The sequence below is a fragment of the Paenibacillus sp. JT22N7 genome, from assembly GCF_059383875.1.
In genome coordinates, this window is record NZ_JBXENY010000010.1 from 1 (window position 1) to 325,517 (window position 325,517).

The following is a 325,517-nucleotide window of genomic DNA, read 5'->3' on the forward strand; positions in this document are numbered from 1 at the left end:
CGATACCATTCCGCCATAGCCGTAGCCTTGCGTCTCTGCCGGCGATACCATTCCGCCATAGCCGTAGCCTTGCGTCTCTGCCGGCGATACCATTCCGCCATAGCCGTAGCCACTGCTCATACCGCCTATCGGATACATCCCAGGAGGACACGGATTATAGCCTCCTCCTTGGCTCACAGGGCTGACCATAGTTGGCTGCTGCCAATGACCGTAACCGCCTGTTTGTGCAGGTGATACCGTTGTAGGCATGCTGTAGCCTCCGTATTGCGGCAAAGAAGGAGCCGTTGCAGCGGGCGATACAACTGTTGTCGGGTAAGTCGATGAAGCTTCTACCGCAGGTGTACCGTATTGCATAAACAAGTCAACGCTTTGCTGATGATGGGAATAAACCGGGTACGTCTTTTTCTCCACTGGCTTCTCAATCGGCAGCGGTTTTGGCTGCGGTACAGGTTTTGCCTCCGGTAGCGTAGGTGTCACAATAGGAGCAGTTGGTGTCTTAGTTATTGGCGCAGTTGGCGTCTTCGGAATCGGAGCGGTTGGCGTTTTTTCGGTTACTGGCGCAGTTGGCGTTTTGCCAGGAATTTGCCCTGTCGGCTTTTTACCGCCAACCCATTGCTGCACGCCTTGCATGACCGACAGCGGATGAAGAGCATGATGTCCTGTATGACCGCCTGTTCCCGCTGCCGTCGTCCCCATTCCTGCTGCAGTTCCCGTTCCTGTAGACGGTGTAGTCGTCATATGGCCCGCTTTAGGCACATTGACGATTTCGCCCGTCATGAGCACATTGGGATTTTTAAGTTGAGGATTCGCTTTGATCATATCTGCGAGTGGAACTCCCCATGCTTTGGACAGCTTCCACAGCGTATCCCCCTGCTTCACCACGTATTGGTGCATAATGTCCATTCCACCCGTTTCATGGGAAGAAGACGGGATTTTAATTTTCATCCCCACCTCAATGACGTCTGGATTCGTAATGGAAGGATTAAGCTTCAAAATCTCCTCAACCGTAACATGGTGCTTCTGACCGATTAAGTAGAGGGAATCGCCTTTCTTCACTACATAAATTTTCACTTGCCGACAACCTCCTGTCACGTTCTTTAAATAACTAGCATGATTGCTGCCGTGCATGCATGCTTGCTATCAATCTTTATATTCTATGCAGCACATGGGCAGGTGTCCCCAACTTTGAAAAAAAAATAGCGAGCCGCAGCCAGCTTACCAGAAGCTGTGCGTCTCGCTATTAGCAAAATACAATACCATCGGCCTAATCCTGCCGTTTAAACTAACCTTACAATCAGTATGACATGCGTTAACTTGCCGCATATCCATTAGTTACCCATTCGACTGCTGAAGCTGCTCGTACGTAAAGCTTGGATAACAACCAAGCACGCGCACCTGACAACCGATCGCTTCAATTTCAGCAATCGCTGCCGGCAGCAGCACCGTATCAAGCGACATCTCAATGTCGATATAAAAATAAGAATTGCCCAGCTTCTTCTTCGTCGGACGCGATTCAATCCGCGACAGATTGATGCGGCGCCATGCGAACGCTGACAATACCTGATGCAGTGCACCTGGATAGTCATCCGGCAAATTCACCAAAATACTCGTCTTCTTGAAATCAGAATGCCGCGCCGTATAAGGCTGCTCGCCAACGAGCAAAAACCGCGTATAGTTGTTGCTGTGGTCGGTAATGCTCGCCTGCAAAATATCCAGCTCATTGTTCGCCGCCGCTCTTGAAGTACCTATCGCCAGCCAGCCTGCTCCCGGGTTGTCGCGTACGATACGCACCGCTTCAGACGTACTGCCGACATGCTCCGTCTCAGCATGAGGGATTTCGCTTCTAAGAAACTGCAAGCACTGCGCCATAGCAACGGGATGGCTGATTACTTTTTTCACACGGGAATAATCTACGGTGCCATACTCATTCGTCAGCTCCGAACGCCGGCCGATTAAATTTTGTATCGAAGGATATACCCATTCGGCCTGAATCGGCAAGTCCACTTCATGAACCATCCAGTCCATATGCAGGCTAACCGAGCCTTCAATGGTGTTCTCGATCGGGATAATGCTATAGCCGCTTTCCCCTTTAACCGTCGATAGGAACACATCGGCAATGAGCCGATGATGCTTCCACACTACTTCTTCTCCTGCAAAAAGCTGCCGTGCCGCTTCATCTGATACAGAGCCTGCCGGCAGCAAAGCAACTGATTTTGTCGTACTCATACGGCCTCTCCTCTAATCCGCTCAAGCAAACCTAGCGATTTTGTGCCAGCCTTTGCCTGCTCTATAGTCACGCTCGGTCCTTCCGCACATGGCTTCAGCCATAGCGTCTGGGCCTCAATTCCTTCCTGCTTCAACGTCTCCAGCAGAAAATGCTCCAGCTCCTGCTTGCGAGGGCTGTCCGACTCTACAAAAGCGATCAGCGTCGGGCCTGCGCCGCTTAAAGCGGCCCCCAGCGCGCCATAATCGGCTGCTTTGTCCAAAATCTCAGCCATGCCGGGAATAAGCGCTGCCCGGTAGGGCTGATGCAGGCGATCCCGCATCGCATGGCGAATGAGCCCAAGCTCGCCGCTGGCAAGAGCCGCAACGAGCAGCGAGCTGCGGCTCACGTTAAAGACCGCATCCTGCATGCTGATTTGTTTCGGCAGCGCATGGCGCGCCTTCTCCGTAGACAGCTGGAAGGAAGGAATCGCAACGAGCGCCTCCAGCTTCTCATGCGGCTCCAGACGAACATAATCTGCCCGCTCTCCATCCCGCCAAGCGGATACGACAATGCCGCCGAACAGCGACGCGCCTACATTGTCCGGATGGCCCTCCAGCGCTGTTGCCATCTGAAACAGCTTATCATCCGACAGCGGACTGCCGATTAACGCATTGGCGGCAACCAGCGCACCAACGATGGCTGAAGCGCTGCTGCCAAGTCCGCGTGTAAGCGGAATATTGCTGTACATCGCAATGTCCAGCTCTGGTACCTGTACGCCCGCTTCCTTAAATACAAGCTGCGCCACTTTATAAATCAAGTTCGACTTATCCTCAGGGATGCCAGTCATTTCGTCTCCGTACAAGCGAAAAACCGTATGCTCAGCAACCGACATTTCAACCCAAGCATACAAGGAAAGCGCCATGCCCAGCGTATCGAAGCCTGGACCCAGATTAGCAGTGCTCGCAGGCACCTTTACGATTACACGACGGTTATTCATAACGTTATAAAGCTCCTTCGATTGCTAGTGTTGGCTTAACCTTCAACGCGATACACGCTTTTCACCTTGCGGATAACATCCAGCTCTTCAAAGGTTTGCAATACCTTCTGCATCGCTGCTTTATTCGCATCATGCGTAATGACGATAATTTCCGCCTCTGGATTGACGGGATTCGGCTGTTGCAGTACCGATTCCAAGCTCACCTCAAAGTCTGCAAATACTTGAGTAATGCGCGCTAGCACGCCTGCGCGATCAGCTACATGGAGAAGCAGGAAATATTTTGAGGAGATTTGCTCATCGGTTTTGAGCTTCTTCTCCTTATAGGTCATAATATTTTGCTTGCCGTTAACGCCAAGCTTCAAGTTTTTCACAACGGCAACGAGATCGGCAACAATCGAGGTAGCCGTAGGCATGCCGCCAGCGCCCGGACCATAAAACATCGTTTCTCCAACCGCTTCGCCATGAACATATACGGCGTTGAATACGCCATTGACTGACGCGATAGGATGCGAATGCTTAACCATCGTTGGCTGTACGCTAATGCTGAATTCGTCATCTTGACGCTCTGCGATGCCAAGCAGCTTAAGCTCATAGCCCAGGCGCTTCGCATATTGGATGTCTTCACGGCTGACCGATGAAATCCCTTGAACGGATACATCATCCAAGGCCACATTGGCACGGAAGCCAAGCGTCGCCAAAATCGTCATTTTGCGCGCAGCATCCAGTCCCTCAACGTCAGAGGTCGGATCGGACTCCGCATAGCCGAGCGCTTGGGCTTCCTTAAGCACATCGGAGTACGAAGCGCCTTCCTGGCTCATCTTCGTCAAAATATAGTTCGTCGTGCCGTTAACGATACCCATAATTTTAGTTATCCGGTCGGAGGAGAAGCCTTCGATTAAAGTGCGGATAATCGGAATGCCGCCAGCTACGCTCGCTTCATAAAGCACATCGCAGCCGTGCTCCTGAGCAACAGCCAGTATCTCCGTTCCATGCAGCGCCATCAAATCTTTATTGGCAGTCACTACATGCTTGCCGCGCGATAAAGCTTCAATAATATATTGCTTCGTCTGTTCAATTCCACCCATTACTTCGACGATCACATCAATGTCCGGATTGTGGATAATTTCCCAAGGGTCCTCTGTCAGTTTGGACGGGTCGATCGAAATGTCGCGCGCTTTGCTTTTGTTGCTGACCAGCACCTTCGCAATTTCAATTGCCGAACCGGTCTGGCTTTGCAGATCCTCCTGATGTCCTTCCACGATGCGGACGACACCTGTTCCTACTGTTCCAAGCCCTAACAAACCTACTTTAATTGGTTTCATATGATTCCCTCCATTTATCCTTCAATAAATAACGTTCTATTTCATCAGCCTTGCCCGATTACGGCGGCTTTACGTACGCCCTGCTGGCTGCGAATAACATCCATTAAAGAGTCCAAATCCCCGCTGAGCTGGGAAACGTCAACTGAAATGACCACATGGGCAAGTCCTTGCAGGGGAATGCTTTGGTTCATAGTCAACACATTGCCTTCATGCGTCGCCACGAGCGACAGCACCTTTGACAGCACGCCCGAACGATGCTCCAGCTCCATAGAAATCGTCACCAGCCGCTCACGGTTAATCTGATGCATCGCATAAACGCCATCCTTATACTTATAAAAAGCGCTCCTGCTCAGGTTCGCCTTCTCGGCTGCCTCATGCACCGTTGCCGCTTCGCCTCTGGCAAGCATTTCCTTTACCTGCAATGTCTTGAGAATGGCTTCCGGCAGCATATCCTCCCGTACAGCAAAATACCGCTGCGTCACTTCCGTCCCCCCTAAAAAGACATTTGTTCTTCTATAAAGGACATTATAGCGGAATCATAAGGCTGGGGCAATAGGTTTAAATGATAATCCGCTTTTAAACGGGAATAGTATTCAAAAAAAAAAAAACGTTCCCCGCAAAGGCAAGCTTCGCAGGGAACGGATTCAATTACATATAACGGGCCGTTATCACGGCAAAGCGTCTGGCTCGCATGCAGCGCGGTCTACTGCTCTGTCCAACTTACAGTCAGCTCGGAAACTCCTTCTTCTGAAGCTAGTTTACCGCCGATGATTGAAATAAATTCGGAGCCGGAAATCGTTCCTTGAATAATAATATTTTTATCATCGATCGTCTGGGCGCCGTCCTCCAGCCCTTTTTCATTTACATAATCTTTATAGGATTGGCCTAGCTTGTCGAAGTCTTCCTTCGTCTTGAAAACAAGCAAAACCGATTTTTTGCCGTTATCGATATTTTCAGTCGAATTTGTAATAACCGCATCAGCGGGAATCGGGAAATCGGCAGGCAAATAATCGGGTCTTGCACTTGCAGACGATTCTCCGTCACCCTTTGTTTCTGTCTTTCCCTCATCTGAAGGAGCTGGTGATGCAGCAGCATCGCTTGGTGTCGCTTCCGCTCCAGGGCTTGCGCTTTCCGCTGTATTTCCCGGCGCTACGCTCGCTGTTTCCTGTGGAGCTGTATTGGTTCCACCAGCAGCATTATTGCCGCAGGCGCTTACGACACCCGCTATAATAACAACAGACAATAAAGAAAACCATCTATTTTTTTTCATGTTTTAACATCCTCTCATTTCATATGAAAATCTTCATGACAGCAGCAGCTTCCTGTTTAAAATAAGCATGACAATAAAATCGTTAAGCTCATTAATGGCGAGAAAAAGCAATATTACCACATAAAGCAGGAGACGGCCAGCATTCACCATTTCCAAATATATCAATGACGCGGTTTCAGCCAGTCCTCGTAGCTGAGGCTCAACGCAGTCAATTTTCCGACCAGGTCACCGTAATTTGTGAAACGCCGGCTTCTGAAAGTGTCGTACCCAACAGCCAAATGGAATCTGTTTTATCGATTGAGCCCTCAATCATAAGCTTCGAATCTGCAAACGTCACACTGCCGTCTTCCAGCTTTTTATCTATCGCATAAGCTTGATAAAGGTCAGCTAGCTCATCCATCGACTTTTTCGTCGTAAAATTGAACAATATCACTTTTTTTCCCTCATTTACCGATTTCGAGGAAGTCATGAAAACAGCATCATCGGGAATCGGAAAATCGCTTGGCAGATCAGCCGGTCTCGCAATAGCCGAAGACGGTTCACTGCTCGCTGGCAGCTCGTCTGCCTCCGGCTCCGAAAGCGCTTCTTGTGGAACGGCTGCTGCCATCTCGGGCCATGTCTGGTCCACTGAAGCTGGGGCACTGCTCCCTCCATCCCCCGCCTCCTCGCTGCAAGCTCCAAGCCATACGGAAATACTCACCATTGTAATTAAGGAGAGTACTTTGCTTCTTTTCATTACGTTTAACATCCCTTCAACTGCTATTTTCCTTGGCATCGCAGCTTCTGCTGCCTAAGCCATGCATTCTACTGATTCAGCATACCTCCTAACACTTTTCTCTACTTGCATATGCCTTATTTACGCCGAATCAATATGTTGCTCTGTATAGCTATTACACCTTTTTGAGCAGGTTGTAACAGCTTTAGCGCTATTTTCTGAAAATACAGCTCAATGTGCACAAAAAAAGACGGCTTGCGCCGTCTCCTTGTGCCAATATTCGATTAAGCCATATAGTCGCTGCCTTCGAAAAATTCAAAGGTGAAATCGCCGATTTGCACCGTGTCGCCATCTTTGGCGCCATGCTTGCGCAGCGCTGCATCCACACCCATTTTCCGCATAATTTGGGCAAAACGCATGACCGAGTCATACGAAGTGACCTTCATACGCTTCAAATATTTCTCGATGCTTTCGCTCTCGACAACGTACAGCTCGTTCTCCTTGCGAATCGTATAGCTGGATTCATCGCGTTTCTCGAACGTAAACACCTTGCGCTCGGTAACATCCTTCACTTCTTCGATTTCCAGATCATCTGGAACCGACTCCAGCGTATCCATCGCCTTGTACAACAGCTCCTGAACACCCTGCTTCGTCAAAGAAGACATCGGCACAATAAGGTATTCCTTCTCGCCGCGCACTTCATCCAGCTGCTGCTTAAACATCTCCAAGTGCTCGGCCGCTTCCGGCATATCCATCTTGTTAGCCGCAATAATTTGCGGTCGGTCGGCCAGCTTCTCATTGTAGAGCACCAGCTCTTCATTGATTTGCAGCCAATCCTCAAACGGATCGCGCCCCTCAGAGCCGGACATATCCAGCACGTGGATGATTACGCGAGTACGCTCGACATGGCGTAAAAACTCATGCCCCAGACCTACGCCCTCATGCGCGCCTTCGATTAATCCCGGTAAATCCGCCATTACGAAGCTGCGGTCATCGCCAACGTCTACAACCCCTAAATTCGGCGTTAGCGTAGTAAAATGATACGCGCCGATTTTCGGCTTGGCCCCGGATACGACCGACAGCAAGGTGGACTTGCCTACGCTTGGGAATCCGACTAGACCTACGTCTGCCATTACCTTAAGCTCAAGCACAATCCAGCGCTCTTGGCCTTCTTCACCCGTCTCGGCAATATCCGGAGCCGGGTTGTTAATCGTTGCAAACCTTGTATTGCCGCGTCCGCCGCGTCCGCCCTTTGCTACAATAATTTCCTGGCCATGGCGTGTCATGTCGGCAATGATTTCCTGCGAGTCATCGTCAATAATGATCGTGCCGGGAGGAATGCGTACGATCATATCATCCGCACCTGCACCATGCATGCTCTTCACTTTGCCGCGCTCGCCGCGCTCGCCTTTAAAATGCTTCTGATAGCGGAAATCCATCAGCGTGCGCAAGCCTTCATCTACACGGAAAATAATATTTCCGCCTTTACCGCCATCGCCACCGGCAGGTCCGCCCTCCGGTACGTATTTCTCACGACGATAGGAGACGATGCCGTCGCCGCCGTTGCCGCCTTTTACAAATATTTTCGCTTTATCGACAAACATGTTGTGCCCCCGTTCAAGCGCGCTTTTCCGCCTTAAGCCGTATTTCCTCCTGCGGATGTTCAATATCGACCGCCTGCAGAGTCGCGCCTTTCAACTGCTGTTTTATTTGATCCTTCAATTGTTGCTCGTCAATTAGCTCGCCTTCCAGATCGAAAGCAACGTGGAGCTGCTGCCCGTCCCAATCCAGTGCCAGCGTAAGTACGGCGACTTCGCCAAAACCAGGCTTAACCGCCAGACGATAGCCATTCATTATGCCAATTAATGCTTCGGAGATTTCGGTGCTGGCAAGCGGCAGCTCAACTAAATTCAAATCCTGCTCAATGTCCACCTTCAGCTCAAGCGAGCTTGTCAGTGTACGAAAGCCCTGGATGTAGCTGACGAGCGCTGGCTCCCCAAGCTTTGAAATTTGGCTCTCCGTAAGCATCTTTGCCCTTATTTTCTCCACATATTCCACCGTTTTATCCGGTTTCTGCATCCGTGTGTAGCCATATAGCACTTGCAGGTCGTTCATCCAGTCATGCCGATGATGGTTAAGCGTCCTCATCCCCGCGGCCTGCAGGCTGTGTATCGTAAGCGCGAGCTGCTTCGCATGCTCACGCCGCTCCGAGCGAATCCAGATGGCTGCAGCAGCCGCAAACCAAAGCATGAAAAGCACAAGCAGCCAGACTGACGAAGGCCATACAAGCATAGCCACAGCCGGTAGCACAATAGAAAAAGCCGCGATGTGCTTTGCCGATTTAATGCGATCCATTCATTGATCCCACTTTCTCCCGCATGTTTCCCAGCTAATTCAGTATAACATGTCGCTGCATTAGCCGATAGGTCTTTAAGCAGCAAATGCCCCGGCCTACACGCGAGGCCGGGGCATTTGCTGCTATTATGCTTCTACTGCTGCGGCTACTGGAGCCAGGTCCACTGGATACACGCTCACTTTTTTGCGATCGCGTCCCCAACGCTCAAACTTTACAACGCCTTCGACTTTCGCATAAAGCGTATCGTCTTTTCCGATGCCTACGTTAGTTCCTGGGTGAATTTTTGTTCCGCGTTGGCGGAACAAGATGCTTCCAGCAGATACGGTTTGACCGTCAGCACGTTTAGCGCCAAGACGCTTCGATTGACTGTCACGTCCGTTCTTTGTGGAACCTACACCTTTCTTCGAAGCGAAAAGCTGAAGATTCAGTTTCAACATGAGATTTCCCTCCCTCATTCAAGAGATTGTTGTTTAATCACAACATATTTTCCGTAGGACTCTGCAATCGTATTAAGCATCACGATCATCGACTCCAGCAGCAGCTGCACCTTAAGAGCGGTTTCCTGATCAGCTAAAACCGGAATATCCGATGATAGCCATCCATTGTCCATTGCATAAGGAAGCTTCACCTCTGCCAGAGCTTCAATCGAATTGACCGTACCGACTGATACAGCCGATACGCCAGCGCAGACGATGTCTTTGCCGAGCTTCGCATACTTCGCATGACCTTTAATCTTAAACGATGTAATCCGCTTGTCAGCATTTCGTACAATCGTAACCGTGATCATAATAATCCTCTTACGCTTGGATTTTGCCGATCGTTACTTTTGTGTACGGTTGACGATGACCTTGCTTACGACGGTAGTTCTTTTTGGCTTTGTATTTGTAAACGATGATCTTTTGGCCTCTGCCTTGTTTTTCAACAGTAGCAGAAACAGTAGCGCCGGAAATAACTGGAGTACCAGTTACAAGACCGTCAGCACCGGATACAGCCAACACGCGATCAAACGTTACGCTTTCGCCTGCATTGGCGTTCAGTTTTTCGATGAAAAGCACATCGCCTTCCTGAACTTTGTATTGCTTGCCGCCAGTTTCGATAATTGCGAACATTGTGAGTGCACCTCCTTATTGTCGAAGACTCGCCTAATCCAGGTGAATGGCAGCATGGGCTGCTATTGCTTGTACCCGATCGGAGCGGTATCTGCAAGTCCGCTGTATATAACAATCAGACATACTTGAACATTTTAGCATACAAAATAGAATCAAGCAACCTCCTTTCTCCGCAAATGTCTAGCAATAAAACGATTTCTCCCGCTTCATTGTCCCAATAATTTTAATTTTGTATAATGAGGCCAGTCTTATCGAACGCTTTTTATGCAAAAGCATCTGTCTGAGGCGAGCACGCAATGACAGGCAGACGGCTCATCGTTCATGCTACCATTTAAAAGCAAAGGAAGGTTTTGCGGCATGGATGCCATACTTCGAATGAAAGATGCGCTCGACCTCATGGAGCAAAAAATGGAGGAGCGCCTCGACATCGCCGAAATCGCCAAAGCCGCCTATGTTTCGCCATTCCATTTTCAGCGGATGTTCCACATGCTGACGGGAATGACGGTAGCGGAATATATTCGCAGGCGCAAGCTGACACTCGCGGCACAGGAGCTGACGTCAAGCGCCATTAAAGTCGTAGATGTTGCTTTAAAATACGGCTATGATTCCCCAGAATCATTTTCCAAGGCGTTTCGCCGCATTCATGGCATTTCGCCGTCGAAAGCGAGAGCACTGGGCGTTTCATTGAAAGCATTCCCCCGCATTTCATTCCAGCTATCATTGAAAGGAGACAAGGACATGGATTATCGGATCGTGGAAAAAGAAGCTTTTCAAATTGTCGGCTTGTCCTATGAAGTAAGCTGTAAGAACGGACAAAATTTCATCGACATCCCTAAACTATGGGAGGCATTCAACCATAGCGACGCGCCCGCCGAGCTGTATTCCAAAGGAGACGGGGCTATTATCGGTGTCTGCCTGGACGGCCAGCCCGATAAAGAAACCTTTACCTATATGATTGCCACTAAAGTGACGCCTGATGAAGCTGATTCTGAAAAGAAATATACTGCCCGCACCGTTCCTGCGGCTACATGGGCCATATTCACTTCGACCGGTCCTCTGCCGGATTCGCTTCAAAACGTATTCCGCCGGATATTCCAGGAATGGTTTCCCGCAACTGGCTATGAGCATTCTGGAGGCCCGGAGCTGGAGGTTTATTTTGAAGGCGATACTTGCGCTGAGGACTACCACTGCGAAGTGTGGATTCCGATTATGAAAAAATGATCCGCTCACAATGATGCGAATCACTAGTCACCGCGCGAACTAGTCATTGCGCGTTATGCTTGCAGGTGAACAACCAAATTAGCTTCAGCCTGCTGAAATCAACAAAAGCGACCACTGGAGGGGAGGCCCTTCAGTGGTCGCTTTCTTCATTTGCACATACCATCTTCATAATGTTATTTCATGCTTAAGCCTGCGACTTCCTGCCGCTTCCTCCGCAGCACGGGCAGCGCTCTGTCAGCTGACCCGCCGCACCCTCCCGCGCCTTTTTGCGGGTCACTTCCATAAGCCCTAGCCTTGTCCAGCCAACGACCGAGCATTTTGTCCGGTCCCGCCTCGCCCATTCATTCAGGCGCGCCATAATCCGCTCACGGTTTGATTCATTTTCCATATCGATAAAATCAATAATAATGATGCCGCCCACATCACGAAGCCGCAGCAGCCGGGCAATCTCATCAGCCGCCTCTAAATTCGTGCGGAAAACCGTATCTTCTAAATTCGTAGCACCTGTAAATTTGCCCGTATTCACATCAATAACAGTTAAAGCTTCCGTCTCTCCCCATATGAGAGAGCCGCCGCTTGCGAGCCGAATATTCGGCTGGAATGCTTCATGGACCTGCCTAGTGACGTCAAAAGCGTCAAAAAGCGCAAGCGAGGCATTCTTGTCATACAGCTTGAGCCGTTTCTCGAGCTGGGGTGTCATTTCCCTCAGCAGCGCAGCTGCTTCCTGCAGACGGGATGCATCATCAATCCATACCTCTTCCACTTCCATATCCAGCGTATCGCGGACAATTCGCCGCAGCAGCCCGGCTTCCATATGAAGGCCCATTGGTGCTTTGGCTACCTCTGCCTGGGTTATTATACGTTCCCAGTTAGCGCGAAGCTGGGCAACATCAGCGGCAAGCGACTGCTCGGTTTCTCCCGAGGCCGCTGTCCTAAGGATGATGCCTTCCTCGCCTTGCAGCAGCTGTTCGCCAACATTGCGCAGTCTGGCACGCTCGCTGTCGGCAGCAATTTTTCTCGAAACGCCTACATATCCAGCCTGCGGCATGAGTACCAGCCAGCGCCCCGGCAATGTAAAATGGGTCGTCACCCTGGCCCCCTTGCCGCCAAGCGGCTCCTTCATCACCTGTACAATAAGCTCTTGACCTGGCCGAACGAGCTCTTCAATCGAGGGTTTCGTTTCTGGCTGCTTTTCCAAATTGGGATGCAATAAATCATCTATATAAAGAAAAGCATTTTTGCCAAGGCCAATATCTACGAATGCCGCCTGCATGCCAGGCAATACGTTAATGACACGCCCTTTGTAGACATTGCCTACGAGGCCGCTTTTCTCCGACCGTTCCATAAAAAATTCCATGAGCCGGCCATCCTGCAAAACAGCTGTTTGAAGCATTTCTCCGTCACTGTGCATCAACATTTGCTTCATCTCTCAAACATCACCCGCCAGCTCTCACGTTTTCTTTTATATTAACACAAGTCGCGGCGACAGTTCCTTATCTGTTTTTGGATTCCTTAAGGCAGCAGCTCAATAACAGGCCGGTTCGGGTTGCGCTCAAGCAAATAACGGTCCACAATACGCTGCTCCGGAGCCACCCTGGCTATGCTGGAGCCGCGCTCCATTATATAAAACAGGTGATACCGCTCGCGCCACAGCAAACGAACGGCATAAACCGCAGAGTGCCTGCCATCCACCACGATAGGGCTGGCAAGCACGCCTTGCGCCATTTTACGGATGGCTACCTGGTCGCGATGCATGAGAAAGCGAAGGAATAAATACGGGATGCTCCGATTATAGGTCCAGTTCGTCATAAACAGAAACGTTCCAATCACTAGCAGATTCATTTGAATACCGCCGCCGGGACGCAGCAGCCCCAGCAGTGAAACGCTGATCATCAAGCTGCTGAGCACAAGGCTGATGCGTGCCGTCCAGCGCATGACGCTGTAAAAGCTCAAGCTATAGCTAAGGGCAGCCTGCAGCAGCTTCCCGCCATCAAGCGGATAAATCGGCAATAAATTGAATAAGCCAATCATCATATTGGCATTAACGACATAGGCCGACCATTCGGAATCCCACAGCCCCAACTGGCCGAAACCCCAGGCAGCTAGTCCCATCCATACATTTTGCAGCGGTCCGGCTATCGCTACGAGTGCATCCTCTCCTGCTGGCAGGCTGCCCGCATCCTCCACTTCAGCCACACCGCCGAAAGGCAGCAGCTTAACTTCACGAATATGCCAGCCGAAATAACGCGCTACCAGCACATGACCAGCTTCATGGACAATAACGATTGAAAACAAGGTAAACAGCTCGACAAAATAACCTGTTAATACCGAGGCCGCCATTACCAGCACAAACAACGGATGCACCGACCAGCGAATGCCCCTCCATTTAACCAAGCGGGATCACGCTTACCGGATCAATATAGCGGTCGTTTTGCTTAATTGCAAAATAAAGCAGGCTCGGCTCCTCGCCGCTTGCTCTGCGCAGGCTCCCGATCTGGTCGCCCGCTTCCACCCAATCATTCACGCCAACCGATGCATATCCTAGCTTGCCATATACGCTGACTCGTTCATCCGCATGCTGAACTACGACGGTTACTCCATCATCCGATGGCTCCGAGACTACAAGCACTCTGCCCGTTTCCACCGCATTTACCGCTTCCTCCGATGACCCTGCAAGCTCAACACCATTCAGCAGCTCGGCAAATGTACGTACGATAGCACCGCCCTCAAGCGGAGCAACGATAGGCAGCTTGACAGTCCCTTCGGCAGCCGTTGCCTCCTTCTGCTCCTCTTGAAAAATCGGAATAAACGTCGGCGCTCCTGCAAACGTTTCTTTATACCATTTGGCCGCACTTGCAAAATCCAGCTCATCATGAAGCGCCTGTGCCACATATGTTCGGCTCTCCAATGCCCACTCCTCATCGGTCTGGTATAAGCCCCATATGCCGGCGAACAATACAGCAGCCGCAATCATTTTCCAGCGCAGCTCACGAAAAAATGGATGTGGTCGTCCCCCTTTTGGCGGTTCCGCATACGGCGGTTCTCCCGGCTCATTTCTGTATCGATAATCGATACGGCTCGTCCGGCTTCGCTGATCATCCTGTATCTGCGTCCAGCCATCCCAAGGATTTGGGCTCTCTTTCCACAATTTCTCCGGATCCCTCTCCTCCTCATCCAACACGGGATAGGACGGCGGCACAGCCGGCACACTGTATTCCACTCTTGAAAGCCGCTCTTGCATGAATCCATCCCGAACGGGCTGCTCCATCAATCGTCTAATTTTCTCTTCTCGGCGCTTACGCACCGCTTCCTTCGTATCCATCATCCGTTCCTCCCCCTCTCGCTTGTCAGAGAGCTTGTTTCCTTCTACATCCTTATGAGGAAACACGGACAAGTATGCAAATCCAGCAGGCAAAAAGAAAAAGAACGCCGCCTTCTCTTCACAGAGAATGGCAGCGCCCTTCCAAGCAGCAGCTTATGTGGTTATTCAGCCAGCTCATACACTTCCTGATGGGCCTTTATACTGAATACGATACCAATACAAATCATATTCAGCAGCAGTGAAGTGCCGCCGTAACTGATGAATGGCAGCGTGATGCCGGTAATCGGCATTAGGCCGATCATCATGCCGATGTTTTGGAAAATCTGGAATACGAACATCGACGCGATGCCTATCGTCATATAGGATGCCCGTAAATCATGACATTTGAAGGCGATTATTATAATTCGATAAATGAGCAGGAAATACAGCAGCAATAATACAGCTGCCCCCTGAAACCCAAACTCCTCGCCGATGACAGCAAAAATGGAATCCGAATACGGGTAAGGAATGAACTTTCCATTTTTCATCTCGCCCTGAAGATAGCCATCCCCCGTAAGCCCGCCGGAGCCTATTGCAATTTTAGCATTTTGGGATTGATAGCTTGCATCAGCAGATGCTTCCTCAGGATGCATAAACGTATTAATCCGATTATACCAGTGCGTTAATTCTTTTTCTTTCAAATAAGTATATATTTCCGTATTGAACATATTAAACAGCGTCATGAACAAGATCAAACCGCCGACAACGACAGCAAGCCCTACAAGAACATGCTTATATTTAACATTTCCAATCCAAAGCATTCCGAGCACAATAACCAAATAAATAATCGCATTTCCTAAATCGGGCTGCATCATTACAAGCGCAAACGGCAATAGGGAAAAGGCTGCTATCGGTAATAAATCTTGAGAAAAGCCTAATCTATCGCCTTTTCTTCTTCCCATAATGTAGGCAATACCGATAATCAAAAAGATTTTCATGATCTCTGCCGGTTGAAAGGAAAAACTGCCGAGTTTAAACCAGCCTTTCGCACCATTGATGACAGAACCAAAGAAATAGACCATTATGAGCAATGTAACACCAAATCCGTACAATATATGCCAGGTTTTCAGTAAAATACGATAATCAAACAATGCGGCAAAAATAGCAATAAAAAAGCCTACTGCATAAAATATCATCATTTTATTTTCTGAACCAGCATAATTCACATCATGAAAAGTTGCACTATGGATAACAAACAAACTAATAACCATCAGACAGACCAGGATTGCTACGATACCCCAGTCAATTTTTTTGAATTTATTTAGCACAAGGCAATCATCCTATTCCCAAAAACTTGCGGAACCGTTTGAAGGCGCCTGCCTTCTCGTCTAGCAGCATGAGCGGAACCATATCGCCCAAAATGCGGCGGGCAATGTTGCGGTAAGCAATCGCCGCGCGCGAGGAAGGGTCCATTACGGTGGGCTCCCCCGTATTTGCGGATTTAATAACCTTCTCATCGTCCGGCACGATACCGAGCAAATCAACGGCAAGCACCTGACAAATTTCATCAATATCGAGCATCTCGCCGCTCTTCACCATGTTCTGGCGAATGCGGTTAATGATGATTTTAGCGGCAATGCCTTCTTTCTCAAGCAGGCCAATTACCCGGTCTGCATCGCGCACGGCAGCATTTTCTGGTGTTGTAATGACAATAGCGCGATCCGCACCAGCAATGGCATTACGGAAGCCCTGTTCAATTCCGGCTGGGCAATCAATAATGACATAATCAAATTCCTTCTTTAGCTCCAGCACCATGTCTTTGACCTGTTCGGGCGATACATCATTTTTGTCCTTCGTTTGGGCAGCTGGCAGCATGTACAGCTCGTCAAAGCGCTTGTCCTTGATCAGCGCTTGATTCAAGCGGCAGCGGCCTTCTGCCACATCGATAAGATCATAAATAATGCGGTTTTCCAGTCCCATAACAACATCCAAATTACGCAGTCCGATGTCGGTGTCAACCATACATACCTTCTTGCCAAGCAGAGCCAGTGCCGTTCCCAGATTAGCGGACGTAGTCGTCTTGCCAACGCCGCCTTTTCCAGATGTGACAACAATCGCTTCTCCCATAAGTTACACCCCTCTTAACATAATCGGATTATTGCGTAAACGGTATAATTGCGAAATTTTATCCATTTGCATCGTTCCCTCATTCAAAAAAGCAAATTCCATCGCCGGATCGCCCGACATCCATTCCTCCGGCGGCCTGCTAATAATATCTGCTATGCGCAATTGCGTCGGCCGCATCAGCGATGCCGCAATAATAACATCCGTTCGGCCGTTCACACCCGCATGAGCAACGCCGCGCAGCGCGCCCATCACATAAATATCGCCGGTGCTTATAATCGTTCCTCCCGGGTTTACATCCCCCGTCAGCAGCAAATCGCCTTCACGCTCCATCGTTTGGCCCGATCGAATAATTCCGCTAATGAGCTGAATACCCGGCGACGCTTGCGACGGCTGGCTGCCTGCCGCGGACTCCGATTCCACCGATTGTACAATCAGATTGCCCTGCGCGCGAATTACCGATCGAATCCGTTCTTTATCCTCATCGCCGAGCTGTCTAGTTCCCAGCTTGACATGGACGTGTACGAGCGGGCCGGTGAGCAGCTGCTGATGGGTTTTCTCAAGCTTGTAGTGCAGCTCATCAAGTAATAAATCAAGCTCACAACTATCGTCGAGAAGGAACACGAGACCTTCCTTGACGCCTTTAATCATAATATGCTGCTTTTCGGCCACGATTGTCCCTCCCCAACGTATTGCATTCTTTTCGAAACAATCGAATTCCTGCTTTTTCCTCCAATTTATTCCTCATCCTGGTCCTGATTAAGCTTCGCATCCTGCTCATACAGCTTTCGAACAGGCACATAAATAATCAAGGCAAAGGCAAGCTGCAAAAATAAGCTAGGCAAAATATGATCCAGCAGCGCGTATGCATACGACTCCTCCGTCAACCGGAAAAGCGAATAAATGAAATAAACGGCTGAATCGTATGCGATGCATGCAAAGCCAATGACGGACAGGCAAGTGAGCAGCGTGCTGCGGCGGCGATCGAACAGCAGTCCGGCAAAATAGCCGATCAGCCCCATCATAAACGTATGAACACCGAGCAAATGACCGTAATAGACGATATCCTGAATAAGTCCGATACCTAAACCAAACAGCAATGCGCGATGGCGGCCACTATACAGAGCAGCATATAAGATAAAGACAAAACTGAAATGCGGGATAATTTTACTCGAATAATCCGCCGGAATGATCCAGGGCATAACGCTGCCTTCTATAATAAAAAGCAGAAACAACAGCAGGATAAGCCGATTTGTGCTCATCATACTCATTTGCCCGCATCCTCCGATGCAGTGACCTCGACGACAAACACCTCTTTAAGCTGGTTCAAATTAGCTGCCATCTCAATAGAAGCCGTATATGTCAAGCCAAAGTTGCCTTCTTCCTTCGTCTCTACTGTTCCAATTACAAGACCACGCGGATAAACGCTGTCGCTCCCTGAAGTAACAACCAGGTCACCCACAATCATTTTGTCGTTCTCGGCGATTCTCGTCATAATTAACCGCTGCGTCTCATCATCATAGCTGGTAACCATGCCGAAAGAGTCGCTTTTGCCGAGAATAGTCGCCGCAATCGCATTGGAAGTCGGCGACTTGTCATCCAGCTCCGTAATCGGCATGACGGTTGCCGTATTCGGCCTTACTTGGCTGATGATACCGATAATGCCGTCAATTGTCGTAACCGCCATATCCTGCTTTATGCCATTAAGCGAGCCTAAATTAATTTCCAGCGTCTTGCTGTATGGATTATTGTCAATAGCAATGACATGGGCAATCCGGTAGTTGTATTGGTTTATTTTTTTCTGCTGCTCTGTAAAATTCAGCTTTTTCTGCAAACTCTCATTTTCTTCCTGCAAAAAGTTATAGCCGATTTTGTCGCGGGCGTAAGCAGCTGCTGTCAGTCTCAGCTGTTCATTCTCCTCATAAATCGTCCGGAGTTTGCCAATATCCTCAAAGAAACCCGCTATTGAAGCAGCGGGCACATAAAACCATTGCTGAACGAATCCGACTGAATCTCCGATAAACTTCTCCGGCATACTCAGCTCCTTACGGTCACTTAGCGAGAAGCCGATGACCACAATGAACAGAATAAACCCGAACATAAGCATAAACATGCGCTTATTTCTAAACAGCTTAAACAGCTCGATCACCTGCCTGTTCTAATCACATTTTCATTTTTGCCTAATGGACGGAAAGCTCTCCTAGCGTCTCGAACGACCGCCTGAGCCGCCTCTGCTCTTGAACAAATGAATATGGTCAAGCGAACGGCCGGTACCTATAGCTACGCAGTCAAGCGGGTTGTCCGCAACAATGACCGGCATGCCTGTCTCGCGCTGCAGCAGCTTGTCCAGATTGCGAAGCAGCGCTCCGCCGCCCGTCAGTACAATGCCGCGATCCATAATATCCGCAGATAGCTCTGGCGGGCATTTTTCAAGTGTAATTTTAACAGCATCTACGATAGCTGTCACCGTATCCGCAAGCGCTTCGCTTACTTCATCCGATGTTATCGCAAGCGTCTTAGGCAGGCCGGATACGAGATCACGACCTCTAATTTCCACCGATTCCGGCGGATCAAGCGGCATTGCTGTACCCAGATCCATCTTAAGCTGCTCCGCCGTACGCTCCCCAATCATCAAATTGTAAAAGCGTTTAATATATTGGATAATCGACTCATCCATTTCATCCCCAGCGACGCGAATCGAACGGCTTGTTACAATGCCGCCAAGCGAGATTACTGCAACCTCTGTCGTTCCGCCCCCAATATCAACGACCATGCTGCCCGTCGGTTCCCAAACTGGCAGATCAGCGCCAATCGCTGCAGCGAACGGCTCTTCAATTGTATAGGCTTCGCGGGCACCTGCTTGCTTCGCAGCATCTTCAACAGCACGCTTCTCAACTGCAGTAATGCCAGACGGCACGCAAATCATGACGTTCGGATGGCGCGGAAACAAAGATTTCTGCTTTTGCGCTGAACGGATAAAATATTTAATCATCGTTGCTGTCGTTTCAAAGTCGGCAATTACGCCATCTTTCATTGGACGTACTGCGCGAATATTGCCCGGCGTTCTGCCGATCATTTTTTTCGCTTGCTCGCCAACTGCTTCTATCGTTTTCGTATCGGTACGCAGGGCTACCACAGACGGCTCCCTCACGACAATTCCTTTTCCTTTTACGTATACAAGAGTATTAGCTGTTCCCAAGTCAATGCCAAGATCTTTCGATAAACCACCAAACATGTTAGTGCTCCCTTCTGAAATGCCACAATCCTTCTTATTATATTACATGTAGCCTTGTTCCTTCAAACTAATAAACCTTCCATCACCAATCACCAAATGATCCAGCACTTCAATGCCTACTAGCTCGCCAGCAGAGACGAGCCGCTTCGTCAGCGCAATGTCTTCAGCACTGGGCGTAGGATCGCCGCTCGGATGGTTATGCACGCAAATGAGCGAGGCGCTGCTGCATTTAATAGCCGCACGAAATACTTCTCGCGGATGAACGAGCGACGCATTCAGCGTCCCCATCGATAGCGTCTCTTGGGCGATAATGTGATTTTTCGTATTTAGAAAAAGACAGACGAAATGCTCCTTTTTCAAATGACGAAGCTCATCCATGACATAATTCGCCGCATCCTCTGGCCTCCGCACCGTAACAACGTCGCCATTGCCTGTACGAGACACTCTGCGTCCGAGCTCAAGTCCTGCGCGCAATTGAATCGCTTTCGCCGGGCCAATGCCGCGAATCGCTGTCAGCTCTTCCAGACTCATATCCATCAAGTTGCGCAAATTGCCACATTCCTTCATGATATTACCCGCAAGATGGACAACTGATTCCTTTTTTGTACCCGTTCGCAAAAGAATGGCCAATAATTCCGTGTGACTGAGCGCTTCGGCCCCATATTTAATTAATCGCTCTCTTGGACGTTCTTCCTGTGGGACATCACGAATAAATTGGCGCTGCGACTCCATGCCCATCCCTGCTTTCGTAAGTTAGCTTGAAGTACGTGGATCAAAATACATATATGCGATACGCCGCCAGCATATCTGACAGCAGTGACAACGGCAACCCGACAACGTTGAAATAACAGCCCTCGATCCGCTCAACAAGCGTAGCCCCATAACCTTGAATACCATAAGAACCGGCTTTGTCATGCGGCTCTCCAGTAGCTATATACCGATTAATCTGGTCTTCCTTTAGGGGCCTCATATGCACCTTCGTCATGCGATGAGCCGAGGATTGTTCACCATTATGCGTTAAAACACAAGCTACACCTGTATATACTTCATGAGCTCTGCCTTGTAGGCTGCTCAACATCGCAAAAGCATCTGCCTCATCTGCTGGCTTGCCCAGCACATGGCCATCCACAACGACAATCGTGTCCGCGCCAACGACGATAGAGGGTTCCGTATTCCCCTGCATCCGCAAAAGCTCAGCCGTTGCCCGCGCCTTGCGCAAGGAAAGCTGTTCTACAATTTGCTCGGGGCTCCAATCGGAGGGCACACTTTCGTCCGCTTCCGAGGACAAAATATAAACCGGCAAGGAAAGGTCAAGAGAGGCGACCAGTTCCTTCCGGCGCGGAGACGACGATGCCAGCACGAACTGGCTGATCGGATTCATAGGTATAGCGCTCCTTCGTTTAAACTTACAGTTTGCGATAAAGCCATATAGCCACTATAACACCAATAATACTGAATAAGCTAATTTGGAAGTTAATCGTCATTGTAAAGCTCAGTACATACAAATCAACGGCAGGAGACCACGAAGCCTCAATCGCTTTGGTCAAGAAAGTTATTCCCGGTATCGACTCCAGCCAGCGTGCCACCAAGGCCCCCGCAAGCAGACCGAGCACTAGGAAAAGCAGTAACATCCAGCCGTTTTTCTTCATTGTTCAACGCCTCTCGCCAAGTAATGACAACTGCTCTCTATTATACCTTAGTATGATTTCCGTTTACAATGCGCGTATAGTCTCAAACCACGATTTTTGTGTCAGGATCGCTTCCATTAGAGCTCGCTGCACCGACCACAAGTGCGCCTGAGAAGGATTTTTATCATATTCCGTAAGCGACGAAGCCGCTGTATTTACCGCTTGAACAACCGCACCCATCGACGCTTTACCCGCCTCGTCTTGAATCCCAGACTCCATCGCCTTTATGCTGAGCGTCCATTTTTGATGCTCCGTCCGCCAAGCCTTCGCCGCATTTTCGCCAAGCGGCGCAAGAACCGGCTGCTCCAGTTGGGCCAGCGCCAAATCATCCAGCATGCTTATCAAGGCATTCGTCTGCTCAAAAAAACTGCTTGCAGCTGCCGCCTTCCCCGTAAAAGGAAACTGCTCTGGTGCCTGAACAATAAGCTCTTTCACATATACCTCGGTACCAGGCAGCATTTTGCTCAGCGCAATTGCCCTGCTGCGATCGCCCGCCATCCCCGCATATACCCGAAAGTCGTCTGCTGTTGTCGCAGCAGCAGAAGCAAGTCCCCTGCTAGCCAGCTCCTCCATTGCGGCATCTCTGCCCTCTGAGTTGCTAAATACGCCATATTGCAGCAAATGGTAGGCCTGTGGCTGAATGGCCAGTTCCACCGTTTCAAGCGGCGCAGCTGAGCTTCCGCTATTTCCCGCACCTGCTCCCGTGCCCAAGCCATTTCCCGCATTTTGCGATGCTGGATTCCCGCTGACCGCGCTCGACTGCCCGCCCGCTGGATTAGAAGAGCTAAGCGAGGAGGAATCCAAAAATAAAGACAACAGCAAATAACCGAATAAGGCTCCCGTTGCCAGCGCCCCTGCTACCGATAAAAAAACATTGATCCAAGATGGCGAATGTCCAAGCCTGCGTATCGAGCGAACCGGACGGTTGCCTAAATCAAGCTCAGGCGAATGCCGCTGGCCGTCATCAGCCCATCCATAGCGGGTATTTTCTGGCCCATGCTCTATTGCATCGCTATTGCGTTTAGAACCGCCGAGAGAAGGCACCTGCTGTTGAAGGTCATTAAATACTCCCTTCTCCTCCACTCTTTGCTGCTCTTCAGAAACGAAAGCAGGCGGCTCATTGTCTGCGACATGTCTGGATGTTTTCGATGCTATGGACGAATCGGCAGGCGAATAGGTACGATTAACAGTCACTGTATTAGATTCGTCAGGCAAGTGATGATCCGACTCGCGAATCAACTGCTCCAGCTGATCCATCTCCTCATCGACCTGGGTGCTCCATGGACTGAACTGCGCATCTGAATAAGAGGCTGTATTTTTATATAAGGGGATGACTCTCGCAAAATCTCCCTGCTTCGAAGCACTAGGCTGCGCAGCAGCAGCTGGAACTTCCACAGCTGGCTCCGCTGCGGCCATCTGCTTGTTTTCGGAGCGCGAAGCTTGTCCGGCTTGGTCGAAACGGTACGTAATGCGGTTTTTTGAGTTCATGTCATTCTCTCCTTGTCTCATTCTTCTATTCCTACTCTATGAGACAATTAAGAGATTTATGATTATGAACAAACGGATACGTAAATAACATTCGCAGCTTACCTCAAGTTTCGTACAGTCGACAACCTTTTTTGCTATAAAAATCTAAGGGAATTGTATCCAGCCCCTCAATGCTGCGCTAGCTCATTGGAAAACTTTATTTAAATGGCGTCAAAGACATTGCCATCGTTTGGGTGCAGCTCCTTCTTATTACGCAACAAAAAACGCTGGAAAACGATTTTCACGTTTTCCAGCGTTTAATGGAGCTGCCTCATGCAGTGGATACCTGCTTTATTTACGGCCTGCCTTTAACCATTTAGCCAAAGCATCCGCTGTTTTCCAAATATCGCCGGCTCCCATCGTGATGACAAGATCGCCAGCCGAAGCAGCTGTCTTCAAATACTCCAGCACTTCTTCCTTTGTTGCAATAAAAGTCGTATTCGCATTGCTGTTCGTCTTAATAAGCTCAACCAGCTTCTGCGAGTTGACGCCCTCAATTTGCTGCTCGCCAGCTGGCGAATAAATGTCGGTAATGATGACCTCGTCCGCTTCCGGAAACGCCCGGCTGAACTGGTCGAGAAGGAAATAGGTACGCGTGTAGCGCTGCGGCTGGAACACAGCTACAATCCGTTTGCCCGTCGCTTTGGCAGCACTGATCGTCGCGCTGATCTCGGTTGGATGATGGGCATAGTCGTCAATAACGAGAATGTCCTCTACTTCGCCGAGCACTTGGAAACGACGCTTGGCCCCAATGAATTCACGAATAGCGCCCGCAATTTGTGCAAATGGCAGCCCTGCTTCCAGACAGGTAATAATAGTAGCCATCGCATTATATACATTATGTTTACCTGGTACAGACAGTTCAACCTCGCCCAAGAGCTTCCCTAGATGGGTTAATTGGAACGATACTTTACGGTCACCCAGTACGACTTGCTCCGCTTTGTATTGGGCCTCGCCATCAATGCCGTAAGTAACGAGCTGAGATGGATCGAGCGATTGACTTGCATACAGCTTGCTAATGATCTCGTCAATATTGTCATCGTCAGCACATACGATAGCTTTGCCATCCGGCTTTACCTGCGACAGAAATTGAACGTAGGCATCTTTCAGCTTGCCAAAATCACCGTCATAATTTTCCAGATGATCCGGCTCAATATTGGTTACAATCGCAATCGACGGATGGTAATGCAGGAAAGAGCCATCGCTCTCATCTGCCTCCGCTACTACGTATTCGCCGCTTCCGGCTTTTGCATTCGTACCCACGTTTACGATCTCGCCGCCAATAATGTAGGTTGGATCCGTTCCGCAGTTTTCCATCACAAGGGCAATCATCGACGAGGTCGTCGTCTTGCCATGAGCGCCTGCAACGGCAACGCCTTTGCCTTCATTCATCAGCTGGGCAAGCATTTGGGAGCGATGCAGCACCGGAATATTTAGCGCCTCCGCTGCGCACCGCTCTACATTGTCTTTGGTCAGTGCTGTGGAGTAAACAACAAGCTCCGCACCTTTAATATTTTCCGGTTCATGACCGATATAGATTTTTGCGCCTTTCGCCACCAGCTTCTCTGTGAGTTCCTGACGAGCGACATCAGAACCAGTTACCGTATAGCCCTTCTCCAGCATGACGCGGGCGATAGCACTCATCCCGTAACCGCCTATTCCGATGAAATGAACATGTTTTGCTGTATTCAAAGACGGTTCACCAACCTTTTTCAGAATCCGAGTTGTACAATAAGCGGGCGCGAACGTCCGCTATTAAATAAAGCGTTCCGGTCACAACCCCAAGGTCTGTTTCCCCGGTCAAATGCTGCAGCTGCTGAAGCGCCGCTTTCCAGTCAGGCTCTACAATCAGCTCAAAAGCCTCTTTCCCCTGCACAGAACGTATGAGATCAGCCAGCGCCTGCGCATCTTTTTTGTTGCGAAAATCAGGCTCGGTCACAATTAGCGTATCTACTATTGGCAGTATATGCTTCATAACCTCACGATGATTCTTATTATCCAGCATACCCATCATTAGGATTAAACGATCATAGCGATAGGTTGTTTTTAGCGCAGCAGCAAGCGTCTCCGCCCCTTCAGGATTATGCGCTCCATCAATGAGAATACGCGGGGAATGCGACACCATTTCCAGACGTCCAGGCCATGCCGCAAGGCGCAGCCCCTCCTCCAGCGCATCATCCTCCACGATGAGAGCCGCATATTGGCGAAGCACCTCAAGCGCCATCACTGCAACCGCTGCATTCGTGCGCTGATGGGCGCCGTTCAGCGTGATCGTCAGCGGATGGATAGGGCGGAAAAGCCCATCGAAACGGAACGTTTGCTCATCCTCGCGAACCGAAAGCGCCGTCTCGCTGAACTGCTCGCCTAATAAATACAGCGAGCTTTTGCTGTCAATCGCCTTTTGCCGAATAACTTCGATCACTTCTGGCTGCGTAACCGCACTCACGACAGGAACGCCAGGCTTAATAATGCCCGCCTTTTCCGCCGCTACCTTCTCCAGCGTATCGCCAAGGCGATCCATATGGTCATGCCCGACATTGGTAATGATGGAGAGAACGGGCGTCACAATATTTGTAACGTCCATTCGTCCGCCGAGCCCCGTTTCCCATACGACATAATCGGGATACGTTACCTTCGCGAAATACAAGATGGCCAGCGCCGTAGACACCTCGAACATCGTCGGAGAGCCCTGCTCGGTTGCCGCAATTTCCTCAACGACAGGCTTTAGCACATTCGACAGTTCAAGCAGTGTCTGCTCTTCAATATCAGCGTTATTATATTGAAAACGATTCGTAAACTTCGTAATGTATGGCGATGTAAACGTACCTACATCATAACCGCATTTAATAAGCGTGCTCGTCAAAAAAGCACAGGTAGAGCCTTTGCCGTTCGTTCCAGCCACATGGATAAATTTCAGTCTGCGATGTGGATTACCCAGCCGCTCCATTAAGAGCAGGACTCGCTCAAGACCAGGCCTTATCCCGAAAGGAATAAGACCATTTATCCAATCTACTGCTTCCTGGTACGACTGCAGCCCGCCGCTTTCCGGCTGGCCCGAGAGCTGATTCGTCATCGTAGAAACGCCTTCTTTCTTCCCGGTGTCTATCCGCGTAAATCCGCGATTCTAGCTTGAACCTTATCGCGTTTGTCCGCATAATCCTTCATTTTGGAGCGTTCCTCTTCGATGACCTTCGCAGGAGCCTTCGCTACAAAGCCCTCATTGCCGAGCTTCTTCTCAATGCGGGTTACTTCGCCGTTCAGCGTCGCAAGCTCTTTCTCAAGGCGGGCAATTTCCTGCGAAATATCAATCAGCCCTGCTAGCGGGAAGTACAGCTCTGCGCCCGTAACAATACTGCTCATCGCCTTATCCGGAGCTGCTAACGCAAGACCTGCCTCCAGCTTCGAGGTTCCGCAGAACCGGCGGACAAACTCATCATTGCGGGTCAAAATGATCGCCTCGGCTTCGCTCGTCGGCTTAATCATCAGTTCGATTTTTTTGCTCATCGGCACGTTTACTTCCGCGCGAACGTTACGCACCGAACGGATAATATCCATCAGCAGCTCCATTTCCTTCACCGCTTCAGGCGCTTCCAGCGCAGCATCGTATTCCGGCCATGCTGCAAGCGTAATCGTCTCGCCTTCATGCGGCAGATGCTGCCAAATTTCCTCACTGATGTAAGGCATAAACGGATGAATCAGACGCTGCGTGCGATCAAGCACATAAGCGAGTACCGATTTAGTCGCTTGTTTCGCTTCTTCATCGCTGCCATAAAGGTTAAGCTTCGCAAACTCGATGTACCAGTCGCATAGGTCATCCCAAATGAAGTTGTACAACTGGCGGCCCGTTTCTCCGAACTCGTAGTTGTCCATCAAGCGGGTTACTTCGCGAACGGTTTCGTTAAGACGGTGCAAAATCCAGCGATCCGCCGTACCCAGCTTGCCGGTAATATTAATGTCGCTTGCGGTGAAGCCTTCCAAATTCATCAGTGCAAAGCGCGACGCATTCCAAATTTTATTGGCAAAGTTGCGCGACTGCTCCACCTTTTCAAAGCGGAAGCGCAAATCCTGCCCCGGTGTACTGCCTGTCGATAGCATATAACGCATCGCATCTGCGCCGTACTGTTCAATGACTTCGAGCGGATCGACGCCGTTGCCAAGCGACTTGGACATTTTATTGCCGTTCGCATCGCGTACAAGACCATGAATCAGCACGTCCTTAAACGGCTTTTGATCTGTGAACTCCAGTGCAGTAAATATCATTCGAGATACCCAGAAAAAGATAATGTCATAGCCCGTCACCAAAACATTCGTCGGATAGAAGCGTTTTAAGTCCTCGGTTTGCTCTGGCCAGCCAAGCGTCGAGAATGGCCATAGACCCGAGCTGAACCATGTATCCAAAACATCCTCGTCCTGGCGCAGCTCCGTGCTGCCACAAGAAGAACAGCTCGTTACATCTTCGTCGGAAACATGCATTTCACCGCAAGCGTCGCAATACCAAGCAGGGATACGGTGTCCCCACCACAGCTGGCGGGAAATACACCAGTCATGTACATTTTCAATCCATTGCAAATAAATTTTCTCAAAACGGTCTGGAACGAAGTTTACGCCTTCGCCGGATTTTTGCGCATTAATCGCCTGCTCCGCGAGCGGCTTCATTTCAACGAACCATTGCGTGGACAAATACGGCTCAACGACCGCACCGCTGCGCTCGCTGTGGCCAACCTGATGCACGTGATCCTCGATTTGAACGCACACGCCCTGCTCCTGCAAATCCTTCACGAGCTGCTTACGGCAGTCGAAACGGTCCAGTCCCGCATAAGGGCCAGCTTCCGCATTCATCTTGCCGGACTCGTCCATAACGATAATTTGCGGCAAATCATGACGAAGGCCAACCTCGAAGTCATTCGGATCATGGGCAGGCGTAATTTTTACAGCGCCGGAGCCAAATTCCTTGTCAACGTATTCGTCGCCAATAATCGGAATCTCGCGTCCAATGACCGGCAATACGATCATTTGACCAATGAGGTGCTGGTATCGCTCATCTTCAGGATGAACGGCAACCGCGCTATCGCCCAGCATCGTTTCCGGACGCGTTGTCGCAACCGTAATATGCCCTGAGCCGTCCTTCAAAGGATATTGCAAATGATACAAATGACCGTTCAGCTCTTTATGCTCAACCTCAATATCGGACAAAGCCGTTCTAGCAGCCGGATCCCAGTTGATGATTTTTTTGCCGCGGTAAATGAGGCCCTTCTTGTAAAGCTGTACAAACACCTCGCGCACAGCCTTCGACAGCCCCTCATCAAGCGTGAATCGTTCGCGCGAATAATCAAGCGACAGCCCCATTTTTGCCCATTGGCCGCGAATCGTTCCCGCATATTGCTCCTTCCAATCCCAGACCTGCTCCAAAAAAGCCTCGCGTCCCAGATCGTAGCGGGATTGTCCTTGCTCGCGGAGCTTCTGCTCCACTTTCGTCTGTGTCGCAATGCCTGCGTGGTCCGTTCCTGGCAGCCACAAAGCATCAAAGCCCTGCATCCGCTTAAAGCGAATGAGAATATCCTGCAAAGTGAAATCGAGCGCATGCCCAATGTGCAAAATTCCCGTTACATTCGGCGGGGGAATAACGATCGTATAGGTCTTGGCTTCCGGGCGCTTGCCCGCTTCAAAAAATTTTCCATCCATCCAGAAGTCATACCACTTCAGTTCAGCGGCTTTCGGGTCGTAGGTCGTCGGCATCGCCGGCGTCGTTTGATTTTCAGACATAAGCTCCATCCTCCACATATCGCATAATGGCATCATTACTTTAATTTTGAATACAAAAAAAACCTTCCGCCCTTATAGCAAAGGACGAAAGGTTAGCTTCCGTGGTACCACCTTTGTTCCGCGCGTCTTGCAACTGCACGGCACTCAAACAGATAACGGCTGTGGCCGGCTTGAATTAACGAATAGCAATCCGCTTGATTCAAGCAACTCCAGGGCGACTTGTACGAGTAAAATCCTGCGGAACTCTCAGCACTAACGGCTCCGCTCTCTGAAGGCTTGGCTGCGTACTCTTCCCCTTCAACGTCGTTCGTTGACTTTAAGACATATTTATTTAATAATACCCTCTTTGTGAAAAAAAGTCAAACAACAAAGCCCATACAAGTTATTGTATTTCATGCTGTACGCCAAAAGTAAACGGCTGTCGTCCTCTGGCGGCAAAGCTACCGTTTTGCGATGAAATACAAGCCGATTATAAGGGTGAAAGTTATAAATGCTTATATTTAAGACGGATTGTAATATGAAGTGCGACACTTCATCCATGAAGGCTTCGTGAGCCGATCGCCAGCCGAGGCATTTGCGAGGGCGGTTGTTAAATAAGCCGAATCGCTTCAGCAAGCTGTTCGTCGGTAACGGAAGCGAAATCATGTCCTTTGGGGAAGAACTCCCGGAGGAGGCCATTCGCGTTCTCGTTGAATCCTCTTTGCCAAGATGAATAGGGATCTGCAAAATAGACCTTAACGCCATGAACGGCCTCCAGAATCGCGTAACGAGCAAATTCTTTTCCTCGATCCGTTGTCGCCGTTTGAAACGTACCGTTAAAGTATTGGCTAGCTACGACACCGAAGACGATCTCCATGGAGTGAGCCGTTCGATCCGGTAGGGTCAGGGCGACAGACGCGACTTGCGTTCGATGAAGGTGGCGGCGCATGCCTTGCTTTTGCCTCGGCTGGAGACAACCGTGTCGAGTTCCCAATGACCGAACGTCGTGCGCTTGCGAACTTCTTTGGGATGCTTGCTGATCGGGTTACCGACCAGGAAACGTCCCCTCCTTTCAAGCGGTTTCCGACGTTTGCCTTTATGTCGCAGCACCCTGACCTCTCCAGCGGCCAGACGTCCGTCGTAGAGCCATCTGTAGATGGTTTTGAAGCTTACAAAAGAGAGCCCTTCGTCACGGCGTTTCTCTGCAATCTGCTCAGGGGACCACGTCTCCTGCAGCTTCTGGTTCAACTCTTCGGCAAGAGCTACCATGTACTTGCCAGCAGGCACACTTGACACTCTCAACTCATGGTAGGATTGCTGGGCAGATTTAGCCGCATACGTTTCTCTGCGTTTGCCGCAACCGCGTTTCAGTTCACGGGCAATGGTAGAGGGATTGCTACCTAGCTCACGTCCGATCTTCCGACAGGACCAACCCAGTCGATGAAAGGCTTCTAGTTGTCCGCGTTCGATTATGCTAAGATGGGAGTAGCTCATGTTGGGTTCTCCTGTAAACGATGGTGGTGTGGTAACTTCCATTTTACACGAAACCAACAGGGGCCTTTTTGTTTTTCTAGGTGTCGCACTTCATATTACAATCCGTCGTTAAATTAAATAGATAGTTTATAAAAAAACCAAATGGGACTAATAATAGAACATTTAATAGTTGCTCTCTGAGCAGAAATGTAAATGTTCCGAAAGCCATAATGGCTTATAATTTATAAATACAAGAGAATCTTGATCTTGTTTTAGATGATTTTATGGGTCTGTCAATAGTTTTGTGTAAACTCTGTTAAATGATTTAGTGAATATAGGGGTAATCCGCTCCTCGAAGTGGATGGACAACTGAAGGATAATCTGTCCCCAGCCCTGGACGCGACCTGTCCATTCCTCATGAGATCCATTGTGGATAGATACAACATCTTCAGCAGCGATTCATCGTTAGGGAAAATGGTTTTACCCTTGGTGACCTTGCGGAGTTGACGATGGTAACTCTCAATGACATTCGTCGTGTAGATGATTTTACGAAGTTCTTCCGGATACTGAAAGAAGGCGGTTGTTTCCGTCCAATTGGAACGCCAAGAGCGAACGGCATGTGAATACTTCTTGCCCCATAGCTGCTGCAGCTTGTTCATTGACCGCTTTGTATATCGGCTTTAGGGCAGCTGCTACCGCCTTTAAATCCTTATATGACACGTGTTTCATCGAGTTGCGGATTTGATGTACGATGCATTTCTGAACATCGGTCTGGGGATAGACTGCGGCGATGGCTTCACTAAAGCCGGTAAGGTTATCCGCACAATTGATGAGGATGTCTTTCACGCCACGACTTTTGAGATCGTTTAATACACCTAGCCAGAATTTGGCGGACTCGTTCTCACCGACCCACATGCCTAAAACGTCCTTATGGCCTTCCAGAACAATGCCGATCACCATATATGCTGCCTTATTCACAATCGCATTCTCATGTCGCACCTTGCAATGGACGGCACCCATAAACACGACAGCATACACCTGCTGAAGAGGCCGTTCTGCCACTGCTGGACTTGGGGCAGGATGCGTTGGGTTATGTTGGAGATAGATCTACACCATAGATATGGTTGTAATGCGCCTGGATATCCCTAGTGAACATACCTTTGGCATACATAGAGATAATCTGACTCTCCATGCCGGAGAGATCGTTCTGATGCTTTTTAACGATTTGCGGCTCGAATGTACCTTCGCGATCACGCGGTGTGCGTACCTCAACATCGCTGACTTCCGTCGTCCCTGTCTTGGCAGACGTCTTGCCGTTGCGACTATTGCTCGTCTTCATGTTCTTCGTGTCGTGTTTCACATAGCCCAAATGGGTGTCCAGCTCCGCCTCCATGAACTCCTGGAGCGTTTCCGCAAAAAGATTCTTTAAAGCATTCTGGATGTCCCCAGCAGTCTTGATGTCATTCTCTTGAATAAAGCTCTTTAACTGTTCCTTCGTGATCATGCCCATTATGATCTCCCGCCTCTTCGTTGTCTACTACTAGAGTAGCTTGGTTTAGGAGTTCACACAATTTATTTTACAGTCTCGATTTTATCGGAAGTCTTAGTGTACAACCGTCAAAACTTAAATGAACAGGACCACCGAAACGGTCCTGTTCATTTAAGTTTAATATGAATAATTTCATTTTTAATTGTAGTTTCTTATATATCCAGTTGCTTGGTTGTTATATGCTCCTACCTCAATTTTATACTTCCAACCTACATTCATGTAAAAAGTAAGTGATTCTGTGCCGCCTGAACTTGGTAGGAAAATATGTCCAGTTCCTGGTTCACTAACTGTCCACTGTTTCCAAACTCCGTCGCCGTTATTATAGTAAACGTACAAAGAAGCTTTTGCAGTAGATGTAAGTGTAATTTTTCCGTACTGCCCTGCTCCATCAATGGCACTTGACATAGAAAAAAAATTAGGAGCTGAAGTAACACTAGTAGATTGTCCAGCTACTAGAGGTGCTATAGCAACACTAGATACATTTGAAGAAGGAACTGTATTAACATTAGATTCATTTGCAGCAAACGAAGGTACTGCAGCGATTAATGAAATACTCGTTACAAGAAATAAACTGGCAATCTTTTTTTTCATGGTGGGATCTCCTCTAATATCTTCTAATTTTGTAAGCAAATTAATTATATCAAAGTTAAATATAGAAGTAAAGGAAATAGATGGATGGATATATCCGGTTGACCGCGGATCACGCGGCACGTACCTCCGGACAACCTTATCAAAAAAATTGGAATGTGAATCCCTTGTAATATATAGGGGAATGTGAAATGGAGCAGTTCTGACGTATAGGAGACTTCGGGAAGAAGGTTCGAAAGCATGGAAACACCGTTGATGGCTGGTTCAAACAGCTTGAGGATAGCAGAGTTCATTATGTGGGACGTGCTGGGAATGAAAAGGTATATGATGGGCTAGAGTTACAGATTGCTGAACACATACGGGAACGCCGAGAAGGCAAGCCGCCTTGAGCGTTAGAAGCTTCTTTCAGACTTTGCCTGATGAGATTGAATTAAGACCGTTTCCTGAAGATGCAGGATACAAGTGAATCACAAGTGTTGGACATAGAAGGGTTAAAGAAGGCGTTGCAAGCTGAATTTCAAGCAATGGCACAACAGGCAGCTGCTGCTGTTCAGGCGTTACCGGATCCGTGGTACTTACCTTCACTTCCTTGTCCTCGTTCACCTCCTCCCGTGGTTTTAGCGCTTTTCCCCTCGGTTTTGACGATCCGTTTCAACGGCAGCATTTAGCTCATCGAGATAATCTCTTGTGTTTTTCTTCACTTGTTCTTTCGTGTATTTGTTTTTGTTCGCGTTCGCTTTGACATGGGTCGAATCCGAAACCAGTACACGACCGCCGACCATACAATGCGTGATGGCCTGCAGCACAATCTCATCAAAGATGTCTTGAAAAACAGAATTATCTTTAAACCGGGTACGGCGGTTCCAACTGATCGTCGTGTGGTCTGGCACACGATCAGTTAATACCAGACCTAGAAACCAGCGATAGGCGAGATTCATTTGCACTTCTCGTTCAAGTTGACGTTCGGAACGATTGCCGTAGAAATAGCCCAGAAAGATCATCTTGAAAAGAACCAGCGGATCAATGGCTGGGCGCCCATTATCTTGTGAATACAAATGCCGAACCTTTTCATCAATAAAGGAAAAATCGATGTACTTGTCAATTTTGCGAAGCATATGATCAGCAGGTACTAAGTCTTCAATGGAAACGAACTCGTAACTTTGTTGTTTTCTCGATTAGAACGCAGCATAGGGCGACACCTTCCGTTCGTATAGGTTACCATTATTATACCATAGTAACGCGGTGTCGTGTTAAAACAAATGCTTATAAAGATGGCTGTCGAGAATTTCTCGACAGCCTGAAGACATTCTATAATAGAATGTCTTCCAACCAAGCAAATATTTAACTCAACAATAGTTAGACTATTTTTCAATCTAATTCCAGATTTATTTCTGGGCTACGGAATATAAAGCAGCTGCCCTTCCGCTACCGCCGACTCATTCAAGCCGTTGTACAGCAAAATTTCACGCGGATTCAAGCTGTAGCGCACTGCAATGGAATCAAGCGTCTCGTCGCGCTGCACGATGCATACCCGGATTTTACGGAATTCATGCTCATCGGATTGCTTCAAAAATAAATTGCGCCACTCGATTTCATCGCCTGCAGGCTGCTGAGCCTTCGTCTGCTCAAGCGCATAATCCGCCGCCTCCTGCTCAGCCTGCCGCGCCAATTGCTCGCGCTTGCTCGTTTGCAGCAGCGTCACAAGCCCGACGCCTGATGCAGGAGCACCAGTTGCTTCCGGAGCCTTGCTGCCAAAGGCAATGCGCATCTCCTGCTTCTCCGGCTCCGCTTGCTGCTCCGCACCTGCTTCCTCCGCCTCCTGCCATTCGCTCAAACGCTCCAGCTCGCTATCCTGCCACGGGGATGTTTCGTAGCTGCTCTGCTCTGCTCCCGCCGGAATGTAAGATTCCTCTGCCTGCTGCGGTTGTCCCCCCGGGCTCCAGCCAAAGTCCTCCGCCTGTTGATAGGCAGAAGCTCCCTGCTGCCTCTCCTGGGCAATACCATGACCAAGCCCCGTTACGGCTGGCGGCTGCGCATAAGCAGGCGGTGGATTGAAATTAGCGTTAAAGCTCGGCTGTGCCCCGGAATGATCCTGTCCCTGAAACCACTCTGCTGCCGACCAGCCTGCATCACGCGGCAAAGGCGAGATCGTAACGCCAGCCTCTTGCCCTTCTGTTTCCTCGCTTTCGTCAGCCGCTTCATACGCCCGCTCATTATAAGCATTATTAGCATTGTAAGCCTCAATTTCGGAATCAGACTCAGCGAACTGTTGAGCCCCAATAAACTCTTGTGCCTCATTATAACCTTGATTCTGTTCCTGCTCCCCCCTGAAAGGCAATTGCCCTTCCTGTCCAGCAAAATAGGGTTCAGCTTGCAGCCCATAAGCGGCCTGGTCAGCTTCATTAGCCTCTTCAGCAGCAAATGGTTCGCCGCTGCTACTACGCTGAAGCTCCTCTTCGAACGAAGCCTGGCTCGTATCTGCGCGATCATGGACGACGGTGAATGGCTCCTCGCGCCACGCTTCCTCCAGTTCCTGCTGCGGCTCCACAAGAATGCCGCGCAGCGACAGCACACCGGTAATGTTAAGCGTTCGCGAGGAAAGCAAATCTACGTCGAAATTATCAATTTCCACCGTCACATCGTCCAGCCGTGAAATCCGGTTCAGCGGCATCGTAATTTCGACGGGAATGAAATGCTCCAATGCCTGAAGCGGAGCCGCTTCGTTCGTACTGCGATATACCCCGCTTAGCAGCAGCTGGCCTTTCAATACCGCATGATCCCCCTGCTCAACAACCTGAATGCGAGGCACAAGCTCAATTTCTTCCAGCTCATCGATATCGGCAACTTCATCCGACAGATGCACGCGTTCATACACATCAAAGCGCAAGCCTTTCGTTTGATTCGTCACGCTCAAGTCCTCCCTCCCTATACTGACCCATTTCGTCGCAGTCTCTTAGACAATGCTTGGGCTAAAAATGCTACTCTCACTAATTATCTATATGGGCATAGGGGGGAGAGCATGACTATCTTTTGCAGCAGCTACAATTTAGCTCGCAATTCAGTAAGCCAAGCGGGCTCTGGCGCCGCAACTTCCACCGGCAAATCTGTCCACGGATGGGCAAAAATAAGGCGTTCGCCATGCAGCGCCTGCGTCTTCAGCAGCTGCACAGAGCCGCCATAAAGCGAATCGCCAAGCAGGGGATGGCCCAAGTGGCTCATATGAACGCGAATTTGATGCGTTCGTCCCGTCTCCAGCTGCAAACGGACAAGCGTCGCTGCTGCATAGTTCTCGGCCGTTTCATAGTGGGTTACAGCGGAATCGCCGCCCGGGGCAACACGCCGTCTGGAGCGATGATGGCGGTCCTTGCCAATCGGAGCGTCAACGTTGCCTGCAGGCGGACGCAGCCGTCCTTGAACAAACGCCATATAACGGCGGTCGATTGCCTTGCGGCGCATCGCTTCGTCCAGCTTCCACTGGGCGAAATCATTTTTGGAGTAAAGCACGGGACCCGATGTATCATCATCGAGACGATGGATGTGGCGGACAGGCAGCGGATCTCCTTGCAGCAGCATATGACGAGCCGCCGCTTCATCCAGCGTTCCCGCCTGATTGGCACCTGTGCCATGCACGGGCATGCCTGCCTCCTTATAAAGCACGAGGCAAAAATCATCCTCGAAAAGAACAGTTGGAACGGGATTGCCTTGCGACAGCTTCGCATGACGGTACAAGGGATCGCTAAGCGGGTCCGCAGCGGGAAAGGCGAGCAAGCCCAGACGCTGCCCATCAAAGCGGATGCCGCCGACGGAGAACAGCCGATTGATCCATTTTTCTGGAAAAAGAGAACGGGCCAGCAGCCACTGCCGCACTTGATGCGGATGACTGCCGGCCTCTAATGTTCCGGTGCGTTCTCCAGGTTGCCCGTCATAATTTGGTGCAGACCATGAGCCTTCTGACAGCTCCTGCCAATCCAGCTCAAGCCACTCCCCCGCCCGCTTATAGTGAAGCATTGGCATGGAATGAAACCTCCTATTTTAGGATGCAATTACCTAAATTGTTGCTTGCTAGAACTACAACCTGCTCAAAGCAGCCCTGTTTGCAGCAATCGTTGCATCAATATCTTCATCCGTATGGACAGCTGACACGAACATGCCTTCGAACTGCGATGGAGCAACGCTCACGCCAAGCTCCAGCATAGCGGCAAAATACGCCTTGAAGCGCTCTAAATCCGCTGTTTTGGCTGTATCGTAATTGATGACATGCGTTTCGGTGAAAAACGGGCAAACCATCGAGCCGACACGGTTGATCGTGGAAGCAATGCCAGCCGCCTGCGCATTCGCTTCAAAGCCGCGCTGCAATCGGACCGCTTGGCGCTCCAGCAGCTCATACGTTTCCGGTGTCAGCAGCTTGAGCGTCGTATAACCAGCAGCCATCGCCAGCGGGTTGCCTGACAGCGTGCCCGCCTGATAAATCGGACCGCTCGGCGCCATAAGCTCCATCAGATCGCGTCTGCCGCCGTATGCGCCGACAGGCAGTCCGCCCCCAATCACCTTGCCGAAGCAGGTGATATCCGGCTTAATGCCATACAGACCTTGCGCACTGCTGTAGTGGACACGAAAGCCCGTCATCACTTCATCAAAAATAAGCAGGCTGCCGTGTTGCTCCGTAATGTCGCGCAGTCCTTGCAGAAAGCCCGGAAGCGGCGGGACAACGCCCATATTTCCGGCAACCGGCTCGACGATGACACAGGCAATTTCCTCGCCGTACTTTTCAAATACGAGCTTGATCGACTCGATATCATTGTAAGGCACCGTAATCGTCTGGGAGGCAATGCTTTCCGGAACGCCGGGACTGTCCGGCAAGCCAAGCGTCGCCACACCGGAACCCGCTTTAATGAGCAGGCTGTCGGCATGTCCGTGGTATGAGCCTTCAAACTTGACGATTTTGCTGCGCTTCGTAAACCCGCGAGCGAGACGCAAGGCGCTCATTGTCGCTTCCGTGCCGGAGTTGACCATCCGGACCACATCTACCGAAGGCACACGCTCGCACACAAGCTCCGCCATCAGCGTCTCCAGTTCCGTTGGCGCCCCAAAGCTGGTGCCTTTTTCCGCGGTACGCTTGATCGCTTCAACGACCTCTGGATGCGCATGGCCCATAATGAGTGGTCCCCATGAAGCAACGTAATCGATGTAGCTGTTGCCGTCGATATCAAATACGCGGCTGCCTTGGCCGCGCTCCATATAAACCGGGTTCAATCCTACGGATTTAAAAGCGCGAACCGGACTGTTCACGCCGCCCGGAATCACTTGCTTGGCCCGCGCAAATGCCTCGCGTGAGCGAATATCGCTTCTGCCTGAAGATGAATGACTCATCAACTATTCAGCCCCTTTCAACCAACGTGCAGCATCCTTCGCATGGTACGTAATCAAAATGTCCGCGCCCGCGCGCTTCATTCCGGTCAACGTCTCCAATACGACAGCGCGCTCGTCAATCCAGCCATTTGCCGCTGCCGCTTTTACCATTGCATATTCGCCGCTCACATTGTACGCCGCCACTGGCAGATCAAAATGCTCCTTTAGCAGGCGAATAACGTCCATATACGCAAGCGCTGGCTTAACCATCAGCATATCCGCGCCTTCAACGACGTCGGACTCCGCTTCCCGCAGCGCTTCGCGCGCATTGGCAGGGTCCATCTGATACGTCTTGCGGTCGCCGAATTGCGGCGTTGAATGTGCCGCTTCACGGAATGGGCCATAAAAAGCAGAAGCATATTTGACCGAGTAGGACAAAATCGGAATATGTGTAAAGCCCGCTTCATCCAAACCTTCGCGAATAGCGCCAACGAAGCCGTCCATCATGTTGGACGGAGCGATCATATCCGCGCCTGCCTCAGCTTGTGAAACCGCTGTGCGAACGAGTTGTACCAGCGAAGCATCGTTATCGACCTCTGCATTGCCTGTACGCTCATGCACATGGATAAGGCCGCAATGACCATGATCTGTAAATTGGCATAGGCAAGTATCTGCTACAACGAGCAGCTCAGGCGCCCAGCCCTTTACAGCACGAATAGCCTCTTGCACAATACCGTCAGGAGCAAATGCGGAAGTGCCTTCGCTATCCTTCGCAGCAGGAACGCCAAACAGCATGACGGATGGAATGCCTAGAGCAACAACTTCCCTGATCTCCTCTTCCAAGCGGTCTAATGAAAAATGATAAACGCCCGGCATCGATGTGATCTCTTCCTTCACGTTCGTGCCCACCGTCACAAAAATCGGATAAATAAAATCATTAGCAGAAAGCGCCGTTTCCCTCACCATACTGCGAAGAGCGGCGGATTGCCGCAATCTCCGATGTCTTACGACAGGAAATGCCATCTTCCATTCCTCCTCCAACTGTTTTGTGAAGCTTGTGTCGCGCCAATTACGGCTTGTGCCCTTGCCTCAACTTATAAATGCTTATATTAAAATAATAATGCCTTATCCCCGTTCCGCGCTGCGGAACTTAATCATCGCATCGATAAGCGATGGTATAGTCGCCTGCTCGGCCTCTGCGGCTACACGCAAGCCTGCTTCCTTCATCGTAGCTGACGTCAGCGGCCCTATGCTGATCGCCGGAATGTCCAATATCGCCTGTACAGGATCGCTAATGCCGCTGCGGCGCAGCTTCTCCAGCAGATTCGTTACGGTCGAGGAACTGGTGAACGTAATCATATGAATCTGCTTCTCGTCGATCCATTCCAGCACCTGATCATCCTGCGTATCGGCAAGTACCGTCTCGTACACGTCGATTTCCGTTGGCAGCAGCCCCTTGGCCGCCAATTCGCGCGGCAGCACCTCGCGTGCCAAATCACCGCGCGGCAGCAGTACCCGCTCGCCAGCTTGCAGCTCTCCTGCAAGCTGCTCCAGCAGCCCTTCTGCCTGAAACTTGGCCGGCAGCAGCTCGGCAGTCAGCCCGCGATTTTCCAGCGCTTCGGCTGTTCTCGGGCCAACGGCCGCGATTCTAGCCTTATGGAAGCGCCGAATATCGATTCCGAAACGCCGCAGCCAACGATAGAAATAGTCCACGCCGTTTATGCTCGTGAACATCAGCCAGCTATATTGCTCCGCTTCCGAAAGCGCAGCGCGCAGCGTAGCGACCGCTGCGGCCTCCTCAGGCTCGCGGATATCAATGACAGGGTATTCGCATGGCTCACCGCCCAGCTCATCTACCAGGTCAGCCAGCTCGCTTGCCTGTGCTCTCGCTCTCGTCACCAGTACGCGCGTACCGAACAGCGGCTTGCTTTCGTACCACTGCAATTGCTCGCGCTGCAGCACGACATCGCCAACGACAATGACAGCCGGCGGCTGAAAATTCGCCTCGCGCACAATTTGCTCGATCGTAGCAAGCGTGCCGACAACCGTCTGCTGCTCGACCCTCGTTCCCCAGCGCACCAGCGCAACTGGCGTTGTGTCAGGCTTGCCATGCTTCATGAGCTGGTCGGCAATATAACCAATCTTGGCTACGCCCATCAGAAAAATAAGCGTTCCTGTCGCATTCGTTACCTTGTCCCAATAAATCGAGCGATCCAGCTTATCGGGGCTTTCGTGTCCCGTTATGATCGAAAGGGAGGATGCAAAATCACGATGCGTAACCGGAATGCCAGCATAAGCAGGCACAGCGATCGCCGAAGTAATGCCCGGCACGATTTCAAAACCTATGCCGTTTTCCTTAAGCAGTCCCGCTTCCTCGCCTACGCGGCCAAAAATCGTCGGATCGCCGCCCTTAAGCCGCGTCACCACCTTGCCTTGCAAAGCAAGGTCCACAAGCAGCTGGTTAATTTCCTCCTGCTTCATCGTGTGGCGGTCGGGAAGCTTGCCTACGTATACTTTCTCGGCACCCGGCTTCATATGCGCAAGCAGCCTTGGGCTTGCCAAGCGGTCATAGACGACAACATCGCTTTTCTTTAAATATTCCAAGCCGCGCAGCGTAATCAGCTTGGCGTCACCCGGACCCGCCCCAACCAAATAAACGATACCTTTCCCCATCACTACGATCCCCCGATTTCCGCTAAAATGCGGTCCGCTCCTCTTGCTATGAGCGCTGCGGCCACTTCCTTGCCCAGCACCTCTGGATCGCTGCCTGTCTTGATTTCCTTCAGCAGCACTGCTCCATCCGCCGATCCTACAATTCCCGTCAGCTCCAACTCAGCGCCTTCCAGCGTGCCGTCTGCCCCTTTATGCACAACCGCATGGGCGCCAATCGGAATTTGGCAGCCGCCATTGAGCGCGCCGAGAAAGCTCCGCTCGGCCCGAACCGCATAAGCGGTTTCGCTGTCATTAAATAAATCAAGCAGCTCACGAATCTGCCCGTCATTCCCCCGGCATTCAATGCCAAGCGCGCCTTGCCCAACAGCTGGCACAGACACCTTTTCCGGCAAAAAGGCAGATATGCGGTTTCCCCAGCCCATTCTGCTAAGCCCGGCTGCAGCTAGAACGATCGCATCGAAGCCTTCCGTTTCCAGCTTGCGAATCCGGGAATCAATGTTGCCTCTAATGGATTCCACGACTAGGTCAGGGCGCAAGTTTTTGAGCTGAGAGGAACGGCGCAGACTGCTCGTCCCAACCTTTGCGCCTTGCGGCAAATCAGCGAGACTTTCGCCCTGCTTCATAATGAGGCAATCCCGCGGATCCACGCGTTTCGGAATCGCACCATTCATTAATCCCTCAGGCAGCTCGTACGGCATATCCTTCATGCTGTGAACCGCCATATCGATTTCGCCATCCAGCAGCGCTTGCTCGATTTCCTTGACGAATAATCCTTTACCGCCAACCTTCGATAAGGTCACATCAAGAATTTGATCGCCTTTTGTGACGATTTTTCGAATTTCAAACGAATAGTCAAAGCCATGCTGCTCGCTGATTCGTTTCAGCTCGTCAATCACTTGTCCCGTTTGCGTAAGCGCGAGTGCGCTTTGGCGGGTTCCGACAATAATGGTACGCTTATCCTTATTGTTTGCTGCCATTTATGTATTCCTCCTGTCAGTTGCTGCGATGAGCCGCTCAATCCATACGTCTATATCGCCGTCTTCCTCGCTTTGTCTTGGAGCTTCGCACGCCGCAAGCTTCAGTACTTCGCTGCGCAGCCTGCGGTCGCCAATGGTGAGCTTCACCCGTTCACGAAGCTCTTTCAGCCTAGCTGTGCTGCCGATATATTCCGGACCATACTGCCGCGCCAGCTCCTCCCGAATACGTGAGGACAATGCCGGGCTAGCCCCGGATGCCGACACGGCAACGACCAGCTCGCCGCGCCGCACAACCGACGGATTAATAAAAGTTCCAGCCGAGGCCTCATCTGCCCGATTAACCCAAATGCCCGCCTGCTCGCCATCCAGCGCTATTTGGCGATTCAGCTCCGCCTGATCAGTAGCGGCAAACAGCAGCCGCGCCGCCTTCGCGTCCCCGCTCGCATAAGCTCTTGCTTTTGTCTCGATGTGGCCGCCACGTGCAAGCTCCTCCAGCTGAGGAGTGAAATCAAGCGCAATGACCGTCACCTGATCGGCTCCCGCTTCAAGCAGTCCTAGCACCTTGCGCTCGGCAATCGGGCCGCCGCCGACCACGATGCAGCGGCACCCCTGAAGCTTTAGCATGACCGGATAGTAGCCGTTCATAAACCTCACCTAACTTCTAATGAAAATTAGATACGTAGCTTGCCAGCAAATTGAGAACTAGAAAGCTGAACGCCACAATATGCAGCTTTGCAAGCTGTGTGCTCGTGCGATTAAGCAACGACCGATTTACAACAAAAATAATATATACAATTAGAGCGAGGAAAGAAGTAATAACTTTCCAATCCAGCAGCAGCATCGAACGCCCCTCAATGAGCAGCAGCGTCACTGCAAGCGACAGCGACAAAGCAAGCAGCGGAACGCCGATAATGACAGCGCGATCAGAATATCGCTCAATTTTATCAAGGCTGGGGAGCCTTCTTACATATTTGGACCAGCGTTTCTCCTTCAGCTCCCGATGCAGGAAAATATACATCCCGGCGAAAAGAACGCCTATCGTCAGCGACACATAGGAAACAAGCACGAGGCTAATATGCACAATCAGCAGCTCTCTTGCTGTTGTGGAAATCGCGAACATCGCCTCATTGCCCGGCTTGCTGTAAAGATTAAGCGCCAGCACGGAAAATCCAACGACGTTTACGAGAAATACAATAAACTCTATTTTGAAAAAACGGCTGATTACAAGCGATATAGAGACCAAGAGCCAGCAAAAACCCAGCCAATATTCAAAGGTTGATATCGTCGCCACTTCAAAATGCGACACAATTCGCGAAATGAGAAACAACGTCTGTAATATCCATACAAAAATAAGTAGCCCTGTACCCATCCGTTTCGCTCTCCGGCTTGCGTCCATAAAATCGGAGAAATAAAACAGAAGGCTCAGGGCGTATACATAAAGTATCGCGTCATACAACCAGTTTAGCGTTGCCATAAATGCCTCCACATCGCCGCCCTATGCGTCTGTCAAGAGCGTGCTTCTACCGAAGGGCAGAAGCCAATGCTGCCGTAGCTGCAGGTGATTGCACATTTTTCATTTTTGCTGCAGCCGCCTCGGCAGCTTCCGCTTTAAGCTCAGCTTGCTGCGACTTGTCCAATTGCTCTTCCAGTGCAAAAAGCTTTACAAACATGTCCATCGCTTCTTCAGCACGTCTTTCTCCGGCCATTTCCTTAATCCGCAAAATAGGGTCCTGCATCATTTGATTGACAATGCTCTTCGTCAGCTTTCTGATTACTTTAAGCTCATGCTCGTCCAGATCCGGGAGCTTGTTCGTCAAGCTGTTGAACGTCTCCTCATGAATCTCTGCCGCTTTCGTCTGAAGCGCCCGAATAAGCGGCACGACTCCCAGCGTTTTGTACCATTGCTCAAACAGATCCATTTCCTGAGCGATCATTGTTTCGATTTTGGCGGCTTCCTTGCGGCGCTGTTCCAAGTTACTTTCCACAATGCCCTCCAAGTCGTCGATGTCATACAAAAAGACGTTGTCCACCGCAGCAATCGTTGGATCAAGATCCCTAGGAACCGCGATATCAATCATGAACAGCGGCTTTGATCTCCGGCGCTGCATGGCGCTTGCGACAACCTGACGCGTAAGCACGAAGTTGTCAGCTCCCGTCGAGCTAATGACAATATCAGCTTCATGCAGCCTATTCGCCGCTTCGTCCATCGAGCAAGCTATTCCGTTAAACTTGTCCGCTAATTGAACGGCACGTTCATACGTCCGGTTCACGACGATAACCCGGTCAGCCCCATTCGCATACAGATGCTTCGCTGTCAGCTCGCCGGTCTCGCCAGCCCCAATCAGCATAACCGTCTTTTTGGAAAATTGACCGAATATACGCTTGCCCAGTTCAACGGCAGCATAGCTGACCGATACGGCAGATTCGCCAATCGTCGTCTCCGAATGCGCACGCTTCGCCATCGTAATCGCCTGCTTAAACAGCGTATTGAAAAGCGTTCCCGTCGTTCTTTGCTGCTGGGCTAGTGCGAAAGCATCCTTCACTTGTCCGAGAATTTGCGTCTCGCCGATAATCATGGAATCCAAACCGCTTGCAACGCGGAATAGATGCTCAATCGCCTTCTCATCCTCGTACATATATAAATGATTCGTAAATTCTTTCCTAGGCAGGTTGAACCACTGCTCCATAAAGCTGCGGATATAATGCCCGCACAAATGATGCCTGTCCACCACCGCATACAATTCTGTCCGATTGCAGGTCGCTACAATGACACATTCCATAATGCTGTCTGTATTCATAAGCTGTTTGACAGCTTCTGGCAGCTCTTTTTCCGAAAACGCAAAACGTTCTCTCACTTCTACTGGAGCTGTACGGTAGTTAAGACCTACTGTAATAATGTGCATATGTGTCACCTGCCTCCCTTATCAAATTGCCGCGTCTCATTCTTTCTACGCCATTATAGCACAGTTCGACATTCATACTTCCTTCATTTATGAATAAAGTTTGAACCACAAATCCATTATTCCCTAATCATACAAAGAAATAACCATGGAAGCTTCCATGGTTATTTCTGTATCATACATGTGAGAGCTTTAAACGAGCTCGATTTGTTTCATTTTCGGTTCTTCAACTTGCAATTCGCCCATACCGCGTATCAGCTTCTTTGCATGAGTTGTTGTTGGCTTCAGCACAGCAATCATATAATCGATAGCCACCTGTGGATCCACGGTTTCACCGCAAGTATAACAATCAAGCGCGGCGAATCCTCTCTCAGGATACGTGTGAATAGAGAGGTGACTCTCTGACAGCAACACGAGTACGGTTGCTCCTTGAGGCTCAAATTGTTTGGATTGCACCGACATTACAGTAGCGCCACAGCTTTCAGCAGCCTCCACCATTTGGGCTTGCAAAAATTCAGCGTTGTTCAGTAGATCGAAATCTACTCCCCAAGTATCAACAGCAACGTGTCTTCCGAAAGTTGAGTATTCCATCTTCCGGTTCCCCCTTCCTAGGAATAAAATGTTTAAAAATTTCATCCGCTAGGACCTACGTCATTCACTTCCCGAGGGAATAATCTCTCGCAACATAACCATGTCCTGAGTGAATCCTGGTTCCTATTATTGTGTTAAACGATGTTTTCAACGAGATTAAAAATAACATCTATCCGTCAGAATTGCAACCTTTTTTTTCAGCCGGCCATATTATTTTTTGCATCCTGCGGACTGAATACGGAAATATGGTCGACCTTTCCGGTTGCTTTCGGGATAATGAATTTGAGCTGGTATTGATCATTCACCTTGTACACATAAATCTGATCGTCGCCATTCGTCGCTGTTTCATCGGCTTTGCCCAGTGACTTCTCAATATCAACGTAAGACAACTGCTGCAAATTGGCCGCGTAGGAACGCATATCGAACACCTTCATGCCTTTGTTGAAGCCGATCGTAACGCCCCGTTTTGTATAGGCTGCGTAAATCCCTTTTCCCGCAGCCTCCGTGCTGTCAGCCTTACCCCAATCCTGCTCAATCTCGTCGAACAGCGCAATATGCGCTGCGTATTTCACCTCGGGAATTTTACCTTCCTTCGCCAAATCAACAAGCTGGCCTATGCTGGGTGTTTCGCTCGCTTGCCCTGCATGTGCCGTCTGACCTGCTTGTCCAGCATCAGACGAGCTTGCTGGCGCTGTTTCCTGACCGTTAGCGGATGTTTCCTGGCTATCTGATGTTTGTTCAGCCTGTTGCTGGCCATCAGGCGTGCTGCTTTGAACGGCAGAGGTAGCAGTCGGTGCAGTATTCCCCGCTCCGCTGCAAGCAGCCAGCAGCAGCATAGTTGCGGCTGCCGCCATACAGGCAAACGATTTGAATGCCGTTGTTTTTATCATGCTGTATACCTCCAGATTCACGTGAAGCTCCTGCTTCTTTTACTCGTAAAAGATTGTCCTTCGTTATTATGGACTGCTTCTATCCTCTAAATGTTGCAGTATGCAATCAAAACCAAAAATTACCACTTCATAGTTCTGCCTCAAGCAGCCCTTCCTGAAAATAAAAAAAAGAAACCGCAGCAGCGATTCCTATAAGCTTATGTTTACTGTCTGCAAGCCATGGCATCATTACGCCTCAAGCACAAACAGCTTCTGCGTATGCGAGGCCAAACGCTCATCAATTGCGGCGATTTCCGTCTGATTTTTCGTCTGATTCCGAAGATCAAGCAGCTCGTTAATGGCATTATTCACCATCGAAATCTCGCGTTCAATCAAACGGCTGCGGAATACCCGCTCCAGTTGCCCGATCGTATCCTTGTATTCGAACACAACACGTGCGCCGCTCTTCGTTGTTTCAACGATTTTACGAACGGCTCCCTGTATATAGTGGTAGGTCATTGTATAATGGCTGTAAATGCGATTAACAACGGCGTCCCCATGGAAAGCTGAAACAGCTTTGCGCATAGCATTGGTTAGCTTCTGGTGAACAAGGCGGCAGGTGAGCACACAAACGTAACGGTCTTGTTGACGCTCAAAGATCAGTCTGATCTCTTCCCTCCCTGCTACGTCTTCGAGAACCAGCTCCTGATTGCCGTTATCGAGCACCATCACTTGTAGGTGAAGCTGCTGATCATCAAAAAAACGGACAAATTGGGTCATCTCTTCATTCGTTAACTGCAGTTTGGCATTTACATACTCTGTGGCTAGCCGCTGAGCCATAAAAATCTCCTCAATTCTTTAAACTTGCAATTGGATGCTACAATCAATTCTATTCTTCTATACCCGCTTTACGTAAATTTGAAACGAATCCATCTAATGACCATTCGCCCTTTCACGCTTGCTTACCTATATTATACGTGATTGCATCCATTTATTCCTGCCGCTCAGTGCCGAAATTCTCGCATATTTCAGAAAAAACGGGAAAATTATGCGAGGAGACCCACATATCTTCCTGTATTCTCTTTCTTATGTGAAAAGTTGCCGCACTTGCTCCCTTATGTGGATATCGTCTCCGTAATAACGCTCCATAATTCATCGCGGCCTTGGCCGGTCTCCGAGGAATAGAGCACTACTTTATCACGAGGGTCCGCTTGCAGCGTCGTCTTGATCATTTTAATATGCTTGTCCCATTTGCCTTTAGGGATTTTGTCCGCTTTCGTTGCAACAATGCAGGTTGGAATATTGTAATGCTTGAGCCAATTGTACATAAGCTGGTCATCCTTCGATGGCTCATGGCGAATATCGATAATAAGCAGTTGCAGCTTAAGCTCCTTGCGATCACGAATGTATCTTTCAATCATTTGACCAAAAGCTTCGCGCTGGGTTTTGGAAACTTTGGCATAGCCATAACCGGGAAAATCGACAAAATAGATGCTGTCATTGACGCGGTAATAGTTAAGCTGCTGGGTTTTACCAGGCTGCGAGCTTGTTCTTGCCAAGTTTTTACGCATAATCATTTTATTAATTAATGAGGACTTCCCGACATTCGAACGCCCTGCCAGAGCAATCTCTGGCAAGGCATCCTCCGGGTATTGGTGCGGCTGAACCGCGCTTATAATAAAATCAGCTTGTGTAATCTTCATAATATAGGTGTTCCTGCTTTCTCTTCTGTGTTGGCCGGAAGCAGCGCATGCAGGAGGACTTCATCAATATGCCCAACCGGGACAAACGTTATCTCGCTCCGCACACTGTCTGGAATGTCGCGCAGATCGCGTTCATTATCCTTCGGCAGCAATATTTTCTTAATGCCTGCGCGGTGGGCGGCAAGCGATTTCTCCTTGAGTCCGCCGATTGGCAGTACGCGTCCGCGAAGCGTGATTTCCCCTGTCATCGCGACCTCTTTGGACACATAACGTCCAGTCAAAGCCGATATGAGCGCAGTGGCTATCGTGATGCCTGCAGACGGTCCATCCTTCGGAATCGCACCTTCCGGAATATGAATATGAATATCGTTTTTCTCATGGAACTGCGGGTCAATGCCAAGCTCCAGCGCCTTCGAACGCGTATAGCTGAACGCAGCCTGCGCCGATTCCTTCATGACATCTCCGAGCTGCCCCGTGAGTGTCAGCTTTCCGCTGCCCGGCATAACGGTCACCTCAATAACGAGCGTATCGCCGCCAACCTCCGTCCAGGCCAGGCCTGTAACGGCACCGATCTGATTTTCAGCCTCAGCCATGCCGTAGCGGAACTTCGCAGGTCCAAGCCACTCCTTAAGCAGCTCCAGATCAACGTTGAGCGGCTTCACCTCAGCAGGCTGCTCTGTCTCTGATTGCGGCTCAGACTGCAGGGCAGCCTCTTGCTGCTTCTCTAGACGCCCAGATAGGGATGCAGCTTCTCCGCCCTCGCCAAATGCCGCTTCCAGCACATTCAGAGCAGGCTCATCCTGCTCAGCAGCTTCCTCTGCCTTGATCGGAACCGTGCCCGATGCGACAATTTGCTTCGCTGCCTTGCGGCAAATCGCAGCCATTTGCTGCTCCAAATTCCGCACGCCGGATTCGCGCGTGTAATCGCGAATAAGCTGAAGCAGCGTTTCTTCGCTCACATGCAGCTGCTCATCAGTAAGGCCATGCTCCCGCTTCTGCTTCGGCAGCAAATAACGCTCAGCGATTTTCAGCTTCTCAAGCTCGGTATATCCGGGAATGTATAGCACTTCCATCCGGTCCAGAAGGGGACGCGGAATGTTATGCATGGCATTCGCCGTCGTTACGAACATGACGCTCGACAAGTCGAATGGAACCTCAACAAAATGATCGCTAAACGTATTATTTTGCTCCGGGTCCAGCACCTCAAGCAATGCAGAGGCCGGATCGCCGCGGAAATCCATTGCCATCTTGTCGATTTCATCGAGCAGAAATACCGGGTTGCTTGAACCGGCCGTCTTCATGCCTTGAATAATGCGCCCTGGCATAGCACCCACGTATGTACGGCGATGCCCGCGAATTTCTGCCTCGTCCCGCACCCCGCCAAGCGATATGCGAACGAATTTGCGCCCGAGCGACTTCGCAATGGACCGAGCGAGCGACGTTTTACCAACGCCTGGAGGGCCGACTAGACACAGAATCGGTCCTTTAAGCTTTTTCACAAGCTGCTGGACCGCAAGGTATTCCAGTACCCGCTCCTTCGGCTTTTCAAGCCCGTAATGATCCTGATTGAGAATGTCTTCCGCCTTGGATAGACTGAGATCATCTTCAGTCTCCTTGTTCCATGGCAACGATAAAAGCCAATCGATATAATTGCGTATAACGCCGCCTTCAGCCGAGGTGGTCGGCATTTTTTCCAGACGGTCAATTTCTTTCTCAATCTTTTCTTTCACTTGGTCAGGAACGCCTGCCTGCTCCAGCTGGCTGCGCAGCTCCTCAACCTCGCCGGCGCGTCCTTCCTTCTCGCCAAGCTCCTTCTGGATCGCTTTCATCTGCTCACGCAAATAATATTCCTTCTGCGTTTTCTCCATCTGCTTCTTGACGCGCTGGCTGATTTTGCGCTCCAGCTCCAGCACTTCCCGCTCATTGTTCAAAATATCGAGCAGACGCTCAAGCCGCTGACGGACATCGATCGTCTCCAAAATATCCTGCTTGTCTTTAATCTTGAGCGACAGATGGCTCGTAATGACATCGGCCAGACGCCCTGGATCATCGATATCCGAGACCGCAGCATGCGTCTCTGGCGTAATTTTTTTGGACAAGGAAGTATAATGCTCGAATTGGCTGAGCACCGAGCGCATGAGCGCATCAACCTCAGGGTCGGTTGTTTCCTCTTCCGGGAATTCCTTAACCATAACCTCATAAAATTCTTCTGTCGGCAAATAATCCATAATTTCCGCGCGCAGGACGCCTTCCACCAGCACGCGGATCGTTCCGTTAGGCAGCTTAAGCATCTGCCGTACCTTCGCAATCGTACCGACTCTGTAAATATCTTCCTCGGTCGGCTCCTCTATGTTCACTTCCGATTGCGAGCAAAGCAATATCATATGATCGTCAACCATCGCGCGCTCTAGCGCGCGAACCGATTTATCCCTACCCACATCAAGGTGTAGCACCATGCTGGGATATACCAGTAGCCCCCTGAGCGGAAGCAAGGGCAGCCGACGGTTTTTCGTTTTTCCGGGTCCCACACCAGCACCTCCAAAAGTTCAAGTCTCCCTTATTTTATCATTCTGCGGAATCAGCCTGCAAATAGGGAACAGCCGCCCCCATATACCGTTCGTTTGGAACGTGGTTTTCCACTTCGTTTACGATCGTATTTCCTAGAGGGAACACCAGATTAAATACTTCATCTACACGTTCCACAGGAATGACCTTCAAACCTTTCAGATCAGCAAAAATGGCCTGCCAGTTTTCACGCGGAATAATGACCGTATCTGCCCCTGCCTGAAAAGCAGCCTCAACCTTCGCCAGCACGCCGCCTACAGGCTTGACGTCGCCATGGATGCCAACTTCCCCGGTCATCGCCAGCTTGTTGTCGATGGTCTCGTTTTTGATCGCTGAAGCAATTGCCGTCGCCATTGCAACCCCAGCAGACGGGCCATCAATCGGCGTTCCGCCAGGGAAGTTGATATGCAAGTCATAATCCTGCGGATTGAGACCATACCGGCGCAGCATCGTCAGAACGTTTTCGACAGAGCCTTTCGCCATGCTTTTGCGGCGCAGCGTACGCGAGCCTCCGCCAAGCTCTTCCTCCTCGACCACTCCAGTAATCGTATATTGCCCTTTGCCGCTGGCAGCTGGAATAGCACTGACCTCCACTTCGAGCAGCATGCCCATATTCGGGCCATAGACGGCAAGACCGTTGACAACGCCCACTTGCGGCGCCTCCGGCACCTTGCGCTCTGGACGCGGCGGAATTTGGCTGCTGTTCACAACCCATTCTACATCGGCTGCTGTAATGCGATCTCGTTTCTCGGACAAAGCAACGCCTGCGGCCAGCTGAATGACGTTTACCGCTTCACGGCCATTTGTCGCATAGCGCTGCACGACCTCTACTGCTTCAGGGCATGGGGAAAATCCAATTTTCCGAATCGCATTTTCGGCAATGGAGGAAATTTCACCAGCAAGCAGCGGACGAAAGAAAATTTCCATGCAGCGCGAGCGAATCGCGGGCGGCAGCTCCTGCGGCGAACGTGTCGTTGCACCGACAAGACGGAAATCGGCAGGCAGGCCATTTTGAAAAATATCATGGATATACGAAGGAATGTTAACGTCCTCGGAATTATAATAGGCGCTCTCCAAATACACTTTGCGATCTTCGAGCACTTTTAACAGCTTATTCATTTGGACGGGATGCAATTCTCCGATTTCGTCAATGAACAAAATACCGCCATGCGCCTTCGTTACAGCGCCAGCCTTCGGCTGAGGGATACCAGCAACGCCCATTGCCCCCGCGCCTTGATATATCGGATCGTGAACGGAACCAATCAAAGGATCTGCAATGCCGCGCTCATCAAATCTCGCAGTAGTTGCATCGATTTCCGTAAACTTCGCTTCAGGCAAAAACGGCGAGGACGCATTTTTCTTCGCTTCCTCCAGCACAACGCGAGCTGCCGCTGTTTTCCCGACGCCCGGCGGTCCATAAATAATGACATGCTGCGGATTTGCGCTGCACAGCGCGGCTTTGAGCGCGCGCAGGCCATCCAGCTGGCCAACGATATCCTGCATCGCCTGCGGCCTTGTCTTCTCGGCAAGCGGCTTCGTCAGCGAGATGGAACGCAGCTTGCGCAGCTTATCCATTTCCTTGCGGGACTCACGGTCAACCGCAGACCGATTCGTTTTTTGATTGCGCAGCAAATTCCAGAAATACAAACCGATAACCACTGCAAAAAACACTTGAATCAACATCAAAATAATACTTAAATTCATTTGTTACCCGCTCCTCTCAAAGGCACACTCCGGCAATAAAGTTCATAACTGGTAGTATTGCCTCATCAGGAGAAAAATAACCATCTATATAAGCGTAAACGGCGTTGCCTTCCGTTGGCGGCAACGCCCGTTTTGCTCAGATATAGAAGCTGATTCAAGATGAAACGGCTGTCGCCATCCTTTGGCGGCGCGGCGAGTTTCATTCCGAGAAATTAAGAGAAGGTATCGCGCAATGCTATACTTTCCTTTATTTTCAAAAAAAACCGTGCCGTCGTTCACATGAACAACAGCACGGCCATGTTTATAAGGCAGGCGTATGATGCTTGCGGCCAGGAATTTCTCCTGTTTCTTCAAAAGCGTGAACGATAATATCAATTTCCTTCTTCAGCTCGTTCAGCAGCTCAGCTTCCGGAACTTTGCGAACCAGCTCTCCGTAACGGAACAGCATCCCTTCGCCTCTAGCTCCTGCAATACCGATATCTGCTTCACGCGCTTCACCAGGACCATTGACGGCACAGCCAAGCACTGACACCTTGATCGGCACCTTGATTTTCGAAATATATTCCTCGACCTCATTGGCGATCGTGAACAAGTCAATATCAAGCCGTCCGCAAGTTGGACAGGAGACGAGCGTTGCCGCATTCGTAATAAGTCCAAATGTTTTCAGCAGCTCGCGAGCTACCTTTACTTCTTCCACAGGATCAGCACTTAGACTAATACGCAGCGTATTGCCGATGCCAAGCGTCAGCAGCGCGCCAATGCCAGCAGCACTTTTGATCGTGCCCGTATGCAGTGTGCCTGCTTCCGTAATGCCAAGGTGAAGCGGGTAACGGATCTTCTCCGCAGCCATCTTGTAAGCAGCAATAGCCATCGGAACGTCAGAAGCTTTGAGCGACACAATAATATCGTGGAAATCCAGCTCCTCCAAAATGCCAATGTGGAACAAAGCGCTCTCCACCATTGCTTCAGGCGTCGGATAGCCGTATTTCTCCAGCAAATGATTTTCTAAGGAGCCTGCATTTACACCGATACGAATCGGAATGCCTTTTTCCTTGCAAGCTTTCACGACCGCTTCAACACGCTCGCGGCGGCCGATATTGCCGGGATTGATTCTAACCTTGTCAATGCCGTTTTCAATTGCAGCAAGCGCGAGCCTATAATCAAAATGGATATCGGCAACAAGAGGAATATGAATCCGCTTCTTTATTTCCTTAATCGCTTCCGCCGCTTCCTTATTGTTGACGGTCACGCGAACGACCTGACAGCCCGCTTCCTCGAGCCGAAGTATTTCCGCAACAGTTGCCTCTACGTCTGCCGTTTTGGTCGTGCACATACTTTGAATGATGACTTCGTCGCTGCCGCCAATCGTCAAGTTGCCGACTTTGACAGGCACCGTATCTTTACGTGTGTACATACAGTGATCTCTCCCATGAACGTCAAAGTCCACCCTCTTGATGCGAGCTATGAAGCCGCCCAGCGGGTGGAACAGTGACGGTGATGAATATTATTTAGGCGCTTTCTTCCTTCTTCTTGCCCTTCTTCGCAGTCAGCTCAGGCATAATTTTGTCCCGAACAGCCTGCTCCGTAACGAGGCAAGTGTTGACATCATCGCGCGATGGAATTTCATACATCACATCAAGCATAATGCCCTCAATAATGGCACGAAGGCCGCGGGCACCTGTATTGCGCTTGATTGCTTCCTTAGCGATCGCTTCCAAAGCGCCTTCTTCGAAGTCCAATTTTACATTGTCCATCTCCAGCAGCTTCTGGTATTGCTTAACGAGCGCATTTTTAGGTTCGGACAAAATCCGTACCAAAGCCGGCTCATCAAGCGGCTCCAAAGTCGAGATAACAGGCAGACGGCCGACAAACTCGGGGATAAGGCCGAATTTGAGCAAATCTTCCGGCAGTACCATCGACAAGTATTCGCCTGCTTTCAAATCCTTCTGTACTTCGCCAGTAGAATTGAAGCCGATCACTTTTTTGCCGATACGACGTTTGATTAGCTGCTCCAGCCCATCGAAGGCACCGCCGCAAATAAACAAAATGTTCGTCGTATCAATTTGGATGAACTCTTGATGTGGATGCTTGCGTCCGCCTTGTGGCGGTACAGAGGCTACCGTGCCTTCAAGAATTTTCAGCAGGGCTTGCTGAACGCCTTCACCCGATACATCGCGTGTAATTGAAGGGTTCTCGGATTTACGAGCAACCTTATCAATTTCATCGATATAAATAATGCCGCGCTCCGCTTTCTCAACGTCATAGTCTGCCGCCTGAATAAGCTTGAGCAAAATGTTCTCAACGTCCTCGCCCACATAACCCGCTTCAGTAAGCGAGGTTGCATCAGCAATTGCGAATGGAACGTTCAAAATTTTAGCCATCGTCTGCGCCAGCAGCGTTTTACCCGAGCCTGTAGGGCCAACGAGCAAAATGTTACTCTTTTGCAGTTCAACGTCTTCGATTTTGCTTTGAGAATTTACGCGCTTGTAGTGGTTGTAAACAGCAACTGCAAGCGACTTCTTAGCAAATTCCTGTCCGATCACATAGGAATCAAGAATACCGCGAATATCTTGCGGCTTCGGAATGTCTTTCAGGTCCAGCTCTTCTTCATGACCTAGCTCTTCCTCTACAATCTCCGTGCAGAGCTCGATACATTCATCGCATATATAGACGCCGGGACCGGCAACCAATTTACGCACTTGCTCCTGCGATTTGCCGCAGAATGAGCATTTCAACTGGCCCTTCTCATCGTTGAATTTAAACATGGAATCACCCCTTCATCAAAATCTTATATCGGCGTGGTAATAACCTTGTCGATCAAGCCGTATTCCAACGCTTCCTGCGCACTAAGAAAATAATCGCGATCTGTATCGCGGTCGATTTTATCATAGGGCTGACCGGTACGCTCCACATAAATATTATTCAGCTTATGCTTCGTTTTAAGAATCCAGTCGGCATGAATTTTAATATCCGTAGCCTGACCTCTTACGCCGCCAAGCGGCTGATGAATCATAACTTCGCTGTTAGGCAGCGCAAAACGCTTGCCCTTGGCTCCCGCTGTCAGCAGAAGGGAACCCATGCTCGCAGCCATACCTACACAAATCGTAGACACGTCCGGCTTAATATATTGCATCGTATCAAAAATGCCCATGCCAGCCGTTACAGAACCGCCAGGGGAATTGATGTACAGATGGATGTCTTTCTCAGGATCGTCGGCCGTTAGAAAAAGCAGCTGTGCAATGATGGAGTTTGCAACATCGTCATCAATCGCACTTCCGAGAAAAATAATTCTGTCCTTGAGCAAACGCGAGTAAATATCGTAAGACCTCTCCCCGCGATTCGTTTGTTCGACTACGATAGGTACCAGATTCATCCGACCAACCTCTTTTCGTTTATGGCTTAATTTCCAACTTTATTGTAACACGCCAAAAGCTCACTGTCATTTTTCACTACTACCTTATGCGAACGGCGATGCTTGATATGTACGGAGAACTGCCCCGCGCTTGGTTGTACCATTATGTAGTTTGAAAATAAGGCACGTGGGTAGACGTGCCTTATTCTCAAGTTAATGCTTATATTCAGTTGATTGATTAAGCTTCCTGAGCCGCTTCAACAATCTTGCTGTTGTCATTCAGGAACTTGATTGTTTTGCGAAGTTGAACATCTTGCTTCAGGCTGTCAATGTTGCCGTTCTTCGTGAAAAGTTCACGAAGCTCTTCAACTGGACGGTTGTAAGAAGTCGACAGCGTTTCAAGCTCAGCTGTCAAATCCTCGTCTGTAATCTCGATGTTTTCTGCTTTAGCAATCGCTTCAAGAACCAGGTTGTTGCGAACGCGTTTAGCTGCATCGCCTGCCATTTGCTCACGAAGCACGGACTCGTCTTGGCCAGAGAACTGGTAGTACAGGTCCAGCGTCATGCCTTGCATGCGAAGACGGTTTTCGAAATCGCGAAGCATGAAATCCACTTCCGTATCAACCATTGGCTGTGGAATTTCCACTTGCGCAGCTTCGCTTGCTTTTTCAACGAGTTGAACTTCAAGCAATTGCTCTGCATCTTTAGCTTTCTTTTCTTTCAGCTTGCCAGCAAGATCTTGCTTGTACTCTTCAAGCGTATCAAATTCGCTGACATCTTTAGCGAACTCATCGTCAAGAGCAGGCAGGCTTTTGCGTTTGATTTCGTGCAGCTTCACTTTGAAAATCGCTTGCTTACCAGCAAGGTTCTCAGCGTGGTACGCTTCCGGGAAAGTCACTTCAACATCTTTGAAGTCGCCGATTTGCATGCCAACGACTTGATCTTCAAAGCCTGGAATGAACGAATTCGAGCCTAGCTCAAGCGAATAGCCTTCGCTTTTGCCGCCTTCGAACTGCTCGCCATCTACATAACCATCAAAATCAATGACAGTTGTATCGCCGTTCTCAGCTGGACCTTCTTCAAGAACAGTCAGCTCAGCATGACGCTGCTGCAGGCGCTCCAGTTCAGCAGCGATTTCTTCTTCGCTAACTTCTGTGCTTGCAGCTGTAACTTCAAGGCCTTTGTACTCGCCAAGCTCAACTTCTGGCTTAACGATAACTTTAGCTTTGAATTTGAACGTTTGGCCTTTGCCAAATTGTTCAACATCGATTTCAGGACGGTCAACCGGCTGAAGATCGTTTTCTTCGATTGCGTTTGTGTAAGCTTCAGGCAGCAAAATGTCGATTGCATCCTGATAAAGGCTCTCTACGCCAAAGCGCGATTCGAACATGCCCCGTGGAACTTTACCTTTACGGAATCCAGGAACGTTAACCTTTTGAACGACTTTCTTAAACGCCTCATCCAGTGCTACTGCTACTTTCTCAGCACCAACCTCAACATCGATGGATACGATGTTCTTGTCTATTTTTTCCCAAGTTGCTTTCATTTTATGCTTTCCCCTCCAAAAATACGCATACATCCGTAGATTTCACGTTTCATAAACCATTCTATTATAATAGTATTGAGCTTTTTTATCAAGGCTCGGGATCTTCATCCCCTGGCTGCGGTACAACGGCTACCTGACGAAGCGTCCGGCAAGCCTGTTCGTAACGGAATCTAAGTGCTTCTGTAATGCCGTATGTATCTCGAATATCATCATCATTGACGGTGCCATATACGGTAATTAACAAAGTCTGGTGCAGCGCTCCTGCGTAGCAATCCACCGTCTCCTCATCATCCCGCAGCATCCAAGTGTAAGCGGTCGTGCCGTATAAAAATTGCAAGCTATCTTTCCACAACTCTCTTGCAAAATGTGGAAGCGATGGATCATCCGCCTCCGTAATGCTTTCCACGCGCTCCAAAATGCGATTGACGGGCTGCGGGAAATCATCCATTGCAAGCGGCGTTGCCTCAATCTCAAGCTCTACTTGCTCGCCTAGCCTGTCCATAACGAGCCGTCCGGTCGCTCCTCGCTTGCGCAAGCATTGCAGCGCCTTGAACTGCACGATAGGATGAACGTCTGACGCCGTAGTGAGCCACTGTGAAATGATGTCATCCACCTCGGTTGCCCGAATGAATACCGCCCGCTCCAGCGCCAAAATCTGCTGATCAATCATCGGGTGATGCTTCATAATGTAGAGCACCTGTTTCACATAGCCTTCATCCTGCTCAGCAGGATTGAGCAGATCTTCACGTATCGCTTGCTCATCCGCTTCCTGCTCTGCTGGATTCATCGCGCCCTCTTCACCTGGCACGCGATATTCCGGAAAAGCCATGTCTAGCCAGGAAAGCAAGCTTTCCCATTCCTCATAGTGGCGCTCGTCCTCACCTTTGCAGGAAAGCAGGAACTGCAGCAGCCGCTTGGCTTCACCGTATTGCTCGGCTTCAAGCATCCGGGTCAATTGAATTTGATACTGATCCAACATTCGCGGGAACAAATACACGTTTTTTCCTGTGCCTTCATTATGCGAGTCATTGGGAGTTGTAATGGTACCACCACCTTGTCGGTCAAACTCCAGCTTCGTCTGTCCATTGCTTGCGATAGATTATACCATGGAAGCGAGCAATATAAAAATATACGTTTATCCGGCAGCATAATTTCAAAAAAAGCTTGCCCTGCTCATTGAAAATGTGTATATTAATTCATGTGGCTTTTTTACCCAACTGATTTCAAACAGAAACATGAAATTGCCTATTGCGTAAATGCAGGCCGCCATGCTATACTCATTCTTACGTGTCCCAGTAGCTCAGCTGGATAGAGCAACGCCCTTCTAAGGCGTCGGTCGGGAGTTCGAATCTCTCCTGGGACGTACTTCAATTCCATTTATTTCAATTAGATAAAGCAACGAAAGCACACCGTTTTTCAAAAATGTGCGCTTTCGTTGCTTTTTTATTTGGAATTTAAACAAAAGAGTGGCTTCTCAATTTGAGAAGCCACTCTTTTGTTTTTAATACTTGTAGCTCTTACGAATACATTAAATCCGAATGCTTTCTAGATCTTCATCCCCGTAAATATCTAATGAGTAATACATTCTCTTTTCTTTATAATCGAACATTCCGAAAATAAAATTATGGAATACGCGGTACCCCGTTCCTTCTCTTTCAATGGATTCGACAGGGTAAGCGCTAGGATAGGTTTTTGAATACGTATCGAGGTATAAACCGACGGCTGCTTTTTCAACATTTAAGTTATCGTGCAGTTCTTCCGCAATATAATACATCAGATCCGGTATAACCATATCATCCTTTTTTTGCATTTTCATCAGGCTGGAATAATCAGCAGCATCCGTAATGATTCCACCAATTACAATGCCCTTGGTATCCTCAGAATACGAAACAAACCAAGTGAACTCAAGATCTAAACCATCCTGGGTCAAGTAGCTATACTCATCATTCAGAAAATTTTCAATTTGCTTTACCGTTGCAGCTTGAGCACTTCCAGACGTTGTTTCTCCTGGTGCTGCCGCAGTATAAGATTTAGATTGCTGAGGCTTCTTCAAAAATGTGCTTACATCAGTAGATGGAATTGCTAAATTAATGGCCGCAGAGCTTTCTACAAGCGCAGTTGTAATGCCCACCAGCTCGCCTCTCAAATTAAATAAAGCCCCGCCGCTGCTGCCATGATCGATAGGCGTAGAAATTTGAATATAATTTTGACCGTCGACCGTTCTGCTCTTCGAACTAACCACGCCGGAAGTAAGAGAATTAGTAAAGCCTAGCGGCGATCCGATCGCCACGACCGATTCGCCCAGTTTCAGCTTGGAGGAATCACCAATCGTAACGGTTGGCAAGTTCAAATTAGATGAATCTATTTTAATCAAAGCCAGATCTCTATCCTTATCAGCATTCAAAACAGTGCTGGATACATATTTTGCTTCATCACTTGTATAAATGACCGCTTTATGAGCACCTTCGATAACATGATAATTCGTTATAATTTCGCCTTTTGCACCGACAATTACGCCGCTGCCGCTTGCGATTGCTTGATTATTTTGATCGACTACCTCAATATACACAACCCGGTCGGACAGCTCGCCTATTTGCTCAATCGTCATATCCCCCGTTTTCGCAGGATCGGTTGGGGTTGGGGTAGGTGCCGGCGTAGTGGTCGGAGCAGGCGTTTCCGTCGTTGGCGCCGTTGCATTTCCAGCATTCAAATATATTTTTTTGCTTTTCACTTCAATGCCATAGCCTAACGTTTCACTTACAAAACGAAGCGGCACATACGTTACACCCGATATCGCCTTAGGTGCCACATTTAATTTAAAGGATGCCCCATTTGAATAAGCTATCGGATTATTGATCGTTAAAATAATTTCTGTGCTATCTTTTTTGGCATTGATCGTTTTGGTTTTGCCATTGTAGCTAATCGTTGCCCCTAAAGCTTCAAATAAATTGCGGAAGGGCACTAGTGTCGTGCCTTCACTAACAAATGGAGAATTGCTGAATGTCAGCTCTGTACCATCCAAATATACTCTCCATTTCCCTTCTGCTGCATAACTTGTTGTAGCACTTGGAATAAATAACGAAATCATAAGGATAAAAAATACTATTTTCTTCACTTCAAACATCCCTTCAGTTTATATGCTTCCTGCTTATTGAAGTATATTACAACATAGCTATGTAAGTAAAAGATTAATTTTTAAAATAAAAATATTTTTACGAAATTATAGCATTCATTATCCACACGGAAAAAGAAAAGACACCACTTCTTCCCCAATTAACAGGAGAAATGGCGTCTTTAATTCCTAATCATTCAATTATAGCAACGATTTACTACTGTCTTTCAACGGTAAAGCCATCTTTCTCAAGCACCGTCACGATACCGTCAGGGCCCAACATATGCAATGCTCCTACTACTACAAAATAGGTCGATTTATCAGTGCCGTTCAAAAACCCTTTTACTTGATCCGTCATGCCTTTATTGCGGTCTTTAATCAAAGCATTGTAATATTCAGGCTCTTTGGCAACTTCTTCTGTCATTGAAACGAGTACATCATCGCTGCCACTTACCCACATATCCGTTAAAGCATCAATGCCTGTAGGCTCCGAAGGTGCTTGCTGGCTTACTGCATCTAAAGCTTCAACCAGCTGCTTCTCCTGCAATGCATCAGAAAAACGATCAAACATCGACAACTGGCCTTCTGCTGTCTCAAGGGAAATGACAGGGACATTCGCTTTATTCGCTTTTTCTGTAAAATAAAGATCTATGCCATTGCTAGTCTCATAGCCAGTACCCTGCATTTGCAGCGCAGTAATAGATTGTGTTACTGCCCAAGGCTTATAAGGATCAAATGCATTTTCTGGTAATTTATTAGCCTTCAACAAGGCAACGATTTTCGCATACGTTTCAGCCGAGACATGATCCTTCAGCGTCGTGCCATCCGAGTAAGTACCCAGTTTGTTTGCATAAGTTTGCAATGCAGTTGCATCCAGCTTAGTCAAGTCTACTTCTACCGCGAGATGCTGTGCGGTTTTGAATGCCTCTTCAATTTCCGGGCGAAGCGGATACATGCTGTCTTTCGCCACGTGAATCGAACCAAGCAAGTAAACGGTATTGCCGTTCTTTTCTACTTTCCACAGGAAGCCTTTGCTGCCTTCGGCATTGACCTTAACTGTGAAAGTAATCGTGCGAAGCGCTTTGCTCCAGTCTACTTGATAGCCAGCTGCCTCACCAATGAAACGAAGCGGAATGTACGTTACATTTTTAATTGTTTTTGGAGCCACTTCAAGCTGTTTTTTCTCGCCGTTGACCGTAGCCGTTTTGTTGCCAATTTGCAGCGACAGGTCTACGCCCTCTTTGGTAGCGGTTACCGTTTGCGTGCTTTTATTCCACACGACCTTCGCATCAAGCTCTTCCAAAATCGGACGCATTGGCACGAGCGTGCTGCCCTTCTCAATAACAGGCTCGAAATTGTCGAATTTGACTTCGCTGCCATTAATAACGACGCTTATTGGCTTCTCAGCCGCATGTACAGGAGTAAACAGGGAAAAAGCTACAAATAATGACATGATTAAAGCACTAATTTTTTTCATTTGGACTCCTTATAAAACCTTATTAGTAGAGAAGAATGCTGCTTGCCCGTTGTAAAAGCCTAAAAGCCCCCTTTCACACTTTTACATTCCATCCCTCTTGGTAAGTTTACCCTCTTCACCCACAGGTTTCAATACCCGCCACCGCTGCGTTTTTCAATTAAATCCATATTTAAAGCCTATGGTTTTCTTGAAAAATAAAAAGCGAATGCTTACCGCATTGTACACGCCTTAACCATTCGCTTATTGGCGAATCCGTAAGGCGAAGCAGTAAAGCATTCGCTATCAGGTTATTAAAATGTTCGCATACAGCTTTTGGCTAGCTAACGTCAAAAATAGCTTATCTTTGATTGCCGCGACGTTTGCCAGTCGGATTATTTTGCGCATCATGCTTAGGATTTTTATCGACGACCTGCTCGGCAAACTTTGGGTTTACGTCAAATTTCAAGCTTTTATCCTTAGGTGATTGACTCATCTTCTGCTCCCCCTCCCATTGTCGCCTCATGAAGAGGCAGTCCCATCTGCTCGATATGACGTTTCGTTGATTCTGTGCCATACTCATGCAGAAGCTGATAAATTTGGACAATTAAAGAATCGTAGCCGTAGTTCATTTCTTCATCACTAGCTGGGCTGAACGGCGTTTTGGCAAAATGGAACGTCTGCAATTCATCCATGCTCGAAAGCTCCTCAAATAGCTCCTGCAAGCGGATAAACTCCCGTTCGTTCGCCATAATCTCCAGCTCGTAGGCTGCTGCGCCTTGATCCTCAAGAATTTGCCCAGCCTGGACGGATACATAATATTTTCGGCGGGTTTGATCCAATCCATCGCCTTGTCTCATTTGCAAGCTGACACTCCCTTCCGAATTTATGCCGCAAACACAGCTGCTTGCCGCGCCGCCATCCCTAGCTTCCCCAGATGGACAGACATTTTATGCCTTTTTTCAGCATATGACTATTATTATCGCGACTGGAGTCCTGCAGAAGAGAGGGATGAGGGCAATGTGTGGAATAACCGGCTGGATTGATTGGACGCGCGATCTAACCCATGACAGCAGCACTTTGGAAAAAATGACAAAAACATTGGAGCTTCGCGGGCCTGACGCCTCAGGCACTTGGATATCAGCGCATTGTGCGCTTGGACACCGGCGGCTTAGTGTCATCGATCCGGAAAATGGCGCCCAGCCAATGATTCGGCGCACTGAAGACGATGATCTATTTGTCATCGTCTATAATGGCGAATTATACAACGCAGGTGAACTGCGCAAGGAATTGGAGGCTGCTGGAAGCAAATTTACAACGACCTGCGATACAGAGGTGCTGCTCCTTGCTTTTATGCATTGGGGCAAAGCTTGCGTCGAACGGTTTAATGGCATATTCGCCTTCGCAATATGGAATGTGGAAGAGCAGGAGCTTTTTTTGGCTCGCGACAGACTTGGCGTCAAGCCCTTGTTCATTAGTCAAGCCAGCGGGCTGTTTTTATTCGGCTCAGAACCAAAGGCCATTTTAGCACATCCTGACGTGCTGCCGGAGGTCGGTGCAGAAGGGCTTGCTGAGCTGTTTATACTTGGTCCTGCACGGACGCCAGGCCATGGCGTCTATAAGCATATTACCGAGCTGCTGCCAGCCGAGTGCATGACCGTGTCACAGGCGGGCATCCGCAAAGCGAAATATTGGAGCCTTGAAAGCTCCCCACATACGGAAAACGTTCAAGAAACGGCCGAGCATGTCCGCGACCTGCTCCGTGATACGACCGAGCGCCAGCTCGTATCGGATGTACCGGTGTGCACACTGCTGTCTGGCGGGCTGGATTCCAGCGCCTTGACGACGCTTGCCGTGCAATATTACGAGCAGACCGGGCAAGGGAACGTTCATACGTTTTCGGTCGATTATGCGGATAATGCCAAGCATTTTAAAGCTCATGCGTTTCAGCCAAACAGCGACGCCCCTTGGATCGAGCGTATGACCACCTACCTCGATACCGTCCATCATTCGGTGCAGTTTGATACGCCGGAGCTGGTAGCCGCTTTGCGGGATGCCACCTTCGCCCGTGACCTGCCAGGCATGGCAGACGTCGATGCTTCGCTGCTTTTGTTTTGCCGTGAAATTAAAAAAGAAGCGACCGTCGCCATTTCTGGTGAGGCGGCCGATGAAATTTTTGGCGGCTATCCATGGTTCCACCGCGAGGATGCGCTGAACGCGTCCACCTTCCCATGGTCGCTCGCCTCAGATATGCGCTCCAGCCTGCTCGCCCCGGATGTAGAAAAATGGATTAAACCGCTCGATTATATCGGCGACCGCTACGCCCAAGCGGTAGCAGAGGTGCCCCATCTGGACGGCGAAAGCGAGGCTGTACGCAAAATGCGGCAAATGTCTTACCTCAACATTACCCGCTTTATGCCAACGCTGCTGGACCGGAAGGACCGGATGAGCATGGCTGCCGGACTGGAAGTCCGGGTGCCATTTTGCGACCATCGCCTCGTACAGTATGTATGGAATATTCCCTGGGATATTAAAACATCGGGGGACCGCGAAAAAGGTATCTTACGCAAGGCGCTCCGCGGCGTATTGCCAGATGATGTGCTGACTCGCAAAAAAAGTCCGTATCCGAAGACGCATAATCCGAATTATTTGGCGGCAGTTAAAGGGCTGCTGCTTGACCTATTAAACGACTCCTCCTCCCCGTTGCTCCCGCTCATTGATGTCAAAAAAGTGCGCCAGCTCGCCGAGTCTGCTGACGCCAGCTCCAATATCCCCTGGTTCGGCCAATTAATGTCTGGCCCCCAGTTGTTCGCTTACTTGTATCAAATGAATCTGTGGCTGAAGGAGTACAGCATTCGTATTAAATGATGCTACCATTGTCGAATGGCTGGTTTATTGTATAATTAGAGCAGCGAATGTTACAAAATGTGGAACCATTGTTGGCTGCATCCTTTCATTCGTGAATTCAAGCTGGAGGATTAATTCATGGGCGTATCGGCCGCAATGATCGTGAAAAACGGAGAAAGATCAATAGAACGTGCAATAAACAGCATTATGGATGCAGTAGATGAAATTATAGTCGTTGATACGGGTTCAACAGACGAAACTCTTCCCATTCTCAATCGGCTGGCTGGGGAACATGAAAAAGTACAGCTGCACCATTTTACGTGGATAAATGATTTTTCGACGGCCCGAAACTACTCGCTTTCTCTCGTCATGCATAAATGGACATTCGTTGTAGATGATGATGATGTACTGCCGCTTGATCAAATTCATAAACTAAGACAATATACTTCTGAAATGGATCAGCAGGGACGCGAGGTCGGCATGTACGTCCGTTATAATAATACTGTAGATGGTGTCGTTAATACCGTTCATGAAAAAGCATATTTACGACTATTTCCAAGCAGATTGCGCTATAAAGATATGATTCATGAAATTGTTGATACACAGGGCATGGAGCTGCTGCAATCTAAATTTAAAAGTAGATCAAGAAAATGCCCGCCTCTGGATGCAGCTTGGAAGGGAAATGAAATCGTTTGACCCCGCCAAGGCGCTTCATTTTTTAAATCGCGCAGAGTCGCTTACAACAAATGAAGGCCTGCTGAAATGGATACGTGAAAGCAAGAACGGTCTATAAAAAAAGGAAGCGACACGCCGCGCAGCGTGCTCGCTTCCTTTTTAGTTATGAGTAGCCCTATATGTGCCACTTAGACCAGCTTCGGCAAAAGCTCCTTAAGCGCATGGCCGCGATGGCTGATCTGCTGCTTCTCTTCCTTGGACAGCTGCGCCATGCCGCGATTAAGCGTTGGCAGCCAAAACAATGGATCGTAGCCGAAGCCTCCATCGCCGCGCGGCTTGTCCATAATAAAGCCGTCAACGGTTCCTTCGGCTTCCATAAACTCGCCCGTCGCTGGATCATACAGCGCCAGCACGCATACAAACTGCGCACGGCTCAGCAGCTTCGTGCCATCCTCCAGTGCCTCCGCCGCTTCAGGCAACGCCAAGCGGTTCAGCTCCGCAAGCAGCTTCGCATTATTCGAGCTGTCCGTAGCTCCTTCGCCAGAATATCTGGCCGAATATACGCCCGGAGCACCGGCAAGCGCTGCTACGCTCAAGCCGGAATCATCGGCGAGCACCGGCACCTGAAAGGCATCGCCCGCCGCCTTCGCTTTAATTCGCGCATTTGCCGAGAATGTATCGCCATCCTCCACAATATCCGCAAACTCTGGGTATGCGTTCAGGCTGACTACACGCTTGCCAAGCTTCGCGAAAGCGTGGGCAAATTCCTTGACCTTGCCCTCATTTTTCGTAGCAATCAGAATGATCTCGCTGCTTAGCTCCATTATTTCTCTGCTCCTCGTCCGATCAGACCTGCTGCTTCCCCAAGCACCTCGCGCTGCTTTGCAATCAGCTCAGCAATGCCGCCCTCCGCCAGTTCCAGAAGCTCATTCAGCTCCTTGCGGGAAAATGGCGCGTCCTCGCCTGTACCTTGAAGCTCCACAAATTGGCCGCTCCCTGTCATTACGACGTTCATGTCCACCTTGGCCTTGGAGTCCTCGTCATAGGCAAGGTCCAGCATCGGCTGATCTTGAATAACGCCCACGCTCACCGAAGCCAAATAATCCGTAATCGGATATTTCGTAAAGGTGACGTTCGTCGACAGCTTGTTCACTGCCAGACAAAGCGCGAGAAAAGCGCCAGTGATCGAGGTCGTGCGCGTACCTCCATCCGCTTGAATGACATCGCAATCGAGCGTAATCGTTCTTTCTCCAAGCGCCTGCAAATCTACGACAGACCGCAAAGCTCTGCCAATGAGACGTTGGATTTCCATCGTACGGCCCGTCAGCTTGCCCTTAGCCGCCTCCCGATGATTGCGCGAATGGGTTGCTCTGGGCAGCATCGAATATTCCGCTGTAATCCAGCCTTTGCCCTGATTTTTCATAAAAGGAGGCACACGCTCCTCCACGCTTGCTGTACAAATGACCTTTGTTTCTCCGACCTCAATTAGGACGGATCCTTCCGCATATTTATTTACGCCCGCCGTAATTGTAACCGGTCGCAGCTCATTGGTTTGACGTCCATCTGTTCTCATCGTAATGCAGCCTCCTAGCCTATGTTTCAACACAATACTACCCATTTTACCAAAGTAAAACTAGAAAAGCATCCGTAACCGCAAAAAGAGAGCGCCCATGCGCCCTCTCCCTGCCTCGAAGCCATCACGTTTGGCTCCATGCCTTGCTTAAATTTTACTTTTATGACTTCATCGCATTCACATGATGCGGTCTGCCGACTGGCTCGTTGTAAGAAGTATTTTGATCATCTACAACGTTCGCTTCACCGTTCAACCGGATTTGAACTTTCGCTGCTCCTGTATTTTCCGTCACAGATAAGACGACGGCCTGCAGCATTTCAGCAGGAGCATTTTGACCGCTCTCATAGGCGGTATCTTGAAGATCTACCGTTACGGTATCATTCTTCTGCTCAATACTTGTAACCTGAACATCATTGGTCATCACGCCATTCAGCTGCTTGCGGTTAAGCGGGCCGGCAATCAGCTCCTCCACCGCTGCCTTCACCGTCGACTCAGGCCTTGCGATCAGCCTTGTAACGGGAACATAATATTGCTCTTCATTGGATGTTTGGGAGGAGAAATACAGTGTAACTGGTGTTGAGTAAGCCGAGCTGACGCCATCCGCTGTTTCCAGGTTGATGCCGACTGAGCGAGTAAGCGGACGGTCCAGGGGGAAACCATCTACTGGCATTTCGCTCAGCTTGCTGCCCTCGTACCATAGCTCCACCTTTTCAATTCCGGTCATCGCCGTCAGCGTCCACGTAATGGCTTCAACGATTTCCCGCTCTTTCGTTGCCGTATAATCTGCAAAAGGAGCGGAAAACTCTACTGTAGCCATCTTCAACTGTGGATCAACATGGTAGGATTTAATTTGAGTACCTTGTGGAATCACAGCCTGAAAATCTTCCGGAAGCTGGCTCGCATAAGCGCCGCCATCGACCATCATTTCCAGCGCCTTCTGCCCGGCAGCTTCTTTGCCGCCAAGCGTCGTAAGCAGCGAGATTGGTGCAAGGTATCCATTTTTGTCCTCTAAGTATACGGTCAACTGCGTTTCTTCTCCCTGTGGATTTACGCTGCTTGTCTGTCCTGTATTCGTACCGTCAATGACGTTGGTTGATTCCGTCTGAGGCGGGTCAATCTCCTTGCTTGTCTCCGTTGAGAACAGCCCGCACCCTGCGGTCAGCAGAGGCACAACCATAACACCGCTTATCGCGGCAAGGCGAATCCATTTCGTTTGAACCATTTTGTTTTTTCCTCCTCTAGTGATTTTTGCCGCATGCGGCTTTGTACAACTCTCATTTTGTAGTAATATGTATACGAGCCCTTCCCCGTTTTAGACCAGTTTTGTCCACAAAATTACATCCAATAAGGGGGACATCAAGATGACAACACCACAACCATACAGCTTGAACAGCCGCAAGGTTGCCGAAGCGACGGAGGAGTGGCTTGTAAAGCGCGGCATTACGAAGATCGCCGTGGCCCAGCTCGTGCATTTTTTGCAAAAGGATTATTTCCCAGAGCTAACAATCGATGAATGCATCGTAAATGTTGACGCTGTTTTATCCAAGCGCGAGGTGCAAAATGCAGTGCTCACCGGCATCCAGCTCGACATGCTCGCCGAAGAAGGTAAGCTGCTGCCGCCGCTTCAGGAAATGATTAAAAACGATGAAGGGCTGTACGGCTGCGATGAAATTCTCGCCTTGTCCATCGTCAATGTATATGGAAGCATCGGCTTCACAAACTTCGGCTATATTGACAAGCTGAAGCCCGGCATTTTGAAAAAGCTTAACGATAAATCGAGCGGCGATGTACACACCTTCCTCGATGATATTATCGGTGCTATTGCAGCCTCAGCTGCAAGCCGCATTGCTCATCGAAAGCAAGCGGAGCGTGAAGGAGCAACTAATCCCCCGCTCGATTAAAAGTCGGATAGATAACGAACAGGCGCCGCGTCTTGCTAAAGATGCGGCGCCTGTTTGATGTCTAAACAAATGCTTTGTGCTTTGTGCTTTGTGCTTTGTGCTTTTTGATTTCTCGTTTGGCCATGCAAATTAGACACTATAATTTTTGCTTTATGCTGTTATCCCCTTAGCTCAGAAACCAGGTTTTCATTTGCAATTCCCCTTTTCTGAGCTAAGGGGATAACTCCCCAAAGCGAACAAAAGACAATATTTATTTCCCCTTCACGCTCAGCCATTCCTCACGCTTTCATTGCCCGGAATAGGCAATAATCATTCCTACCGCAAGCTACACCTCGCGCTGCTAAACAGCGTTCATTTGTAATCGCTTACATGATCAAAAGAGAACCTTTCCGCCTCTTTTCAGCTGAAAACGAGATTTTACAAAAAGCATGCCTGGGGACTATGATCATTGCACCTGCCTCAAACCGAGTCGCCTGCGGAGAGATCAAGTAGCTTTTTTTTCCATGGTGAAAAAACTTATAACAGGAGATAGTAGCAATAACGTGCTCTGCAAAAATGCTTTTCACTCTTACAACTAACTGCTGGCGGTGACCTGAAATGATGACTTTTTTAAAACGGCTTGTAATCGGACGGCCGCTCAAATCCAATGAATTGGGCGACCAGAAGCTGATCAAGCTGAAAGCGCTGGCCATTCTTTCGTCGGATGCTCTATCCTCCGTTGCCTATGGACCGGAACAAATTTTGATTGTATTAATAACGGTAAGTGCTGCTGCATTCTGGTATTCCGTACCGATTGCCGCGTTCGTGCTCATTTTGCTGCTGGCGCTTATTCTGTCTTATCGGCAAATTATTTTCGCCTATCCGCACGGCGGGGGCGCATATGTCGTATCCAAAGAAAATCTCGGCATTTTCCCCGGATTAATTTCAGGCGGCTCCTTGCTAGTGGACTACATATTGACGGTAGCGGTCAGCGTCTCCGCGGGAACCGACGCCATTACGTCGGCTTTTCCCAGCCTCCATGAGCATAATGTGTTGATTGCTGTTATTTTCGTCATTTTAATTACGATATTGAATTTGCGTGGCGTGACCGAGTCGGCATCCATTCTCGCCTACCCGGTGTATTTGTTCGTTCTTGCGCTGTTTATTTTAATCGGAGCAGGTATTTACAATATTGCAACCGGCCATGTGCCGCCTGAGCTGCATACGCCGATTGGGACGCCAGTTGCAGGCATCAGCTTGTTCCTGCTGCTGCGCGCCTTTGCTTCTGGCAGCTCCGCGCTCACAGGGGTAGAAGCCATTTCCAATGCGATACCAAACTTTCGCGACCCGGCTCCCCGAAATGCTGCGAAGACGCTCTCATCAATGGGCATTTTGCTGGCTATTCTCTTCTCTGGCATTGTGTTCCTGGCCTATTATTACGGCATTAAACCGGCGGTAGAAGTAACCGTCGTTTCCCAAATTGCTGAGCATACGTTTGGACGGCATTTTATGTATTTCTTCATTCAGGGCACTACGGCGCTGATTTTGATATTGGCAGCAAATACAGGCTATTCGGCTTTTCCGCTGCTCGCGGTGAATTTGGCTAAAGACAAGTTTATTCCGCGGATGTTTACGGTCAGGGGCGACCGCCTTGGCTATTCCAATGGCATTATCAGCCTTGGCGTGCTATCCATCCTTTTGATTATTGCTTTTGGCGGTCAGACCGAGCATTTGATTCCGCTTTATGCGGTCGGGGTATTCATTCCATTTACCTTGTCCCAGACGGGGATGATTGTGAAATGGGTCCGCCAGAAGCCGAAGGGCTGGGTCGTGAAGCTGCTTATAAACTCGGCAGGGGCGCTCATCAGCTTGATCGTCACAATGATGTTCTTTTTGACGAAGTTCGCGCAAGTATGGCCTGTGCTCGTGTTTCTGCCGATTATTATTTATGTGTTTCACCGGATTAAAAAGCATTACAACGCCGTCGGCGAACAGCTGCGGCTCACCACGTGCGAGCCTGCGATGCCCATCGAAGGCAATGTGCTGATTTTGCCTGTGGCCGGAATGACACATGTTGTTGATAATTCCATTGCCTATGCCAAGTCATTGTCCGTGAATCAAATTATTGCGGTGTATGTGCCATTTGAGCGAGAGGAAGGCGAGGCGTTCGAGGAAAAATGGAAGGATTGGCAGCCGGACGTGCGATTAGTCGTATTGCATTCGCCTTATCGTTCGGTCATGCAGCCGCTGCTGAAATTTATTGATACGGTGGAGCGCAAGGCCAGCCAGTCCAGCTACCGCGTGACGGTGATTATTCCGCAATTTATCCCGAAACGCGGCTGGCATAATATTTTGCACAACCAGACGAGCTTTATGATTCGCGCCCTGCTGCTCCACCGCAAAAACGTCGTAGTTACGACCGTTCCCTATCATCTCAAAAAATAAATAACGCCCGCACGCTCCGTTCGCGATATCCGGCCCGAATGCTCCAGCTCATACAAATGGGCGAGCGTCTCGGCCATTGCAAAACGGTGCTGATGCGGGCTTTGTTGTGCCCGTGCACCGAAAGATCGTCCACACACCTCAAAGCCTGTGAGCGGCTCCTGCAGCATCATCAGCATTTGCTCCAGCCGCTGCACATGATGCTGCTTAATTTCTGCGATTCGGCTGGCAAATGTCGTGAACGAATCATAATGCCCTGGAAAAGCGCGCTTAACCTCATATTCGCTTAAGCGATCCAGACTTGCCAGAAAATCGCCAAGCGGATTCATCTCCTCGCCAGGAACGACGCTAATATTGGGGGTTATGCGCGGCAGCACCTGATCGCCGCATATCATCCATTGTTTATTGGCTTCATAGAAGCAGAGCTGGCCATAGGCATGTCCTGGCGCATCAAGCAGCTCCCACTGTGAACCGCCAAGCTCAAGCGTCTCGCCAGCCTCTATATACATGATTTGATCTTGCTGGGGCTGCGGCGAAACTTTTTCCTGGAAACTGCTTAAGTTGCTGCTAATTTCGTCAATGTAGTGCTGCGGCATGCCATGCAGAGCAAATAATTCAGCAAGCTCTTCTGACATCGTGCTGCCCTCTCCCCATAAGTACCTAACATAGCGATGGGCACGCCGGGACATCAAGACCGGTGCGCCGCTTAGCTCGGCAAAATAACCCGCGAGACCGTAATGATCGGGATGCTGATGCGTAAGGACGATGCGCGAAATTTGCTCTGGCGCAATCGAATGGTCCGCAAATACCGCTTCCCAGACCGCAAGCGTCTCCTCCGTTCGGAGACCAGGATCGATAAGCGTATATCCTCCCGCAGGCTCAGTAAATACGTAGCTGTTTACCGTTTTTAAGGCAAAGGGCAGCGGAAGCTTTACTTGCAGCAGCCCGTGCTCCCATTGCACCGCTTGAGCCGCCATTACGCATTAGCCCTTCCAAGCATAATAAGGCGCGGCGAGTTCAGCTCATCATAGGCTGAGCCATCGACGTTGCCAAATGTTTTCTCCAGCACAAGGCCTGCCTCGGCGAACGCCTGCTCAAACCATGTGAGCGAATACAGGCGAACCTGCTCATCATAATGGCGATTGTCTGCCTCATCGCTGCTTACGGCAATTTCTATATGCTTTTTGACCCAGCCATCTTCAATTTTACGCTGCTCGCGAATGACCCAGCCGGACTCTGCATCCTTGCGCTCCGATGCCGGAACGAGATTACGCTCTACATAAGCCGGATTCAGAAAATCAATTAGAAATGGCGCACCTGGCTTCAGCATGCGGCGAATTTCCCGCAGCACCTGCACGTTCTCTTTTTCATCTGCAAAATAGCCAAACGACGTAAATAAATTAACCGTTCCCTCGAACGCCCCCGATTCGAAAGGGAGCTGGCGCATGTCGCCCTGCACCCAGGTTACGCGCTGCAACGCATCATGCTTCCTCGCTTCGTTAAGCAGCGGTTCCGACAAATCCATCCCCGTCACTTCATAGCCGCAGTCTGCCAGTGCCAGCGCATGGCGTCCCATACCGCAGCCGATGTCCAGCACCTTTGCCGTAGCCGGAAGCTGGAGCCACTGCGCCATCAGCTGTACCTCCTTGTAGGCGTTATCCCAATCCCGATGCTTATAAACAACCATATAATCGCTTCCAAAACTCTGCTCAAACCAGTTGGACATATGTATTCTCCTCTACCCTTGCAATTCACTTCTCATCCCTTCATTGTACTGCACTTTATGCTACTTAGGCAAAAGGATGCCCTGTAATGATTCACTCCAATGGGTATAATTACAGGTCGCTTGGCGCACCTTAAGCCCGTGAGCGACAAGCTGGAAGCTCACTTTGCCCATTTTGCTGCTAAGGAGGAAGCTCTATGATCGACCACATCCGCCTGCTGTTTGCCCAATCGGTTGATTTAAAGGTGCAACAGCTCAAAAATGACGATTTAATTATCGAAATTGCCTATATCTCCTCTTTATGCGACGAGCAAATGATCAGCAATTATGTGCTAGTACCTTTTATGAAGGAAGAGGTGCCTTACGATAAACAGCTGCGTACGATTAGCGACTATCTAGTCGTTGATGATCCAGCTACGTGGACCGATTTGCTGCTGAAAGGCAATATTTTAATAGAAGCTCAAGGCATCGTTTACTCGCTTTACACAGCGAAAATTATTAGTAATGAAAGTACCCAAACCCAAGTAGAAAGTGCAATTCAAGGACCGCAGCTTGCGTTGAACGAAGATTTGAAAAAATCGCTTAACCTCATCCGCAGCATGTACCACTCTCCTGAGCTGTGTGTAGAGGAACACACCGTTGGGTCGCTGTCGAAGACGGAAATTATTGTGCTGTTCGATCAGCGCCGCGTCGATCCGACTGTATTGAATCAGTTGAGGCAAAGACTGACGAAAGCGCAAACCGAGATGCTGCAGGCCGCAGGCGAGCTGGAAACGATTTTAACCGGAAAGCAGTGGCATCTGTTCCCTACTGTCCTGATTACCGAGCGCCCGGATCGCATTACGACGGCTATCTCCAATGGTAAAATCGCCATTCTCATAAAAGGAAATATGTTCGCTCTAGTGCTGCCTGTCACCTTTTTTGACTTTATGCATGCGGTCGAGGATAACTACGAAGCCTTTTGGATGACCCGCACGCTTATCTTACTGCGCTATGTTGCGGTTGTATTGACCATTACGCTGCCTGCCCTCTATGTATCCATTATCTCTTACAATCCAGAGCTCTTTCGGGTACAGCTGGCACTCTCCATCGCCGGAAGCCGCTCGGCTGTACCCTACCCGTCCTTTATTGAGGTAATGGTTATGCTATTTATGATCGAAGCGCTAATTGAGGCTAGTATTCGGCTGCCCCGCTACATTGGCTCAACGGCTACAACCGTCGGCGGTCTTATTTTGGGACAAGCAGCCCAGCAGGCCGGTCTCGTCAGCAGCATTATGATTATTGTGACATCCGTCGTCGCCATTTCCAATTTTGTCGTTCCGGTCAATTCCTTGTCATTTGCTATCCGCTTTTTGAAATATCCACTCATTGTGATGGCTATCTTTTTCGGCATTACCGGAGTTACCGTCGGCTCATTCATGTACGTGGTCTATTTATGCAATTTGCGAAGCTTCGGCAAGCCTTATTTCCGCATGTTTGCAGGCACAAAATCACAGTCAGGGGACATTGGGCAGGTAAAGGTGGAATGACACGCTACTTCTTTTACAACTTTTTTCTGACCAGCTTCGTCAACTTGATGCTGTATGTGCCGCATATTCTAATCGAACACCGTTACAGTGGCGCCGTCTCCTCGATGCTGATTTCCGGGGCCACCGGAACTTTGCTCACCTATGCCTATACTGCTGCGCTAGCGCATTTTCCCGGCATGGGGCTGCCTGAAATTTTACGGGCCTATTGGCCGCGGTGGCTCGTCTCGCCCATTATGGTTTATGTAGCGATTATTTGCTTCGTATCGTCTACTATTGTCGTGGCCGCCTTTGCGATCATGATCAACCGCTTTTTCAATCCGGAGCTGAATCCGCTGGTCATTTTATGCCTGCTTGTTATTGCCTGCGGCTATGCGGCCTCACGCTCGACGTTATCCGTACAGCATATTATCGAGGTTGGGCTGCTGCTCAATGCGCCGATTATTTTTTTCGTGCTGTTCAAAATGGTGAGAAGCCCGCAGTTAAATTGGGATGCCATTCATACTGTCGCCAATTTTGTGATGGTGCGCCCAGAGCTTGGCTCTATTGCCGCCGGGGTATTTGTATTCACCGGATTTTTCAATCTGTCGATATTTAATCGTCTACTGCCGCCGAATTTCAGCTATACGTATCGCTGGCTCGTACCGATATTTGGCATGATTATTTTGAGCATTTCCTTCTTCGTGCCTATCGGATTCCATGGTACTGAAGCGGTAGATGAATACCTTTATGTATGGAGCATGACTGCTGACTCGATTACACTGCAATACGGTTTTATCGAACGGGTATTGTTTCTGTTCCTGATTGTGTATCTAAATCTATCGCTCATTTATACGATGAGCTGCTGGCATCAAGCGATGGAATTTATTAAAAGCTGCTTCCCCAAGCTGAAAATGGCAACCGACTTCGAGGAAACGCCCGTTATCAACTATATGATTTGCGGCGTGTTTGCTGTAGCTGCCGTAATTTATTTGTTTTTCAGCGATGAACGCTTAGAGTTTATGTTTACGCGCTATTGGCTGACGGCGATGCTGTTTTCTTATATAGCCATCGTGATTTCCGTGTTCATGCTTAGCCGAAAGGAGCGTAAATCCGCATGAAGATGCGCTCGTTAAAGCTCACGCTGCTAGCTTTGTGCATGCTGTTGGCCTGTACAGCATTAAGCGGCTGCGGCTTTAAAGATATTGACAAACGTTATTTTATCGTGGCGATGGGTATCGATTACAGTGGCAAAAAACAAAATCCTTTTCTCATTACGCTGCGCCTGGCCATTGCCTCACCGAAAATCGAGCCCGGCGCTGGCAAAGCGCAAGTAGAAACAATTGAAGCCGCAAGCATCGCCGAAGGTGTGCGTATGCTGAAAGCCCATGTGGACAAGGAATTGGACTTTGGCCATTGCAAAATTTTTCTCATCGGTGAGCGCGTTGCTTATAAGGATTATTCCCCTGTGCTGGATTGGATGAAAAGACGGCGGGATATACAAAGTATTGCGAATTTGGCGATTGGCAAGCCGGATGCCCGGACGATTTTGAAAATTAATCCCCAGGCGGAGCGCTATCCGGGAAATGCGCTGTTTCTAAGCTTCAGTGCAGATGGAACGGACAATCCCTATACGTATGTAGAAAATCTTTCGGATCTGACGAGGCGCGTCATGGAAAAAGGTTTGGACCCCATCATGCCGATTATTCGCAACGAAGGCAACAGCGGCTATGTTATTAACCACACGGCGCTGCTGGATAAAACGAAAATCAAGCTCGTCCTAAAGCCGGAAGAATCACAGCTATTTAACCAGTTGGCTCAAAACTACGAGAAGTCTTCGATTCAAGGAAGTTTCTCAAACAATCGGATTGTGGGAGCCATCAGCAAAATTAAAAGCCATTATCACTTTAGCGAGCATAATGGCAAGCTTCAATTAAACATGGACGTTCGCATAAAAGTGCTTATGGAGGAAGCACCTCCACATTTGTTTGACCAGGGCTGGGGACAGGTGGAGCAAAAGCTAAGCCAAGATTACTCCAAATTGACGGATAAGCTGCTGATAAAAATACAGCAGGCTGGCGTCGATCCTTTCGGCTTTGGCCTGCATTACCGGGCGACTCATGCTGGCGAAGCAGCCTGGCAGCAATGGCAAAATATTTACCCGACGCTGCAATTCGCCGTCAATGCCCGAATCAAAATCGAAGGGACCGGCCTGATTAAATAGGCTGCGGTCCCTTCGTTTGTTATGTAGGCTATGTCATGATTAATCGGCTTTCGAAGCAAGCCGATCCGTCTGGCGAAGCTGCTCAATTGTGCGGACGCCAATGCCGAACATCGCCGCCTTTAATTCAAACTCAATTCGCTCAAACTGCTGGGTAAGCTGGCGAATTGACAGGTCGGTTGTCCCATGCACCGCTTGCGGCAATAAGACACGCCCAAAGCCAGCGAGATTCGCTCCAAGCGCAATCGCTTTAGCCGCATCAACACCATGCCTTAATCCGCCGCTCGCTATAACGCTCATATGCGGCAATGTGCTGCGAATCGCGCTAACGCTTTCCGCTGTCGGAATGCCCCAATCGGCGAATGCCTCCGCAGCTTGCCGGCGCAATCCTTCACCCGCCCGGTATTTCTCGACCTGGCTCCAGGATGTGCCCCCCGCTCCAGCGGCATCAATAAAGGAAATGCCTGCATTCGCAAGCATTGCGGCGGTACCCGCATCAATGCCCCAGCCTACTTCCTTCACACCGACTGGCACAGGGAGGGCGCGGCATACTTGCTCAATTCGCGTCAGCAAGCCGCGAAAGTCCGTGTTGCCTTCCGGCTGAAAAACCTCCTGCATGCTGTTGACGTGAAGCACGAGGGCATTCGCCTCTGCTATGTCAACTGCACGCAAGCAATCATCGGTACCGAAGCCGTAATTCAGCTGTACCGCTCCGAGATTGGCGATGATCGGTACCGAAGGCGCCTCCATTCTGATATGAAAGGAGGCGGCCAAGTCCTCACGCTCAATAGCGGCCCGCATGGAGCCCAGACCAATCGCCCAGCCTCGTGCCTCGGCAGCCTCTGCCAGGCGGCGGTTAATAGCCCCAGCCTCCGAGGTGCCTCCGGTCATAGAGCTGACGAGCAGCGGCGCTTTCATCGGCGAATTGAACCACTCCGTCTTAAGTTCAATTTCCTCAAATGACAGCTCAGGCAGCGCATTATGACGGAACCGCAGTCGATCAAGCCCTGTATCGATATGCTGGCCGTTCACTTCCTCCTGCAAGCAAATGCGGATATGCTCATTTTTGCGTTTCGCGGTTTTCGCCGCTTCCTCCGCCTCCGTACGCTGCGTTGTCGTCATTGCCTTTACCTCCTGCAAATATTCTATCCGTCCATCATAACATACGCTGTGAGTACATGTTAAATTGATTGTAAAAATCATTAATTTGAACTTTACAATCAAAATTATTGTTAAAAAGATATTTTTAGTTTAAAATAAAATCATAACCTGAAGGAGGCGCTTCATGATGCAAATCATTCACTTTAACGACTGGGAACTGCTTGACGCTTATGCGGCTCAAACCATTATTAATAAAATCCAAGAGAAGCCAAATGCGGTGCTAGGGCTCGCTACAGGCTCGACACCTCTAGGCATCTATGCCAAAATAATAGAAGCATATCGCAGCAAGGAAGTCTCGTTCGCCCAGACGACTACCGTCAATTTGGACGAATATGTAGGCCTGCCTGCCGAGCATGAACAAAGCTATGCTTATTATATGAAGCAGCAGTTATTTTCCCATATTGATATTGCAGACGATCATTATCATTTGCCTAATGGGCTGGCTGAAAATTTGAAAGCCGAATGCGACCGTTACGACCAGCTGCTGGAGCAAAATCCAATCGATATTCAGCTGCTTGGGCTTGGACATAACGGACATATCGGCTTTAATGAGCCTGATGCGTTGCTATCCGCGGGTACCCATGCCGTCCAACTGAAGGCGGCAACGCTGGAAGCAAATGCCCGGTTTTTCTCATCGGCCGCAGAAGTTCCGAAGATGGCGCTGACGATGGGTGTCGGCTCCATCCTGAAAGCACACACCATTATACTCGTGGTTCGCGGCGCAGATAAAGCGGAGATCGTAGAGCAAGCGTTGACCGGCCCTATTACAACTGATGTGCCAGCTTCGCTGCTCCAGACTCATCCCCGGGTTATCGTGCTTCTCGACCGCGAAGCCGGAAGGAAGCTGAAGTAATATGAAAAACTCGCCCTTCTCATGGGTGATTCATCACGTCCATATCGTCTTGGAAGACCGGATCATTGCTGGCAGTGCTGTTATTAAAAATGGCCTCATTTACCGCCTGCTGGAAAATGCTGCTGTTCTTAGTGCTGAAGAACAGGCGCTGCCCGCTATAGATGGAGCCGGCGGCTATTTATTGCCAGGCTTTATCGACGTCCATGTGCATGGCGGCTTTGGCGCCGACTTTATGGATGCCAGCCGCAGCAGCTACGACACGATTACCCGTTTCCACGCCTCCCAGGGCACAACGGGTATGCTGGCGACGACGATGACCGCTTCTAAAGAAGCGATCGAGTCGGTTCTGCATGCCGCAGCGGATTACAGAAGCGGCGACATGCCCTATGCCGCACTGCTTGGTGTCCATCTGGAAGGACCGTTTCTGAATGAAAAATGGATCGGTGCGCAAAATCCCGCTTACCTCTCGCCTCCTCGGCAGGACTGGCTGGAGGCATGGACTGCAGAGTTTCCCGATTTGATTCAAATTTTGACACTTGCGCCTGAACGGGAAGGCTCACTTCCGCTCATTGCCTGGCTTGCTGAAAATAATATCGTCGCCGCTTGCGGCCATACCGATGCCTCCTTCGCGGATATCGAAGCCGCAGCAGACGCTGGACTGTCCCACGCCGTCCATACGTATAATGCGATGCGTCCGCTGCATCACCGCGAGCCGGGAACCGTCGGCGCTGTTCTCAGCGATCCGCGGATATATGCCGAGCTCATAGCCGATGGCCATCATGTCCATCCGGGAGCGATCCGGCTGCTTGCAGCTGCCAAACCGGCAGACAAGCTTATTCTCATTACCGATGCCATGTCGGCAGCGGGCATGCCCGACGGGAATTACTCGCTTGGCGGCTTGGCCGTCGAGATGAAAGATCAGGTTGCCCGCCTGCAAGGCAGCGGCAGTCTCGCAGGCAGCAGTCTGACGATGCTGCGTGCCTTCCGGTACATGCTGGCCAACACTGCGCTGTCTGTCGCCGAAGTCAGCCGCTGCGCCAGCGGTAATGCGGCTAAGCAGCTCGGTATCTACGAGCAGACGGGCTCTATCGCATGCGGCAAGCAAGCAGATGTCATTTTGACGGATGCTGATTTCTCCGCAGTGAGCCATACTTGGGTAGGCGGCAAGCTTGTGTTCGATGCTTCCCGGAATTAAACTATCTTCTCTATTAATAAAGCCGTCCTTGCCTAACAGCAGGGGCGGCTTTATTCGTATGGAATATCCAGCATAAACTTCGCTTTAATTAAGCTTATTTCCGGCAGATGAATCCAATTGCAGCTCACAGCTAGCCTCTTTAACCTATTTCGGATAAAATTGGATAAGTCATTCCGCTTAAAGAAAGGAGAAGCTATGCGCTTATTCCACTCATTCCAATCGATACGTTCTTTTTCTGCTCAAACGCTCACTTTTATAGGAGGCTTATTTTTCGTTGTCGTTTTCGCTGCTTCCTTTATGAATACAGCGCAGCTGCTCCAAAGTCCCTTGCTTGCCGCTAGCGGTGTTTTCCTTACGCTCATCCTTATATTTGCCGCCTCCTGGTTGCTTGGACGCCAAATATCGGCTAAAAGCTATTTGCTCGCACTTATAGCGATCAGCCTGCTGTCCCGGCTCGGCTGGATTATTTGGATCGATACACCTCCCGATTCCGATTTCCTGTTTATGTATAATGCTGCCAAGCTAGCGGCAGCAGGCGATTTTTCATTTAATCAGGATGAATATTTTCTCAGCTGGGTGTACCAGTTTGGCTTTACGATGTATGAAGCAGGTATGATCAAGCTATTTGGCGGAGCAGCGCTGTTCATGCTTAAGCTAGTTAATGTGCTGTTCAGTGCAGCGACCGTGCTGCTCGTTTATTACGCTGCCCTAGAGCTGTTTAACGAGCATACGGCGCGAATTGCGGGGCTGCTGTATGCGCTCTATATTCCCAATATCATCATGTGCTCGGTACTGACGAATCAGCATTGGTCGACATTCTTTTTCACATTCGGCTGCCTGCTCATCATTAGTAAACGCTTCGAAAACAAATATGGCTGGCTTCTAATCGGCCTCGCCTTCGGACTTGCGAACTTGATGAGACCGCTAAGCCTCGTGTATTTAGCTGGCTTTGCTGCCTTTCAACTGCTATTTCGCTTGTTCAAAGCTAAATCGGGCGATTACAGGCCTGCCGGGCTATCGATTGGAAAATCCACTACATTATTGCTTGCCCGTGCCGCCGGCGTGTTTATTATTTTTTATATGGTGCAAGCTTTAGCCAGCTATGCACTCGTGCAAAGCGAAGCCTCGCAATACCCGTTATCTAACCGGGAGCCTTATTGGAAATTCGTCGTAGGATTAAATGCGGAAACAGATGGCAGATGGTCGCTTGAGGATGGCAAGTACGTGCTGCAATTTAAGCTTGGCGAGGAGCGTGACGCAGCAGAGCTGGCATTGATCAAGGAGCGTCTCGCCGATCCGGCCGCAGTCGCCTCACTGTTTGCGCGCAAGCTCGCTATTTTTTGGGGCGAAGAGGATTCGGCGGTTATGTGGAGCTTGAAGGATATGAATCAGGAACAGCTTGCTGCCGTCCTAAAAATAGCGGAGCGCTTCCTCTTCACTGCCATGAGCGCAGCAGGAGTCTATTCGCTGTACAGCTTATGGCGCAGCCGGTTTGCCGAGCAGCATAAGGCCGGCCACATGCTTTTTCTGATTTTACTGCTGGGCTATGCGTTCGTGCAGCTTTGGATTGAAATACAAGCAAGATATCGGCTCGATCTGCTTCCATGCTTTATTTTATTGCAGAGCTACGGTATCTATATGATGCAAATGAAACGAATAGCGCTGCGAAAAATAAAGGCCGACTCCCTGAATTAAAGGCAGCCGACCTTTAAATATTGAGCTGAAGCAGTGGAAGTTGCCATTGTCCGTGTACTTATCGGCACGATTCCGCTGCTTTATATTTAATTAATGAATGATCATTCATTAAACTTAAAAAAATTTATCGTTTTATCGCTTTATCGCGTCCCAACTCATTTTAATCGCGCTATCCAGCTTTTCAGGCGTAAACTCAAAATCACCTTTAAACTGCTCTTTAACCAGCTCGGCTACCGGCAAAATGGAATACGTAATGAGCATATGATTATCTACATCCTTGAACAGCTGCTGCTGCTTGCCGCTCTCAAAAAACTCAAATATAGGCATATACAGCGCTGCGCTTTCTTCCAAGCACCAATTTTGCAGCAGTGGCGAGTTCGAGATTTGTTCCATAAACAAAAAATAAGATTTGTGCTCCTGCACAAATTGGATAAAATTGCGAATGTACAGATTAAAGCGCTGCTCGATCGGTGCCGAATGGTCTACCCCATTAAACAGCTTATCGCTCATTATTTTTTTCGCTTTTAAATACGTCTTGCCGAGCATATCCTCCTTATTCTCAAAATAAATGTAAATCGTAGCCGCAGACACATTCGCCCGCTTGGCGATTTTAGAAATGGACGTTTCCGAAATGCCAATTTCGTTAATCAACTGAATCGTAGCTTCAAAAATTAATTCTATTTTATTTTCATCTCTTAGTCTCATGCGTCAACAATAAACGATCGTTTATTTATTGTCAATACTAAACGACAGCTGGCAGATTGCCCCCCATTTTATGCGACAAAGGCTAGGAATGTAAAAAACAGGCAGCAGGAGCCACTTTCCATGCTCCTGCTGCCTTACCATTGCTAACTATTCGTTTCTGCTACGTAAACGTCAATATTGAGCTGCTGTGCCGCCAGCTTAAGCTCGCCTTCAATCGGCTGATCGGTAATGAAAGCTTGCAGCGCTGCAAGCGGCGAAATCGAGAACAGTGACATTTTGCCAACCTTCGTCTGATCGAACACCGCATACGTCTCAACGGATCGCCTAATCAGCGCTTTGGCAATTTGCGCTTCCTGTTCCGAATACGTCGTAATGCCCCCGCCTGCCGATACACCATCAACGCCAATGAACATTTTACCAATATTCAAATGATCGACCATGCCTTCTCCCAGCGGCCCGCAAAGCTCAAAGCTGTTGTGGCGCATAATGCCGCCCGTGACAACGACTTGAATCGGGCTCCCCGCCAGCTCCATCGCAATATTCACTGCATTCGTCACGACGGTAATGCCGCTTCTGAGTTTAAGCTGCTTGGCAATCAAATAATTGGTCGTGCCGCCGGACAGGCCGATGACATCGCCCTCCTGAATAAGCGATACCGCCTTCGCGGCAATTCTTTCTTTTTCCAGGTACGAAATATCCTGCTTTTCCGAAAAGCCCATATCACGAACGACGCTGAGCCCATCATACATCGCCCCGCCAATCGTGCGAATAATCGGATAGCTGGCTTCCATTTGCTCTAAGTCTCTTCTTGCGGTCGCTTCCGAACAATCGAATTGCTCCACAATCTCGGAAATCGTAACGCGCCCCTGCTGCTTAAGCAGCTGCAAAATCGCCTCGCGGCGGCGCTGTCCTTTAGACGACGGAACATTCGCTTCAGCCATAATTAACGCTCCACCCATGCTTTATCGCTCATTCGCTGCTCGACAACGCTCCATTCTGGAAGCGCCTCCCAATCTCCACGCATTTGAACGACGAGTGAGCCATTGATGCTCGCAAGCTTTACAGCTTCGACAGGCGTCATTCCCTTCATAATCCCTGCCAAAAAGCCAGCGCAAAAACCATCGCCCGCTCCGACCGTATCAATAACCTTGTCCGCCTTATAGAAAGGAACAGCCGTTTCCTCGCTGCCATCCAGCACGATCGTCGCATCATCTTTGCCTTTAATGATCTTCACCGCATCCAGTTCAAGCAGCTTTTGCTTTACAACATCATAGCTATCTGTGTTGTAAAGCAGCATCAGCTCATCCCAGCCCGGCAAAAAGTAATCCGCATCAGCCGCAAAGGGCAGCAGCACCTCCCGCGCTTCTTCGATCGACCAAAGCTTCAGCCGCAAATTGGGATCAAAGCTTACTTTGACGCCAGCATCCTTTGCAATGTCGATGGCTCTCCGCACCGTCCGGCGGCAATTCTCGCTAAGCGCCGCTGTAATTCCCGTTACATGCAGCAGCTTCGATCCTTGAATGTACGCCTCATCAAGATGCTCTGGCTCCATCCGGCTTGCAGCAGAATGCTTGCGGTAATAATGCACGGCCATGCGGCCTGCTACCGTCTCGCGGAACATCATGCCCGTTGGCGCTTCTTCGCTCAGCCTGACGCGGGATACATCTACCCCTTCCCCGCGAAGCGTTTTCAATATAATCCGCCCGAAAGGATCATTACCAAGAGCGCCGAACCAGCCTACCGAGCTTCCTAAGCGTGAAAGGCCAATGGCGACATTGCTTTCCGCCCCGCCGAAGCCCTGCTCCAGTGTAGTCGCCCGTTCAATCGCCTTATGCTCCTGCGGCATAAATAGCGCCATCGATTCTCCGAATGTAATGATGTCTGGTGATGCTTGTCCCACATTCTCCGCCCCCTGCAACGTTGATTTGAGTTCGCTTTCCTTCCATAATCAAACAAACACGGTGTTCACTTGCCGACTTGCTATACTGTAGCAAAAATCGGGAAACGCATAAAATAAATAACAACCAGGTACAGCACCAGCACGATTAGGCTCATGACGCGAGCTTTGCCGATATGTGCGGAAGCGCTTTGACCTTCACGAATAGAAGAAACGATGCGCTTCAGCGGCTTCGTAATAATACCGCCCAATGCGGCAATCCCCAAAAACAAAACCGTTACAATAATCATCCAGATTACGGCATAATCGCCTTTCGACATCATGTAGCCGCCTGTCAGCAGTTGGACAATGAGAAAATATTGTGCGACCCGGTTTGCCGACAGCAGGCCATCAGCCAGCCCTTCCTGTCCTACTCCTGCAAGCTTCGATGCCCGGCCAATCATAATCGGCAGCACAATATAAAAACCCATCCCTACAGCGCCCAATAAATGCAGCAAAACCATTACGTTATACATTCAGCTTTCCTCCTAAAAAAATTTGCGGGGCAGCAAGCGCAAGGCAAGCATCGGCTTAATTCTCACATGGCAAAGCTTGCGCTTAAATGCGCAAGCTTTATTGTAGCGATGCGATGAGTGCCCGCCAGCGCTGCATTAGCACCGTTTTTCTACTAAACACAGTATACTAAATGAACCTAGCAAATACAAAGAACTTCCATAAACCCATTAACTTACTCCGTTAAAAAACTAGCCTTCGCTCAATCCTCTGCCTTCAGGCCGTATTTAAAAATAACGGCATGGATCGCAAAATAATCGACATCGTCCGGCAGCGCATCTTTAATCGGACGCAGCTTCTCGGGACCCAGCTCCATAATGGCTGCTACAATTTCCTCTTCGCGATGGGCGGGAATAATTCGGCTAAAGTCCAGCTCATAGCCCTCCTCCGCACAGCGGATAATATGCCCTTCCACTGTTACCCGGCTGAGGCCGCGCTCTGCGGAAATGGCCTGCGGCGATTTGCCTTCATTAAACAGCTCTAAAGACAGCACATGGCTAGGCGTTTCATCATTCCCTCCCCTGCTGGAAGACTCTGCGGAAGCCGTCCTTGACTGCCCAACAGCAGATGCCTGCCCTGAAAAGGAAGCTGCCCCTCCTGCTGCTTCGTTAGGCTTGCCTGCATGCTCGCCAATAATAGCCAGCACCTCGGCACCATATTTCCGCGCCTTGGCTGCACCAATCCCTTTCGTTTGCAGCAGCTCATCTTCCGTGAGTGGTCTGGCATCAGCCAGTTCCTTGAGCGTTGCATCAAAAAACAGCATAAACGGCGGCACATTTTCGCGGGCTGCCGTCTCTTTGCGCCACTGCTTGAGCGCATCGAACAGCGGCGAAGCCATTCCGCCCTGCCCCGAATCCCTGCGTTTTACCGTTGTCCGCAAACGCTGCATGACCGTCTCCTTGCCTTCCAGAACAGGCAAAGCATTCGTCGTGAGCGAGACGGTCGGATATTGCCCATCGCTCATCCGCAAGTAGCCCTCGGCTACAAGCCAATATAGCCAATCGGTAATTTCCTTCTCTGGCCAACTGCTGAGCAGCCCATATGTAGTGAGCTCATCCAGCCTGAACTCCAGCAACCGTTTGTCGCGTGAGCCTTTAAGAACTTTAGCTGCCATCGTCACGCCAAACCGGCCGCGCATTCTGCCAACGCAGGAAAGGGCCTTCTGCGCTTCTGACGTTCGATCAACCAGCTCGCTTTTATCGAGGCAGTTGCCGCATTTTCCGCACGGCTCTACATTTTTCTCGCCAAAATAATCGACGATAAACTGCTGCAGGCAGCGATGCGTCCGGCTGTAGTTCATCATCGTATTCAGCTTGGACAGCTGAATCGACTTCCGTTCTGTATCGCCGACGCCCTGCTCGATAAGAAACCGCTGCACCTGCACATCCTGAGGCTCGAACAGCAAAATGCATTCGCTTTCCTCGCCGTCGCGTCCCGCCCGGCCCGCTTCCTGATAATACGACTCAACGTCGCCGGGCATTTGCCAGTGCAGCACATAACGCACGTTAGGCTTGTCAATGCCCATGCCAAACGCATTCGTGGCGACCATTACGCGCAGTTCATCGAAACGGAAGCGCTCCTGAGTCGTCGCTCGCTCCTCGTCGGACAAGCCGCCATGATATTTGCCTGCGGCAATCCCTTTGCGTACAAGCTGATCATGCACGGACTCGGCTTCTTTGCGCGTAGCCGTATAAATAATGCCCGACTGCTCTTCGCGCTCGGTTATAAACTTCTGCAAAAATTTCTTTTTGTCCGCCCCGCTAATGACCGACAACGATAAATTCGGCCTAGCAAAGCCGCTCACAAAAATATTCGGATCATGCATGCCCAGCATAGCCGATACATCCCGCGCCACCTCGTCCGTTGCCGTTGCGGTAAAGCCTGCAACTAGCGGACGGTTAGCGAGCTGTCCAATCCAGCCTGCCAGCTGGCGATAGCTTGGGCGGAAATCATGCCCCCACTGCGAGACACAGTGGGCCTCATCAATGGCGATCATCGGAATTTCCATCTGCTCGCTAAGTGAGCTGAACATTGGCGCATCAAGCCGCTCTGGCGCCACATACAGCAGCTTGTAATCGCCTCTGAACGCGCTTCGCAGTACTTCCCGGTATTCTACAGCTCCAAGCGAGCTGTTCAAAAATGCCGCTGGAATGCCGAGCCTGTTCAGCGCATCGACCTGATCCTTCATAAGCGATATGAGCGGAGAAACAACAAGCGTCGTTCCATTCAGCAGCAAGGACGGTATTTGGTAACAGACGGACTTGCCTCCGCCAGTCGGGAGAATGGCAAGCGTATCCCGGCCTTCCAGTATTCCTTGAATAATGGCTTCCTGTCCAGGTCGAAACGAGTCATAGCCGTACACCCGTTTCAGCTCGGCTCTAGCTTGCTCCAGCATGCTTCTTTCCCTCCCTTTGCACATTAAGCATCCTAAAAAATAGACCCATTACAAATATAAGCCCATTATAAGGGGGAACCTTACAACTTCTTATATTTCAAACGGAAAAACCCTGCCAGCAAAGTGTCAGGGTCCTCCCGTACTAAATCTTTTATAAAAGCCAGCTTGCTTTAGCTAAGTCCATTAAGCAGTTACGATTTGGATAACATTTCGAACCGATTGCGCTGATTGATCAAGCGCAGCCTTTTCTTCTGCCGTCAAATCAAGCTCCAGCACTTTCTCAATGCCATCGCCGCCAATAACCGCGGGTACGCCCATGAACAGATCGTCATAGCCATATTCGCCTTCAAGGTAAGCGATAACTGGAATAATGCGTTTTTTGTCCTTCAAAATCGCTTCTGTCATTTGCACAAGCGCTGCAGCTGGCGCATAATATGCGCTGCCGTTGCCGAGCAAATTAACGATTTCGCCGCCGCCAACACGAGCGCGCTGTACAATCGCTTCAATGCGCTCAGCTGAGATCAGCTTCTCGATAGGAATACCGCCAGCGTTGGAATACCGAACAAGTGGAACCATATCATCGCCATGACCGCCAAGCACGAAGCCGCGAACATCTTCCACGGAAACGTTAAGCTCTTGCGCAATAAATGTGCAGTAACGAGCAGTGTCAAGAACGCCGGATTGGCCGATAACGCGATTTTTAGGGAAACCAAGCGCTTGGTAAGCAACGTAAGTCATAGCGTCAACCGGGTTGCTAAGAATAATGACATAAGCGTTAGGGCTTGTTGCCTTTACGTTCTCACAAACGGATTTCACGATACCCGCGTTGGTGTTAACAAGATCGTCACGGCTCATGCCGGGTTTACGGGCAATGCCCGCAGTAATTATAACGACATCGGAATCCTTCGTATCTGCATAGTCAGACGTCCCGATAATGTTAACATCAAGGCCTTGTACTGGTGTCGATTCAAGCATGTCAAGCGCTTTGCCCTTTGTCGGGTTTTCCAATTGTGGAATATCGATGAGCACAACGTCGCCTAGCTCTTTTTGTGCTGCCATCAGGGCAGTTGTAGCGCCTGTGAAGCCTGCTCCAACAACAGTAATTTTTCTGCGTTTGATTGCCATTGTCTCATTACCTCCAGCCATTGTTGGTTCTAGAAGTTGTTAATAACCTCGTCAGCGAACTCGGAGCATTTCACTTCTTTAGCGCCATCCATCAAGCGGGCAAAGTCATAAGTTACTGTTTTGTTGTTGATCGATGCTTCCAGACCTTTGTAGATCAGGTCAGCCGCTTCCTGCCAGCCAAGGTGCTCAAGCAGCATTACGCCGGAGAGAATAACCGAGCCTGGGTTAACAACGTCTTTATCTGCATATTTAGGAGCTGTACCATGCGTAGCTTCAAAAATAGCATGTCCAGTCAAGTAGTTGATGTTTGCTCCTGGAGCGATACCGATACCGCCAACTTGCGCTGCAAGTGCATCGGACAGGTAGTCGCCGTTCAGGTTCAGCGTTGCGATTACGTCAAAGTCAGTCGGACGAGTCAGAACTTGCTGCAAAGCGATGTCCGCAATAGCGTCCTTCACGATCAGCTTGCCTGCTGCTTCCGCAGCTGCTTGTGCTGCATTTGCAGCTTCTGTGCCTTCTGCTTCTTTAATTCGGTCATATTGACCCCAAGTGAAGGTTTGCTCTGCAAATTCTGTTTCAGCTACTTCGTAGCCCCAGTTTTTGAAAGCTCCTTCTGTAAATTTCATGATGTTGCCTTTGTGTACCAGTGTAAGCGACTTGCGGCCATGCTTAAGCGCATATTCAATTGCTGCGCGGGCAAGGCGCTGCGAACCTTCTTTGGAAACCGGCTTGATGCCGATACCGGAAGTTTCAGGGAAACGGATTTTGTTAACGCCCATTTCAGTTTGCAGGAAGTTGATCACTTTTTTCACTTCTGCGGAACCTTCTTGGTACTCGATACCTGCATAAATGTCCTCTGTGTTTTCACGGAAAATAACCATGTCAACCAGCTCAGGGCGTTTTACAGGGGAAGGAACGCCGTCGAAGTAACGAACAGGACGCAGACATACGTACAGGTCAAGCTCTTGGCGAAGCGCTACGTTCAGGGAACGGATGCCGCCGCCGATTGGCGTAGTCAAAGGACCTTTGATTGCTACGATATATTCACGAATCGCTGTCAGCGTATCAGCTGGCAACCACTCGCCGTATTCATTGAATGCTTTCTCGCCGGCAAAAACTTCGTACCAAGCGATCTTTTTGTCGCCGCCGTAAGCTTTCGCTACAGCTGCGTCAAGCACGCGTTTCGAAGCGCGCCAGATGTCGCGGCCTGTGCCGTCGCCTTCGATGAAAGGAATGATTGGATTGCTAGGAACGTTCAGCACACCGTTGTCGATAGTGATTTTGTCGCCTTCAGTAGGTAATGCGAATTTTTCGAATTGAGCCATTGTTTATAATTCCTCCTTTAATTTGTGTAACGGTACTAAAAGCAGCGCTTAGCGCTCGTCGATTGGAATATATTTCGCGTTGACTGGACCGATATAGTCGGCGCGAGGACGAATCAAGCGATTGTTCTCGTATTGCTCAAGAATATGAGCACTCCAGCCGGAAACGCGGCTAATCGCAAAAATTGGCGTAAATAGATCACGAGCAATGCCTAGTGTCGTATAGACGGAAGCAGAGTAGAAATCTACATTTGGCTTAAGGCCTTTTTGACCGGTAACGAGCTCTTCGATCTTGATCGACATTTCATAAAGCTCCAAATTTCCAGTCAGCTTGCCGAGCTCTTGCGACATCTTTTGCAGATGCTTGGCGCGTGGATCGCCGTTTTTGTAAACGCGGTGACCGAAGCCCATAATCTTCTGCTTGTTCGCAAGCGCATTGTTGATATATGGCTCAACATTGGCAAAGGAGCCGATTTCCTCCAGCATAACCATTACCGCTTCATTAGCGCCGCCATGCAGCGGGCCTTTGAGCGCGCCGATTGCCGAGGTAACACCGGAATAAATGTCAGATAAAGTCGCTACCGTTACACGTGCCGCAAATGTAGATGCGTTAAGCTCATGGTCAGCATGCAGCACAAGTGCCTGATCAAGCGCTTTCACTGCAACCTCTTCAGGATCTTTGCCCGTAAGCATGTACAGGAAATTATGGGCGATGGATACGCCTTTCTTCGGAGCAATTGGATCTTTGCCTTCACGAATGCGAGCGAACGCTGCTACAACGGCTGGCAATTGCGCCTGCAACTTAATCGCTTTCAGCTGATTAGCTTCAGCAGTCATTTCATTAGCCGACTCATCATATAGAGCAAGGCTTGAAATGGCTGTACGAAGTGCCGCCATCGAATTCGTGTCCTTCGGGTACAGCTTAATTTGCTGGATAACGCCTTCAGGAATTGCTGTGTATGCATCTAACTGCTCTTGCAGTTTTGCTAGCTCGGAACGATTAGGCAGTTTGCCATACCATAACAAATAGGCAACCTCTTCAAATGTCGCATTTTCTGCCAAATCATCAATATCTATACCGCGGTATGTCAACACTCCGTCAATAATCGAGCTGATTGACGAAGAAGCGGCGACAATTCCTTCCAGACCTTTAGTTGCTGTCATCGTTCTCTCTCCTTTAGCTTGGAAATTTCACATCGCAAAATATCATTCGAATCCATGTCGTCCGTATAATCATAAATGATTTTGACAACAAAGTGAACAAAAGCACATATAAAAATGCTTTATCAGTAAGAAAGAAAATTGTGATGGGGTTGCTGGCATGTGAAATAACCTCACCTTTCGACACCCTGACAGATCTGGTACCTGCTTATGTAGTTAGATGTAAACGCCTGTCTTCTATCTTAACAGAAAAACAGGCAGAGTACTAACCGATCACGATACAAGCTTTAATAATCGTTTGTAAATAGACGAAACGACCGCTCCCCGGCAAAATACCGGGAAACAGCCGCTGCTTCATTTTTGCTGTTATTGATTGATGCCGAAATGACAAGGGCCTGCTGCGCAGCAAGTTTTCTTCCCTATAATAGGCTAAAGAAACAAATGGCTTGAAGGTTAATGATTTAACTCTCCAAACGATGAGCCTTGGTACTGTGGCTGCTGATAAGCAAAGGATTGGTTCGCATTTGAACTGGAAATTTGATTGCAAATGCTAGAAATTTGCTGCATTTGCTGCATCGCCTTTTGGTGACCTTGCAATGAGGTTTGGATAATATGGGCCGCTTGATGCTCACGCTGAGCAATTTGCTCCAACTGGGCGGCATTCGCTTGTTCTTGCTTCAACAATTGCTGATACATGCCTGATGCTTGCTGTGTTTGCTGCATCAGCTGCTGTAGAAGATGCTCGCATTGTGAAAGCTGTTGGCTAATATTCGTTTGTGAAAACTGATTCATTCGTAAAACCTCCAGATTGTTTAATAAACTGCCTCCTTTAATATGTCTTACACATCCATTTTTATTCTTGATTCGACAAATCTCGAATATCGTGATTCGCAACCCTAGAAGCTTGCTTTGAATGTCGCCTTACGCATCTTAGGACATTCTTCATCTGCTATGTTAAAATAAATTATTGCAAAAAATCGGAGGTTCGCTATGAATGAACATCGCATTGGTATTATAGATATAGGCTCCAACTCGGTGAGGCTCGTTGTTTATGAGCGAACAGCACACGGAGCACACCGCGTCATTGATGGGAGCAAACGCCCGGCGCGTTTAAGTGAACGAATTGACGATCAGGGCAATCTATCAGCTGAGGCAATGAGCGAGCTGCTCGGCACACTCAGCCATTTCCGCTTAATTTGCGCCCATAACCGAACTGGAGAAATCCGCGCAGTGGCAACAGCGGCAATTCGCAACGCTTCGAACCGCGCGGTTATTTTGGAAGCGATAAAAGCCGAAACCGGCCTTGATATAGAACTGCTTAGCGGCGAGCAAGAGGCAGCCTTTGGCTTCCTTGGGATGATTAATGCGATGGACCTGGAGGATGGTCTATTAGTTGATATTGGCGGCGGCAGCACGGAGGTATCGCTGTTTCGCGGACGCAAGCTGCAGCACTCCGTCTCCTTTCCTTTTGGCTGCGTGAGCCTGAATCGGCGTTTCGCATCCAAAGGCATGCTCAGCGACGAGGCTTTGCGCGCGCTGGACAATGCAGCGCTTGAAGCCTTCAAGTCCGTTCCATGGCTCGCCAAAGCGCAGGGACTGCCCATGATTGGCGTCGGGGGCACCGCCAGAGCGCTGGGCAAAATCCATCAAGCGGCGACGAACTACCCTTTTCATCAAACACATAATTATGCGATACCCGGAGGGGACGCCGAAATGGTGTTTGATCAGCTGCGGGCCCTGCCGCTGGACAAGCGCAGCAAGTTTCCCGGCCTGTCCAAAGATCGGGTAGACGTTATTGTGCCCGGCTTAGCCGTGCTGCGCCAGCTTTACAAGCTGACTAAAGCTTCAGGCTATATCATTTGTGGTGCCGGATTGCGCGACGGCATTTTTCATGATACACGATTTTCGCAAGAGTCTACTCATCAGGATGTGCTGGGCTTCAGCCTGCATAACATCAGCATGCTTCATCCCGCTGCACCGATGCAGCATGTATCGCAGGTAAACCGACTTGCTTTGCAGCTGTACGATGAGCTGAGGGAACTGCACCAAATGCCATCGCGAGCGCGGATTTTGCTTGATGCCGCTTCCAGCCTGTTTCGAATTGGCGCTTCCATTGACTACTACGACTACGCCAAGCATACGTTTTATTTAATCGTCAACTCGCATCTGAATGGATTGTCCCATAAGGAAATTTTGATTACGGCTTCGATCGCATCTTATAAAAGCAAAAGTCGGGCACGGCAACAGCTCCGTCCCTACAAAGAGATGCTTGTCGAATCCGACTATGAGTTAATCTGCAGGCTGGGCACACTGCTGCAGCTCGCCTCAGCGCTTGACCGCAGCGAGACACAGGCGCTAAGCAGGCTGGCCGTCTCTCTTACGCCTGAGCAGCTTAAGCTGCATGCCGTACGTCCTAGCAGCTCGCTGACCGTTGAGCGTCTGGAGGTAGGCGAGCTCGCTCCCGAGTTTTCCAAGCTGTGGAAGCTGACTCCTGTGCTCGAACTGCCTGATTATATTCAGGCATAGAAATCGTTGCTTTCCTTAAATATTTTCATAAAAAATAACGCGGTGAAAAAGGAATGGAGCATTCCTTTTTCACCGCGTTTTTCTTTTTTTATACTTGTACTTTCCAGCCTGGGATATGTCTAGCCTCGAATTGACTGCGGAACGGTTTATTTTCATTTTCAACATGAACATAAGTGCCGTTTGACTGCAGTTTCCTAGCTTTGACATTGTCATTCAAATTCAAGTTCAGCATGTTGATGAGCGTCTGACGCAAATGCGTGTCGTACACTGGACACATCAGCTCCACCCGCTTCATCAGGTTGCGCGTCATCCAGTCGGCACTGGATAAATAAACTTCCTCTTCCCCGCCATTGTGGAAATACATGACTCTTGCATGCTCCAAATAACGGTCCACAATGCTGATTACCTGAATGTTCTCGCTTCGGCCAGCAACACCAGGACGCAAGCAGCATACGCCGCGGACAATCAAATCGATTTTCACGCCTGCCTGCGAAGCCTCGTACAGCTTATCGACCATCTCTTGATTGGAGAGCGAGTTCATCTTCGCAATGACACGGCCCTTCTTCCCAGCCGCCACATGGGCGATTTCCCGGTCAATAAGGCGGAACAGCTTCTGCTTGAGATCCGTTGGAGCTACGCCAAAAGCTTTCCAGTCATATGGATCGGAATAGCCCGTCACCTCATTGAACAGCGCCGATGCATCGCCGCCGATTGTCGGATGAGATGTAAACAGACCGATATCAGTATACAGCGTCGCTGTGCTGTCATTGTAATTTCCTGTGCCCACATGCACATAACGGCGCAGCGTGTCCTGCTCCCGGCGCACGACGAGCAATATTTTCGCATGGGTTTTCAATCCAATCAGACCGTAGACGACATGGCAGCCCGCTTTCTCCAGCTGGCGCGCCCAAGCAATATTGCGCTCCTCATCGAATCGCGCCTTCAGCTCGACAACAACGGTCACCTGCTTGCCAGATTCGGCTGCTTCAGCCAGCGCTTGAACGAGCGCTGACTTGCCGCTGACCCGATACATCGTCATTTTAATCGCAAGCACATCCGGATCGGTGGCCGCCTGAAGCACAAAATCATTAACCGCATCAAACGATTCATACGGATGGTACATGAGAACGTCCCGCTGGCGAATCACTTCAAACATGTCGTCAGTGTCGTCAAATTCCATCGGATAGACCGGCTCCATTTTGTCATAACGCAAATGGTCATAGCCTGGTATAGCCTGAGCGAACTTCATCATAAAGCTTAAATCGAGCGGTCCATCAATTTCGATCAGGTTATCCTCGATTTCCAGCTCATCCTTGAGAATATCCAGCGCATCCGGATGCATGCCGCGAGCAACCTCAAGCCGTACGGAGATACCCCAACGGCGTTTGCGCAGCTCCTTCTCAATTTCCTCCAGCAAATCCTCGGCATCTTCATTGAGCGTAAAATCAGCATTGCGCGTCAAACGAAACGCATGCACCGCATAAGCTCCATAGCCATTGAAAAGGGTATCGATAAACTGCTCAATCAGATCCTCCAGCAGCACATATTCGCGCTTCTTGCTATTCGGGCGTTCAGGCAGCGGGACAAATCTTGCTAAAATCGATGGTACCTGCACCATCGCGAATAGTGGGTCTTCATCAGGTGCGGCTTCCGGGTGGCGCAATAAAACAGCTAAATATAATTCCTTCGTATGTACAAGTGGAAAAGGCCTGCTCTGATCGACCGCCATCGGTGTCAGGACAGGAAATACAATTTCATGAAAATACTCCGATACGGCCTTGGACTGCGTCATATTCAGCTCGCTCATTGAACGGATGGCAATGCCTTCCCGTCCCAAGCCGCGCAGCACGTCCCGATAAGATTTATATTGATCATGCACCATTTGATTCGTGCGTTTAATTAATCGTTTCCATAAGCCCGCGGGCGTATAGCCTGTAAAATCAATTTTAGAATAGCCTGCTTTAATTTGCTCTTGAATGCCCGCTACACGCACACTCATAAATTCATCTAAATTACTGGATACAATGGCTAGAAACTTGGCCCGCTCAAGCAGCGGATTGTTTACATCCTGCGCCTCTTGAAGCACTCGGCAGTTAAATTCGGCCCAACTTAAATCTCTGTTAACATAGTGGGACAAATGTTTTGTCATTTTGTGCGCCTCCCTCATATATGCCCCTATTATGCGCTACAACTATTCGTGTCGTATTATTAATTTGTAAAGCTAATGTAAACATCTTAGAACTTGCGTATGGAAAAAGATCCTCCGCGTATCCGTTTCTCCAGCCAGTGCAGCATGATCTGCTGATAAAAGGAACGGGTAAACGGCAGCAGAAAGGTCAGACCGATGATATCGCTGAAAAAGCCGGGAATAAGCAGCAGCAAACCGCCAGCCAGCACACATAGACCCTCCAGCAGCTTGCGTCCGGGTATTTGGCCCTGCTGCAGTTGAAGCTGCGCTTCTGCCCACACTCTGCGTCCCTCCGCCAGCGTCAAATAAGCCCCGACCATACTGAACAAAACGATGAGCCCAAACGTCTTCCACCCGCCAAGCCAGCTGCCCACTTGCACGATGCCCCAAAACTCAATCAAAGGCAATATAATCAATGCTGCGATGAGCCATTTTTTCATTATAAATTCCTCCCGTCCAGTTTATGCTGGCAGCAGCCGTCACCAATCAGCTTGTTATCTGCCTCATTAAATCATACAGCGCGGGGAGCCCTTTGTCCAAACGCATAGGTCGCCACTCCTTATTTACCCACACATGCTTGGTTCCTCCCGTAACGAGCCGCTCCCCCGGAAGGCTTTCCTGCTGCTCGTAAAAAGCGGGCTTAAACGACGCCTCATCTACTTTGCGAATTTCCGATTCAAAGGATAAACGCACGGAAGTGAAATCCGAAATGCGCGTGCAAATAAGCAGTGTGTCGTCATAACGCGCCGGCAATGCATAATGGCAATGCAAATCGATGACAGGCAGCAGCATGCCGCTTTGTTCAATAGATTTGTAGTCAAAGCCTGCTGATCGTATCAGCTCGGTGCGCCCAATTTCAAACCAGTTCAAATAGTTCGTGTGAAACACGACCCCCATTTGATCCGTTTCCTGATAACGGACGCGCAGCGGATGCGCGAACCATCCAGACAACGGGCTGCTCATCATGTAAACCTCCCTTTAAGTTCAACAAAAGCGACGGTGAAATCACCATCGCTTGTTGTTGCTCTGTCTATACGAGCAGAAAATATGCAGTTAAGGTGAAACGGCCGAAAGCCGTCCTCTGGCGGCGCGCGGCGTTTCAGTCCGAGAAATATAGAGAAAGTATGACGAAATCATATACTTTCCTATATTTTTGAAAATTATACAGACTTGGATTGGCCGGAGTAAATAACGCCTGTTTCGCCGTAAAGCGTAACTTCCATGCCATCTTCCAAAATAGTTGTAGCATTAGAAATGCCCAAAATAACTGGAATTCCGAGGTTGATGCCGCAAACAGCCGCATGGCTAGTAATGCCGCCTTGCTCCGTTACGACAGCTGCCGCTTTCTCGAATGCAGGCATATATTCTTTATCGGTCGATACGGTTACCAGAATCGAACCTTGTTTTGTTTTTGCAATAGCTTCTTCAGGCGTGCGGGCAACGACTACTGTACCAGTAGCTGTTTGGCTGCCGATGCCTTGTCCATTTGCCAGAAGCTCGCCAATGTGGTGAATTTTGATTAGGTTTGTTGTTCCAGAGCGGCCTACTGGCACACCAGCCGTAATAACGATTGTATCGCCAAGAGCAAGCAAACCAGTGCTGAGTGCGCCGGTTACTGCATTTTCGAACAAACCGTCTGTGGAATCAACGAGTGCGCCTTTAACGGGAATAACGCCCCATACAAGTGCCAGGCGACGCATAACCGTCTCTTCTGTTGTTACCGCAATGATTGGCGCTTTCGGACGGTATTTGGATACCATACGGGAAGTGAAGCCGCTTTGCGTCGAAGTAACGATCGCTTTCGCTTTCAGGTCAAATGCGGAATTAGCTACCGCTTGGGAGATTGCTTCCGTTACGCTTGTTTGCTGTGCATTCGCTTGTTTCGTGAAAATTTCACGGTATTCAAGAGCCGATTCTGCACGCTCAGCGATACGAGCCATCGTTTGTACCGATTCAACTGGATATTTACCAGCAGCTGTTTCGCCGGAAAGCATGATCGCATCTGTACCGTCGAAAATCGCGTTCGCAACGTCGCTCGCCTCAGCACGAGTCGGACGCGGGTTGCGCTGCATCGAATCCAGCATTTGTGTTGCTGTAATAACGGGCTTGCCAGCGCGATTACATTTTTGAATCATCGATTTTTGTACGAGCGGTACTTCTTCTGCTGGAATTTCAACGCCAAGGTCGCCGCGGGCAACCATCAGGCCGTCGGAAACTTCCAAAATTTCATCAAGGTTGTCTACACCTTGCTGGTTCTCAATTTTAGAAATAATTTGGATATGACCCGCATTGTGACGCTCCAGAAGCTCGCGAATTTCCAAAACATCGCTTGCTTTACGCACGAAGGAAGCCGCGATGAAATCTACGCCTTGCTCAATGCCGAAGACGATGTCGTTCGCGTCTTTCTCAGTAATACCAGGAAGCGAGATGTTTACGCCTGGTACGTTAACGCCCTTCTTGCTTTTAATTTGACCGCTGTTGACGATGCGGCAAATGATTTCTGTTCCTTGCACCTCTTCAACCGTCAAGCCAATTAGGCCGTCATCGATCAAAATGGTCGAACCAACCGAAACGTCGTTAGGCAGATCCGTATAAGTAATCGGAATACGCGTTACGTCGCCAAGAATTTCTTCTGTTGTCAAAGCGATTTTCTCGCCTTGCACCAGTTCAATTGGCTCTTCTTTCAATTTGCCCAGACGAATTTCCGGGCCTTTCGTATCAAGGAGAATGGCAGTTGTTTTGCCGAGTTCGATATTTGCTTGACGAATATTCTTGATGCGGTTACCGTGCTCTTCAAAATCGCCGTGGGAGAAGTTCAGACGAGCGACGTTCATGCCCGCTTGAATAAGCTTCTTCGTGTTTTCAAGTGATTCGCTGGATGGTCCGATTGTACATACAATCTTTGTTTTACGCATGTTTAGTTTTCCTCCGTTATATTGCCTGCTTGAATGGTAGGCCTTGCTAGTTAATATTCTTTTAAAAATATAAGAATTTATAAGTTGTTCACATATAAATAGGCTTATATTTCTCGGACTGAAACGCGCTGTGCCGCCATAGGACGGCGAAAGCCGTTTCACCTTGACCACAACTTAAATTACACGATTACGAGCAGCTTGTACAGTATAAAATATTTGTAAACTATACCTGCGCCGATTCCGGCTGCGCTGCTTTCTCAGTGCTTGGTTCTCCGCCTACTGCTGCTGCCTCGGAAGGCTCGTCTGCCAGCTCAGCAGTTTGCTGCTCTTCTGCCAGCGCCTGCTGGGCAATCTGGAACTTGCCGATTTTGCGGAATTTGCAGTAGCGGTCCTCTTTCAGCTCTTCCGGCGTCATGGCGCGCAGCTCCTGCAAATGGCTCCACAGCTTGGTCTTCAAGTGCTCTGCTGTAAAAGCAAGATCACGATGCGCACCGCCCTGCGGCTCCTCTACAATGTCCTCGATGACTTCAAACGCGAGTAAATCTTTGGCTGTAATCTTCATCGCTTCCGCCGCCTGATCAGCTTTCGATGCATCCTTCCAGAGAATCGAAGCTGCTCCATTCGGCGAAATCGCAGAATAGATCGCATTTTCCAGCATCAGCACCCGGTTGCCTACGCCAAGCGCAAGTGCACCGCCGCTGCCGCCTTCGCCAATAACGACGCATATGATCGGCACGCCGAAACCAGCCATCTCCCGCAAATTACGGGCAATTGCTTCCGATTGGCCCCGTTCCTCAGCAGTATTGCCAGGATAAGCGCCTTTCGTATCAATAAAAGTAATAATGGGACGATTAAATTTATTAGCTTGCTGCATGAAGCGCAGCGCCTTGCGGAAACCTTCCGGGTGGGGACTTCCGAAGAAGCGGGCGATGTTGTCGCGCGTATCCTTGCCGCGTTGGTGTCCGACAACCGTTACCGGTACGCCGTTCAGCTTGGCAAGTCCGCCTACGATAGCCAAATCATCGGCAAACAGGCGGTCGCCATGCAGCTCGATGAAATCGGTAAACACCGCCTGAATGAAATCCAGCGTCGTCGGACGCTGATGGTGGCGCGCTACATGCATTTTTTGCGCAGGGGTCAGCTCCTGGTACATTTCCTGTTCCAGCTGCTTGCAGCGCTCCTCAAGACGGGCAATTTCCTCGGAAAAATCCATGCCATTGCCCGCCGCGAGCGTTTCCAGCGTCTTTATCTTTTCCCTTAAATCACTGAGCGGTTTCTCGAACGGAAGCTCACCCGCCATTAGACAATCCCTCCCCTGCGGTATGCATATCAAGCAGTTTGGTCAGCATTTGCTTCATGTCGTTACGGTGTACAACCATATCAAGCTGGCCATGCTGCAAATTGAATTCCGCCGTCTGGAAGTTGTCCGGCAGCTTCTGACGAATCGTCTGCTCGATTACAATGCGGCCTGCAAAGCCTACTAATGCGCCAGGCTCGGCCAAATTATAGTCGCCAAGACTTGCGAAGCTCGCCGAGACGCCACCCATCGTTGGATCGGTGAATACCGAGATAAACAAGCCGCCCGCTTCATGAAGCTTGGAGAGCGCTGCGCTTGTTTTCGCCATTTGCATAAGGCTCAGAATGCTTTCCTGCATGCGTGCGCCACCCGATGTGGAAAAAATAATAAGCGGCAGGCGCTTGTCAAGCGCCGCTTCTACAGCCCGCGTTATCTTTTCACCTACGACCGAGCCCATGCTGCCGCTGAAAAAGTCAAAGCTCATGACAGCGACAACGACAGGAAGACCGCCGATAGTTCCTTCGCCGGTAACAACTGCTTCACGCAAATTCGGATTTTTAGCCAGTTGCTGCTCCAGCTTGCTTGCATAACCAGGGAAACCAAGCGGATCTTCCGATACAAGGTCCGTATCGTATTCCGTCAGCTGTCCTTCATCAAGCGTCATGGCAATGCGCTCCCAAGCCGAAAGGCGGAAGTGATAGCCACAGGAGGAGCAGACCTTCAGATTCTTCTCCAGCTCTTTGCTGTATTGAATCGTTCCGCACCGCGTACACTTATTCATCAGTCCTTCTGGAATGTCGCGTTTAGGGCGCTCCGAAGGTACTGTCGCGTATTTCTTCTTCGTAAACAAGTCCTTAATTTGCACGTATGACACCTCTCAAGGCGCAATCGAATAAGGGAATCCGTTACGGCTGAAACAAGGAGTTAAACACTTCTTGAACTTCCTCCAGCTCACCCGACGGCACCAATATTTCAAATTGCTGTTTAGACAGATTGACTGGACGGATCTTCACGAGAAATCCTTCTTCCGTAAGCCGTTTCTTGATATTCTCTGCGATTTTTGCTGTTGGCGCGATATAAATGACCGTCCACATTATGGTACCTCCTGAAAACTTTGCTACGGGCAAAGTTTACATCTTAAACATAGCTAAGTCCCGTTAACAGGTCATATGATCTTATAATAGTATCATAATCATGGGGAATCGGGCAAATGGTATTGCTGCGCTTTCGGGTCCTGATGTGCAATTCTTGCCGATGCGGCCGCCGCAAGTCCCGCAACGAGATCATCAAGGAACACATGAATATGCCGCCCTTTTATATTAAGCTGATTAATAATGCCAGGCTTCACTTTATCCAAATAACCAAAACTCGTCAAGCCGATCATCCCGTACACGTTCGTAATGCCAAGCGCCAGCGTCTCATCCACCCCATACAGCGACTCATCATTTTCCATAATCGCCTGCAGCGGTTCAGGCAATAGCTTGCGCTCCGCCAGCTCGTCTAAAGCGATGCCCGTATAAAGCACATACTGCACCTCGCGCTTGCCCAGTACAGCCCGAACGCTGTCCTCGCATTCCTTCATGCATAAGCTCGCATTGTAAGGACGCTGCAGCGTATACACAATCTCAGCAATATCATCGACCTTCACTCCGCGCTTGCCCAGCCACGCTTCAATCTTGGATGTCGAAGCCATGTCCATCCCTCCCATGCTTGTACGCTGTTATGCAGCGTAAGCAGCGGCAATGCGGCTTTCGGGGCCCTAATAACGATGCTGCCTTTCGCGGAAGCTGTATCCCCATAGCCCGCAAGCAACAGCTGACCTCCCGCATTTCTCCGCTTGTATCCCTAAATGTATGCGGATAAAGAAAGATATGTGCATCATTTTGAATTCGCTTGCGCAAGAGGTCGCAGGGTGAAAACTTAGAAAGCGGAGAGGACGAAATAAGAGAAGAAAGCCCGAAATGCGAGGAAAAGAGGTTAACGAAGTAAAAGAAATAAGAGAAGTAAGAGAAATGGGCAGCAATGGCTTGAAAATAGGGCTGGCCTTCGCTGTAGACAGCTAAGGCCAGCCCTATGAGAGATCGCTTTGCCATGTTTAAGCTTCGCGATTATTAAATAAAATCAAACGTTCTAACCTTTGCAGGAGTCCTGTCTACCTAGCTATGAACTCCAGTAATTTATGCTTGCGCCGTATGCTGCTTGCTCCTATTTGACGACGACAGCCCCTTCGCCGAACAGCTGCTCAATCTCGCCGAACAACTCCGGCGACGGCTTGACGCGGTAGCTGTCGCTAAGGGCGATCAGCTTCTGTTCACGCTCGTAGAACAGAACGGTGTCCAGCTGGCCGGGGTGCTCGGCCAGCAGCTGCTTGAGCCGCTCCAGCGCGGCAAGCTGCTCGCGCGCGGCTGCGAGCTTGATGTAAACCCGCTGGCGCTTACGCCCAGCGGGTTCCTGCCGCGGTGCCCGCGGAGGCAGCTGCTGCGCTTCGCCTGCAGCAGCAGCGCCGGGCCCGCGGCCCGCCGGGGCGGCTGGCGCTGCCGCCCCGCCCTTGCCCTGCCCGGACGGCTTCGCCCGCCCGGGACCGGGCCACGCGCCTCTCGCGGCGCGGGCTTGCGCTTGCCGTTGCAAGCGCTGCGCCTGCTCTGCGAGCGGCGCCCCTGCCGCAGCAGCTCCGCCTGCGAGCGGCACAACATCCTCCAGGATGAGCTTAAACTCCTCATCCTGATGCTGCACGGTCGCCTGCACAATGGCGAGACCGCCCTTTTCCAGCTTATCCGCGCAGCGTTTCCACACTGCCGGGAACACAACGGCTTCAACGCGGAGGATGCGATCCTCCAGCTCCAGAAACCCCATCGCATTGCCCTTCTTGTTCGTGAACGGCTTCAGCGACACAATATGCACCGCCGCTACCGCCGGCGCGCCTTCCGCGCTATCCGCCAGCTCAAACAGACGGTCGAGCCCGAGCGGCGCAAGCTGCTCCTCCACTGCATCGAGCGGATGCCCTGACAAATACATGCCGAGCAGCTCGCGTTCAAACTCCAACTGCTCAGCTGTTGAGAACGGCCTGATGTCCGGCAGCTCCACATCCCAGTTCTGCACCTCATCGAAACCAAACAGCTCGATCTGCAGCTCGGCGCGCTCCTTGCGCCATTTCACCGCCGCTTCGACCGTCTCCTCCAGGGCACCGAGCAATTGCGCTCGGTGCCCTGGCAGCGAGTCGAAGGCGCCAGCCTGGATGAGCGACTCCAGCACGCGCTTGTTCACGACGCGCAAATCGACGCGGCGGCACAGGTCGAGCAAGCTTTCAAACGGCTTGTCCGCCCGTTCCTTGCGCAGCGCTTCAATCGCCTGCGTACCGACATTTTTCACCGTCGCCAGCCCAAAGCGCACGGCCCCTTCAACCGGCGTGAACGTCACGCCGCTCTCGTTGACATCGGGCGGCAGCACCTGAATGCCCATTCGGCGGCATTCATCGACGTATTCCGCCGTTTTCCGCTGGTTGCCGTTCACGGATGCCAGCATCGAAGCCATAAAGGGAACCGGATAATGCGCCTTCAGCCATGCCGTCTGAAAAGCCAGTACGCCATAAGCAGCCGCATGCGCCCGCGGGAATCCATAGTCTGCAAAACGCACGATCATATCGTAAACGAGATTCGCCTCGTCCTCTCTGTAGCCCTGCGTCACACTGCCCTTCACAAAATGCTCCCGCTGCTCATCCAGCACCTCGCGCTTTTTCTTCGAAACGGCACGGCGCAGCAAATCCGCTTCGCCCAGCGAGAAGCCGGCCATGCTGGAGGCAATCTGCATAATTTGCTCTTGGTACACGATAATGCCATACGTATCGGATAGAATCGGCTCAAGGGACGGATGAGGGTATTCCACCTGCACCTCGCCATGCTTGCCTTGAATATATTTCGGAATAAATTCCATCGGACCAGGGCGATACAAAGCAAGAACCGATACGATATCCTCGAACTCCGACGCCCTCAAATCCCGCAATACGCGGCGCACACCGGAAGACTCCAATTGAAAAATGCCCGTCGTCTCGCCGCGGCCGAGCATCGCATACGTTTCTGGGTCATTGTCGGGAATCGTGCGAAAATCAATCGTCTCGCCATACTGCTCCTTCACCCAATTCAGCGTTCGCTCCAAAATCGAAAGGGTACGCAGTCCCAGAAAGTCCATCTTGAGCAGCCCAATCGCTTCCAGATGCTCCATCGAATATTGGGTTAAAACAGCCCCTTCGCCGCCCGCTTGCAGCGGCACATACTCCGTCAGCGGCTCGCTGGCAATAACAACACCAGCCGCATGCGTAGAAGCATGGCGCGGCATGCCCTCTACCTTAAGCGCCATATCCAGCATCGCCGCCGTCTTCGGCAGGCGCTCCGCCGCCTCGCGCAGCCCTTCAGTCGTCCGCAGCGCCTCGGCAAGCGTAATGCCGAGCTGGCGCGGAATGAGCTTCGCCGCGCGATCCACCTCGGCAAGCGGCACATTCATCGCGCGTCCGACGTCGCGGACTGCTGCTTTCGCCGCCATGGTGCCGAACGTAATAATTTGGGCAACATGCCCTTCGCCGTATTTTTGGGCGACATAGGCAATGACTTCATCCCGGCGCTCATCATTAAAGTCGATATCAATATCGGGCATTGATATGCGCTCCGGATTCAGAAACCGCTCAAAGAGCAGCTTGTATTTCAGCGGATCTACATCGGTGATCCGCAGTGTATAAGCAACTAGAGAGCCGGCTGAAGAGCCCCGTCCCGGGCCTGTACGAATGCCCTGCTCATGGGCAAAACGGATAAAATCCCAGACGATTAGAAAATAATCGCTAAAGCCCATTTTTTCAATAACAGACAGCTCATAGGCTAGCCGCTGCTCTGCCTGCTGGCGGAAGTCCGGCTCCTGCATCCACTCCGGCAGCTGGCTGTATCTTGCAAGCAGTCCTTCGCTGCATAGCTGCTGCAAATACCCCGCTGAGCTTGCTCCCTCTGGCACGGGATGAAATACCGGAAGCGGCGCCCGTCCAAAAGCCAGCTCAAGCGTGCATTTATCCGCGATGGCTGCCGTATTTGCAATAGCCTGCGGCACATGGCGGAATAGGGCCTCCATCTCCTCCCCGCTCTTTAAATACATTTGGTCCGTCTGCATTTTCATACGGTCCACATCATCGACGGATTTGCCTGTCCCAATGCAAATGAGTACATCCTGCATTTCTGCGTCAGCCGCAGTAATATAATGGACATCGTTCGTAACCGCCAGCTGAATGCCGGTTTCCTGCGCCAGCTCAATCATCGCTAAATTCACTTTTTTCTGCTCCAGCAAATGATGATCCTGAAGCTCCAAATAAAAATCATCGCCGAAAATGTCTCGGTACCGCTGTGCCGCCTTGCGCGCTTCATCGGGCCTGTCATGCAGCAAATGCTGCGAAACTTCGCCTCCAAGGCAGGCACTCAGGCAGACGATGCCTTCCGCATGCTTAGCCAGCATTTCCGGATCGACGCGCGGACGATAATGAAAGCCTTCCAAATGGGCAATCGAGCTCAGCTTCATGAGATTGCGATAGCCTGTTTCATTTTTGGCAAGCAAAATTAAATGATAGATCGGGTTTTCTTTGCGCGAGCCCTTCTCAAACCGCGAGCTTGCGGTCATATACATCTCACAGCCTACAATCGGCTTAATACCATGCTGCTGGCAGGCACGGATGAACGGAATGGCTCCATACATGACGCCATGGTCCGTAAGCGCCAGCGCCTGCATTCCCAGCTCGGCAGCGCGGGCTGTCAAATCGCGAATCCGTGCCGCGCCATCAAGCAAGCTATATTCACTATGAACGTGCAAATGCACGAATGGCGACTCTTTAGCGGTCATTGCGCCTCGCCCCCTCAGGTGTTCCATCTCTATTTGTCTATTTTATCATAATCGCCAAGGCACCGCCCATACAATGATAATAGGAGCCGGACGGGCTCCACTTGGCGAAGAGAGCTGGTGAGCGAAGTGAATTATTTTTTGATGAAGGCAGGGCTCGATTTCTTTATTGCCTTTGGCGTCGTATTAGGCGGCTCAATGCTCGCTGGCATTGGATCGGTTTTTCTGCTGATGCCCCCCACCTCCATGATGGTCAATACAGCGGCAAATTTAAAAATATGGGCTATAGTAGCCGCAGTAGGCGGCTCCATTGATCCGATGCGCGTCATAGAAAGCAATATTATGGAGGGGCATCTGTCCCCAGCGGCACAGCAGGTTGGCTATATTATCGCTGCTTTTCTCGGGGCTCATATGGGCACGGAGCTTGTGAGGCTCATTTGCAAAGGGACGGGCTAAGCGATGCGGCTGCCACCGTTTGACAAATATATTAAAGGGCTGCAAATGTTCGGCATGCTCCTGCTCGGCATGGTTGTCGGCGCGGTCGTTTACAACTCCCTCTACCAAGCACAATTTGAGGCGCTTGTCAGTCTCAAAAGCGAGCTCGAAATTCAATTGGAGCAATATGAGCAGGACATTGGCAATCTTAAAGAGTTCAAGCATCAGCACACGGTTATCAAGAGCATTTTGCCGAGAATTGAGCTGGAAGCCGGGCAAAACGCAGGTCGTCCGCAGCTCGACAAAATGACAGAGGCTGAGCTGATTCGGCGAATCAAAGCCGATCTGTCCGTTTTTATCGGGCAAAGCATTTACGAGATTGATTCCAATGCGCAGTTTGCAAGAAAGCTGCTGAGCAAGAGAGTTTACAACGGGGTACTGGAGAAGGATTACGAGGTCGAGGTCAAAACGATGCTTGTCGTCGATAATGTGCTGCAGCTGTGGGTTAAAGTCCGCCTGCATGATCGCGGACCGAGTTAGCGTAAAGACATGCGCTGCGCTGCTTCTGTTTATGTCCCTATTCATGCTACAATAGCAGCAGAAATGCGGAATAGAGCACAATCATTCCGCTTGCAAAGGAGCTGCTTTAGAACGAATGGACTCACTGCTGCAATATTTATTCGCACCCGTCATCTTCCTCACCCTGCTGCTGACCGTTATTTTCAGCTACAGATCCCGTAGAGCCGCTGATGGTGCAAAGCGTATGCTGTACGGGGCCAGAATGAATATAAGCATGGGCGTCATGCTCATATTTATTGCCGGCGTTCAGCTGTTTTTGTCCAATGAATCCACTGTGCGCATCGTCATTGGGGCGCTGTTCATGGTCATTGGCCTATTCAATCTTTTCGCTGGACTGCGCAATCTCAGTATGCTGCGCACAACGCGCCGCTAAAAAAAGGCAGCGGCGAACGCAGCGCTATTACAGCTTAGCTCCGTTCACTCCGCTTGCCTTTTTTTCAGAGCGACCGCCCTGGTTGCTTTATGTTTAAGGATCAATCATTTGGGCTGACATCATCGCTTTCGCTGCCAGCCCGCCCCGATCCCTCACTTCAATTTCCAGCTTCGTTGATTTGCGGCTCATCTCCATCGCCCGCGGTATAATCGTTATTTCACTGTCCATTTCTACTGGCTTCACAAAATAAGTCGTCATGCTTTCGAGCAAATAATCGCGTTTCCCCGTCTCGCGAATCATTCTCCTGCCAGCCTGCGTCATAAGCGTAACGAGCACGCCTTCCGATATCATGCCAAGCGAGCCTGACATTTGCGGCGTTACGACCCCTTTATAAACAAACTCGCCAGCCGCATCTTCACTAGCCATAAATCTTGACCACATTAAATCATCGAACGTTTCGCCCGATTCGGGCTGTTTGCCCGCAAACCGCAGCGCATCAATCACCTGCTGGCGGCTAATGACACCAAGCAGCTTGCGATGCCGATCAACGATAGGCAGCAAATCAATCCCTTCCGCCGCCATCGTATGAGCAGCGGATGTAACGGTAATATTCGGTGCTGCCGTAATCGGATGGCGGGTCATCAGCTTATCGACAGTCTGCTCATCCAGTGCGCCGGAGGCATCCTTTGCCGTCATCATGCCAATGACTTTGCCGCGGTCATCCACCACGGGAAAACGCGAATAACCTGTTCTGCGCCGCAGTTCCTTGAAGCTGCCTGCCGTATCTCCGGGATGCAGCACATCGGCTGGTCTGCTGAACGTAACCAAATCTTCAATCAACATCACTTTTCGCTTAATGAGACGGTCGTACATAGCGCGGTTGATCATGGACGCAACGGTAAACGTATCATATCGCGAAGAGAGAATAGGCAGCCCCTTCTCATCCGCAAGCGCTTTAACCTCTTCGCTCGTCTCGAAGCCGCCAGTAATGAGCACACCTGCTCCTTGCTCCAGCGCCCGCTTATGCGCACCGATCCGGTTACCGACAATAAGCAGGCTATCTTCATCGATATAACGCAGCATAGCATCGAGCTCCATCGCGCCGATAACGAACTTATGCAGCGTTTTTTCAAGGCCAGATGCGCCACCAAATAGCTGGCCTTCTACAATTTCCGCTACTTCGCCAAACGTAAGCTGGTCGAGCGCCTCTTTTCTTTTACGGTCGATGCGCACCGTCCCAATTCGTTCCTTTGTGCTGACGAGTCCGGTTGCTTCCGCTTCTTTAATGGCTTTATAGGCTGTTCCTTCACTGACTCCCAACGTTTTTGCAATCACTCTGACCGAGATTTTCGTTCCGATCTTCAGCTCTTGAATATGTGCAAGAATCAGCTCATGCTTGGTGCTGGTCTCTGAACCGGAACCGACTTTAGACACACCTGTACCTCCCTCTGGCTTTCAACACTGCTGGCTAACTATTAATGTTCTCATTATACCAATCCACCATAACGGCGGCGACCTTAAGTTTCGCGTCTATTTCCTTGCCCTGCTTGTCCACAAAACGATATTTATCGAACACAGGCTGCAATACGCCTTTGCTTAAAGCTGTACTCATGCCTTCAATAATAAAAGCTTGCCAATCGTAAACAATCGGTACCGAATAACGTAATTGATAAGCAGGCACATCCGTCATCTTAACCGATTGCTGCGGAATTTCCTCGTAAATGGTGGAAAATAAAATCGTGGCCTTCTCGCTATAAGGACGCGATGCGACTTCCGATTCCAAGCTGATACGATATTCAACCAGTTGTGAATGAGGCTCAACCCGGCAGCGCAAAATACCATGCGCGAGCAGAAGTTTCTCTTTTTTATGAAAAATCGTATAGCTTAAACGCACGTGGAATCGCACTTGACGATAATGCAGCTGAACTTTGCGGAAAAACTCAAATTCTTCTACCATCTCCCAATCTCCTTGTAAAAAGAACCTTTTAAGTAAAAAGAAGTTTAATAAGGACCATTTTACATAATTATAATAAAGTCAGGTATTTCCGTCAATGACTTTAGTCATTATATTTAATAGGTTCTATAGAACGTTGTTGGTTGGCATCTAAAGCTCTATCTTTAGGCTGAGGTGAACAATTTGAGTAAATTTGCCCGATACATAGGAGATAACATCCGCACACTGCGCAAAATGAGAGGCCTTAGCCAGGAGCAGCTGGCGCTCAGAGCGGACATTAATGCTTCGTATATGGGGCAAGTCGAGCGAGGAGAGAAAAGTCCTACCGTCGATGTTCTCGGCAAAATTGCCGCAGCGCTCGACTCTCCGCTGGAACAGCTTGTTCATTTGGATGCTTCGCAGCAGACAAGCCCAGAAGACAATAGTTACGCCGACAAAATCGCCCATCAATTACATGGACTAACCGTCAAAGAACAAGAAGCGGTTTACAAATTCGTAAAGCAGCTCGTCCAGTTCAAAGAATTGGATTAATGTTTGAAAAACAAATAAGGCTCAGCGATCATCGCTGGGCCTTATTTGTTTTTGTTTCGCTTTTGCTAGCTAGCCCCGCGCGCGCCGCCCGGCAACAACCTGCTGCAGCTTGCGCTCCAGCGACCGGCTTTTGGCACGTTTAATGCGCTGCATCTGCTGCCGCCTCGCTTCGCCTTGCATCAGCGCATCGATTTGCGCCGCCACAATGACAAGCGAGAACACCAGCCAGACGATGCCAAATAAGCTTGTCCCGCTCCAAGGAGCGCCCAAATCCAGTCTGGGCACCCCGTAGACTAGCATCGCTACCGCAGCTAGCAAATATAATACATGACGGCTCCTGCCTTTTCTCATATCCCTCAGCTCCTCTGGTAGCACTTCCTCACATTATATGAAGCAAGGACGAGGGTTATGACCGCCGGCGTTAATCAACGATGGATTTTAGCACATCGGACATAATGCGGTTTATGTCCTCAAAAACGATGGAGAAGCGGCGCTCAGCCTCCATCAAGCCGCTGACGAGCGGATTTAGCGAAATGACCTCATACAGCTTGTTCAGCGTATCCATATCGACCGCGGAAGGCTCCTCGCCCGCCATCATTTTCTGCTGAAGCTCGTTTTGGCGCTCGCGAAAATCATCAAGCATCCGTTTTGCATCTGGATCAGCATCTGCAGCCTGCTTTGCCTCTTTGAGCAAACGCGCTTCCTCGCTGTCCTTTAACGCTTTGGCCAGTTCATACGTTTTGTCGTAAACATTCATGGCTTTTCCCCTCCATTATTTGCGTGAACAGCTGTTAGTATCTAATCACCAAGGGATAGATGTCCTCATATGATGAATTAATTCGTGCAAAACACCCAGCGGCTGTTACCCGCTTGCCGGAATCCTCCTGCTTGGAAGGAGATTTACGATGCTCAAATCGAAAGTAGCCGTCCAGGTTATCAGCTCAGGCATGCTCGCCGAGGATACGCTCATGCTGGGCGAAGCCTATATGAAACAGTGGAAGATCCCTCAGGGCCAGCCTGTAGCGATGACCTTCGGCTCACTTAAGCAACATGTCAAAGTATTGCCCGTCACACGTTATGACGGTATTCGAATTAGCCAAAGTCTAGCACGCAAGATGGGCATTTCGAATGGAGCTACCTTAAGAATCAACTATAAATCCGGATCAGCGACGCTTTCACTTGGCCCGCTTATCGGTATTCTGATCAGCAGGGATTATCCAGGGACGCCAGATAAGCCGTTTGGCTCGATCACCATGTTCTGCAAGGAGTTGGTTGACGGCTGCGCTGCACAGGGCGGGCATGTGTGTTTTTTCACCCCCGGCCAACTATCTGGCGGGCAGCAAACCGTGGAAGGATGGATCTATGCGGGCGGCTGGCAAAGAGCGTCGCTTCCCATTCCAAATGTCATTAACAATCGACTAACTTCCCGAAAACTAGAGAACAAACCCAGCGTACAACATTTTTTCAAAGAAGTAAAATCCAGGTTTCAGACAACTGTTTTCAATGAAAAGTTTCTCGATAAAACGGAAGTTTTCGAAGCGCTCAAGAAGGACGAATCCGCCCTTCGCTATTTGCCAGAGTCTTATTCGCTGCGCAGCTTTGCCACCTTTAAAGCCATGTGCAGCAAACACGCCAACATCTTTTTGAAGCCTGTCACAGGAAGTCTTGGCAAAGGGATCATTCGAGTATCAAAGACTGAAACGGGCGGCTATCAGGCCCAATTTACGACAACGACAGGCTCGCGCAAGCAGCTTTATCCAAACCAGCTCAAAGTCTATTCCGCCATCTCTGCAAAAATGAAAACCGTCCGCTACCAGGTGCAGCAAGGCCTCCAGCTGATTGAAATCCAGAAGCGGCCCGTCGACTTCCGGGCGCTCGTACAGAAAAATGTCAGCGGAAAATGGAAAATCACTTCGATTGTAGCCCGAACAGCTGGCGGTCAGCATTTTGTTTCCAACCTCGCGCGGGGCGGCACATTAAGCACGGTTAGCGAGGCCATTTCTAAATCCAACTTGACGAGCGGCCGAGCGGATACTTCGAGCAGGCTGCAGCATGCAGCGCTCCTCATTGCCAAAGGAATTGAGACGCATATTCCCGCCCACTTCGGTGAGCTCGGCATCGATCTGGCTATTGATACGAGCGGCAGGGTATGGCTGCTGGAGGTCAACTCCAAGCCTTCCAAAAATGACAATACGCCGCTGAATGACAACAAAATTCGTCCCTCAGTTCGCATGGTTATTCAATATTCCCGTTTTTTATCGGGCTTCTAGCGGAGGCGCCTATGACAGCAGAAGGCATGACGATCGGATTATATGTTGCTTCCATTGAGATGCATGCCACGCAGGAGGAGCCGCGGCTTCCAGAGCCCGCCTTTTACAAGCAGCTTGCGGAAACCGCTAGAAGGAAAAAAATTGATTTTTACGTCTTTTCTCCCTGCGAATTTAATGAAGATAACGGTCAGCTCCAGGGCTATCGCTATCTGAATCAAAGATGGGAGAAGGGCCTCTGCAAGCTGCCCGATATTATTTACGATCGGCGCTTCTGCAAAAACACGGAAGAGCAGCTTGCTTGTCGCAGCGCCCTGCAAGCTATTGCAGCGTGCAAGCCGCATATCATTTTGAACGGCAGCCTCCCGTCCAAATGGGAGGTTTACGAAGCGCTGGCGAGCGATGAGCGTATCGAGCCGCTTCTGCCTACTACCCAGCGTTATAGCCATGGCGCTATGCTGCGCAGCCGTCTTTCAGCTCCAGGCGCAGGGCTGTTTCTCAAGCCCGCTTCAGGCATGCAGGGCAAAGGCGCCTTGCTGCTCAGGCGGCATACCGAAGGGTATTGGACCGTTTCAGGACGCAGCAAAAGCAATTTACCTTTTCAGAAGCAGCTCCTTAGCTTGAAAGAGCTGGAGCAATGGCTAGCCCAGTTTATCGGAAATGCCAGCTACATTATTCAGCCGTATTTGCAGCTACAGCTAAAAACAGGCGAACCTTTCGATATAAGGGCTTTGGTACAGAAAGATGCGCATGGACGCTGGCAAGTAACGGGCCTTGCAGCCCGCTGCGGACAGAGCGGCTCGATCACCTCCAACCTCCACGGAGGAGGCGGGGTCAGATCTGCGAAGGAACTGCTTATAGCGGAATACGGTGAAGCCATAAATGATCTTTTATTGAAGCAAATTCACAAAATAAGCCTGTATGCAGCCGAGCAGCTTGAACAGCGCTTCGGCAGACTAGCTGAGCTTGGACTTGATTTTGGCATTGAGCAGGGCAGACGATTATGGCTTCTGGAAGCGAACTCCAGACCAGGAAGATCGGCGTTTAGGCGACTTGGCCTTGAGAGATGTGCTGCACAATCTCTTGAGCGGCCAATAGGCTATGCCCAAATGCTGGCCCGCCGTCTCCATACGCCGTTAATTACTCCATCACCCGTATTAGACCGTTCTCGGTATGACAACGTTCAGGAGGTTCTTCCATGAGTTTGACAACTTGCAACGTACACTTTTCCCAACAAACCGATCGAGTCGTCTATCTGTCCAGTCCGCTTCTTAAAGAACTGAAGCTGTCAGGCAAAAAAACGATGCTCCTCAAGCTAGGCAGAGAAGTCATTACAGCTGCCATCCGCCCAGTCAAGCGCCAAGGCAACCATCTGTATTTATCGGCGGGTGTCCGCCAGTCTATCAAAGTACCGAAGACTGGCAATATTTATTTGCTTCAATCCGAAAATAATGAAATCCAGCTGGGACCCTTGGTCGGTATCTTAAGCGATATTGGATCCCCTTCCTCCGATAGTGCGCCATTTGGCGCAAGAACCGGCTTCATTAAGCAAGTCATCCGGTCGGGAGAGCGCAAAGCATATTTGTTTGGCTTTACGCCAAACGACATCAACTGGCAGCAGGAAACCGTCAATGGCTACTTTTTGACCGCCCAAGGCAACTGGTATCGCAAAACGGTTCCGCTTCCTGACGTTGTCTACAATCGGCTTCCCAGCCGCAAAGCGGAAACCTCGACCATGATCAACTCGCTGCGCGAGCGGTTTGTAAGGAAGAAAATCCCGTTTTTCAATTGGAGCTTCTTCAATAAATCGGATGTCTACAAGCTGCTCGATAAAGACCCAGAGGCCCTGCAGCATTTGCCTGAATCGGTGTCAGGCCCTACGCCGGAGAAAATCAAGGAGATGCTGGAAGAGCATCATTTCTTATATTTCAAGCCTACAGCCGGAAGCCTTGGCATTGGCATTTATCGCTTGACCTATCACCCTAAGCGGGGCTATTTCGCAAGGTACCGCAAAGGGAATCAAAATGTGCTGCTGCGCTTTACTAACTTCCAGAGCATGATCCGCATGCTGCATGCGCGCCACGGCAGCTCGTTAAATAACTATGTCGTCCAACAGGGAATACGGCTCGCCGAAATTGACGGCTGTCCGCTTGATTTCCGTTTTCATATGCATAAAAACGGCCAGAACGAATGGGTGCCCGCAGGAATTGGCGCAAAAAAAGCCGGGCGGGGCAGTGTCACTACCCACGTCAAAAACGGCGGCTCCCTCATGACGCCGCAGCAGGCGCTAAGCCGGACCTTCGGCAGCGAGGCTGCCGATGTGCTCGACAAAGCGAAGCAGGTAGCCATCAACCTTTCGGAAGCCATTGAACGCAACTATCCGCACCGTCTTGGCGAGCTGGGGCTTGACATCGGTATCGATAAAAATAGCGAGATATGGATGTTTGAAGCTAATGCCAAACCTGGCCGTTCTATTTTCAAGCATCCTTCCTTAAAATCGGAAGGTCGCGCCTCACTGGATTATATCATTGAACATTGCCTGTACCTCAGCAAGTTCCAAGGGGGTGACAGCTGATGGAGCAGCTGGTTAAAGAACAGGAATCAACAGCGGAGATCCGGGCCGGAAGGCCCGTACTCGCTATTTTGACTATAGAGGATGATATTCAACTTTTTCGCGGCAACCGCAGCAATTTTGCTGATTTAATCCGTGTCGGCCGGCAGCAGGGCTTTATCGTTTACGTGCTCACTGCCAAAAATCTATTTTTAAGCCGGACCAGTCTGAAGGGCTTCATTTTTGACGAACAGCAGGAAATATGGCAGCAGCGCCTGCTCCCTTTTCCGGACATTATTTATAATCGTATCCCTCAACGGGAGGATGAGCTGCTGCCAGCCGTCAAAAACAAAATCAATGCCTGCATTAAAGATCCCAGAGTGACATTATTCAACCCCTTTTTTTTCAACAAGTGGCATTTATTCGAATGGCTTCGCCAATCCAAAACGACTAAGCCTTACATCCCTTTGACTCGCAAGTTAATGTCTCTCAACGGGCTGGGCAAAATGATGCAAAAACATTCCTTTTTATATTTGAAGCCAGAGAGCGGCAAAGCAGGCAAAGGCATTATGACGATTACCCTTAAAGCCGAGAAGCAGCTGCCCTATCGTTTAAAAATCCAGGAAGAGCGCAAAAGTGCTACCTATAATTGCGCCACGATAACGAAGCTGTGGAGCCGCATCCAAAAGCAAAGCTCAGGCGAGGCCTATATCGCTCAGCAGGGTATCCAGCTTGCTTCCTTCAATGACCGCCGCTTCGACCTCCGTGCCCTTGTCCAGAAGAACGGGGACGGCAGATGGGAAATGACAGGAATCGGCGCAAGGGTCGCCGGCTCCTCGAGCATTACGACTCATGTACCTCGCGGCGGAATGATTGAAGATCCGGAGAAACTGCTCATTAGTTCTTTTAATGCAGAGCAGGCGCGTAGAATACTTCTGAAAGCTAAACGTACCGCCTTGCTGATAGCGAGGCAGATCGAGCGCGGCTCTGGGCAAACGCTTGGCGAGATGTCGATGGACCTTGGAATAGACAGCTTGGGCAGCGTTTGGTTTTTCGAGGCCAATTCCAAGCCAATGAAATTCGACGAACCTCATATCCGTCAAAAATCGCTTGAGCGCATTTTTCAATACGGCTTATATTTAACAAATAAAAAAGCTGGCAAGGCAGGAGGCGTGTAATGATGGAAGTGCAGCTGCTCACTCCGAAACAATGGAACTGCTATCGCAATCGACTGGCTGATTTTGCTGTTCAGTATAGCGATAAGAGATTGACAGCTGCCTCCATTCAAGCCTTTCGCGCCTTGAATTCTGCCCAACTCGTCCCATCAGTTGATGCTGCATATTCCGAGGCGGCCGTTTCAATCGCCAGGCAAGGCTCACGTTTACTTGGCGTGGGTTTCGCAACAAATGGCAGCAAGCAGGAATGCTTTTTCGTCGTCCATCCAGAAGCCCGCGAGCTTGGCGTCGGAACGACTGTCGCTCGGAGTCTAATTAGCAGATTGGGCCAATTAACCTGTCATGTTGCGGTCGACAACATTCCGAGCATGGCACTATGCTTCCGCATTGGAATGAGCGCGGTATCTATGTTCACCGGACCGACCGGCAAGCCGACGCTCCGTTTTGAAAGGAGAACTTTTAATGACGCAGCCTGTACTCGGAATATTGACGTTATACCTCAATGAGAACGGTATGCTTGAAGAACGGGATATTTACCGTAAAATGACAACTGCTGGCCGCAAGCTGGGTCTCGACATTATTATTTTCACCCCTCAAGATGTCAACTACAAACAAAATCGCATTCATGCGTTAATTTATAATGAAACATCCAAAAAATGGTCGCGAAAATGGACCTCGTTTCCGCACATGATTTTTGACCGCTGCCGCATTCAACGTACTTATCGGTTCGATCAACTGCTGCAATTCCGATCCCGCTATAGCCATCTCAACTTCCTCAACCGTCCGCTTCGCAACAAATGGACGATACATCGAACATTGATAAAGGACGCCCGATTTAAAAGCTATCTTCCTGCAGCACGCATTGCAGAAAATGCCCAAGTCGTATCCGAGATGCTGCGCAAACATCCGCTTATTTACCTTAAACCGATTAACGGCACAGGTGGCAGAGGCATTTTGCGCATTGAGCGAAAACAAAGCGGAAACCTTCTCATTCAAGGCCGCGATCAAGCAAGACGAATTATTAGCCCGCAAAAAATAAACGCCGCCTCCTTAAGCGGCTATTTATCCGCATGGGATTTAAAAGGTACCCGTTATATAGCCCAGCAGGGCATCCACCTCAAGCTTCCGAGCGGACGCGTGCATGATTACCGCATGCTCGTCCAAAAAAACGGGGAAGGCGCTTGGAGCGTAACAGGCTGCGCGGGCAGAGTAGGACCTCTCGGCAGCGTAACCTCCAACCTTCACGGAGGAGGCCATGCTGTTCCCATGAATGAACTGCTGCAGCAATGGGTAAGCGATGCCTCACTCGTTAAAGAGATCGAAGCGGACGCCGAACAGTTCAGTATTAATGTCGCCAAACATCTCGAGCAGGTTTATGGACAGCTTTGTGAGCTTGCTCTCGATCTGGCTATTGACCGCAAGGGCCAAATCTGGCTGCTTGAAGTCAATCCCAAACCAGCAAGGGAAGTATTCGCCCAAGCGGGCGAAAAAGAGGCTTACAAACAGGCGATTATTAAACCTTTAGAATATGCCCTATGGCTTTATCGGCAGAAAAAAACTGGAAAAGCCAAAAATACCATTACAAATACCAACAACAGCAGCAGCAGCTTGACCCATATGGATGGCTTAAGCAAATCCTCGACCGATTCCGCCTAATGATTCACATAAAAAAGAACCTGGCTGTGTGACGTCATCTACGAGACGCCATCATAACCAGGTTCTTATTATTACAATTCGTTTAAGCCTCAGCCAACAGCTCTACGATATCCGGCAACTTGGCAATCAGCACATCTGCTCCCGCAAGTTCGGTATCTCGTCCATAGCTTGCATAAGCGCAGCCAATTACTTTAAGCCCGTTTGCTTTTCCCGCCTCCACATCAGAAGAACGGTCCCCAACCATCCATGCCGATGCAATTTGATGATCTTTCAATAATTGAGCAACCAAATCTACTTTCGTCGCCGTTTGGTATTCCCCTGCACTATACGATCCGTCAAACAAATCGTAAATGCCCTTGTAGCGAGCCACACCACGCACATATTCTTCCAGCCCGTTGCTGGCTACGAACAGCTTGATGCCTTGCTCCTTAAGCTTTCTCAGCATTTCTTCCGCTTGAGGATACAATCTGCCTTCCCCTGCTTCCAGCTGTTCCAGCTCATAACGCAGCATCAGCTCGTCAGCGCGTCTATGAGCCGCATCTGAAGCGTCAGGCATAACTTTACGCCAAATATCTTCCAGCAACATGCCAAGGCAGCTGAGCAGCCGCTCAATAGGCGGTGTTGGCTGATTATACAGACCTTCTTCACGCAGCGTTTGAAACAACCGCTCGTGAACAGATACTAACAGTGTATCCGTCTCAAACAACGTTCCATCCATATCAAAAATAACCGCTTCCGGCTTCGTCCATTTCTCCCCCGCCATATGTAAGTGCCTCCTCGAATTATGTGTCCTTATCATACTAATTATGCTGAGCCCCCGCAAGTACCAACGCGTTAGGCCCTTACTCTGCTGCCTAAACACACTATACCTCTGACTCTTTCTAAACCCTTTTAAAAAACTATAACGCCGCATCAAGTAATGGTTATATTTCAAACTTAGAGTCATTCAAGAAAGCGGCTCTGTCCTAGAGAGACTCTGCTGTTTTTGTTGCTTACAGGCATTATCCCCTTAGCTCAGAAAATTTTTTCCATCTACCATCCTAACTAATTGACTTCCTATCATCATTTCGATAAAATAAGAACATAAGTTCCCATCGGAATGAGGTGTTAGCAATGCCTGCCATTTCTGAGTCTATTGCAAAGTTCGATAGTTGCTTTTCCACTAACGAAGCATGCTATTCTTTTTTCTATAGTATTAAATGGCCGGAAGGTTTTCGCTGCCCTCGTTGCAATCACCATGCAGCCTATAGGATCACTTCGCGATTCTCTGATTTATATCAATGCTATTCCTGCCGTCATCAGACGACACTAACCGCTGGAACTCTCATGGCAAAAAGCCGAACACCATTGCGCAAATGGTTGCTTGTGTTATTTCTAATCTCCCTGCACCAATTTCAGATTAACGCTGTTCAAATATCAATAGCTCTGCATAACTTATAAAACAGCCTGGGGCATGCTCCACAAAATTCGCCAATTTATAAGCCAAGCCGATGAACATGAAAAGTTATCTGGTGTTATTAAAGCTGCAGTGGAGTTATATGCTAGAAAGCAACATTCATCCAATCATGACTCACCTAAAGAGCGTTCAATTATTATAGCCTGCTCTTCCAGCTTTTGCTCTGCTTCATACTTTAAGTTCAAAGTTATCCCATCTGCTCATTTGAATGAAAGATGCTTATTACGTTCAGGTGTAGCTGCTTTTGCTCGCAACTGCGTTAGCGATTCATACGTTAATAATATAATTATTCAGCCATTGTACCGTATGGCAGATTCGAGATTACTTAGATCACAATATAAACGTTCCATCATTAAATTAAATGCTTGCTTTAAGGGAATTGGCGCTACTCATTTGCAGTCTTATCTGAACTACCTTTGCTTTTTCCTGAATAATCCGAGCCTAGACCCGCATTCTCTCTTGCACGAACTTACATCATTATGCTTGGGCAGACCCTTATCAAAAAACGCCCTATTACCACTGGCACAGTAAACTCTCCAATTTTTTCATATTATACTATAACCATAAATCAGTTCCTCTTTAAAAATTGCAATCACAGTCTAACCAATTACACCTTTTTGTTAGGGCCCACTCTTTCTCAATGTTTTTGAATTCTTGAAACTTCAATATCACCAATAAAAGATTGAATTTGTCTTTTCTCGCAATCAAATATTACACAGATGTTTTGAGTTTAGTTATTCAGTCTCTCTCTGACCCAATAAAATATTAGATTTTGGCACAAGTTTTCTATTAAATTTTTGTCTTCACTAGTACTATTCTTTAGCATTCCCCTTTATTAATTCAAGGTTTGCATTGACAACAAGTTCAATTCATCCTACTTCCTCTGAAAAAACAAAACAGTTCCTCTCCTTAGTAGCACTTCCATTCCAAAAGTTCGGAACTCCCAAAGCAAGAGCTTTCGAGCTTTTTCTATTTTTCTACGATATTTTATAATCTATTGATTTATCAATCGATGCTTGGATGGGCTAATGTTCTACGTTCTACGTTCTATGGTCCATGCTCGATGTTCTACGTCCACGATCTTGATCTACACTCTTTGTTCATGCTCTAGTTTAACGCTCTATGTTCACACTCTTGGTTCTACGCTACACGTTCATGCTCTATGTTCTACGCTCTATGTTCACACTCTAGATTCTACGCTACATGTTCACACTCTTGGTTCTACGCTCCATGTTCATGCTCTAGGTTCTACGCTCTATGTGCATGCTCTAGGTTCTACGCTCTATGTTCTGCGTTCTATGTTCTGCGTTCTACGTTCTGCGCTCTATGTTCTGCGTTCTAGGTTCTGCGCTCTATGTTCTGCGTTCTAGGTTCTGCGCTCTATGTTCTGCGCTCTATGTTCTGCGTTCTAGGTTCTGCGCTCTATGTTCTGCGCTCTATGTTCTGCGTTCTATGTTCTGCGTTCTATGTTCTGCATTCTATGTTCTGCGTTCTAGGTTCTGCGCTCTAGGTTCTGCGTTCTAGGTTCTGCGCTCTATGTTCACACTCTAGGTTCTACGCTACATGTTTACACTCTAGGTTCTACTCTACATGTTCATGCTCTATGTTCTGCGCTTATGTTCTGCGCTCTATAAGGCTACAGGTTTAGTGGTCGTTTTTCTGAGCTAAGGGGATAATGGGCTAAAGCAAAATTTATAGTGAAGGCATCATCCAAAAATCAGAGCTTTTGCAAACATTAATATTTCCTATATTTATGTGCAAGCACGCAAAAATGACTGGCACACGCAAAAGGGTGTCAGTCATTTTTGTTCGTTTTTTATTCATAGCAGCTTTAATCGAAACGGGCCGTGCGTTGGTGGAAATCTACTTCTTTGTAGTACATGTCTTTTACCAGTAAGTTGGGGCCACAGCAAGAGGCAGCAGGGCAATAGCAGTTTACGTCTTGTGCTAACGGATGATCCAGCCATTTTGTGAACAAGTCATCTAGCTTAGAGCTCGCTATGTTTCCAAATGATGGAACATCTGAAAAGTCGGTGACGAATACTTCTCCCGTAAATAAATTGACGTTTAGACGGTTCCGTCCATCTGGGTCATTGCGTACTGTGACATTTGGCTCAGCGGCCAGACGGCTAAGCAGCGCACGTTCCTCTGCATGATTGCTGCACTGATAAAAAGGCAGCGTTCCAAACAACATCCAAACTGACGGGTCGCGGTTATCCAATAACCGCTCAATGGCTTGTCGCATTTGCAAACGAGTGATGACCGGCAAATCTTTAGCAAATGAACTTGGATACATAGGATGCACTTCATGACGCTCGCAGCCCATTTCTACAATGAGTCGGTGAATTTCATCGATTTTATCATGTGTGCGGAAATTAATCATGGACTCCGCAGATACTAATACGCCTGCTTTGCTTAAAAGACGTGCATTCTCAATCATTCGTTCATACAGCTTAACCGAAGCTTCGTAGGAAACATGATGACCAGCTTTAGCAAAGCCTACTTGGTGAAAATCATCCGCATTCGTATAGTTAAATGAAATGTGCATGACATCCAAATAAGGAATAATCGCCTCGTAGCGACTGAATGGTAAAGTTACATTAGAGTTGATTTGGGAACGAACACCACGATCTCTGGCATATTGAAGCAGCGGCAGCATATATTCCTTGACCGTTTTAGCCGAATAGGAGGGCTCTCCGCCAGTAATGCTTATCGTCTGCAAATGTTCAACTTCATCCAATCGTTTGAGCATATCCTTTAAAGGCAATTTGGCTGGCTCCGACATAACTAGCGTATCGCCAACCGCGCAATGCTCGCAGCGCATATTGCATAAGTTTGAAATCGTCATTTCCACGCTCGTCAATTGGTGCTTGCCGAACTTCTGGATTGAACGAATAGGATCCCATGGGTCGTTAACTGGGGTTAGCTGCGGCAAAGCCTTGAGGCTGCCACTCATAGCTAATGGATTTGTTACTATAGCATTCAATGTATTCATTTTATCAACACCTGATTTCTGCATCTTTCGATTGTATAATTTCTAGTACCATTGTAATGTTCGAATCCGAAAGAAGCAATAAATAGACATGAAAAAGAATAAAGAGCCCCAAGTAGCAGGCTCCTCATGCTATTACCCATTTTTAGCTGATAGTACAGGCAAATCATTTTGTTCATCATTTACGCTTATAATCATAATGCTTAGCTGCTTCGACATGTCGATTTCATAGGGCACAGCGAGATCTTCCCCAACCTCGTTGCTTAATATACGAATAATCGGTCGATGTGGATAGGCATGATTAAAATCCACTACTACACCTGATTCGCCTGTATTGATTTTCACTGTAATACCAATAGGATAAATGGCTACCTTATCTCGAAATAATTGTACCATATGCTGTTCGTATAAGGTTCCAGTTCCTGCATACAGAAGCTCAATAGCATGATGCGGCAGCATCGGGGCGCGGTAAATCCGATTAGTCGTCATAGCGTCATATGAATCAACTAACCCGATCCACTTTGCATACTCATGGATTTCATTGCCTTTGATTCCTCTTGGATATCCGCTGCCATCCAGCCGTTCATGATGCTGATAGGCACAATGAGCCACAATTAGCGGCAGATTGGGCTCATCCTTTAATAGCTCAAAGCCAAAACGAGCGTGATTTTTCATCATGATGAATTCATCTGGAGTTAAAGCTCCTGGCTTTTGAAGGACATCAATTGGAATTTGTGTTTTTCCAATATCATGAAGCAGCGCCCCCATCCCGAGAGTCATTAGTTCTTCATGTGAATAATTGTAGGCTATGCCAAGAATGGTCGTGTAGACGCACACATTTAAAGAATGCTGATATAAATAATGATCTACCGTTCCCATATTCATCAGCATAATCATCGCATCCTTATGGGCGGACAAATCATCAATAATCAAATTCATCATTTGTTTGAAGGTTTGGCCAATATACGGATACGTAACGCCTTTTTTACGCTTTGGTCGATCCATCATATCACGAAAATTTGTACGGATTTCCTTTAAGGCAACTAGCAGCGTTTCCTCGCGAATGATCTCTGGCATCATAATATCATCGGTTTTCGGATCAAGAATATATATATACTGTATTCCACATTGTTTGAGCCGGGTAATAAGCCGACTGGTCAGCTCAACATTTTCCCCTAACAGCACTAAACCATCATGTGAGAAAATCTTTTTGGCCAATCGCATGCCGGGCTGAGTCTTTGTTATAGGCATCAAACGCATTTTCTCGATCCTTCCTTGACTGAGTGGTTTCTTCTTAATTAATACATCGGATAAAATTAATAAAAATGTTATATCGTTGATGCTATATTATTCCACCTAAGCAGCTTGCAATCCACAATATTTGCCTGTTCTTTCAATGCTTCAGCCAATACGTCTCGAATAAATTCCGGCAAAAAATAATCTATATTGACTCCTTGTCCTAATGACAAATAGCCGATATGGAACGTGAACATGTCAATGGAAGCTACATTATACCATTTATCTTCCATTAGAGTTTGTCCATTGACCAATATCTTAACAATTCGGTCCAGCGGAGGCCGCTCGGAATCAAAAATAATTTGGAGACCGTCTACTGCAAGTGTTCCTAATACTTCGCCGCGAAACCCATAACCTTTAATTCGCTTATCCATATACTCCGGCAGAAGGGATTGCTCAAGAGCCTCCTTGATATGCCTGCCAGTAAGCTGCATTTTGCAAGGGTTTATTGGAGACGGGCATAACGCATGCAACTGTCCAGCTGTCACTTCTCCCTGCTGCAAGCCGCCTAGCAATTGTCCGGTATTTACAATCGCGATTTCTGCTGCAGTATGTCTCTTTAGACCTGCTGCAAGCAAATTGGCGAGCGGCGATTCTCGCGCTATAGCCGTCGAAAGGGGCTCATCAATACACGCGACTGTACGATTGAGTCGTGCGAGCCCTTCTTCTTTATATTTTGCAATAATGGCTTCAGCTTCCGGGTGTTCCTCAAAAGCAGCAGTCGGTATACAAGCCGCCTTTACTTGCGGTTTAGCAGCGGTCCCCAGCGAAATTTCGATACGCCCAATATGCTCGCCAAATTTCCCAGCTGCACAAATCGAAGTATGTTTTACTTGCAGTGCTTCCTCAAGCAAATGATGGGTATGAGCACCTAATACCAGGTCAACACCTGTCAATTCTTGCGCTATCCTCTCATCATTCGCCAGCCCTAGATGGGACAACACGATGATCAAATCCACTTCTTCACGCAATTGCTCTACTTGTTTTTGAATTGCCTCGAAAGGGTCCGTCGCATTCCAACCGAGCAAAACATAAAAATCCGTAAAATTTGCCGTAACACCAATTAAACCAATTTTTATATGGCCTTTATTTACAATAATATGAGGCAGTAGCCACGGCGGTTGCTTGTTCGTTGCCGCATCCAACATATTCGCCCCTAAAACGGCAAATTTGGCATGTTGGCCATATAATTCGGCCAGTCTTTCCTTGGAATACGTTAGCCCTTCATTATTTCCAATAGTTACCGCATCATAACCTGCTTCATTAAGCAGTGCAACATTCACCATGCCGTCACTGCCTTCTGTTTCACTTCTCATTCTGTCCATATGGTCGCCGATATCGAGGACTAACAAGTTGTCCTTACCGTGAACGCGACGTTGATCAGCTATATAGGAAGCAATTCGTGCAGCATTTTCCAAGCGACTATGAATATCATTGGTGTGTAAAATAACAATATTTTGCTCTAATCGTGGTTTGGAATCCATGCCTGCCTCCTCTAAATTTAAAAGTTATAAACGTCCGCCTAACTGTCTTAGGCTGTCTCTTTAGCATAACATTTTTCTATAGATTATGGTATGCTGTTATAGTACATCTATATCATTACGTGAGGTTAAATAACATGATTAAGCAATGGAAAATTGATTTATTTGCAGGTTTGTCAGAGCGCTTTGGTGTGCGTTCTCTTATTATAGAGACTGCTGAGCAAAATATGACGGTGGCAGAACTGAAGAAGCACTTGATTGCTTCGTATCCCGAGCAAGTGGATATTTTAAGCATCTCTTTTCTTGCCTGCAACCACGCTTACGCTCAAGCAGACAGCATCGTAAACGCCACTGATGAGCTTGCGCTTCTCCCCCCCGTTTCGGGAGGACAAGCTGAACACTCTAATGAAGATGAACAAAAATCTCCTCTAGAACAATTGTACATGCTAACTAATGAGAAAATTACGACAGAGGAGGTTTTAGCCAAAGTTATTGTTCCGAGGCATGGTGCTTCCATTGCTTTTGTCGGAACGACGCGAGAGTGGACGCAAGGGCAGCGTACCATTCGCTTGGAATATGAAGCTTATGAACCGATGGCTGTTAAAATGATGAAGCAAATCGGTGATGAACTTGAACAGCAATGGCCAGGAACATTGTGTGCCATTACACATCGGCTTGGCATTGTCGACATCGCAGAGACTAGTGTAGTCATTGCTATTTCTTCGCCGCATCGCGCTAGCTGTTATGACGCCAGCCGGTACGCGATCGAACGATTGAAGCAAATTGTTCCGATCTGGAAAAAAGAAATTTGGGAGGATGGTTCAGAATGGAAAGGCCATCAGCGTGGCCCTTGGAATCCTGATACACCGTTAGCAAACTCTCCAGATGAAGCCTAAAATAAAACGCTTATCAAATATTTCCATTCAAAAGCGTGAAAAATAGGTCTTAAGACTACTTAAAACATTATCAAGATAAAAAAAGAGCGTTTTTTGTCGAAATTGGTGGGTATTTAGACTCAAATTAAAGTTCCTCATATTGCCATACCCTCAAATCATTGCTACTATACTACTTAAGTGATCAACTATTCAATAGAGGTGCAGCGATGAAGGTTCACGTAACTGATTTAAAAACGGGAGACCGTTTATTAAAAGATACCTTTAATGGATACGGTCTGCATGTGCTTTCTAAAGGCACCTTGCTGGAAAATAAAGAAATATCAAAGCTGCTTCAACATCAAATCGATTATGTTGAAGTCGAATCTGTCCCTATTGTTAATTTACCGGATCGCACATTGGAGCAAACCGTTAGTCCCAAGTGGCTTCCTTCTGTACAACCGGATTATGATAATGCGATTCAAGGCTTTCATAATCTTTTTGCCAAAGCAAGCGAGGACCAGACCATTGATGAGCAAGAAGTCGAGGATGCCTTCCAGCCACTGATTAAGCATCTTAACATGGAGCGAGACGTCGTATCTATGCTGCTGCTGCTTAACACGAAAGACGACTACACGTACCAACACTCCGTACAAGTGGGCATGCTGGCCTATTATCTGGCTACCTGGCTCGGCTACTCCGTAAAAAAATCGGTGCAAATTGGTAAAGCCGGATTCCTTCATGATATCGGAAAAAGTCAAATTCCTGAATCCATTCTTAACAAGCCCGGCAAGCTTACAAAGGAAGAGTTCGATGAAATCAAAAACCATACGACATATGGCTATGACATTATAAAAAAATCCTTTGATGAACGCTACATAGCCTTAAGTGCGTTGGAGCATCATGAGCGTAATGACGGCAGCGGTTATCCGAAAGGTCTTAATGGCGACCAAATTGAGCCTGTTTCTAAGCTTATTTCAGTTGTCGATATTTACAGCGCTATGATTTCCGAACGGGTTTATCAGAAAAAACGCGATTTATTTTATGTATTGAAGGAACTTTACAAGCTGAGCTTCAGAGAGCTGGATCCACATATTGCACATACATTCATAAAGCATATGATCCCCAACTTCATTGGAAAAAAAGCTTATTTGGAAACTGGTGAGACAGGTATTATTGTCATGACTCATCCAACCGAATTTTTCAGGCCGTTGCTGCAAATTAATCATGAATTTATAGATTTGACTGTTGAACGCCATCTCAAAATCAAAGAAATTTTCGTATAACAAAATGCCTGTTCCCTTAGCTGATTGAAAGCAACCAGTGAGGGAACAGGCATTTTTGCCGTTTATCCGTCTAAATCGTCAAGCTTGTATGCTTAACCGATAGAACCTTCCATCTCAAACTTGATAAGACGGTTCATTTCTACCGCATATTCCATCGGCAGCTCTTTCGTGAATGGCTCGATAAAGCCCATAACGATCATTTGTGTTGCTTCCGCTTCCGACAAGCCACGGCTCATCAGATAGAACAATTGATCCTCGGAAACTTTGGATACTGTAGCTTCATGCTCCAAAGTGATGTTATCGTTCATGATCTCATTGTATGGAATTGTATCCGAAGTGGATTCATTATCCAAAATCAATGTATCACATTTAATGTTAGATTTCGCACCATCCGAATTACGACCGAATGAAGCAAGACCGCGGTACGTTACTTTACCGCCATGCTTACTGATCGACTTGGAAACAATCGTCGACGTCGTATCTGGAGCAAGGTGAATCATTTTCGCGCCTGCATCCTGGTGTTGGTTTTTACCGGCTACTGCGATTGATAATACCATACCTTTCGCACCGCGGCCACGAAGCACAACAGCCGGATATTTCATCGTCAATTTGGAGCCGATGTTGCCATCTACCCATTCCATTGTCGCGTTTTCATCAGCAACTGCACGTTTTGTAACGAGGTTGAAAATGTTTGGAGCCCAGTTTTGAATCGTCGTATAACGAACGCGGGCATTTTTCTTAACCAAGATTTCAACGACCGCACTGTGCAGCGAGTTTGTGCTGTAAACTGGAGCTGTACAGCCTTCAACGTAGTGAACGAAGCTATCTTCGTCAGCAACGATAAGCGTACGCTCAAATTGTCCCATGTTTTCGGAGTTAATCCGGAAATAGGCTTGCAGCGGAATTTCGCATTTTACGCCTTTTGGTACGTAAATAAAGCTGCCACCAGACCAAACCGCACTATTCAAAGCAGCGAATTTATTATCATTCGGTGGGATGATTGTGCTGAAATACTCACGCACGATTTCAGGATGTTCACGAAGCGCCGTATCCATATCAGTGAACAATACGCCTTGCTTTTCCAGGTCCTCTTGCATGCTGTGATAAACAACCTCGGATTCATATTGTGCAGATACACCAGCAAGAAACTTTTGTTCCGCTTCAGGAATACCGAGCTTGTCGAACGTTTCTTTAATTTCAGCAGGAACCTCTTCCCACGTCTTGCCTTGCTTCTCAGAAGGTTTTACATAATACTGAATATCATTGAAATCCAGATCATCCATATTGCCGCCCCAATTAGGCATTGGCATTTTGTTGAACTGCTCCAGTGATTTCAGACGAAAATCGAGCATCCATTCCGGCTCGCCCTTCATTTCCGAAATAGTGCGAACGATTTCAGGCGTCAAGCCTTTTCCTGATTGGAAAATCGACTTATGCTCATCGCGGAAACCATACTTATACTCTTCCATTTCCGGCATTGTTTTAGCCATCGTATTCACTCTCCTCTTTCATAATGATGTTACTCGTGCTGTTGTTCGATACCTTTACGCAAAGCGTTCCACGAAAGGGTGGCACATTTGATGCGGGCTGGAAACTTGTTGACACCAGATAGCGCCTCAATGTCCTCATAATCTTCAAATTCGACTGGTTCGCCTTTCATTAGCGCAGAAAATTTATCCGCTAGCTCCAGCGCCTGATCGAATGTTTTGCCTTTAACGACTTCCGTCATCATGGAGGCGGAGCTCAAGCTGATGGAGCAGCCTTCTCCACTAAACTTCGCGTCCGTGACTAGACCGTTCTCCACTTGAAGCTGGAGCGCAATGCTGTCGCCGCAGGTCGGATTGTTCAGTTTAATCGTGACGGCATCGGCTTCCAATGTTCCATGGTTGCGTGGATTTTTATAGTGATCCATGATGACTCTACGGTATAAATCATCCAATTGCATGACCGAAGAACTCCTTTGTTTTGAGCAGTCCAGCAATAAGCTGATCAACGTCCTGCTCGGTATTATATAAATAAAAGCTTGCTCTTGCTGTCGAAGAAACGTTCAAAAAACGCATAAGCGGCTGGCAGCAATGATGTCCGGCCCGAACAGCAATGCCCTCCGAATCAAGAACTGTCGCCACATCATGTGGATGCACATCGCCCAGATTGAACGTAACGAGGCCCGCACGATCTGCCTTAGGGCCATAAATTGTGACCCCTTCAAGCTCTGACAAGCGGTCATAAGCATATGCCGCCAGTTGACGCTGGTGCTTGTCAATCTCATCCATGCCAACCTCTTGCAGAAAATCGATTGCTGCGCCCAGCCCTACGGCGTTCGCAATAATCGGCGTCCCGCCTTCGAAGCGGTACGGAATGTCCTTCCATGTTGACTCATATAAGTCAACATAGTCGATCATTTCTCCGCCGAACTCAATCGGCTCCATCTTCGAGAGCAGCGCCTTCTTGCCATACAAGGCGCCAATCCCCGTCGGGCCGCACATTTTATGGCCCGAGAAAGCATAAAAGTCACAATCCAAATCACGAACGTCAACACGCATATGCGGCGTGCTTTGCGCGCCATCGACGACCATTACGGCGCCATTGCGATGTGCAATAGCCGCAACTTCCTTAATGGGGTTGACGATGCCCAGCACATTCGATACATAAGTCATCGCAACGACCTTCGTATTCGCTGTAATCGTCAGCTCAGCATCGGCTAGCGTGAATGAACCATCTGGCTGAAGCGGAATATATTTCAGCGTCGCGCCAGTTGCTTTCGCAACCTGCTGCCACGGGATGAGATTGCTGTGATGCTCCATTTGCGTAATAACGATTTCATCGCCAGGTTTACATGTATTTCTTGCATAGCTTGAAGCAACCAAATTCAGCGCGGTTGTCGTACCCCGCGTAAAAATAATTTCTTCCGGCAGTGCCGCATTCAGAAAAGAAGCCACTTTCTCCCTTGCGCCCTCATAAGCGTCAGTCGCCCGCGAACCAAGCGTATGAACACCTCTATGCACATTGGAGTGGTCCTTCTCGTAATAGCGATTAATCGCATCAATGACGGAGCGCGGCTTCTGGGAAGATGCCGCGCTGTCCAGATAAACGAGCGGATGCCCGTTTATCTCTTGATGCAGAATCGGGAACTGCTCCCGAATTGCTGCTATATTCATCCTTCGAGCTTCCGCACGAGCAATTTCTCAAGCTGTTCGCGTACCGCATCAATCGGAATTTCAGAAACAACAGGAGCAAGGAAGCCGTAGATTACAAGGCGTTCCGCATTCTGCTTGCTAATACCGCGGGACATTAGATAGTAAACCTGCTCAGGGTTAACTTGCCCAACACTCGCTGCATGGCCTGCAGTAACATCATCTTCATCAATTAGCAAAATCGGATTCGCGTCACCGCGTGCTTTCGGGCTCAGCATCAACACTTTTTCGGTTTGAACACCATTAGCTTTCGTAGCGCCCTTCTCGATTTTAGTGATACCGTTAATAATCGCCGAAGCAGAATCCTTCATAACTGCACGCGTAACCATGTTGCTGTCTGAGCGAAGGCCGAAATGTACAGCCTGCGTCGTCAAGCTCATTTGCTGAGCGTTTTTGCCAATGCTGATTACTTTAGCATCCGATTGCGAACCGTTGCCTTTCAGCACGGACTTCGTGTCCGACAGCGTAGAGCCATCGCTCAAATCGCCAAGTACCCACTCCATTACACCATCGTTATCAATGATAGCACGGCGAACTGTGAGGTCCACTCCGCTGCCACCAAGATGATGGATGGAGCCGAAACGAACGTGAGCGCCTGCTTTTACATAAACTTCGACTACCGAGTGGTAAACGAAAGGCTCCGTAACAGCGCCTGGTTCAGTAACGACATAATCGACATACGTAACGCGGCTGTTGCTTTCCGCTACGATTACAATATGCGGTGCAAAGGAAGCCTCTGCTTTTGTATTAAATAGAATAGCCTGCAGTGGAATTTCCACCTCTACATTGCGAGGAACGTATACGAAAACGCCGCCATTCCATAATGCAGCATGCAAAGCTGTTAATTTGTCTTCATCTTTGGCAACCGCTTGGAACAGGTACGGCTTAACAAGATCGCCATGCTCCTTGCAAGCTGTCTCCAAATCGGTAAAAATAACGCCCTTCGCTGCCAGTTCAGCAGATAGCTGCGTCCATACCGGGCTCGAATTTTGCTGAATAACGAGGTTTTCAGTACCTTCAGCAACCAATTCACGTACAACTTCTGGCAAATCAGTTAGTGCATTTGCTGGAGCTGCCTGATTGTAGCTGCCTACAGCTGTCAGGTTCCAGCGTTCAATTTTGACTTTCTCCGGCTTAGGCCATTCTAATGTACCAGCAAGCTCAGCCGCTTCGCCGCGCAAATCTACCAGCCAATTAGGCTCGTTTTTGCTACGGGACAAAGCTTCTGCAGATTGGCGGTCCGTCGGAGTCGATAGTTGTGTACTCATCCGTTATACCCCTTTCTCCGCTTAGGCCTGGCCAACCGTTTCGTCCACGATGCCCAGTTCTTCTTTAACCCAGTCATAACCTTCATTTTCCAAACGCTCAGCAAGTTCCGGACCACCGGATTTCACAATGCGGCCTTGCATCATAACGTGTACAAAATCAGGTGTAATATAGTTCAGCAAACGCTGATAGTGAGTAATGATAAGGAAACCGCGATCTTCAGAGCGCATTTCGTTAACGCCTTTGGATACGATTTTCAGGGCATCGATGTCAAGACCCGAGTCAATCTCGTCAAGAACGACGATTTTCGGATCAAGCAGCGTCATTTGCAAAATTTCGTTACGCTTCTTCTCACCGCCGGAGAAGCCTTCGTTCAGGTAACGATGTGCAAACTCAGGGTTCATTTCCAAAGCTTTCATTTTGCCTTCCATTTGGCGAATGAATTTAATGAGGGAAATCTCGCTGCCTTCCTCACGACGAGCATTGATCGCGCTGCGCAAGAAATCGGAGTTCGTTACGCCAGGAATTTCGCTCGGATATTGCATAGCAAGGAACAGGCCTGCGCGTGCTCTCTCATCTACATCCATTTCAAGCAGGTCTTCTCCATCCAAAAATGCGCTGCCTTCTGTCACTTCATATTTCGGGTGGCCCATTAGAGCAGAAGCAAGCGTACTTTTACCAGTACCGTTTGGTCCCATAATCGCGTGGATTTCTCCGCCTTTGATTTCAAGGTTAATGCCTTTCAAAATCTCTTTTCCTTCGATAGCCGCTTTCAGGCCATCAATGACAAAATGCGTTGCCATAATATGCTGATCCCTCCATGGTTGGTCTATTTACCTAATCACCTATAATCAAAAATGGTTCTATTATAATGTGATTCAATATAATTCTCAATGTCTTCTCAATAATCATTTTATTATAAGTTTTGTTATAAAGCAACGCCGAGACCGTTCAATCTACAAGAAACCGCCATAAATCAGGCTTAATCTCTATTCCTGATTCAGCGCAGCTTGAATTTGGGCAACTTGCAACGCGAATTCCTCATCGGATAGAACGGGAACCATTGCTGCCTCTGCTAGATCACTTTCAAGCTTTACCCAAGATTTGCAGCCGGTATAGGCAGGGAACATCTCAAGCTCAGCAGGGGTTGCGAGACGGTACACACGCAGCAGCAGCAAATGCAGCGGCTTCGTCCGCTTCCATTTTAGCCTTTCTTCGGAAAATTTATCCGTCCAAATGTGAAATTCCCGCAGCCGGTCAAGCGTTTCCTGATCGTTGATCTCGATATCATGAACGGCCTCCGCATAGGCGCCAAGCGTAATGCTGTCCATATCAGGCGACCAGCCTTCCATTATCCTTTCGATTCGGCCTTGATACGGCGCCTTAAGCAGATGCTCCTTCTGATGCTCATATGCGGGCATTAAGTAGAAGCCTTTGCTTACCAATTGAAAATCACGTGTTTCCTCTTCGATTCCGCCTTTGCGCAAAACCATAATAAGCTCGCCATCACGCAATGCGTTAACGGTTACGGCCCACTCCTTCAGAGCGACCGGCTCCCGCATCATGCTGTTATTCATGCCAAATTCCTCCACTCCAGCAGATCCGCCTAGCCCCTCGTTGCCTTTCGAGCTTAGAGACTGCAACGAAATAAAGTACCGTAAATTTCCGCGCAGCTCCTAAGCGGACAAAAACCTTGCCTACTTTACGTAACATTATATCATTTGTTATCATTTGTAGGTATTCCAAGTCGAAATAATATTCGATATACTAAGCTTAAATGCTTATATTTTTAAAAATACAGTCGGAGGTGGACAAACTGTCTGCTTATCATCCTTTAACCGAGCAAGAAGCTATTGAATTTTCCCGCTCCATACCTGACTTTTTCCCTGCGGGAGCTGAGCTTTCGTCCCGTGAGATCGGCGATGGCAATTTGAATTTGGTCTTCCACATTACCGATCCAGCTAGCGGTAAAGGGCTCATTGTCAAACAAGCGCTCCCTTACGCTAAAGTTGTCGGAGAATCATGGCCGCTTACGCTTGACCGGGCACGCATTGAAAGCGAAGCGCTGATTTTGCAAAATGAGCTGGCTCCGGGACTTGTGCCAACCGTATATCAATATGATGCGGAGCTTGCCCTCACGGTAATGGAAGATCTAAGCGATCATGTGATTATGCGCCAAGGCCTCGTGGACGGCAACAAATATCCGAAATTCGCTGAGGACATTTCCACCTTCATGGCGAATACACTCTTTTTCACTTCCGATCTGGGCATGAACCAGCAGGACAAGAAAGAACGCGTCAAAGAGTTTATTAACCCGGATTTGTGCAAAATAACCGAGGATTTGATTTTTGATGATCCGTATACAGATTCGCCAAACAATAACTTTGAAGCAGCGATTGCCGATGCTGCAGAAGCTCTTCGCAATGATGATGCCCTTCATCTTGAAGTCGCTATTTTGCGCAACAAGTTTTTAACGAATGCCCAGGCGCTTCTCCACGGCGATCTTCATACCGGCAGCGTATTTGTTACCGCACAATCGACGAAAGTGATCGACCCTGAATTTGCTTATTATGGCCCTATGGGCTTTGATGTAGGGGCAGTTATTGCCAATCTGCTGCTCAATTATGCTGGACAAGCCCACTGGATTAAAGACGAGGCAGAGCTGACCGATTTCCGCAGCTACCTGCTCGGCAGCGTACGCGAAATTTGGACCAAATTTGAGAACAAATTTGGCGCTTTGTGGGACGAGCACAACGTGGATCGCCTGGCCTCAAGCGCTCCAGGCTACAAGCAATATTATTTGAACAAGCTGCTTCAAGACTCGATCGGCTTTGCTGGCTGCAAAATGGTACGGCGCATTGTAGGCCTTGCCCACGTTGCTGACATCGATCGTATTGAGGATGCTGCGGAGCGCGAGAAAGCACAGCGCTTGGCACTCGAAATCGGCACCTCGCTCATTCACCTGAACCGTCAGGCGATTTCGATAGAGCAAGCGATTGATATTGTTTTATCTGCAACGGCAAAACACGGTTAAATTAAATCCCAATGTTTCGAAAAGAAAGGAATTTGCATAATGACTAGCCAGAATGCCCCCTTGCAATCCGTGATTTGGGCGGAAGACCGCCTGGATTTGCTGGATCAACGGCTTTTACCTGAAGAAATTGTATATTTGCCGCTTGTTACTTCGGAGGATGTATGGGAAGCAATTCGCCATTTGAAAGTAAGAGGCGCTCCAGCAATCGGCATTTCCGCTGCATACGGCGTCGTGCTCGGCAGCCGAAATGAAACGACGCTTAAGCGCTGGCTTGAGGAAGTGCTGAATCAAGCTGAATATTTGGCAACCTCCAGGCCAACCGCTGTCAATTTGTTCTGGGCTCTGGATCGAATGAAAGCTCGTGCGGAGCAGCTTGCTGCAGCCGATTTATCGCTTGATGAAGTGAAGCAGGCTTTGCTTAATGAAGCGCTGGCGATTCACAGTGAAGATGAAGAAACTAACCGTTTAATCGGCGAGCATGCGCTAACGCTGTTTGAGGATGGCATAGGCGTGCTCACGCACTGCAACGCCGGCGGACTTGCAACTGCTAAATACGGTACCGCGCTGGCACCGTTTTATCTTGCGCTTGAGCGCGGCATGTCGCTCCGTGTATTCGCCGATGAGACGCGTCCTGTACTGCAAGGAGCCAGGCTAACCGCTTTTGAACTGCAGCAGGCTGGCGTCGATGTCACATTGATTTGCGATAATATGGCGGGCATGGTTATGTCCAAAGGCTGGATTCAGGCAGTCATTGTTGGGACTGACCGCGTAGCCGCTAATGGAGATGTCGCCAACAAAATCGGCACTTACAGCGTTGCTGTTCTAGCCAAGGCTCACGGCATTCCCGTATATGTAGCCTGCCCCTTGTCCACGATCGACCTCAATACGCCGACAGGCGCAGAAATTCCAATTGAGGAGCGCAGTGCCGAGGAAATTACCGAAGGGTTTGGCAAACGCACTGCGCCGCAAGGTGTGAAAGTGTACAACCCGGCCTTTGATATTACACCGAATGAATATGTAACAGCGATTATTACGGAAAAGGGCATCGTTCAAGCACCTTATGATGTCAATCTCAAAAAGCTTTTTAACGAATAAACCATAAATCAAGAGCCTCTATCCCATCCTTCCAGAAGATAAGGATAGAGGCTCTTCGTATTATGCCATTAAGGAAAGGGCATCTGTCCCCTTCATCCCGACATGAATTCCCATCGCTTCCGCAGTTGTTGTAACCGATTCCAGAGGTGCAACAAGCAGTTCCTCTAATGTGCGTACGCCAACGGCTCTCCCGGCGATAATCCCACGATTTTGCAACCGTTCGTTCAGCAAGCCAACATCAAGCGCACCACACATGATATACCCTTTATCCGTCGACCAGGCAAGCAATGTCGTTTTAGGAAGCTTGACCTCAATTCCAAGCACGGTCAGCCCATTTTGCAGTGTGGCAGGAACCATCCGCATCATTTTACGCTCACCTCCTTTGCCATCAATTAGCTGCCAAAGCTGCCAAAGCATTATATGCAAAAAAGTTTTTGTCGAATTGGACGATTAGCAAATTTTAGCACTATATATCTATTGTGATTAATGGTATAGTAATTATGCAAAAATTAACATTAGGTCGGAGGAACTATAGAACAGATGCAGAACACACAAAAACAGTCATACGTACTCCAAGTAGAATTGCTAGTAGAGAACGTTAGCAACGCTGCTGCCTTGGAGCAGGTCATTCATGCCTTAAATGCTGGCGGATTTGTGGATTATCGGATTTTATCAGGTGTTCAGCTGGGACAAGTTATCGATCAACGCAAAGCTGATGCTGCTGTTCAAGTTCCTATGGAGATCGATTTTAAAGGGCCAACGCAAAATGAAAAACAAAGCAATAAATCTGCAGCAAATGGCAAGTCTGTACCGTCTGCTAAAGACAAAGACGTTCCATCTGCCAAAGCAGCTAAGCCTAAGGTTGTTGAACCTTCACTCTCCGATCCCTATGACGGATTTGCAGACATTCGCGGTTTTATGAAAAGCAATAAACTCATTCGTCTTATTGTAAATAAGGGGCTTGGCATTACGCTCAGCATTCCATGCCGTATTCTAAATGTGGATGATACAACGAATATGATTACGGTCTATCACGTAGATGAGAAGCAAGTCTACACATTCAAGCTTAATGAAATTGAAGACTATATCTCCTGATTATGAGGCAGCACAAATTGAAAAGGTCCGTTTGAATGAGCCGGAAGTGTTCCCAGCCATTCAAACAGACCTTTTTTCTACATGTAATAGCCGCCCAGCATTTGCTCAATATTGTCGCTTGGGACTGGCGCACTCCAGAAATACCCCTGCATTTCATCGCAGTTGTGCTTGCGCAAAAATTCAATTTGCTCCTGTGTCTCCACACCCTCTGCAATAACCTGGATGTTAAGATTATGTGCCATGGCAATAATAGCTGCTACAATTTCCGCATCGCTTGGGTCCTGTTGGATATCGCGAACGAAGGAACGGTCGATTTTGAGCCGATCGATCGGGAAGTTTTTCAAATAATGAAAGGAGCTGTAGCCTGTACCAAAATCGTCAATGCTTATGCCAACGCCAAGTGCCGTCAAATCCAGCAGGCAGCGCGATACATGGTTTACATCCATCGTCATGGACTCCGTAATTTCCAAATCCAAATATTGCGAATCTAGTCCGGTACGAGTCAGCACGTCTGCAACCTTGCTAGCCAAATCATGCTGGACGAACTGCCTAATAGAGAGGTTAACCGATACAGGCATAGGCGGCAAGCCTGACTCCTGCCAGCATTTATTTTGGCGGCAAGCCTCTTCCAGCACCCAATCGCCAATTTGCACAATCATGCCGCTCTCCTCAGCCAAAGGAATAAAATCGCCCGGAGGGATCATTCCCCGGATCGGATGCTTCCAGCGCACCAGCGCCTCGACGCCGATCATCCCGCCAGAAATCATATCATATTGCGGCTGATAATATAAAATGAACTCCTTGCGCTGAATAGCTCGATACATTTCATGCTGCATCGACAAATGCTCAAACGAATAATTGCTCCAGCTTTCGGAATAAAGCAGCGCATCGTTTCGACCATTCTGCTTCACCTTCATTAACGCCATATCCGCTTTATTAAGCAGCGCGTAATCATCGTCCTCGCCCAGACGGCTCGTGACCGCACCTATGCTCGCTGTAATTTGGATCGGAAAGCCTTTAAGCTCGTAAGGCTCCTCAATCGCTTGCAGCACCATGCGGGCGCGGCTCAGCAACTGCTCCTCCGACTCCAAATCCTTAAACAGCAGAGCGAACTCATCGCCTTCCATTCTGGCAGCAAAATCCTGCTCCGACATGACGCTTGTAAAACGCTCCGCCACCTGCATGAGCAGCATATCGCCAAATTCGCGGCCGAAGGAGGCGTTGACAAGCTTAAACCGATCCAAATCCATATAACACAGCCCTACAAGCTGGTTATGATCATGAGCATAAGCAAGGCTCTCATTCAATCTCATTTGAAAAAGCGTCCGATTCGGCAATCCCGTTCTATCATCGTAATAGGCCATATAACGAATCCGTTCGACATTTCGCTTGCGATCGCTCAAATCATGGCTGACCACCATCGTTCCGATGACCTTCTCATCCTGCACCATGGGGGCGCATACGAGATGCAGCTCAAGCGGATAGCCTGACCGGTGTATAATATGAATGTTACCCTGCTTTGGACAACCGGTAAGCGAATGCTCCAGCATCGTATGTAAGGCATCCCGGCTGCCTGCATCTACGAAAGAGGCCAGCCAATTTCCCATTAACTCCGCGCGTTCATAGCCAAAAGTGCGCTCTGCGCCTTCATTTAATTCCATAATGACGCCCTGTGGATCAATGATAGCGAGCGGGACCGCTTCCGAGCGAAGCAGCGCCTCGACCATTGGTTTATGATAGCTGAGCGTATTCGCCGCCTTGGACTGCCTGACCATTAGGACGAAGCTTCCTAGCAGGATTACCATAGTCAAACAAGAAGCCAGCCAAATGAAAAGCGAAGGTATTGCTGTAACTATCATCGCTGCCACCCATACTCCTATGATAATGAGCAGCAAACCGCCTTGCAGCCACGGAATCCACAACTTGGACAACCATTGTGTAAGCGCGTTACGTGGCGGTCTATCAGGCCGACCAAACGTTCGTTTCGTCACGCACTAACTTCCTTCCTACATTCGAATCCAATAAGGTTAGCCTTATTATAATCGAAACCACCGTTCCGGCATAGAAATATTATGCAAAATCAAACGGCTTTTTTTCGCGACTTGAGGGTCGCGACGATGACGCAAACCCAGCCCGCTAGAAAAGCTACGCCGCCGATTGGTGTAATGGCTCCCAGCACGCGAATATCGCTTAAAGCGAGGACGTAAAGGCTGCCGCTGAAAATAATCATGCCCGCAAGCAGCAGTCTTGCTCCGGACAGCAGCAATTTGCTCTCGCCCAAACGATCCGCAAGCAGAGCAACCAGCATAAGGCCAAGCGAATGATACATATGATAGCGTACGCCCGTTTCGAAAATAGCGAGCAAATCAGCTGGCAGCGTTTCCTTTAAACTATGAGCGCCAAAAGCTCCTAATGCGACTGCAAGAGCGGCACCAATAGCGCCGATTGTGAAATATTTTTGGAACATCCGTTTTCATTCCTTTCAAAATTGAGTATAATTTACTGTAATTGTGTTTTAAGATGAGTTACCTATACTGGAGGAGAATATTTTAATGGAAGAAAATAAAAACAATTCCACACCGATATCCTTTACGAAATCGGATACGGACCATACCCAGACACCGGATTATAATCCATACGGGTCTGCACCATCGACGGGATTTTCCGATCCCTCACCTTTTCAGCCCAGCCAGCCGCTTAAGCATTCCGGCCTTGGCATTGCTTCATTCATTATGGCCATTGCATCCATTATTATAGGCGTCATTAGCATCATAATGTTTTTTGCAGCCATTGGCAGTCTCATTTCTACCGGAAATGAATACTTAATTGAAGACCCTGCCTACCTTGAAGACATGATTACTGGAAGTGCTGGCTCCTTCATGGCAACAATTGTAGCGGTTGTTCTCAGCGTTGGCATTACGTTTGTCGGCCTGATTCTTGGTATTATTGGTGCCTGCTCCAAGCAGCGCCGCAAAGTTTTTGCCGTTATCGGCATTATACTGAACGGACTTGGCGTAATGGGCACTGCTCTCTTTTTTATTTTTGCCATTGCTCTAGCATCTGCTGGAGCAAGCGCATTATCCGGCTACTAGCATTCAGACAGATAGGCAGGAGGCAACGTACGCGTTGTTTCCTGCCTTTTTCTATTAACGGACCGTTACGGCCGTGCGGCTGTAGCCTTCCTTCGTCTTATGAACTTCAAGGCAGGCGGGAAAAGCCTGCTTGAGCTCCTGTACATGCGAAATGACGCCAATCATGCGGCCGGCGCGCTGCAAATCGACCAAAGCCTCAATCGCCTTGTTCAGCGCCTCCTCGTCCAATGAGCCAAATCCTTCGTCAATAAACATCATTTCTATCGAAATTCCGCCTTGATGTGCCTGAATAACATCAGTCATTCCCAAAGCAAGGCAGAGAGACGCATTAAACTTTTCCCCGCCGGACATCGTTTTCACATCGCGATTTTGCCCTGTATAAGCATCGTACACGTCCAGTCCAAGGCCGCTTTGCTTCCCTCTGACCTCCAAACGGTCGCTGCGCTGCAGCATAAACTGCCCGCCCGAGAGCCGCTGCAGACGTACATTTGCTGCCTGCAAAATTTGCTCCAAAAACTCAATCAATATATAACGTTCAAAGGAAATTTTAAGTGCATTGTCGCCTTTGAGCATCTGATAAATATCGAGCACCTGCTCCAGCTCCGCCTCAAGCTGCTTCACGCGCTCGCTCGTTGCAGTGAGCTGACGAATCAGACGAGCAGCCTCCTCGCCATGCCTTGCAGCGGTTTGCAGGGCTGCAACAATCGACTCCAGCTGCTGCTTAAGCTCCGCGCCCACTGCTTGCAGCTGCTGAATATCCGCAGGCTGCTTTCCTGCCAGCTCCAGCTGCATATCTGTTACACGGCTCGACAGTGCCTGAACGGCAGACTTATACGCGTCCAGCTGTTCCTTAAGCGCTTGCCGCTCCTGCGGCGTTTTTGCGGCGGCGCGATAGGCCTCCAATGAATCAAATGCAGCTGTCCTTAGCTCGCTCAGCAGCCGTTCCTGCGCTTCTACCCTATTTCGCTGCGCTTCTTCCAATTGTTCGCGGGCCTGCACCGCATGAACGGAAGCTTCCGTCTCCTTAAGCTGCGCCTGCTGTAATTGCTTGACAGCAGCCTGCCAGGCATCTGCATGCTGGCGAACTTTCACCTGCTGGTCGGCCAGCGCCCGCTGCAATTGTTCGGGCTCGCGAAGCGACTCTGGAATGCGCTCCAGCTCTCGGGCGAGCAGCGACTCCTTCGCTCCCAGCTCAATTTGCACCTGCTGATACGCCGCTTGCCGCTGTTCTTTATCCCGGATGAGCCGCTCCAGCTCCGCTTCCCGCTTCTCCGCCTGCTCTTTAAGCAGGCGCATTTCTTCATTTTGCTGCAGCAGCCGCTCGGTCTCGTCCTTCAACTGCTTCCACTTCGTGCGCAGGTCAGCCTGCTGCTCAGCGAGATGCTCGGCAGAGGCGCCGTATTCCGCAAGCTCGGCGGCGCTGCTTTCCCAGCCGGAACGGGCTGCCGCTACTTGCAGCCTTGACGCATGCAGCTCGCGCTCGCAGGCAGCAAGCTGCTCCTTTGCCTGCGCGAGCTGCTCGCGTGAAGGCACGTCGGCGGCCGTTTGTATTTTGCCGGGATGCTCGACGCTGCCGCATACCGGGCAAGGCTTGCCGTCATGCAAATGGGCGGCGAGCAGGCCTGCTTGGCCTTCAATCCATTGCTGCTCCAGCCCGTCATGCCGGGCACGGACGGTCGAAAGCGCCTGTTCCTGGCTCGCTTCCAGCCGATTGAACTCCGCGAGCTCCTGCTCCAGCTTGATTAGCTTGGAGACATATTTGCCCTGCTGCTCGACGCGCCTGAGCTGCTCCTGCTTCGCTTGCAGCTGCTCGCCATCGCTCTCCATGAGCTTCAGCCGCGAAGCGCTAAGCTGCTTCGCTTCCTTCTCCGCCGCAATAGCCGCTTCTTCGCGCTCGAGCTGCGCCTGGCCCTGCTTCGCCCGTGCCCGCAGCTCCGTCACCGCCTGTCGCTGCTCGCCGATCTGCTGCACCGCTGGCGCCAGCTCCTCCAGCCGGCTCAGCTCACGCTCCGCCTCCCGCCGCTCGGGCTCACGCTGCTCCTCGCTCGCATGCCGCTGCTCAGCCGCAGCCAGCGCTTGCTTCGCCGCCTCCGCTTCGCGCTGCTTCGCCTCGCTGGCCTGCTGCTTCGCCTCCGCGTCCTTGCCAGCGCGGCTCGCTTGCTCCTCATAAGGCGTGAGCAGCGCTGCCCGCTCAGCCAATTGCAGCTCGCGCCCCTTCGCTTCCTGCGCGGCGCGGCCCAGCTCCAACTGCTCGAGCTTGCTTCGCTCCGCCGCAAGCTCTTCGAACCTTGCGTTCAGCGCGAGCGCAGCGCGCAGCCTCTCTTCCTGCGCATGCAGCTGCTCGCCCATCTGCTGCCGCTGCACATCGCCTTGCTGTACCAGCTCGCCGTAATAAGCCGCCTCCTGCTCCAAACTAGCAAGCAATTGCGCCGCGTTATACACCTCTTGGCTCAGCGTCGCTGCCAGCAAGCTCCCCTCGCGCTGAGGAAGCGCATCGCCCGATTGCTTCATATACATGTCATTGCGCAGCCGCGCTTCCTTGAGCGTTTCATTCAGCTCGCGGTTTTGCTGCTGAAACTTAAGCTCCAGCTTCTCATACAGCTCCGTGCGAAAAATCCGCCGCAAAATCTCTTCTTTATTATCGGTATCTGAAGTAAGCAGCTTGCGAAACTCTCCCTGCGGCAGCATCACGATTTGATTAAACTGTTCCTTCGTAAGGCCAATGATTGATTCCAGCTTGGCATCAACGTCGCGAACTTGAAAACGGTCGACAAGCGGCACAGCTTGTCCATCAACAAGCTCATACAGCTCTGCCTTGCCGCCCGTCTCGCTTTTGTTAGAGCCTTTACGATGCGGAAGCTGGCGAAATACTTGGTATTCCCGCTGTGCAACGGCAAAATGAAACTCAACCGACGTATGCGTATCATCTCCAGCAAAGTGGCTCCGCAGCATGCGTGCCTCCGAGCGGTCCTCCCCGCTGGCCGCGCCATAAAGCGCAAAGCAAATCGCATCAAAAATCGAGGTTTTACCTGCTCCCGTACTGCCGGAAATAACGAACAGCCGATGCTCGTCCAGCTGGGCAAAATCAATCGTTTCTGCATCCCGATACGGGCCAAAAGCGTTCATCGTTAGCTTGAGCGGTCTCATGCGCCTCCTCCTTCCTCATGCAGCAGCCGCCCGAACACATCGGCGAAGCGCTGCCGTTTACTCTCACTGAGCGGGCTGCCCTTGACCTCCTGATAAAAGGAAGCAAATAAAGCTACCGGATCAGCCTCCCTGCGGCCTGCCGCCTCGATTGCACCTTCAGAGGAAGCCTCTGCTTCTGCCAGCAGCACCGCTTCCGGCCTGCGCTCGACATGCAGCGCATTCGGATAAATCGCCCGTACCTTCTCCATCGGAAACAGCACTGGATTTTCATTCAGCAGCGTAACAAATACATAATCCTCGCTCATAGCATGCTGCTCAATTTGTTCAATCGTTCCGGAAACGCGGCGCAAATCGCGCAGCGGCTGGAATAACCGTTTTTCCACAGCTACCGCGCCTTTGTCATCCATCTCCACTACATAATAGCCTTTGGCGTGATGCTCCTCGGAAACGGAATATTTAAGCGGCGAACCCGCATATCTGATTTTATCGTCGCTGACATTATGCGCCTGATGCAGGTGGCCGAGCGCCGTATAATGAAATGGCGCAAAATAACCGGCACGCACATGCTCCGCCCCGCCAATCGCCAGCGGACGCTCCGAATCGCTCGTATTCGGCTCCGCCTCGCCAGTTGCCGTAACAAAGGCATGACCGACAAAAACATGGCGCGCAGCAGGATCAAGCTGATCTCGCAGCCGGTCCGTCAAAGCTTTCATCGCATCATCATGCGTACGAATACTCTCATCGTCCAGCACGTAACGCACATATGCAGGATCGGCATAAGGCACGAGGTGAAAATGCACCTCGCCATGCTCATCGCGGAGAATGACAGGCTTCTGCTCCCGCTTCATTCTTCCCGCAATATGCAGCCCCCGGCTCGCCATCATCGCTGTGCCAAAATCAATCCGATCCGGACTGTCGTGATTGCCAGACACAGCAAGCACCGGCGTTTCAAGCTTAATAACAATATGCTGCAGCACCTTATCGAGCAGCTCTACTGCATCAATGGGCGGAATGGCCCGATCATACAAATCACCAGCAATAATAACGGCATCCGGGCGTTCGCGTTCAATATCGGCAATCAATTGCTCCAGCACATAACGCTGGTCTTCTGTCATATAAACACCTTGAACCAGCTTGCCTAAATGCCAGTCTGCGGTATGGAACCATTTCATAATGGCGAAACATCCTTTCTTGCCCTTGACCTTCACGCAGCGTCAACGATTATCCTCCTAAGTATACCAAGGAGGGGACAAGGATGAGAACACTAATTCAAAACGTTCATATTTTAACAATGAAAAAAGGAGAAAAGCTTTTTCAAGGCGAGCTGCTGATCGAAAATGACCGCATTGCGGCCATTGGCACAATTTTGCCTGAGGATAAGGCTCAAGCAAGCAAAATCATCGATGGCAAAGGCATGCTGGCAATGCCTGGCCTCATTAATGCTCACCAGCATACGCCAATGAGCTTGCTGAAAGGTTTTTCCGATGATTGCAAGCTGATGGAGTGGCTGGAGCATAAAATGCTTCCTGCCGAGGCGCGGATGACGCCTGAGGATATTTATTGGGGAGCCAAGCTGGCCATGGCGGAAATGATCAAATCCGGCACCACGGCATTTGCCGATATGTATGTGCATATGAACGAAATTGCCGCTGCTGCCTTGGAAACAGGGATGCGCGCCTCCTTAACACGGGGACTTGTATTTATGCAAAATGACGGCGGCAAACGGCTAACCGAAGCGCTCGATCTCATTGACCGCTGGCATGGCCAGGCCGACGGGCGAATTACGACGATGTTTGGCCCCCACGCCCCCTATACTTGCCCGCCAGAACCGCTGGCAGAAATCATTAAGCTCGCCGCCGAAAAGGATTTGCCTATCCATATTCATTTGGCGGAAACGGTAGAGGAAGTCGCCAAGATCAAAACCAAATACAGCTGCTCGCCAACCGTTTATTTGCACAATCTCGGGTTATTCACCGAGGCCCATGCTTTGCTTGCCCATGGTGTCCATCTTACACATGAAGATATTCAGCTGCTTAGAGGTATGAAAGGCGGCGTTGCTCACAATCCGGTCAGCAATTTGAAGCTGGGCTGCGGCATTGCTCCGGTGGCAGCGCTTATCGAGGCTGGCGTTACGGTTGGGCTGGGCACGGACGGATCAGGCAGCGCTTCGACCGTTGACATGTTTGAGGGGATTAAGGCGGCGGCCTGGATGCAAAAAATGGCGGCAGGCGACCCGTCCGTTTTCCCGGCCCATCAGGTGCTGGAAATGGCGACGGCTGAAAGCGCCAAGCTGCTGCGCCTTGATCAGGAGATAGGAACGCTTGAGGCTGGCAAAAAAGCCGACCTTATTTTAGTCAATATGAATAAGCCCCATTTGCAGCCGGTCCATAATCGGGAATCTCTGCTCGCCTACGCCGTGAATGGCAGCGATGTCGATACGACCATCGTCAATGGCAAGCTCTTGATGCAAGGGCGCGAGCTGCTGACCATAGACGAGGAGGAACTGCTTAAGCAGGCGGCGATTCGGGCTCGGAGAATCGTGGACGGTATTTAGAGCAGCAAGCATGCGGCAGCGCGGCTGCTTTTTTCGCAATCTGCCGCGCATGCGCATGCCTGCTGCCGCAGAATGACAGCTCTATTTTTCAACTATGGCTTGTATTTGTTATTCGTAACTGTGTTCAATATGGCTAATCTGCCACTCGGGTTGTGCGGTTCCTGCTCCTTATGTCCGTTATCCCCTTAGCTCAGAAAAGCCGCTTGAACGGCCCAATCCGGCATCATGCCTGATCAAACCGTCCAAACAGCTCCCCTTAGCTTCCCTCGAACAAAAGGGTTACTTATTACTTCTCTTTACGCTGCTATTCTAGAAAATGTTTTGGACAGACTCCGATTTCCATGTTTCTGAGCTAAGGGGATAACACCCATAGCTCTATAAAATAGGAGCAGCTTGTCCAAGCAGAGCGCGCATTGCTGCAACTGAAGCAGCTTGAGCAGCTGCACTTGGATCAGCCGGGCCCGTTGGCACACTATTGTCTGGCAGCTGCTCAGGAGCGGGCGTCGTTTCCGGCTCTGTCTGAGGGTCAGTATCCGGCCCCGTTTGCGGAGCTGGCTCCTGCTCAGGGGCAGTCGCTGCTTCTTCCATAGCAGCCTGCTCTGCGAGCAAAGCATTGGCAGTGCCTACTTCCGTAAACGATGCCTGTGGCAGCGTCGTGTACATGCTTGGCGCAGGTGGCGTGCTCATGCCATCTCCGAGGAAATAGCTCGTATGCGGCGGCTGGTTGTAAGCTACATTTTGCCAGGCCACAGCAAGGCGGTATACCGCATCATGCATCAGCGTGTAGAGACGATATGCCGTGACATCTGTCGTCGTATACAAGCGCAGCTTGGTGCTGTCCTCTGTGCGCCACAATACTTCCTCACGCCAGTCGCCAATCAGATCGGCCTGCAAGCTTGGCGTACCTTTTGTCGAATTGTTTGAGTAAGTTCCTGTTGCCGTCAGCAGGCGGCTTACTGCACCGGTATTGTAATTCCATTTTTCAATTTTGCCCACGCCAACTCCTGCACTTCCTGACCATGCATGATCAAGCAGCTCGCGCAGCAGGTCGCCGTCCCACCAGATTCCGAAATTTTGCGAGGATGGAGGCGTGCTGGAAATGAGCTGCCCCGTAATCGTCCTCAGCCCTACACCACTGCCAGCCCAAACCTCAGCTCCCGGGTAACGGGGATCGATGTCGGCCGCCATGCCGCGTCCCGTATCAGCCCCCGTATACACACCCCATAAAATTTGACCAGTAGCCGCATCATGCACTTGGGCGCCATAAGGCTTGCTCGTATCCTCATTTACCTTGAACACCTCAAAGCCAGCGCGATTCGGATTCAAATCGCTGACATGCATCGCATCGCCATGCCCCATATTTGTGTTATAGAGCTTCTGGCCATTATCATCAACCGTCATCGCGCCGAAAACAATTTCATCCTTGCCGTCATTGTCTACATCCGCCACACTAAGGCTGTGATTGCCTTGCCCCGCGTAAGCAGAATTGCCGGAACTGTTCGTATCAAACGTCCAGCGGCTCGTTAGCGATCCATTGCGGAAGTCAAACGCGGCAATCACCGTTCTCGTATAATATCCGCGCGACATCACGATGCTTGGCCTAACGCCGTCCAAATAAGCAACGCCAGCTAGGAAGCGGTCGACACGGTTGCCATAGCTATCTCCCCAGCTTGATACAGTGCCCCTTGCTGGTACATAGTTGGTTGTCGCAAGCGCTGCTCCGGTCTGCCCTGAAAAAACAGTCAAATATTCCGGGCCAGACAGCACATAACCTGAAGAATTGCGGTAATCGGCAGTCGAGCTGCCTATCACTTGTCCTGTTCCGTCCACGGTGCCGTCCGCAGTTTTGATGACCACCTCGCCTTTGCCGTCGCCGTCAAAATCATAGACGAGAAATTGCGAATAATGGGCGCCTGCACGAATATTTTTTCCCATATTAATGCGCCACAGCTTCTGGCCGTTCATTTTGTAAGCATCAAAAATTACATTGCCGGTATACCCCGATAGGGAGTTATCCTTAGAGTTCGACGGGTCCCATTTGAGGACGATTTCGTATTCGCCATCTCCGTCAAGGTCGGCTACGCTCGCATCATTTGCGCTATAGGTATAGCTTTCACCGCTCGGTGTTGTTCCGCCAGCAGGCTTGTCCAGCGGAATATCTTTATAATTGCTCGCCCATACGGTTGCCGTATTGGAGGCCGGGCGTTCAACGCCATTAACAACGGCGCGGACATAATAGGTAGAGGAGCTGCTTCCACTAGCATCAAGTAGATTCGTACTTGTCGTAATGACACTGCTGTTGACCTTCGTCCCGTTGCGATAAACGTTAAAGCCCGTATTAGCTGCCTCGCCGCCGAGTAGCCGCCAGCTGACAAATACGCCTCCGCTTACTTTTACCGCAACGACTCCTCTCGTTAAAGCCTCCATCTGCCTTGGGGCAGCAGCACTGACCTTCGGATCAACAACAATAGCCGGAATGACCAGCAAAGCAGCAACAGCGAGCATAATCGTTTTGCGAAATACGTTTTTAAAGTTCATCTCTTCTTATTCAGCTCCTTTTCGCAAATGATATTTTATCAACACCCACAAATGAAAGCGCTACCAAATTATTCGAAAAATAAGTCTGCTTCATGCCTTGAATTCCCAGAATCACGAACCATTAACCATTCGGGCAGGCATCCACCTCCTTGATAAATCATACGTTTTTATGAATCAAAACCATAATTTGGAACCGCTTTCATTGTCGATGATAGACTGTGTTCCGACATTTTACTACTTAAAAAACAGAGTTTTTTGTTTAAAAAACCGAGATTCATTCGATTAATTAGCTAGAATCAGATCGCTTTTGACTCACATATCCGCCCCAGACTTGAATATATTGAATAACAAGGTGAAACGGCTATCGCCGTCCTTTGGCGGCAAGGCGCGTTTCACTCCGAGAAATATAAGCCTAATGATAAGTATGAAACTTATAAATTCTTATATTTCAACGAAAAATTAGATCCCCTGGCCCTGATCCAGCTATTATTGATGAAAGATGGGAGTGTAACGCTCATGGCAGAACCGTTATTTATCGTGTCACAAGAGGATTGGTCCTTGCATCGCAAAGGTTACGAAGATCAAGCCCGGCACCAGGAAAAAGTAAGAGAAGCTGTTCGGCAAAATCTCCCCGATATTGTAACCGATGAAAGCATTGTATTATCCGATGGCAAGCAGACGGTGAAAATACCGATTAAAAGCATTGATGAATCCCATTTCGTCTACAACTACAACAAGAAGCAGCATGTTGGACAAGGCGATGGCGATTCACAGGTAGGGGATGTGCTCGGCGTTGATCCTGGGGCGGCCAAAGGTTCTGGCAAAGGACAGGGTGCAGGCGATCAGCCGGGCGAAGACTATGTGGAGGCGGAAATTAGCATTGACCAGCTGGAGGATATGCTCTTCGAGGAGCTGGAGCTTCCTAATCTGGAGCAAAAACAGAAGGATGTTATGGAAACAACCGAGGTCGTCTTTCACGACATCCGTAAAAAAGGAATCATGTCCAACATCGACAAAAAACGGACGCTCATTCAAAATTTAAAGCGCAATGCCAATGAAGGACGTTCAGGAATTGGCGGCATCTCGCCGGATGATTTGCGTTTTAAAACGTGGAATGAAGTTTTGAAGCCCCAATCCAATGCCGTCGTATTGGCGCTCATGGATACTTCAGGCTCTATGGGGTCTTTCGAAAAATATTGCGCCAGAAGCTTCTTCTTCTGGATGACTCGTTTTCTGCGCCGGAAATACCAGCATGTCGAGATGGTATTCGTAGCACATCATACGGAAGCGAAGGAAGTGACTGAGGAGGAATTTTTCACTCGGGGCGAAAGCGGCGGCACCATCTGCTCCTCTGCCTATCAGAAGGCGCTTGATATTATCGACAGCCGTTATCCATCTGCCAACTGGAACATTTATCCTTTCCATTTTTCCGATGGCGATAATTTGACCTCCGATAACGAGAAATGCGTGAAGCTAATCGACAAGCTGCTGGAGCGGGCCAATCTGTTCGGCTACGGCGAGGTTAATCAATATAATCGCAGCAGCACCTTAATGTCGGCATATAAAAACATAAACAATAAAAAATTTATGTATTCGATTATAAAAGATAAAGGCGAAGTGTATAAGGCGCTGAAAACCTTTTTCTCCAAGCCCGCAAGCGGCGCTTAGCAGCAGACATTAGTAAAAAGCTTCCTCTTCGAGCGTTCCCGAAGAAGAAGCTTTTTTCACATCATTTTATATCATGTGTTGGTGTTGCATTAGTATAAGCTGTCGCTTGCCATTTGCCGGTTACTAAACCTGCTTGGCTATAATACCGCGCTGCTGCAAGCAGCGGATAACGGCCTCAGCCGCTGTCTCCGCATCTCCTTCGCCTGAAAACAGCTCCAGCTCTGGAGCTAGCGGCTTCTCATATGGAGCAGATATGCCCGTGAACAGCGGAATTTCTCCTCGCCGCGCCTTGCTGTACAGCCCCTTCGGATCACGCCGCTCGCATATGGCAAGCGGACAATTCACATATACCTCCACATAGGGATGCGGAGCTGCTATCGCTCGCGCCAGTGCACGATCCGCCTCAAGCGGCGAGACGAGTGCCGCAATGGCAATGCTTCCACTGCCGGCAAACAGCCCCGCCACCTCTGCGGTGCGCCGCACATTTTCGCGGCGATCCTCTGAGCTAAAGCCAAGATCGCGGTTTAGTCCATGCCGCAAATTATCGCCATCCAGCACCGTCGTTCGCACACCGCCAGCTTGAAGCTGCCTGTGAAGCGAGGCAGCAATAGACGACTTTCCCGAGGCAGGCAGCCCTGTTAGCCATACGATACAGCCGGAATAGTCCCATTGGCCAGACTGCTGCAATCCGCCAAGCTCATACGAATGCCACTTTACATTCGGGGATTTTTGATCCATCCGGCACCCCCTATTTTAGTCGCTCATTTAGAAAAAGTACCGTCAGCCGAAGCGCTTCCTCCAAATCCGCAGTCGTGCCGATAAATGGATGCTTCGCGCCAAAGGTATGGTCCGCTCCTGCCAGTGTAACGAACGTATGCTGCGGTGCAGCCTCGCGCATTTGTTCGTAGCCTGATACAAGACGCTCTGAATCTTGATCCCCCTGTATGAGCAGTGCCGGAACCGCGAGGGAGCCCAGCACCTTCTTAATATTAAAAGCTTCTGCATTGTGCTCCAGATCTTCAAAAAATACTGGCGATATCGGCATTTGCTGCTTCGTACGCATATTTGGCACATAACCGACGCCATGGCTCAGTACCTCCTGCCGAAATGCCTCCGTAAAGAGATTCACGTCAGCTATGCCGTTCCATGTTACAACTGCCTTCAGCTGCGGGTATCTCGCAGCAGTCAAAATCATATTTCCGCCGCCACGGCTATGTCCAAGCAGGGCAATCCGGCTCGTATCCAGCTCCTCGGCAAAGGGAAGCTTCTCTTCCAGCAGATGGGCGATGATTGTATTAAGATCCAGCTGCTCACGGGAATACGTGTTCACCGCGAATTTATCCAGCTCGTCAAAGTCCGTCTCCGCTACGCCATTGCAGCTGAAATTAAAGGAAATGACAGCAAAGCCATGCCTTGCAAGCTGCTCGCAGGCATAGGGCATAAATCCCCAATCTTTAAACCCTTTGAAGCCATGGGCCACGATAACAACCGGCTTCTTCCCCGGTTCGCCTGACACTCGAACGTCCCCTCGCAGCGTCAGGTTTGATTCCAAATCAATGGTAAAAGGTTTGCTATTTACGGCTTCCACCTACAAACTCCCCCGTTTCTCCAAATAGATTCGTCCTGCTTTCTATTATAAGGGAAGAAACAGGGGAATGAATAGCCGGGCTGCTTCGGCGCAAGCTTGCTAGTTCAAGAAACCTTCCAATGCAATCGTCGGCTGGCCGTTTGCCTGCCAAGCTCCTTTATTGTAGCCGCCATTGTAGCCTGGAGGCGCCTCCGGCTCCCAATAGAAGACACCTAGCCCCTTGCCGCCAGAAATGTTGCGAACCTTCGTTTTAATCGCGGCAACAAAGCTCTTAGTAGCGGCTGGCTGGTTATATTCAAGGCCAATTTCGGAAATGATTACCGGCTTGCCGTAACGGGCAATCATATCATTGGCATTGCTAATCGTCTGGTCAACCTTGGCAGACCAATCCGTAGCCGATGGATACAGCGACATGCCGATAATATCAAAGGTAGCGCCATTGCTGATCAGCCCCCCGATATTCCAAACGAATAAAGCATTATCATTGCCGCCTGCCAAATGAACAATCGTCTTCGTACCGGAAGAGATCGATTTTACTGCATTGTTGCCGGTATTGACCAGCCATGCATAGTTTTGCATGCTGACGGTCGCTTTCCCGTCATTCCACAGCATGCCGTTGTTCGTCTCATTGCCGATCTGTACCCAATCCGGCGTCACGCCCTTCGCCTGCATCGCCGTCATTACCGCCCGCGTATGGTTCCATACCGCGTCCATCAACTGCTGGAACGTGTAGCTATTCCAAGCAGCAGGCTTTGTCTGTTGGCCTGGATCGGCCCACGAATCGCTGTAATGCAGCGTCAGCATAATGCTCATGCCTGCATTTTTTGCCCGCTGCGCCAGAGCTGCGGCACGGTTCATATCCAGGTAACCGTTTGCATAATTGCTCGAAGGATTTACAAATACGCGAATCCGCACTGAATTAATCTGATAGTCATCCTTTAAAATTTGAATGATATCCTTGGTCGTGCCGTTTTTGTCCTTCCAGGTGTAGCCTTGCGCCTCAAGACCGGGAACCCAGCTTATGTCCGTCCCTTTCGCAAAAGCAGGAGCCGCCTCGGCCTGATTAAGCGGCAGCTGTACGGTAATAAGGGCGACAATCATCATAGCAAAAACGAGCAGCCTTAGTCTTTTTTTCATTTTCAACATTCCCTCTTCCTTTAATAGTTTGCCAGACTTAGCGTCGATTGGGCGCACAACCAATGATGTATCCGCTTACATAAATGGGTTTCAACAAACGTCCCCTAGCAGCGACAGGCTTTCAAGCCTATGGTGAAGAAGCATCAGCAGCGTGTGCAAATGGGGGGACTGCCGATTCCTTCACCACATCTTTTCCATCGGTTACTACGGGATACGCTTATGATTATAAATTCCCTTCACACAGAAAAACAGGATACAATGTGAATATATTGGATGATTTTACAACATTTCCTCTTCTCCTCCCTTCAGATCACTGTGCGTTAGCCTGATGCGTTTCACTACCAAAATGTATTATAATAGAGCCATTCATGCCAAACTGGCGAGCAGGAGGAAACGAATTGACGAATAGCGAGCTTAAACATATGCAAACCCTGCTGCCCGAATGGGTAGAAACGTCCCGCCAGCAGGCTCTTCATGGCAAAGTGGCCTCCTACATACCTGAGCTTGCAAAATCCCCCAAGGACGCCTTGGGCATTCATATTGTGGGTGCAGAAGGTCAAATAGCATCTGCTGGAGATTGCGGCATATCCTTTACTATGCAAAGCATTTCCAAAGTCTTCACGCTCATTCTGGCGTTAATGGATAATGGCGAGGAAGCGGTTTTCGCCAAGGTTGGCATGGAGCCGACCGGGGACAGCTTCAACTCCATGCTCAAGCTGGAGCTTGTGCAGCCCGGCATTCCCTTCAATCCGCTGATCAATGCTGGAGCGATTGCGATTTCTTCGCTGATTGCCGGAAGCAGCCGGGAGGAGAAATCGGCCCGAGTGCTCGATTTTTTCCGCAATCTCTCAGGCAATGTTACGCTGGATTATGATAACGAGGTATATTTGTCAGAAGCCAAAACGGCAAATTTGAATCGGTCGATGGCTTATTTTCTAAAGGATAAGCAGGTGCTGCAGGGGGAAGTCGAGGAAGTGCTCGACGTGTATTTCCGGCACTGCTCAATCAGCGTCACCTGTGCGGATTTGGCTCGCATGGCGCTTGTGATGGCGCATAACGGAACCGACCCCGTTACCGGAACCCGGCTGATCCCACGGCGTTATGTGCAGATCGCCAAAACCTTTATGATTACTTGCGGCATGTACAACGCCTCGGGCGAATTCGCAATACAAGTTGGTTTGCCGGCCAAAAGCGGCGTATCTGGCGGCATTTTGGCGATCGTTCCCGGTCGTTATGGCATCGGCGTCGTCGGTCCATCCCTGCATCGCAAGGGCAACAGCATTGCAGGTGTCCATTTGCTGGAAACGTTGTCGCGAACGTTTGACCTAAGCTTATTTTAACGAAGAAGGTGCCCATTATGAATCCATCTGTTGAGCTTGGCATTTCCTTTCATTCCTCCGGGCAGGAGATTGAAATGCTCAAGGTAACGCCGATTGACGATCAGCGCTACCGCATTGAAGAAAATCCATTATTTACGGAAATGGTATCATTCGGTGATATTGTCAAGCTGGAGCAGCAAGGCAACATTTATTTTTATAAAGAGACCGTCCGCAAATCCCGCTTAAGAAGATATTCCTGGCTGCTCAGTCAGGACGTTGCTTCATCCGAGGAGCTTGCCGATTTCAAAAATCGCGTCGCCGACAGCGGCGGCAACTGGGAAACGATTTTTGGAGGCATGCTCATAATCAATGTGCCGAGCCATATTGATTTTGATCCCGATGTGGAAATAAATAATATTACGGTGAGCAAGGACCGATAAGATCCTTTTCAATACCATTACCCTATGGCATCCAATATCGATTTGGATGCTTTTTTTGTTTTTCTGGCTCTATTGTGAAAGGAAAAGGCGCAGCCTGTCCATTCCATCCTCCTATGGCAACCCTATAGTTTTTTCCAATTAGCTATTGAAATTATCTATATGCGTTTACATTGACGGTAGAGAACGAGTAATGCTATTGTTTTCAACAAGTTAAAACATACTAATCACATCAGATTTATCAAGTTAATGTTTCGAGTGAGGGGAGAACACATCTAATGTTTCGCATCGAACCAAGAGTACAAGGAGTAACGGCTGAGTTGCTTGAGCTTTATGAACACATCAGCCCTTCAACGATTGGCCATTTGACGGATTTCGGGTTTCTCACCGGCCTGCAGCCGCTGTTTCGCCCGATTCGCCTCTTAGGCAACGCAGTCACCGTACGGATTCCTCATATTGACGCTTCCGCCATTCGGCATGCTTTCGAGCTCGCGCAGCCAGGCGATATTATCGTGGTCGATATGTCCGGTGATGAACAGCGTGCCTGCTGGGGAGAATTTGTGACGTATGCTGCACTGGACAAAAAGATTGCTGGAGCCATTATATCCGGCTGCGTCACCGACGTACGGCCGATCACACAGCTTCGTTTTCCGGTCTATTCCAAGGGTATTAGCGCGCTGACTACCCGCTCGCTCCAGCTCGAAGGCGAAGTCAATACACCTGTCAGCGTCAGCGGCGTCAGCATTCAGCCAGGCGACCTCATCGTCGGCGATGATGATGGCGTATTCGTCATCAATCCGCTTCATGCCAAGGAGCTTGGGCTCATCGCCCAAGAAAAGCAGCTCAAGGAACAACAGCGCCGGAAGGAACTCGGCTACGATAAACGGCTCGCTGGATGTACAGACCAGCTAGCGGCAACCGACAATCAAGGGGGAAACAACTAGATGAGAAGGAATCTTTTCAAAAACAAGCTGGGCCTTGCCCTTATAGCCTTATCCCTGTTCGCTGCTGGCTGCGGCAATGGCGGCGGAGCAAACAGCACTGCAAATACGAATACCGCAGCGCCGAATACAGCGTCAAGCAGCACAGGCGCAGCTTCCGATACAGCGGCAGCGAAAAGCCTGACGATCGCCTTGACGGGCGATGCCATTGGATTTGATCCACAAAATGCGACTGACTCTATCTCCAGCTTTATTAATTATCAAATCTATGATCGTCTTGTCACCTTCAACGATAAGCTTGAAATCGTTCCTCAGCTTGCAGAAAGCTGGAAAGCCTCGGCAGACGGCAAAACATGGACCTTCCAGCTGCGTCAAAACGTGACTTTCCAAGATGGCGCCCCTTTTAATAGCGAAGCGGTTAAAACTAATTTTGAACGCCTGATCAACCCGGATAAAAAGCTGTCCCAATATGCGACCTTGGGCCAATTCATTGAATCCGTCAGCACGAACGGCGATTCCGAAGTCATTTTTCAGCTCAAAGAGCCGCAGGGCGCTTTCCTTAACAATATTGCCGTCACTTCCGGGAGCATCATTAGTCCTAAATCAATTCAGGAAGATGAAGCAGGCATTGCTAAAAAGCCAGTCGGCACAGGCCCCTTTAAGCTCAAAAGCTGGAGCTCCGGCAACGAGATTGTACTGGAGGCAAACGATCAATATTGGGGCGGCAAGCCGGGCGTAAGCAGCATTACGTTCAAAACGGTAACCGAAAATGCGGCTCGCGTTATTATGCTTGAATCCGGCGAAGCGGATCTCATTGACAAAGTGCCGGGGACAGACGTTGAACGCTTGTCAAATGACAGTAAGTTTACCGTCAATACTCGCTCTACCAATCGCGTTGGCTATATCGGCATCAATACGAAGCATGCTCCTCTGGATAATGTGTTGGTACGCAATGCGCTCAATCTGGCGATCAATCGTGAAACGCTGGTCAACAAGCTTTATGAAGGCAGAGTTGAGGTTGCCACTTCGTTTATTTCAAAAAATTCATTTGGCTACACCGATGTGGGCGCATACGCCTATGATGTGGAAGCGGCGAAAAAGCTGCTGCAGGAAGCTGGCGTGAAGGAAGGAACGACGCTGCGAATTGTGCTTGCGGCAAATGCCGTGCAGGATCGCCCGGCCGCCGAATTTGTGCAAAACAGCTTGCAGCAGTTGGGCTTCAAAGCAGAGCTGCAGGTGCTGGAGCTTGCTTCTTATCTCGATGTGCTGAAAAATCCGGACAGCTATGATTTATTCGTCCGGGGCGCGTCTTCCGTTACAGGTGACGGCGATGCTCTGCTGCGCGACAGCTTCCTTTCGACGAGCAAGTCCAATTATGCCTTCTATGCCAATCCCAAAGTAGACGAGCTCATTCTTGCGGGAGGCCAAGCGCTTGACAAGGCGGAACGCCAGAAAAATTACAACGAAGCTTTACAGCTCATAAAAGCGGACGCGCCTTGGATTCCTTTGTATGAGGATACCGTCCAAATTGCATATTCCAGCAAAATTGAAGGCATCACCTTTCTGCCTTCCTTGCTCTGGGACCTGCGCGGCGTGAAATTCAAGTAAGCATGATGGTGCTGCGCGAGCGGCACCATTCGCATGGAAAGCCCGTTTTTTCAAAAAATTGGATACAGGAGTGAAAGCATCTATGACCTTTCAAATCGTAATGGCACAGTTCGGTTCTTCAAGCAGCAAGCAGGAAAATTTGGACAAGGCGGAAAAGGCGCTGCAGGACGCGACCTCGCTGCACCAGGCCGATCTGGTCGTTTTCCCGGAAGCCTTTATGAGCTTCTATCAAATCGGCACGCCAAGAGAACGCAAGCTGGAGGATGCCGAGCCGCTGGAAGGGCATTTCGTTGCGACGATGCAGTCGCTGGCCAAGCATTATGGCGTATGGGTCATTTTCGGTACGCGGGAGACTACGGAGGATTCCGCGGATGACCGCGTATACAACTCCACGGTCATTATTGACTCGGACGGCCAAATCGTCGGCCATTATCGCAAAACGCATTTATATGATGCATTCGGCGCGCAGGAATCACGCGATATTAAACCCGGCACGGCGCTCTTCGAGCCGATTGATACGCCATTCGGCAAGCTGGGACTTTTCGTCTGCTATGAGCTGCGCTTCCCGGAAATCGCCCGCTACCAGGCGCTGCATGGGGCCGACGTGATTATTGTGCCATCCGGCTGGGTACGCGGTCCGGTGAAGGAACGCCACTGGGAAAATCTCGTTACGACGCGGGCGCTGGAAAATACCGCTTATGTCGTTGCCGTTAATCAGGTCAACGAGTTTTACATCGGCCAGAGCCTGATCGTTGATCCGATGGGCGTTGTCGTAGCACGCGGTGCAGAAACGGAGACGCTTATTCCCTACCGGATTGATCTGGCGCGCGTGCGCGAAGTCCGCACCAAGCTCCCGTCGCATATTCATCGGCAGGCGCATTTGTACGGCTAATCGCTTGGCCGCTTCATTTTAGTGGTCAGGAAGGAGTTTTCCCCTTGTTTAACTATGTACTAAAACGATTGCTGCAAATGATCCCGACGCTAATCGGCGTTTCCCTGCTCTCTTTTATCATTTTGCAGCTCGTGCCTGGCGATCCCGCTGAATTAGTTGCTGGTCTAGACGCCAGTCCCGAGGAAGTGCAAATCATCCGGGAGCGGCTCGGAACCGACCGTCCGCTCTACGAGCAATATATCGATTATAATTGGCAGCTGCTGCAAGGCGATTTCGGCACTTCGCTGCGATCGGACAATCCGGTGCTGCAGGAAATTATGGAGCGGTTCCCGAGCACGGTGAAGCTGACGATTTTGGCTACGCTGGTTACCGTTGTCATCGGGCTATTTTCCGGTATTATCGCTGCAACCAAACCCGGCAGTGCCCGCGATCATGCGGCCATGGCTTTCTCTTTGTTCGGCATATCGATGCCCGTTTTTTGGCTGGGCATAATTCTCATTCTTATTTTTGCCTATTATTTTCCCATATTGCCTTCCGGAGGCAGCAGCGAGCTGAAGCATTTTGTGCTTCCGGCACTCGTTCTCGGCATTTCCTCTGCCGCTGTGCTCGCACGGCTTACACGCTCCAGCATTCTTGAGGTCATTAATCAAGACTATATTCGTACTGCAAAAGCCAAAGGGGTCCGTCAATGGCTCATCATTTACAAACACGCGCTTAAAAATGCCTTCGTTCCGATTATTACCGTCATCGGCATGGAAATCGGCAATCTGCTCGGCGGCGCAGTGCTTACGGAGACCGTCTTCTCCATGAATGGTCTGGGCCGCTATATCATTCAATCGATTCAGTTTAGAGATTATTCGGCTGTGCAGGGCAGCATTTTATTCGTTGCGTTTATTTTCGTCATCGTCAATCTGCTCGTTGATTTGTGTTATGCCGCTGTCGATCCGCGAATCCGTTATGACCGGAAGGAGGCCTAACGATGAGTGAACCCAAAGCTGCATCCCTGCTTGCCCAAAGCATTCCATCGGCTTATGACGATGGGCCTGCCAAACGAGAGGCCCTTTACAAGCAAGTGCTCAAGCGGCTCATAAGCAACAAACGCTCTCTGCTGGGCCTATGGATCGTTGGCCTCTTTATTTTTATTGCCATACTGGCACCTTGGATCTCCCCTTATGATCCACTCGAGCAAAACATGGATATGCTGCTGCAAGCGCCATCCCTTAGCCACCCATTCGGAACGGACGAATATGGGCGGGATATTTTGTCACGGATATTTTATGGGTCGCGCATCTCGCTCATGGTAGGTATTGTCGGCGTCGTCATTTCTGTCGTTTTTGGCGTAGCCTTCGGCACAATAGCGGGTTATTTTGGCGGCAAAATCGAATCGGTCATTATGCGGATCACCGATATTTTCATGGCCTTTCCCGGCTTTCTGCTGGCTCTTGCCATTGTAAGCGTGCTTGGTCCTGGAATGGTGAATCTCATGATTGCCATCGGCATTTTTTCCGTGCCGTCGTTCATCTGGATTACCCGCAGTGCTGTACTGTCGGTTAAAAACAAAGAATATATTGAAGCCTCGCGCTCCATGGGCGCCAAGCACAGACGCATTATTTTGAAGCATATTATTCCGAACAGCATTGCTCCCATTATTGTGCTTTCGGCGCTGCGCGTAGCTACCGCCATTTTATCGGCATCAGGGTTAAGCTTCCTTGGAATGGGCGCACAACCGCCATCTCCGGAATGGGGGGCCATGCTGAGCGCAGGCCGGGAATTTCTTCGCACCGCGCCCCATCTGTCCATCGTGCCGGGCATCGCTATTATGCTTGTTGTCCTTGGGTTCAATCTGCTCGGCGATGGGCTGCGCGATGCCCTTGATCCAAAAATGAAGGTTTAGCTAAGGAGGGCCCGCATTGAAACGCAAGCTACTGGAAATAAAGGCGCTCAAAACGTATTTTCATACTGGCGATGGCGTCATTCCCGCTGTAGACGGTATTGATATTACGATTTATGAAGGCGAGACGGTCGGTATTGTCGGAGAATCCGGCTCAGGCAAAAGCGTGACATCGCTGACCGCCATGCGTTTAACGCCAGGCAAAGTCGTCGAAGGCTCCGTCACCTTCGATGGCCGGGATATTCTTGCGCTTTCCGAGAAGGAAATGCGCAGCGTGCGCGGCAATGACATGGCGATGATTTTTCAAGAACCGATGACCGCGCTTAATCCCGTGTTTACGATCGGCGAACAGCTGCTTGAAGCCATTCGCATTCATATGAAGCTCAGCCGCTCTGAGACGAAAGCAAGGGCAATTGAAATGCTGCATCTGGTTGGCATTCCTAGCCCCGAGCAAATGCTGCGGGAGTACCCCCACCGCTTGTCCGGCGGCATGCGGCAACGGGTTATGATCGCCATCGCGATGGCCTGCAATCCCAAGCTGCTCATTGCCGATGAACCGACGACCGCACTAGACGTTACGATACAGGCCCAAATTCTGGAGCTAATGCAGCAGCTAAAAACGAGCCATGGCACCTCCATCTTGCTTATTACGCATGATCTTGGCGTCGTTGCGGAAATGTGCGACCGCGTAGCCGTTATGTATGGGGGACAAATTGTCGAGGAATGCGACGTGCTTACCCTTTTCACAAGTCCCAAGCATCCCTATACACAAGGCTTAATGAAGTCGATGCCCACGCTTGAAACGGATGAGCGCAGACTATATTCCATCCCGGGCAGCGTTCCGCCGCCCGGAAGCTTGCGGGAAGGATGCCGTTTCAGCCCCCGCTGTGAATTTGCGCAAGCGATTTGCCATGAGCAGCATCCGCAGCTCGAAGCAGTAGGGGCTGGGCATTCAGCCAGATGCTGGCTCCATGCATCCGAAGCAAAGGAGGCGTTCCAATGAATGAACCGCTGCTTGAGGTAAGCCATTTAACCAAATATTTTCCGATCAAAAAAGGGCTGTTCAATCGGACGGTAGGACATGTGAAGGCGGTCGATGGCCTGCGATTTACGATTTTCAAAGGCGAAACGCTGGGCCTTGTGGGTGAAAGCGGCTGCGGCAAATCTACAACAGGCCGTACGCTGCTGCAATTGCTTCGTCCAACGGCAGGCGAAATTAAGTATGAGGGCCGCAATTTGGTCGGCCTTCCGGTGGAGGAGCTGCGCAAGCTGCGGAAGGATATGCAGATGGTGTTCCAGGACCCATACGCCTCGCTTGATCCCCGTATGACGGTGGGCGAGCTCATTGCCGAGCCGCTCGACATTCATCAAGCAGCAACCGGCAAGGAAAGGACTAGACGGATCGATGAGCTGCTGGAAACCGTCGGCTTAAACAGCCGTTATGCGGATCGCTATGGCCATGAGTTCAGCGGCGGGCAGCGGCAGCGGATCGGCATTGCCCGCGCACTTGCGCTGAACCCCAAGCTGATCGTCGCAGATGAGCCCGTCTCCGCTCTCGACGTTTCCATTCAATCGCAAATTATTAATTTGCTTCAGGATTTGCAGGAGCAGTTCAAGCTTACCTATTTATTTATCGCCCATGATTTAAGCGTAGTCAAGCATATAAGCGATCGGATCGGCGTAATGTATTTGGGCGGAATTGTAGAGCTGGCAGGCAAACGCGAATTGTTTGCAGAGCCGCTGCATCCCTATACGCAGGCGTTATTGTCCGCCGTACCCACCCCTGATCCGCTTGCCAAAAAGAGCCGCATTGTGCTGCCGGGCGATGTGCCGAGCCCGGCGAGCCCGCCTCCCGGCTGTGCTTTTCATACGCGCTGCCATGCCTGCATGGCCGTTTGCCGTACCGACAAGCCTGAGCTGCGGGATGTCGGCGGAAGGCAGGTCGCCTGCCATTTGTACAACCAAGCTTAGACAGGCCCATCTTTGATGGAGCGAGATTCATCAGTTATATTTTAAAATTCATACAATTGGGAGAGCGCATTATGACGAAAAGCCGCAAATTAAGAGACATCAGCTGGACCGTCTTCGAGGAATACAAAAAACAAACGGAGCTGGTCATTGTTCCTGTAGGCGCAATCGAGGTATATGGCCCTCATCTGCCTCTTGGCTCGGATGGGCTGCTGGCAGCCAAATTGGCAGAGCTCGTTGCCGAGTGTGTTGGCGCACTGATCGGACCAAACGTAGAGGCTGGAGATTCCACCGTACTAAATGATTTTCCCGGAACCATTACGATTCGCCCCGAAAGCTTAAAAGCTTATCTCGGCGACATAGTAACCAGCTTGTTAAAATGGGGCTTCAAACGTATACTCTTCATTAACGGCCACGCTGGAAATGTATCGGTTATTAATCAAATCGTGCATCAGATCAAGGAACAGCATAGCGATGTATTGGCCGCCCAAATCGATTGCTGGCGGTTCATCAAGGCGCAGGATGACGGCATTTCCGAATCTGGAAAATTTTCAAACGGCCATGCTGGTGAAATCGGCACCTCCGTCCTGCTTCATCTTTACCCTCAGCTTGTAAACCAGTCCATTATCATCGATGAACAGCCCGCGTTTGAAGATCCTTTTCCCGAAATCATCAAATACAACCGTCTGTCTTCCATTTCCAAATCAGGCGTCGTTGGACATCCATCTTTTGCGACAGCCGGGAAAGGCGAAGCCTTAGTGCAGCGCTCTGTTGACCGTATTCTCGCTTTCCTAAGCGAAGCTTGGGACATTAAACCGCTGTAAATGCCGGTGAAAGGAGTTTTAAATGAACATTATCGATTTGCATTGCGATGCTTTAATGAAGCTGGGGGAGAAGAAAGGCAGCCTTTCCTTCAACGATGCACCTGAGCTGGATACGAACAAGCAGCGCCTGCTTACTGGGGGCGTCAAGGTACAAGGCTTCGCCATTTTCGTCATGCCGAACTTGACTGATCAAGAGAAGTTTCAATCGGCGCTCGACCAGGTGCATTATTTTTACGAGGAAGTATTAGGGAAAAATCCGGACATGAAGCACATCAAGGAATGGAAGGATATCGGCAAGCTGGCCGAGCACGAGATTGGCGCTTTTCTGACGCTTGAAGGCGTTGATCCGGTCGGTAATGACTTGCATAAGCTGAATATGTTTCACCGCCTTGGCGTGTTGTCGGTCGGCCTGACCTGGAATTTCGCCAATCTTGCTGCTGATGGGGTGCTGGAGCCTCGCGGAGCGGGACTTTCCTCCCTCGGCCGCAAAATGGTACAGTTCCACAATGAGCACCGGATTTTGACCGATGTGAGCCACTTGAATGAGCAGAGCTTCTGGGACGTCGTGGAAACAGCCGATTATTTGATCGCCAGCCACTCGAACGCCAAGGCCGTATTCGATCATCCGCGAGGGTTGTCTGATGAGCAAGCGCAAGCGCTGTTCGCCAAAAATGCAACCGTTCATGTCGTCTATTATCCTGAGTTTATTAAGCCCGAATCGGACGGAATTACGACAATCTCCGATCTAATTAAGCATATTGACCATTACTGTGCCATTGGCGGCGTTCATCATGTTGGCCTTGGCTCCGATTTTGACGGCATCAACGCTTACGTGCATAATCTCGAAAACGCCGCAAAAAGCCAAAACCTGATTAATGAGCTGCTTAAGCATTACTCTGAGGAGCAGGTGCGGGGCTTTGCCCATAATAATTTTCTGCGCCGGGTTTCCTCCCTTTAATGCAAAAGACACTTTTCGAAAATATTATAGTTCTCTGATTAAAAGAGCGTAGCAAGCCCCCACCTTTCACTGGTGGGGGCTTGCTCGGTGTTTAGTATAGTATATTTGCCACTTTCTCTGCGTCTTGAATACCTCGTTCCGAAAGAGGTCTCCCCAACTCATCAGGGTTATAGACTGAATGAGCATGACGAACAAAATATATGTTTGTATCCATTTCTACACGCTAACCTGCCTTTCTACAAGCCCGTTTAGAACTTCGTGCGGAATGACCTGTTGCCCCGTTCACTTTATGAATCCTCAAAACCAAACATAGATGCGCCTAGCATCATTATTTTAGAAATCAGTAAAAAAAGACGCCGCAGCGCTGCTTTCCTCCCTTGCGGGCAGGCGATACAAACGCTGCGGCTTTTTCTTTTTCTTTATCCGGCTTAACCTTCTGCTTGTTTGTTCAATTATTATTTACGTTTCCAGACAGAGCCGTCGGAGTATGCAACCCGATCAATTTGAATATTTTTGAGCTTGGTTGTGTCGCTGTAGGAGTAGAGATCCCATGTGAATATGTGACTATAACCGCTCAATACTTTAACATTGGCACCTTTTCCGTAGAAACGGTTTGTGTACGGATAACCACCCTTTACCGGGTCGCCGTAAGCGTCATAGGTGCTAAAAGAAAGCTCGAATGAAACTATCGTTTTAGCTGTCAAATTCCATAGCTCTATATTCGCTTCCGGATATCCTAATGAATCATAAGTAATGCTAGAATCAACAACTTTAAAAGGAACATTATTATTTTTCTTAAGCTCCTCTTTCAGCTTCTTCTTGTAGTCCTCTTCCTTCTGTTTGTAGAGAGCTCTCATCTGCTTTTCAATCGTGCCGCCATTGCCATAAAGCTGTTTAGCCAGCTTGTAGCTTTTGCTTACCGTTTCTTCTTCTCCCACCACTATGCTATAAACGGTTCTGCCGAAAAAGGTATAGTTCGTGCCATTCGAATCAAAATTTTCGCCTGGCTTTACGGTCGCATTGTTAAAAGCGGCTTTGCCGCGCGCATTCAACGATGCTGTAAAATCATAGGCCTGCACAGCGCCACCGGCATAATAATATTCCACATAATTAACAACGATTTTTTCCGTGCCTAGATTTTTCACAGCGGAATTCGTAATTTGCAGCGGCAGGCCTGTATAATATTTGCTTTTGCTTGGGTCTACCGTTTTAATGCTGATTTGGTTGCCTTTCGTTTCCATAGAAGCGCCTAGACCATCTGTCAACAGGCGAAGCGGAACCATGGTGCGGCCATTTCGTTCTACAGCGGGCGTTCCCAAAAATATAGAAATGCCATTAACCGTAGCAACGGGCTCATTCAAAATAATCGAAATCGTCATTTCGCCGCTTGAAGCGATGATCCGCTTGTTGCCCTTGTCCCAGCTGAAGGCGAGGCCAAGTGCTTCAATCGTTTCTTTTGCCGATACAAGCGTTGTGCCGTTCTCGCTTATTGGTGCCTGCGCGTAAGCGATTTTCTTGCCGTTTACAAAAACGCTCTGGCTCTCCGCCTTAGCGGCCGAAAGCCCCGTTGGGATTGCCAGCAGCATGACCATAGCCAGCAAAACTGTAATTACTTTCTGTTTCATATTTCATTCTCCCTCTATTTATATATTTCGCGAAGCGGCTATTCGCTGCGCAACGAGTAGACGTATTCCTTGCCTTCAATCGTAACGATAATATCAATCGGCTTTTTGTCTTTGGCCGCTTCCTTAGGCAGCTCAGCGATAAAGTGAAGAACTCCCGTTTTTAATGGTTCAATATTCGTTATGTTTGTATAGGTAAAGTTGCCTCCACCCGACTCTTCAATTGCAGAAAAGCTTTCGTACTCGTATTTGCTATCATATTTCACTTGTACATTGGCAAATTCATCTGCGCCTTTGGACGAGCTGAGCAAGCTTTTGAACTTAAGAACGATGTCCAAATAAATATTTTCGGCATCCTTTATCTCGTAGTAATTGTAGAAGCTGTCAGGCTTCGGCGGAACGACTTTGGACGTAAACTCTGTCTTCGTGAGCGTAACCTCTGCAAAGTCGGCAATAACGAGCGCTTTTTTCAATTCTAGTACACTGCCTGCGTCAGCGGATGGCTCCGGTGCCGGCTCCGAAGACGCCTCGCTTACCGCAGCAGTATTAGCGGCCTCGGCAAGCTCTGCCTTCAGCTTCTCATTTTCAGCACTCAACTGGCTTACTTGCTCCTTTAATTGACTTACCTCTGTGGAAAAATCCTCCGTTTGGCCGGCGCAGCCAGCCATGACGAGCATAGCGGCAACTGCAAAAATAGCTTTTTTCATAATGGTAAATACCCCCTATCATCTTTAGCTATTAAATTTTCTACATAAAGTGCTAAAATCCTCTAAAATCATTTCATTTTACTGAAAATTCATCATTTATTTTTTCGATCTCTGTCATATTTTATCGAACTTCAATCATTAACTGCTCCAATTATGATTTCAAACCGCCATAACAAATTTACCAAAATAACGGACAGGGGCTTTTGCAAACAAATAAAAAACGTTGCTTCCGCAAGGGGAAACAACGTTTAAGCAACATATCATCACTCATTATGCTTATCAATTTACAAGATCAAATCACCGAACAGGCCAAACAACAATAAGTAAGCACAAACCGAAAGAACGATATACGACCACAGCTTCTCCTTCGTCACCTGGCTGGCCACCGATGCGCCGACCAAGGAAATGCCAAGAGTAGACAGCAGTGCCGCCGCCATTACCAAAAGGCCCAGCTTAAAGCTAATGAGCGAAACGACGCCCGCTATTAAAAATCCAGCTCCAGAAACGAGCTGCATCGCTCCAATCGATGTAATGAAAGCTCTGAGTGTTAGACGCTGCGTCGCTCTCCACAAGCTGATTCCCCATAAAGAACCGAGGAAGGCAATCGTCGATATTAGCGACAGCAGCAAGATTTTGCCGAATAGCGCTGCGCTCATGCCGCTTCCCTCACGCAATAGATCGGATACCCCATAGCCGAAAAATAGCTGGATGGCACTGCCTGTAAGCAGCCAGAACAAGAGGAAACCTATTATCGCACTGACAATCCCGATTATACCGTAGCTCAAATCTTTGGCCGGGTTTAAATTCAGCCCCTCCAGCGGATTTTTCAGCAGCTTCAGCAATATTTGCATATCGATCTGCTTAACCGAGCCGGATATATTTTGCAGCAGCTTGTTTGCAGCCCCTGCTGCTCCGCTTTTGGCTCCTGCTCCTGCACTTGCGCCAGCACCAGCGCCCGCAGCGCCTGCCATTCCGGCAGCTTCATTTCTCACTGATGCAGCCGTTCCAACTGCCTCATTTCTTGCTGTCGCCGCCGTAACAGCTGGCACAGCATCATCTGCATCGTATTCGCTATTGTCATCGCCGTATGCGTCATATTCCCCATACTCGCCGTAACGTTCCCGTTGTCCCGGCTCTTCCTCCAAATCCTCGCGCTTCTGCAAAGCCGCTTGCTCCCGCGTCGCCTCAAGCAAGCGCGCATCTTCCTCTTGGCGCGCCAGTTCCTCCTGCCGTGCTGCTTCCGCACGCCGCAAAATCTCTTCCTGCCTCGCCGCCTCTGACTGGCGGGCAACCTCCACCTGCCTTGCCGCTTCCGCTAGGCGGGCTGCCTCGGCCCGCTGCGCCGCTTCTTCCCGCGCAGCCTGGGCTGCTGCTTGCGCTGCCGCCAGTGACTGCTGCGACTCCCGCGGCTGGCGGAACACATGCACCGCCTGGCTAGCTGGCTCACTCTTTTCTAAATCAAATGGCCGCGCCTTTTCCGAATGCTGCTCTTGATGCTTTTTATCATCCTGATCATCCATCTCTGCATCCTCCTCTTGCTGTCAAGAACCGCCCTAACGAGTGGCAGCCTTATTATGCTAGTCCATATCCCGATAATTCGCCTCATCCGCAATGCTCTGAATATCATCCGAGCTGATGCTGATGTAGCGATAACCATCGGCCTGCTGCCGGCGGAGCGCACGCTCCTTGAAGTAGCGCGGACTTCCTTCCCCCGCATCCTCATCGTACACGAGCAAAATACCCTCGGTTTTGCGAAACAGCAGCTCATCCCTCGCCTGCAGCTGCCAAATGCCGTCATAAGGCTTGTCGCTGACCGACGCATAATAATCGACGCCCTTCAGCACCTGCTCATAATATTCCTTCTTGTCATCCTTCCACTTCTCTTCCGGATTGCTATACGCCGTAATAATAGAAAGCCTGAGCTGCGGGTATTGCGGCTTAAGCGCGATGACGGCTTCACATGCCCATAGATCAACGCCATATTGGCCCGGCGTAATGACCCATTGCAAGCCATCATCAATGAGCGGCAGCAGCTTATTCGTAATCGCCTGCTTAATATAGGCAATGCCTTCATGCTTTTGATTAAAAATGTTCAGCTCATGCGCGCGGTAGCCCGACACTAGCAAATTGTTCATGCCTTCGGCGCATTTCTAAAGGTTCGTTCGTAATCCTCGAACCGGATTTTACGAATCATTTTGCGATCAGCCGTTCGTGCAATAATTCCTTCTGACTTTCCGGATGCATCCATTCCTACACGCGTGGCCGCAAAATCGCTGAGAAAACGGCTCGTCTCCTCCAGCCCGACCGGAAACGCAGCTCCACCCAGCTCAGCCAGCAGCGGCGCAGCGTCGAGGCTCCAGCGCTCGATAAATGCTGCTTTCTCCGCCTCTTTATAAAAAGGCTGGCCGCCATGATCGCGCCACTTGGCAATTTGGTCAATCGGCAGTTCCAGCAAATGCTTAAGCTCCTCATGCGTCAGCGAAAACAGATCGAATACCCGGTAGCCTTGGCTGCCGCTGGACGTATAATTTTTGGCCGCCTTTGTTTTACCGCCATAGCTCTCCTGATAAATAACGGTAAGTCCAAGCTTACCATCCGCCAAGCTGGCCTGCATCCGCTCCGCAATCGGGGTTAGCAAAGCCGCCATATTGCCATAGGGATTGCCAATTCGGTCCCCCTTGGCAAACAGCAGCTCCTCTCGTGAGCCAATAAAATAGTCCGTCCCGGCTTCATTATGAAGCAAAATTATGCGCGCATTTTCCCCGTCTACTTTTTCATAAACATAAACGGGCTTATCCGAATCGAAGGCCTCACCTTCGGTTAATGTGTCGTTTAAACGGCCGCGTTCCCCAAGCTGGTGATAGGTGAGGATACTCGGATATTTCGTTAAGGAATTCAGTTTTGTAAAATCCATTATTCATCTCCTGCATCTTAATAAGTCTGTTCTCCCATCATAATACCATCGTTTCCCGCTCTTGGTTAGTCCGAAGGCAAGTTTGGGTAAGTAAAGAATAAGCGAGAGGAGGGTATATGATGTCTATTCATAACGAAAAGCCGATCGATTTACCAGAGCCGAATCCAGACAAATCGCCGGAACTCATACCGCCGAACCCACCTGAGATTTTGCCCGAGCAGCCCGCGCCCGAAATGAATCCCAGCACTCCAACACCCGAGATTGAGCCTGTGCCTGCACCGAATGTCGAAACGGACTTCCCAACCGAAATGCCGCCTGACCACTTTTAAAATAGCGCAAAGCAAAGGAGCGTTTGCCGACCTGCACAGCAGCGGCGAATGCTCCTTTACTTTGGTTAGCCATGCATTACTGTACCTTGCAATTATCTTGCAATGCTTTGCGGGTACGCTCGCCTCCTGCCTGATCGTTATGCGCCGCAAGAAGCCAGCCTCCACAGACTGTGAGGGCTGGCTTCTTGATGAACGATGCGGCTATAGCCAAGCTTGCAGCCGCCATCTACCTGCTGATTTTATTTTTGAGCTCGCCGATTTTTTCTTGGGCGATACCTTTGGCTTTATCCAGCTTGCCTTCTCCTTGCAGCGATTCATTGTTCGTCGCTTTGCCGATCTGGTCTTTAATCTCGCCTTTTACTTGATTGACTTTGCCTTTTATTTTATCGCCTAAACCGTTATTTGAAGCTGTCATATGATCATCTCCTCTTTGGTTATATGTCTCTTTACCTCTTAAAAGAGATTATGAAACATAGCGATGCAAGTATCGGCTTTCATCAAGCTTATTTCCCTCTCGTAATGGGATGCTCCAAATCGGCATGTCCCATTAAGCTTTCCAGTTGCTCCCCGTCGACGAGCAAATCAATTGTTTTCACTTCTACGAATTGAAATAGCGTCCATGTTAAAGCATCCAAAGCGAATATTTCACTGCCAGATCCGAGACGCGCCGTGTCAGGCATATGAATGTCGAGCGTGAGCGCTCCGTTTTTAAAATGGACGGATTTCAGCTCGATCTCCTTCGACCAGAGTGGTATCAGCTCGGCATTGTTGCTTTGCTGCAAAGCTTTAAAGGCTTCTGTATATTTTTCTACAGGTGTGGAAAAAGAAATCTGCACACCCGCTTTATCAAGCTTTTCCCCCTGCGGGTCTGAGAAAAAAACTTCAATTGTCCGCTTCTTCACTTCCGCAGCAGATACCGGAGCCTCAGCCGTTTGCTGCGGCTCCACGACTGTGGCTGCTGTGACCGTCTTGGATTGGGTAGCATCTAGAGTAACCTCTTGCGCCGGATGGGCTGATGACTTGTCCGCGCAGCCGGCTGTCGTCATAACGATTAATAGGAGCGCCGCAATAGCAATCTTTGTGTTCATTCAAACTCCACCTCCCTCAGGAATTGAAAGAAACAAGCTGTACTATTTAATACCCAAATATTCTTTAATTCCCTCAACGATGCCTTTTGCCATACGCATTTCCACCGTTTCATTCGTAATAACCGCCAAATCCGACGCATTGCTCATAAAGCCTGTCTCGAGCAGAACCGCCGGCATCGTTGTCTCTCGTATGACGTGATAGTTGCCATATTTCACTCCGCGATCTCTCAGACCAGTCGCTTCCACCAAATAGCGATGAATCGTCTTAGCTAATGGTATGCTCGAATCCCGCGCATAATACGTCTCTGTGCCTGAAGCTGTGGTTGTCGTGTAGCCGTTGGCATGCAGGGAGACGAACAAATCGGCATTCAGTGCATTTGCCAGCTTCGCACGATTCGAAAGACTAAGTGTAGTATCATCCTTTCGCGTCATCACCACATTAATGGCAGACACCTGCTTCAGCAGCTGCTCGACCTTCAAGGAAAGCTTCAGATTGATTATTTTTTCCTGCAGCCCTGTCAGCGCCACCTTGCCTGGCTCAACACCGCCGTGGCCGGGATCAATGACGACGATTTTTTTGCCGTCTGAACTGATTGGCGGCACAATCGGCGGACCGCCTACGTCGCCGTCCACATTAAGGTCTACGACATAAAGGCCAGAATCATCGCTGACAAGCTGATAGGAGGTCGCCTGTCTCAAATCCAAAACGATGCGAATAGCCGACGGCTCGCGGGTAAACAAAGAATAACGCACCTTCGTAACATCTGAGCTGTCCGTAATGACAAGCTCGCCCATCTGGCTGCCATTCAAAGCTTGTCCATCGCCAAACGACGGTGCAAAAGCCGAATTTGGCAAATCGATGACGAGGCGATCCGGCGCCTTCATCGCGAAAATTTTCGGCCCTACTTTGCCGCTTGTCGTGACGATAAGGCGGTTGTCATTAAAGCTGATAGCGCTTACTGTTGACACGCCACTCGGGATAGCTCCATCAATAATGGTGCCTCCCGTGCCGGAAGAGGGCGGAATAACCGGGTCCGTTTCCCCCTCATCGATGACCACTTCTGGAATCGGGCTCGTTAAAGTGACCGTCTTCGTCGTATTGTTCCAGCCAACCTTGAGATTCATCTGCTCGCCTACGAAGCGCAGCGGAACGAGCGTTGTTCCTTTTTTAATCACAGGAGGAGCATCTATTTCTATGGCAGCCGTATTGATCTTTGCCGCTTTCTGGCCTACCGTCATTTCAATGAGCGTGCCTTCCTTGCTAATCGTGACCGTCTGTGCCTGCTTATCCCAGAGCACGTCGTAGCCCAAGCTTTCCGATACGATCCGAATTGGGATCATGACTTTTTTGTCAATGATTTCGGCTTTCGTATTTTCAGGCTGCACAAGCTCTGTTCCGTCCAAAATCACCTTCGTATCCACCGCTGCTGCAAAGCTATCGTTTGGGAACGCCACTAAAAACATAAATAATACCATTAAGAACCCTATCTTCTTCATCATACTCTCCTGACATTGTGTCTTTTTTTGAATCATTGCAACCTCTCTTCTCTTTACAATTTCAATTTTTTCCATAAAAAATTAGACGAACTAATATGGAAAAAGTTGCAGGAATCTAGCATTTATGATGAGATTTCTTTTATGATTAAAATAAGGGAATATATTGACCAAATAATAAGAACGAGTTATGTTTGTCACTGTGTTCGTCCTTTATGTTAGATTATGGATCAGCTAAAGTGAATTGAACATCTCGATTTTATACATAATCAGGGGGAAAACAGATGAAAAAATGGTTTAGCAGTTTATCACTGAGTCTATTTGTTATTTGCTTTATTTGTTCAAATACTATATTCGCTCAAGGCTTGGTGGATCATTCAAGATTGAGTACAACCCCAGTCCCCTTCTCTTTGGAAGGATCGTACGAATACTATGTAAAATTTGACTCCAATCGGGTTGTAACGGTCGAAGGGATCATCATCAATAGCGCAAATTTAACCGTGGACTTAGAATTTATTGATCCAAGCAGCGGATATACCTTAATCAAAACGTTGCAAACCCCACTCAATGCTAAAGGCTACTTTAAAGTTGTAACTGAACCACTCGATATCAGTGTAAGGCCCATTGTTGAAATCCAAAGTCCTACAGGTGCCCGCTATGGAACAGTGGATACAGAACCTGGCACTCTGCTAAAAAAATATGAAAGCAGCTTGGAATATGATCAAACAAAATCCAGCATTGACAGCACAAAAACGAGAGAAGAAATACAGGATTTAAAAAACCGTCTGGCTCTCGGAGATAGAGTTACTTACTCTGTTGATTCTAATGGACAGTTATGGGCATGGGGCAGCATTCCGCAGGCACTATGCGATTCATCTAAAGTCTGCAATTCGACTGCTCCGAAAAAAATAACGAAGTTTAAAAATGTCAAACAAATAGCTGCCAACTATTCAACTGCAGCAGTATTGACAACAAAAGGCGAAGTCTATTTATGGCGTCATAATATTTCTTCTCCTATTTTAATGAAAGAGCTCCAGGGAGCTGTTCAAGTACAAGTAGGTGGACAAGGGCATGGGATGGTTTTAAAAAAAGATGGAACGGTAACCGAATGGGTTTTACCTTTCAATGAACCCTACCATGATGTTTATGAAACGGAAATAACGAAAGCACAAATTAAAACCAATCAGGTAAAGGGCCTGAAAAGCGTCACAAAAATTTTGATCGGCCTATCCTTCTATGGCGATTCCTATCTCGCATTAAAAAATGATGGGTCTGTCTGGGCATGGAAGGATGTAAGTGTAGCACTTAGTTATAAACAAAAAGGAAAATCAACAGATACAGGCATCTTACAGCATGTATTAGCAAGCACAGATAACCCACAAGAGCTAAAGGGCTTTCCCAAAGTAATGGATATTGGCTCACAGGATGCTGGGCCGCTGCTGCTTACGGAAGCCTATGATTTATGGGGTTATACAGATACGAAGGATAAGAAGGTTAGCCTACCTGAAAAAGTCGCCAGCGGTGTCATTAGCACTTTTCAAAATATGAGATATGTGATGAAGGAAGATGGACGGTATTATCAGTATGAAGCTGCCGGCAAACAAATATCGAATGACCCTTTCACCCCCTTTAATGACTACAAAATAATTGCTAGCGGTACGACATGGATTAATAATAGTTTGCATTATGCTGGAGTTAAAATAGATGGAACCTTAATGAGCTGGGGTGGAAATAATGGCGGTCAACTGGGAATTGGAAAAACGGCTGCCCTCAGTTTTGCTGTAAATCACATTCAAAGCATAAAAGACCCAATCGCTTTATCTGCAAATAGCAGTCATGTGCTTGCGCTAAATAAACAAGGTGATATCTATGGCTGGGGAAGCAATAAAGAGCATGAAGTTAAAAGCGGCAGTACGGAGGATGTTCTTGCCCCTTTTAAAATTACGACTATTAAATCTGCGATACAAGTAGCTGCTGGGAATGAATTTTCTCTCGCATTAACCAAAGAGGGCAAGCTTTACGGCTGGGGTAAACTAACGCGTTTAGGGGCAGCAGCCGATTCGGATAAGCCACTTCCTTTAGACCTGATCCAAGAGCCTATCAAAGAAATCGCTGCATATAATAAGAGTGTCGTTATTTGGACATCGAGTGGAAAAGTATACCACCTCGGGGAGTGGGGCTCCAGCAACGTCACGAAAAATAAAAAGCTAGTGTGGCAGGTTAATATTAGCGATGTTATATCTGTAGGTGTTAGCAACGATCGGGGATTTGCAGCCAAAAAAGATGGCTCTGTGTGGTACTGGTCAGGTCCAAAAAAAGAAGGCACTATTACCGCTTCAAAAATCTCCGGCTTTTCAGGTATTACTAAAGTGTTTGCAGGCGGAGATTCATTTAATGGAGATACGTTAATCGGAATCGATAAAAACAAAGGGCTGTGGCGCTGGAATAGTTCGCAAAGCTTGGTTAGCAATATTAGGCAGAAGCCTTATCGAGCGACCAATACCTATGTTGGACCCGTAAAAGAAAAATTAGATTATAGTACAGTTTCAACTACTGGACGATTAAGCCTTTATATAACGACACAAAAAGAATTATTATACGAAGGAAAGTCAATGGGTCGTTTGCTAGAGCAGGACGGGGGGAATAAAAACGTTACAGCGATTGCAGCTTATGGAGAGAATTATTACTGGGTGTCTAAAGGCCGGTTATTGACCTATGGTTCAAGCAATAATGCTGGAGAGCTGGGTATTGGCACAAAAGGCTGGTATGAAGAGCCGCAAAAAGTAGTGGCTGCAACCAAGTTATTTTAAATGTACAGTGAGCAGGGCATGATGATTTATCGAATACATGAATACGAAAAGTGAGATTCATAGTAGCTCTTCAAAGTGAAGTTCATCGAGTCTACCGAATAGGTAGGCTCTTTTATTTCAGAGCTTACATCACACAAGATGTTGCCATGACAGTCGTATCGCACAGCATTGCTTATGACTTTGACACCTTATCCCATTTTGAAAATGGAACCGAGATAAATTTGGGGGGTGGTCACTGCCCCCATCGATCCCGCTAATCCAGAGTATTCTTCTTCCTACTCCATATATGATATTTTTGGCGTTTCAACAAACGCACAGCATCACGACGAAGCGGCATTATTAATGGATTTTATTGCTCATGATTCATCAAACAGCCGATTAATTGCAAAAAACAAAACGAATTATGGCTTACCCGCAGTAACCGACTATATGAACCCTATAGGCGATCATGACCTGTCTCCTTTCTATGAACTCAAGCCCATTCCTAATCAGAAATTTCGGATGATTTAACGATTGAGGAAGCTTTAAATGAGTTAGATGTAACAGGTCAGATGGCCATCGATGATGCCTTGCTCAAATTGAACATAGAAAAGTAGCTTAAAGTATTTATTCGAAAAGCATTACGTCACGGCTCAGACTCCATGCGCTGGGCCTCTTCTTTTCCAAGCCATTGCCGCATAATCTAGGGTTAAAATTATACCCTGGGGGGGGGTGCTGTCGTGAACAGCCAACCGCTCTCAAGAAAAAAGCCTAATTTTCTTGTCATTCTCGTCGATGAGGAGCGCTATCCTCCCATCTATGAGAACGCGGAAATTAAGCAATGGAGCAAGGAAAATCTCGTTGACCAGCAATTTCTGAGAAAAGCGCACAGCATGGAATTTCACAGGCATTATATCGGAAGTGCTGCTTGCTGTCCGAGCCGAGCTACGTTAATGACCGGGCAATATCCTTCGCTCCACGGGGTCAGCCAAACAACAGGGATTGCCAAGGATCCGTTTGACTCGGATATGTTTTGGCTGGGCAGCAATACGGTGCCTACGCATGGGAACTATTTTCGCGAGGCAGGTTACCAAACCTATTATAAGGGAAAATGGCATTTTTCCTACCAAGATATCATTATTCCTGGCACGCATCAAAGCGTCCTCAGCTATTCCCCCGATAACGGTATTCCAGATCGAGCACGGGAGGAGCTGTATTTGCATGCCAATCGAATGGACGATTTCGGATTTTCCGGCTGGATTGGCCCAGAGCCTCACGGTAGAGACCCGCGAAACTCCGGCTCGTCTGCTGCTAAAGGGCTGAGCGGCCGAGATATCGTCTATGCCTCCGAAGTGGTTTCACTGATTCAGGCTATTGCCCATGAGAAAGAGCGAAATGATGCGGCAAAGCCATGGCTCGTTGTGTCTTCATTTGTGAACCCGCATGATATTGTTTTATACGGGGCTCTCGCTGCACAGCTGCCTGCCTTCAATTTCGACATAGGGCCAATGCCTCCGGTCGCGCCAGCGCCGACCCAAAATGAACCTTTAGATACGAAACCGCGCTGCCAAAAAAGCTACCAGCAAATTTACCCGCGCGCGCTGCAGCCCATTATTAATGAGCCTCATTACCGCAAGCTTTATTACCATATGCAAAAACAAGCCGATATGCAAATGCAGAAAGTGCTTGAAGCGCTTGTCCAATCCTCTGCCTATGAAGAAATGCTCCATGTCCCTTTAGTCATTCACAGCAAGCAGCTGTTTCCGAAGCCAGAGTCAAAGCCTTTCAATACCCTTACAAGCCATGTTGATCTGCTCCCGACTATGCTTGGGCTGGCCCAGGCTAACGTAGGAGACATCCAAAGCCGCTTGCAAAAAAAAATTCAGCGAGGCCCATCCCTTTGTCGGCCGTGACCTGTCCAGCTTTATTTTAGGGCAAAACACATCCGAGCCCGTAGAATCACCGATTTATTTTATGATCGACGACGACGTTACGCGGGGCCAGCACCAAGTTAACCCAATCGGAATACCATTTCCTTCCGTTGTTCAGCCCAATCATATTGAAACGGTAATTGCCCCTCTCTATAACGATAACAACAAACAATTATGGAAGTATTCCCGCTATTATGATAACGAGCAGTTTTGGAGCGAGCCGGGAGCTAGAGACGTAACTTTTCAGCCGACCGCTCAGCATATCGGTAGTGCAGCCTCCGTGTCACTCTCTGCCTCTAATATCTGCTATGTTGCAGCTATCAAAACCGTTCCTGTTGCTGAGGAATACGAGCTGTATAATTTGACCGCTGACCCGCTTGAAACACGCAATCTCGCCCATCCTGCCTTCGCGACCGAGCAGACGAAACGCGTCCAACAACAGATGGCACAGCTGCTTGACGAACAACGGCATCAAAAAAGGATAAAGCCTTACCTTACTGGCTTATCGCCAGACGAATTATAAATTCGGCAGCCTGAAATTCCTTTCCCTGCCGAACATAAAAAGAGTATGGAGGCTATTAAAACCTTCATACTCTTTTTGATTTGTTTGAAAAACGCAGTCTGACGAGATGCAACAGATGTTTCAGTCATTTGTTGTTGCCTTATTGTGCGACCATAAAAATGTTTTTCTCGTAGCACTCCATACGGAGTGCGACTTGTATAGGAACATTTGTTTGCATTATAATTCAGAATTTCAATCCACGCACTCCATACGGAGTGCGACGATTATAAAACAATCAAGGAAGCCATATCCGACGTATTTCAATCCACGCACTCCATACGGAGTGCGACATCAAACCAGCGATGATATGCCCCAATTTAGCCATTTCAATCCACGCACTCCATACGGAGTGCGACTATCCACGCCAGCATAGTTGCCTGATACGGAGATATATTTCAATCCACGCACTCCATACGGAGTGCGACGTACACGGCAGCTGATAAGATCATTATTAGGCTGATATTTCAATCCACGCACTCCATACGGAGTGCGACATTCAAACTTCCGCCATTAGGCCAATTTGCATAATATTTCAATCCACGCACTCCATACGGAGTGCGACAAGGTTAATGACCGAACAGGAAAGGTTACACTTAATTTCAATCCACGCACTCCATACGGAGTGCGACTGCTAAGCAAGTCAGAGCGGTATTACTATGACAAAATTTCAATCCACGCACTCCATACGGAGTGCGACATTAAAGCTAGATGCAGACACGTTCATCGACTCTCATTTCAATCCACGCACTCCATACGGAGTGCGACATTGCCGCAGTAAGCGCGTAGAAGCTGCTGCTCACATTTCAATCCACGCACTCCATACGGAGTGCGACGACAAGCTAGTTGTAGTTGTCAGCGATTTTGGAATGATTTCAATCCACGCACTCCATACGGAGTGCGACGAGCTCAACTTTACTGATCAATACCGTATCTGCTGATTTCAATCCACGCACTCCATACGGAGTGCGACAGCGAAATTACATACAATTGATCCAATCATGGCATCAATTCACGATCTTTTCAAGAACAATAATGCTAAGCGTATATGATTAAAACCTTGACATTTTAGAGAGTTATTCAAATTCGACACGTATCGACATTTTCTGAGGTGCGAATCCCCTAGGGATTTCATGGGAGCTTCACATTCGCACCAAAAAATGGCTGCGATTACCTCAGCGAAAATTGTAATTCTTTTACCTAATTTTTCACCGTATCAATCGGCAAATCATATTTCCGGCAGCATGCCGCCGGAATTTCCTCAGCCAGCCACACCTCATTGCCAGCATAATAAAAAACAACCCCGAGCTCCGCGGCAAGCTGCGTATCCACTGCCAAAATCACAAGTTTGCCCCTTCGGCTGCCCGCAAGGGCTGCAAAATCCAGCCCCTCCGACAGATGGCAATACTGGCGGCCCATCGCTTGAATGCCCTCGCGCAAAATAGCCGCCACCACCGCTTCATTCGTGCCATGATACAAAACTTCCGGCGGCACCGCAGCCGGATAGCTCACCTTTTGCACGCTATGCCCATAACGGGCGCGGATGCGCCCGTCTGCAAGCTCAAAGCGCTGCTTCGAGGAGCGCTCCACAACATAGCGGATATGCGCTTCCGTCATGCTGCTCCAATCCGGCTGCCGATTAATGGCGGCCAGCAGCTCGCTAAGCAAGCAGGAGCCATCCGCTTCATCGAGCAGGATGCCGAACTTTTCGGGCGCATGCCGCAATATTTTGGTCATCATCTTGCTGAGGCTTTTTTCCCTTTTATCCGTTAACATCGCTTAAGCCCCCTTAATTGTCGCCAGCGGCTTGCATTTGGCCACAACCTCGGCAAGTCCGGCTCCAACGACACTCTCAATAATTTGATCAACATCCTTGTACGCCTGCGGCGACTCGTCGACCATCGACTCTAGCGAACGCTGGTTAAGAACAATTTCGTCCTCCATCCCTACCCGCATTGATGCGGCAAACTCTTCAACTGTAATGAGCCGTTTGCTCGCACTCCGCGAGCGGATACGACCAGCGCCATGGCAGATGGAGTGGTAATTGTCGCGTCCACCCGCCTTGCCAACCATAATGTAGGAGGAGGAGCCCATCGAGCCGGGAATGAGCGCCGGATGCCCTGTTTCCTTGTATGGCTCAGGGTTATCCGGATGCTGTGCAGGGAGCGCTCTTGTCGCCCCTTTGCGATGGACGAAATACGAATGCCCGTCATGCTCTTCCTCCCATGCATAATTGTGCATGAGATCATAGAGCGTCGACATTTCAAATTTGCTGCCAAAAACATCCTTCCCCGCCTCGCGAATCGCATAAGCGATGAGATGGCGGTTGACGACCGCATAATTCAGAGCGGAATACATCAGCTCTACATAATCTTTGCCCAGTTGATGTGCAAGCGGCGCAAACACCAGCTTGGGATCAGCGGTGCCCAGCCCTTCGGCTTTCATCATTTTAGTCATATTGCTGCTGCAATATTGGCTTACCGAGCCACCCCATGCGCGCGAGCCGGAATGAATCATGATGACGACCTGACCGTCCTTCAAGCCCCAAGCATCCGCGATTTCGCGGTTTTCCTCAGGAATTTCAATCGCCTGAATTTCAGCAAAATGATTGCCGCCGCCAAGCGTGCCGAGCTGGCGATGCGAGCGATGCCATACCCGTTCCGGGAATAAGCCCAGCGCGCCGCCATCCACATAAAATTTGCTGCTTTCCACATGCGTCAGCGAAGTCGCTTTGCGCGGTGTATAAGCATCCGGAATATATTTTTTCGGCAAGCCGTGCAATCCTTTTTTCACAACATGCTCTAAGCGAATATCTGAAAAATGGCCCCGCCCATGCTCTTCCATCGGCAAATATTTCTCAATCGCCTTCACCAGCTTGCGGCGAAGCTTCACATCCTTCAATTCATCCTTGTGCAAATTGGTCAAATGAACCCGCATGCCGCAGCCAATATCGCTGCCGACAATGGAAGGCGAGACATAGCCGTCTTCCATATTCCATACTGCAGTCGTTCCAATGCACGTACCTACGCCAACATGAACGTCAGGCGTGTAGCCCATATAAACTTGATTCGGTATTTGCAAATTGTTGTTGGCAAGCTCAAAAACTTTATAATCCAGCGCAGCAAACAGCTCCGGCCCCGCATATACATGCACCTGCCCCGATGGCAGCTTCACTTGTTGATAATAGTTGTGTAACATCAATTAAATTTCCTCGTTTCTTATGCTGCGGCTGCGGCTGCGCCCTGCCGCCTTGCCTGCCGCTCTATTCCGTGCCCGGCCCCCATACTTCCCGGAGTGCCGAGCGAAATAGTTCATCCAGTGCTTGATCCTGCTTCTGCCCCGAAGCTGGCGCTTGCTTTGCCACTTCCTCGTAATAGGCGATACGCCTCGCGAGAAAATCGTTAATTACGCTGATTTTCGGCTCCAAATCCAGCTCGATGCCTGCTTTCTTGCGTTCAAGCAGCGTGAGCACCTCGCGTTTAAGCGAAGAATCCGGCAGCAGCTCATGCACCAGCTCCTCAAATGACAGAGGAGGTACGGTGCCTCGCTCTTCAACCCATTGGCAGGCGAGCACCGGGCGCAGCACGTAGAAATATTTTTTAATTTTCACTTGGTCGCCCTGCAAATACTCGCGAAAGTTCCCTTTCGCCATATGCAAATAATGATAGATGCTGGAGCGCGGCGAGAAGCTCGCCGGGAGCAGATTGCGAATTTGCTCCGCTACCGTCGTCTCCTCCATATAGTTGATTGGCGACTGCAGCCATTCCAGCAGCGGCGGATTCGATTTGCGGAATAAATTCAGCGCTTTTTTCAAATCCCAGCCGTTAATATCGAGCATGTCGCTGATTGGGCGTTCAATCACATCGCGCTGCTCAAAAATCGATAAATACCAATTTGTCTCCCGTACATAAATAAATCTTACATCGTAATCACTGTCCTTCGACGGGAAGCCCCATGCGCGGCTGCCTGACTCACAGGCATACACGATACGCACGCGTTCCTCCGCTTCTATTTTGCGCAGCTCCGCTGCTATTTTAGCTTTATAATCGCTCATCCGAAGCCCTCCTTTGTTTTTTTGGCAACAAAAAAGAAGCTACGGACATTCGAGCATCGTCCATAGCTTCTTAAGTAATTAGAGCTATTGCAAGTCAGTATAGACAGCGCACAGCTGACCTATAATCCTTCGACTTACAGCAGTTGGTTCCGCTGAGGCCGACCCGCATGGACGTTAGCTATGAAGTTGGTTTGTCGGATAATCATCATATTTACGGACATTTGTTTCGGCCTCCCTTCAAGTTATTTCGTTCATCTTACTCGCGTACCCAGCAATTGTCAACCCATTTTTAACTAATTCACGATCGATACTGTTCTATTGCAAATCATTTGATTATTTAGTACTGTTTAAATCACAGTTAAACAGTAGGATTAAACAAAGCAGGAGGAGAAAAATTGGCTAATATTCATAAAAATTTAACCGAACTAATTGGAAATACGCCGCTGCTTGAGCTTGTTAATTTTAGAAATTCACAAAACTTGCAAGCAACTGTAATCGCAAAACTGGAGTATTTAAATCCAGCTGGAAGCGTAAAGGATCGTATAGGCTTTGCCATGATTAAAGATGCCGAAGAAAAAGGTCTCATTCATAAAAACTCGGTCATTATCGAGCCAACGAGCGGCAATACCGGAATCGGGCTAGCGTTTGCCGCCGCAGCTCTTGGCTATAAGCTAATCATTACCCTTCCTGAAACGTTCAGCATTGAACGGCGAAAGCTGCTGCTTGCGCTTGGTGCCGAGCTGATTTTAACACCGGAAGCGGAAGGCATGACGGGCGCCATTAGACGGGCCGAGCAGCTTGCTGCCGAGACGCCAAATTCTTTTATCCCCCAACAGTTCAACAATCCTGCCAATCCGGAAATTCACCTAAGCACAACCGCAGAAGAAATTTGGCGCGATACGGACGGTGAAGTTGATATTTTCATCGCTGGTGTAGGAACAGGCGGTACCATATCTGGTGTAGGACGGCTCTTGAAGGAACGCAAGCCCGCTGTGCAGATCATTGCGATCGAGCCCTACGATTCGCCTGTATTGTCTGGAGGCAATCCGGGTAGACATGCTATTCAGGGACTTGGAGCCGGATTTATTCCAGACAATTTCCACAGCCAATATGTCGATGAGATTTTTAAAGTTAAAAAAGAAGATGCATTTGCAACTGCACGACTGCTTGCAAGAACCGAGGGCCTGCTGGCCGGAATCTCCTCCGGCGCCGCTGCATATGCAGCAGCACAAATTGCCAATCGGCCAAGCAATGCTGGCAAAACCATCGTCGCTTTGCTTCCAGACAGCGGAGAACGTTATTTATCTACATCGCTATTCCCTTCTATCGATTAGTAAAAGGGCTTCACCTTATCATTCTTGCTTTGCACTCAGCAGCGAATTGAGCTGCTCCAGCATGTTGCCGCCGCTGGACAGCGAAATCGTGCCGATTTTCTCGCAAATTTTTTCCATAAACTCAAGCTCTTTAAGGCGGTACAGCGTCGTATTTTCATCCATCAGCTTCGCTGTGTTCAGCAGGCTGCGGGTAGAAGCCGTCTCCTCGCGGCGGGTGATGAGATTGGCTTGCGCCTTCTTCTCCGCAATGAGCACCGTGTTCATAATATCCTTAATATCGCCTGGCAAAATAATGTCCTTCACGCCTGCCGACAGAAACTGGACGCCGTAATCATCGCCCTTCTCATTGAGCCGGGAAAGCACGAATGCGGCGATTTCCTGCTTCATCTTCAGCAAATCATCGAGGCGCAGCGTACCGACATATTCCCGCAAAATCAGCTGCAGCACAATGTACACCTGATCTTCAAACGATTTAATCATCAGCACTTTAATCGGATCGGTGATTTTATATTGGCAGACGAAGTTAAGCCGCAGCGTCACCTTGTCCTCCGTCATCATTTCCTGTCCCGTCAAATCAAGCTGCTGCTGGCGCAAATCCGTCTTGCGGACGAGCACCGTCGTCGGGCCATTCCAGAAATAATATTTGCCCGGCGCCAGCTCCCGCTGCATCACATTGTTATAAAACAGTGCCGCTGTCTCATAATTCGCGACCTCCACGCACTGGTAGTAGCCATTAAGCTTAGACATAATCGCGAGATTAATGTCCTTGCCGATCTCAGGCTGGCGAATATCCGCATGAACGAACGTATGCTTTTTCAGCACATTCCAGAAAATATGCTTGCCTGCCGTCAACAAGGAATTAAATTTCCCATCTACATAATGCAGCACATATTCAAAATCCTGCACCTCAACGATAGTAAGCTGGGCGAGCAGCTCCTGATCATGCAGAAACATATCGGCATCCTTGCCCGTAACTTGAAAACGCTTCGTCACATTCAGTACAGTCGCCGTTTCCTCGCGCCATGCGGACAACCGGTATTTGCCTGGCTGCAAAAGCTTGATATATCCGCCTTTACGGAACAGAAGCGCGCGCTCATCATCCTGTATAATCAATGGATTTTTAAATTTAGTCGTCATATAAGCCACCTCATTCAGGTTAGTTAAACGTTAGATTGATTGATTGATTTGTCATTTGAGTCGTTGTGATTCTTACAATCAGGAATGCTTCCTGCGGTTAAAGCGGAATCAGGCTTAAGAGCATCATCAAGCGCAGCAATTTGCGCGGTGCTCTGCGAAGCATAGCGGCCGTGTTCAACTTCAACAGGCCGATCCTTCGCTTTGCTTACCGCAAAATATACCCGCTTTCCCTGCTCGGTATCCACCGATTGCATAGCCGTGCCGCAGCGCCGCCGTAAAGGCCGGCATGAGCATTCCTGCTGCAAGAGTCTCTCATTTTTTTGCTCCTTGAAAGGGAGTTGATGTGTGCTATAGCGTAGCTACAGCTGCTCCAATGCTCCGTATCAAAACGGTTGGGATTCGAACCCGATTCTAAAGCTGGTGGGGCCCAAGCTTCATGCGCTTTGCAGCACACAAGCGCACAGTGTACGCCCGTACTGCTGGATCATACTGAAATCCATGCCATGGCAAGCCATAAGCTATGCAGCCCAATCTATTATTGAAGTTATCTTAAATAGCAAAGTTAAGGAGCTGCGAGGAAATTAGCGGTACTTTATTTCGTCGCAGTCTCTAAGTGCCTTTAATGGCAGCCATCGGCTGGCATTTGGCAACGACAGCGGCAAGCGAAGCGCCGACCACACTATCGATAATTTGATCCACGTCCTTGTAAGCCTGCGGACATTCATCGAGAATATCCTTCAATGAGCGGTGGTTGACCAAAATTTCATCGTCGCTCCCGACACGCAGCGATTGCTCAAATTGATCGACGGTGAAGAGTTCCTTCGTCGCCCGTCTCGATCTGGCGCGCCCCGCCCCATGGCAGATGGAATAGAAGTTTTTCACCCCTTCATCCTTGCCGACCATAATATAGGATGCCGTTCCCATCGAGCCTGGAATAAGAGCAGGATGCCCCGTCTCCTTATAAGCAGGCGTATTTAAAAAATGGTTCGGCGGCAGCGCACGCGTCGCACCCTTCCGATGAACGAGCATCGGCTGCTTGCGGTGAAACTCCTTGAGCGCGTAATTATGCATCAGATCATAAAGCACAGGCAGCTCCATCTCCGGGCCAAAAACATCCCGGAACGCTTGCTGGACGCCAAACGCAATCATATGGCGATTGCTGACGGCGAAATTCAGCGCCGAATACATGAGATTCAAATACATTTGTCCCTCGCGGCTTTCAATCGGTGCATACACCAGATTTGGATCAGGGTTGCTGATTCCCCACTGGTACATCGCTTCTTTGATGACCTTGTTATATTCACGGCCAACGGCAGCGCCCCAGGAGCGCGAGCCGGAATGGATCATGACGACGACCTGGCCGTCGAACAAGCCCCATTTTTCCGCCAATTCGCCGTATTCGTCGTTGATGTCCAAATATTGAATTTCAATAAAATGGTTGCCGTTGCCGAGCGATCCCAACTGCCCATGGGCATTACGCATAATACGGGGCGGCAAATGCTCCAGCGCAGCATGGTCGAAGGCGAATGCCGCTTGCTCGACATGCGTCAGCCATTGCTCATTAGGCACATACTGGGCCGGAAGCCCTTTTAGCCCGTGCTGCACAACGCTCATAATATCGATATCCGCGTAATTTGTATTCGTCCGCTCGTGGGTTGGCACGTATTGTTCAATCGCTCTAATTAGTGCGCGGCGCACCTCTTTATCCTGAATATCGCGCTTATGCAGCGGCGTTGTATGCACCCTCATGCCGCAGCCGATATCCGATCCCACAATCGACGGCGAGATAAAGCCATCCTTCATATTCCAGACGGCCGTCGTTCCAATGCACGTTCCTACTCCAATATGCGCATCCGGCGTATAACCCATATATTGATTGCGCGGAATGCGCAAATTGTTGTCAGACATTTGATATACATTAGGCTCAAGTGATGCAAACACTTCATCATTTGCGTATACATGCAGCTTTCCGTTTGGAAGGCTGAGCTCGCGGTGATTGGTTCCTTTAAGCTGAATCGTCTTCTGCAGTACTTGTTTTGTCATGTCATTCATTGTGTTGGCCATTGCTGTTCCTCCTTCATTCTGCCCTGCGTCACTGACGCTCCGTAGCCGCTCTTATGGATCTGATTTTGCCTTAAAAATCCCCCCTCGAACATGGCGAAAGTATTACGACCAGGAAAAATATAACTTTTTTCACGCCTATGGTCTTTTTTGACAACGCTACTAATCCTTCATAGAATAAAACAATAGAAAGCGAGAGTAAGCTGGAAGGCAGGGGACCACCGTTGGCTAAAGAAAGCTTCGATAAAGAGATTCAGTTTCTGCGCATGCTTGTGTTAACAAGCGGAGCCTATAATCGGCAGCAATTCGCAGATCGGCTCGGCATCTCCATTCATACATTTGATAAAACGATTAAAAAGCTCAAGGAAATTGTAAACGCCGTCTACCAGCAGCTTCCTGAGGAACAGGGCAAGGAATTTGCAGAGACCGTTCGTTATAGCTATTTTGATTCCGCCGATCCTATGCTGCTCTTTCTATTCCGCGCCAAGTCGCTGAAGGAAACCGAGAGCAAGCGTATTTCCCTGCTGCTGGAGACGCTGCAAAGCGGCAGTGCCATGACCGCCATGGAGCTGATGGACGCTTGCTGCGGCAATATGCCCGCTGAGCTGGCGCCACCGGATGAGAAAACGGTGCGCAGCGATCTGAAATATTTGGAAGAGGTCGGCGTCATCCGCAAAGAACCGGGGCCTCGTCCGTACCGCTACCGGCTGGCAAACGAGCTGGTGCAGGAGCTGACGGAGGAGGAGCTGCTGGATTTATACGATTTTGCCGACGTCATGGCAAATACGCATGTTCCATCCGTGCAGGGCTACATGCTGCGCGACAGCTTGAAAAAACATTTGCAGCGCACGCAGGAGGACAACGCCACGCTGGACGCTTTTTTATATAAATATCACTTTTACTCCCGCCTGCTGGATGAAGCTCATTTATTCAGCCTGCTGGCCGCCATTCGCCAGCGCCGGAAGGTGAAATTTCTTTATTTTTCACCGAAAAAAGAAACCAGCTATGCCTCTCGCAACACGAACCCTTTGTTCGAGCGCGATACAACGGGCAAGGAAGAGGTCGCCATTCCGATTAAAGTCGTATATGACCACCAGTATGGACGCTGGTATTTGCTCGGCTTTCGTTCAGACAAAGTTATTGTGAAATACAGGATGGAGGGCATGACGCAAATTGAGGAGGGCGAGGCTGTGCCGCAGGAGCAATTTGAGCAGCATTTGGCACAGCTCGAAGCGCGCACGGCGCAAAGCTGGCTCATTGATACGGGAAGAACCGTTACGGTGCGTGCCCGTTTCTTTCACCCTGTAGGGGCACCGCACAACTTCATTAAGGAACGCGTGTTGCTGCAAGGCCAGTGGGGACGCATTATCGAGGAGGCTGGCGCAGATTCCTTCATATATGAAATCGAAGTGAACGGCACGTTCGAAATCAGGCCTTGGCTGCGCAGCTTCGGTTCAAGCTGCGAGGTGCTGGAGCCTCTCCGTTTGCGCAATGAGATGATTGACGAATGGAAGGAGATTGCTGGTTACTATGAATCCGTTTGAGAAAATATTCAACTATCAGCTCATGTCCCGCCTTGAAGACTCCGGCACCTTTATGGTGACGGGGAATGAACGAAGCTGGCTCAAGGCGATGCTGCAGCATCCTGAAGCGGTGCAGGCTTTTGCGCCCGGAACACTCGCGAAGCTTGAAAGCCTGCTTGAGCAGGACAGCGTTATGGAAACAGCCGGTCCGCTCATTCAGAAAGCCGCCAGCAAAGAGCTGCAAGTGTACCACCCGCTGCTGCGCCAGCTTAGACGCTCAATTATGCATCGCAACCAAATCAAGCTGAGCTACATGATCAAAAACGGCAGACAGCACGAACAACAAGCCGGCGTGCCCTATAAGCTGGAATATTCCATGGTGAAAAAAGAATGGTATTTGCTCTGGTATCACCAGCGCCACAGGACATTAATGAGCACGAAGCTGCAAACGATTCTCGCCATTCAAGATATGCCTTGCGAGCCTGAGCGTTATGTACAGCTTTCCGCCTCTATTGAGGCGCTGCTCACTAAGCGCAGCACGAGTGCAGTCATTCAGGTTATGGAAACGTATAATGCGGAGCTGTCGCGAATTTTGTACGCTTTTTCCTGCTTTGAGAAGGTTGTGTCCTACGATGACCAGCTCAACCGTTATACGATTAAGCTGACGTTTCCAAGTAATGAAGCAGAATATGTTTTGTCAAAAATCCGCTTCCTCGGCAAGCGAATTAAAGTGACCGAAGGCGATTATTTGCAGCGCCGCATGCGTGAGGCATCGTCCCTTGCGCTCGCAAGATATGGAGCGTCGCCAGATCAGTAAGCACTCCAAATCGTTCGATTGGTTCAAAAAACGGATTAGATGTCCCTCTCTTTACCAAGTAATGTATAGCCTTCGGGTAAAAAGAGACGTATAATAATGGAAACCCTGATTTCATCATATTTCCAAGCTTAGGAGGAACCATCCTTGAACGACTATAACAATGGGCATAATTATCAAAACCATGCGCCATTCCAGCCACCAGTGCAGAAGACGAACGGTGCTGCAATTGCCGCGCTCGTGTGCGGCATTACATCCTTCATCCCGTTCATCGGTATACTATTAGGCATTGTCGCTGTCGTAATGGGCATCGTTTCGCTTAACCAAATTCCAAAAACGCGAGAGCAAGGACGCGGCATGGCGATAGCCGGCCTCATTTGCGGAGCTATTAGCCTATTCCTCAGCTTGCTGGTGTTTTTACTTTTTATAATTGGCATCATGAGCTACGAGGACAGCATGTATAACTATGGCTGGAACGAAGGCTACTACAATGCCTCGATCCAGCTTGTCAACGCACTGAACTTGTAGAAGCTGTTCCACGTCTAACTTTTTCCTACACAAATAAGCGCCAACATACCGTGCAGCATGGCTGCCCGCTCGTATGTTGGCGCTTTTTGTTAATGGGACTATACTTCCCGCATAAAATCCTCCAGGTTTTTGTCTGCCTTCGACTGGTTGCACATATGGCAAGCGCAAACACAATTGTCCGGCGTCGTATGGCCGCCCTTGGCGCGCGGAAGCATATGGTCGATCGTATCGCCATACTGCTTGCAGAAAAAGCAAGTATAATTATCCCGCGTTAAAATATATTTACGAAAATCTTTATTGCTGAATAGCCTGCGAATCGTCCGGCGATTCACGACAACGGCGGCATGCTCGTTAACGAGTATAACGGCCAGCTCTAGTTCAATTTCCTGATACCACTGCCTGCCCTTGTCGGTTTTGCCTCTCATCCATACCGTGCCTTGCCCGGAAGGACGCAAATAGGCAGGGTCCGTCGGCGAATGATTAGACGGCTTCGGCAAAGGACGCTGCTTCGGCGAGCGGGCAGCCGTCTTCGCCCGCGGCGCCTTCTTCTCCGGCTTGCGAACGACGCCTGGCCTGCTAACTGCGCCGGCTTCCTGCACCACTGCCGCCACTGCTGAATCCGTTCCTGGCGGCTGGGCGGCTGCTCTCGGGGCAGCTGCGCTGGCTTTCGCCGCTTCCCTGCCGCCCGTTTCCTTCGCCGCTTGCTCAGCTGCGGCGGCTACTGCCGCTGCGGCCTTCGCCCGCCTTCTTCTCCCGCCGCGCTTCCGGCGGGACTTCTTCTGGACGCCAGCAGCCGCCGCTTCCAGCCTAGACTCATCCGCGGCGCCTGCTTGTACAACTGGCGCCTCCACAACAGCTGCTGGCGCGGCCTGCGAGCTCGCCCGTTCTTTCCTGCAGGAGCGGCAGGCGCCGCGCCGCGAGTCAGGGCCCGAGCGCCGGCCGGTACGGCGCAAAAAATCGCCAAGCGGCTTGTCTTCGTTACAGTACGCGCACTGCTTAATCGGCGTTTGTATGATTTCTGCCATTGGTATTGAACGGGCCTGACAAGCATGAGCCTGCGTACCCGTTATTGTCACCTCAAATTTTTATAGATATGTTTGTTCCCTGTTATTCTAAGCAGAGTTACAGCTTCATCCGATAAATAGGCTTATTTTCGAGCCCGCGAATAAAGGGTGTCCACGGTTCCGTGTCCGGCGTCGTGTCCAGCGCATCCTCGACCATTTGCAGCTTGGCATCCATGGCATCAATATGATGCAGCGCAACCGCTTCTGCTGTCTGAGGCTGCACCGGACTGCCCCATTCACCCAAATTGTGATGGGAGAGCACCAAATGCTGCAGACCGAGCACCTTTTCCGACTCCAGATCAATGTCGCAGCGAATCGCCGCTTCCGTAATCCAGTTGGATGCGAGCGAAATATGCCCCATCAGCTTGCCAGACAGGCTGTATTCGGATACGATCCCTAGCTGGGCAACCATCTCCTCCGGCTTGGCAATATCATGCAGGACAATGCCTGCCTTTATTAAATCGGCATTCAAGAATGGACGCTGCTTGCAAATAAAAGCGCCTATTTCCAGCATCCGTACAATATGATAAGCAAGACCGGCAAAATAAGCGTGATGATGCGTTTTCGCAGCCGGATAATGCATCAGTCTGTCCTCGACCTTATCAACGCAATACGTGACGATGGTTCTAATTTCCTGATCAGCAATGCTCTCCGTTACCTGTTTAATCGTATGCACGAGATCGACTGGACGAACCGGCGCCGAGCGGATGAAATCCGTCAGCGCTACCCCGTCCTCTTCCGTAACCTTGCGCATGCGCGAAATTTTTATTTGCAGCTTCTCCCGGTATGTATGAGCGTTGCCTTGGATTTTTACCAATCCCATTGGGAAAAAGGTTTCCTTATCCGCACTCGATACGTCCCAATATTTAGCGGAAAGCTGGCCGCTGGCATCGCATAATACGATGTCAAAATAATCTTTCGGCGTTGCCCCGTTCGTCTGCTTCACTTCCAGCTCTCTAAGCAAATAAAATCCGGTAAAATCGTCTCCGCTCACCAGTTGGTTAATCAATGTCATTATGCCCTGTCCCCGCTTTCCCTTTGACCAAACATCGCCTCAATTTTTTGATTTAAAACGTCCAGCAGCGGAAAGCTGCCTTCATGGCCAAGGCTGTCCGCCACCGCCTTGTAATACCATTCCTGCTGCTCCCTGCCGCGGTTGAAGCGTTCCCATACCTTCTCGCCCTCCCGCTCATAAGCGGCAAGCGTCGAGCCCATATTATGCAGCTTATCCGCGCAGGCTACCGTCTTGATGTCTAGCGGCGCCTTTTTCAAATAATCCAGTTTATATTGCTTGCGCTCTTCCCAAGACAAGGATTTGTCGGGCTCCGTACAGCCGACGACAATTCGCGTCACTTCCGGGCCAAAAAGCTCCAGCAGCGCTTCCTCCGTCGCCTCCGTATCTTCGAGCGTATCATGCAAAATGCCCGCAGCCACCCACTCCGCTTGGCAACCCGCCTCCATTAATATCATACCCACACCGAACGGATGTGAAATATAAGGAATATTTGACCCTTTGCGAAGCTGATTCCCATGCAGCACCGCTGCATAATCAATTGCTTTTTGAATCAGGCTCATGAATGTACACCTCCAGGTTCAAGATCGTCCTGCTTTTATCTATAGATGCATCGTGATTTCACGCAAGCTGCTTTTGATTTTTTATGTTTGAAAAGCCGGAGTTATTCAGATAAATTCCCTACAACTTTAGTCTAGCATCTTCCTGTATATGCAAACAAGCACGCGTTTAGGCCTGAACCAAAAAATCCGTCAATAAAATAGCGTTTTCATGGCATAAACGAAAAAAAACCTCCGAACCCGCTACTTACAGTAGGGTTGGAGGTTTCTATGCTGCATTTAAACGTTTATTACTGTGCTGGCTTTACCCCTTGCTCTTCTAGAGATTGGTCACCAGTCTCTCCTTCAAGCTGCTCGTTATGTTCCTTAATAAATTGATGCGCATTGTACAGCATCGCTGTGGATTCAGCACGGTTTAAAATTTGCTGTGGATGGAATTCGCCTTTATCATCCAATGCAGTAAGCTTGTATAGCAAAGCGCGCTGAATGGTGCCTTGATATTCAGTCGTAATGTCGCTCTCGTCCGAAATGACGACATACATTTTGATCAGCGGGTATTGTCCGGTCTTTTCCAGCGCCTGCACGAGGTAATGCGTGAACTGCTCGCGTGTCATTGGGGCATTCGGGTCAATATCAGCTGGAATGTCGAGTTCGTTGTAGTGCGCGATGATGAAGCTGTCCGCGTACCAGGCATTATTTTTCACATTGCTAAAAATGCCTTCTGCTTCTGGAGCTTTATTAAATGAAATGGCGGCAAGGCTAATTTGCGTCGTCTTTACAATAAGCGAAATACCTTGTGCATTTGTTAAGTTTTCTTCCGGCTGGAACAGCGATTGCGATACGCCATTTACAATTCCGAGCCCTTGAAGCGTCTCAATTTGCGCCTTTTGCGGGGAGGTTGCGATATCCGTAAATGAACTTGCTGCGAAAGCCTGACCTGTCAGCGCTACCGATAGAGCTACGGCAGCAGAAATAGATGCTGTTGCGATACGTTTCTTCATTAGAATCAATCTCCTTTAGTTGTTGAACGCGTTCTATTCCTATAAACGATGCCTGTTTCAAAAAGGTTGCAACCTCTTCCTTTCGCTTTGAGCCATTATCCCCTTAGCTCAGAAACAGCTCGCCGCTTGCAGCACAAGCAGCGCAAACCATCCAAAACGCCTAAACGCCATCTCCATCTGAAATAAAGCGCTGATGATATAGTGATACGTTAATAAAAATCCACATCGTTCCACCCTTTTCTGAGCTAAGGGGATAACCGGCAAAAGAGAAATTTACCGCTGCCCCTAAGAATGGACAATTGAAACTTTAGGCAGGCTGCTTCGTATAAATTGAAAGGGCATACATTTTTTGCTCAAAGCCCTTAACAATCGGTTTTGAATAACCGATAAATGGGAGAGACTGAGAAGATGGACTAGCGGCTCACCGATTGATCTATTTTCAAGATAGTTATGATACATAATCGTTATTTAAGTTTCCATGTCGTTCTGTACTATAATGAAGTCATATGCTAGTTCTGATTCCGTCCATAAACTTACAAAATTCAAAGACGGAGGTATCTGTCGAAAATGTCGATTGGCAATGAAACTAACCCAAACCCGTGGGAAGGCTATTATGGCCCCAACTATGGGTACATCCAAGAACAATATGAGCTATTTAAACAAAACCCTGAAACCGTAACATCTGAATACCGCGATTTATTTGCTCGCTTTGGCGAGCCGCCTGCTTATGCAGGTCAAACTGCCGCTGCACCTCAAACGGTGGGCGCTGCTTCAATCGATGCGAAAACGCTTCAAAATTTGGTCGCTGCCGGCAAGCTTGTATGGAACATTCGCGCTTTCGGTCATTTGGCGGCTGATATTGATCCGCTCGATATCGGGCCTAAATCAAATACGAAGATGCTAAGCCCGGAAACGTATGGCATCACTCAGACGGATCTGCTGGCTCTGCCTGCTGAGCTCGTATGGACGAATGCCCCTTCCGATGTTGCTAATGCATGGGAAGCCATCCAGAAGCTGCTTAAAGCTTACACAGGTACGCTTGCTTTCGAATTCAGCCATGTGCATGATGAAGCGGAGCGTGCTTGGCTCAAGAAGCGCGTTGAGCGCGAGCTGCCTTCTGCTGCACTCAACAAGGAAGAACGCAAGAAGCTGCTCGTCAAGCTATTTGAAGCAGAGCAATTTGAAGATTTTCTGCAGCGCACCTTCGTTGGTCAAAAACGGTTTTCCGTTGAAGGCAACGACGTGCTTGTAGCCATAGTCGATGAATTGGTTCACGAGCTGTCAAATGACGGTGTGAGCCAAATTGCGATGGGCATGGCACACCGTGGGCGCCTTAATATTTTGGCGCATGTACTGGGCAAGCCTTATACCAAAATCTTCTCCGAGTTCTACAACTCGCCGAACAAGAAGCTTATTCCGTCCGAAGGCTCGATCGGCATCAACTACGGCTGGACTGGCGATGTGAAGTACCACTTGGGCGCCAATCGTTCGTTCAAGACTGGCGAAACGGTTGAAACTCGCATTACGCTTGCGAACAACCCGAGCCATCTTGAATTCGTCAACCCGGTTGTCGGCGGCTTTGCTCGTGCAGCACAGGATGATCGCAGCAAGCCTGGTTATCCGGTAACGAACCTGGACGCAGCTGCTTCTATTGTTATGCATGGTGATGCGGCATTCCCTGGCGAAGGCATCGTAGCGGAAACATTGAATATCGCTCAGCTGAGAGGCTATACCAGCGGCGGTACGCTTCATGTGATCGTCAACAACCGCATTGGCTTTACTACAGAGAGCCATGATTCCCGTTCGACGCAATACGCAAGCGATGTGGCTAAAGGCTATGAAATTCCAATCGTGCACGTTAATGCTGATGATCCTGAAGCTTGTATTTTTGCAGCGCGGATGGCCAGCGAATACCGTACTCTTTTCAAGAAGGATTTCCTAGTTGATCTGATTGGCTACCGTAAATATGGACACAATGAGACGGATGATCCGGAAACGACTCAACCTCTTATCTATAAGAAAGTACGGGCTCACGCAACGGTAAGCAAAATCTACTCTGATAGACTGATTGCAGCTGGCGCTATTACAGAAGCTGAAGTAGCGGAGCTTAAGCAAGGCGTAGTAGACCGCCTGAAATCTGCTTATGACGAAGTGAAGGCACGTGATGGCCAAGAGCCTGTTCATCAGACACAAGGACTGCAAGGAGAAAAGGATAACACGACTTCCGTTTCCCCTGTATCCATTGAAACCTTGCAATCGATTAATACCGAGCTGCTTCGTTTCCCTGAAAGCTTCACTGTATATCCGAAGCTGCAGAAGATTTTGGAGCGCCGCACAAATGCATTGAACGAAGGCGAGAAGCTTGATTGGGGCCATGCGGAGACGCTTGCCTTTGCTACGATTCTCGCTGACGGCAAGCCGATCAGACTTAGCGGCCAAGATGTCGAGCGCGCTACATTTGCTCACCGCAATCTCGTGCTGCATGATGCTGAAACAGGCGAAACGTTCTGCCCGCTGCACCAAATGCCGCAGGCGAAAGCATCGTTCGCCATCCATAACAGCCCGCTTTCCGAAGCTGCTGTTCTAGGCTTTGAATATGGCTATAACGTACACGCGCCGGAAACGATGGTTATTTGGGAAGCGCAATATGGCGATTTCACCAACGTCGCGCAAGTGCTTATTGACCAGTTCATTTCCGCAGGCCGTTCGAAATGGTCGCAAAAATCCAGCATCGTTATGCTGCTGCCGCATGGCTATGAAGGTCAAGGACCTGAGCATTCCAGTGCGCGTCTGGAGCGTTTCCTGCAGCTGTCAGGCGAAGAAAACTGGACGGTTGCCAACTTGACGAGCGCTGCGCAGTATTATCATATTTTGCGCCGCCAAGCTTCCATTACGGAAAGCGAAGCTGCACGTCCGTTGATTATTATGGCTCCTAAGAGCTTGATTCGTAACCCGCGCGTCGCTTCCAGCGCTTCCGAGCTTAGCAATGGCTCGTTCAAGCTGGTCGTTGAGCAGCCGAGCCTCGGCAGCAAGCCGGAGCGCGTAGAGCGCCTGATTTTGTGCACAGGCAAGATTGCAATCGATCTGGAAGATGCAATCGAGAAGGAGCAAGGGAAAGACCTGGATTGGCTGCACATTATTCGTGTCGAGCAGCTGTATCCTTTCCCTGAGAAGGAAATTACTGAAATTATCGCCCGCTTCCCTCAACTGAAGGAAATTGTGTGGGTTCAAGAAGAGCCGAAAAACATGGGCTCGTGGCATTATGCCGATCCGCGCATCCGTGCGATTGCGCCAGAAGGTACAAGCGTAAGCTACATTGGACGCCCAGAGCGTTCCAGCACAGCGAGCGGCTTCCAGCAAGTACACGCTTTTGAGCAGCAGCATATTATTTTGCAAACATTGAAACATAGTCCGTCATTGACATACAACTCAGGGAGGTAGCCACTGTGCAACAAATTATAGTACCAGCAATGGGAGAATCGATTACGGAAGGCACGATTTCCAAGTGGATTGTTAAGGTAGGAGATTCGGTTAAGCAAGGCGATGTGCTGCTGGAGCTTGAGACAGATAAAGTCAACATCGAGATCAGCGCCGAGCAGGATGGCACGATTCAAGAGATTACACGCAGCGAAGGCGATACCGTTCAAATCGGCGAAGCTATTGGCTCCATTGCAGCAGGCGGAGCGGCTCCGTCCGCCCCTGCTGCTGAGCCAGCGAAAGCAGCTCCTGCTGTTGAAGCACCTGCTCCAGCGCAAGCGGCACCTATTGCGCCTCCTGTAGCAGAAGCAGACAGCAAAGGCGGTCAAGTTGCCGCTTCCCCTGCTGCAAGAAAGCTTGCAAGAGAAAAAGGAATCGACCTGACGCAGGTTCAATCCCGCGATCCGCTTAGCCGCGTTAGCTCCGATGATGTTCGCTCGCACGGCACTCAGCCGGCAGCGCCGCAAGCACCGGCTGCTCCTGCTGCTAAAGCGCCAGCTGCACCTAAATTCCAATCGGCTAAGCCTTACGAGCGCAAAAAAATGTCGCGTCGCCGGGCAACGATTGCGAATCGCCTGGTTGAAGCTCAAAGAACAGCAGCTATGCTGACAACGTTCAATGAAGTGGATATGACCGCAATTATGGACATCCGTAAACGCCGGAAACAATCGTTCTTGGACAAGCATGAGGTTGGTCTTGGTTTTATGTCCTTCTTCACGAAAGCTGTCGTTGGCGCACTGAAAGAATTCCCGCTGCTAAACGCTGAAATTGAAGGCGAAGATATTATTGTGAAGCAGTTCTACGATATCGGTATTGCCGTATCAGCTAAGGAAGGTCTTGTTGTTCCGGTTGTCCGTGATGCAGACCGCCTGAGCTTCGCTGAGATCGAACGCTCGATCGTTGACCTTGCTGGCAAAGCCCGTACGAACTCGCTCGGATTGTCTGATCTGCAAGGCGGTACATTCACAATTACGAATGGTGGCACGTTCGGCTCGCTGCTGTCCACGCCAATCATTAATGCACCGCAAGTTGGTATTCTGGGCATGCACAAAATTCAGCTTCGTCCAGTTGCGATCGACGCTGAGCGCTCTGAGAACCGTCCAATGATGTACATCGCCCTTTCCTACGATCACCGCATCGTAGACGGCGCTGAAGCGGTACGCTTCCTCGTTAAAGTGAAAGCCATGCTTGAAGACCCAGAAACGCTTCTGCTTGAAGGTTAATAAGCAGAACTGGTGAACGAATAAAGGAAAACACGCATAACCCCCATGACCTTAAAGGTCCTGGGGGTTATTTTTTACTTACAAAAAATAACTAATGAATGCGTAATCATTCATTTCCCTTCTCATTTTAGCCTGGAATTGAATGAGAAGTTTCTCATCTATTTTTAACAATTGGTATCAAAACACCATTAAATCTAGTTTTATGGTCTCAGAGGAAATTACTCTCAATTTTAATTGTGGTATTGTATAGCTATAAACATATGAATAGACAAGCTATCAACCCAGAGAAGAGAGGCATTCACATCATGAAAAAACTTCGTTTTGGCAAAATGGCTGCATCCCTTGCACTTGCCGCATCACTTACTTTATCTGCTGTTCCTTTTACACAAGCACCGGCAGCTTATGCGGCATCCGCTTCCACCCAATCCAAAATCGTGTCAGTGGCAAAAGGCTTTATGGGAACTCCTTATCAATTCAGCGCTCCCACTAGTTCGACTCGCGTTTTTGACTGCTCTTCCTTCACCAAATATGTTTTTGCTAAGGTTGGCGTTTCTTTGCCTAGAAGCTCGAAGGATCAATCGAAAGTCGGTTCGTTCGTATCTCGAAGCAATTTGAAGGTTGGCGATCTCGTTTTCTTCTATTCCCCTATTCATCACGTCGGCATTTATATCGGCAATAATCAGATCATTCATACATACGGCGCTCCTGGAGTGACCGTTACGAGTTTAAGCTCCAGCTGGTGGAGCAAAAATTACGCAACTGCACGTCGCGTGCTTTAGCACAAGTTTGTTCTAACTCACACAAACGCCTCTAATAATAAAAGCCGTATCGCAATCGTCAGCGTTTCCCCCAACCTGACTGCGATACGGCTTTTATTCATTTGCTTATTCCTCGTAATAAACCCGAAACATCATATCCTGATTGTAATTGCCAAAGCCTTTGCCATACAGGGTAAGGCCGCCTACATGCGCAGCATCCTTATCTACCGCGATACGCAGCGTCCAGTGATTGCGATCCAGTGTAATCTGCTGCACGCTAGTGTCGCTTACCTGCTGCCCATCTACAAAGGTGCCATCCTCCTGCACGCGAATGACTTTGAGCAAGCCATATTGATTCAGGTTGCTATGCCACCAGGAAGGAGAAAACTTGCCGCGGGTACCCCCGTAATCACCAGGGCTTGTCCACTTGCCAATGGTCGTTCCATTCAGGCTGAAGCTGATATCAGACAGCCAGTTCGGATTATAGCCTGGAGCCTCGGAGCCCAGCTCCAGCACAAGCTCGAATGCGCTCGGGCGCTGCCCCGGCAGCAAATAATTAGGGATTTTATATTCGACGTATCCTCGGCCAAACCATAAAATGCCCGCATTCATCCGCTCCGGCTCTAGAAAAAAGCGCGGGTCATCGAATTGGCCAATGGCCTTCTCCACCGTCGCGATGCCGCAGGTCGGATGCACTTCATATTCGGTGTAATGTCCAATCGGCACCGTGCTTTCATGCATTTTTTTCACTTCGCGTGTATGGTGGGGCAGCTCGATTTCTATATGCTGCTCAGCGAGCGTACATATTTTATGTGTGCCTCCCTGCTTGCGCACCATCTTCGTCTCAATGAGATGCGCCTTCTCCAGCTTGCGGATATGCATTGTTACAATCGCGCTGCTGAGCCCCAGCGCCTCTGCAAGCTCTTTGACATTCATCGGGCTTACTGCCAGCAAATCTATAATATGAAGCCGCACATGGCTCGACAGCGCCTCATAGAGCGGCAGCCAAGCTATATCTGTATTGGCTTTAATCATTGTGTTCCCCCTCCTTCCTCTTATCATCGCATAAAATGAAACGAGAGGGAACAACCGCCTGATTAGCCCGTCTCACCCGAGCTAAGCTTGCGATTGTTCCCCATTAGCCTTTACAGTTTAATTCGAATAACATTCCATGACGCTTTGTTCAGTACAGCTTGGATTTGGCCTTTATCCGTTAATGTCGCGCTGCCATTCGTGTGCGGCGTTACGCGGTTAGGCGCATCTGCTGTATTGGAAGCAGACAAATCCTCATTTTCCAAAACAATATGCTCCAAAATGCGTCCTTGACCGAAGCTGCGCAGGTCGATATCGAACGAAATGCTTTCTTCCAGATGACGATTCACCGCAAATACTGTAACCTCTTGCTTCTCTTCATTATGCACCGCTACAGCTTCAATATAAGGCACATCTGTAAAATCTTTAGTGTCATGCTTAGGCGAGCTCATGAGCGGCACTAGCACCTCGCCTCTGCCAAACAGGCTTGCGTGCATATACGGATAATAAATCGTCTGCTTCCATGCGTCTCCGCCGTTCGTCGTCATAATAGGAGCGATGACATTGACGAGCTGCGCGATACAAGCCATCTTCACTCGATCGGCACGCTTGAGCAGGCTGATCAGCATACAGCCGACGACCAGCGCATCCTCCTGCGTATAAATATCTTCCAGCTGTGGAGGGGCAATTTGCCAAGGATCAAGCTTTTTGTCCGATTCATTGGAATGGAACCACACGTTCCACTCATCGAAGGAAAGGTTGATCTTTTTCTTGCTGCGTTTCTTCGCCTGTACGAAGTCGGCTGTCGAAATGACCGTATTAATGAAAGAGTCCATTCCAACGGATTGCGCCAGGAAATTCGCCGTATCCTTCTCGCGGTTGCCGTAATACTGATGCAGTGAAATATAATCCACGTCATTATAAGCTAAATCAAGTACCGTTGCTTCCCAATCTGGGAAGGTCGGCATGCCGATTGCTGAGCTGCCGCAAGCGACAAGCTCGATCGTTGGATCAACCCAGCGCATAACCTTTGCAGTCTCGCTGGCGATACGTCCATACTCGACTGCCGTTTTAGCGCCGATCTGCCAAGGGCCGTCCATTTCATTGCCGAGGCACCAGGTTTTGACGTTGTGCGGCTCCTTGTAGCCGTGCTGCACGCGCAAATCGCTCCAATACGTGCCTGACGGGTGATTGGAATATTCGAGCAGGTTGCGCGCCTCATCAGGGCCTCTCGTCCCCAAATTGACCGCCATCATCGCGTCCGTATTCGCTTTGCGGCACCAGTCCATAAATTCATTAAAGCCGATCCAGTTCGGCTCAATGGTGCGCCAAGCAAGCTCCAAACGCCGCGGACGCTGATCAAGCGGGCCTACGCCATCCTCCCAGTTGTAGCCTGAGACGAAGTTGCCGCCGGGATAACGCACAATCGGCACATCCAGCCCTTTTACAAGCTCCAGCACATCGGAGCGAAAGCCCTGTTCATCCGCCTGCGGATGGTCCTTTTCATAAATACCGCCATATACTGCCCGGCCCAAATGCTCGATAAACGAGCCATAAATTCTTTTATCGACTTCACCTACTACAAAATCCTTATCAACGATCAGCTTTGCTTGTTTGGACATGTTCAGCTCACCTCATAAGATTAATGTTTTTATTAACCGACTAATAAAATTACAATGTATAATTTCATTAAACACTATGCAGCAGCAGAACGCAAGCACGAATTCATAACGCTTCCAACCTTTTTGTCCCTATGAAAAAACGGTTGAAAGAGCTGCCTTCGCAGCCTCCTTCAACCGTCTTTATCCGTTATTCGCTTCCTGCCAAACTTGCTTGCTTCATCATTCAGGAGCAGCAGCCCGCTCGAGCTGAAGCTCGCATATCGTGCCTTGATTCATTTTACTGTGGAAAAAAATTTTGCCGTTCATTTCCTTGACCATATTCATGACAACCATTAGCCCGAGCCCGGTGCCGCGCTCCTTCGTCGTATAATAGGGCAAGCCTAACCGCTTAACCTGGGAGCGATTCATCCCGCAGCCCGTATCGCGGACGAGAATTTGAATTTTATTGCGCACCAGCTCGGTCTGCACCGTCAGCTTGCCTCCTTCAGGCATAGCCTCAATGCCATTTTTCATGATGTTGAGCATACACTGCTGAAATTTCTTGACCTCGCCGCAAATAATGAGCGGCTCCTTCGATAAATGATACACCTCAACGGATATGTTCGACAGCGCCGAATAAGGCTTCAGCCAAGGAATGACTCCGTCGATTTCATCCTTCACATTCAGCAGCCGCTGCTCTTCTTCACTAGGCTTCGAAAAATTCAAATAGTCGGTAATAATGGCATTGGCATGATCGATCCCTTCAAAAGCATAGGTGCGGTAGCGCTCGAACGTCTCGCGGTCGAGCGGCTCCTTGCTCATTAGTTGCAGAAAACCTCGCGTCGTAGTAAGCGGGTTGCGGATTTCATGCGAAATAGAGGCAGCGAGCTGGCCAACGATTTGATTTTTTTCGGAGATGATGAGCATTTGCTCGTACCATTCCCGATTTTTCACATTAAAATAAATAAAGCTGATCAGTAAAGATGAAAAAGCCGCCCCAACAGCAATTATACTGAGCTGCAGCACATTTAAAGCATGTCCAAGCGCTAGAGAAACACCAATATAAGCCAGCATGTATAACAAGACTAGGAACAGATTAACAACGCTTAGCTTCTGCTGGGTATTTGGCTTTATTTTAAAATGGAACAGCAATCCTGTCAGCAGCAGCACAGTGATAGCTATTCCTGTTGGCAGCCAGTGGTTGCCATAGAGCAAAGTACCGCCAAAGAATAACACCATTCCCGTAACTACGCCTGGGAGCAATCCTTCATAAAGCACAGCGAGCGCCAGAGAGACGGAGGTCAGATGCAGCGCATAGACAAGGGAGTCAATTTCCTCCAAGCTCAGGAATACCGTTGTAAATACGACGAGCAGTCCCAAAAAAAGCAGCCTCCGCTTCAATGTAGAGGCCAGCGATCTAGGGGTAAAAACAATAAACATGAGTGCAGCCGCCATAATATACAACAGCCCGTGAATGATCGATTCTAACGTAAGATGAAGCACAATTTTATCCTCATACTCTCTCTCATATAATAATTTCTTACAAAAATTGTATTTAAGAAATTTGATAAGATCACAATTTTATATTACTATACATAACCTTTCATTGCCAATGGCAGCTTGTTTCAATTATAAAAAAATCCGGCTCGCCAGCAGGATATGCCCTTCAACTTTATTTGAAGGCATGTCCCGCTGGCGAAGCCGGAAACTTATGGAAGGAGATGAAGCAGCAGCGCTTTTTGAGCATGCATCCGATTTTCCGCCTGCTGGTAAATGACCGAATGCTCCGATTCTACCAGCTCCTCTGATATTTCAAAGCCTGGATGAATCGGCATATCATGCATAATGTAAGGCGTACAGCCCGCAAGAGTGCTGCTGTTTAATTGATACGGAAGCATCACCTTAATTCGGCGCCGCTTCTCCTCCTGATAAAATTCCTCTTGATAAAACTCCATATCAATCCATGTATCTGTATATACAAATTGTGATTGTGCGGCTGCATCCTGCAAGCTGTCGAGCCGTTCCACCCAGCCGCTTTGCAGCGCGTTATCCATCAGCAACTGATCCCACGATGGTTCATTAATGATCGGAGTAACAAGCAGCAGTTTGATGCCAAGCAGCATGCAGCCTTCCACGAGCGAATTGGCCACATTGTTGTGAATCCCCACATAGGTGAGCGTCACACCAGAAAACGTACCCGCCACCTCATAGATCGTCATCAGATCGGCCAGAGCCTGGCATGGATGGTATTTATCACAGCAGCCATTGATGACAGGGACGGTCGCATAACGCGCCAGCTCCAGCAAATCGGCATGATTTTTGAGCCGCGCCATAATGATATCGCTGTTTCTTGAGACGTAGCGCGACTCGTACTGAATAGGCGAAATGCTGAAGTTGCTGCTGTTCCAGTCCATCGGAACGACGTAGCCGCCAAGCTGATTCATGCCGGATTGAAACGAAAGATTTGTCCTTGTTGAGCTTTTTTGAAAAAGCATCAGCAGCCCCTTATTGTCGGCCGCCTTGCTGTAGGCTTGCGGATTGCGCTTTATTTCAACCGCCTGTTCAATGATACTCTGAAGCTGCTCCTTCGTTATGTGCTCAAAAGATAAAAAATGCTGCAAACACAACACCCCCTAAATGAATAAACATCCACTTGTTTGAATTATTATTCATAGTAGCGAGTTTGCCTGCTTTTGTCCAGCCTCTTCCATAAGCCAAGCTCAGCCGGACATAGTCCAGCCCTAGTCCGACTTTAAAAACCCGGATATTTGACCACCGGCCATTTCTCTTTGCGCAGCTTGGATACAAACGCGTCCCCTACGTTGAGATTGCTTTTTACAAGCTCGGTTGGAGTGAGCGCCATCCATTGATTAAGGGAAACGTCGGCGAAGCGGTCGCTTTTGAACATTTCCAGAAACCATAAAGTTGTGTTTCCGGTATTTTGCACATAATGACCGCAGGCAAACGGCACATATCCCACATCGCCAGCCCGCACATCATACGTTCGTGCATTTCCATTGCCGGTAAATACAGTCATTCGGCCTTGGCCCGATAAATAATATTGCCACTCGTCGTTATTCGGATGCCAATGGAGCTCGCGCATAGCGCCAGGCTTAATTTCTACAAGTGCTGCTGCAATCGCTTTGGATGCTGGAAAGTTGGAAGAATCGACGATTCTTACACTGCCTCCTGGCGTAAGGATAGGCGTCTGCTTCAACAACTCAAACTTAAAGGACTGCGGGATTGTTCCGTATGGAGATTCTACCTTCTGGCTCTCTATGGAACCGGGAACCGCGCTTTTATAAATATAAACCTGATCATCGGGAATATGGTCAAACTCACTAACAGGTACGCCAAAATTGGCCGACAGCACTTCCTTCGGCGTATGGGCAAACCAATCGGAAATCGACAAGGTGTTTAAATCCGAGAAATTCCCATCGTCAAACACGAGCAGAAACTCGCAGCCCCCTTCCAGCCCTTGAATGGAATGAGGAATGCCCGGTGGAAAATACCACAAGTCGCCCGGCCCGATATCAGCTATGAAATTTTTCCCGTTCTGGTCCACCGCTGTAATCCTTGCATTTCCAAGCAGCATGTAGGACCATTCTGCCTGTTGATGCCAATGCATTTCCCTGACTCCGCCCGCTATTAGCGACATATTGACTCCTGCCAGCGTTGTTGCAATCGGCAGCTCTCGAGCCGTCACCTCACGAGACCAACCCCCTTGATTCAACTGCATATGGACATCCGAAAATGAAAATTTCATATTGGGAACGAGACCTGCATCCGTTACAGGCGGAACTAGCATATCCGGATTTTCCAAATCCCGCATCACATCGCGCGGCCCTAAATCCGGACCTCCAGCACCGTCACTCCGAATCGGCTGAGGGATGTGCGGGTATTTGGGTCTCGTATTTTCAGATTCGCTCATTAATGACCATCCTCCTGTACATAGGTAGACTGCACCAGCAGTCACTATCTGCCAATATATGCTTGGAGACTGAAATTATGAGTTTTTCAATAAAATCGCTGTAGGCAAAAAAAAACCGGCTAGCGCAGCTCCAACCGGTTTTAACTATAAATTACTCCATATGAAACAGCTTGTTCATCGGCACTTGTAAATCTTTAAAGACACTGGACTGAACCACTTCCTGCTCCGTAAACAAATGACGCACCTGATAGCTGCCGTCCTGCAGCGCATAAACATGAACCGTCCGGTTTCCCGGGTCGACAATCCAATATTCCTGCACCCCAAATTTTTGATAGAGATTGAACTTTTCATTAAAGTCCTTCAATGCGGTTGATGGTGACAGCACCTCAATGATTAATGCGGGAGCACCATTACAACCCCTCTTTGAAATTTGGTCCTTGGAACAAACGACTGAAAGGTCCGGCTGCACGATATGATCAGGTGATTGAAAATCCCCGCTTTCACTGAAAAACACATCAAAGGGTGCCATAAATACATAGCAGTTCCGATTTTGAAAAAACGTACGAAGGGCAAAATAAAGCTCCCCGACAATATATTGATGCAGCGAGGTCGGAGCCGGAGACATATTAAAGACTTTCCCATCAATAAGTTCCCATGATCCATCCCAAGTTAGCCAATCCTCGTAGGTATGCGTTTTTTTCTCATCCGGATGTGACAAGATACTCGCCCCCTCAACTAAAACGTTCATTATATCTTTCCTATATTAGTATTGTAGCATGTTCCCGGCTCTAACCAAAATCCATCTTTACAAGCATCTCCCCCTTCCCGTCATAAACTTGGCCCACTGCACATACCTATGGTATGAACGGTATTATCAAGTACGGGGGGATGGCTGATGAACCAGGATGAGATCCGCGCATTGGAGCGGTCCATCGATGAAATTACGGAAATCGCTCAAGGCTTTGGCCTCGATTTCTACCCGATGAGGTATGAGATTTGCCCAGCCGACATTATTTATACGTTTGGCGCCTACGGCATGCCGACGCGCTACAGCCACTGGAGCTTTGGGAAAACCTTCAACAAAATGAAGATGCAATATGATTTTGGCCTTAGCAAAATTTATGAGCTCGTCATTAACTCCAACCCCTGCTACGCCTTCCTATTGCAGGGCAATTCACTTATTCAGAACAAGCTGATCGTCGCGCACGTTCTTGCCCATTGTGATTTTTTCAAAAATAACGCCCGTTTCAGCACCTCCAACCGCAATATGGTCGAGAGCATGTCCGCTACAGCTGAACGCATTCAGCAATATGAAATGGATTATGGCCTGGAAGCCGTCGAAAAATTTATCGATGCCGTGCTTGCCATTCAGGAGCATGTGGACTCCGCAATTATTAAGCCATACCAGCTCGATAAAACCCGTTATATTGAAATGCTGACGACGGAGCAGAACCGTTCAGTTAACACGGCTATCCCTTCCGAGTATGAGGATCTATGGGGGCTTGACCCGGATGATGCCAATCGTCAGGATCAAACGCCGCCGCCAAAACATTTTCCGCCAGCACCGGAAAAGGACTTGATCTGGTTTATTGAGGAGTACTCGCCTCAGCTTACGGACTGGCAGCGCGATATTATGTCGATGATGCGTGATGAGATGCTTTATTTCTGGCCGCAGCTGGAGACGAAAATTATGAACGAAGGCTGGGCGTCGTACTGGCATCAGCGCATTATTCGCGAGCTTGACCTGACAAGCGAGGAAACGATTGAATTTGCCAAGCTGAACTCCTCCGTCGTCGTGCCTTCCCGGCATACGCTGAATCCGTATTATTTGGGGCTGAAAATTTTCGAGGATATTGAGAAGCGCTGGGATAAGCCTACGATAGAGGAGCAGCGGCGCTTCGGGCGCGTGCCGGGCAAAGGCCGGGAAAAAATGTTCGAGGTGCGCGAGCTCGATTCGGACATTTCGTTTCTCCGCAACTATTTGACCAAGGATTTGGTCAAGGATTTGGACCTGTATGTTTTCGAGAAGAAGGGGCCGGAGTGGAAAATAACCGATAAATCGTGGGAAAATATCCGCGACCAGCTTGTTTACTCTAAAGTAAACGGCGGCTTCCCCAGCCTCTTCGTCACAGATGGCGATTTTAACCGTGTAGGCGAGCTCTACCTGCTTCACAAGTACGAGGGCATGGAGCTCGATCTGAAATATGTTGAGCGCACACTGCCGCATGTCGTCCATCTCTGGGGCAAATCGGTCCATCTCGAAACCGTCGTCGAGGACAAAAAGATCGTATTCAGCTGCGACGGCAAAAAAACGAGCCGCAAGTTTGTGTAACTTAATGGCGCTTAATGGCGTTTAATGGCGTTTGGGAGCAAAAAGGCGAGAAGCTGCTTTGGGGCAGCTTCCCGCCTTTTTTTATAAATTGAAAGCTCAGTCCGACCGCGCGTCGGCTCTCCCCTATTTCCTCTGCCCCTATCTATACCTATCCCCATAACCAGAACTTTCTCTTTCTCTTTCTCTTTCTCTTTCTCTTTCTCTTACCTATTCGTTTTGCTTTTGCAGGTTATCCCCTTAGCTCAGAACGAGCGTCGCTCCTTACATCGGAGATAAAAAACCTTTCTCGAGCAGGCCATTAACCTATTTGCAATTATCCAATTCGCGTTTCTGAGCTAAGGGGAACCCTCCCCCTCTGTAGCCCTCTATTATTCCGGATTTATTAAACAGCAGATAGATTGATTTGGCTTTAGAGATCACTGGAATTTGACTTCGTATTTTGTTTCGCTTAAACTTTACCATAGATTACATCTTCCTAATTTTAAGAGAAAGGAGTGTCCGTTCATGAAGAAACGATCCTTGCATTTCATATCCTCTGGCTACGGATACTCGACTGCTGTTTTTTTCTAAAATCCATTTAACGGGTGAAGTGTGCCCAAAAGAATTGGTTGAAAATGGCAGAAATCTTAAAATGAGAGGCGAAGATACATGAATAATTTAGGGATCACTAGAAAAAATCCAGCAGGAATGCCCAGTCCAGTAGGGAATTACAGCCACCTTACAAAAATTCCGAGAAACGCTGAGCTGTATGTTACTTCTGGCCAAATCGGAACAGACCAAAACGGCAGCATTCCAAACACGTTGAATGAACAAATCAACAATACGTTTGCAAATATCAACATTTTACTGAACTCCGAACAATTAACCTCCGATCATATTATTAAGGTGAACATATGGGCCACTGAAAAAATAGACTGGGAGCATCTCTACGAAAAATGGGCGGAACTTTTTGGCATTCACTATCCATCTATGACGATTGGTTATCTTTCGGAATTAGGGCTGCCAGAAATAAAAATAGAAATTGAACTATGGGCGGCTAAAGCTTAAAAACAGCAGCAGCAGACTAAGGCTATACTTAGTCCGCTGCTGTTTTCTTATATTTGATTAGGGTAATTCCGCTTTTTGCCGTAATGACTCCAAATAACCTTTGTTTTGCAGCACTCTGGGGTCCTCTGGACGGAAAGTTCGGTCAGCCTCATTATGCCGATAGGCCAGCTCGTATTCACCTAGACGAGCGTAGCAGACGCATAGCTGAAGATGCGGCAGCCAGGTGGAGCAGGCCATATTGACAAAGCCCAGCCGTTGGTCGGACTGCCCACGCTCAATTGCGAGGTTATACCAGAAACCAGCCGTCTCGAAATCTTTTTGCTGCAAAAAATAATACCCTAGCCGGCAGCAAAATTCCGCCCGCGGACTGCCATATTGAAACGATCTTAATATCGATTCAAGCTCCCGCTCTGTATCTCCAAGCCGGTTAGAGCAATCCGCCAGCTTGCCGCATGTCGCAGCATTATCCTCCACCCACCCTTCGCCCATCGTAAGAAATTTTTCATAATACAAAATCGCTTGTTCATATTTCTCGTGGTAAGGCTAATATGGGTAACGGCACTATCGCTGCTTTCAATGCTTCCCCACACCTCCAAATACTCTTGCACCTCTATTAGGTCATATGTTTGCCAGACCTTGGACTATCACAATAAGTCGCAAATTGCTCCTCTCCCTTCCCACTCCACATGCGCACAAACATTCCACATGTTAAAATAAAAAAAACGACCTCTTCTGCCAAAGGAGCTGAACGCCTTGTATTTACGGAGTGCAGAGCTGCTCAAGGAGCGCATTCCCAATTACAGCAAGTATCCCTTTTCCATTCCTGTCATCCAGTCAATGAGCAAGCTTCATTTCCATACCCATATCACCTTCTTTGTAGGCGAAAATGGTTCCGGCAAGTCCACCTTTCTAGAAGCGATAGCCTATCAATGCAGCTTTAACACTGCTGGCGGAGGGCGCAACAACAGCTACGACGTAGATGCCTCTGAATCTGCACTAGGTCCCTACGTTCGGCTTTCCTGGATGCCCAAGCTCACGAACGGCTTTTTTCTGCGCGCAGAAACGTTTTACCAATTCGCCTCTTACCTCGATACAGTGCCTGAAAGCTTGCCCTATTACGGCGGCAAATCGCTGCATGAGCAGTCGCATGGCGAAGCCTTTCTATCGTTGTTCAAGCACCGTTTTGGCAAAAAAGCGATCTATTTGCTCGACGAGCCCGAGGCCGCGCTTTCTCCTGCCCGTCAGCTCGCGCTGCTTCGCGTCATTAAAGATTTGGAGCGCGATGCCCAGTTCATTATTGCGACTCACTCGCCTATTTTGCTTGGATATCCGAACGCGCAAATTTACAATTTTGACGCCAAGCCCGTTGAAGAAATTCGCTACGAGGACACAGCACATTACCAGCTAACTCGACGCTTTCTCGAAAACAGAAAAAATGTATTGAACGAGCTGTTCAGCAACGACTAGCAACTCTTTCAATATTCCTTACATAAACTTAACACTATATGTACTGGTTTTCTTACGCGAATCTATTTCTATTATTTAGAAAAAATAGTACAATTGCCTTGTGCTTCCAAACAAGGAAGCCACTCTAATTAAACCAACTACTAGAAGCGGAGGTTTGATGATGAAGGGTAATTTTTTGAAGCGATTGACGGCAGGAGCACTCATCTTTGCAATGTCTTTATCGGCAGGCACAGCAGTTTCCTTAGCGGAGGGGCCGTCTGATCCGGCTCCCGTCCTACAGCCCGCAGGAAGCGCCAATGGCAAAAAAATTCTGTTCGACAACGCCCATGCCCAAACAGCAGGTGCGGCAGATTGGGTCATTGACGGCGGCTTTTCCGATTTTGGACAAGCTCTTGCAGGCAAAGGCTATTACGTCAAGGAGCTTCGCAAAAGCGGCCCTATTACGCTGGCAGACTTAAGCAGCTATGACGTCTTCGTTATTCCTGAAGCGAACGTGCCGTTCAAGACGAGCGAGCAGCAGGCTATGCTTTCGTATGTGCAGGGCGGAGGCAGCATTTTCTTCATCGCAGACCACTATAACGCAGATCGAAATAAAAACAGATGGGATTCCTCTGAAGTATTCAACGGCTATAGACGAGGAGCTTGGTCGAATCCCGCGCTGGGCATGAGTACAGAAGAAGCCAGTTCAGCTGCTATGCAGGGTGTAGCCAGCTCCGACTGGCTGTCGAACAACTTCGGCATGCGCATCCGTTACAATGCACTAGGCAACGTAAACTCAGGAACAATCGTTCCTTCCTCGCAATCTTTCGGCATTACTAGCGGCGTTACTTCCGTGACGATGCATGCCGGATCGACCATCGCCATTACAGACCCGACTAAGGCAAAGGGAATCGTATACATGCAGCAGACTTCTGCCGCTTGGGGCAATGCGGTGGATCAGGGCGTCTATAATGGTGGAGGAATTGCTGAAGGACCTTATGTCGCGATCGGCAAGAATAGTCTTGGCAAAGTAGCCGTGATCGGCGACTCTTCCCCTGTCGAAGACAGCACGCCTAAATATTTGCGCGAGGAAACAGGCGGCTCCAAAACGACGTACGACGGCTTTACAGAAGCGAGCAATGGCGCACTGCTCGTACAACTAGTGGACTGGCTTGCTGTTAAAGAAAGCTACACGGCACTGAATCAAGTAAGCGGCCTTACGCTTGACAATGCAACAGCTTTGCTTGCTATAGAATCGCCACAAACGTCAACCCAACCGCAAGCTGAGCCATGGGCAGCACCAGCGGCCGGATACAAATGGTGGGACAGCTCCACCTTCAAGCAAGGCTCCTACGGCTATGCCTCAACGTCGCAGCCGCCAACCTCTGGCGCTGTAAACGAAACCTTCGAGACAGGCACGAAAGCAGCCTATACAGCCGCTTCGGTTACGCTCGGTTCAGGCTCGTGGACCTTCGATAATGCGCTGCTTGGCGATCTATCTACAGACAAGAAAAATGGCACCAAATCCGCACGAGTCAGAGCGGCAGGCTCCATCTATATGAATTTCAATGTGACAGGCGGCGCGACTACCGTCAAGGTGAAGCATGCGAGCTTTGGCAGCGACACGGGAGCGACATGGAAGCTTCAAAAGTCGCTTAATAGCGGCTCCACCTGGACGGATGTCGGAAGCACCTACTCCAGCATCCAGTCATTGACGGAGCAGACGATTACTGTAAATGAAACCGCAGCGGTACGCTTCAAAATTGTAGTTGCCGGCACATCCGGCAGCCGCTTGAACTTCGACGATTTTACAATCGTCCAGTAATTCCAGCCTCCCAAGGAAATACAACAAAATACAACAAAGAAGCCCTTCAGGCACTTGTGCAGCTGCATGAAAGCTTAAGCAGCCAGCCAGCGCCCGAAGGGCTTTTTTTCTCATTGAATTTTTCATTGAATTTCTGATGGATATTCCGCTTCATTCCTCTACCTTGCGCACATCCACCGTCACCTTCAACGTCTGCTGCCCGCTACCACGATACACGCCCTTTACCGGAACGATATCTTTATAATCGCGTCCATGGCCCAGCTTGACGTAACGCTCGCCGACAGGAGCTTCATTCGTCGGATCGAAGCTGCACCAGCCAAGCGACGGCACGTAAGCCTCCACCCATGCATGGGACGCCTGCTCAAAATCTGCCGTTCCGCCTTGCAAATCGCCAACAAAGTGGTAGCCGCTCACATAGCGGGCCGGAACCTGCTGCGAGCGGCAGCAGGCAATCATGAGATGGGCAAAATCCTGGCAGACGCCGCGCCTGCGTTCGAACATGTCGCTCGCTTTCGTATCCACCGTTGTAGCATCCGGATCATAGACGAACTCGTTGCGGATTTTTTGGGATAGCGCTAGCAGCCAGCCATATACGCTCATGCCGTCGTTTTTCCGATCCTCTACGCCCACTGCATATGTCTCCACTTCCGGGCTGAGCGCCGTGTAAGCAGTAGGCAGCAGAAACTCTACGAAACGATTACCCGCATCCTCTGATTGCAGCCATTCCCAAGCGACTTCAGCCGCTCCGCCGCCATTCAGAGCAGCTGCCTGCTGCTCTGGTGTAAGAGCCTCCTTCGTCACAACCGTCATTTGCGAGCGGATCGTCAGCTTCCGGTGCGAGCCGTTCACCGAAAACGAATGCACCCGATTGCCGAAAAAATCCTCATAGCTGAACAGCGGCGCATTCGGCTCTACCGCAATGGATTGCTGGTAGCAGGACTGGCGTTCATCTGTACTCGGCGTCAGACGAATTTCATTGACACTGTCCGTAACCGGCGTCCCATAATCGTATTGCGTCACATGCGAAATATTCAGCTTCATGCACTGGCCTCCCCCATGCGAAAAAAGGTTTTGGCGAAGGTGCCGCCCAGCGTCTGGCAAGCCTCCAGCAAATGACCGACAATGGCCCCTTCGCGGTCCAGCAGTATATCTTCCCGATCCAGGCAGGCGAGATCCGCCTTCACCTTGCTTACTTGGCGAATAACCTTGTCATGCGCTGAGCGCAGCTGCATATCCTGAAAGCGGATATAACGCATATGCTCATCGAGCGTATGCAGCGCGAAATGCACGGACCTTGGAAACACTTCATTTAAGATGACAAAATCAACAATGGACTCCACCGACATGCCATCGGCATAATAGCGCCGGAATACCTGATAGCCACTCAGCGAACGCAGCATAGCCTGCAAGTACGAGTATGCGCCAGACGCATTGCTCCAGCTCTCGCCGCTCGCAAGAACCGTATTATAAGCGGCTTTAATAATTCGCAGCGTATTTTCAGCCCGTTCCAAATAACGGCCGCATTCAATAAAATGCCACTCATTCTCACGAGGCATGACGGACTGGCTGATGCCTTGGAACAGCGCCGTCCATTCCTTGATTTTGCCGAAAAACAAATGCGGCGATTCCGACATTAAATCCTCGGGCTGCTTCTCCCGCAGCCACAAATAAAAGCCGTTGACCGCATCCCACATCTCGCTCGGCGCCTTCTCGCGCAGCGTGCGCAGATTGCCCCGCGCATGGCTGACGCAGGACACAAGCGAATTCGGATTGTCGCGGTCAAGCGTCATGTACCGCAGCACATCCTGCTCGCTGTAGCTGCCATATTGCTGGACATAGGACTCTCTGCTGCCCAGCGCATCTACGATGCGCGACCATTTGCAGGTCGGAGCTGCCATTCCTTGCCCTTGCTCGGCCGCCTCCGATTCTGCGCCATCCTCCGCTTGCAAATGATAGTGAACATCGATCAATCGCGCATGGTTTTCCGCCCGCTCCATGTAGCGTCCAATCCAAAACAGCGCCTCCGCATTCCGATTAAGCATAGCCATCCCTCCGATTATTAGGCTCCCCGCCTCATTGTTCCGTGCCGGCTTACCGGCTTAGCAGCTTTACCGCTTAGAGGCTTCGAAATATATGGGCCTAGCGGCTGAGCACCCACGTATCTTTAACCCCGCCGCCTTGCGATGAATTCACGACGAGCGAGCCTTCCGTCATTGCCACACGCGTCAGCCCGCCCGGTATGACATGCGTCTCCTCGCCCATCAACGCAAAAGCTCTTAAATCGATATGGCGCGGTGCCATAATGCCATCCATCATTACCGGCGCTCGAGAAAGCCTCATCGTCGTCTGGGCGATATACCGCTCTGGATCGAGCTTAATCGCCTCAGCGAACGCTTTGATTTCCGCTGGCGTCGCGCTAGGGCCAATTAACATGCCGTAGCCGCCGGAAAGCGAGGTTTCCTTGACAACCAGCTCCGCGAGGTGGTCCAGCACGTATTCCCGCTCTTCCTTGCGCGACAAAATATAGGTTGGCACATTATGCAAAATCGGCTCTTCGCCCAAATAATAGCGAATCATATCCGGGACATACGCATACACCGCCTTATCGTCAGCAACGCCGGTACCCGGGGCATTAGCAATCGCCACATTGCCTGCGCGATACGCATTCATCAGCCCTGGAACCCCAAGCAGGGAATCCGGCTGAAAAGCAAGCGGATCTATAAACTCATCATCGATCCGCCGATAAATAACATCCACTTTGCGAAGCCCGCGCAAGTCCCGCAAATAAATGTTGTGATCCTTATAAACGAGATCGCGGCCTTCCACAAGATGAATGCCAAGCTGCTGAGCGAGGAAAGTATGCTCGTAATAGGCCGAATTGTAGGAGCCCGGCGTAAGCAGCACTATAAGAGGATCTCTTTTGCCGCTTGGCGCAAGAGAGCGAAGCGAGCTGAGGAAGCAGTTGAGGCTGCGCTCGATGCTTTGGACAGACGAGGACAAATACAGGTCATGAAACAGCTCGCTCATTAGCGTTCTGCCCTTGAATAAGTAAGAGAAGCCGGAAGGGGAACGCAAATTGTCCTCCAGCACAAAATAACGCCCCTTCTCATCTCGGATCAAATCGATGCCAGAAGCTGTAATGTACACGCCTGACGGCACATCCAGCCCCACCATTTCCGGGCGGAAATAAGTATTGGACACGATCATTTTGCGGGGGATAACGCCATCTTTTACAATGTGCTGTTGGTGGTAGATGTCATGGGTGAAGGCGTTCAGCGCGCGGATGCGCTGGCGTACGCCGCGGTCAATATTGTCCCACTCATGCCGGGGAATGACACGGGGAATATAGTCGAACGGAATCGTCCGCTCCAGAGGCTCATTTTGATTGCTGCTGTACAGCGTGAAGGTAATACCTTCCTCCATCATTCGCTGATTAAGAGCATGCTGGCGAATACCTAGCTCAGAGGGCTTCATTTTTCCGAACATGCGATGAACGCTTTCATAGTGGGGACGAACTGAAAAATCCTTTTCAAACATTTCATCATAAAAAGATTGTGAATCGTAAAAATGCGACTGCGACTGTCTGGCCGTCGACATGCCAACCGCCTCCTCCAAGATGGCTCAACCTCACATGTAAATCCTGTAACAATAATGATCGTTTTTGATCCAACGGCAGATTAATGTTAGTTTTTATGACGTTAAATTTCATAAAATCGTCCATTTCTGTAGCTCAATCATACTAAAACCGAATATTCATGTCAACTTATATATCATACAAAAAAGCCGAAATCCTCAGACGCGAGAATTTCGGCTTCTTCTTAATGTTATCTACTATAAAATGCGGCCTATGAAGAGGTTGCATTAAGCTTGTTCAAATCTTTGGCGACATCATCGACCATTTTCACAAAAGCAGCAAGCTCCTGTGATTTTGCCGCTTGATTACGCGCCTCCGCCGAAGTCTGATCGGACTCCCTCCGAACCGAATTAACCTTTTTCTCAATTTCACTAAGCTTATTTTGAATCGTTTCTTGTGCTCCTCGTGACGATGCAGCCAGCTTGCGCACCTCATTGGCAACAACCTCGAAGCCCCGACCATGATCTCCGGCTCTTGCTGCTTCAATGGCCGCATTCAGCCCAAGCAAATGCGTCTGATCGGCAATTTCCCGAATCATCGTACCCATTTCCGTAATGCCATCCAGCTCGCCCTGCAGCTCGCCAAGCAAAGAATGCGCTTTCTCTTGTGAATCTGAAGTAGACAATGCTGTAGCTGCAATCGATTGGGCGCCTTCTTCCAGCTCAACCATTAAACCAGCCAGCTGCTGCACCGCTTCCGTTACAGTCGACAGCATCGTTGCACGCTCATCCGCCAGCTCCTGCACCTTCGTCTGCTCTGCGCGGTTATACGCTTCAAGCACAAATTGCGAGTCCAAATTGAACATTTTGGACAAGGAGTGAATAACCGGCTTCCATCCATCTGGAAGCACACGCTCAAATACATCCGTCGCAATGTTCAAGTAAGTCATGTATGTACCTAAATACCAGTCGGTTGTCAGGCCAATCCGGGAATGCACAAGCCCGATTTTTATCCGGTTTTCAATAAATGCTTCATCAATAACGCCGTCCGCAAGAGACAGCCAATATTCGCGCTGCGTCCCTTTCAAACGATCCACATTGCTAAATTTCTTCATTAAAGCTACCATTTCGGGATAGAGTCCCACATTATCATAGAAACGATCAACAACCTCGTCGACTACCTGCTTAAAAATAGGCCTGCACTCCGCGAGCAGTTGCAAATCCTGTTCCTTGATTCCTGTATAGTCCAACTGACGCTTACGTTCTACTGTGACATTAATCATTGAACAACCCCCAGTCTCTAAATAAATACCAACTGCTATATTAAGTATATCGGCATTCGGCTTCATAAAGGTAGACATTTCTTTAATAATTCAAGAGAATTTGTTGAGATCTCTACAAAATTCACCGAAAAAGCTGAATCCATAGTCCCATTTTTCCAGTCCTCCTAACCTATTCTAGCTTATTCGCGCTTTATTTTCACCCAGACAGCGACAAGAAGTTCGGCGGGCAGCTGCTCCACCGAACTTCTTGATCTTCTCTTATTTGGATCGTTAGCGATTAAGCAGGCTGCCTACATAACGCAGCAGCTCATTAGCACATACGGGGCAATAACCGTGGTCATCAATCAACCGCTTCGTCACTTCGTTTATCCGCTTGAGCTGGATTTCATCCGGCGTCTTCGTGGAGGTCGTAATTTTCACGATGTCCTTAAGATCGGTGAACAGCTTTTTCTCCACCGCTTCACGCAGCCGCTCGTGGCTGGTGAAATCGAATTTTTTCCCTTTCCGGGAATACGACGAGATGCGAATCAAAATTTCTTCGCGGAACGCTTTTTTCGCATTTTCAGAAACGCCAATCTGCTCCTCAATGGAACGCATCAGGCGCTCATCCGGATCAAGCTCCTCGCCGGTGAGCGGATCTTTGATTTTAGCCCAGTTGCAATAAGCCTCAATGTTGTCAAGATAGTTTTCGAACAACGTACGCGCCGACTCCTCATAGGAATAGACGAATGCCTTCTGAATTTCTTTTTTGGCCAGGCCATCGTATTCCTTGCGCGCAACCGAAATAAAGTTCAAATAACGCTCCCGCTCCTCCTTCGTAATGGATGGATGCTGGTCGAGGCCGTCCTTCAAGCCGCGAAGCACATCGAGCGCATTAATGCACTGCATATCCTGCTTGATCAGCGCGCTCGAAATCCGGTTGATCACATAACGCGGGTCGATGCCGGACATGCCTTCCTCGGTATATTCGGTCTGCATTTCCTTAAGATCGGCATCCTTGAAGCCTTCGATTTCCTCGCCGTCGTACATCCGCATCTTCTTCACCAAATCCATGCCCTGCTTCTTCGTCTCCTTCAGACGGGTAAGTATGGAGAAAATAGCAGCAGCGCGAAGTGCATGCGGAGCAATATGAATATGCTTCATGTCGCTCTGGCCAATGAGCTTCGTATAAATTTTTTCTTCCTCGGACACCTTCAGGTTATATGGAATCGGCATGACGATCATCCGAGACTGGAGCGCTTCATTTTTCTTATTGCTAATGAAGGATTTGTACTCCGTCTCGTTCGTGTGGGCAATAATTAATTCATCAGCGGAAATAAGCGCAAACCGCCCCGCTTTAAAATTGCCCTCCTGCGTTAAGGACAGCAGGTTCCACAAAAACTTCTCGTCGCATTTCAGCATCTCCTGAAACTCCATAAGCCCCCGGTTCGCCTTGTTCAGCTCGCCGTCAAAACGATAAGCACGCGGATCGGATTCCGAGCCAAATTCTGTAATCGTGGAAAAATCGATGCTGCCGGTTAGATCGGCAATGTCCTGCGACTTTGGATCAGATGGGCTGAACGTACCGATGCCCACGCGGTTATCCTCCGAGATGAATACGCGCTCCACCTGAACATTTTGAATATCGCCGCCGTATTCGGTTTGCAGCCTCATCTGGCAGGAGGGGCATAGATTGCCTTCAATCCTAACGCCAATCTCCTGCTCAATCTCGCCTCTCAGCTCATGCGGAATGAGATGCAGCGGCTCTTCGTGCATCGGGCAGCCTTTAATCGCATAGACGGCGCCGCGTTTCGTTCTGGAATATTTCTCAAGCCCCTTTTTGAGCATCGTAACCAGCGTCGATTTCCCTCCGCTGACAGGACCCATTAGAAGCAAAATCCGTTTGCGCACATCAAGCCTTCGCGCCGAGGAGTGGAAATATTCCTCCACCAGCTTTTCAACAGAGCGGTCCAGCCCATAAATTTCTTGCTCGAAAAATTTGTACCGCTTCTTCCCATCCCTCTCCTCGACTCCATAGGATTCAATCATTTCATAGACACGCGCGTGCGCCGTCATGGCCGGGGTTGGATCCTGTCTCAGCAGTTCAATATAATCCTTGAAAGATCCACTCCAGGCCAGCTTCTCACTCTCTGCTTGATATTCCGATATTCGCTTGAAAATGTCCATGCCGTGCCTCCTCCCATCGCTTCCGCAATACGCAATTTTTCACTTCGCTCGGCATTTGCTTGCAAGAACCTCAGCGAGTGGAACTAACTTTATTGAAGTATTACATGTCTATGCTTATTCCGCGTGGAAATTGACCACTATTTTAGGCGGTAATCATGCATATTGCGACAAATACGCTTGCAGCGCGGGTTTGCTTGGACAAATAGATTCGATCTGCCCGCACTCCCTATCCTTTGTTATAATAGTTAGAAGAAAGTGGGGGAATGCACGTGGCAGTCAGTAAGGAAGAGGAGCTTTACGGCCCGGTAAAAGCTTATTATGAAGCGCGCGGCTTCGTCGTCAAAAGCGAGGTGCTGCACTGCGATCTCGTCGCGATGCACGCGGATACCGAAGAAACCATTATCGTGGAAATGAAAAAGACGTTCAATCTCGCCCTGCTGCTGCAGGGGATTGAACGCCTTCGTATAAATGATCAGGTTGTGCTCGTAGTCGAGCGCAATCGTAAAAAAAACGGCGCGCACAACCAGCGCTTCGGTGAAATTACCGAGCTGTGCCGCATGCTCGGCATCGGCCTTATGACCGTCACCTTCTTCAAGACGAAGGCGCCTGTCATTGATGTGCTATGCGAGCCCGGCGAGGCGCCGCAGCGCGGAACGCGCCGCAAGAAGCAGGCGAGGCTGCTTCTTGAATTTCGCGAGCGCAGCGGCGATTATAATGTAGGCGGCAGTACCGGCCGCAAGCTGGTGACCGCCTATCGCGAGAAGGCGCTGCGCTGCGCCTACGCGCTCCAGCAGCTGGGAGAGGCGCACTCGCCTAGCCAGGTTGCTGCGCTGACGAGCTTCCCGCGCAGCGGCGCTGTGCTGCGCGACAATTACTATGGCTGGTTTGAGCGACAGCAGCGCGGTAAATACCGCCTGCTGCCTGCCGGAGCAGCCGCCTTGACCGAATACGCCGAAGTCATCGCCGATTGGGTGGCCGCTTTGCCAAGCAATCAAGCGGGGCCAAGCACAACTGCTGCACCTGGCGAATCGCAGGCAGCTTTGGTCTCCCGTGCTCCTCGCCGTCCTAGCAAGCGGCGTTCATCGTCCCGCTAATGGCCAAGACATCGGGCATCATGTACTGGGCATATTGGCATCGGGCATGCAACCGCAAACTCGATGCTTCTGCGAGCTGCAAGGTTAGGAGCGGGCCGTAAACTCGCGGATCGCTTCCGCAAAGCGCTCTACGCCGAGTGCTGTCTTGGCTCCGATGTTATAGGTAAAGTTAAGCCTCGCCGTATTACGCTGCGGGTCATAAGCATAGAAGGAGCTTCCGGGTACGAAAGCAACGCCCTTCTGAACGGAAGCCCGGAGAAGCGCCTCTGCATCAAGACATTCCGGCAGCTCCACCCATAGGAACATGCCGCCCTTCGGCTCAATCCACCGCAATCCTTCAATATGCTGCTGCACAAGCAGCCCTTGCATTTCGCGCATCCGCTCCCCGTAGGAAGCTGAGATAACTTTAATATGCTCATCGAGCGGGAAGTTATCCAGCAGCTCGCTGACGATTTGCTGATCAATCGCGCTGGAATGCAAATCTGCCGCCTGCTTCGCTTTAGCCATCATAGCAATGACTTCCGCTGGACCCATTGCCCAACCTGTGCGCAGCCCTGGCGCAACCGTCTTCGAAAAGGTACTCGTATAAATAACCGAGCCTGAACGGCCCGCTTGCTGGTCAAGCGCAAACAATGTCGGATAAACAGCATTTACATCATATTTTATTTCCCCGTATGGATCATCTTCCAAGATTGGCACACCATAAGAGCTGCAAAGCGCCAGCAGCTGCTGCCTGCGCTCCGTGCTCCAGACGCGCCCCGTCGGATTGCCGAAGGTAGGCACGGCGTACACTAGCTTTGGACGATGCTCGCGAATAAGCCGCTCCGCATCCTCCGCTACAATGCCATGCTCATCGCTGTCCGCAGCAATGACATTTAAGCCATTCATCTCAAACACCTGCAAGCAAGCGAGATATGTCGGCCTTTCTACCAATATCGTATCGCCAGGCTCGGTCAGCACTTCAACAATGAGGCTGATCGCCTGCTGGGAGCCTGTCGTCAGCAGCATTTCGTCAGGGCGTACGTTCATGCCCTTATGTCCCATACGCTCGCACAGCTGTTCACGCAGCGGCATAAAGCCCTCGGTCAATCCGTATTGCAGAGCGCTTGCGCCCTTCGTAAACACGCGATCGGCAGCATCGCGAATCGCCTGCACCGGAAACAGCTCCTCGGCCGGCAGCCCTCCAGCGAATGAAATCATATCCTTGCCCTGCGTCAGCTTGAGAATATCTCTTACGACCGATGATTTGAGAGCGGTCACTCGTGATGAAAAACGGTAATCCATGGTTCGACTCCTCCTAAGATACAAGCTTTAACGCTTATAGTTCTATGTTATCAAGGTACAGCCCATATTTAAAGTTTTCTTTTTCGGGCAGGTTGGGTATAATGAAAACAGTTGCATGAGGATTTTGGAGGTGCCATTAATGTCCATCACATTCATTATTGTAATGACTGTATTCGTCTTGTTCTTGACGGCTATGTTCACGTCTTCTTACAACGATGACAAAACCAAAGGCCTGTAAGCTGAACTATCAGCTTGCACCAAAAGAAGCTTCTCCGAAGGAATGCAGCTAAGGCTGCTCCAAGGGGAAGCTTCTTTTTGTTACTACATATTAAGCATGTATGAGGTTAGCGGGCGAGCTGGCTCATTTCAGCCACGCAAACGCCGCATAAAAAACGTTCTTTAAACTCGCGGACTTCTTCCATCGAACCACAGAACACACATTTCGGACGGTAACGCTCCAAAATAATATGGTCGCCCTGCACTAAAATTTCAACCGGATCTCCCTCATTCATCTGGTAACGTTTACGCAACGATTTTGGAAGAACGATACGTCCGAGTTGATCTACTTTTCTTACTACACCTGCTGGTTTCATCGTTGTTCACCTCTCCTGTGTCTAGTTTGCAAGCCTTTTTCGTGAAACCCCGACAGTTCATTTCTTTAACGCTCTGCCTCTGTTTCCCCATTCTGCTTCTCTCTTTAGGTAATGCTTTAAGTAATTCCTAAATTAAACCCTTAAGTAAATTCTTCACCTTGCCGCCAAGCTTTGAATCTGCTAGAACTAAAACTGTTCGTAAGCCGCCTCTATTTTAAGACAGTCCTGGAAAATCGTTCTGTCTAAGCGCCTCGTACACGATGATTGCCGCCGAATTGGATAAATTAAGCGATCTGACCTTATCCGTCATTGGCATCCGAATGCATGTACTTAAATTAGCTTCAATCAGCTCTTGAGGCAAACCTTTCGTTTCCTTGCCGAATACGAAAAAATCCCCATCCTGGTATTGAAACTCATTATAGGCTTTGACCGCCCGCGTGCTGGCATAGAAATACCGCCCATCAGCATACTGCTCCTGCAGCTCCTGAAAGGAATCATGGTACTCGACATGAACCGCATGCCAATAATCCAGGCCTGCGCGCTTCAGCGTCTTGTCATCCGTTTGAAAGCCCAGCGGACGCACCAGATGCAGATGCGCACCGGTTGCCGCACATGTCCGCGCAATATTGCCCGTGTTAGCGGGTATTTCCGGTTCTACTAACACAATATGAAATGCCATCTTCTTGTTGTCACCCCTTGTCCCTTGCCTATTATACATGAATTACTATTTTATTTAAAATAGGAATGAAATTTTACATCCCGTTAACGTACTCTTAATCCCTACTTGAACGTCTAACTTCATAATGTAGTCATGAGCAAAGACATGTTTAGGATAAGGGAGGCTTAATAAGACAACATGTTGAAGAAGAAAATTCTCGTCGTCGATGACGAGCCCTCCATCTCCATGCTGATTGAATTCAACCTGAAGCTAGCCGGATACGACGTCAGATGCGTAGATGACGGAGAAGCCGTTTTTGATATGCTGCGCCCCTTTCGGCCAGATCTCATCGTTCTCGATTTAATGCTGCCGAAGATGGATGGCATTCAAGTGTGCCGCGAGCTGCGCAAGCAAAACAACGCCGTTCCCATCGTCATGCTGACCGCCCTGCAGGATGTTACCGATAAAATTGCTGGCCTCGATAATGGCGCTGACGACTATATGACCAAGCCGTTTAGCCCGCAGGAGCTGATTTCGCGCATCCAAGCGATTTTCCGCAGACTGCAATCGCTGCCTGGCGCAGCACCGTCAAGCGCCATTGACATTGGCCGCATGTCGGTACGTCCCGATGAACGAGAAGTGCTGATTGATGGCAAGCTGATCGAGCTGACGCCGAAGGAATTCGAGCTGCTCGTCTTCCTCTGCAAGCATAAAGGCAAGGTGCTGAGCCGCCAGCAGCTGCTTCATGGCGTATGGGACTATCACTTCCTCGGCGATACCCGTATCGTAGACGTCCATATTAGCCATCTCCGCGATAAAATCGAAAAAAACGCCCGGACCCCCGAATATATTATGACCGTTCGTAACGTAGGCTATAAGCTGCATGGCCCAAGCGCTCTGGAGCAAACCCTTGCCTAATTACACGAAAGAACCGCCCGTTCCTTTCATAAGCGAAAGGAGCGGGCGGTTTTTCTATCATTTAATCACGGACAGCCGCAATTAGCCGTTGTTTTTTTGGAATTCTGCCATAAATTCAGCAAGCGCCTTGCAGCTTTCCAGCGGAACCGCATTGTAAGTCGAAGCGCGAAGCCCGCCAACATCACGATGTCCTTTCAAGCCAACAAAACCTTCTGCTTCGGATTGCTTAATAAATTTCTTCTCAAGCTCTCCATCCTGCAAGCGGAATGTAATGTTCATAAGCGAACGGCTTTCAGGAGCAGCAAAGCCATAATAGAAACCGCCACTTTGATCAATCGTATCGTAAATGAGCTTTGTTTTGTCGCGGTTGTATTGATTGATTTGGGCGACTCCGCCTCTTGCTTTAATCCATTTCAGCACCAGATTGACCATATAAACCGAGAAGGAAGGCGGCGTGTTGTACAACGAGCCTGCTTTCGCATGGGTATCATAGCGGAAAATAGCTGGAATCGTCTTAGGGCTTTCTTTAATAAGATCATCGCGAACGATGACAACCGTCACACCCGAAGGACCGAGGTTTTTCTGGGCGCCTGCATAAATCAGACCAAACTGGCTGACATCTACCGGACGGCTCAAAATATCACTCGACATGTCCGCGATTAGTGGAACATTGCCCGTTTGCGGGAATTCAGCAAATTGCGTGCCGCCAATGGTCTCATTTGTCGTAATGTGCAAATAAGCAGCTTGATCTGGCAGCTGAATGTCGGAAAGTGCCGGAATGCGGTTGAACTTGTGAGCTTCGGAAGTAGCAGCTACGGCTGTCTCGCCAAGAAGCTTCGCTTCCTTGATTGCTTTCTCTGCCCATGCGCCAGTCATTACATAAGCGCCGACTTTGCCTGGGGCAAGGAAATTCATTGGAATGGTTGCAAATTGCGTGCTTGCGCCGCCTTGCAGCAGCAGAACATGATAATTGTCAGGAATGCCGTAAATTTCGCGAAAAAGAGCCTGCGTCTCATTGTTAACTTGCTCATACAGCTCGCTGCGGTGCGACATTTCCATAATGGACATGCCCGCGCCTTGATACTCTACGAATTGCTGCTGAGCCTGCTCAAGTACTTCGAGCGGTAAAGCGGCCGGTCCTGCATTAAAATTGAATGCTCTCTTCATCTTCGGATAACCACCTTTAGTTATTAACATGATAACGCTATAATAGCAATTTTAAAGGCCCGCTTCAAGTAGTATCGTGTCTTTTCGTGACAAAAGTCGAACACTTTATTATTGATTTCTTGTTAATATTCGGTTTTCTTCAATAAAAGGTGTTTTGCTGCCGCTTTCATTATTAACGGCGGGAGGCGATAAATTAGACTTTTTGTCATTTCACTCTAGCGAATAGGCAGAAAAAAAGAGCCCCCATATAGGGAGCTCCTTCAACGTTCATTCTAGCAATCGAAGTACAGGCTGTACTCGTGCGGATGAACACGGATCGATACTGTTTTTGCTTCATTACGTTTGAATGCAACGTAGTTAGCGATGAAATCTTCAGAGAATACGCCGCCTTCAGTCAAGAATTCGGAATCTGCTTCCAAAGCGCTAAGCGCTTCGTCAAGCGTACCTGGTACGCTGCGGATATCCTTCTTATCTTCTTCTGGCAATTCGTAAATGTTTTTGTCGAAAGGACCATAGCCCAAAGCAACTGGATCAAGCTTGCGCTTAATACCGTCAAGACCTGCAAGCAGCATAGCTGCAAACGCGAGGTAAGGGTTGGCAGTGGAGTCAGGCGTACGGAACTCGATACGACAGCCTTTAGGTGTAACGGAAGCGATTGGAATACGAATCGCAGCCGAACGGTTACCTTTGGAGAACACCAGGTTAACTGGAGCTTCGTAGCCAGGAACCAGACGTTTGAACGAGTTCGTGCTCGGGTTAGTGAGCGCGATCAACGCTGGAGCGTGGTGCAAAATTCCGCCGATGTAGTTCATAGCCAGCGGGCTCAGGTTGCCGTAAGCACCTTTTTCAAAGAACAAAGGCGTGTCGCCATCAAAGATGGAGGAGTGAACGTGCATACCGCTACCGTTATCGCCAAACAGCGGCTTAGGCATGAAAGTTGCAACTTTTCCATATTGGCGAGCTGTGTTGTGAACAATATATTTGTATTTCATCAGGTTGTCAGCTGTTTTAGTCAGCGTGTCGAAACGGAAGTTGATTTCTGCTTGACCAGCAGTCGCTACTTCGTGGTGATGACGCTCAACGCGAAGACCTGTTTCTTGCATCAGGCGAACCATTTCGCTGCGGATGTCTTGTTGGGAGTCAACCGGAGCTACTGGAACGTAACCGCCTTTAACTGGAACTTTAAAGCCAAGGTTTCCGCCTTCTTCTTTGCGGCCGCTGTTCCAGCCAGCTTCTTCGGAATCAACCGAATAGAAGGAAGTGTTCATCGAGCTTTCGTAGCGAACATCGTCGAAAATGAAGAATTCGGATTCCGGAGCGAAAAATGCAGTCGTGCCCACACCGGATTTTTGCAGAAACTCTTCCGCTTTTTGAGCGATGCTGCGCGGATCGCGCTCATAGCGTTCGCCATCAGGCGTATGAATGTTAGACATTACGTTTAGAGTTGGGTGATCAGTGAAAGGATCGATAAATACCGATTCAGGATCTGGCATCATAACCATATCCGACTCTTCGATTCCACGGAAACCCGGGATCGAGGAACCGTCAAAAGCTACACCATTTACGAAAGTATCGGCGTCAACTTCTGTCGAAGGAAGGGTAATGTGGTGCGCATGACCAAAAAGATCCACGAACCGGAAATCTACAAACTGAATGTTGTTTTCTTTAATTGTGTCCAAAACATTTTGAACTGACATCAGATATTTCCTCCATTTCCGAACATTTGCTTAGTATTGAACGGGTAACGTTCTCCTATCGTTCCAAACCATGACGTTATTATAAAACTACGATATTATCATCGTCAATAGTTATGTGAGGTATTTTTTATTCGCATGTTAGCTATACTTACAGGTTTACACATTTGTTCACAATTCCTCCTACACGGCAAAAGGAAAAGCCGTAATCCCCTTATTTACATAGGAATTAACGGCTTTATAGGTCGATTATATTTTCCACTCTTTGAAAGCTTCTGCTGGCGCCTTCTCCGTGTTAAATTCTTTCCCAACAATTGGTGCGAGCTTTTCCAAATCCTTTAATAAATTAGCGAACTGGTCCGGAAACAGTGATTGTACCCCGTCCCCAGTCATCGAATTATCTGGATCTGTATGCATTTCCACGATCAGTCCATTCGCTCCAGCGGCTACTGACGCCTTCGACATTGGCTCTACAAGCTCGCGGCGGCCAGTGCCGTGACTTGGGTCAGAGATGACTGGCAAATGGCTGAGGCTTTGCAATACAGGAATAGCTGACAAGTCAAGTGTATTTCTTGTGTAGGTCTCGAATGTTCGGATTCCGCGTTCACACAGCATAACGTTCGGATTGCCTCCAGCAAGAATATATTCCGCTGCATTTAGGAATTCATCGTACGTTGAGCTGAAGCCCCGTTTCAGTAAAACAGGCGTTTGAATCGTTCCGAGCTTGCGGAGCAGGTCGAAATTTTGCATATTGCGCGTGCCGACTTGGAGAATATCTGCATATTCGGCGCATACATCTACGTATTCCGGCGTCATTACTTCGGTAATCGTCAGCAAGCCATGCTTGCGTCCCGCTTCCGCCATCATAACCAAGCCTTCAACGCCAACGCCTTGGAAGCTGTATGGGCCTGTGCGAGGCTTAAAGGCTCCACCGCGAAGCACCTGGCCGCCAGCCGCTTTAACCAGTCGGGCGATTTCATCAATTTGCTCTGGTGTTTCGACTGCGCATGGGCCGCCCATAATAACTAAATTATTTCCGCCAATTTTAACGCCTTTAATGTCAATAATGGTATCATCTGGGTGAAAATCACGGCTTGCAAGCTTGTAGGACTTGGAAATTTTAATAACATTTTCAACGCCCTTGAGCTGGCGAAGATGCTCGGCTAATGTAGGTGCTGCACTCCCAATAATACCAATTACGGTACGGTCTGTTCCTCTTGATACATGGGCTTGAACGCCTGCTGCTTCAATATGGGTAACAATTTCAGCAATTCTTGCTTCTTCAATATGCGGATTAGTAATTACGATCATGTCAATCTCCCCTTTTCCACTTAAACGCTTGTTCGCTTCGACGCTTCTATGCTTTGTGGCTTTTATGCTTTTACTCGTTAAAGTGATTATATAAGAAGCAGCGCTGCCCGTCAAGCAAAAACTTTAGGCCGCGCTCTTCCCGTTTCATGCCATTTTCCCTCGCTAATAACGAGACTAATAACAGAGCTATAGAAAAAAGACGCCTTACGGCGTCTCTGGCACTTCTGGGCGCGCAACAACTGACTTTTTGCGGGCATTGGGAAGCAGCTTCTCCATATTGACGGTACGAACGATTTCCCACGTTGTAGGGTCATCGTCGTTGTATTGCTCCAAATACGTAATAACTTCCTTGGTAAGCGGCGTAGGAGTCGAAGCGCCGGAAGTTACCGCCACACGTTCAATGCCAATAAGCCATTCCCGTTTAATCTCAGATACATCTGCGACACGGTAAGCAGTAACGCCTGCAATTTCCTCCGACACCTGTGCAAGGCGATTGGAGTTGTTGCTGCGCGGATCACCAACGACAAGACAAAGCTGGGCCTCGCCAGCCTGTCCGGCTACGGCCTCCTGGCGAACCTGGGTTGCCAGGCAAATTTCATTGTGGACTTCCGCCGTTGGAAACTTTTCAATCAGCTTGCTTATAATATGGCGGATATCCCATTGCGACATTGTGGTCTGATTTGTGATGACGATATTGCCTTCCGGCACTTCCAGCAAATCGATATCCTCCACACGCTCGATGAGATGAACGCGATCTGGAGCGACGCCAATGGCACCCTCTGGCTCAGGGTGATTTTTTTTGCCAATATAAATAATATGGTAGTCCTCGGCCATTTTCTCGCGAATCAAATCATGCGTGCGCGTCACGTCAGGACAAGTGGCATCGACAACCGTCAATCCCTTGTCCTTGGCACGTCTCCGAACTTCGGGGGAAACGCCATGGGCAGTGAAAATAACCGTCCCCTGCTCGACCTGCTCCAATATTTCCAGACGGTTCTCACCATCCAGCGTAATAACGCCTTCCTGCTCGAACGCTTCCGTCACATGCGCATTGTGCACAATCATTCCCAAAATATATATTGGCCGCGGCAGCTCGAGATTTCTAGCTGTTTGCAGTGCGAGTACCATAGCGTCAACAACGCCGTAGCAATAGCCCCGCGGTGAAATTTTAACAATTTGCATGTAGGTGCACCTGCTTTCTGAACCGTGGGCATTAGCCCAAAGTTCGATCCGTTCCTTCTATTATAGACGAATCTGCCGTCTCAGAAAAGACTATGGGCAGCCAGATCGTAAACTCCGACCCTTCACCCGTGCGCGTAAGCACTTCAATGGAACCGCGATGCTCATCTATTATCCATTTTGCAATAGATAATCCGAGCCCCGTTCCAACCGTTTTGCCGCGCGATTCGTCCACCCGATAGAAACGGTCGAATATATGCGGCACTTCCTCAGGGTCCATCCCCATGCCCGTATCACTGACCGTAATCCCAACTTGATTGTCTTTGCTGCGCACGCTAAGCTCAATATGGCCTTCTACCGTATACTTGAAAGCATTCTCAATAAAAATGAACAGCAGCTGCTGCAAATAATCCTGATTGCCTCTGACCTCAATGCCGCTGAGCGGAGACAGGTCGCCTACGCGCCATTCAGCGGTACGCGGGAGCAGCTGGGCACGGCGTGCCACCTCTTCGACAAGCGGCTGCATCGATACTACTGTTTTCTCCATTTCATAACCGGCATCCGCACGGGCGAGCGCCAGCAAATCATTAACAAGCGTCGACATGCGGCGGGATTCCGCTGCAATATCCTGCATCGCCTCAACCGTAAGGCCAAAGCGCTGGTTATCAAGCGCCAGCACGATGCCGTCAAATGCATCCGGGTCCTTCGTTTTTTCCCACATTCGCTGAAGCAGCTCAATATTGCCCCGAATCGTCGTCAGCGGCGTCCGCAGCTCATGCGACGCATCCGAGACGAACCTTCGCTGCGCCTTATAGGATTCATCCAGCTCATTGTAAGCTGTCTCCAAACGGGCCAGCATGACATTCAAGTTATAGACAAGCCTGCCGACTTCGTCATTAGGGCCATCCATTGGAATGCGTACACTAAGATCAGAACCGTTTTGAATTTTCTCCGTTGATTTAATGACACGCTCAATTGGACGAAGCACCTGACGGGCCAAAAGCAAACCTGTTGTAAAGGCTATTAGGACAGCGATAAGCGATGCGGTAAACAAAATCGTCCGCAAAGCTTTCAAATAACTTTCCTCACTCGTAACAATTGCGCCTACCTGAATAAGACCGATTAAATCGGTTTTCGCACTATCGCTGTAAATAGGACGTTGATAAATTAAAAAGGTTATATTCGCATCATTCACCTTAATGTTAGCCTTTATAAAGCCAGCCTGCACATTATCCTTAACATCAGGAATTGGATATTTTATGCCTGTACTAAGCAGCTCCTTGCTCGCATTAATAATGCCCTCTTTATATCTGACAATTTGCAAATAAAAGGAACGCTCATAAAACCGCCCTTGCGAAGGGGCAATCAATAAGTTGAGCTCGTTGACAACTACATTGTAGCTATCCGCTTCGCCCTTCAGCTGATCTTTCATCTGCCCGTACGTATTGTAATTAACAAATATATAGATGGCAAAACCAAATATCAGCAGCGTCATCGCAAGCAAAGCTGAATACCACAAAGTTAAACGCAGCCGTATGGTCATAGCTGATCAGCCCTCTCCCCGCAGCACATAGCCTGTACCACGAACGGTTTGAATCATGCGCTTGCCGCCGCCCTCCTCCATTTTCTGGCGCAGCATCGCAATATAAACTTCTAGAACATTCGACTCTCCGCTGAAGTCGTAGCCCCATATTTTTTCCATAATGACATCACGGGTCAATACGCGGCGCGGGTTCTGTATAAAGAGCAGCAGCAAATCATATTCCTTTGCCGTAAGCTCAATACGCCGGCCGCCCCGAATCGCTTCGCGGGCATCTTGATCAAGCGCAAGGTCCTCATAGACGATTTTGCTGCCCGTATCCTCGATTTTATCCGGCTTGCGACGCAGCAGCGCACGAACTCTGGCAAGCAGCTCTTCGAGTGCAAATGGCTTCACTAGATAATCGTCAGCTCCCGTATCCAGCCCTTTCACCCGGTCGGTAATATCATCCTTCGCTGTCAGCATCAGAATCGGAACCGTGCTTCCCCCTTCTCGCACTCTACGGCACACTTCCCAGCCGTCTACATGCGGCATCATCACGTCGAGTATGAGAAGCTGTGGCTCCGCTGTCATTAGCAGCTTCAGCCCTTCCAAGCCATTGCTTGCAGTCGTCACTTCATATCCTTCAAAAATCAGGCTCCGCCTTAATAAAGAGGTGATTTTCTCATCGTCATCTACAACTATAATTTGTGTTCTCATCGGTACGCCCCCATGTTCTTTAGCTTCATAAAAACAGACGCAGAGAGATTGTTCGCCTCTGCGCCTGATTGTAACCATTCAGCACCAGCTGCACCGATATGCTGGCTGCTTCATTATTCTGCGTTGAACTTATTGCGGTCGCCTATGGTGACCGACAAATCCATTTTCGCACCTTTGCGGATAATATTCAACTGTACTTCATCGCCAACTGCTCTCTTCTGAATCGCCTTGATCAAGTCCTGCGTATTGTTGTACACTTTGCCGTCAATGCCGATGATAACGTCAAATTGTTTCAGATCGCCCAGGTAGGCAGGAGAGTTGTAATACACATTGCTGACGATGGAGCCTTCCGCTTTATCCATGCCTAGCTGCTTCGCCATAGCATCCGTTACATCAGCTAGTTCCGCACCGATGAAAGGAATCGGATCTTTCGGAACCTCAACGTTATTTTTCAAATTCTCCAATACGCCTTGGATTGTGCTCGTTGGAATCGCAAATCCAATTCCTTGCGCCTGCGAGCTTACAGCTGTGTTAATGCCGACCACTTCACCATTTACGTTGAGCAGCGGTCCGCCAGAGTTGCCTGGATTAATCGATGCGTCCGTTTGCAGCAAATGCTCGTAGTTGCGTGTTCCTTGCTCATCCGGAATGGAAATCGGGCGCTCCTTCGCGCTAAGCACGCCAACGGTAATCGTATGGTCAAAGCCATAAGGATTGCCGATTGCTGCGACCCAATCACCGATTTTGATGCTGTCGGAGTTTCCTAGCTTCAAAGTAGGGAAGGCTTTCGTATCCGTTACTTTAAGTACAGCCAAATCCAGATTATAATCAGAGCCCAGCAGCTCCGCTGTTAGCGGCTTGTCATAGCCTTGCACCGTGACTTCGATTTTCTCTGCTCCGCCCACGACGTGCTGGTTCGTCAAAATGTAACCGGTGGAGTCAAAAAAGAATCCGGTACCGCTGCCTGTTGCTTGTAATCCATTGCTGTTATTGTTTTGCTCCTGGCTGCCTGCTCCCGGATAATCCTGGCCGAAAAACTGTTCGAAGAAGGAATCAGCCGATGATCCGCCATTGCTTCTTGTCGGCGAAGCAAAGGTTTCAATTTTCACAACAGCCGGGCTTGAAGCCTCGAACAATTTGGCAATATCATCTGGCCTGTCAGATGCTGCAGTTAGCCCGCTGTTTTGTCCCGTTGCTGTAGCCGTTCCCTGCTGAGATACAGTCGCTTCCGCCGGCTTGCTGAACCAATTGTTCACATCCGAAGCATACATTAAAGAGCCAACTACTAGAACCCCAGCAATGAACGAAGAAAACATCGCTTTAAATGACGTTTTGCGCTGCGGCTCCTTCACCTGCCAACCGCCTCTGGCAGATGACTGCGTCGAGCTGAACGGCCTTACTGGCGCGGGAGGCATGCTTTCAGCGAAGTTTGCCTGTTCACCCTGCTGCTGGCTGTACGGCTGGGAAGCGGCCGCTGATTCCTGGCTGGATGTAGGAGCCGGAGTTGACATCGAATGATTGCCTGCTCCAGCGCTATCAGACAGCGTATGATTGTCCGGTGCGCCTGACTTAAACGGTCCGTAAGAATAGTAGTAGGAAGGCTTGCTTGCCTGTTCAGAAGAATCAGCTGATGCTTCATCAGCGTGGGCTGGCTGAACGTTATCCTCCTGCTTCCGCTGCCCATCCTCACGATTTTGGAAAAAATCATCAAAGCCGTTCTTTTTATTCTGATCGTCCATTCCCGTTTCCTCCTCATCGGTATACAATGAAGCAATTCAGTCTCTAAAGGCTGCTTGCTGGTTAATTGTTGTACTCCTATCATGCACATTCTACCTTAAAACAATCTTAAAAGACATTTAAACATACATAAAAAAACTCCCTATCACTGGTGACAGAGAGTTTTTCATCCACTATTTAAGTTTCAAAAGACTGCTTTAAGCTTATGCCAATGCCCGTTCTACCTGCTGCATAATGTCCTTGGCCCGCTCGACCCATTCGCTTTCAATGTCAGCATCGGGATCAGTCGGCGCTTGAAATTGGTCGAATAAGGCGCCTACCAGCCGCACCGAAGCTTCCTCATCATTGCCTTCTTTATATAAATGCTTAAGCACATATGGCGTTCCCAGCTTAATAGTGGCATCTGTATCCGAAGAGCTATTATCGATGGCGCCATCCGTCACTTCAAAAGGAATCCGCAGCCATACTTTATGGGCTTCATCCAATGGGCGATCGAACGAACCAGCTGCATAATCCCAATTGCCGCCTAAAGCGAACGTATGCTGCGTCAGCATATCGCGGGTTTCAATGAAGGATTGATGGCTGGCTTCCAGCTCTGATGACAGCAAAATCATAGCAAGACGCTCCTTTTATGTACGCTTTAGTGCGGCTCATCTCGCCGCTGTACATCGTTAGTATAGCCCGCCTTTTGCTGCAATATGTGATAACTAATAATGTGATTTGGTTTATTGTTGATTATAAGCTTTTGGCCCAGCCTTTGCGATGAGCAAGCACCGCCAGCTGTGTCCGATCATCCAGCTCGCATTTCATTAATAAATTGCTGACATGCGTCTTGACCGTCTTAATGCTGATGTGGAGCTCTTCGCCAATTTCCTTGTTTGACCGTCCCTCGGCAATAAGCAGCAGCACTTCCTTCTCCCGCTCCGTCAGCCCTTCATCTCCTGATTGTGCTGTACGCTGCCGAAGTCCACGCGTCAAAGCCTGAGATACATCAGCTGTCATGACAGGCATGCCTTTCGAAGCGCCGTTCAGCGCATAAATCAGCTCCTCCGCCGATACCGTCTTCAGTACATAGCTGACCGCCCCTGCCTCAATGGCAGCATACACTTTATCATCCTCCAAAAAACTCGTCAGCATGACGATTTTCACATCCGGATATTTCGCCATCACGCGCCTCGTCGTCTCAATGCCATCCATGCCGGGCATCATTAAGTCCATTAACAGGACATCAGGCATCCCTTTCGGTATGCCCGCTTCAAGCTTATCAAGCGCAGCCTGCCCGCTGCCCGCCTCTGCAACAACTTCAAATTTCGGCTCCAGCATTAAATAAGTGCGCAATCCTGTTCGAACCATATCATGATCATCAATAATCATAATTTTCAACATTTCCTGGCTGCTCATTTTTTATCGCTCCCCCGCCATATTTTTGGAATAGACACCTTGACCCTCGTTCCACTGCCTGGCTTGCTTATAATTTCTGCCGTTCCGCCAAGCTTCTGGGCACGCTCGTGCATCGTTGACAGCCCGTAGGAGCCGCGTTTGACCTCATCTACTCGGAAGCCCGTTCCATCATCCTGCAGGCTTAGCACAATTTGCCGTTCATTTTCCGATAACGTCAGCGAGCAGCCCTCTGCTTTTGCATGCTTGACGATATTGGCCAGCCCCTCCTGCACGATGAGAAAAAGCTGATGCTCCTTCGCTTCCGACAGCGGCTCAACCAGCCGCCATTCCAACTGTCCTTGCAAATGGTTTTGCCGGCAATAATCCGGAAACCACTTATCCAGCGCTTGGAGCAGCGTGCGGCCTTCAAGCTCCATCGGACGAAGCTGAGCGATGAAGGTGCGCATTTGCTTCTGGGCAAGCGTGGACATCTCAATTAACTGGCCCAGCACCTCAGCCGCGCGTTCGCTATCCACCTGCTGAAGCTTAGGCAGCGAAGAGGCGCACATATGCATCGCAAACAATTGCTGGCTTACCGTATCATGCAAGTCGCGAGCGAGCCTTTTGCGCTCTTCCAGCACCGCTTCTTCATTAGAGGCAGCTTCGGCCATCACCTGCTCCTCGCCTGTACGCTGGATGTAAGTCATCCGCTCCTCCATTTGCCTCGCAAGCACATTAAATTCCTCATAAAGCTCGGTAAAGGACAAGCCGCCCCGCTCGGCAATCCGAATTTCAAAGTTGCCGTTAACGGCCTGTTTCATCGCGAGCTGGAGCGTATCTACTCTGCGCTGTATGCGCCTGCCGGCCCAATAACCGCAAGACGCAGCAACAAGCAGGAAGACGGCTGCGGCAGTCAGCCACATTTCCCATCTCCCTGCATGAGGCATAAGCCCATAAGCGATTATCGCCGCCGCTCCATAAGCCAGAGCAGCAGCGAACACAAACATGGAAATCAATTCCCATTTTCCACTGCGAAGCAACCGAACCATCATAAACGCTTATCCCACCCTCGTGACACGCACATCGCCAATAAACGAGCTAACGACCAGCCTGATTTTTTTATCCGCATCTGCATAGGAAGGGGAAGCCATATCCATCGACTTGAACATGCCGTGCTCCTTTTTGCCAAGAAACTTCACATCGCCTATAAAAACGCTGCTCTGCACATGGATGCCCACCTCATAATCATTAGGCACATACACTTTCACATCTCCGATAAAAGAAGATACCGTAATCTTCGTTTCCCCGTAAGCAATTTGCGCTTTCGTTAAATCAATGACGGTGTCGCCGATAAAATGTGAAATGTTGATTGGCTGCAGCTCCCAATAATCATGGCCAATATGAATATCGCCTATGAAATTGGAGCGGGTCTGCGTATTCGGATCATTGTTCCACCACTCGCTTTTGCCGCTGTAGTGATTTTTTTCATTTTTCCACTCTTTGCGCTGTTCCCGAAATTGCTGCTTCCATTCTTTACGTTGATCGCGGTAATGCTGCTTGGCCTGTTCTTTCCATACGTTGCCTATAGGCTGTTCCTTCTCTAAATTCACTTTGGATTTCCCGCCTTCAAAGCTGTTTTGCTGAAACGGAGCCCCTTTAACAGGCCCAGCTTGTTCTTGCGTTTGCTCTGGAGGAAAAGGATCCGTTGGGCCGGGATGCAGCGGCGGCGCTGGAGGAATTTCACCTTCCGTATAACCATCATAAGACTTCCAATCATCGGATGGCGGCTCATGCTTCTTCCGCTTGCTTCGGCTCGGCTTACGCAGCATATTGATGCCGACTAAAATAATAATAATCGGCCAAATATACGGAATAATATCGCCTAAGGACCAATCTGACCAGCCCATGTTCCGGGCAAGAAACACGACGCCAATAATCATCATCACCCAAAATCCTCCGCCATGCTTGTAGGAGTCTCTCGAGCATATTCCTTTTAGCCCAATAACGATTAAAATAAGCGGCCAGAAGTTGGAGATGATTTCTCCAATGTTGAGCTGGGTGGAAATGATACCCGTTTGATTGAGAAAAAAGACAACACCTATCGCAATAACGATGCCAGCTGTTATAAATCGATTGAAAAAGCTGCCATTCATGAGGTCATCAACTCCTGCCTTCAATTGGTTCTATTCTTCATACGTCTAAGTATAACGGACCCGCCAAACACAAGAAAGGGACGGCCGATTGAAATCCAGCTCGGTCTCTAGACCGAGACAAAGGAATATTACACCAGACAAACCTGACATGCGTCACTAAACATTACATAAAAGCGTTGACATTGTTAACTCGAAATCATTATAATGATCAACGAATTAGCAATGTAACATCATTTTATATCTGATTATAAGGGGTTGGCCTACACAATGGAGTTGTCAGAACTGTCGAGAGGTCTCGATACAATCTGGGTTGTCTTGACAGCGGCTATGATTTTGCTGATGGAGGGCGGCTTTGCGCTGCTGGAGGCAGGTTTCGTCCGCCAGAAAAATGCCGTCAGCATCATTATGAAAGTGTTCGTTGATATCGCATTCGGAGCTCTCGTTTTTTATTTTTTTGGCTTCGCTATTATGTACGGCAAAGATGTAGGCGGCCTGCTTGGCACCAGCGGCTTCCTGCTAAGCGGCGACCTTTCTCATATTGTACTTAATATTTCCCATGAAACGTATTGGCTGTTCCAATGCGCGTTCGTTATCGCGGTCATCTCCATCGTATCCGGGGCCGTGGCTGAACGCATCCACTTCCGTGCCTACATTTTGCTGACGATCGCCATGACCGGACTCATTTATCCGCTAGCGGGCCACTGGGTATGGTCAACCGGCGGCTGGCTTGGCAAGCTTGGCATGATCGACTTTGCCGGTTCAGCTGTTATCCATGCCCTCGGCGGATTTGCCGCTCTGGCTGCTGCGATTTTCGTCGGGCCCCGCATTGGCAAGTTCAGCCCGGATGGCAAGGTGAACATCGTTTCGCCATCCAATTTGCCGCTCGCATCCGTTGGCGCCTTCATCCTTTGGTTCGGCTGGTTCGGCTTTAATGCCGGAAGTACGCTGAGCGCCACGAACACATCGATCGGGCATATCGCCGTAACGACGATGCTGTCCGCTGCAGCAGGCGGAGCCACCTGCATATTGTTTACGATGTTTCGTTATAAAAAAGCTGATCCTCCGATGGTTATTAACGGCTCGCTAGCTGGGCTTGTCGGAATTACCGCTGGCTGCGCTTTCGTCTCGGACGGCGCTGCAATCTTCATCGGCGCGCTTTGCGGCATTATGATGGTTCTCGCAACCGAATACATGGAAAGCAAAAAAATCGATGATCCCGTCGGCGCCTTCGCCGTACACGGCATTAGCGGCAGCATTGGTACGCTGGCACTCGGATTATTTGCCAAGCCAGAGCTCGCTAGCGAGGTCGGACAAGGCTATTACGGCTTATTTTATGGCGGCGGCCTGAAGCTGCTTGGTGTACAAGCACTTGGCCTCGTCACCGTATCTGTATGGGGCTTTGTCTTCACATGGGCCGTATTATGGCTCATTCGCAAAATCATGCCGGTACGCGTCTCCAAAGACGAGGAGCTAATTGGTCTTGATGTAGGCATTCATGGCGTTCCCGCTTACAGCTACGATACGGATTTTCTTGATGTAGACCACCTGAAGAGCGGCAATTCATAGCTATATAAGTTTAACAAAAAACCTCCACATTCCAGCGATGCCATGCATCCGGGAATGTGGAGGTTTTGTTTTATTTGAAAGGAATGAAGCTTCTCTTCTATGTCTTAGAGCAAATCATTCGCCAGCTCGAAGGGAACAGTGACAATATCCGTTGGAGCTGAGCTGTTCTGTATCTTACGTACATTTTCAATTTCAAGCTTTAGCGCACGAACTTTCTCCATCGGCTTGCGAACGAAATGGATATGCTCCACGGCCAAATGATGATCCGGCTTCTTCCCTGACAACATGCGCCTGAAAGCAGACATCGATTGATAAGCCCGCTCTTCCTTGAGACGGCGTTTCTCGTAACGCTCAACCATTTGCTCGATTTCGATAATTTCCTGTTCCTTCTTGCCGATATAAGCGTCAATGAACGGAAGCACCTCAGCAGCTCTGCGATGCTCGGAAGCCGAATAGTTTGTGAATGTTATAGGATCAGTCATGAGAGTTCACCTGTCTTATCATGTGATTATTCGTTACACCGTAATCATACAATAAAACAGGTTCGTTTGAAAACTGTTTTTTATCTCCTTATTTCTATGCCTAGCCGTCAGGTTAGAGAAAAGGAGCCGTAGCGGCTCCTTTTCTCACTTCTTTATTGGGACAGCCTGTTACTTCTGCTTTTTTTGTGTCGATTTAGCGGCTGTGTTGCTCGTTTCATTATTTTGTCCAAATTCTTCTGCAAACTCGGTATTCAGCTTTTGGTTCGATTGAGCTGCTTTATTGTTTTTGTTCTTAGCCATGTTGGTTTTTCACCTCCCCGTCCATGTTAGTATGGCGGGTTAAGGTTCTAATATGCATGCTGTTGTTACGATTCCAGATAAGCCTCAGGCAAGCCTTTTCCTGCCTCCGCGGCCTTGTTGATCTTATTTAGCCAAGCCTGAGACAGCTTCCCGCTGCCTTTGCGAATGACTTCAACCTCCACTGTGCGTTTGCCCCACTGCTTGAATACATCCGCCGTCGTCTCGAAATACAAATCGATTCGGCTGCCTTTAATAGCCGATCCTGTATCTGCGACGACGCCATACCCGTATCCGGGAATATAAAGCAGAGAACCAATCGGAAACAGCTTCGGATCAGCTGCAATCGTGGAAACCATATCCCGGCGAACCTTCACGCCTGAATACGTAATGCCATAGCTCGGATGGCCAGGCCGCTTTCCTGTCGATTCAATTCCGGCTGTGTAGCCCGTTGCAACGACCTTCACTTTATCATATGCCGGTTTTTGCGGCGTTAGCTGCTGCTTGACGGTTTCAGTACGTTCTTCGTGAACTAATGCCGCTGTCAGCTTAACCGATTCAGGTGCGACAATGACGGGCATATGCTGCAGCGGGGCTTCCTGATTCATCGTCTTGCCCGGGAAAGGCTTGAAACAGATCGCAAGCAATACGAGCGCCGCAATTGCGAGCAGCATTTTTTTATAATGAAAAAAGCTTGTAACCATTTGGGCACTTCCTCCTCTGAAGAAGATTACCCAAGTGGTACAAGCTTTATGCAGACGAGCCGCTGTTAGCTGCTCTTATAACGCTTTTGTTTTGATCTCTTGCTCTAACATTTCCGCTGTCTCGGCAATCGATTTTGCCCCGATATCGCCTTCGCCGCGCTTGCGGATTGAGACCGAGCCTGCTTGCATTTCGTTCTCGCCAACTACGAGCATATAAGGAACTTTCTCAATTTGCGCCTCGCGAATTTTATAGCCGAGCTTCTCATTGCGAAGGTCGCTTTCTACACGAATGCCCGCTTCCTGCAGCTTCTCAGCCACTTCACGCGCATATTGCTCATATACAGTGGACACTGGAATAACCTTCGCTTGAATCGGCGACAGCCATAGCGGCAAAGCGCCAGCAAAATTCTCCAGCAGGAATGCCGTCATGCGCTCCATTGTGCTGATGATGCCGCGGTGAATAACGACTGGACGGTGCTTCTTGCCATCTTCGCCGATGTATTCCAGCTCGAAGCGCTCTGGAAGCAGGAAGTCCAGCTGAGCTGTGGAAAGCGTCTCTTCTTTGCCCAGGGCGGTTTTGATCTGAACGTCCAGCTTCGGACCGTAGAAAGCTGCTTCGCCTTCTGCCTCGAAAAATGGCAGGTCAAGCTCCTCGACAACTTCGCGAAGCATACGCTGCGACATTTCCCACATTTCATCATTTTGGAAATATTTCTCGGTATCCTGCGGATCACGGTACGATAAACGGAAACGGTATTCCTTAATGCCAAAATCTTCATATACTTTGCGGATGAGGTTGACCACACGCGCGAATTCTTCCTTGATTTGGTCCGGACGGCAGAAAATATGCGCGTCATTCAGCGTCATCGCGCGAACGCGGTGCAAGCCAGTCAAGGCGCCGGACATTTCATAGCGGTGCATCGTACCCATTTCAGCAATACGCACCGGCAAGTCGCGGTAGCTTCTCATATCGCTTTTGAAAACCATCATATGATGCGGGCAGTTCATAGGGCGAAGCACGAGCTCTTCGTTATCCAGCACCATCTTCGGAAACATATCCTCGCTGTAATGCTCCCAGTGGCCGGATGTTTTGTACAGCTCTACGTTTGCCAGAACAGGCGTATAAACATGCTCATAGCCCAGACGCTCTTCCATATCCACGATGTAGCGCTCCAATGTACGGCGAACTTTCGCGCCATTCGGCAGCCATAGCGGCAAGCCTTGACCAACCTCGCGCGAGAATGTGAACATTTTCAGCTCGCGTCCCAGCTTGCGGTGATCGCGTTTTTTCGCTTCCTCTAGGAAGTGGAGATGCTCATCGAGCTGCGCTTTTTTCGGAAACGCTGTTCCGTAAATACGCTGAAGCATTTTATTTTTGGAATCACCGCGCCAGTAAGCGCCTGCTACGCTGAGCAGCTTGAATGCTTTAATCCGTCCTGTAGACGGAAGGTGAGGCCCACGGCAGAGGTCGAAAAATTCGCCTTGATCGTAAATGGTAATTTCCGCTTCCACAGGAAGGTCGCGGATCAGCTCCAGCTTGAGCGTATCGCCAATATCGGTAAATACGGCAATCGCTTCATCACGGCTGACGACGCGGCGGCGGATATCGAGATTTTGCTGGACAATTTTATCCATTTCCTTCTCGATTTTAACCAAATCTTCCGGCGTGATCGACTGTTCCATATCGATATCATAGTAGAAGCCATCCTCAATAACGGGGCCAATACCGAGCTTAAGCTCTACATCAGCATACAGGCGCTTGATCGCTTGAGCCATCAAATGCGCTGTGCTGTGACGGTAAACTTCCAGCCCGTCAGCTGAATCCAAAGTGACGATTTCAACCTTTGCATCTTCATTAATAGGTGTATAAACATCAACGGTTTTTCCGTCAATTTTACCTGCGATTGCATTTTTGCGCAGTCCGCTGCTGATCGAGCCAGCCACCTCTTCAATTGTTGTTCCTGCAACATATTCCCTAATTGCGCCATCCGGCAAAGTTACTTTAATCGCCATTGTTATCATCCTTTCCATTCGCTAAGCTTCCAAGCTGCTGCGTTCTGAACGCAAAAAAAGCACGCATCCCGCGAAGGGACGAGTGCTTGTAAGCTCGTGGTTCCACCCTAATTCGATTGCTCGCCTAACGCTAATCAGCGTATTTCATCCCGGCAGCAGCCAATCCTTAATTTATCTGGTAACGGAGATTTCCGGTACAGCTTAATGGCGCTTCACAAATGGAAGCCTGTTCGGCTATACAGCTACAAAGGGGTATATTTACATTTATCTGGAAGGAAATTGCAGCCTTGTTTCCTCTCTCTGGGCCAGTTGAACGTGTAAATACATGTCTTTATCATTGCTTTTTCAGCATATATCAGCATAATTATAGTCCTCAATAGCAAGCAGGTCAAGAGTTAAGACATACATTGCCATAAGCCCCTTTTATCCCGCTGCGCTCACGACAAGCCTTTTCCTTTATATATGCTGCGGCGGCGTACGCGAACGATCCGGTACACGCTGATCGTAAGCAAAATGAGGAAGAGCGGCATCAACGCTACCTCGCTGCCCTGCCGTGTGGGCACCTCAGCAAAAGCAGCCCCAAGCATCAGTACAGCAACCACGCCAAACACCATAAATCTTCTTCCTTTACGTCCATTCATTGGTCTCACTCCCTCTTCCTCATTCCTAGTCATTGAATATATCTGCTTCATTAACCTTGTGCTTTTTCCACACCATTTCATAAATGACTGGCATGACGATCAGAGTGAGCAGCGTTGAGCTGAACAGCCCGCCAATAACCGTGATCGCAAGGCCACCTGAAATGAGGCTAGTCGAGGAGCCCGATAATGCAAGCGGTACAAGCGCAAGCATTGTCGCAAAAGCCGTCATTAGAATCGGTCTTAGCCTTGTTCTTGCCGCCTCCACGATTGCTTCGGTAATCGGTATGCCTGCTTTGCGATTTTTCTCCACCCGATCAAGCAGCACGACCGCATTGGTGACGACGATGCCGACCAGCATCAGCATGCCAATCATGCCGCTCATAGACAGGGCTTGCCCTGACAGAAGCAAAGCGCTGAGTGAGCCAATCGGAATAAACACCAGCGAGGCTAAAATAATAAGCGGCGTCCGCAAACCACCGAACGTCATGCTCATAATAATAAATACAAGGCCTATCGCTGCCGCCATAGCGATACCGAGGCTTGAGAAGCCGTCATTGATCATTTGCAGCCCGCCGCCGACCTTAAGCTCTACTCCAGAAGGCAGCGTCAGACTATCAATATCCGCCTGCACGAGCTTTGTAACAGCTGATACCGCACTGTCATCCTTAACCGTTCCACTGACGAGGGCATACATTTTGCCATCATCGTGGCTGACCTTGATCCAAGCTTTCTGCTCCGTTATATCAGCGATGTCCTTCAGCTTCTTCATGCCCGCTGCAGTAGGAATCTGGATATTTTCCAGCTCCTGCTTTGTGGCAATTTGCTGTTTATAAGATAAGGTTATCGCTTGTTCCTTATTATCGATTTTGTAAGTGCCAGCATCGACTGGTCGCAGCTGCTCGCCGGTCAATTGCATAATGAGATAAGGGCTAATATTGGCATCGATTCCGCTTTGGTTAAGGGAAACGACCCATTTTGGCGTTACCTCATCCATATTGTTTGTAATATCCTTTAAATCGCTGCTTTCCTTCATTAGATTTTCAACTTGAAGGGCAGTTTGCGCCAGCTTGTCCGAACTGTCCGCATAAATGCTGACATCAATATTGTTTCCCGATGGCGGCCCCTGCTGTTCGCCTGCTTTAATATTGAGCGTTGTCCCTGCCTGCTTCGCAGTGACGACTGCCGGCAGTTCGGTCTGCAGCTTCGAAGTCAATTGCGCCATATCGCTTCCTTCAGCAAATTGGACCGTAATAGTCGCTTTATTATTGCCGCCGCTGGACTGCAGCGGGTTTGCCCCCGCACCGCCAACGGAGACCTCATAGCTCTCTACGTTTTCCAGCTTACTTAAATAGGCCTCCACCTTGCCGCTGACTTCGTCTGTCTGCGTCAAGCTGCTTTGCGCTGGCAATGCAACATCAATAGCTAAGCTCGGAGTCGCACTAGTCGGCAGAAAAGCAACGCCGATTAAAGGTATCATCCCTAGCGAGCCTATTAGCAGCACAACAGCTGATCCTAATACGAGCGCTTTGCGCTTTAGAGCGCTGCGAATGATTTTTTCAAAACCGTTCGAAAGTCTGCTTTCCTTCGTATGCGGCTTCACGCTTCTGAAAAAGCGGCCGCCCAGCACAGGAATCAGCATCATCGAAACCAATAGCGAGATCGTAATGGAGAGAACGACAGCAATCGAAAACGGACGGAAAAACTGTCCAATGATCCCACTGACAAAAGCGAGTGGTGCGAAAACGACGATTGTCGCCGCCGTGGATGAGGCTACCGCCCCGATCACTTCGCGGGTTGCTTGGTAGGCCAGCTCCTTGCCGCTCATTTTCTCGCCTTTTTCCTGCCGCCATCTATATATATTTTCAATAACGACGATGCTGTCATCGACGATCCGTCCGACGGACACGGCGATGCCGCCCAGCGTCATAATGTTAAGCGTATAGCCCATTTGATCCATAATCGCAATCGTGGCAAAAATAGAAATCGGCAGCGACAAAATCGAAATAATCGTCGCCCTTACATTGCGCAAAAACAGGAAAATAATGAGCACGCAAAACAATGTGCCATACAACCCTTCACGAATGAGGCCGGATACGGATTCTTTAATTTCCTGCCCTTGGTCAACGATGACATGATAGTCCAGCTCGCCTTTGCCTTGATAAGTGCTGAGCAGCTCGCTCACATTGTCAGACACATCCGCCGTGTTGGCATCCTGCGTCTTCTGAATCGAAATTACAAAGCTCGGCTCGCCATTAAAGCGGGTAATTTCATTTTGCTCAGATACCGTCTTAATGTCGGCAATATCACCAAGCGTGATAGCGGCTGCGGCACCCACGCCGCCTGAAGCTACAGAACCATTTGATGCTCCTGCGCCTACAGCGTTTCCTGATGCAGAACCTGCGGCACTGCCAGCAGCGGCTTGATTGCCTGCATTGCCCTGCATAGCACCTGCACCCGCTCCGCCTGGATTGCCCTCCACGCCACCTGCACCCGCTCTACTCGCACTGCCTGTTGCAGAACCTGCGGCTCCGCCGCCAGTCGTTGCCGTCAGCTTCAGCGCTTCAAGCTGCTTCAAGCTGTCTAGGCTGCCGGTCAGCCTGATCGGTATGACCGTCTCCTCCTGCGACACCGAGCCCAGTGGCAGGGCGTAATCTAGCGACTGAAGCACCGTGCGGATGGAGCTAAGCGTAATGCCATGCTGCGCCGCTTTATTTTTATCTACAACAATGCTTAGCTCATTTGACGTACCGCCCTTCAGTGTTACGTTTCCTACTCCGGCTAGCTTTTGCAGCTCAGGAACGACGCTGTTTTGCAGCTCATCAGCCAGCTTTGCCGAATCTCCTTCGGCAGCAAATACAGCCGCTTGATAAATAGGCTGGCTATTTGCCGACAAGCGCTGCACCGTTACACTCGCATTATCAGCCAGCTTCAGCTTGTTCACCTCAGCTTCAACTTCGCTGTATTTTTTGTCCATGTCGGTGCCGAAGGGAAACTGGATAAAAATGCTGGCTGCATTTTCAGAAGAGGTGCTCGTTAGCGACTCATAGCCCTGCACGCGCTTCAAATTGTCTTCAATCGGCTTTGCAACGTCCGACTCGATTTCCTCCGTTGAGGCGCCGGGCTGAACCGCCTGCACGAATACGGCCGGGAAATCCAAATCCGGAAACGTCTGCTGCTTAATTTGCGTGGAGGCATACAAGCCATACCCTAGCACCAAAGCGCATAATAAAATGACGGCAACGCTATTTTTCAAACTAAATTTGGTCAATCGATTCACTGTGTATCTCTCCTCTCGCTGTATAACCTCCTTCATCATAACGAGTAATTTTGTACTAATTATGTACAGGGCCGCCGTCTGCCCTAATTGGATTTATCTGGTGGAGCGAGCGGCAGCACAACGGTCATCGTCGTCCCTTTGCCCACTGTACTCTCTACCCTGATTTCCCCCGCATGGAGCTCGACAATCCGCTTAACGATCGAGAGGCCGATGCCATTTCCGCCAACGGCACGCTCGCGGGCTTGATCTATTTTATAAAAGGGTTTGAAAATATGGTGTAGCTCCTCCTCCGGAATGCCCACTCCACTGTCGGCAACCGACACGGTCACGCTATGCTGGCTTACCGACAAGTGAATCGCAATGACGCCTCCAGCTCCAGTGAACTTAATCGCATTGCTCAGCAGGTTCGTCCAAAGCTGGCTCAGCTTATCTTCATCAGCCGAAATCGTTACGGGCTCCAGGTCCAAATCGAGCTGAATGTTCTTGTAAAACCAAAGCGGCTCGCTGGCAATCATGACATCTTTAAGCTGCTCATCCAAGCGATATTGGCTCATATTCGGCTGAATTTGGTCCTGCTCGAGCGCGGACAGCTTGAGCAAATCCTGCGTCAGCCGGGAAAGGCGGTCGCTTTCCTCCTCAATAATGGTGAGCAGGCGGAGACGGCTTTCCTCATCCATTTTTTTCTGCTTAAGCGCCATTGTGAAGCCTTTAATCGAAGTAAGCGGAGACTGGATTTCATGAGAAACGTCCGAGACGAACTGCCTTCTCACCCGCTCCAGCGAATCGAGCTCCTGCGCCATCTGATTGAAGCTTGCTGTCAGCTCGCCGATCTCATCCTTGCGTTTCGTAGCAAGCCTGATGCTGAAATCGCCTTTTGCCATTTTGCGCGTAGCCAAGGTTAAATGCTTCAAAGGCCGCACCATATAACGGGAGGTGACGATAACGAGAAGCGTTCCGACTAATAGCACCAAAATAAGCTGCATGCGAAAATAGCCGAAAGCCAGATTGGCAACGCCATTCGTTTCAGGCTTTATAAACAAGGCATAAGCATGTCCTTCAATTTGAAAAGGAAGCCCTACGACAAGCCGGTCATAATCTCTGTCCATTCCGCCCCGGTAAACGCCGCCGTTCAGCACGCTGCGCAGACTTTCCCCCTCTACGTGCAGCTTATGATTGGCAACCTTATCGGTTTCATGAAGCGGTATGCCTTGTTCGTCATAAACGATAAAGGTAAAAATCGGCAGCGCAGTAATGCCCTCCATTAAAGCATCCAAATTGTTCGGATAAGAGTGTTTGTAGGATTCGATAATCGTTTTGCCGCTGGCGATTAAATTGTCCTGTACGTAGGTGCGAAGCTTGTAGCTAAATAAAAAATGGGTCATGAAAAAGCTTAAAACGACGCTCGCCAAAACCGATGCGACAAACACCAAAATTAAGCGGACATACAGCGATTTAATCACGGTATACCTCCAATCGGTAGCCAAGCCCCCAGATTGTCACGATTTTAAAATCCTGATCATACGGGGTAAAACGCTCCCTCAGACGTTTAACATGCGTATCCACCGCCCGCTCGTCGCCCTCGTAATCGTAGCCCCATATTTGCTCAATTAACGCATCGCGCTTGAACAGCTTGCCCGGATAGCTTGCCAGCAAAAACAGCAGCTCAAATTCCTTGAGCGGTATGGACTCATTTGAGCCTACATCCTTATAGCGGATTTGATAGCTTGTTTTATCGAGCGTCACTTGGCCAAGCCTGACGATTTGCGAGATTGAAATCCGGTAACGCTTCAGCAGCGCCTTCACCCGCATCACCAGCTCCATCGGGTCAAAAGGCTTCACCATATAATCGTCGGTGCCCAGCCGAAAGCCTTTAATTCGCTCCGGCGCCTCCCCTTTGGCGGTAATCATCATAATCGGCTTGTCCCCCGCTTCCCGCACCCGGCGGCAAAGCTCCCAGCCATCCATCTTCGGCATCATAATGTCCAGAATAATGAGATCAACCGGATGATTGCAAAAATAATCCCATGCGTCCGCTCCGTTGCCTTGCTCTATAATCTCCATGCCTTCATCCTCCAAATACAAACGGAGCAGCTGGCGGATATGCGGATCGTCATCTACTACGAGTACGGTCGTCATGCGGCTACCTTCTTCCCGATTTTAAGTACAGTTCTATGTCATAGTGTAATACACATTTTTGTATTTTTTATGTAGGAAGTGAAAAAAACTCGCCGTTGATCGGCGAGCCTGCAGCTAGTTTATTTGGCTAGTTCATATTGCTGATTCATATTACTGATTCATATTACTGATTTATTTTAAGGCTGTGTAACACCATCATTCCATTCCCCCATTGCGTGGGAGCACAACACACAATCACTGCACACCGACACCCGGTTGTCAAAAATCGTTTCAATCGTCCGAATGACCTGCATATCGACCTGCTGCGTATGAACGACAATTTGCTTCGGTGATGCAGCAATTAGCGAGCTGATGACCATATCCTCAATGTTCATTTCCGTTTCCAGCATTTCGGCTACCAAGCGATCGGAATGCGGCTTCGGCTCAAACAATTGAAATTTGTCATTATACAAAATAAATTCATGGTTGCCTTTATGAACCAAATGGACCATGGCGACCTTCGATTGCTGCAGCCCAACAAAATATTTGAGCAGCGAAATAAACTCCTGATATTGCTTATCCAGCACATATTCATCCAAGGCATATTCCACAATATCGCCTAGCTCGTGACGATATCCATGAAGTCTGAAGGTGGCGATACCGCCAAGGTCGAGCTGTGTATTTTCACTTAAATACAGTTCGATTTCCTCGGCTACCTTAAGCTTGCGGCGCTTTCTGTCCGCATCCAGAAACTTGGCATTCAAGCCATCCAGATCGGTATCCTGCATCAGCTGGCTGCAATATTTTTCGATAACGGAGATGTCCGTGGAATGGCCGCCCTGATATTTTTTCTTAATGATGCTGATGAGCATTTCCGATTCCAAATTGGTTACAACAAATTCAGCAAGCGCTTTGGCTGCACTGTGGTACAGCATTTCTCCATGCTTATTCAGTTGAAAATAAGGCGTTGCCGACTGGCACATAATGCTGCCCGCAGGCTGCAGCTCGAACTGCACCAAACGCCCCTGTGATGCTGCTTCAATATGTAGATCCTCATTCGTATATTGCGCCATTAAGGCCGCTAATCCAGCTGCCGTAGATTGAAGCTTGGAAGGCAGCGTAACGGTGAATAGTTCCATAAAAAAGCCAACCCCTTTCATTCCCCTCTAAACAGTATATGGTGCACGAAGCAACGATATACGATGAAGACATTGGGAATGAAGGGGGCTATGAATGTGCTGGATTTAAGCGGCAGCTTGTGGCTGCTGAACAGCCTGTTCATTGCTGCTGCGGCTCATAAGCCATAAGGTCAGCCAAATGAGCAGGAAGCCGCTAAGCTGCCCTAACGTCAGCGTCTGGCCAAATACGAGCCAGTTAATCAATACGCCGACGGCAGGGAAGGAAAGCTCAGCAAGCGTCGCGTATACAGCTTTAGTTGAGGAAAGCCCTTTGTAATACAGAAGCATGCTGATTAAGCCTGGGAAAAAGGCTTGAAACAATAAATTGACGGCAATCAGCGACAATTGGCTGCCCTCAGCATTGAGGCTCCACGCGTCGCCGCTTGCCAGCAAAATAACGCTGAGCAGCGGCAGGGCAAGCAGAAACCTGAGGGACGTCACAATGGAAAAGGACAATTTCTTTTGCAGCAAATATTTGCCCATGACGGTCGAACCGCCCCACAATGCCGCCGCGATGATCGAGAACAGGCAGCTGAGCAAAGCAAGATCATGCAGGCCAACTAACGGCGAGCCGAACCCGAAGGTCAGCAAATAGGTGCCTGCGAGCGCCGCCAGCAAAAAGACGAAAAACTTCCGCGGCAGCTTTTCCTTCAGCAAAACTCTGGCGAGCAAAATCGCAAATAACGGCTGGAGCTTCTGAAGCAGGAGCACCGCATTCGCGCTGCCATGCGAGAAGGCTGCGGTGAACAACACCGTCGCTACAGCTGAGCCGCCCCAGGAAATGAACAGCAGCGCCCCAATGACGCCAATTGACAGCTTGCCGACTAATGTACGGCGGAATTTAAACAATACGGGGACTGCGTAAAAAGCGAGCAAAATATGCTCAATAAATACAATTTGCGCCGAGGTAAAGCTTTTGAGCAATAAAATACGGAACAGCGGGTCAAGACCCCAAAGTGTCGCGCCAAGCGCCACATACCATATCCCGTTAATGCCTGCAATGCGTGATGTTCGCCAGCCCGCTTTCTCGCTAGCCAGCTCTAATGTGTTCTGCAATTCAAAAACCTCCTGAGAAAGTTTTGAATTGAACCTTCTTTTCACTATGAAAAAGAAACAATGCCCCTGTCAGTAAACTGACAAGGGCATCATCAACAAACCTGATAAATGAATGTCATTTAACAAGCTGGTTCTGATCTTCTCCCGTCCGGACTATACCGTCGGCTCTGGATTCTCACCAGATCAGTCCCGGCTGCAAGCAGCTAGGAGTCGCGGGCTCTGGATGCTCCGAACGCATCCTTACCGCCGGTAGGGAATTGCACCCTGCCCTGAAGATTCATATTCGATTAAATCGTATTGTAACACAAAAGATTACAGTTTGAATAGTCTATTTGCATGGAAAATTTGCATTTCCGATTAAAATTTTATTTTTCCGACCTCTTTTCTTGGTTTTCATCTATTCCTCGACCAAATTTCTACCAACCCTCATCCGTTCCTCGTCCCTTTGCTTTAACTTTTCAAGCAGCAAATCATGCTGCTTGCTGTCTTCTTTAATGATGTTTCTGCCTGCAAGAATGAAATAGGCGATCCCGCCTACCATGCATACAATCACTATTATTTGATTAATCATCTACGAACCCTCCCCTCGTCCCAATTAATAACCATACCTTGCTGCTTAACCGGATCAGGACCGAGCGGAGCTTCTTTTCTTAGAACGCGTTCTTGTCAAACCAACGCTTACCGAAGCTGCCACTAAAAATAAGGTAACACCCGCAATAATCGTGAAAAAGGACTGATCAAAAGCAGCACGGCCTGCTGCTTTTAGCGCCTCGGCAGCCTGTGCAGGCAATCCTTCTGCAACTAGAAGCGCTTCATCCAAACTGTCTTTCACATTACCTGGAACTTGGAGTCCAGCAGGGATTTTCATAGTCAAAGTGTATACAAGGCCTGACATACTTCCGATGATCGCAATACCCGACGCTCCGCCCATCTCATAGGCTACTTCCTCAATCGATGCAGCCATACCCGCTTTCTCAGGGGGAGCATAGCTCATAATAGAATGCGATGCTGCTGTCATCCCTGCTCCTAGGCCTGCACCAAGGAGAGCCAGTCCAACAATCTGCCCGGCAATGCCCGAATCAAATTGCAGAAGATACACACCCATTCCCAGTGCCGCGATTAGAAGGGCGGCGCTCTTAATACGAATGACATCATAGCGATGCAGAATCGATCCAGTCAGCGGACCAGCAATGAGTGCTGCTAGCGGTATGCTTAACGTATACAGCCCCGCTAGAAGCGGACTCAGGCCTTCCACCAGTTGAAGACGCTGGGTCACCATATACTGAACCCCCATCTGCGCAAATGTACCTACCAAAGCCGTAATAAATGCAGCCGAGAAACCATTTATTTTAAATAGCGAAAGATCAATAAGTGGATTTTCATTTCTATTTTGCCGACGAATAAAGATGATTAAAGCCACGATGCCGATAACAGCCCCTATGACCGCAAAAGTCAGCGACCCTTCGCGCCGAGCAAACTCCTTAATGGAATAGATAATCGCTACCATCGCTATCATAATTTGAATCGAACTAATTAAATCCCACTTCTTTTCTTTATTGCCCGGATGATTTGGCACATATAGCAATGTCAATACAAGTGCAATAATGGCGATAGGAAGGTTAATTAAAAACACTGAACCCCACCAGAAATGCTCCAGAAGAAGTCCGCCTACGATGGGACCTAGCCCTGCACCTCCAGAAGCAACAGAGCCCCAAATGCCGATTGCCAATCCAAGCTCGCGTCCATCTGTAAAGGTAATTCTGATAATCGACAATGTGGCAGGCATCATCATGGATGCTCCGATGGCAAGCAGAACCCGTCCCGCCACTAGCACATAGGGAGCGGGAGAAAAAGCGGCAAGTAGTGAAGCGGCAGTAAAGACGAGCAAGCCGGCGGAAAAGATTTTTTTATGCCCCCAGCGGTCGCCTAACGTTCCCATTGCAGGAAGCAGGCCCGCCATAACGAGCGAATAGCCATTCAAAATCCACAATTTTTCCGATGCGGACGCACCGAGATCGTGGGTTAAGCTGGGCAATGCCGTATACAGGATAGTCATATCCATCACAATTAGTAATAGTGCGCTTGAAACGATAACCAGAACCAACCAACGTTTGAATTTAGACATGTTATTCCTCCATGAATACAAGTTAACTTGCTTCAAACACTAAAGTATCGGGTTACCCTATAGTCAATCTTAAATTGTTAGGCTACAATGGGGTTGATTCATTTTGTTAGCTTGTAACGGGGGAATGAACGATGTCCGAGAGCCGCAGCTTATATTTTACGACCAGCGAATTTGCCAAAACTTGCGGGGTTACCAAACATACCCTGTTTCATTATGATGAGATCGGGCTTCTAAAACCAGAATATGTAAACTCAAAAGGTTATCGTTATTACTCCGTTCAGCAATGTTACGTACTGGATATTATCAATGTACTGAAAAAAGCGGGGAGCTCCCTACAGGAAATAAAAGGGTTTATTCAGAATCAGAACACACCTCTGTTCATAGAACTGCTCAAACAGAAACTGCATGACCTAGAGATGGAACAGATTAGAATACAAAGGATGCAAAGACTTTTGAAAGGCGCCATCGAAATGTCGGAGCAAGCTGCAGGAGCACTTCAAGATGGACCGTCAGTGGCGGAAGGTGAAGAGGAATATTTTATTGTCACACAACTGGAACATGGCGATGGTGACAAGGAGTTTGCTCATAAATTAAATGAACATCGCAGCTACTGTGAAAATCACTTGATTGAAACCGATTTTCCGATTGGGACTATTTTAGGCAAGGATCATTTTGAATCAGGCGATTATTATGGGGACTTCATTGCCAATAAGCTAAAAGCTCCGATAGTAGGAGATCGAATAATCATCAAACCCAAAGGGCTTTATGTTGTCATGAATCATCGAGGATCTTATGAAACGATGTCCGAAACGTACGCTATCATAAAAAAATATATGGAAAGTAACGGCTTGTCCATATGCGGAAATGCGTATGCGGTAGAAGTGCTCAGCTACCTTTCGGTAAAAAATCCGAAAGACTATATTATACAAATATCGGTCGAGGTGTCTGAAGTGTGAAATGCTGCTTTAGCGGCAACAAAAAACGCTTGTCTAATATCTATCCTCTAACGGATAAAATATTAAACAAGCGTTATTAACTTTAATTATCGAAAATAGCTCCGAATTAGCTGATCACTAAAACCTAATTTTGCATTACAAAATCCTGCTCAGCCTTATCGCTTTCATTGTACATCCGCAAAATTTCATAGCGAGTATTGCGCTGCGCCGGAACTTTGCCCGCTTCGCGAATAAGCTTCAAAATCAGCTCAATGTTGACCTTGTGCGTTGTGCCCGCAGCGGACACTACATTTTCTTCAATCATCGTGCTGCCGAAGTCGTTGCAGCCATAGGCCAGCGAAAGTTTACCCATGTCAGGTCCCATCGTTACCCAGGACGATTGCAGGTTGTCAATATTGTCGAGGAAAATGCGGCTTACCGCGACAATTTTCAAATACTCCTCCGGCTTCGCTTTCTCCATCGGCATTCTCGTATTGTCTGGCTGGAACGGCCAGGAAATAAAGGCTGTAAACCCTTCGGAGTCGTAGCCATTCGCTTTGCATTCATCTTGAACGTCACGAATGCGCAGCAAATGCAAGGCGCGCTCCTCCATCGTTTCTCCAAAGCCATAAACCATTGTAGCCGTCGTATTCATGCCATGGCGATGGGCCGACTTCATTACGTCGATCCAGTCCGTATAAGAGCCCTTCTTGCGGCTGATTTTACGGCGTGTGCGGTCATCGAGGATTTCCGCGCCGCCGCCTGGCAGCGAATCCAGTCCCGCCTCATGCAGCTGGCGAACAACCTCATCCAGCGACAAGCCATCTGATACTTCCTTCATCTTCTGTATTTCGGCAGGCGAGAAGGAGTGCATCGTAATGTCCGGGAAGCGCTGCTTGATTTCCTTCAGCAAATCCGTGTAATAAGTAAAAGGCAGATCCGGGTTCGTTCCGCCCTGCATCAAAATTTCGGTTCCGTTAACGTCAATTGTTTCTTGAATTTTGTTCATAATCGTCTCATTATCGAGCACATAGCCCTCTTTGGAGCCTGGGGCACGATAAAAGGCGCAGAACCTGCAATAAACGTCGCACACATTCGTGTAGTTGACGTTTCTTCCTACAACGAAAGTCGTTACAGGCTCGGGATGCTTGCGCAGCATAATTTCATTCGCGACTTTACCCATTTTCTCAATCTCGTCGGATTCGAACATAATAATACATTCTTCCAAGCTGATTCGTTCACCCCGCAGGGCCTTATCCAATATCTGGTCCAACGTTGCCATTACGCAAGACCTCCTTATCTATAGCTGTAGTTTTGATGTTGCGCTTTTTTTCACAAACTAATTAAGTATAGGCCAATTTTATCATACTATGCTCATATTCGTCATCTTTCGTTTACAGTCATTATAGCCGCTAAAAAGGAAAAACACGGCTTGTCAGTAATGACAGCCGTCTTTTCCTCCACTTTACGAGGCTGTTAGCCGCGCAAAGCCTGATCCAAATCTGCGAGCAAATCGTCGATATGCTCAAGGCCTACCGAATAACGGACAAGACCGTCCGTTATTCCGCGTTCATGGCGCACTTCCTTCGGCATTGCCGCATGCGACATCATGGCCGGATACGATAAAATGCTTTCTACGCCGCCCAGGCTGACAGCTACAAGCGGCAGCTTCACACGGCCAAGCATCGCTTTCGCCCGCTCGCCGCTGCCCACATCAAAGGACACGACTGCGCCATAGGCGGAGCATTGCTGTTCATGAACCTCACGGCCCGGATGATCGGCAAGGCCAGGATAATAAACCTTCGTTACCTCTGGATGGTCATTCAGCCATTCCGCCAGCTTGCGCGCGCTGCGCTCGCTATGCTCCATGCGGGCTTGCAGCGTCTTAATGCCGCGCATAAGCAGCCAGCATTCATGGGCGCTCAGTACAGCGCCGAGACCATTTTGCAGCTGATACAGCCTGCGTCCCAGCTCTGGATCAGCCGTTACAGCAAGGCCCGCAAGCACGTCGCTATGCCCGCTCAGAAACTTAGTCGCGCTGTGCACGACTATATCTACGCCAAGCTCTAGCGGACGCTGGTAATAAGGCGTCATAAACGTATTGTCCAGAATCGTCAGCAGGTTATGCTCCTTCGCCCACGAAGCCACCTCCGAAATGTTGGTGATTTTCAGCGTCGGGTTGGAAGGGGTCTCTATAAATACCGCTTTCGTATTTGCTTTATATGCCGCTTTAACAGCTGCAAAATCCGTCATATCGACGAACGTCGTTTCCATGCCTAAACGGTTCAGCACTGTCGTAAGCAGACGGTATGTACCTCCGTACACATCCTCTGTCACAATTACATGGTCGCCCGCCGACAGCAGCAGGAATGTCGTTGAAATCGCCGCCATGCCGGATGCAAAGGCAAAACCTCGCGTACCGCCCTCCAGCAGCGCAATTTGATCCTCCAGCGCCTGCCTGGTCGGATTGCCGGACCGGCTATAATCGTAAGGCGGATTTTGGGACAAATCGCTTTGATGGAACGTAGATGCCTGAAAAATCGGGGTACTGGATGCACCCGTCTGCTCATCAAATGATCCTTCAAAATGAAGCAATTTCGTAGCAAAATGACGCTTGGCATATTCCTCTTTGTTATGTCTGTCGCTCATGCTGCTATACCTCCCCAATCTCTTGCTTAGCTGCGGCAAGCGCCTGCTCCAAATCGGCAATCAGGTCATCTGCATGCTCAATGCCAACAGAGAAGCGAAGCAATTTATCATCAACGCCGACTGCACGACGAATTTCTTCAGGAATATCGGCATGCGTCTGCACAGCCGGATAGGTCATCAGCGATTCAACGCCGCCCAAGCTCTCAGCGAAAGCAATCAACTCGATATGGCGCAGAATGGGTTCAATGTAACGGGCGTCCTTCACGCGGAAGGAGAAAATGCCGGTATTGCCCGAAGATTGGCGGTTTTGCACCTCATGTCCGGGATGATGCAGCAAAGCCGGATAATAAACCTCTTCAATAGAAGGATGCTCCAGCAAGTAGTTGGCGATTTTAGTTGCATTATACTCATGACGCTCCATCCGCAGCGCTAGTGTTTTCATGCCGCGCATTAACAGCCACGAATCCTGCGGTCCGAGAACGGCGCCAATGGAGTTATGCAAAAACGCCATTTCCTGCGAAAGCTCTTGTCCCTTCGTCACAATAAGGCCAGCGAGCACATCATTGTGGCCGCCCAAATACTTAGTCGCGCTGTGGACAACGACATCTGCCCCCAGCTCAATTGGACGCTGGAAAAACGGCGTCAGCAGCGTATTGTCTACAATCGTCAGCAGTCCTTTGGACTTCGCCCATGATGCGACACGCTCAATGTCGGTAATCATCATTAACGGATTGGTTGGCGTCTCGATTAGTACCGCCTTCGTATTCGGTGTACACAGCTCGCTCATCGCATCAATATCGTTCGTATCCACGTAGGATGCTGTAACGCCATATCTCGACATAATCTTCTCCAGCAGGCGGTAAGTGCCGCCGTACAGATCAAGGGATACAATCAAATGATCGCCTTGGTGAAACAGGCCGAATACCGTTTGCAAAGCGGCCATGCCTGAGCTGCATGCGAAGCCAGCGTCGCCAGACTCAAGCTTGGCAGCTGCCTCTTCCAATACGGCACGGGTTGGGCTTTTTGTACGAGCGTAGTCAAAGCCTGTGCTTTGTCCAAGCTTCGGATGGCGGAATGCCGTCGCCTGATACACGGGGAAGCTTACGGCTCCGGTTTCCGTATCCTTTTGCGAACCAATTTGCGCTAATTCACTTTCGATTTTCAACATGGGCTGTTGCTCCTTCTATTATATAGTTAGATGTTTGCTCCCAAATCAAATGGCGTCTGCTGGTACACGTAATAGTTGAGCCAATTCGAGAAAAGCAGATTCGCATGCGCCCTCCACGAGGAGTACGGTATCGCTTCTGGGTTATCACCCGGGAAATAGTTTTTCGGCAATGCAATGTCGAGCCCTTTCGCCTTGTCGCGGTCATACTCGTTTTTCAGCGAGAAGGGATCGTATTCCGAATGCCCGCTGACGAAAATTTGACGGCCATCTTTGGAAGCGACAATGTAAACGCCCGATTCCGCCGATTCCGACAAAATTTCCAGACGTTCCACCTGTTCAATATCTTCGCGACGCACTTCCGTATGACGGGATTGCGGCACGAGGAACGCTTCATCAAAGCCGCGAAGCAGCTTGACGTTCTGTTTCTCAATCGTATGATGAAACACGCCGAAAATTTTATCATCCAATTCATATTTCGGAACGCCATAATGATGGTAAAGTCCTGCCTGCGAGGCCCAACATATATGGAAGGTCGAAGTAACCCGCCGTGCGCTCCAGTCCATAATGTCCTTCAGTTCTTCCCAATAGTTCACGTTTTCAAAATCAAGATGCTCGACAGGAGCGCCTGTAATGATTAATCCATCGTAAAACTCATGGGAAATTTCGTCGAACGTTTTGTAAAAAGCATGCAGATGCTCGTAGGACGTATTTTTCGACGTATGCGTCTTCGGACGAAGCAGCACAACCTCCACTTGCAGCGGCGTGTTGCCGATCAAGCGCAGCAGTTGGGTCTCCGTCGTTTCTTTCTCAGGCATTAAGTTCAGAATCGCTATACGCAGCGGCCGAATATCCTGATGGTAAGCAACGCTTTCGTCCATGACGAAAATGTTCTCACTGTTTAATATTTCTTTGGCTGGCAAATGGTCGGGAACTTTAATTGGCATGCAGAATCACTCCTTTAATGAGATTATCAGCATTCCCAAATATAAAAAGACCCTTTCTGTCGAGAGAAAAGGTCGTTTGCTCAAAAAATAAGCGGTCGCCTCTCTCATCTCTCAGAAACATCGAAATGTCTCCGCAAGAATTAGCACCGTGCTTACGCCGGTTGCCGGGCTTCATCGGGCTAGTCCCTCCGCCTGCTCTTGATAAGAAAGTAGTTCTATTCAATTATGGAATTGCTGCTTATAAGCCTACTTTAATGGATTCGGGCAGGCGCGTCAAGCCTGTGAACTGCATATACTATAGAAGGCTGATCTTTCGGCTTCATTTACGGTTTTTTCGCTTGAATGTAAAGCTGCTGCGGGAGTATACTAGACAAGGATTGAAACGCCGAGTGAAAAAATTGGTGTTTTTTATCCAAAAATCCACATGATAAAGGAGTGCATACGGACATGGAAGGCGACCGACCAAGGCCTGAACACAACCGAATATGGCGGCTGCCCAGCCACTGCGTAATGCGCCCTGTTTTTCTATAAATAACAGTGCTCTGTGCAAGCGGCAAAGGCGGCCTCCTGTCCATTTCAGAGAGGAGATGCACAGATGAAAATCCGTCTGGTCAACAACGGCTTGTTTACCCCTATTGAAGATATTGCTGATACACTCATTCCATCGCCGGAGGGCTTTTATTGGATTGATGCCGATGTGGAGGATTTGGCTGTATTGCAGCCGCTGTTCCACATGCATGACCTCGCGGTAGAGGATTGCCTCACCGAGGAGGAGCAGCGCCCTAAGATCGAAATTTATGAAAGCCATTATTTTATCGTTATTAACAGCATTCGTTTTGATGATGAGGAAATTTTCCTGCGCGCGCTGAACATTTTTCTCGGCCGCCATTATATTATTACCGTTACGAAGCAAAAAATTAATGAGCTGCGCTCCCTGAAGCCTGTCCTGTGGGAGCAGGAAGTCAGCCGCCCCGATTATTTTTTATACAATCTCGTCGACATTGTCGTCGATAACTACTTCCTCGTCGCCGATCGAATTGATACGAGGATCGAAACGCTCGAAGAAGATATTCTAATGCATACGAAAAAATCGCATCTGAACGAAATTATCGGTTTGCGCGGTGAAATTTTGTGGCTCAAGAAGGTGCTTGGCCCGCAGAAGGACGTTATCGCTACGCTGAACAAACGCGATCTTAAGCTGATTGATGATCAGCTGCAAAAATATTTTAGCGATATTTATGAAAATGCCGTCAAAATCGCCGAGACATTTGATACGTTCCGCGAGCTGATGGGCAACTTGCGAGAAGCTTACCAGTCCAGTATATCGGCGCGAGCCAATGAAATTATGCGCGTGTTTACCGCGATGACGACGATATTCATGCCGCTGACCTTCATAACCGGTATTTATGGAATGAACTTCGACTTTATACCCGGCCTGCATATGCGCGGCGGATCGTATATTTTGCTCGGCATTATGCTTGCGCTGGGCTGTGGAATGTTTTTTATTTTCCGTAAAAAGGAATGGTTGTGACCGTAGGGCACAACCATATAAATGCTATTAAGACCTTGTCGTAGAAGCCTGATGGAAAAGATCCGTCGCTGCGTAAAAAGTTTGGATTCCGGGATGCCTCTGCATTTTTCTGAATGGATACCGCGCTGCGGTAAAAATGCAGATGCAAAGGCGAACGCTGCGCTCCTCCATCTCAAACCTTTTACTCCGCTCGCCTTTTCCATCAGGCTTCTACTTTGTTACGGCTTAAAAGCTTTTATTTGCTTTTGTGCCGGTTATTTATGGAGTGCATTCGCTTTTCATATATGCTCATGGACAACCTCGTTTACTAAACCATCGTACAAACACCATTTTTATGCTTCCCCCCCTCCTACTACGTTAAAATCATCGAGTCATGAATGTGTACTTAACTTTAGTTCTATACAAGTTAGAACTATTCCCTAATCTAAGAATTGGATATGATCCAGTAACAAGGAAATGAATTTCAAGTAGTAGATAAGGAGAGGGAGGTCATAAAGAAGGTATCATTTCGCCCATTTGAAAGAAAGCTAATAACGGCTTGTTTAGTTTATTTTGGAATTGCTTTGAAACTTTTATATGTTGTCATTTTCGGGCTGACCCAGACCCATCCTTTATACAAGAAGAACTTGTCTAAAAATGCTGTCATCAGCTTTATAGTTCCTTTGAAAATAAAACGCAAAGCCCGGCGGCCAGTCCTTTTCATTGGATTAGCGCCGGGCCTCGTATGTTCATGCTTCAGCTGCCCCATCATCCCCTGCCAGCGCCTCTGCTCTGCCCTTCGTCAAATTGACGAACATGAGCAGCACAATGCCGATGACGAATAACGCAATTAGCGAGAGGATGGCGATACGGGTAGAGCCTGTAACCGTCGCGACTACCGAAAACAGCAGCGGTCCTACAACGGAGGAAAACTTGCTGGACAGCGAGAGAAAGCCAAAAAATTCACCCGATTTGGACGGCGGCACCATACCCGAATAAATCGAGCGCGAAATCGCCTGGCTGCCGCCCTGCACAACGCCAACCATAATCGCAAGCAAATAAAAATGCAGCGAGGTCGTCATAAAATAACCCAAAATGACAATAACGACGTAGAACCATAACGACACATATAACAGCTTTTTCGATCCAAAGCGCGCGGCCAGTCTGCCAAATACAATCGTACACGGAAAACCGACAAACTGCGTAATTAATAGCGCCTTGATCATATCATCCGTATTAATGCCGATCCCTTGGCCATAAATCGTTGCCATAATAACTACCGTATTAATGCCATCGTTGAAAAATAAAAACGAAGCCATATATTTAAGCAGCTCCGGATATCGCTTAAGCGTTCGCAGCGTCCCGCGCAATCGCGTGAAGCCTTTGCCAAGCGCGGTGCCGAAGCCAACTTTGACCTTTTTCACAGGCTCCTTGACCGAACGAAGCAGCGGCAGCGAGAACACAAACCACCAGATGCCTACCGTAATAAACACCATTTGGGTCGCAAAGGTTTTGGTAGGGAAACCGAACAGCTCGAAATTTTGAAGCATTAAAATATTAATGAGCAGCAGCAAGCCGCCGCCCATGTAGCCATAAGCGTAACCCCGCGCGCTCACGACATCCCTGCGCTCCATCGGCACGCCGTCCGCCAGCAGCGCATCATAGAAGGTGTTCCCTCCTGCAAACCCCATCGTTCCTATAATGAGCAGGATGGAGGCGAGCAGCCAGTCCCCCTCCCCAACAAAAGCCATCGCTGCACAGGATGCAGCTCCCATTAGCATAAACATCGTCAGAAATTTGATTTTGGAGCCCATATAATCGGCAACTGCGCCCAAAACAGGCGACAGCACCGCTACGAACAGCATCGCAATACTTTGGGTGTAACCCCAATAGGCTTCCGCCTTCGTACCTGATAAATTAGACGCTGCCACACCTGAATAAAATATCGGCATGACGGTCGCCATCATCGTCGTCGCAAACGCCGAATTGGCCCAGTCGTACATGAGCCAGCCTCTTATTGCTTTCCTGTCCAGTCGTAACGCCTCCCTAAATATGTACCTTCGTCCAACACACTTCGACAACGCCACTTCATATCCTCTTTAAATAATACGTAAAGCTTCTTCTCCTTTTTGCCGTCGTGCCGGATTTGCTTTATAATAGTAAGCAAAGCTATCACGAGGAAAGGCATCTACGCCTGCAAGCCTATTTCAATAAGCGTGTAATCGCTTCACTTAACCTGGAGGGGGATTGTAGTGAATATTAGCCAACTTGAAACACTCCTCACCATTTCCAAAACGATGAGCTTCCGCAAGGCGGGTGAGCTGCTTAATTTGACCCAGCCTGCTGTATCCGCACAAGTCAAAACGCTTGAAGAGGAATTCAAGACCGTTCTGATTGACCGCAATCAGCCTGTGACCCTCACCGACCATGGACAAGTTTTTCTGGAGCATGCCGAGAGAATTTTGCTTATTGTCGAAGAGCTTAAGGCTAAGCTTTCAGACCTCAACACGACGCCTCAAGGCCATATTTTGCTCGGGACAACTTCTTCCATTGCGATTCAAATTTTGCCGCGGGTATTAGCCTACTTTCAAGACCAGTTTCCGCTGATCAAAACAACGATCCATACGATGCCATCATCACAGGTGACCGCAAGCGTCGAAAATGGCACAATTGACATTGGTATTTCTTATTTATTTGAGAAAAATCCAAACCTGCACTCGTCCACTCTTTATTACGATACGTTTGAGCTTGTTGTATCTCCGGAGCATCCGCTGAGCGATTTGAAGCATACTACCGTAGAGGCACTCAAGGATATTCCTATGATCATGCTTGCACCCGACACACTAGGACGGCGCTTCGTAGACAAAATTTTTCGCCAGTACAACATTCAGCCGAACATTATGATGGAGCTTTCGAGCAGCGAAGAGGTTAAGCGCATGGTTGAAATTAATCTTGGCGCCGCCGTCGTCTCCAAACTTTCCATTGCCGAGGAGCTGCGGCGGGGCTCGCTCAAGATGATTAAGGTGAATGAGCTCGAAATCAGCCATCCGGTCGGCGTCGTCTACAAGTCCGGGAGATATTTGAATACGGCGATGCAGCAGTTTTTAAGCGATCTTAAGGGCATGCCGGAGCATCAATTTATTAGCAGCGAATAGACTGACAGCGCATTTTCAACTCAAGGAGGAAACAGCTATGAAATTTGATCTGCACACCCATCACGAACGTTGCGGCCATGCCGACGGAACGATTGAAGACTACATTATTGCCGCTTTGGACGCAGGTTTGCAGGCCATCGGCATTTCTGATCATTCGCCTTATTTCGGCCATAAGGACGACCGTCCTTTTCCCGGCATCGCCATGGCTCAATCTGAATTTGACAACTACATAAAGGAAGTACTTGAGCTTAAAGCTAAATATGAGGGGCGTATTGAAGTACTGCTCGGCATGGAGTCAGACTTTTTCCCTGAACGGCTTCCAGCTTATCGCGACGCCTATGAAGGTGTACCATTCGACTACATTATCGGCTCTGTCCATCAGGTAAGCGGAGTGAGCATTTTTAATCGCAATCGCTGGGAAAAGTTGACCGAGAAGCAGCAATTTGAGGATAAGCGCCGTTATTATGACCTCATCAGCCAATCGGCGCGCAGCGGCATGTTTGATGTGCTGGGGCATATCGATGCAATGAAAGGTTATTACCCCGCTTTCTCTGATATTAAAGCCGATGCCGAAATTGATGATACGCTCCGCATCATTGCCGAAAACGACGTTTCGATTGAAATTAATACGTCCGGCAGCACAAAATATGTAGGCGGCTGGTATCCGTCCGATGAAATTTTGGAGCGTGCCCATCATTTCGGTGTTAATGTGACCTTTGGCTCCGACGCTCACGTTCCGGCAAGGGTCGGGGACGATTGGGATCGCGTCAGCAAGCGCCTCAAGGAAATTGGCTTCAACAAATGGGTGTTCTACCGCCAGCGCAAGCAGATCATCGTACCGCTTTAAGCCGTCTGCTTATGGAATCTGAACAAATCATGCTGCTTTGCTGTTTATCAGCAGAGCAGCCTCTTTTTTTGTATGGAGAACGTATGCGGAACGCCGCCATCGAACAAATGGACAAAAAAAGTGGACCTGCACCGAGCGCAGGTCCGAATTCGATATATTAAAAGGGGGTCTTGTTTATTATAATAACCGAGTATTGTAATAGGGGTATAACAGAATCATTTCATTTGTGTAACAAATGCAACAATACTGCAAACAATCAGGGAGTTGAACATCATGTGGCTAACGGTTGCCATCTCTAGCGCCATTTTATTCGGATTAGCCGGCTGGTGGATGAAAAGAAGCCAGATGAGCGGCGGTACGACCTCGGCGCTGCTGCTCGGGCTTTACGCCTCTGGTACAGTCGGGTTTGGCGTGCATGCCGTCTTTGAGGGATCGCTCGCTTCGTTAGCCGATTACCGGATCTGGATTGCTGGAGCGATCATTGGAGCAGGTTCAGCCATCGGCAACGCGGTCTTTATGAAGGCACTGGATTATGGTCCGGCAAGCCTGACCTCTCCACTGACGAATATGAACATCGTGCTCGTTGTTGCATTAGGCACGCTTGTATATAAGGAACCTTTGCATTTTACGCAAGCTTGCGGCATTTTGCTGCTGCTGCTTTCCGTTGTACTCATTTCTTATAAAAAACAGGTACAAACCGCACCTGCCCAGAAACAGTGGTTTTTCTACGTTGGCGCTGCGGTCGTCTTCTTCACCTTCCGCAATGGCGGGCTCAAGGTGACGGAAGAATGGGGATTATCCAGCGCTCCGATTTTATTCGTGGGCTATTTGCTGTCTTTTCTATGGTTCGCCTTGTTAAGCAAAGAAAAAAACAGCAGCAACCGCAAGCCCGCCTATCGGACAGGCTTGCTTTACGGACTGCTCGCTGGCCTCTTCTCCTACGCCGGCCTCCAGCTTTATGCAACTGCGCTGGCAACTGGGCCCGCTAATCTAGCCGCGCCGATCTTCGCCACAAACAGCCTCGTCGTCGCGGCAGGCGCCATCCTGATTTACAAGGAAAAACTAAATGCCGCCCAGTGGGCGGCATTCGCATGCATGATGATCGGGCTTGTTGTCATCCGCTTATAGCGGCTGGCAGCAGGCTTTTTTTAAATATAGGAAAGTTTATGATTTCGCCATACTTTCTCTATATTTCTCGGACTGAAATGCGCTACGCCGCCAAAAGACGGCGACAGCCGTTTCACCTTGCAATACAGAACTGCTTCTTCCCTTATTTAAACAAGGCGTCGATGGACAGCTCTCCCGCACCGGTCAAAGCAACGCCGACAAATACGGCGATAAGCACCAGGTTATATTCGTAGCCGTTCTGCGTTGACCACAACCCATTAGCGCCATGCACCTTCACAATCGCCATAATCATTGGGATGATCAGCAGCACCGCGCCAACCCATGTCCACAAGCCTGCTGCAAACAACAAGCCGCCCACCGCTTCGCTTAATCCTGCTGCCAATGCCATCAGTACGCCAGGCTTAACGCCTATCGAATCCAGCCATCCCCCAGTGCCTTTCAAACCATAGCCACCGAACCAGCCAAACAGCTTCTGCGCTCCATGACCAACCATCAACAAGCCTAATACTACCCGAATAATCAATAATCCTGTGTCCAACATTTTAACCTCACCCTTCGTCTTTTGTTTGGTTTCACAGCTGCAACACTTGCTCGCTGTTTCATGAACCCATCTTAATATATAAACTAACTTTTGTAAAGTAAATATTTAAAATAAAGTTAAATGGCGATATGGTGTTTATATGCACTTACTTTTCCAAAGTAGATATGTTATAATGGGTTAAGAAGAAACGGGGTGATCAGGTTGGATTATTCAACAATGTGCCCAAAGTATGAAGCAGCGGCCGAAATTTTAGGCAAGAAATGGACCGGTCTCATCATTCGGGTGCTACTAGCTGGACCAAAGCGGTTCAAGGAGATCAAGGAGCAAATTCCGGATATGAGCGACAAGATGCTTACCGACCGGATGAAGGAACTTGAACAACTTTCCATTATTAAACGAACGGTATATCCAGAAATGCCTGTTCGCATTGAATACGAATTAAGTGACAAAGGCCATCATTTAGAGCCTGTCATTGAATCGATTCAAAAGTGGGGCGAAGAGTGGCTGTAACAAGCCAGCTTTAAGAGCTACTAGTAGGAAATGCATAAAGGCAGCAAAAAAGAACCGTGAGAGCGGTTCTTTTTTGCTGCCTTTATGTCGTATTCGCGGCTGATCATTGACAAGTGCCATAATCTCTTTTATTATTGATACTGATTATCATTATTACAATCGTAAACGGCTGTCGTCGTCCTCTTGCGGCAAAGCTGCCGTTTCGCGGTGAAATATAAGCTGATTATAAAAGTAAAACTTATAAATGCTTATATTTTTAAAAAAAGCCTTCCACCGCTAAGGTGGAAGACCGTATATTTAAAATCCAAGCCATTTTTTGAACAGATGCTTCGTTGTATCTTTGTTGATTGCCGCAATTGACGTCGTAAGCGGAATGCCTTTCGGACAAGAGCGAACACAGTTTTGCGAGTTGCCGCAGCCCTCGATGCCGCCATCCTCCATCAAGGCTTCCAGACGCTCTTCCTTGTTCATTTCTCCCGTAGGGTGAACGTTGAACAAGCGAACCTGAGAAATAGCCGCTGGGCCAACAAAGCTGTTGCGATCGTTGACGTTCGGGCAAGATTCCAGACATACGCCGCACGTCATGCACTTGGACAGCTCGTAAGCCCATTGACGCTTCGATTCAGCCAGGCGCGGGCCAGGACCGAGATCATAAGTGCCATCGATCGGAATCCATGCCTTAACGCGTTTGAGGGCGTTAAACATGCGCTCGCGATTGATGACAAGGTCACGAACGACCGGGAAAGTGCGCATCGGCTCCAGACGTACCGGTTGCTCCAATTGATCGATCAGTGCGCTGCAGGCTTGGCGCGGCTTGCCGTTAATGACCATGGAGCAGGCGCCGCAAACTTCTTCCAGACAGTTGGATTCCCAGCATACTGGAGCTGTATTGCCGCCATCCGCCATCGTCGGATTACGCTGAATTTCCATAAGTCCGCTGATGACGTTCATATTCGGGCGATACGGAATTTCAAATTCCTCTTTGTAAGGCGCAGACTCCGGTCCATCCTGACGGGTAATGATGAACTTAACGGTTTTTGTAGCAGTAGTCGTATCAGCCATCTTTATTCTCCTTTCTTCTTGTTCGCTGTGTAGTCACGTTTACGCGGTGTAATCAGGGAAACATCGATGTCCTCGTACGAAATTTGCGGACCTTCCTTCGTCCAAGTCGCAATCGTTGATTTCATGAACTTCTCGTCGTTGCGCTCTGTGAAATCCGGCTTGTAATGCGCGCCGCGGCTTTCGTCACGGAGCAGGGCACCCAAGGTCATAGCTTCGGACAGCTCGAGCATGTTCCATAGCTGACGAGTGAAAGCAACGCTTGAGTTGTTCCATTTCATCGAGTCATTGATGTTGATATTGTTGTAACGCTGCTTGAGCTCTTTGATTTTGTTAATCGTTGCTTCTAGCTTGTCATTGAAACGAACAACCGTCATATTGTTGGTCATCCATTCGCCAAGCTCCTTGTGCAGAACGTAAGCATTTTCTGTACCGTTCATGGCAAGAATGCTTTCGTATTTATCCGTTTGGCGTTTTTGCTCACGGTCGAATACGGAGGAAGCCACGTCAGCGGAAGCTTTCTTCATACCTTTAATGTACTCTACCGCTTTCGGTCCTGCGACCATACCGCCGTAAATCGCCGACAAGAGCGAGTTCGCACCGAGACGGTTAGCGCCATGGTATTGATACTCGCATTCGCCTGCTGCAAACAATCCAGGGATGTTCGTCATTTGGTTGTAATCTACCCACATGCCGCCCATCGAATAGTGAACCGCAGGGAAAATTTTCATCGGCAGCTTCCGTGGATCATCGCCCATGAACTTCTCATAAATTTCGATGATGCCGCCGAGCTTCACATCAAGCTCCTTCGGATCTTTATGGGAAAGATCAAGGTAAACCATGTTTTCGCCATTGATGCCGAGCTTCTGATCGACACAGACGCTGAAAATTTCACGAGTCGCAATATCACGCGGCACAAGATTGCCGTATGCTGGATATTTTTCCTCAAGGAAGTACCAAGGCTTGCCGTCTTTGTAAGTCCATACGCGGCCGCCTTCGCCACGAGCTGATTCGGACATCAAGCGCAGCTTGTCATCGCCCGGGATCGCGGTTGGGTGAATTTGAATAAATTCGCCGTTCGCATAATTAACGCCTTGCTGATACACCGCACTTGCTGCTGTACCTGTATTAATAACCGAGTTCGTCGTTTTGCCAAAAATAATGCCAGGGCCGCCCGATGCCAATATAACCGCATCGCCCACGAACGTCTTCACTTCCATCGAACGCAAATCCTGTGCAGATACCCCGCGGCAGATGCCTTCGTCATCCAGAACGGCGCCAAGGAATTCCCAGTGCTCGTATTTCGTTACGAGGCCGGCTGCTTCCCAGCGGCGAACTTGCTCATCCAAAGCGTATAGCAATTGCTGTCCAGTTGTGGCACCTGCAAATGCTGTACGGTGATACTGTGTACCTCCGAAACGGCGGAAATCGAGCAAGCCTTCCGGCGTACGGCTGAACATAACGCCCATACGGTCCATTAAGTGGATAATGCCTGGTGCTGCTTCACACATTGCTTTAACAGGAGGCTGGTTCGCAAGGAAGTCTCCCCCGTATACCGTATCGTCAAAATGCTCCCAAGGCGAGTCGCCTTCACCTTTTGTATTAACCGCTCCGTTAATGCCGCCCTGCGCGCAGACGGAATGGGAACGCTTCACCGGCACGATCGAGAACAGATCAACGTGCATGCCAGCTTCTGCTGCTTTTATCGTAGCCATAAGTCCGGCAAGTCCGCCGCCTACGACGATTATTTTATTGTTAGCCATCACGCTTCACTCCTTGTCTTCAAACTATCCGATAGTATTCCAAGCCAATGCGAGATCGGCTGCTTCCTTGAATTCGTCGCCGCGGAAGGCAACCAGCGAAAGAATAAACAATGCCGCTACGACTACAAAAACACCCATGCATACAATGGATGAAATCCGCTGTGCACGAGGCCCTACTGTAATGCCCCAGCTGATCAAAAATGCCCAAAGGCCATTGGCAAAGTGGAACGTAGCTGCCAGTACTCCTACCACATAAAATACAAAATAAAGCGGATTAGTCGCAATATTGTGCATCGTGGAGCCTAGCTCTTCATGTGTGATATAACCCAAGTACACTTGAAAACGGGTTTGGTATACGTGCCAGAACACGAAGATAAACGTGATAACACCCGTTAAACGCTGTGCTGTAAACGCCCAGTTGCGGCCGTACTTGAAACGCCCTAGATTGCTGTCTGACTGATAGGCTACATATAAGCCGTACACGCCATGGAAAAGCAGCGGGAGGTAAATACCGAAAATTTCAAAAATCGGCAGCAATGGCAAGCTGTTAATGAGACTAACGCCGCTGCTGAACCCCTCTGCCCCCCTCTCGAACGATTGATAGTTCGTAAGCGCATGCACAACGATAAACATTCCGAGCGGAATGATACCAAGCAGCGAGTGAAGCTTACGGGAAAAATACGAATTTCCTTTCATGCCTTTGTGTCTCCTTTCCAGACTGTGGTTACGCTTTCCTCAAATGCTTGTCTACAAATCATTCTACATTTTACTCTTCGGTTCTTTCTCCGTCAACAAAAGTTGACACAGTTTAGTCACACTTCCCATCGTACTCCTTTTCGGCTTATAATGGAATTGCTTATTTTTTATAATTTGTTATAACAATTTAACATAAGCAGACTGGAGCTGGCTATTTTGATTGAAGAAATGCATATGTTTGCCGCCATCGTCGAGCAGTCCAGCATGAACAAGGCTGCAGCGCTGCTGAACCTGTCCCAGCCTGCCCTCTCCCGTAAAGTAGCTAAGCTTGAGCAGGATATCGGCTCGCAGCTGTTCCGGCGCATCGGCAAGCGGCTGGAGCTGACACCAATCGGCCAGATGACCTATGAATACGCACTGGAGCTTCGCCAGCTGCACCGGCGCTACCTGCAGAAGGTTGCCGATTATGAGTCGGCAGGGCGGACCTCCATTACGATTGGAGCGAGCCTGACGACGCTGCAAACGACGCTTCCCGATTTTATCAAGGCGCTCAATGGCAGTCATCCTGAATTCGATATTAAGGCGGTCACGGGCAAAACCCATGAAATCGTTACTTATGTAAGAGAAGGCAAAGCCGATATCGGCATTGTCGCCTCACGGATTGAAGATGCCCAGCTGCACTGTGTCCCGCTGTTCGAGGATCATCTGCTGCTCGTCCTGCCGAAAAGCATGGTGGTGACAGGCAAGGGCATGCTCGGCATTCAGGACCTAAACGGCTTGCCGATTCTCCTCTTCTCCAAAGGTACCTGGTATCGCATGCTAACCGATGAGTTGTTTGCCAAATACAATCTCCAGCCAGATGTACGCATGGAGATTGACTCTTTCGAGGCGATCGTCCGGCTTCAGCACACTTGCCGGGCTGCGACGCTGCTTCCCCAATCTTATGTGCGTGAACAGCTGCTGGCCGACAATGATCTCACCGTCATTCCGATCAGAGAGCTTGCGGAGACGAAGCGCACGACTTCGCTCATTCATGCCGATCCGGCCCAGCTGCATCCAGCCGTCCGTCTGTGGATTGAGGAGCTTGCCTCCCGCTCGAAGGCCTGAGCAGCGAAACAACAAGAAGACAGCAGCGCAGGTGTGAATAGCCGCATGCGCTGCTGTTTTTATTGTCACCTTGTTGCTGCCTCTTCAAACTGCTCAATCTGCTCATTCGTCCCGATAATGACCATGACATCACGCTCGTGCAGCACATCGGCTGCTGTCGGGGCAATAATAATGCCATTGGGCTTATTAATCGCTACAATGCTGCACCCGAAGCGGGCGCGCAGGTCGAGATCGCTGAGCGTCTTGCCATGCATTTTGCCCGTGACGACAATCTCGGCAATCGTATAATCCTTGGACAGCTCGATATAATCGAGCAGATTCGGCGATACCAGCTGATGTGCGACTCGAATGCCCATATCCCGCTCTGGATAAATAATGCGGTCCACGCCGATTTTTTCCAATACCCGCCCGTGCAGCTCGTCCACCGCTTTCGCCACTACGGTCTTAACACCCAAATCCTTAAGCAAAATCGTCGTCAAAATGCTCGCTTGAATATCATTGCCAATCGCGACAACACCAACATCAAAATTCCGTACGCCAATCGAGCGCAGCGTCTCCTCGTCTGTGCAATCGGCTGATACGGTATAGGTGAGCTCATCGCTTAGCTCCTGAACGGCTTCCTCATCCTTATCAATGCCTAGCACCTCATAGCCTAGCTGAATTAACTCTCTGCCCAGACTTGAGCCGAAACGCCCAAGCCCTACGATGACGAACTGGTTCTTTTTCATAATAAATCTGTGTTTCCCCTATCCAATTGTAATTTTGCCCTCGGGATACCGGTAAAGCTCTTTGCTGGTTTTCGGATTGAGCGCATAAGCAAGCGTCAGCGGGCCTAGACGACCAGCGAACATCGTAATCGAAATAATAATTTTCCCGAAATCGCTCAGCTCTGGCGTTATGCCCATCGACAGGCCTACCGTCCCGAAGGCGGATGTTGCTTCAAATAAAATTTTAATAAACCGCTGATCCTCGGTCGCGGATAATAGCATCGTTACGACGACGACCAGCGCCAGCGACAGCATCGTAATCGTAAGCGCCTTGAGCACCCGCTCCTTGCCGAGGCGATAGCGGAACAGTACAATGTCCTCTTTCCCCCGAAACATTGCGACAACCGCCCCTATGAGCGTCATAAACGTCGTCGTTTTGATCCCGCCCCCCGTTGAGCCGGGAGATGCGCCGATAAACATTAATATAATGGTGAAAAATAAAGTCGCCTGCCGCAAATCGGCATAGTTGAGCGTATTAGCCCCCGCCGTCCTCGGAGAGACGGACTGGAAGAAGGATGCAAGAATTTTCCCGCCCCAGTCGAGCGAGCCAAGCGTTCGCGCATTCGAAAACTCAAAAATAAATATTACGACCGCCCCGACTGCAATGAGCGAGCCAGTCATCACCAGCACCACCTTGCTGTGCAGGGACAGCCCTTTGCGGCGGCGGAATTCCAGCAAATCCGAGATTACGATAAAACCGAGGCCTCCGGATATAATAAGCAGCATGGCAGTCAGGTTCACAATCGGATCATCCACATACATCGTCAAGCTGCGGTAGTCGCCAAAAATATCAAACCCTGCATTATTAAACAGCGACACAGCATGAAACACGCCGAAATACAGCGCCTTACCAAACGGCATATCATAGGCAAAGCGCATCGTGAACAGCAATGTGCCAACGAGCTCAAATGATAAGGAGTAAACAATGACCTTGCGTATGAGCCGAATAATGCCTTCCATGCTGCCTTGATTCATGGCTTCTTGCAAAATAAGCCGTTCCCGCAGCGAAATGCGCTTTTTCAGCACAAGCGCGAACAGCGTGCCCATCGTCATAAAGCCGAGCCCGCCAATTTGAATAAGCAGCATAATAATAACCTGACCAGCCACCGAAAAATAAGTGCCAGAATCCACGACTACAAGCCCCGTCACGCTAGTTGCCGAGGTAGCCGTAAACAAAGCATCCAGAAAACGCAGCCCGCTTCCGTCGGCCGATGCAAAAGGCAGGGATAGCAGCAGAGCTCCCAGCATAATAATAATCGCAAAGCCAACGACCAATATGCGTGGCGGGGACCATTTTAGTAACGAAAAAAACGAAATATTCATTGCATCCACCTTCATATTGCCTATTATTCTTTTCACTTGCAGCACCTGTATTTCCAATTTCCATTACACATGACTTAACGATTATAAGCTTAAAGCACACTGCGTATAAAACAGCCTTTTGCAATAAAAACAGCTGATTTCATTCAAAAACAGCCGTGCGAGGAGGATAGCCGCCCATTAGCTTGCCGGATATCGTTATTTCTCTGTTTTATGAATGCGGACAACGCTGACAAGCCGCCTAAAGGGTGACCAAGCTGTTAGATTGGCGATCATATGGTTTAATATGGTATCGTATGAGTACTATGCTTAAATTTTCGATTAAACTGAAATTGAGGTGAGTTATGATTGAATTTATTGCTCCACGCGAGTGGAAGAAATTTGTATGGGCCGCCGTTATTAGCGCTGTCATTTTTATATTTTTGCAAATCATCCCTATGCTTGGCGGTCCTGATTCAGGCGCATCGGAATCCCAGGGCAACGTTATAGGAAATGAAGCAGCCCTGCAAAAAGCAACGGAATTTGCCACCAAGCAGTTCGGCGTTAACGTTACGGACGCTCATACGGTTTATCAAACTGACAGCGATGAAACCGGCTATTTGATAAAGGAAAAGCTGTACGAGGATTATGCGTCCAAATATATGCAGCAGTTTCCGCTCGACACCTATCAAACGCAAGTAACGCTTGACAATGGCAGCACCGCGTTCGTCTACCTCCATATGCAAAGCGGCAGCGTTGTCGCTTGGAATCTCCTTGGAGCAGGCTCGGGCGTGAACACCATTAAAGAACAGAAGCAGCTTCTCGATGCAGCGGCCAGCTTTGCGACTACGCAAGGCTTTCAAGCCAAAGATTTGAACGACGCTGCCGTTAACTCGCTAGGACAGGTCGTCATTCATCCAACAGGGTATGCAGCAGGCAGTTCCCAGCTTGAGCTTCGTGTGGGCTTTAGTCAAAATGGCGACAAAACCGTCATTTCTACTTATAAGCCATCCTTTATTCCACCCGCAGACTATGTAGCCAATATTGAGCAGCAAAAAAGCACGGCCGACGCTTTATCGTTGATCAGCCTCATTTACATGACTTTCATTACGCTGGTGCTAGCTACTATCTATGCGATATTATACCGCCGTCATACGACATTCAAACGCGGGATCGCCATCAGCCTTATTTTCACCGTTTTTTATATTATTAATAATCTAGGCATTATGGACGGCGTCATTGCCCAGCAAGGCGAACAGGTGATGGGCGATGCCCAGGTGTCCTTTATGGCATGGTTTACTGCGCTTCTGCTCATCCCGGTTGGCGCAGCCGTCTATTTCTCCTTCGTGGCCGGTGACGGCATGTGGCGCTCGTGGAAACGTCCGATATGGCCTGGCTTCCGCGAAAAAAATTACGGCGAGCATGTTTGGCGCAGCATGGGACTCGGTTATTTGATTGCCCTTATTTTGCTAGGCGTGCAGTCGGTCATTTTTCTAGTGCTCGAAACGGCGATCGGCAGTTGGAGCACAAGCGATGCGACTCAGTCTCCCTACAATATCAAATGGCTGTGGCTCATGCCGATGCTGGCTTGGTGCGCTGCGATTTCCGAGGAAGCCATTTACCGATTTTTCGGCATTGCCTTGTTCCGCAGATGGTTCAAAAATATTTATGTCGCCGCCTTGATTCCGACCATCTTGTGGGCGCTTGGTCATGTCTCCTATCCGATCTTCCCGTACTATACCAGGCTGATTGAGCTAATTATTATTGGGATGATCTTCAGCTACATTTTCCTGCGCTACAGCCTCATTACCGCCATATTCGTTCATGCGATATTTGATTCGCTGTTAATGGGCTTCTCACTCATTTCTGTAGGCGGTGCTTTAAATATCGGAGCAGCCATCTTCTACGCTGTTCTGCCCGTTCCAATTGCCTATATCATTCGGGTATGGCATCGTAAGAAAAACACCTGGCGGCGTCCTTCCTATTAGACGCCATCGTTTTGGCGAAACGTATAGAGAAAGGATGAGAACATTCATATCCTTTCCTATACGTCAAAAAAGGAGGAAGGCCGCCGCAGCTTACGGCGACGCCTCCTCCCCAAGTGCCGCAATAATTTGTGCGGCAAGCTTATCTCCTATTGAAAGAGGCTGGAAATCTTCCACCTTGGCCTCTTTTATTTTTTTAATGGAGCCAAAATGCTTAAGCAGCAGCTTGCGCCGCTTCTCGCCAATGCCCGGAATAGCATCGAGCTGTGAGACGACCATCGACTTGCCGCGCTGCTCGCGGTGGAACGTAATCGCGAAGCGGTGAACCTCGTCTTGTATGCGCTGCAGCAAATAAAACTCCTGGCTGTCGCGCGGCAGCGGAATAATTTCAGCGGGATCGCCGGTCATGAGCTGTGCGGTCCGGTGTTTGGCATCCTTGACGAGACCGCATACCGGGATAAACAGGTTCAGCTCATTTTGCAGCACATCAATCGCTGCGGAAATTTGCCCCTTGCCGCCATCGACGACGATCAGATCCGGAGCAGCCAGCTGATCCTTGAGCACGCGCTCATAGCGCCTGCGGATGACCTCGCGCATCGTCTCATAATCATCTGGCCCGACGACCGTCTTGACCTTGTATTTGCGGTATTCCTTGCGATCCGGCTTGCCGTCCGTAAATACGACCATAGCCGATACGGGATTCGTACCTTGTATGTTGGAGTTGTCAAACGCCTCAATTCGGGTTGCCTGCGGCAAACCAAGCCATTGGGCCAGCCCTGCCGCCGCCTTGACGCTGCGCTCCTCATCCCGCTCGATGAGCCGGAACTTGTCGGCAAGCGTTACCTTGGCATTCTCCGTCGCCATCGAGACGACCTCGCTCTTGCGTCCGCGCTGCGGCAGCAGCACCTTGACCTTAAGCCAGTGGTGCAGCGCAGCAGCGGCCTCCTCCGCAACGGACAGCTCCTTCTCTTTGGGCGGCTGGGCTTCCCCTTGCGTCTCTTCGTCAATCACAACGACTAGGCTCGCTGCATCGACCATATCCCTTACTGCTTCATTTGCGCTTGGCGCTGCTTCCTGGTCAAGATTGGCAGCAGTCGTCTCCTGCTTCCCTGCGGCCGGCTTGCCCGCTGTCTGTGCGCTCTCCGCCTGCTCTGGCGGCAACGGCAGCAAAATCTGCTTCGGCAGCGCAGGATTTTCACTGTAGTATTGGGTTACAAAGGTCATAAAATCATCGTACTCTTCGCCATAATAAGGGAAGGTCGTACCATGGCGCTCAATAAGCTTGCCTTGGCGCATATAAAGAATTTGGACGCACATCCAGCCCTTCTCGACCGCATAGCCGAAAATATCGCGGTCCAAGGCGTCAGACATCGTAATTTTCTGCTTCTCCATCACCGCATCAATCGCAATGATCTGATCGCGGTACTCCTTCGCCCGCTCGAACTCCAGCTGCTCGGCGGAAGCCTCCATTTTGCGCTGCAAATCCGCCCGCACCACATCATGGCCGCCATTGAGGAAACGGGTAATTTCCTGAACCATCGCCTCATAGGTGCCGGGTTCAATCTCATATTCACAAGGCGCAATGCATTGCCCCATGTGATAGTACAGGCATACCTTGTCAGGCAGCGTCTTGCATTTGCGCAGCGGATACAGCCGGTCCAGCAGCTTCTTCGTCTGCTGGGCGGCATAAGCATTCGGATAAGGGCCGAAATATTTCCCCTTATCCTTGGCCATCCTGCGGGTTACCTCGAGTTTCGGATGCTGCTCATGCGTAATTTTTATATAAGGAAAGGACTTGTCGTCCTTCAGCAAGACGTTATAGCGCGGGTGATACTGCTTAATGAGATTGCACTCCAGAATGAGCGCCTCCATGTTGCTCTTCGTCAATATAAAATCAAAATCGCGGATTTCCGCAACGAGGCGCTGCGTCTTGCCATTATGAGAGCCGTTGAAATACGAGCGGACGCGATTTTTTAATATTTTGGCTTTGCCGACGTATATGATTGTGCCTTCGCTGTTTTTCATTAAATAGCAGCCAGGCTGGTCCGGAAGCAGCGCTAGCTTATGACGAATTAATTCCGCTGCTTCAGCCTGGCTGGCTGCCTGTTTCCCCTCATGCTGATTCATTTCCAAACCTCCCTTGCGGACATTTGTTCCCATGCCTTATTGTAACATAGATTGGTGCCGGCAGCCGAGTCCTCAAGTTTACAATAGTTGCCGTGTTTTGCTTTACAATTATTCGGATAGTTGGGTATACTGTTGATAGCTAAATCGTTTTCAAGGGAGGACGCTTGTTATGGAGAACGTTAGAGACCCGCGCGAGCATTATAATGAAGAACCGCGCCACGACTTGATGGACGTAGTGTTCGGCTTCGGCGGCATGCTCGGTCTAATGACTGTCATGTTTGCTGCTGCTGTTATCGTGAAATTTATCATATCGTAAACAAATAGCAAGCTTTGCAGCCAAGGTGAAACGGCTCTCGCCGTCCTTTGGCGGCGTGGCGCGTTTCATTCCGAGAAATAGAGAGAACGGATGGCGAAATCATATCCTTTCCTATATTTCAAGGTGAAACGGCTCTCGCCGTCCTTTGGCGGCGTGGCGCGTTTCATTCCGAGAAATATAGGCCATTTATAAGAGAGAAACTTATAAATGACCTATATTTAAAAGAAAGAACCTTCGAACCCGCTATTAGGCGGATGATTCGAAGGTTCTTTTCTTTATTTATTCAGGCCGATTGGTGCTTGTTGCTGCTATTATTATGGCTATTGCTTGCCTGCTGCTTGACGCTTTGGGATTCCTGCTGCTTGCTGGAGGGCTGATCGTAGCGCGTCCGCTCGGTCCGGTCAATCTGGACGATTCTGCCGTCATGCACCGTAATATTCACACTTCCATATTGCAGCCCGCCCACCTGATCCGCAATCCGCTTAAGCCACTGCTGATCAATTTCCAAAGGTTTTGCCATTGTCTTCTCCTCCTTTTTTTAATCCACCTTATCGTAAGTGTCAGGCATTTTGGGCAGAAGCCCGCTTGTTCATTTGCCATTCCATCAGCGACTTGACGATAAGCGTAATGAACGCCAGCATGACGAGCAGCGATGCCACGGCAAACGAAGCTGAAAATTGGTATTCGTTGTACAAAATCTCAATATGCAGCGGCAGCGTGTTTGTCTGCCCGCGAATATGGCCTGATACGACAGACACTGCTCCAAACTCGCCCATCGCCCGGGCATTACATAAAATAATGCCGTACAATAGGCCCCACTTTATGTTCGGATAGGTGACCCGCCAAAAAATTTGCCAGCCCTTTGCGCCAAGGCTTGCCGCTGCTTCCTCTTCTGCCACTCCCTGCGCCTGCATGAGCGGAATGAGCTCGCGGGCAATGAAAGGCACCGTTACGAATACGGTCGCCAGCACGATGCCCGGCAGTGCGAAGACGAGCTGAATGCCATGGGAATCGAGCCATGGGCCGAAAAAGCCCTGCGCGCCAAACATCAAAATATAAATAAGTCCAGATATGACCGGAGATACGGCAAACGGCAAATCAATGAGTGTAATTAAAAACTGCTTGCCGCGAAAACGGAACTTGCTGATCGCCCACGCAGCGGATATGCCGAACAGCGTATTCAGCGGAACGGCGATTACAGCTACGAGCAGCGTCAGTCTCAGTGCCGATAAAGCATCGGGATCGGTGATCGCGGCACGATAAACGTCAAAGCCCTTCTTAAAAGCTTCAACAAATACAGAAACGAGCGGCAGCAGGACGACCAGCGCGAGGAAAATAAGCGCTACCGTTATGAGTACAATCCGTACGATTGCCGGTTCCGTAATATGCTTAGGCCGCTTGGAGGCCTCGCTCGATAAATGCGTTGTAATTGCTCCAGCCATCTTGCTTAGCCTCCTTCTACGACGCGGCGGTTAATCCGCCACTGCATGAAATTAATGAACAGCAGCAGCAGGAACGAAACGACGAGCATAACGAGCGCGATTGCGGTAGCCCCTGCGTAATCAAACTGCTCCAGCTTCGTCATAATGAGAAGCGGGGCGATTTCGGTTTTCATCGGCATATTGCCAGAGATGAATACGACGGAGCCGTATTCCCCAATTCCGCGAGCAAAAGCTAGAGCGAAGCCCGTAAGCAGAGCCGGCATCAGCTCAGGCAAAATCACTTTCCAAAAAGTTCGCATCCGGTAGGCGCCAAGCATAACCGCGGCCTCTTCTATTTCTTTATTGAGATCCTGCAGCACAGGCTGCACCGTGCGGACGACGAAGGGAATGCCGATAAAGATAAGGGCTATTGTAATGCCCAGTGGCGTATAGGCTACCTTGAGTCCGAGAGGCTGGAGCAGCTTGCCTACCCAGCCATTCGGCGCATAAATAGCCGTCAGTGCAATTCCCGCTACCGCTGTCGGCAGCGCGAATGGAAGATCGACGAGGCTGTCGATAAATTTTTTGCCGGGAAAACGGTAGCGGACCAGCACCCACGCAATGAGCAGGCCGAACACCATATTGACGGCTGCGGCGCTGAAAGCGGTAAAGAAGCTGATGCGATAAGAAGCCAGAACCCTTGGATTCGTTACCGTGCCCCAAAATTCGGCAAAGCTGAGTCCTGTCGTCTTAATAAATACGCTGGCCAGCGGGATTAGAACGATCAAGCTCAAATACACAATTGCAAATCCCATTGATAGGCCGAAGCCGGGCAAAACGTTTCGCGCTTTGCCGCCTCTGCTTCTTCCTTTGCTCCTACTGGAACCTTTCATGTGAAGTCAGCTCCATTCCACATTTTGCTGTGCCTAGCGATCATTACGAGCCTGGCGTGTAAATCTTTTCGAATATGCCGCCCGCATTAAAATGCTTCTCCTGCGCCACTTTCCAGCCGCCAAAATCTCCGTCGATCGTCAGCAGATCCAGCTTTTTGAACGTATCTGCATATTTTGCAGCAATCGTCTCATTAATAGGACGGTAGTAGTTTTTAGCTGCAATCTCTTGGCCTTCATCCGAGTACAAATACTCCAGATATGCTTTGGCTACTTCTGTCGTTTTATTGGCCTCGGCATTTTTATCAACGACCGCTACAGGCGGCTCCGCCAAAATGCTGACCGAAGGATAGACGATTTCGAATTGATCAGGTCCAAGCTCCTTGATGGACAGGAACGCTTCATTTTCCCAAGCCAGCAGCACATCGCCAATTCCTTTTTCTACAAAGGTCGTTGTTGCTCCGCGCGCACCTGTATCGAGCACTGGCACATGCTTGAACAGCTGTGTGATGAACTCCTGCGCTTTCGCCTCGTCATTGTTGTTCTGCTTGAGCGCATAGCCCCATGCTGCAAGATAGTTCCAACGCGCTCCGCCCGACGTTTGCGGGTTTGGCGTAATGACCTCTACACCGTCTTTAATCAGATCATTCCAGTCTTTAATGCCCTTCGGGTTGCCCTTGCGTACAAGGAACACGATTGTTGACGTATACGGCGAGCTGTTATGCTCGAATTTGGATTGCCAGTCTGCACTCAGCAGGCCCGGCTCCACCAAGGAATCAATATCGTAGCCAAGCGCCAGCGTGACGACATCTGCTTTCAGACCGTCAATGACTGCGCGGGCTTGCTTGCCTGATCCGCCATGGGACTGGCTAATCGTTACGTCCTGGCCGGTTTTATTTTTCCAATACGTTGAAAAAGCTTTATTATACTCCTCGTACAGCTCACGAGTGGGGTCATACGATACATTTAGCAGCTTGACTGGTTCTGCTGGCTTCTCTCCTGCGGCGCCCGCTTCTGTTGATGCAGCTGGCGACTCTCCTGCTCCTGCTCCAGTTCCCTGGTTGCCTCCGTTTGCTCCGCAAGCGGACAAGATGAGCACCAATACGAGCAATAATGAAACCGACCATTTCCCCTTTAACATAAATCCTCACACCCCTGATTTTTTTCTTTTTGCTCCTGCAGTCCTGGATAAATGAGTAACGTTTTGCCGCCGGTGGTCCGGTAGATAAAATATTATTCCTACCCGCTTAGTTGGTTATGGAAGGATTCTACCAGCGTGATTTTGTTTAGTCAATAGCGTTTTCGAAATTAGGTTTATGAATTGATGTTAATACCATTTTGGTAAAAAGCTCGCTTTTTGTGTGCTGTTTCTGCCGCCTTCCAACCTGAAGATAACGATAGGAATCGAGAGCTCTCCACGCAAAAAAAGGACTGCCCTCAAACCAGTGCAGCCGTAAGGCTTTACTGATTTGGAACAGTCCTTTCTACTAGAGCTGCAAGCTGTATTCATGCAAGCTTTAAGCCCAGTGGCTTAAACCCATTTTAATGAGAAGCTTGCAGCTGCTCCATCTCGCGTTTCGAGCAATACACAAAATGTCCAGGCTTCACTTCACGAATTTCCGGAAGGTCCTCCGGTGTATACTGATGCACATTCGGATCATAAGGTGTCCGTTTGCGCACGCGCTCCGTCTCCGGATCGGGAATTGGAATGGCCGACAGCAGCGACTTCGTATAAGGATGCATTGGATTGTTGTACAGCTCATCCGCAGTAGCAAGCTCAACGAGCTTGCCAAAGTACATCACGCCAATACGGTCGCTAATATATTTAACCATAGACAAATCATGGGCAATAAACAAATAAGTCAGGTTTTTCTCCCGCTGCAGCTTCTTCATCAGATTGATAATTTGCGCTTGAATCGATACGTCCAGCGCGGAGATCGCCTCATCGGCAATAATAAAGTCAGGATCGACCGCAAGCGCGCGGGCAATACCGATCCGCTGGCGCTGTCCGCCGGACGCTTCATGCGGGTAGCGGCTCGCATAGTCCTTGTGCAAGCCTACTGTCTCCAGCAGCTCATGCACTCTCGCCATGCGTTCCTTATTATTTTTCGCAAGCCCATGAAGATCAATGCCCTCGGCAATAATATCGCCAACAGTCATCCTCGGGTTGAGCGAGGCATATGGATCTTGGAAAATCATTTGCATTTTGCGGTTCAGACGCTTCAGTTCGCTTCTAGACTTGTGTCCGTGAACATTCTCACCGCTGAACAGCACTTGGCCGTCCGTCGCGTCATACAGCCGTAGAATCGTTCTGCCGGTCGTTGATTTGCCGCAGCCTGACTCCCCAACGAGACCAAGCGTCTCGCCTTCATAAATATCGAAGCTGACGTCGTCGACAGCTTTCACCATATTCGGGCGGCCTTCATTGAAATATTGCTTTAGGTTTTTGATTTCTAGCAGCTTCTTCGCCATTTAAGCCTCTCCTTCCGCAAGCACCGGCTTATCGAAAGACGCTGCCAATTTACGAACTCTCCGTTTAACCTGCTCCGGCAGCTCCACCTTCGGCGCATCCGGGTGCAGCAGCCATGTTTTGGCATAATGCGTTTCGGATACTTGGAACATCGGCGGCTCTTCCTCGAAATCAATCGCCAGCGCGTAGCGGTTGCGCGGGGCAAACGCATCGCCCTTAGGCGGATTCGTCAAATCAGGAGGCGTGCCCGGTATGTCCAGCAGCTCGGCTTTATCTGTCATATCAAGGCTCGGCATGGACGCAAGAAGTCCCCATGTATAAGGATGGCGCGGATCGTAGAAAATTTCATCCACAGTTCCAACCTCGACAATTTGCCCCGCATACATAACGGCTACACGGTCAGCTACATTTGCAACAACGCCCAAATCATGCGTGATGAAAATGACGGACATGCCGATTTTTTGCTGCAAATCTTTGATCAGCTCCAAAATTTGCGACTGGATCGTTACGTCAAGCGCCGTCGTCGGCTCATCGGCAATGAGCAATCTTGGATTGGCCGCAAGCGCAATCGCAATCATCGCCCGCTGGCGCATACCGCCGGAAAACTCATGGGCATATTGGTTAATCCGCGTCTCCGGCATCGGAATACCGACGAGACGAAGCAGTTCAATCGTACGTTCTTTTGCAGCGGAGCCGGAAAGCTTTTGGTGCTTCTTCAGCACCTCCATAATTTGCGGTCCGATTTTCATTGTTGGATTGAGCGAGGTCATCGGATCTTGGAAAATCATACTAATATCCTTGCCCCGTACCTTCTCCATTTGCTTATCGGTCTTTTTCACCAAATCGTCGCCATCAAACAAAATTTCGCCATTGGTAATTTTGCCTGGCGGCATCGGAATGAGCTTCATAATCGTTTGTGAAGCGACACTTTTGCCAGAACCCGATTCCCCTACGATGGCAAGCGTCTCGCCCTTGTACAGGTCAAAGCTAATGCCTCTTACCGCCTGTACCTCGCCGCCGTGCGTACCGAAGGAAACGCACAAATCTTTTACTTCGAGCAGCTTTTCCATTTATGCTTCCCTCCTATTATTTGCGCATTTTCGGATCGAGAGCGTCACGCAATCCGTCGCCAATTACGTTAAATGAGAAAATCGTTACACAGATCATAATGGCCGGGAAGAACAAACGCCATGGATAATATTTAAGCGCAGGCAATCCATCGGATGCCATTGTACCCCAGCTCGCAATCGGCGGAGTCAGGCCTAGACCCAAATAGCTCAGGAACGACTCTGTAAAAATCGCCGATGGAATTGTCAGCGTCATCGTAATCAGAATAGGGCCCATCGCATTCGGAATCAAATGTTTTCTCATAATCCAAGGCATCGTTGCGCCCAGTGTACGAGCGGCTAACACATACTCGCGGTTTTTCAGCGACAACACTTGTCCCCGAACGATACGCGACATATTAATCCAGCCCGTTATAGTCATCGCTACAATCATCGTTCCCAAGCTTTGCCCGAATACGACCATCAAAATAATCGCCAGCAGCAAATAGGGAATACCGTAGAGAACGTCGGCAAAACGCATCATGCCTTCGTCTACACGTCCGCCCTTGTAAGCGGCAATTCCGCCCCAAAGGACGCCAATAAACAAGTCGATAAGTGCGGCCGCAAGTCCGATAAACAGGGAAATTCGTGCACCCTCCCAGACACGGGCAAACATGTCGCGTCCCAGATCATCCGTGCCGAACCAGTGTTCAGCAGACGGTGCTTGATTTTTGTTGCCTAGATCGTTGGAACGGTAATCAAATTCGGTCATTAATGGGCCAAACGCAGCCATAAAGACCAAAATAACGAGCAGCACAACCCCGACCATGGCTAGTTTGTTTTGTGCGAAGCGCCGAACGACATCCTGCCAGAAAGTAAGGCTTGCCTTCGCCACATTATCTGTTCCTTGCTGCTGCAAGCCTACCAGCTTAAAGCGGTCTTTAGATATTGGTTCCATCGTCAAGCCCCTTTCTTCCCGCGCCCAAGTTTAATACGGGGATCAATTAATCCATATAAAATGTCAACCAAGAGTACGCTAAAGAGAAGGATAATACTATAGAACACCGTAACACCCATAATAACCGTGTAGTCACGGTTACCGATACTTACAACGAAGTGGGAGCCAAGGCCCGGTATGCCGAAAATACGCTCAATAACAAAGCTTCCTGTAATGACACCAGCCGACAGCGGCCCCATATAAGAAACGACAGGCAGCAGCGCATTGCGAAGCGTATGTTTAATTGTAATCATAAACTCGCTTAGACCCTTGGCCTTCGCAGTCTTAATATAATCATTGCTAAGTACTTCAAGCATGCTGGAGCGCGTCAGACGAGCGATAAATGCCGTGGGCGTGGAAGCGAGTGCAATCGCCGGCAAAACCGTATGCATGAACGTTCCCCATCTTGCGACAGGAAAAATGCCAAATTTAATGGCAAGCACATATTGCAGCACCGTTGCCATAATGAAGGAAGGCACCGAAATCCCCGCCACCGCAATAATCATCGCGGTATAATCCTGCCAGCGATTATGCTTGAGCGCAGCAATAACACCTAGAATGACACCAACGGCAAGCGCCAGGAAGATCGCTTCCAAGCCAAGCACGAGTGAAACAGGAAAACCGGTATTGATCAAATCATTAACGGTCTGGCTTTTATACTTGAATGAAGGACCAAAATCCCATTGCAGCACTTTCAGCAAATAATCGCCATATTGCGCATACCACGGTTGATCCAGACCATAGTGAGCCAGCAGATTAGCTTTAATCTCCGGCGGCAGCTGCTTCTCCGACGTAAACGGGTTACCCGGAGCAAGACGCATCAAGAAAAAGGTAGCTGTAATAATCAGCCACAACGACAAAAGGATATACAGCAAACGTCTGCCAATATATTTCACCATAATAGTCTGGCACCTCCTATTAGTTTCGAGCTTTATTTACATATAAGGGGAGTATAGCCCCGCATTTTCATAACAAAGGAACACCCCGAACCACTTGAAAATGTGATCCGGGATGTTCCGCCCACCATACCGCTGCATCCGGTTATGGTCGACTATTCTTTTTTACATCCTACCTGTATTAAGCTTCAATATAGGCCCATTTGTAAGTTACGTCGCCTAGACCGCTGATTACAACGTTTTTCAATTTTTCATTTTGAACCCAGTTCATCGTATAGAAATAAATTGGCGCTACAGGCATATCTTCCATGAAGATTGCTTCTGCTTGTTTCAACATTTCCGTACGTTTCGCAGCATCTGACTCAGATGCGGAATCAATCAGCAATTTTTTGTATTCTGCATTTTCCCAGCCTGTATCGTTGTTGCCGCCATCAGCATCGCGGTACAGCTCAAGGAAGTTAATTGGATCATTGAAATCTCCAAGCCAGCCCAGACGGCCTACTTGGTAGTCGCCAGCATGCAATTTCTCGATATATACAGCCCACTCAGCGTTATCAAGCGTTACTTCTACGCCAAGGTTTTTGGACCACATGTCTTGAATGGCTTGAGCGATTTTTTGGTGCGCTTCATTCGTGTTATAAGAAATAGAGATTGGAGGAAGCTCAGATGCGTCTTTCAGGCCCATTTCCTTCAAGCCTTCAGCCAAATATTCTTTTGCTTTCGCCATATCGTTATCGGCAAAATAACCTTTTTCGTTTTCAGCAAACATCGTCGGAGGCACCATTGCCATCGCTGGCAATTGCTCGCCTTGTGTAATGTTGTCGATCAGTTCTTGGCGGTTCATCGCATAAGCGAATGCTTTACGGATGTTTTTGTTGTCGAAAGGAGCCACTTTCGTGTTGAACTTGTAGTTGTACACACCAGCAATTGGTTGTGTATGCAAAGAGCCTTGGTCTTTCAAAGCTTGCATGGCATCAACTGGCAATTGGCCGTTAGGCTGTCCAGCCCAGTCCAGCTCGCCATTGTCAAACATCGAAAGCTCAGTATTGAAATCATTGATCATCGAGAAGTTGATTTTAGTCAATTTCACGTTGTCTTTATCCCAATACGTGTCGCTTTTCTCAATAATAAGGTTGTCGCTGTGTTTCCATTCGGTCATGTGGAAAGGACCGTTCGTTGTGTATTGGTCGCCTGCATCGTTAGCCCAATCTTTGTTGGCTGCAGCAATTTTGCTGTTTACTGGCAGGTATGTGTAGAATGCTGTCAATTCAAGGAAGAAAGAAGTCGGGTTAGCAAGCGTAACTTCAAGCGTAGTGTCGTTGACCGCTTTAATGCCTACATCTTCAACTTTTCCTTTGCCGAGGTTAGCAGCCTCTGCTCCTTTAATATAATAAAGCTGATAAGCGTAATCTGCTGCGTTAGCTGGGTCTAGAACCCATTTCCATGCATATTCAAAGTCTCCGGCAATTACTGGATCGCCATTGGACCATTTAGCGCCGTCGCGAATAGTGAATGTGTATACCGTTTGGTCAGGAGAAACTTCAACTTTCGATGCTACTGCATTTTCAGGGTGTCCGTCTTGTCCAATACGTGTCAAACCTTCGAACGTTTGGCGCAAAATCGTACCGGATGTGGAGTCGCTTGCTTTACCAGGGTTAAGTGTCGGGGGCTCAGATGCAATGTTCACGCTGATCTCTTGATTATCAGCCAATTTCACTTCGGTTGCGGTAGCCTCTGGGCTAGCCTCTCCCGGATTATTGGTGCCTGTGTTAGTGCCTGCATTGCCACAAGCGCTGATGATCAAAGTCATGACAAGCAACGTGCTGAGTAAAAACGAATACTTCTTTTTCATGCGTTTATTTCCTCCCAATTAATATTTCAATATGAATCTCTATTATTCTTCCTTTGTTCCTTATACAGTGAACATACGTTCATGTTTGCGTAGAACCGAAATAAAAAAATATTATCCACTGAATGTAAGGATGAATATATATTTGGCATAAGGAATAATTATGAATAGTTTGAGATTCTCTATTTGATGCTAGAGATTATAGCATAAAATCAGACTTAATCAACTACCCATTTCGGTAAAACTGAGCAATATCACATACTACGGCTGTTTTGCGTAAGGTATTATGTCCGAAAATACGGCATTTGATTAAAAACGACACAAAAAATTAATTTAAAAATTTTTTAATGAAAACGCAAACATTTTTAATTTAAGTTACGTATAAATTAACAATTACTACCAATAATGCGTTTACATTTTTAGAGCGAAAATTCGCTTCATACACTTTTATTCATTTGCCATGAACCGTTGTATCCCAATCTTTTGGGTATTGCCCCCGCGATTGCACCATCATTGATTATTCGTTATAAAAGTAAAACATTTATAAATGTTTACAGATGCAAAAAAACCTGTCGAATCGTTCTCGACAGGTTTAATAGAGTAACCTAAAGGCTAAAATTTTAAACAAATTTTTTATTTTAATCCTCGCTTATTGTCGCCTGTGACCATAATCACATCGACATAGGGCCGAATCCGGTCCATCAATCGCTGCCCTTTATACACTTCATCGCCATCCTTGCTTGTGAAGCTAAAATGCCGCTCAAGCCCATCAAGCTCATAATTGGACGTATACAGCGTCGGCTTGCGGTTCATCCGATAATTCAATATGGAGCCAAGCACATGATCCCTTGCCCAAGGATTCAAGTTTTCGGCGCCGATATCATCGAAGATAAGCAGGTCGGTTTCCTTCATCATCTCTACCGTCTCCCGCAGCTTCGCCGGCTCGTGCATCATCGACTTCAAATCCTCGACAAAATCAGGCATGTAGACGATAACGCCGGAATAATCGGCTTTCGCCAGCTCATGCAGCAGGTAGCACATAAGAAACGTCTTCCCTGTGCCAAACTTCCCGGCTAAATACAGGCCGTTTGGCTGAAGGCCCTGCTCCTTCGTCCGGTCAATATATTCAATGACGCGGTAAGCTGCTTCAGCCCGGGTAGGGTCCTTGTCCAAAATTTCGAGCGCCGAATAGCCGCTCTTGAGCGCCCGGTCATCTACATAGAAGCTGCGAATCCGTTTCCTGATCCGCTCCTCGCTCCTGCGGGCAATCATTTTCTTGCAGGCCACTTTGCGGTCATGCAGCTGTACGCGCTCCTGCACGATATCGCATGAAAGCAGCGTATAATGGCCCTCAAAATCATTCGGGCATTGGTCAAGCCCCGGACAGTTCGTACAGTTCCGATATTCCGTTACATATTGATAGACCCGGTTCAAATTAAGACGAACCGCCTGCTCATCCAGCTCGGGATGCTTCTCCCGCAGCCGATGCACAAGCGGATCGGCAAGCAGCTCTTCCAGCTTGCGGTCCGCCTGATCCGTTAATGACTTGCCCGCAGGCCATGCTTTCAGAAGCTCACCCAGCGATTCCATTCTTAATCACCCCGCAATCTTATTTTCCATCCAGCTTCCTTGCCAGCTGTCGCATTTCTTCAAGCTTCTCGGGCGATACTTGGCTAGCCGATTCCGTATCCTGCACAATCGGGATGCTTGGCTTACGGGAAGCACCGCCTCTTGCGCCAGCACGGGACCCTCCGCGCCCCGTTGCGCCCACAGAACGCGCATTTTCTTGACGCTGTTCCTTGCCCTCTTCAACCTTCCCTTGCTCGCGCACGTAGCCAACAGCCTTCTCAAACGTATCTATCTGCTTGACGAGCATATTGGATACGACCGCTTCAACGAAGGTTTTCGTCATCCGATGGGCGTCGTTCATGCCTATAACATAATGAATGAGTACATTAATAACAGGAGCAGGCAGCCGGTAATTGAGATCGATGCGCTCGAAGGAGCGTTCAATCCAATCCGGTACAGCCCCAGGGAAAAAGCGCTGCATAAAGCGGGTATGCGGCTCATTGCGCATCAGCATATTGTACTGATGAATGTCGCATCTGCCATCGAGCAAGTTAGGCACGCTTAAATAATATTCTTCCTGAACGCCAAACTCTTCAATATTGTCTTCAGTTACTTCCGCCTGAGACTGCTGCACGCGGGCAATCGTACGCTGGCGATCCCCTTCGCGCTTCTTATCCTGGCGGTACATTTGATTGGCCCGCATTTGCAGCTCGTCAATGAGCAGCAGCCCGTCAGGCGCAAATACGCCATCCTCATCCAGCAGACGGCAAAGATCGCTCGCATTTAAGCTGTATTTGTAAGCGACGTAATTCAGCTGCCCAAGCTGCTCGCCATCACCGCGCAGCCGCTCTACATAGCTGCGGTTAGCGGAATTGCGCGGAAACCGCAAAATAATTTCCCCATAAGGAATGCCTGCCGTCTCCTGTTTAAGCCTAGGTGCTGCTTGCCGAGATGGCGCCACCTCGCTTAATGCCTGCTCCAGCTCCGGGTCTACGGATTGGGGATTAAGCTGAAACAGCTCATAGAACGGTACGGAAATGTTCTCCTTGCTCAGCTGTACGCTGGCCAGCTCGTCCGGCTCCTGCGCGCCAAATGATTCCCTTAACGCAATTAGCGCGTATTTCCCAACCTTGTCACGAAGCAGCATAACCAAATGCTGGGTTTGAAAAAACTCGCCCGGCGTGAGCGGCTTAGCCAGCTCATATTCATAAATCAGGTCGCTTTGCTCCGGCAGTGCCAGCCGCGACGTTTGCAGCAGGCCAACTGCCTCGAGGCGCGACGCCTGCTCGACAAGATGCTTGCGGCCGCGCTCATTCATCTCAAGCCCTAGCCCGAGAAACAGCTTGCGCTGCGGCTCCAGCGAGGAATAGCCGGAAGCCCCATCCGATATGCCATGGTACAGCTGCTGGTACAACGCAACCGCGAAGGCGCCAATCATCGGCTGATAGATGAGCGATAATATTTTATAATCCAAACTGCTTAATGAAAAATCACGAAAAATATAATAGCGGTGATGCTCCGTATACTGCAATAAGTTACCGATGCGCATGGCATCTACTCCATCCTGTCCATACTTTCTATCAGTTTAACACAAGGTGAAACGGCTGTCGCTGTCCTTTGGCAGCGCAGTGCGTTTCAGTCCGAGAAATAGAGAGAAAGGATCGCATTAAGATATCCTTTCCTATATTTCAAGGTGAAACGGCTGTCGCCATCCTTTGGCAGCGCAGTGCGTTTCAGTCCGAGAAATATAGAGAAAGGATCGCATTAAGATATCCTTTCCTATATTTCAAGGTGAAACGGCTGTCGCCATCCTTTGGCAGCGCGGCGCGTTTCATTCCGAGAAATAGAGAGAAGAATAGAAAAAATCCCCCAAGTGAGGGATTTGCTTATATGCTTAAAACATCTTGTAGCCGCCCTTGCGCAGCGCTTGAATCGTCCAGCCGCTTAAATACGCGCCTATTAATGCGCCAAATACAGGCACTAAATCAATGAAAGTAAAACTCGTAAAGTTTTCAGAAGCGGAGAGCGTCTTATCCCAAGTGCTCCACACATAGAACGGCACAAGAACAATAATAAACATATAAATGGGAAACCATGTTGTTTTCAATAGCATATTCAGAATAAATCCGATGCCGAACATCATGACCAAAAACAGCACCGTCGCAATAATCAGTTGAAGCATGTACGATTCCCCTCTCAGACTCTCGATAACATTTTAATGAAACCGCTTAAGGAAGTCAATTCCGATCTGCCAATTGTCACAAGTCCGACATTTGCCCTACCGCCCTAAACTACGATACAATGTTCACAGCAAAATATGCCAAAGATAGGGGTTATCGCTGATATGAGTGAAGTAGCAATTACACTAGAAGGCTGGTACTGCCTCCATGATTTCCGCAGCGTCAATTGGGCTGCATGGAGACTGAGCACCACCGAAGAGCAAAACCGCATGCTCGACGAGCTGAATACGTTTCTGAAGCAATGGTCAGATGTAGAGGAAAGCAAGCAAGGCAGCACAGCTGTCTACTCCATCGTTGGACAGAAAGCTGATTTTGTATTCATGCACCTGCGCGAAACGCTGGAGGAGCTGAATGAAATCGAGACGGCTTTCAATAAAACAGCGTTCGCTTCCTTTACAACACCGACCTATTCTTATGTAAGCGTTGTGGAGCTCAGCAACTATGTGAACCAGCCAGGCGTTGATCCGATGGAAAATCCGGAAATTCTCGCCCGCCTCAAGCCGATTTTGCCAAAAGCGCGCCACATCTGCTTCTACCCGATGAACAAGCGCCGCGATGGCAGCGACAATTGGTATATGCTCGGCATGGACGAGCGCCGCACGATGATGCGCAGCCATGGCATGATTGGCCGCAAATATGCGGGCAAAGTGAAGCAAATTATTAGCGGCTCCGTCGGCTTCGACAATTGGGAGTGGGGCGTTACACTGTTCGCAGAGGACGCACTGCAGTTCAAGAAGCTGATCTATGAAATGCGCTTTGATGAAGTCAGCGCGCGTTACGGCGACTTTGGCGACTTCTACGTCGGCAATTTGCTCGATTCGGCGAAATTCACCGCTCTGCTGAAAGTGTAGACCTTTTTTCTTTCTTCTGAAAATAATGCATAACCGCCCCGGCACGCTGACGAATGCTCGTCACTGTGCCGGGGCGGTTGTTTGTTTATTCGCTTCGCCTAATCTTCTTCCTCGTCATCCTCTTCATCAAGGCCTAGGCGCTTCGCTTCCAAATACTCCTGCGTCGCACGATCGCGCTCGCGGCCCTTATCCTTCAACCGTTCAATGGCCGGCTGGATGAGCAGGTCGACTTCCTTTTGTACCGGATAAGCCAGATCATACCGATTTTGCGACTCTAGAAACGAGCCTACTTCCATTAGAGCATTATAGCGATCCAGCTCATCCCGCGTCAGCAACCCCCGAACCTGCACGCTGCAGTGACGCATTAGAAAAACTTCCCTTTGCGCAGAACGAGCGGAATGCCGCCGATAATGAACAGATAGCGCAGGTCGATCATTTTCTTCAGCCATGCCGCTACCCGGCCTTTATATTTTTTGCCAAAAGCAAGGCCGATCGCTTCGCCTTTGCCAAGGGACGCTACTGTACCTTTATTGCTGAACGCGAATGCTTTAAGCGGCTGGTTGCGAATCGAAGCAACCAAATTATGTGCGCACACGACGCCCTGCTGCATCGCAATTTGCGCAGTTGGCGGATATGGACGGCCTTCCGGATTAAACATGAGCGAGTTGTCACCCAAAATGTAAATATTCTCATGGCCTGGCGCGCGCAGCTGGTCGTCGATTTTCACGCGTCCGCGCATCGTTTCAAAGCCTGCATCCTCAATCAAGCGATTGCCGCGGATGCCGCCCGTCCAAATAACCGTTGCCGACTTGATCTCTTCCCCTTCGCCAACAACGACGCCTTCTGCCGTGCACTCTTTAATAGCTGTGCCAATTCGGAACGTGACGTTTTTCTTCGTCAGCACATTCATTGCATATTCGACAAGCTCTGGATCAAAGCCTGGCAGCGCCGTCGGAGCCGCTTCAATATTGTAGATTTTCACAAGCGCCGGGTCCACATCGAACTGCTTGCACAGCTCAGGAATGCGGTCGGACAGCTCGCCGACGAACTCAATGCCGGTAAAGCCTGCTCCGCCTACAATAAACGTCAAATAATCGGTGCGATGCGGCTCGCGCTTGAAGCGGGCAAATTGATATTCAATATGCTCGCGGATAAGGCGGACCGAGTTAATGCTGCGAATGTTCATCGCATGCTCGCCAAGACCAGGAATGCCGAACGTTTCAGGCTCTCCGCCCAGCCCCACAACCAAATAATCGTAAGACAGCGTACCGTCTTCCAAAATGACCTTTTTGTCCTGCGGGCGAATTTGTACAACAGTCGATTTCACAAAATCAATTTTAAATTCATCAATCAGCTTCGAGATGCTGACACGGGCATTTTCAGGATTATCGGTTCCTGCCGCCGGCATATGCAAATGTGTAGTAATGTAATGATAGTCATGCTTGTTTACCAATGTAACATCTGCTTCGTTGTAGTTAAGCTCCTTCTGCAAACGCAACGCCGTCAGCACTCCGCCGTATCCCGCACCCAGAATAACAATCTTAGGTATGTTGCTCATCGTATGATCCCTTCCATTCCTATGCGTTTAATTATATTGTGAAAAATTACACAAACCTCTTTCTACATTTATGATCTACGAGGATTAAATGTGCAACTTAGTCTCCCTTTAATTCGCCAATTTCCAGCTGTACCAACCTTAACATACAACAGACATACTACAGAGTTTTAAACAAAAGTTCAATGGCATTTTATACGAAAAAGTTTAGAAGGGCATACAAATTAGTTATTTCCTTCTTTGTCTCCGTAAGTTTATAATAATAAGGATAGATACAAATATATGGAGGTGCCTACGTTGTCTCAAACTGAACTACCTGAAAACATTGTCGATATCGCAATTATTGGCGGCGGTCCCGCTGGCCTGTTCGCTGCTTTTTACGGCGGCATGCGCCAAGCATCCGTTAAGCTTATTGAAAGCATGCCCCAACTTGGAGGACAACTGGCTGCTCTTTATCCAGAGAAATATATTTATGACGTTGCAGGCTTTCCGAAAGTTACGGCGCAAGAGCTTGTTGACCGCCTTGTGGAGCAGCTCAACCATTTCAAGCCTGAGATTTGCCTAGAGCAAAAAGTTACACAGGTCGTCAAAAAAGATGAGCGCCTGTTTGAAATTACGACTGATACAGAAACCCATTATGCGAAGGCCGTTATTATTACAGCTGGCGTAGGCGCGTTTGAGCCGCGTCGTCTGGAGCTTCCAGAGGCTGCCGCTTACGAGAAGAAAAATCTGCATTATTTTGTCGGCGATCTGCAGCGCTTTAAAGACCAGAACGTCCTGATCAGCGGTGGCGGCGACTCCGCTGTTGACTGGTCGCTTATGCTGGAGCCGATTGCAAAGAGCGTGACGCTCATTCATCGCAGAGACAAGTTCCGCGCGCATGAGCACAGTGTGGAGAACCTGATGAATTCCAAGGTCAATGTGCTGACTCCGATGGAAATTACCGCGCTGCATGGCGAGGACCAAATCGAGAAAGTAACGCTTGCCCATGTGAAAACGAAAGAAACGACAGAGCTTGATGTCGACGCCGTTATTGTCAACTTCGGCTTTGTATCCTCCCTCGGCCCAATTGCCGAATGGGGCATTGAGATTCAGGGCGGCTCCATCGTTGTGGATACCCGCATGGAAACGAATATTCCTGGATTGTTCGCCGCAGGCGATATTACGACTTACCCAGGCAAGCTCAAGCTGATTGCTGTCGGGTTTGGAGAAGCTCCAACAGCGATTAATAATGCTAAAGTATATGTAGATCCGGAAGCGAAGCTTTCCCCGGGCCACAGCAGCAATATGAAGCTGTAAGCCGGAGACGCTCGCAGCCTTCCATACATGCAAGGAAGTAAATACACACAAATAAGGGTATTCTACCTTGGAGCGATGCATAGCATTAAGCGGTGCATGCCAAGGAGGATACCCTTATGTTTTGTCCAGTCTGCAATGGCATCAAGAGAGTGGAAGTAAATTGTGACAAGTGCAATGAAGCGATGAACGATTGCGGGCGTACGCTGGAATGGAGTGATCCTTATGCTCCATACGAGCCTGTATCCATCTCCGGTTCCGCTCGCAATCAGATAGGCGATGCAAGTTGTTTACATACGGCACTGTGCCCAAGCTGCGCGCATACGATAGAAGTGTGCATAAGTGAATGGCAGGAATAACGTCTCAGGCTGTAATGCGCACATCCTCGTCTGTCAATTGCCTTCGCTTCATTTCATAAAGCAGCATTTGAATAAATTCCTGATCTAGCTTAGACTGGACCGCCGCATAGTAGGTGTCCTTAAGAAAATCGTCGGACATAAGCTCCATAATCGGCACTTCCTTTCTTGGCTTTTCTAATGCTTCACCATATTATCACGGGTATAAACGATAGAACAACCGTTCTGGTTATACACAACTGCTTGTGGACAGGGTGTGCATGGCGTGTGTATAAACGTCGAATCTTGAGGATTCGCGCTGTGTACATTGTGGATACGGTTATACACAGTCTCAAATTTTACCATTTCCATAAAAAACTTTAATTACAATCTCTTAATCTATCAATCTTATCGTTTAATGCCATTAGTTAATTTTCCCTCTTATGGAAATTCAGTTAGGAAGCAAAAAAATAAACCCTTTCGGGTTTATTGCGGCCGCGTATTCACCTCGAAAATCCATATCTTCCCGCTCTTGTCGATGCCATAATCGAAGCCCAGCTGTCCAATGCCCGGAAACCGGCTTTCCAGCAGCTGTGTCGCCTGCACCGTCAATTCTCTCATCTTCGATTTTTTTGCCCGAACGACTGTACCGGAAATCGAGCGCCTGATGCCTTCTGCCGCGCTAACCATCGTTCCGCCTCGACAGAGGTTCGTTACGAATAAGCCCTCTCTAGCAATTCTTCCTACCATGGAGCGATAAACCCAGCCTCTATCGGTCTTTACATATTTCACGCGGTAATCGATCGGCCTGCTGCCGACGGACGCAAGAAGGATGCCTTTTTGTATAATATAAGCCCTTCCCTTGCGTTGTTTATCAAGCGCACTCTTCAGAGCATTAAAGCTGCTGAATTGCTTTTTCTTTGCATAGTAGGTGTAAGAATAGCTTGCGCTTCCATCCTGCGTCACCTTAATAACCCCGTGCCCGCCTGCTCCGCAAACCGGCTTGATGACAACCATTCGATGCGTTTGCAGCATGCTCCTCAAGTTTTCCCCAGTATACCGTCTGGTAAGGGGAATATGCGGGGCAATACCCGCGTGTGACAATAATACGGCCGTCTTCGCCCACTTGCTCGCCAACTGCCTGCCCTGATGTTCGCTCAAAAACTACCAGCTCCTTTCCTGCTTCCTCCTCCATAGCATATGTCGGCAAGACGTCTGTCTCTTGGATGATTGACGCAGGTAAGAAGCCCCTCTTGTAAAGGCTGCGAATGCCAGCTAGACCTTTATTTAGTTTGGCTTAATTGAAAAATAAACCGTATACGCCTCTTCCTTAACCTCGTACAGCGGGATGAACCGAAAACCGCGGTCGATGCCTGCCGTCCGGTAATAGCCGCTATTCCACCAGCTGTGATTGCGCTCGCGGTCAGGCGTCAGCAGCGCAGCCGGATGGGCTGGATCACCAGCAAGATGGCGCTCCTCCGCTGTCAAGCCTGCAAGGACGACAGGACCATCGAGAAAAGCAACTTTTCCATCGTCGCCCGGAAGCGGCTCAGCCTTCAGCTCCTTCGGCAGCTCCACCGTGATGATATCTCCATCCTCCCACTGGCGGGCCAGCTTAACGAAGGAGGAAGGCGCATATAAGTCCGCTTCTGCTGGGCGCCCATTAATAGAAATGCTCGCTTGCCCGCCCAGCCACCATGGCATACGCAGCTTAAGCGCGAAGGCGATGGGCTGCTCCGTGCGGATAGTCAGCTTATACTTCATGGCATTCGGACGATGGATGGGCAGCGGCGGGGTATTTACTTTTGTAATAGCCTCCATCCCCGTAACCGACCAATTATTCAGCGGATAGTCCCCATATTGACCATCTTGCTCAAGCTGAAGACGAATGGCACAGCCCTCCCATTCATAGACCAGCTCCGATGAAAGCCACTGGCATACCGATATCCCCTCCTGGTCTGCCAGAAAAATTTGCGAAGCGTAGGCAGCATTGGCCTGCACCAGCGTCCCGTGGCAGCACCAGAAATGCTGAGTTGGTGATCCCCACGCCTTTTGGCTGCCCGCTCCCATGCCAAGAAAATAGGAAACCATGCCAGTATCGCCATGCTGGTGCGCCAGAACACCATTTACAAAACGCCGTTCCCAATAATCGGCATACGCTGCCTCACCGGTCCAGCGCAGCAGCGTATGGGCCAGCCGCATCATATTGTAATTGCAGCAATGCTCTTGACCGACGCCAAGCCTTGCCCCCATGTCTCCAGCAGGCATCCACAGCTCGCCATTATCACCCGCACCCGTTGCTACATATCCTCTATCCGTTACCGCGTTTTTCCAGAAGGCTTCAACTATTTTGCGATATCTTGCCTCGCCCGTTACCTCCCATGCCCGCGCAGCACCCAATATTTCAGGAATTTGCGTGTTGGCATGCTTGTTCGTCAGCACGTCCTGCCCTTCAAGCAGCGCATCGAAAAATCGCCGCCGGTCATATTTTTTAATGAGCGCCAGATGCTTCGGATCACGAGTAATGCCATACAGATCAGCCCATGCTTCCAGCATGCCGCCCGTCTCCAAATCAAGCAGCTCGTCCATTTCCTGCTCGGAAAAGCGTGACGTCCATTGGTGGAACCATGCCGCCAAGCCATTCATAATGGTCAATGCCTTCTGATTGCCAGTCAACACGTACATCTCGTGCAATCCCATAAGCAGCTTGTGAATGGTATAATGCGGCGCCCACACAAATCTTCCTTGTGCCATGCGATTCATATACGTCTGGGGAAAAGCGGCCAGCCACTGTCCATCATTCGCCTGCTGGCATCTTTCAAGCTCCGCTACAATAAAATCGGCTTTCGCTCTCACCTGAGCATCTCCCGTCTGCGAGTAGATCCGGGCAGCTGCAGACAGCCAGTGCCCCATCATATGTCCGCGCAGCTCGCAGGTTGGCGATTCCCAGCCCCAATGCCAATGCTCAGGGCCATCGCTGCTCGTCGTAGTCGCGCTCGTTGTACCCCCATTCCCGCTATAGCTCCACAGCCCGGCTTCCAAATAAAAATTGCGGAGCAGATTCTCATCCGTGAGGCTCATTATATATTTCTTGTTCAGCTCAAAGCGGGCTTTAAGCGGCCCCGGAGATAGCTTCACTTTGCCAGTGGCAAATTCGCTCAGCGCATGCTTGGCAGATAAGTTCCTCTTATTCATCGTCTGCACCCTTCCAGCACAATATTTGTTTTTCCTCCTTAGTCTAAAACGATATAATAAAAGGCGTACATGCACATCGATTAGCAAAACCTATCCTTTTTTTGTGCCAATCAAATAAATCGAACATATGGAGGCCCTTACCTTAACAGCCGATCGTTTTCCATTAGTACGGGACATTGGCTGGAACCAGACAGAGGAGCTATACACGCATCCCGATCGCACGCTGGATTATCATGTTTTTTTGTACGTGGCAAGCGGCAGCATGCAGGTGGAGGAGGAGGGAGTACCCTTCCTAATCCAGGCCAAGCAATATTTATTTTTGAAAAAAGGACTTCATCATTGGGGACGGCATAAAACGGCTGCGGGTACGCAGTGGTATTGGATTCATTTTAATATGGAAAATAGTGAGGATCATGAAAATACCCCTTATAAAGAAAAGGCCCCGCTGCCGGAGCTGGCCCTTTATTATCCCGATCATTATCAATATAGGCTCACTTTGCCAAAGCAGGGCACTGCCTTTCCAGGCATGGAAAACCGTTTGAACGCGCTGATGAAGATGCCCCAGAAGGTGCGATCTCATCAAATGACGAGAACTAGCCTCAGCGTATACGAGCTGCTTCTGGATCTTCACCAAGCGTCTACCCTGGAAAGAAAAAGCACAGGGGCTGAGGAAATTTCCGAGCGGATTATCGCTTTTCTGGGGTCGCATAGCTGCGAGCCTTTTTCAGCCAGTCATTTGGCAGCTGCCTTAAACTTGAATTACAGCTATCTTTCCGCTACATTCAAGCGCGTAACCGGACAAACCATCATTGAGGCGCATACCAGACTAAGGCTCCAGCACGCCGTAGCGTTAATGCGCAGCAGTTCCTTAAACATTTCTGATATTAGCGATCGGCTCGGGTATCAAAATCCATTTTATTTCAGCAGAGTGTTCAAAAAAATGTACGGCGAATCTCCCTCCTCTTACCTAAAGCAATTTTACCGTCCCTATTAAGGACAATGTCGATGGTATTGTCCATCCTTCGCAGGGCGGCTTTACGCATGCAGGCATGTAGGCATGTAGGCATGCTGCCGCTATTCACTGGCTGGCGGAAAGAACAAAGAGGCTGCCCGGCGGCAGCCTCTTTGTTCTTTCTAAATGGTCTATTTTGATGGGTAGGATAGCATTATTCGCTTATACTTTGCCTATATTACCCTTTCACCCTCCCCTACATGGATAGCGTTTCACGCAGCCAATTATAGGAAACCCGCCCGCTAATTTCATGGACACCCGGGAAAATATCGGATTGCAGCTGTCCCGGCACGCCTTCGCGTTCATAAATCGCCTGCAGCTCTGCTGCCGCTTTTTTAAAGCCCTCAACCGGGAAAATCGGATCGTTTTGCCCAGATTCCAGAAACAGTGGACGCGGCGCAATTAGCCCAATCAGCTCGGGAAGCTCGGCGTAGGCCAGCAGGCCTGGCGTATAATTGTCGATACAGTGATGCACCGCAAATATGCTTTCCTTAAACGTATTCGTAAAGCCAGTCAAAACAACGGCCTTTATTCGTTCATCCAGCGCTGCGGCTACATATGAGATAAGTGCTCCGCCGGAAAAACCCATCGCCCCTATGCGGGCTGCATCTACCTCTGGCCTGCCCGCCAAATGGTTAAGCGCTTCCAACACTTCGGCCGTCCGAAGGCCCGTTAGCGTTTTGCCCAGCATCATGAGTTGGGTAGACAATCTATAGCAGGAGCTTGGGGCGTCGGAATTTTCCTGCAAATCCGCATCCAGCCTCCGTTCACCGAAGCCGACGACATCGGGCGCAATAACAACCATGCCTCGCTTTACCAGTTGGACGGCAAAATGCTGATGAATGTTAGGCTCTCCATGGTCTTCCGTCCCGTCCGGAAGCAAACCGACGATTTCCCTGCTGCCATAACCATGCCCATGCACCGCCAATACACCGGGCAGCTGCCCGCTCTTTGCGCCGTCTGGAATGAGCACATACGCTGCGAAGGACAGCCCCGGTGTAGCGGATAGCTCCACCCGTTCCCTCGTATATCCATCGCATTGGACCCGTTCGAGCACGACAGGCTCATGCCCAGAGTTTGATTCAAAAGAACCTATCGCTGATGCAAGCTCTCTCTTTAATTGCAGCCTTCTTCCTTCCCTGCTCTCTGCTTCCGCCGCTTCACGATGCGCTTCAACCGCTTCCTCATAAATCCGATTTAATAGCTGATCCGCTTTCCACATGAACGTTCCTCCTGCCACTGCCAAAATAGTTGCTTCACAACCGCGTTCTTTCTCAAAGAAAACGCTTACGAAAACGATTATATTCCCTATGCCCCTATAACGCTAAAGCCAACGATAACACTAGTCAAGCCTATTTATAAGAAAAAAGCTTCCAGCCTGCTTTTTTATCGCAGGCCGAAGCTTTTTGGGGTTATCCCCATACTTATTTGCTGGCTATCTTGTTTATTAGCTTGCTCGCTAACTTGCTTGATTCCTTACTTGTCGTCTTCCTGCTTGCTCATAGCTGCCTTGAGGGCATCCGCCAAGCTGTTCGAGAGCGACACATTATCGCTGAATTGATTGATCAGTTTTTTCTCCTGATGCTTATTAATCCGGCCGCCCTGTTTATCGCCCAGCATTTCAATGACGTTGCATGGTCGGCACTGTGCGTATTTTCCGGCTTTGCCGTCATGAATTTCCATCTTCTTGCGGCATTGCGGGCAGCGCTTGTTCGACAGCGCCGGCTCAGCCGAGCGGCGATAGCCGCATTCCCGATCTGGACATACAAGCGACTTGCCGCGCTTGCCCTTCACTTCCATCAAGTGCTTGCTGCATTCCGGGCAGCGCGAATGCGTCAGATTATGAGGCTTGTATTCCTTTGTCTCATTTTTCACCTCTGCCACCCATTTGCTCGCCTGCTCGCGAATGCCCGCCATAAATTTCGCTGGGTTGCCCTTGCCAAGCGCAATCCGCTCCAGCTCCCGCTCCCACTCAGCAGTCAGCTCCGGCCGGCGAAGCTCCTCAACGACAATTTCAATCAGCTGCCTGCCTTTTCCCGTTGGCGACAGCTGATTGCCCCGACGCTCAATGGTGTCGGTTCCGAGCAGCTTCTCAATAATATCCGCGCGCGTCGCTGGCGTGCCCAAGCTATACTTCTCCATTCGGCCAAGCAGCGATGCTTCCGTATATCTTGCAGGCGGCAGCGTCCGCAATTCCTTGAAGCGGGCTTGCTTAATCGGCAGCGTCTGCCCCATGCTCATGGCCGGCAGCAGCTGCTCCGGCTGGCGATCCGCCTCGCTGCGTGCTTTATCGTCGTCTTCATCGTCATCGTCGCTAAAGCTTCCGCTGCCAGCTCCACTGTAAAGCTCTTTCCAGCCGCTTTCCTTCTGCACCCGGCCTTTGGCGTACAGCTTATCGCTTCCAACCGCCAGCGTAACGCTCGTCTCATCATAGCGGTACGCTGGCGAGAACAAGGCTAGAAAACGGCGGACGATCAGATCATACAGCTTGCGCTCCTCCGCGCTTAACGCAGACAAATTAACGTATTGCTCCGTTGGAATAATCGCATGGTGATCGCTCACCTTGCTGTCATCAACGAATCGCTTCGTCACAGTTAGCGGACCGCGCAGCAGCTTGCGGGCAAAAGGCGCATAAGGCCCGACCGCCACGCTTTCCAGCCTGCTTTTGAACGTCGGCACGATGTCGCTCGATAGATAGCGCGAGTCGGTACGCGGATAAGTGACGATTTTATGCTGCTCATACAGCTTCTGAAGCACAACCGACGTCTGCTTCGCCGAGAAGCCCAGCCGCTTGTTCGCGTCGCGCTGCAGCTCCGTCAAGTCATAGGCGCCCGGATGCGGCTCCGACTTTTCGACTGTACGCAGCTTGTCGACCTTCGCGCCCTTTCCCTGCAAGCGGGCGACGACTGCCCCTGCTTCATCACGGCCCCATACACGTCCATCATGGCCATCCTGCTCGCGCCATACCGCCTGGAAAGTGCCCATATCGGCAGATACCGTCCAAAACGGCTGGGACTGGAACTGCTCAATTTCCTTCTCCCGGTCCATCAGCGCAGCGAGCGTCGGCGTCTGCACGCGTCCTGCCGCTAGCTGTGCATTGTATTTGGTCGTCAATGCACGGGTGACATTCAGTCCAATTAGCCAGTCCGCCTCGGCGCGGCATACCGCAGATGCATACAAATGGTTATATTCCGCTCCCGGCTTCAGCCTGCTAAAACCATCCTTGATCGCTTTATCCGTCTGCGACGAAATCCAGAGCCGTTTAAACGGCTTGCGCCAATGCACCAGCTCCATAATCCAGCGGGCAACCAGCTCGCCCTCACGCCCGGCATCCGTTGCGATAATAAGCTCGCTAATATCAGAACGCTTGCACAGCTGCGCTACCGCCTTGAACTGATGCGACGTTTCCTTCATCACCTTCAAGTTCATTTTAGGAGGCAGCAGCGGCAAATCCTCCAAACTCCAGGTTCGGTATTTCGGATCATATTCCTCCGGCTCCGCGAGGGTAACCAAATGGCCAAGTGCCCAGGTTACCACATATTTCGGGCCTTCTATGTAGCTTTTATTTTTGTTCGTACAGCCGAGCACACGGGCAATTTCCTTTGCCACGCTTGGCTTTTCCGCGAGCACTAATGATTTCATCTCTTCCATTCGCCCCATTCGTCCAGCTTGTAAAGCTATATTATCCTTACAAATGCTAATGTTGTCAAAAATAGTTCAAGCATGACGCCTAAGCAGCTATCCTCGCGGCGCCCACAAAATAATCGATACGCCGACCAGACATACGGCAGCGCCAATCCAATCGTAAAGATCAGGCGTCCGCTTGTCTACGAGCCAGCCCCAAAGCACCGCCATTGCGACAAACACGCCGCCATATGCCGCATACACTCTGCCAAAGGTCGGAAACGATTGCAGCGTAGGCAAAATCCCGTACAGCACCAAGATCCCACTGCCCACTATGCCGTACCAATAAGGCTTTCCTTCGCGCAGCCAAAGCCACACCAAATAGCCGCCGCCGATTTCTGCAAGCCCAGCAGCAATAAACAATAAAATTTGCATAATTAAAGGCAACGCTAAAGCCCCCTTTTTCCCTCTAGTCTATGACTCTATTTTACCTGACAATTGCCGTTATGCTATAGTATTGTCACCATGAAGGATAATAGATGCTTTGACTTAATCTCATGCACAATGATAATGACTGGGGAGTGCAAATGTTGAAACCGCGTTTGATCGGTACAATCGCTTTAGTATTATTTATTTTTGTGGCTATTAACGCTTATATTGGCTGGAATGGATGGCTTTATTTATCGGCCTTGACTTCTCTGGACAATCCTCTGCCATATGCCTTCGCTGTCGCCATTATTTCTATCTCTTATATCATTGGAAGACTTCTTCAGCCTGTAGCACCTCTGCGCAAAATAGGGCGTGTGTTCAAGCTCATCGGCTCCTACTGGCTCGCGGTAATGGAATATGCGGTGCTGCTGCTTCCTCCAGCAAATCTGATTTATTGGCTGCTGACGAAGCTTGGTATCTCCGCCTCTACAGCTCTGCTTGCAGTAGGCAGCGCAGTCGCCGTTATCATGTTGGCCATTTTGCTGCGCGGGAGCTGGAATGCGTGGTCGCCGGTCGTTCGCACTTATTCCATTACGATTGCCAAGCCAGCAGGACCACGCACATCGCTGCGTATCGGCATGGCCTCTGACATCCACCTCGGCACCATCGTCGGCAAACGCCATTTGGCGCGGCTTGCGAAGGCTATGGAGCATATGAAGCCCGATTTGATTTTGCTGCCTGGCGACGTCATCGATGATGATATTGCCCCCTATTTGGATGACAATATGTCCGAGGTCATGAAGCGTCTGCGTGCGCCGCTCGGCGTCTACGCTGTGCTTGGCAATCATGAATATTATGGCGGACACATTGCCCGCTTCATTGCGGAGATGGATGCTGTCGGCATACGCGTCCTGTTGGACGAGAGCGTGAAAATTGACGACGGCTTTTACATCATTGGCCGCAAGGACTTAACCGCGAAGCGATCAGACCCGGAAGGCCGTCAATCCGTGAAGGAGCTCGTCGCAGCGCTTGACGCTACCCTGCCGCTCATCATGATGGATCATCAGCCCTCCGATCTGGAGCAGGCTTCGCTGCAGGGCATTGATCTTTCCTTGTCCGGCCATACCCACCGCGGTCAAATGATGCCGAACCACTTGTTCACAAGACGGCTGTTCGAGCTGGACTGGGGCTTTTTGCAAAAAGGACAGCTGCATGCCATCGTCTCCTCCGGCTTCGGCACCTGGGGACCGCCGCTTCGCATCGGCAGCCGCGCAGAAATTATTCAGCTCAACGTCGAATTTCGTCCATAAGCTGCACACGCTTGCCGCTATACTTTACCTGCTGGATTTTGCCTGATGGATTGCTGCTGACTTTAGCAAAAAAACAAAAAGACTGGCGATGACCTTATCGGGTGCCTTCTTGCACAGCCCGATGCGTCGCCAGTCTTTTTTATGCCCATGCGTTTATTGATTGCACGCTTATTGATCATTCGTTTATTGGTTGTTCGTCCGAACCTGTTGAAAGGTGCGCCCCACCCAGCCAAAAATAACCTGTGTTTTAATGATTAACAGTAATCCTAGCCCCAGCTTCACTATGCATTCCATTATGACAGCCCAGTTGGAATAAAGAAACGGCTGCGTTACTGTATAGCTCGTTTCATTAACTTGCAGAAGCTGAATGATCGTTGACGCGAGCGTAGGCAAGGTTAGCACAATAAGGATGACGCCTGTAAGCGACAACGCAAGCTTGTAAAGCTCGTCGCTGGCGAATCGAGTAGCTGGAAGCGCCTCTGCGGCGTCTTCTACTTGGCCTTGCACAATACGCAGTACGAGGCCTTCTGCCTTCGACCATAGAAAAACGCTTGCCGCCACATAAACGAGGCCTGGCAGTACCAGAGACAAATACGCCCACGCCGATACATGAGCATCGCTGCCGCTCAGCATAATAGGCGCTACTACATCCATCAGCCTTCCAATGCCTGCTACCAAAAAATAAATCGCCAACACGCGAATAGCTGTAAAAGCAAATTGCCGTTGTTTCATGTGTGTTCCTCCTTCGTTTTCCCCATTATTGCAGCCATTTGCTGTACAGCACATCCGCATCGCCATTTTCCTGCAGCCTGTGTATGACCTGATTGACGACCTGAAGCAATTCGGTCTGCCCTTTGACGACAGCTATCCCGAAGCCTTCTTGGGTAAATGCGCCGCCTACCAGCTCCAAGTGTGCCTCGGGATAATGCTGATTGTAGCTGACCTGCTTTAAATAATCGTTAAATACGATATCTACCTCGCCAGAGCGCAAGGCTTCCATACATTCCGCTACCGAAGCATACGATCGTATTTTAATTTCTTTGCCCTGCGCAATAAGCGCTTCTGCTTCCCGCTCGCTGGTCGCCTGCGTTTTTACACCAATCGTCTTGCCAGTCAAATCATTAAGCGAGCGTACCGAATGATCGCTCATCCGCTTGACGATTGCCATGCCGGAATCCAAATATTTATCCGACATATCGACGGTGCGTTCCCGCTCCTCGGTAATATACATACTGGCTATAACCATGTCGGCTTTACCCAGCTGCAAGGCGTTAAGCAGCTCAGCAAAGGGCATTTTTTTCCATTCAATGTCTACGCCAATTTCGTCTGCAATCGCTTGCGCCAAATCCACATCGTACCCTATAAACTCGCCTGTCTCTTCATCCGTATATTCAAACGGGTAATTTTCGGTTGTGGCGATAACCAGCTTGCCCGACTGTTTAATGATTGGCAGCCATTGCAGCATGGCAGGGTTGCTTCTCTCAGGCTTCGGCGCATCCTTCGTACAGCCAGCCAGCATGAGGCTAAACAACGCAAGCAGCGCGATAGCCGACTTGACAGCTGCTTTCTCAAACATTCAAACAACCTCCCACGATAACGCCCCCCAGCTCGCTTTATTTCGCTTGCTTTCTGTGTTCAAGCTGCTGCTCGCTCCATTCCCAAAGCCGCTTGGCAACCTGCTCATCCATTGCTTTAGCAGACACTTCCTCCCTTTTTTGCTTATAAAAATAGTGCCCGCTTACCGCTCCGCCTTCCTCCGAGCTCGCCAAATACAGCGCCGTCTGCGCCCCCTGCAGCGAAGTTAAGAAAAAAGGCCGCAGCAGCGCATGCATGCTTTTGCCGAATCCCGTCTGGCGGTTAACGCCGAGCGACGTTCCTACCGCTCCTGGATGCAGGCAATTAACCGTCACCTTCGTATGCGCCAGCCGCCTAGCCAGCTCCTTGGTGAACAAAATATTGGCCAGCTTCGATTGGGCATAACCCTTTACTACACTAAAGCCTCGAGTCAGATTTATGTCTTCAAAATGGATTTTCCCCGCTTTATATGCGCCCGAGGATACATTGACTACTCTGCCCTGCGGTGATCGCTCCAGCAGCTCCAATAGCGATGTCGTCAGTAAAAAATGGCCCAGATGATTAACGCCGATCATGCTTTCATAACCATCCTTGGTTAGCTCGCGCTTCAGCGATACAACGCCTGCATTGTTTAGCAGCACATCCAGCCGGTCGTACCGCTGCTTGAAAGCTTCGCAAAAGGCAGCAATGCTCGCAAAATCTCCAAGATCACAGGCCATCAGCTCAATATGCGCAGCACCGCTTGCGGCAAGTGCCTGCTGCCTTGCGGCTTCGCCGCGCTCCAGGCTGCGGCAAGCCATAATAACGTCCGCGCCAGCCTTAGCCAGCTCCGTAGCTGATGCCAATCCCATGCCCGCATTTGCTCCGGTAACAAGTACGATTTTCCCTCTCATTTGCATCATGCTTCTCAGCTCCGCTTCTCTATCTATATCGTCATAAGCCGATTATAAGGGTGACGCTTATAATGGCTTATATTTATAAAAAGGCCTCCGGCTTTTCCCGGAGACCCTGTGACTGCTGCTGCACCAAATGCCCAAGCCCATAGCAGCAGGCCAGCAAGCCCTTAGGACCAATCCTCAGATTGAATGAATAATTCGCTCCTGCGCCCTGCTGCTGTACTCATGCTGTTCGCTATTGTAGCTATCGTTACTGAACCTCTAAATCTTCCGTAAAGCCGCGTTTTTTCAGCCAGTTGCCGCAGCATAAGCTCCAAGTATGCGCTTCAGGATGGTCATAGGCAAGGCCGATGCCATGTCCGCCGCTCTCATAAATGTGCATTTCATAAGGAACGCCGCTGCTAGCAAGCGCTGCTGCAAACATTAAGCTGTTCTGGACCGGAACGGCCCCGTCATCTGCGCAATGCCAGAGGAAGGTCGGCGGTGTCTGCTCCGTAACTTGCAGCTCGTTCGACAGCTCCCTGCGAAGCTCCTCAGGCGCATCATCACCAAGCAAATGGACCAAGGAGCCATCGTGACGGAACTCCCCTAGCGAAATAACCGGATAACACAGAACCATCGCATCTGGGCGGCTGCTTGCACGTTCGATCGGATCGGAGCTGCTGCTGTCTCCGGCATCAAAATGCGTGCCGACTGTGGAAGCCAGATGACCGCCAGCCGAGAAGCCGAGTATGCCAATACGCGCGGGATCAATGCCGAACTCAGCTGCCTGGCTTCTGACGATCCGCATGGCGCGCTTCGCGTCACCGAGCGGAATAGGATGCTTATGCGGAGCTACACGGTAATGAAGAACAAATGCATGCAAGCCTAAATCATTTAACCACTTAGCAATTGGCTCTCCTTCATGATCGGCACGATAGCGATAACCGCCGCCTGGAAGCACGATGACTGCTGCTAGTGGCTTACCCGACTTGATAAGATGAGGCACTAAATACGGGCGCTCACCTTCCACATTTTCATAAGCTGATTCTGGCCATAATGCTATTTCCGTCATATGCGAAACCTCCGAATTAACATTTTATGCTAATGATAGCCCTTGCTTCAAAGCCATTATACATGAATTCCACTTGGAGTATGTCAATTCCTTCATCACGTTAGACAACTAAATCGAATTTTATTCAGCCAAAATTGTAACTATTTGTAGTGTGGCTGCGTCTTTAATTTTAGACTAAGCTTAGAAGGCATGGCAATAGCAACGACCTTAAATAGGAGGAATAAGGATGAAACGTTTACGCACTGCTTTTACAGTCATTCCAGCAATCAGCCTCGCAGCTTCGTTAATGGGAGCGCCTCTTGCATCAGCAGCACTTCCAGTAAGCAGCAGCGATTACATAACAGCGGCGGCAGTTGCACCAGCCGCCAAGAAAATAACGCTTAAGGTGAACGGAAACTCCTATGTGACCGAATCGGCCCCTTTTATATCACAAAGCTCGGTGTATATGCCGCTTCGTGAGGTTGGCGAGCTGCTAGGAGCCCTTGTGTCTTGGGATGCAGCAGCCAAAGCCGTCACGATGAGCTACCCGGGACATCTGGTTACGTTGAAGGTCGGGTCCACGGAGGCGATCAACAACGGCAAGCAGATCAAGCTGAACACCCCGCTTCAAGTGATTAAAGGCCATGTCTACGTACCGCTGCGCTTTTTCTCGGAATCCATTGGGGCAAGCGTGACTTGGAAACAGGCCGATAACACAGTAGGGATTAACCAGAAGGTCACTTATCAAACGGGTGGCAGCTTGCAATCCGGCGCAGCATGGCTAGATACGGCAACTGGCAATCTGTATACGGCGCTTGGCAAATCCGATATTCCCCAGCTTGCGGGCAAGCTTAAGCTGGATGCAGACATCGCCGGCTACTGGGGCCTTTCAACTAAAGCAATCGGGACCAGCGGCCTTATGGTATCCATTCTCTTCAACTATGGCGAGCCTAGCGTTCAGTTCCAATCCCACGCCGCTTATATTAAAGATCATAAGCTGGTCAAGCAAGCTGCTGCGAAATACTTCAAGCGCTATGAGCCTAACATCGTCGCCATGAACAACAACCCTTTGCTGACGGACGGCAAAACGTTATCTCTGCTGGACAGCAGCGGAGCCACTTTGGAGGAATATGATCTTCCCAAGCTGGGTGGCAAAGATGAAGTGTATGCCGTGCTAGGCATGGGCCAAGGCTACCTAATTATTCGTCCTAACCAAACAGGGCTGCTTACTTTAGTCGATTTGAAGACGGGCAACGCTACGCTTCTTTATAAACAGTTCTTGTCTGCTGCCGAGCAGGAATATGCGGAAAAGAACGACATTCCTTATTATGGCGATGAGCTTGCTTTCACTGGCGAAACGTCCAAAGGCGTCCTCAGCTTCTCCTATCGCAGCGCCCTCGATGGCAAAAGCTATACCTACAGCTATTCGCTGAATAAAGCGTAAACGGCTAATGCTTATGTTTAAATAATAAAACAAGCCCCGATAGCGATTTATTACCGCTGCCGGGGCTTGTTTTATTGGCGGCTGCCCGCCTATTAAATGGTGCGGCTTAATGATTAGGCTGCCCTTTAGAAAAAGGCTGCCATCGTCTTCGCCAGCTTTTCATAATTCGCATAAATTTCTTTGTAGCGCTTGCTCATCTCCGGGTTCGGCACAACAGGCTTGTCCATTGGAATATGCTGCTTAATTTCCTCATAGGAGCTCGCATGGCCAGTTGCTACTAATGAAGTCCAAGCGGCGCCCCATGCGGCGCTATGATGGTTTTCCGAAACGTATATTTCGGCGTCGAAAATATCCGCCATCATTTGCAGCCAGAGCGGCGAGCGGGACAGCCCGCCGTTCACATACATTTTTTGCGGCGCGCCCGCCAGCTTCTCCAGCGCCTTGCCAATTTGATACAGGTTGAACGTTACACCCTCAAGCACCGCGCGAATTAAGTGTGCCCGCTCATGGGTCATCGTTAAGCCGTAGAAATTGCCCTTCGCCCGCTGATTCCACAGCGGTGCCCGTTCGCCGTTCAAATACGGCAGGAAAAGCAGGCCGTCCGCGCCGGGAGCAATCTTTTCAGCCTCAGCCAGAAAAGCCTCGTAGCCGCCCTCATAATTCAGCGTATCCTTCAGCCATTGCAGCGCAATGCCGCCATTGTTCGTCGGGCCGCCGACGATATACGTGTCCTTCGTAAAAGAGTAGCAGAACGTCTCGCGGCTATCGCTCACCTTCGCCTGATGCGTAAGCTGGCGGATTGCCCCGCTCGTCCCAACAGATACGGCAACCTCGCCGGGAAGAATCGCGCCAATGCCGAGGTTAGACAGCTGCCCATCCGCAGATCCAATCGCGAAGGGCAGGTCCCTTGAGACGCCCATTTGCGCAGCAATATCCGCATTCAGCCCCGAGAGAATTTCCGTTGGCGGCACGATTTCGGACAGCTGTGCTGCTGAAATGCCCGTTAACGCCAGCAGCTCTGGCTCCCAGTCCAGCTTGGCTGGATTGAATAAGCCGGTTGCCGAAGCCATCGCATAATCGATTTTGCGTTGTCCGAACCAACAGTAAAGCAAATATTCCTTAATCGACATAAAATAGCTCGCTTGCTCATAAGGCTCATAGTTATTTTCTTTCATCCACAGCAGCTTCATGAGCGGCGTCATCGGGTGAATCGGCGTTCCCGTCGCCTTGTACACCTGCTCCCCGCTTGCTTCCAGCAGCGCTTCCGCCTGGCCCGCGCTTCTTCCATCCGCCCAAATAATCGCCGGAGAAGTCGGATTGCCAGCTGCGTCAAGCGTCAGAATCGCATGCATCGCCGCCGAAAAACCGAGCGCCAGCAGCTCGCCTTCCTCTACCTTCGCCTTCTCAATCGCTTCTCTAATAGCGAGCACGGCCGAGCGCTCGATTTCTACCGGGCTTTGCTCCACCCAGCCTTGCTGCGGGTAGTAGAACGTATTCATTTTCTCCACATCTGCGACCAAATGGCCGTTTCGATCAAAAATACAAGCTTTCACGCTGGTTGTCCCCAGATCAAGCCCGATTACCAGCTCTCTTCCCATCTCTCATCGTCCTTTTCGTCTCCAGCTCCGAAGGGCCGTATTTTCCGCTTGCTATCGTTTTATTATAACTGATTTGCGGGACGAATGAGCGGTATGGGTTGTTTTTTTGCATTATCCCCGGTAGTTATCCTGCCACTTCAGCAGTCGGCGCTCCAGCAATCGTACGGCCGAGTCGGCCAGCTTGCCAACAGCGGCAAACACGAAAATGCCAACGAACACGGCGCCTGTCCGCACATACGATCTGGCATCCTGAATCAGATAGCCGACGCCGCTGTCGGCTCCCATTAATTCAGCTACAACGAGGCACAGCCAAGCTATGCTGAGCGATAGGCGAAGGCCCAGCAACACGTTGGGCAAGGCGGCGGGGAGCATCAGCTTCGTCACCTGCTTGTAACGGCTAAACTCAAGCACGCGCGCTACGTCGAACAGCTTTTTATCGACACCCCTGACACCGAGAAAGGTGTTCACATACAGCGGGAAAAACGCACCCATTGCAATCAACAGCACCTTGGACAGCTCGCCAAAACCAAACCACAAAATGAACAAAGGAGTAATTGAGAGCAAAGGCACGGTCCGCAGCATCTGTACGGTAGGATCAACCAATTCCTCGACTTTTACATACATGCCAACCAATAAGCCAATAAGCAGCCCCAAGCTCCCGCCCAGTAAAAAGCCGAGCGCGGCGCGCACGACGCTAATGCGGATATGATAGTACAATTCCCCTGAAAGGAGCATCGCGAACAGATCCCCAAAAATGGAGCTTGGTGCTGGAAAAAGCTTAGGGTCTGCCGCTCCCGACCAAGACGCCCACTGCCATAGAAGCAGCACGCAGACCGGGATAACAGCCCCTTTCCACCATTTTCCTGATTGTTTCATATTATCTCCTTCATGTTGGTATCACGATGCCTCCAGCTTTAAATGACCCAGTTTTCCTCTGGCTCCTCCTGCTTCTCCAGCACTCGCATGACTTGAGAACGCAGCTCTTGAAAGCCTTGGCTATGCCGCGTGCGCGGATAGGGCAAATCATTGCGAACAATCTGCTTGATTCGCCCTGGCCGAGCATCCATAACTACGATTCTTTCGGATAAAAAAACCGCTTCGTCGATATCATGAGTGACGAGCAGCATCGTCGCCCGATTATTGCGCCAAATGTCCAGTAGTGCTTCCTGCATATGCGTGCGGGTGAAGGCGTCGAGCGCGCCGAAGGGCTCATCCAGCAGCAGCACCTGCGGGCTTTGCATAAGTGCCCTTGCAATAGCGACCCGCTGGGACATCCCGCCAGACAGCTCCTTCGGATACGCCTTCTCAAACCCTTCCAAACGCACCAGCTTAATCATCGCATCCACCTGCCCGCGAACCTCTTTATTTCTTAGCGATTGATTAGCAGCAATATTCCGCTCCACCGTAAGCCACGGGAAAAGGCGATGCTCTTGAAAAATAAACCCTTTGTCGCGGCTGGGCTTGCCTGTATCGACCCCACCAAGCAGCACGGAACCCTCGTAATCGGCATCGAGTCCGGCGATAATTTTGAGCAATGTGCTTTTGCCGCAGCCGCTCGGCCCGATGATGGTAACAAATTCGCCGGGACTCAGACTCAAATGAATGTCAGCGAGCACATGATTCTGCTTTTCCGCCCTGAAGGTTTTGTCCACCGCAATCAATTCCAGCTTGCCGCTGCCGCTCATGCGTCCACGCCGCTTTCTTGCCGGGCATAGCGGCTGGCAGGACGACGCAGCCCCAAGTTTTCGCGCAAGGTGCCGCCTTCATATTCCGTGCGAAACAAGCCGCGCCGCTGAAGCACCGGAATAATCTTTTCTACAAAACTATCCAGTCCGCCAGGCATGTAGGGCGGCATAATGTTAAAGCCATCTGCCGCCTCCTCGCGCAGCCATACTTCCATCTGGTCCGCAATTTGTTCGGGCGTTCCAATCACGGTAAGATGACCCCTTGCCGAAGCAAACCGCAAATAGACTTCCCTCACCGTCAAGCCTTCTCTTCTAGCCGTCTCCATCACCAGCTGAAAACGGCTGCGAGTGCCGCCAGCCTCCTGCAGCTCTGGGAACGGTTCGTCGTCGCCATAGCCCGAAAGATCAATATTATCGAATACGCCGCCTAGCAAGGCAGTACCGATTTTGCGGTCCACCAGCTGTTGAAGCTGCTGGTAGTTCGCTTCGGCTTCTTCCTGTGTGTCCCCTATAATAGGGAACAAGCCGGGCATTATTTTAATGTCATCACGGGAGCGGCCGTTTGCTTCCGCGAGTTCTTTTACTTGCTTATAAAATTTCTTTGCGCTGTCCAACTGATTTTGCACCGTGAATACGACATCGGCATTTTTTGCCGCGAATTGCTGCCCAGTCCCGGATGATCCCGCCTGAATAATGACCGGACGCCCTTGCACGGGACGGGCTACGTTCAGCGGCCCCTGTACGGAGAAAAATGTCCCTTGATGGTTCAGCACATGTACTTTATCCAAGTCAAAATACTCGCCGCTCTCCTTATCCGCCTGCACCGCATCCTCATCCCAGCTATCCCATAAACCGGACGCCACCTGGAAAAATTCATCCGCCCGCTCATAACGAAGCTCATGATCAAGAATTTCATCCTGGCCAAAATTGTGGGCTTCGTCATTCAGCGCCGACGTTACGACGTTCCAGGCCGCCCTGCCATCGCTAATATGATCAAGGGATGCGAATTTGCGCGCAGCATGATAGGGCTCATTAAAGGTAGTCGAGAAGGTAGCCGCGAGGCCGATATGCTCCGTTACAGCAGCCAGATTCGACAGCAGCGTCAGCGGCTCCAGCTTGCCATAGCGGTCGGTCAAGGCCGATTTGTATGGCAGCGGAACGGCGAGATCATCGGCCAGAAACATCAGATCAAACTTCCCTCGCTCTGCCGTCTTGGCAAGCTGTTGATAATAGCGAACGTTGTGGCTTTGGAGCGTAGCCGTCTCAGGATGCCTCCATGCAGCGGCGTGATGCCCCGTGCTTTGAATAAACAAGCCCAGCTTTAATTGTTTTGGCGTATCGCTCATTTTCAGCTATCCCTCCTTCGCCGTATTGACGGTTGCTGCGAACTGGCTGATTGGACGGCGGAGCCCCAGGTGGTCCCGCAGCGTATTTCCCGCGTATTCGGTGCGGAACAAGCCTCTGCGCTGCAGGACGGGAACGACCTGATCGACAAATTCTCCCATGCCCCCCGGCAGTAGCGGCGGCATAATATTGAAGCCGTCGCAGGCTGCGCTGCGGAACCAATCCTCCATGACATCGGCAATTTGCTCCGGCGTGCCTCGCACCTTCATATGTCCACGGGCTACGGCAAAATGCAAGCCAAGCTCGCGAATCGTCTGCTTCGTTCTCCGCGCCGTCTCCACGATGATTTTCGCCCGGCTAGTATTGCCCTCAAGCGGGATATCCGGCAGCTGCTCATCAATGGAATAGCCCGATAAATCCACATTCAGCATTCGTGATAAATACGTGACGCCTGCGGATGGCAATATCAGCTCGTAAAACTCCTCTTCCTTCGCCTTTGCCTCGGCTTCAGTCGCACCTACAAAATACATCAGGCCGGGCAATATTTTCACATCGCTTGCCTCTCTCCCGAATTCGGGAAGCAGCCCCTTCACATGCTTATAGAAGCGGATCGATTCTTCTTTATCCTCGCATGCTGTAAACACAACATCCGCCCCGCTTGCTGCGAACCGTGATCCAGCAGGGGAAGTCCCTGCCTGAATAATGACCGGGCGTCCCTGCGGAGACCTTGGAATATTAAGCGGCCCCAGCACCGAGAAGGACTCGCCGCGGTGCTCCAGCAGATGCACCTTCTCCTTGTCAGCAAACAAGCCTGCTTTCTTGTCCCATAGAAGGGCGTCATCCTCCCAGCTATCCCATAGCGCATTCGTTACATCTAAAAATTCCCGCGCTCTATCATACCTGCTGCCATGCTCCGGCAGCCTCTCCATGCTGTAATTCAGCGCGTCTCCCTCCTTGGTCGAGGTGACCACATTCCAGGCGGCGCGCCCTTTGCTGAGATGATCCAGCGTCGAAAACCGACGTGCGACATTGTAAGGATCATTGAATGTCGTAGATACGGTTGCCGCAATGCCGATTTTATCCGTGATCGCAGCGAGCGCGCCAAGCACGGCAGTCGCTTCCGGGTAGACGAAGCGGGCGCTCGATTCCGCATCGCTCAGCGGGATTGATCCGGAATCCGCCAGAAACAGCATATCCAGCTTGCCGCGTTCCGCGCTTGCCGCCAATTCCTTGTAAAAATCCATACTAATGATTTCATTCGTATCCGTACCCGGATGGCGCCAGGCCGCAAAATGATGGCCAAAAGTAAACACAAAGGCGCCCAGGTTCATTTGTTCGTTCAATTGCTTCATGTCATTGCCACTTCCATCCTGCATTATTTATTCACTGCTGCCTTTATATCTGCCAATGTTTTCGTAATGAAGGTGTTATCAATAACTTTGGACACATCAACCTTCGTTTTAATTTCACCCAGTTCGAACATGAGGTCGGCCGTTTCCTGCTGAAATTTCGTCGCTTCCTCCGAAATCGGAAGATTTGTCGGCTCAGAGCTTGGATTCGCCATGGATGCCCGAATTGTATCCTCGCTCACATTTTTGATTTTGGCGTTCAGGGCAACCGCCTCGTCCAAATTCGCTTTTTGCCAGTCAATTGATTTCTGGTAGGCTTTGAGAAAAGCCTCTACAAGCTCAGGATATTGGTCCGCGAATTCTGTTCGAGAAATGACATAGCCCGGGGTAAACAAGCCGATTGTGGACGACTCGGCTACGATTCGGGATGACCCGCTGCTCGTTTCCTGGCTCCGGTACGGTTCAAAAATAACCCAAGCGTCAACTTGTCCGCCTTGGTACGCCGCCTGTGCATCGCTAGGCTGAAGGTTGACCAGCTTGACATCATCTGGCGAAATGCCTTCTTTCTTGAGCGCATGCTGGAGCAAGCCCCATGAGCTGCTTCCTTTCGCAACAGCGATCGTTTTACCCTTCAAATCTTTAATGGATTGAATGCCGCTTGCCTGCGGAACAAGAATCGCATCAGGTGCTCCGCTGCTGCCTTCGGCAATGGACTTGAAGGCAATGTCGGCCGCTTGAGCTGTAATTGTGCCAATATAGCCTGTACGGACGATATCCAGTCTGCCCGCCGCCAATGCCTCATTGTATTGCGACGCACTTGCAAGCGTCTGAAACTCGACGGTTGCGCCGTATTTGCCGATCTCTTCCGCGAACCAGCCCTTTTCCTTGCCTACGATCATGGGGCCGACCTGGCTGCCCTCAAGGTGGACGACAACGCCTTTGTATTTATCTGCATCTTGCTCCGTCGCAGCAGATGATGAAGTCGGCTCCGCACTTGCAGGTGCAGCGGCTACCTCTGCCGAAGCCGCAGCATTCGTACCCGCCGCTTCCTGCTGCTGGCTGCCGCATGCCGCTAGCAGCAGCACCATAGCTGCAAAAATTAAATAGCTCATTCTAGTTGTCCATTTTGCTTTCATTTATAATTCCTCCTGATTTGCTGGCTGAAACGCCGCCTTTGGATGTAGTAAATTCTGTGTCAAAACTTATACTTTGTATGCTTTTTAAATTTTTCAAGCTTTTCAAACGGTTTGAGCTGCCTGATCGTCCCGATAATCCTGATACGCTTCAGCTAACCGGATAATGCCGAGCTCAAGCACCTCCCCCTCGCAGTAGCTGAACGATAATCTGGCGTAGCGCTTACCGTCCTCCGGCGATAAATAAAACTGCCGACCATCAATGAAGCTGACTCCGCGCTCAGTGGCATACGTTACAAGCTCCCCGGTGTCCACCTCTTCCTTAAACCGAAGCCAGACGAAAAATCCGCCTTCGGGAACCGCATATTCCACCACTCCATTTAAATGCTTGTCCAGTGCAGCAAGCATGCTGTCACGCTGCTCCCGGTATCGGGCAATGAGCTGCTCGATATGCGTCTCAAGCGAATAGCCGCTTAGTAAATTTCCGATAATCTGCTGGGTAAATGCGCTGGCCCGGCTTCCATGAAAGAAGGAGCCCAGCTTGCCTGCGGTATCCTGCGACGCGATCGCCCAGCCCAACCTTATGCTTGGAGCAATCGTCTTTGAGAATGTGCCCAAGTAAATCGTTCTTTGCGGGGCAAAGCTATAAATAGCTGGCAAATAGACAGCTCCAAAATTCAGCTCCGAGTAAGCATCATCTTCCAGAATGAAAAAATTATAGGCCAACGCCAGCTCGGCAAGGCGCTTGCGGCGGGAAAGGGATAAGCTGATTCCGCCCGGATTATGATAATTCGGAATGCAGTACAGCAGCTTCGGAAGCGGCAAATTTGCACGGGCCGACTGCTCAAGCGCTTCCTCCACCAAATCGACTCTGAGGCCCTGCTCATCAATGGGGAACGAGGTAAGCACCGCCTCGCTGGAGCGAAACGTATTCAGAGCACCGAAGAAGGTTGGGGCCTCTACCCAGACGTGATCCCCCGGCTCCAAAATAGCCCGGCAAGCAAAATCGATCGCCTGCCCTGAGCCGTAGGTGACGAGCACCTCCTGCGGAGCGGCATGGATTCCCCGCAAGACGGATCGCTCGGCAATCCATTGTCGAACGACAGCCGGGCCATCCGCTCCCGAATATTGCAGGGCAGCGTGGCCCTGCGTTTGTATGGCATCAGATGCCGCCTGCTGGAGCGCATCATAGGGAAATGAGGCCGATGCTGGAGAGCCGTAGGATAACGGAACGACATCGGTGCGATTGGACGCTTGCGCCGCCCCCATCGGCGCCTGCTGCGGCACTCTTTTGGCAAAACGAAAAGGAGCGAGTTTGTCTGCCATAACTATTTTTCACAACCTCTCTAATGAATGTCATGCTGCTGAATGGCTGCCAGTCTTGCGTTTTCCTGTTAACAGTCTTAAGCCTTATCGTAATTTTGTAATTTCCGATTGGATTGCAAGGATTTATTAATTGAAATGTTACACATTCCTAATTACAATGTAAAATATATAAAAACAATGTTTCCATAACCCGAGCTTATGACAGAAGAGGTGATCTAATATGCGTATTGAACAATTGAGATATTTAGTCGAGGTAGCGCATAGCGGTTCCATTACTCTGGCTGCGGAGAAGCTTCACTTGTCGCAGCCCAACATCAGCAACTCGATAGCCGCCTTGGAAAATGAGATCGGCCTGGCGATTTTTACCCGCACCCGCTCGGGAACCCGCCCGACTGCTGTGGGCAATAACCTGATTCAGATGGCTGAGGATATTTTGTCGCGCTGGGATAACTTCACAGAGACGGCCAAGCTGAACAGCTCGCTTCTGAACGAACGGCTTGTCATCGGGGCGACCTTCGGGGCTTGCACCAGCTTTTTGCCCAAGCTGCTCACCCATTACTCAGAGAAATATCCGCTTGTTGAGCTGGAAATTACAGAAAGCCATCCTAGCGAAATAGAAGAGCGGCTGTTGAGCGGAGACTGGGATGTGGGACTTATTGGAACGCCGGAGGAAATGTCCTTTAAAAATCTGGTCGCCGAAAAGTTTTTAACATGCAAAATTATGGCATGCGTTGGAGGCAAGTCGCCTTTGGCCTACAAAGAGAGCCTTTCCATGGAGGAAATTGGGAAGCATTCGATTATCAGCACCTCGGAGCGTATGAAGGAGGAGCTTCAGGCGTATGGCACGAGCCGGGAAATTTTTCATTCCAAGCATTCCGAGGTTTCTAAACGGGTCATCAGCGAGGGACTCGGCATCGGCTTTTATTTGGATATTTCCTTGAAAAATGATCCTTACGTCATGACCGGGCATATCGTTCCGATCCCGCTTCAGGTCGAGCATCCCGTCGATTTTTACTGGCTGCATGCCAAAAAGAAGCAATCGCTCGCTTGCGAAGCTTTTATTAAAGAGCTGAATGTGCTTATCCCCCAATTTATGCGGATGAATGCTTGAAGAAATAAAGAGCCCCCAATGAGCAGCAGGCGATTCAGCCGCTGCTCATTGGGGGAACAAAAAAATCATATAGAAGCTCAGCTTGACCTTGCGCTACAGCTGTTCATTTAGAATATTTCTCCTAGTGTTTATGGTTACTCCTCAAATTTGCGCATCGCAATGACCGCATTATGGCCGCCAAAGCCGAAGGAGTTCGTGAGGCCGACCTTTATATTTGCACGGCGCGCTTCGTTCGCTACGATGTCTAAATCTCCGCAGGCCGGGTCCGCCTGCTCGTAGTTGATCGTCGGCGTAATGACGCCTTCCTGCAAGCCTTTGGCGAGGGCAATCGCCTGGGCGCCTCCCGATGCCCCGAGCATATGCCCCAGCATCGACTTCGTCGCCGTGACAGCTGGCGGCTGCTTGCCATCGGCTGCAAACAAGCGGCGAATCGCCGAAGCCTCCGAGCGATCGCCAACCTCAGTACTAGTGGCATGCGCGCTAATCACATCCACATCCGCAGGTGCTAGTCCCGCTTCCTGCAGCGCAAGCTTCATTGCCCGGTAGGCCCCATCTCCATCAGGCGGGGTCGCTACGATATGATAAGCATCCGAGGTCGCTCCATAGCCTACTACCTCTGCATAAATGCGTGCTCCTCTGCTTTGCGCATGCTCAAGCGATTCCAGCACCATAATGCCCGCTCCCTCCGACATCACAAAGCCATCCCGGCCGCTGTCAAAAGGACGGCTTGCCCGCTCCGGCTCTTCGTTGCGAGTTGAAATCGCGGTCGCATTGCCGAAGCCTGCAACCGCAATATCCGTTACGGCTGCCTCTGAGCCTCCGGCAAACACAACGTCCGCCCAGCCGCCGCGAATGAGGCGGAACGCCTCGCCAATGGCGGTATTGCCCACAGAGCAGGCAGTAACTGGCGCAAGCGTCGGGCCGAGCGAGCCAAGCCTAATGCTGATTTGCGCAGCTGCCATATTGGCAATCATCATTGGCACGAGCAGCGGACTGACCCGGCCTGGCCCGCGCTGGCGCAGCTGCCCTTCGTTATCCTGCAGCGTCTGCAGACCGCCAATGCCAGAGCCGACATATACCGCAAGCCGCTCACGGTCCAACTGCTCCAGCTGCAAGCCCGAATCGGCAAGCGCCTCTTCCGCTGCCGCGAGGCCAAACTGGGTGAAGCGGTCCATTTTGCGGGCTTCTTTTTTCCCAAACCGCTCCTCCGGATTAAAATCCCGCACTAGACCGGCGAAATGCGTCTTATGGTTCGATGCATCGAATGTATCGATAGGGCCAATGCCCGATTTTCCCGCAAGCATTCCTTGCCAAAACGTCTCTACTCCTACTCCTAATGGCGATACGACACCAAGCCCTGTCACAACGACTCTATTCATCATTTGTTCCCCGCTTTCCAATCATAAACTGCTTATCTCGATTGATTGTATTATGGCAAACGAATTATCCTATTACAAGTTGTCGTTTATCCTAGTATTGGCTATACTACAATAACAAATAACAGCGTAATGGGAAGGGTTTGAGAGTTTTGTCCGATCGTATTCGGCTAGAAGCGCTTGCGTCTTTTCTGAAGGCGAAGCGCGCTGGAATTAAGCCGCAGGCAGTGGGCTTGCCGGCTGGCATTCGCCGTCGCACGCCGGGACTGCGCAGGGAGGAAGTGGCGCAGCTCGCGAACGTCAGCGCAACCTGGTACACGTGGCTGGAGCAGGGGCGGAACATTCATGTATCCACCCAAGTGCTGGAGTCGATTGCAAGCGCGCTGCTGCTGACAGCGGATGAACGCGACTATATTTTTGGGCTGGCGTTTGGCCATCATGCGGGGACGGGCGGAGGCGGCTTGAAGCTGGAAGAGGAGGAGCTTAAGCTTAGCCCTTCGTTGCAGCGGATCTTAACGGAGCTTCGCTATTGTCCAACGATTATTTCCGATCGGCATTGCCATATTGTCGGCTGGAACGAGGCTGCGGCGCATGTATTTGTCGATTTCAAATCGATTCCCTATGCCGAGCGGAACCTGATTCGCCTCCTGTTTACCCGCAAGGAGCTGCGCAGTCTGGCTGTCAATTGGGAAACGTTCGTGGAAGGCTACCTTGCGATCTTCCGCACCTATTACGGCCAATATATGGGCGATGAATGGTATGACCATTTTATCGAGGAAATGTCGCGGCTCCATCCTGAATTTGAAGCATTATGGCAGCGCAGCCAGGTCAGCCGCTCACCGGAGGTCACGATCGAATTCCGCCACTCCAAAACGAGCAAAATGCTGTTCGCGCTGACGTCCTTCCAAGTGCTCGGCAGCGTAGACCTGCGCTGCACCGTCTATACCCCGTTGGAAGGATCAGGGACGGAGGAGAAGCTGCGGCGATTATTGGGTACTACATAATAGCCCCTTATTTTCGATGGATAGGAAAGGACTGATCGTGGAGCATGAACGTATTTCAGATATCACTAGTTGGAGATAACGATGACTTTTGTGAGCCGTCTTATTTTACGGTAGATGGAGACATCATTTATGTCGCTTTGAACAAAAATAAGCCGCAAGCGCCCCAAGTGCTTGCTGGCGAGCTTGCCGCTGTTAATAGGCTGACTGGTGAAATCGTCTGGCGTTATACGCTGCCGAATCATGCGGGATTATGTGATGAAATCAACGCAGCCCCTCTACTGTTGGAAAATAGGATCATTATCGCTTCCCGCTACAGCTGGAGCTCGCTTGATCGGGATACCGGCGCCGAACTTTGGTCCAAAGCTTTTAAAGAGCTTAATAGCAATAACCTGTCTTTAATCGACGGTACGCTTTTCTGCTGCCGCGGCACGGAAATCCAAACCGTTGACCCGTTGACTGGCAAAACGCTGTCTAAACGAAAACATCGGGTTAAATGGCTGGACTCTGCTATTCAAAAGCATCAAGGCAGATACTTCGCAGCTACCGGAAGCTCCAAAATCATTGAGATCGTCCCAAACCAATGGGACATCGCCCATGAATTCAAGTATGCGGGCGGCTGGGCGATCGCTGCAGCTCCGCATTTTCACGGGCAGCTGATGGTTTCCAGCAGCTATGCGGGCGAGATTATCGCTTTCAATTTGGAGAGCAATGAGCCCGAATGGAAAATGAAGAAAAAGGCCGGTTCGCGGCCGCAGCAAGCTTTTTTCGCAGGACAAGCGTTGTTCTACGACGGAAATACGGATCATAGGCTCCAGCTTGTGGAGCTATCTCCGAAGAAAAAGCTTTGGTCCAGACAGCTGACCCGCATGCAGGCTTGCCATATTCGCAGTGAAGCCGAATTTCTTGTCGTATGCCAAACGGCTGATCGAACCTTTAACCTAGGGCGCTTTGACATGCTGACCGGCGAGCTTATCTGCTACGTCACCTCGTTTGGAGAGGGCGACTGGAGCCTGTATCCGTATGATCTCTGGAGCGGCGTTGCCATTTATGAGGATGAACGCTGTATCGTTACGAATTTCAGACCGAATGAGCTCATTGTCATCAACAAATAGCCAGCTTGCTATAATCCACTAAAATAATAAATTGCCAAAACACTAAAATACTAAATTCTAAAATACTAATAACTGGCCTTCTGGCCATTTTCCTTTCCAGCCGCATGGGATATGACCTGATTGATATACTTTTAACAGTTGCGTATAAAATCCAGGCTTGATATAAGGGCTATAGGCATGCTCCATCATAGCTGCAAGCAGGTCCCACTCCACACTTTCATATACCGATTCGTTTAGATGATTATTTTTGGCGTACAAGGAGATATCATTCAAGACTCCATTTTTCAAAAGCTTTTTGGCTTCAATTGTTATGCTATTCCACTGTCTATAGGCGTCAAGATGTTCCTTATGCAGAGCTACGGTTAGACCGTTTCTAATTTCTAATTTGAAGTTATCCCATCTAGAGTTGAGGCTTTTCTCTGCCTCTCTCCAGTTATTTAGACAAGAATACTCAGAATGGAGAATAAGATCCGCCTCTTCCCCACACTTGCTAAACCAAGCTATTTCAGCTATTTGTTCATCGTAGAATTCTTTTACTGTTTTCATAAATTCTCCTTTGAATTCGATTTTATTGTTTTAGGGTGTGTATGCAAAGCGGAGACGGTCTGCTGCTGGTTGCTTAGCGCTTATTCGAGGCCAATCTCATCTGACGATTCATGGCTAAAGGGATCGCAGCCTGCATTTGTTACTGAGATCATTGGGGCGGTGTCTATGGCTGGGGCTAACACCACGCAGTTCGGGAGGCTGCCTGCTCTTTTGGAGGACTGAGGTTCCGCTATTCTGGCTTTTAACCCAATTTTAGGACGTAAGCGGACAGGAAATCCGCTATTGCCCTCAATTCCCCTTCAAAATGGCTTACGGCAGCGTATTAGCGGCCCCTGTGTCCGCAGCCTGTGCCTTTACCCTTGATTCGGTTGAAGTAGCTGCTGCTGTGTCCGCCAAATTTTTCATGTAATACTCACATTTTCTCTGTAAATATCAAGAACATCCGTTATTCCTTTTTCTAACAATAAGCCGATTAAATAATCGCACCCTTTTTCCAAAGCAAGCTTTCTTTCCTCTTCAAATATAGGCACTAACGTATAAAAATGAATTAATCTCCCTTGCTTATCTAATAAATTTTTCAAACCCTGTTCCTGAGGATTACAAACCATCATACACGACAATTTTGTATTGGCTGAAAATGGCTGGGGAGGTTCTCCATTAGGCAATATAACGCCATCCGTTAACCAACCATCATACATATGTGGGATATGCGCTGTTTTTCTTAACCACCCTAATGGCCAGTATTGATTAGAATCACTCATTGCCTTTTTATTTATGGTCCAATTTGACGGCAGCTTCAGTAACAATTCTGCATATTTAAAATCATTAGCCTCATCGGAATCATCCATAGGCAGATCGCTCATACCTGTTGTAAAAAGAGTTGCGAAATCTCTTTTATTAGATGGCGGTATTATATGGATATTGATGGCTACTCTGCTTCCGGGCACAATTTCGCTAATGGTTTCCATGGTTTCCATGGTTTCCATGGTCTCTCCGAAAAATTCGGATACATGCTTAATGATTTCATCATGACTATTTTGCTCGATCATAGTAGTGCTATCTATTTCATTTTCATTGATATCGTTAACGTTTAATAAATGAACAATATCCGTTTGTCCCATTTTACGTGCAAAAGCTAGGGCATCTGTGTTTTTCATCACTTCACCACTATACTTGACACTAGTATCCATGCCACTCTCTATTAAAAGTTTTGCAATATGTACATGTCCATTGCTAATGGCACCGAACAAAGGATTTTTCTCTGGCTCACTTACATCTAAATCAGCACCATTAGCTACGAAATATCTAACTATCTCAAAATGTCCATTTGAGGCGGCTTCATTTATGGCCCCGCCATTAAATACCCCGCCTTGCTTGTTCATATCAGCACCAATGTCTATAAGTCGCTTAACAATTTCAAGCTGTCCTTTGGATGCAGCTACGTGAAGCCACGTTCCAAAAGGAGTCATCATATGAAGTAATTCAGCATTTGTCCCTATTAACTCCATTACTCTTTGAGTATCTCCACGCTTGATTGCAGAGCGTATTTCTTTTCCGATTTGAATTTTATCCATATGTGTTACTTTCTCCTTGTTAGTGTTAGAGAATTTTTTTGAGATTTATAATTGACAGATTGTAATATGAAGTGCGACACATAAAAATGACCCATGACCGATTCGTGTGTAGAATGAAGTTACCACACTACCCCTACACAGGAGAATCAGCCATGAGCTACCAACATCTTACCACAAGAGAGCGAAGCCAGCTAGAAATACTCGATCAATTGGGATGGTCCGCTAGAGCCATTGCACGTAAGCTCGGGCGTCATCATTCCAGCATATCCCGTGAACTCAAACGTCAAGAAACAAGAGAATCTTACTGTGCGAATCGAGCACAAGCATTGTACATGGCCAAGCGAGCAAGTTGTAAGCCCTTGGGTAAATGGAATGCTGAAGGCAGCGGTACATCACGATGAGGCTCGCGGAGACCTGGTCTCCTGAACAGATTGAAGGCAGGATGAAGCGGGACGATCTCCATCTTCATGTATGCCATAAAACGATCTACCGATGGCTATACCAAGGAAAGCTCGTTAAAGGAAATACAGCTTTTCTAAGGCATAAAGGGAAACGTCGTCAACCGCTGGAGAAGCGCGGACGTTTTACAATCGGGTTGTCCATTCACCAGCGCTCCAAAGAGATACGTAAGCGTGAGACCTTTGGGCACTGGGAACTGGATACGGTTGTTTCTAGTCGTGGAAAAAGCAAAGCCTGCGTAGCTACATTCGCTGAGCGTAAACCAAGGTTCTACCACGCGATTAAAATGCAGGATCGTACAGCCTCTTCCATGGAGAGGGCTTATAAACAGGCTGTCCTATCGATCCCGGCAACTGCCTTCGTAACGGCTACCGTTGATCGTGGTAAAGAGTTTACCTGCCACGAACGCCTAACTGCTTTGCATGGCATGAAGGTGTATTTTGCCGATCCTTATTCCTCTTGGCAGCGAGGCACGAATGAAAATGCGAACGGACTGCTAAGAGAGTTCTTTCCTAAGGGCTATGATTTCGCAGACGTTACAGAAGAGGAATTAGCGTGCGCGTTGTTCTTTATTAATAACCGTCCTCGAAAGTGTCTAGGATGGAAAACCGCACACGAAGCTTTTCAGGTTGAAGTGTCGCACTTGGCTTGACAATCTGTCGGATATAAAATTCTAGCATTGATGTGCAAGCGAAGTTAGCAAATTTTTATACGAGCATTTCATAAATTATTACAGGTTATTTTGGATAACACCATCAATCAAGTGATTCCTAACATTCTAATCCCAAAATTCACTCATTTTGTACAATAGAGGGTATGTTTCGTCTTTATCAACTTGATGCCAGCGGATTACTGTAAAATCATCGGATACGACATTTGTTAATTGATGCGATAAAACAATGTGGCTATCATTAGAAAAAAACAATACAAGTCCAACTTCTCTAGGGTGATCCCATTGCAAAGCATTTGTTGTTTCAATTTTAATTATTTCGTATCTAATTAAACTCTGACCAATAATATTTTCAAAATAATCTTCAGAATATTCTTGGTCATATGCTTCTATTGGAAAGAGTTCTTTATCATTCTTCATTAGGTCATCAGTTTCTTCTCCATCGATGCTTTCAGCCCATAATATTACACTACTAACTTTAACATTACTACTGAATCCTATTGATACATTTGGCTCAAACTCAATACAAAAGGGTCCTGTTGTAAGAGAAAATACATCCATTTTATTTATTTCACATTCAGTTGCTGAATCTTCTTTCCTCCACCAGCTATATCGAATTAAATTTTTAACTCTTGTCCCAATTAATAAATCAAGTAAATTTCTTTTGGCAGAAGGGAAAGATGATTCAAAAAAGTTATTTTTCATAAATTGCACCTCATTTATTTTTAGCTACTTCAATAAGTAAATTAATCATTTTCAAGTTGTTATTAGAAGGTTTTGTTTTTGTATAAACTTTGAGTGGGTCTACAATAACAATCTGCCCATCTTCTTTAATTAAAAATGCAGATCATCAATTTTTATTTATTTATCTATCATTATTTTTTTAATATTTCCAAGTCCTTAATGCTATTCTGATTGAGAAGTTTTGTATCAGCTCCATCAACAATTTGTATTTTTTTATCGCTTAATGCAACAATATCTTTTGAACCTTGAGCATATTTGTCCATAACAATTCCTGGCCTTCCATCGATTAATATTTTCTCTCTAGGAACAGTTGGTAACCCCAGTTCGTTTAATTGATCGAGCATTTTCAACTCTTCATCAATTTCAGCTATTGGTTTCTTATCTTTTAATACTGCGACAACTTTATCATCACATATTCAAAAACTTCTTTGTTACCGCCTTCTCCTATTTTCTTTCCTAAATCTGATTTGGATAAAATACCATTACCCGTCCCCTAAGGCGAATCTGTAGGCAGCGGTGGATCATCCAGGATGTGCTTGACCTCATCCGTCCCGCCAGAAACCTCACCTTTAACCTACGCCGCCCCATCAACAAACTCAGCGTCAGCTACAATGCCTTCAACACATTCGAATGCACATATCCGCTCAGTGCCTCCGCCCCTTAACTCATGCCAGGGTCCGTATGCCATGCAAGAAAACAACACATAATGTAGATACTTCGATAAATCTAGCTCACTGAGTATGTTCTGCAAATTCGTTCGATAAATCTTAATATGCTGTGACTTCCTGCCTAATGAACGCTCTTCGCCATACTGTTTTTCATGGTCGCGGCTCCCTTCGTAGAAAAATTGATCTTCTTTCACCCAACGTTGTTCCAGTTTGTATTGCTCCACGATTACACCGTCTTTGTCGACAAAAAGATGGATAGCGGCTTATAAAAAAACCACAAAACGAGTTGCTAGCTCGCATTGTGGCATTATTGATTGTTTTGGACAAAGGTTTTACCAAATTATTGACGGATATTTCTTGATAAAATCCATTACTCTTTTTATAAGGTTTCATAATCCGGTTTCATAGTCTTCTATCAGATGTGACCAATATCCTTCAACATCTTTCATTGTTGCGGGATCAAATTGGTCATACAACCTACGTAATTCACGCGCATATTTTTGTGTACTATATTCACCTTCTTGTCTCATTTTCGTTGCCACTTCATTCCTAATTAAATGAAACAAAAAAAATGTTCTCAAGTTTTTATTAAGCATATAAATTTGGGGATGATGAAGGGATGAAGTAGTAAAAAGTCCATCATTACCATCTTTTAAGTACAGCCCCTTCGAGTTAAGCATCCCATAACTCGCATAATGACCGATTTTAATTAATCTCACACCATCAATAAACGTTATTTGTATAGTATCTGTTCCATAGAATACAAAATCATCAAATTCCTCTGGAACTCCAATACTAACCATAAAGTCAGCATTATCATGACTTATACCAAGACTTACTAATTCAAAGTAGTCATAGTCTCGTATTTCAGAGTCATAATAATCGCAGATCTCATGAATATCAAAATCCATATTCTCACTCCTTTAACTTTTCAAGCTCTTTAGCTAAATCAGCATTTCCTTGATCTCTTGAGGCCTTGTCCCCGTACCCAACACTATAGGTAACTTCAGCATCAGGTAATTCTTTAGCAAGAAGATCTTTACAATTATGACCCTCAATAATACAAGGTTCCCTTTCGGTATACACACGATAGACTTTATAAGTCTGTCCATTTTTTTCTGTGGCAATTTTCTCTTCAATTAGAACCATTTCAGAATGCACATTTTTCTCACGTGCTTTTCCACTTGGCTTTACTTCTAATCTCTTTGTGCTTTCAAAAACCTTCAGAGTACGAACACCATCTATTTCAATCTCTGCTACTACAAGATTTCTTAAATCGTATATTTGATTTTCAATTCGATACTTTTTCGCCATAGAGCTTAAATCTGTTTCTCCATACCCAACTTGTTTTGGAGGTTTTGAATTAGCACCTCTACTTCCCGAACTAGGCTTTACTCCCTCCTTAGTCTCCCAAGTAACATTTTCATTTCCATATTTAGATTTAAAATATGCATCCCAATCTTCGCCGAACATGACTTTCCCACTACCAGCATTACCCGTCCCTTCAGCCTCATTCTTCAAACGATCCGCCAATTCCTTCTTACCCGCTTCGGATTCGCTAAAGAAATCCTTATGATGCTGTGACGGACTGGAAGGTATAGAATCAGGACTTTCATGAAGTTTAACATTTCCTCCAGGACCTGCGGGAACAAGATTGTCACCCATTTTCTTATTCGTCAGAGTATTCTGAAGCTTTTTCCAGCCTGTAGTTGCTGCATCCTTTATATCCAATGCATCACGTATCAGTTTCGCTTTAACCGCATCTGCCGCATTCCCAATCCATCCCGTCATTTTATTCAGCGAATCGCCAAATGCGTTGCCTAAGGTCTTCACGATTTTCGCACCAGCGATCTTGCTACCAATCGCCTTCGTGATCCGTGAATCCATTATACCACCGGTTAAACCGCCGATTCCCATATCCAGCGCCAGTGTGCCAAAGCTAAACCCTTTGCCTTCCATTGTCTGGCGAATGACACTCTCAAAACCATTCTGCACCGCACCAAACGCCATACGTCCACCTAGGTTCGCCATCGGACCAAATGGGCCAAACACTGCCCCAGATATCGCCCCAATGACCGTCTCTCGAAAGGCCGTTGAAACATACGTCCCCATATCGCTGACCTCGCCGCGGGCAATATCCGATACCGCTTGGCTCACGACTGCGGCAGTTCCCGCAATGGCTGCTCCAGCCAATACTGCACCGACAACGACCGCTCCT

288 protein-coding genes, 1 tRNA gene, 4 pseudogenes, 1 CRISPR repeat array, 2 riboswitches and 1 other annotated feature are annotated in these 325,517 nt (G+C 49.3%); of the genes and pseudogenes, 81 read left to right on the top strand and 212 right to left on the bottom strand.

The annotated features are described in order from the left end of the window. The 12 genes from AC50Y5_RS24250 to rplU form a co-directional block, all read right to left on the bottom strand. The coding region (locus AC50Y5_RS24250) for a LysM peptidoglycan-binding domain-containing protein (protein WP_494864021.1) at positions 1 to 1,071 on the bottom strand (1,071 nt) is incomplete at its 3' end. A gap of 261 nt (positions 1,072 to 1,332) precedes the next feature. After that, complete coding sequence (pheA, locus tag AC50Y5_RS24255) at positions 1,333 to 2,226, bottom strand: prephenate dehydratase (RefSeq protein WP_056039941.1); 894 nt, start codon at positions 2,224 to 2,226, stop codon at positions 1,333 to 1,335. Then, a complete protein-coding gene (gene thrB / locus AC50Y5_RS24260; RefSeq protein ID WP_494864022.1) occupies positions 2,223 to 3,203 on the bottom strand; it encodes a homoserine kinase in 981 nt (326 codons plus the stop codon). Before thrB ends, pheA begins: the two co-directional genes overlap by 4 nt. 35 nt (positions 3,204 to 3,238) lie before the next feature. Further along, positions 3,239 to 4,525, bottom strand: a complete 1,287-nt coding sequence (locus AC50Y5_RS24265; RefSeq protein WP_056039937.1) for a homoserine dehydrogenase — start codon at positions 4,523 to 4,525, stop codon at positions 3,239 to 3,241. 44 nt (positions 4,526 to 4,569) lie between these two features. Further along, positions 4,570 to 5,007, bottom strand: a complete 438-nt coding sequence (locus tag AC50Y5_RS24270) for an ACT domain-containing protein (RefSeq protein ID WP_056039935.1) — start codon at positions 5,005 to 5,007, stop codon at positions 4,570 to 4,572. 221 nt (positions 5,008 to 5,228) lie between these two features. Continuing rightward, positions 5,229 to 5,795: a hypothetical protein gene (locus tag AC50Y5_RS24275; RefSeq protein WP_494864023.1), complete on the bottom strand. Its 567-nt coding sequence runs from the start codon at positions 5,793 to 5,795 to the stop codon at positions 5,229 to 5,231. 208 nt (positions 5,796 to 6,003) lie between these two features. Further along, positions 6,004 to 6,531 carry a hypothetical protein gene (locus AC50Y5_RS24280; RefSeq protein WP_494864024.1) on the bottom strand — a complete coding sequence of 176 codons (528 nt, stop codon included), beginning with the start codon at positions 6,529 to 6,531 and terminating at the stop codon, positions 6,004 to 6,006. A 263-nt stretch (positions 6,532 to 6,794) separates the two neighbouring features. Then, positions 6,795 to 8,114, bottom strand: coding sequence for a GTPase ObgE (obgE, locus tag AC50Y5_RS24285; protein ID WP_494864025.1), 1,320 nt, complete (start codon positions 8,112 to 8,114; stop codon positions 6,795 to 6,797). Positions 8,115 to 8,127: 13 nt separating this feature from the next. Then, on the bottom strand, positions 8,128 to 8,865 hold the full coding sequence (locus tag AC50Y5_RS24290) for a Spo0B domain-containing protein (RefSeq protein WP_494864026.1): 738 nt from the start codon (positions 8,863 to 8,865) through the stop codon (positions 8,128 to 8,130). A 126-nt stretch (positions 8,866 to 8,991) separates the two neighbouring features. Then, a complete protein-coding gene (rpmA, locus tag AC50Y5_RS24295; RefSeq protein ID WP_046229372.1) occupies positions 8,992 to 9,303 on the bottom strand; it encodes a 50S ribosomal protein L27 in 312 nt (103 codons plus the stop codon). Positions 9,304 to 9,317: 14 nt separating this feature from the next. Next, positions 9,318 to 9,653 carry a ribosomal-processing cysteine protease Prp gene (locus AC50Y5_RS24300; RefSeq protein ID WP_494864027.1) on the bottom strand — a complete coding sequence of 112 codons (336 nt, stop codon included), beginning with the start codon at positions 9,651 to 9,653 and terminating at the stop codon, positions 9,318 to 9,320. Positions 9,654 to 9,663: 10 nt separating this feature from the next. Continuing rightward, entirely contained in the window at positions 9,664 to 9,975 is a 312-nt protein-coding gene (rplU, locus tag AC50Y5_RS24305) for a 50S ribosomal protein L21 (RefSeq protein ID WP_056039921.1), read from the bottom strand. Between the two features lie 357 nt (positions 9,976 to 10,332). Here rplU and AC50Y5_RS24310 point away from each other — a divergent pair, with 357 nt between their 5' ends. Further along, the gene (locus tag AC50Y5_RS24310; protein WP_494864028.1) at positions 10,333 to 11,196 is read left to right on the top strand and encodes an AraC family transcriptional regulator; all 864 of its coding nucleotides are present in this window, start codon (positions 10,333 to 10,335) and stop codon (positions 11,194 to 11,196) included. 184 nt (positions 11,197 to 11,380) lie between these two features. Here AC50Y5_RS24310 and AC50Y5_RS24315 read toward each other — a convergent pair whose 3' ends face one another. From AC50Y5_RS24315 to AC50Y5_RS24510, 40 genes and pseudogenes are all read right to left on the bottom strand, one after another. After that, positions 11,381 to 12,622, bottom strand: coding sequence for an Rne/Rng family ribonuclease (locus AC50Y5_RS24315; protein WP_056039917.1), 1,242 nt, complete (start codon positions 12,620 to 12,622; stop codon positions 11,381 to 11,383). An 86-nt stretch (positions 12,623 to 12,708) separates the two neighbouring features. Continuing rightward, positions 12,709 to 13,590, bottom strand: coding sequence for a M50 family metallopeptidase (locus AC50Y5_RS24320; RefSeq protein ID WP_056039915.1), 882 nt, complete (start codon positions 13,588 to 13,590; stop codon positions 12,709 to 12,711). Further along, the gene (locus AC50Y5_RS24325) at positions 13,583 to 14,521 is read right to left on the bottom strand and encodes a peptidoglycan DD-metalloendopeptidase family protein (protein ID WP_494864029.1); all 939 of its coding nucleotides are present in this window, start codon (positions 14,519 to 14,521) and stop codon (positions 13,583 to 13,585) included. The genes AC50Y5_RS24320 and AC50Y5_RS24325 overlap by 8 nt, the downstream gene beginning before the upstream one ends. Positions 14,522 to 14,679: 158 nt before the next feature. After that, complete coding sequence (locus AC50Y5_RS24330) at positions 14,680 to 15,825, bottom strand: FtsW/RodA/SpoVE family cell cycle protein (protein WP_494864030.1); 1,146 nt, start codon at positions 15,823 to 15,825, stop codon at positions 14,680 to 14,682. A gap of 7 nt (positions 15,826 to 15,832) precedes the next feature. Further along, positions 15,833 to 16,624, bottom strand: coding sequence for a septum site-determining protein MinD (gene minD / locus AC50Y5_RS24335; RefSeq protein WP_046229380.1), 792 nt, complete (start codon positions 16,622 to 16,624; stop codon positions 15,833 to 15,835). A 3-nt stretch (positions 16,625 to 16,627) separates the two neighbouring features. Continuing rightward, positions 16,628 to 17,296, bottom strand: coding sequence for a septum site-determining protein MinC (locus AC50Y5_RS24340; protein WP_494864143.1), 669 nt, complete (start codon positions 17,294 to 17,296; stop codon positions 16,628 to 16,630). Between the two features lie 62 nt (positions 17,297 to 17,358). Beyond that, on the bottom strand, positions 17,359 to 17,892 hold the full coding sequence (gene mreD / locus AC50Y5_RS24345; RefSeq protein WP_081418971.1) for a rod shape-determining protein MreD: 534 nt from the start codon (positions 17,890 to 17,892) through the stop codon (positions 17,359 to 17,361). Continuing rightward, a complete protein-coding gene (mreC, locus tag AC50Y5_RS24350; protein WP_494864031.1) occupies positions 17,889 to 18,722 on the bottom strand; it encodes a rod shape-determining protein MreC in 834 nt (277 codons plus the stop codon). The genes mreD and mreC overlap by 4 nt, the downstream gene beginning before the upstream one ends. 99 nt (positions 18,723 to 18,821) lie before the next feature. Then, the gene (locus AC50Y5_RS24355; RefSeq protein ID WP_056039909.1) at positions 18,822 to 19,856 is read right to left on the bottom strand and encodes a rod shape-determining protein; all 1,035 of its coding nucleotides are present in this window, start codon (positions 19,854 to 19,856) and stop codon (positions 18,822 to 18,824) included. A 42-nt stretch (positions 19,857 to 19,898) separates the two neighbouring features. Beyond that, entirely contained in the window at positions 19,899 to 20,588 is a 690-nt protein-coding gene (radC, locus tag AC50Y5_RS24360) for a RadC family protein (RefSeq protein WP_056039907.1), read from the bottom strand. A 40-nt stretch (positions 20,589 to 20,628) separates the two neighbouring features. Further along, positions 20,629 to 21,237, bottom strand: a complete 609-nt coding sequence (locus tag AC50Y5_RS24365) for a Maf family protein (RefSeq protein WP_056039905.1) — start codon at positions 21,235 to 21,237, stop codon at positions 20,629 to 20,631. 25 nt (positions 21,238 to 21,262) lie between these two features. Next, positions 21,263 to 21,505 (bottom strand): DUF4321 domain-containing protein, encoded by a 243-nt coding sequence (locus AC50Y5_RS24370; protein WP_056039903.1) that lies wholly within the window; start codon positions 21,503 to 21,505, stop codon positions 21,263 to 21,265. A gap of 63 nt (positions 21,506 to 21,568) precedes the next feature. After that, positions 21,569 to 23,032, bottom strand: a complete 1,464-nt coding sequence (locus AC50Y5_RS24375; RefSeq protein ID WP_494864032.1) for a hypothetical protein — start codon at positions 23,030 to 23,032, stop codon at positions 21,569 to 21,571. A 330-nt stretch (positions 23,033 to 23,362) separates the two neighbouring features. Continuing rightward, the gene (gene murC / locus AC50Y5_RS24380; protein WP_056039899.1) at positions 23,363 to 24,763 is read right to left on the bottom strand and encodes a UDP-N-acetylmuramate--L-alanine ligase; all 1,401 of its coding nucleotides are present in this window, start codon (positions 24,761 to 24,763) and stop codon (positions 23,363 to 23,365) included. 7 nt (positions 24,764 to 24,770) lie between these two features. Continuing rightward, the gene (locus tag AC50Y5_RS24385; RefSeq protein WP_494864033.1) at positions 24,771 to 26,144 is read right to left on the bottom strand and encodes a bifunctional folylpolyglutamate synthase/dihydrofolate synthase; all 1,374 of its coding nucleotides are present in this window, start codon (positions 26,142 to 26,144) and stop codon (positions 24,771 to 24,773) included. A gap of 29 nt (positions 26,145 to 26,173) precedes the next feature. Further along, complete coding sequence (locus AC50Y5_RS24390; protein ID WP_056039896.1) at positions 26,174 to 28,834, bottom strand: valine--tRNA ligase; 2,661 nt, start codon at positions 28,832 to 28,834, stop codon at positions 26,174 to 26,176. Between the two features lie 77 nt (positions 28,835 to 28,911). Beyond that, positions 28,912 to 29,144, bottom strand: a binding site (T-box leader). Positions 29,145 to 29,356: 212 nt separating this feature from the next. After that, positions 29,357 to 30,307 (bottom strand): annotated as a pseudogene (locus tag AC50Y5_RS24395) (IS30 family transposase); the annotation flags it as partial. Between the two features lie 261 nt (positions 30,308 to 30,568). Beyond that, positions 30,569 to 31,796: pseudogene (locus AC50Y5_RS24400) on the bottom strand (IS256 family transposase). Between the two features lie 177 nt (positions 31,797 to 31,973). Continuing rightward, positions 31,974 to 32,426 carry a hypothetical protein gene (locus AC50Y5_RS24405; RefSeq protein WP_494864034.1) on the bottom strand — a complete coding sequence of 151 codons (453 nt, stop codon included), beginning with the start codon at positions 32,424 to 32,426 and terminating at the stop codon, positions 31,974 to 31,976. Between the two features lie 558 nt (positions 32,427 to 32,984). Next, positions 32,985 to 33,565 (bottom strand): annotated as a pseudogene (locus AC50Y5_RS24410) (transposase); the annotation flags it as partial. 254 nt (positions 33,566 to 33,819) lie between these two features. After that, the gene (locus AC50Y5_RS24415; RefSeq protein ID WP_494864035.1) at positions 33,820 to 35,331 is read right to left on the bottom strand and encodes a LysM peptidoglycan-binding domain-containing protein; all 1,512 of its coding nucleotides are present in this window, start codon (positions 35,329 to 35,331) and stop codon (positions 33,820 to 33,822) included. Between the two features lie 131 nt (positions 35,332 to 35,462). Beyond that, entirely contained in the window at positions 35,463 to 36,437 is a 975-nt protein-coding gene (locus AC50Y5_RS24420) for an RluA family pseudouridine synthase (protein ID WP_494864036.1), read from the bottom strand. A gap of 54 nt (positions 36,438 to 36,491) precedes the next feature. Next, complete coding sequence (gene hemL / locus AC50Y5_RS24425; RefSeq protein WP_494864037.1) at positions 36,492 to 37,793, bottom strand: glutamate-1-semialdehyde 2,1-aminomutase; 1,302 nt, start codon at positions 37,791 to 37,793, stop codon at positions 36,492 to 36,494. Between the two features lie 3 nt (positions 37,794 to 37,796). Then, the gene (gene hemB / locus AC50Y5_RS24430) at positions 37,797 to 38,795 is read right to left on the bottom strand and encodes a porphobilinogen synthase (RefSeq protein ID WP_056039889.1); all 999 of its coding nucleotides are present in this window, start codon (positions 38,793 to 38,795) and stop codon (positions 37,797 to 37,799) included. Positions 38,796 to 38,897: 102 nt separating this feature from the next. Further along, the gene (cobA, locus tag AC50Y5_RS24435) at positions 38,898 to 40,445 is read right to left on the bottom strand and encodes a uroporphyrinogen-III C-methyltransferase (protein ID WP_494864038.1); all 1,548 of its coding nucleotides are present in this window, start codon (positions 40,443 to 40,445) and stop codon (positions 38,898 to 38,900) included. Between the two features lie 2 nt (positions 40,446 to 40,447). Further along, on the bottom strand, positions 40,448 to 41,422 hold the full coding sequence (gene hemC, locus AC50Y5_RS24440; protein ID WP_056039885.1) for a hydroxymethylbilane synthase: 975 nt from the start codon (positions 41,420 to 41,422) through the stop codon (positions 40,448 to 40,450). Beyond that, positions 41,423 to 42,067 (bottom strand): precorrin-2 dehydrogenase/sirohydrochlorin ferrochelatase family protein, encoded by a 645-nt coding sequence (locus AC50Y5_RS24445; RefSeq protein WP_494864039.1) that lies wholly within the window; start codon positions 42,065 to 42,067, stop codon positions 41,423 to 41,425. A 16-nt stretch (positions 42,068 to 42,083) separates the two neighbouring features. Next, complete coding sequence (ccsA, locus tag AC50Y5_RS24450) at positions 42,084 to 42,896, bottom strand: cytochrome c biogenesis protein CcsA (protein WP_494864040.1); 813 nt, start codon at positions 42,894 to 42,896, stop codon at positions 42,084 to 42,086. 46 nt (positions 42,897 to 42,942) lie between these two features. Continuing rightward, entirely contained in the window at positions 42,943 to 44,325 is a 1,383-nt protein-coding gene (gene hemA, locus AC50Y5_RS24455) for a glutamyl-tRNA reductase (RefSeq protein ID WP_056039880.1), read from the bottom strand. A gap of 189 nt (positions 44,326 to 44,514) precedes the next feature. Further along, the gene (speD, locus tag AC50Y5_RS24460; protein ID WP_056039878.1) at positions 44,515 to 44,913 is read right to left on the bottom strand and encodes an adenosylmethionine decarboxylase; all 399 of its coding nucleotides are present in this window, start codon (positions 44,911 to 44,913) and stop codon (positions 44,515 to 44,517) included. A gap of 197 nt (positions 44,914 to 45,110) precedes the next feature. Next, the gene (locus AC50Y5_RS24465) at positions 45,111 to 45,803 is read right to left on the bottom strand and encodes a YjgB family protein (protein ID WP_494864041.1); all 693 of its coding nucleotides are present in this window, start codon (positions 45,801 to 45,803) and stop codon (positions 45,111 to 45,113) included. Between the two features lie 228 nt (positions 45,804 to 46,031). Beyond that, positions 46,032 to 46,622, bottom strand: a complete 591-nt coding sequence (locus AC50Y5_RS24470; RefSeq protein ID WP_056039874.1) for a hypothetical protein — start codon at positions 46,620 to 46,622, stop codon at positions 46,032 to 46,034. 275 nt (positions 46,623 to 46,897) lie between these two features. Further along, positions 46,898 to 47,485 carry a ribosome biogenesis GTP-binding protein YihA/YsxC gene (gene yihA, locus AC50Y5_RS24475; protein ID WP_046229401.1) on the bottom strand — a complete coding sequence of 196 codons (588 nt, stop codon included), beginning with the start codon at positions 47,483 to 47,485 and terminating at the stop codon, positions 46,898 to 46,900. After that, a complete protein-coding gene (gene lon, locus AC50Y5_RS24480; RefSeq protein WP_056039873.1) occupies positions 47,482 to 50,013 on the bottom strand; it encodes an endopeptidase La in 2,532 nt (843 codons plus the stop codon). Before lon ends, yihA begins: the two co-directional genes overlap by 4 nt. 37 nt (positions 50,014 to 50,050) lie before the next feature. Beyond that, entirely contained in the window at positions 50,051 to 51,754 is a 1,704-nt protein-coding gene (gene lonB / locus AC50Y5_RS24485) for an ATP-dependent protease LonB (protein ID WP_056039871.1), read from the bottom strand. 301 nt (positions 51,755 to 52,055) lie between these two features. Next, positions 52,056 to 53,168: a flavodoxin-dependent (E)-4-hydroxy-3-methylbut-2-enyl-diphosphate synthase gene (gene ispG / locus AC50Y5_RS24490; RefSeq protein ID WP_056039869.1), complete on the bottom strand. Its 1,113-nt coding sequence runs from the start codon at positions 53,166 to 53,168 to the stop codon at positions 52,056 to 52,058. Between the two features lie 94 nt (positions 53,169 to 53,262). Next, positions 53,263 to 54,519 (bottom strand): ATP-dependent protease ATP-binding subunit ClpX, encoded by a 1,257-nt coding sequence (gene clpX / locus AC50Y5_RS24495; protein WP_046229405.1) that lies wholly within the window; start codon positions 54,517 to 54,519, stop codon positions 53,263 to 53,265. A gap of 23 nt (positions 54,520 to 54,542) precedes the next feature. Next, the gene (clpP, locus tag AC50Y5_RS24500) at positions 54,543 to 55,127 is read right to left on the bottom strand and encodes an ATP-dependent Clp endopeptidase proteolytic subunit ClpP (RefSeq protein WP_056039867.1); all 585 of its coding nucleotides are present in this window, start codon (positions 55,125 to 55,127) and stop codon (positions 54,543 to 54,545) included. Between the two features lie 217 nt (positions 55,128 to 55,344). Continuing rightward, positions 55,345 to 56,652: a trigger factor gene (tig, locus tag AC50Y5_RS24505; protein ID WP_056039866.1), complete on the bottom strand. Its 1,308-nt coding sequence runs from the start codon at positions 56,650 to 56,652 to the stop codon at positions 55,345 to 55,347. 88 nt (positions 56,653 to 56,740) lie between these two features. Next, complete coding sequence (locus AC50Y5_RS24510) at positions 56,741 to 57,649, bottom strand: hypothetical protein (RefSeq protein WP_494864042.1); 909 nt, start codon at positions 57,647 to 57,649, stop codon at positions 56,741 to 56,743. A 292-nt stretch (positions 57,650 to 57,941) separates the two neighbouring features. Here AC50Y5_RS24510 and AC50Y5_RS24515 point away from each other — a divergent pair. Continuing rightward, positions 57,942 to 58,015: transfer RNA gene (locus tag AC50Y5_RS24515), tRNA-Arg, on the top strand. Between the two features lie 165 nt (positions 58,016 to 58,180). Here AC50Y5_RS24515 and AC50Y5_RS24520 read toward each other — a convergent pair. From AC50Y5_RS24520 to AC50Y5_RS24535, 4 genes are all read right to left on the bottom strand, one after another. Beyond that, complete coding sequence (locus AC50Y5_RS24520) at positions 58,181 to 59,767, bottom strand: trypsin-like peptidase domain-containing protein (protein WP_494864043.1); 1,587 nt, start codon at positions 59,765 to 59,767, stop codon at positions 58,181 to 58,183. A gap of 214 nt (positions 59,768 to 59,981) precedes the next feature. Beyond that, the gene (locus tag AC50Y5_RS24525) at positions 59,982 to 61,241 is read right to left on the bottom strand and encodes a TraB/GumN family protein (RefSeq protein ID WP_056039858.1); all 1,260 of its coding nucleotides are present in this window, start codon (positions 61,239 to 61,241) and stop codon (positions 59,982 to 59,984) included. 337 nt (positions 61,242 to 61,578) lie between these two features. Continuing rightward, the gene (locus tag AC50Y5_RS24530) at positions 61,579 to 61,713 is read right to left on the bottom strand and encodes a hypothetical protein (RefSeq protein WP_257790761.1); all 135 of its coding nucleotides are present in this window, start codon (positions 61,711 to 61,713) and stop codon (positions 61,579 to 61,581) included. Continuing rightward, complete coding sequence (locus tag AC50Y5_RS24535) at positions 61,697 to 62,077, bottom strand: hypothetical protein (protein ID WP_056039857.1); 381 nt, start codon at positions 62,075 to 62,077, stop codon at positions 61,697 to 61,699. Before AC50Y5_RS24535 ends, AC50Y5_RS24530 begins: the two co-directional genes overlap by 17 nt. 160 nt (positions 62,078 to 62,237) lie before the next feature. On the opposite strand from AC50Y5_RS24535, the gene asnB reads away from it, so the two are divergent. Both asnB and AC50Y5_RS24545 read left to right on the top strand, forming a co-directional pair. Next, complete coding sequence (asnB, locus tag AC50Y5_RS24540) at positions 62,238 to 64,085, top strand: asparagine synthase (glutamine-hydrolyzing) (protein WP_494864044.1); 1,848 nt, start codon at positions 62,238 to 62,240, stop codon at positions 64,083 to 64,085. 117 nt (positions 64,086 to 64,202) lie between these two features. Beyond that, positions 64,203 to 64,760, top strand: a complete 558-nt coding sequence (locus AC50Y5_RS24545; protein WP_494864045.1) for a glycosyltransferase — start codon at positions 64,203 to 64,205, stop codon at positions 64,758 to 64,760. 167 nt (positions 64,761 to 64,927) lie between these two features. Here the strand turns inward: AC50Y5_RS24545 and rdgB are convergent, their stop codons facing one another. The 3 genes from rdgB to AC50Y5_RS24560 all read right to left on the bottom strand — a co-directional run bounded on the left by rdgB (position 64,928) and on the right by AC50Y5_RS24560 (position 67,534). Continuing rightward, on the bottom strand, positions 64,928 to 65,563 hold the full coding sequence (rdgB, locus tag AC50Y5_RS24550) for an RdgB/HAM1 family non-canonical purine NTP pyrophosphatase (RefSeq protein WP_056039850.1): 636 nt from the start codon (positions 65,561 to 65,563) through the stop codon (positions 64,928 to 64,930). Continuing rightward, positions 65,563 to 66,312: a ribonuclease PH gene (gene rph, locus AC50Y5_RS24555; protein ID WP_056039848.1), complete on the bottom strand. Its 750-nt coding sequence runs from the start codon at positions 66,310 to 66,312 to the stop codon at positions 65,563 to 65,565. The genes rdgB and rph overlap by 1 nt, the downstream gene beginning before the upstream one ends. A 160-nt stretch (positions 66,313 to 66,472) precedes the next feature. Continuing rightward, complete coding sequence (locus tag AC50Y5_RS24560) at positions 66,473 to 67,534, bottom strand: GerMN domain-containing protein (protein WP_056039846.1); 1,062 nt, start codon at positions 67,532 to 67,534, stop codon at positions 66,473 to 66,475. Between the two features lie 139 nt (positions 67,535 to 67,673). Between AC50Y5_RS24560 and AC50Y5_RS24565 the strand changes: the two genes are divergently transcribed. Next, positions 67,674 to 68,213 carry a phosphatidylglycerophosphatase A family protein gene (locus AC50Y5_RS24565; RefSeq protein ID WP_056039845.1) on the top strand — a complete coding sequence of 180 codons (540 nt, stop codon included), beginning with the start codon at positions 67,674 to 67,676 and terminating at the stop codon, positions 68,211 to 68,213. A 597-nt stretch (positions 68,214 to 68,810) separates the two neighbouring features. Then, on the top strand, positions 68,811 to 70,637 hold the full coding sequence (locus AC50Y5_RS24570; protein ID WP_056039843.1) for an APC family permease: 1,827 nt from the start codon (positions 68,811 to 68,813) through the stop codon (positions 70,635 to 70,637). Here AC50Y5_RS24570 and AC50Y5_RS24575 read toward each other — a convergent pair. Then, on the bottom strand, positions 70,622 to 71,611 hold the full coding sequence (locus AC50Y5_RS24575) for an MBL fold metallo-hydrolase (protein WP_494864046.1): 990 nt from the start codon (positions 71,609 to 71,611) through the stop codon (positions 70,622 to 70,624). The two genes, AC50Y5_RS24570 and AC50Y5_RS24575, sit on opposite strands and share 16 nt — an antisense overlap. Further along, positions 71,611 to 72,360: a class I SAM-dependent methyltransferase gene (locus tag AC50Y5_RS24580; RefSeq protein WP_056039838.1), complete on the bottom strand. Its 750-nt coding sequence runs from the start codon at positions 72,358 to 72,360 to the stop codon at positions 71,611 to 71,613. Before AC50Y5_RS24580 ends, AC50Y5_RS24575 begins: the two co-directional genes overlap by 1 nt. Before the next feature lie 194 nt (positions 72,361 to 72,554). Between AC50Y5_RS24580 and AC50Y5_RS24585 the strand changes: the two genes are divergently transcribed. The 3 genes from AC50Y5_RS24585 to AC50Y5_RS24595 are packed head-to-tail and all read left to right on the top strand — an operon-like array spanning position 72,555 to position 76,086. Then, positions 72,555 to 73,886, top strand: coding sequence for a spore germination protein (locus AC50Y5_RS24585; protein WP_056039836.1), 1,332 nt, complete (start codon positions 72,555 to 72,557; stop codon positions 73,884 to 73,886). Further along, positions 73,883 to 74,983, top strand: a complete 1,101-nt coding sequence (locus AC50Y5_RS24590) for a GerAB/ArcD/ProY family transporter (protein ID WP_056039834.1) — start codon at positions 73,883 to 73,885, stop codon at positions 74,981 to 74,983. Before AC50Y5_RS24585 ends, AC50Y5_RS24590 begins: the two co-directional genes overlap by 4 nt. Beyond that, positions 74,980 to 76,086 carry a Ger(x)C family spore germination protein gene (locus AC50Y5_RS24595; RefSeq protein ID WP_056039832.1) on the top strand — a complete coding sequence of 369 codons (1,107 nt, stop codon included), beginning with the start codon at positions 74,980 to 74,982 and terminating at the stop codon, positions 76,084 to 76,086. Before AC50Y5_RS24590 ends, AC50Y5_RS24595 begins: the two co-directional genes overlap by 4 nt. A gap of 39 nt (positions 76,087 to 76,125) precedes the next feature. Here the strand turns inward: AC50Y5_RS24595 and fni are convergent, their stop codons facing one another. Continuing rightward, on the bottom strand, positions 76,126 to 77,205 hold the full coding sequence (gene fni, locus AC50Y5_RS24600) for a type 2 isopentenyl-diphosphate Delta-isomerase (RefSeq protein WP_056039829.1): 1,080 nt from the start codon (positions 77,203 to 77,205) through the stop codon (positions 76,126 to 76,128). Between the two features lie 166 nt (positions 77,206 to 77,371). On the opposite strand from fni, the gene nagB reads away from it, so the two are divergent. The 3 genes from nagB (at position 77,372) to AC50Y5_RS24615 (ending at position 80,987) form a co-directional block, all read left to right on the top strand. Further along, a complete protein-coding gene (gene nagB / locus AC50Y5_RS24605) occupies positions 77,372 to 78,097 on the top strand; it encodes a glucosamine-6-phosphate deaminase (RefSeq protein ID WP_056040131.1) in 726 nt (241 codons plus the stop codon). A gap of 1 nt (position 78,098) precedes the next feature. Next, on the top strand, positions 78,099 to 79,292 hold the full coding sequence (gene nagA / locus AC50Y5_RS24610) for an N-acetylglucosamine-6-phosphate deacetylase (RefSeq protein WP_494864047.1): 1,194 nt from the start codon (positions 78,099 to 78,101) through the stop codon (positions 79,290 to 79,292). Between the two features lie 297 nt (positions 79,293 to 79,589). After that, complete coding sequence (locus AC50Y5_RS24615) at positions 79,590 to 80,987, top strand: glycosyltransferase family 39 protein (RefSeq protein ID WP_056039826.1); 1,398 nt, start codon at positions 79,590 to 79,592, stop codon at positions 80,985 to 80,987. A 132-nt stretch (positions 80,988 to 81,119) separates the two neighbouring features. On the opposite strand, the gene AC50Y5_RS24620 is transcribed toward AC50Y5_RS24615, so the two are convergent. The 9 genes from AC50Y5_RS24620 to AC50Y5_RS24660 form a co-directional block, all read right to left on the bottom strand. Next, positions 81,120 to 81,692 carry a TetR/AcrR family transcriptional regulator gene (locus AC50Y5_RS24620; RefSeq protein WP_056039824.1) on the bottom strand — a complete coding sequence of 191 codons (573 nt, stop codon included), beginning with the start codon at positions 81,690 to 81,692 and terminating at the stop codon, positions 81,120 to 81,122. A gap of 143 nt (positions 81,693 to 81,835) precedes the next feature. Continuing rightward, entirely contained in the window at positions 81,836 to 82,633 is a 798-nt protein-coding gene (locus AC50Y5_RS24625) for a DeoR/GlpR family DNA-binding transcription regulator (protein ID WP_056039822.1), read from the bottom strand. 2 nt (positions 82,634 to 82,635) lie between these two features. After that, a complete protein-coding gene (locus AC50Y5_RS24630; RefSeq protein ID WP_056039820.1) occupies positions 82,636 to 83,592 on the bottom strand; it encodes a sugar kinase in 957 nt (318 codons plus the stop codon). 80 nt (positions 83,593 to 83,672) lie between these two features. Continuing rightward, entirely contained in the window at positions 83,673 to 84,104 is a 432-nt protein-coding gene (locus tag AC50Y5_RS24635; protein ID WP_056039818.1) for a hypothetical protein, read from the bottom strand. 239 nt (positions 84,105 to 84,343) lie between these two features. After that, complete coding sequence (gene recQ / locus AC50Y5_RS24640) at positions 84,344 to 86,536, bottom strand: DNA helicase RecQ (RefSeq protein ID WP_494864048.1); 2,193 nt, start codon at positions 86,534 to 86,536, stop codon at positions 84,344 to 84,346. A gap of 183 nt (positions 86,537 to 86,719) precedes the next feature. Beyond that, positions 86,720 to 87,661, bottom strand: coding sequence for a malate dehydrogenase (gene mdh, locus AC50Y5_RS24645; RefSeq protein ID WP_494864049.1), 942 nt, complete (start codon positions 87,659 to 87,661; stop codon positions 86,720 to 86,722). A gap of 29 nt (positions 87,662 to 87,690) precedes the next feature. Continuing rightward, the gene (gene icd / locus AC50Y5_RS24650) at positions 87,691 to 88,986 is read right to left on the bottom strand and encodes an NADP-dependent isocitrate dehydrogenase (protein ID WP_056039812.1); all 1,296 of its coding nucleotides are present in this window, start codon (positions 88,984 to 88,986) and stop codon (positions 87,691 to 87,693) included. Positions 88,987 to 89,034: 48 nt separating this feature from the next. Continuing rightward, positions 89,035 to 90,147, bottom strand: a complete 1,113-nt coding sequence (gene citZ / locus AC50Y5_RS24655) for a citrate synthase (protein ID WP_046229430.1) — start codon at positions 90,145 to 90,147, stop codon at positions 89,035 to 89,037. 450 nt (positions 90,148 to 90,597) lie between these two features. After that, positions 90,598 to 90,936, bottom strand: a complete 339-nt coding sequence (locus AC50Y5_RS24660) for a hypothetical protein (RefSeq protein WP_056039810.1) — start codon at positions 90,934 to 90,936, stop codon at positions 90,598 to 90,600. 198 nt (positions 90,937 to 91,134) lie between these two features. Between AC50Y5_RS24660 and ppx the strand changes: the two genes are divergently transcribed. Further along, a complete protein-coding gene (gene ppx / locus AC50Y5_RS24665) occupies positions 91,135 to 92,670 on the top strand; it encodes an exopolyphosphatase (protein WP_056039809.1) in 1,536 nt (511 codons plus the stop codon). An 88-nt stretch (positions 92,671 to 92,758) separates the two neighbouring features. Here the strand turns inward: ppx and ppk1 are convergent, their stop codons facing one another. The 9 genes from ppk1 to AC50Y5_RS24710 all read right to left on the bottom strand — a co-directional run bounded on the left by ppk1 (position 92,759) and on the right by AC50Y5_RS24710 (position 104,938). Further along, the gene (gene ppk1 / locus AC50Y5_RS24670; protein ID WP_494864050.1) at positions 92,759 to 94,819 is read right to left on the bottom strand and encodes a polyphosphate kinase 1; all 2,061 of its coding nucleotides are present in this window, start codon (positions 94,817 to 94,819) and stop codon (positions 92,759 to 92,761) included. 86 nt (positions 94,820 to 94,905) lie between these two features. Next, entirely contained in the window at positions 94,906 to 95,298 is a 393-nt protein-coding gene (locus tag AC50Y5_RS24675; protein ID WP_056039805.1) for an FxsA family protein, read from the bottom strand. A 46-nt stretch (positions 95,299 to 95,344) separates the two neighbouring features. Next, positions 95,345 to 95,821, bottom strand: coding sequence for an acyl-CoA thioesterase (locus AC50Y5_RS24680; protein ID WP_056039803.1), 477 nt, complete (start codon positions 95,819 to 95,821; stop codon positions 95,345 to 95,347). A 197-nt stretch (positions 95,822 to 96,018) separates the two neighbouring features. Next, a complete protein-coding gene (gene pyk, locus AC50Y5_RS24685; protein ID WP_056039801.1) occupies positions 96,019 to 97,773 on the bottom strand; it encodes a pyruvate kinase in 1,755 nt (584 codons plus the stop codon). Between the two features lie 223 nt (positions 97,774 to 97,996). Beyond that, a complete protein-coding gene (locus AC50Y5_RS24690) occupies positions 97,997 to 99,073 on the bottom strand; it encodes an acetyl-CoA carboxylase carboxyltransferase subunit alpha (protein ID WP_056039799.1) in 1,077 nt (358 codons plus the stop codon). Further along, positions 99,063 to 99,935: an acetyl-CoA carboxylase, carboxyltransferase subunit beta gene (accD, locus tag AC50Y5_RS24695; RefSeq protein ID WP_056039797.1), complete on the bottom strand. Its 873-nt coding sequence runs from the start codon at positions 99,933 to 99,935 to the stop codon at positions 99,063 to 99,065. The genes AC50Y5_RS24690 and accD overlap by 11 nt, the downstream gene beginning before the upstream one ends. A 40-nt stretch (positions 99,936 to 99,975) precedes the next feature. Continuing rightward, complete coding sequence (locus AC50Y5_RS24700) at positions 99,976 to 100,164, bottom strand: hypothetical protein (RefSeq protein ID WP_046229439.1); 189 nt, start codon at positions 100,162 to 100,164, stop codon at positions 99,976 to 99,978. A gap of 98 nt (positions 100,165 to 100,262) precedes the next feature. Beyond that, entirely contained in the window at positions 100,263 to 100,763 is a 501-nt protein-coding gene (locus tag AC50Y5_RS24705; protein WP_081418968.1) for a phosphatidylglycerophosphatase A family protein, read from the bottom strand. 512 nt (positions 100,764 to 101,275) lie between these two features. Then, positions 101,276 to 104,938 (bottom strand): DNA polymerase III subunit alpha, encoded by a 3,663-nt coding sequence (locus tag AC50Y5_RS24710; protein WP_494864051.1) that lies wholly within the window; start codon positions 104,936 to 104,938, stop codon positions 101,276 to 101,278. A gap of 126 nt (positions 104,939 to 105,064) precedes the next feature. Between AC50Y5_RS24710 and AC50Y5_RS24715 the strand changes: the two genes are divergently transcribed. The 3 genes from AC50Y5_RS24715 (at position 105,065) to AC50Y5_RS24725 (ending at position 106,322) form a co-directional block, all read left to right on the top strand. Next, the gene (locus AC50Y5_RS24715) at positions 105,065 to 105,391 is read left to right on the top strand and encodes a YtrH family sporulation protein (RefSeq protein ID WP_056040129.1); all 327 of its coding nucleotides are present in this window, start codon (positions 105,065 to 105,067) and stop codon (positions 105,389 to 105,391) included. Positions 105,392 to 105,394: 3 nt separating this feature from the next. Next, on the top strand, positions 105,395 to 105,910 hold the full coding sequence (locus AC50Y5_RS24720) for a sporulation membrane protein YtrI (protein WP_056039790.1): 516 nt from the start codon (positions 105,395 to 105,397) through the stop codon (positions 105,908 to 105,910). Between the two features lie 115 nt (positions 105,911 to 106,025). After that, the gene (locus AC50Y5_RS24725) at positions 106,026 to 106,322 is read left to right on the top strand and encodes a YtpI family protein (protein WP_056039788.1); all 297 of its coding nucleotides are present in this window, start codon (positions 106,026 to 106,028) and stop codon (positions 106,320 to 106,322) included. A gap of 93 nt (positions 106,323 to 106,415) precedes the next feature. Here the strand turns inward: AC50Y5_RS24725 and AC50Y5_RS24730 are convergent, their stop codons facing one another. Next, on the bottom strand, positions 106,416 to 107,756 hold the full coding sequence (locus tag AC50Y5_RS24730; RefSeq protein WP_056039787.1) for a DRTGG domain-containing protein: 1,341 nt from the start codon (positions 107,754 to 107,756) through the stop codon (positions 106,416 to 106,418). Positions 107,757 to 107,790: 34 nt separating this feature from the next. Further along, positions 107,791 to 108,279, bottom strand: a complete 489-nt coding sequence (locus AC50Y5_RS24735; protein WP_056039785.1) for a hypothetical protein — start codon at positions 108,277 to 108,279, stop codon at positions 107,791 to 107,793. 180 nt (positions 108,280 to 108,459) lie between these two features. On the opposite strand from AC50Y5_RS24735, the gene AC50Y5_RS24740 reads away from it, so the two are divergent. Next, positions 108,460 to 108,807, top strand: a complete 348-nt coding sequence (locus tag AC50Y5_RS24740) for a helix-turn-helix domain-containing protein (RefSeq protein WP_046228758.1) — start codon at positions 108,460 to 108,462, stop codon at positions 108,805 to 108,807. A 69-nt stretch (positions 108,808 to 108,876) separates the two neighbouring features. Here the strand turns inward: AC50Y5_RS24740 and AC50Y5_RS24745 are convergent, their stop codons facing one another. Together AC50Y5_RS24745 and AC50Y5_RS24750 are read right to left on the bottom strand one after the other, a co-directional pair. Beyond that, positions 108,877 to 109,158, bottom strand: a complete 282-nt coding sequence (locus AC50Y5_RS24745) for a hypothetical protein (RefSeq protein WP_494864052.1) — start codon at positions 109,156 to 109,158, stop codon at positions 108,877 to 108,879. Between the two features lie 70 nt (positions 109,159 to 109,228). Then, positions 109,229 to 109,564 (bottom strand): YlbF/YmcA family competence regulator, encoded by a 336-nt coding sequence (locus AC50Y5_RS24750; RefSeq protein WP_056039779.1) that lies wholly within the window; start codon positions 109,562 to 109,564, stop codon positions 109,229 to 109,231. A 148-nt stretch (positions 109,565 to 109,712) separates the two neighbouring features. Between AC50Y5_RS24750 and AC50Y5_RS24755 the strand changes: the two genes are divergently transcribed. From AC50Y5_RS24755 to AC50Y5_RS24780, 6 genes are read left to right on the top strand one after another with little or no spacing between them, the layout of a single operon-like run. Next, positions 109,713 to 111,077 (top strand): YheC/YheD family endospore coat-associated protein, encoded by a 1,365-nt coding sequence (locus tag AC50Y5_RS24755; protein WP_494864053.1) that lies wholly within the window; start codon positions 109,713 to 109,715, stop codon positions 111,075 to 111,077. Between the two features lie 11 nt (positions 111,078 to 111,088). Continuing rightward, positions 111,089 to 112,276 (top strand): YheC/YheD family endospore coat-associated protein, encoded by a 1,188-nt coding sequence (locus AC50Y5_RS24760; protein ID WP_494864054.1) that lies wholly within the window; start codon positions 111,089 to 111,091, stop codon positions 112,274 to 112,276. Further along, a complete protein-coding gene (locus AC50Y5_RS24765; RefSeq protein ID WP_056039773.1) occupies positions 112,273 to 113,649 on the top strand; it encodes a YheC/YheD family endospore coat-associated protein in 1,377 nt (458 codons plus the stop codon). The genes AC50Y5_RS24760 and AC50Y5_RS24765 overlap by 4 nt, the downstream gene beginning before the upstream one ends. Beyond that, positions 113,649 to 114,803, top strand: a complete 1,155-nt coding sequence (locus AC50Y5_RS24770; protein ID WP_056039771.1) for a YheC/YheD family endospore coat-associated protein — start codon at positions 113,649 to 113,651, stop codon at positions 114,801 to 114,803. Before AC50Y5_RS24765 ends, AC50Y5_RS24770 begins: the two co-directional genes overlap by 1 nt. Then, on the top strand, positions 114,803 to 115,306 hold the full coding sequence (locus AC50Y5_RS24775) for a GNAT family N-acetyltransferase (protein ID WP_155973386.1): 504 nt from the start codon (positions 114,803 to 114,805) through the stop codon (positions 115,304 to 115,306). The genes AC50Y5_RS24770 and AC50Y5_RS24775 overlap by 1 nt, the downstream gene beginning before the upstream one ends. Then, positions 115,263 to 116,456, top strand: coding sequence for a YheC/YheD family endospore coat-associated protein (locus tag AC50Y5_RS24780; protein WP_063892628.1), 1,194 nt, complete (start codon positions 115,263 to 115,265; stop codon positions 116,454 to 116,456). Before AC50Y5_RS24775 ends, AC50Y5_RS24780 begins: the two co-directional genes overlap by 44 nt. Before the next feature lie 82 nt (positions 116,457 to 116,538). On the opposite strand, the gene AC50Y5_RS24785 is transcribed toward AC50Y5_RS24780, so the two are convergent. Then, complete coding sequence (locus tag AC50Y5_RS24785; RefSeq protein ID WP_494864055.1) at positions 116,539 to 117,219, bottom strand: HAD family hydrolase; 681 nt, start codon at positions 117,217 to 117,219, stop codon at positions 116,539 to 116,541. 350 nt (positions 117,220 to 117,569) lie between these two features. Here AC50Y5_RS24785 and AC50Y5_RS24790 point away from each other — a divergent pair, with 350 nt between their 5' ends. After that, entirely contained in the window at positions 117,570 to 117,896 is a 327-nt protein-coding gene (locus AC50Y5_RS24790; protein WP_494864056.1) for a transposase family protein, read from the top strand. A 1,847-nt stretch (positions 117,897 to 119,743) separates the two neighbouring features. Here the strand turns inward: AC50Y5_RS24790 and yfkAB are convergent. The 3 genes from yfkAB to AC50Y5_RS24805 form a co-directional block, all read right to left on the bottom strand. Further along, positions 119,744 to 120,907 carry a radical SAM/CxCxxxxC motif protein YfkAB gene (gene yfkAB / locus AC50Y5_RS24795; protein ID WP_081418966.1) on the bottom strand — a complete coding sequence of 388 codons (1,164 nt, stop codon included), beginning with the start codon at positions 120,905 to 120,907 and terminating at the stop codon, positions 119,744 to 119,746. 132 nt (positions 120,908 to 121,039) lie between these two features. Beyond that, positions 121,040 to 122,164 carry an HD-GYP domain-containing protein gene (locus tag AC50Y5_RS24800; RefSeq protein ID WP_056039766.1) on the bottom strand — a complete coding sequence of 375 codons (1,125 nt, stop codon included), beginning with the start codon at positions 122,162 to 122,164 and terminating at the stop codon, positions 121,040 to 121,042. Between the two features lie 68 nt (positions 122,165 to 122,232). Beyond that, entirely contained in the window at positions 122,233 to 123,684 is a 1,452-nt protein-coding gene (locus AC50Y5_RS24805) for a bifunctional metallophosphatase/5'-nucleotidase (protein ID WP_494864057.1), read from the bottom strand. Between the two features lie 134 nt (positions 123,685 to 123,818). Between AC50Y5_RS24805 and AC50Y5_RS24810 the strand changes: the two genes are divergently transcribed. Both AC50Y5_RS24810 and AC50Y5_RS24815 read left to right on the top strand, forming a co-directional pair. After that, positions 123,819 to 124,577, top strand: coding sequence for a molybdenum cofactor biosynthesis protein (locus tag AC50Y5_RS24810; RefSeq protein ID WP_494864058.1), 759 nt, complete (start codon positions 123,819 to 123,821; stop codon positions 124,575 to 124,577). 206 nt (positions 124,578 to 124,783) lie between these two features. Continuing rightward, entirely contained in the window at positions 124,784 to 125,839 is a 1,056-nt protein-coding gene (locus tag AC50Y5_RS24815; protein WP_056039761.1) for an HD-GYP domain-containing protein, read from the top strand. Between the two features lie 92 nt (positions 125,840 to 125,931). On the opposite strand, the gene sufB is transcribed toward AC50Y5_RS24815, so the two are convergent. From sufB to AC50Y5_RS24845, 6 genes are all read right to left on the bottom strand, one after another. Next, on the bottom strand, positions 125,932 to 127,329 hold the full coding sequence (sufB, locus tag AC50Y5_RS24820) for a Fe-S cluster assembly protein SufB (RefSeq protein ID WP_056039758.1): 1,398 nt from the start codon (positions 127,327 to 127,329) through the stop codon (positions 125,932 to 125,934). 29 nt (positions 127,330 to 127,358) lie between these two features. After that, a complete protein-coding gene (gene sufU / locus AC50Y5_RS24825) occupies positions 127,359 to 127,784 on the bottom strand; it encodes a Fe-S cluster assembly sulfur transfer protein SufU (protein ID WP_056039756.1) in 426 nt (141 codons plus the stop codon). Continuing rightward, entirely contained in the window at positions 127,771 to 128,997 is a 1,227-nt protein-coding gene (locus AC50Y5_RS24830; RefSeq protein ID WP_056039755.1) for a cysteine desulfurase, read from the bottom strand. The genes sufU and AC50Y5_RS24830 overlap by 14 nt, the downstream gene beginning before the upstream one ends. Then, positions 128,994 to 130,301, bottom strand: coding sequence for a Fe-S cluster assembly protein SufD (sufD, locus tag AC50Y5_RS24835; RefSeq protein ID WP_494864059.1), 1,308 nt, complete (start codon positions 130,299 to 130,301; stop codon positions 128,994 to 128,996). The genes AC50Y5_RS24830 and sufD overlap by 4 nt, the downstream gene beginning before the upstream one ends. Positions 130,302 to 130,322: 21 nt before the next feature. Beyond that, on the bottom strand, positions 130,323 to 131,102 hold the full coding sequence (gene sufC, locus AC50Y5_RS24840) for a Fe-S cluster assembly ATPase SufC (protein ID WP_056039751.1): 780 nt from the start codon (positions 131,100 to 131,102) through the stop codon (positions 130,323 to 130,325). A gap of 186 nt (positions 131,103 to 131,288) precedes the next feature. Continuing rightward, the gene (locus tag AC50Y5_RS24845) at positions 131,289 to 131,876 is read right to left on the bottom strand and encodes a DUF1802 family protein (protein ID WP_494864060.1); all 588 of its coding nucleotides are present in this window, start codon (positions 131,874 to 131,876) and stop codon (positions 131,289 to 131,291) included. Between the two features lie 239 nt (positions 131,877 to 132,115). Here AC50Y5_RS24845 and mtnK point away from each other — a divergent pair, with 239 nt between their 5' ends. Next, positions 132,116 to 133,333, top strand: a complete 1,218-nt coding sequence (gene mtnK, locus AC50Y5_RS24850) for an S-methyl-5-thioribose kinase (protein ID WP_494864144.1) — start codon at positions 132,116 to 132,118, stop codon at positions 133,331 to 133,333. Positions 133,334 to 133,372: 39 nt separating this feature from the next. Then, positions 133,373 to 134,428 carry an S-methyl-5-thioribose-1-phosphate isomerase gene (gene mtnA / locus AC50Y5_RS24855; RefSeq protein WP_494864061.1) on the top strand — a complete coding sequence of 352 codons (1,056 nt, stop codon included), beginning with the start codon at positions 133,373 to 133,375 and terminating at the stop codon, positions 134,426 to 134,428. A 60-nt stretch (positions 134,429 to 134,488) separates the two neighbouring features. On the opposite strand, the gene AC50Y5_RS24860 is transcribed toward mtnA, so the two are convergent. Next, on the bottom strand, positions 134,489 to 134,794 hold the full coding sequence (locus tag AC50Y5_RS24860) for a YunC family protein (RefSeq protein ID WP_056039747.1): 306 nt from the start codon (positions 134,792 to 134,794) through the stop codon (positions 134,489 to 134,491). 174 nt (positions 134,795 to 134,968) lie between these two features. On the opposite strand from AC50Y5_RS24860, the gene AC50Y5_RS24865 reads away from it, so the two are divergent. Beyond that, entirely contained in the window at positions 134,969 to 135,523 is a 555-nt protein-coding gene (locus AC50Y5_RS24865) for a hypothetical protein (RefSeq protein WP_056039745.1), read from the top strand. A gap of 77 nt (positions 135,524 to 135,600) precedes the next feature. Here AC50Y5_RS24865 and AC50Y5_RS24870 read toward each other — a convergent pair whose 3' ends face one another. Both AC50Y5_RS24870 and AC50Y5_RS24875 read right to left on the bottom strand, forming a co-directional pair. Continuing rightward, positions 135,601 to 137,514, bottom strand: a complete 1,914-nt coding sequence (locus AC50Y5_RS24870) for a putative bifunctional diguanylate cyclase/phosphodiesterase (protein ID WP_056039742.1) — start codon at positions 137,512 to 137,514, stop codon at positions 135,601 to 135,603. Positions 137,515 to 137,603: 89 nt separating this feature from the next. Next, on the bottom strand, positions 137,604 to 137,990 hold the full coding sequence (locus tag AC50Y5_RS24875) for a DUF423 domain-containing protein (protein WP_494864062.1): 387 nt from the start codon (positions 137,988 to 137,990) through the stop codon (positions 137,604 to 137,606). Positions 137,991 to 138,075: 85 nt separating this feature from the next. Here AC50Y5_RS24875 and AC50Y5_RS24880 point away from each other — a divergent pair, with 85 nt between their 5' ends. Next, the gene (locus tag AC50Y5_RS24880; RefSeq protein ID WP_494864063.1) at positions 138,076 to 138,615 is read left to right on the top strand and encodes a hypothetical protein; all 540 of its coding nucleotides are present in this window, start codon (positions 138,076 to 138,078) and stop codon (positions 138,613 to 138,615) included. A gap of 54 nt (positions 138,616 to 138,669) precedes the next feature. Here AC50Y5_RS24880 and AC50Y5_RS24885 read toward each other — a convergent pair whose 3' ends face one another. Together AC50Y5_RS24885 and AC50Y5_RS24890 are read right to left on the bottom strand one after the other, a co-directional pair. Beyond that, positions 138,670 to 141,762, bottom strand: coding sequence for an AAA family ATPase (locus AC50Y5_RS24885; protein ID WP_494864064.1), 3,093 nt, complete (start codon positions 141,760 to 141,762; stop codon positions 138,670 to 138,672). Then, a complete protein-coding gene (locus tag AC50Y5_RS24890; protein WP_494864065.1) occupies positions 141,759 to 142,934 on the bottom strand; it encodes an exonuclease SbcCD subunit D in 1,176 nt (391 codons plus the stop codon). Before AC50Y5_RS24890 ends, AC50Y5_RS24885 begins: the two co-directional genes overlap by 4 nt. A gap of 83 nt (positions 142,935 to 143,017) precedes the next feature. Here AC50Y5_RS24890 and AC50Y5_RS24895 point away from each other — a divergent pair, with 83 nt between their 5' ends. Continuing rightward, complete coding sequence (locus AC50Y5_RS24895; protein WP_494864066.1) at positions 143,018 to 144,316, top strand: amidohydrolase; 1,299 nt, start codon at positions 143,018 to 143,020, stop codon at positions 144,314 to 144,316. A 375-nt stretch (positions 144,317 to 144,691) separates the two neighbouring features. Here AC50Y5_RS24895 and AC50Y5_RS24900 read toward each other — a convergent pair whose 3' ends face one another. Then, a complete protein-coding gene (locus AC50Y5_RS24900; protein ID WP_494864067.1) occupies positions 144,692 to 146,854 on the bottom strand; it encodes a rhamnogalacturonan lyase in 2,163 nt (720 codons plus the stop codon). Between the two features lie 516 nt (positions 146,855 to 147,370). Between AC50Y5_RS24900 and yhbH the strand changes: the two genes are divergently transcribed. Then, positions 147,371 to 148,522 (top strand): sporulation protein YhbH, encoded by a 1,152-nt coding sequence (gene yhbH / locus AC50Y5_RS24905; RefSeq protein ID WP_494864068.1) that lies wholly within the window; start codon positions 147,371 to 147,373, stop codon positions 148,520 to 148,522. Between the two features lie 123 nt (positions 148,523 to 148,645). On the opposite strand, the gene cysC is transcribed toward yhbH, so the two are convergent. The 3 genes from cysC to AC50Y5_RS24920 form a co-directional block, all read right to left on the bottom strand. Then, on the bottom strand, positions 148,646 to 149,260 hold the full coding sequence (gene cysC, locus AC50Y5_RS24910; RefSeq protein WP_494864069.1) for an adenylyl-sulfate kinase: 615 nt from the start codon (positions 149,258 to 149,260) through the stop codon (positions 148,646 to 148,648). Positions 149,261 to 149,270: 10 nt separating this feature from the next. After that, the gene (locus AC50Y5_RS24915) at positions 149,271 to 150,110 is read right to left on the bottom strand and encodes an alpha/beta hydrolase family protein (RefSeq protein WP_056039730.1); all 840 of its coding nucleotides are present in this window, start codon (positions 150,108 to 150,110) and stop codon (positions 149,271 to 149,273) included. Between the two features lie 99 nt (positions 150,111 to 150,209). Next, positions 150,210 to 151,247, bottom strand: coding sequence for a glycoside hydrolase family 53 protein (locus AC50Y5_RS24920; RefSeq protein WP_056039728.1), 1,038 nt, complete (start codon positions 151,245 to 151,247; stop codon positions 150,210 to 150,212). A gap of 422 nt (positions 151,248 to 151,669) precedes the next feature. Here AC50Y5_RS24920 and glsA point away from each other — a divergent pair, with 422 nt between their 5' ends. The 11 genes from glsA (at position 151,670) to AC50Y5_RS24975 (ending at position 162,085) form a co-directional block, all read left to right on the top strand. Then, complete coding sequence (gene glsA / locus AC50Y5_RS24925; RefSeq protein ID WP_235533258.1) at positions 151,670 to 152,587, top strand: glutaminase A; 918 nt, start codon at positions 151,670 to 151,672, stop codon at positions 152,585 to 152,587. Positions 152,588 to 152,604: 17 nt separating this feature from the next. Then, positions 152,605 to 153,006: a DUF4265 domain-containing protein gene (locus AC50Y5_RS24930; RefSeq protein WP_056039724.1), complete on the top strand. Its 402-nt coding sequence runs from the start codon at positions 152,605 to 152,607 to the stop codon at positions 153,004 to 153,006. Between the two features lie 275 nt (positions 153,007 to 153,281). Continuing rightward, positions 153,282 to 153,947, top strand: coding sequence for an RraA family protein (locus AC50Y5_RS24935; protein WP_056039722.1), 666 nt, complete (start codon positions 153,282 to 153,284; stop codon positions 153,945 to 153,947). Continuing rightward, positions 153,948 to 155,552: an ABC transporter substrate-binding protein gene (locus AC50Y5_RS24940; protein WP_494864070.1), complete on the top strand. Its 1,605-nt coding sequence runs from the start codon at positions 153,948 to 153,950 to the stop codon at positions 155,550 to 155,552. It abuts the gene before it with no gap. 82 nt (positions 155,553 to 155,634) lie between these two features. Next, complete coding sequence (locus AC50Y5_RS24945; RefSeq protein WP_494864071.1) at positions 155,635 to 156,444, top strand: carbon-nitrogen hydrolase family protein; 810 nt, start codon at positions 155,635 to 155,637, stop codon at positions 156,442 to 156,444. Between the two features lie 44 nt (positions 156,445 to 156,488). Continuing rightward, a complete protein-coding gene (gene nikB, locus AC50Y5_RS24950; protein ID WP_494864072.1) occupies positions 156,489 to 157,421 on the top strand; it encodes a nickel ABC transporter permease in 933 nt (310 codons plus the stop codon). A gap of 2 nt (positions 157,422 to 157,423) precedes the next feature. Further along, a complete protein-coding gene (nikC, locus tag AC50Y5_RS24955) occupies positions 157,424 to 158,338 on the top strand; it encodes a nickel transporter permease (protein ID WP_081418965.1) in 915 nt (304 codons plus the stop codon). A gap of 16 nt (positions 158,339 to 158,354) precedes the next feature. Beyond that, on the top strand, positions 158,355 to 159,338 hold the full coding sequence (locus tag AC50Y5_RS24960; protein ID WP_056039717.1) for an ABC transporter ATP-binding protein: 984 nt from the start codon (positions 158,355 to 158,357) through the stop codon (positions 159,336 to 159,338). Next, complete coding sequence (locus AC50Y5_RS24965) at positions 159,335 to 160,306, top strand: ABC transporter ATP-binding protein (protein WP_056039715.1); 972 nt, start codon at positions 159,335 to 159,337, stop codon at positions 160,304 to 160,306. Before AC50Y5_RS24960 ends, AC50Y5_RS24965 begins: the two co-directional genes overlap by 4 nt. A gap of 71 nt (positions 160,307 to 160,377) precedes the next feature. Next, positions 160,378 to 161,127 carry a creatininase family protein gene (locus AC50Y5_RS24970; protein WP_056039714.1) on the top strand — a complete coding sequence of 250 codons (750 nt, stop codon included), beginning with the start codon at positions 160,378 to 160,380 and terminating at the stop codon, positions 161,125 to 161,127. A 22-nt stretch (positions 161,128 to 161,149) separates the two neighbouring features. After that, positions 161,150 to 162,085, top strand: coding sequence for a dipeptidase (locus tag AC50Y5_RS24975; protein WP_494864073.1), 936 nt, complete (start codon positions 161,150 to 161,152; stop codon positions 162,083 to 162,085). Positions 162,086 to 162,540: 455 nt separating this feature from the next. On the opposite strand, the gene AC50Y5_RS24980 is transcribed toward AC50Y5_RS24975, so the two are convergent. From AC50Y5_RS24980 to AC50Y5_RS25000, 5 genes are all read right to left on the bottom strand, one after another. Further along, positions 162,541 to 163,710, bottom strand: a complete 1,170-nt coding sequence (locus tag AC50Y5_RS24980; RefSeq protein WP_056039710.1) for a stalk domain-containing protein — start codon at positions 163,708 to 163,710, stop codon at positions 162,541 to 162,543. A gap of 38 nt (positions 163,711 to 163,748) precedes the next feature. Beyond that, positions 163,749 to 164,414 carry a hypothetical protein gene (locus AC50Y5_RS24985; RefSeq protein WP_235533251.1) on the bottom strand — a complete coding sequence of 222 codons (666 nt, stop codon included), beginning with the start codon at positions 164,412 to 164,414 and terminating at the stop codon, positions 163,749 to 163,751. Positions 164,415 to 164,698: 284 nt separating this feature from the next. After that, positions 164,699 to 165,934, bottom strand: coding sequence for a hypothetical protein (locus AC50Y5_RS24990; protein ID WP_494864074.1), 1,236 nt, complete (start codon positions 165,932 to 165,934; stop codon positions 164,699 to 164,701). A gap of 57 nt (positions 165,935 to 165,991) precedes the next feature. Further along, positions 165,992 to 166,549 carry an SLOG family protein gene (locus tag AC50Y5_RS24995; RefSeq protein ID WP_056039706.1) on the bottom strand — a complete coding sequence of 186 codons (558 nt, stop codon included), beginning with the start codon at positions 166,547 to 166,549 and terminating at the stop codon, positions 165,992 to 165,994. Beyond that, positions 166,546 to 167,328 (bottom strand): RNA ligase family protein, encoded by a 783-nt coding sequence (locus AC50Y5_RS25000; protein WP_056039704.1) that lies wholly within the window; start codon positions 167,326 to 167,328, stop codon positions 166,546 to 166,548. The genes AC50Y5_RS24995 and AC50Y5_RS25000 overlap by 4 nt, the downstream gene beginning before the upstream one ends. Positions 167,329 to 167,447: 119 nt before the next feature. Here AC50Y5_RS25000 and AC50Y5_RS25005 point away from each other — a divergent pair, with 119 nt between their 5' ends. Further along, positions 167,448 to 167,657 (top strand): hypothetical protein, encoded by a 210-nt coding sequence (locus AC50Y5_RS25005; protein ID WP_494864075.1) that lies wholly within the window; start codon positions 167,448 to 167,450, stop codon positions 167,655 to 167,657. A gap of 226 nt (positions 167,658 to 167,883) precedes the next feature. Here the strand turns inward: AC50Y5_RS25005 and AC50Y5_RS25010 are convergent, their stop codons facing one another. From AC50Y5_RS25010 to AC50Y5_RS25020, 3 genes are all read right to left on the bottom strand, one after another. Beyond that, positions 167,884 to 168,072: a CsbD family protein gene (locus AC50Y5_RS25010; protein ID WP_056039699.1), complete on the bottom strand. Its 189-nt coding sequence runs from the start codon at positions 168,070 to 168,072 to the stop codon at positions 167,884 to 167,886. A gap of 88 nt (positions 168,073 to 168,160) precedes the next feature. Further along, positions 168,161 to 168,745 carry a GerMN domain-containing protein gene (locus tag AC50Y5_RS25015; protein ID WP_494864076.1) on the bottom strand — a complete coding sequence of 195 codons (585 nt, stop codon included), beginning with the start codon at positions 168,743 to 168,745 and terminating at the stop codon, positions 168,161 to 168,163. A gap of 42 nt (positions 168,746 to 168,787) precedes the next feature. Continuing rightward, positions 168,788 to 170,245, bottom strand: a complete 1,458-nt coding sequence (locus AC50Y5_RS25020) for an N-acetylmuramoyl-L-alanine amidase family protein (RefSeq protein WP_235533250.1) — start codon at positions 170,243 to 170,245, stop codon at positions 168,788 to 168,790. Positions 170,246 to 170,523: 278 nt separating this feature from the next. On the opposite strand from AC50Y5_RS25020, the gene AC50Y5_RS25025 reads away from it, so the two are divergent. From AC50Y5_RS25025 to AC50Y5_RS25040, 4 genes are all read left to right on the top strand, one after another. After that, positions 170,524 to 173,049 carry an RCC1 domain-containing protein gene (locus AC50Y5_RS25025; protein WP_494864077.1) on the top strand — a complete coding sequence of 842 codons (2,526 nt, stop codon included), beginning with the start codon at positions 170,524 to 170,526 and terminating at the stop codon, positions 173,047 to 173,049. Between the two features lie 228 nt (positions 173,050 to 173,277). Continuing rightward, positions 173,278 to 173,559, top strand: coding sequence for a hypothetical protein (locus AC50Y5_RS25030; protein ID WP_494864078.1), 282 nt, complete (start codon positions 173,278 to 173,280; stop codon positions 173,557 to 173,559). 209 nt (positions 173,560 to 173,768) lie between these two features. After that, positions 173,769 to 174,941 (top strand): sulfatase-like hydrolase/transferase, encoded by a 1,173-nt coding sequence (locus AC50Y5_RS25035; RefSeq protein WP_494864079.1) that lies wholly within the window; start codon positions 173,769 to 173,771, stop codon positions 174,939 to 174,941. 61 nt (positions 174,942 to 175,002) lie between these two features. Further along, the gene (locus AC50Y5_RS25040; RefSeq protein ID WP_494864080.1) at positions 175,003 to 175,482 is read left to right on the top strand and encodes a hypothetical protein; all 480 of its coding nucleotides are present in this window, start codon (positions 175,003 to 175,005) and stop codon (positions 175,480 to 175,482) included. Between the two features lie 228 nt (positions 175,483 to 175,710). Continuing rightward, positions 175,711 to 176,491: direct repeats of the CRISPR family, unit length 33 nt; unit sequence ATTTCAATCCACGCACTCCATACGGAGTGCGAC. A 227-nt stretch (positions 176,492 to 176,718) separates the two neighbouring features. On the opposite strand, the gene AC50Y5_RS25045 is transcribed toward AC50Y5_RS25040, so the two are convergent. The 3 genes from AC50Y5_RS25045 to AC50Y5_RS25055 all read right to left on the bottom strand — a co-directional run bounded on the left by AC50Y5_RS25045 (position 176,719) and on the right by AC50Y5_RS25055 (position 179,572). After that, entirely contained in the window at positions 176,719 to 177,294 is a 576-nt protein-coding gene (locus tag AC50Y5_RS25045; protein WP_056039686.1) for an RNA 2'-phosphotransferase, read from the bottom strand. A gap of 3 nt (positions 177,295 to 177,297) precedes the next feature. Further along, positions 177,298 to 178,716 (bottom strand): RtcB family protein, encoded by a 1,419-nt coding sequence (locus tag AC50Y5_RS25050; protein ID WP_056039685.1) that lies wholly within the window; start codon positions 178,714 to 178,716, stop codon positions 177,298 to 177,300. A gap of 64 nt (positions 178,717 to 178,780) precedes the next feature. Continuing rightward, positions 178,781 to 179,572, bottom strand: coding sequence for a nucleotidyltransferase domain-containing protein (locus tag AC50Y5_RS25055; protein WP_494864081.1), 792 nt, complete (start codon positions 179,570 to 179,572; stop codon positions 178,781 to 178,783). 395 nt (positions 179,573 to 179,967) lie between these two features. Between AC50Y5_RS25055 and cysK the strand changes: the two genes are divergently transcribed. Next, on the top strand, positions 179,968 to 180,906 hold the full coding sequence (gene cysK, locus AC50Y5_RS25060) for a cysteine synthase A (protein ID WP_056039682.1): 939 nt from the start codon (positions 179,968 to 179,970) through the stop codon (positions 180,904 to 180,906). 18 nt (positions 180,907 to 180,924) lie between these two features. Here the strand turns inward: cysK and AC50Y5_RS25065 are convergent, their stop codons facing one another. From AC50Y5_RS25065 to AC50Y5_RS25075, 3 genes are all read right to left on the bottom strand, one after another. After that, the gene (locus AC50Y5_RS25065; protein ID WP_056039679.1) at positions 180,925 to 182,043 is read right to left on the bottom strand and encodes a slipin family protein; all 1,119 of its coding nucleotides are present in this window, start codon (positions 182,041 to 182,043) and stop codon (positions 180,925 to 180,927) included. A gap of 23 nt (positions 182,044 to 182,066) precedes the next feature. Next, positions 182,067 to 182,297, bottom strand: a complete 231-nt coding sequence (locus AC50Y5_RS25070) for a hypothetical protein (protein WP_155973376.1) — start codon at positions 182,295 to 182,297, stop codon at positions 182,067 to 182,069. Between the two features lie 355 nt (positions 182,298 to 182,652). After that, positions 182,653 to 184,107, bottom strand: a complete 1,455-nt coding sequence (locus AC50Y5_RS25075) for an RtcB family protein (RefSeq protein WP_494864082.1) — start codon at positions 184,105 to 184,107, stop codon at positions 182,653 to 182,655. 221 nt (positions 184,108 to 184,328) lie between these two features. On the opposite strand from AC50Y5_RS25075, the gene AC50Y5_RS25080 reads away from it, so the two are divergent. The 3 genes from AC50Y5_RS25080 to AC50Y5_RS25090 all read left to right on the top strand — a co-directional run bounded on the left by AC50Y5_RS25080 (position 184,329) and on the right by AC50Y5_RS25090 (position 186,969). Beyond that, positions 184,329 to 185,648, top strand: coding sequence for a WYL domain-containing protein (locus AC50Y5_RS25080; protein WP_494864083.1), 1,320 nt, complete (start codon positions 184,329 to 184,331; stop codon positions 185,646 to 185,648). Beyond that, positions 185,635 to 186,444 (top strand): WYL domain-containing protein, encoded by an 810-nt coding sequence (locus AC50Y5_RS25085; protein ID WP_056039671.1) that lies wholly within the window; start codon positions 185,635 to 185,637, stop codon positions 186,442 to 186,444. The genes AC50Y5_RS25080 and AC50Y5_RS25085 overlap by 14 nt, the downstream gene beginning before the upstream one ends. A 144-nt stretch (positions 186,445 to 186,588) precedes the next feature. After that, positions 186,589 to 186,969 carry a DUF4190 domain-containing protein gene (locus AC50Y5_RS25090; protein WP_494864084.1) on the top strand — a complete coding sequence of 127 codons (381 nt, stop codon included), beginning with the start codon at positions 186,589 to 186,591 and terminating at the stop codon, positions 186,967 to 186,969. Positions 186,970 to 187,067: 98 nt separating this feature from the next. On the opposite strand, the gene AC50Y5_RS25095 is transcribed toward AC50Y5_RS25090, so the two are convergent. From AC50Y5_RS25095 to AC50Y5_RS25110, 4 genes are all read right to left on the bottom strand, one after another. Beyond that, positions 187,068 to 187,994 carry an HNH endonuclease gene (locus AC50Y5_RS25095; protein WP_494864085.1) on the bottom strand — a complete coding sequence of 309 codons (927 nt, stop codon included), beginning with the start codon at positions 187,992 to 187,994 and terminating at the stop codon, positions 187,068 to 187,070. Between the two features lie 97 nt (positions 187,995 to 188,091). Then, positions 188,092 to 189,048: a 3'-5' exoribonuclease YhaM family protein gene (locus AC50Y5_RS25100; protein WP_056039667.1), complete on the bottom strand. Its 957-nt coding sequence runs from the start codon at positions 189,046 to 189,048 to the stop codon at positions 188,092 to 188,094. Then, positions 189,048 to 189,608 (bottom strand): HD domain-containing protein, encoded by a 561-nt coding sequence (locus AC50Y5_RS25105; RefSeq protein WP_056039663.1) that lies wholly within the window; start codon positions 189,606 to 189,608, stop codon positions 189,048 to 189,050. The genes AC50Y5_RS25100 and AC50Y5_RS25105 overlap by 1 nt, the downstream gene beginning before the upstream one ends. 287 nt (positions 189,609 to 189,895) lie before the next feature. Further along, the gene (locus AC50Y5_RS25110; protein WP_056039660.1) at positions 189,896 to 190,606 is read right to left on the bottom strand and encodes an S-layer homology domain-containing protein; all 711 of its coding nucleotides are present in this window, start codon (positions 190,604 to 190,606) and stop codon (positions 189,896 to 189,898) included. 567 nt (positions 190,607 to 191,173) lie between these two features. Between AC50Y5_RS25110 and AC50Y5_RS25115 the strand changes: the two genes are divergently transcribed. The 3 genes from AC50Y5_RS25115 to AC50Y5_RS25125 all read left to right on the top strand — a co-directional run bounded on the left by AC50Y5_RS25115 (position 191,174) and on the right by AC50Y5_RS25125 (position 196,085). Continuing rightward, on the top strand, positions 191,174 to 194,047 hold the full coding sequence (locus AC50Y5_RS25115) for a 2-oxoglutarate dehydrogenase E1 component (protein ID WP_494864086.1): 2,874 nt from the start codon (positions 191,174 to 191,176) through the stop codon (positions 194,045 to 194,047). A 5-nt stretch (positions 194,048 to 194,052) separates the two neighbouring features. Further along, a complete protein-coding gene (gene odhB, locus AC50Y5_RS25120) occupies positions 194,053 to 195,306 on the top strand; it encodes a 2-oxoglutarate dehydrogenase complex dihydrolipoyllysine-residue succinyltransferase (protein ID WP_494864087.1) in 1,254 nt (417 codons plus the stop codon). A 305-nt stretch (positions 195,307 to 195,611) separates the two neighbouring features. Further along, positions 195,612 to 196,085, top strand: a complete 474-nt coding sequence (locus AC50Y5_RS25125; protein WP_056039652.1) for a C40 family peptidase — start codon at positions 195,612 to 195,614, stop codon at positions 196,083 to 196,085. 105 nt (positions 196,086 to 196,190) lie between these two features. On the opposite strand, the gene AC50Y5_RS25130 is transcribed toward AC50Y5_RS25125, so the two are convergent. The 6 genes from AC50Y5_RS25130 to AC50Y5_RS25155 all read right to left on the bottom strand — a co-directional run bounded on the left by AC50Y5_RS25130 (position 196,191) and on the right by AC50Y5_RS25155 (position 203,376). Then, on the bottom strand, positions 196,191 to 197,099 hold the full coding sequence (locus AC50Y5_RS25130; RefSeq protein ID WP_494864088.1) for an ArsR/SmtB family transcription factor: 909 nt from the start codon (positions 197,097 to 197,099) through the stop codon (positions 196,191 to 196,193). 110 nt (positions 197,100 to 197,209) lie between these two features. Beyond that, positions 197,210 to 198,718 carry an arabinosylfuranosidase ArfA gene (gene arfA, locus AC50Y5_RS25135; protein WP_494864089.1) on the bottom strand — a complete coding sequence of 503 codons (1,509 nt, stop codon included), beginning with the start codon at positions 198,716 to 198,718 and terminating at the stop codon, positions 197,210 to 197,212. A gap of 219 nt (positions 198,719 to 198,937) precedes the next feature. Continuing rightward, positions 198,938 to 200,200, bottom strand: coding sequence for an ATP-binding protein (locus tag AC50Y5_RS25140; protein ID WP_494864090.1), 1,263 nt, complete (start codon positions 200,198 to 200,200; stop codon positions 198,938 to 198,940). 206 nt (positions 200,201 to 200,406) lie between these two features. Further along, complete coding sequence (locus AC50Y5_RS25145; RefSeq protein ID WP_494864091.1) at positions 200,407 to 201,318, bottom strand: ornithine carbamoyltransferase; 912 nt, start codon at positions 201,316 to 201,318, stop codon at positions 200,407 to 200,409. A gap of 131 nt (positions 201,319 to 201,449) precedes the next feature. Further along, positions 201,450 to 202,628 carry an oxalate decarboxylase family bicupin gene (locus AC50Y5_RS25150; protein ID WP_494864092.1) on the bottom strand — a complete coding sequence of 393 codons (1,179 nt, stop codon included), beginning with the start codon at positions 202,626 to 202,628 and terminating at the stop codon, positions 201,450 to 201,452. A 151-nt stretch (positions 202,629 to 202,779) separates the two neighbouring features. Then, positions 202,780 to 203,376 carry a Uma2 family endonuclease gene (locus AC50Y5_RS25155; RefSeq protein ID WP_056039637.1) on the bottom strand — a complete coding sequence of 199 codons (597 nt, stop codon included), beginning with the start codon at positions 203,374 to 203,376 and terminating at the stop codon, positions 202,780 to 202,782. A 147-nt stretch (positions 203,377 to 203,523) separates the two neighbouring features. Between AC50Y5_RS25155 and AC50Y5_RS25160 the strand changes: the two genes are divergently transcribed. Together AC50Y5_RS25160 and AC50Y5_RS25165 are read left to right on the top strand one after the other, a co-directional pair. Beyond that, positions 203,524 to 204,960: a SpoVR family protein gene (locus tag AC50Y5_RS25160; RefSeq protein WP_494864093.1), complete on the top strand. Its 1,437-nt coding sequence runs from the start codon at positions 203,524 to 203,526 to the stop codon at positions 204,958 to 204,960. 648 nt (positions 204,961 to 205,608) lie between these two features. Next, complete coding sequence (locus AC50Y5_RS25165) at positions 205,609 to 206,007, top strand: RidA family protein (RefSeq protein WP_056039632.1); 399 nt, start codon at positions 205,609 to 205,611, stop codon at positions 206,005 to 206,007. Between the two features lie 57 nt (positions 206,008 to 206,064). Here the strand turns inward: AC50Y5_RS25165 and AC50Y5_RS25170 are convergent, their stop codons facing one another. Next, on the bottom strand, positions 206,065 to 206,520 hold the full coding sequence (locus AC50Y5_RS25170) for a hypothetical protein (RefSeq protein ID WP_494864094.1): 456 nt from the start codon (positions 206,518 to 206,520) through the stop codon (positions 206,065 to 206,067). Between the two features lie 240 nt (positions 206,521 to 206,760). Here AC50Y5_RS25170 and AC50Y5_RS25175 point away from each other — a divergent pair, with 240 nt between their 5' ends. Continuing rightward, positions 206,761 to 207,474 carry an AAA family ATPase gene (locus AC50Y5_RS25175; RefSeq protein WP_056039628.1) on the top strand — a complete coding sequence of 238 codons (714 nt, stop codon included), beginning with the start codon at positions 206,761 to 206,763 and terminating at the stop codon, positions 207,472 to 207,474. A gap of 157 nt (positions 207,475 to 207,631) precedes the next feature. After that, positions 207,632 to 209,278, top strand: coding sequence for an Ig domain protein group 2 domain protein (locus tag AC50Y5_RS25180; RefSeq protein ID WP_494864095.1), 1,647 nt, complete (start codon positions 207,632 to 207,634; stop codon positions 209,276 to 209,278). Between the two features lie 150 nt (positions 209,279 to 209,428). Here the strand turns inward: AC50Y5_RS25180 and AC50Y5_RS25185 are convergent, their stop codons facing one another. The 5 genes from AC50Y5_RS25185 to AC50Y5_RS25205 form a co-directional block, all read right to left on the bottom strand. Continuing rightward, positions 209,429 to 210,319: a transglutaminase family protein gene (locus AC50Y5_RS25185; protein ID WP_494864096.1), complete on the bottom strand. Its 891-nt coding sequence runs from the start codon at positions 210,317 to 210,319 to the stop codon at positions 209,429 to 209,431. Then, the gene (locus tag AC50Y5_RS25190) at positions 210,316 to 211,320 is read right to left on the bottom strand and encodes an alpha-E domain-containing protein (protein ID WP_494864097.1); all 1,005 of its coding nucleotides are present in this window, start codon (positions 211,318 to 211,320) and stop codon (positions 210,316 to 210,318) included. Before AC50Y5_RS25190 ends, AC50Y5_RS25185 begins: the two co-directional genes overlap by 4 nt. Before the next feature lie 97 nt (positions 211,321 to 211,417). Further along, complete coding sequence (locus AC50Y5_RS25195) at positions 211,418 to 212,875, bottom strand: circularly permuted type 2 ATP-grasp protein (protein ID WP_056039623.1); 1,458 nt, start codon at positions 212,873 to 212,875, stop codon at positions 211,418 to 211,420. A gap of 248 nt (positions 212,876 to 213,123) precedes the next feature. Then, complete coding sequence (locus tag AC50Y5_RS25200; RefSeq protein ID WP_056039620.1) at positions 213,124 to 214,134, bottom strand: globin-coupled sensor protein; 1,011 nt, start codon at positions 214,132 to 214,134, stop codon at positions 213,124 to 213,126. Positions 214,135 to 214,404: 270 nt separating this feature from the next. Next, complete coding sequence (locus tag AC50Y5_RS25205) at positions 214,405 to 216,300, bottom strand: PrkA family serine protein kinase (RefSeq protein ID WP_056039617.1); 1,896 nt, start codon at positions 216,298 to 216,300, stop codon at positions 214,405 to 214,407. Between the two features lie 269 nt (positions 216,301 to 216,569). Between AC50Y5_RS25205 and AC50Y5_RS25210 the strand changes: the two genes are divergently transcribed. Further along, entirely contained in the window at positions 216,570 to 217,394 is an 825-nt protein-coding gene (locus AC50Y5_RS25210) for a DUF2161 family putative PD-(D/E)XK-type phosphodiesterase (RefSeq protein ID WP_494864098.1), read from the top strand. A gap of 84 nt (positions 217,395 to 217,478) precedes the next feature. Here AC50Y5_RS25210 and AC50Y5_RS25215 read toward each other — a convergent pair whose 3' ends face one another. From AC50Y5_RS25215 to trmL, 3 genes are all read right to left on the bottom strand, one after another. Continuing rightward, positions 217,479 to 218,678, bottom strand: a complete 1,200-nt coding sequence (locus tag AC50Y5_RS25215; RefSeq protein ID WP_494864099.1) for an aminotransferase-like domain-containing protein — start codon at positions 218,676 to 218,678, stop codon at positions 217,479 to 217,481. A 344-nt stretch (positions 218,679 to 219,022) separates the two neighbouring features. Next, positions 219,023 to 219,271, bottom strand: a complete 249-nt coding sequence (locus tag AC50Y5_RS25220) for an AbrB/MazE/SpoVT family DNA-binding domain-containing protein (RefSeq protein ID WP_046228684.1) — start codon at positions 219,269 to 219,271, stop codon at positions 219,023 to 219,025. Positions 219,272 to 219,485: 214 nt separating this feature from the next. After that, on the bottom strand, positions 219,486 to 219,950 hold the full coding sequence (gene trmL / locus AC50Y5_RS25225) for a tRNA (uridine(34)/cytosine(34)/5-carboxymethylaminomethyluridine(34)-2'-O)-methyltransferase TrmL (protein WP_056039608.1): 465 nt from the start codon (positions 219,948 to 219,950) through the stop codon (positions 219,486 to 219,488). A gap of 177 nt (positions 219,951 to 220,127) precedes the next feature. Between trmL and AC50Y5_RS25230 the strand changes: the two genes are divergently transcribed. Beyond that, a complete protein-coding gene (locus tag AC50Y5_RS25230; RefSeq protein WP_046228682.1) occupies positions 220,128 to 220,847 on the top strand; it encodes a response regulator in 720 nt (239 codons plus the stop codon). An 81-nt stretch (positions 220,848 to 220,928) separates the two neighbouring features. Here the strand turns inward: AC50Y5_RS25230 and serC are convergent, their stop codons facing one another. The 11 genes from serC to liaF all read right to left on the bottom strand — a co-directional run bounded on the left by serC (position 220,929) and on the right by liaF (position 233,707). Beyond that, the gene (gene serC / locus AC50Y5_RS25235) at positions 220,929 to 222,014 is read right to left on the bottom strand and encodes a 3-phosphoserine/phosphohydroxythreonine transaminase (protein WP_494864100.1); all 1,086 of its coding nucleotides are present in this window, start codon (positions 222,012 to 222,014) and stop codon (positions 220,929 to 220,931) included. Between the two features lie 272 nt (positions 222,015 to 222,286). Continuing rightward, positions 222,287 to 223,711, bottom strand: a complete 1,425-nt coding sequence (glnA, locus tag AC50Y5_RS25240) for a type I glutamate--ammonia ligase (protein WP_056039603.1) — start codon at positions 223,709 to 223,711, stop codon at positions 222,287 to 222,289. Between the two features lie 246 nt (positions 223,712 to 223,957). Further along, the gene (gene aroF / locus AC50Y5_RS25245; protein WP_056039600.1) at positions 223,958 to 225,019 is read right to left on the bottom strand and encodes a 3-deoxy-7-phosphoheptulonate synthase; all 1,062 of its coding nucleotides are present in this window, start codon (positions 225,017 to 225,019) and stop codon (positions 223,958 to 223,960) included. Between the two features lie 204 nt (positions 225,020 to 225,223). Beyond that, positions 225,224 to 226,201: a 4-hydroxy-3-methylbut-2-enyl diphosphate reductase gene (locus AC50Y5_RS25250; protein WP_056039596.1), complete on the bottom strand. Its 978-nt coding sequence runs from the start codon at positions 226,199 to 226,201 to the stop codon at positions 225,224 to 225,226. A 31-nt stretch (positions 226,202 to 226,232) separates the two neighbouring features. Beyond that, positions 226,233 to 227,741, bottom strand: coding sequence for a sensor histidine kinase (locus AC50Y5_RS25255; RefSeq protein ID WP_056039593.1), 1,509 nt, complete (start codon positions 227,739 to 227,741; stop codon positions 226,233 to 226,235). A 6-nt stretch (positions 227,742 to 227,747) separates the two neighbouring features. Then, positions 227,748 to 228,437 (bottom strand): response regulator transcription factor, encoded by a 690-nt coding sequence (locus AC50Y5_RS25260; RefSeq protein ID WP_056039590.1) that lies wholly within the window; start codon positions 228,435 to 228,437, stop codon positions 227,748 to 227,750. A gap of 113 nt (positions 228,438 to 228,550) precedes the next feature. Continuing rightward, positions 228,551 to 230,176, bottom strand: coding sequence for a S1C family serine protease (locus AC50Y5_RS25265; RefSeq protein WP_494864101.1), 1,626 nt, complete (start codon positions 230,174 to 230,176; stop codon positions 228,551 to 228,553). Between the two features lie 201 nt (positions 230,177 to 230,377). After that, positions 230,378 to 230,788 carry a YugN family protein gene (locus AC50Y5_RS25270; protein ID WP_056039584.1) on the bottom strand — a complete coding sequence of 137 codons (411 nt, stop codon included), beginning with the start codon at positions 230,786 to 230,788 and terminating at the stop codon, positions 230,378 to 230,380. Positions 230,789 to 230,909: 121 nt separating this feature from the next. Next, on the bottom strand, positions 230,910 to 231,575 hold the full coding sequence (locus tag AC50Y5_RS25275; RefSeq protein ID WP_056039581.1) for a response regulator: 666 nt from the start codon (positions 231,573 to 231,575) through the stop codon (positions 230,910 to 230,912). Next, on the bottom strand, positions 231,572 to 232,606 hold the full coding sequence (locus AC50Y5_RS25280; RefSeq protein WP_056039579.1) for a sensor histidine kinase: 1,035 nt from the start codon (positions 232,604 to 232,606) through the stop codon (positions 231,572 to 231,574). Before AC50Y5_RS25280 ends, AC50Y5_RS25275 begins: the two co-directional genes overlap by 4 nt. Before the next feature lie 6 nt (positions 232,607 to 232,612). Continuing rightward, entirely contained in the window at positions 232,613 to 233,707 is a 1,095-nt protein-coding gene (gene liaF, locus AC50Y5_RS25285) for a cell wall-active antibiotics response protein LiaF (protein WP_494864102.1), read from the bottom strand. A gap of 267 nt (positions 233,708 to 233,974) precedes the next feature. On the opposite strand from liaF, the gene AC50Y5_RS25290 reads away from it, so the two are divergent. Continuing rightward, positions 233,975 to 235,273 (top strand): ammonium transporter, encoded by a 1,299-nt coding sequence (locus tag AC50Y5_RS25290; protein ID WP_056039574.1) that lies wholly within the window; start codon positions 233,975 to 233,977, stop codon positions 235,271 to 235,273. Positions 235,274 to 235,377: 104 nt separating this feature from the next. Here the strand turns inward: AC50Y5_RS25290 and AC50Y5_RS25295 are convergent, their stop codons facing one another. From AC50Y5_RS25295 to AC50Y5_RS25350, 12 genes are all read right to left on the bottom strand, one after another. After that, positions 235,378 to 235,755 carry a hypothetical protein gene (locus AC50Y5_RS25295; protein WP_494864103.1) on the bottom strand — a complete coding sequence of 126 codons (378 nt, stop codon included), beginning with the start codon at positions 235,753 to 235,755 and terminating at the stop codon, positions 235,378 to 235,380. A gap of 168 nt (positions 235,756 to 235,923) precedes the next feature. After that, positions 235,924 to 236,055: a hypothetical protein gene (locus AC50Y5_RS25300; protein WP_268795458.1), complete on the bottom strand. Its 132-nt coding sequence runs from the start codon at positions 236,053 to 236,055 to the stop codon at positions 235,924 to 235,926. 65 nt (positions 236,056 to 236,120) lie between these two features. After that, complete coding sequence (locus AC50Y5_RS25305) at positions 236,121 to 236,756, bottom strand: 3D domain-containing protein (protein WP_056039567.1); 636 nt, start codon at positions 236,754 to 236,756, stop codon at positions 236,121 to 236,123. 75 nt (positions 236,757 to 236,831) lie between these two features. Beyond that, complete coding sequence (gene thrS / locus AC50Y5_RS25310; RefSeq protein WP_056039563.1) at positions 236,832 to 238,769, bottom strand: threonine--tRNA ligase; 1,938 nt, start codon at positions 238,767 to 238,769, stop codon at positions 236,832 to 236,834. Positions 238,770 to 239,206: 437 nt separating this feature from the next. Further along, complete coding sequence (locus AC50Y5_RS25315; protein WP_494864104.1) at positions 239,207 to 239,410, bottom strand: hypothetical protein; 204 nt, start codon at positions 239,408 to 239,410, stop codon at positions 239,207 to 239,209. A 25-nt stretch (positions 239,411 to 239,435) separates the two neighbouring features. Then, a complete protein-coding gene (locus AC50Y5_RS25320; RefSeq protein WP_494864105.1) occupies positions 239,436 to 242,687 on the bottom strand; it encodes an efflux RND transporter permease subunit in 3,252 nt (1,083 codons plus the stop codon). Between the two features lie 83 nt (positions 242,688 to 242,770). Then, on the bottom strand, positions 242,771 to 244,147 hold the full coding sequence (locus AC50Y5_RS25325; RefSeq protein WP_494864106.1) for a HAMP domain-containing sensor histidine kinase: 1,377 nt from the start codon (positions 244,145 to 244,147) through the stop codon (positions 242,771 to 242,773). Continuing rightward, positions 244,140 to 244,823, bottom strand: a complete 684-nt coding sequence (locus tag AC50Y5_RS25330) for a response regulator transcription factor (protein ID WP_494864107.1) — start codon at positions 244,821 to 244,823, stop codon at positions 244,140 to 244,142. Before AC50Y5_RS25330 ends, AC50Y5_RS25325 begins: the two co-directional genes overlap by 8 nt. A 176-nt stretch (positions 244,824 to 244,999) precedes the next feature. Next, the gene (locus AC50Y5_RS25335) at positions 245,000 to 245,941 is read right to left on the bottom strand and encodes a putative sporulation protein YtxC (RefSeq protein WP_494864108.1); all 942 of its coding nucleotides are present in this window, start codon (positions 245,939 to 245,941) and stop codon (positions 245,000 to 245,002) included. Between the two features lie 105 nt (positions 245,942 to 246,046). Further along, positions 246,047 to 247,036, bottom strand: coding sequence for a DMT family transporter (locus AC50Y5_RS25340; RefSeq protein ID WP_056039542.1), 990 nt, complete (start codon positions 247,034 to 247,036; stop codon positions 246,047 to 246,049). A 132-nt stretch (positions 247,037 to 247,168) separates the two neighbouring features. Continuing rightward, positions 247,169 to 247,317: riboswitch (FMN riboswitch) on the bottom strand. A gap of 116 nt (positions 247,318 to 247,433) precedes the next feature. Then, positions 247,434 to 247,607: a hypothetical protein gene (locus tag AC50Y5_RS25345; protein ID WP_494864109.1), complete on the bottom strand. Its 174-nt coding sequence runs from the start codon at positions 247,605 to 247,607 to the stop codon at positions 247,434 to 247,436. A 54-nt stretch (positions 247,608 to 247,661) separates the two neighbouring features. After that, the gene (locus tag AC50Y5_RS25350) at positions 247,662 to 249,161 is read right to left on the bottom strand and encodes an MFS transporter (RefSeq protein ID WP_056039539.1); all 1,500 of its coding nucleotides are present in this window, start codon (positions 249,159 to 249,161) and stop codon (positions 247,662 to 247,664) included. A 131-nt stretch (positions 249,162 to 249,292) separates the two neighbouring features. On the opposite strand from AC50Y5_RS25350, the gene AC50Y5_RS25355 reads away from it, so the two are divergent. After that, positions 249,293 to 250,117, top strand: a complete 825-nt coding sequence (locus tag AC50Y5_RS25355; RefSeq protein WP_494864110.1) for a MerR family transcriptional regulator — start codon at positions 249,293 to 249,295, stop codon at positions 250,115 to 250,117. Between the two features lie 124 nt (positions 250,118 to 250,241). Here the strand turns inward: AC50Y5_RS25355 and mqnC are convergent, their stop codons facing one another. The 4 genes from mqnC to metA all read right to left on the bottom strand — a co-directional run bounded on the left by mqnC (position 250,242) and on the right by metA (position 254,857). Next, entirely contained in the window at positions 250,242 to 251,378 is a 1,137-nt protein-coding gene (gene mqnC, locus AC50Y5_RS25360) for a cyclic dehypoxanthinyl futalosine synthase (protein WP_056039530.1), read from the bottom strand. 194 nt (positions 251,379 to 251,572) lie between these two features. Then, a complete protein-coding gene (locus AC50Y5_RS25365) occupies positions 251,573 to 252,745 on the bottom strand; it encodes a trans-sulfuration enzyme family protein (RefSeq protein ID WP_056039526.1) in 1,173 nt (390 codons plus the stop codon). Positions 252,746 to 252,749: 4 nt separating this feature from the next. Beyond that, positions 252,750 to 253,913: a PLP-dependent transferase gene (locus AC50Y5_RS25370; protein WP_494864111.1), complete on the bottom strand. Its 1,164-nt coding sequence runs from the start codon at positions 253,911 to 253,913 to the stop codon at positions 252,750 to 252,752. Between the two features lie 26 nt (positions 253,914 to 253,939). Further along, positions 253,940 to 254,857 (bottom strand): homoserine O-acetyltransferase MetA, encoded by a 918-nt coding sequence (gene metA / locus AC50Y5_RS25375; RefSeq protein WP_056039522.1) that lies wholly within the window; start codon positions 254,855 to 254,857, stop codon positions 253,940 to 253,942. Positions 254,858 to 254,958: 101 nt separating this feature from the next. Next, a riboswitch (SAM riboswitch) is annotated at positions 254,959 to 255,065 on the bottom strand. A gap of 387 nt (positions 255,066 to 255,452) precedes the next feature. Here metA and corA point away from each other — a divergent pair. Next, complete coding sequence (corA, locus tag AC50Y5_RS25380; RefSeq protein ID WP_494864112.1) at positions 255,453 to 256,388, top strand: magnesium/cobalt transporter CorA; 936 nt, start codon at positions 255,453 to 255,455, stop codon at positions 256,386 to 256,388. Positions 256,389 to 256,935: 547 nt separating this feature from the next. Here the strand turns inward: corA and AC50Y5_RS25385 are convergent. Both AC50Y5_RS25385 and AC50Y5_RS25390 read right to left on the bottom strand, forming a co-directional pair. Next, a complete protein-coding gene (locus AC50Y5_RS25385; protein ID WP_494864113.1) occupies positions 256,936 to 257,139 on the bottom strand; it encodes a hypothetical protein in 204 nt (67 codons plus the stop codon). After that, on the bottom strand, positions 257,117 to 258,370 hold the full coding sequence (locus tag AC50Y5_RS25390; protein ID WP_494864114.1) for an MFS transporter: 1,254 nt from the start codon (positions 258,368 to 258,370) through the stop codon (positions 257,117 to 257,119). The genes AC50Y5_RS25385 and AC50Y5_RS25390 overlap by 23 nt, the downstream gene beginning before the upstream one ends. A 249-nt stretch (positions 258,371 to 258,619) precedes the next feature. Here AC50Y5_RS25390 and AC50Y5_RS25395 point away from each other — a divergent pair, with 249 nt between their 5' ends. The 3 genes from AC50Y5_RS25395 to AC50Y5_RS25405 all read left to right on the top strand — a co-directional run bounded on the left by AC50Y5_RS25395 (position 258,620) and on the right by AC50Y5_RS25405 (position 261,497). After that, complete coding sequence (locus AC50Y5_RS25395) at positions 258,620 to 259,522, top strand: LysR family transcriptional regulator (RefSeq protein WP_430154855.1); 903 nt, start codon at positions 258,620 to 258,622, stop codon at positions 259,520 to 259,522. A 37-nt stretch (positions 259,523 to 259,559) separates the two neighbouring features. Next, a complete protein-coding gene (locus AC50Y5_RS25400) occupies positions 259,560 to 260,369 on the top strand; it encodes a histidinol-phosphatase (RefSeq protein WP_494864115.1) in 810 nt (269 codons plus the stop codon). A 273-nt stretch (positions 260,370 to 260,642) separates the two neighbouring features. Continuing rightward, a complete protein-coding gene (locus AC50Y5_RS25405) occupies positions 260,643 to 261,497 on the top strand; it encodes an EamA family transporter (protein ID WP_494864116.1) in 855 nt (284 codons plus the stop codon). Between the two features lie 142 nt (positions 261,498 to 261,639). Here AC50Y5_RS25405 and AC50Y5_RS25410 read toward each other — a convergent pair whose 3' ends face one another. After that, positions 261,640 to 262,038 (bottom strand): DoxX family protein, encoded by a 399-nt coding sequence (locus AC50Y5_RS25410; protein ID WP_494864117.1) that lies wholly within the window; start codon positions 262,036 to 262,038, stop codon positions 261,640 to 261,642. Between the two features lie 201 nt (positions 262,039 to 262,239). Here AC50Y5_RS25410 and AC50Y5_RS25415 point away from each other — a divergent pair, with 201 nt between their 5' ends. Next, positions 262,240 to 262,548, top strand: coding sequence for a winged helix-turn-helix transcriptional regulator (locus AC50Y5_RS25415; protein WP_056040108.1), 309 nt, complete (start codon positions 262,240 to 262,242; stop codon positions 262,546 to 262,548). Between the two features lie 297 nt (positions 262,549 to 262,845). Here AC50Y5_RS25415 and sdhB read toward each other — a convergent pair whose 3' ends face one another. Genes sdhB through AC50Y5_RS25430 form a run of 3 tightly spaced genes read right to left on the bottom strand, consistent with a single transcriptional unit; the run spans position 262,846 to position 266,066 of the window. Further along, complete coding sequence (sdhB, locus tag AC50Y5_RS25420) at positions 262,846 to 263,610, bottom strand: succinate dehydrogenase iron-sulfur subunit (protein WP_056039506.1); 765 nt, start codon at positions 263,608 to 263,610, stop codon at positions 262,846 to 262,848. 2 nt (positions 263,611 to 263,612) lie between these two features. Continuing rightward, positions 263,613 to 265,370 (bottom strand): succinate dehydrogenase flavoprotein subunit, encoded by a 1,758-nt coding sequence (gene sdhA / locus AC50Y5_RS25425; RefSeq protein ID WP_056039503.1) that lies wholly within the window; start codon positions 265,368 to 265,370, stop codon positions 263,613 to 263,615. Between the two features lie 24 nt (positions 265,371 to 265,394). Further along, entirely contained in the window at positions 265,395 to 266,066 is a 672-nt protein-coding gene (locus AC50Y5_RS25430) for a succinate dehydrogenase cytochrome b558 subunit (RefSeq protein WP_056039501.1), read from the bottom strand. Between the two features lie 216 nt (positions 266,067 to 266,282). Here AC50Y5_RS25430 and AC50Y5_RS25435 point away from each other — a divergent pair, with 216 nt between their 5' ends. Next, positions 266,283 to 267,173, top strand: a complete 891-nt coding sequence (locus AC50Y5_RS25435; RefSeq protein WP_494864118.1) for a LysR family transcriptional regulator — start codon at positions 266,283 to 266,285, stop codon at positions 267,171 to 267,173. Positions 267,174 to 267,238: 65 nt separating this feature from the next. On the opposite strand, the gene AC50Y5_RS25440 is transcribed toward AC50Y5_RS25435, so the two are convergent. Next, on the bottom strand, positions 267,239 to 267,901 hold the full coding sequence (locus tag AC50Y5_RS25440; RefSeq protein ID WP_056039495.1) for a potassium channel family protein: 663 nt from the start codon (positions 267,899 to 267,901) through the stop codon (positions 267,239 to 267,241). Positions 267,902 to 267,919: 18 nt separating this feature from the next. Beyond that, positions 267,920 to 269,263 carry a TrkH family potassium uptake protein gene (locus tag AC50Y5_RS25445; protein ID WP_056039493.1) on the bottom strand — a complete coding sequence of 448 codons (1,344 nt, stop codon included), beginning with the start codon at positions 269,261 to 269,263 and terminating at the stop codon, positions 267,920 to 267,922. Positions 269,264 to 269,604: 341 nt separating this feature from the next. On the opposite strand from AC50Y5_RS25445, the gene AC50Y5_RS25450 reads away from it, so the two are divergent. Then, positions 269,605 to 271,227 (top strand): CPBP family intramembrane glutamic endopeptidase, encoded by a 1,623-nt coding sequence (locus AC50Y5_RS25450; protein ID WP_494864119.1) that lies wholly within the window; start codon positions 269,605 to 269,607, stop codon positions 271,225 to 271,227. Positions 271,228 to 271,317: 90 nt separating this feature from the next. On the opposite strand, the gene uvrC is transcribed toward AC50Y5_RS25450, so the two are convergent. Then, on the bottom strand, positions 271,318 to 273,351 hold the full coding sequence (uvrC, locus tag AC50Y5_RS25455) for an excinuclease ABC subunit UvrC (protein ID WP_494864120.1): 2,034 nt from the start codon (positions 273,349 to 273,351) through the stop codon (positions 271,318 to 271,320). A 169-nt stretch (positions 273,352 to 273,520) separates the two neighbouring features. Here uvrC and AC50Y5_RS25460 point away from each other — a divergent pair, with 169 nt between their 5' ends. Then, positions 273,521 to 273,667: a YqzM family protein gene (locus AC50Y5_RS25460; RefSeq protein WP_099516602.1), complete on the top strand. Its 147-nt coding sequence runs from the start codon at positions 273,521 to 273,523 to the stop codon at positions 273,665 to 273,667. 283 nt (positions 273,668 to 273,950) lie between these two features. Here AC50Y5_RS25460 and AC50Y5_RS25465 read toward each other — a convergent pair whose 3' ends face one another. The 12 genes from AC50Y5_RS25465 to AC50Y5_RS25520 all read right to left on the bottom strand — a co-directional run bounded on the left by AC50Y5_RS25465 (position 273,951) and on the right by AC50Y5_RS25520 (position 286,987). Continuing rightward, positions 273,951 to 274,187 (bottom strand): YezD family protein, encoded by a 237-nt coding sequence (locus AC50Y5_RS25465; RefSeq protein WP_099516603.1) that lies wholly within the window; start codon positions 274,185 to 274,187, stop codon positions 273,951 to 273,953. Between the two features lie 40 nt (positions 274,188 to 274,227). Then, complete coding sequence (gene cysW, locus AC50Y5_RS25470; protein WP_494864121.1) at positions 274,228 to 275,109, bottom strand: sulfate ABC transporter permease subunit CysW; 882 nt, start codon at positions 275,107 to 275,109, stop codon at positions 274,228 to 274,230. Between the two features lie 5 nt (positions 275,110 to 275,114). Continuing rightward, the gene (cysT, locus tag AC50Y5_RS25475) at positions 275,115 to 275,981 is read right to left on the bottom strand and encodes a sulfate ABC transporter permease subunit CysT (RefSeq protein ID WP_056039478.1); all 867 of its coding nucleotides are present in this window, start codon (positions 275,979 to 275,981) and stop codon (positions 275,115 to 275,117) included. A gap of 43 nt (positions 275,982 to 276,024) precedes the next feature. After that, positions 276,025 to 277,119 carry a sulfate ABC transporter substrate-binding protein gene (locus AC50Y5_RS25480; RefSeq protein WP_056039475.1) on the bottom strand — a complete coding sequence of 365 codons (1,095 nt, stop codon included), beginning with the start codon at positions 277,117 to 277,119 and terminating at the stop codon, positions 276,025 to 276,027. 401 nt (positions 277,120 to 277,520) lie between these two features. After that, positions 277,521 to 278,450: an ABC transporter ATP-binding protein gene (locus AC50Y5_RS25485; RefSeq protein WP_056039472.1), complete on the bottom strand. Its 930-nt coding sequence runs from the start codon at positions 278,448 to 278,450 to the stop codon at positions 277,521 to 277,523. Further along, positions 278,451 to 279,518, bottom strand: a complete 1,068-nt coding sequence (locus AC50Y5_RS25490; protein WP_056039469.1) for an ABC transporter ATP-binding protein — start codon at positions 279,516 to 279,518, stop codon at positions 278,451 to 278,453. It abuts the gene before it with no gap. A gap of 16 nt (positions 279,519 to 279,534) precedes the next feature. Continuing rightward, positions 279,535 to 280,452 (bottom strand): ABC transporter permease, encoded by a 918-nt coding sequence (locus tag AC50Y5_RS25495; protein ID WP_056039466.1) that lies wholly within the window; start codon positions 280,450 to 280,452, stop codon positions 279,535 to 279,537. A 2-nt stretch (positions 280,453 to 280,454) separates the two neighbouring features. Further along, the gene (locus AC50Y5_RS25500; protein WP_046228634.1) at positions 280,455 to 281,390 is read right to left on the bottom strand and encodes an ABC transporter permease; all 936 of its coding nucleotides are present in this window, start codon (positions 281,388 to 281,390) and stop codon (positions 280,455 to 280,457) included. Positions 281,391 to 281,568: 178 nt separating this feature from the next. Next, positions 281,569 to 283,239: a peptide ABC transporter substrate-binding protein gene (locus tag AC50Y5_RS25505; protein WP_056039463.1), complete on the bottom strand. Its 1,671-nt coding sequence runs from the start codon at positions 283,237 to 283,239 to the stop codon at positions 281,569 to 281,571. 630 nt (positions 283,240 to 283,869) lie between these two features. Beyond that, positions 283,870 to 284,826, bottom strand: coding sequence for a primosomal protein DnaI (dnaI, locus tag AC50Y5_RS25510; RefSeq protein WP_056039460.1), 957 nt, complete (start codon positions 284,824 to 284,826; stop codon positions 283,870 to 283,872). A 19-nt stretch (positions 284,827 to 284,845) separates the two neighbouring features. Then, positions 284,846 to 286,354 carry a replication initiation and membrane attachment family protein gene (locus AC50Y5_RS25515; protein ID WP_056039456.1) on the bottom strand — a complete coding sequence of 503 codons (1,509 nt, stop codon included), beginning with the start codon at positions 286,352 to 286,354 and terminating at the stop codon, positions 284,846 to 284,848. Positions 286,355 to 286,699: 345 nt separating this feature from the next. Further along, positions 286,700 to 286,987 carry a YuiB family protein gene (locus AC50Y5_RS25520; RefSeq protein ID WP_056039452.1) on the bottom strand — a complete coding sequence of 96 codons (288 nt, stop codon included), beginning with the start codon at positions 286,985 to 286,987 and terminating at the stop codon, positions 286,700 to 286,702. A gap of 162 nt (positions 286,988 to 287,149) precedes the next feature. Here AC50Y5_RS25520 and hemQ point away from each other — a divergent pair, with 162 nt between their 5' ends. Then, complete coding sequence (hemQ, locus tag AC50Y5_RS25525; RefSeq protein WP_494864122.1) at positions 287,150 to 287,896, top strand: hydrogen peroxide-dependent heme synthase; 747 nt, start codon at positions 287,150 to 287,152, stop codon at positions 287,894 to 287,896. A gap of 98 nt (positions 287,897 to 287,994) precedes the next feature. Here hemQ and AC50Y5_RS25530 read toward each other — a convergent pair whose 3' ends face one another. Together AC50Y5_RS25530 and AC50Y5_RS25535 are read right to left on the bottom strand one after the other, a co-directional pair. After that, complete coding sequence (locus AC50Y5_RS25530; RefSeq protein ID WP_056039445.1) at positions 287,995 to 288,261, bottom strand: hypothetical protein; 267 nt, start codon at positions 288,259 to 288,261, stop codon at positions 287,995 to 287,997. Then, on the bottom strand, positions 288,261 to 289,454 hold the full coding sequence (locus AC50Y5_RS25535) for an NAD(P)/FAD-dependent oxidoreductase (RefSeq protein ID WP_056039442.1): 1,194 nt from the start codon (positions 289,452 to 289,454) through the stop codon (positions 288,261 to 288,263). The genes AC50Y5_RS25530 and AC50Y5_RS25535 overlap by 1 nt, the downstream gene beginning before the upstream one ends. A 279-nt stretch (positions 289,455 to 289,733) precedes the next feature. Here AC50Y5_RS25535 and AC50Y5_RS25540 point away from each other — a divergent pair, with 279 nt between their 5' ends. Together AC50Y5_RS25540 and AC50Y5_RS25545 are read left to right on the top strand one after the other, a co-directional pair. Beyond that, positions 289,734 to 290,750, top strand: a complete 1,017-nt coding sequence (locus tag AC50Y5_RS25540) for an NAD(P)/FAD-dependent oxidoreductase (RefSeq protein WP_494864123.1) — start codon at positions 289,734 to 289,736, stop codon at positions 290,748 to 290,750. 116 nt (positions 290,751 to 290,866) lie between these two features. Further along, positions 290,867 to 291,106, top strand: coding sequence for a hypothetical protein (locus tag AC50Y5_RS25545; RefSeq protein WP_150131491.1), 240 nt, complete (start codon positions 290,867 to 290,869; stop codon positions 291,104 to 291,106). A 4-nt stretch (positions 291,107 to 291,110) separates the two neighbouring features. Here the strand turns inward: AC50Y5_RS25545 and sda are convergent, their stop codons facing one another. The 3 genes from sda to AC50Y5_RS25560 all read right to left on the bottom strand — a co-directional run bounded on the left by sda (position 291,111) and on the right by AC50Y5_RS25560 (position 294,277). Beyond that, the gene (gene sda / locus AC50Y5_RS25550; protein WP_056039437.1) at positions 291,111 to 291,254 is read right to left on the bottom strand and encodes a sporulation histidine kinase inhibitor Sda; all 144 of its coding nucleotides are present in this window, start codon (positions 291,252 to 291,254) and stop codon (positions 291,111 to 291,113) included. Positions 291,255 to 291,568: 314 nt separating this feature from the next. Further along, complete coding sequence (locus tag AC50Y5_RS25555) at positions 291,569 to 292,243, bottom strand: YheC/YheD family protein (RefSeq protein ID WP_494864124.1); 675 nt, start codon at positions 292,241 to 292,243, stop codon at positions 291,569 to 291,571. Positions 292,244 to 292,369: 126 nt separating this feature from the next. Further along, entirely contained in the window at positions 292,370 to 294,277 is a 1,908-nt protein-coding gene (locus AC50Y5_RS25560) for a beta-L-arabinofuranosidase domain-containing protein (protein ID WP_494864125.1), read from the bottom strand. Positions 294,278 to 294,404: 127 nt separating this feature from the next. On the opposite strand from AC50Y5_RS25560, the gene AC50Y5_RS25565 reads away from it, so the two are divergent. Continuing rightward, positions 294,405 to 295,271: an AraC family transcriptional regulator gene (locus AC50Y5_RS25565; RefSeq protein ID WP_494864126.1), complete on the top strand. Its 867-nt coding sequence runs from the start codon at positions 294,405 to 294,407 to the stop codon at positions 295,269 to 295,271. A 214-nt stretch (positions 295,272 to 295,485) separates the two neighbouring features. On the opposite strand, the gene AC50Y5_RS25570 is transcribed toward AC50Y5_RS25565, so the two are convergent. The 3 genes from AC50Y5_RS25570 to AC50Y5_RS25580 all read right to left on the bottom strand — a co-directional run bounded on the left by AC50Y5_RS25570 (position 295,486) and on the right by AC50Y5_RS25580 (position 299,348). Further along, complete coding sequence (locus AC50Y5_RS25570; RefSeq protein ID WP_494864127.1) at positions 295,486 to 296,511, bottom strand: dienelactone hydrolase family protein; 1,026 nt, start codon at positions 296,509 to 296,511, stop codon at positions 295,486 to 295,488. A gap of 254 nt (positions 296,512 to 296,765) precedes the next feature. Next, positions 296,766 to 298,931: a DNA topoisomerase III gene (locus tag AC50Y5_RS25575; RefSeq protein WP_494864128.1), complete on the bottom strand. Its 2,166-nt coding sequence runs from the start codon at positions 298,929 to 298,931 to the stop codon at positions 296,766 to 296,768. A gap of 96 nt (positions 298,932 to 299,027) precedes the next feature. After that, positions 299,028 to 299,348: a YnfA family protein gene (locus AC50Y5_RS25580; protein ID WP_494864145.1), complete on the bottom strand. Its 321-nt coding sequence runs from the start codon at positions 299,346 to 299,348 to the stop codon at positions 299,028 to 299,030. Between the two features lie 152 nt (positions 299,349 to 299,500). Here AC50Y5_RS25580 and AC50Y5_RS25585 point away from each other — a divergent pair, with 152 nt between their 5' ends. Beyond that, entirely contained in the window at positions 299,501 to 300,652 is a 1,152-nt protein-coding gene (locus tag AC50Y5_RS25585) for a metallophosphoesterase (RefSeq protein WP_494864129.1), read from the top strand. A 183-nt stretch (positions 300,653 to 300,835) separates the two neighbouring features. Here the strand turns inward: AC50Y5_RS25585 and AC50Y5_RS25590 are convergent, their stop codons facing one another. The 4 genes from AC50Y5_RS25590 to AC50Y5_RS25605 all read right to left on the bottom strand — a co-directional run bounded on the left by AC50Y5_RS25590 (position 300,836) and on the right by AC50Y5_RS25605 (position 304,177). Beyond that, the gene (locus AC50Y5_RS25590) at positions 300,836 to 301,384 is read right to left on the bottom strand and encodes a hypothetical protein (RefSeq protein ID WP_494864130.1); all 549 of its coding nucleotides are present in this window, start codon (positions 301,382 to 301,384) and stop codon (positions 300,836 to 300,838) included. Between the two features lie 25 nt (positions 301,385 to 301,409). Then, positions 301,410 to 302,228, bottom strand: coding sequence for a substrate-binding periplasmic protein (locus tag AC50Y5_RS25595; RefSeq protein WP_056039422.1), 819 nt, complete (start codon positions 302,226 to 302,228; stop codon positions 301,410 to 301,412). Between the two features lie 37 nt (positions 302,229 to 302,265). After that, on the bottom strand, positions 302,266 to 303,129 hold the full coding sequence (locus AC50Y5_RS25600) for an SDR family oxidoreductase (protein ID WP_494864131.1): 864 nt from the start codon (positions 303,127 to 303,129) through the stop codon (positions 302,266 to 302,268). A 244-nt stretch (positions 303,130 to 303,373) separates the two neighbouring features. Continuing rightward, positions 303,374 to 304,177 carry an alpha/beta hydrolase gene (locus AC50Y5_RS25605; RefSeq protein ID WP_056039418.1) on the bottom strand — a complete coding sequence of 268 codons (804 nt, stop codon included), beginning with the start codon at positions 304,175 to 304,177 and terminating at the stop codon, positions 303,374 to 303,376. Between the two features lie 226 nt (positions 304,178 to 304,403). Between AC50Y5_RS25605 and AC50Y5_RS25610 the strand changes: the two genes are divergently transcribed. Beyond that, the gene (locus AC50Y5_RS25610; RefSeq protein WP_494864132.1) at positions 304,404 to 305,600 is read left to right on the top strand and encodes a copper amine oxidase N-terminal domain-containing protein; all 1,197 of its coding nucleotides are present in this window, start codon (positions 304,404 to 304,406) and stop codon (positions 305,598 to 305,600) included. 125 nt (positions 305,601 to 305,725) lie between these two features. On the opposite strand, the gene AC50Y5_RS25615 is transcribed toward AC50Y5_RS25610, so the two are convergent. The 7 genes from AC50Y5_RS25615 to AC50Y5_RS25645 all read right to left on the bottom strand — a co-directional run bounded on the left by AC50Y5_RS25615 (position 305,726) and on the right by AC50Y5_RS25645 (position 314,035). Beyond that, positions 305,726 to 307,198 (bottom strand): gluconokinase, encoded by a 1,473-nt coding sequence (locus AC50Y5_RS25615; protein ID WP_494864133.1) that lies wholly within the window; start codon positions 307,196 to 307,198, stop codon positions 305,726 to 305,728. Between the two features lie 111 nt (positions 307,199 to 307,309). Beyond that, the gene (locus AC50Y5_RS25620; RefSeq protein WP_056039409.1) at positions 307,310 to 308,074 is read right to left on the bottom strand and encodes an ABC transporter permease; all 765 of its coding nucleotides are present in this window, start codon (positions 308,072 to 308,074) and stop codon (positions 307,310 to 307,312) included. Between the two features lie 38 nt (positions 308,075 to 308,112). Next, complete coding sequence (locus AC50Y5_RS25625) at positions 308,113 to 308,883, bottom strand: ABC transporter ATP-binding protein (RefSeq protein WP_056039406.1); 771 nt, start codon at positions 308,881 to 308,883, stop codon at positions 308,113 to 308,115. Further along, positions 308,880 to 310,229, bottom strand: coding sequence for an LLM class flavin-dependent oxidoreductase (locus tag AC50Y5_RS25630; RefSeq protein WP_056039403.1), 1,350 nt, complete (start codon positions 310,227 to 310,229; stop codon positions 308,880 to 308,882). Before AC50Y5_RS25630 ends, AC50Y5_RS25625 begins: the two co-directional genes overlap by 4 nt. A gap of 6 nt (positions 310,230 to 310,235) precedes the next feature. Next, complete coding sequence (locus tag AC50Y5_RS25635; RefSeq protein WP_056040097.1) at positions 310,236 to 311,579, bottom strand: LLM class flavin-dependent oxidoreductase; 1,344 nt, start codon at positions 311,577 to 311,579, stop codon at positions 310,236 to 310,238. Between the two features lie 23 nt (positions 311,580 to 311,602). After that, positions 311,603 to 312,712 (bottom strand): aliphatic sulfonate ABC transporter substrate-binding protein, encoded by a 1,110-nt coding sequence (locus AC50Y5_RS25640; RefSeq protein ID WP_056039399.1) that lies wholly within the window; start codon positions 312,710 to 312,712, stop codon positions 311,603 to 311,605. Positions 312,713 to 312,814: 102 nt separating this feature from the next. Continuing rightward, positions 312,815 to 314,035, bottom strand: a complete 1,221-nt coding sequence (locus AC50Y5_RS25645; RefSeq protein ID WP_494864134.1) for an aminotransferase-like domain-containing protein — start codon at positions 314,033 to 314,035, stop codon at positions 312,815 to 312,817. 220 nt (positions 314,036 to 314,255) lie between these two features. Here AC50Y5_RS25645 and AC50Y5_RS25650 point away from each other — a divergent pair, with 220 nt between their 5' ends. After that, the gene (locus AC50Y5_RS25650; RefSeq protein ID WP_056039393.1) at positions 314,256 to 315,146 is read left to right on the top strand and encodes a LysR family transcriptional regulator; all 891 of its coding nucleotides are present in this window, start codon (positions 314,256 to 314,258) and stop codon (positions 315,144 to 315,146) included. 134 nt (positions 315,147 to 315,280) lie between these two features. On the opposite strand, the gene fabF is transcribed toward AC50Y5_RS25650, so the two are convergent. Continuing rightward, positions 315,281 to 316,525 carry a beta-ketoacyl-ACP synthase II gene (gene fabF, locus AC50Y5_RS25655; protein ID WP_494864146.1) on the bottom strand — a complete coding sequence of 415 codons (1,245 nt, stop codon included), beginning with the start codon at positions 316,523 to 316,525 and terminating at the stop codon, positions 315,281 to 315,283. Between the two features lie 149 nt (positions 316,526 to 316,674). Here fabF and AC50Y5_RS25660 point away from each other — a divergent pair, with 149 nt between their 5' ends. Together AC50Y5_RS25660 and AC50Y5_RS25665 are read left to right on the top strand one after the other, a co-directional pair. Continuing rightward, positions 316,675 to 317,526: a helix-turn-helix transcriptional regulator gene (locus tag AC50Y5_RS25660; RefSeq protein WP_494864135.1), complete on the top strand. Its 852-nt coding sequence runs from the start codon at positions 316,675 to 316,677 to the stop codon at positions 317,524 to 317,526. Positions 317,527 to 317,570: 44 nt separating this feature from the next. Continuing rightward, entirely contained in the window at positions 317,571 to 318,638 is a 1,068-nt protein-coding gene (locus AC50Y5_RS25665; RefSeq protein WP_494864136.1) for an outer membrane protein assembly factor BamB family protein, read from the top strand. Between the two features lie 57 nt (positions 318,639 to 318,695). On the opposite strand, the gene AC50Y5_RS25670 is transcribed toward AC50Y5_RS25665, so the two are convergent. Further along, positions 318,696 to 319,184 (bottom strand): hypothetical protein, encoded by a 489-nt coding sequence (locus AC50Y5_RS25670; protein WP_494864137.1) that lies wholly within the window; start codon positions 319,182 to 319,184, stop codon positions 318,696 to 318,698. A gap of 401 nt (positions 319,185 to 319,585) precedes the next feature. Further along, a complete protein-coding gene (locus AC50Y5_RS25675; RefSeq protein ID WP_494864138.1) occupies positions 319,586 to 320,758 on the bottom strand; it encodes a suppressor of fused domain protein in 1,173 nt (390 codons plus the stop codon). A gap of 152 nt (positions 320,759 to 320,910) precedes the next feature. On the opposite strand from AC50Y5_RS25675, the pseudogene AC50Y5_RS25680 reads away from it, so the two are divergent. Continuing rightward, positions 320,911 to 321,869, top strand: a pseudogene (locus tag AC50Y5_RS25680) (IS30 family transposase). A 126-nt stretch (positions 321,870 to 321,995) separates the two neighbouring features. On the opposite strand, the gene AC50Y5_RS25685 reads toward AC50Y5_RS25680, so the two are convergent. The 6 genes from AC50Y5_RS25685 to AC50Y5_RS25710 all read right to left on the bottom strand — a co-directional run. Further along, on the bottom strand, positions 321,996 to 322,592 hold the full coding sequence (locus AC50Y5_RS25685; RefSeq protein ID WP_494864139.1) for a hypothetical protein: 597 nt from the start codon (positions 322,590 to 322,592) through the stop codon (positions 321,996 to 321,998). 10 nt (positions 322,593 to 322,602) lie between these two features. Beyond that, on the bottom strand, positions 322,603 to 322,722 hold the full coding sequence (locus AC50Y5_RS25690) for a hypothetical protein (RefSeq protein ID WP_494864147.1): 120 nt from the start codon (positions 322,720 to 322,722) through the stop codon (positions 322,603 to 322,605). Between the two features lie 40 nt (positions 322,723 to 322,762). Next, complete coding sequence (locus tag AC50Y5_RS25695) at positions 322,763 to 323,047, bottom strand: hypothetical protein (RefSeq protein ID WP_494864148.1); 285 nt, start codon at positions 323,045 to 323,047, stop codon at positions 322,763 to 322,765. Positions 323,048 to 323,205: 158 nt separating this feature from the next. After that, positions 323,206 to 323,523 carry a hypothetical protein gene (locus AC50Y5_RS25700; RefSeq protein WP_494864140.1) on the bottom strand — a complete coding sequence of 106 codons (318 nt, stop codon included), beginning with the start codon at positions 323,521 to 323,523 and terminating at the stop codon, positions 323,206 to 323,208. A 165-nt stretch (positions 323,524 to 323,688) separates the two neighbouring features. Then, positions 323,689 to 324,210 (bottom strand): hypothetical protein, encoded by a 522-nt coding sequence (locus AC50Y5_RS25705; protein ID WP_494864141.1) that lies wholly within the window; start codon positions 324,208 to 324,210, stop codon positions 323,689 to 323,691. 4 nt (positions 324,211 to 324,214) lie between these two features. After that, positions 324,215 to 325,517, bottom strand: a 1,303-nt coding sequence (locus AC50Y5_RS25710) for a nucleic acid/nucleotide deaminase domain-containing protein (protein WP_494864142.1), incomplete at its 5' end; no start/stop codon positions are given.

Excerpts from the sequence above, each read along its gene's own strand:
- pheA (WP_056039941.1), bottom strand. The coding sequence starts at position 2,226 with ATGAGTACGACAAAATCAGTTGCTTTGCTGCCGGCAGGCTCTGTATCA.
- thrB (WP_494864022.1), bottom strand. The coding sequence starts at position 3,203 with ATGAATAACCGTCGTGTAATCGTAAAGGTGCCTGCGAGCACTGCTAAT.
- AC50Y5_RS24265 (WP_056039937.1), bottom strand. The coding sequence starts at position 4,525 with ATGAAACCAATTAAAGTAGGTTTGTTAGGGCTTGGAACAGTAGGAACA.
- AC50Y5_RS24275 (WP_494864023.1), bottom strand. The coding sequence starts at position 5,795 with ATGAAAAAAAATAGATGGTTTTCTTTATTGTCTGTTGTTATTATAGCG.
- AC50Y5_RS24280 (WP_494864024.1), bottom strand. The coding sequence starts at position 6,531 with ATGAAAAGAAGCAAAGTACTCTCCTTAATTACAATGGTGAGTATTTCC.
- obgE (WP_494864025.1), bottom strand. The coding sequence starts at position 8,114 with ATGTTTGTCGATAAAGCGAAAATATTTGTAAAAGGCGGCAACGGCGGC.
- AC50Y5_RS24290 (WP_494864026.1), bottom strand. The coding sequence starts at position 8,865 with ATGGATCGCATTAAATCGGCAAAGCACATCGCGGCTTTTTCTATTGTG.
- rpmA (WP_046229372.1), bottom strand. The coding sequence starts at position 9,303 with ATGTTGAAACTGAATCTTCAGCTTTTCGCTTCGAAGAAAGGTGTAGGT.
- AC50Y5_RS24300 (WP_494864027.1), bottom strand. The coding sequence starts at position 9,653 with ATGATCACGGTTACGATTGTACGAAATGCTGACAAGCGGATTACATCG.
- rplU (WP_056039921.1), bottom strand. The coding sequence starts at position 9,975 with ATGTTCGCAATTATCGAAACTGGCGGCAAGCAATACAAAGTTCAGGAA.
- AC50Y5_RS24310 (WP_494864028.1), top strand. The coding sequence starts at position 10,333 with ATGGATGCCATACTTCGAATGAAAGATGCGCTCGACCTCATGGAGCAA.
- AC50Y5_RS24315 (WP_056039917.1), bottom strand. The coding sequence starts at position 12,622 with ATGAAGCAAATGTTGATGCACAGTGACGGAGAAATGCTTCAAACAGCT.
- AC50Y5_RS24325 (WP_494864029.1), bottom strand. The coding sequence starts at position 14,521 with ATGATGGATACGAAGGAAGCGGTGCGTAAGCGCCGAGAAGAGAAAATT.
- minD (WP_046229380.1), bottom strand. The coding sequence starts at position 16,624 with ATGGGAGAAGCGATTGTTGTCACATCTGGAAAAGGCGGCGTTGGCAAG.
- mreD (WP_081418971.1), bottom strand. The coding sequence starts at position 17,892 with ATGAGTATGATGAGCACAAATCGGCTTATCCTGCTGTTGTTTCTGCTT.
- mreC (WP_494864031.1), bottom strand. The coding sequence starts at position 18,722 with ATGTTCGGGTTTATTCTGTTCATTGTGGTCATCGGCTTCTCGCTAAGT.
- AC50Y5_RS24355 (WP_056039909.1), bottom strand. The coding sequence starts at position 19,856 with ATGTTTGGTGGTTTATCGAAAGATCTTGGCATTGACTTGGGAACAGCT.
- radC (WP_056039907.1), bottom strand. The coding sequence starts at position 20,588 with ATGGAGTCGCAGCGCCAATTTATTCGTGATGTCCCACAGGAAGAACGT.
- AC50Y5_RS24365 (WP_056039905.1), bottom strand. The coding sequence starts at position 21,237 with ATGAATCCGATCAGCCAGTTCGTGCTGGCATCGTCGTCTCCGCGCCGG.
- AC50Y5_RS24370 (WP_056039903.1), bottom strand. The coding sequence starts at position 21,505 with ATGAAGAAAAACGGCTGGATGTTACTGCTTTTCCTAGTGCTCGGTCTG.
- AC50Y5_RS24375 (WP_494864032.1), bottom strand. The coding sequence starts at position 23,032 with ATGAACTCAAAAAACCGCATTACGTACCGTTTCGACCAAGCCGGACAA.
- AC50Y5_RS24385 (WP_494864033.1), bottom strand. The coding sequence starts at position 26,144 with ATGACGAATCAGCTCTCGGGCCAGCCGGAAAGCGGCGGGCTGCAGTCG.
- AC50Y5_RS24390 (WP_056039896.1), bottom strand. The coding sequence starts at position 28,834 with ATGTCTGAAAATCAAACGACGCCGGCGATGCCGACGACCTACGACCCG.
- AC50Y5_RS24405 (WP_494864034.1), bottom strand. The coding sequence starts at position 32,426 with ATGAAAAAAAAGATTGCCAGTTTATTTCTTGTAACGAGTATTTCATTA.
- AC50Y5_RS24420 (WP_494864036.1), bottom strand. The coding sequence starts at position 36,437 with ATGCCAATGCTTCACTATAAGCGGGCGGGGGAGTGGCTTGAGCTGGAT.
- hemL (WP_494864037.1), bottom strand. The coding sequence starts at position 37,793 with ATGAGTCATTCATCTTCAGGCAGAAGCGATATTCGCTCACGCGAGGCA.
- hemB (WP_056039889.1), bottom strand. The coding sequence starts at position 38,795 with ATGGCATTTCCTGTCGTAAGACATCGGAGATTGCGGCAATCCGCCGCT.
- cobA (WP_494864038.1), bottom strand. The coding sequence starts at position 40,445 with ATGGGGAAAGGTATCGTTTATTTGGTTGGGGCGGGTCCGGGTGACGCC.
- hemC (WP_056039885.1), bottom strand. The coding sequence starts at position 41,422 with ATGGCAGCAAACAATAAGGATAAGCGTACCATTATTGTCGGAACCCGC.
- AC50Y5_RS24445 (WP_494864039.1), bottom strand. The coding sequence starts at position 42,067 with ATGAACGGCTACTATCCGGTCATGCTAAAGCTTCAGGGGTGCCGCTGC.
- ccsA (WP_494864040.1), bottom strand. The coding sequence starts at position 42,896 with ATGGCAACGCTAAACTGGTTGTATGACGCGATACTTTATGTATACGCC.
- hemA (WP_056039880.1), bottom strand. The coding sequence starts at position 44,325 with ATGCACATTATTACAGTAGGTCTTAACTACCGTACAGCTCCAGTAGAA.
- speD (WP_056039878.1), bottom strand. The coding sequence starts at position 44,913 with ATGGAATACTCAACTTTCGGAAGACACGTTGCTGTTGATACTTGGGGA.
- AC50Y5_RS24465 (WP_494864041.1), bottom strand. The coding sequence starts at position 45,803 with ATGATAAAAACAACGGCATTCAAATCGTTTGCCTGTATGGCGGCAGCC.
- AC50Y5_RS24470 (WP_056039874.1), bottom strand. The coding sequence starts at position 46,622 with ATGGCTCAGCGGCTAGCCACAGAGTATGTAAATGCCAAACTGCAGTTA.
- yihA (WP_046229401.1), bottom strand. The coding sequence starts at position 47,485 with ATGAAGATTACACAAGCTGATTTTATTATAAGCGCGGTTCAGCCGCAC.
- lonB (WP_056039871.1), bottom strand. The coding sequence starts at position 51,754 with ATGAATTTAAGTATTATTTTGATGTTGATTCAAGTGTTTTTTGCAGTG.
- ispG (WP_056039869.1), bottom strand. The coding sequence starts at position 53,168 with ATGTACACACGTAAAGATACGGTGCCTGTCAAAGTCGGCAACTTGACG.
- clpX (WP_046229405.1), bottom strand. The coding sequence starts at position 54,519 with ATGTTTAAATTCAACGATGAGAAGGGCCAGTTGAAATGCTCATTCTGC.
- clpP (WP_056039867.1), bottom strand. The coding sequence starts at position 55,127 with ATGAATCTGGTACCTATCGTAGTCGAACAAACGAATCGCGGGGAGAGG.
- tig (WP_056039866.1), bottom strand. The coding sequence starts at position 56,652 with ATGAAAGCAACTTGGGAAAAAATAGACAAGAACATCGTATCCATCGAT.
- AC50Y5_RS24525 (WP_056039858.1), bottom strand. The coding sequence starts at position 61,241 with ATGAAAAAAATTAGTGCTTTAATCATGTCATTATTTGTAGCTTTTTCC.
- AC50Y5_RS24530 (WP_257790761.1), bottom strand. The coding sequence starts at position 61,713 with ATGAGTCAATCACCTAAGGATAAAAGCTTGAAATTTGACGTAAACCCA.
- AC50Y5_RS24535 (WP_056039857.1), bottom strand. The coding sequence starts at position 62,077 with ATGAGACAAGGCGATGGATTGGATCAAACCCGCCGAAAATATTATGTA.
- asnB (WP_494864044.1), top strand. The coding sequence starts at position 62,238 with ATGTGTGGAATAACCGGCTGGATTGATTGGACGCGCGATCTAACCCAT.
- AC50Y5_RS24545 (WP_494864045.1), top strand. The coding sequence starts at position 64,203 with ATGGGCGTATCGGCCGCAATGATCGTGAAAAACGGAGAAAGATCAATA.
- rdgB (WP_056039850.1), bottom strand. The coding sequence starts at position 65,563 with ATGGAGCTAAGCAGCGAGATCATTCTGATTGCTACGAAAAATGAGGGC.
- rph (WP_056039848.1), bottom strand. The coding sequence starts at position 66,312 with ATGAGAACAGATGGACGTCAAACCAATGAGCTGCGACCGGTTACAATT.
- AC50Y5_RS24560 (WP_056039846.1), bottom strand. The coding sequence starts at position 67,534 with ATGGTTCAAACGAAATGGATTCGCCTTGCCGCGATAAGCGGTGTTATG.
- AC50Y5_RS24565 (WP_056039845.1), top strand. The coding sequence starts at position 67,674 with ATGACAACACCACAACCATACAGCTTGAACAGCCGCAAGGTTGCCGAA.
- AC50Y5_RS24570 (WP_056039843.1), top strand. The coding sequence starts at position 68,811 with ATGATGACTTTTTTAAAACGGCTTGTAATCGGACGGCCGCTCAAATCC.
- AC50Y5_RS24575 (WP_494864046.1), bottom strand. The coding sequence starts at position 71,611 with ATGGCGGCTCAAGCGGTGCAATGGGAGCACGGGCTGCTGCAAGTAAAG.
- AC50Y5_RS24580 (WP_056039838.1), bottom strand. The coding sequence starts at position 72,360 with ATGTCCAACTGGTTTGAGCAGAGTTTTGGAAGCGATTATATGGTTGTT.
- AC50Y5_RS24585 (WP_056039836.1), top strand. The coding sequence starts at position 72,555 with ATGATCGACCACATCCGCCTGCTGTTTGCCCAATCGGTTGATTTAAAG.
- AC50Y5_RS24590 (WP_056039834.1), top strand. The coding sequence starts at position 73,883 with ATGACACGCTACTTCTTTTACAACTTTTTTCTGACCAGCTTCGTCAAC.
- AC50Y5_RS24595 (WP_056039832.1), top strand. The coding sequence starts at position 74,980 with ATGAAGATGCGCTCGTTAAAGCTCACGCTGCTAGCTTTGTGCATGCTG.
- fni (WP_056039829.1), bottom strand. The coding sequence starts at position 77,205 with ATGACGACAACGCAGCGTACGGAGGCGGAGGAAGCGGCGAAAACCGCG.
- nagB (WP_056040131.1), top strand. The coding sequence starts at position 77,372 with ATGCAAATCATTCACTTTAACGACTGGGAACTGCTTGACGCTTATGCG.
- nagA (WP_494864047.1), top strand. The coding sequence starts at position 78,099 with ATGAAAAACTCGCCCTTCTCATGGGTGATTCATCACGTCCATATCGTC.
- AC50Y5_RS24615 (WP_056039826.1), top strand. The coding sequence starts at position 79,590 with ATGAATACAGCGCAGCTGCTCCAAAGTCCCTTGCTTGCCGCTAGCGGT.
- AC50Y5_RS24620 (WP_056039824.1), bottom strand. The coding sequence starts at position 81,692 with ATGAGACTAAGAGATGAAAATAAAATAGAATTAATTTTTGAAGCTACG.
- AC50Y5_RS24625 (WP_056039822.1), bottom strand. The coding sequence starts at position 82,633 with ATGGCTGAAGCGAATGTTCCGTCGTCTAAAGGACAGCGCCGCCGCGAG.
- AC50Y5_RS24635 (WP_056039818.1), bottom strand. The coding sequence starts at position 84,104 with ATGTATAACGTAATGGTTTTGCTGCATTTATTGGGCGCTGTAGGGATG.
- recQ (WP_494864048.1), bottom strand. The coding sequence starts at position 86,536 with ATGCTGGAGCAAGCTAGAGCCGAGCTGAAACGGGTGTACGGCTATGAC.
- mdh (WP_494864049.1), bottom strand. The coding sequence starts at position 87,661 with ATGGCAATCAAACGCAGAAAAATTACTGTTGTTGGAGCAGGCTTCACA.
- icd (WP_056039812.1), bottom strand. The coding sequence starts at position 88,986 with ATGGCTCAATTCGAAAAATTCGCATTACCTACTGAAGGCGACAAAATC.
- citZ (WP_046229430.1), bottom strand. The coding sequence starts at position 90,147 with ATGACAGCAACTAAAGGTCTGGAAGGAATTGTCGCCGCTTCTTCGTCA.
- AC50Y5_RS24660 (WP_056039810.1), bottom strand. The coding sequence starts at position 90,936 with ATGAATCAGTTTTCACAAACGAATATTAGCCAACAGCTTTCACAATGC.
- ppx (WP_056039809.1), top strand. The coding sequence starts at position 91,135 with ATGAATGAACATCGCATTGGTATTATAGATATAGGCTCCAACTCGGTG.
- ppk1 (WP_494864050.1), bottom strand. The coding sequence starts at position 94,819 with ATGACAAAACATTTGTCCCACTATGTTAACAGAGATTTAAGTTGGGCC.
- AC50Y5_RS24675 (WP_056039805.1), bottom strand. The coding sequence starts at position 95,298 with ATGAAAAAATGGCTCATCGCAGCATTGATTATATTGCCTTTGATTGAG.
- AC50Y5_RS24680 (WP_056039803.1), bottom strand. The coding sequence starts at position 95,821 with ATGAGCAGCCCGTTGTCTGGATGGTTCGCGCATCCGCTGCGCGTCCGT.
- pyk (WP_056039801.1), bottom strand. The coding sequence starts at position 97,773 with ATGCGTAAAACAAAGATTGTATGTACAATCGGACCATCCAGCGAATCA.
- AC50Y5_RS24690 (WP_056039799.1), bottom strand. The coding sequence starts at position 99,073 with ATGGCGGGTGAGCTTCCGTTCGAGAAACCGCTCAGTGATTTAAGGGAA.
- AC50Y5_RS24700 (WP_046229439.1), bottom strand. The coding sequence starts at position 100,164 with ATGTGGACGGTCATTTATATCGCGCCAACAGCAAAAATCGCAGAGAAT.
- AC50Y5_RS24705 (WP_081418968.1), bottom strand. The coding sequence starts at position 100,763 with ATGGCTTCGACATCCAAGATTGAAGCGTGGCTGGGCAAGCGCGGAGTG.
- AC50Y5_RS24710 (WP_494864051.1), bottom strand. The coding sequence starts at position 104,938 with ATGACCGCTAAAGAGTCGCCATTCGTGCATTTGCACGTTCATAGTGAA.
- AC50Y5_RS24720 (WP_056039790.1), top strand. The coding sequence starts at position 105,395 with ATGCGGCTGCCACCGTTTGACAAATATATTAAAGGGCTGCAAATGTTC.
- AC50Y5_RS24725 (WP_056039788.1), top strand. The coding sequence starts at position 106,026 with ATGGACTCACTGCTGCAATATTTATTCGCACCCGTCATCTTCCTCACC.
- AC50Y5_RS24735 (WP_056039785.1), bottom strand. The coding sequence starts at position 108,279 with ATGGTAGAAGAATTTGAGTTTTTCCGCAAAGTTCAGCTGCATTATCGT.
- AC50Y5_RS24745 (WP_494864052.1), bottom strand. The coding sequence starts at position 109,158 with ATGAGAAAAGGCAGGAGCCGTCATGTATTATATTTGCTAGCTGCGGTA.
- AC50Y5_RS24750 (WP_056039779.1), bottom strand. The coding sequence starts at position 109,564 with ATGAATGTTTACGACAAAACGTATGAACTGGCCAAAGCGTTAAAGGAC.
- AC50Y5_RS24755 (WP_494864053.1), top strand. The coding sequence starts at position 109,713 with ATGCTCAAATCGAAAGTAGCCGTCCAGGTTATCAGCTCAGGCATGCTC.
- AC50Y5_RS24760 (WP_494864054.1), top strand. The coding sequence starts at position 111,089 with ATGACAGCAGAAGGCATGACGATCGGATTATATGTTGCTTCCATTGAG.
- AC50Y5_RS24765 (WP_056039773.1), top strand. The coding sequence starts at position 112,273 with ATGAGTTTGACAACTTGCAACGTACACTTTTCCCAACAAACCGATCGA.
- AC50Y5_RS24770 (WP_056039771.1), top strand. The coding sequence starts at position 113,649 with ATGGAGCAGCTGGTTAAAGAACAGGAATCAACAGCGGAGATCCGGGCC.
- AC50Y5_RS24775 (WP_155973386.1), top strand. The coding sequence starts at position 114,803 with ATGATGGAAGTGCAGCTGCTCACTCCGAAACAATGGAACTGCTATCGC.
- AC50Y5_RS24780 (WP_063892628.1), top strand. The coding sequence starts at position 115,263 with ATGACGCAGCCTGTACTCGGAATATTGACGTTATACCTCAATGAGAAC.
- AC50Y5_RS24785 (WP_494864055.1), bottom strand. The coding sequence starts at position 117,219 with ATGGCGGGGGAGAAATGGACGAAGCCGGAAGCGGTTATTTTTGATATG.
- AC50Y5_RS24790 (WP_494864056.1), top strand. The coding sequence starts at position 117,570 with ATGCCTGCCATTTCTGAGTCTATTGCAAAGTTCGATAGTTGCTTTTCC.
- yfkAB (WP_081418966.1), bottom strand. The coding sequence starts at position 120,907 with ATGAATACATTGAATGCTATAGTAACAAATCCATTAGCTATGAGTGGC.
- AC50Y5_RS24800 (WP_056039766.1), bottom strand. The coding sequence starts at position 122,164 with ATGCGTTTGATGCCTATAACAAAGACTCAGCCCGGCATGCGATTGGCC.
- AC50Y5_RS24805 (WP_494864057.1), bottom strand. The coding sequence starts at position 123,684 with ATGGATTCCAAACCACGATTAGAGCAAAATATTGTTATTTTACACACC.
- AC50Y5_RS24810 (WP_494864058.1), top strand. The coding sequence starts at position 123,819 with ATGATTAAGCAATGGAAAATTGATTTATTTGCAGGTTTGTCAGAGCGC.
- AC50Y5_RS24815 (WP_056039761.1), top strand. The coding sequence starts at position 124,784 with ATGAAGGTTCACGTAACTGATTTAAAAACGGGAGACCGTTTATTAAAA.
- sufB (WP_056039758.1), bottom strand. The coding sequence starts at position 127,329 with ATGGCTAAAACAATGCCGGAAATGGAAGAGTATAAGTATGGTTTCCGC.
- sufU (WP_056039756.1), bottom strand. The coding sequence starts at position 127,784 with ATGCAATTGGATGATTTATACCGTAGAGTCATCATGGATCACTATAAA.
- AC50Y5_RS24830 (WP_056039755.1), bottom strand. The coding sequence starts at position 128,997 with ATGAATATAGCAGCAATTCGGGAGCAGTTCCCGATTCTGCATCAAGAG.
- sufD (WP_494864059.1), bottom strand. The coding sequence starts at position 130,301 with ATGAGTACACAACTATCGACTCCGACGGACCGCCAATCTGCAGAAGCT.
- sufC (WP_056039751.1), bottom strand. The coding sequence starts at position 131,102 with ATGGCAACGCATTTTGTCATTGATGGCCTGAAAGCGGCTATCGAAGGA.
- AC50Y5_RS24845 (WP_494864060.1), bottom strand. The coding sequence starts at position 131,876 with ATGAATAACAGCATGATGCGGGAGCCGGTCGCTCTGAAGGAGTGGGCC.
- mtnA (WP_494864061.1), top strand. The coding sequence starts at position 133,373 with ATGACTAGCCAGAATGCCCCCTTGCAATCCGTGATTTGGGCGGAAGAC.
- AC50Y5_RS24860 (WP_056039747.1), bottom strand. The coding sequence starts at position 134,794 with ATGATGCGGATGGTTCCTGCCACACTGCAAAATGGGCTGACCGTGCTT.
- AC50Y5_RS24865 (WP_056039745.1), top strand. The coding sequence starts at position 134,969 with ATGCAGAACACACAAAAACAGTCATACGTACTCCAAGTAGAATTGCTA.
- AC50Y5_RS24875 (WP_494864062.1), bottom strand. The coding sequence starts at position 137,990 with ATGTTCCAAAAATATTTCACAATCGGCGCTATTGGTGCCGCTCTTGCA.
- AC50Y5_RS24880 (WP_494864063.1), top strand. The coding sequence starts at position 138,076 with ATGGAAGAAAATAAAAACAATTCCACACCGATATCCTTTACGAAATCG.
- AC50Y5_RS24885 (WP_494864064.1), bottom strand. The coding sequence starts at position 141,762 with ATGAGACCGCTCAAGCTAACGATGAACGCTTTTGGCCCGTATCGGGAT.
- AC50Y5_RS24890 (WP_494864065.1), bottom strand. The coding sequence starts at position 142,934 with ATGAAATGGTTCCATACCGCAGACTGGCATTTAGGCAAGCTGGTTCAA.
- AC50Y5_RS24895 (WP_494864066.1), top strand. The coding sequence starts at position 143,018 with ATGAGAACACTAATTCAAAACGTTCATATTTTAACAATGAAAAAAGGA.
- AC50Y5_RS24900 (WP_494864067.1), bottom strand. The coding sequence starts at position 146,854 with ATGAACTTTAAAAACGTATTTCGCAAAACGATTATGCTCGCTGTTGCT.
- yhbH (WP_494864068.1), top strand. The coding sequence starts at position 147,371 with ATGGCAGAACCGTTATTTATCGTGTCACAAGAGGATTGGTCCTTGCAT.
- cysC (WP_494864069.1), bottom strand. The coding sequence starts at position 149,260 with ATGGATCAAAAATCCCCGAATGTAAAGTGGCATTCGTATGAGCTTGGC.
- AC50Y5_RS24920 (WP_056039728.1), bottom strand. The coding sequence starts at position 151,247 with ATGAAAAAAAGACTAAGGCTGCTCGTTTTTGCTATGATGATTGTCGCC.
- glsA (WP_235533258.1), top strand. The coding sequence starts at position 151,670 with ATGCAAACCCTGCTGCCCGAATGGGTAGAAACGTCCCGCCAGCAGGCT.
- AC50Y5_RS24930 (WP_056039724.1), top strand. The coding sequence starts at position 152,605 with ATGAATCCATCTGTTGAGCTTGGCATTTCCTTTCATTCCTCCGGGCAG.
- AC50Y5_RS24935 (WP_056039722.1), top strand. The coding sequence starts at position 153,282 with ATGTTTCGCATCGAACCAAGAGTACAAGGAGTAACGGCTGAGTTGCTT.
- AC50Y5_RS24940 (WP_494864070.1), top strand. The coding sequence starts at position 153,948 with ATGAGAAGGAATCTTTTCAAAAACAAGCTGGGCCTTGCCCTTATAGCC.
- AC50Y5_RS24945 (WP_494864071.1), top strand. The coding sequence starts at position 155,635 with ATGACCTTTCAAATCGTAATGGCACAGTTCGGTTCTTCAAGCAGCAAG.
- nikC (WP_081418965.1), top strand. The coding sequence starts at position 157,424 with ATGAGTGAACCCAAAGCTGCATCCCTGCTTGCCCAAAGCATTCCATCG.
- AC50Y5_RS24965 (WP_056039715.1), top strand. The coding sequence starts at position 159,335 with ATGAATGAACCGCTGCTTGAGGTAAGCCATTTAACCAAATATTTTCCG.
- AC50Y5_RS24970 (WP_056039714.1), top strand. The coding sequence starts at position 160,378 with ATGACGAAAAGCCGCAAATTAAGAGACATCAGCTGGACCGTCTTCGAG.
- AC50Y5_RS24975 (WP_494864073.1), top strand. The coding sequence starts at position 161,150 with ATGAACATTATCGATTTGCATTGCGATGCTTTAATGAAGCTGGGGGAG.
- AC50Y5_RS24980 (WP_056039710.1), bottom strand. The coding sequence starts at position 163,710 with ATGAAACAGAAAGTAATTACAGTTTTGCTGGCTATGGTCATGCTGCTG.
- AC50Y5_RS24985 (WP_235533251.1), bottom strand. The coding sequence starts at position 164,414 with ATGAAAAAAGCTATTTTTGCAGTTGCCGCTATGCTCGTCATGGCTGGC.
- AC50Y5_RS24990 (WP_494864074.1), bottom strand. The coding sequence starts at position 165,934 with ATGGATGATCAGGATGATAAAAAGCATCAAGAGCAGCATTCGGAAAAG.
- AC50Y5_RS24995 (WP_056039706.1), bottom strand. The coding sequence starts at position 166,549 with ATGAACAATTTGCTAGTGTCGGGCTACCGCGCGCATGAGCTGAACATT.
- AC50Y5_RS25000 (WP_056039704.1), bottom strand. The coding sequence starts at position 167,328 with ATGGATTTTACAAAACTGAATTCCTTAACGAAATATCCGAGTATCCTC.
- AC50Y5_RS25005 (WP_494864075.1), top strand. The coding sequence starts at position 167,448 with ATGTCTATTCATAACGAAAAGCCGATCGATTTACCAGAGCCGAATCCA.
- AC50Y5_RS25010 (WP_056039699.1), bottom strand. The coding sequence starts at position 168,072 with ATGACAGCTTCAAATAACGGTTTAGGCGATAAAATAAAAGGCAAAGTC.
- AC50Y5_RS25015 (WP_494864076.1), bottom strand. The coding sequence starts at position 168,745 with ATGAACACAAAGATTGCTATTGCGGCGCTCCTATTAATCGTTATGACG.
- AC50Y5_RS25020 (WP_235533250.1), bottom strand. The coding sequence starts at position 170,245 with ATGATGAAGAAGATAGGGTTCTTAATGGTATTATTTATGTTTTTAGTG.
- AC50Y5_RS25025 (WP_494864077.1), top strand. The coding sequence starts at position 170,524 with ATGAAAAAATGGTTTAGCAGTTTATCACTGAGTCTATTTGTTATTTGC.
- AC50Y5_RS25040 (WP_494864080.1), top strand. The coding sequence starts at position 175,003 with ATGATCGACGACGACGTTACGCGGGGCCAGCACCAAGTTAACCCAATC.
- AC50Y5_RS25045 (WP_056039686.1), bottom strand. The coding sequence starts at position 177,294 with ATGTTAACGGATAAAAGGGAAAAAAGCCTCAGCAAGATGATGACCAAA.
- AC50Y5_RS25050 (WP_056039685.1), bottom strand. The coding sequence starts at position 178,716 with ATGTTACACAACTATTATCAACAAGTGAAGCTGCCATCGGGGCAGGTG.
- AC50Y5_RS25055 (WP_494864081.1), bottom strand. The coding sequence starts at position 179,572 with ATGAGCGATTATAAAGCTAAAATAGCAGCGGAGCTGCGCAAAATAGAA.
- AC50Y5_RS25065 (WP_056039679.1), bottom strand. The coding sequence starts at position 182,043 with ATGACGACTAAATTTAAAAATCCATTGATTATACAGGATGATGAGCGC.
- AC50Y5_RS25070 (WP_155973376.1), bottom strand. The coding sequence starts at position 182,297 with ATGCAATCGGTGGATACCGAGCAGGGAAAGCGGGTATATTTTGCGGTA.
- AC50Y5_RS25075 (WP_494864082.1), bottom strand. The coding sequence starts at position 184,107 with ATGGCCAACACAATGAATGACATGACAAAACAAGTACTGCAGAAGACG.
- AC50Y5_RS25085 (WP_056039671.1), top strand. The coding sequence starts at position 185,635 with ATGAATCCGTTTGAGAAAATATTCAACTATCAGCTCATGTCCCGCCTT.
- AC50Y5_RS25095 (WP_494864085.1), bottom strand. The coding sequence starts at position 187,994 with ATGGCAGAAATCATACAAACGCCGATTAAGCAGTGCGCGTACTGTAAC.
- AC50Y5_RS25100 (WP_056039667.1), bottom strand. The coding sequence starts at position 189,048 with ATGACATTGATTAACCAACTGGTGAGCGGAGACGATTTTACCGGATTT.
- AC50Y5_RS25105 (WP_056039663.1), bottom strand. The coding sequence starts at position 189,608 with ATGAGCCTGATTCAAAAAGCAATTGATTATGCAGCGGTGCTGCATGGG.
- AC50Y5_RS25110 (WP_056039660.1), bottom strand. The coding sequence starts at position 190,606 with ATGAAGAAACGTATCGCAACAGCATCTATTTCTGCTGCCGTAGCTCTA.
- AC50Y5_RS25115 (WP_494864086.1), top strand. The coding sequence starts at position 191,174 with ATGTCGATTGGCAATGAAACTAACCCAAACCCGTGGGAAGGCTATTAT.
- AC50Y5_RS25125 (WP_056039652.1), top strand. The coding sequence starts at position 195,612 with ATGAAAAAACTTCGTTTTGGCAAAATGGCTGCATCCCTTGCACTTGCC.
- AC50Y5_RS25130 (WP_494864088.1), bottom strand. The coding sequence starts at position 197,099 with ATGATTAAAGCCAATACAGATATAGCTTGGCTGCCGCTCTATGAGGCG.
- arfA (WP_494864089.1), bottom strand. The coding sequence starts at position 198,718 with ATGTCCAAACAAGCAAAGCTGATCGTTGATAAGGATTTTGTAGTAGGT.
- AC50Y5_RS25150 (WP_494864092.1), bottom strand. The coding sequence starts at position 202,628 with ATGAGCGAATCTGAAAATACGAGACCCAAATACCCGCACATCCCTCAG.
- AC50Y5_RS25155 (WP_056039637.1), bottom strand. The coding sequence starts at position 203,376 with ATGAACGTTTTAGTTGAGGGGGCGAGTATCTTGTCACATCCGGATGAG.
- AC50Y5_RS25160 (WP_494864093.1), top strand. The coding sequence starts at position 203,524 with ATGAACCAGGATGAGATCCGCGCATTGGAGCGGTCCATCGATGAAATT.
- AC50Y5_RS25165 (WP_056039632.1), top strand. The coding sequence starts at position 205,609 with ATGAATAATTTAGGGATCACTAGAAAAAATCCAGCAGGAATGCCCAGT.
- AC50Y5_RS25180 (WP_494864095.1), top strand. The coding sequence starts at position 207,632 with ATGATGAAGGGTAATTTTTTGAAGCGATTGACGGCAGGAGCACTCATC.
- AC50Y5_RS25185 (WP_494864096.1), bottom strand. The coding sequence starts at position 210,319 with ATGAAGCTGAATATTTCGCATGTGACGCAATACGATTATGGGACGCCG.
- AC50Y5_RS25190 (WP_494864097.1), bottom strand. The coding sequence starts at position 211,320 with ATGCTTAATCGGAATGCGGAGGCGCTGTTTTGGATTGGACGCTACATG.
- AC50Y5_RS25195 (WP_056039623.1), bottom strand. The coding sequence starts at position 212,875 with ATGTCGACGGCCAGACAGTCGCAGTCGCATTTTTACGATTCACAATCT.
- AC50Y5_RS25200 (WP_056039620.1), bottom strand. The coding sequence starts at position 214,134 with ATGATTAATGTCACAGTAGAACGTAAGCGTCAGTTGGACTATACAGGA.
- AC50Y5_RS25205 (WP_056039617.1), bottom strand. The coding sequence starts at position 216,300 with ATGGACATTTTCAAGCGAATATCGGAATATCAAGCAGAGAGTGAGAAG.
- AC50Y5_RS25215 (WP_494864099.1), bottom strand. The coding sequence starts at position 218,678 with ATGGATTACCGTTTTTCATCACGAGTGACCGCTCTCAAATCATCGGTC.
- AC50Y5_RS25220 (WP_046228684.1), bottom strand. The coding sequence starts at position 219,271 with ATGAAACCAGCAGGTGTAGTAAGAAAAGTAGATCAACTCGGACGTATC.
- trmL (WP_056039608.1), bottom strand. The coding sequence starts at position 219,950 with ATGGCATTTCATATTGTGTTAGTAGAACCGGAAATACCCGCTAACACG.
- AC50Y5_RS25230 (WP_046228682.1), top strand. The coding sequence starts at position 220,128 with ATGTTGAAGAAGAAAATTCTCGTCGTCGATGACGAGCCCTCCATCTCC.
- serC (WP_494864100.1), bottom strand. The coding sequence starts at position 222,014 with ATGAAGAGAGCATTCAATTTTAATGCAGGACCGGCCGCTTTACCGCTC.
- glnA (WP_056039603.1), bottom strand. The coding sequence starts at position 223,711 with ATGTCAGTTCAAAATGTTTTGGACACAATTAAAGAAAACAACATTCAG.
- aroF (WP_056039600.1), bottom strand. The coding sequence starts at position 225,019 with ATGATCGTAATTACTAATCCGCATATTGAAGAAGCAAGAATTGCTGAA.
- AC50Y5_RS25250 (WP_056039596.1), bottom strand. The coding sequence starts at position 226,201 with ATGCAAATTGTTAAAATTTCACCGCGGGGCTATTGCTACGGCGTTGTT.
- AC50Y5_RS25255 (WP_056039593.1), bottom strand. The coding sequence starts at position 227,741 with ATGACCATACGGCTGCGTTTAACTTTGTGGTATTCAGCTTTGCTTGCG.
- AC50Y5_RS25260 (WP_056039590.1), bottom strand. The coding sequence starts at position 228,437 with ATGAGAACACAAATTATAGTTGTAGATGACGATGAGAAAATCACCTCT.
- AC50Y5_RS25265 (WP_494864101.1), bottom strand. The coding sequence starts at position 230,176 with ATGGACGATCAGAATAAAAAGAACGGCTTTGATGATTTTTTCCAAAAT.
- AC50Y5_RS25270 (WP_056039584.1), bottom strand. The coding sequence starts at position 230,788 with ATGATTTTGCTGTCATCAGAGCTGGAAGCCAGCCATCAATCCTTCATT.
- AC50Y5_RS25275 (WP_056039581.1), bottom strand. The coding sequence starts at position 231,575 with ATGAGCAGCCAGGAAATGTTGAAAATTATGATTATTGATGATCATGAT.
- AC50Y5_RS25280 (WP_056039579.1), bottom strand. The coding sequence starts at position 232,606 with ATGATGGTTCGGTTGCTTCGCAGTGGAAAATGGGAATTGATTTCCATG.
- liaF (WP_494864102.1), bottom strand. The coding sequence starts at position 233,707 with ATGAATGGCAGCTTTTTCAATCGATTTATAACAGCTGGCATCGTTATT.
- AC50Y5_RS25290 (WP_056039574.1), top strand. The coding sequence starts at position 233,975 with ATGGAGTTGTCAGAACTGTCGAGAGGTCTCGATACAATCTGGGTTGTC.
- AC50Y5_RS25295 (WP_494864103.1), bottom strand. The coding sequence starts at position 235,755 with ATGACTGATCCTATAACATTCACAAACTATTCGGCTTCCGAGCATCGC.
- AC50Y5_RS25300 (WP_268795458.1), bottom strand. The coding sequence starts at position 236,055 with ATGGCTAAGAACAAAAACAATAAAGCAGCTCAATCGAACCAAAAGCTG.
- AC50Y5_RS25305 (WP_056039567.1), bottom strand. The coding sequence starts at position 236,756 with ATGGTTACAAGCTTTTTTCATTATAAAAAAATGCTGCTCGCAATTGCG.
- thrS (WP_056039563.1), bottom strand. The coding sequence starts at position 238,769 with ATGGCGATTAAAGTAACTTTGCCGGATGGCGCAATTAGGGAATATGTT.
- AC50Y5_RS25315 (WP_494864104.1), bottom strand. The coding sequence starts at position 239,410 with ATGAATGGACGTAAAGGAAGAAGATTTATGGTGTTTGGCGTGGTTGCT.
- AC50Y5_RS25330 (WP_494864107.1), bottom strand. The coding sequence starts at position 244,823 with ATGACGACCGTACTCGTAGTAGATGACGATCCGCATATCCGCCAGCTG.
- AC50Y5_RS25335 (WP_494864108.1), bottom strand. The coding sequence starts at position 245,941 with ATGGAACTATTCACCGTTACGCTGCCTTCCAAGCTTCAATCTACGGCA.
- AC50Y5_RS25345 (WP_494864109.1), bottom strand. The coding sequence starts at position 247,607 with ATGATTAATCAAATAATAGTGATTGTATGCATGGTAGGCGGGATCGCC.
- AC50Y5_RS25350 (WP_056039539.1), bottom strand. The coding sequence starts at position 249,161 with ATGTCTAAATTCAAACGTTGGTTGGTTCTGGTTATCGTTTCAAGCGCA.
- AC50Y5_RS25355 (WP_494864110.1), top strand. The coding sequence starts at position 249,293 with ATGTCCGAGAGCCGCAGCTTATATTTTACGACCAGCGAATTTGCCAAA.
- mqnC (WP_056039530.1), bottom strand. The coding sequence starts at position 251,378 with ATGGCAACGTTGGACCAGATATTGGATAAGGCCCTGCGGGGTGAACGA.
- AC50Y5_RS25365 (WP_056039526.1), bottom strand. The coding sequence starts at position 252,745 with ATGAGCGACAGACATAACAAAGAGGAATATGCCAAGCGTCATTTTGCT.
- AC50Y5_RS25370 (WP_494864111.1), bottom strand. The coding sequence starts at position 253,913 with ATGTTGAAAATCGAAAGTGAATTAGCGCAAATTGGTTCGCAAAAGGAT.
- metA (WP_056039522.1), bottom strand. The coding sequence starts at position 254,857 with ATGCCAATTAAAGTTCCCGACCATTTGCCAGCCAAAGAAATATTAAAC.
- corA (WP_494864112.1), top strand. The coding sequence starts at position 255,453 with ATGAAAATCCGTCTGGTCAACAACGGCTTGTTTACCCCTATTGAAGAT.
- AC50Y5_RS25385 (WP_494864113.1), bottom strand. The coding sequence starts at position 257,139 with ATGATGGGGCAGCTGAAGCATGAACATACGAGGCCCGGCGCTAATCCA.
- AC50Y5_RS25390 (WP_494864114.1), bottom strand. The coding sequence starts at position 258,370 with ATGTACGACTGGGCCAATTCGGCGTTTGCGACGACGATGATGGCGACC.
- AC50Y5_RS25400 (WP_494864115.1), top strand. The coding sequence starts at position 259,560 with ATGAAATTTGATCTGCACACCCATCACGAACGTTGCGGCCATGCCGAC.
- AC50Y5_RS25405 (WP_494864116.1), top strand. The coding sequence starts at position 260,643 with ATGTGGCTAACGGTTGCCATCTCTAGCGCCATTTTATTCGGATTAGCC.
- AC50Y5_RS25410 (WP_494864117.1), bottom strand. The coding sequence starts at position 262,038 with ATGTTGGACACAGGATTATTGATTATTCGGGTAGTATTAGGCTTGTTG.
- sdhB (WP_056039506.1), bottom strand. The coding sequence starts at position 263,610 with ATGGCTGATACGACTACTGCTACAAAAACCGTTAAGTTCATCATTACC.
- sdhA (WP_056039503.1), bottom strand. The coding sequence starts at position 265,370 with ATGGCTAACAATAAAATAATCGTCGTAGGCGGCGGACTTGCCGGACTT.
- AC50Y5_RS25430 (WP_056039501.1), bottom strand. The coding sequence starts at position 266,066 with ATGAAAGGAAATTCGTATTTTTCCCGTAAGCTTCACTCGCTGCTTGGT.
- AC50Y5_RS25440 (WP_056039495.1), bottom strand. The coding sequence starts at position 267,901 with ATGAAAAAGAACCAGTTCGTCATCGTAGGGCTTGGGCGTTTCGGCTCA.
- AC50Y5_RS25445 (WP_056039493.1), bottom strand. The coding sequence starts at position 269,263 with ATGAATATTTCGTTTTTTTCGTTACTAAAATGGTCCCCGCCACGCATA.
- AC50Y5_RS25450 (WP_494864119.1), top strand. The coding sequence starts at position 269,605 with ATGATTGAATTTATTGCTCCACGCGAGTGGAAGAAATTTGTATGGGCC.
- uvrC (WP_494864120.1), bottom strand. The coding sequence starts at position 273,351 with ATGAATCAGCATGAGGGGAAACAGGCAGCCAGCCAGGCTGAAGCAGCG.
- AC50Y5_RS25460 (WP_099516602.1), top strand. The coding sequence starts at position 273,521 with ATGGAGAACGTTAGAGACCCGCGCGAGCATTATAATGAAGAACCGCGC.
- AC50Y5_RS25465 (WP_099516603.1), bottom strand. The coding sequence starts at position 274,187 with ATGGCAAAACCTTTGGAAATTGATCAGCAGTGGCTTAAGCGGATTGCG.
- cysW (WP_494864121.1), bottom strand. The coding sequence starts at position 275,109 with ATGGCTGGAGCAATTACAACGCATTTATCGAGCGAGGCCTCCAAGCGG.
- cysT (WP_056039478.1), bottom strand. The coding sequence starts at position 275,981 with ATGAAAGGTTCCAGTAGGAGCAAAGGAAGAAGCAGAGGCGGCAAAGCG.
- AC50Y5_RS25480 (WP_056039475.1), bottom strand. The coding sequence starts at position 277,119 with ATGTTAAAGGGGAAATGGTCGGTTTCATTATTGCTCGTATTGGTGCTC.
- AC50Y5_RS25485 (WP_056039472.1), bottom strand. The coding sequence starts at position 278,450 with ATGGCGAAGAAGCTGCTAGAAATCAAAAACCTAAAGCAATATTTCAAT.
- AC50Y5_RS25490 (WP_056039469.1), bottom strand. The coding sequence starts at position 279,518 with ATGGAAAAGCTGCTCGAAGTAAAAGATTTGTGCGTTTCCTTCGGTACG.
- AC50Y5_RS25495 (WP_056039466.1), bottom strand. The coding sequence starts at position 280,452 with ATGGAACCAATATCTAAAGACCGCTTTAAGCTGGTAGGCTTGCAGCAG.
- AC50Y5_RS25500 (WP_046228634.1), bottom strand. The coding sequence starts at position 281,390 with ATGGTGAAATATATTGGCAGACGTTTGCTGTATATCCTTTTGTCGTTG.
- AC50Y5_RS25505 (WP_056039463.1), bottom strand. The coding sequence starts at position 283,239 with ATGAAAAAGAAGTATTCGTTTTTACTCAGCACGTTGCTTGTCATGACT.
- dnaI (WP_056039460.1), bottom strand. The coding sequence starts at position 284,826 with ATGGAATCGCTGGGTGAGCTTCTGAAAGCATGGCCTGCGGGCAAGTCA.
- AC50Y5_RS25515 (WP_056039456.1), bottom strand. The coding sequence starts at position 286,354 with ATGCGCATCGGTAACTTATTGCAGTATACGGAGCATCACCGCTATTAT.
- AC50Y5_RS25520 (WP_056039452.1), bottom strand. The coding sequence starts at position 286,987 with ATGCTTCAACTGATTATTGCGACGGTGCTGTTTTTGGTCATGATGTTC.
- hemQ (WP_494864122.1), top strand. The coding sequence starts at position 287,150 with ATGAGTGAAGTAGCAATTACACTAGAAGGCTGGTACTGCCTCCATGAT.
- AC50Y5_RS25530 (WP_056039445.1), bottom strand. The coding sequence starts at position 288,261 with ATGCGTCACTGCAGCGTGCAGGTTCGGGGGTTGCTGACGCGGGATGAG.
- AC50Y5_RS25535 (WP_056039442.1), bottom strand. The coding sequence starts at position 289,454 with ATGAGCAACATACCTAAGATTGTTATTCTGGGTGCGGGATACGGCGGA.
- AC50Y5_RS25540 (WP_494864123.1), top strand. The coding sequence starts at position 289,734 with ATGGAGGTGCCTACGTTGTCTCAAACTGAACTACCTGAAAACATTGTC.
- AC50Y5_RS25545 (WP_150131491.1), top strand. The coding sequence starts at position 290,867 with ATGTTTTGTCCAGTCTGCAATGGCATCAAGAGAGTGGAAGTAAATTGT.
- sda (WP_056039437.1), bottom strand. The coding sequence starts at position 291,254 with ATGGAGCTTATGTCCGACGATTTTCTTAAGGACACCTACTATGCGGCG.
- AC50Y5_RS25560 (WP_494864125.1), bottom strand. The coding sequence starts at position 294,277 with ATGAATAAGAGGAACTTATCTGCCAAGCATGCGCTGAGCGAATTTGCC.
- AC50Y5_RS25565 (WP_494864126.1), top strand. The coding sequence starts at position 294,405 with ATGGAGGCCCTTACCTTAACAGCCGATCGTTTTCCATTAGTACGGGAC.
- AC50Y5_RS25570 (WP_494864127.1), bottom strand. The coding sequence starts at position 296,511 with ATGTGGAAAGCGGATCAGCTATTAAATCGGATTTATGAGGAAGCGGTT.
- AC50Y5_RS25575 (WP_494864128.1), bottom strand. The coding sequence starts at position 298,931 with ATGAAATCATTAGTGCTCGCGGAAAAGCCAAGCGTGGCAAAGGAAATT.
- AC50Y5_RS25580 (WP_494864145.1), bottom strand. The coding sequence starts at position 299,348 with ATGCAAATTTTATTGTTTATTGCTGCTGGGCTTGCAGAAATCGGCGGC.
- AC50Y5_RS25585 (WP_494864129.1), top strand. The coding sequence starts at position 299,501 with ATGTTGAAACCGCGTTTGATCGGTACAATCGCTTTAGTATTATTTATT.
- AC50Y5_RS25590 (WP_494864130.1), bottom strand. The coding sequence starts at position 301,384 with ATGAAACAACGGCAATTTGCTTTTACAGCTATTCGCGTGTTGGCGATT.
- AC50Y5_RS25595 (WP_056039422.1), bottom strand. The coding sequence starts at position 302,228 with ATGTTTGAGAAAGCAGCTGTCAAGTCGGCTATCGCGCTGCTTGCGTTG.
- AC50Y5_RS25600 (WP_494864131.1), bottom strand. The coding sequence starts at position 303,129 with ATGATGCAAATGAGAGGGAAAATCGTACTTGTTACCGGAGCAAATGCG.
- AC50Y5_RS25605 (WP_056039418.1), bottom strand. The coding sequence starts at position 304,177 with ATGACGGAAATAGCATTATGGCCAGAATCAGCTTATGAAAATGTGGAA.
- AC50Y5_RS25610 (WP_494864132.1), top strand. The coding sequence starts at position 304,404 with ATGAAACGTTTACGCACTGCTTTTACAGTCATTCCAGCAATCAGCCTC.
- AC50Y5_RS25615 (WP_494864133.1), bottom strand. The coding sequence starts at position 307,198 with ATGGGAAGAGAGCTGGTAATCGGGCTTGATCTGGGGACAACCAGCGTG.
- AC50Y5_RS25620 (WP_056039409.1), bottom strand. The coding sequence starts at position 308,074 with ATGAAACAATCAGGAAAATGGTGGAAAGGGGCTGTTATCCCGGTCTGC.
- AC50Y5_RS25625 (WP_056039406.1), bottom strand. The coding sequence starts at position 308,883 with ATGAGCGGCAGCGGCAAGCTGGAATTGATTGCGGTGGACAAAACCTTC.
- AC50Y5_RS25630 (WP_056039403.1), bottom strand. The coding sequence starts at position 310,229 with ATGAGCGATACGCCAAAACAATTAAAGCTGGGCTTGTTTATTCAAAGC.
- AC50Y5_RS25635 (WP_056040097.1), bottom strand. The coding sequence starts at position 311,579 with ATGAAGCAATTGAACGAACAAATGAACCTGGGCGCCTTTGTGTTTACT.
- AC50Y5_RS25640 (WP_056039399.1), bottom strand. The coding sequence starts at position 312,712 with ATGAAAGCAAAATGGACAACTAGAATGAGCTATTTAATTTTTGCAGCT.
- AC50Y5_RS25645 (WP_494864134.1), bottom strand. The coding sequence starts at position 314,035 with ATGGCAGACAAACTCGCTCCTTTTCGTTTTGCCAAAAGAGTGCCGCAG.
- AC50Y5_RS25650 (WP_056039393.1), top strand. The coding sequence starts at position 314,256 with ATGCGTATTGAACAATTGAGATATTTAGTCGAGGTAGCGCATAGCGGT.
- fabF (WP_494864146.1), bottom strand. The coding sequence starts at position 316,525 with ATGAATAGAGTCGTTGTGACAGGGCTTGGTGTCGTATCGCCATTAGGA.
- AC50Y5_RS25665 (WP_494864136.1), top strand. The coding sequence starts at position 317,571 with ATGAACGTATTTCAGATATCACTAGTTGGAGATAACGATGACTTTTGT.
- AC50Y5_RS25670 (WP_494864137.1), bottom strand. The coding sequence starts at position 319,184 with ATGAAAACAGTAAAAGAATTCTACGATGAACAAATAGCTGAAATAGCT.
- AC50Y5_RS25675 (WP_494864138.1), bottom strand. The coding sequence starts at position 320,758 with ATGGATAAAATTCAAATCGGAAAAGAAATACGCTCTGCAATCAAGCGT.
- AC50Y5_RS25685 (WP_494864139.1), bottom strand. The coding sequence starts at position 322,592 with ATGAAAAATAACTTTTTTGAATCATCTTTCCCTTCTGCCAAAAGAAAT.
- AC50Y5_RS25705 (WP_494864141.1), bottom strand. The coding sequence starts at position 324,210 with ATGGATTTTGATATTCATGAGATCTGCGATTATTATGACTCTGAAATA.